General features: G+C 64.5%; 410 protein-coding genes, 3 tRNA genes, 1 other RNA gene and 4 pseudogenes (2 of these 418 only partly in view). 216 read left to right on the top strand and 202 right to left on the bottom strand.

Annotated elements, in window-relative coordinates; translation table 11 throughout:
- The 4 genes from AC3G7M_RS10535 to AC3G7M_RS10520 all read left to right on the top strand — a co-directional run.
- On the top strand, positions 1–299 hold the 3' end of the coding sequence (locus AC3G7M_RS10535) for an AraC family transcriptional regulator (protein ID WP_489211800.1). It extends 610 nt beyond the left edge of the window; only the last 299 of its 909 coding nucleotides appear in the window; its start codon lies off the left edge, out of view; the stop codon is at positions 297–299.
- Positions 300–656: 357 nt separating this feature from the next.
- On the top strand, positions 657–956 hold the full coding sequence (locus AC3G7M_RS10530) for a hypothetical protein (protein ID WP_489211798.1): 300 nt from the start codon (positions 657–659) through the stop codon (positions 954–956).
- Positions 956–1,378, top strand: a complete 423-nt coding sequence (locus tag AC3G7M_RS10525; protein WP_489211797.1) for a PIN domain-containing protein — start codon at positions 956–958, stop codon at positions 1,376–1,378. Before AC3G7M_RS10530 ends, AC3G7M_RS10525 begins: the two co-directional genes overlap by 1 nt.
- A gap of 62 nt (positions 1,379–1,440) precedes the next feature.
- Positions 1,441–2,280 (top strand): protein NO VEIN domain-containing protein, encoded by an 840-nt coding sequence (locus AC3G7M_RS10520; RefSeq protein WP_489211796.1) that lies wholly within the window; start codon positions 1,441–1,443, stop codon positions 2,278–2,280.
- A 337-nt stretch (positions 2,281–2,617) separates the two neighbouring features.
- Here the strand turns inward: AC3G7M_RS10520 and AC3G7M_RS10515 are convergent, their stop codons facing one another.
- The 6 genes from AC3G7M_RS10515 to guaB form a co-directional block, all read right to left on the bottom strand.
- Complete coding sequence (locus AC3G7M_RS10515) at positions 2,618–3,211, bottom strand: Swt1 family HEPN domain-containing protein (protein WP_489211795.1); 594 nt, start codon at positions 3,209–3,211, stop codon at positions 2,618–2,620.
- Positions 3,208–3,900: a DUF5343 domain-containing protein gene (locus AC3G7M_RS10510; protein ID WP_489211793.1), complete on the bottom strand. Its 693-nt coding sequence runs from the start codon at positions 3,898–3,900 to the stop codon at positions 3,208–3,210. Before AC3G7M_RS10510 ends, AC3G7M_RS10515 begins: the two co-directional genes overlap by 4 nt.
- A gap of 513 nt (positions 3,901–4,413) precedes the next feature.
- On the bottom strand, positions 4,414–5,982 hold the full coding sequence (gene guaA, locus AC3G7M_RS10505) for a glutamine-hydrolyzing GMP synthase (RefSeq protein ID WP_489211792.1): 1,569 nt from the start codon (positions 5,980–5,982) through the stop codon (positions 4,414–4,416).
- A gap of 155 nt (positions 5,983–6,137) precedes the next feature.
- A complete protein-coding gene (locus AC3G7M_RS10500; protein ID WP_489211790.1) occupies positions 6,138–6,671 on the bottom strand; it encodes a GNAT family N-acetyltransferase in 534 nt (177 codons plus the stop codon).
- Positions 6,668–7,954: an RsmB/NOP family class I SAM-dependent RNA methyltransferase gene (locus AC3G7M_RS10495; protein WP_489211788.1), complete on the bottom strand. Its 1,287-nt coding sequence runs from the start codon at positions 7,952–7,954 to the stop codon at positions 6,668–6,670. Before AC3G7M_RS10495 ends, AC3G7M_RS10500 begins: the two co-directional genes overlap by 4 nt.
- A gap of 24 nt (positions 7,955–7,978) precedes the next feature.
- Complete coding sequence (gene guaB / locus AC3G7M_RS10490; protein ID WP_489216027.1) at positions 7,979–9,481, bottom strand: IMP dehydrogenase; 1,503 nt, start codon at positions 9,479–9,481, stop codon at positions 7,979–7,981.
- A gap of 222 nt (positions 9,482–9,703) precedes the next feature.
- Here guaB and AC3G7M_RS10485 point away from each other — a divergent pair, with 222 nt between their 5' ends.
- A complete protein-coding gene (locus AC3G7M_RS10485) occupies positions 9,704–11,119 on the top strand; it encodes a carbohydrate porin (protein WP_489211786.1) in 1,416 nt (471 codons plus the stop codon).
- A 10-nt stretch (positions 11,120–11,129) separates the two neighbouring features.
- On the opposite strand, the gene AC3G7M_RS10480 is transcribed toward AC3G7M_RS10485, so the two are convergent.
- Entirely contained in the window at positions 11,130–12,053 is a 924-nt protein-coding gene (locus AC3G7M_RS10480) for a DMT family transporter (protein WP_489211784.1), read from the bottom strand.
- 210 nt (positions 12,054–12,263) lie between these two features.
- Here AC3G7M_RS10480 and AC3G7M_RS10475 point away from each other — a divergent pair, with 210 nt between their 5' ends.
- The 4 genes from AC3G7M_RS10475 to AC3G7M_RS10460 all read left to right on the top strand — a co-directional run bounded on the left by AC3G7M_RS10475 (position 12,264) and on the right by AC3G7M_RS10460 (position 17,023).
- The gene (locus AC3G7M_RS10475) at positions 12,264–13,697 is read left to right on the top strand and encodes an MATE family efflux transporter (protein ID WP_489211782.1); all 1,434 of its coding nucleotides are present in this window, start codon (positions 12,264–12,266) and stop codon (positions 13,695–13,697) included.
- A 151-nt stretch (positions 13,698–13,848) separates the two neighbouring features.
- Complete coding sequence (locus tag AC3G7M_RS10470; RefSeq protein WP_489211781.1) at positions 13,849–14,352, top strand: winged helix-turn-helix transcriptional regulator; 504 nt, start codon at positions 13,849–13,851, stop codon at positions 14,350–14,352.
- Positions 14,349–15,467 carry an HlyD family secretion protein gene (locus AC3G7M_RS10465; protein WP_489211780.1) on the top strand — a complete coding sequence of 373 codons (1,119 nt, stop codon included), beginning with the start codon at positions 14,349–14,351 and terminating at the stop codon, positions 15,465–15,467. The genes AC3G7M_RS10470 and AC3G7M_RS10465 overlap by 4 nt, the downstream gene beginning before the upstream one ends.
- Positions 15,464–17,023, top strand: a complete 1,560-nt coding sequence (locus AC3G7M_RS10460; protein ID WP_489211779.1) for an MDR family MFS transporter — start codon at positions 15,464–15,466, stop codon at positions 17,021–17,023. The genes AC3G7M_RS10465 and AC3G7M_RS10460 overlap by 4 nt, the downstream gene beginning before the upstream one ends.
- Here the strand turns inward: AC3G7M_RS10460 and AC3G7M_RS10455 are convergent.
- The 12 genes from AC3G7M_RS10455 to AC3G7M_RS10400 all read right to left on the bottom strand — a co-directional run bounded on the left by AC3G7M_RS10455 (position 17,020) and on the right by AC3G7M_RS10400 (position 30,618).
- Positions 17,020–18,549 (bottom strand): HAL/PAL/TAL family ammonia-lyase, encoded by a 1,530-nt coding sequence (locus tag AC3G7M_RS10455; protein ID WP_489211777.1) that lies wholly within the window; start codon positions 18,547–18,549, stop codon positions 17,020–17,022. The genes AC3G7M_RS10460 and AC3G7M_RS10455 overlap by 4 nt on opposite strands.
- Before the next feature lie 79 nt (positions 18,550–18,628).
- A complete protein-coding gene (locus AC3G7M_RS10450) occupies positions 18,629–19,561 on the bottom strand; it encodes a 3-hydroxyacyl-CoA dehydrogenase (RefSeq protein WP_489211776.1) in 933 nt (310 codons plus the stop codon).
- A gap of 33 nt (positions 19,562–19,594) precedes the next feature.
- Positions 19,595–20,122: a gamma carbonic anhydrase family protein gene (locus AC3G7M_RS10445; protein ID WP_489211774.1), complete on the bottom strand. Its 528-nt coding sequence runs from the start codon at positions 20,120–20,122 to the stop codon at positions 19,595–19,597.
- A gap of 9 nt (positions 20,123–20,131) precedes the next feature.
- Entirely contained in the window at positions 20,132–21,016 is an 885-nt protein-coding gene (locus AC3G7M_RS10440) for an SMP-30/gluconolactonase/LRE family protein (RefSeq protein ID WP_489211773.1), read from the bottom strand.
- A gap of 55 nt (positions 21,017–21,071) precedes the next feature.
- Positions 21,072–22,004: a 3,5-dioxohexanoate:acetyl-CoA acetone transferase gene (gene kce, locus AC3G7M_RS10435; protein WP_489211771.1), complete on the bottom strand. Its 933-nt coding sequence runs from the start codon at positions 22,002–22,004 to the stop codon at positions 21,072–21,074.
- A 26-nt stretch (positions 22,005–22,030) separates the two neighbouring features.
- A complete protein-coding gene (locus tag AC3G7M_RS10430) occupies positions 22,031–22,807 on the bottom strand; it encodes an SDR family oxidoreductase (RefSeq protein ID WP_489211770.1) in 777 nt (258 codons plus the stop codon).
- Positions 22,808–22,825: 18 nt separating this feature from the next.
- Positions 22,826–24,850 (bottom strand): ABC transporter permease subunit, encoded by a 2,025-nt coding sequence (locus AC3G7M_RS10425; RefSeq protein ID WP_489211769.1) that lies wholly within the window; start codon positions 24,848–24,850, stop codon positions 22,826–22,828.
- On the bottom strand, positions 24,847–26,412 hold the full coding sequence (locus AC3G7M_RS10420) for a sugar ABC transporter ATP-binding protein (RefSeq protein ID WP_489211767.1): 1,566 nt from the start codon (positions 26,410–26,412) through the stop codon (positions 24,847–24,849). Before AC3G7M_RS10420 ends, AC3G7M_RS10425 begins: the two co-directional genes overlap by 4 nt.
- A 24-nt stretch (positions 26,413–26,436) precedes the next feature.
- Positions 26,437–27,558, bottom strand: coding sequence for a sugar ABC transporter substrate-binding protein (locus AC3G7M_RS10415; RefSeq protein ID WP_489211766.1), 1,122 nt, complete (start codon positions 27,556–27,558; stop codon positions 26,437–26,439).
- An 88-nt stretch (positions 27,559–27,646) separates the two neighbouring features.
- The gene (locus AC3G7M_RS10410; protein WP_489211765.1) at positions 27,647–28,648 is read right to left on the bottom strand and encodes a LacI family DNA-binding transcriptional regulator; all 1,002 of its coding nucleotides are present in this window, start codon (positions 28,646–28,648) and stop codon (positions 27,647–27,649) included.
- 170 nt (positions 28,649–28,818) lie between these two features.
- Entirely contained in the window at positions 28,819–29,514 is a 696-nt protein-coding gene (locus AC3G7M_RS10405; RefSeq protein WP_489211764.1) for an RlmE family RNA methyltransferase, read from the bottom strand.
- A 15-nt stretch (positions 29,515–29,529) separates the two neighbouring features.
- On the bottom strand, positions 29,530–30,618 hold the full coding sequence (locus AC3G7M_RS10400) for a Ppx/GppA phosphatase family protein (RefSeq protein ID WP_489211763.1): 1,089 nt from the start codon (positions 30,616–30,618) through the stop codon (positions 29,530–29,532).
- 43 nt (positions 30,619–30,661) lie between these two features.
- On the opposite strand from AC3G7M_RS10400, the gene AC3G7M_RS10395 reads away from it, so the two are divergent.
- Positions 30,662–31,645, top strand: coding sequence for a glycosyltransferase family 9 protein (locus AC3G7M_RS10395; RefSeq protein ID WP_489211762.1), 984 nt, complete (start codon positions 30,662–30,664; stop codon positions 31,643–31,645).
- The gene (locus AC3G7M_RS10390; RefSeq protein WP_489211760.1) at positions 31,642–32,967 is read left to right on the top strand and encodes a dihydroorotase; all 1,326 of its coding nucleotides are present in this window, start codon (positions 31,642–31,644) and stop codon (positions 32,965–32,967) included. The genes AC3G7M_RS10395 and AC3G7M_RS10390 overlap by 4 nt, the downstream gene beginning before the upstream one ends.
- A 329-nt stretch (positions 32,968–33,296) precedes the next feature.
- Here AC3G7M_RS10390 and AC3G7M_RS10385 read toward each other — a convergent pair whose 3' ends face one another.
- Together AC3G7M_RS10385 and AC3G7M_RS10380 are read right to left on the bottom strand one after the other, a co-directional pair.
- The gene (locus tag AC3G7M_RS10385; RefSeq protein ID WP_489211759.1) at positions 33,297–34,640 is read right to left on the bottom strand and encodes an aspartate aminotransferase family protein; all 1,344 of its coding nucleotides are present in this window, start codon (positions 34,638–34,640) and stop codon (positions 33,297–33,299) included.
- A 4-nt stretch (positions 34,641–34,644) separates the two neighbouring features.
- Entirely contained in the window at positions 34,645–35,130 is a 486-nt protein-coding gene (locus AC3G7M_RS10380) for a glutathione peroxidase (RefSeq protein ID WP_489211757.1), read from the bottom strand.
- A gap of 127 nt (positions 35,131–35,257) precedes the next feature.
- Between AC3G7M_RS10380 and AC3G7M_RS10375 the strand changes: the two genes are divergently transcribed.
- The 4 genes from AC3G7M_RS10375 (at position 35,258) to AC3G7M_RS10360 (ending at position 38,773) form a co-directional block, all read left to right on the top strand.
- On the top strand, positions 35,258–35,929 hold the full coding sequence (locus AC3G7M_RS10375; protein ID WP_489211755.1) for a tetratricopeptide repeat protein: 672 nt from the start codon (positions 35,258–35,260) through the stop codon (positions 35,927–35,929).
- Between the two features lie 87 nt (positions 35,930–36,016).
- Complete coding sequence (locus AC3G7M_RS10370) at positions 36,017–37,396, top strand: outer membrane protein assembly factor BamB family protein (RefSeq protein WP_489211753.1); 1,380 nt, start codon at positions 36,017–36,019, stop codon at positions 37,394–37,396.
- 43 nt (positions 37,397–37,439) lie between these two features.
- Positions 37,440–38,327 carry a bestrophin family protein gene (locus AC3G7M_RS10365; protein WP_489211751.1) on the top strand — a complete coding sequence of 296 codons (888 nt, stop codon included), beginning with the start codon at positions 37,440–37,442 and terminating at the stop codon, positions 38,325–38,327.
- Positions 38,324–38,773, top strand: a complete 450-nt coding sequence (locus AC3G7M_RS10360) for a GNAT family acetyltransferase (RefSeq protein WP_489211749.1) — start codon at positions 38,324–38,326, stop codon at positions 38,771–38,773. The genes AC3G7M_RS10365 and AC3G7M_RS10360 overlap by 4 nt, the downstream gene beginning before the upstream one ends.
- Before the next feature lie 19 nt (positions 38,774–38,792).
- On the opposite strand, the gene rpe is transcribed toward AC3G7M_RS10360, so the two are convergent.
- Entirely contained in the window at positions 38,793–39,473 is a 681-nt protein-coding gene (rpe, locus tag AC3G7M_RS10355) for a ribulose-phosphate 3-epimerase (protein WP_489211748.1), read from the bottom strand.
- Positions 39,474–39,656: 183 nt separating this feature from the next.
- Between rpe and AC3G7M_RS10350 the strand changes: the two genes are divergently transcribed.
- The 5 genes from AC3G7M_RS10350 to AC3G7M_RS10330 are packed head-to-tail and all read left to right on the top strand — an operon-like array spanning position 39,657 to position 43,581.
- On the top strand, positions 39,657–40,457 hold the full coding sequence (locus AC3G7M_RS10350; protein WP_489211746.1) for an ABC transporter ATP-binding protein: 801 nt from the start codon (positions 39,657–39,659) through the stop codon (positions 40,455–40,457).
- Positions 40,454–41,296: an ABC transporter permease gene (locus tag AC3G7M_RS10345; RefSeq protein WP_489211744.1), complete on the top strand. Its 843-nt coding sequence runs from the start codon at positions 40,454–40,456 to the stop codon at positions 41,294–41,296. Before AC3G7M_RS10350 ends, AC3G7M_RS10345 begins: the two co-directional genes overlap by 4 nt.
- A gap of 1 nt (position 41,297) precedes the next feature.
- A complete protein-coding gene (locus AC3G7M_RS10340; RefSeq protein ID WP_489211742.1) occupies positions 41,298–42,299 on the top strand; it encodes an ABC transporter substrate-binding protein in 1,002 nt (333 codons plus the stop codon).
- 15 nt (positions 42,300–42,314) lie between these two features.
- Complete coding sequence (locus AC3G7M_RS10335) at positions 42,315–43,238, top strand: nucleoside hydrolase (protein WP_489211740.1); 924 nt, start codon at positions 42,315–42,317, stop codon at positions 43,236–43,238.
- A gap of 58 nt (positions 43,239–43,296) precedes the next feature.
- A complete protein-coding gene (locus AC3G7M_RS10330) occupies positions 43,297–43,581 on the top strand; it encodes a hypothetical protein (RefSeq protein ID WP_489211739.1) in 285 nt (94 codons plus the stop codon).
- A 78-nt stretch (positions 43,582–43,659) separates the two neighbouring features.
- Here the strand turns inward: AC3G7M_RS10330 and AC3G7M_RS10325 are convergent, their stop codons facing one another.
- The 4 genes from AC3G7M_RS10325 to AC3G7M_RS10310 form a co-directional block, all read right to left on the bottom strand.
- Entirely contained in the window at positions 43,660–44,832 is a 1,173-nt protein-coding gene (locus AC3G7M_RS10325; protein WP_489211738.1) for a hypothetical protein, read from the bottom strand.
- A 179-nt stretch (positions 44,833–45,011) separates the two neighbouring features.
- Complete coding sequence (locus tag AC3G7M_RS10320; protein ID WP_489211736.1) at positions 45,012–46,091, bottom strand: DNA glycosylase AlkZ-like family protein; 1,080 nt, start codon at positions 46,089–46,091, stop codon at positions 45,012–45,014.
- A gap of 50 nt (positions 46,092–46,141) precedes the next feature.
- Positions 46,142–46,786, bottom strand: coding sequence for a hypothetical protein (locus AC3G7M_RS10315; RefSeq protein WP_489211734.1), 645 nt, complete (start codon positions 46,784–46,786; stop codon positions 46,142–46,144).
- A gap of 197 nt (positions 46,787–46,983) precedes the next feature.
- Positions 46,984–49,275 carry an ATP-binding protein gene (locus tag AC3G7M_RS10310; RefSeq protein WP_489211732.1) on the bottom strand — a complete coding sequence of 764 codons (2,292 nt, stop codon included), beginning with the start codon at positions 49,273–49,275 and terminating at the stop codon, positions 46,984–46,986.
- Positions 49,276–49,477: 202 nt separating this feature from the next.
- On the opposite strand from AC3G7M_RS10310, the gene AC3G7M_RS10305 reads away from it, so the two are divergent.
- The 5 genes from AC3G7M_RS10305 (at position 49,478) to AC3G7M_RS10285 (ending at position 55,159) form a co-directional block, all read left to right on the top strand.
- Positions 49,478–50,116: an SCO family protein gene (locus AC3G7M_RS10305; protein ID WP_489211730.1), complete on the top strand. Its 639-nt coding sequence runs from the start codon at positions 49,478–49,480 to the stop codon at positions 50,114–50,116.
- A gap of 249 nt (positions 50,117–50,365) precedes the next feature.
- A complete protein-coding gene (gene istA, locus AC3G7M_RS10300; protein ID WP_489211728.1) occupies positions 50,366–51,895 on the top strand; it encodes an IS21 family transposase in 1,530 nt (509 codons plus the stop codon).
- On the top strand, positions 51,885–52,679 hold the full coding sequence (gene istB, locus AC3G7M_RS10295) for an IS21-like element helper ATPase IstB (protein ID WP_489211727.1): 795 nt from the start codon (positions 51,885–51,887) through the stop codon (positions 52,677–52,679). The genes istA and istB overlap by 11 nt, the downstream gene beginning before the upstream one ends.
- Positions 52,680–52,913: 234 nt before the next feature.
- Positions 52,914–54,071 (top strand): glycosyltransferase family 4 protein, encoded by a 1,158-nt coding sequence (locus AC3G7M_RS10290; RefSeq protein ID WP_489211725.1) that lies wholly within the window; start codon positions 52,914–52,916, stop codon positions 54,069–54,071.
- A 407-nt stretch (positions 54,072–54,478) separates the two neighbouring features.
- Positions 54,479–55,159 carry a RibD family protein gene (locus tag AC3G7M_RS10285; RefSeq protein ID WP_489211723.1) on the top strand — a complete coding sequence of 227 codons (681 nt, stop codon included), beginning with the start codon at positions 54,479–54,481 and terminating at the stop codon, positions 55,157–55,159.
- Positions 55,160–55,163: 4 nt separating this feature from the next.
- Here the strand turns inward: AC3G7M_RS10285 and AC3G7M_RS10280 are convergent, their stop codons facing one another.
- From AC3G7M_RS10280 to AC3G7M_RS10270, 3 genes are read right to left on the bottom strand one after another with little or no spacing between them, the layout of a single operon-like run.
- Entirely contained in the window at positions 55,164–56,207 is a 1,044-nt protein-coding gene (locus AC3G7M_RS10280; protein WP_489211721.1) for a glycosyltransferase family 4 protein, read from the bottom strand.
- Complete coding sequence (locus tag AC3G7M_RS10275) at positions 56,200–56,601, bottom strand: 6-pyruvoyl trahydropterin synthase family protein (RefSeq protein ID WP_489211719.1); 402 nt, start codon at positions 56,599–56,601, stop codon at positions 56,200–56,202. The genes AC3G7M_RS10280 and AC3G7M_RS10275 overlap by 8 nt, the downstream gene beginning before the upstream one ends.
- Positions 56,602–56,606: 5 nt before the next feature.
- Positions 56,607–57,599, bottom strand: coding sequence for a zinc-dependent alcohol dehydrogenase (locus tag AC3G7M_RS10270; protein ID WP_489211718.1), 993 nt, complete (start codon positions 57,597–57,599; stop codon positions 56,607–56,609).
- A gap of 48 nt (positions 57,600–57,647) precedes the next feature.
- Here AC3G7M_RS10270 and mdoH point away from each other — a divergent pair, with 48 nt between their 5' ends.
- The 3 genes from mdoH (at position 57,648) to AC3G7M_RS10255 (ending at position 59,996) form a co-directional block, all read left to right on the top strand.
- On the top strand, positions 57,648–59,339 hold the full coding sequence (mdoH, locus tag AC3G7M_RS10265) for a glucans biosynthesis glucosyltransferase MdoH (protein WP_489211716.1): 1,692 nt from the start codon (positions 57,648–57,650) through the stop codon (positions 59,337–59,339).
- Positions 59,340–59,443: 104 nt separating this feature from the next.
- On the top strand, positions 59,444–59,689 hold the full coding sequence (locus AC3G7M_RS10260; protein WP_489211714.1) for a hypothetical protein: 246 nt from the start codon (positions 59,444–59,446) through the stop codon (positions 59,687–59,689).
- Between the two features lie 46 nt (positions 59,690–59,735).
- Entirely contained in the window at positions 59,736–59,996 is a 261-nt protein-coding gene (locus tag AC3G7M_RS10255; RefSeq protein WP_489211713.1) for a DDE-type integrase/transposase/recombinase, read from the top strand.
- On the opposite strand, the gene AC3G7M_RS10250 is transcribed toward AC3G7M_RS10255, so the two are convergent.
- The gene (locus AC3G7M_RS10250) at positions 59,923–60,198 is read right to left on the bottom strand and encodes an HU family DNA-binding protein (protein WP_489211712.1); all 276 of its coding nucleotides are present in this window, start codon (positions 60,196–60,198) and stop codon (positions 59,923–59,925) included. The two genes, AC3G7M_RS10255 and AC3G7M_RS10250, sit on opposite strands and share 74 nt — an antisense overlap.
- Before the next feature lie 498 nt (positions 60,199–60,696).
- Between AC3G7M_RS10250 and AC3G7M_RS10245 the strand changes: the two genes are divergently transcribed.
- The 5 genes from AC3G7M_RS10245 to AC3G7M_RS10225 are packed head-to-tail and all read left to right on the top strand — an operon-like array spanning position 60,697 to position 67,181.
- Positions 60,697–63,021 (top strand): phosphoketolase family protein, encoded by a 2,325-nt coding sequence (locus AC3G7M_RS10245; RefSeq protein WP_489211710.1) that lies wholly within the window; start codon positions 60,697–60,699, stop codon positions 63,019–63,021.
- Positions 63,018–64,049, top strand: coding sequence for a class I fructose-bisphosphate aldolase (locus AC3G7M_RS10240; protein ID WP_489211709.1), 1,032 nt, complete (start codon positions 63,018–63,020; stop codon positions 64,047–64,049). Before AC3G7M_RS10245 ends, AC3G7M_RS10240 begins: the two co-directional genes overlap by 4 nt.
- The gene (locus tag AC3G7M_RS10235) at positions 64,046–64,282 is read left to right on the top strand and encodes a hypothetical protein (protein ID WP_489211707.1); all 237 of its coding nucleotides are present in this window, start codon (positions 64,046–64,048) and stop codon (positions 64,280–64,282) included. The genes AC3G7M_RS10240 and AC3G7M_RS10235 overlap by 4 nt, the downstream gene beginning before the upstream one ends.
- Before the next feature lie 55 nt (positions 64,283–64,337).
- Positions 64,338–66,878 carry a plasma-membrane proton-efflux P-type ATPase gene (locus tag AC3G7M_RS10230; protein ID WP_489211705.1) on the top strand — a complete coding sequence of 847 codons (2,541 nt, stop codon included), beginning with the start codon at positions 64,338–64,340 and terminating at the stop codon, positions 66,876–66,878.
- Positions 66,879–66,911: 33 nt separating this feature from the next.
- Positions 66,912–67,181 (top strand): hypothetical protein, encoded by a 270-nt coding sequence (locus AC3G7M_RS10225; protein WP_489211704.1) that lies wholly within the window; start codon positions 66,912–66,914, stop codon positions 67,179–67,181.
- A gap of 196 nt (positions 67,182–67,377) precedes the next feature.
- On the opposite strand, the gene AC3G7M_RS10220 is transcribed toward AC3G7M_RS10225, so the two are convergent.
- The gene (locus tag AC3G7M_RS10220) at positions 67,378–70,026 is read right to left on the bottom strand and encodes a UPF0182 family membrane protein (RefSeq protein ID WP_489211703.1); all 2,649 of its coding nucleotides are present in this window, start codon (positions 70,024–70,026) and stop codon (positions 67,378–67,380) included.
- A gap of 287 nt (positions 70,027–70,313) precedes the next feature.
- Here AC3G7M_RS10220 and AC3G7M_RS10215 point away from each other — a divergent pair, with 287 nt between their 5' ends.
- From AC3G7M_RS10215 to AC3G7M_RS10205, 3 genes are all read left to right on the top strand, one after another.
- Positions 70,314–71,639, top strand: a complete 1,326-nt coding sequence (locus AC3G7M_RS10215) for an erythromycin esterase family protein (RefSeq protein ID WP_489211702.1) — start codon at positions 70,314–70,316, stop codon at positions 71,637–71,639.
- An 85-nt stretch (positions 71,640–71,724) separates the two neighbouring features.
- The gene (locus AC3G7M_RS10210) at positions 71,725–72,075 is read left to right on the top strand and encodes a DUF2934 domain-containing protein (protein WP_489211700.1); all 351 of its coding nucleotides are present in this window, start codon (positions 71,725–71,727) and stop codon (positions 72,073–72,075) included.
- Between the two features lie 106 nt (positions 72,076–72,181).
- The gene (locus AC3G7M_RS10205; RefSeq protein ID WP_489211698.1) at positions 72,182–73,006 is read left to right on the top strand and encodes a glutaredoxin family protein; all 825 of its coding nucleotides are present in this window, start codon (positions 72,182–72,184) and stop codon (positions 73,004–73,006) included.
- Between the two features lie 353 nt (positions 73,007–73,359).
- On the opposite strand, the gene AC3G7M_RS10200 is transcribed toward AC3G7M_RS10205, so the two are convergent.
- From AC3G7M_RS10200 to AC3G7M_RS10175, 6 genes and pseudogenes are all read right to left on the bottom strand, one after another.
- Complete coding sequence (locus AC3G7M_RS10200; protein WP_489211697.1) at positions 73,360–74,901, bottom strand: basic amino acid/polyamine antiporter; 1,542 nt, start codon at positions 74,899–74,901, stop codon at positions 73,360–73,362.
- 41 nt (positions 74,902–74,942) lie between these two features.
- Entirely contained in the window at positions 74,943–77,240 is a 2,298-nt protein-coding gene (locus AC3G7M_RS10195) for an Orn/Lys/Arg family decarboxylase (RefSeq protein ID WP_489211696.1), read from the bottom strand.
- Positions 77,241–77,892: 652 nt separating this feature from the next.
- Positions 77,893–77,961 (bottom strand): annotated as a pseudogene (locus tag AC3G7M_RS10190) (ATP-binding protein); the annotation flags it as partial.
- Positions 77,962–78,084: 123 nt separating this feature from the next.
- Positions 78,085–78,159 (bottom strand) — tRNA-Gln (locus AC3G7M_RS10185).
- Positions 78,160–78,201: 42 nt separating this feature from the next.
- Positions 78,202–79,095 (bottom strand): 4-(cytidine 5'-diphospho)-2-C-methyl-D-erythritol kinase, encoded by an 894-nt coding sequence (locus AC3G7M_RS10180; protein WP_489211694.1) that lies wholly within the window; start codon positions 79,093–79,095, stop codon positions 78,202–78,204.
- 14 nt (positions 79,096–79,109) lie between these two features.
- Entirely contained in the window at positions 79,110–80,822 is a 1,713-nt protein-coding gene (locus AC3G7M_RS10175; RefSeq protein WP_489211693.1) for a tetratricopeptide repeat protein, read from the bottom strand.
- 182 nt (positions 80,823–81,004) lie between these two features.
- Here AC3G7M_RS10175 and AC3G7M_RS10170 point away from each other — a divergent pair, with 182 nt between their 5' ends.
- From AC3G7M_RS10170 to AC3G7M_RS10135, 8 genes are all read left to right on the top strand, one after another.
- A complete protein-coding gene (locus tag AC3G7M_RS10170; RefSeq protein WP_489211692.1) occupies positions 81,005–81,886 on the top strand; it encodes a uracil-DNA glycosylase in 882 nt (293 codons plus the stop codon).
- 270 nt (positions 81,887–82,156) lie between these two features.
- On the top strand, positions 82,157–83,854 hold the full coding sequence (locus AC3G7M_RS10165) for a lytic transglycosylase domain-containing protein (RefSeq protein ID WP_489211690.1): 1,698 nt from the start codon (positions 82,157–82,159) through the stop codon (positions 83,852–83,854).
- 9 nt (positions 83,855–83,863) lie between these two features.
- Positions 83,864–84,388, top strand: a complete 525-nt coding sequence (gene moaB, locus AC3G7M_RS10160; protein ID WP_489211688.1) for a molybdenum cofactor biosynthesis protein B — start codon at positions 83,864–83,866, stop codon at positions 84,386–84,388.
- 74 nt (positions 84,389–84,462) lie between these two features.
- On the top strand, positions 84,463–85,224 hold the full coding sequence (recO, locus tag AC3G7M_RS10155) for a DNA repair protein RecO (RefSeq protein ID WP_489211686.1): 762 nt from the start codon (positions 84,463–84,465) through the stop codon (positions 85,222–85,224).
- 68 nt (positions 85,225–85,292) lie between these two features.
- On the top strand, positions 85,293–87,515 hold the full coding sequence (gene parC / locus AC3G7M_RS10150) for a DNA topoisomerase IV subunit A (protein WP_489211684.1): 2,223 nt from the start codon (positions 85,293–85,295) through the stop codon (positions 87,513–87,515).
- A 100-nt stretch (positions 87,516–87,615) separates the two neighbouring features.
- On the top strand, positions 87,616–89,115 hold the full coding sequence (locus AC3G7M_RS10145; protein WP_489211682.1) for a cobyric acid synthase: 1,500 nt from the start codon (positions 87,616–87,618) through the stop codon (positions 89,113–89,115).
- A gap of 142 nt (positions 89,116–89,257) precedes the next feature.
- Positions 89,258–89,857: a sigma-70 family RNA polymerase sigma factor gene (locus AC3G7M_RS10140; protein ID WP_489211680.1), complete on the top strand. Its 600-nt coding sequence runs from the start codon at positions 89,258–89,260 to the stop codon at positions 89,855–89,857.
- Positions 89,854–90,618 (top strand): anti-sigma factor, encoded by a 765-nt coding sequence (locus AC3G7M_RS10135; protein ID WP_489211678.1) that lies wholly within the window; start codon positions 89,854–89,856, stop codon positions 90,616–90,618. The genes AC3G7M_RS10140 and AC3G7M_RS10135 overlap by 4 nt, the downstream gene beginning before the upstream one ends.
- A 213-nt stretch (positions 90,619–90,831) precedes the next feature.
- Here the strand turns inward: AC3G7M_RS10135 and AC3G7M_RS10130 are convergent, their stop codons facing one another.
- The 5 genes from AC3G7M_RS10130 to gshB all read right to left on the bottom strand — a co-directional run bounded on the left by AC3G7M_RS10130 (position 90,832) and on the right by gshB (position 96,467).
- Positions 90,832–91,761 carry a LysR family transcriptional regulator gene (locus tag AC3G7M_RS10130; RefSeq protein ID WP_489211677.1) on the bottom strand — a complete coding sequence of 310 codons (930 nt, stop codon included), beginning with the start codon at positions 91,759–91,761 and terminating at the stop codon, positions 90,832–90,834.
- Positions 91,762–91,840: 79 nt separating this feature from the next.
- Positions 91,841–93,238 (bottom strand): sugar porter family MFS transporter, encoded by a 1,398-nt coding sequence (locus AC3G7M_RS10125; RefSeq protein WP_489211676.1) that lies wholly within the window; start codon positions 93,236–93,238, stop codon positions 91,841–91,843.
- A 194-nt stretch (positions 93,239–93,432) separates the two neighbouring features.
- Complete coding sequence (locus tag AC3G7M_RS10120) at positions 93,433–94,587, bottom strand: mechanosensitive ion channel family protein (RefSeq protein ID WP_489211675.1); 1,155 nt, start codon at positions 94,585–94,587, stop codon at positions 93,433–93,435.
- A 79-nt stretch (positions 94,588–94,666) separates the two neighbouring features.
- Positions 94,667–95,512 (bottom strand): lysophospholipid acyltransferase family protein, encoded by an 846-nt coding sequence (locus tag AC3G7M_RS10115; RefSeq protein ID WP_489211673.1) that lies wholly within the window; start codon positions 95,510–95,512, stop codon positions 94,667–94,669.
- A 10-nt stretch (positions 95,513–95,522) separates the two neighbouring features.
- The gene (gene gshB, locus AC3G7M_RS10110; protein ID WP_489211671.1) at positions 95,523–96,467 is read right to left on the bottom strand and encodes a glutathione synthase; all 945 of its coding nucleotides are present in this window, start codon (positions 96,465–96,467) and stop codon (positions 95,523–95,525) included.
- Positions 96,468–96,600: 133 nt separating this feature from the next.
- Between gshB and AC3G7M_RS10105 the strand changes: the two genes are divergently transcribed.
- Entirely contained in the window at positions 96,601–96,891 is a 291-nt protein-coding gene (locus AC3G7M_RS10105) for a hypothetical protein (protein WP_489211670.1), read from the top strand.
- A 133-nt stretch (positions 96,892–97,024) separates the two neighbouring features.
- Positions 97,025–97,204: a hypothetical protein gene (locus AC3G7M_RS10100; RefSeq protein WP_489211669.1), complete on the top strand. Its 180-nt coding sequence runs from the start codon at positions 97,025–97,027 to the stop codon at positions 97,202–97,204.
- A gap of 17 nt (positions 97,205–97,221) precedes the next feature.
- On the opposite strand, the gene AC3G7M_RS10095 is transcribed toward AC3G7M_RS10100, so the two are convergent.
- The 9 genes and pseudogenes from AC3G7M_RS10095 to AC3G7M_RS10055 form a co-directional block, all read right to left on the bottom strand.
- Entirely contained in the window at positions 97,222–98,001 is a 780-nt protein-coding gene (locus AC3G7M_RS10095) for an SDR family NAD(P)-dependent oxidoreductase (protein ID WP_489211668.1), read from the bottom strand.
- Positions 98,002–98,215: 214 nt separating this feature from the next.
- Positions 98,216–98,798: pseudogene (gene map / locus AC3G7M_RS10090) on the bottom strand (type I methionyl aminopeptidase); the annotation flags it as partial.
- A gap of 70 nt (positions 98,799–98,868) precedes the next feature.
- Positions 98,869–99,075, bottom strand: coding sequence for a ParD-like family protein (locus tag AC3G7M_RS10085; RefSeq protein WP_489211667.1), 207 nt, complete (start codon positions 99,073–99,075; stop codon positions 98,869–98,871).
- Positions 99,076–99,174: 99 nt separating this feature from the next.
- Positions 99,175–101,637, bottom strand: coding sequence for a phenylalanine--tRNA ligase subunit beta (gene pheT, locus AC3G7M_RS10080; RefSeq protein WP_489211666.1), 2,463 nt, complete (start codon positions 101,635–101,637; stop codon positions 99,175–99,177).
- 13 nt (positions 101,638–101,650) lie between these two features.
- Positions 101,651–102,043 carry an NUDIX hydrolase gene (locus AC3G7M_RS10075; RefSeq protein ID WP_489211665.1) on the bottom strand — a complete coding sequence of 131 codons (393 nt, stop codon included), beginning with the start codon at positions 102,041–102,043 and terminating at the stop codon, positions 101,651–101,653.
- Between the two features lie 4 nt (positions 102,044–102,047).
- Positions 102,048–103,115 carry a phenylalanine--tRNA ligase subunit alpha gene (gene pheS / locus AC3G7M_RS10070; protein WP_489211664.1) on the bottom strand — a complete coding sequence of 356 codons (1,068 nt, stop codon included), beginning with the start codon at positions 103,113–103,115 and terminating at the stop codon, positions 102,048–102,050.
- 100 nt (positions 103,116–103,215) lie between these two features.
- The gene (rplT, locus tag AC3G7M_RS10065) at positions 103,216–103,593 is read right to left on the bottom strand and encodes a 50S ribosomal protein L20 (protein WP_489211663.1); all 378 of its coding nucleotides are present in this window, start codon (positions 103,591–103,593) and stop codon (positions 103,216–103,218) included.
- 14 nt (positions 103,594–103,607) lie between these two features.
- A complete protein-coding gene (gene rpmI / locus AC3G7M_RS10060) occupies positions 103,608–103,811 on the bottom strand; it encodes a 50S ribosomal protein L35 (protein WP_489216025.1) in 204 nt (67 codons plus the stop codon).
- Between the two features lie 187 nt (positions 103,812–103,998).
- Positions 103,999–104,400, bottom strand: coding sequence for a rhodanese-like domain-containing protein (locus AC3G7M_RS10055; protein ID WP_489211661.1), 402 nt, complete (start codon positions 104,398–104,400; stop codon positions 103,999–104,001).
- A 68-nt stretch (positions 104,401–104,468) separates the two neighbouring features.
- Here AC3G7M_RS10055 and ftrA point away from each other — a divergent pair, with 68 nt between their 5' ends.
- Positions 104,469–105,632 (top strand): transcriptional regulator FtrA, encoded by a 1,164-nt coding sequence (gene ftrA, locus AC3G7M_RS10050; protein ID WP_489211660.1) that lies wholly within the window; start codon positions 104,469–104,471, stop codon positions 105,630–105,632.
- Here the strand turns inward: ftrA and AC3G7M_RS10045 are convergent.
- A pseudogene (locus AC3G7M_RS10045) lies at positions 105,571–105,972 on the bottom strand (DUF2147 domain-containing protein); the annotation flags it as partial. The gene ftrA and the pseudogene AC3G7M_RS10045 overlap by 62 nt on opposite strands.
- 80 nt (positions 105,973–106,052) lie before the next feature.
- Here AC3G7M_RS10045 and dapF point away from each other — a divergent pair.
- From dapF to AC3G7M_RS10025, 4 genes are read left to right on the top strand one after another with little or no spacing between them, the layout of a single operon-like run.
- A complete protein-coding gene (gene dapF / locus AC3G7M_RS10040) occupies positions 106,053–106,898 on the top strand; it encodes a diaminopimelate epimerase (RefSeq protein ID WP_489211659.1) in 846 nt (281 codons plus the stop codon).
- The gene (mtaB, locus tag AC3G7M_RS10035) at positions 106,895–108,124 is read left to right on the top strand and encodes a tRNA (N(6)-L-threonylcarbamoyladenosine(37)-C(2))-methylthiotransferase MtaB (RefSeq protein ID WP_489211658.1); all 1,230 of its coding nucleotides are present in this window, start codon (positions 106,895–106,897) and stop codon (positions 108,122–108,124) included. Before dapF ends, mtaB begins: the two co-directional genes overlap by 4 nt.
- Positions 108,125–108,157: 33 nt before the next feature.
- Positions 108,158–109,093, top strand: coding sequence for a signal recognition particle-docking protein FtsY (ftsY, locus tag AC3G7M_RS10030; protein ID WP_489211657.1), 936 nt, complete (start codon positions 108,158–108,160; stop codon positions 109,091–109,093).
- Entirely contained in the window at positions 109,077–109,556 is a 480-nt protein-coding gene (locus tag AC3G7M_RS10025) for an acyl-CoA thioesterase (RefSeq protein WP_489211656.1), read from the top strand. Before ftsY ends, AC3G7M_RS10025 begins: the two co-directional genes overlap by 17 nt.
- Here the strand turns inward: AC3G7M_RS10025 and AC3G7M_RS10020 are convergent.
- Positions 109,539–110,528 carry a LysR substrate-binding domain-containing protein gene (locus tag AC3G7M_RS10020; protein ID WP_489211655.1) on the bottom strand — a complete coding sequence of 330 codons (990 nt, stop codon included), beginning with the start codon at positions 110,526–110,528 and terminating at the stop codon, positions 109,539–109,541. The two genes, AC3G7M_RS10025 and AC3G7M_RS10020, sit on opposite strands and share 18 nt — an antisense overlap.
- A 49-nt stretch (positions 110,529–110,577) precedes the next feature.
- Between AC3G7M_RS10020 and AC3G7M_RS10015 the strand changes: the two genes are divergently transcribed.
- The 5 genes from AC3G7M_RS10015 (at position 110,578) to AC3G7M_RS09995 (ending at position 115,701) form a co-directional block, all read left to right on the top strand.
- On the top strand, positions 110,578–111,549 hold the full coding sequence (locus tag AC3G7M_RS10015) for an MBL fold metallo-hydrolase (RefSeq protein WP_489211654.1): 972 nt from the start codon (positions 110,578–110,580) through the stop codon (positions 111,547–111,549).
- Entirely contained in the window at positions 111,546–112,523 is a 978-nt protein-coding gene (locus tag AC3G7M_RS10010) for an alpha/beta hydrolase (RefSeq protein ID WP_489211653.1), read from the top strand. The genes AC3G7M_RS10015 and AC3G7M_RS10010 overlap by 4 nt, the downstream gene beginning before the upstream one ends.
- 88 nt (positions 112,524–112,611) lie before the next feature.
- Positions 112,612–113,802, top strand: a complete 1,191-nt coding sequence (locus AC3G7M_RS10005; protein ID WP_489211652.1) for a DegT/DnrJ/EryC1/StrS family aminotransferase — start codon at positions 112,612–112,614, stop codon at positions 113,800–113,802.
- A 13-nt stretch (positions 113,803–113,815) separates the two neighbouring features.
- Entirely contained in the window at positions 113,816–114,796 is a 981-nt protein-coding gene (gene pip, locus AC3G7M_RS10000; RefSeq protein ID WP_489211651.1) for a prolyl aminopeptidase, read from the top strand.
- 128 nt (positions 114,797–114,924) lie between these two features.
- Entirely contained in the window at positions 114,925–115,701 is a 777-nt protein-coding gene (locus AC3G7M_RS09995; RefSeq protein ID WP_489211650.1) for a class II aldolase/adducin family protein, read from the top strand.
- Between the two features lie 104 nt (positions 115,702–115,805).
- On the opposite strand, the gene AC3G7M_RS09990 is transcribed toward AC3G7M_RS09995, so the two are convergent.
- From AC3G7M_RS09990 to AC3G7M_RS09980, 3 genes are read right to left on the bottom strand one after another with little or no spacing between them, the layout of a single operon-like run.
- The gene (locus AC3G7M_RS09990) at positions 115,806–117,443 is read right to left on the bottom strand and encodes an NAD(P)/FAD-dependent oxidoreductase (RefSeq protein ID WP_489211648.1); all 1,638 of its coding nucleotides are present in this window, start codon (positions 117,441–117,443) and stop codon (positions 115,806–115,808) included.
- 9 nt (positions 117,444–117,452) lie between these two features.
- Positions 117,453–118,229: a bestrophin-like domain gene (locus tag AC3G7M_RS09985; protein ID WP_489211646.1), complete on the bottom strand. Its 777-nt coding sequence runs from the start codon at positions 118,227–118,229 to the stop codon at positions 117,453–117,455.
- A gap of 33 nt (positions 118,230–118,262) precedes the next feature.
- Positions 118,263–119,549 carry an MFS transporter gene (locus tag AC3G7M_RS09980; protein WP_489211645.1) on the bottom strand — a complete coding sequence of 429 codons (1,287 nt, stop codon included), beginning with the start codon at positions 119,547–119,549 and terminating at the stop codon, positions 118,263–118,265.
- A gap of 89 nt (positions 119,550–119,638) precedes the next feature.
- Here AC3G7M_RS09980 and AC3G7M_RS09975 point away from each other — a divergent pair, with 89 nt between their 5' ends.
- The 3 genes from AC3G7M_RS09975 (at position 119,639) to AC3G7M_RS09965 (ending at position 122,338) form a co-directional block, all read left to right on the top strand.
- On the top strand, positions 119,639–120,523 hold the full coding sequence (locus AC3G7M_RS09975; RefSeq protein WP_489211644.1) for a LysR family transcriptional regulator: 885 nt from the start codon (positions 119,639–119,641) through the stop codon (positions 120,521–120,523).
- Positions 120,524–120,638: 115 nt separating this feature from the next.
- Positions 120,639–121,565, top strand: coding sequence for an ABC transporter ATP-binding protein (locus AC3G7M_RS09970; RefSeq protein ID WP_489211643.1), 927 nt, complete (start codon positions 120,639–120,641; stop codon positions 121,563–121,565).
- A complete protein-coding gene (locus tag AC3G7M_RS09965; protein ID WP_489211642.1) occupies positions 121,562–122,338 on the top strand; it encodes an ABC transporter permease in 777 nt (258 codons plus the stop codon). The genes AC3G7M_RS09970 and AC3G7M_RS09965 overlap by 4 nt, the downstream gene beginning before the upstream one ends.
- Positions 122,339–122,352: 14 nt before the next feature.
- On the opposite strand, the gene AC3G7M_RS09960 is transcribed toward AC3G7M_RS09965, so the two are convergent.
- The 4 genes from AC3G7M_RS09960 to AC3G7M_RS09945 form a co-directional block, all read right to left on the bottom strand.
- Positions 122,353–122,751 (bottom strand): type II toxin-antitoxin system VapC family toxin, encoded by a 399-nt coding sequence (locus tag AC3G7M_RS09960; protein WP_489211640.1) that lies wholly within the window; start codon positions 122,749–122,751, stop codon positions 122,353–122,355.
- Complete coding sequence (locus AC3G7M_RS09955; protein ID WP_489211638.1) at positions 122,748–123,014, bottom strand: AbrB/MazE/SpoVT family DNA-binding domain-containing protein; 267 nt, start codon at positions 123,012–123,014, stop codon at positions 122,748–122,750. Before AC3G7M_RS09955 ends, AC3G7M_RS09960 begins: the two co-directional genes overlap by 4 nt.
- A gap of 146 nt (positions 123,015–123,160) precedes the next feature.
- Positions 123,161–124,810: an amylo-alpha-1,6-glucosidase gene (locus AC3G7M_RS09950; protein WP_489211637.1), complete on the bottom strand. Its 1,650-nt coding sequence runs from the start codon at positions 124,808–124,810 to the stop codon at positions 123,161–123,163.
- Positions 124,803–126,371: a rhamnogalacturonidase gene (locus AC3G7M_RS09945; protein WP_489211636.1), complete on the bottom strand. Its 1,569-nt coding sequence runs from the start codon at positions 126,369–126,371 to the stop codon at positions 124,803–124,805. The genes AC3G7M_RS09950 and AC3G7M_RS09945 overlap by 8 nt, the downstream gene beginning before the upstream one ends.
- A gap of 96 nt (positions 126,372–126,467) precedes the next feature.
- Here AC3G7M_RS09945 and AC3G7M_RS09940 point away from each other — a divergent pair, with 96 nt between their 5' ends.
- Both AC3G7M_RS09940 and AC3G7M_RS09935 read left to right on the top strand, forming a co-directional pair.
- Positions 126,468–127,706: an MFS transporter gene (locus AC3G7M_RS09940; protein WP_489211635.1), complete on the top strand. Its 1,239-nt coding sequence runs from the start codon at positions 126,468–126,470 to the stop codon at positions 127,704–127,706.
- A gap of 179 nt (positions 127,707–127,885) precedes the next feature.
- Positions 127,886–131,728, top strand: coding sequence for an autotransporter domain-containing protein (locus AC3G7M_RS09935; RefSeq protein ID WP_489211634.1), 3,843 nt, complete (start codon positions 127,886–127,888; stop codon positions 131,726–131,728).
- A 235-nt stretch (positions 131,729–131,963) separates the two neighbouring features.
- Here AC3G7M_RS09935 and AC3G7M_RS09930 read toward each other — a convergent pair whose 3' ends face one another.
- From AC3G7M_RS09930 to argH, 6 genes are all read right to left on the bottom strand, one after another.
- Complete coding sequence (locus tag AC3G7M_RS09930) at positions 131,964–133,367, bottom strand: FAD-binding oxidoreductase (protein WP_489211632.1); 1,404 nt, start codon at positions 133,365–133,367, stop codon at positions 131,964–131,966.
- A 73-nt stretch (positions 133,368–133,440) separates the two neighbouring features.
- Positions 133,441–135,309, bottom strand: a complete 1,869-nt coding sequence (locus tag AC3G7M_RS09925) for a Hint domain-containing protein (RefSeq protein WP_489211631.1) — start codon at positions 135,307–135,309, stop codon at positions 133,441–133,443.
- A 145-nt stretch (positions 135,310–135,454) separates the two neighbouring features.
- Positions 135,455–137,917, bottom strand: a complete 2,463-nt coding sequence (locus AC3G7M_RS09920) for a DUF4175 family protein (protein WP_489211630.1) — start codon at positions 137,915–137,917, stop codon at positions 135,455–135,457.
- Positions 137,884–139,242, bottom strand: a complete 1,359-nt coding sequence (lysA, locus tag AC3G7M_RS09915; RefSeq protein WP_489211628.1) for a diaminopimelate decarboxylase — start codon at positions 139,240–139,242, stop codon at positions 137,884–137,886. Before lysA ends, AC3G7M_RS09920 begins: the two co-directional genes overlap by 34 nt.
- Positions 139,243–139,245: 3 nt before the next feature.
- Positions 139,246–139,374, bottom strand: a complete 129-nt coding sequence (locus AC3G7M_RS09910) for an LPS translocon maturation chaperone LptM (RefSeq protein WP_489211627.1) — start codon at positions 139,372–139,374, stop codon at positions 139,246–139,248.
- Positions 139,371–140,786, bottom strand: a complete 1,416-nt coding sequence (gene argH / locus AC3G7M_RS09905) for an argininosuccinate lyase (RefSeq protein WP_489216023.1) — start codon at positions 140,784–140,786, stop codon at positions 139,371–139,373. Before argH ends, AC3G7M_RS09910 begins: the two co-directional genes overlap by 4 nt.
- 69 nt (positions 140,787–140,855) lie before the next feature.
- On the opposite strand from argH, the gene AC3G7M_RS09900 reads away from it, so the two are divergent.
- Positions 140,856–141,437: a TlpA disulfide reductase family protein gene (locus AC3G7M_RS09900; protein WP_489211626.1), complete on the top strand. Its 582-nt coding sequence runs from the start codon at positions 140,856–140,858 to the stop codon at positions 141,435–141,437.
- A gap of 9 nt (positions 141,438–141,446) precedes the next feature.
- Here the strand turns inward: AC3G7M_RS09900 and AC3G7M_RS09895 are convergent, their stop codons facing one another.
- On the bottom strand, positions 141,447–142,160 hold the full coding sequence (locus AC3G7M_RS09895) for an SDR family oxidoreductase (protein WP_489211624.1): 714 nt from the start codon (positions 142,158–142,160) through the stop codon (positions 141,447–141,449).
- 207 nt (positions 142,161–142,367) lie between these two features.
- Here AC3G7M_RS09895 and AC3G7M_RS09890 point away from each other — a divergent pair, with 207 nt between their 5' ends.
- Together AC3G7M_RS09890 and AC3G7M_RS09885 are read left to right on the top strand one after the other, a co-directional pair.
- Complete coding sequence (locus AC3G7M_RS09890) at positions 142,368–144,140, top strand: ATP-binding protein (protein ID WP_489211623.1); 1,773 nt, start codon at positions 142,368–142,370, stop codon at positions 144,138–144,140.
- A 39-nt stretch (positions 144,141–144,179) separates the two neighbouring features.
- The gene (locus AC3G7M_RS09885) at positions 144,180–146,639 is read left to right on the top strand and encodes a tetratricopeptide repeat protein (RefSeq protein WP_489211621.1); all 2,460 of its coding nucleotides are present in this window, start codon (positions 144,180–144,182) and stop codon (positions 146,637–146,639) included.
- A 64-nt stretch (positions 146,640–146,703) separates the two neighbouring features.
- Here AC3G7M_RS09885 and phaR read toward each other — a convergent pair whose 3' ends face one another.
- On the bottom strand, positions 146,704–147,366 hold the full coding sequence (phaR, locus tag AC3G7M_RS09880; RefSeq protein WP_489211620.1) for a polyhydroxyalkanoate synthesis repressor PhaR: 663 nt from the start codon (positions 147,364–147,366) through the stop codon (positions 146,704–146,706).
- 140 nt (positions 147,367–147,506) lie between these two features.
- Here phaR and AC3G7M_RS09875 point away from each other — a divergent pair, with 140 nt between their 5' ends.
- The 6 genes from AC3G7M_RS09875 to AC3G7M_RS09850 all read left to right on the top strand — a co-directional run bounded on the left by AC3G7M_RS09875 (position 147,507) and on the right by AC3G7M_RS09850 (position 153,282).
- Positions 147,507–148,013 carry a hypothetical protein gene (locus AC3G7M_RS09875; protein WP_489211619.1) on the top strand — a complete coding sequence of 169 codons (507 nt, stop codon included), beginning with the start codon at positions 147,507–147,509 and terminating at the stop codon, positions 148,011–148,013.
- Positions 147,925–149,034: an alpha/beta fold hydrolase gene (locus tag AC3G7M_RS09870; protein ID WP_489211618.1), complete on the top strand. Its 1,110-nt coding sequence runs from the start codon at positions 147,925–147,927 to the stop codon at positions 149,032–149,034. Before AC3G7M_RS09875 ends, AC3G7M_RS09870 begins: the two co-directional genes overlap by 89 nt.
- A gap of 105 nt (positions 149,035–149,139) precedes the next feature.
- Entirely contained in the window at positions 149,140–150,312 is a 1,173-nt protein-coding gene (locus AC3G7M_RS09865; RefSeq protein WP_489211617.1) for an acetyl-CoA C-acetyltransferase, read from the top strand.
- 173 nt (positions 150,313–150,485) lie between these two features.
- Positions 150,486–151,688, top strand: a complete 1,203-nt coding sequence (locus AC3G7M_RS09860) for a pyridoxal phosphate-dependent aminotransferase (RefSeq protein ID WP_489211616.1) — start codon at positions 150,486–150,488, stop codon at positions 151,686–151,688.
- A gap of 97 nt (positions 151,689–151,785) precedes the next feature.
- Positions 151,786–152,040 (top strand): hypothetical protein, encoded by a 255-nt coding sequence (locus tag AC3G7M_RS09855; protein ID WP_489211615.1) that lies wholly within the window; start codon positions 151,786–151,788, stop codon positions 152,038–152,040.
- 33 nt (positions 152,041–152,073) lie between these two features.
- A complete protein-coding gene (locus tag AC3G7M_RS09850; RefSeq protein WP_489211614.1) occupies positions 152,074–153,282 on the top strand; it encodes a pyridoxal phosphate-dependent aminotransferase in 1,209 nt (402 codons plus the stop codon).
- Here the strand turns inward: AC3G7M_RS09850 and AC3G7M_RS09845 are convergent.
- The gene (locus AC3G7M_RS09845) at positions 153,268–153,807 is read right to left on the bottom strand and encodes a GNAT family N-acetyltransferase (protein ID WP_489211613.1); all 540 of its coding nucleotides are present in this window, start codon (positions 153,805–153,807) and stop codon (positions 153,268–153,270) included. The genes AC3G7M_RS09850 and AC3G7M_RS09845 overlap by 15 nt on opposite strands.
- A 235-nt stretch (positions 153,808–154,042) precedes the next feature.
- Here AC3G7M_RS09845 and AC3G7M_RS09840 point away from each other — a divergent pair, with 235 nt between their 5' ends.
- On the top strand, positions 154,043–154,453 hold the full coding sequence (locus AC3G7M_RS09840; protein ID WP_489211612.1) for a VOC family protein: 411 nt from the start codon (positions 154,043–154,045) through the stop codon (positions 154,451–154,453).
- A 270-nt stretch (positions 154,454–154,723) separates the two neighbouring features.
- On the opposite strand, the gene AC3G7M_RS09835 is transcribed toward AC3G7M_RS09840, so the two are convergent.
- The 6 genes from AC3G7M_RS09835 to AC3G7M_RS09810 all read right to left on the bottom strand — a co-directional run bounded on the left by AC3G7M_RS09835 (position 154,724) and on the right by AC3G7M_RS09810 (position 160,128).
- The gene (locus tag AC3G7M_RS09835) at positions 154,724–155,875 is read right to left on the bottom strand and encodes a GNAT family N-acetyltransferase (RefSeq protein ID WP_489211611.1); all 1,152 of its coding nucleotides are present in this window, start codon (positions 155,873–155,875) and stop codon (positions 154,724–154,726) included.
- A 55-nt stretch (positions 155,876–155,930) separates the two neighbouring features.
- Complete coding sequence (locus tag AC3G7M_RS09830; RefSeq protein WP_489211610.1) at positions 155,931–156,167, bottom strand: hypothetical protein; 237 nt, start codon at positions 156,165–156,167, stop codon at positions 155,931–155,933.
- A 143-nt stretch (positions 156,168–156,310) separates the two neighbouring features.
- Positions 156,311–156,775: a RidA family protein gene (locus AC3G7M_RS09825; protein WP_489211608.1), complete on the bottom strand. Its 465-nt coding sequence runs from the start codon at positions 156,773–156,775 to the stop codon at positions 156,311–156,313.
- A complete protein-coding gene (fdxA, locus tag AC3G7M_RS09820; protein WP_489211607.1) occupies positions 156,775–157,107 on the bottom strand; it encodes a ferredoxin FdxA in 333 nt (110 codons plus the stop codon). The genes AC3G7M_RS09825 and fdxA overlap by 1 nt, the downstream gene beginning before the upstream one ends.
- A gap of 28 nt (positions 157,108–157,135) precedes the next feature.
- On the bottom strand, positions 157,136–157,594 hold the full coding sequence (locus AC3G7M_RS09815) for an RNA-binding S4 domain-containing protein (protein WP_489211605.1): 459 nt from the start codon (positions 157,592–157,594) through the stop codon (positions 157,136–157,138).
- Positions 157,591–160,128 carry a helicase-related protein gene (locus tag AC3G7M_RS09810; RefSeq protein ID WP_489211604.1) on the bottom strand — a complete coding sequence of 846 codons (2,538 nt, stop codon included), beginning with the start codon at positions 160,126–160,128 and terminating at the stop codon, positions 157,591–157,593. The genes AC3G7M_RS09815 and AC3G7M_RS09810 overlap by 4 nt, the downstream gene beginning before the upstream one ends.
- 172 nt (positions 160,129–160,300) lie before the next feature.
- On the opposite strand from AC3G7M_RS09810, the gene htpG reads away from it, so the two are divergent.
- From htpG to AC3G7M_RS09790, 4 genes are all read left to right on the top strand, one after another.
- Entirely contained in the window at positions 160,301–162,223 is a 1,923-nt protein-coding gene (htpG, locus tag AC3G7M_RS09805) for a molecular chaperone HtpG (RefSeq protein WP_489216021.1), read from the top strand.
- Complete coding sequence (locus AC3G7M_RS09800) at positions 162,223–163,638, top strand: leucyl aminopeptidase family protein (RefSeq protein ID WP_489211603.1); 1,416 nt, start codon at positions 162,223–162,225, stop codon at positions 163,636–163,638. Before htpG ends, AC3G7M_RS09800 begins: the two co-directional genes overlap by 1 nt.
- Positions 163,639–163,825: 187 nt before the next feature.
- Complete coding sequence (locus AC3G7M_RS09795) at positions 163,826–164,203, top strand: MarR family transcriptional regulator (protein WP_489211602.1); 378 nt, start codon at positions 163,826–163,828, stop codon at positions 164,201–164,203.
- Between the two features lie 164 nt (positions 164,204–164,367).
- Positions 164,368–164,443, top strand: a tRNA-Lys gene (locus AC3G7M_RS09790).
- Positions 164,444–164,709: 266 nt separating this feature from the next.
- On the opposite strand, the gene AC3G7M_RS09785 is transcribed toward AC3G7M_RS09790, so the two are convergent.
- The 4 genes from AC3G7M_RS09785 to fzlA all read right to left on the bottom strand — a co-directional run bounded on the left by AC3G7M_RS09785 (position 164,710) and on the right by fzlA (position 167,539).
- A complete protein-coding gene (locus AC3G7M_RS09785) occupies positions 164,710–165,291 on the bottom strand; it encodes a fasciclin domain-containing protein (RefSeq protein WP_489211601.1) in 582 nt (193 codons plus the stop codon).
- Between the two features lie 269 nt (positions 165,292–165,560).
- Complete coding sequence (locus tag AC3G7M_RS09780; protein ID WP_489211600.1) at positions 165,561–165,884, bottom strand: hypothetical protein; 324 nt, start codon at positions 165,882–165,884, stop codon at positions 165,561–165,563.
- A 96-nt stretch (positions 165,885–165,980) separates the two neighbouring features.
- The gene (locus AC3G7M_RS09775; protein WP_489211599.1) at positions 165,981–166,862 is read right to left on the bottom strand and encodes an NAD-dependent epimerase/dehydratase family protein; all 882 of its coding nucleotides are present in this window, start codon (positions 166,860–166,862) and stop codon (positions 165,981–165,983) included.
- Positions 166,863–166,870: 8 nt separating this feature from the next.
- Positions 166,871–167,539 (bottom strand): FtsZ-binding protein FzlA, encoded by a 669-nt coding sequence (gene fzlA / locus AC3G7M_RS09770; RefSeq protein WP_489211598.1) that lies wholly within the window; start codon positions 167,537–167,539, stop codon positions 166,871–166,873.
- Here fzlA and fdhD point away from each other — a divergent pair.
- Positions 167,538–168,401, top strand: coding sequence for a formate dehydrogenase accessory sulfurtransferase FdhD (gene fdhD / locus AC3G7M_RS09765; protein ID WP_489211597.1), 864 nt, complete (start codon positions 167,538–167,540; stop codon positions 168,399–168,401). The two genes, fzlA and fdhD, sit on opposite strands and share 2 nt — an antisense overlap.
- Here fdhD and mobA read toward each other — a convergent pair.
- Genes mobA through AC3G7M_RS09750 form a run of 3 tightly spaced genes read right to left on the bottom strand, consistent with a single transcriptional unit; the run spans position 168,285 to position 171,827 of the window.
- Complete coding sequence (gene mobA, locus AC3G7M_RS09760) at positions 168,285–168,992, bottom strand: molybdenum cofactor guanylyltransferase MobA (RefSeq protein ID WP_489211596.1); 708 nt, start codon at positions 168,990–168,992, stop codon at positions 168,285–168,287. The genes fdhD and mobA overlap by 117 nt on opposite strands.
- Entirely contained in the window at positions 168,976–169,476 is a 501-nt protein-coding gene (gene mobB / locus AC3G7M_RS09755) for a molybdopterin-guanine dinucleotide biosynthesis protein B (RefSeq protein WP_489211595.1), read from the bottom strand. Before mobB ends, mobA begins: the two co-directional genes overlap by 17 nt.
- A gap of 53 nt (positions 169,477–169,529) precedes the next feature.
- A complete protein-coding gene (locus AC3G7M_RS09750; RefSeq protein ID WP_489211594.1) occupies positions 169,530–171,827 on the bottom strand; it encodes an FdhF/YdeP family oxidoreductase in 2,298 nt (765 codons plus the stop codon).
- Positions 171,828–171,937: 110 nt separating this feature from the next.
- On the opposite strand from AC3G7M_RS09750, the gene AC3G7M_RS09745 reads away from it, so the two are divergent.
- Both AC3G7M_RS09745 and AC3G7M_RS09740 read left to right on the top strand, forming a co-directional pair.
- Positions 171,938–172,162, top strand: coding sequence for a hypothetical protein (locus AC3G7M_RS09745; protein ID WP_489211593.1), 225 nt, complete (start codon positions 171,938–171,940; stop codon positions 172,160–172,162).
- A 91-nt stretch (positions 172,163–172,253) separates the two neighbouring features.
- Positions 172,254–173,345: a sensor histidine kinase gene (locus AC3G7M_RS09740; RefSeq protein ID WP_489211592.1), complete on the top strand. Its 1,092-nt coding sequence runs from the start codon at positions 172,254–172,256 to the stop codon at positions 173,343–173,345.
- Positions 173,346–173,369: 24 nt separating this feature from the next.
- Here the strand turns inward: AC3G7M_RS09740 and AC3G7M_RS09735 are convergent, their stop codons facing one another.
- Positions 173,370–174,176: an FkbM family methyltransferase gene (locus AC3G7M_RS09735; protein WP_489211591.1), complete on the bottom strand. Its 807-nt coding sequence runs from the start codon at positions 174,174–174,176 to the stop codon at positions 173,370–173,372.
- Between the two features lie 252 nt (positions 174,177–174,428).
- Here AC3G7M_RS09735 and AC3G7M_RS09730 point away from each other — a divergent pair, with 252 nt between their 5' ends.
- Together AC3G7M_RS09730 and AC3G7M_RS09725 are read left to right on the top strand one after the other, a co-directional pair.
- Positions 174,429–175,778: an MFS transporter gene (locus AC3G7M_RS09730; RefSeq protein ID WP_489211590.1), complete on the top strand. Its 1,350-nt coding sequence runs from the start codon at positions 174,429–174,431 to the stop codon at positions 175,776–175,778.
- 33 nt (positions 175,779–175,811) lie between these two features.
- The gene (locus tag AC3G7M_RS09725; RefSeq protein ID WP_489211589.1) at positions 175,812–176,795 is read left to right on the top strand and encodes a 2-hydroxyacid dehydrogenase; all 984 of its coding nucleotides are present in this window, start codon (positions 175,812–175,814) and stop codon (positions 176,793–176,795) included.
- A gap of 24 nt (positions 176,796–176,819) precedes the next feature.
- Here AC3G7M_RS09725 and AC3G7M_RS09720 read toward each other — a convergent pair whose 3' ends face one another.
- Positions 176,820–177,419: a RecX family transcriptional regulator gene (locus tag AC3G7M_RS09720; RefSeq protein WP_489211588.1), complete on the bottom strand. Its 600-nt coding sequence runs from the start codon at positions 177,417–177,419 to the stop codon at positions 176,820–176,822.
- 83 nt (positions 177,420–177,502) lie between these two features.
- Here AC3G7M_RS09720 and AC3G7M_RS09715 point away from each other — a divergent pair, with 83 nt between their 5' ends.
- Genes AC3G7M_RS09715 through AC3G7M_RS09705 form a run of 3 tightly spaced genes read left to right on the top strand, consistent with a single transcriptional unit; the run spans position 177,503 to position 180,512 of the window.
- Complete coding sequence (locus tag AC3G7M_RS09715) at positions 177,503–178,696, top strand: aspartate aminotransferase family protein (protein WP_489211587.1); 1,194 nt, start codon at positions 177,503–177,505, stop codon at positions 178,694–178,696.
- Positions 178,693–179,667, top strand: a complete 975-nt coding sequence (gene argF, locus AC3G7M_RS09710) for an ornithine carbamoyltransferase (protein ID WP_489211586.1) — start codon at positions 178,693–178,695, stop codon at positions 179,665–179,667. Before AC3G7M_RS09715 ends, argF begins: the two co-directional genes overlap by 4 nt.
- A complete protein-coding gene (locus tag AC3G7M_RS09705; RefSeq protein WP_489211585.1) occupies positions 179,664–180,512 on the top strand; it encodes an SDR family NAD(P)-dependent oxidoreductase in 849 nt (282 codons plus the stop codon). The genes argF and AC3G7M_RS09705 overlap by 4 nt, the downstream gene beginning before the upstream one ends.
- Positions 180,513–180,532: 20 nt before the next feature.
- On the opposite strand, the gene AC3G7M_RS09700 is transcribed toward AC3G7M_RS09705, so the two are convergent.
- The 3 genes from AC3G7M_RS09700 to AC3G7M_RS09690 all read right to left on the bottom strand — a co-directional run bounded on the left by AC3G7M_RS09700 (position 180,533) and on the right by AC3G7M_RS09690 (position 183,521).
- Positions 180,533–181,936, bottom strand: a complete 1,404-nt coding sequence (locus tag AC3G7M_RS09700; RefSeq protein ID WP_489211584.1) for a sensor domain-containing diguanylate cyclase — start codon at positions 181,934–181,936, stop codon at positions 180,533–180,535.
- Positions 181,937–182,057: 121 nt separating this feature from the next.
- On the bottom strand, positions 182,058–183,014 hold the full coding sequence (locus tag AC3G7M_RS09695; protein ID WP_489211583.1) for an SDR family oxidoreductase: 957 nt from the start codon (positions 183,012–183,014) through the stop codon (positions 182,058–182,060).
- Between the two features lie 33 nt (positions 183,015–183,047).
- Positions 183,048–183,521 carry a hypothetical protein gene (locus AC3G7M_RS09690; RefSeq protein ID WP_489211582.1) on the bottom strand — a complete coding sequence of 158 codons (474 nt, stop codon included), beginning with the start codon at positions 183,519–183,521 and terminating at the stop codon, positions 183,048–183,050.
- Positions 183,522–183,631: 110 nt separating this feature from the next.
- Here AC3G7M_RS09690 and AC3G7M_RS09685 point away from each other — a divergent pair, with 110 nt between their 5' ends.
- From AC3G7M_RS09685 to AC3G7M_RS09675, 3 genes are all read left to right on the top strand, one after another.
- Positions 183,632–184,210 (top strand): YqaA family protein, encoded by a 579-nt coding sequence (locus AC3G7M_RS09685; RefSeq protein ID WP_489211581.1) that lies wholly within the window; start codon positions 183,632–183,634, stop codon positions 184,208–184,210.
- 76 nt (positions 184,211–184,286) lie between these two features.
- Positions 184,287–184,943 (top strand): NAD(P)H-dependent oxidoreductase, encoded by a 657-nt coding sequence (locus AC3G7M_RS09680; RefSeq protein ID WP_489211580.1) that lies wholly within the window; start codon positions 184,287–184,289, stop codon positions 184,941–184,943.
- Positions 184,940–186,814 (top strand): monovalent cation:proton antiporter-2 (CPA2) family protein, encoded by a 1,875-nt coding sequence (locus tag AC3G7M_RS09675; protein ID WP_489211579.1) that lies wholly within the window; start codon positions 184,940–184,942, stop codon positions 186,812–186,814. Before AC3G7M_RS09680 ends, AC3G7M_RS09675 begins: the two co-directional genes overlap by 4 nt.
- On the opposite strand, the gene AC3G7M_RS09670 is transcribed toward AC3G7M_RS09675, so the two are convergent.
- The 7 genes from AC3G7M_RS09670 to AC3G7M_RS09640 all read right to left on the bottom strand — a co-directional run bounded on the left by AC3G7M_RS09670 (position 186,811) and on the right by AC3G7M_RS09640 (position 198,910).
- Positions 186,811–188,253 carry a hypothetical protein gene (locus AC3G7M_RS09670; protein WP_489211578.1) on the bottom strand — a complete coding sequence of 481 codons (1,443 nt, stop codon included), beginning with the start codon at positions 188,251–188,253 and terminating at the stop codon, positions 186,811–186,813. The two genes, AC3G7M_RS09675 and AC3G7M_RS09670, sit on opposite strands and share 4 nt — an antisense overlap.
- 127 nt (positions 188,254–188,380) lie before the next feature.
- Positions 188,381–188,869 (bottom strand): hypothetical protein, encoded by a 489-nt coding sequence (locus tag AC3G7M_RS09665; RefSeq protein ID WP_489211577.1) that lies wholly within the window; start codon positions 188,867–188,869, stop codon positions 188,381–188,383.
- Positions 188,870–189,097: 228 nt separating this feature from the next.
- Positions 189,098–190,342 (bottom strand): AI-2E family transporter YdiK, encoded by a 1,245-nt coding sequence (gene ydiK, locus AC3G7M_RS09660; RefSeq protein WP_489211576.1) that lies wholly within the window; start codon positions 190,340–190,342, stop codon positions 189,098–189,100.
- A 19-nt stretch (positions 190,343–190,361) separates the two neighbouring features.
- Positions 190,362–194,891 carry a glutamate synthase large subunit gene (gltB, locus tag AC3G7M_RS09655; protein WP_489216019.1) on the bottom strand — a complete coding sequence of 1,510 codons (4,530 nt, stop codon included), beginning with the start codon at positions 194,889–194,891 and terminating at the stop codon, positions 190,362–190,364.
- 118 nt (positions 194,892–195,009) lie between these two features.
- The gene (locus AC3G7M_RS09650) at positions 195,010–195,516 is read right to left on the bottom strand and encodes a DUF2059 domain-containing protein (protein ID WP_489211575.1); all 507 of its coding nucleotides are present in this window, start codon (positions 195,514–195,516) and stop codon (positions 195,010–195,012) included.
- Complete coding sequence (locus AC3G7M_RS09645) at positions 195,513–196,961, bottom strand: NAD(P)-dependent oxidoreductase (RefSeq protein WP_489211574.1); 1,449 nt, start codon at positions 196,959–196,961, stop codon at positions 195,513–195,515. The genes AC3G7M_RS09650 and AC3G7M_RS09645 overlap by 4 nt, the downstream gene beginning before the upstream one ends.
- A 383-nt stretch (positions 196,962–197,344) precedes the next feature.
- Positions 197,345–198,910, bottom strand: coding sequence for a lysine--tRNA ligase (locus AC3G7M_RS09640; protein WP_489211573.1), 1,566 nt, complete (start codon positions 198,908–198,910; stop codon positions 197,345–197,347).
- A gap of 50 nt (positions 198,911–198,960) precedes the next feature.
- On the opposite strand from AC3G7M_RS09640, the gene AC3G7M_RS09635 reads away from it, so the two are divergent.
- Positions 198,961–201,816 (top strand): ATP-dependent DNA helicase, encoded by a 2,856-nt coding sequence (locus AC3G7M_RS09635; protein ID WP_489211572.1) that lies wholly within the window; start codon positions 198,961–198,963, stop codon positions 201,814–201,816.
- Positions 201,817–201,826: 10 nt separating this feature from the next.
- Positions 201,827–203,308 (top strand): MFS transporter, encoded by a 1,482-nt coding sequence (locus AC3G7M_RS09630; protein WP_489211571.1) that lies wholly within the window; start codon positions 201,827–201,829, stop codon positions 203,306–203,308.
- A 10-nt stretch (positions 203,309–203,318) separates the two neighbouring features.
- On the opposite strand, the gene AC3G7M_RS09625 is transcribed toward AC3G7M_RS09630, so the two are convergent.
- Positions 203,319–204,239, bottom strand: coding sequence for a sulfotransferase domain-containing protein (locus AC3G7M_RS09625; protein ID WP_489211570.1), 921 nt, complete (start codon positions 204,237–204,239; stop codon positions 203,319–203,321).
- Positions 204,240–204,413: 174 nt separating this feature from the next.
- Between AC3G7M_RS09625 and mgrA the strand changes: the two genes are divergently transcribed.
- Complete coding sequence (gene mgrA, locus AC3G7M_RS09620) at positions 204,414–205,445, top strand: L-glyceraldehyde 3-phosphate reductase (protein WP_489211569.1); 1,032 nt, start codon at positions 204,414–204,416, stop codon at positions 205,443–205,445.
- Positions 205,446–205,529: 84 nt separating this feature from the next.
- Positions 205,530–207,719: an amylo-alpha-1,6-glucosidase gene (locus tag AC3G7M_RS09615; protein ID WP_489211568.1), complete on the top strand. Its 2,190-nt coding sequence runs from the start codon at positions 205,530–205,532 to the stop codon at positions 207,717–207,719.
- Positions 207,720–207,740: 21 nt separating this feature from the next.
- Here the strand turns inward: AC3G7M_RS09615 and AC3G7M_RS09610 are convergent, their stop codons facing one another.
- The 10 genes from AC3G7M_RS09610 to AC3G7M_RS09565 form a co-directional block, all read right to left on the bottom strand.
- Complete coding sequence (locus AC3G7M_RS09610; protein WP_489211567.1) at positions 207,741–208,271, bottom strand: chromate transporter; 531 nt, start codon at positions 208,269–208,271, stop codon at positions 207,741–207,743.
- A complete protein-coding gene (locus tag AC3G7M_RS09605; RefSeq protein WP_489211566.1) occupies positions 208,268–208,927 on the bottom strand; it encodes a chromate transporter in 660 nt (219 codons plus the stop codon). The genes AC3G7M_RS09610 and AC3G7M_RS09605 overlap by 4 nt, the downstream gene beginning before the upstream one ends.
- On the bottom strand, positions 208,902–209,912 hold the full coding sequence (locus AC3G7M_RS09600; RefSeq protein WP_489211565.1) for a phospholipase D-like domain-containing protein: 1,011 nt from the start codon (positions 209,910–209,912) through the stop codon (positions 208,902–208,904). Before AC3G7M_RS09600 ends, AC3G7M_RS09605 begins: the two co-directional genes overlap by 26 nt.
- A gap of 131 nt (positions 209,913–210,043) precedes the next feature.
- Positions 210,044–211,285, bottom strand: coding sequence for an imidazolonepropionase (hutI, locus tag AC3G7M_RS09595; RefSeq protein ID WP_489211564.1), 1,242 nt, complete (start codon positions 211,283–211,285; stop codon positions 210,044–210,046).
- A 103-nt stretch (positions 211,286–211,388) separates the two neighbouring features.
- Positions 211,389–212,231, bottom strand: a complete 843-nt coding sequence (locus AC3G7M_RS09590; RefSeq protein WP_489211563.1) for an ABC transporter ATP-binding protein — start codon at positions 212,229–212,231, stop codon at positions 211,389–211,391.
- On the bottom strand, positions 212,224–213,258 hold the full coding sequence (locus tag AC3G7M_RS09585) for a taurine ABC transporter substrate-binding protein (protein ID WP_489211562.1): 1,035 nt from the start codon (positions 213,256–213,258) through the stop codon (positions 212,224–212,226). Before AC3G7M_RS09585 ends, AC3G7M_RS09590 begins: the two co-directional genes overlap by 8 nt.
- 32 nt (positions 213,259–213,290) lie before the next feature.
- Positions 213,291–214,067, bottom strand: coding sequence for an ABC transporter permease (locus tag AC3G7M_RS09580; RefSeq protein WP_489211561.1), 777 nt, complete (start codon positions 214,065–214,067; stop codon positions 213,291–213,293).
- Positions 214,064–214,858 (bottom strand): ABC transporter permease, encoded by a 795-nt coding sequence (locus tag AC3G7M_RS09575; RefSeq protein WP_489211560.1) that lies wholly within the window; start codon positions 214,856–214,858, stop codon positions 214,064–214,066. Before AC3G7M_RS09575 ends, AC3G7M_RS09580 begins: the two co-directional genes overlap by 4 nt.
- 119 nt (positions 214,859–214,977) lie before the next feature.
- Positions 214,978–215,295, bottom strand: a complete 318-nt coding sequence (locus tag AC3G7M_RS09570) for a CcdB family protein (RefSeq protein WP_489211559.1) — start codon at positions 215,293–215,295, stop codon at positions 214,978–214,980.
- Positions 215,296–215,298: 3 nt separating this feature from the next.
- Positions 215,299–215,544, bottom strand: coding sequence for a type II toxin-antitoxin system CcdA family antitoxin (locus tag AC3G7M_RS09565; RefSeq protein ID WP_489211558.1), 246 nt, complete (start codon positions 215,542–215,544; stop codon positions 215,299–215,301).
- Between the two features lie 135 nt (positions 215,545–215,679).
- Here AC3G7M_RS09565 and gorA point away from each other — a divergent pair, with 135 nt between their 5' ends.
- From gorA to AC3G7M_RS09485, 16 genes are all read left to right on the top strand, one after another.
- Positions 215,680–217,065: a glutathione-disulfide reductase gene (gorA, locus tag AC3G7M_RS09560; RefSeq protein ID WP_489211557.1), complete on the top strand. Its 1,386-nt coding sequence runs from the start codon at positions 215,680–215,682 to the stop codon at positions 217,063–217,065.
- Between the two features lie 121 nt (positions 217,066–217,186).
- Positions 217,187–218,605, top strand: a complete 1,419-nt coding sequence (locus tag AC3G7M_RS09555; protein WP_489211556.1) for a class II 3-deoxy-7-phosphoheptulonate synthase — start codon at positions 217,187–217,189, stop codon at positions 218,603–218,605.
- Positions 218,606–218,629: 24 nt separating this feature from the next.
- On the top strand, positions 218,630–219,787 hold the full coding sequence (locus AC3G7M_RS09550; RefSeq protein WP_489211555.1) for a nicotinate phosphoribosyltransferase: 1,158 nt from the start codon (positions 218,630–218,632) through the stop codon (positions 219,785–219,787).
- A 163-nt stretch (positions 219,788–219,950) separates the two neighbouring features.
- Positions 219,951–221,690, top strand: coding sequence for a methyl-accepting chemotaxis protein (locus tag AC3G7M_RS09545; RefSeq protein ID WP_489211554.1), 1,740 nt, complete (start codon positions 219,951–219,953; stop codon positions 221,688–221,690).
- Between the two features lie 113 nt (positions 221,691–221,803).
- Positions 221,804–223,150: a glutamate--tRNA ligase gene (gene gltX / locus AC3G7M_RS09540; protein ID WP_489211553.1), complete on the top strand. Its 1,347-nt coding sequence runs from the start codon at positions 221,804–221,806 to the stop codon at positions 223,148–223,150.
- 70 nt (positions 223,151–223,220) lie between these two features.
- Entirely contained in the window at positions 223,221–223,898 is a 678-nt protein-coding gene (locus tag AC3G7M_RS09535) for a TIGR02466 family protein (protein ID WP_489211552.1), read from the top strand.
- A gap of 6 nt (positions 223,899–223,904) precedes the next feature.
- Positions 223,905–224,693, top strand: a complete 789-nt coding sequence (locus tag AC3G7M_RS09530; protein WP_489211551.1) for a DeoR/GlpR family DNA-binding transcription regulator — start codon at positions 223,905–223,907, stop codon at positions 224,691–224,693.
- A gap of 164 nt (positions 224,694–224,857) precedes the next feature.
- The gene (gene glpD / locus AC3G7M_RS09525) at positions 224,858–226,363 is read left to right on the top strand and encodes a glycerol-3-phosphate dehydrogenase (protein ID WP_489211550.1); all 1,506 of its coding nucleotides are present in this window, start codon (positions 224,858–224,860) and stop codon (positions 226,361–226,363) included.
- Positions 226,360–227,463, top strand: a complete 1,104-nt coding sequence (locus tag AC3G7M_RS09520; protein ID WP_489211549.1) for an ABC transporter ATP-binding protein — start codon at positions 226,360–226,362, stop codon at positions 227,461–227,463. Before glpD ends, AC3G7M_RS09520 begins: the two co-directional genes overlap by 4 nt.
- 10 nt (positions 227,464–227,473) lie before the next feature.
- Positions 227,474–228,559 (top strand): ABC transporter ATP-binding protein, encoded by a 1,086-nt coding sequence (locus tag AC3G7M_RS09515; protein WP_489211548.1) that lies wholly within the window; start codon positions 227,474–227,476, stop codon positions 228,557–228,559.
- Complete coding sequence (locus AC3G7M_RS09510) at positions 228,559–229,446, top strand: carbohydrate ABC transporter permease (protein WP_489211547.1); 888 nt, start codon at positions 228,559–228,561, stop codon at positions 229,444–229,446. The genes AC3G7M_RS09515 and AC3G7M_RS09510 overlap by 1 nt, the downstream gene beginning before the upstream one ends.
- Positions 229,446–230,249, top strand: a complete 804-nt coding sequence (locus AC3G7M_RS09505; protein WP_489211546.1) for a carbohydrate ABC transporter permease — start codon at positions 229,446–229,448, stop codon at positions 230,247–230,249. The genes AC3G7M_RS09510 and AC3G7M_RS09505 overlap by 1 nt, the downstream gene beginning before the upstream one ends.
- 15 nt (positions 230,250–230,264) lie before the next feature.
- Complete coding sequence (locus tag AC3G7M_RS09500) at positions 230,265–230,543, top strand: DUF2160 domain-containing protein (protein ID WP_489211545.1); 279 nt, start codon at positions 230,265–230,267, stop codon at positions 230,541–230,543.
- Between the two features lie 87 nt (positions 230,544–230,630).
- Positions 230,631–232,373 (top strand): ABC transporter substrate-binding protein, encoded by a 1,743-nt coding sequence (locus tag AC3G7M_RS09495; protein ID WP_489211544.1) that lies wholly within the window; start codon positions 230,631–230,633, stop codon positions 232,371–232,373.
- A 79-nt stretch (positions 232,374–232,452) separates the two neighbouring features.
- Entirely contained in the window at positions 232,453–233,952 is a 1,500-nt protein-coding gene (gene glpK / locus AC3G7M_RS09490) for a glycerol kinase GlpK (protein ID WP_489211543.1), read from the top strand.
- A gap of 11 nt (positions 233,953–233,963) precedes the next feature.
- Positions 233,964–234,713, top strand: coding sequence for a hypothetical protein (locus AC3G7M_RS09485; RefSeq protein WP_489211542.1), 750 nt, complete (start codon positions 233,964–233,966; stop codon positions 234,711–234,713).
- Here the strand turns inward: AC3G7M_RS09485 and AC3G7M_RS09480 are convergent.
- From AC3G7M_RS09480 to AC3G7M_RS09470, 3 genes are read right to left on the bottom strand one after another with little or no spacing between them, the layout of a single operon-like run.
- On the bottom strand, positions 234,675–235,298 hold the full coding sequence (locus tag AC3G7M_RS09480; protein WP_489211541.1) for a tetratricopeptide repeat protein: 624 nt from the start codon (positions 235,296–235,298) through the stop codon (positions 234,675–234,677). The genes AC3G7M_RS09485 and AC3G7M_RS09480 overlap by 39 nt on opposite strands.
- 2 nt (positions 235,299–235,300) lie before the next feature.
- Positions 235,301–235,531, bottom strand: coding sequence for a hypothetical protein (locus AC3G7M_RS09475; protein WP_489211540.1), 231 nt, complete (start codon positions 235,529–235,531; stop codon positions 235,301–235,303).
- Positions 235,528–236,274 carry a COG4280 domain-containing protein gene (locus tag AC3G7M_RS09470; RefSeq protein ID WP_489211539.1) on the bottom strand — a complete coding sequence of 249 codons (747 nt, stop codon included), beginning with the start codon at positions 236,272–236,274 and terminating at the stop codon, positions 235,528–235,530. Before AC3G7M_RS09470 ends, AC3G7M_RS09475 begins: the two co-directional genes overlap by 4 nt.
- Before the next feature lie 378 nt (positions 236,275–236,652).
- On the opposite strand from AC3G7M_RS09470, the gene AC3G7M_RS09465 reads away from it, so the two are divergent.
- Positions 236,653–236,880: a hypothetical protein gene (locus tag AC3G7M_RS09465; RefSeq protein WP_489211538.1), complete on the top strand. Its 228-nt coding sequence runs from the start codon at positions 236,653–236,655 to the stop codon at positions 236,878–236,880.
- Here AC3G7M_RS09465 and AC3G7M_RS09460 read toward each other — a convergent pair.
- Complete coding sequence (locus AC3G7M_RS09460; protein ID WP_489211537.1) at positions 236,877–238,022, bottom strand: P63C domain-containing protein; 1,146 nt, start codon at positions 238,020–238,022, stop codon at positions 236,877–236,879. The genes AC3G7M_RS09465 and AC3G7M_RS09460 overlap by 4 nt on opposite strands.
- Before the next feature lie 22 nt (positions 238,023–238,044).
- Between AC3G7M_RS09460 and AC3G7M_RS09455 the strand changes: the two genes are divergently transcribed.
- Together AC3G7M_RS09455 and AC3G7M_RS09450 are read left to right on the top strand one after the other, a co-directional pair.
- Positions 238,045–238,941, top strand: coding sequence for an IS1 family transposase (locus tag AC3G7M_RS09455; protein WP_489211536.1), 897 nt, complete (start codon positions 238,045–238,047; stop codon positions 238,939–238,941).
- Between the two features lie 94 nt (positions 238,942–239,035).
- Positions 239,036–239,473, top strand: coding sequence for a hypothetical protein (locus tag AC3G7M_RS09450; RefSeq protein ID WP_489211535.1), 438 nt, complete (start codon positions 239,036–239,038; stop codon positions 239,471–239,473).
- On the opposite strand, the gene AC3G7M_RS09445 is transcribed toward AC3G7M_RS09450, so the two are convergent.
- The 3 genes from AC3G7M_RS09445 to AC3G7M_RS09435 form a co-directional block, all read right to left on the bottom strand.
- Positions 239,474–240,358 carry a GNAT family N-acetyltransferase gene (locus AC3G7M_RS09445; RefSeq protein ID WP_489211534.1) on the bottom strand — a complete coding sequence of 295 codons (885 nt, stop codon included), beginning with the start codon at positions 240,356–240,358 and terminating at the stop codon, positions 239,474–239,476.
- Entirely contained in the window at positions 240,355–241,707 is a 1,353-nt protein-coding gene (locus AC3G7M_RS09440) for an O-antigen ligase family protein (protein WP_489211533.1), read from the bottom strand. Before AC3G7M_RS09440 ends, AC3G7M_RS09445 begins: the two co-directional genes overlap by 4 nt.
- A 223-nt stretch (positions 241,708–241,930) precedes the next feature.
- Positions 241,931–242,299 carry a DUF6481 family protein gene (locus AC3G7M_RS09435; protein WP_489211532.1) on the bottom strand — a complete coding sequence of 123 codons (369 nt, stop codon included), beginning with the start codon at positions 242,297–242,299 and terminating at the stop codon, positions 241,931–241,933.
- Between the two features lie 234 nt (positions 242,300–242,533).
- Between AC3G7M_RS09435 and AC3G7M_RS09430 the strand changes: the two genes are divergently transcribed.
- The gene (locus tag AC3G7M_RS09430) at positions 242,534–242,737 is read left to right on the top strand and encodes a cold-shock protein (RefSeq protein ID WP_489211531.1); all 204 of its coding nucleotides are present in this window, start codon (positions 242,534–242,536) and stop codon (positions 242,735–242,737) included.
- Between the two features lie 109 nt (positions 242,738–242,846).
- Positions 242,847–243,176, top strand: coding sequence for a hypothetical protein (locus tag AC3G7M_RS09425; RefSeq protein WP_489211530.1), 330 nt, complete (start codon positions 242,847–242,849; stop codon positions 243,174–243,176).
- A gap of 29 nt (positions 243,177–243,205) precedes the next feature.
- Here the strand turns inward: AC3G7M_RS09425 and AC3G7M_RS09420 are convergent, their stop codons facing one another.
- The 3 genes from AC3G7M_RS09420 to AC3G7M_RS09410 form a co-directional block, all read right to left on the bottom strand.
- Positions 243,206–243,502 (bottom strand): type II toxin-antitoxin system RelE/ParE family toxin, encoded by a 297-nt coding sequence (locus AC3G7M_RS09420; RefSeq protein ID WP_489211529.1) that lies wholly within the window; start codon positions 243,500–243,502, stop codon positions 243,206–243,208.
- A 226-nt stretch (positions 243,503–243,728) separates the two neighbouring features.
- A complete protein-coding gene (locus AC3G7M_RS09415) occupies positions 243,729–244,631 on the bottom strand; it encodes a response regulator (protein ID WP_489211528.1) in 903 nt (300 codons plus the stop codon).
- A complete protein-coding gene (locus tag AC3G7M_RS09410) occupies positions 244,628–248,011 on the bottom strand; it encodes a hybrid sensor histidine kinase/response regulator (protein WP_489211527.1) in 3,384 nt (1,127 codons plus the stop codon). The genes AC3G7M_RS09415 and AC3G7M_RS09410 overlap by 4 nt, the downstream gene beginning before the upstream one ends.
- Positions 248,012–248,326: 315 nt before the next feature.
- Between AC3G7M_RS09410 and urtA the strand changes: the two genes are divergently transcribed.
- The 6 genes from urtA (at position 248,327) to AC3G7M_RS09380 (ending at position 255,512) form a co-directional block, all read left to right on the top strand.
- Complete coding sequence (urtA, locus tag AC3G7M_RS09405) at positions 248,327–249,724, top strand: urea ABC transporter substrate-binding protein (RefSeq protein ID WP_489211526.1); 1,398 nt, start codon at positions 248,327–248,329, stop codon at positions 249,722–249,724.
- A gap of 133 nt (positions 249,725–249,857) precedes the next feature.
- On the top strand, positions 249,858–251,522 hold the full coding sequence (gene urtB, locus AC3G7M_RS09400; protein WP_489211525.1) for an urea ABC transporter permease subunit UrtB: 1,665 nt from the start codon (positions 249,858–249,860) through the stop codon (positions 251,520–251,522).
- Positions 251,519–252,694 (top strand): urea ABC transporter permease subunit UrtC, encoded by a 1,176-nt coding sequence (gene urtC / locus AC3G7M_RS09395; RefSeq protein WP_489211524.1) that lies wholly within the window; start codon positions 251,519–251,521, stop codon positions 252,692–252,694. Before urtB ends, urtC begins: the two co-directional genes overlap by 4 nt.
- Positions 252,691–253,455 carry an urea ABC transporter ATP-binding protein UrtD gene (gene urtD, locus AC3G7M_RS09390; RefSeq protein WP_489211523.1) on the top strand — a complete coding sequence of 255 codons (765 nt, stop codon included), beginning with the start codon at positions 252,691–252,693 and terminating at the stop codon, positions 253,453–253,455. The genes urtC and urtD overlap by 4 nt, the downstream gene beginning before the upstream one ends.
- A gap of 123 nt (positions 253,456–253,578) precedes the next feature.
- On the top strand, positions 253,579–254,274 hold the full coding sequence (gene urtE, locus AC3G7M_RS09385; RefSeq protein WP_489211522.1) for an urea ABC transporter ATP-binding subunit UrtE: 696 nt from the start codon (positions 253,579–253,581) through the stop codon (positions 254,272–254,274).
- Between the two features lie 905 nt (positions 254,275–255,179).
- Positions 255,180–255,512 (top strand): hypothetical protein, encoded by a 333-nt coding sequence (locus AC3G7M_RS09380; protein ID WP_489211521.1) that lies wholly within the window; start codon positions 255,180–255,182, stop codon positions 255,510–255,512.
- Positions 255,513–255,571: 59 nt separating this feature from the next.
- Here the strand turns inward: AC3G7M_RS09380 and AC3G7M_RS09375 are convergent, their stop codons facing one another.
- Positions 255,572–256,363 (bottom strand): bestrophin-like domain, encoded by a 792-nt coding sequence (locus AC3G7M_RS09375; RefSeq protein WP_489211520.1) that lies wholly within the window; start codon positions 256,361–256,363, stop codon positions 255,572–255,574.
- A gap of 140 nt (positions 256,364–256,503) precedes the next feature.
- Here AC3G7M_RS09375 and AC3G7M_RS09370 point away from each other — a divergent pair, with 140 nt between their 5' ends.
- From AC3G7M_RS09370 to ureG, 7 genes are all read left to right on the top strand, one after another.
- Entirely contained in the window at positions 256,504–257,379 is an 876-nt protein-coding gene (locus AC3G7M_RS09370) for an urease accessory protein UreD (RefSeq protein ID WP_489211519.1), read from the top strand.
- A gap of 13 nt (positions 257,380–257,392) precedes the next feature.
- A complete protein-coding gene (locus tag AC3G7M_RS09365; RefSeq protein ID WP_489211518.1) occupies positions 257,393–257,695 on the top strand; it encodes an urease subunit gamma in 303 nt (100 codons plus the stop codon).
- 12 nt (positions 257,696–257,707) lie between these two features.
- A complete protein-coding gene (locus tag AC3G7M_RS09360; RefSeq protein ID WP_489211517.1) occupies positions 257,708–258,019 on the top strand; it encodes an urease subunit beta in 312 nt (103 codons plus the stop codon).
- 3 nt (positions 258,020–258,022) lie between these two features.
- On the top strand, positions 258,023–259,729 hold the full coding sequence (ureC, locus tag AC3G7M_RS09355) for an urease subunit alpha (protein ID WP_489211516.1): 1,707 nt from the start codon (positions 258,023–258,025) through the stop codon (positions 259,727–259,729).
- Between the two features lie 78 nt (positions 259,730–259,807).
- Positions 259,808–260,317 (top strand): urease accessory protein UreE, encoded by a 510-nt coding sequence (locus AC3G7M_RS09350; protein ID WP_489211515.1) that lies wholly within the window; start codon positions 259,808–259,810, stop codon positions 260,315–260,317.
- Entirely contained in the window at positions 260,229–260,990 is a 762-nt protein-coding gene (locus tag AC3G7M_RS09345; RefSeq protein ID WP_489211514.1) for an urease accessory protein UreF, read from the top strand. Before AC3G7M_RS09350 ends, AC3G7M_RS09345 begins: the two co-directional genes overlap by 89 nt.
- Positions 260,987–261,613 (top strand): urease accessory protein UreG, encoded by a 627-nt coding sequence (gene ureG, locus AC3G7M_RS09340; RefSeq protein WP_489211513.1) that lies wholly within the window; start codon positions 260,987–260,989, stop codon positions 261,611–261,613. Before AC3G7M_RS09345 ends, ureG begins: the two co-directional genes overlap by 4 nt.
- A 133-nt stretch (positions 261,614–261,746) precedes the next feature.
- On the opposite strand, the gene AC3G7M_RS09335 is transcribed toward ureG, so the two are convergent.
- Positions 261,747–263,726 (bottom strand): primary-amine oxidase, encoded by a 1,980-nt coding sequence (locus AC3G7M_RS09335; RefSeq protein ID WP_489215910.1) that lies wholly within the window; start codon positions 263,724–263,726, stop codon positions 261,747–261,749.
- 233 nt (positions 263,727–263,959) lie between these two features.
- Between AC3G7M_RS09335 and AC3G7M_RS09330 the strand changes: the two genes are divergently transcribed.
- Genes AC3G7M_RS09330 through AC3G7M_RS09315 form a run of 4 tightly spaced genes read left to right on the top strand, consistent with a single transcriptional unit; the run spans position 263,960 to position 266,585 of the window.
- Positions 263,960–265,030, top strand: coding sequence for an AraC family transcriptional regulator (locus AC3G7M_RS09330; protein WP_489215908.1), 1,071 nt, complete (start codon positions 263,960–263,962; stop codon positions 265,028–265,030).
- Positions 265,027–265,707 (top strand): hypothetical protein, encoded by a 681-nt coding sequence (locus AC3G7M_RS09325; protein WP_489215906.1) that lies wholly within the window; start codon positions 265,027–265,029, stop codon positions 265,705–265,707. The genes AC3G7M_RS09330 and AC3G7M_RS09325 overlap by 4 nt, the downstream gene beginning before the upstream one ends.
- A 31-nt stretch (positions 265,708–265,738) precedes the next feature.
- Positions 265,739–266,104, top strand: coding sequence for a cupin domain-containing protein (locus AC3G7M_RS09320; RefSeq protein WP_489215905.1), 366 nt, complete (start codon positions 265,739–265,741; stop codon positions 266,102–266,104).
- Positions 266,097–266,585, top strand: coding sequence for a GNAT family N-acetyltransferase (locus AC3G7M_RS09315; protein WP_489215903.1), 489 nt, complete (start codon positions 266,097–266,099; stop codon positions 266,583–266,585). The genes AC3G7M_RS09320 and AC3G7M_RS09315 overlap by 8 nt, the downstream gene beginning before the upstream one ends.
- 23 nt (positions 266,586–266,608) lie before the next feature.
- Here the strand turns inward: AC3G7M_RS09315 and AC3G7M_RS09310 are convergent, their stop codons facing one another.
- Both AC3G7M_RS09310 and AC3G7M_RS09305 read right to left on the bottom strand, forming a co-directional pair.
- Complete coding sequence (locus tag AC3G7M_RS09310; RefSeq protein ID WP_489215901.1) at positions 266,609–268,060, bottom strand: sensor domain-containing diguanylate cyclase; 1,452 nt, start codon at positions 268,058–268,060, stop codon at positions 266,609–266,611.
- 282 nt (positions 268,061–268,342) lie between these two features.
- Entirely contained in the window at positions 268,343–268,681 is a 339-nt protein-coding gene (locus AC3G7M_RS09305; protein ID WP_489215899.1) for a TIGR02300 family protein, read from the bottom strand.
- Between the two features lie 114 nt (positions 268,682–268,795).
- Between AC3G7M_RS09305 and aroA the strand changes: the two genes are divergently transcribed.
- The 15 genes from aroA (at position 268,796) to AC3G7M_RS09230 (ending at position 281,410) form a co-directional block, all read left to right on the top strand.
- The gene (aroA, locus tag AC3G7M_RS09300; protein WP_489215897.1) at positions 268,796–270,157 is read left to right on the top strand and encodes a 3-phosphoshikimate 1-carboxyvinyltransferase; all 1,362 of its coding nucleotides are present in this window, start codon (positions 268,796–268,798) and stop codon (positions 270,155–270,157) included.
- On the top strand, positions 270,154–270,810 hold the full coding sequence (cmk, locus tag AC3G7M_RS09295) for a (d)CMP kinase (RefSeq protein WP_489215895.1): 657 nt from the start codon (positions 270,154–270,156) through the stop codon (positions 270,808–270,810). The genes aroA and cmk overlap by 4 nt, the downstream gene beginning before the upstream one ends.
- A gap of 258 nt (positions 270,811–271,068) precedes the next feature.
- Positions 271,069–272,787: a 30S ribosomal protein S1 gene (gene rpsA / locus AC3G7M_RS09290; protein ID WP_489215893.1), complete on the top strand. Its 1,719-nt coding sequence runs from the start codon at positions 271,069–271,071 to the stop codon at positions 272,785–272,787.
- 108 nt (positions 272,788–272,895) lie between these two features.
- Positions 272,896–273,810, top strand: coding sequence for a signal peptide peptidase SppA (gene sppA / locus AC3G7M_RS09285; RefSeq protein ID WP_489215891.1), 915 nt, complete (start codon positions 272,896–272,898; stop codon positions 273,808–273,810).
- An 88-nt stretch (positions 273,811–273,898) separates the two neighbouring features.
- A complete protein-coding gene (gene ihfB, locus AC3G7M_RS09280) occupies positions 273,899–274,204 on the top strand; it encodes an integration host factor subunit beta (RefSeq protein WP_489215889.1) in 306 nt (101 codons plus the stop codon).
- Between the two features lie 8 nt (positions 274,205–274,212).
- Positions 274,213–274,461: a hypothetical protein gene (locus tag AC3G7M_RS09275; RefSeq protein ID WP_489215887.1), complete on the top strand. Its 249-nt coding sequence runs from the start codon at positions 274,213–274,215 to the stop codon at positions 274,459–274,461.
- Between the two features lie 183 nt (positions 274,462–274,644).
- The gene (locus AC3G7M_RS09270) at positions 274,645–275,013 is read left to right on the top strand and encodes a LapA family protein (protein WP_489215885.1); all 369 of its coding nucleotides are present in this window, start codon (positions 274,645–274,647) and stop codon (positions 275,011–275,013) included.
- A gap of 3 nt (positions 275,014–275,016) precedes the next feature.
- A complete protein-coding gene (gene pyrF / locus AC3G7M_RS09265) occupies positions 275,017–275,727 on the top strand; it encodes an orotidine-5'-phosphate decarboxylase (RefSeq protein ID WP_489215883.1) in 711 nt (236 codons plus the stop codon).
- Complete coding sequence (locus AC3G7M_RS09260) at positions 275,724–276,413, top strand: phosphoribosylanthranilate isomerase (RefSeq protein WP_489215881.1); 690 nt, start codon at positions 275,724–275,726, stop codon at positions 276,411–276,413. The genes pyrF and AC3G7M_RS09260 overlap by 4 nt, the downstream gene beginning before the upstream one ends.
- Positions 276,410–277,648, top strand: a complete 1,239-nt coding sequence (gene trpB / locus AC3G7M_RS09255; protein ID WP_489215880.1) for a tryptophan synthase subunit beta — start codon at positions 276,410–276,412, stop codon at positions 277,646–277,648. The genes AC3G7M_RS09260 and trpB overlap by 4 nt, the downstream gene beginning before the upstream one ends.
- The gene (gene trpA / locus AC3G7M_RS09250; protein ID WP_489215878.1) at positions 277,645–278,475 is read left to right on the top strand and encodes a tryptophan synthase subunit alpha; all 831 of its coding nucleotides are present in this window, start codon (positions 277,645–277,647) and stop codon (positions 278,473–278,475) included. The genes trpB and trpA overlap by 4 nt, the downstream gene beginning before the upstream one ends.
- 35 nt (positions 278,476–278,510) lie before the next feature.
- The gene (gene accD / locus AC3G7M_RS09245) at positions 278,511–279,401 is read left to right on the top strand and encodes an acetyl-CoA carboxylase, carboxyltransferase subunit beta (protein ID WP_489215876.1); all 891 of its coding nucleotides are present in this window, start codon (positions 278,511–278,513) and stop codon (positions 279,399–279,401) included.
- A 12-nt stretch (positions 279,402–279,413) separates the two neighbouring features.
- Positions 279,414–280,721: a bifunctional folylpolyglutamate synthase/dihydrofolate synthase gene (locus tag AC3G7M_RS09240; RefSeq protein WP_489215874.1), complete on the top strand. Its 1,308-nt coding sequence runs from the start codon at positions 279,414–279,416 to the stop codon at positions 280,719–280,721.
- Positions 280,722–280,792: 71 nt separating this feature from the next.
- Entirely contained in the window at positions 280,793–281,074 is a 282-nt protein-coding gene (locus AC3G7M_RS09235; RefSeq protein WP_489215872.1) for a type II toxin-antitoxin system RelE/ParE family toxin, read from the top strand.
- A gap of 9 nt (positions 281,075–281,083) precedes the next feature.
- Positions 281,084–281,410: a HigA family addiction module antitoxin gene (locus AC3G7M_RS09230; protein WP_489215870.1), complete on the top strand. Its 327-nt coding sequence runs from the start codon at positions 281,084–281,086 to the stop codon at positions 281,408–281,410.
- Between the two features lies 1 nt (position 281,411).
- Here AC3G7M_RS09230 and crcB read toward each other — a convergent pair whose 3' ends face one another.
- The 4 genes from crcB to AC3G7M_RS09210 all read right to left on the bottom strand — a co-directional run bounded on the left by crcB (position 281,412) and on the right by AC3G7M_RS09210 (position 284,329).
- Complete coding sequence (gene crcB, locus AC3G7M_RS09225; RefSeq protein WP_489215868.1) at positions 281,412–281,807, bottom strand: fluoride efflux transporter CrcB; 396 nt, start codon at positions 281,805–281,807, stop codon at positions 281,412–281,414.
- An 80-nt stretch (positions 281,808–281,887) separates the two neighbouring features.
- The gene (speE, locus tag AC3G7M_RS09220) at positions 281,888–282,754 is read right to left on the bottom strand and encodes a polyamine aminopropyltransferase (protein WP_489215867.1); all 867 of its coding nucleotides are present in this window, start codon (positions 282,752–282,754) and stop codon (positions 281,888–281,890) included.
- Between the two features lie 96 nt (positions 282,755–282,850).
- Positions 282,851–283,312: an adenosylmethionine decarboxylase gene (speD, locus tag AC3G7M_RS09215; RefSeq protein WP_489215865.1), complete on the bottom strand. Its 462-nt coding sequence runs from the start codon at positions 283,310–283,312 to the stop codon at positions 282,851–282,853.
- A 177-nt stretch (positions 283,313–283,489) separates the two neighbouring features.
- Complete coding sequence (locus tag AC3G7M_RS09210; protein WP_489215863.1) at positions 283,490–284,329, bottom strand: alpha/beta fold hydrolase; 840 nt, start codon at positions 284,327–284,329, stop codon at positions 283,490–283,492.
- Positions 284,330–284,428: 99 nt separating this feature from the next.
- Here AC3G7M_RS09210 and AC3G7M_RS09205 point away from each other — a divergent pair, with 99 nt between their 5' ends.
- From AC3G7M_RS09205 to AC3G7M_RS09195, 3 genes are all read left to right on the top strand, one after another.
- Positions 284,429–286,888, top strand: coding sequence for a penicillin acylase family protein (locus AC3G7M_RS09205; RefSeq protein WP_489215861.1), 2,460 nt, complete (start codon positions 284,429–284,431; stop codon positions 286,886–286,888).
- A gap of 14 nt (positions 286,889–286,902) precedes the next feature.
- On the top strand, positions 286,903–287,352 hold the full coding sequence (locus AC3G7M_RS09200; RefSeq protein ID WP_489215859.1) for an RDD family protein: 450 nt from the start codon (positions 286,903–286,905) through the stop codon (positions 287,350–287,352).
- 61 nt (positions 287,353–287,413) lie between these two features.
- Positions 287,414–288,232: an arginyltransferase gene (locus tag AC3G7M_RS09195; RefSeq protein WP_489215857.1), complete on the top strand. Its 819-nt coding sequence runs from the start codon at positions 287,414–287,416 to the stop codon at positions 288,230–288,232.
- 73 nt (positions 288,233–288,305) lie between these two features.
- Here AC3G7M_RS09195 and AC3G7M_RS09190 read toward each other — a convergent pair whose 3' ends face one another.
- The 6 genes from AC3G7M_RS09190 to ffs form a co-directional block, all read right to left on the bottom strand.
- Positions 288,306–288,770: a CsbD family protein gene (locus AC3G7M_RS09190; protein ID WP_489215855.1), complete on the bottom strand. Its 465-nt coding sequence runs from the start codon at positions 288,768–288,770 to the stop codon at positions 288,306–288,308.
- 162 nt (positions 288,771–288,932) lie between these two features.
- On the bottom strand, positions 288,933–289,406 hold the full coding sequence (locus AC3G7M_RS09185; protein ID WP_489215853.1) for a glycine zipper family protein: 474 nt from the start codon (positions 289,404–289,406) through the stop codon (positions 288,933–288,935).
- Between the two features lie 123 nt (positions 289,407–289,529).
- Positions 289,530–290,123 (bottom strand): recombination mediator RecR, encoded by a 594-nt coding sequence (gene recR / locus AC3G7M_RS09180; protein WP_489215851.1) that lies wholly within the window; start codon positions 290,121–290,123, stop codon positions 289,530–289,532.
- A 25-nt stretch (positions 290,124–290,148) separates the two neighbouring features.
- Positions 290,149–290,472, bottom strand: a complete 324-nt coding sequence (locus tag AC3G7M_RS09175) for a YbaB/EbfC family nucleoid-associated protein (protein ID WP_489215849.1) — start codon at positions 290,470–290,472, stop codon at positions 290,149–290,151.
- Positions 290,472–292,505 carry a DNA polymerase III subunit gamma/tau gene (locus AC3G7M_RS09170; RefSeq protein WP_489215848.1) on the bottom strand — a complete coding sequence of 678 codons (2,034 nt, stop codon included), beginning with the start codon at positions 292,503–292,505 and terminating at the stop codon, positions 290,472–290,474. Before AC3G7M_RS09170 ends, AC3G7M_RS09175 begins: the two co-directional genes overlap by 1 nt.
- A 91-nt stretch (positions 292,506–292,596) precedes the next feature.
- An RNA gene (gene ffs, locus AC3G7M_RS09165) (signal recognition particle sRNA small type) lies at positions 292,597–292,694 on the bottom strand.
- A 70-nt stretch (positions 292,695–292,764) separates the two neighbouring features.
- Here ffs and nudC point away from each other — a divergent pair.
- Positions 292,765–293,709, top strand: a complete 945-nt coding sequence (gene nudC, locus AC3G7M_RS09160) for an NAD(+) diphosphatase (protein ID WP_489215846.1) — start codon at positions 292,765–292,767, stop codon at positions 293,707–293,709.
- Between the two features lie 6 nt (positions 293,710–293,715).
- On the opposite strand, the gene AC3G7M_RS09155 is transcribed toward nudC, so the two are convergent.
- A complete protein-coding gene (locus AC3G7M_RS09155; protein ID WP_489215844.1) occupies positions 293,716–294,336 on the bottom strand; it encodes a cysteine hydrolase family protein in 621 nt (206 codons plus the stop codon).
- A gap of 23 nt (positions 294,337–294,359) precedes the next feature.
- Between AC3G7M_RS09155 and AC3G7M_RS09150 the strand changes: the two genes are divergently transcribed.
- Positions 294,360–295,403, top strand: coding sequence for a GlxA family transcriptional regulator (locus tag AC3G7M_RS09150; protein WP_489215842.1), 1,044 nt, complete (start codon positions 294,360–294,362; stop codon positions 295,401–295,403).
- On the opposite strand, the gene AC3G7M_RS09145 is transcribed toward AC3G7M_RS09150, so the two are convergent.
- On the bottom strand, positions 295,393–295,959 hold the full coding sequence (locus tag AC3G7M_RS09145; RefSeq protein WP_489215840.1) for a hypothetical protein: 567 nt from the start codon (positions 295,957–295,959) through the stop codon (positions 295,393–295,395). The genes AC3G7M_RS09150 and AC3G7M_RS09145 overlap by 11 nt on opposite strands.
- A gap of 209 nt (positions 295,960–296,168) precedes the next feature.
- Here AC3G7M_RS09145 and lptF point away from each other — a divergent pair, with 209 nt between their 5' ends.
- The 5 genes from lptF to rsmA are packed head-to-tail and all read left to right on the top strand — an operon-like array spanning position 296,169 to position 302,970.
- Positions 296,169–297,341: an LPS export ABC transporter permease LptF gene (lptF, locus tag AC3G7M_RS09140; protein WP_489215838.1), complete on the top strand. Its 1,173-nt coding sequence runs from the start codon at positions 296,169–296,171 to the stop codon at positions 297,339–297,341.
- A gap of 5 nt (positions 297,342–297,346) precedes the next feature.
- Entirely contained in the window at positions 297,347–298,459 is a 1,113-nt protein-coding gene (gene lptG / locus AC3G7M_RS09135) for an LPS export ABC transporter permease LptG (RefSeq protein WP_489215836.1), read from the top strand.
- A gap of 11 nt (positions 298,460–298,470) precedes the next feature.
- Positions 298,471–300,759, top strand: coding sequence for an LPS-assembly protein LptD (locus AC3G7M_RS09130; protein WP_489215834.1), 2,289 nt, complete (start codon positions 298,471–298,473; stop codon positions 300,757–300,759).
- A gap of 34 nt (positions 300,760–300,793) precedes the next feature.
- The gene (locus AC3G7M_RS09125; RefSeq protein ID WP_489215833.1) at positions 300,794–302,110 is read left to right on the top strand and encodes a peptidylprolyl isomerase; all 1,317 of its coding nucleotides are present in this window, start codon (positions 300,794–300,796) and stop codon (positions 302,108–302,110) included.
- The gene (gene rsmA / locus AC3G7M_RS09120; protein ID WP_489215831.1) at positions 302,107–302,970 is read left to right on the top strand and encodes a 16S rRNA (adenine(1518)-N(6)/adenine(1519)-N(6))-dimethyltransferase RsmA; all 864 of its coding nucleotides are present in this window, start codon (positions 302,107–302,109) and stop codon (positions 302,968–302,970) included. The genes AC3G7M_RS09125 and rsmA overlap by 4 nt, the downstream gene beginning before the upstream one ends.
- Positions 302,971–302,984: 14 nt before the next feature.
- On the opposite strand, the gene AC3G7M_RS09115 is transcribed toward rsmA, so the two are convergent.
- The gene (locus AC3G7M_RS09115; protein ID WP_489215829.1) at positions 302,985–303,797 is read right to left on the bottom strand and encodes a DUF4142 domain-containing protein; all 813 of its coding nucleotides are present in this window, start codon (positions 303,795–303,797) and stop codon (positions 302,985–302,987) included.
- A gap of 248 nt (positions 303,798–304,045) precedes the next feature.
- Here AC3G7M_RS09115 and AC3G7M_RS09110 point away from each other — a divergent pair, with 248 nt between their 5' ends.
- From AC3G7M_RS09110 to budA, 8 genes are all read left to right on the top strand, one after another.
- Positions 304,046–305,956: a transketolase-like TK C-terminal-containing protein gene (locus AC3G7M_RS09110; protein ID WP_489215827.1), complete on the top strand. Its 1,911-nt coding sequence runs from the start codon at positions 304,046–304,048 to the stop codon at positions 305,954–305,956.
- A 40-nt stretch (positions 305,957–305,996) separates the two neighbouring features.
- Positions 305,997–307,010, top strand: a complete 1,014-nt coding sequence (gene gap, locus AC3G7M_RS09105) for a type I glyceraldehyde-3-phosphate dehydrogenase (protein ID WP_489215825.1) — start codon at positions 305,997–305,999, stop codon at positions 307,008–307,010.
- A gap of 36 nt (positions 307,011–307,046) precedes the next feature.
- Positions 307,047–308,231 (top strand): phosphoglycerate kinase, encoded by a 1,185-nt coding sequence (locus AC3G7M_RS09100; protein ID WP_489215823.1) that lies wholly within the window; start codon positions 307,047–307,049, stop codon positions 308,229–308,231.
- Positions 308,231–308,923 (top strand): fumarylacetoacetate hydrolase family protein, encoded by a 693-nt coding sequence (locus tag AC3G7M_RS09095; protein WP_489215821.1) that lies wholly within the window; start codon positions 308,231–308,233, stop codon positions 308,921–308,923. The genes AC3G7M_RS09100 and AC3G7M_RS09095 overlap by 1 nt, the downstream gene beginning before the upstream one ends.
- Positions 308,924–308,996: 73 nt before the next feature.
- Positions 308,997–309,806, top strand: coding sequence for an exodeoxyribonuclease III (locus tag AC3G7M_RS09090; protein WP_489215820.1), 810 nt, complete (start codon positions 308,997–308,999; stop codon positions 309,804–309,806).
- The gene (locus tag AC3G7M_RS09085; protein ID WP_489215818.1) at positions 309,803–310,546 is read left to right on the top strand and encodes an SDR family oxidoreductase; all 744 of its coding nucleotides are present in this window, start codon (positions 309,803–309,805) and stop codon (positions 310,544–310,546) included. Before AC3G7M_RS09090 ends, AC3G7M_RS09085 begins: the two co-directional genes overlap by 4 nt.
- A 75-nt stretch (positions 310,547–310,621) precedes the next feature.
- Complete coding sequence (alsS, locus tag AC3G7M_RS09080; protein WP_489215816.1) at positions 310,622–312,277, top strand: acetolactate synthase AlsS; 1,656 nt, start codon at positions 310,622–310,624, stop codon at positions 312,275–312,277.
- Positions 312,278–312,292: 15 nt separating this feature from the next.
- On the top strand, positions 312,293–313,126 hold the full coding sequence (gene budA / locus AC3G7M_RS09075; RefSeq protein ID WP_489215815.1) for an acetolactate decarboxylase: 834 nt from the start codon (positions 312,293–312,295) through the stop codon (positions 313,124–313,126).
- Here the strand turns inward: budA and AC3G7M_RS09070 are convergent.
- The 3 genes from AC3G7M_RS09070 to secD all read right to left on the bottom strand — a co-directional run bounded on the left by AC3G7M_RS09070 (position 313,123) and on the right by secD (position 317,243).
- Positions 313,123–314,484, bottom strand: coding sequence for a tetratricopeptide repeat protein (locus tag AC3G7M_RS09070; RefSeq protein WP_489215813.1), 1,362 nt, complete (start codon positions 314,482–314,484; stop codon positions 313,123–313,125). The two genes, budA and AC3G7M_RS09070, sit on opposite strands and share 4 nt — an antisense overlap.
- A 195-nt stretch (positions 314,485–314,679) precedes the next feature.
- On the bottom strand, positions 314,680–315,654 hold the full coding sequence (gene secF, locus AC3G7M_RS09065; protein ID WP_489215811.1) for a protein translocase subunit SecF: 975 nt from the start codon (positions 315,652–315,654) through the stop codon (positions 314,680–314,682).
- An 11-nt stretch (positions 315,655–315,665) separates the two neighbouring features.
- On the bottom strand, positions 315,666–317,243 hold the full coding sequence (gene secD, locus AC3G7M_RS09060; RefSeq protein WP_489215809.1) for a protein translocase subunit SecD: 1,578 nt from the start codon (positions 317,241–317,243) through the stop codon (positions 315,666–315,668).
- Positions 317,244–317,468: 225 nt separating this feature from the next.
- On the opposite strand from secD, the gene AC3G7M_RS09055 reads away from it, so the two are divergent.
- Positions 317,469–318,449, top strand: a complete 981-nt coding sequence (locus AC3G7M_RS09055) for a Gfo/Idh/MocA family protein (RefSeq protein WP_489215808.1) — start codon at positions 317,469–317,471, stop codon at positions 318,447–318,449.
- Here AC3G7M_RS09055 and lpxB read toward each other — a convergent pair.
- The 5 genes from lpxB to AC3G7M_RS09030 are packed head-to-tail and all read right to left on the bottom strand — an operon-like array spanning position 318,433 to position 321,953.
- Complete coding sequence (gene lpxB / locus AC3G7M_RS09050; RefSeq protein ID WP_489215806.1) at positions 318,433–319,614, bottom strand: lipid-A-disaccharide synthase; 1,182 nt, start codon at positions 319,612–319,614, stop codon at positions 318,433–318,435. The genes AC3G7M_RS09055 and lpxB overlap by 17 nt on opposite strands.
- The gene (locus AC3G7M_RS09045; protein ID WP_489215804.1) at positions 319,611–320,069 is read right to left on the bottom strand and encodes a GNAT family N-acetyltransferase; all 459 of its coding nucleotides are present in this window, start codon (positions 320,067–320,069) and stop codon (positions 319,611–319,613) included. The genes lpxB and AC3G7M_RS09045 overlap by 4 nt, the downstream gene beginning before the upstream one ends.
- Positions 320,066–320,941, bottom strand: a complete 876-nt coding sequence (locus AC3G7M_RS09040; protein ID WP_489215802.1) for a carbon-nitrogen hydrolase family protein — start codon at positions 320,939–320,941, stop codon at positions 320,066–320,068. The genes AC3G7M_RS09045 and AC3G7M_RS09040 overlap by 4 nt, the downstream gene beginning before the upstream one ends.
- Complete coding sequence (locus AC3G7M_RS09035) at positions 320,938–321,552, bottom strand: GNAT family N-acetyltransferase (RefSeq protein ID WP_489215800.1); 615 nt, start codon at positions 321,550–321,552, stop codon at positions 320,938–320,940. Before AC3G7M_RS09035 ends, AC3G7M_RS09040 begins: the two co-directional genes overlap by 4 nt.
- Entirely contained in the window at positions 321,549–321,953 is a 405-nt protein-coding gene (locus AC3G7M_RS09030) for a hypothetical protein (RefSeq protein ID WP_489215798.1), read from the bottom strand. Before AC3G7M_RS09030 ends, AC3G7M_RS09035 begins: the two co-directional genes overlap by 4 nt.
- A 172-nt stretch (positions 321,954–322,125) precedes the next feature.
- Here AC3G7M_RS09030 and AC3G7M_RS09025 point away from each other — a divergent pair, with 172 nt between their 5' ends.
- From AC3G7M_RS09025 to AC3G7M_RS09005, 5 genes and pseudogenes are all read left to right on the top strand, one after another.
- Positions 322,126–322,932 (top strand): FkbM family methyltransferase, encoded by an 807-nt coding sequence (locus AC3G7M_RS09025; protein ID WP_489215797.1) that lies wholly within the window; start codon positions 322,126–322,128, stop codon positions 322,930–322,932.
- 169 nt (positions 322,933–323,101) lie between these two features.
- A complete protein-coding gene (locus tag AC3G7M_RS09020; protein ID WP_489215795.1) occupies positions 323,102–323,650 on the top strand; it encodes a LysE family translocator in 549 nt (182 codons plus the stop codon).
- A gap of 96 nt (positions 323,651–323,746) precedes the next feature.
- Positions 323,747–324,292 carry a LysE family translocator gene (locus tag AC3G7M_RS09015; protein WP_489215793.1) on the top strand — a complete coding sequence of 182 codons (546 nt, stop codon included), beginning with the start codon at positions 323,747–323,749 and terminating at the stop codon, positions 324,290–324,292.
- Positions 324,293–324,351: 59 nt separating this feature from the next.
- Complete coding sequence (locus tag AC3G7M_RS09010) at positions 324,352–324,543, top strand: hypothetical protein (protein ID WP_489215792.1); 192 nt, start codon at positions 324,352–324,354, stop codon at positions 324,541–324,543.
- Positions 324,512–324,781, top strand: a pseudogene (locus tag AC3G7M_RS09005) (Uma2 family endonuclease); the annotation flags it as partial. The gene AC3G7M_RS09010 and the pseudogene AC3G7M_RS09005, both read left to right, overlap by 32 nt.
- Positions 324,782–324,920: 139 nt before the next feature.
- Here the strand turns inward: AC3G7M_RS09005 and epmA are convergent.
- The 8 genes from epmA to AC3G7M_RS08965 all read right to left on the bottom strand — a co-directional run bounded on the left by epmA (position 324,921) and on the right by AC3G7M_RS08965 (position 333,090).
- A complete protein-coding gene (epmA, locus tag AC3G7M_RS09000) occupies positions 324,921–325,931 on the bottom strand; it encodes an EF-P lysine aminoacylase EpmA (protein WP_489215790.1) in 1,011 nt (336 codons plus the stop codon).
- A gap of 3 nt (positions 325,932–325,934) precedes the next feature.
- Positions 325,935–327,320 (bottom strand): FGGY-family carbohydrate kinase, encoded by a 1,386-nt coding sequence (locus tag AC3G7M_RS08995; RefSeq protein ID WP_489215788.1) that lies wholly within the window; start codon positions 327,318–327,320, stop codon positions 325,935–325,937.
- A gap of 6 nt (positions 327,321–327,326) precedes the next feature.
- Positions 327,327–327,641 carry an L-rhamnose mutarotase gene (rhaM, locus tag AC3G7M_RS08990; RefSeq protein ID WP_489215786.1) on the bottom strand — a complete coding sequence of 105 codons (315 nt, stop codon included), beginning with the start codon at positions 327,639–327,641 and terminating at the stop codon, positions 327,327–327,329.
- Positions 327,642–327,652: 11 nt separating this feature from the next.
- Positions 327,653–328,657, bottom strand: coding sequence for an ABC transporter permease (locus tag AC3G7M_RS08985; protein WP_489215784.1), 1,005 nt, complete (start codon positions 328,655–328,657; stop codon positions 327,653–327,655).
- Positions 328,654–329,652: an ABC transporter permease gene (locus tag AC3G7M_RS08980; RefSeq protein ID WP_489215782.1), complete on the bottom strand. Its 999-nt coding sequence runs from the start codon at positions 329,650–329,652 to the stop codon at positions 328,654–328,656. The genes AC3G7M_RS08985 and AC3G7M_RS08980 overlap by 4 nt, the downstream gene beginning before the upstream one ends.
- The gene (locus AC3G7M_RS08975; RefSeq protein ID WP_489215780.1) at positions 329,645–331,129 is read right to left on the bottom strand and encodes a sugar ABC transporter ATP-binding protein; all 1,485 of its coding nucleotides are present in this window, start codon (positions 331,127–331,129) and stop codon (positions 329,645–329,647) included. The genes AC3G7M_RS08980 and AC3G7M_RS08975 overlap by 8 nt, the downstream gene beginning before the upstream one ends.
- Positions 331,130–331,195: 66 nt before the next feature.
- Positions 331,196–332,203 (bottom strand): rhamnose ABC transporter substrate-binding protein, encoded by a 1,008-nt coding sequence (gene rhaS / locus AC3G7M_RS08970; protein ID WP_489215778.1) that lies wholly within the window; start codon positions 332,201–332,203, stop codon positions 331,196–331,198.
- Positions 332,204–332,268: 65 nt separating this feature from the next.
- Entirely contained in the window at positions 332,269–333,090 is an 822-nt protein-coding gene (locus AC3G7M_RS08965) for a DeoR/GlpR family DNA-binding transcription regulator (RefSeq protein WP_489215776.1), read from the bottom strand.
- A gap of 192 nt (positions 333,091–333,282) precedes the next feature.
- Between AC3G7M_RS08965 and AC3G7M_RS08960 the strand changes: the two genes are divergently transcribed.
- The 6 genes from AC3G7M_RS08960 to AC3G7M_RS08935 all read left to right on the top strand — a co-directional run bounded on the left by AC3G7M_RS08960 (position 333,283) and on the right by AC3G7M_RS08935 (position 340,377).
- Positions 333,283–335,391, top strand: a complete 2,109-nt coding sequence (locus AC3G7M_RS08960; protein WP_489215774.1) for a bifunctional rhamnulose-1-phosphate aldolase/short-chain dehydrogenase — start codon at positions 333,283–333,285, stop codon at positions 335,389–335,391.
- 5 nt (positions 335,392–335,396) lie between these two features.
- The gene (rhaI, locus tag AC3G7M_RS08955; RefSeq protein ID WP_489215772.1) at positions 335,397–336,710 is read left to right on the top strand and encodes an L-rhamnose catabolism isomerase; all 1,314 of its coding nucleotides are present in this window, start codon (positions 335,397–335,399) and stop codon (positions 336,708–336,710) included.
- 96 nt (positions 336,711–336,806) lie between these two features.
- Positions 336,807–337,661 carry a fumarylacetoacetate hydrolase family protein gene (locus AC3G7M_RS08950; protein WP_489215770.1) on the top strand — a complete coding sequence of 285 codons (855 nt, stop codon included), beginning with the start codon at positions 336,807–336,809 and terminating at the stop codon, positions 337,659–337,661.
- Positions 337,662–337,670: 9 nt separating this feature from the next.
- Positions 337,671–338,414: a (Fe-S)-binding protein gene (locus AC3G7M_RS08945; protein ID WP_489215768.1), complete on the top strand. Its 744-nt coding sequence runs from the start codon at positions 337,671–337,673 to the stop codon at positions 338,412–338,414.
- Complete coding sequence (locus AC3G7M_RS08940) at positions 338,411–339,790, top strand: lactate utilization protein B (RefSeq protein WP_489215766.1); 1,380 nt, start codon at positions 338,411–338,413, stop codon at positions 339,788–339,790. Before AC3G7M_RS08945 ends, AC3G7M_RS08940 begins: the two co-directional genes overlap by 4 nt.
- Positions 339,787–340,377, top strand: coding sequence for a LutC/YkgG family protein (locus tag AC3G7M_RS08935; RefSeq protein WP_489215764.1), 591 nt, complete (start codon positions 339,787–339,789; stop codon positions 340,375–340,377). The genes AC3G7M_RS08940 and AC3G7M_RS08935 overlap by 4 nt, the downstream gene beginning before the upstream one ends.
- A 182-nt stretch (positions 340,378–340,559) precedes the next feature.
- On the opposite strand, the gene AC3G7M_RS08930 is transcribed toward AC3G7M_RS08935, so the two are convergent.
- From AC3G7M_RS08930 to AC3G7M_RS08905, 6 genes are all read right to left on the bottom strand, one after another.
- On the bottom strand, positions 340,560–341,594 hold the full coding sequence (locus AC3G7M_RS08930) for an ABC transporter ATP-binding protein (protein ID WP_489215762.1): 1,035 nt from the start codon (positions 341,592–341,594) through the stop codon (positions 340,560–340,562).
- Entirely contained in the window at positions 341,591–342,391 is an 801-nt protein-coding gene (locus tag AC3G7M_RS08925) for an ABC transporter permease (RefSeq protein WP_489215760.1), read from the bottom strand. The genes AC3G7M_RS08930 and AC3G7M_RS08925 overlap by 4 nt, the downstream gene beginning before the upstream one ends.
- Positions 342,392–342,395: 4 nt before the next feature.
- Positions 342,396–343,280 carry an ABC transporter permease gene (locus tag AC3G7M_RS08920; protein WP_489215759.1) on the bottom strand — a complete coding sequence of 295 codons (885 nt, stop codon included), beginning with the start codon at positions 343,278–343,280 and terminating at the stop codon, positions 342,396–342,398.
- Complete coding sequence (locus tag AC3G7M_RS08915) at positions 343,265–344,278, bottom strand: ABC transporter substrate-binding protein (RefSeq protein WP_489215758.1); 1,014 nt, start codon at positions 344,276–344,278, stop codon at positions 343,265–343,267. The genes AC3G7M_RS08920 and AC3G7M_RS08915 overlap by 16 nt, the downstream gene beginning before the upstream one ends.
- Before the next feature lie 3 nt (positions 344,279–344,281).
- A complete protein-coding gene (locus tag AC3G7M_RS08910; RefSeq protein ID WP_489215756.1) occupies positions 344,282–344,620 on the bottom strand; it encodes an NIPSNAP family protein in 339 nt (112 codons plus the stop codon).
- A gap of 175 nt (positions 344,621–344,795) precedes the next feature.
- Positions 344,796–345,473: a GntR family transcriptional regulator gene (locus tag AC3G7M_RS08905; RefSeq protein ID WP_489215754.1), complete on the bottom strand. Its 678-nt coding sequence runs from the start codon at positions 345,471–345,473 to the stop codon at positions 344,796–344,798.
- Between the two features lie 131 nt (positions 345,474–345,604).
- On the opposite strand from AC3G7M_RS08905, the gene AC3G7M_RS08900 reads away from it, so the two are divergent.
- The 4 genes from AC3G7M_RS08900 to AC3G7M_RS08885 are packed head-to-tail and all read left to right on the top strand — an operon-like array spanning position 345,605 to position 349,550.
- Complete coding sequence (locus AC3G7M_RS08900) at positions 345,605–346,192, top strand: amino acid synthesis family protein (protein WP_489215752.1); 588 nt, start codon at positions 345,605–345,607, stop codon at positions 346,190–346,192.
- Complete coding sequence (locus AC3G7M_RS08895) at positions 346,185–347,006, top strand: alpha/beta fold hydrolase (protein WP_489215750.1); 822 nt, start codon at positions 346,185–346,187, stop codon at positions 347,004–347,006. The genes AC3G7M_RS08900 and AC3G7M_RS08895 overlap by 8 nt, the downstream gene beginning before the upstream one ends.
- Positions 347,007–347,022: 16 nt before the next feature.
- Positions 347,023–348,066 carry an LLM class flavin-dependent oxidoreductase gene (locus tag AC3G7M_RS08890; RefSeq protein WP_489215748.1) on the top strand — a complete coding sequence of 348 codons (1,044 nt, stop codon included), beginning with the start codon at positions 347,023–347,025 and terminating at the stop codon, positions 348,064–348,066.
- 5 nt (positions 348,067–348,071) lie between these two features.
- Positions 348,072–349,550, top strand: coding sequence for an aldehyde dehydrogenase (locus tag AC3G7M_RS08885; protein WP_489215747.1), 1,479 nt, complete (start codon positions 348,072–348,074; stop codon positions 349,548–349,550).
- A gap of 13 nt (positions 349,551–349,563) precedes the next feature.
- On the opposite strand, the gene AC3G7M_RS08880 is transcribed toward AC3G7M_RS08885, so the two are convergent.
- On the bottom strand, positions 349,564–350,328 hold the full coding sequence (locus AC3G7M_RS08880) for an alpha/beta fold hydrolase (RefSeq protein WP_489215745.1): 765 nt from the start codon (positions 350,326–350,328) through the stop codon (positions 349,564–349,566).
- A 541-nt stretch (positions 350,329–350,869) separates the two neighbouring features.
- Here AC3G7M_RS08880 and AC3G7M_RS08875 point away from each other — a divergent pair.
- The gene (locus tag AC3G7M_RS08875) at positions 350,870–351,499 is read left to right on the top strand and encodes a TylF/MycF/NovP-related O-methyltransferase (RefSeq protein WP_489215743.1); all 630 of its coding nucleotides are present in this window, start codon (positions 350,870–350,872) and stop codon (positions 351,497–351,499) included.
- A 49-nt stretch (positions 351,500–351,548) separates the two neighbouring features.
- The gene (locus tag AC3G7M_RS08870; protein WP_489215741.1) at positions 351,549–352,211 is read left to right on the top strand and encodes a hypothetical protein; all 663 of its coding nucleotides are present in this window, start codon (positions 351,549–351,551) and stop codon (positions 352,209–352,211) included.
- A gap of 298 nt (positions 352,212–352,509) precedes the next feature.
- On the opposite strand, the gene AC3G7M_RS08865 is transcribed toward AC3G7M_RS08870, so the two are convergent.
- Positions 352,510–354,255 carry an ArnT family glycosyltransferase gene (locus AC3G7M_RS08865; RefSeq protein WP_489215739.1) on the bottom strand — a complete coding sequence of 582 codons (1,746 nt, stop codon included), beginning with the start codon at positions 354,253–354,255 and terminating at the stop codon, positions 352,510–352,512.
- A 250-nt stretch (positions 354,256–354,505) separates the two neighbouring features.
- On the opposite strand from AC3G7M_RS08865, the gene AC3G7M_RS08860 reads away from it, so the two are divergent.
- On the top strand, positions 354,506–358,795 hold the full coding sequence (locus AC3G7M_RS08860) for a glycosyltransferase (RefSeq protein WP_489215737.1): 4,290 nt from the start codon (positions 354,506–354,508) through the stop codon (positions 358,793–358,795).
- Positions 358,796–358,869: 74 nt separating this feature from the next.
- Positions 358,870–359,772: an NAD-dependent epimerase/dehydratase family protein gene (locus AC3G7M_RS08855; protein WP_489215735.1), complete on the top strand. Its 903-nt coding sequence runs from the start codon at positions 358,870–358,872 to the stop codon at positions 359,770–359,772.
- 128 nt (positions 359,773–359,900) lie between these two features.
- On the opposite strand, the gene AC3G7M_RS08850 is transcribed toward AC3G7M_RS08855, so the two are convergent.
- On the bottom strand, positions 359,901–360,620 hold the full coding sequence (locus AC3G7M_RS08850; RefSeq protein ID WP_489216017.1) for an SDR family oxidoreductase: 720 nt from the start codon (positions 360,618–360,620) through the stop codon (positions 359,901–359,903).
- Positions 360,621–360,725: 105 nt separating this feature from the next.
- Here AC3G7M_RS08850 and AC3G7M_RS08845 point away from each other — a divergent pair, with 105 nt between their 5' ends.
- The gene (locus tag AC3G7M_RS08845; RefSeq protein ID WP_489215733.1) at positions 360,726–361,631 is read left to right on the top strand and encodes a LysR family transcriptional regulator; all 906 of its coding nucleotides are present in this window, start codon (positions 360,726–360,728) and stop codon (positions 361,629–361,631) included.
- A 61-nt stretch (positions 361,632–361,692) separates the two neighbouring features.
- Here the strand turns inward: AC3G7M_RS08845 and fusA are convergent, their stop codons facing one another.
- On the bottom strand, positions 361,693–363,789 hold the full coding sequence (fusA, locus tag AC3G7M_RS08840; protein WP_489215731.1) for an elongation factor G: 2,097 nt from the start codon (positions 363,787–363,789) through the stop codon (positions 361,693–361,695).
- 194 nt (positions 363,790–363,983) lie between these two features.
- On the opposite strand from fusA, the gene AC3G7M_RS08835 reads away from it, so the two are divergent.
- From AC3G7M_RS08835 to AC3G7M_RS08805, 7 genes are all read left to right on the top strand, one after another.
- Positions 363,984–365,240: a M20 family metallo-hydrolase gene (locus AC3G7M_RS08835; RefSeq protein ID WP_489215729.1), complete on the top strand. Its 1,257-nt coding sequence runs from the start codon at positions 363,984–363,986 to the stop codon at positions 365,238–365,240.
- A 265-nt stretch (positions 365,241–365,505) separates the two neighbouring features.
- On the top strand, positions 365,506–367,767 hold the full coding sequence (locus tag AC3G7M_RS08830; protein ID WP_489215727.1) for a peptidase domain-containing ABC transporter: 2,262 nt from the start codon (positions 365,506–365,508) through the stop codon (positions 367,765–367,767).
- A 16-nt stretch (positions 367,768–367,783) separates the two neighbouring features.
- Positions 367,784–369,121: an HlyD family type I secretion periplasmic adaptor subunit gene (locus tag AC3G7M_RS08825; protein ID WP_489215725.1), complete on the top strand. Its 1,338-nt coding sequence runs from the start codon at positions 367,784–367,786 to the stop codon at positions 369,119–369,121.
- 112 nt (positions 369,122–369,233) lie between these two features.
- Entirely contained in the window at positions 369,234–371,066 is a 1,833-nt protein-coding gene (locus AC3G7M_RS08820; RefSeq protein WP_489215723.1) for an SEL1-like repeat protein, read from the top strand.
- 75 nt (positions 371,067–371,141) lie between these two features.
- Complete coding sequence (locus AC3G7M_RS08815) at positions 371,142–374,138, top strand: glycosyltransferase (protein WP_489215721.1); 2,997 nt, start codon at positions 371,142–371,144, stop codon at positions 374,136–374,138.
- Positions 374,139–374,341: 203 nt separating this feature from the next.
- Positions 374,342–375,265 carry a hypothetical protein gene (locus AC3G7M_RS08810; protein ID WP_489215719.1) on the top strand — a complete coding sequence of 308 codons (924 nt, stop codon included), beginning with the start codon at positions 374,342–374,344 and terminating at the stop codon, positions 375,263–375,265.
- Between the two features lie 77 nt (positions 375,266–375,342).
- A complete protein-coding gene (locus tag AC3G7M_RS08805) occupies positions 375,343–376,629 on the top strand; it encodes a glycosyltransferase (protein ID WP_489215717.1) in 1,287 nt (428 codons plus the stop codon).
- Positions 376,630–376,635: 6 nt separating this feature from the next.
- Here the strand turns inward: AC3G7M_RS08805 and AC3G7M_RS08800 are convergent, their stop codons facing one another.
- The gene (locus AC3G7M_RS08800) at positions 376,636–378,027 is read right to left on the bottom strand and encodes an MATE family efflux transporter (protein ID WP_489215715.1); all 1,392 of its coding nucleotides are present in this window, start codon (positions 378,025–378,027) and stop codon (positions 376,636–376,638) included.
- A 418-nt stretch (positions 378,028–378,445) separates the two neighbouring features.
- Between AC3G7M_RS08800 and AC3G7M_RS08795 the strand changes: the two genes are divergently transcribed.
- Positions 378,446–379,489: a hypothetical protein gene (locus tag AC3G7M_RS08795; protein ID WP_489215713.1), complete on the top strand. Its 1,044-nt coding sequence runs from the start codon at positions 378,446–378,448 to the stop codon at positions 379,487–379,489.
- Between the two features lie 18 nt (positions 379,490–379,507).
- Here the strand turns inward: AC3G7M_RS08795 and AC3G7M_RS08790 are convergent, their stop codons facing one another.
- The 3 genes from AC3G7M_RS08790 to AC3G7M_RS08780 form a co-directional block, all read right to left on the bottom strand.
- The gene (locus AC3G7M_RS08790; RefSeq protein ID WP_489215711.1) at positions 379,508–381,007 is read right to left on the bottom strand and encodes a DHA2 family efflux MFS transporter permease subunit; all 1,500 of its coding nucleotides are present in this window, start codon (positions 381,005–381,007) and stop codon (positions 379,508–379,510) included.
- Positions 381,008–381,009: 2 nt separating this feature from the next.
- On the bottom strand, positions 381,010–382,455 hold the full coding sequence (gndA, locus tag AC3G7M_RS08785) for an NADP-dependent phosphogluconate dehydrogenase (protein WP_489215709.1): 1,446 nt from the start codon (positions 382,453–382,455) through the stop codon (positions 381,010–381,012).
- 322 nt (positions 382,456–382,777) lie between these two features.
- Positions 382,778–383,854, bottom strand: a complete 1,077-nt coding sequence (locus AC3G7M_RS08780; RefSeq protein WP_489215707.1) for a metallophosphoesterase family protein — start codon at positions 383,852–383,854, stop codon at positions 382,778–382,780.
- A gap of 217 nt (positions 383,855–384,071) precedes the next feature.
- Between AC3G7M_RS08780 and AC3G7M_RS08775 the strand changes: the two genes are divergently transcribed.
- Together AC3G7M_RS08775 and AC3G7M_RS08770 are read left to right on the top strand one after the other, a co-directional pair.
- The gene (locus tag AC3G7M_RS08775; RefSeq protein WP_489215706.1) at positions 384,072–384,419 is read left to right on the top strand and encodes a 4a-hydroxytetrahydrobiopterin dehydratase; all 348 of its coding nucleotides are present in this window, start codon (positions 384,072–384,074) and stop codon (positions 384,417–384,419) included.
- A gap of 11 nt (positions 384,420–384,430) precedes the next feature.
- Positions 384,431–384,712, top strand: coding sequence for a DUF427 domain-containing protein (locus AC3G7M_RS08770; RefSeq protein ID WP_489215705.1), 282 nt, complete (start codon positions 384,431–384,433; stop codon positions 384,710–384,712).
- Here the strand turns inward: AC3G7M_RS08770 and AC3G7M_RS08765 are convergent.
- Both AC3G7M_RS08765 and pabB read right to left on the bottom strand, forming a co-directional pair.
- The gene (locus AC3G7M_RS08765) at positions 384,702–385,511 is read right to left on the bottom strand and encodes an aminotransferase class IV (protein WP_489215703.1); all 810 of its coding nucleotides are present in this window, start codon (positions 385,509–385,511) and stop codon (positions 384,702–384,704) included. The genes AC3G7M_RS08770 and AC3G7M_RS08765 overlap by 11 nt on opposite strands.
- Positions 385,508–386,899, bottom strand: a complete 1,392-nt coding sequence (gene pabB / locus AC3G7M_RS08760) for an aminodeoxychorismate synthase component I (RefSeq protein ID WP_489215701.1) — start codon at positions 386,897–386,899, stop codon at positions 385,508–385,510. The genes AC3G7M_RS08765 and pabB overlap by 4 nt, the downstream gene beginning before the upstream one ends.
- A gap of 93 nt (positions 386,900–386,992) precedes the next feature.
- Between pabB and AC3G7M_RS08755 the strand changes: the two genes are divergently transcribed.
- Positions 386,993–387,907, top strand: a complete 915-nt coding sequence (locus AC3G7M_RS08755; RefSeq protein ID WP_489215699.1) for a fatty acid desaturase — start codon at positions 386,993–386,995, stop codon at positions 387,905–387,907.
- Here the strand turns inward: AC3G7M_RS08755 and ubiM are convergent.
- Together ubiM and AC3G7M_RS08745 are read right to left on the bottom strand one after the other, a co-directional pair.
- On the bottom strand, positions 387,904–389,121 hold the full coding sequence (gene ubiM / locus AC3G7M_RS08750) for a 5-demethoxyubiquinol-8 5-hydroxylase UbiM (RefSeq protein ID WP_489215698.1): 1,218 nt from the start codon (positions 389,119–389,121) through the stop codon (positions 387,904–387,906). The two genes, AC3G7M_RS08755 and ubiM, sit on opposite strands and share 4 nt — an antisense overlap.
- Positions 389,122–389,203: 82 nt before the next feature.
- Positions 389,204–389,980, bottom strand: a complete 777-nt coding sequence (locus AC3G7M_RS08745) for a triose-phosphate isomerase family protein (RefSeq protein ID WP_489215696.1) — start codon at positions 389,978–389,980, stop codon at positions 389,204–389,206.
- A gap of 104 nt (positions 389,981–390,084) precedes the next feature.
- Between AC3G7M_RS08745 and AC3G7M_RS08740 the strand changes: the two genes are divergently transcribed.
- From AC3G7M_RS08740 to AC3G7M_RS08730, 3 genes are read left to right on the top strand one after another with little or no spacing between them, the layout of a single operon-like run.
- A complete protein-coding gene (locus AC3G7M_RS08740) occupies positions 390,085–391,278 on the top strand; it encodes a BaiN/RdsA family NAD(P)/FAD-dependent oxidoreductase (RefSeq protein WP_489215694.1) in 1,194 nt (397 codons plus the stop codon).
- 37 nt (positions 391,279–391,315) lie between these two features.
- Positions 391,316–392,818, top strand: coding sequence for a helicase HerA domain-containing protein (locus AC3G7M_RS08735; RefSeq protein ID WP_489215692.1), 1,503 nt, complete (start codon positions 391,316–391,318; stop codon positions 392,816–392,818).
- A 35-nt stretch (positions 392,819–392,853) separates the two neighbouring features.
- A complete protein-coding gene (locus tag AC3G7M_RS08730) occupies positions 392,854–393,867 on the top strand; it encodes a zinc-dependent alcohol dehydrogenase family protein (protein ID WP_489215691.1) in 1,014 nt (337 codons plus the stop codon).
- 31 nt (positions 393,868–393,898) lie between these two features.
- Here AC3G7M_RS08730 and AC3G7M_RS08725 read toward each other — a convergent pair whose 3' ends face one another.
- From AC3G7M_RS08725 to AC3G7M_RS08715, 3 genes are read right to left on the bottom strand one after another with little or no spacing between them, the layout of a single operon-like run.
- Positions 393,899–395,230, bottom strand: coding sequence for an ATP-binding protein (locus AC3G7M_RS08725; RefSeq protein WP_489215689.1), 1,332 nt, complete (start codon positions 395,228–395,230; stop codon positions 393,899–393,901).
- Positions 395,231–395,274: 44 nt separating this feature from the next.
- Positions 395,275–396,009 (bottom strand): response regulator, encoded by a 735-nt coding sequence (locus tag AC3G7M_RS08720; protein WP_489215688.1) that lies wholly within the window; start codon positions 396,007–396,009, stop codon positions 395,275–395,277.
- Positions 396,010–396,018: 9 nt separating this feature from the next.
- The gene (locus tag AC3G7M_RS08715) at positions 396,019–396,561 is read right to left on the bottom strand and encodes a MarR family winged helix-turn-helix transcriptional regulator (RefSeq protein ID WP_489215687.1); all 543 of its coding nucleotides are present in this window, start codon (positions 396,559–396,561) and stop codon (positions 396,019–396,021) included.
- Between the two features lie 291 nt (positions 396,562–396,852).
- On the opposite strand from AC3G7M_RS08715, the gene AC3G7M_RS08710 reads away from it, so the two are divergent.
- Complete coding sequence (locus tag AC3G7M_RS08710; RefSeq protein ID WP_489215685.1) at positions 396,853–399,177, top strand: FdhF/YdeP family oxidoreductase; 2,325 nt, start codon at positions 396,853–396,855, stop codon at positions 399,175–399,177.
- Here the strand turns inward: AC3G7M_RS08710 and AC3G7M_RS08705 are convergent.
- The 10 genes from AC3G7M_RS08705 to rpmH form a co-directional block, all read right to left on the bottom strand.
- A complete protein-coding gene (locus AC3G7M_RS08705; protein WP_489215683.1) occupies positions 399,129–400,073 on the bottom strand; it encodes a YihY/virulence factor BrkB family protein in 945 nt (314 codons plus the stop codon). The two genes, AC3G7M_RS08710 and AC3G7M_RS08705, sit on opposite strands and share 49 nt — an antisense overlap.
- A 202-nt stretch (positions 400,074–400,275) precedes the next feature.
- Complete coding sequence (locus AC3G7M_RS08700) at positions 400,276–400,878, bottom strand: TetR family transcriptional regulator (protein ID WP_489215682.1); 603 nt, start codon at positions 400,876–400,878, stop codon at positions 400,276–400,278.
- A 121-nt stretch (positions 400,879–400,999) separates the two neighbouring features.
- Positions 401,000–401,692, bottom strand: a complete 693-nt coding sequence (locus tag AC3G7M_RS08695) for a hypothetical protein (protein WP_489215680.1) — start codon at positions 401,690–401,692, stop codon at positions 401,000–401,002.
- A gap of 115 nt (positions 401,693–401,807) precedes the next feature.
- Positions 401,808–402,512 (bottom strand): hypothetical protein, encoded by a 705-nt coding sequence (locus AC3G7M_RS08690; RefSeq protein ID WP_489215678.1) that lies wholly within the window; start codon positions 402,510–402,512, stop codon positions 401,808–401,810.
- Positions 402,513–402,547: 35 nt separating this feature from the next.
- On the bottom strand, positions 402,548–403,450 hold the full coding sequence (gene argB, locus AC3G7M_RS08685) for an acetylglutamate kinase (protein WP_489215677.1): 903 nt from the start codon (positions 403,448–403,450) through the stop codon (positions 402,548–402,550).
- 87 nt (positions 403,451–403,537) lie between these two features.
- Complete coding sequence (gene yihA / locus AC3G7M_RS08680; RefSeq protein ID WP_489215675.1) at positions 403,538–404,239, bottom strand: ribosome biogenesis GTP-binding protein YihA/YsxC; 702 nt, start codon at positions 404,237–404,239, stop codon at positions 403,538–403,540.
- Between the two features lie 7 nt (positions 404,240–404,246).
- Positions 404,247–406,028, bottom strand: a complete 1,782-nt coding sequence (gene yidC / locus AC3G7M_RS08675; RefSeq protein ID WP_489215674.1) for a membrane protein insertase YidC — start codon at positions 406,026–406,028, stop codon at positions 404,247–404,249.
- Positions 406,028–406,348 (bottom strand): membrane protein insertion efficiency factor YidD, encoded by a 321-nt coding sequence (gene yidD, locus AC3G7M_RS08670; RefSeq protein ID WP_489215672.1) that lies wholly within the window; start codon positions 406,346–406,348, stop codon positions 406,028–406,030. Before yidD ends, yidC begins: the two co-directional genes overlap by 1 nt.
- The gene (gene rnpA, locus AC3G7M_RS08665) at positions 406,345–406,755 is read right to left on the bottom strand and encodes a ribonuclease P protein component (protein WP_489215670.1); all 411 of its coding nucleotides are present in this window, start codon (positions 406,753–406,755) and stop codon (positions 406,345–406,347) included. The genes yidD and rnpA overlap by 4 nt, the downstream gene beginning before the upstream one ends.
- A 39-nt stretch (positions 406,756–406,794) precedes the next feature.
- Positions 406,795–406,929: a 50S ribosomal protein L34 gene (gene rpmH / locus AC3G7M_RS08660; protein WP_489215668.1), complete on the bottom strand. Its 135-nt coding sequence runs from the start codon at positions 406,927–406,929 to the stop codon at positions 406,795–406,797.
- A 200-nt stretch (positions 406,930–407,129) separates the two neighbouring features.
- Here rpmH and AC3G7M_RS08655 point away from each other — a divergent pair, with 200 nt between their 5' ends.
- Together AC3G7M_RS08655 and AC3G7M_RS08650 are read left to right on the top strand one after the other, a co-directional pair.
- On the top strand, positions 407,130–408,104 hold the full coding sequence (locus tag AC3G7M_RS08655; protein ID WP_489215666.1) for a patatin-like phospholipase family protein: 975 nt from the start codon (positions 407,130–407,132) through the stop codon (positions 408,102–408,104).
- Complete coding sequence (locus AC3G7M_RS08650) at positions 408,101–408,850, top strand: sensor histidine kinase (protein WP_489215664.1); 750 nt, start codon at positions 408,101–408,103, stop codon at positions 408,848–408,850. Before AC3G7M_RS08655 ends, AC3G7M_RS08650 begins: the two co-directional genes overlap by 4 nt.
- A 55-nt stretch (positions 408,851–408,905) precedes the next feature.
- Here the strand turns inward: AC3G7M_RS08650 and AC3G7M_RS08645 are convergent, their stop codons facing one another.
- From AC3G7M_RS08645 to AC3G7M_RS08630, 4 genes are all read right to left on the bottom strand, one after another.
- Positions 408,906–410,108, bottom strand: coding sequence for an MFS transporter (locus AC3G7M_RS08645; protein ID WP_489215662.1), 1,203 nt, complete (start codon positions 410,106–410,108; stop codon positions 408,906–408,908).
- A gap of 123 nt (positions 410,109–410,231) precedes the next feature.
- Positions 410,232–410,708, bottom strand: a complete 477-nt coding sequence (locus AC3G7M_RS08640) for a cupin domain-containing protein (RefSeq protein ID WP_489215660.1) — start codon at positions 410,706–410,708, stop codon at positions 410,232–410,234.
- A complete protein-coding gene (locus AC3G7M_RS08635) occupies positions 410,705–411,370 on the bottom strand; it encodes an MBL fold metallo-hydrolase (protein WP_489215658.1) in 666 nt (221 codons plus the stop codon). The genes AC3G7M_RS08640 and AC3G7M_RS08635 overlap by 4 nt, the downstream gene beginning before the upstream one ends.
- A gap of 9 nt (positions 411,371–411,379) precedes the next feature.
- Positions 411,380–412,102 (bottom strand): DUF6134 family protein, encoded by a 723-nt coding sequence (locus tag AC3G7M_RS08630; protein WP_489215656.1) that lies wholly within the window; start codon positions 412,100–412,102, stop codon positions 411,380–411,382.
- Positions 412,103–412,341: 239 nt separating this feature from the next.
- Here AC3G7M_RS08630 and AC3G7M_RS08625 point away from each other — a divergent pair, with 239 nt between their 5' ends.
- From AC3G7M_RS08625 to gltA, 3 genes are all read left to right on the top strand, one after another.
- Positions 412,342–412,875: a SixA phosphatase family protein gene (locus AC3G7M_RS08625; protein ID WP_489215655.1), complete on the top strand. Its 534-nt coding sequence runs from the start codon at positions 412,342–412,344 to the stop codon at positions 412,873–412,875.
- A complete protein-coding gene (locus tag AC3G7M_RS08620) occupies positions 412,875–414,479 on the top strand; it encodes a CHAD domain-containing protein (protein WP_489215653.1) in 1,605 nt (534 codons plus the stop codon). The genes AC3G7M_RS08625 and AC3G7M_RS08620 overlap by 1 nt, the downstream gene beginning before the upstream one ends.
- A 175-nt stretch (positions 414,480–414,654) precedes the next feature.
- A complete protein-coding gene (gene gltA, locus AC3G7M_RS08615) occupies positions 414,655–415,962 on the top strand; it encodes a citrate synthase (RefSeq protein ID WP_489215651.1) in 1,308 nt (435 codons plus the stop codon).
- A 74-nt stretch (positions 415,963–416,036) separates the two neighbouring features.
- On the opposite strand, the gene AC3G7M_RS08610 is transcribed toward gltA, so the two are convergent.
- From AC3G7M_RS08610 to AC3G7M_RS08600, 3 genes are read right to left on the bottom strand one after another with little or no spacing between them, the layout of a single operon-like run.
- The gene (locus tag AC3G7M_RS08610) at positions 416,037–416,915 is read right to left on the bottom strand and encodes a glycerophosphodiester phosphodiesterase (RefSeq protein WP_489215650.1); all 879 of its coding nucleotides are present in this window, start codon (positions 416,913–416,915) and stop codon (positions 416,037–416,039) included.
- A gap of 26 nt (positions 416,916–416,941) precedes the next feature.
- Positions 416,942–417,622 carry a GNAT family N-acetyltransferase gene (locus AC3G7M_RS08605; RefSeq protein WP_489215648.1) on the bottom strand — a complete coding sequence of 227 codons (681 nt, stop codon included), beginning with the start codon at positions 417,620–417,622 and terminating at the stop codon, positions 416,942–416,944.
- Between the two features lie 21 nt (positions 417,623–417,643).
- Complete coding sequence (locus tag AC3G7M_RS08600) at positions 417,644–417,883, bottom strand: hypothetical protein (RefSeq protein WP_489215646.1); 240 nt, start codon at positions 417,881–417,883, stop codon at positions 417,644–417,646.
- A gap of 227 nt (positions 417,884–418,110) precedes the next feature.
- On the opposite strand from AC3G7M_RS08600, the gene AC3G7M_RS08595 reads away from it, so the two are divergent.
- From AC3G7M_RS08595 to AC3G7M_RS08585, 3 genes are all read left to right on the top strand, one after another.
- Positions 418,111–418,839 carry an orotate phosphoribosyltransferase gene (locus AC3G7M_RS08595; protein WP_489215644.1) on the top strand — a complete coding sequence of 243 codons (729 nt, stop codon included), beginning with the start codon at positions 418,111–418,113 and terminating at the stop codon, positions 418,837–418,839.
- Between the two features lie 227 nt (positions 418,840–419,066).
- On the top strand, positions 419,067–419,681 hold the full coding sequence (gene rpsD / locus AC3G7M_RS08590; protein ID WP_489215642.1) for a 30S ribosomal protein S4: 615 nt from the start codon (positions 419,067–419,069) through the stop codon (positions 419,679–419,681).
- A 64-nt stretch (positions 419,682–419,745) separates the two neighbouring features.
- Positions 419,746–420,258, top strand: coding sequence for a GNAT family N-acetyltransferase (locus tag AC3G7M_RS08585; protein WP_489215640.1), 513 nt, complete (start codon positions 419,746–419,748; stop codon positions 420,256–420,258).
- Here the strand turns inward: AC3G7M_RS08585 and AC3G7M_RS08580 are convergent.
- The 4 genes from AC3G7M_RS08580 to mutS all read right to left on the bottom strand — a co-directional run bounded on the left by AC3G7M_RS08580 (position 420,246) and on the right by mutS (position 427,166).
- The gene (locus AC3G7M_RS08580; RefSeq protein ID WP_489215638.1) at positions 420,246–420,617 is read right to left on the bottom strand and encodes a hypothetical protein; all 372 of its coding nucleotides are present in this window, start codon (positions 420,615–420,617) and stop codon (positions 420,246–420,248) included. The two genes, AC3G7M_RS08585 and AC3G7M_RS08580, sit on opposite strands and share 13 nt — an antisense overlap.
- Before the next feature lie 159 nt (positions 420,618–420,776).
- Entirely contained in the window at positions 420,777–421,646 is an 870-nt protein-coding gene (locus AC3G7M_RS08575; protein WP_489215636.1) for an SMP-30/gluconolactonase/LRE family protein, read from the bottom strand.
- A gap of 58 nt (positions 421,647–421,704) precedes the next feature.
- Positions 421,705–424,506: a [protein-PII] uridylyltransferase gene (locus AC3G7M_RS08570; protein WP_489215634.1), complete on the bottom strand. Its 2,802-nt coding sequence runs from the start codon at positions 424,504–424,506 to the stop codon at positions 421,705–421,707.
- Between the two features lie 2 nt (positions 424,507–424,508).
- Positions 424,509–427,166: a DNA mismatch repair protein MutS gene (mutS, locus tag AC3G7M_RS08565; RefSeq protein ID WP_489215632.1), complete on the bottom strand. Its 2,658-nt coding sequence runs from the start codon at positions 427,164–427,166 to the stop codon at positions 424,509–424,511.
- A 443-nt stretch (positions 427,167–427,609) separates the two neighbouring features.
- Here mutS and AC3G7M_RS08560 point away from each other — a divergent pair, with 443 nt between their 5' ends.
- From AC3G7M_RS08560 to AC3G7M_RS08550, 3 genes are all read left to right on the top strand, one after another.
- Entirely contained in the window at positions 427,610–428,749 is a 1,140-nt protein-coding gene (locus AC3G7M_RS08560; RefSeq protein WP_489215631.1) for a Hint domain-containing protein, read from the top strand.
- 89 nt (positions 428,750–428,838) lie between these two features.
- Positions 428,839–429,744: an agmatinase gene (gene speB, locus AC3G7M_RS08555; RefSeq protein WP_489215629.1), complete on the top strand. Its 906-nt coding sequence runs from the start codon at positions 428,839–428,841 to the stop codon at positions 429,742–429,744.
- Between the two features lie 7 nt (positions 429,745–429,751).
- Entirely contained in the window at positions 429,752–430,765 is a 1,014-nt protein-coding gene (locus AC3G7M_RS08550; RefSeq protein ID WP_489215627.1) for a P1 family peptidase, read from the top strand.
- On the opposite strand, the gene AC3G7M_RS08545 is transcribed toward AC3G7M_RS08550, so the two are convergent.
- From AC3G7M_RS08545 to AC3G7M_RS08520, 6 genes are all read right to left on the bottom strand, one after another.
- Positions 430,758–432,242, bottom strand: coding sequence for an amidase (locus AC3G7M_RS08545; protein ID WP_489215626.1), 1,485 nt, complete (start codon positions 432,240–432,242; stop codon positions 430,758–430,760). The two genes, AC3G7M_RS08550 and AC3G7M_RS08545, sit on opposite strands and share 8 nt — an antisense overlap.
- Positions 432,239–433,051: an ABC transporter permease gene (locus tag AC3G7M_RS08540; protein ID WP_489215625.1), complete on the bottom strand. Its 813-nt coding sequence runs from the start codon at positions 433,049–433,051 to the stop codon at positions 432,239–432,241. The genes AC3G7M_RS08545 and AC3G7M_RS08540 overlap by 4 nt, the downstream gene beginning before the upstream one ends.
- Complete coding sequence (locus tag AC3G7M_RS08535; RefSeq protein WP_489215623.1) at positions 433,048–433,995, bottom strand: ABC transporter permease; 948 nt, start codon at positions 433,993–433,995, stop codon at positions 433,048–433,050. Before AC3G7M_RS08535 ends, AC3G7M_RS08540 begins: the two co-directional genes overlap by 4 nt.
- On the bottom strand, positions 433,992–435,485 hold the full coding sequence (locus AC3G7M_RS08530; protein ID WP_489215621.1) for an ABC transporter substrate-binding protein: 1,494 nt from the start codon (positions 435,483–435,485) through the stop codon (positions 433,992–433,994). The genes AC3G7M_RS08535 and AC3G7M_RS08530 overlap by 4 nt, the downstream gene beginning before the upstream one ends.
- A gap of 80 nt (positions 435,486–435,565) precedes the next feature.
- Positions 435,566–437,728, bottom strand: coding sequence for a malate synthase G (locus AC3G7M_RS08525; protein ID WP_489215619.1), 2,163 nt, complete (start codon positions 437,726–437,728; stop codon positions 435,566–435,568).
- Between the two features lie 41 nt (positions 437,729–437,769).
- Complete coding sequence (locus tag AC3G7M_RS08520; protein WP_489215617.1) at positions 437,770–439,263, bottom strand: PfkB family carbohydrate kinase; 1,494 nt, start codon at positions 439,261–439,263, stop codon at positions 437,770–437,772.
- A 188-nt stretch (positions 439,264–439,451) separates the two neighbouring features.
- Between AC3G7M_RS08520 and AC3G7M_RS08515 the strand changes: the two genes are divergently transcribed.
- The 3 genes from AC3G7M_RS08515 to AC3G7M_RS08505 all read left to right on the top strand — a co-directional run bounded on the left by AC3G7M_RS08515 (position 439,452) and on the right by AC3G7M_RS08505 (position 441,790).
- Positions 439,452–439,525, top strand: a tRNA-Gln gene (locus AC3G7M_RS08515).
- Positions 439,526–440,082: 557 nt separating this feature from the next.
- A complete protein-coding gene (locus tag AC3G7M_RS08510; protein ID WP_489215615.1) occupies positions 440,083–441,261 on the top strand; it encodes a site-specific integrase in 1,179 nt (392 codons plus the stop codon).
- Positions 441,262–441,334: 73 nt separating this feature from the next.
- On the top strand, positions 441,335–441,790 hold the full coding sequence (locus tag AC3G7M_RS08505; RefSeq protein ID WP_489215613.1) for a hypothetical protein: 456 nt from the start codon (positions 441,335–441,337) through the stop codon (positions 441,788–441,790).
- Between the two features lie 107 nt (positions 441,791–441,897).
- On the opposite strand, the gene AC3G7M_RS08500 is transcribed toward AC3G7M_RS08505, so the two are convergent.
- From AC3G7M_RS08500 to AC3G7M_RS08490, 3 genes are all read right to left on the bottom strand, one after another.
- Positions 441,898–443,544, bottom strand: a complete 1,647-nt coding sequence (locus AC3G7M_RS08500) for a hypothetical protein (protein WP_489215611.1) — start codon at positions 443,542–443,544, stop codon at positions 441,898–441,900.
- A 1,034-nt stretch (positions 443,545–444,578) separates the two neighbouring features.
- Positions 444,579–445,022, bottom strand: a complete 444-nt coding sequence (locus AC3G7M_RS08495) for a BRO-N domain-containing protein (protein WP_489215609.1) — start codon at positions 445,020–445,022, stop codon at positions 444,579–444,581.
- Positions 445,019–445,429, bottom strand: coding sequence for a BRO-N domain-containing protein (locus AC3G7M_RS08490; RefSeq protein ID WP_489215608.1), 411 nt, complete (start codon positions 445,427–445,429; stop codon positions 445,019–445,021). Before AC3G7M_RS08490 ends, AC3G7M_RS08495 begins: the two co-directional genes overlap by 4 nt.
- Before the next feature lie 681 nt (positions 445,430–446,110).
- On the opposite strand from AC3G7M_RS08490, the gene AC3G7M_RS08485 reads away from it, so the two are divergent.
- The 4 genes from AC3G7M_RS08485 to AC3G7M_RS08470 all read left to right on the top strand — a co-directional run bounded on the left by AC3G7M_RS08485 (position 446,111) and on the right by AC3G7M_RS08470 (position 451,759).
- The gene (locus tag AC3G7M_RS08485; RefSeq protein WP_489215606.1) at positions 446,111–446,752 is read left to right on the top strand and encodes a recombinase family protein; all 642 of its coding nucleotides are present in this window, start codon (positions 446,111–446,113) and stop codon (positions 446,750–446,752) included.
- Positions 446,753–448,617: 1,865 nt separating this feature from the next.
- Positions 448,618–449,811 carry a hypothetical protein gene (locus AC3G7M_RS08480; protein ID WP_489215605.1) on the top strand — a complete coding sequence of 398 codons (1,194 nt, stop codon included), beginning with the start codon at positions 448,618–448,620 and terminating at the stop codon, positions 449,809–449,811.
- Between the two features lie 230 nt (positions 449,812–450,041).
- Complete coding sequence (halA, locus tag AC3G7M_RS08475; RefSeq protein ID WP_489215603.1) at positions 450,042–451,094, top strand: anti-phage Hailong system effector protein HalA; 1,053 nt, start codon at positions 450,042–450,044, stop codon at positions 451,092–451,094.
- Positions 451,094–451,759, top strand: coding sequence for a hypothetical protein (locus AC3G7M_RS08470; protein ID WP_489215602.1), 666 nt, complete (start codon positions 451,094–451,096; stop codon positions 451,757–451,759). The genes halA and AC3G7M_RS08470 overlap by 1 nt, the downstream gene beginning before the upstream one ends.
- Here the strand turns inward: AC3G7M_RS08470 and AC3G7M_RS08465 are convergent.
- Both AC3G7M_RS08465 and AC3G7M_RS08460 read right to left on the bottom strand, forming a co-directional pair.
- On the bottom strand, positions 451,703–452,317 hold the full coding sequence (locus AC3G7M_RS08465; RefSeq protein ID WP_489215601.1) for a BRO-N domain-containing protein: 615 nt from the start codon (positions 452,315–452,317) through the stop codon (positions 451,703–451,705). The genes AC3G7M_RS08470 and AC3G7M_RS08465 overlap by 57 nt on opposite strands.
- A 69-nt stretch (positions 452,318–452,386) precedes the next feature.
- Positions 452,387–452,509, bottom strand: coding sequence for a hypothetical protein (locus AC3G7M_RS08460; protein ID WP_489215600.1), 123 nt, complete (start codon positions 452,507–452,509; stop codon positions 452,387–452,389).
- Positions 452,510–452,548: 39 nt separating this feature from the next.
- Here AC3G7M_RS08460 and AC3G7M_RS08455 point away from each other — a divergent pair, with 39 nt between their 5' ends.
- Entirely contained in the window at positions 452,549–453,124 is a 576-nt protein-coding gene (locus AC3G7M_RS08455) for a hypothetical protein (RefSeq protein WP_489215598.1), read from the top strand.
- 470 nt (positions 453,125–453,594) lie between these two features.
- Here AC3G7M_RS08455 and AC3G7M_RS08450 read toward each other — a convergent pair whose 3' ends face one another.
- A protein-coding gene (locus tag AC3G7M_RS08450; RefSeq protein WP_489215596.1) for a beta strand repeat-containing protein crosses the window boundary here: on the bottom strand, positions 453,595–461,373 show its 3' portion. 4,419 nt of this gene lie beyond the right edge of the window; only the last 7,779 of its 12,198 coding nucleotides appear in the window; its start codon lies off the right edge, out of view — the gene reads right to left on this strand; it ends in the stop codon at positions 453,595–453,597.

Genomic DNA, 461,373 nt, shown 5'->3' with positions numbered 1-461,373 from the left:
TCACGGCCATGCATGCCGAGCCAGGGCGCAAATGGACGCTGGAGGCGCTGGCGCGGGTCGCCGGCATGTCACGCTCAAGCTTCGCGCTGCGCTTCAAGGAAACGGTGGGCGAGCCGGCGATGGATTACCTCACCCGCTGGCGGATGATGGTCGCCTCCGACCGTCTCGCCAATGGCGGCATGCCGATCGTGCTGGTGGCGCCCACCGTCGGCTACGAATCCGAAAGCGCCTTCGGCGCCGCCTTCAAACGCGTGATGGGCTATTCGCCCCGGCAGTTTGCGAAGGCAAGCGCGGGCTAGGCGCTCTGGCGGCCCAATCCGCGGCCGGCGTCTATCGCTCCCGGCGGCAATGGCGAGGCCGCGCCGCCGTCCACGTCGGATTGCCCTCCGGCGAAATCTACGCCAGCAACTGCGTCGGCTCACCCTCCTGCGCCAGCAGCTACACCACGATCAGCAAGTCCCGCTTGAGCGTGATTTGGCCTTTTACTCTCACCACGAGCGACGCCATCACACCCTCCATACGCCAGTTGCTGAAAGTAAGGTAAATTTCAATTACCTTCAATGAGAGGTATGGCCCGGGTCACAGAGCAGCATGGGCTTTGCCGTTGAATGAGCTGAGGCGCGCGGCTATATTACTGGATATAAGCTGAGGTCTGCATGAGCAATGCACAGAAGCGGGCGATCCAAAGTTACAGATCTCGACTGACCGCGCGCGGATTGGCGCGGTTCGAGGTTTTGGGACGCGAAGCGGACCGGGACCTCATCCGGTCGCTGGCGCGCCGTCTGGCCGAGGATAATGCTGAAGCGTCCCGCCTCCGCACGATGGTCACTCAGACCATCACCGGCGAGACGCCGCAGAAAGGCGGCATCCTGCGGGCCCTGATGGCGTCACCGCTCATCGGCTCCGAACTCGACCTGTCCCGCCCGCATGAGGACGGGCGCCAGGTCGATATCTGATGCGTTACTTGCTTGACACGAACATCGTCAGCAATTTCACTAAGCCGGTGCCATCTGATGCTCTGATCGCCTGGATGGCCGAGCAGTCGGATGAGGACCTGTTTATAACGTCTCTGACACTGGCAGAAATCCGCCGCGGCGTGCTGGAGAAACCGCCCGGCAAGCGACGTGACCAACTCGACGCTTGGTTCAGCGGTCCGCATGGGCCGCAGGCGCTGTTCGCAGGCCGCATTCTCCCTTTTGACGCACAGGCCGGCCTTATTTGGGCAAGGCTGATGGCTGACGGAAAAGCGGCTGGCCGACCGCGCAACAGCCTCGATATGATCATCGCGGCCATTGCAGAGGCCGAAAACTGTATTGTCGTGACCGACAACGCGAGAGATTTTGCGGGAATCGAGATCATCAACCCGATGCGGGAGTGAGTAGCATGGTAACATCAGGTCGGTGCGGTCAATTGCTCCAACACAAACAATAGCGGCCTCAAATGCCCGTTGATTGGACGGATATAGAAAACGACATAGTCGTCGCGAATTACTTCGAAATGCTTGCACTTGATCTTGCAGGGCAAACATACAACAAAGCACTCCGCAATCGCACTCTACAAACTCAGATCAAACGCACACATGGATCAATCGAGTTCAAAAATCAAAACATCAGCGCTGTGCTGAAAGGGCTCGGTGAAGACTGGCTTCTTGGCTACAAGCCTGCATTCAATTTTCAAAGCTCCCTTGTGGACGCCGTAGTGCGATGGTTGGACTCGCATGGTGAATGGATAGCGCGTGTGCCCGTGCGCCATACATCTACTCGTGGTTACTACCTTGAGGAAGAACGAACGCTGTGGATCGGGCCGCCGCCGACCCAGAGCAATCAACTCCCGCCTAACGAGCTGGAGCGGATGTCACTGATCGCACAAAAATTCGACGTAGCGGCGCGTGATGCGCGAAATAGGGCGCTTGGCCGCTTAGGTGAAGAAATGATCCTGACACACGAAGATGCCGTTCTTCGTGGTGAGGGAAGACCGGATTTGGCCCGCGAAATCAGATGGGTCGCAGAAGTCGATGGTGACGGCGCAGGATACGATATTCGAAGTTTCACCGCCGATGGGCGAGAGCGCCTCATCGAGGTCAAAACTACGAATGGTTGGGACAGGACGCCTTTTTATTTGACGCGCAACGAAGTCAATGCTTCCCAACAATTTCATGATGACTGGGCGCTAGTCCGGTTGTGGAATTTCTCCAGAACGCCGAGAGCGTTCGAGATACGCCCACCCCTGCAAGCGCATCTCTCGCTCATCGCTACAACCTATCAAGCAACTGTGTTGTAGGTTGTCCCCTCACTCCCACTCTATCTTCAGGGTCGGATCTGACGAACTGCTTTATATAATGAAAACTTCCTTCTCTCGGAAATCTTCCGTCATCCAGACCATCCGATGGGCGCGGCTCTTGATTTCAAAAAAGAATTTAGCCGCTCAAAAATTACTCGCCTTCGCGGCTATCGATGTCAACGGCAAATTTCTTACGATCCACTATTTGGACCGCTCGACCGACGTGACCCATAACTACCGTCAGCGCCACAGATGATAAACTGAGAGAACTCTATAACCAAGGGTTTAGCGCTCAATCGCCTCGCAATCAATTCGGCCAATCGATGGTAGTCGATTCTTAGCTCTTCGGGCCCTCTAAGACTCTGAACCAGTCGCGAATAGCAAGCTTTAGACGGTCGACTTCGTCCTCTGCCAGCACGCCGCAGTGTGCGATGGTTCCGCGCAGCATGTTTAACGCTGACAGCACTCTGGAGACCGCAGACTGGTTGCTCAGCATGCCTGCGAAATCAGACCAGTTATCCCGGATGATATCGCCAAGCTGACCGAAGGTGGTGTAGTCAATATCGTCTTCAGAACGCACCGATACGCCAGCCTGAGCCTCGCGGCTACGATTCTTACGCGCCTCCTCAAGCACACCTGTCGGAACGTGCGTGTCCCACCACTTCGCACCATGTGCCGCCTCCATCGTTTCGACGATCAAGCGACGGATATCGTTCTCCAGAAGGTAGAAGATCTCGTAATATCGGGACATACGCGCGGCATTCTTGCGATTGGATAGATCGAACTGCTTGATGAATGGCTCTAGATTTTCGTCGTCTAGCACACTGGGAAGGCTCGAACGTTCAGTATTATACTCAGTCAAATTCGCCCTAAGGGCCGTCTCAATTACGGCACACTTGAGCAGGAACAACTCAATGGTGTGCTCACTCATGCGAGGAGGTTGGCCTTAAGGCTTCGGAATATGGCGTTGTAAACCTCGACATTCGTGGTCTCAGGCAGAACGACGTTGATGTTATAGGCAAGGTGAAGCCCAGCAGTGGCGCGGAGGCCGTTTTTCTCTTCGACCCGTGACGGGGGTTCGTCGGTTTGCGCACTATCGGTCGTTTGAGCCGAGGAGGGTACGTCCTCACGCGCTGACTTGGCCGTTTCTTGAAAAGCCTGAAAGGTCGCCAAAATGTAGCGAACGATGCTCTCTTTTTTCGGCAGTCCGGTGATCGCCACTATCACGTCAATCAGCGTCGCCTCGTCCGCTCGGTGTGCGTATTGGTTACGCCGAAATATCTCGCCAAATCCGCTGCGGAGCGCCTGCAACGCGGCTGCCGGCCTGCCAGCTTCGGTCTGAAACTGGCTGTAGAGTTCTGTTGGCACACCGCTTTGATTTAGGAGGCCAGTCGACTTCAGTATAGGGATAATTGGGCGAGCGGCACCGCCAGAGGCCCCCATCACAGTCCCAAGAAAATCGGTATTGAATACGCTAGGCTTCTCCGACGTCGGGATTTTCTCCAGAACGCGTTTCAGTACACCGGGGCTGGATGTATAAGGAAGGCCTCCAGGAATCTTCCGACGCGCCGACTTTTCGGAGGATGAGGACGCTGCTGCGCTTTCCGATCCAGATACCAAGTTCCCCCACCCCCAGCATTTGCCATTGTTGTACTAGAAGTATAGCAATGGCAAGTAGTGATTCAAATCAGTCCCGAAAGGGGATGCGCCGCTTACGCAGAGCTTAGGCAATCCGATCACAAGGCACTTGGATCATGGACCCGCGATCGCTTAGCATGCAGTGATCGCGCTCTCGGAACCACCATGCCCACAACAGAAATTGGAGTCCTTCCATTGCTTGAGCTGAGCTTTGCTCAGGCCATGGCCGCGAAGACGTCAGACTTAAGGTTTCGATTTGACGCTAGTTTTTTGAGGACACTTTTGGGAGCAAGACGACTATCGTAAAAACGTTATCAAAATATTTTGCTATCCTCAGTTCCATTTCGCGCCGTCAGGCACAGCCCTTTGAAAAAGAATGCCTTAGAAAATAACCGATCCAATTGAGAATTGGTGGCAGATAATCAAAGAACTATCCCATACCCCTCTATAATTTTTGCGCTATTTCTCTCTAAAGCCCTCGACTTTACCTGCCCCTCACTCCCACTCAATCGTCCCAGGCGGCTTGCTCGTGATGTCGTAGGTCACGCGGTTGATGCCGCGGACTTCGTTGACGATACGACTGGCAACGCGGGTGAGGAACGACACCTCAAACGGATAGACATCGGCCGTCATGCCGTCGGTGCTCGTGACCGCCCGCAGCGCACAGGCGAGATCGTAGGTGCGGCCGTCGCCCATCACGCCGACGCTGCGCACAGGCAGCAGCACGGCAAAAGCCTGCCAGATGGCGTCATACAGATTGTTCAGCCGCAGCTCTTCCAGAAAAATCGCATCGGCGCGGCGCAGCAGGGACAGCTTCTCGCGCGAAATGGCACCCGGAATACGAATGGCCAGACCCGGCCCCGGGAAGGGATGGCGGCCAACCATGCTATGCGGCAGGCCGAGTTCCAGGCCCAGCAGGCGGACTTCGTCCTTGAACAGTTCGCGCAGCGGCTCCACCAGCTTCATGCGCATGCGCGCGGGCAACCCGCCGACATTGTGGTGCGACTTGATGGTGACGGAAGGGCCGCCCGTAAAGCTCACGCTTTCGATGACATCCGGGTATAGCGTGCCCTGCGCCAGGAAGTCGGCACCGCCCAGCTTGGCGGCCTCTTGCTCGAAGACATCGATGAACAATCCACCAATGATCTTGCGCTTGCGCTCGGGGTCATCGACGCCCTCCAGCGCGCCCAGAAACATCTCGGACGCATCGCGATGGATGAGCTTAATGTTGAAACGATCACGGAACAGGGCAACCACCTGATCGGCCTCGTTCTCGCGCAGCAAGCCGTGGTCGACGAAGATGCAGGTGAGCTGGTCGCCAATCGCCTCATGGATCAGCGCGGCGGCGACCGCTGAATCGACACCACCAGACAGGCCGCAAATGACCCGGCCGCCGCCCACCTGCTTGCGGATGGTGTCGATCTGGGTCTGCCGAAAACTCGCCATGGTCCAATCGCCGGTGCAGCCCGCGACGCCATGGGTGAAGTTGCGGATGATGGCCGCACCATGCGGCGTATGGGCCACTTCCAGATGGAACTGCACGCCATAGAAGCGGCGCTCGTCATCGGCAATCGCTGCAAAGGGCGAGCCGTCGCTGGTGCCGACGGGGCGGAAGCCAGGCGGGATTTTCGTCACCCGGTCGCCATGGCTCATCCACACCTGCTCGCGCGCGCCGATCGTCCAGGCACCCTCGATCCCGTCGAACAGCGCGCAGCTATCGGTGACCTCCACATAGGCGCGGCCGAATTCCCGGTGGTCATGCCCTTCCACCAGGCCGCCCAGCTGCGCGCACATCGCCTGCTGGCCGTAGCAGATGCCCAGCACCGGCACGCCCATCTCGAAGACGATTTCCGGCACGCGGGGCGAGACTTCTTCCGTCACGCTAGCCGGGCCACCGGACAGGATAATGCCGCGCGGCGCGTAATCGGCGATTTTCTGCGGATCAGTGTTGAAGGGCCAGATTTCGGAATAGACGCCGCTTTCGCGCACGCGGCGGGCGATCAGCTGCGTGAACTGGCTGCCGAAATCGAGGATGAGGATACGGTCTGCGGTGATCTGTGCCATGTCGCGATATGAACCTCTGCGCCGCGGGAGGCAAGCGATTCGCGCGCAAACCTCCCAGCAAAGGGAAGCAGGAAGGCCGTTCCTTTTCTGGAGAAAAGGAACGTCGTTGAGATAGAAAAATTTTGGCTCTTTTTTATAAAAAAGAACACGCTTTTCTAATTCGGCAGCAAAAGCCGCTCGATCGGGTCCCATACGAAGGCCGTCTGCGGCTGGGTCTCTCCGCCCACGCGCACCATGCCTTCAACGGCGCGAACCCCGCCCACGCGCTCATAGAACCAGCGGCTGGGATTCTGGCTCAACACCCACACGAAGAGGCTGCCGCAGCCCCGCGCCGCCAGGTCCCGGGCCGCCGCCCGCATCAGCGCCCGCCCGACCCCCTGCTCGCGGAAATCATCCAGCACATAGAGAGTTTCGATCTCACCATCGGCGATGCTGCCCTGCCGGACGGGGCTTGCGGTGACAAAGCCGATCACTTTGGGCGGCAGTGGATCTTCCGCACCCGCGACGGCGACATGGACGATGTGATCGGTGCGGATCAGGCGGGAATAGTACAGCTCCTGCTGATCGGGCGAGAGATGGGTCAGCGTCCTATCCGGCAGCATGCCGGGATAGGCGCTGCGCCAGGCGGCGACATGCACCGCCGCAATTCCGGCCGCGTCCGTTACCCGGGCGGGCCGGATCAGCGTCATGTCCGTTCGAGCAGGGCGGCGAAGAAACCGTCCGTGCCGTGCTTGGCCGGGGTCAGCTGCACCACGCCGTCCCGCGCCAGCCGGGCGGCCTCTGGCCGGCCGGGTGCCACGGGCGCAAAATCGGGATTGGCGGCCAGAAAGCGCTGCACCTGTTCCTCATTCTCCGCCGGCAGGATCGAGCAGGTCGCATAGACCAGCCGCCCACCGCGACGCAGAAAGCGCGAGGCGTCCTGCAGAATGGTCGCCTGCTTGGCGACGAGTTCCGACAGGTCTTCCGGCGTCAGCTTGCCCCGCGCATCGGGGTTGCGGCGCCAGGTGCCGGTGCCCGTGCAGGGCGCATCGACCAGCACGCGGTCATAGGTCTCGCGCCGGCGCTTGGCCCATTTGCCGTCAGCGGCGGTCAGCAGATGCTGCTCCACATTATGCACGCCCGCGCGGCGCAGGCGGCGCACGGCGCCATCCAGACGCGGGGCCGAGGTATCGGCCGCCAGGATATGGCCCTTGTTCTCCATCATCATGGCAATGGCCAGGGTCTTGCCGCCGGCGCCGGCGCAATAGTCCAGCACGCGCTGGCCGGGCTGCGGCTCGGCCAGCAGCGCCACGATCTGGCTGCCTTCGTCCTGAATCTCGACCAGGCCGCTCTGGAAGGCCTCGCCGGTCACCACCGGACGGCGGCCTTCAATGCGCAAGCTCCAGGGGCTCAGACGCCCGGATTTGGCGATGATCCCTTCCGCCGCCAGGGCGTCGATCGCCTGCTGGCGCGTGCCCTTCAGGAAATTGACGCGCAGGTCCAGCGGTGCCTGGGTCAGCATGGCCGCCATCTCGCGCTCCGTCTCCGGCCCGAACCGGGCTTCCAGGAGCGGATAGATCCAGTCCGGCACTTCCAGCCGCACGGCGGGCGGCATGGCCGGATGCGCGATCGTATGATCCTTCAGGCGGCGCAGAATCTCCGCCTCCTCGGCCTCCAGCGGCTGCGGCCCATAGCGCCCGCCTGAGAACATGGCGCAGACATCGCCGTAGATCTGGCCACCCAGCACGGCCGCCGCACTCACCAGCAGGCGGCCGCTGGGTGTGCCCTGGGCGCGCTCGATCCACCAGGTCAGGCGGCGATGCTGGCGCAGCACGGACCAGGCCTGGTCCGAGACCGCGCGGCGGTCGCCGCTGCCGATATAGCGCCGGCTGCGGAAAAAATCATTCGCCACCGCATCGGCAGGTTTGCGGGGTGCGGCCGCTATCGCATCGACAAGCGCGATGGCGGCCTCGAAACGGGCATTGGGGGTCAAATCGGGCCGCCTATGAGATAAAGATCAATCGCGCCGGTAATTGGGCGCTTCGCGCGTGATCGTCACGTCGTGGACGTGGCTTTCACGCAGGCCCGCATTGGTCACCCGGCGGAAGCGGGCGCTGCGCTGCAGCTCCTCGATATCCGGGCTGCCGGCATAGCCCATGCCGGCGCGAAGTCCGCCCACCAGCTGATGCACCACGGCCGAGATCGGGCCCTTATAGGCGACCTGGCCTTCGATGCCTTCCGGCACCAGCTTGAGCTGGTCCTTGATGTCCTGCTGGAAATAGCGGTCGGCCGAGCCGCGGGCCATGGCGCCGATGCTGCCCATGCCGCGATAGGCCTTGTAGCTGCGGCCCTGATACAGAAACACCTCGCCCGGCGCTTCGTCGGTGCCGGCGAGCAGGCTGCCGATCATCACGGCACTGGCCCCGGCGGCGATGGCTTTCACCACATCGCCCGAGGTCCGGATGCCACCATCGGCAATCGCCGGCACGCCCAGCGCGCGGCAGGCGGCGGCGGTTTCCAGCACGGCGCTGAACTGCGGCACGCCGACACCGGCGACGACGCGGGTGGTGCAGATGCTGCCCGGGCCGATGCCGACCTTCACCGCATCCGCGCCGCTGTCGATCAGCGCTTCCGCGCCGTCCGGGGTCGCGACATTGCCGGCCACGACCTCAACCGAATTGGAAAAGCGCTTGATGATCTCGACCGAGCTGAGCACGCCGCGGGAATGGCCATGCGCGGTATCGACGACGATGACATCCACACCGGCCGCGATCAGCGCCTTCGCGCGCGCCTCGCCGTCCGCACCCACGCCGGTGGCGGCGGCCACGCGCAGGCGGCCGAGATCGTCCTTATTGGCCAGCGGATAGGCTTCGGCCTTGTCCATGTCCTTGACGGTGATGAGACCGACGCAGCGATACTGCGCGTCCACCACCAGCAGCTTTTCAATGCGGTGCTTGTGCAGCAGGCCGCGCGCCTCGTCGGGCTTGGCCCCTTCGACGACGGTCACCAGCCGGTCATGCGTCATCAGTTCGGAGACGCGCTGGCCGGGGTCGGTCGCGAAACGGACATCGCGATTGGTCAGAATGCCGACCAGCTTGCGCGTATCCTGTTCCACCACCGGAATGCCGCTGATGCGGTTGGCGGCCATCAGCGCGCGGGCTTCCGCCAGAGTGGCACCGGGATGGATGGTCACGGGGTCCACCACCATGCCGGATTCGAAGCGCTTGACCCGCCGCACCTGGGCGGCCTGCTCCTCAATCGAGAGGTTCTTATGGATCACGCCCATGCCGCCGAGCTGCGCCATGGCGATGGCCATCGCACTTTCCGTCACCGTATCCATGGCGGCGGCGACGACGGGGATATTGAGGGTGATGTTTTTGGTGAAGCGCGTCGCGGTGCTGACGGTGCTGGGCAAGACTTGCGAATAGTTGGGCACCAGCAGCACGTCGTCGAAAGCGAGCGCCTCCTCGACGGGCGGGCGGGTCAGGACCTGCCGGCGAATGTCGAGTGCCTGTTCCATCGAATTGTCGGGGGTCAAATCACTGGATGCCATGGCCTGCCTCTACTGTCCCTGCGAAACCTTGGCGCTGCCGCATACTCCGCAGCGTGCTGCGGTGCAAGGAAACCCTGCGCATGGCAGATCTGGCACGGTGCCCGCATTCCAGATCCGCCTACGGGTTGCACCCGCATCCATCCTACCAAAATGTTACGTCGCGTTAAGGTAGAGGAGCGGCCGAGACTCATGCGGAACGGCATCTGGACAACCGGGGGCTTTGCCCTCCTTCTCGGCAGTCTCATCGCCGGTCTGCCTGGCGGCCCGGCGCGGGCGCAAAGCTCAAACAGTGGAGCGGCCATCGGCGCCAGCCAAACACTGTCCCAGCCGGCCCCGGTGCCCACGCCCTCCGACACTTTCCCTCAGGTCGAGCACCTGTTCGGTGACTGGGGCGGCATCCGCACCGATCTCGGGCGGCTCGGCATCGATGTCCTGCTCGATTATACGTCTGAGACCGCGGGCAATGTCTCAGGCGGCACGCGCCGCGCGCTGGATTATGCCGATCAGCGGGCGCTGGAAATCGATATCGACTGGCAGAAGCTTGCCGGCATCCAGGGCTTTGCGACGCATTTCGTGGCCGTCAACCGCGCCGGCAACAATGCCAGTGCGGCCTTCGGCGACAATCTGCTGCCCGCGCAGGAGATCTACGGCGCCGGCGGCAATGTCGCCTTCCATCTCGTCTATATGTATGGCGAGGAAACATTGCTCCGCGGCAATCTCGATATCGCCGCCGGCTACTGGCCGGTGGGTTCGGATTTCGCGGCCTCACCGCTGTTCTGCGACTTCATGCAGAACGCCGTCTGCGGCAATGCCAAATCCATCACCGGCGCCAATGCCGGCTTCTCCGCCTGGCCGGATGCGACGCTGGGCGGCCGCGTCCGCGTAAAACCCACGGCGCACACCTATATCCAGATCGGCGCCTGGGGGGTCGATCCCTATCTGTACACTGTGCCGCAGGACCGCTCAGGCTGGAACATCGACGCGTCACGCTATGACGGCGTCGAAGTGCCGGTCGAAGCCGCCTGGGAGCCCTCCTTCGGTCCGGCGGGGCTCATCGGCCATTACAAGCTGGGTGTCGCCTATAGCAGCGCGCCCTACGCAAGCTTCGAGGGCGCGGCGGCGGGTGAGACCGGGCCTGAAAAGCGGGACCGCTGGCAGTTCTGGGCGGAAGCCGACCAGATGCTGATCCGCCAGGGCAAGGGTGATCAGGCCGGGCTCATCGGTCTCGCCGGCTTCATCCATAATAACCAAAGCACCATGATCTATCATAACGAGCTTTATGCCGGCGTGGTTGACCAAGGCTTCTGGCATGCCCGGCCCGAGGACGCGATCGGACTGATGGTCATCTACCAGACGGTGAGCGGTCAATTGACCAGCGCCGAGCGGCTGGATCAGGAATTCGGCCTGCCCTACACGAACAGCGATACCGGGGTGACGGCGACGTCCGTGCAGACGAATGAGGAAGTGCTGGAAGCCAATTACGACATCCATGTCTATCGCGGCGTCAACCTGATGCCGGACTTCCAATACATCATCCATCCCAATGCCCAGACCGATATCCCGAATGCGGTCGTGCTGGGCCTCAAGGCGCATGTCGAATTCTGAGAATTTACCTTCATGCGGCGGCGCGGCGCCATATGAGGGTGAAGAGGCGTCCATCGATGACCAGCAATCCGCCGGTGATCAAAGCCATGCCAGCGAACTGCGCGACCCCCAGCCTTTCGCCGAGAAACAGGCCATTGAGCAGCACGCCGCTGACCGGCACCAGCAAGGTGACGAGGGAACTGTTCACCGCCCCGCCAGCCCCCAGAATGCGGAAGAACAGGATATAGCCGAAAGCCGTGCAGACCAGGGCCAGACCCAGCAGCGCGCCCCAGGTGACCGCACCCGGCATCGCGAGCCGCCAGGGCTGGTCGAATACCAGGGCGATCGGCAGCATCATGACGCTGCTCGCGACCGTCTGGCCGAAGGCGCCCATGGCCGGCGCCACCCCCAGGCGGCGGAAGCGCCGCCCGAAAACACCCGCCAGACCGTAGGAGAATGCGGCACCCAGGCAGGCCAGCATGGCCGGCAGGGCGAAGCCGGCGCGCGCCAGAAAGCCGCCGCCGATGAGAACGAAGACGCCGCCAAAGCCGAGCAGAATACCGCCCAGCTTCCGCGGCGTGATCTTCTCATCCGCCGTCAGACAATGGGCCAGGATGATGGAGAAAATGGGCGTCGTCGCGTTGAGAATGGATGCTAGCCCACCGCCGATCCGCGTCTCGCCCCAGAACAGCAGCGTGAAGGGAACGAGGTTGTTCAGCAGCCCCATGCCGAAGAACGCGCGCCAGACCGCAGGGTCGCGGGGAAAGCGGATGCCGCGCATCGCCAGATAGGCAGCCAAGGCCAGGGCCGCCAGGAACACCCGGCCGAAGACGAAGGTCAGCGGCGGCAATTCCTGCAGGCCCAGCTTGATGAAGAGGAAAGACCCGCCCCACAGGACAGACAGCAACAGCAGCAGAGCCCATTCCCTGGGTCCCATTCCCGGCGCTGCCTGCATCTGCCTATCCCCGCATCCTGATGCCGCCAGCATGGCCGATAGTACGCCGCGACGCTCGCCACATACGGACATCATCACCATGCGCCAGCCGCACCTGGCCGGCCGCACCTGGCCGGCCGCGCGTCGCGGCGAGACCCGCTCTGGCGGCAGGGACCGCATCCCGCTATCTCCACCGCGGAGCAGCCGCGACAGAGGATGAGGAAACCCGAGATGGCGACAACGCCTCCCGCTGTGCCCGGGCATGGCCATGCCCGCTTCCTCACCGGCTCGATCATGCGTCATGTCACCGTCATGGCGCTGACGGGCGGCATCGGCATCATCGCCGTCTTCGCGGTCGATCTGCTCAATTTCTTCTATATTTCGCGCCTGGGGGAAAAGCCGATCGCCGCCGCCGTGGGCTTTGCCGGCGCCATCGGCTTCTTCCAGATTTCCATCGGCATCGGGCTGACCATCGGCATCGGCGCCGCCTTCTCCACCGCCATCGGCCGGGCGGACGGTATCAGCGGCAGTGCGGCCCCGCGCATCGCCACCACCAGCCTGATCGCCATGGCGGTGATCACCCTGGCCCTGGGCCTGTTCACGGCCGCCGCGCGCGACCCCCTGCTCGATCTTCTGCATGCCGAGGGCGAAACCAAGGCCATGGCCGCCACTTATCTCCTGATCATCTCTCCGGCCTTGCCGCTGATGATTCTAGGCATGTGCGCGGGCGCCCTGCTGCGCTCGGCAGGGTCAGCCAGGCGGGCGATGAACGTCACGTTGTTCGGCGCCATCGCCGTCGCTGTGATGGACCCTGTCTTCATCTTCGCCCTGCATCTGGGGCTGGAGGGGGCGGCCATCAGCACCGTCATCTCCCGCGGGCTGATGGGGTGCCTTGGGCTTTACTACGTCCGTCGCCAGGGGCTGCTCGGCCGGCCGGATTTCGCGCGCGCCTGGGCCGATCTCACCGAGGTCAGCCGCGTCGCCATCCCGGCCATCCTCACCAATCTCGCGACCCCGGTCGGCTCTGCCTATGTCACCCATACCATGGCGCGGTTCGGCGTCGCCGCCGTCGCCGGCCAGGCGGCAATCGATCGCATCATGCCGGTCGCCTTCGGCGTGCTGTTCGCCCTCACCGGCGCGGTCGGGCCGATCATGGCGCAGAATCTCGGCGCCGGGCGCACGGACCGGGTGCGGGAGACGCTGCGCAGCAGCCTCATCTTCATGATCGTGGCCGTGGCGGTGGCCTGGGCGGTGCTGGCCAGCGTGCAGAACCTGCTGGCGCTCGCCTTCCAGTCCCATGGCGTCGCGGCCGCTCTGCTGCATCTGTTCTGCACCTGGATCGCGGGCACGGCGATCTTTATGGGCGGCCTCTTCGTCGCCAATTCCGCCTTCAACAATCTCGGCCGGCCGGGCTATGCGACCGTGCTGAACTGGGGCCGCGCCACGCTCGGCACCATTCCCTTCGTCCATATCGGCGCGCAATACGGGCCGCTCGGCGTGCTGGTCGGCCAGGCCGCCGGGTCGGTCGTCTTCGGCCTTCTCGCCATCATCCTCGCCTTCTGGACAGTCGATCGGCTGCACAGGGACACGATGGGCCGCGTGCCGGAACCCATCATCGCCGTCCCGGGTGGACGCAATGCCGCGAGCAATCTGGAAGTCGAGTAGCGACCTCCATCTGTGACCAGACGGCGACCGGCCGGAGACATAGCGCCCCCTCTCTGCCTTTGCCCGCTCCACGCCGGACGCGGATCTTGTTACTTGCATAATGATAGTGACAACGGTTATGACGGGTTACTTTCAACCTGAAAGTCACCTCATGCGCCGCAAGACCTTCAGCACCTCGACCTGTCCCGTCGCCCGCAGCCTGGAGCGTGTCGGCGAATGGTGGAGCATCCTCATCCTGCGCGACGCCCTGCTCGGCCTGCGCCGCTTCGACGAGTTCGAGCAAAGCCTCGGCATCGCGCCAAATATGCTCACCCGCAGGCTCAAGGGCCTGGTGGAATCCGGCATGCTGGAGCGGGTGCCGTATCAGGATCGTCCGGCGCGCTATGAGTACGTGCCGACCGCGGCGGGCCGCGATTTCCGGCCCGTGCTGTGGTCGCTCATCGCCTGGGGCAACCGCCATTTCGCACCCGAAGGGCGCAGCGTCATCCTGCAGGACACGCGCACCGGGCAGGAGGCCGATCCCATGCTGGTCGATCGGCGCAGCGGGGAGGAACTGGTGCCGCCGCGTTTCCGCGCGGCCGCCGGCCCCGCCGCGCCTGAGCGGACGCGCCTGAAATACGGGCGCCAGCGGAATGAGACGGAGACGGCGTCATGAGCGGCCAGGCCAGCGTCACCCTGCCGCGGGATACGCAGGCGGAGGCCAAGGCCGCCGCCCGCGTCCGCGGCCGCAGAACGCGACCCGCCCTTGTGCTGGCGGCCCTCGCGGCCATCGCCGGTGGCGTCTGGTATGGCTATGACTGGTGGACGGTCGGACGCTTTGTCATGTCAACGGATGACGCCTATGTCGGCGGCGACGTGACACCGATCAGCGCCCATGTCTCAGGCTTTGTCGCCAAGGTCCTCGTCACCGACAATCAATATGTCCAGGCGGGCCAGCCGCTGATCCGGCTAGATCCTGTCGATTTCCAGGCCACCGTCGCTCATGCCACCGCCGTGGTGGCCGAACAGACTGCGGCGCTGGCCACGCTGCAGGCGCAGCTCGTGCTCCAGCAATCGCTGATCGCGGAGGCAGAGGCCAATATCACGGCGCGCCGCGCGACCGTCACCTTCGATATGGAGGATTCGCGCCGCTATCAGACGCTGGCCAGCACTGCCGCCGGGTCACGGCAGGATGCGCAGCGCGCCAACACGGCCGTGCAGGCCGCCGCGGCCGAACTTGCGGCGGCGAATGCGCGGCTCGCGGGCGCGGTACAGCAAGTCACCTTGCTGCAAAGCCAGATCGGCACGGCGAAGGCCCGCATCGCAGAAGCGGAAGCCGATCTCCGCACCGCGACCCTCAATCTTGGCTATACCGAACTCGACGCGCCGATTGCGGGCTATGTCGGCAACCGGTATGCGCAGCAGGGCGCCTATATCACGGCGGGCACCGCACTTCTGTCCGTGGTGCCGTCAACGGGGCTTTGGGTCGACGCGAATTTCAAGGAAGATGACCTCGCCCAGATGCGGCCGGGAGATGATGCGACCATCGTCGCCGATGTCCTGCCGGGCCGGCAATTCCATGGCCGAGTAGAAAGCCTGGCACCCGCCACCGGCGCCGTCTTCAGTGTCATTCCGCCCGAAAACGCGACCGGCAATTTCACAAAAATCGTGCAGCGCGTGCCGGTGCGCATCAGGCTTGATCATGCGGCCGCCAGGCTGGGGCTGCTGCGCCTGGGACTGTCCACCACGGTCGCGGTCGATATCCGCGCGGATAAGGCGACCACGCCGTGAGTGCCGAGGACAGCTTCGGATTCCGCTCCGTCCTGCCGTTTGCCATCATGTGCGTCGGCATGTTCGTGGCCCTGCTCGATATCCAGATCGTTGCCTCATCACTGCAAGATATCGGCGGCGGCCTCTCCGCGGCCCAGGACCAGATCAGCTGGGTGCAAACCTCCTATCTGATTGCGGAGATCATCATGATCCCGCTGTCAGGCTGGCTCAGCCGCGTCTTTTCCACGCGCTGGCTTTTCACCGCATCCGCCCTCGGCTTCACGCTTTCCTCCATGCTCTGTGGCCTCGCCTGGAACATCGACAGCATGATCATCTTCCGCGCGCTGCAAGGGCTGCTCGGCGCCTCGATGATCCCGACGGTCTTCACCTCCTCCTTCCATTACTTTCAGGGTGCGCGGCGGATCTATGCTGCGGCGGTGGTGGGCACCATCGCTTCCATCGCACCCACGCTTGGCCCTGTGATCGGCGGCTATATTACCGACGCCGCAAACTGGCACTGGCTGTTCTACGTCAATCTCGTACCGGGCCTGCTGGTCGCACTCGGCGTTGGCCTGCTGGTCGATATCGACAAGCCCGATCTCAGCCTGCTGCGCGACGCCGACTATGCCGGCATCGGGCTCATGGCGCTGTTCCTCGGCACGCTGGAATATGTGCTGGAAGAAGGCACCCGCTGGAACTGGTTCAGCGACGAGACCATACGGATCTGTGCCGCGACCTCTGCCGTGTCTGGCCTGCTCTTCATCGCCCGCAGCCTGACCTATGCGCATCCGGTGGTCGATCTGCGCGCGCTGACCAACCGCAATTTTCTGCTCGGCTGCATCCTCTCCTTCACCACCGGCATCGGCATCTTCTCGACCATCTACCTGACGCCGCTTTTCCTCGGCTATGTGCGGGGCTTCTCGGCCTGGCAAACGGGCGAGGCCGTCTTTTCAACCGGTGTCGCCTCCCTCGCCGGGGTGCCGGTCTATATCTATCTGGCCAAGCGCTTTGATGGGCGCTGGCTGATGATGTTCGGCCTCGCCTGCTTCGGCTTCGCGATGTGGAGCTTCACCTTCATCACCAGTGACTGGGGTGGCGATCAGTTGCAGATTCCGCAATGGATACGCGGCTTTCCGCAGGTCTTTGCGGTGGCGCCGGCCGTCACCCTCGGCCTCGGCAGCCTGCCGCCGGAGCGGCTGAAATATGCGAGTGGATTGTTCAACATGATGCGCAATCTGGGGGGCGCCGTCGGCATCGCGGTCTGCGGCGCCATCATCAACAGCCGCACCAATGCCCATTTTCTCGATATCGCCTCCAACCTGACGGAGGCGCGGGCACCGGTGGATGGGCTGCTGGCCGGGATGACGCGCCAGTTCACGCCCCTGCTCGGCTCACCGGCGGCGGGAGACGCGGCGGCGCTGCAGCATCTGCACGCGATGGCCTATGGGCAGGCCGCCACCATGGCCTATGCCGATGCCTTCCGCGCGGTGATGCTCGCCTTCGTGATCGCGACCCCGCTCGTGCTGCTCATGCGCCGCGTCGCAGCCCCCGCCAAACCGCTAGCCGACGCGCATTAGAGACCCGATACCTCATAGGGTGACCGGTCAAGCATATCCCGCAGCCGCAGGATGTCGCCGTTCATCGGCCGGTCATCGGCATATTCGGGCACCAGCGCGCGAATGGCGCGCCGCAGACCTGCCGTGGCCGGCGCGGGCGCGCAATCCGGCTGGCAATCATAGGCCTGGGCCGCCGCCAGCAGCTCAATCACCAGCACGTCGCGGAGATTGTCGAGAATGGCGAGAAGCTTGCGTGCCGCGGGCGTGGCATGCGGCAGCATATCCTCCTGCAGGGCCGAGGTGATGCCGCCGTCCAGGCTCGCGGGCAGCGACAGGCGCCGGTTTTCCGCGACCAGCGCGACCGCGGTATATTGCGCAATCATAAAGCCTGAGAAGACGCCGCCCTCGGCCGCGAGGAACGCCGGCAGGCCGCTCACCAGTGGATTGACCAGCCGGTCTATCCGCCGTTCCGAAACCGCGGCCAGCGTCGCTGCCGCCGGTGCCAGCGCATCGAGCGCCAGAGCAAGGCCCGAGCCCACGGCATGGGCTTCGGAGCGCACCACCGGCGCCTCCGGCGTGCCGCCCACGGCCGGATTGTCGGTGACGCTCGCAAGCTCGCGCGCGACCACCGTGGCCGCGGCATCCCAGGCGTCGCGCGCAGCACCATGCACCTGCGGCACAGCCCGCAGACTGAGCGGGTCCTGCGTGCGGCCGCCCAATCGGGCGGCCAGCATCGCGCTGCCCGCCAGCCAGTGGCGCATCGCACGCCCCACGGCCTGCAGCCCGTCCGACTGGCGCAAGGCGAGCGTCGCGGCGTCAAAGGTGCCGGCCTGGGCCCCGAGGTTTTCGTAACTCAGCGCCGCGGCGGCATCCGCCCAATCGGCCAGGCGGCTCATACGGTCGAGGGCGACGGCAGCCAGGCCTGTCGCGCAGGGCGTGCCATTGACGAGAGAAAGCCCCTCCTTCGCCTCCAGCACGAGCGGCCCTCGGCCGATACGCGCCATCGCCTCCGCTCCGCTGATGCGAGTCTCACCGGCTATCGCCTCACCCGCACCGATGAGAACAAGACCGATCGCCGCCGCATGGGTGAGATAGCCAACCGATCCGCGCGACGGGATGACCGGCAGAATATCAGCCTCCAGCAGTGCCATCAGTGCGTCCACCACCTCCAGCCGCACGCCGGATGCGCCATGGGCGAAATTTGCGATCTGCGCCGTCATCACGGCGCGCGTTTCCACCCGCGCCAGGGGCTCACCCAGTCCGCAGGCATGGCTGAACAGGATGTTGCGCGACAGCGCCTGCTGCTGCGGCCGGCCGATCAGCACATCACACAGCGCGCCAACGCCGGTATTGATGCCGTAGCCACGAATGCCCTGTTCGGACAGCGCCTCCACGATGCGCCGGGCCTGGCGGATACGGCTGGCTGCAGCCTCCGACAGCACCAGCCGCGCGCCGCGCGCGACGGCAGCGATCTCGGCAGGCGTCAGAACACCGTCCAGCTGCACGTCCGGGTGCTGGTGGCCGCCATCAGAATGATCCGCGCACATAACCGGTCTCCGTCGCTCCGCCTGTCCGGCCCTTGTCGCGGAGCGCCAGACCGCTGGCAAGCGGCAAGCGAGGAGCGCGCTACTCCGGCTGCGTCGCCTTATGCGCCAGCAAGGCCATCAGCCGCCGGTCGCGCCAGGCCTGGCGCGCGCCCTGCTCCTCCAGCGGCAGCCTGTCGCGCTGCGCCGCATGCAGCCCGTCGATCAAGGGTTTGGACCAGGACGGCGTCTTGCTTGCCGCCATCATCGACTGGAAGGGGCCGCCGTAGCGCGCGCAGTAATCGGCGAGGCCCGCGGGGGCATTGAGGTCAATGGTCTCGAACGGCCCCATAAAGGACCAGCGCAGGCCCAGCCCCTCCCGCACGGTCGCGTCGATATCGGCCGGGTCGGCATAGCCTTCCTCCACCAGATGCATCGCTTCGCTAAGCAACGCGGCCTGCAGCCGGTTGAGCAGGAAACCCTCGATCTCCTTTTTCACCAAAGCCGGCACCATGCCGGCCTCCGTCATCAGCGCCCGCGTGCGCTCAACAACCCCAGGGTCTGTCCAGGGTGCCGGCCCCAGCTCCACCAGCGGAATCAGATAGGGCGGGTTGACGGGATGGGCGACCAGGCAACGCGCCCGACCGGCCAGGCCCTCGCTGAACAGGCTGGCGCGAATGGTGCTGGTGGAACTCGCCAGGATCGTCTCCGGTGCTGCCACCGCATCCAGGCGGGCGAACACCGCGCGCTTGCGCTCGACATCCTCGGGCCCGTTCTCCTGCACATAGACCGCGCCCTCCACCGCCTGTTCCAGACTGTCCGCACCATGCAGGCGATCCAGCATCGCCGTCTCGCTCTCACCCCGCAGCAGGCCGGCCTCGTTCAGTTCGGGCAGACGGGCGGCGATGAAATCGCGCGCGGCCGGCACGGCCGATGCCTGCGGGTCCCACAGCGACACGTCATGCCCGGCGCGGGCGAAGACGATGGACCAGGACCGGCCGATCAGCCCCGCGCCGATGATTGCGATTTTCGCCATTCTTGTTTCCTCCGCTGCACCGCTCTCGGCGTGTCAGTCTGTCTCGACCCTGGCATGGTCGCGGTAGCGTTGCCAGTTGCGCACATAGGATTGCGTGCCATCCCGCATGCGCGCCGCCTGTTCGGGCGTGACGTCCGCCACCACCTTGCCGGGAATGCCCTTGACCACGGAATTGTCGGGGATGACCTTGCCTTCGCCGACAAAGGCCATAGCGCCGATCAGGCAGTTGCGGCCGATCCGCGCACCATTGAGAATGACGGCACCAATCCCGACCAGACTATTCTCGCCGATGGTGCAGCCATGCAGCATGGCCTGATGGCCGACCGTCACCTGTGCGCCGATGTCCAGCGGAAAGCCCGGGTCGGTATGCAGAACGGCATTGTCCTGCACATTGCTGCCGGGCCCGATGGTAATGCGCTCATTGTCGCCGCGCAGCACTGCGCCCCACCAGACGGACGAATCGCGGCATAGCGTCACTTTGCCAATCACGGTCGCATTGGGCGCGATCCAGTAGTTTTCGTCCTCCGTCTCGACACACAAGCCTTGCAACGTCACCCGCATGAGGATGCCTCAACCCAGAAAGCGGCGTTCGGGGATGCCTTTGACGCCCAGGCCGTGGATCGCGAACAGATGACCCGCCATCGGCCCATCTTCCGGGAAGCGCGGTAGCGGCGGCCGCGCCATGGAGGTGACATACATCACATCCAGATTGGGACCGCCGAACATCACGCTCGTCACCTTCAGGACCGGCGTCTTGATGATGCGGTCGATCGTGCCGTCCGGCGCAAAACGCACGATCTGGCCGGAATAGACCGCTGCACTCCAGACATAGCCTTCCGCATCCACCGTCGCCCCATCCGGTGCGCCGCCGATATCCTGGAAGGACGCGAAAGCGCGTTTGTTGCTCGGCGTGCCGGTTGCCGTGTCATAGTCATAGGCGGAAATCTCGCCCGACCAGGTATCGGTGAAATAGAAGGTGCGCCCATCCGGGCTCCAGCACGGACCATTGGAGCAGATGATGCCGCCTTCCAGCTTATGGACGGAAAGGTCGGTATCCAGCCGATACAGCGCGCCGTTGGGCCCTTCCTCATTGCGGTCCATGGACCCCGCCAGGAAGCGGCCCTGCCGATCCACCTTGCCGTCATTCAGGCGCGTGCCCGGCAGATGGGCTTCCGGGTCATGAATAAGGCTCGTCTCACCGGTCTTGAAGTCCAGCGTATGAAAGCCGGTCTGCAGGGAGATGATGGCGCCACCCTTCTCGCGGAGCGTCATCGACCCGATATTCGACGGCACCGCCCATTCCTGCACTTCCGTGCCATGTTCGGTGCAGCGGAAGACCGTGTCGCCAAAACTGTCGATCCAATACAGCCGCTGCTCCTGCACATCCCACAGCGGCCCCTCGCCCAGGATGGTCTTGCAATCGACCAGCACGCGAATATCCGCGTCCTCGCTCATGGCGTCTCTCCCTTGTCTTTCTACGCGGCCTGTTCTTGTGAGGCCTGCTCCGTGTTCAGAAAGCGACCTTGTCGCCGCCCTTCAGATCCAGAATGGCCCGCGCCTCATCCGGGGTCGCGACCGACAGGCCGAGGCCGTGAATGATCTCGGCCGCGCGCTGCACCTGCTCGGCATTGCTGCGGGCAAGCTCGCCCGGCCCGATCCACAGACTGTCTTCCAGGCCGACGCGAATATGCCCGCCCATGCCGGCCGAGATGGCGGCGATCGGCATCTGCATCTTGCCGGTGCCAAGCACGGACCAGCGGTAATCCTCGCCGAACAGCCGGTCGGCCGTGCGCTTCATATGCATGACGTCTTCCGGGTGAGTGCCGATGCCGCCCAGAATGCCGAAAACGGTCTGCACGAAGAAGGGAGGCTTGATCAGTCCACGATCGGCGAAATGGGCCAGGTTATACAGATGCCCGACATCGTAGCATTCCAGCTCAAAGCGGGTGCCGTTGCCGGCACAGGCGGCGAGCGCATATTCGATATCCTTGAAAGTATTGCGGAAAATCAGATCGACGCTGTTTTCCAGATGCGCGCGCTCCCAGTCATGCTTGAACTCCTTGTAGCGGTTCAGCATGGGGAACAGGCCGAAATTGAAGGACCCCATGTTGAGAGAGGCGACTTCCGGCTTATGCGTCATTGCCGGGCCGATGCGCTCGTCGATCTTCATATAGGGCGCGCCACCGCTGGTGAGGTTGATCACCACATCCGAGGCCTGCTTGATGCGCCTCAGGAAAGGCGTGAAGGCCTCGGGGCTTTGATCCGGCTTGCCGGTCTCGGGGTCACGGGCATGCAGATGCACGATCGCCGCCCCCGCCTCTGCCGCGCCCAGGGCCGCCTCCGCAATCTCATCCGCCGTCACCGGCAGATAGGGCGACATCGAAGGCGTATGGATTGCCCCCGTCACGGCGCAAGTGATGATGACTTTTCTGCTGGCGGCCATGCGACCCTCCTGTTTCCTAGCGTCTCTCAAAGGCTTTCGACATTGCCGCAGACGGCAATGGACTGGCCGGAAATATTCCACCCGGCCTGGCTGCAAAGGAAGATGACGGCCGATGCGACATCATCCGGCGTCACCATATGCCTGAGCGAGATGCGGTTGAGATATTCCGCCTCCATCACTTCGTAAGGCACGCCGGTCTGCTCGGCACGGGCGCGAATGACGCCTTCCATGCGTGGCCCCTTCACGATGCCGGGCAGGATGGCATTGACGCGAATGCCGTCCGGTCCCAATTCCTTCGCCAGGCTCTGCGTGAAACCGACGATCGCCCATTTCGACGCCGAATAGGGCGTGCGATAGGCATAGCCGAAACGCCCGGCTGAGGACGACATATTGACGATTGCCCCCTCCCCCGCCGCCCGCAGATGCGGCACCGCGTAATGGGCGCAGTAGAACTGTCCATTAAGATTGATATCGATGGTGCTGCGCCAGGCGTCCGTCGCGATGTCATCGACCGTGCCGGTAGGGCCCGCGATGCCGGCATTGTTGATCAGCACATCCAGCCCGCCGAGCGCGGCGGCGGCATCCTCTACCATGCGCTTGACCTGCGCCTCATTCGAGACATCGGCGATGGAGGTCGTGACGCCCAATGCCTTGGCGCAATCGGCGAGGACCCCTTCGTTGATGTCGCAGACATGAACTTTAGCCCCATCCTCGACAAAGGCGTCTGCAATGGCGCGGCCGATACCGCTCGCCCCTGCCGTCACAAGGACCCTGAGACCTGGTTTGACCTGACGCTGCTGCATGATCCGCTCCTATTCCCGTCAGCCCGGCGCGCGTTCGCGGAGCGCGATGACCGCGGCCAGCACAACGGCGCCGTAAAGGATTTCCCGTATCGCCGGCGGCGTTGTCGTGCCCGCCAGCAGCGTCTGCAGGGCGGTCAGCAGCAGCACGCCACCGATCATGCCGAGATATTGGCCGCGGCCACCGGTAATCAACGTGCCGCCCACCACCACGACGGCGATGGAGGGCAGCAGATAATCATCCCCCATCCCCAGGCTCGCCTGACCGCTGAAACCTGCCAGCATGATGCCGACGAGGGAGGCGCAGAGCGCGCTCAGCACATAAACACCGATGATGGTGCGGCCGACATTGACGCCGGACAGTCGCGCGACGCGGGGATTATTGCCGACGGCATAGATCCGCCGACCGAAGCTGGTGCGCGACAGCAGCACGGTCGCGGCCACAATGAAGGCCAGCACAAACCAGATGACGGGCGTGATGCCGGCCAGATGACCGGTCATGATCCAGCGCAAGGCCGGCGGCGCGAAGCCGGACGGCGTGCCGCCGCTATAGAGCAAAGCCGCACCCTGCAGGATGCCGTTCATGCCCAGCGTCACCACGATCGGCGGCAGGCCGAACAGCACGACACCGGCACCGTTGACGACGCCGATGGCCGCGCCAATCAGCAGCACCAGCGGCACCGTCCAGATCGCCGCATCCGCATCTCCTTGCGCGAAGCCGGCGACCAGAATGCCGGCGAGGCCGATCGTCCAGGGGATGGAGAGGTCAAGCCCGCCGGTCAGGATCACTGCCCCCTGGCCGAGGGCCAGGACAATCAGGAAGGAGCACAGCACGGCGAGCACGGCCAGATAATGCGGACCGATGCCGCCGAACATGAAGCCGGTGACGACCAGCACGATTGCGAAGCACAGATAGGCCGGCAGGCTGTAGCGCAGCGCCTCCGCATGGCGGCGCAGCCAGGGGACAGGCGCTGTTTCGACCGCCCCTGCAGCGAGGCCAAGGGTCACGGGCGTGGCTGCGCCGGCCGCACGCCGCTGCCAGACTGGCAGGCGCGGAGCGGCCAGCCAGCGCGCCACCGGCAGGCGGCTATTGGCGACACCACTGAAGGCCGCGAGAATGAGGATCAGCCCCTCGACCACCGTGCCGTAATAGGCAGGCACATTGAGCACGAGCAGGATATTGACGATGAGCATCAGCGCATAGGCACCGAACACTGAGCCGACGCAGCCGCCACGCCCGCCACCCAGAACCGTGCCGCCGATGACGACGGCCGCGAAAATCTGCAGCAGCAGCGGATCACCCACCAGCGGATCGCCCGTGCTGGTCTGCGCCGTCACCATCACACCGGCCAGGCCGTAGGCCGCACCCGCCAGCGCGTAGGTGACGAAGGTGGTGCGCGCCACCTTGATGCCGATGAAGCGCGCCGCATCGGCGTCACTGCCGATGGCATAAAGCGCCGTGCCAAACCGCGTCTGCTTCAGCAGCCCCCAGACGACGAGGACGAGCAGGATCACAATCAACGGCGCGGGCAAGAGGTTTGGGATGGCGCTGCCGGTGAAGAAAGCCGCGAAATCAGCCGGCACCGCGCCGCCGGGCTTGTCCATCACCAGCAAGGTCACGCCTTCGGTCACGAACATCACCGCCAGCGTTACCACAATCGGTTGCAGCCTGAGGATGCCGACGAAGAACCCGTTCACCGCGCCCACCAGCGCGCCGACGCCGACACCGGCGACCGCCCAGACAATCTCCGATCCCGGCGTCGTGCCCAGATGGCTCGCGAGCAGAACATTGACGAGGGAAATCACCGCACCTGCGCTGAGGTCGAAGCCGCCGGTCAGAATGACCAGCGTCTGCCCGACCGCGGCCAGCGCCAGCGGCGCGCCGCCGGAAGAGAGGTAGGAGACGTCGAAATAGCCCATCGGTGCGGCGGAGAGCAGATTGACGGCGAGCAGCAGCAGCAGAAAGACCGCAACCGCGGTCAGCAAGCCGCGCATACGCCGCAGTTCTGCGCCCATGCCGCCGGGCGTCGAGACAAGGGCGCTCATGCGAAAGCGCCGATCCGCGGTGACGGCTCAGGCGCCCCCTGCGGCCTTGCCTGCGCATGGCCGAGGGCCGCTGCCATGATCGCGGCTTCGGTGATCTCCGCCCCTTGCAACTCACCCGCGATGCGCCCGCCATAGACGATCATGACCCGATGGCTGAGGCCGATGACTTCGGCGATTTCCGTCGAATAAAGCAGCACCGCGCCCCCCGCCGCTGCAAATTCCGCGATCAGCTGATAGATCTGATGCTTGGTGCCGACATCGACGCCGCGCGTGGGGTCGAACAGCAGCAGAATGCGGCTGCCGGCGACAAGGGAGCGCGCCAGCACGATCTTTTGCTGATTGCCGCCGCTGAAGGATCGCGCAGGCCGGTACAGCGCCCGCTCATCAACCTGCACGCGATGGAGCGCCGCGGCCACCGCCGCCCGCTCCCGCGTCACGTCGATGAAGCCGGCGCGGGTAAAGCGCTCGATCACCGGCAAGGTGGTATTCGCGCAGCCGTCAAGCTTGAGGAACAGACCTTCCGTCTTGCGCTCCTCCGGCACCAGATTGATGCCGATATGCGCGTCGATCGCATCGCGCGGAGACCGCAAGGTCACGGTCTTGCCGTCAACAAGGATCTCCCCAGCCCGCGCTTCGGTATCGCCAAAGAGCGTCAGAAACAGATCGCGCTGGCCCATGCCCTGCAAACCCGCGACGCCCAGAATTTCACCGGCACGCAGTGATAGGCTGGCATCCTTCATCTCGCCGCCCGCCAAGGCCTTCGCCTCCAGCACAGGGGGTGCGGCTTCCGTGGGCGCACGCTTCGTCGGAAAGGTCGCGGCGATAGAACGGCCGATGATGCGCTCGATCACGTCCGCGTCGCTCACCGCACCAACGGCAAAGGTGCCGACGCTCTGACCGTTGCGCAGAATCGTCAGGTCATCGCAAAAGGCGCGGACTTCCGGCATGCGGTGGGAGATGAACAGCACGGTCGTGCCGGCCGCCTTCAGCCGCGCGATGATGGCGCCCAGCCAGTCGATATCGTCACCCGAGAGCGCCGAGGTCGGCTCATCCAGCAGCAGGATGCGCGGCTCGCGCATCAGCGCGCGCGCAATTTCGATCTTCTGCCTTACCGCCAGATCAAGCCGCCTGATCTCAGCGCGGGGGGAGACATGGCCCAGGCCAAGGCTTTGCAAATGGGCGGCCACCTGCCCCTGGCCGCGCCGCCGCTGCAGCAGACCCGTCACCCCGATCGGTTGATAGGGCAGCAGCATATTCTCCCACACCGTCAGATCAGGCACCTGCGTCAGTTCCTGAAAGGCAGTCGCCAACCCCGCGCGATGCGCATCGCGCGGACTGGCGAAGTGGCGCTCCTGCCCAAAGATCGCGATGCGGCCCTGATCGGGCAGCACCAAGCCGCTCAGCATCTTGACCATGGTCGATTTGCCGGCGCCGTTTTCGCCCAGCAGGGCATGCACCGTGCCCGTTGCCGCCGCAAAGCTCGCATCCGACAAGGCAACCGTCGGACCATAGGCTTTGCGGATCTGGCTGACGGCAATGGCGGCGTGATCGTCCATGGTCATGATACCTTCACTATCCGTCCAGGCTCAGTGCTCGGGCGTTCCGTGCAAAGCGGCCTGCAGGCCAAGCTCGGGCGTATCGGCCGAGTAGATCGCCGCGAACCAGCCTGGATTGCTGATCAAAGCCGGCTGGAAGACGTTGCAGCCCTGGCGCATATCTTCCCAGGTGCCCGTCGTGCAGAGCTTCACTGTCTCATTCTTCACCAGCGGCAGCGGCAGAATGATGTCATGCGGCAGGGTTTTGCCGTCCAGCCGCTCCACCGCCAGCTTCAGCGCGAGGCCGCCGGAATAGGGCGGAGAGGCATAGGAGATGCTGGGCAGGCCCATCGGCCGATAGTTGCCCTGGGCGCCGTTGACCTGGGTACCCACGGGCAGCATCTGCGTGCGATGTCCGTTTGATCCCTCACCCGCGCAGGGCCGCAACGCAGTGTCGGCGACCCCCGCTTCCTTCTGCATCGAACTCGCGGTCAGACAGCCGACCTGCATCCACAGCCCGTCGATTCCGCTCCAAGGATGGGTCGCGACGATTTTGGACAGTTCGGTGCGGGCCACCGCCTGGCTCCACATGCCAACGCCCTCGGCGACGATATGAATGCCGGGATATTTCGCAAACACGGCCTTCGCCGCCGCTGTGCGCGCGGTATCGACGGAGGTGCCGGGCACGCCGTCCATCACCACGATATTGCCTTTGCCGCCCAACTTGTCGGCCAACCACTGCGCCGTTACCTGGCCGGCTTCGGTCTGATTGATGTGTACGTTGTAGGCGCAAGGTTCCGTCACCTGTGCGTCATAGGCGATTACGACTACATGCCGCGCGCAGGCCGCGCGAATGACAGGGTTCAGCGCGGTAGGTGAGATCGGATAGACCACAATCGCCTGGGCGCCGGCCTGCACCATGGCGTTGATCTGCTGAATCTGGCGCTGCGCGTTGGGGCCAGAGACCTGAACGTCCAGCGTGACCTTGTCTTTCAGCCCGGCAGACGCGGCCATGGCGCGGACCATATTCTCGGCCTCGGCCTGCCAGTCGTTGCCGATATAGCTCATGCTGAGATAGATTTTGTAAGGTTTGGCCTGGGCCGCGGCCCCGGCGCCCATCAGCATGGCGGCCCCCGCCATGGCGGCGGTGGCCCAGCGTGCGAAAAGCTTCATCGTTTCCCCCGTTTTACGCGCCTGTTTGCGGCGCTTTGTTTTTAGTGAGGCGAGATCAGGCGAAGGCGGTAGCAAGCCAAGTCTGGTGCTATTCGGCGGACCCTCTCAGCTTCATGGAAAAGGGCAGCAGCACCGCCTGACGCGCCGCACCCGTCCCGTCCCACAAACGGCACAAGGCATCCGTCACGGCTGCACCAAAAGCGTCATAGGGAATATGGACCGTGCTCAACCACGGCGCGGTCCAGTCATTCATCGGATTGTCGTCAAAACCGAAAATCGCGATGTCCTGCGGTACGCGCAGGCCGTTTTCGCGGCAGCGGCGGAACAGGCCATAGGCGACCAGATCATTGCCGCAGAAAATGGCACGCGGCAGATCTGCCGCCAGCATCCCGGCCGCCGCCCGGTAGCCACCTTCCATCGACAGGCCGCCATCACGCACATGGCGTGGCTCAGGCGCACAGCCGGCCTCCTGCAGACAGGCCACGAATCCCTCGAAACGCTCCCGGCTGGCGGAGGAATGCAGCGGCCCGTGGATGACGCCGCAACGCCGAAAGCCCTGCGCCAGAAAATGCGCGGCGACCGCACGACCGGCGGCGGCATTGTCGATACCGACAAAAACGCCGCCGCCAGAGGGTGGCTTGCGGTTGACGAAGGCAATCGGCAGGCCGGAGGTCAGCGCGCTCGTCAGGCCGCCGCTTTCCACCGCGCCCAGCAAGGCCACACCGCGCACGTGATACGCCTGCATTTCACGCAGATAGAAATCCTGCAGCTCAGGGTCTTCCCCCGTATTGCACAGGATCATCGTATGGTCGCGGCCGCGCAGCGCCGTTTCGATTGACCGGGCAATTGCAGAATAAAAGGCATTGGCGATATCGGGGATCAGCAGCGCCACCAGCCGGGTCTGGCGCAGGCGCAGGCTGCGCCCGGCATGGGCGGGTCGGTAGCCCAGCGCGTCAGCCGCGGCGCGGACGCGGGCCTGGGTCTCCACCCCCGCCTTGGTGCTGATGCCATTGAGCACGCGGGAGACGGTGGCGATGGAAACGCCGGCACGCGCCGCCACCGCCTGAATGCCGGGGGCTTTGCCCGGCACGCTTTCTCTCGGCAGCTCTCTCTGATCTCGTGTCTGGGACAGTTGCGTCACCAAAGCGTTTTTATGAGGGTAAACGTTTACCCGATTTCGCAAGTCCACACTGTTTCGGGATTGCTTGTCAAGCCCGCGCCTGGCCCAGGATCACAGGTTTAATGCAGGGGTCGGGAGGATTATCCGCGATAGCCCGTCGCGACCACGTAAAGCTCGCTCGATTCCTTGCGGCTGGCCGGCGGCTTCGCGTGCTTCACCGACTCAAACCGCTTCTTCATCGGCTCCAGCAGGTTCTTGTCGGCGCCACCCTGAAACAGCTTGGCGACGAAAATGCCGCCGGGCGGCAGCATCTCGAAAGCGAGTTCCAGCGCCATTTCGGCCAGCGCCACGATACGGATATGGTCGGTCGCGGCATGGCCCGAGGTATTGGGCGCCATATCGGACATGAACAGGTCCGGCTTGCCGCCCAGCAATTCCATGATTTTGATGTGGTTCTCGGGGTCGGTCGCGTCCCCCTGGATGAGATCGGCGCCGGGGATGGGCGGAATTTCCAGCAAGTCGATACCCACCACGCGCGTCGCCCCGCGGTCCAGCGCCACCTGTGTCCAGCCGCCGGGGGCCGCGCCCAGGTCGAGCACCCGCATGCCCTTCTTGATGATCTTGAAGCGGTCATCCAGCTCGATCAGCTTGAAAGCCGCGCGTGACCGCCAGCCCTGCTTCTGGGCTGCCGTGACATAGGGGTCGTTCAATTGCCGCTGGAGCCACCGTTGCGAGGCGACGCTGCGCCCCGCCGTCCGCTTCAGCTTTACCGTCAGGCCACGCCCGGCACCCTTGCCGGGGTCCCCGGTCGAGCCCTTACGCCCATCTTGGGCCATGCTACTCTGCCTTTGTCAGCCGGCGGGCGAAGCGGCGATGGAAGTCTGCAGAACTCCGCCACCGCAGCCGCGGCGGCTGTCCCTGCGGCGCCCCCCGCGGATCTGCCGCAGAAGGATGCCTTCGCGCAAGCCACGATCGGCAACACCCACCTCGGGCGTCGGCCAGACGGAGCGGATGGCCGTGAAGATGGCGCAGCCCGGCAGCACCAGATCAGCCCGATCCTCGCCGATGCAGGGGTGGGCTGCGAGCCCGCTGCGGCCCATGGCGCGCAGGCTCTCTACCGCCAGATCGGCTTCCTCACCCGGCAGCACGATGCCGTCCACCAGCGGCCGGCGATAGCGCGGCAGCTTGAGCGCCACACTCGCGACCGTCGTGATGGTCCCGCTGGTGCCCAGCAGGCGCACGCCGGCGCGATTGATCTCCCGCCCGATGCGATGGATGTCTTCAAACTCCCACAGCTTCTCCTCCACGGTCTCGACCATGGTGTTGAAACCGTCCTCGGTGAAGCAGCTGTGGTCGGTGCAGGCGCGCAGCGTCATCACACCGAAGGGCAGCGAGACGTAGCTGATCAGCGTGGGCGTGCCGCCATCCAGCCTTACCCAGGCAATTTCGGTCGAGCCGCCGCCGATATCGAAAACGAGCGCGCGGCTGCCGGCGCCGCGCAGCAGGGGCGAACAGCTTTCCAGCGTCAGCTCGGCCTCCTCGCGGCCGGAAATGATGCGGATATCCAGCCCGGTCTGCTGGCGCACGCGGGCCAGGAAATCAGCGCCGTTGGCCGCCCGGCGGCAGGCTTCGGTCGCAACCGCCGTCAGCCCGCTCAGCCGGTAGCGCGACAGCCGGCTGGCGCAGGACCGCAGCGCATCCATGGCGCGGTCCATGGCGGGCTCGGCCAATTGGCCGGTTTCGGCTAGGCCTTCGCCAAGACCCACCGAGCGGCTGAAGCTCTCAATGACCCGGAAACCGGTGCTGCTCGGCACACCCAGCATCAGCCGGCAATTATTGGTGCCCAGATCGAGGGCGCCGAAAATCGGTGCTCCAGACCGCTTTTCCGCGATCGGTGCAACATCGCCGGGCGCGCAGGGCGTGGAGATGCTGATGCTCATGCGCTAATAGTCGCCGCGTGAAGATAGGTTCTACAAGTGTCAAATGTTTAAGATAGGCCTGCAGGGTGACAGGCATGTCCTGTCCGCCCCCGGTTCAGAGAAGCGCAGCCCCCGCATTCTGTTCATCACCGCGACTCGAATCGGTGACGCCGTGATCAGCACGGGCATCCTCAAGCATCTGCTGCGGCAGAACCCGACGGCGCGCGTGACGGTCGCCTGCGGTCCCGTGGCCGCCGGGGTTTTCCAGGCCATGCCGCAGCTCGAGCGGCTTATTCTGATGCCAAAGCAGAAGATGGACGGGCATTGGTTCAAGCTTTGGGGCCAGACGCTGGGCACGCGCTGGGACCAGATCATCGATCTGCGCGGCTCCGGCACCGCGTTTTTTCTCCTCGCCCGCCGCCGCCAGATCCTGAAAGGCGGGCGCCGCCCCGGCCTGCGTCTTGCCCAGCTCGCCGACAGCATGGGCCTGGCACCACCGCCGCTGCCCATCGCCTGGTATACGGACGCCGACCGCGCCCGCGCCCGCGCGCTGCTGCCAGAGGGCAGGCCCTATATCGGCCTCGGCCCCACCGCCAACTGGTCCGGCAAGATCTGGCCGCCGGAGCGCTTCGTCGCCCTGTTTCAGCGCCTGCGCGATGAGGCTTTGCCCGAGGCGCGGCCGGTCATCTTCGCGGGTCCCGGCGCCATGGAGGCCGAACTCGCCCGGCCGGTACTGGCAGCGCTGCCGGATGCGATCGACCTCACCGGAAAGCTGACCTTGCCGGAAGCGGCTGCGTGCCTCGCCCGCACCGCCCTCTTCGTCGGCAATGATTCCGGCCTCATGCATCTGGCCGCCGCCGCAGGTGCCCCGACGCTCGGCCTGTTCGGCCCCTCCCCGGTCGATGAATATGCGCCCTCCGGCCGCCGCACGGCGGTCGCGGTCGCCCCTGGCCCCAGTGGTCGTGCGGCGATGGACGGGCTCACGGTCGCGGCGGCGGCAGAGGTCGCATTGGCTTTACTCAAGGATGAAGGGCGGATCGCCGCATGACACCATTCTACGATCTCATCATCCGTGGCGGCACGGTCGTGCTGCCCTGGGGGCTGGAACGGGCCGATATCGCGGTTGCCCTCGGCCGTATCGTGACACTGGCACCGGGTGACGGGGCGGAGGCAGCGGAGATGTTTGACGCCACCGGCCTGCATGTCCTGCCCGGCCTCATCGACGCCCATACCCATCTGCGCGACCCGGCCCAGGCGGATGTGGAAAGCATCCCCAGTGGCACGCGTGCGGCCGTGCTCGGCGGCCTGGCCGCGGTCTTCGATATGCCGAACGGCAATCCCTCCATCACCACGGCCGAGCGGCTGGCGGTGAAGAAGGAGTTCGCGTCCACCCGCAGCTGGTGCGATCTCGGTCTCTATGTCGGCGCCGCGCGCAGCAATATCCCTGACCTCGCCAGCCTGGAGCTGGAAGACGGTGTCTCTGCCATCAAGGTCTTCGCGGGCTCCAGCACGGGTGACCTGCTGATCGAGGATGACGAGACGCTGGAGGCCGTCATGCGCAGCGGCCGGCGCCGCATCGCCTATCACTCGGAGGACGAATACCGCCTGCGCGAGCGTAAGCATCTGTTCCATGAAGGCATGCCTTATTCGTCGCATATGGAATGGCGCGATGTGGAGGCCGCTTTCCTCGGCACGCGCCGCCTGATGGCACTCGCGCGCAAAACCGGCCGTCCCGCCCATATCCTGCATGTCTCGACGGCCGAGGAGCTGGATTATCTGGCCGATTACCGCGACATCGCGACCGTCGAGGTATTGCTCAACCATCTCACGCAATGGGCCCCGGACGCCTATGACCGGCTCGGGCCCTATGCGGTGATGAACCCGCCGATCCGCGACAAGCGGCATATGGAAGCCGCCTGGGCCGCCGTGCGCGACGGCATGGTCGATGTCGTGGGGTCGGACCATGCGCCGCATGCCAAGGCCGCGAAGGAAAAGCCCTGGCCGCTCTGCGCCGCGGGCCTGACGGGGGTTCAGACCATCGTGCCGCTGATGCTCGACCATGTCTCGGCCGGGCGGCTGTCCCTCATGCGCCTTGCCGATCTCATGTGCGCCGGCCCCGCGCGCGTCTACGGCATCCGCGGCAAGGGCCGCATTGCCCGCGGCTATGATGCGGATTTCACCATCGTCGACATGAAGAAGGGCCGCACCATCGAGCAGAGCTGGATCGCCAGCCCCTGCGGCTGGTCGCCCTTTGTCGGCACCAATGTCCTCGGCTGGCCCATCGCCACCATCATCCGCGGCCAGACGGTGATGCGCGAGGACGAAGTCCTGGGCGAGCCCGTCGGACAGTTCGTGAGCTTTGCGGGGTAGAAAAGCAAAGCGACTTCTTTCAAATAAAGGCACGCCAAGCGGGAAGGTGCGTCGCCCGGGTGTCGTCATCCCCGGGCTTGTCCCGGGGACCTACCCCTTCGCCCATGGCGAGATTGTTTCGGTACCGCCGCGGGTGGATAGCCGTCATGGCCCGGCCATGACGCTGAATGGGTCTGTATCTGGACGGAAATCCAAGGAGACAGCCGATGTCCAATCCCGTTTGGGATGATTTTTTCGACGCACCGGGGACAGATCTCCCCCTCCGCGAACAGCCAATGGCCGGACCGCGAAACCGTTGATCGTGCGCATCCGGCAGGTTCATGCAGCGCTCAGCCGCGAGACAAACAGGACCCGATCGCCGCGTCCACCGCCTCACCCAGAATCTCCACGATGCGGTCGATCTCGGCGGCCGTCACGATATAGGGCGGCGCCAGCAGCACATGGTCGCCCTGGCGGCCGTCGATGGTGCCACCCATCGGGTAGCAGGCCATGCCGCGCGCGAAGGCGTCTGTCTTGATGCGCTCATGCAGCCGCAGCGCCGGGTCGAAGGGCACCTTGCTGTCGCGGTCGGCCACCAGCTCGATCGACTGGAACAGGCCCCGCCCGCGCACGTCGCCGACATGGGGGTGATTGCCGAAACGCGCCCGCAGCCGCGCCTCCAGCCGCGCCCCCATGGCGCGGACATTGGCCAGCAGCCCGTCTTCGGCGATCACCTGCTGCACAGCGAGCGCCGCGGCGCAGGCGGTCGCATGGGCCAGATAGGTATGGCCATGGGCGACAGCGCCGGACCCCGCGTCCAGCGCCGCGATGATGCGGCCATGGATAAGAATGCCGCCGATCGGCTGGTAACCGCCGCCCAGGCCCTTGGCGATCATCTGAATATCGGGCGCGACCCCCTCCTGCTCCCACGCATGCAGCGTGCCGGTGCGGCCCATGCCGCACATCACCTCGTCCAGCAGCAGCAGCGCGCCATAACGGTCGCAGACCGCGCGCATGGCGCGGAAATAGCCCGCCGGTGCCGGCACGGTGCCGAGCGTCGCACCGACCACCGGTTCCGCAATGAAACCCGCCACCGTCTCCGGCCCCAGCCGCACAAACTCCGCGTCCAGCTCGGCCGCCAGGCGGGCGACATAGTCACCCTCGCTCTCACCCTGTCCCTGGCCGCGATAGGCATAGGCCGGGGAGACATGACTGAAGGCGTCGCTCAGCAGCGGCTGATACAGCGCGCGCCGCGCCATATTGCCGCCCGCCGCCAGCGCGCCCAGCGTATTGCCGTGATAGCTCTGCCGCCGCGCGATGAAGCGGTGGCGTTCAGGCTGTCCGATTTCCACAAAATACTGCCGCGCCAGCTTGATCGCCGCCTCATTCGCTTCCGACCCGCCGGAGACGAAAAAGCCGTGGCTGAGGCCACCGGGCGCGTCACCCAGCAGGTGATCGGCCAGCGCCTCGGCGGGTGCGGTGGTGAAGAAGCCGTTATAGGCGAAAGCCAGCCGCTCGGCCTGATCGCGCACGGCGGCGATAACGCGGGGATGGCCATGACCGAGACAGGAAACCGCGGCCCCGCCACTCGCATCGATAATCTCCCGCCCGTCGGACAGCCGGACCATCAAACCTTGGGCCGAGACCGCCTGCGGCGGAATATCACGCAGGCCCCGATGCAGCAGATGGCTCATCCGGTCAGACCACCGCCGCGATCGCGCGCTGCAGCTTGGCAGACTCGGGCGCGGTCTTGCTGGAAAACCATTCGGCCAGGGTGCCGTCCCGCTTGATCAGATATTTGTAGAAATTCCAGCGCGGCTTGCCCAGGAATCCCGCCTGGTCGCCCAGCCAGCGGAACAGCGGATGCGCTTCCGCCCCCTTCACATGGGTCTTTTCCATCATCGCGAAGGTGACGCCGAAATTACGCTCGCAAAAGGCACCGATCGCCGCAGCCTCGCCCGGCTCCTGGTTGCCGAAATCATTGCTGGGCACGCCGATAATGACCAGCCCATCCTCCTTCCCGCCCCAGGTCGCCTGCAGCGCCTGCAAGCCCGCATATTGCGGTGTGAAGCCGCATTGCGAAGCGGTATTGACGATCAGCAGCGGCCGTCCCCGCAGATCACTGAGCGGAAAAGGCTCGCCCTGCAGGGTTTTCAGGCTGAAATCGTAGACGGTTTCGGCCATGCAGCCTCTCCTTCGCCGTTCGGTTTGCTCTCGCTCCGCGCCGCCGCTATGGTCCGGCCCGTTTGCGGCCGGCGAAGAAGCATTCTCCGCCGGGCGCCAACGTCAAGACGGTTGCCGGAGGCGTAGCGTGGTCGATATTTTCGACGAAGTCGATGAGGATATCCGGGCAGAGCGGGTGGCGCGGTTCGCGCGCCGCTATGCTGCCGGGTTGATCGGCCTCGCCGTATTGCTGGTTCTGGGCGTGGCCGGCTGGCAGGTCTGGTCCTGGCATCGCGGCCAGCAGAATGCGCAGGCCGCCTCGGCCTATCTCGCCGTCATGGAACAGGCCGGGCAGCGCGGCTCGGCGGCAGACCGCCAGCATCTGGCCCAGGCCTTCGGCGCCGTGGCCCAATCATCCCCCGCCGGCTACGCGACTCTCGCCAAGCTCAATCAGGCCAGCCTGCTCGCCGATTCCGGCCATCTCGCGGATGCCGAGCCGATCTGGAACGGCCTGATCAATGACGGCAGTCTCAATCCGGTGCTGCGCCAAGTCGCCACCCTCGGCTGGGCCTCGCATGAGATCGACACTGCCGAACCCTCGCTGATCCAGGCGCGGCTTGAATCGCTGGCCGCCGACGGCAGCCCCTGGCGCCCCATCGCGCTGCAGTATCTGGCGCTGCTTAGCATTCGCACCGGGCATAACGATCAGGCCATCGCGAGCTTTCAGAAGGTCGCGGATGATATTTCGACGCCGGCGGATATGCGGAACATGGCCAATGCCATGGCGCAGGCGCTTGGCGCGCCCCCACCGGCCCAGTAATGCCCTGACGCGTAATACTTCGACGCGAAGGCGCCTCGCTTTCGCCGCGCTGCCCCTCTAGTTAGCCTCGAAAAGATTGGCGTTCCTATGAGCCGCATGATTCCCCGACCCGACCGCTCCCTCTCCGCCGAGGCCATCGACCGACCCGGTCTGACCCGCCGCCAGGCGCTTGGCCGGGCCGCGGCCTTCGGCCTGCCCCTGGCGCTCACCGCCTGCGGCTTTCTCGGCGGTAACGAAACGCCGCCGCTTCCCGGCAAGCGCATCAATGTCATGAGTTCCGCCGCGGCGCTCTCGGTCGACCCGACGCTGACCCAGGCCGTCACGCTGCCGACGCCGGTCGCCGGATTGCAATGGGCCCAGCAGGGCGGCAATGCCGCGCACGATCCGGGTGTCGGCACTATCGGCGCGAAGCTCAGCCAGATCTGGTCGGCTGATATCGGCGAAGGCACCGCCTACCGCCATCGCATCCCCAATCCCCCGGTCGTCGCCGACGGCATGGTCTTCAGCATGAGCGCGGACGGCGAAGTCAGCGGCTTCACGCTCAAGACCGGCGACAATCTCTGGCGCACCTATGTGCGGCCGAAGGGCTCGCGCAGCTTCGATGTCGGCGGCGGCGTCAGCTATGATGGCGGTTCCGTCTATGCCGCCACCGGCTTCGGCGAGATCCTCTGCATCGACGCCAAAAGCGGCAATATCCGCTGGCGCAAGCCGCTGGGCTCTCCCGCGCGCACGGCGCCCACCATCGCCGGCAATCATATCTATGTCAGCCTCATCGACAGCTCGATCGTCGGCCTCGACATCCATGACGGCAGCACCCTCTGGACCCGCCAGGCGCGGAACCCGATGACGGGCGTGCTCGGCCTGCCCGCCCCCGCCGTCTCTGGCAGCATCGTCGTCGCGGGCTTCGGTTCGGGCGACTTCCTGGCCATGAACGCCGATAGCGGCGAAGTGCTGTGGTCGGACAATCTCGGCGCCACGGGCAGCGGCCTGTCGCAGCTGTCGGCCATCGTCGGCATGCCGGTGATCGACCAGAACCGCGTCTTTGTCGGCAGCCTCGGCGGCATCATGCTGTCGATCGACCTGCCCACCGGCCGCCGCCTGTGGGAGCGTGACTTCGCCTCAGACCAGAGCCCCTTCCTGGCCGGCGACTGGCTGTTCGTGCTCTCGACCGACCAGCAGCTGGCGGCCCTCTCCGCCACCACCGGCCAAGTCAAATGGGTCCACCAGATGCCGCCCTTCAAAAACATGAAGAAGCTGCGCAACCCGATTTATTGGTGGGGTCCCATCGTCGCCGGCGGCAGCCTGATCCTGGCCAGCAACGACAAGCACCTGGCTGTGGTCGACGCCGCCACCGGCACCGGCACCGACATGCTCGATCTGCCGGCCCCCGCGGCCGCCCAGCCCATCGTCGCCGACGGGCTGGTCCTGGTGACGCTGCGCAACGGCGACCTCATCGCCTTCGGCTGAAGGCCGCGGCGTCGCGACGGCATAGGGGGAGGACCGCCAGCCGATGATCGTCTCCCGCGGTTTGCATATTGGTCTGCTGCTGCGGGAAAACGCGGTCGCCTTCGGCGTCCTGCTGGCCTATGATGCCGTGGTGACGGTCGCCTATCTGTGGCTGCACTGGCATTGGATTTCGATCCCGCTGCTGCCCCTGCCGCTGCTGGGCAGTGCCATCGCGCTAATCCTCACCATCCGCAACAACGCGGCCTATGCCCGATGGTGGGAGGCGCGCACGCTCTGGGGCGCGATCCTCAACAATTCCCGCAATTTCGCCCGCATTGTGCTGGCCCAGGTCGATGACCCGGCGCTGCGCGATCATCTCATCCGCTGCCAGATCGCCTATGCGCTGGTGCTGCGCTGCCATCTGCTGCGCATTGGGCACGACCATGTGCTGGACCGCTATCTGCCGGGGCATCTGGCGCTCAGCGTCGGCCACGCCACGAATGTGCCGATGGCGATCCAGGCGGCAATCAGCCGGACGCTGGGTGCCGCCAGGGCCGAGGGCAAGCTCGACAGCATCGCCGTGGGCAATCTTGATCGCGCACTCGCCGCCGTCGTCGATGCGCAGGGTGGGCTGGAGCGTATCAAGAACACGCCGCTGCCCCGCCAGTACAGCGCTCTGCCGCTGATCTTCAGCCGCGCCTATTGCCTCATGCTGCCGCTGGGTCTGGTCAAGGCGCTTGGCTTCGCGACGCCCTTCGGCTCGGCGCTAATCGGCTTCATGTTCCTGATCCTGGATCGCATCGGCCAGGATCTGGAAGACCCATTCAGCAATGATGTCCATGACGTGCCGATGAAGGCCGTCACCCGCACGCTGGAAATCGACCTGCTGCAGTCCATCGGGGTCACGGATGTGCCTCCGCCGATCACGCCGCAAGGCGGCATCCTGCTGTGAGCGGCAAGACCGCGGATGACGCATCCGCCGTGACGCTGACGATCCGACCTGCCCTTCCCGACGACGAAGCCGCCGCGGTCGCGCTCTGGCATGCCTGCGGGCTGGTCGCCTCCTATAATGATCCCGCCGCCGATTTCCGCTTCGCCATTGCTGGACCGTCCTCCGCCGTGCTGATCGGTGAGGATGACGCGGGGCGTGTCTGCGGCACCGTCATGGTCGGCCATGACGGCCACCGCGGCTGGCTCTATTACGTCGCGGCCACGCCCGATCTGCAGGGACGGAGCATTGGCCGGCAGATCGTGCAGGCGGCTGAAGCCTGGCTGCACGGGCGCGGCATCTGGAAGGCCCAGCTGCTGGTGCGCGAGACCAATACCGCGGTCATCGCCTTCTACGAGCGGCTCGGCTTCGAGGTCTCGCCGCGGGTCGTGATGACCAAATTTCTATAGCGAGGGGCCGCGCTGGCCGTCAGCGGGCGGCGGCGCCGCGGCCGACCGCCGCCTTTAAAGCCGCGATATTGCCTGCATAATGCGCGGACCCGCCCTTGAAGGCGGAGGAGCCGGCGACGAAGACATTGGCCCCGGCCTGCGCCGCAAGTTCCGCCGTTTCGACCGTGACACCGCCATCGACCCCGATATCGACCGGACGGTCACCGATCAGCGCGCGAATGCGGCGGATCTTTTCCAGCGTCAGCGGCAGGAAGGCCTGGCCGCCGAAACCGGGATTGACGGTCATGACCAGAACCTGGTCGGCCGCGTCCAGGCTGTAGCGCAGGGTTTCTTCCGAGGTCGACGGGTTGATCGCGATGCCGGCCTTGAGGCCGAGGCCGCGGATCGCCTGCAGCGTGCGATTGAGATGCGGGCAGGCTTCGACATGGACGGAAATCCGATCCGAACCTGCCTTCGCATAGGCTTCCAGATAGCGGTCCGGCGCCTCGATCATGAGATGGGTGTCGATCGGGCAGCGGCTCACTTGGCGCACCGCTTCGATGACGCCTGGTCCAAAGCTGATATTGGGCACGAATAGGCCGTCCATCACGTCCAGATGCAGCCAGTCGGCGCCGCCGGCTTCAATGGCGCGGGTCTCTTCAGCGAAGCGGCCGAAATCGGCGGAGAGGATGGACGGATTGATGATCAGAGGGCGTGTCATGCCTTTAGCATATCGCCTTCGCGCGCGTGGCGACAGAGGGCAACGCCGTGCCGCAGTGCGGCATGGGAATTGCTTGATTCAGGGCTTGCCAGCCGTTCCTCCCGCAGGCAGCGTGCGGCGGCTTTTCGTGTCCATTAGGTTTCAATATGACCTCACATCGATTTCCTGCTGCAGGCTTTTCCCTTGTCGGGTGACGCTGGCATCAAGCTCGCGATCCGTCACCTGAACCATAATTTCGGGTCCTTCCGCGCGCTCAGCGACGTCTCGCTCGATATTCGGGATGGCGAATTCGTCTGCATCCTGGGTGCCTCGGGATGCGGCAAAAGCACGCTCTTCAACGCAGTCTCCGGCCTGCTCGACATATCCGCCGGACAGATCCTGCTCGATGGGCAGAGCATTGCGGGCAAGCCTGGCCAGGTCGGCTATATGCTGCAGAAGGACCTGCTGCTGCCCTGGCGCACGGTGCTCGGCAATATCACGCTCGGCGCCTCGCTCACCCGCGGCGCCAGCCGCGCCGATCGTGAGAAAGCCGCCGAACTCGCAACCCATTACGGGCTCGGCGACTTCCTCCGCCACTACCCGCGCGCCCTCTCGGGCGGCATGCGCCAGCGCGTCGCGCTGATGCGCACCATCGCCGCCGGACGCGACGTCATGCTGCTGGACGAGCCTTTCGGCGCGCTCGACAGCCAGACCCGCATCGGCATGCAGCAATGGCTGCTGGACGTGTGGCGCGAGTTGAAGCGCAGCGTGATGTTCGTGACCCATGATGTGGACGAGGCGATCTTCCTGGCCGACCGCGTCGTCGTCATGCTGCCCAAGCCCGGCCGCATCGGCTGGATTCTGGATATCCCGATCCCGCGCCCGCGCCGGATGGACTGCCTGACCTCGGATGTCTTCGTCGATATCAAGCGCCAGATCATGGAAATGCTCTACAGCCAGGCGACGCTGCATGGCGTGCCTGGCGGGCTGAAGGTGCCGGCATGAGCAACGAGACCTCCACCTTCCGCGATTACGCGCGCCATGCTGCCCTCTGGGTCGTCGCCATCGCGCTGATCTTCGTCGCCTGGGAACTCGTGCTCGTCGTCACTGGCCTGCCGGCCTATGTCATCCCGCCGCCCGGCAAGGCGATCGCCGTCATCTTCAATAATCTGCCGATGATGCAGCAACTCACCTGGCAGACGCTGGGCGAGACCTTCTACGGCTATATCGTCGGCGCGCTGCTCGGCCTGGCGCTGGCCATCATCATGGGGCAGGTTCCCATCATCCATCGCCTGCTCTACCCGGCGCTGGTGACCTCGCAAGCGGTGCCGATCGTCGCCATCGCCGCGCCGCTCGTCATCATCTTCGGTTTCGGACTGACGCCGAAACTCATCATCGTCGCCTGGATCGTCTTCTTCCCGGTGGTGGTGAATGTGCTCGACGGTCTCGCCAGCGTCGACCAGGATCAGGTCAATCTCGCGCGACTTCTGGGCGGCACGCGCATCCGCACCTTCCTGATCGTGCGCCTGCCGGCCTGCATCGGTCCGCTGTTTTCGGGCCTCAAGATCGGCGCCTGCTATGCCGTGACCGGGGCCGTGATCGGCGAATGGACCGCCTCATCCCATATCGGCCTCGGCACCTATCTGCTCACCGCCAATGCGCAGATGAACACCGCCGGCGTCTATGGCGCCATGCTGCTGCTCACCGCGATCGGCATCGGCTCCTTCATCCTGGTCGTCATCGTCGAGCATTTCGCGACACCCTGGCGCACCAGGATGACGGCGCCGTCCTATTTCGGCGGCAACGTGCCCACCCCCGCTACCCCTCCCAAGCAAAAGGTCTGAGATGAAGCCTTTCCGTATCCTCGCGCGGCTGCTCGCTTCCACGGCCGCCGCCGGCGCCCTCATGCTGGGCCTGCCAAGCCTGACGCCCAAGGCGAATGCCGCCGACCTCACCAAGGTGACGCTGGTCTATGACTGGGTGACCCCGGATTTCGAGCTGATCCCGACCGCCGTCGCGCAGGCCGAGGGCTTCTACAAGGCCGCCGGCCTCGATGTCTCGACCGTCTTTCCGCCGAACAACTCGACCACCGTGCGCATGCTGGGCTCCGGCCAGGGCGATATCGGCTTCGATCCGGTGACGGACGTCGCCTTCGCGGCCGCACAGGGGATTCCGCTCGTGTCGGTCGCCGTCTATTCGCAATCGAATAATTGCGGGCTCATCGGCCGGCCCGGTGAGCCGATCGATCTCTCCACCCTCAAAGGCAAGAAGATCGGCATCTATACCGACAGCTGGACCAAGGCGATGATGCCCTACATCCTGCAGAAGGCCGGCGTGACTGAGAACGACGTGCAGCAGATCATCGCGACCGATGACGACATTCCCATGCTGCTCACGAAGAAGATCGACTACGCCACGAACTGCTCCAACTACGCACTCGCCGACGTCATCCCCACCATCCACCAGGAACCGACCATGCTGCTCGGCCCGGCAGGCGGCATGCCCGATGTCCCGGTCTGGGATTTCACGGTGATGAAGGACTACGGCACGGCTCATGCCGCGACCATCAAGGCCTGGCTGGCCGCGACCCAGAAGGGCATGGCCTGGGCCAGCGCGCACCCGGATGAAGCGGTCGCAGACCTGCTGAAGCTGTACCCGGCGGCGGGTGACAAGGCCTATAACGCGGTCGGCTGGAAGGCCACCATTCCGCTGCTCAAGGGTCCGAACGGCTACCTGACCCAGACCGACGCGCAGTGGGACGGTATCGCGAAAGCCCTCGCCGATACCAAGCAGATCGACAAGGCGCTGCCGGCCGGCACCTATTACACCAACGCCTATCTCAACTAAGCGACTGACCTGACCATGGCGCCACGCCGGATTATTCTGGATTGCGACCCCGGCGTGGACGATGCCGTAGCCATTCTTCTCGCCCTCGCCGCCCCTGAGGCGGTGAGGGTCGAGGCGATGACAACCGTCATCGGCAATGTCATGCTTGACCGCACGACCGCCAATGCGCTGCGCATCCGCGACCTGGCGGGCCGCGGCGATATCCCGGTCTATGCCGGCTGTCCGCGGCCGATCATGGCGCCGATTGAGCGCAAGCAATCTGTTCACGGCGGCGACGGCCTGGGCGATATCGGTCTGCCCGCAGCGGCAAGCGCGGCCGAGGCTGAGCATGCCGTGGATGCCATCATCCGCCTTGTCCGGGACAATCCGGGGGAGATCACGCTCTGCCCGATCGGGCCGATGACCAATATCGCCCTCGCTGTGATCAAGGCGCCCGATATCGCGCCGCTGATCCCCGAGATCGTCTTCATGGGCGGCTCCGCCTTCCGGCCCGGCAATTCGACGCCGAACGCCGAATTCAACTTCATGATCGACCCGCATGCGGCCCAGATCATGCTGACGGCCGGCATCCCGCTGACCATGTTCGGGCTCGATGTCACCGCCCAGGCTTTGATCACGCCGGACTGGATGGACAAGGTCGAAGCGGCTTCGGGGTCTATCGGCCGGGCTGCGGTCGCCATGCTGCGCGCCTACGGCCACGGCGACCCCTGCCTGCATGACCCCTGCGTCATCGCCCATCTGATCGACTCGACGCTGTTCGACGGGATCGATGCCTGGGTCGAGGTCGAGACGACCGCGCCCCTCACCCGCGGGCAAAGCATCGCCGCCGTACAAGCCCGCCACCGGCCCGGCCGCGCGCCCAATTGCCGCGTCATCACCAGCCTGGACAGCGCCCGCCTGTTCGATTTGCTGGCGGAAAAGCTGATCAGCCTGGGTTGATGGACAGGGTGCCACGACGGCCTTGCGAATAGGCGGCCGCCGCGCCAATCTTCAGTCCATGGATGGAGTCATCAGCCTCTCCAGCGTCCGCGACGACCGTTTCTGGGCGGTGATCGCCTCTGTCGGGCGTACCCGTCGCATCGCTGAGATATTTTCAAGCCGGGAAGCGGCGCTGGCCGACCGTGCCTGGCGCGAGGCGCAGATCAGGGCCTATGCGGGCTTCCTGCGCTCCAGCCGGCAGCCGCCGCCGCAGTATACGGTCGAAGCCATGAAGCGGTCGGATCTGCCCAAGACCTGGCGTCCCTTGCCCGCGCTCGGCTTCCTCCGCGGCCAGTTCATCTGACCGCAGGTCGCTGCGGTCTCATAGGCTGCCTGCAAAGGCACTGCGGATGGCCACCGCAGTGCCTTCTCAAACGGTCTCTCAGATCAGCGGATCGTAATCGTCATCCTGATCGGTGACGCCGCCATTGGCCGGCGTCGGGCCTGATTGCAGCGCATCGCGCGCCGCCCGGCGCTGATGCGCGGGGCGCGGCGGACGCTTGCGCTTTTTCTTGCCCCCGGTCGGCGCGCCATTATGCGCAGCCGGTTGCGGCGCCAGTGGCGGGGCCGAGACGGCGATGGCTGATTTGGGCAGCGGACCGCCGAGATAAGGATCGTAATCCTCGTCCTCCACAACCGGCGCCCGTACCGGCATGGCCGGCTGAGGCGCCCCCGGCTGAGGCGACGCCGCCTGCGGTGCCCGCAGGATCGGGCGCGGTGCGGCCGGTTGCGATGCGGCCGGCTGAGACGCGAATGATGCGCGCAGAATCGGACGGGGTGCGGCGGCAGGCGGCGCTGTGGGCTCTGCGGCCTTAGTGACGACCTCCGCCTTGGCTTCCACCGCAGGCGCGGGTTCGGCCGCCGCTGCGGGCGCCTCACCCTTGGTCTCCGGCGTGACCTGCAGATCAAGGGCCGACTGGGACTCGGCCACCGCTTTTGGCTTGCGCCGGCGGACAGCCGCTACCGGCTCAGCTGCGGATGGCGCAGGCGCGGCCGGGGCGGTCGCGATCGACTTTTTTGCGCGCCGGGGCTTCGGGGATGTGTCTGCGGTGACAGGCGTGTCCACCGGCACCGCTTTTTTGCGGGCCGGTTTTCGCGCCGACGCAGCCGGCTCAGGCGCGGCCGGCTCAGGCGCCCCCGGCTCAGGCGCGCCCGGCGGGGATGCAATCGGTTCGGGCGCAGACGCCGTCTGCGCGGTCACGGCTTTTGCCGCCTTGGTCCGGGCCGCACGGCGCGGTCGCGGCGCCACGTCCGGCGCGTCGTCCTTCACCTCGTCCATCTCATCCTCCGCAAGCGCATCCTCCTCGACGATCTCGTCCAAAGGCACTGATTCGTACGCCGGCTCATCTGCCGGCTGCAAAACCAGGCGCGGCACAGTCGCGGCACCGGGCCTGCCCGCCACCAGGGCGCTCAGCAGTCTGTTCAGCGCGGCGGCAAGCTCAGCTGCGGCCGTGGGCGCCAGTTTATGATGGGAGAGATAGGCCGCCAATATCCTCTGGGCGGCGACCGCCGCCGGCGGCTGGGTCAGGGACGAAATCTCGGGAAAAGAAGGCACGTGTCCTGGCTCCGAAGTCAGTAGAAGTCTGCCGCATGTTTTGGTCCAGCCCTTGTCCCAGGACCAGCCCTTTCGGGTCAATGCCGTGATGGTTTCGCGCGCCAGGCCGAAGATCCCGGGCCTTTCCCACGCGGCCACCGTAGCGATGTCCCAGCATACCGGCGGTTTTGTGGCCCGATTTATTCCTTTTTAAGAAATTCCTCCATGCGGGCAACCTCCGCGTCCAGGCCGCGCGTAAAATCCCGGCCGCGCGGCGCCGCGCCAATCCAGCCGTGATCGAGGTCAAGACGCCCCTCGACGACGCGCACATTCACCCAGCCCAGCATCTGATCGCGCCAGAGCAGCGGCAGGGCATAATAGCCGAATTGTCGTTTCGGCGGCGGCGTATAGGCTTCAAACCGATAGACCCAGCCCCAAAGCTGGGCGAAGCGCCGCCGGTCCCAGACCAGCGGATCGAAGGGCGCCAGAAAGCGCACGCCGCGCGGCATCGGCGCATCCTGGCTCATGCCCGCGGGCCACAGATAGGTGTCCTGCGCGACGCTTGCGCGCTCCACTTCGCCGGCGGCGAGCAGCCGGTCGAGGGTCGCGGCAAAATCGCCCAGCCCCGGCGCGCCGCGGCGCAACAGGGCGAAGAGCCCGGTCAGGCTGGGGCGGGAGATGGGCGCGAAAATCTCCAGCAGCCGCAGCAGCAGCCGGCGTCGGCGCTCCTCCGCGGGCAGCATCCCCTGCGGCGCGGCGGCCGCGCCATAGATGCGAATGCCGTCCTGCCGCCGCACCACGCGCAGCAGGCCATGATAATGCAACTTGTGCAGAACCTCGGTGGTTTGCTTGGAAAATCCACCCCAGGCATTGACCGCACGGTCGCGCCCGAAGATCGTTTCCAGGTCACGCGGATGGGTCTCGCGCCGTTCCGCGACCAAGGCCAGCACCTCGGCCGCCAGACCCCGCGGCCGGTAATCGGCCGCCGGATCGTCGGCATCGGGGCGCGGATGCAGCAGCCGCATCGTCTCCGGCGGCATGAAGCCATAGGCGTAGAAAAAATCCTCCTCCAGACCCAGCCGCGTGAAGCGCCGCTCCAGATCGCCGGGGCGATAGCCCGTGACCCGCTGGCGCAGAATCAGATCCTGCGCCCGCGCCGGGGCGCGAATCGGGTCTGCCTGGACGAAGCCCATCCGCTCAACCGTCGCGCCCAGGCTGCCCAGCGCCGGCAGCGCCTGCGCAATCGCCATGCGGCGCAATCGGGTGGCCGGGTCCATCATCGCCGCGTACCGTGCATCGCGTCCTCTATGCCTACCGACGCGCGCAGGGTTCAGGCGGCGTCCATCTCGATGAGCGATAGATCCACAGGCTGCAGGGAAAACCAAACCGGATCGGGATTGCGGGCGGTCGCACGAAGCATGGGCTTGATGGCCGAGAGCAGATCGTCGATCGAGCGGAAGGGCGTCATCGTCTCCTCCCCATCTTCGGTGCGCATGACCAAGCCCATGCCCGGTTTGGACAGGCGGGCACCCAGTACCGCCCGCCGCTCGGCCACCGGCTGGGATGGCGCGGGGGCCACCGGTTTTGGGACCGGCGGTTGCGCCGTCATCGGCGTCACCGTGGCCGGGGTTTCAGGCACCGTTCTCTCCCGCGCCGGCTCGACCGGCCCGAAAGGCATGATCACGCGCGGGCCGGCAACGGGAGCATCCGCCAAACCCGCCTCCAAGCCGAGCCCGAGCCCAAGCCCGAGACCGGGCTGTGCCGACAGGCCGGCGGACGCGACCGGGTCCACGGCGTCTGCGGCAGACCCGGCCAGACCACCCTTCTCCGTCCCGCTGCGCCGCAGCTTGGCGAGCAGGCTGTAGATATTGGCCGCCGTGCAGCCGAAATCGGCCGCGATTTCCCGCACGGCGCGGTGTTCGACATCCACCAGATGCAAAATCCGCGCGTGGTCCTCTTTCTTCAGCCGCGCCATGCCACCGTCCTTTTGCGTTCCGAGGTCAAACAAGAACATAGTAGGAACATGCGAAAGGAACGACGCGCGGTCAAGCCCTAACATCGGCCCCTGACATCGGGCCCTGACCTCGGGCCCAGACGGGAAACTCTAACGTGAAGCCCAAAGGTCAGGCGCTGAGCTGAAGCCGCAGGCGCGCGCACCAGGACGGATGCGCCTCAGTCCGCCCAGCGCTTGGCCGATTGGCCGCCGCCTGCTTCAACCCCGCCCGCTTGCATCCCGCCTGCGCTTTCGGGCCTGGCCCGCGCGGAAGATCCGGCCGGCGTCGGCTCCACGAATGGTTCATCGGCGATCGTATCGCTTGCCTTCGTCCTGGCCTGCACGCCCGCGGTCGCGTGGGATGTGAACACCGCGTGGATGAGGGAGATGAGCTGAGCCGAATGATAAGGTTTGAGCAGAAGCGGAAAGCGCGTGGGGGCGCTCTCCACGGCAGGACTATAGCCCGAGGTCAGCAAGACCTTGATCTCGGGCCGCAGAGTCCGCGCCGCCTCGGCCAGCGCCAAACCATTCATGGCACCGGGCATGACCACATCGCTGAACAGGAGGTCGATCCGCTCCGGCCCTTGCAGACACAGCATGGCCTGCGCAGCGTCGGCCGCCTCCAGCGTCGCGAAGCCAAGTCCGCGCAGCGTTTCCACGGCGACCGCGCGCACCGACGGCTCATCTTCGACCACCAGCACCACCTGGCTGGCGGTCCCGGTCAGGCGCGGTGCGGCGGGGGCCTTGATGGACACGCGTTCCGGCAGAGGCTCCGAGCCCGGCAGGATCATCTCCACCGACGTGCCGCGTCCCGGTGCGGTTATGATGCGAAGTTCCCCGCCCGATTGCTTGACGAAGCCATAGACCTGACTCAGGCCGAGACCCGTCCCACGACCGATGCCCTTGGTCGTGAAGAAAGGCTCCACAGCCTTGGCCGCGGTGGCGGCATCCATCCCGGCGCCGTCGTCGCGCACACTGACGCGCAGAATGGGACCGGTCGGCATCTCCGCGAAGCCGCCGAGATTGACGTCGTTCCGGGTCGCGACGACGATACTTCCACCGTCGGGCAGCGCATCGCGGGCATTGCCGACCAGGTTGAGGATGGCCGCCTCGAACTGACCGGGATCGAGCAGCACGGGGCAGACCTCAGGGGCCAGATCCATCAGCACCGTGACGCGCTCATTGGCGGCCCGGCGCAGCAAGGGCACGAAATCCAGCAGATTGCGGTTGATGTCGATCCGCTCGGGTCTGATCGGCTGCCGCCGGGAAAAGGCGAGCAGATTGGCGGTGATATCGGCGCCCCGCTCGGCCGCGGTTCTGATATTGCCCGCGAGCTTCTGCACGGTCTGCGTCGTGTTGCCGCGCCGCTCGAGCATTTCGGCGCAGCCCATGATGACGGTCAGCAGATTGTTGAAGTCATGCGCCACGCCGCCGGTCAATTGGCCAACCGCTTCCAGCCGCTGGGCGCGCAGCAGCGTCTGCTCCGCCTGCGCCCGGCCTGCGATGGCCGTCCGCGCCTGTGCCAGCGCTTCCTCTTCCCGCTTGCCGCGCACCAGAGCGATCCAGGATATTCCCACCAGAACCAGGGTGATCGGAAGGCCCACGGCCAGATGCCCCAGCACGGCCCGCCGCCAGGCTGCAAGGATTCCGGCATTCGTCATGCCGGTCACGATATACAGCGGAAAACCGGCGACCTTGCGAAAGGCGATGTAGCGCAGCCCGCCGGTCGCGCCGACCGCCTGCGCGGGCACGGTCACCAGTCCGGCCGCGGGCGCGCGGGCGGCGGCGGCGGCGAAGACCGCCGAATCGATGGACAACGTGCGGCCGGGCGTCTGATACCGCGCGAGTTCGGCACCGTCCGACCGGACCAGGGTCAGCAGCTCGCCGCTGCCGAACGGCGCTTCATCGTCGATCATGCCCCCGAAAACCGATTGGAAGAATCGCGGGGACACGATGAGATTGATGACACCTCTGGTCTGGCCGGCGCTGCTGATCCAGCGGCGTCCGAAGCCGAAAAAGGGCACGCGAAAGATCGTACCGGCATGGACGGGGCTGACATAGAAGCCCGTTTGCGTTGCCAAGGCACCCTGGAAGAAGACGCGTCCGGCGAGATTGATGCCCGATGGCACCGGATAGACCGTTGCGCTCACAAGAGGGGTGCCATGGGCGCTGATGACCATGATGCTGTCGATCTCGGGCACATGAACGACCCTGTCCTGCAGCAGCTGATGCAGGTGCAATTCGTCGGCCGCAATGTCTTGCGTCGACATGTCGGCGAGCAGCGTATTGATCTCGGCCGCAATCCGCGCCTGTTCGCCAAAAGCGCGTTCGGCGATGCCGCCGGCGACCTCGGTCACGCGCCGCAGATGCGCCTGCGCCACCTCCCGCTCGACCCGATAGTCATAGCCAAGCGTCAGGGCGATCAGAATGACCGGCAGGAGCACAGATGCCACCAGCAATATGCGCAGCATCTGGACAGTGCTTTTATGACCCGCCACGCGCACCACATTCTTATTCTTAATGACTATTTAATATAGCACATCACATCTCGTAAATCAGCGCTCATATAATCGGGTTACTCTTATGTTTTGTTGAACGAAACGACATTGCCCCCTCCGCGCGCACGGTTTCCGCCCGGTAAATTCGTCATGCTATGGTTGGACGATGAGCAAGATGCGCGACACGAGGTCCAGCCGGCGAGGATCGGCCAGCGCCGAGTCGGGCCGGGCAAGGCAGGGCCACGCAAGGCCTGGCGTTCTGGCCAGCCTGACCCTGGGCGCGATCGTCATCCTGAGCGGCCTGTTCTTCCTCGTCCTGCACGGCGCTTCGCTGACACAGGTCCGCGCCGATGCCATCGGCGGTCCTTTCACCCTGACCGATGACGCCGGCCACAACCGCCGCAGCCAGGATTTCCAGGGCCGCTTCCAGCTCATCTATTTTGGCTATACGACCTGCCCGGATGTCTGCCCGACGACGCTCGCGACGATCACCCAGGCGCGGGTCCTGCTGGGGCCGGCCGCGGCCCGCATCGTGCCGATTTTCATCACCATCGATCCGGCGCATGACACGCCGGCCGTCCTGCAGCGCTATCTGCGCGCCTTCTCACCGTCGATTGTCGGCCTCACCGGCACACCGGCCACTTTGGCCGCTGTCGAGCGGCGCTATCATGTGACCGTCATCAGCCAGTCCGCCGGGCTGAACCACAGCGCCGCGCTTTATCTGATGGGTCCCGACGGCGCCTTTCGCACCGCGCTGTCGACGACGCAAACCCCCGCCGCGCTGGCCCAGTCCATCACGGCGGCGATGCGCTGATTAACGTTTGGTCAGCGTCATGCCCGCGATCGGCTGTATGGGGAAGGTCATCACGGTGCCGTTGGGGGCTGCGGCGAAGCGCGCATATTGTCGTAGATCCCGCGACGCGGCACGCCCCCTAAAACTCTGAACGCGTGATTATGCGCTGTTGATTCCCGCTGAGATCTGACCCGGGCATTCCATCGAGAATTGACCCATGTTTCAACGTGCTTCCGTCGAGTTTTGACGGAGGCGCAAGGAGTGTTGGACATGGCATTTCTGAGCATCATTCGTCGCTGGCACCTGCGCGAGCATGTGCCGATCCGCGAGATCTCGCGCCGGATGGGCGTATCGCGGAACACGGTGCGCAAATATCTGCGGGCCGGAACGGTGGAGCCGAAGTTCAAGGTTCCCGATCGGCCGAGCAAGCTGGATCCGTTCTCGGAGCAGCTGACGGCCTGGCTCAAGCGGGAGGCGGGACGATCGCGCAAGCAGAAGGGCACGCTCCGTCAGCTCTACTTGGATTTGGTCGCCCTCGGCTACGAGGGCTCCTACAATCGCGTGGCAGCCTTCGCAAAGGTCTGGCGGGAGGAATGCCAGCGACTACAGCAGACTAGCGGGCGGGGCACCTTTGTGCCTCTGGCTTTTGCGCCGGGCGAAGCCTTCCAATTCGATTGGAGCGAGGACCACGCCGTGATCGGCGGCACGCGCGTCAAGCTGCAGGTCGCACATACCAAACTCAGCTACAGCCGCGCCTTCATTATCCGCGCCTACCGGCTCCAGACCCATGAGATGCTGTTCGACGCGCATAATCACGCGTTCAGAGTTTTAGGGGGCGTGCCGCGTCGCGGGATCTACGACAATATGCGCACCGCGGTGGACAAGGTCGGTCGAGGCAAGGCGCGCACCATCAACCTGCGCTTCCAGGCGATGACCAGCCATTATCTCTTCGAGCCGGAGTTCTGTAATCCGGCCGCGGGCTGGGAGAAGGGACAGGTCGAGAAGAACGTCCAGGATGCCCGTCATCGCCTCTGGCAAACGGCGCCGCCCATGGAGACCTTGAGCGCGCTGAACGACTGGCTTGAAGACCGCTGCCGAGCCCTGTGGGGGCAGACGCCGCATGGCCGCGAGCCCGGCACGATCGCTGATGCCTGGGCCGAGGAGGCGAAGAGCCTGATGCCTTTGGGCCGCCTCTTTGACGGCTTTGTCGAATACACCAAGCGGGTGTCACCGACTTGCCTGGTCCATCTGGAGCGCAGTCGTTACAGTGTGCCTGCATCCTTCGCCAATCGGCCGGTGAGCTTGCGCGTCTATCCGGAGCGAATTGTCGTCGCCGCGGAAGGACAGATCCTTTGCGAGCATCCCCGTATCATCGACCGTTCTCATGAGGGCCGAGGGCAGACCGTTTATGACTGGCGCCATTACCTCTCGGTCCTACAGCGCAAGCCCGGGGCCCTACGCAACGGAGCGCCGTTCCTGGAACTGCCGGATGCCTTCAGACGCCTGCAGCAACACCTGGGGCGTGCCCCTGGCGGCAATCGGGAGATGGTCGAGATCCTGGCGCTTGTCCTGCACCACGACGAACAGGACGTCCTGGCCGCCGTCGAGCTTGCCCTGGGGGACGGGGTTCCCTCCAAAACCCATATCCTCAACCACCTTCACCGCCTGATGGATGGCAAAACGACGATCCCGCCCGCCATCAGGGCACCGCAGGCCCTGGTGCTGACCCAGGAGCCGATCGCCAATGTCAGCCGGTATGATAGCCTCCGCCAGGACGGGGAGGCTCGCCATGCGTCATGACCCCGCCAGTGCCGCCCTCGTCATCATGCTCCGCAGCCTCAAGATGTATGGCATGGCGCAGGCGGTCGAAGACCTGGCGCAGCAGGGCGCCCCGGCCTTCGAAGCCGCCGTGCCGATGCTCTCCCAGTTGCTGAAGGCTGAGACTGCCGAGCGCGAAGTCCGCTCCATGGCCTATCAGCTCAAAGCCGCGCGCTTCCCAGCCTACCGGGACCTGGCCAGCTTCGACTTCTCATCCAGCGAGATCAACGAAGCGCTCATCCGTCAGCTCCATCTCTGCGCCTTCATCGAAACCGCCGACAACATTGTGCTCGTCGGCGGTCCCGGCACCGGCAAAACCCATGTCGCCACGGCGCTTGGCATCCAGGCGATCGAGCATCACAAAAAGCGCGTCCGCTTCTTCTCGACCGTCGAACTGGTCAACGCTCTTGAGCAGGAGAAGGCGCAAGGGCGCGCTGGCCAGATCGCAGGGCGTCTCATCCACTCCGATCTCGTCATCCTCGATGAGCTTGGCTATTTGCCCTTCAGCGCCTCAGGCGGCGCTTTGCTATTCCATCTGCTCAGCAAGCTTTACGAGCGGACCAGCGTGGTCATCACGACCAACCTCAGCTTCAGCGAATGGTCCAGCGTCTTCGGCGACGCCAAGATGACCACCGCGCTGCTGGATCGCCTCACGCACCATTGCCACATCCTGGAGACCGGCAACGACAGCTTCCGCTTCAGGAATAGCTCCGCCCAGAAAACCCAAAAGCGAAAGGAAAAGACCCCTCCCTTGACGGCGCCTTGACGCTGAAAACATAAATCACCCGGGTCAATTCTCGATGGAATGCCCGGGTCAGATCTCAGCGGGAATCAACACCATGTCTTTCGCGATCGATCCTAATCCAAAGGAAGGACTTGCTTTCGAAAAGTCCGCTGTGGCGCCGATGCTGGGGGGCATTCAGTCCCGTACACCTAAAGCACAAGGGTCCAGTCGCGATGGAGTTCTGTATCGCTTGCTTTCTTTATGAGGGCCACAGTGATGACCGATACCGGCCCGCGCATCGTTCTCTTTGCGCCACATTTTGCCGAATATTCGGTTCGCTTGGCTCTTGCCCTCAGTGAGCGTGTTAAAGTCTTACTGATCGTCGAACGAAAGAACTTGCGCGAGGAATGCAACGAGCACCTGATCGCCGAGGCGCGTAAGACAGTTGAAGTTGCAGCCTTTGACGGTTGGAGCCGCAAAGGCCGCACGCTCGCCACCGGCCTGGTGACGGCCAGGATCATTGCCTTCCGACCCGATCTGGTGCATGTGCAAGAGCAACCGGACAAGCTTCCGTCCCTCATCACATCCTGGCTCCGTCGGTTCTATCCGGTTCTGCTGACGGTTCATGATCCGCAGCCCCATACCGGTCGCGACCGGGACTATTCCATGCGCGTCGATGCCTTTCGCAAGCGCCTCCGCGCATCCGCCTCCGCATTTCATGTGCATGGCGCCTATTGCGCCGGGCAGTTAGTGCCGGAAGTCGGCGTCACGCGACCTATCACCATCACGCAGCACGGCGTCATTCTCGTGCCCGAAGCGAACCAGCAGCTGGAGCCGGAGCCTGGTCGCATCCTCATGTTCGGGCGGATGGAGTCCTACAAAGGTGTCGAGGTCCTTCTCGATGCTGCGGACATCCTTCGGGAACGCGGTGTTCCCCACCGGGTCATCTTGGCAGGCCGTGGGCCGGAGCTGGAACGCCTTCAGGCGCGAATAGCCTCCATGCCCAACGTTGAAGTCATCGACAAGTTTCTGACGCCGGCTGAAGCCGTTGACGAATTCCAGCGGGCTTGCGTCGTCGTGACGCCCTATGTGAACGCGACCCAGAGCGGTGTCATCGCAGCGGCTTTCGGCAATGAGCGGCCGGTCGTGGCATCCGCCGTCGGCGGCCTCGTCGATGCCGTGCGCGATGACATCAATGGCCTGTTGATCGAACAGGCTCGCCCTGACCGCCTGGCGGAAGGCCTTGCGCGCATAGTCATGGAGCCGGAGCTGCAGCGCCGGCTATCTGCCGGCGTGCGGGCCGCGGCACTCCGCGACTTCGCCTGGGCCTCAATCGCCGAAGAACTGGACCTGGCCTACCGCCGTCTGATCGATGCCAAGCGTTCGGCCAGATCCAGCGGCGCCCCAATGCGGAACGCTTCTCAGCCCTCCTGATCACGGGTAGTACATCCCGCGGGAACGGTGTCATGCGGTCGCTGCGGTTGTCTTCCAGGAATGGGCCAGCATTGACGTCAACATACCGGTAGTCCCCCGTTACTGGTCGGCGCCCGGCGGTCAGGCTTCAGGACAGACTGGGCATCTCACGATCCGGCACGATCGTGCTGCGGCAGGCGATGGACGATACTTTAGCAGCGTCGTCCGGGTAGGCTCCGCGTGTTTTCGGCCTGGACGACCGGGCCTGGAGCAAGGGCCAGAGGTATGGGACGATCCCGGTCGATCTTGCGCGGCGAGAGATGGGGTGGTGCTCGAACGCGGGCTTGGCAGGGCTTGATATTCGAGAGGTCGTGCGGATTTTGTTATGAACTGTGACGCATGAGAGAGCATGGCAAAGGTGCTACCGCATGGATGACCTCGCTGAGCCGGGTCTCGCATCCCTTTACGCGCCGATCGCCGATGCGCGGGGAAGCTTCGTCTTGGGTCAGCTCGGTCAATCGCTGGATGGCCGCATCGCGACGCCCACCGGACATTCCCGGACCATTGGCGGCCCCGAGGCAATCGTCCATCTGCATCGGCTGAGGGCCTTGGTCGATGCCGTCGTGGTTGGGGTCGGCACGGTGACCACGGACGATCCGCAACTTACCACACGGCATGTGGAGGGACAGAGCCCGGTGCGTGTCATCATCGACCCCAATGGCCGGCTGCCGCATGACGCGCTGGTATTACGGGAGGACGGTGTGCCCTGCATCGCTGTCCAGTCCCGCCATGTCGCGCGTCCGCCGCGGGTCGAGGCCTTGCACATACCCTCGTCCGACGGTCGCATCGATGTACACGCTCTTATCGCGGCGCTGGCGGACCGTGGGCTAAGGCGTGTCCTGGTTGAAGGGGGTGCCCACACGGTGTCCGCCTTCCTGGCCGCAGGCGCGCTGAACAGGCTTCATATCTGCGTGTCGCCGGTCATCATCGGCTCCGGGCAGACCGGTCTCTGCCTGCCGGAAATCGCGCGGATGGAGCAGGCCATGCGTCCGTCTTGCACGACGCATCGGCTGGGTGGAGACGTGCTGTTCGACTTCGATCTCGACTAGTCGCTCAGTCCAGGCGGTGCAGAAGGCCCGCAACCGTGTGGGCCGTGCTCTCCCATTTCGGCAGCATCGCCCCTGCACGCCGAGCGGCCGCTGCGGCGCGCTCCCGCGCCGCATGGTCTGTCAGCAGACGGCGCAGCGCCATCGCGAGCGCGGCTGAATCCTCAGGCGGTACCAAGGCTCCGGCATCCTGGGGGACAGTAGCGGGGATCGCACCCGCAAGCGTGCCTATCACCGGCAGCCCACAGGCAAGCGCCTCGGCAAAAGCCATGCCGTAACCCTCATGCAGGCTCGCCAGCACGAAGAGATCCGCGGCAGCATAGAGCGGGGCAGTATCCTCCACCTCGCCCGCAAGCGTGATCCGCGTCTGCAATGCCTGTGCATTGATCTGGACTCTCAATGCCTGGACTGTCTCCGGCGCGCGATCCAAACTGCCGACGATCGTGCAGCGCCAGCTGAGGTCACGCAGGGCAGAAAGCGCCGCAACAAGGGTCGCATGGCCTTTGCGTGGGGTAACGCTGCCTACGGACAGGACATGCGGCGGATCACCGCGCCGCACGGCCGGCGGTGCGGGGTCGGTGCCGGGAGGCGCCACGACCAACCGCTCCGGCAAGACGCCATAGGTTTCCCGGAGGCTATGTGCGGTCGCCTCGCTTGTGGCGATGACGGCGCGGGCATGCCGCAATGCGTCGCGCTCTGAAAGGACGAATTCAGCCGGCGCCATAGGCTCCAGCGCGAGAGGATGGTGGACGAGGGCGACGAGACGCAGACGGCGTCCCTCGGCCGCGGCCAGACCAGGCATGGCGCCGAAAGCCAGACCATCGATGATGACGGTGGCATTGTCCGGCATGGCGGCCAGAGACAAGGCGGCAAGGTCCAGATCGCCAAGCGTGGGATAAGGGAAGCTGCCGGGCCAAGGCAGGTGGCGGAGGCTAATCCCCTTGTCGCGCAGGCCTGCCATCAGCCGTCTGTCATAGGCGTAGCCACCGGTGCGCGTATCGAGGTCGCCCGGGATCGCAAAGGCGACTTCCGCATCCCGCCGGTCAATCAAGATCAGCCTCGTACCAGCCTCTTGCGATATGGGATTCGCTCAGTGTCACGCGCATGCGCGTAATACCCTCGGCATGCGCACCCAGCGCGCCCTCGCGGCGCGACGCGGCCAGCCGGTTGAAGATGGTCCAGGCAAGAAACTCCGTGGTCGTCACCTGTCCCGCCAGGGCCGGATCGGTGTCGAGATTGGCGTAGTTGAGCGGCTTGAGAGCCTCGCGCAAAGCGTCCAGGGCGCGGCCGATATCGACGACGATATTGTCCGGCGAGAGGACAGGGCGAAAGAACGCGACATCGACGACGAAAGTCGCACCATGCAGCCCCTGAGCCGGCCCAAAGACCGCGCCGGGCAGGCTATGGGCGATCATGATATGGTCACGCACTTCGACAGCGAACACGGCATTCACTCCGGCTGATAGAGGACACGATGGAACAGAGCCCCCGGACGGCTTAGCAAGGCTGGCAGCCGGGTGGGTAAAGCATCGAAGGCCGTCTCCTCGCGCACGAGACAGTCCAGCCGCTCATCGGAGGCCAGTGAAAGCGCCAGGTTCAACCGGCGTGCGTGGCTCCATCGCACGCGGCGGGACGGGGAGACCGTACCGACCTGCGAACTCCGCAATGACAGTCTTTGACTGTGAAAAGCGCCGCCAAGCGATAGTGTGACCGATCTGTCACCATACCAGCTCAACTCTGTGATGTCCGCCTCAAATCCCGCAAGCGACAATGCGAGCGTGAGTCCGTCGCTGCTGCCCGACGCGTGAATCACCGCGTCGCAATCACGCGGGGCGTCAATCCCCAGAGCAAAGCGCACGCCCAAGGACTCTGCGATCGTGGCGCGCTCTGCGTTGATGTCGATCAGCGTCACCTCGGTCCCTGGAATTCGGCCACATAACCACGCGGCAAGGCACCCGATCGTGCCTCCACCCACGACGGCGATCCTGTCGCCAATTCGGGGGGCCAAATCCCAGGTTGCGTTCAGCACCGTCTCGATCTGTGCGGCAAGAACGGCGCGGGCTGTTGGCACCTGGCTTGGAACGGCAATCGCGGCCTCTCCGGGCACGGTAAACAATGTTTGATGCGGATAGAGGCAGAAGACCCGCTGGCCGATCCGGTCCCTTGGACCTTCTATAATAGTGCCGACGGCTGCGTAACCGTATTTGACCGGAAAGGCGAAATCGCCCTCCTGGAACGGGCAGCGCATCCGCGCCCATTCATCTTCCGGCACATGGCCCGTAAAGACCAGCGCTTCGGTTCCCCGGCTGATGCCGCTTTGCAGCGTGCGAACCAGTACGTCACCATCCTGCGGTGCTGTGACATCCATGGCGCGGATTTCTGCTTGCTCCCGCGCTGTCATCCAAAGCGCGCGCGCCGAATGGGTGACTGGATTGCGGATCACGCCTGTTCCAGTAGTTTTGCGGAACGAGAAACAAGAAATTCGGTGCGTATGATGTCTGCTGAAACCAAAGAGCCGATCGTCGCCGAGGAGCAGCGGCTTTGGACAAGGCGCGCCGTCGTTCTGGCGCTGAACCTGGCCAGCTGGCTGGGGCTTGGGGTCCTCATGGCGCGTATCATTGGCAGCGCCGGCTGGTCATGGGCCGGTGTGACGATCATGGTTCTATATCTCATCGCCTTACCCTGGACCTTGCTCGCCTTTTGGAATGCCGCCATCGGCTTCCTGATCATTCGCGTCCATAATTCTCCATCATGCTACACGAATCCCGCACTGGACGCGACGCCAGCTGACGCGGAAATTATATCCAGAACGGCCCTTTGCATCTGCATCCGTCATGAAAACGTCCTCGGCGTTCTGGCACGAATTGAAGCCATGCGTGACGACCTGGATGCCACGTCGCCAAATGCACCAATAGAATTTCATGTCCTGAGCGACAGCACACGGCCAGCGGTCTGTGCCGAGGAGCAAGCGGCCTTCGGTCATGATCCTCGGCTCCACTACCGCCGTCGCAGCGCGAATATCGGTTACAAGGCGGGAAACCTCCATGAATTCGCGATGACCCATCTGGGCCGCATCGATTTCATGATTGCGCTCGATGCCGACAGTGTCATGTCCGCTGCCGCCATCCTGCGGCTTGTGCGGGTGATGCAGGCCAACCCCAATCTCGGCATTCTTCAAACCCTGGTGACGGGGCGTCCGGCGACCAGTCCCTTTGCCCGTATTTTCCAGTTTGGCATGCGCCACGGGATGCGCACCCATACAACCGGCATAGCCTGGTGGCAGGGTCCAAGCGGCCCGTACTGGGGTCATAATGCCATCATACGCCTGCGCCCCTTCGTCGCGCATTGTGCATTGCCAGTTTTGCCCGAGGGACTGCCACTTGCGGGTCATATCCTCAGCCACGATCAGGTGGAAGCCGCACTGATGCGGGCCGCAGGCCTGGAGGTTCGCGTCATAGCGGATGAATTCGGCAGTTGGGAGGAAAATCCGCCCCGCCTGCCGGACTTCATCCGCCGCGACTTGCGTTGGTGCCAGGGCAATCTTCAATACCTGCGCCTGCTTTGCAGGCCAGGCTTCCGTCCTATGGGCCGCTTCCAGCTGTGCAACGCAATCGCGATGTATCTGGGCGCGCCCGCCTCCATCCTGATGCTGACAGTCGGCGTCGCCAACGGTCTGACGGGCGTGCAAGGCCATGTCCCCCGCACGCTCGCATTCGGGCTTTATTTTGGGATGTTGATCCTGGGCTTTGCACCGCGCCTGCTGGGTGTCGTTGATATTCTGCTGCGGAAGAAGGAGCGGAAGCGTTGGGGCGGCGCTATGCGGATTCTGGCGGGTGCCGTCACTGACGGCCTGTTCAGCCTGATGATCGGCCCGGTAATGATGGTTGCACAATCATGCTTCATGTTCGGATTGTTGTTCGGATATCGCATTGTATGGGACGCGCAGCAGCGTGAAGACGGCATTGTGCCGCTCCGGGAAGCTGTCGGCGGCCTATGGCCGCAGTTTTTACTCGGACTGGCGTTTGGACTGGCGATCTGGCATGTGGCGCCGGGAGCATTGCTATGGGCGATCCCAACCCTGGCAGGATCGCTCCTCGCCATTCCCTTTGCCTGTGTCACGGCTAACCCTCTGCTCGGCGCCTGGATGCGCCGCGTCGGCCTATGTGCCGTCCCTGGGGAATGACATCGCGGGGCTGCTCCGCCTGGATGCCTATGCCGGAAATTTGTGTTGTTGGCGATCCGGTCGGTACCCACGTCGCTGTCATCTCAAAACGAAGGGAGGATACTATGCGACTTCAAACCTTAGTCTTGGCAGGCGGCATGCTTTTGGCTCCGGCGGCCTTCGATGCCAGCTTCGCGCAGAGTGCCGCGGTGAGCGAGAAGACATTCGATTGGATTTTCTTCGCGATCGTGTTCATCCCTTTTCTTCTTGCCCTCATCCAGTTGATCTTTCCCGATTGGCTAGAGCCGCTGGTCCGTGAACGCCGCACCGACATTGCGACCCCGGTAAGGCCGCTTTCTGATCGGGTGTAGGCTATCAGTCCGGCGGCCGGTTTGGTGACGCCGCGGCCTCAGCACTATGCTTGCCGCTGCCAGATTGGCGGCGGAGGTATTTGTCGAGATCCGGGGCAAGCTGCATTATCTTTGGCGCGCGGTGGATCAGAACGGGGGCGTGCTGGACATCCTCGTCCAGCAACGGCCGGACACCGACGCGGTAAAGCGTGTCTTTCGGAAACTGCTCGCAGGCCGGACCGACGTTCCCTCGCTCAGGCTTTCAGAGCGTCCTTCAAGGCTTTGGCCGGCACAAAGCTCACTTTGCGGGAAGCCGGGATATCGATGATCGCCCCCGTGCCCGGATTGCGCCCCTGACGGGCAGGCACATCCTTGACTTTGAACTGTCCGAAGCCCGGTAGCACGGCATCTTCGCCGGCAACGGCCTTTGCAGCCAGCGTTGCGATCGAGGCCTCGAGGATCACCTTGACCCCTTCTTTTGCCATGCCGGTATCGGCGGACACGGTCGCAATCAAGTCGCTGAAGTTCATATCGAGTTCCTTAGGTTAAGGCTAGCGTCCGAAGCGGCCCAGCCGCATTGCGGATGCGGCAACCTGTTTGCACCGATCAATGGGGCTTTTGCTAGGCGGCCGGGCAATCTTGATTTTATGCAGTTCGCTTCATGGGTGGCGAGCCAGCCAGCGGCCAAGACCATGAACAGTGCCGAGAGTCGATTGACTCGTCGGACGCCGCCACGCGTCAGTCTGAGACGGCAGCGGCCCGGACCTTCACAGCCATGCGTAGTTTCCGAGTCTGCTGCTGGCGCGGCTCCGGGCGTTATCCTCTGCCTCTGCAGGCTCTGGTCGCGTCGCTCGCCGGGCGATGATGCCGGTCATCCTGACCGCATCGCATAGAGCAGAGCCGCCAAGTCACAAAGGGCCGATACCATGGACGACCTAATCGCGTCGACGCGAGGCCTTCAAGACCTAAATGGCGGCTCGATGGCTGTCGGACCAGGCTGGACATTGGACACTGATGAATTGCGGCGGATGAACGCCTACTGGCGCGCCGCCAATTACCTCTCCGTCGGGCAGATCTATCTCTATGACAATCCGCTCCTGCGTGAGCCTTTGACGATGGCGCATGTCAAACCGCTAGTGGTGGGGCATTGGGGGACGACCCCCGGTCAGAACTTCATTTATGTGCATCTCAACCGCGTCATCAAGAAGCACGACCTCGACATGATTTATATCGCCGGGCCCGGCCATGGCGGCCCGGCGATCGTCGGGAATGTCTACCTTGAAGGGACCTGGAGCGAGGTCTATCCGAATGTTACCCAGGACGAGGCCGGTCTGAAGAAACTGTTCAAGCAGTTCTCCTTTCCCGGTGGCATCTCCAGCCATGTTGCTCCGACAACACCCGGATCGATCCATGAAGGCGGTGAGCTCGGCTACTCGCTCAGCCATGCCTTTGGCGCTGCCTTCGACAATCCAGACCTGATCGTCGCCTGTGTCATCGGTGACGGCGAGGCAGAAACAGGCCCGCTGGCGACCGCGTGGCACTCCAACAAGTTCCTCGATCCGATCACCGACGGTGCCGTGCTGCCGATCTTGCATCTGAACGGGTACAAGATCAGCAATCCGACGGTCCTCGCCCGCATCGAGCATGACGAGCTGGACGCATTCTTCCGCGGCTGCGGCTGGGCCCCGCATTTTGTCGAAGGGGACGACCCGGAGACAATGCACGCCTTGATGGCATCCGTCCTTGAACAGGCCATCGGCGACATCAAGCAGATTCAGACGGCCGCGCGGGCGAGCGAGGTTGCCACCAGGCCACGCTGGCCGATGATCGTTCTCAAATCACCCAAGGGCTGGACCGGCCCGAAATTCGTAGATGGGCTGCCGGTCGAAGGAACCTTCCGCGCCCATCAGGTGCCGCTGCTGGTCGACCACGCGCATCCCGACCATGTCGCCCAGCTCGAAAGCTGGATGAAAAGCTATCACCCCGAGGAGCTGTTTGACGAGAACGGCCGTCTGATCGCGGAACTCGCCGAGTTGGCGCCGCAGGGGGAGCGCCGGATGGGGGCCAATCCCCACGCCAATGGCGGCATCCTGCTGCACGACCTGCACATGCCCGATTTCCGCCTGCATGCGGTGCATGTTCCCTCTCCAGGCGCGGTGGATGCACAGGATACCCTTGTGCTTGGCAGTTTCTTCAAGGACATCGTCCAGCTCAACCGAGGCAATTTCCGCATCTTCGGGCCGGATGAGACGCTGTCCAACCTGCTCGGTGCGGTCTTCGAGGTCACCGACCGACAGTGGGACGCGGCAACCGTCGGCAATGACGAGTTCCTCGCGCCCGCCGGCCGCGTGCTCGATTCGATGCTCAGCGAGCATCAATGCGAAGGCTGGCTGGAAGGCTATCTGCTGACCGGACGACACGGGCTGTTCAATAGCTATGAGGCCTTTATCCGCATCATCGATTCGATGTTCAGCCAACATGCCAAATGGCTGAAGGTCACGGCAGAACTGCCCTGGCGCCGCAAGATCGCCTCCCTAAACTATCTGCTCGCTTCGCATGTCTGGCAGCAGGACCATAACGGCTTCACCCATCAGGACCCCGGTTTCCTTGACCATGTCATCAACAAGAAGGCCGACATCGTGCGCGTCTATCTGCCGCCCGATGCCAACTGCCTGTTGTCCACCTTCGATCATTGCCTGCGTAGCCGGCATTACGTGAATGTCGTCGTTGCCGGCAAGCATGCCCTGCCGCAGTGGCTTACGATGGACGAGGCGGTCGTGCATTGCACGCAGGGTCTCGGCATCTGGCAATGGGCGAGCAACGACCAGGACAGCGAGCCGGACGTGGTCATGGCAAGCTGCGGCGACACGCCGACGCTAGAGATCATGGCGGCAGTATCGATTCTGCGCGCGCATCTGCCTGAGCTGAAGATCCGGGTGATCAATGTCGTCGATCTGATGAAACTGCAATCCTCTAGCGAGCATCCCCACGGTCTTAGCGAAACGGATTACGATTCCCTCTTCACCAAGGACAAACCCATTCTCTTCGGCTTTCACGGTTATGCCTCCCTGGTGCACCGTCTGACCTATCGCCGCACCAACCGCCAACTGCATGTGCGCGGCTACAAGGAAGAGGGCACGATCACCACCGCCTTTGACATGCGGGTGCAGAACGACCTCGACCGCTTCCATCTGGTTCAGGATGTCGTCGACCTCCTGCCGCAACTCGGCAGCAAGGGCGCCTACCTGAAGCAGAGCGCACGGGACAAGCTTGTCGAGCACAAAATCTACATCGACCAGCATGGCGAGGACCTGCCCGAGGTCCGCAACTGGAAATGGGGCAGTGCCATATGAGCACGCAAGCGCTCATCGAGACCGCGCGCGAACTGGTAGGCGCCGGCAAGGGCCTTCTTGCCATGGACGAGAGCAACCGCACCTGCAACAGGCGATTCGCCGCTATCGACATTCCGCAGACCGAAGATGCGCGGCGCGCCTATCGCGAACTGCTCATCACCACGCCCGACTTAAGCGACAGCATCAGCGGTGCCATCCTGTACGACGAGACCATTCGCCAGCGAACGAAAGGCGGCATTCCCTTTGTCAAGGTACTGACCGATGCCGGCATCATTCCCGGCATCAAGGTCGATACCGGCGCCCAGGATCTAGCGGGCCGCCCCGGAGAGAAGATCACCGAGGGTCTCGATGATTTACGTCGCCGGCTCAAGGACTATGCCGAGCGGGGCGCCCGCTTCGCCAAGTGGCGCGCGGTGATCACCCTGGGCGAGGGCTTGCCTAGCCGCGGGTGCATCGAGGCCAATGCGCAGGCGCTGGCCCGTTACGCGGCGCTTTGCCAGGAAGCAGCGGTGGTTCCCATCATCGAGCCGGAGGTTCTGATGGCGGGCGACCACATGTTGGACCAATGCCGGCAGATTACCGAGGAGACGCTGCACAGCGTTTTCAATCACTTGCACAGACAAAATGTCGTACTTGAGGGCGTCATCCTGAAGGCCAACATGGTGCTTCCGGGATTGAGCTGCCCAAGGCAGGAGAGCGTGGCGGCGGTGTCTGCCGCCACTGTGCAATCTCTGCTCAGGGTTGTCCCCGCCGCCGTTCCGGGGATCGCGTTCCTGTCGGGTGGGCAATCCCCCGAACTCGCCTCGGATCGTCTCAATGCCATGAACCTCATTGCCAGGTCCCTGGCCTCGCGGGTTCCCTGGCCACTGGTATTTTCTTACGCGCGCGCGATCCAACAACCGGCCCTGGCGATCTGGCAAGGCAAGGAGGCGAACGTCGCGGCGGCACAGGATGCTCTCGGCCATCGCGCCCGTTGCAACCACGCCGCACTCAGAGGTGACTACAGCGCCGCCATGGAGCCAACATGACCGCTGTTCCAAAGGCGCTGCTGAGCCTCTCTCTCGTCCGCCATGGGCAGACCGAGACGCCGCTTTCCGGCCAACATAATGGCACGACCACTATCCCCTTGATCCTCAGCCACAATCCGACGCACCCGGAAATCCGCGTGATGGCGCTATGGCACCCACCCCGGCCCGCTCTGACCGCCACCTTGATGCGCCCAGGAATTGGTCGCGACCGTCATCCACCAGGGCAGGCCTGAGGGCGCGCCTCTCTTCTCCTCCCCCTGCAGGCTTAGTGAAAGCGGAAGCATCGATATGGCCCAACCCAATCCCGGCCCCCCCACCTCTCTCCCTTCCGGGGCCGCGAACCCAGCGGCGGCCGATGATCTGAAAACGCTTCCGCTACCCGAGCTCGAGAAGAAACTCGGCTCCTCCCCTGACGGCCTCACCCAAGCCGAAGCGCAGAAACGCCTTATCCAGTATGGCCCCAATGAGATCGCGGAGAAGAAGACCAGCGATATTCTAAAATTCCTCTCCTATTTCTGGGGGCCGATCCCGTGGATGATCGAAGCGGCAGTCATTCTGTCGGCGGCCGCCCGGCATTGGCCGGACTTTGGCATCATCCTGGTTCTGCTTCTGGCCAATGCCGTGGTTGGATTTTGGGAGGAGCGACAGGCCGGCGACGCGATCGCTGCCTTGAAGGCGAAGCTTGCGATCAAAGCGCGTGTGCGGCGCGACGGAAACTGGGTCACACCTCTGGCAAGGGAGCTGGTGCCGGGCGACGTGATCCGCTTGCGGCTGGGCGATATCGTTCCAGCTGATGCACGGTTGCTGGACGGCGACGAGGTCTCCGTCGACCAATCCACGCTCACCGGCGAATCCTTGCCCGCCACGCGCAAACCAGGCGATGCCGTCTTCTCCGGGTCTATCATGCGTCGGGGCGAGATTGGCGCGCTCGTCTATGCAACGGGCACCAAGACCTATTTTGCCAAGACGGCCGAACTGGTGGAGACGGCGATCACCGTCAGCCATTTCCAGAAGGCCGTTCTGAAGATTGGCAACTACCTGATCATGCTGGCCATTGCTCTCGTATCCATCATCGTCGCGCTTGGCATCTACCGCGGCGATCCGATCCTGACGACCTTGCAGTTTGCCCTCGTGCTGACGGTCGCGGCAATTCCGGTGGCCATGCCGACAGTGCTCTCTGTCACCATGGCGGTCGGCGCGCGCCTGCTCGCCAAAAAACAGGCCATCGTCACCAAGCTTGTCGCCATCGAGGAACTGGCGGGCGTAGATGTGCTCTGCGCCGACAAAACGGGCACGCTGACACAAAACAAGTTGACGCTGGGTGATCCCTTCTGTCTGGACAAGATCACAGCTGACCAGATCATCCTCGTCGGTGCCCTCGCCTCGCGCGCGGAGAATAACGATACGATCGATCTCGCAGTCCTCGGCGGCCTCAAAGACAAAGCGGCCCTGACACACTATCAGGTCACGCATTTCCAGCCCTTCGATCCGGTACACAAGCGCACCGAGGCAAGCGTCACCGACAAGGACGGGAAGACGTTCAAGGTCACAAAAGGAGCACCGCAGGTCATCCTAGCCTTGTCGACCAATGCCGGCGCTGCGAAACCCGCCGTTGACAAGGCCGTCAATGATTTCGCGGCCCGTGGCTTCCGCGCGCTCGGCGTGGCGCGAGCCGAGGGCGACGGGCCGTGGCAGCTTCTTGGTGTGCTGCCGCTGTTCGATCCGCCACGTGAAGATGCCAAATCCACCATCGCGACCGCGGCGGCGATGGGCGTAAAGATCAAAATGGTGACCGGCGATGCCCTGGCCATCGCCAGGGAGACCGCCAAGACCCTTGGCATGGGAACCAACATTCTCGACGGTGGCATTTTGGGGGATGCCAAGACCAAGGAAACTCCGGCGATCACCAAATCTATCGAAGATGCAGACGGTTTTGCTCAGGTTTTTCCAGAGCATAAATTCCACATTGTCGATGTTCTGCAAAGGCACGGCCATATCGTAGGGATGACCGGCGACGGTGTGAACGACGCCCCTGCTCTGAAGAAGGCTGATTGTGGCATCGCCGTATCAGGCGCCACCGATGCCGCTCGTGCCGCGGCCGCCATAGTGCTCATGACGCCCGGCCTCTCGGTCATCATCGACGCGATCAAGGAAAGCCGGCGCATTTTCCAGCGCATGAACAGCTACGCGATGTATCGTATCGCTGAGACTTTGCGCGTCTTGCTATTCATGACGCTCGCCATTGTCGTATTCAACTTCTACCCCGTCACGGCAGTGATGATCGTGATGCTGGCGCTGCTGAATGACGGCGCCATCCTGTCGATCGCTTATGACAATGTGCACTACAGGAACGCGCCGGAAGCCTGGAACATGCGCGTGGTCTTGGGCGTTTCGACGGTGCTGGGCGTATTCGGCGTCATTGCCGCCTTCGGCCTCTTCTACCTTGGCGAGCGGGTCTTTCATCTGGACCGGCAGCACGTTCAGACACTGATGTATCTGAAACTGTCAGTCGCCGGGCACCTGACGATCTTCCTGACCCGGACGCGCGGACCGTTCTGGTCCATCCGGCCGGCACGTATTCTATGGATGGCTGTATTGGGCACCCAGGCGATCGCAACCTGCATCGCGATCTTTGGCCTTGGGCTCGTGACACCCCTTGGCTGGAAGTGGGCTTTGCTGGTCTGGGGCTATGCCATTGCCTGGGCGCTCGTAAACGATCGTATCAAGCTCTTGACCTATCGGGCCCTCGGCGTCCCGAAAGCGCAGGGACAGCCAGCCCAGCCGTCCAAAGCCACACCGAAAGCAAGCACGACAGCGCAGCCGGCCTGATGAACCCGTCGATATGGGGCAATCCGGCATGTGATGTCCGGCGTCAACCCGCAGGGTTGTCAGGTCTTTAGCTTCAAGCATCCCAGTGGCGTCGAACTGGAGCATGACTTCCTGTGGCGGACGACGCGCGATCTGCCCGAGCGCGGGCGGATCGGCATCTTCAACCGCTCCTACTATGAGGAAGTGCTCATCCTGCGCGTGCATCCCGAATTGCTGCTGGGTAAGGCATTGGTGGACCCGCCGAACCATGCTCACGCCTTCTGGCATCAGCGCTACAGATCGATCACGGATCTGTTGGGGTAACTGCTTGCTGGGGCCGCGTCACACGAACCGTCATCGCCGGTTCCTGGCCGCAGCAGTGGGAGGAAAGGCATCGAAGCGGTCCGCCGGCAGCCTCGGAATGCAGTCAACCCTGCCGGCAGTCTTGGCCTGGCGAGGGGAGATCCCCGCCAGGCCCGGCACAGTATCCAGGCACCCTTCATAGTCGATCTGCGGACCTCTATTGGGCCGAAGATGTCCCGAAGACGGGCATGGGCTGTTGTTCCGTAAACAGGCTCTTGATCGCGTCATTGAGGTTCAGTGCCATCACGACCCGATCGCCCGTCACCGCGATTACGCGTTTTAGCTGCGGAAAGTTTTCGCCCGCCGCCTGTAGATAGACAGGCACGACATAAAGGAAGGCGTTCTCGATCGGCGTCACGATCAACCGTCCACGGATGACATGCGAACCCATCTGATTCCACAGGGTAAGCTGCTGCGAGATCGTTGGATTCTGGTCAATCATCGCTTCGATCTGGTTAGGCCCATAGATGAGCTTATCTTTCGGCAGTTCATAGAAAAGCTTCCTGCCATAATTAGGAAAATCACAGCGGGCAGCCATCCATGAGATCATGTTGCTCCGGTGATCCGGCGTGAAGGGTGTCATGAGCAGATATTCCAGCGTGTTGCTGCCCGGTAGCTTCATGAGGATGTAGTAGGGATCCATCGGTGCAGACTGCCCATCGTAGCTCGCATTGGGCGCCTGCCAGAGATCTTCCCGATTGTAGAAGACCTGAGGGTCGGTCATGTGGAAGGTCTTGTATTCATCGGCCTGAATGGCAAAAAGATCTTCTGGATAGCGGAGATGGGCTGTCAGATCAGGTGACAGCCTGCTGAGATTCTGGAAAACGCCGGGGAAGGCACGGCTGTATGCTGCCAGAACCGGGTCCTTTGGGTCCATGTTATAGAAGCTGACGCTGCCATCATACATATCCACGATGACTTTGACCGAGTTACGCAGATAGTTGAGACTTCCTCCAAAGCCGGCCTGATGCGGCTGGGCATAGGGAAATCCGCTTGATGTCGTGTAGGCGTCCTGAATCCAATACAGATGGCCGCCGCTCAGAACGGGATAAGGATCGCTGTCGAGGCTGAGGAAGGGCGCCACTTCGGCAACCCGCTTCTGCACATCGCGCCAGATCTGAATACGGCTCGACGGTTTCAGATAGGCCGTGAACAGGATATTGATGTCTTGCTGAGTCCAGGCCAGCAGCACGCGCCGGAAGATGCTGTCGATCGGAATGCCACCTGATCCCGCATAGCTGGTATAGACATTGTCATTACCCTTCGGATAGTCGAATTCCTTGTTGCTGGTCGCAACGATCCGGTCGCCTGTCATCCCCTGCCCATAATAGATGGCAGGCTGCGTCACCGTGAGACCATCGGTCGATACCGGTGGGACATTTTCAATGAGATAATCTGGAAATCCGCCGCCAATGGCATTCGAAACCTTGTTCATCACGATGCCATAGCCATGGGTGAACTCAAGATTCTCATTGACCCAGGTCTGTGCAGCCTCTGGAAGCTGCTGCGACAGTTCGCGCGTCGCAAGCATGACCTGATGATAGCCGTCCTGCAGATGATAGCGATCCACGCCGACATCGTAGAACTGATAATATAGACGAATTGCCTGAGTCTGCTGATACATCTGCAGCAGCGGCCGTTCATCCCACAGACGGATATTCTGGATCGTATCCTGGTTCCGCTGGATAACGTCGGGCGTCAGATCGGTCAGTGCGGGATAGGACGTTTCCAAGACCGTATTCAGGTCATAGGCCTGCCGCGTGAAATCGATATAGTGCTTCAGGTAGGGCGTCTCCAAAGCCAGTTCGCTTGGCTGCACGACAATCTTCTGGAACAGGGCGGGCACGATCAGGACCGCCAGAAAATAAGCCACTACATAGCCGCTGATTCCCGCGAAGAGAAAGCGCAGGCGCGGCCGCGCGACATTGATGGCCAAAAATGCGCAGGCGACGATAGACAGCGCCACCATGATCCAGAGCGCGTATTGCGTCACATGGGCGGCGGTGAAACCGGCGCCATACACCACGCCCATCGTCGAATAGACGAGCGCAAAATGGTCGAGAACAAATCCGATGCCAATATCTGCGACCAGGATGCACAGCAGGAGAGAGAGATGGGATAGCAGCGGCGGGGGCGGTGCATTGGGTTTCTGGCGGAGTTGTGCGACCTGAAAATACCCGTAGATGACGCTGACCAGGAACAGCGTTCCCAGTGTCAACATCAAGACGCCTGCCTGCAACAGCTCATAGAAAGGCAGCTTAAAGACATAGAAGCCGACATCGATGCCATAAAGAGGATCGGCCAGACCAAACGACCCACCATAGCGAAATCGCAGATAGGTGTCCCACTGCCCGAAGAAGATGATGGCGCCAAACCATGCCAGCCACAGGCTGAGGATAATGATACTGGACCGAAGGAGATGCGGCGTCAGTTCGACGTCACTCACATGGGACAGGTCCGGCTGCAGCAGGTTCCGCGACAGCGGCTGGCTGCCCAGGGCGCCGCAGACGCGCAAGGCGTGGTGAAGGTTGACCCACAGAAATGCAAAAGCGCAGATAAAGGCAACGGCAAACATTGACCACTGAACAGCCAGCAGCGTCCAGAAAATCCCACGGAAATGTAGCTCGCCCATCCAAAGCCATTTCTGCAGATAGGCCGTTAAAGCACCGATGACGATCAGACCAACGATAGCAACCGGAAAAACATAACGCAGTATCAGGCGTAAGATCGAGTGATAGCGACGCGGGACTGGCGCATCTGCGCCTTTATCGCGAAATTTGAGCGGAGTGGGCGGGACGCTATCCATGATTCTATCACTCCATCTTGAATGAGGTTGCGGGAATAGACAGACCTGATGGTCCACCCGAGATCTTTTTCACCGTAGCAATGAGTGTCCAACTTGCGAGGTTCGGAAATTACCTACTCGGTGCCGGACCACGATAGCGATGGCCTTTCCTGGCGAGATGCGTAGTTTCCGAGCCTGCGGCGCTAGGACCGATGGCGGTAGGTTGCAGCTCTGAAATTGACGAAGTGATCCGCACCCGTCTCTCGCGGATTGCGCGCCCCGCACCCGGCGGTCGAAGGAACTGTCTTATGGATCTGCCCCTCAGCCCACCGCTCCTCTCGACCTCGTCCGTGTTGAGGGCCGCTGCCGAGCCTTTGCCGTCCTTGGACGATCCAGACTTTGGCGCTTTTTTCGATCGGTTTGCACAATCGCGCGTCGTCTTGCTAGGAGAGGCATCGCACGGCACTTCAGAATTCTATCGTGCCCGCGCCGCCATCACGCGTCGGCTAATCGAGCATCATGGCTTCACCGTCGTGGCCGTCGAAGCGGATTGGCCGGATGCGGCTGCAATCAACCGTCATGTGACGCATCGCCCATACCAGGCCATGAGTTCGCCCCCCTTCACCCGCTTCCCGACCTGGATGTGGCGGAATACGGATGTCGATGCCTTCCTCGGCTTCCTGCGGAACCATAACGCACGCAGCTCACCGGATGCACAGGTGGGATTCTACGGGCTTGACCTCTACAACATGACAGCGTCGATCGCGGCTGTGCTCGCCTATCTCGATCGTATCGACCCCAAGGCCGCCCTGGCGGCGCGCGAGCATTATGCCTGCCTAGCGCCGTGGTCGCGGGAGCCTGCCGCCTACGGGCGAGCGTCGCTCACCGAGGGCTATGCGCTATGCGAGGTTCCGGTCACGCGCATCCTCGTCGATCTGCTCGGGAAGGAACTGCAATACGCGCAACAGGACAGTGGGCAATTCTTCGATGCGGCCCAGAATGCCCGTCTCGTGGCAGACGCGGAAAGCTACTACCGGGCGATGTATTTTGGCGCCCAGGAATCCTGGAACCAGCGTGACCAGCACATGTTCAAAACACTCCAGAACATACTCGCTCAGCTGGGTTCCGATAGCAAAGCCGTCATCTGGGCACACAATTCCCATGTCGGTGACGCCCGGTTCACGGATATGGGCCAGGAGCGCGGCGAGCTCAACATCGGCCAGCTATGTCGCCAGCACTATGGACGCGATGTCAGCCTGATCGGCTTCGGAACCCATACAGGGACCGTGGCCGCTGCCACCGACTGGGACGGACCGATGGAGATCAAGACCGTCAGGCCATCCCATCCACACAGCTACGAACATTTGTGCCATCAAGTCGGTATCGAACGCTTTCTGCTCGACCTGCGGCCTGGTGAGTACCACGATCTCCGTCATGTGCTCGCCCAGCCCCGTCTTGAGCGCTATATCGGGGTCATCTACCGGCCCGAGACCGAGCGCCTGAGCCATTACGGCTTTGCCACGCTCCCCGATCAGTATGACGCTTTCGTCTGGTTCGACGAGACCCATGAGGTCACGCCCTTGGCAACAACCGTGACTCCCGGTGAGGACGAAACCTATCCCTTCGGCGTCTGATGGGTAGTTTCCGAGCCTCCCGCGATCCACTTCGCGCAAGTAGCTTACACGAAAGCGTCTTGAGACGTTTTGCGGAGAATTTCCCATGCAGCAAGCCGAAGATGACTCGCCCTTCACGCCATCCGTGTCTCACCTGCAACTCATTCGTGACCGAGCCTATCATCTTTGGGACAGCGAAGGCAGGCCCAATGGCCGATCGGCTGAATACTGGGAGCGCGCGCAAGAGCTCGACGCGCTCGAACAGGATACTCCTGTCCAAATACCAAATCCCATGACAATCCATGCCCGACAAACGTCGGAAGGAATCCTCATCGAGGAGGCTTCGTTGCAGGAAAATCTGGGCGAGTTCCCAACACGTTTCACCGATCAGGGTGACACGATGCCGACGCCCGAAACGCGCGAGATCGCACGCGAATTCCGTGAAGGTGAGCGATGAGTAGCCCATCGCATGGTCGGACTGGGAAAGCTCGAGGCGGCCGGTTTTCTCTGCGCGGCCTTACTACCAACGCTTCTTGGCATGGTGCGGGATCTACGGTCGCAATATGACCGTTTTCATGAATGGGATGAAACTAGTGGCTCAGACGAATGAACTCGACATAACCTCGGATGAGGACTTGGGAATGGGCATAATGAACCTAGTAAGTATAGAAGAGCACCTTTTTCTCACTGCTAACAAGACAGGCAAAGATCATTATTATGATCTTCTGCTTGAAGTGAGGGAAATGAGGAAAGAACTCCTCAAGAAAATCGTTGTCTCATCTGAAGGGGAAGTCTGGTGCATAAGCAAGCATCTTCTCGCCTCATCCATGCGGCTTATGGAGGTAGGAACAAAGGAGCTGAAAATCAACGGGATCGTGAATGCGAAACCCTACTTCGAGAAGTCGTATCGGCTCTTTCGTTTGTTCTGGGAGACAGTCCTACGGCAGCCCGAACAAGAACACGGTGAACAGCACGCTGCCGTCTCCCTGACGAAAGACGTCGTCATTTTCTATGAACCGACCTGCCCGCACTGCAAAGCCTTGGAGTCGTTCATTTCTGCCAACGGTCTGAGTGAGATGTTCAACATCAGAAAGAGCGACGTCACGTCAGACCCTGCCAACCGAGCCGAGATGGAGAGCGCACAACAAATCTGCATAAAGGACGTGAGCGAACGCGTTGTGCCATTTGTAACCCACGGGGGAAAATGCGCCATGGGAGAGGAAAACTCTATACAGTTTTTCAAGAATCTGGTCTGGGATAACGCTCAAGAATCAAAAACATCCATGGAATCTCTTCTCGTAGAAGACGCCATCCCGGCGCATATCAAAACCCATGTTGAGAACTACAATAAAGCGGTCGATGCAGCATTGAACTGCTGCAAAGAGTAGTTCAATCACCCAATAGCTCCCACGCCGCTGCCATTTGCAAATCCATCGCTGACACGGCTCAGCGTTTCCGAGGTCGGTTGCTACCCTTGCCAGAACGCCTTTTGATGTCCGAAAGACTCTGATGCGCCGCTAATACGCTTGCATCAGAGGCACTCGTATGAAGTGCTATTCAACAAAAGTTCTTGGACTGCTGACTGGCTGATGCGTCACGAAACTGCGCAGACGGTCGAGACGTATGACGACGGGGATATGGGATTGCCCCGGAGAAATCTTTTGTTCCAGGCGGACGCTGTCATGTGATGGCGTCCTTCTGTCCATGCGATGGTCTTCACCCCTCCGCAATCCCTTGGGCGTCACGGTGAATAGACTTCTGGCAAACGGCCGGTGAACATCATCCACAGCGCCAGAACGGCAAGCGCTATCAGCACCACAGCGACGATCAGCTCAGCCATCTTGAACGGGAATTCGTGCGGGGCGTGTTCCCGGCGGGCCCAGATGAATACCAAGTTGCCGAGCGCGAAGAAGACGGCACCGGCGATCATGTATTGCAGGCCCGCGGCATAGACGAGCCAGAGCCCATAGACCGTGCCCAGGATGCTGACGGTCAGCGCCTGGATTTTGCCCACCCGCGCCGAACCCGGATATTGCCCGGTCGCGATCAGCTTCCAGAGATATCCGGTGGAGCCGACATAGGCGGGCAGGATCATCACCCCTGTAATGGACAGCATAACGTTCCAGGCGTTGTCCGAGAAATATACCAGGATCATCATGACCTGCATGACGGCAGTCGACACCCAAAGCGAAACGGAGGCGGCGCCGCTTTTGTTGGTTCGGGCGAAGACCTGCGGATAGCTGCCGTCCTTGGCGCCGGCCCAGGGGAGCTCCGCCACCAGCAGCGTCCATACCAGCCAGCAGGACAGGATCGCGATGACCACACCCGCATTAATGAAATAGGCACCCCACTGGCCCACGAGCGAGCCCAGGATCGCCGCCATCGAGGGCGGCGCCAGCTTGGCGAGGGCGGCTTGCGTCATCACGCCAAAGGGCAGCACGGAGACCAGCACGTAGAGCGCTGTGGTGATCAGGAAGCCGAGCAGCGTGGCACGACTGACGGTTTTGGCGTCAGACTTGTTCGACATCACCACCGCGCCTTCGATGCCGATGAAGACCCAGAGGGTGACCAGCATCGTGCCGCGGATCTGATCGAGCAGGCCACCCAGGGGCTTGGCTGCGGCCGTGTTTGTGGCGACATTGTTCCAGAAGGCACTGCTCCACATGCCCGCCTTCATGGCGATGGCAACGACGGCAATGAACACTACGATCGGGATGAACTTGGCGATGGTGCCGATGACATTGAGTACCGAGGCGCCCTTGAGCCCGCGCAGCACAAGCCAGTTCATGATCCAGAAGATGGCGGAAGCACCGATCACCGCTTCCCAGGTGTTGCCGCCCTTGAAGTAGGGCGGGAAGAAGTAGTTCATCGTGTCCATCAGCAGGACGCCGAAGCCGACATTGCCGAAGGCTGACGACAGCCAGTAGCCCCAGGCGATCTGGAAGCCCGCGTATTTGCCAAAACCCTGGCGCGAATAGGCGTAGATCCCGGCGGTCAGTTCAGGCTTCACATCCGCCAGCACCTGAAAGGTCCGCGCCAGGAAAAAGACACCAAGCCCCGATATAACCCAGGCGACCACCACCGCAACCAGGGAGGCCGACTGCGCCATGTTCTGCGGCAGGTTGAAGACGCCGCCGCCGACCATCGCGCTGATCACCAGCAGCGTCAGGGCGATCAGACCAAGCTTGCCTGAACTGCTCGCCTCGGCGCCGGGGCCGGAGCCGCTCGGCTGAGAGGAGGCCGGCTTGGACGTTTGGGTCGGTTTGGTTGCCACGCTGGCCATGGTCGGTCCTTTCGGGTGTGTCGAAACGCGGCGAGCCGAGGCTAGCGCTTGATGCAAAGGACCCGGTAGCCACCGTCTCTGACCTCGACACCGTGGATGTCGTGGCGGAAGCTCGGCATATCGGCGTCGAAGGCTTCGAGGGCCTTGAGATAGCCGAGCAGGGGGCCATCGACGGGCCCGGCATTCTCCCCGGGCATCAGCAGCGGGATGCCCGGGGGATAGGGGACGACGCCGGTCGCGACGGTGCGGCCCGCCATCTCATCGAGGGTGAGCGATTCGATCTGGTTATTGACCAGGCACTCATAGGCTTCCACCGGTGACAGATCAGCCTTGGGCAGAACGCCGAAGCCGGCCGACAGCAGTTCGGTGGTCCGGTGTGTCTTGATCGCGGCGAACATGGCGCGCGCGAGGTCGGCGAGGCCGGTCTTGCCGTAGCGTTCTGGATGAGCCATGACCAGCGCGGGAATGGCGTCCGCAAGCAGCGTATTGGCGCGCAGATCGCGATGAAAGCCGAGCAGCGCATTGACCAGCGTGCCCCACTTGCCGCGGGTGATGCCCATCGAGAACAGAAACAGGGCCGTGAAATCGGTGGTCTTCTCGACCACGATCCCCTGCGCGCCGAGATAGGCGGAGAGCAGGGCTGCCGGCACACCGGTGGCCGCTAGGGTGCCGTCGCGGCCCATGCCAGGCGTCACCACCGAGACCTTGATCGGGTCGAGCATGCAATAGCCGTCTTCGAGATCGCCGAAGCCGTGCCAGTCCTCGCTCGGGTGCAGCACCCAGGCTTCGGGGTCCCGCGCCAGGCTTTCCGGGTCGGCGAGATGGAACGCCACGCGACCGCCGGCCGTGCCGTCGCTCACCTCGTCAGGCTGCCAGGCGTTGAAGAACCAGTCACCCTTGGCCGCGAATTCCGCGTGGAGCCGCGCCAACAGCTGCCGGAATGCAATCGCCTCGCGGATCGACTCGCCGGTCAACGTCGCACCGGAAGGGCCATCCATCATCGCCGCGGCAACATCGTTCGAGGCAATGATGGCATATTGTGGCGATGTCGACGCATGCATCATGAACGCTTCATTGAAGCGCGCGTGGTCGATCGGGTGCCGTCCGTCGCGGATATGGATATAGGAGGCCTGCGACAGGGCGGCCAGCAGCTTGTGGGTCGATTGCGTTGCGAACAAGGTCGGCTTGTCGCGCCGATCGTCGCCGGGCGCGCCGTGCATGGCGAAGCGCTTGGTATAGATCGGATTGAAGCGGGCGTAGCCGTACCAGGCCTCGTCGAAATGTAGCCGGTCCACCGATTGGCCGAGAAGGGCTTCGACGCGCTCCACCTTGTAGCAGAGCCCGTCATAGGTCGAGTTGGTGATCACCGCATGCACGGGCTTGGGGTCGATGCCTGGTTTGACCAGGGCATTCTCCGCAATGGCCTGGGCAATGGCCACCGGTTCGAGACGCAACGGATGAATCGGCCCGATGATGCCGAGATAGTTGCGCGACGGGATCAGGTAGGTCGGGATCGCACCGGTCAGCGTCATCGCGTGCTCGACCGATTTGTGGCAGTTGCGGTCACAAAGTGCTATCTGATCACGCGTGACGCTCGCCATCAGGATGACCCGGTTCGAGGTCGAGGAGCCGTTGGTGACGAAATAGGTTCGGTCCGCACCGAAAACCCGCGCCGCGTTGCGCTCGGCTTCCCCGATCGGACCCGAATGGTCGAGCAGCGACCCCAGGGGCTCGACCGAAATCGACAGATCGGAGCGGAACAGTTCCTCGCCGAAGAACTCGAAGAACGCGCGACCGACAGGATGCTTCAGGAAGGCCGTGCCGCCGGCATGGCCCGGCGTATGCCATGAATACTCATAGGTGGTGGCGAACTTGGCCAGAGCCTTGAACATCGGCGGCAGCAGGTTGGCGCGGTAGCGGTCTATGGCGGCGACGACGCGGCCGCCGATAAAGTCCGGCGTATCCTCGAACAGCCAGACATAGTCGTTGACGAACTCGAGGATGTCGGACGGGACGGTCGCAAGGGAGCCGCGTGAGGCGAGCAGGAAGACCGGAAGGTTCGCGGTATGCGCCCGCACGTCAGCGATCACCTGGCAGGCGCCCTGATGGTCCGGTCCGCCGGGCAGTTCCCAGTCGACCATCACCGCTTGCAACAGGGCATGAGTGGCAATCTGCGCCGCGGCTTCCACAACCGACATCGCTTCGACGATCTCGACATCGCGGTCCTGCAGATCGCGCAGCAAGCCTGCCGTGGCGCGGCCGGACACGGTAACCTCGTCAGTGCCTGCGTGGACCACCAGAACGCGGCGGTTGAAAAGGATACCTGGAAGATTGGTCACGGCTATTCCCTCACGACATGGGTATGGGTCACGCCGACGACGTGGTCCTGCACAGACACGACGATGGCATGCGCATCCGTCGCGCCAATTTCGTTTTGGATCACCACCGCCCCCCGGCACCTTCAGGCCGACTTCAATGTAGATTAGCGGCCATCTCTGCCGGAGGATCGGAAACTACCTATGGTCTCGAAAAGCGCTCTGGCAGGTCTCACGCCCAGTTGGTTGTTTGTCGAGAATCCCCGGATTTGGCAGCGCTTGCGGCTGCTGGGGCAGCGTGGATTTCGTCCTGACGTGTGTCGGCTGTCGCGCGGCGTCGGTTGGGGAGCGTGGTGAGGTCCGGTTGGGGTTATCGGCACTTTTGTTAGCCGATGATATCGACAAGTTGTTCTTCCCATTCGGCGCCTGGGAGAGCTGTGACGCGGACAGGTTCGGAAACGGCTCTGTTGCAGTCTTCCGGCGAGTGCATGGGGGGACCGAGTCAGACGGTTGATTGTCGCCGGCGGATTTATCGCGGGCCTATGCGGTCGTTCTGACGGGTGGTCGTCCTGTCGATCTTTTTCGCGCGAGAGCTGCCCCACGCCTGTGGCTCTCGACGTTGCTCTCAAGAATGGTCGCTTGTTGAAGGAAGCGATCGACGGAGGCCTGTGTCACGGCGATCGAGCAGCGCGGTGGTCATCGTGGCGTCGCCGAACACGCTGGACCATTCGCTGTCGAAAGGCAGGTGGACCCGGATTGAGAATCGGTCGCCGCGACGGAAGATATCAAGCAGTTTTGCTCCGCAAATTGCTACGGTGCGTTTGTGGATAAATTCCGCAAGTGATTGATTTTATTGGTGTAAAATCGGTGGCTGGGGCGGGAGGATTCGAACCTCCGCATGGCGGAATCAAAATCCGCTGCCTTACCGCTTGGCTACGCCCCAAAACCGGAACTGCCGGCCGCTATCCAATGCCGGCGCGCATGCTCATAGGGCGCGAAGGGGCGGCTCGTAAAGCCCTCCGCCCCAAACCCACCAGCCGTCCCGACGCATAGCGGCAGCTGCCGCCTCGGCCGCACCAGGCGTCGGGAAAAGGCCGAAGCAAGTGGCACCTGATCCGCTCATGCGCGCCAGCAGCAGGTCAGGCGCCGCACGCAAGGCCGCCAGCACCGTGCCGATCGCCGGCGTCACGGCGATCGCCGGGATTTCAAGGTCATTGCCGCTGGCCGTCAGCGCATGCGCGAAATCCCCAGCCGACGCATAGCCCTGCGCAGGCACCGCATCGGCCGGCGAAAACCCCTGCCCCGCCGCCGCCAGGGCACGGAAGATCGCGGGCGTCGGGCACGGCAGGCCGGGGTTGATCAGCACCAGCCCCAGGGGCGGCAGCGCGGGCACGGGTGACAGCACCTCCCCGATTCCCGCCATGCGCACGGGCTGACAGGCGAGGCACACCGGCACATCGGCGCCCAGCTTGAGTGCGATGGCCTGCAGCGCGGCCCCATCCAGCGTGACGTTCCAGAGATCGGACAGCAGCCGCAGCGCTGCCGCCGCATCCGCCGACCCGCCGCCGATGCCCGACGCGATGGGCAGAGTCTTCTCCAGCACCAGCGCGGCATTGGGTTCGACGCCCGCGGCCTCCGCCAGCAGGCGCGCCGCCCGCAGCACGAGATTGTCGGCCTCGGCCGACAAAGGACCCCCGAAGGGTCCGGTTAGGTGCAGCGACAGGCCTGCAGCAGGACTGGCCGTGAGCCGGTCGCCGACATCGGCAAAGACCACAAGGCTATCGAGCAGATGATAGCCATCGTCCCTGCGGCCGGTGACGCGCAGGGTCAGATTCACTTTCGCCGGGGCAAAATCCTGGACCGCCACCGTGTGCAGCATTGCGCCAGACGCCGTCAGTTACTGGCGGGCAGGCTGGCCGCCTTGATCTGCAGCTTGGCCAGAAGCTCGGTCTGCAGATCGGCCGCGGGGTCCAGCTGCAAGGCGCGGCGCCATTGGAAGACGGCCTGCAGATGCTCGCCGGCGGCGGCATAGGCGTCACCCAGATGGGCGTTGATGGTCGGGTCCTCGGGGATCAGCTTGACCGCCTGGGTCAGGGTCCTGACAGCCGCCTGCGCCTGGCCCTGCTGCAGCAGGACATAGCCCAGACTATCGACGATCGCGCCGTCATTGGGGACGATCTGCAGCGCCTGCTCGATCATGGCCCGCGCCTTGGCCATGTTCTGCTTCTTCACCGCCCAGCTATAGCCGAGATAGTTGAGCACATAGGGCTGTCCGGGGGAGATTTTCAGCGCCTGTTCCAGGTCCGCCTGCGCCCGCGGCCAGTCACCCGCCTGATCGAAGCACATGGCCCGGTCGTAATACAGCACCCAGGCCGCCGGGCTATTCGGCGGCAGCAGCGGCAAAGCCTGCGTATAGAGCTTGGCCGCATCGGCGTATTTCTGTTGCTGGCGCAACAGATCGGCGCTCGCCAGCAGCGGCTCGGCGTTCGTGGGATAGGTCTGGGCCAGCTGTTGCAGCAGCGTCCGCGCCTGATCGTCCTGCCCCAGTCGCGTCAGCAACACCGCTTCGCGCAGCGCCGCCAGGGGATAAAGCGGATCGCTCTGGCTGATCGCCAGCAGCGGCGCGAGCGCCACCGAGGCGTTGTTGCCCTTGTCGACGACCTCGGACAGCAGCAGGCGCGCGGGCGTCAGATCGGGGCGGAGCTGCAGGCCAAGCTGCAGCATGGTCATCACCGTCTGCTGGGCCGCGCCGTGCCCGCCGCGCTGCGGGTTGTTCGCCAGTTCATCTTCCAGCGCCGCCGCCAGATTGACATAGACCTCGGCCAGGCCCTGCACGGCCGTGCCCACGGGCGGCGTCATCAGCTGCGCCTTCACCGCCGGCAACGTCATCGCCATGGCGAGGTCGGGGGACAGACCGTCCAGCACCTGATTGGCCGTGTTCATATCCCCGGTGCGGGCATCCCAGCTCGCCAGCAGCTCAACCAGCCGCAGATTGGTGACATTCAGGGCACCCTGGACGATGCCGTAATTCTGCGCGGCGACGGCGATCATCTTGCCCTGATCAGCGATCAGGGCGGTATGCAGCGCGAAGATGGTGCGGGCGCCGGGATTGGTGCCGGTCTGCAGGGTGGTCAGCGCCGCGCGGGTGTCGCCATTGCCCTGCTGCGCCCAGGCCACCAGAAGCGGCTTGAGCACGCTGGTCAGCGGGTCGGGTGTCGGCAGCGCCTGATAGCGTTGCAGCGCATCGGCCCAATGGCCGGCCCGCGCATCGGACCCCGCCAGCAGCAGCTGGGCCAGCGAATCCTTCGGCAGGCTGGTGGCGATGGCGCTCGCCGTCGCGGCATTGCCGGCCAGCAGCTCCAGCAGGAAGGTCTCGCCCGACAATGTGCCGGCCGCGGCCGGATCATCGCCCAGCGCCTGCCGCATGGCATTGGCCGCGCGCGGGAAGTCGTAGCGGCTGGCGGCATATTGGCCGACCAGGAAATTGCCATAGGCCCCGGCGCGGCCGTCCTGCCCCATCTGTCCGGTCTGGGCCAGACCCGGCGGAGTGGTCGCCGCGCAGGCGGATAAAGCGGTGAGGGCAAGCAGCACAAAGCGGCCGAGCATCGGAGCATTTCTCATAAAGACGGATGCTATCAGCCATGGCGCGGCTGCGCCATCCGGGGCAGGCCATGAAGAAACGGCCCAGGCCCTTCCGCACGGTGTCCTCGCTTGACAGCCCAGCCCCCGTCAGGCGTCGTGGCCGCATTAAATAACCACAAGGACCGACCGGCCGATGAATGTGGCCCATGACTGACGGCGCCCCCGCCGCCGCATCGGCACAGAGAGACGCGCTGGCGCTTCTGGCCCTGCAGCTGGAATGGGGCGCGGATGAAAGCCTGACGGCGGAGGGTGTCGACCGCTTCGCGCTCTCGTCCCAGCCCGCTGCCATGGCCGTGCTGCGGACGACGCTCGCGGAGGCCGCAGCGCCGGCGCCTCTGGCCGCATCACCTCCCCGTCAGGAATCCGTGGCGCGTAGCGCTTTGGCCGCACCTGTCGGCCGCGGCGCGGTCCGTCCGGCAGCGGCGCAGGCCGCCGCTCTTGCCGCCGGCTGCCAGACGCTCGCGGAGCTGCGCGCGGCGGTCGCCGGGTTCGAGGGCTGCGCGCTGCGCGACACCGCGACCAATCTGGTCTTTTCCGACGGCAACCCGGAAGCCCGCATCATGCTGGTGGGTGAGGCGCCGGGCGCCGAGGAGGATCGCGCGGGCCTGCCCTTCGTCGGCGCTTCCGGGCAATTGCTCGACCGCATGCTGGGATCGATCGGGCTCGATCGCAGACAGGTGCTGATCACCAATATCCTGCCCTGGCGGCCACCGGGCAACCGCACGCCGACGGAAGCCGAAATCGCGACCTGCCTGCCCTTCGTGCTCCGCCACATCGCGCTGGTGGCGCCCGATTTTCTGCTGCTTCTGGGGGCGACGGCGGTCCGCGCCATCACCGGCGATACCCAGGGCATCCGCCGCATGCGTGGCCGCTGGCAGTCTCTGACCGTTCCGGGTATGGACCGACCGATTCCAACGCTGCCCACCTATCATCCTGCTTACTTACTTCGGACAAGTCTGGCTAAAAGAGAAGCCTGGTCAGACTTGCTGCAATTGCAAGAAAAGCTCTCCCTTACAAAAAAGTCATAGGGCGAAAAGCGGCAGCAACTGAGGGCTTTTCCGAATGGACTGCAGTGAATACAGGCAGCCATCTAGCGGGTGAGGTTGCACTTCCCGGCGAAGGTGTTGTAGCCAGCCTGCATGCGAGGGATCGGCAATTCGTTCTCCCGTCTTTTCAGCCCCAAAGCATTGCTTGCCGGGGCCGCGCTTCTTGCTGGAACGGCCGCTCCCGGCCTGCATGCAGATGCTCAGGAAAAGGGCGGCTCTGAGACAAAGCTTAGTGACCAGACTGCTTATGCGGTGCCGCGATCGGACCCGGAAAGCGGCAATGGTTTTGCATTTCCACAACCCCTGAACCCCAGCGATGCGGTGCTGGTGCGCCAGATCTTTGCCCTGCAGGCGCAGGGCAAAATCGCGGATGCCGAAAAGGCGACCGCCCAGCTGTCCAACAGAATTCTGCTCGGCCCGATCCTCGCAGACCGCTATCTCGGGCCTTATGACAAGCCCAGCGTGCCGGCGTTGCAGGACTGGCTGACGCAATACGGCACGCAGCCGCAGGCGCCTGCCGTCGCTCACGTCCTGCAGCTGCGCCTGCGGGGCAAATCCGGCAAAATGCCGCCGCTGGCAGCCCTCCCTTATCTGGCACCGCCCAATCCCTCCGACGGCGCCGATCTCGATATCGGCCCGTCCGATACCGGCATTGCCCGCCAGCCGGGGCTTGATGCGCGCGTGCTTGGCCTCGCCCAATCCGGCCGGTTCGATGCCGCGGTCGCGGCCATCGCGGCCGCCCGTATCGACCAGCTTTATGGCGCCACACTGCGCGCCGAAGTTGCGCGTCTCGCCTTCGCGAATGGCAAGAACCGGTTCGCCGCCACTCTCGCCAAAACCGCCATCGGCGAGGCCCATGGTAAGCTCGGCCTGCCCTCCTTCGTGGCAGGGCTTGCCGCCTGGCGGGATGGCCGCGCGACGGCGCTTGATCTCTTTACCGATGCCGCGGTCGCCCCCGGCGCCACGCCCAATCTGGTCTCCGCCGCCTCCTTCTGGGCGGCGCGCGCGGCGCTCAAGGCCGGCCAGAGCATGATCTATCTGAGCTGGATGCGCCGGGCTGGCAATAATGGCTCCGGCTTCTATGCGACGCTGGCCCAGCGCATGCTGGGACAGGACGCGCCCGACGGGATCAGCCAGCAGATGCTCGGCTTGGCCGATCTCGAAGCCGTCGCCGGCACGGCCGCCGGCGCCCGCGCATTCGCCCTGCTGCAAGTCGGCCAGAATCATCTGGCGGAAGAGGAATTGCGCCACCTTTACCCGACGGTCGCCCAGGATGCCGGACTCAGCCGCGCCATCATGCTGGTCTCCTGGAAGGCCGGCATGGCGACGCTCGCCAGCCAGATCGCAGCCCTCGACCCGAAGCGTCAGCCGGGCAGTGCCATCGTGATTCCGCCGCTGTCGCTGTTTCCGCAGCATGGCCTGCATATCGACCCGTCGCTGCTCTATGCGCTGGTCCGCGTCGAGTCGAATTTCGATCCGACGGCGGTCTCCGGCGCCGGCGCGCGCGGTCTGCTGCAGCTGATGCCGGCGACCGCTGCCTTCATGAACAAATGGGGCGCCACACAGCTAAAGCGACGTGCGGGCGGCCTGTCCGACCCTGCGTACAATCTCGAGATGGGCCAGCGCTACATCAACTATCTGGCATCGCAGACGAATATCGACGGTGATCTCATTCGTATTCTTGCCAGCTACAATGCGGGCCCTTCGGAAACATCGACCTGGAGCAACGCGCAGGCAGCCGAAAATGATCCGCTGCTCTATATCGAAATGATTCCGAATACCGAGACGCGGCAATTTGTTTTCAGTGTGTTACGATATTCCTGGGCCTATGCCGCGCAGTTGAACCTGCCCGTGCCGAGCCTGGATGCTCTCGCACAAGGCGAATTTCCGCATATCAGCGACCACCATCCTACCGCCACGGCTATCGCAAGTACCGCGACGATCCACTAGGATTGCGGCATGGATCTTTCGCGCCCCTTCGTCCCTGTCAATATCGCGATCCTCACGGTCTCCGATACGCGGAGCCTGGAACAGGATCGCTCGGGTGATCTTCTGGTCGCCTGTGTCGAGGCAGCCGAGCATAAGCTGGCTGACCGCAAGCTGATCAAGGACGACGTCGATACGATCGAGTCGACGCTCCGCGACTGGATCGCCGACCCCAATGTCGATGTCGTGATATCGACAGGCGGCACCGGCATCACCGGCCGTGACGTGACGCCCGAAGCCTTCATGCGCGTGCTGGAGAAGGAGATCGTCGGCTTCGGCGAGCTTTTCCGCATGCTCAGCTACCAGCATATCGGCTCTTCCACCATGCAGTCGCGCGCTATCGGCGGCGTCGCCAACGGCACGTATCTGTTCGCGCTTCCGGGCAGCGCGGGCGCGGTCAAGGACGGGTGGGAGGGTATACTGTCCACCCAGCTCGATATCCGCACCAAGCCCTGCAATCTGGTCGAGCTGATGCCCCGCCTGCGGGAACACCAGTAACGCGCTGAGCCGGTGAGCCCGTTGCAAAACCGGCGGAGGACGCCCGGCATAGTAGGGTCTGGCAAAGTGCGCTGATGGAATGGGACGAGCCCGGTATTGTCCTGGACGCCCGCCCTTACGGCGAGAGCGATCTCATCGTGACCAGCTTCACCGCGTCCCACGGCCTGCATAAGGGTCTGGTGCGAGGCGGCGGCACCCGCCGGCAAGTCGCACTCTGGCAAACCGGCAATCTCGTCGCCCTGCGGTGGTCCGGGCGCCTCGCCGAACAGCTCGGCCATCTCACGGGTGAAATGGTGCAGGCGATCGCCCCCGGTGCGATGGATCACGCATTGTCCCTCGCCTTGCTGCGCGCCGCCTGCGCGACCGCCGCCGGCGCGCTGCCCGAACGGCAGGCCCAGCCCGCCAGCTTCTCTGCGCTGCTCAATCTTCTGCCCCGGATCGCAAGCCAGCTTGCGTCGCCAGCCGATCTCGCGCGGTTTGAACTCACTTTGCTCGCCGATCTCGGCTACGGGCTGGATCTCTCGGCCTGCGCCGTCACCGGGGCGACCCATGGCCTCGCCTATGTCTCCCCCCGCACCGGCCGCGCGGTGACGGAGGCGGCCGCCGGTCCTTGGGCAGCCAAGCTTTTGCCGCTGCCAGCCTTCCTGCGGCCGGGGGCGAATTCCCCCGATCATGAGGCCGCCGAATGGCGTGATGCGCTGCGCCTCACCGGCCATTTCCTGGAGCGCGACGCCTTCGGCCATCATCATCGGCCGCTTCCCGAAGCCCGCCGTCATCTCTATCAGATGGTCGTGGCTCTGGCCGGCCCGGCTGACGGACCCCCGTCACCGGGCTGACAGCCCGATTCCGTTCCTGTATCGTTCGCGCCCGGGGACACGTTCCGTCCCGCCGCCCGGAGACTTTCATGCCTGACGACCTCGCCGGCCATATCGAGAATACGCCCCTCGCGGATGCGCTCAGTGACCGCTACCTCGCCTATGCGCTGTCGACCATCATGTCCCGCAGCCTGCCGGATGTGCGTGACGGGCTGAAACCGGTCCATCGCCGGCTGATCTACGCCATGCATCAGTTGCGTCTGGACCCGACGTCCGGCTTCAAGAAATGCGCCCGCGTGGTCGGTGACGTCATGGGTAAGTTCCATCCTCATGGCGATGCCTCGATCTATGAGGCGATGGTCCGCCTCGCCCAGGATTTTTCGGTTCGCTATCCGCTCATCGAAGGCCAGGGCAATTTCGGCAATATCGACGGCGATAACGCGGCGGCCATGCGCTACACCGAAGCGCGGCTCACCGAAGTCGCCCAGGCCTTGCTGGAAGGGATCGACCAGGACGCGGTTGACTTCCGCGCGACCTATGACGGTGAAGAGCAGGAACCGCTGGTTCTTCCCGGCAATTTCCCCAATCTTCTGGCCAATGGCGCGGCCGGCATCGCAGTCGGCATGGCGACCTCCATCCCGCCGCATAATGCCGGTGAAGTCTGTGCCGCGGCCATTCTGCTGATTCAGAAGCCGGATGCCTCCACCGCCGACCTGCTGACCTTCATGCCCGGCCCGGATTTCCCTACGGGCGGCGAAATCGTCGAGGAAAAAGCGGCGCTCCTGCAGGCGTACGAGACAGGCCGCGGCGGCTTCCGCATTCGCGCCCGCTGGGCAGTGGAACAGGGCAAGCACGGCACCTGGACCATCGTCATCACCGAAATTCCCTATCAGGTGCAGAAATCCCGGCTGATCGAGCAGATCGCGCAGCTGATGGAAGACAAAAAGCTGCCGCTGCTCGCCGATATCCGGGATGAAAGTGCCGAGACGGTGCGCATCGTGCTGGAACCGAAAGCCCGCACGGTCGAGCCCGCCATGCTGATGGAAAGCCTGTTCCGCACCTCGGCGCTGGAAAGCCGCTTTCCGCTCAATATGAACGTGCTCGACGGGACGCGCACGCCGCGCGTGATGTCATTGCGCGACGTTCTGCGCGCCTGGCTCGACCATCGTCACGACGTGCTGGTCCGCCGCTCGCAGCATCGCCTCAACGCCATCGAACGGCGGCTGGAAATCCTCGACGGCTATCTTGCCGTCTATCTCAATCTCGATGAGGTCATCCGCATCATCCGCGAGGAGGACGAGCCCAAGCCCAGCCTGATGAAGACCTTTGAGCTGACCGATCTTCAGGCGGAATCCATCCTCAATATGCGGCTGCGCTCGCTCCGCCGCCTGGAGGAGATTGAAATCCGCAAGGAGCACAAGAACCTCTCCAAGGAAGGCAAGGATCTCCGCACCCTGCTGGGTGACGAAAAGCTGCGCTGGAACCGCATTGTGGCGGAACTCGAAAAGATCCGCGCGACCCACGGCCAGGGCCCGCTCGGCGCCCGCCGCAGCCTGATCGGCACCGCACCCGCGGCCGTCACCATCGACGAGACCGCTTTGGTCGAGCGCGAATCGATCACCGTCATCCTGTCCGAAAAGGGCTGGATCAGGGCGGTCAAAGGGGCCGTCGCACCGGATGCCGAGCTGCGCTTCAAGGAAGGCGATTCCTTGCGCCTGATCCTGCCTTGCGAGACGGTGGACAAGCTCTGCCTGCTCGCCACCAACGGCCGCGCCTATACGATCAAGGCCAATGACATTCCGCGCGGCCGCGGCGACGGCCAGCCCATCCGCCTGCTCGCCGAATTCGGCAATGAGGATGAGGTCGTCACCCTCTTCGCCCATACGGCGGCCAGCCGCTTCCTGCTGGTCTCCACACCGGGCCGCGGCTTCATCGTCACGGGCGACGAACTCCTCTCCGAGCGTCGCGCCGGCAAGCAGGTGATGACCGTGAAACCGGGGGAGGAACTGACCCTTGCGGTGCCGGTGGGCGACGGCGACCACCTCGCCATCGTCGGCGAAAATCGCAAGATGCTGGTCTTCCCGCTCGATCAGGTGCCGGAGATGGCGCGCGGCATGGGCGTGCAGCTCCAGAAGTACAAGGATGGCGGCGTCGCCGATGTGCGCATCTTCAAACTGGCCGAGGGCCTGTCCTGGAAATCGGGCGAACGCACCCGGACGGAGACTAATCTCAAGGACTGGCTGGGTGCCCGCGCCCAGACCGGCCGCCAGCCGCCGGTCGGCTTCCCCAAGAACGGCCGTTTCGGCGCGTGAGAATGAAGCGTCGTCATCCCCGCGCAAGCGGGGATCTTCTGGCTAAGCAACTACGGCGGGAAGGAGATGCCCGCTTTCGCGGGCATGACGTGGCGACACAATGACCCGCGCAGTGATGATCCAGGGCACCGGGTCCAGCGTCGGCAAATCCATGCTCGTCGCCGGCTTCTGCCGCCTGCTGACACGCCAGGGCCTGCGCGTCCGCCCCTTCAAGCCGCAGAACATGTCGAACAATGCGGCCGTGACGGCGGATGGCGGAGAGATCGGCCGCGCCCAGGCACTGCAGGCGCAGGCCTGCGGGGTTGAGACATCGGTCCACATGAACCCCATCCTGCTGAAGCCGCAAAGCCAGGTCGGGTCTCAGATCATCGTGCAGGGCCGCGTCTGGGGCCAGACGCGTGCGCGCGACTATCAGGCGCTGAAGCCGCAGCTGATGCCCTTCGTGCTGGAAAGTTTTGCGCATCTGCAAACGGACGCGGATATCGTGCTGGTCGAAGGCGCCGGCAGCGCGTCGGAGGTCAATCTGCGCGCCAATGACATCGCCAATATGGGCTTTGCCCGCGCGGCGCGGGTCCCCGTTATCTTAGCGGGCGACATCGACCGCGGCGGCGTCATCGGCAGCCTGGTCGGCACGCATACGGTCCTGGATGCGGCCGACGGCGCGCTGATCGAGGGTTTCATCGTCAACCGCATGCGCGGCGACCTCAGCCTTTTTGCGGACGGCATGCGCTTCATCGCCCACCGCACCGGCTGGGCGCCGCTCGGCCTGGTCCCCTATTTCAGCGACGCCCACCGCCTGCCCGCGGAAGATGCGGCCGATCTCGCATCCCGCGCCGGCGCCAGCCCGCGCGGGGGCGCCCCGCGCGCCGGAAAACTCCGCATCGCCGTGCCGGTGCTGCCCGGCATCGCCAATTTCGATGATCTCGATCCCCTCGCGGCCGAACCCGCGGTCGAGTTGCTGATGCTGCGCGATGGCGCGCCGCTGCCGCCCGAAACCGCCCTCGTGATCCTGCCGGGCTCCAAGACCACGATCAGCGATCTTGCCGCCCTTCGCACCTATGGCTGGGACAGCGACATCATCGCCCATGTCAGGCGGGGCGGCCATGTCATGGGCCTGTGTGGCGGCTATCAGATGCTGGGCCAGACCATCGCCGATCCAGACGGGATCGAGGGGCCACCCGCCACCGTGCCGGGTCTGGGGCTGCTGGATGTCGAAACCGTGCTGCGCGGACCCAAACAGCTGCGCCGCGTGGACAGCGCCACCACCGCCGACGGGCTGCCGCTCTCAGGATATGAGATGCATATGGGCGTCACCACCGGCCCCGCGACGGCGCGGCCCGTCGTGACCTTCCCCGATGGCAGAAGTGACGGTGCCGTCTCGGATAACGCATGCGTGATGGGCACCTACATCCACGGTTTTTTTGGCGATGACCGTCAGCGTGCCGCCTGGCTCAGCCGCTTCGGCGTCAGCGCCTCGGGCCGCGCGCATGCGTCGTCCGTAGATGCGGTTTTGGATGCACTTGCAGACCATCTCGCTCTGCATTGCGATATTCCCAAGATACTGGCCATCGCGGCATCCGGGGCGGTCCTGCCGTCGTAACTGAGGAGACGGTCTTTCAGGGCCGGACAGGATTGGTGAAGGATGTTTCCAGCCGATGGCCCTATTCGCCCGCGCGGCAGCAAGCCGGGTTGCGTCCCGGACCCGTACTCGCAATAGTCGTGGCAGCCACTCTGCGCGCCCGGTGCGCGCTGTACCTGTGCGGGAGTATCCTACTCTGCTGACCCAGTCTGCCGATGCATCAGACCGCAGCGATGCCGCTCTGACGGCCCTGCTGCTGCGCTGCGCCACCGGCGATAGAGCGGCCTTTCGCGCGCTCTATGACGCCCAATCCGCGCGATTGCACGGGCTCGCGATGCGCATCACGCGTGATCAGGCGCTGGCGGCGGACGCCACGCATGATGCCTTCGTTCAGGTCTGGAACCAGGCCGTGCGCTTCGACCCCGCGCGCGGCGCCGCGGCCGCCTGGCTCACCAGCATCGTGCGCTATCGCGCGCTCGACATCACCCGCCGCCGCGTGCGCGAACATGCCGGCTACGAAGCGCCGGAGCAGGAAGACGAAAGCCCCAACGCGCTCGCCCAGCTGGAGACGAGCGAGGCCGGGACCGCGCTGCACCGCTGCCTGGCCGAGCTGGAGCCCGAGCGCCGCGTGCTGCTGGTCCAGGCTTTCACCGAAGGTCTGTCCCACAGCGATATCGCGGAAAAAACCGGCACGCCGCTGGGCACCATCAAATCCTGGATCAGGCGATCGCTCGCCAGTCTCAAGCGGTGCCTCGAGACATGAGCGACTTTCAGGAAGACGATCGCAACCTGATCGCGGCTGAATATGTGCTGGGTGTGCTGGACGGCGCCGAGCGGGACGCCGTGCAGCGCCGCGCCGATGCCGACAGCGCCCTGAGCGACGCCATCACCGAGTGGGAAAACCGGCTAAGCCCGCTTGCCATCCTCGTGCCTTCGGTCGCACCGCCCGCCGCTCTGTGGAACAGGATCGCGACCAGCTGCGGCATCTCGCCGCTGGCCGCCGCCACCGAAGCAGGCACCGCCCGCGCGGCGCACCCGCCGCGCGCCAGCCTGATGCGCCGGCTTAATTTCTGGAAGAGCACGACGGCGCTCGGCTTCGGCCTTGCCGCAGCCCTTGCAATCGTCGTGGTGATCCATCAGCCGTCCGTGCCGACCCCCGGGCCTGCCGCCCCCGGCGTGCCGCTTGCGGCCGCTGTTTTGACGGCCCCGCAAGGCAGCACGCCGTTCTGGCTGGCCTCGGCCGGCCCGGACAACGTCGTGCAGTTCAAGCCGCTGCAGCATATTGCCGTCGCGTCGGGCAAGGATCTCGAACTCTGGGGCCTGCCCGATGGGGAGAAGGTGCCGAAGCCGCTTGGCTTGATCACGGCTGACGGCCGCACCATCACTTTGCCCAGTGAGATGAAGGCGCCTATGGAAATCATGGTCAGCCTGGAGCAGAAGGGCGGATCGACCACCGGCCTGCCGCAGGGCCCTGTGCTGTGGCAAGGCCATATGAGCGCCTATGCCGGCGCCAGCAATGGTTGATTGGTCAAGATAAACAACAATCCTCCGTCATGCCCGGCTTCATGCCGGGCATCCAGGCCTCTGTGCGCCCAAACATGGATCGCCGGGTCAAGCCAGGCGATGACGAAAAGGGCGTTGTTTCGCATGAGGCGCCCTGACGGCGCGGCGCCATTGCCGATGAGGTGCCGCTTGCGCGGGCATGACGGTATAATTGCGACCATTACTGTTGACTAATCAATCTTCTAAACTAGCGCTCCCCGGCGGCGGCCGTCCCTTCAGCAGCCGTTCGCATAGCGCCAGCACCGCATCCGTCGCCGGTGACCGGTAGCCGTCCCGCAGCAGGGCCACGCCATAGGTCAGCGGCCGCAAATCGCTTTCCAGAGCCAGATAGGCCAGCGGCAATCCGTCCAGCGCGGCGCGGTTGCGCGGCTGGGCATTGGCGATGCTGAACCCCTCCCCGCGCGCCACCAGGCTGCGCACCATGTCGAGCTGGGGGGAGCGGGCGGCGATGCGCGGCTGGATGCCCGCCTGATGAAACAGAAAGAAGAAGTAATCCCGGCTGAGCGGCAGGTCGAGCAGGATGAAGTTCTCCTCGGCCAGTTCCTCCAGCCGCACGGCCTGCCGACCGGCCAGCGGATGGTTCGCCGCCACAAAGGCGAAGGGCGGCAGCGGCGCCAGCGGCCGGAATTCGACATCCGCCGGCAGGTCCAGATCATAGGTCAGCATCAGCGCAAGCTTGCGCTCGCGCAGCATCTCCAGCAGTTCGGCCTGGTTGCCGGGCACGGCATGCAGCGAGGCGGCAGGGTTCTCAGCCCGGAAGGCGCCCATCAGGGCCGGCACCACCAGGGCATAGAAGGTCTCCATGCAACCGATGACGATCTCGCCTGCCAGCGTCGAGGATAGGGCCAGCCCCGCCGCCTCCAGCCGCTGCGCCTGGGCGATCAGCGACCGCGCCTCCTGCGCCAGCCGTCCACCCTCGGCCGTCAGCGTCAGGCCCTGGGCGTGATGGCGGATGAACAGCGGCACGCCGAACAGCGCCTCCAGTCCGGTGATGGCGGCGGACACGGCGGGCTGGGAAATATGCACGGTCTCCGCCGCGCGGGTGATGCTGCCGGTCTCGGCGGCCGCCAGGAAATAGGCAATCTGCTTGAGGGTAAATTTCACATCGCTGCCAAAGAAAAAGGGGCTGGTTCAGTTTTTCTGAACCAGCCCCCGTTGGCAACAGGTTTAGCGAAGGTGCGGCTTACGCGCCGATATTCCGCAGCGGTTTGCCGGCCATGAGATTGGCCTCGATATGCTCGAGGGACACGCCCTTGGTTTCCGGCACGAAGAAGATTGTGAAGACAAAGAAGAGCGCGTTCAGCAGGGCATAGAAGCCGAAGGTGATGCCCGAGCCCCAGCTGTTGAGCATGGTCAGGAAGGTCAGGCCGACCACGAAATTGGCGACCCAGTTGGTGAGCGTGGACACGGAGATGCCGAAGTCGCGGCCCTTGGTCGGCTGCACTTCCGAGCAGAGAACCCAGATCAGCGGACCTGCGGACATCGCAAAGCCGGTGATGAAGAGCAGCAGCATCACGACCGCGAAAATCTGCATGGCGAAGGTCAGATGGCCGAGGCTCAGCATATAGCCCAGCACACCCATGCCGACGAACATGACGACGAAGCCGGTCAGCAGCACGGGGCGGCGGCCCAGCCGGTCGACCACGCCAATGGCGATGAAGGTCGCCAGCACGTTGACGAGGCCGACGATGGCCGTGCCCCATAGCGCCATATGGCCCTGGAAGCCCGCCGCCTCGAAGATGCGCGGCGCGTAATACATGACCACGTTGATGCCGGTCAGCTGCTGGATGATCTGTAGCGCGACACCGAGGAAGACCGAGCGGCGGAAGTTGGAATTGCCGCTGAACAGCGACCAGCCGGCCTGCGGGCGGCGCAGCTGCTCTTCGATCTCGTTATATTCGGCATCGACACGCTGCTTGTTGCCACGCAGCTGGGTCAGAACCTCGCGGGCCTCTTTGCCCTTGCCGCGCATCAGCAGCCAGCGCGGGCTATTGGGCAGGCGAAGGACGCCGAGGAGGAAGATCGCGCCCGGTACCGCGACGATGCCCAGCATCCAGCGCCAGGCACCGATATAGGCGAAGAGCGTGTCGGAGATGAAGGCCGCCAGAATGCCGATGGTGATCATCAGCTGGTAGGTGGAGATCATCGAGCCACGCTTTTCCGGCGGCGCAATCTCCGAAATATAGAGCGGCGCCGTGAAAGTCGCGATGCCGATGGCGAGGCCAAGCACGACGCGGGCCACGATCAGGGATTCCACCGACCAGGCGGCGGCACAGAACAGCGATCCGATGACGAACAGGATGGCGCCCAGAATCAGCGACACTTTGCGGCCAAGGCGGAAGGAGAGAACGCCCGCCGCGATCGCGCCGAGCGCCGCGCCGAACATCATCGAGCTGACGATCCACTCCTTGGCCGTATCACTCGCATGGAACGCCGTTCCGATGAAGCCGAGGGCGCCCGAGATTACGCCGATATCGAGGCCGAACATCAGTCCGGCCAAAGCGGCCATGCCGCCTGTGAAAAAACTATGATCGCCGATCGGGGCTTTCGCCCCCATCGTGGCCGATGTCGCGACACTCATGCTACGATTCCCATCCCTTAAAAGACGTGATTCTAGCCTCTAGCCTTAGTGAAGAAGCCCCCCAATCGGCACATAGACAATATACCTATGCAGCCACATGGGGTTGCGCAGACAAATAAATGCTAAGGCATTGCCTTCATTTTACTTTTCACCGCAGCGCAGCAATTTGCTGCATTGCAACATAACACTTTTATCTAATTTTGCTGCGGCGCAGCATGACTTTTTCTCGGCTCGAACTGTATGCGCATATGGGGCAGCGCGGCCGGATATTCAGCCTGTAAAAACGCAATCAGCTTTTCTCTGACTTCGCAGCGCAGATCCCAGCATTGCGGCGCCGTGCGCGCGCTGACCAAGGCCCTCAGCTCGATCACCTGTTCTTTCGCGTCGCTGACTTGAAGATTGACGACGCGCCCGTCACATAGCGCGCTCTCCGCCGCGACCTCAGCCAGCTTATCGCGTACCGCCTGCACTGGCACGGAATAATCGAGATAGAGATAGACAGACCCGATCAAAGCCGCTGATTCGCGCGTCCAGTTCTGAAAGGGCTTTTCCAGGAAATAGGCAATCGGCAGCACCATGCGCCGCCAGTCCCAGAGGCGGACGACCACATAGGTGCTGGTGATTTCCTCAATCCAGCCCCATTCCCCTTCGACGATCACGGCATCTTCCAGGCGAATGGGCTGGGTGATGGCGATCTGCACGCCCGCGATGAGGTTCGTCAGCAGCGGACGCGCGGCCAGGCCGAGCACCAAGCTGGCAGCACCGGCAGACGCGAACAGGCTGATGCCATATTGCCGCACCTGATCGAAGGTCATCAGCGCGATGCCGACAGTGACGACGCCGATCATGATATCGCAGGCCCGCTTCAGAATGCGGATCTGCGTCAGATGCTTGCGGGCCAGAAGATTGTCGTCGACGTCGGTTTTGAAACGGCCGAGATAGAGTGAGGCAAAGATTTCAAGCGCCCGGATCGACGTCCAGCCGACCAGCAGCACGAAGGCGATGAGCAGAAAATGCGCGATCGTCAGCGTAGTGGTCAGGGAAAAATTCAGCGAAGGCAGCACCGCGCCGAGCAGGAACAGCACATAGGCGACCTGGCTCGGCCCCTTGGTGTGTTCGACGAAAACCTCGAAAAAAGTGCGGACCTTGCGCGGCGCCCGCAGGCGCAGAAACAGCCGCAGCGTCAGCCGATGCAGCAGCAGGCCCAGCAGGCCTGCCAGCACCAGAATCATCGTGCTCCAGACATAGCCCGGTATCCAGGCCGGGCCGATCGCCACACTGTGGTTGAAGACCTGCCGCAGACTATCCTCATGCGGAGCCAGGCTGCCGCCGCCGGATGTATTCGCCATCGTGCCTGCTCTCTCCCGGCCTGCGGCCCGTCAACGCCCCGCCTGGCCACGGCCAGATATGGCGGGGTATCAGGCCCTGCTAATCCCTGTTGCGCCGCATCTCCGCCGCGCTCACAGCCACGTGATGCCAAATCTGCTGGGCCAGCTGCTTGCGGCTCAGCCCGGCTTTCGGGTCGATCGGCGGATGCAGGACCAGGGTCGCCCGCAGGCCGCGATGGCGCGCAATGCGGTTGAAATGGCTCGCCAGCTCCATATCGCCGAACCAGGCGAACAGCGCCCGGTCTGCCCGCCGCGCGGGCAGGAAATCCAGCCGGTCATAAACCAGGGTGAAGGGCTGCAGCCGGTGCGGCACCTCGGATTCCGCGACCGCCAGGAAGGCCGAGCGAAAGGGCATGACGCGCGCGCCGTCCGAGGTCGTGCCCTCGGGGAACAGGATGAGGTTGTCGCCCTGCTGCAGACGCCTGCGGATATCGGCATTCTCCCGCGCCGCACCCGCGGCCTTGCGGCTCACAAACACGGTGCGGCCCAGTCGTGCGATGACCGAGATGACGGGCCAGGTCCCGACCTCGCCCTTGGCGATGAAACAGGCCGGCAGTGTCGCCCCCAGCGCCGGAATATCCAGCCAGGACGTGTGGTTGCCGACGAAGATCACAGGCTCTCCCTGCACCATCGGCGCCCCGACGACACGCACCGACAGGCCGAGGCAGCGGCAGCAGCCCCGCCAATAGAGAAGCGGCAGCCAGACTTTCGCCGGACCGGGCAGAAAGATCAGCAGCGCCTGCGGCATGGCGCAGAGGATGGTCCATAGCAGAAAGGCCGCCACACGGCAGAACACCAGGATCGCACCCGGCAGGCGCGGCCATGCCGGCCAGGCTCCGTCCAGCGGCACGGCCCGGCCGCCTCTGATATCCCCCGCATGTTTCATGCGCTGGCGCCTATCGCTTCGCCTCGATCCGGTCCCAAATCATCTCTTCGATCTTGATACCGTCGAAACGGGCAATTTCCTGCAGGCCGGTGGGCGAGGTCACGTTGATTTCGGTCAGATAGTCGCCGATGACGTCGATGCCGACAAAGATCAGGCCGTTGTCCTTCAGATAGGGACCGATCTTGGCGCAGATCTCCTGCTCGCGGGCGGTCAGCGTGGTTTTTTCCGGCCGGCCGCCGACATGCATGTTGGACCGCGCGTCGCCCTGCGCCGGCACGCGGTTGACGGCGCCCACGGCCTGGCCATCAACCAGGATGATGCGCTTATCGCCCTGGCGCACGGCGGGCTCATAGCGCTGGATCATCAGCGGCTCGGTCGTGCGGACGAAATGACTGTCCAGGATGGAGCCGTAATTCTCGTCATCCGCGCGCACGCGAAAGACGCCGATACCGCCATTGCCGAACAGCGGCTTGATGATGATGTCGCCGAATTCGGCGCGGAATTCGCTGATCGCGGCACGATCCCAGGTGATCAGGGTCGGCGGCATCAGGTCGGGGAAATGCGTCACCAGCAGCTTTTCGGGCGCATTGCGCACCGCGGCCGGGTCATTCACCACCAGGGTCTTGGGGTGGATATGCTCCAGCATATGGGTGGCGGTAATATAGGCCATGTCGAAGGGCGGGTCCTGGCGCATCAGGATCACGTCCATGGTCGAGAGGTCGAGGTTTTCCGTCGGCCCGAAGCTGAAATGGTTGCCCGCTTCCCGCCGCACCGCGACGCGATGGGCGCGGGCAGAAATGCGCTGGCCCCGCTGGGCCATGTGCCGCACCTCATAATGCCAGAGCTGATGGCCGCGTTTCTCGGCCTCCAGCATCAGCGCGAAGGTGGAATCGGCATTGATATTGACGGACTGGATCGGGTCCATCTGGACCGCAACCTTCAGCACTCTCGGCATAGGCACTCACCTCAGGACGGGAAGACGCAGCATAGATGGCGACGCCACGCCCGCCTAGAGCGACGGCCGTTTCCGCAATCGCAAGGATTGCCCGCTAGTCTGCGCGAGCATGCGGAGTGTGAGGGAAACCGCCTTGAGACGTGCCACCATCGCCTTGACGGCCGCTTGCGGCATCGCGGCCGCAGCCCCAGCGGTCGCGCAGAACTATCAGCCGCCACCACCGCAGCCTGGCGGGCCGCCTATCCTTATGCAGCAGGCGCCGCCTGACCCTCGGCAGTTCTGCTATTACAACGGCCAGCCCTATTCCATGGGCTCGCCCTATCCCGGCAATACGCCCGGGCCCCGCGGCCGGCCGATGCGCTGCGACACCTCGGATGCACCGGTCAACGGCTACATCATGCTGGAGTGGAGCGATGCCAACTGACAAGCGGGCGCCTCGGCAATTTGCTGTCGCTGTGCCGAGATCCGATCTATACTCATCGCAAAATAAAACGTCGCTCGCTTTGCTGTCGATACCCGCCCTGGCAGTCGCTGCCAGTTTTGGAAGGACACAAGACATGAGCTGGCTTGGAGGAAACTGGTACGGCGTCGTGGCCGTCTTCGGCGTGCCCGCCGCTCTCGGCGTGTTCTGCTGGGTCGCTGTCCACAATCGCCTTGGCGCCCGCGCGCGCGCTGAGCGCGCCAGGCAGAATGCACGGCAACTCCCCGGCATGCGCACCGCCCGCCGTCCCTTCTGACGGCGGCGGTCTGACAATCAGCGTCCGCCGGCTGCCTTGAAGGCAATGCGCGCCGCCAGCATGCGCGGGATAAGGCGCGACGCCGCGACCATCGCCCGGTTGATCCGCCCGGCCACGACCACGGGCTGGCCGCGCAGCAGCCCGTCCACACCAATGCGCGCCACCGCCTGGGCAGAGAGCGCGGTGCGCTGCGTCATGGCGTCAGGCTTGAAGCCCGCGACCGCACCGAAGCCCGTTTCCATAAAGCCGGGGCAGAGCACGGTGACACCGACCTTCGGCGCCAGTTCGACATGCAAAGCCTCCCCCAGCGACAGCACGAAGGCCTTGCTCGCCCCATAGGCGCCCAGCATGGGTGTCGCCTGAAAGGCCGCAATGCTGGCGACCAGCAGGATATGGCCCTGCCCCGCTGCGGCCATGCGCTTCCCATAGACATGGGCGAGTTCGCTGAGAGAGACGATGTTCAATTGCAGCATCGCCGTCAGCCGGCTGGCATCATGATCGATGAAGGCCTCGTTCAGGCCGAAACCGGCATTGGCGACCAGCATGGTCGGGTTCAGCCGCTCCGCATCCAGCTGTGCGGCTAGCGCCGCCGCACTGCCGGGGTGCGAAAGGTCGGCGACCGCGACCGTCACCGCCACGCCATGGCTTTGCCTGAGACGCGCGGCGAGCGTCTGCATGGGCGCCTCAGACCGGGCCGTGAGAATGAGATCGTAGCCCCGCCGCGCCAGATCTTCGGCCAGGGCAACGCCCAATCCGCTGGACGCGCCCGTAATCAGCGCCTGCTTCTCGCCAGCCATGGCCGTCTCCCTGTCACAACCCGCCGTCAGACGCAGCTTAGCCCGGCGACATCAGCGGACCATGGCACGGTTCCGTCAGCGCGCGCGACTAAAGGGCACGCGTCAGCATCGACACCTCATCGCGCCGCAGGGTCAGGACTTCGACGCCCGTCCCGGTGACGGCGACCGTATGCTCGAACTGCGCCGACAGCTTTCGGTCATGGGTCACGACCGTCCATCCATCATCCTCGGTGAGAACCTTGCGCGTGCCCTGATTGATCATGGGCTCGATCGTGAAGACCATGCCTTCGCGCAATCGCAGGCCGGTGCCCTTCCGGCCAAAATTCATCACCTGCGGGTCCTCGTGCATCTCGCGGCCGATGCCGTGCCCGCAGAATTCCCGCACGACCGCGTATCCATGCGCTTTGGCATGACGCTCGATAACAAAACCGATCGCCGATATGGGCGCCCGGCCGCACCTCCCTGATGCCCTTCCACATCGCCTCATGCGCCACCTGCACCAGCCGCTTTGCGGCCGGTGACGGATTGCCGACCAGATAGGTCTTGCTGGAATCCGCAATGAAGCCGTTCTTCTCCAGCGTGATGTCGAGATTGATGATGTCGCCGTCCCGGATGATCGCGCGTGCGTCCGGCACGCCATGGCACACGACATGATTGATCGAGCCGTTCAGCCCGAATTTGAAGCCATACTGCCCCTTGCTCGCCGGACGCGCGGCAAGGTCCACAGTGATGAAGCGCTCGACGAGATCGTTGATCTGCAAGGTCGACATGCCGTCGAGATTGAGGCCGTCCAACATCTCGAAGACGGAGGACAGCAGCTTGCCGGAGACGCGCAGAAGCGCAAGTTCATCGCGCGTCTTCACCATGTCAGGCAGCCGCCACTGCGGTCGCGCGCACATCAGCCGCCGCAAACTGCGCCGTGACGATGTCATTGAAGGAAAGCGCCGGGTTGGCCTCGGCAAGCATGCCGATCTTCATCCAGAATTCCGCCTGCGCATTGATGGACCGGCACATCACGGCGCTGGCCTTGCGCGCCTCCTCATGCAGATCGTCGTCGATTTTCACGATGCCCATGGCCGTCCTCCGCATTTGCACGATATACGAACCATATATGGATCGTATATCGTGCAGTCAATCGAAGGAGGGGCTGGCAGCGTGGCCGGGACGGTAAGGCTACCGCAGTGTGGCGCCAGTAGCCTTGACGACCGCCGCCACGACGCGGGCAGAAGCCTCGTCGATCTCGGCATCGGTCAGGCTGCGGTCCTTCGGCTGGAAGACCACTTCCACGCCCAGCGACTTGCGGCCCGGCTCCATCTTCTCGCCTTCATAGACGTCGAAGAGGGTAACGCCGGTGATCAGATCCCGCACCGCGCCGCGCGCCGCGCGCAGCACGCTGTCGGCCGGAACAGCGGCATCGGCCACGAACGCAAAATCGCGCCGCAGCGGCTGGAAGGTTGAAAGCTCGGGCGCCGCTTTCTTGCGACGCTTGGGCGCGGGGATAGCGTCCAAAAAGATCTCGAAGGCGACAGCGTGCTGCGGCAAGTCGAGCGCACGGACCAGGCTCGGATGCAGGGCACCGAAACGGGCGAGAACAACCTTCGGCCCCTGCCGCACCACGCCCGAGCGGCCCGGATGGTAATAGCCCGGCGCGTCGGTCGTCACGCTCAGCGCTTCCAGCGGCAGGCCAAGGGCAGTGAGTGCGGCCCAGACATCGGCCTTGGCGTCCATCGCCGTCACGCCACGCGCGGGCTCCAGCCAGCTCCGCGGAGTCTCACCCAGGCGCAGACCACCGGCGACCACCTGCTGCCCGCCGCGCACACCCTCATGGAAGGCAGGCCCGACCTCGAACAACCCATGATCGGCAAAGCCCCGCGCCGCATTGCGCGCAGCCGCCAGTGCCAGCGTGATCAGCGGCGTTGCGCGCAACTGGTCCAGGTCCGACGCGATCGGGTTGACCAGGCGCAAGGATTCCGGCGCATCGCCGAACAGCTCGGCAACCTTATGATCGGCAAAGCTGAAGGTCACCGCCTCGCTCAGGCCGCGGCTGGCGAGCAGACGCTTGAGCACCAGTGCCCGGCCCTGGCGCGGCGTGAAGGAGGCCGTCGGCACCGCGCCCAGCGGCGGCAGGCTGACAGGCTCAACCCGGTCGATGCCCCAGATGCGCAAAACCTCTTCCACCAGATCGGCTTCGGGCTCGATCTCGGCGACACCGTCGGCCACGCGCGCCAGCACCTCGGGGGTCAGCGCCCGCGCGGGTTCCAGCGCGCCACGGCCGGCAATGTCATTGCGCCAGGACGGGACATGGACGGTGATGCTGTCCCCGTCGCTGGAGGCCAGACCAAAGCCCAGGCGGCGCAGAATGGTCTCGGCTTCATCGCGGGAAATATCGGCCCCCGCGAAAGTCTTGAGGCGGTCGAAGCGGAGTTTCGCGCGGCGCTGCCAGGCGGGCTCGGCACCAGCTGACACAACGTCGGATGCCTCGCCGCCGCAAAGGGCCTGCACCATCTGAGTTGCGGCCTCAAGCGCGGCCGGCATCAGGGCGGCGTCAATGCCACGCTCGAACCGCGCCCGCGCGTCACTCGCGATCTGATGGCGGCGGCCGGAGAGCGCGATGGCGATCGGATCGAAATAGGCGCATTCGATGAAGACATCGGTGGTCTCCTCGGTGCAGCCGCTCAACTCCCCGCCGACGATGCCGGCGAGCGAGACGACGCCTTCGGCATCCGCAATCACGCAATCATCCTGCGTGACCGTTATCTCCTTGCCGTTCAGGGCAAGAAAGGATTCGCCCGCACCGCGGCGCAGCGTCAGCCGGTCGCCGTGCAGTTTGGACACGTCAAAAACATGCAGCGGCCGGCCAAGGTCGATCGTGAAAAAGTTGGTGATATCCACCAGGGCGCTGATGGGCCTGAGCCCGATGGCGCGCAACCGGTCCTGCAGCCAGGCCGGGCTTGGACCATTCTTCACGCCGCGCACGGTGCGGCCCAGCACCCACGGGCAGATCTCGGGCGTCTCGATCGCCCAGGTGACGGCGCTTGCACCCTGGCCCGGCACGGGCGCGGGGTCCCAGGTTTTCAGCGCGCCGATACCGGCGGCGGCCAGGTCGCGTGCGACACCACGAACGGACAGCGCGTCACCGCGATTGGGCGTGACCGCGATTTCGATCACCGGCTCGTCGAGCCCTTTGTAATCCACGAAACGCGCACCGACCGGCGCGTCGTCGGGCAGTTCGATGATACCGTCATGATCGTCACCCAGGCCCAGTTCACGGGCCGAGCACAGCATGCCGTTGGAGGCGACGCCGCGAATTTCGCCGGCTTTCAGCACCAGGCCTGAGGCCGGGATGGTGGCGCCGACAGGTGCGAACACAACCTTGAGTCCCGTGCGCGCATTGGGCGCGCCGCAGACGACCGAAACCAGCCCCTCGCCCGCATCGACGATACAGGCCCGCAGCCGGTCGGCATTGGGATGCTGCACGGCTTCGACGATATGGCCGATACGGAAGGGCGCCAGCGCCGCACCAGGATTGTCGATCCCCTCAAGCTCCAGGCCGATGCCGGTCAGCTTGTCGGTGATGGTCTCGATCGAGGCAGTGGTGTCGAGATGCTCGCGCAGCCAGGACAGAGTGAATTTCATGGGTGAATCTCGATCAGAGGGCGGTGACGGCGTGGCGCGCCGCGACGGTCAGCTCGGCGGGCAGAGCGTCGAGCGTAAACCAGCCGAACCCGCCATGCTTCGTGGGCTCGCGGTTTTCCGGTTCGCCGCTAAAGCTCGCCACCCGGTAGACGGGAGCGACCCAGTGTTCGTCGCCGGCGGGGTCGATCAGCTCGACGAGGCAGAGAAGCGTGGCCTCTTCGATGGTGATGCCAAGCTCTTCCTCGATTTCACGGCGCACGGCCTCGTGGAGGGGTTCGAAGGGATCGACCTTGCCGCCGGGAAGACCCCAGCAGCCGGCCTCGGGCTCCGTCAGTCGTTGGACGAGGAGTAGCTTGCCGTCGCTGACGATGGCCGCGCCGCAACCGACTCTCGGGTGCTGAGCCATGGCCTCACACGCCTTCATGCAGCGTGGCCGGCTGGAAGGGCGACGCGCCGTAATGCTTCAGCCAGCGGATATCGCTCTCATAGAACAGCCGCAGATCGGAAATGCCGTGCTTCAGCATGGTCACGCGCTCGATACCCATGCCGAAGGCAAAGCCCTGCCACTCCCGCGGGTCGATACCGCAATTGGCCAGCACCTTCGGATGCACCATGCCGCTGCCGAGAATTTCCAGCCAGTCGCCGCCACCGCCCAATTCACCGGTGCGGCGGTTCCAGCCGATATCGACTTCCATCGACGGCTCGGTGAAGGGGAAGTAGCTCGCGCGGAAACGCACCGGCAGATTGGAAATGCCGAAGAAGCTACGCAGGAAATCGGTCAGGCAGCCTTTGAGATGGGCGAGCGTGATGCCGCGGTCGATCACCAGCCCCTCGCATTGATGAAACATCGGGCTATGCGTCGCGTCATGGTCGGCGCGATAAGTGCGGCCCGGCACGATCAGGCGCAGCGGCGGCGGCTCGGACAGCATGGAGATGATCTGCACCGAACTGGTATGCGTGCGCATGACCAGCGGATAGCCCTCATGATCGCCCGGCAGATAGAAGGTATCCATGTCGCTGCGCGCGGAATGATGCGCCGGGATATTCAGCGCGCCGAAATTGTACCAGTCGGCCTCGACCTCCGGCCCTTCGGCGACGGTGAAGCCCATGGCGCCGAAGATCGCCGACATCTCTTCCATCGTCCGGCTGATGGGGTGGATGGAGCCGCGGGTGTCGGGCGCCGGCGGCAGCGTCACATCCATGCGCTCGGCTGTCAGGCGGGCGGCCAGGGCGGCCTGGTCGATCACCGCCTGGCGGGAGGTGAGCACGCCTTCCAGGCGGTCGCGCAGCGCGTTGACGGCAGCGCCGCGGGCTTTCCGCTCTTCGGCTGCGACCTGGCCCAAGCTACGCAGCAGTCCGGTGATCCGGCCCTGCTTGCCCATGAAGGCGACGCGCACGGCGTCCAGCGCCCGTGGGTCTGCGGCCTGGGCAATCGCCGCCTCGGCTTCCGCTTGAAGGGCAAGGAGATCGTCGGACATCTGCGAGGCTCCGGGAAAAAGAAAAGGGCTGCCGTTTGCTGCGGCAGCCCTCTCATTCAAGTCACCTGGTCACAAAACGCCCCCTCAGGGGCGCGCGCAATCAAGCAGCCGCGGCGGGCGCGGCGTCGAGGACGGCCTTAACCTGGGTCACGATACCCGCGAAGCTTTCGGCGTCGTCGAAGGCGATGGCGGCCAGAACCTTGCGGTCCAGCTCGATATTCGCCTGCTTCAGGCCGAAGATGAACTGGCTGTAGGTCAGGCCCTGTTCACGGACGGCCGCGTTGATACGCTGAATCCAAAGCGCGCGGAATTCGCGCTTCTTGTTCCGGCGATCGCGATACGCGTACTGAAGAGACTTCTCCAGGCGCTCAAGCGCGATGCGGTAGTTGGTGGAAGAACGGCCCACGAAGCCCTTGGACTGGGCCAGGACCTTCTTGTGCCGGGCGTGGGTGGTAACGCCGCGTTTAACTCGTGCCATTTACCTGCTCCCTCTCACACCAGCCCGTAGGGGGCCCACTGCTTCACCGTCTTGCCGTCCATTTCGGTCAGCGTCTGGGAGCCGCGGTTGGTGCGCTTCATCTTCTGAGAGCGATTGATCAGGCCGTGGCGCTTGTTGCCAGGGCCGGCCAGAACCTTGCCGGTCGCGGTGATCTTGAACCGCTTCTTGACCGACGACTTGGTCTTCAACTTGGGCATTTTGGTCTCCTTCAGATTGCCCTGACCGAGGTCCGCGATCTGCGGGCTCGGACAGGCGTCGCGGCCGGGCATGCCCATTTCAGGCCCGGAACACAGACGAACGAGGGGCGGCGTATAGCGAACCCGTCTGGTTGCCGCAAGCGCGGCCGCCCGGGCGGCTGGAATGCGAGCCCTGCGGATGGTGGGGCTACGCGCCCACCGCGACAGCAAAACCCTCATCGGCCCAGCCCGTCATGCCGCCCAGCATCAGCTTCACGGGCCGGCCGAGCTGCGCCAGCCGCAAAGCAGCCCGGTCGGCGCCGTTGCAATGCGGCCCGGCGCAATAGACCACAAACAGCGTGTCCGCGGGCCATTCGGCCAGACGCTCGGCCGTCATCTCCCGATGCGGCAGGTTCAGCGCGCCCGGCACATGCGCTTTCGCATAGGCTTTAGGACCGCGCACATCCAGCAGCACGAATCCGGGCGCGCCGCTGCCAAGGGCGGCCTCCACATCGGCACAGTCGGTCTCTAGCGAGAGACGGCGGGCGAAATGGGCGGCAGCCTCGGCGGCGGGTGCTGCGGCAATGTCGGTGACAGAATTCCGGGTCATGGCAGGTCTCCTTCTGGAGACAGAAGATTGCCGGTGACAGAGAGACGGCGTGAGTGGCAGAAATGCCCATGTCCATCGATATGATGCCAAATCGGCTCGCCGTCGTGCTCGCCTATGACGGGCTCTGCACCTTTGAGTTCGGCTGCGCCGTCGAGGTTTTCGGCCTCGCGCGGCCGGAATTCGGCGCCGCGTGGTACCGCTTTGCCGTGGCGGGGATCGAGCCCGGGCCGCTGCGCGCCACGGGCGGTCTTTCGGTCACCGTCGATGGCGGGCTCGACCTGCTCGGTCAGGCCGGCACCATCATCATTCCCGGCTGGCGCGGGGTCGATGAACCGGTGCCCCCTTCCCTGATCGCGGCGCTGCGCGCGGCCCATGGGCGTGGCGCGCGCCTGCTCTCGCTCTGTTCGGGTGCTTTCGTGCTGGCCGCGACCGGCCTGCTCGACGGGAAAACGGCCACCACCCATTGGCGCTACGCCGCCGCCCTCACCGCGCGCTTCCCAGACATCCGCTTCGCCCCCGATGTGCTCTATGTCGATAAAGGGTCTCTGCTCACGGCCGCCGGCAGCGCGGCCGGGCTTGACCTCTGCCTGCATCTCGTGCGGCGGGATTGGGGTCCGCAGAAAGCCAATATGGTCGCGCGCCGCCTGGTCCTGCCCGCACATCGCCAGGGCGGCCAGGCGCAATATGTGGAAACGCCTCTGGCGCCAGACCGGCATAGCGGCAGCCGCATCGGGCCGCTGCTCGACCGTGTGCGCGCCCGGCTGGATGAGGACTGGCCCCTTACCCGCCTCGCGGCGGACGCCGCCCTCAGCCTCCGCTCCCTGCACCGCCATTTCATCGAAACGACGGGCCAAAGCCCCGGCACCTGGCTGCTCTCAGCCCGTCTTGCCCATGCGCGGGACCTGCTGGAGACGACAGGCCTGCCGATCGACGCCATCGCCGAGGCCAGCGGCTTCGGCACCCCGGCGCAGTTGCGCCATCATTTCAACCGCAGCCTGGGCACCACGCCATCCGCCTACCGCGCGAAGTTCGCGTCTATCGAGGCGCCGCAGCGCCGTCTGGCAACTTTATCCCAGACACCATCGCGCGAAACGAGAATCACCCCGGCAGGCGCTGCCAGGTCTGAGTACGGCCCAGCATCGGCGTGCCGATATAGCCGCGCACGATCAGGGTCTGGCCGTCCGGGCCCAGATGCATCTTGCAGTGATAAACCTGCCCGTCCTGCGGGTTGAGGATCGTGCCGCCAATCCAGCGCCCGCCATCGGCGTGCATGTTCTGGATCACAACCAGCCCCATCACCGGCTGGTTTTCGGCATAGCCGCTGCAATTATGGCAGAGCGCGGCCTGCAATTTGGGGTCTGCGATCCCGGTGATGCGGCCGAACAGCAGACCGTCCCGCTCGTAGATCTGAACGCTGCCGTCCACCTTGTTGGTGCGGTCGTCGATGGTCCGCCAATTGCCGACGGGGGAGGACAGATCCGAGGCCCGTGCCCTCGTGCCACCCAGGCCGATGACAAGGGCCGCCACGACCGCCAGCCCGAAGGTCGCCTTCAGCAAAGCCTTAACCCGCATCCATATCCTCCATCACAGGCAACCCAGAACCTCCGGCAATCGCTCTTCCGATGCCGCGCGCACGCACCTATAACTTAATCATGCTGATCCCATTCATGAAGATGCATGGGGCTGGGAACGATTTCGTCATTATTGACGATCGGACCCAGGCCCTGAAGCTGACACCGGCGCATGTCCGTCATCTGGCGGACCGCCGGCTGGGCATCGGCTGTGACCAGTTCATCACGCTCGAACCGGGGCGCGACGGCGCCGACGTCTTCATGCGCATCCATAATCCTGACGGCAGTGAGGCCGGGGCGTGCGGCAATGCCACCCGTTGCGTCGCAACCCTCATCGGCCGTGAGTTGGGGCGCGACGCTGTCGTCATCCGCACCATTTCCGGCGATCTGCCGTCTGTCCTCCACACAGACGGCTCAGTGACGGTCGATCTCGGCGCCCCCCGCCTGACCTGGGACGCGGTGCCGCTCGCGGCCGAGATGGACACGCTGCATCTGCCGCTGGCTGAGGGCGTGGCCGCCGATCCGGCGGCGTGTTCCATGGGCAATCCGCACGCGACCTTCTTCGTCGCCAGCATCGCGGAGACGCCCGTCATCACACTCGGCCCGCGCTTTGAAACCGACCCCATTTTCCCCGACCGCGCCAATATCGGCTTCGCGGAGATTCTGTCGCCTGACGCCATTCGCCTGCGGGTCTGGGAACGCGGCGCGGGCCTTACCCTCGCCTGCGGATCGGGCGCCTGCGCCACCCTCGTCAATGCCGTGCGCCGCGGGCTCACCGGCCGGCGCGCCGAGATGATCCTGGATGGCGGCCGCCTCATCATCGAATGGCGCGAGAGCGACGGCCATGTGCTGATGACCGGCCCGGTCGAACTGAGCTTCACCGGCACCATCACTCTGCCCGATACCGCGCTGGACATCGCGGCATGACCATCGACGTGTTGAGCTTCGGCTGCCGCCTCAATACCTATGAGGGTGAGGTCATGCGCAGCCATGCGCGTGAGGCCGGGCTTTCGGACACCATCATCGTCAATACCTGCGCCGTCACCGCCGAGGCCGAGCGTCAGGCGCGCCAGGCCATCCGCCGGCTGGCGCGGGAACGGCCGGATGCCAAGATCGTTGTCACCGGCTGCGCGGCGCAGATCGCGCCCGAAAGCTGGGGCACGCTTCCCGGCGTCTCCCGCGTGCTCGGCAATGCCGAGAAGTTGGAGGCCAGCCACTGGCAGCCCGATTCCCCCTCCGCTGTCTCGGACATCATGACGGCCACGGAAACGGCGGCCCATCTGGTGACGGAATTCGCAGGACGCGCGCGTGCCTTCGTGCAGGTTCAGCAGGGCTGCGACCATCGCTGCACCTTCTGCATCATCCCCTTCGGCCGTGGCCCCAGTCGCAGCGTGCCGCTGGGCGCGATTCTGGACCAGTGCCGCAGCCTGATCGGGAGCGGCTATCAGGAAATCGTCCTGACGGGCGTCGATATCACCAGCTACGGGCATGACCTGCCGGGCCAGCCGCCGCTGGGCCAGATGGTCCGCCGCCTGCTCGCTTTGCTGCCCGAACTGCCGCGCCTCCGCCTCTCCTCGCTCGACCCGTGCGAAATCGACGAAGACCTGTGGCGGCTGATCGCGGAGGAGCCGCGCCTGCTGCCGCATCTGCATCTCTCCATCCAGGCGGGCTCCGACCTCATCCTCAAGCGCATGAAGCGCCGGCATCTGCGGGCCGATGTTCTCGCGGTCACCGAACGCGCTCGCAAGCTGCGGCCGGGCATCGCCTTCGGCGCCGATCTCATCGCCGGCTTCCCGACCGAGACGGAAGAGGCTTTTGCCGAAACCCTGGCGCTGGTGGCGGAAGCCGACCTCACCATGCTGCACGTCTTCCCCTATTCCGAACGCAGTGGCACGCCGGCGGCGCGCATGCCCTCCGTGCCCAAGGCCATCCGGCGTGAGCGCGCGGCGCGCCTGCGCGCCGCAGGCGCGGAGGCTGAGGCGCGCTTCGATGCGCTGCATCTGGGCCAAAGCGTGCGCGTCCTGGCTGAGACCGAAACGCGCGGCCATTCCGAGCATTTCCGGCCCGTGCGCCTGGCTTTGGCCGCAGTGCCCGGACAGATCGTGACCGCGACCGTCACCGGTCTGGACGCCGACGGCCTGCTCGCCGCCTGACCGGATATCAATCCATGTGTATGAGTCTCTGATATGGCGCTCTCGGGTTTCTTCTCGCGGCTGAAGGAAGGGCTGTCACGCTCCACCCAGAAGCTGTCCACCAGCATCACCGCTGTCTTCACCAAGCGGAAGCTGGACGATGAAGCGCTGGAGGAGCTGGAGGAGCTGCTCATAGCGGCCGACCTCGGCCCCCGCGCGGCGGCGAAGGTCATCGCTGCCTTCCGCCGCACCCGCTTTGGCAAGGAGGTCACGGATGAAGAAATCCGCACGGCCCTGGCCGAGGAAATCACCAAGATCCTGGAGCCCGTCGCCCGCCCGCTGGAAATTGACCCGAGCCACGCCCCGCACGTCGTGCTCATGGTCGGCGTCAACGGCACCGGCAAGACCACAACCATCGGCAAACTCGCGCAATCCTACCGCGACCAGGGTCTGAAACCGATGCTGGTGGCGGGGGATACCTTCCGCGCCGCCGCCGTCGACCAGCTGCAGATCTGGGGCGAGCGCACCGGCGCGCCCGTCGTCTCCGGCAAGCCGGAGACGGATGCCGCCGGCCTCGCCTACGGCGCCCTCGAACGCGCGAAACGCGAAGGCATCGACGTCCTGCTGGTCGATACCGCCGGCCGCCTGCACAACAAATCGGTGCTGATGGATGAGCTGGCAAAGATCATCCGCGTCATCCGCAAGGTCGATCCGACCGCCCCCCATTCGATCCTGCTGACGCTGGATGCGACTACCGGCCAGAACGCCATCTCCCAGGTCCAGGTGTTCCGCGACCTCGTGCAGGTGGATGGGCTGATCGTCACCAAGCTCGACGGTTCGGCCCGCGGCGGCATCGTCGTCGCCCTCGCCGAAGAATTCGGCCTGCCCGTCCATGCTGTGGGCGTGGGCGAGACGGTCGGTGACCTGCGTCCCTTCGTGGCCTCAGAATTTGCGGCCGGGCTGGTCGGTGCCAATGACCCAGCCGCCTGATACGGAACCGGACTTCGATCCGACGCGGCGGGAGACCTACCGCGTCTGGGGCAGCGAGCACGTCCGCTATTCCGATACCGACGCGCAAGGGCACGTCAACAACGTCTCCTACGCCGCCTATCTGGAAACGGGACGCACCACCCTGGGCCAGGCCTGCGGCCTGCCGATCGGCTTGCATCAGGACACGCATATGGTGCTGGCGCGGGTTGAGATCGACTATCTGGCCGAAGTTCATTGGCCGGCCGCGCTCGATCTCGGCCAGGCCGTGCTGCGCGTCGGACGCAGCTCCATCACCGTCATCCAGGGCGTCTTTCAGGGCGACCGCTGTGTGGCGAAGGGCCGGGAGGTTCTGGTGATGGTCGAGACGGCCACCGGCCGCTCGACGCCGATCCCAGACGAGGTGCGGCAGCGGCTGACCGAGACGGCAGGTCTCCTATCCACTGGCTCAGTCGACGAAAACTGAGGCAATTCCTGAGCCGCCTGGGCTATAGCCGTCAGGAGGCGAAGAGCGTCCCTCGGCCCGCAGAAGCGCCACGATCTGTGCCCGCAGCCAGGTGAGCGCCGGGTCGCGGTCATTTTGCATCGACCAGACAAGGGCCACTGCCGGAAGACGAAGATCCAAGGGAATGGAGGTCACCGTGAGGCCGAAGCGCGGGGCATAGGTTGCGGCCATGCGCGCCGGCAAGGTGGCGATCACCGGCGCCTCAGCAGCGGCGGCCAGGACAGTGAGAAAATCAGACGCCGCCAGCACAACATTGAGCCTTTGCCCTGCCCGCGCCAAAGCCTCCGACAGACAGCCCTGGATATCGTCCTTCAGCGTCATCAGGGCATGCGGATGTCCGATATAGTCGGCTTCCGAGAGAGGCAGGCGCGGCTGCACGAGAGCCGGATTGAAACAGCAGGCGAGCGACTGCTCGAACAGCGGCGTGCCGCCATGCCGTTCCAGCCCGTAATCGAAACAGCCGATGGCGAGATCGAGTTCGCCACTATCCAGCATGCGATGCGCGTCGCTCCGCGCCGCCGATCGGGTCAGCAGGCTGACACCGGGCGCATGAGCCTGCAAATACGCCGTCAGCTTGGGCAGCAGCAGAATCTCCAGCTCCGACGAAAAGCCGAGACGTACGATCCGCGTTTCGGATTGCGGGTCGAAAGGCTTGCCCTCGGTCAGGGCGTTCTGGATCTGCAGCAGCAGTTCGCGCAGGCGCGGCGCCAGCGTCGTCGCCTTGGCGGTCGGGTTCATCACTGTCCCGACCCGCACCAGAACTTCGTCATCCAGGAGCAGCCGCAGCGTGGACAGCGCATGGCTCATGGCCGGCTGGCCGAGCTTCAGCCGCTGCGCTGCGCGCGTCACGCTGCGCTCGGTCATCAGTGCGTCGAAGGCGACCAGCAGATTGAGGTCGAAGGACCTAAGATTGAAATGATCGATGGAGCGCATGACTTAGATCGATTTGCATGATGATTGGGCGGACCCTAGCCTTGCCGTCATGACACAGCAATCCTCAAACAGCAGAGACCGTCCGCTCTCCTTCCGCGTCGGCGATGCGCTGGTGACCCGCATCCCTGAACTCCGCTGGACGGATGCCGATCCGGCCCGGCTCTATCCTGATCTCGACGATGCACTGCAGACCCATGGCAGCCAGCTCTCGGCTGGCTCCTATGATCCGGCGACGGGCAGGCTGGCCCAGGGCACGCATTCCTGGCTGGTGCGGCATGCCGGCCGCGTCATCCTCATCGACACCGCCACCGGCAATGACAAGCCGCGGCCCAGCGCCCCGGTGCTGGACCATCTGAACACGCCCTATCTGGCGCATCTGACCGCCGCCGGGGTGACGCCAGATCAGGTCGATCTCGTGGCTCTGACCCATATCCATGCCGATCATATCGGCTGGAACACGGTGCGGCGGCATGGCATCTGGCAGCCGCTCTTTACCCAGGCGCGGCATCTCTTTTCCGAGACGGAAGCGCGCTATGCCGCCGCCTTGGAGGGGTTCGCCCCTGCACCCGATCTGCCCTCGGCAGACCTCGGCCCCCCCGATCACCTGCCCATGCCGCAGGTCTATACGGACAGTCTGAAACCGGTGATCGACGCCGGCCTGGGCCAGGCGATCGCCGTCGACGGACGGGAGGTCGCCGACGGCCTTTCCTTCCATCCCGCACCTGGGCACAGCATCGACCATGCCGTCATCCGCCTGCGCTCACGCGGTGAGGAAGCCTGGTTCACCGCCGATATCATGCATCACCCGCTGCAGGCCTACCGGCCGGATTTGCGTTCGGTCTACTGCGAGTTTCCGAAGACGGCCGAACAGTCCCGCCGCCGGATACTCGCCCAGGCCGCGGAAAGCGGCGCGCTGTGCTTCACCGCCCATTTCGCCGAAAGCGGGGCCGGCCGCGTCACCCGGTACGGCACCGGCTTTGCCTGGCATTTCGCCGACCCCACAGAAGAATTCGCATCATGAGTGATCTCACAACCGAAAACCGGCTGATCCCGAGCGACACGCCCGGCATTTCCCTCCATCTCCGCCGCAAGCGCCGGGCCGATATTGCGGTCTTCGGGCCCGGGCGCACGCTGCTGCTCATGCATGGCGCGACGCTGCCCGCCGAAAGCCTTTATGACGTGCCGGTCGGCGAAGGCGCGTTCATGGATGTGCTGGCCGGGGCGGGCTTCGATGTCTGGGCTCTGAATGCGCGTGGCTTCGGCGGATCGACCCGCCCCCCGGGCATGGAGGGCGCGCCCGACGCCGCTCCGCCGCAAGTCTCCACGGCGGACGCGGTGCGCGACCTCGGCACGGCCGTAGACTACATCCGGGAAGCCCAAAATCTGCCTCAGCTGACCCTCGTCGGCATGTCCTGGGGCGGCACGGTGACCGGCGCCTATAGCGCCACGCATCCAGATCATGTCGCGAAACTCGTGCTCATCGCCCCGCAATGGCTGAGCGACGGACCGCCGCGCATTGATCCGGGCGGTCCCGTGCCGGCCTATCGCCGCTTTGATGTCCATGCTTTCCGCAATCGCTGGCTTGAGAGCGTGCCACCCGAGCGGCACGAGGAAATACTGCCCAGCGCCTGGTTCGCCGCATGGGCCGCGGTCATTCTGGCGAGCGACCCCGCGGCCAAGGACGGCATCATCCGCGCGCCCGCCGGCGTCATCCAGGATGTGCGGGATTACTGGTCCGTCGGCCGGCCTTTCTATGAGCCGGAGGCGATCACCGCGCCCGTATTGCTGCTGCACGGCGAATGGGATCTCGATGTGCCGCTGCCGCGCATGGCGGCGCTCTTTCAGCGCCTGACCGGCGCCCGCTACCGGCGCTGGGTCGAAATCGGCGAAGCCACCCACATGGTGGTGATGGAACGCAACCGCTGGCAGATCCTGCGCGAGATCCTGCTGTTCCTGCAGACGGAACCTGACGGGCGCCTTACGGCCGGACGCTAAGGCATGCGGAAGCGCGCGCGGCGAAAGGCTCCCTGCCTTTCGTCCGGCGCCGCTTCCACAATCCGCGCCGAGACCGTACAAAGCGGGCATGAGCGTGATCCAGAAGCCTGAACCTGTCCCCGCACCCGCCGCGACCGGCCCGGTGCCCTTTCTTGATCTCAAGGCGCAGCAGGCCCGTATCGGGCCTGAGATGCGCCGCCGCGTCGATACCGTGCTCGCCCATTGCCAGTTCGTCATGGGACCGGAAGTGGCCGAGCTGGAGGCTGAACTCGCCCGCCGCGCGGGTGCCACCCATTGCGTCGCCGTCAGTTCCGGTACGGATGCGCTGCTCATCGCCATGATGGCTGAGGGGATCGGCCCCGGCGACGCCGTCTTCCTGCCCGCCTTCACCTATACCGCGACCGCCGAAGTCCCCCTGCTCCTGCGCGCGACGCCGGTGTTCGTGGATATCGACCCGCGCACCTTCCAGATGGACCTGGCCGATCTCGAGCGGCGCATCGCCACCGTGCGCGCCGACGGCAAGCTGAAGCCCCGCGCCATCGTGGGCGTCGATCTGTTTGGCCAGCCGGCCGATTGGGACGGGCTCGCCGCCATCGCCCGCGCCCATGATCTGTTCACCATCGACGACTGCGCCCAGGCTTTCGGCGCCCGCCTGCATGGCAGGCCGCTTGGCAGCCAGGCCGACAGCACGGGGATCAGCTTCTTCCCCTCCAAGCCCTTGGGCGGCTACGGCGACGGCGGCGCCATGTTCACGGAATCGGCCGAGCGCGCGGCGCTCTATCGCAGCCTGCGCACCCATGGCGAAGGCAAGCTGCGCTATGACGTGCAGCGCATCGGCATCAACGGCCGGCTGGATACGCTGCAGGCCGCCGTGCTGCTCGCCAAACTCTCGGTCTTTGACGACGAGCTGGCAGCACGGGAACGGGTCGCGCAATTCTATGACCAGCGTCTTGGCAACCTGCTGACGATTCCGGCGCGGGTCGCCGACAGCGACGCCGCCTGGGCCGTCTATGCCGTTCTGCTGCCAAGCGGCGACGTACGCGCGGCCGTCCAGGCCGCCTGCCAGGCCGAGGGCGTCTCGACAGCCATCTATTACCCGAAGCCGCTGCATCATCAGCCCGCCTATGCCGACCATCATGACGGCAGCATGCTGCCGGTGGCGGAGGATGTCGCGACCCGCATCATGGCCCTGCCGATCCACCCCGACCTGTCGGACGCCCAGCTCGACCATGTCTGCAATACCGTGACCCGGGCGCTTGCCCAGGCGATAGCGGCGTAAGGTCCGCATCGCCATGGCGCCCCCCGCCTTCTCCCGTGAGACGACAGGCTCCCGCCGCGAACTCTTCCCGGAGATCGCGCCCTATGGCTCGGGCTATCTCACGGTCGGCGACGGTCATTCCATCTATTGGGAGCAGGCGGGCAATCCGCGCGGACAGGCGGCGCTTTTCCTGCACGGCGGTCCAGGGGCCGGGGCGGGCTCCGTCCATCGCCGCTTCTTCGACCCCCACCACTGGCGCGTGGTGCTGTTCGACCAGCGGGGCGCCGGCCGCTCCCGCCCGCTCGGCAAGCTTGAAGACAACACGACGCCGCATTTGATCGAGGATATCGAGGCGCTGCGCCGCCATCTCGGCATCGAAAGCTGGCTGCTCTTCGGCGGCTCCTGGGGCTCGACGCTCGCCATGGCCTATGCCCAGGCCCATCCCGAGCGCGTCGCCGCCTGCGTGCTGCGCGGCATCTTTCTGGGTCGCGACAGCGAGGTAGACTGGTTCCTGCACGGTATCCGCAACGTCTTCCCGGATGCGCATGCGCAATTCCTGGGCTTCCTGCCGGAGGCCGAGCGCGGCGATATCCTCGGCGCCTATCGCCGCCGGCTGAATGACCCCGACCCGCGGGTGCATGGTCCGGCGGCCCGCGCCTGGTCGGTCTATGAAGGCTCCTGCAGCACGCTATTGCCGCATCCCGACATGGTCTCGACCTTCTCGCGCGATCGCGCGGCGCTCGGCCTCGCGCGGATCGAGGCGCATTACTTTGCCCATAAGCTGTTCCTGCCGCCCGAAGGACTGCTCGGCCGTATCGAGCGTATCCGGCATATTCCAGCCGAGATCGTGCAGGGCCGCTACGACATGGTCTGCCCGCCGGTCAGCGCCTTCGAGCTGGCGGCACTCTGGACCTCCGCCCATCTCACCGTGGTGCCCGATGCCGGACATTCGGCGCTGGAGCCGGGCACGCGCGCCGCTCTGCTGGCGGGGCTGGAGCGGTTCACTGCCAGCTAAGCGGCGTCCCAAGCCGGCGCGATGCCAGAGCAACCGCGCCTATCGCTGCATTTTAATGCAAATCGTAATCGCGCCTTCTGGATGTCGCTTGGGATGATGATAGACTGGGCAGAAAGGAGACCTGCCCCATGGATAGTCCGATCTTCCAGATCCCCGAGCCGCCCGCCGCTCATCTTGAGGAGACGGAGGCGCAGGTCCGCCAGGATCTGGCCTGCGCCTATCGGTTGATCGCCCATCTGGGCATGACCGATACGGTCTATACCCATCTCTCCGTGCGCGTGCCGGGGCCGGGCAATTTCTTCCTGGTCAACCCGTACGGGCTGATGTTCGATGAAATCACCGCCAGTTCCCTGGTCAAGGTCGATGCCGACGGCGCGCCCGCCCAGGAAACCAGCTTTCCCGTCAATCCGGCCGGCTTCGTCATCCACTCCGCCATTCACATGAACCGCCACGACGCCCATTGCGTCATGCATACCCATACGCTGGCGGGCATGACGGTCGCCGCTCAGCAGGGCGGGCTGCTGCCGCTGAACCAGATCAGCATGGAATTCATCGACGAAGTGGCGCTGCACGAATACGAGGGCGTGGCTGACGACGACAATCTGAGCGAACGGGAACGCCTGGTGCGCGATCTGGGCGACAAGCCCTGCCTGCTGCTGCGCAATCACGGCCTGCTGACGGTCGGCCGCACCATCGCCGAGGCCTTCTACTTCATGTATTACCTGGAGCAGGCCTGCCGCATTCAGGTCGCCGCGCAATCCACCGGCGCGCCGCTCGCCATTCCGTCGGTCGAAACTCAGCAACGCACCAAGAAGCAGTTCACCCGTGATGAGAGCCACGGCTGGCTGGTCTGGCAGGCGTTTCAGCGCAAAATGGACCGCGAGCAGCCCGATTACCGGAGCTGATCCAAGCCTGATGCACCTCGCGGAGGCGGCCGCGGCCGCCGCCCCGCAGGATCACTCGGCGCTCTGGTTCTGGTGGCGTCTGCTGGTCTGGCTATGGCAGCTGATTACGCGTCAAGTGTAACCCGCGCCGACGCCACCATGCTGAGTGCCACGGCTTCCGCCACGCGAATGCCATCGACACCTGCCGAGAGAATCCCGCCCGCAAACCCGGCGCCCTCACCGGCCGGATAAAGCCCAGGCGTATTGACGCTCTGGAAATCATCGCCGCGGCTGATGCGCAAGGGGGATGACGTCCGCGTCTCCACCCCGGTCAGCACCGCATCCTCCATCGCAAAGCCGCGGATCTGGCGGTCGAAGGCGGGCAGCGCCTCGCGGATAGCCGCGATCGCGTAGTCCGGCAGGCAGGTCGAAAGATCCGTCGGCGTCACGCCGGGCTTGTAGGACGGGATGACGCTGCCGAGCTTGGTCGATGGCCGCCCGGCCAGGAAATCGCCCACGCGCTGTACCGGCGCGCGGTAATCCTCGCCACCTGCAATGAAAGCCTGCCGCTCCCAATGGCGCTGAAACGCGATGCCGGCCAGCGGTCCGCCGGGATAATCCTCGGGCGTGATGCCGACCACGATACCGGCATTGGCATTCCGCTCGGCCCGCGAATACTGGCTCATGCCATTGGTGACCACCAGGCCGGGTTCGGAGGTCGCCGCCACCACCTGCCCGCCCGGACACATGCAGAAACTATAGACCGAGCGGCCGTTCTTGGCGTGATGCACGATCTTGTAATCGGCCGCCCCCAGGACCGGATTGCCGGCATGGCTGCCGAAGCGGCAGCGGTCGATCAGCGCCTGCGGATGCTCGATGCGAAAGCCCACCGAAAAGGGTTTCGCGACCATGGAGACGCCGCGGGCGTCGAGCATCGGAAAGGTATCGCGCGCGCTATGGCCCACGGCCAGCACGACATGGCGGGTCGCGATGCGTTCGCCGTTCTCCAGCACCACACCCGCGACCTCGCGCTGCCCATCGGGTCCCTGGCCGATATCAAGATCGGTGACGCGGCTTTGGAAGCGGTATTCGCCGCCCAGCGCCTCGATCTGCTGACGCAGGCTTTCGACCACTGTCACCAGACGGAAGGTGCCGATATGCGGCTTGCTGACGTAGAGGATTTCCTCCGGCGCACCGGCCGAGACGAACTCCGTCAGCACCCGGCGGCCCAGATAGTGCGGGTCCTTGATGCCCGAATAGAGCTTGCCGTCGGAAAAGGTGCCGGCCCCGCCCTCGCCGAATTGCACATTCGATTCCGCGGTCAGCACGCCGCGGCGCCACAGTGCCCAGGTATCCTTGGTGCGCTCACGCACAACCTTGCCGCGCTCCAGCACGATCGGCCGAAAGCCCATCTGCGCGAGCGTCAACGCGGCCAGCAGGCCGCAAGGTCCGGCGCCGATCACCACCGGCCGCTCAGTCAGGCCGGCGGGCGCCCGCGCGACGAGTTGGTAGCCCATGGCCGGTGCCCGCCCGATATGCCGGTCTCCCTGCACCCGCGCCAGCACGGCCGCCTCGTCATCCACCGCGACATCGACGGTATAGACCAGCGTAATGGCCGAGCGCCGGCGCGCATCATGGCCGCGCCGGATCACCTCATGACTGCCCAATTGCGTGGGCGACAGGCGCAGACGATCGGCAATGGCGGCAGGCAGCGCCGCCGGGTCATGGTCAAGGGGGAGTTTGATTTCTGTGACACGCAACATGGCCGTAACTCAATGCACCATCTGGATCATGGCATTCACCTTTCCCGCCGCCACCACGAAGGGCTGCGGCCCCAGTGCCAGCGCGCCCTCGAACGGGTAGTCCAGCAGATGGATCAGAACGAGAATGGCAGCGACGGCGGCCGCAAAGGTGACGGCGAAGCTGATCAGCGCGCCGCCATTCTCCACCCCCGCCAGGGTGACGAAGACAGCCAGCACCGTGCCGAAACCGATGAGCAGACACCACAGCAGGCCCGGCACGCCGCTGCCGGTCTCGAACAGGCGGGTTGAGCGCTCGGTATTGGCCCGTTCCAGAAAGGTCAAAAGCTGCTGCCTCGTGCCGAGATCGGCCATATTTGTGGGCTTGTAGCGGGCAACCGTCTGGATCAGCAGGGCGATGCGTCCGGCAACCTCGGAATCCTCGTCGCGCGCGAGACTCATCTGCGCCCATTCATGATGGATGACACCGTCGATATAGCTCCGTTCCGCTTGCAGAATAGGCAGGCCCTCGACGCTGGGCAGAGCGCTGGCCAGCACAGCCGCCCCCTGCAGGTCGCTGCATTCCATTTGCACGGCGCTGCCGGCTTCATTGTATTCGCTCCAGACCTCGCTGAAGACGAAAGCCAGCAGCACGGCAAAGATCACGCCGAGCTGCAGGAACACCGCGGTGCCGATTTCATTATGTCGGCGGCGCAGCTCGACATGCACATGACGATGCACCAACAGACTGACACCCGCCGCCAGCAGAGCTGCCGCCAGGACGATCGCAAGGGCCACCAAAAGGGTCATGGCCGCAGCCCTTAGCAGAGCGCGCGGCCCGCGTCAGCCGAAAGCGCCTGTCCTGGGCGGGGTTCTGCCCAGCCGCACCACACCCAGGCTGCAGGCCAAAGCCAGCACCAGGCAGCTTCCCGCAAAACCGACGACGCCCGGCCAGCCGGCATGGGACCAGAACCAGCCGCCGGCCGTGCCCGCAACGCTGGAGCCGAGATAATAGGCCAGCAGATACAGCGAACTGGCATGGCCCTTGGACCCCGCGGCACGCCGCCCGACCCAGCCGCTCGCCGTCGCGTGGGACACAAAAAACCCGATTGTCAGCAGCACGATGCCCAGCATGATGGTGACAAGGCCAGCCGCCAGCGTCAGCAGCGCGCCGATCAGCGCCATCGCCAGGCCCAGCACCAGCACCCGCGCGCGCCCCAGCCGATCGGCCGCCGCCCCGGCGGTCGAAGACGCGACGATGCCGAAGACATAGACGGTAAACATCAGGCCGATGACGGTCTGGCTGAGGTGATAGGGTGCCGCCATTAGCCGGAAGCCCGCGTAATTATAGACCGTCACAAAGGCGCCCATCACCAGGAAGCCGACGGCAAACAGAAGCGGCAGGCCGCGGTCGGTCAGATGCCCGCCCCAGGCGCTGGCATGAAAGCGCAGGTCGAACCCGCGGCTGCGCGTAAAGGCGCGCGACGGTGGCAAAAGCCGCACGAAGGCAATGGCCGCCGCCACACCCAGCGCGCCGGTCACGCCCAGCGCCGCCCGCCAGCCCCATTCTTCCGCGATAATCCCGGCGCCGACACGCCCCATCATGCCGCCGAAGGCGGTGCCCCCGACATACAGCCCCATTGAAAAGCCAAGATGGCTGCCGTCGATCTCCTCGGCCAGATAGGCCATGGCGACCGCCGGCACGCCGCCCAGCACAAAGCCTTCGACCGCCCGGCAGACCAGCAGAATGGTCCAGTTGGGCGCGAAGCCCGCGGCAATATTCATCAGGGAGGCCGCGATCATCGACCCGAACATCAATCCGCGCCGTCCGGCATTTTCCGACAGCATCGCTGCCAGCACGATGGCGCAGGCGAGCGCCCCGGTCGACAGCGACAAAGACAGCGAACTCGATGCCGGCGTCACACGAAAATGGTGCGCAAACAGCGGCAGCAGCGGCTGCGTGCAATAGAGGAGGGAAAAGGTCGCGAAACCGGCCAGGAACAGGCCCAGGCAAATGCGCGTATAGGCGCGCGTGCCGCGCCGCACGCGTGCCGCGCTGGGTGCGGATGGCCGGTCGTGCCGCTGCTGCATGGCCGCGCGCGGGGTGATCAGGCTGTGACTCTCAGACATGGCGACATCCTTCGCCTGGAAACTGATGCGCACATCATCATTTGTCCAATATATGACACTGTCGTTGGTGATAGCTTTTGGAGATACCGATGGAGCTGCGCCATATCCGCTACTTCCTGGCGGTCGCGGCGGAACGGAATTTCACCCGTGCCGCCGCCCGGCTCGGCATCGGCCAGCCGCCGCTTAGCCAGCAGATCCGCGATCTGGAAGCCGAACTCGGGGCACCGCTGTTTCACCGCCTGCCCCATGGCGCGGAACTGACCGAATCCGGCCGCGCCTTTCTGGTGGAGGCGGAGACCGTCGTCGCCGCCGCCGAACGCGCCCGTGACGCGGCCCAGCGCGCCGCACGCGGTGAGGCCGGGCTGCTCGCCATCGGCCTCACCGGCTCGGCCGCCTTCCACCCGATCGTCACCCGCACCATCCGCAATTTCCGACGGCGCTATCCGCAGGTCCAGGTGACGCTGGCGGAGACCAACACCATGGGCCTGCTCGATCAGCTGCGGCGGGAAGCGCTGGACGCCATCTTTCTGCGCCCGGGGCTTGGCGAACTGGAAGGCCTGCATCTGCACCGCCTGCCGGATGAACCCATGGTCGCCGCCATCCCCAAGGCGCATCCGCTCGCCAAGGCGCGCAGCATCACCTTGGCTGCACTGGCGACCGAGCCGCTGATCCTGTTTCCACCCGCCATCGGGCTCAGCCTCTATCATGAAGTGCTCTCGGCCTGCCGTGCCGCGGGCTTCGATCCCATCACCGCGCAGATCGCGCCGCAAATCTCCTCCGGCCTCAGCCTGGTCGCGGCCGAACTCGGCATCGCCATCGTGCCGCAATCCATCGCGCAGATCACCATCAAGGGCATCGCCTATCGGCGCATCACCGATGTCGTGCCCATCGCCCGCCTCGCTTTGGCCACCCGGACAGGGCGCGAGACAGCGCTGCTCCGTCACCTCATCCAGACGCTGCATGGCGCCCTGTGACTTGTGCCCACTTGGCGAATGACCGGCGATCAGGTCCTTTACGCCCCAGCGCACGGGCTGAAACGCAAAAACACCATCCGCATCTGTCCAGAGCCGGGTGCCACCAGGAGCATGCATGTCGACGATGATCGCGGTCTCCGCCGTCACCAAAACCTACAAATCCGGCTTCTCCGCCCTGAAGGGCATCGATCTCACCATTGCAAAGGGCGAAATTTTCGCCCTCCTCGGCCCCAATGGCGCCGGCAAGACCACGCTGATCAGCATCATCTGCGGCACCGTGACGATGACCTCGGGCGAGATCCAGGTCGACGGACATGACATCCGCACCGGCTATCGCGCCGCGCGCAGCCTGATCGGCCTGGTGCCGCAGGAAATCGCGCTCGATATCTTCGCGACCGTCTGGGACACGGTGCGCTTCAGCCGCGGCCTGTTCGGGCGCGCGCCGAACCCGGCCTATATCGAACGCCTGCTGCGCGACCTGTCGCTGTGGGACAAGCGCGACAGCCGCATCATGGAACTGTCGGGCGGCATGAAGCGCCGCGTCATGATCGCCAAGGCGCTCAGCCACGAACCCGAAGTGCTGTTTCTCGACGAACCCACGGCCGGCGTCGATGTCAGCCTGCGCCGCGACATGTGGGTCCTGGTGCGGCAGTTGCGCGACCAGGGTGTGACGATCGTGCTCACGACCCATTACATCGAGGAGGCCGAAGAAATGGCAGACCGCGTCGGCGTCATCGATGGCGGTCGCCTGCTGGTGGTGGACCGCACCGCGACGCTGATGCGCAAGCTCGGCAAACGGCAGCTGACCCTCACGCTGACGCGTAAAATGACGGCTTTGCCGCCTGAACTCGCCGCATGGCCGGTCGAACTGGACGCCGAGGGCCAGCACCTGACCTATCGGTTTGACGCCAAGGCCGAGGATACCGGCATTCCCAAACTCCTGCATCTGCTCGGCGAACGCGGCATCGACTTCAAGGACCTGGATACCAGCCGGACCTCGCTGGAAGATATTTTCGTGAGCCTTGTGGAGAACCCGGCATGACGCCTCCCATGATCAACCTCGCCGGGATCTGGGCGATCTACCGCACCGAAATGGCGCGCATGCGGCGGACCGTCTGGCAAAGTGTCGCGACACCCGTCATCACGACGGTGCTCTATTTCATCGTCTTCGGCACCGCCATCGGCTCGCGCATTCAACATGTCGGCGGCGTCGGCTATGGCGCCTTCATCGTGCCGGGACTGATCATGCTGTCGCTGCTGACGCAAAGCATTTCCAATGCGTCAATCGCCATCTACTTCCCGAAATTCACCCGCACGATTTTTGAAATCCTCTCCGCACCGCTCTCCTTCGGCGAAGCGGTCTTTGCCTATGTCAGCGCATCGGCGACCAAGTCGATCCTGATCGCCGCCATCATTCTGGTGACGGCGACCTTTTTTGTCCCCGTGCGCATCCTGCATCCGGGCTGGATGGTGGCTTTCACGCTGCTGACAGCGGTCGCCTTCAGCCTGTTCGGCTTCATCATCGGCATCTGGGCGCAAAGCTTCGAGCAGCTCGCCATCATCCCGGCCCTGGTGGTGACACCGCTGACCTTCCTGGGTGGCGCGTTCTATTCGCTCGACATGCTGCCGCAGCCCTGGCGGACTCTGAACATGCTCAACCCCGTCGTCTATCTGGTCAGCGGCTTCCGCTGGAGCTTCTATGGGATCGGCGATGTCGGGGTGGCGGAGAGCCTCGCCTTCACCGCGCTCTTCATGGCGCTGTGCCTTGGCGTGCTGTGGTGGATGTTTCGCACGGGCTACCGTTTGAAACCGTGATGGGCGGAAACACCCTATGCTAGCAGCTCCGTCTTGATCCCTTGCTGCGTCAGCAGGGTAACGGCTTTCTTGTCGAAGGACACAAACCTCTCGCCGCCAAGCCACTCGCCTTCATGCGCCATGATGCCATCGGCAAAATCGCCGCCCGCGATCAATATGGCGAGCCCCGCTTCCACAGCCGGCCGGTTCATCATCACGTTGCCTGTATCCAGCAGGCTGCGAATAACCGCTGCCACATCGTCTTTAGGTAGCTTAGCGCCGTGGCGCAGGACCCAAACCAGCTCGCAGAGGCAGGGTAGAGAGACGGCGATCACCGAGGCTTCTTTGAGCAGCGCACGGGCGGCGCGGCTTTGGTCCGGGTCATCCTGCAGGATGGCCCGCGCCAGGACGTTGGTATCGACCGATACTTTCATTCCTGGTCCAATGTACCAGCCCAGCCGGCAGCGGCAATCCGGTTCATATCGTCGATGGACAAAGGCTTTTTCAACTTAACCTTACCATCCAGAACGCTCAGCACGTCGTCGATCGTGCCGGTCGGCCGTGCCGCGCGCACCCGCAACTCCCCGCCCGGCAGCTTGTCGAAATCAATCCGCTCGCCGGGCTTGACGCCCATATGTTGCAGCAGCTCCCGCCGCAGCGTGACCTGCCCCTTCGCCGTGATAGCCTGGGATGCCATCGGAGTCTCCGAATAGGTAACGGGTGGGATAGTAATGTAAAATCACATTACTATCAAGACTCGCATGATGCCATGGACATCGACGCCACACCCTCTTTTACCTCCTGCCGGTGACGGCACCGCAGTAACACCTGCCCCTGCCGGCCTCATCCGCGTCCGCGCGCGATGAGGTCGAGATAAAGGGTCGTCGTCCAGCCATAGTCGTGAATGACCTGGCGGAAGGGATTCTGCGGATTGCATTCGCCCTTACGCAGCAGCTCAGGCGGCGCGACCTCCTGCCGGTCATCGTAATACTCAAAAAACGTGCCGTGGCTGGCAGCCCAGCGCTCGATCTCGGCGACCGTTGCCCGGTCAATCTCGGCCGCGGCATCGCCGAAGGCGGCATCATAGGGCGCGTAGCGTTCCAGCCCGCGGGCGATCAGCCAGTTGATATTGATCCAGGTCGGCCCACGCCACATGTCCTTCGCATAATGCGCGTGGTCTGCAGCGGCGATGGAGGGCACCGGAAAGCCCGTGCCGAAACCCGCAGGGTCGTGCAGATGCGCCAGCAGCGCGCGCGCCTGATCCAGGCTCGGCGCTCCGCAGATCAGCGGCAGGAAGCCGGCACTCGCCAGCACGGGTGACCGCTCCTCAGCCTGGCTGTCATAGTCGCAATAGAATGACAGAGCCTCGGACCACAGTCTGGCATTGATGCGATGACACAGGGAGGAATGCCGTCCGCCCCACAGCATGGCATCCGCCGCGCGCCCCATTTTGCCTGCAAAACCGGCCAGGATTTCGCATTCCTGTGCGATATAGGCGTTGAAGTCGGTCACGGCCAAAGCGGTCGGGTAGTGAAAATCGAAGCGCGGCGAATTATCCATCCCGCTTTCGCCGCTGCGCGATGTCGGATCACCTTCGATGAACCATTCCAGCAGCCCGTCGCCGTCCTGATCGCGATGGCGCAAATCCCATTCGACGGCCCTGGCCAGGTTCGGATACAGACGCGCGATCCAGTCCGGGTCGGGGGCCGCGTCATTCACCAGCTTGACGCCGAGCGACAAGACCGGCGGCTGCGTATAGCCCGAGGCCGGCCGTGTGGGGGACGCCTGATGCGGCACGAAGCCATCTGAATGCTGATTGTCGAAAACCGCCTCGATCATGCGGCGTGCCAGAGAGATATCGAGATGCCGCCAGCCGATGGCATGAAAGACCGAATCCCACAGCCACATATCCTTATGCGGGAAACGGTCCGGCGTCGTCCAAGGGTGATGCAGCGCGCCTTCGGCGCCTGAGACTTGGCCCTTCATCACCGCCAGCGCGCGGAACAGAATGCAGCGCCGCGCACCATCCGCCGCCGCCAATAACGGCTGCTGCAAAATCCAGGCTGATCGCCGCGCGAGATGTGCGAAAATATCCGAGTGCAGCAGCGCCGCATCGAAATGCGCTGCCGTGCCGATCAGCACGCGGCCGCCCGCGCGCGCGACCCGCAGTTCTGTGCTGATATCTGTCACCGTCACATCGCCCTCGATGAGCAGGTGATAGGGGTCAGCCAGCACGCCCAGCAGGTTGTCGCCCGCGAGGAAAAAGTCGTTGGCGACGGTGGCCTGCGCCGGCGTTGCGGCAAAAGTTAGCCGGGCTGCGCCGGGAAAGACCACAGCAAGACCGGCTGGCGCCGTCTCCGTGCGCAGAATGATGGCACCCTCATGATCCGCCGGATAGGAGCGTTCGACACCGGAAAAGCCGAGCAGCTGGCCGCGATGCCATCCGCCCTGGCCGTAACTGCGCAGCCGGTCGATGAGAGAGAGATCAGTCATGGGCGTCCTCCGGCAGAACTGGCAGATAGCGTGGGGGCCGCGTCAGGCGGCGTGGTGCGCAGCCGCTTTGCAATACCTGAATGTCCACCGCAGCCTCGGCCCGCACGGCCGCAGCGGTGGTGAGATTGTGCGGATGATCGATCCCGATACTGCCACCCGCGACATCCTGCAGCCATACCGCCGGCCGCGCATCCGGCCGCGCGCAAATCACCCTGAAGCGATGCAGCACCAGCCCCTTCACGTGACGGGCGAACAAGCCCGATGCCGGCAGATCGACGCCGAAACATTCAGGATCGGGATAGGAGGCGACCGCCTCCGGCACCCGCAGGCGCACCCGTCGCGCGCCCTCGCCGCCCGGCAATTCGAGATGGATATGGCGCAGGGTCACATCCTCGATCGGGTAGCCCGGAATGCCGGCGATGATCATGGGCATGGAGGCAAAGCTCTGCCTGGCATCCACCTCGGTAATCGTAATGCCGCGCATGCGGCCGGGCGTGATGCCCGCCGGGCCGCGCAGCCGGGCACCGAGGCGCAGGAAGATCGGCGCATGGCGCAGATCGCGCAGGATCAGGCCGCGCACGGTGATATCCTCGATCAGCGCGCCATCGACGCTTTCCAGCGCCAGACCCCGAGACCCTTGCAGGTGATTGTTCGTGATGCGCACGCGACGAAAGCCGCCATTGGATTCGGTGCCGAATTTGATGCGTCCCGTCCGATGCGTGACATCGGCGGTCTGTTCAGGGCCCTCGTTGATCGGGCGGTAGGTGCCATCCATCATGGACCCGATCTCATAGCGGCCGCTCACCCAATTGCCGGTGATATTGATATCCTGGCAGAAAGCCGGAAACCCCAGCGCAAAACTGCTCTTAAGGCAGATGCCGTCGTCATTGGGTGAATTGATCCGGCAACCCTCAACCCGCACGCGCTGGCAGCAGTCCAGATTGACGCCGTCGCGATTGGTATCGATCACCAGCCGCTCCACCACCATATCCCGGCAGCCGGTCGCCAGCACCGCCACATGGCCCGCCTCCAGAATGCGGACATCGCGGATCAGCACCCGCGCGCAATCGAACAGCGCGATCGCCTTATTGCCCACGCCCGGCTGCATCGCCGGCAGATGCCCAGGCTCGTAATCGCCATTGACCAGACCCTGACCCCAGATCAGCCCGGGCCCGTCGATCACCACATCGGTCAGGCCGATGCCCGATAGAAGGGAGTTGCGGAAATGGCTATGGCCGAAATCCTGATAAGGAAAGCGCGCTGCGGCACTATCTTCCGGCAGGTCATAGCCACCGGTCGATGTCGGCTGCTCGGGCGGCTCTGCCGCCAGCAACACCGCCCCGGCCGCCAGATGCAGACGGATACGGCTCGCCAGACGAATGGAAAACGCCGGGTAGGTGCCGGGCGACAGCAGCACGGTGCCGCCGCCGGCATCAGTCGCGCGGGCAATAGCGCGGTTGATGGCCGGGCTGTCCAGCGCCACGCCGTCACCCTGGGCGCCGAAATCCCGCGGGTCAAAGACAGGGGCATGCTGCCACCAGGCATCCTCTTCCTCTGCCATCGCCATCATCCTCCACCCCCCCCTTGAAGACAGGGACGGCATGCTTCTGTAAAGGTCTGAGGATAAAGGGCCACCCAAACCTCTGGAGCCGCCTGCGTGAGTGACGTTGCCACTTCCCGGTCCAGCTGGACCGGACTCCGCGTCTTCAATTTCTTCGCGGCCGCGACACAGACGGGCTACGGCCCCTTCCTGCCGGTCTTCCTCACGCAATCGGGCTGGAGCCAGGGCCAGATCGGCCTCGCCCTCAGCCTGGGTTCCATCGCCAGCACCGCCAGCCAGCTGCCAGGCGGGCTGCTGGTCGATCAGGTGCATCAGCGGCGCTTCCTCTGCGCCGTCGCCATCGGCGTGCTCGGCCTCGGCGCCCTGCTCCTGGCCTTCTGGCCCGGCATCGTGCCGGTTTTCGGCACCCTGATGCTGCACGGAGTGGCGACCGCCGTGCTGGCGCCCGCCATCGCCGCCATCACGCTCAATCTCGGCGGCCGGGATACGTTCGGGGAGCATGTCGGCAGCAATGCCCGCTATGCCTCGCTCGGCAATGCGCTGATGGCGGCCTTGCTCGGCGTCATCGCCTATCATCTCTCGGTGCGCGCGGTCTTTCTCTTCGCGGCCGTCATGACGGTGCCGGCCGTGCTCAGCCTGCTGCTCATCCATCCCGGTCCCGCCGCGCCCAAACAGAGCGCGCCGCATCCGGCCATGCTGCATCCCAAACACCGGCGGGCAAAGCTGTGGCAGGTCTTTTTCGAGCTGCACATGCATGTCTTCGCGGTTTGCGTGACGCTGTTTACGCTCGCCAATGCGGCCATGCTGCCGCTGGCCCTCAACCGGCTGGCCAGAAACGGCCACGCCGTCGATATCGCGACCACCGGCTCCATCATCGCGCTGCAATGCGTCGTGGTGCTGTTCGCGCCGCGCCTCGGCAAAGCGGCCGAACGTTTCGGCCGCCGCCCGCTGCTGCTGCTCGCCTTCGCCGCCCTCCCCGCCCGCGCTTTGCTGCTGACGCTCAATCCCGATGCCCTTCCGCTCATCGCGATCGAGCTGCTGGACGGTCTCGCCGCCGCCATCATGGGCGTGATGATTCCGCTGATCGCCGCCGACCTCACCCAGAAGACTGGCTATCTCAACCTCGCCATCGGCTCCTTCGGCCTCGCCGGCAGCCTGGGTGCGACCTTCAGCACCGCCATCGCCGGCTGGATCGCCGACCGGTTCGGTATCGACTGGGCCTTCTTCGCCCTCGCCTTGCCCGGCATCCTTGGCATCGCGATCATCCTTTTGCTCCTACCCGATACGCGGCCTGCCGAGGATCAGGACATGGAGCCGGTCGCCCAGCCGGGGTGAAAGCCGCGCCGTGACGGCGCATGCCGTTTCGGATGCGAACCACGCCGTCACCCCTCCGTTCGTTGCGTAAGGAACCGGCGGCATTTGCGACCGGATGTCAGCGAAATGACTATTGACCTCGTGAGGTTTTTGGAGACAACACGGACAGCGAAGCACGGCGAAATTTTTTTGGTATAGCAATGACATTGACGAACCGGATGGCGGCGATGCGGCGTGGCTGGACGTTTCTGGCCCTCGCGTTACTCAGCTTTCCACCGGTATGGCCCGCCGCCCAAGCCCAGTCGCTGTCGACCAATCTCTACACCGGCACTGGCACCGTTTTCATTCCCTATACCAATACCAATGGGTCTGGCGTGCTGACCGCGCCCCCGGCCGTCAAAGTCGGATTTGAGAACACCCTCGGCACGACCAATTTCACCATGGACACGGGTTCGGTCGGCCTTGTGGTCAGCCCCGACCAAATCAATACCGCGGGCCTGAAGGAACTGCAGCCGGGGCAAATTACCTATTCCAGCTCCGGCATCGTTCAAAGCGGCAACTATTACGAGACCGAGGTCAATTACTATAACGGCAATACTGTCGTCGCGACCGCGACCGTGCCGGTCCTGGTCGTCACCGATCAAACCTGCCTGCCCAATGCGCGCAACTGCACGCCGAACCCGCACCCTACGGGCGTGTCGCAAATGGGCATCGGTTTCGGCCAGGAACTGGGTGGCCAGCTGGGCGGCACGCCGCAGACCAATCCCTTTCTCAACATCACCGGCACCGCCTCGGGCACCCTGCCCAGTCGCGGCTACGTCATCAGCACCAATGGTGTCACGCTCGGCCTGACAGCCGCGAACACCCAGGGTTTCGCGATGGTGAAACTCGCGCCCTTCCCGGAATTCTCCATCGGCGGCACCGAATGGGTGCTGGCGCCGGCCGATCTCTCCGTCAACGGCACGGTCGGCACCGGCGCCGTCCTCAACGATACCGGCGTCACCGGCATGTATATCACGCCGTCGCCGGGCGCCTCCGCGCAGACGATCACTGAGAACCAGGAATGCGGCTCCGATTGCGCCGCGCCCGGCACCGTCATTCAGGTCTATCTGCCTGGTCAGGCCAACCCGGTCGCAAGCTACGGCTTTACTTTAGGAGCTGTCGTTACGATCGGCTCGGGACCCAACAATCAGGTCAATGCGCAGAACGGCAATCTTCTCGCGCCCATCTTCGTCTCAGTCGACCCAAGCAGCTCAACGACTTTTGTTAATACAACCGTCAATTTCTTTAATGGCTACGATTATTACTACGACGCGAACAATGGTTTCGTGGGCTACCGTTATACGGGCGCGGTCAGCGCCGCCTATGGCGGCTCCACGCCGATGATCGCCCTGCAGGGCAATTTCGCCGTGCCCGACGGTTTTGAGACCAACCTCCCTGTCTATCTGATGAACTATCAGCAGGTGGCGGTGGATACGACGGCCCCCGGCCGTGGCTTTACCGATGAGCCGGGCTCCGTCGTACTCACGACCAGCGGCACAGGTCTTTTCTCGGGCCCGATCAGCGGCCCGGGCAGTCTCGAGATCGGCGGCGGCGCCATTTTTCTCTCGGCCGCCAATACCTATGCCGGCAGCACCCAAGTTGATGCTGGGGCGATGCTGGGCCTGGCCGGGGCCGGTGGCATCAGCAGCTCCATCGGCCTCACCGACAACGGCAATTTCGATATTTCGCTGACCGATTCTGGCGCCGCTGTGAAAAGCCTCGCGGGCGCAGGCAACGTGACACTCGGCGCTCAGACCCTCACGCTCACCAATGCCGACAGCACCTTCGCCGGCACGGTCTCCGGCACCGGCGGCCTTGCCGTCACCGGCGGCACGGAATCCCTCGGCGGCGCGAATACCTATACGGGGCCGACCACGATCGCCAGCGGCGCGACTCTCGCCTTGTCCGGCGCCGGCAGCGTCGCACCCTCGTCTGGCGTCACCGCCAACGGCACCTTCGATATCTCGGCCACCAGCAACGGGGCCAGCATCCGGTCGCTGTCGGGCTCCGGCAGCGTCGCCCTCGGCAGCCAGTCGCTCGTCCTGACCAATGCCAGCGGCAGTTTCGCCGGCTCCATTAGCGGCACTGGCGGCCTTGCCCTGATCGGCGGGGCTGAGACGCTGAGCGGCAGCAATACCTATTCCGGCGGCACCGCCGTCATGGGCGGCGCCGCACTCTCGGTCACCTCCGATGCCGCGCTCGGCGCCTCATCAGGCGCGCTCCTGCTCAATGGCGGCTCGCTCTCGGCGCTTGGCACTATCACCAGCACGCGGCCGGTCGTCATCGGCAGCGATGGTGGATCGATCAATGCCAATGGCTACGAAGTCTCCCTGGGTGGGCCGGTGGTCAGCACTGGCGCCATCACCCTCGCCAATGGCCTGACATCGATCAACGGATCTCTGATCGCCACCAGCCTGTCGGTTGGTCCCGGTGCCACGCTGCATGGCATCGGCACGATCAACGCCCCCACCACCGTCGCCGGCACCCTCGCCCCCGGCAATAGTCCCGGCACGCTGACCTTTACGGCGCCGCTGACGCTGACGCCGTCAGCGACGACCGTCTTCGATATCGACGGCACCGGCATAGGGACGGGCGCGGGCAATTATAGCCGCGTGCTGGTCACCGGCGCAGGCAACAGCCTGACGGCAGCCGGCGTGCTCCAGCCGCTTCTGCGCGGCATGACCGGCAGCGCCACCAACCTCTACACGCCGCCGATCGGGCAAAGCTTCACGGTCGCCGCCGCTTCCGGTGGCATCACCGGCAGCTTCGCCAGCCTGACGCAGCCGCAGGGTCTGGCCAGCGGCACCCGCTTCGATGCGCTGTATGGGCTGGACACCCTGTCCCTCATCGTGACGCCCGCCTCCTACGGCGATCTGGCGGCCGCCGGGATTGCCGCGACAGCCACGGAAACGGCGGTCGGCGCTGCGCTGGACGCCAGCCGCCCGGCGGCGGGGGTGCGCCTCTCCGCCAGCCAAGCCGCGCTCTACCAGCCGCTCTACACGCAAACAGGCGCCACCATCCCGACCGTCCTGGCGCAGCTGGCGCCCACGATCTACGCCGATAATCTGATGACCGAGCGGGATGCGTGGTCCCTGGTCGGTAGCACGGTGGAACAGAGCCTTGACGCCGCGCGCGGCCTCGCTGGCAGCCAGCAGGCGCAGACCGCAACGCTCAGCGGCGGCCGCCGCATCTGGGTGTCTGGCCTCGGGCAGTTCACCAACGTCAACAGCCAGGGCTCACCGGGCTATAACGGATCGACCGGAGGCACCGCTGCGGGCATCGATGCACCCGTCCTGCCCTGGCTGCGTGCGGGCCTGGCCTTCGGCTTCACCAGCCCCGCCATCCAGGATGGAACCGGCGCCAATCTCAACGGCGACGGGTTTGAGTTCCTCGCCTATGGCGCCGCCCAACAGGGCATCGGCTTTGTCGATATGCAGGCCGGCGGCGGCTTTTCGGAAACCACCGTCTGGCGGCCTCAGACGCTTTATGGCGTTCAGGCCCAGGGCCAGACCCATGGCACAACCGGCGGCGGCTCCATCCGGGCCGGGCTGCAACTCCAGGCCGGACCCTGGCAGATACAGCCCAGCCTGTCGCTCGCGGGCGTCAGCCTGCAGCAGAATGGCCTGACCGAGACGCAGGGGGGCGCCACCGCGCTCAATGTCGGCGGCAGTTCCGCCGCCAGTCTGCAGACCCTGCTCGGCGCGCAGGTGCAGCGCAGCCTGGCCCTCAACGATCATATGACCCTGGTGCCCTCCGCACAGATCGGCTGGCTGCATGAACTGATCGATACCAGTGTGCAGGCGACCTCCTCGCTCGTGGCGACGGGCGGCCCATCCTTCGTTGTGACCAGCCCGTCCACCGGCCGCGATGCCGCGGTTCTGGGCCTTGGCACAACGCTGCATACCGGCGGCCCCGTGTCGCTCTACCTTGCGTATAGCGGCACCATCAACGGACAGAGCACGGCGCAGGATCTGACCGGCGGGCTTAGCGTGAGCTGGTAAGATGGGCGACGGGATCTAGGGCATTTCAGGTTTCATTGGAAACGGTGAGAATGCGCTGCGTTGCGTTTGTCAGTTTCGGCCGGTGTAGCCCATACAACACCGTCATACCCGCGCAAGCGGGTATCTTCTGAGGGCGCGGCGCCATTCCCGGCGCGGTGCCGCCTGCACCAGTCAAGAAGATGCCCACTTTCGTAGGCATGACGGGGTAAACTATCCAACCAAGTGCTAACAGACGCTAAAGCACCCGGCCGCGCGATAGAAGGCCCTGCGGGTCCAGCAGCTGCTTCAGCCCGCGCATGAGAGACAGCTCAATCTCGGGCGTCTTGTCCAGAAAACTGTGCCGCTTGGTGCGGCCGATGCCGTGCTCGGCGCTGATCGACCCACGCATGGCATCCGCGATATCGAACAGCATCGCCTCGCAGGCCTCATAGCGATGCGCTGTCACCGGCTCTGGGAGACCCGGCTGCGGCAGCACATTGTAATGCACATTGCCGTCGCCGACATGGCCATAGGCGATGGCGCGCAGATCGGGGAATTCCTGCGCCATGCGCGCGTCGGCGGCCGCGATGAATTGCGCGAGGAGCACCTGTGGGACGGAAACGTCGGTGCGCAGATGCACGGGGGCGACGCGATACTGCGCATCGACGAGATCTTCGCGGATGCGCCAAAAAGCGCTGCGCTGGCCTTCGCTTTCGGCCAGCGCGCCATCCAGCACCAGCCCGTCTTCCATCGCCGTTTCCAGAAAGCTTTCCAGAAGCGGCCGCAATTCGAGGCCCCCGCTGACGGAGGTTTGCAGCAGCACATAGCAGGCGGCGGGTGCGGAGAGCGGATCGCGATTCTCAGGGAAGGCGCCGATGGTCAGGTCCAGACAGGCGCGCGTCATCAATTCATAGGCGCTGAGCAAATCGCACAGGTCGCGCCGTGCGCGGGCGAACAGCGTCAGCGCCGCCTCGGCTGATGGCACCGCCAGGAAAGCCGTCTCCACCGCCGTCGGACGCGGAAACAGTTTCAACGATGCGGCAGTGACGATGCCAAGCGTGCCTTCGGCGCCGATGAAGAGCTGCTTCAGGTCATAGCCGGTATTGTCCTTGCGCAGCAGGCTCAGCCCATCCCAGATGCGCCCGTCCGGCAGCACCACTTCCAGACCCAGCACCAGATCGCGCATCATGCCCCACCGCAGCACATTGAGCCCGCCGGCATTGGTCGCGACATTGCCGCCGACCTGGCAGCTGCCGCGTGCGCCGAGTGACAGCGGAAAGAAGCAATCCGCCGCCTGCGCCGCATCAGTCACGCTTTGCAGAATGCACCCCGCTTCGACCACCAGGGTGAAGCCGGTCGCGTCCAGGCTGCGGATGCGATTGAGCCGCTCCAGGCTGAGGACGATCTCATCGCCCTCCTGGCTCGGGGGTGCTGCTTCCACCAAACCGGTATTGCCGCCCATGGGCACGACCAGCTGGCCGCGCTCGTGACACAGGCGCATGACGGACGCGACCTCCGCCGTATCGCCGGGCCGCACCACAGCGCGGGCGCGGCCGGTCCACCAGCCTTTCCAGTCGGTCTGATAGCGCGCGACATCGGCCGCGGCCGTCAGCACATGGGCGTCCCCCACAATGGCGGCAAGGTCCCTTTGGATCGACATGGCTTTCTCCGGCAGCACAGGCTTATCCGCCGCAGCCTGCCAGCCTCACGGGCCTAGGGCAACCGGAGGCCGCTCAGGCGGCTTCCAGGCCATTTTTGCCAGCCAGACGCGCCCGCAGCCGCTCCACCGGGGGTCCCGCAACGGTCAGCGGAGCGAAGCCGCAGACCTCCAGGAACAGGGCGATGTCACGCGCCGCGCTGCCCCAGGCCGGATGCAGGCGGGTCGCGCCGCCGCCATTGGCGAAAGCATCGCGGTCGCCGGTATCGAGATAGCTTTCGGCCGGCAGCCCTTCCGCGAGAAGAACGTTGTGACGCGCCAGCTCGATATGGAAATAGGTGACGGCCGCCGGGCGCTGCTGCGCGACCGTATGGCCGTTGATGAGATGCTTGACGGGCACCAGCACGCCCTCGGCATAGATCGCATGGTCAGGCGACAGAAACAGGTCCCGCACCGGCAGCTGCGGCGCGAAGGCCCCGGCCGCCACACGCACCGGCCAGACCTGTTCCGGCTTCGGATGGCGCGTGCAATCGACGGCCCGCAGGCCGATCCAGCGGATGGTTTCCTCTGTGCCATCCAGCGTGAGAACGCGATCACCGATCACAAGATCCTCGACCGCAACCGGGCCTGCGGGTGTGGCAATCCCGGTGCCTTGCGCGAAACAGGCGACGCTGTCGGATTGGATGGTGATCGCAACCGTATCGGTTGATTGCGGATCAAGCTGCGGACCGTTGACGATCAGATCCGAGAAGGGGAAGCCATAGGCATCGCCGAGACTGGCGATCGCGGCCGCATATTGGTTGTAGAAGGTCGGCTGGTCCGGCTGGGCGTTGGCAAAGGCCGCCGCCGTCGTCACCTGCGCGCCGTACCAGTCCGCGGTTCCCACACTGGGGTTTTGCGCCGCCTGGGCGAAGGTCAAGGTCGTGCCAGGGATGACCTCGCTACTATCGACGAAGCCGAATGCGAAGCCACCCAGAATGTCCCGCACCGCCGCGGCATAGACGTCATTATTCCCGATATTGGCCGCGACACCGTCAACGGTATAGCTCGGGTTGTCGCCGGTCACGGCAGTGGGCATTTCGGCCGCCGTAATCTCAATGGTCTGGCCGGCGGGAATGCCGTTCGATGCCACGCTGTTGCTGACCATGATGAGGTCGCCCGCGTTGTCGAACGCGGTCGTGAAGGAATAGGCCTGCGTCTCCGTCGTCGGGGTCGAGCCGCTGAGATCGTATTCACCGCTGACGGTGATCGTCCCCATGGCGGTTTCCGCCGAAGCGATATAGGCGTCCAGATTGTTGTAGGCGCTGGTCCCCGGCTGCGGCACGGTGGAGGGTGAGATGATGCGCAGTACATCGGTGCCGAACTGCGGCACGTAGACGCCGTCGGAACCGGTGATCACTGCATAATCATTATAGACCGTGCCGGCATTCGTGACCGTCCCATTGATCAGGGCCTCGTTGGCTATGCTCTCGAAGGCCTGCACCATGGGCACCGTCGAAGTCTGCAGACTGTCGTCAGACGGGTTCGTCAGATCCTGAACCTTGAAGCCGATACTGGTGAAATCTGCCGCCGTCAGATCGAGCGCGTTATTCTGGCCGCTATTCGCCGGATAGATCGAGGCTTCGATCTTGTCCCAGCGTGTGGTCGAATCACCGCCGGCGCCCTGGTTGAATTCGGTGTTATCCAGGCTGGTGAGCGTCTGCCCGAAGGAGACCAGGAATTTACCGGATTCGAAATCGGAGACATCGACACCGCTGATCGCTTGGCCCGATGTCAGCTCGAAGACGGTGCTTTGGCTGAGAGAGATGGTTTCGCCCGTGGTCGCGACGGTGCCGTTATTATAGACCGTCACGCCCTCCGGCACGACATAGCTGCCTGTCGGCACCGCATCGCCGAAAGCGACGTAGGCGGTTTGAGTATTGTCGTTGGTAAAATCGAATTCCATCCCGATCCGCCCCCGGCTGCGCGCACATGGCACGCTGTCATGACACGCATCTGATCCTTATCAATATTCCTTTAATTTTTCGTTCGCGACATTTTTGTTACTGTGTCGATTCATTTTTATCCGCGGCGGCATCGGCGCGGTGCTTTTAAAACGGCTGCAGCAGCCGTTCGATGTAATCCAGCTCGGCCGGCGACAGGCTGCGATCGCCCGCCTTGTCGCGCAGTTCCTGCAGGATCGCGCGCAGCCGCGCCTGCTGCGCCTCGTCCGGCAGGCGGATATCGGCGCCGAAACTCGCCCCCTGCCCAGGCGCCAGCGGCCGGCCCAGCGGATCGGTCATGCCATTGCCGGAATTGAATCCGTCCAGCGGCATGTCGCCGCCCTGGCCGGGCCCGGCACCGCTGCCGAGCTGAAAGCCGCTGCCCTGGCCGGGCTGCGCGGCCAGCGCCTGGCCGAGCGCATTGGCGGCCTGCTGCAGCGCCTGCAGCGCCTGGCCCTGGTCGTGCGCCGCCGGCCCGTCCTGGCCCTGGCCCAGTTGTCCCGTCGCCTGGCCCATGGCCTGGCCGGCAGCCGTCAGCGCCGCCCCGGCACGGCCGCTCATGCCCTTCACGGCGCGCTGTAGCGCGGCCTGCGCCGCCGCATCCTTCTGCTGTGCGGCCGGATCGGGCACGCCTGATTCTGCGCGGGATGTGGACCGGTCCAGCAGCTGCGCCTGGGTCTTCATCATCTGCTGCAGCGTGCCCAGATCCTTCTCGGCCTGAGCCCGCGCCGCCACCTGTTTCGGATCGGGCGGCGCGATGCGCGCGCCGGCCAGCTGCTGCAGGCTCTGCTGCAGCTGCGCCATGGCCTGACGCATGGCAGCGACGTCACCCGCCTTGGCGGCGGCCTGCATGGCCTGCAGCTGCCGCGCGAGCTGACCCAGATCGAAGGGTCTGCCGGCACTCCCAGCCTGGACCTGCCCGCCCTGATGCTGCGCCATCTGCATCAGCGTCGAGAGATGCGCCAGGATCGCGTCCTGCATCTGCTGCATCAGCCGGGTCAGCTCAGCCGAAGACGGCGTGCCGGTCTGCAGGGCGTTTTGCAGCGCCTTTTCCGCCTGTGTCATGGATTGCGCACTGTCGGCGGCGTCACCCTGCTCGAAATGCAGCGCCACCTGCCAGAGCGTCGCAAAGATATCCGTGGGTAGGCTGCCCTGGCGGTCATGCAGCAGCCCCCAGCCGGCGGCGAAGAGCGGCAGGGTGGCGCTTGGCGCCTTGCCGTCCAGCGTCGCTCCGGCCGCCGTATCCAGCAGGGCGCGGACGCTCGGCAGGCGCTGCTCGCGCGTGCTCGGCGCGGGCAGCAGAACCAGGGATTTACGGATCGCCATCACCCGCCGGGCATAGGCATCCGTGAAATGGCGTTCCGGCAGCACGACCGTTTCCGCGGGCGAGCGGCCCGTCTGACCGGCCGCGTCCTCGGCATCCAGCTGCATCGAAACCGGCAGCCCGGCCCAGGGATTGGCCGAAAGATCCGTCACCTGCACGCCCTGCACGCGGGGCGCGGGACCGTCCGGCATGCCAAGCGGCAGCGACAGGCCGGGCGCCGTCACATGCCCCAGCAGATGCGCGGTCATATGGGCCGAAACGACGGCATAATCATCGCGCGCCTGCCATGGCAGGCGCAGGCTGGTGCCATCGCTGTCCGGCCCCGGCAGACCGGCAAAGCCGATGATCGGCGGCGCATCGGGCTGGATCATGATCTGCCAGCGGGCCAGGGTTCGGCCGCCGCCGCGCAGAACGAACAGCCCGCTGTGATCGAGCCCCGTCTCCATCTGGAAGCTCGCCGCATCCAGCGCATGGAAGCTGGCCGCCAGCCCATCCAGCCTCGGCGGCCGGCTGACGCCTGAGACGGTCACCGTCAGCCGCGCGCCTTTCGGCACGGTCAGCGTGGCACCGCCAGCGGGCAGCAGCACCGGTGGGCGGCCGGTGTAGGAAGGCGGCGTCGCCCAGGCGGTCACGGCCGGCAGTGGCGCCGGCGGTCCCAGCACCAGCAGCGGGTCGAAGGTCAGGGCTGCGTCCAGCCGCGCGCCGGCCAGGGAACCAGCCAGCCACAGGCAGAGAAGGACAGCGGCGATAATGCCGCCGCGATAGGCAAGGCGCCCCGGCGTGCTCCGCCAGGGCCAGGGCAGACCAACCCGCAGCCGCTCGGTCGCCGCCAGAACCCGCGCCCGATGCGCCCGCCACAGTAAATGCGACGCGACATCGCCCTGGGCCGGACTGTCGAGCAGGGCTGCAATCGGATCATGCGTCAGGCCGGAGGCGCGGGTCAGCCGGGCTTGCGCGGCCTGCGCGTCCGGCCAGCGGATGCGAGCGATGCCGATGCCGAGCGCCACCACTGCGGCCAAGCCGTCCAGGATCAGCAGAATGGAATTGAAAGCCACGCCCAGTCGCTGCGGCAGGCCCAGCAGGGCAGCACAGAGATAGGCGGCCAAAAGGCCCAGCGGCGGCCAGATCACCGGCCAGACCGCCTCGAACACCAACACCGCGCGGGCCAGCCGCAGCCCGCGGATCAGCCGTCGCGGCAGACGTGTCGCGGGGTTCAGCCTGTCTTGCCTGCCGTCTCGCTCAGCCATGCCGGCACTGTCTCACGCGACCAGAGTTCCGTCACCTCCTGCCGTGGCGTGATGACGGACCAGCGACCGCCATCGACCAGCGCCGCCGCCGCCAAGGGACGGGCATTATAGGTGGAACTCATCACCGCGCCGTAAGCGCCGGCATCCAGGATCGCGACCAGCGCATCAGGGCCGAGAGCAGGCAGCAGGCGGTCGCGCGCGAAGGTGTCGCCGGTCTCGCAGACTGGCCCCACCACATCGACCGGCATTGCCGCCGCGCCGCTATCGCGCGCCGCCACCGGCACGATACCGTGCCAGGCGTCATACATGGCCGGACGCACCAGGTCGTTCATCGCCGCATCCAGCACAAGAAAGGCGCGGTTGCCGGTCTTCTTGGCGATGATGACGGAGGACAGCAGCACGCCCGCCGGCGCCACCAGCCAGCGGCCCGGCTCCATCATCAGCGTCAGGCCAAGGCCGCCCAGATGGCGAGCCATCACAGACGCGTACTTGTCCAGCGACACGCCGTCCCCGGCCTCGTAGGAAATGCCGATGCCGCCGCCGCAATCCACCCGGCTCACCGTATGGCCGGCCGCGCGCAGGCGGGAGACCATCTCGGCCATGCGGGCGAAGGCGGTCTCGAAAGGCTCGGTCGAGACGATCTGGCTGCCGATATGCATGGCAAGCCCGACCGGGTTGAGCCCCGGCAGCGTGGCTGCATAGGCATAGACGCTGGTCACCTCATCCCAGGCGATGCCGAACTTGTTCTCGGCCAGGCCCGTGGTGATCTTGGCATGGGTCTTGGCATCGACATCGGGGTTGACCCGCAGCACGAGGTCCACCGTCCGGCCGGCAGCTTCGGCGACCGCCGAGAGCATGGCCAGTTCCTCGCGGCTCTCGACATTGATCTGGCCGATGCCTTCGGCGACCGCAAGCTGCAGGTCGCGGACCGATTTGCCGACGCCGGAATAGACGATATGCCCGGCCGGGATGCCGGCGCGGCGGGCGCGGGCCAATTCGCCCCCGCTCACCACATCCGCCCCTGCCCCCGCCGCCGCCATGATGGCGAGGATGGCGAGATGGTCGTTTGCCTTCACGGCGTAATGGATATCGGTCTCGCCCAGCCCGGCGCGGGCGAGTGCGGCGCGCAGCGCCGCCAGACGGGCGCGGATGGTGCCGGCGCCATAGACCCAGACGGGCGAGCCAAGCGCGGCCGCGATATCCGCCAGCGCCACGCCTTCCAGCAGCAGGCCGCGGGAAGCGTCCATGGTCAGATGCGGCCGCGCCGCGATCAGCGCCGCGGCATCCGGTTCGGCGCCCGGCATCGGCCCAGAGAAATCCGCCATGACCTACTGCGCCGGATAGGGAAGACGCGGATAGATGACGCTCGACGCGGGTCCAGGCGGGCTATTCGGCCCGACCTTGCCGCAGGCGGCCAAGGCCATAAGCACAGCGAGCAGCAGAAGGCGCATCGTCATGCCACGGCTTCCTTGTCGAGCAGGTCTTGCCACCGCGCCGCCTCAGCCGCGACATTGGCCGGCGCAGTGCCGCCATGGCTGGTGCGGGACGCGACCGAGGCCGCGACCGTCAGCACATTATATATATCTTCGGTAATCCCCGGCTCCACCGATTGCATGGTGGCGAGATCGAGATCGGCGAGATCGACCTCCCGCGACTCGGCAATGGCGACCAGCTTGCCGGTGACGTGATGGGCCTGGCGGAAGGGCAGTTTCAGCGTGCGCACCAGCCAGTCGGCCAGATCCGTCGCGGTCGCAAAGCCCTGGGCGGCGGCCACCGCCATGCGGGAGAGTTCCGGCATCAGGTCGCGCACCATGCCTTCGGTCGCGGCGAGGGACAGGGCCAGCGCATCCGCCGCCTCGAAGACCGGTTCCTTGTCCTCCTGCATATCCTTGCAATAGGCGAGCGGCAGGCCCTTCATCACGGTCAGCAGCGCGACCATCGAGCCGGTGATGCGGCCGGTCTTGGCGCGCACCAGTTCGGCCGCGTCCGGGTTGCGCTTCTGCGGCATGATCGAGCTGCCAGTGGTAAAAGCATCTGACAGGCGGATGAAGCGGAAGGGCGCGCTGCACCAGATGACGATCTCCTCCGCAAGGCGGGAAAGATGCGTCGCACAGATCGCGGCCGCCGCGAGGAATTCGAGCGCGAAATCGCGGTCCGAGACCGAGTCGAGGGAATTGGCCGTCGGCCGGTCGAAGCCGAGCGCGGTGGCCGTCGCGTGGCGGTCGATGGGGAAGGACGTGCCGGCGAGTGCGGCCGCACCCAGCGGGCTTTCGTTCAGGCGCTTCCGGCAATCGGCGAGACGGCCCCGATCACGCGCCAGCATCTCGACATAGGCCATCAGATGATGGCCGAAGGTCACCGGCTGGGCCGTCTGCAGATGGGTGAAGCCGGGCATGGGGTCGGCGGCATGCTCGGCCGCGCGAACAACCAGCGCCCGCATGGTCGCGGTGATCTGGCCATACAGACCGTCAATCGCGTCCCGCACCCAAAGCTTGAAATCGGTCGCCACCTGGTCGTTGCGGCTGCGGCCGGTATGCAGGCGGCGGCCGGCGTCCCCGATGCGCTCGGTCAGCCGCGCCTCGATATTCATGTGGATGTCTTCCAGCGCGACATCGAAGGGGAAGTCGCCCGCCGCGATCTCGACCCCGATCTGGTCAAGCCCGGCGGCGATCGCCTGATTCTCCGCCGTCGTCAGCACGCCGGCCTTCACCAGCATGGCGGAATGCGCCTGGGAGCCGCGAATGTCCTGGCGCCACATTTTCTGGTCGAAGGCGATGGAGGCGTTGATGTCGCTCATGATCTGCGCCGGACCCGCGGCGAAGCGGCCGCCCCATTGCGCATTGGCGCCGGACGGGCTTGTCTCGGCCAGCTTGGAAACGGAGGCCGGGGTCGCAGGGGCCGCATGCGGCTGGCTGATATCGGTCAAGGAGTTATCCTAATGAGCAAACACGTTTCGCGCCGCCACGCGCTGATCGCCAGCGCGATAATGGCCGCCGGAGTAGTGAGCCGCCGGGCAGAAGCGCAAGCCCTGGGCAGCCTGGATGCGCTCACCCAACTGCCCCCTGGCGCGACCCTGCCGGCGATCCGGTTTTTCACCCCGGACAACCAGAAGCTGACGCTCGCCCATTACCGCGGCAAGGGTGTCGTACTCAACCTCTGGGCCACATGGTGCGGACCTTGCGTCGCGGAATTGCCGACGCTCGACCGTCTGGCAGGAGTTCTGGCGGGCGAGGATATCGTCGTTCTGCCGGTCTCGTCGGATGCCGGCGGGGCTGCCCCCGTCCGCAGCTTCTATGACAGCCACGGCATCGACCACCTGCCCATCCTACTCGATCCGGGTGGGGCGATCCTCGGCTTATGGAACGTACCGGGCATTCCGCTCACCGTCATCTTCGACCGGAGCGGCCATCCCCGCGCCAAGCTGCTGGGGGCGACCGATTGGAGCACCCCCCAGGCCATCGCTGCCGTCAAATCCATCTGCGGCCCCAATCTGCTGACCGGCCCAACGGTCAAGATTTAGACCGCCACCTCACTCCGCATAGATCATCTTCCGGGTCATGCCACCGTCGACGATGAATTCCGAGCCTGTCACGAAACCGCTGTCCGGCCCGACCAGCCAGGCGACCAGGCTCGCGATATCCTCGACCCGGCCCACGCGCCCGGCCGGATGCTGGGCATGATCCTCGGCCGAGAGCGATCCGCCCTGGGTATCGATCCAGCCGGGGCTGACGCAGTTCGCCCGAATATCAGGGCCAAGGCTGACCGCGAGCGCATGGGTCAGCGCCAGGATGGCGCCCTTGGACGCCGCATAGCTTTCGGTATTGGGTTCGGACTGATGGGCGCGGGTGGAGGCGATGGTGACGATCGACCCCTTCGCTGCCCGCAACAGCGCCGCTGCCGCCCGCACGAGCAGGAAGCTGCTGGTAAGATTGGTGCCGATCACCGCGTTCCACTCGGCCAGCGACAGCTCCTCCAGCGGCTTGCGGATCATGAATCCGGCGTTGCAGACAAGCGCGTCCAGCCGCCCCTCGGTCTCCTCGACACTCTCGACCAGCCGCGACACGGCGGCCTCGTCCGAGACATCCGCCTCTACGAAGCGATGGGTGAAGGGCAGCGGCTCGGCGGGCCGCTCGCGGTCGGCGATGACCACGCGCCATCCCGCGGCGGCCAGACGGGCGGCAATGCCGCGACCGATGCCGCGGCCGCCGCCGCTGATAAGGATGACAGATGCGGGCTGTGTCATGGCGAAGTCCTGGTCAGATGATGTCTTGATATGGGTCTGCGCCAGCCAAGGCCAGATGCTGGCGCCAGGGACATAATTCTGTTGCAATGCAACAAAATCCCCTCACCCTTCCAAAATTTAGTACTAACGGGTCGCTGCCAGACGTTAGTTTGCCGCCCACGCTAACCTACCGTTAGGTTTACGCCTGACGACAGAGCCGGAGTCCGAATGTCCGACACGTCCATGATCGCGCCGCTGAAAGTGGCCAATGAAGCCTTTCTCGTCTCCAGCATGATCGAGCGTTGCCCGAAGACGATGATGATCCGGGAGCTGGTGGTGAACGGGCTGGAAGCGGCCGCACACGCGCCGTCCGGCCAGCGTCAGGTGGTCATCGGCCCCCGCCAGCATGAGGGTGTGCGCAAGCTTCGGATCTGGAATACCGGCACCGGCCTCACCGCCGCCGAATTGCTGCAGATCACGGATCTCGCCTCCTCGCTGCGCAAGCAGAACAGCCTGGACCAGAATTTCGGCATGGGCGCCAAGGTCGCCTCTCTGCCCTCCAACCGCCACGGCCTGCGCTACCGGTCCTGCACCGGCGGGCGGGTCAGCGAAGTCGTCATGGGCTATCGCGACGGCACCTATGGGCGGCTGCGCATTGGGGCAGAGCGCGCCGAAGTGGTCGACGCGACCGAAGCCTGCCGCACCGAGGGCGACTACGATCTCTCGATCGACTGGACCGAGGTCCTGCTCGGCGGCAACAGCGCTGACCAGGATACGGTCGCCTCACCCTATGGTCCGTCGCTGAAGGTCACGCCGGATTGGCTCGGCGCCTATCTGGAAAACCGCTTTTTCCGGCTGTCGCATGATGTGCGCCTGACGCTGATGCCGGCCATCTGGGGCGGGTCAGCGCCGCGCGCCATGGTCGGGCTCGATGACCGGCAGGGCGAATTTGGGCGGACCGAGACCCGCATTACCCCAAGCGGCGTCAAGATCCACTATTTCTACGATCCGCCGGAAGGCGAGAGCACCCAATCCGCCAAGGGCGCGATCGCGACCAGCACCTCCCGCGGGGCGGTCGTTTTCCGGGATGAGATGTATGACGTTCGCGGCGGCGACAGCTGGCTGCAGGATGCGCCCAATTTCGGCGTGCCCTTCGGCGCCAAATATGTCTCTGTCTTTGTCGAACTGCCCTCCGACTATCTGGTCTGGCCGGAAGCCTATCGCCAGTTCCTGCGCTTCCGCGGCAATGACCAGCGCCAGGTCCATCTGGGTGATTTCAGCGCCCTGGTGCGCAGCTATTTGCCGGCCTGGCTGGCCGAAATCATCCGCAGCTTCGGCCCCGGCCAGGCGAATTACCTCGACGATATCAGCGACGAGCTGAAAGCCCTGCTGGCGGACCTGAAAGTGCCGCCCTCCCCGCAGCCGCCCGTGCCAGGTGAGCCTGCACCGCCCAAGCCACAGGTCATCCCCGCCGCCGCGAAGCCGCCCGTGTCCGAGCAGACCGCCGAGGACAAGCCGAAGGCACCCCCGCCGCCGCCCAAGCCGCAGCCGCCGACCTTCGAGCGCCCGCCCGAGATCATCGGCCTGCGCACGCCCGAGCAGATCAAGGAACGCGCGCTGGAAGGCCGGGCCGGGAAATTCTATCCGCAATCGCATCAGATCTTCGTCAATCTCGCCTATCCCGCCGTGCAGCAGATGGGCACGGCGCTCCTCGCCGAGAGCAGCCTGCAGGGCACCCCGCAGGAGGAGGAAGGCCGCCGCATCGCGACCGAAACCGCGGAATGGGCGCTGACCAAGCGCATCACCCGCGCCGTCGTCTACAGCCTGTCCAAGAAGGGCCTGGGCTGGCGTCCTGAAGAGGTATCGCGTAGCCAGTCGACGGAAAGCCTCAGCCTGGTCGCGGATGACTGGGCGGGGGCGATGGATATGGCGCGCGCGCGTTTTCAGGACCGCGTCGCGGCCGAACTGCCCGCGGCCGTGCTGCATTTCGCCGCCGCCTGACCGCGACCGCCTGATCCTGAACACGGAACCGATGGACCGATGAGCGATTACACTGGCCCGAGCATTGACCCCACCAATCCGCAGGCGACGCTGCGGGCGACATCCGATCTCATCCGCCAGGGTGACTTCGCGACAGCCGAGCAATTGCTCGGCTGGGCCCTGGACTTCAATCCAGAGCATGGCGGCCTTCTGCGCCGGCTGAGCGACCTGCGCTGGGACGAAGGCAAGGCCGATGAGGCGCGGCAATGGTCGGAACAGGCCCTGGCGGCAGACCCGGGCGATGCCGAGAACTACGCCCATCTCGGTCAGCTGAACATGCGCGAAGGACGTTACCCGGACGCCGCCGAACTGCTGGTCCGGGCCGTCGAAATCAAGCCGGAGCATACCGGCTATCTGCGCGGGCTGGCCGATATCATGGCTCATCTCGGTCGCGGCGACGACGCCCTGGCGCTGGCCCAACGCGCAGCGGCGCTGCGACCGGACGAGATCCAGGGCCATCATTTCCTGGCCGGGCTGCAGCAGCGCTACGGCCAGGCCGAGAGCGCCGAAACCTCGATCGCGACGGCGATCGAGCGTGCGCCCGAGAATGCCGCGGCACTCCGCCGCATGGCAGAATTTCAGCTCAACCGGGGCGATAGCGAAGCCGCCAGCCTTTGGGCGGCGCGCGCGCGCGAAGCTGCACCCGAAGAGCCCGCCAGTTACGATCTCGAAGCCAAGATTGCGATTCAGCGCGGCGACCTGCGCGAAGCCGAGGCGGCAGCGCGTACGGCCGCCGAGCTTGCACTCGCCGGCGGCCATCACAAGCGCCGGCTGAGCGACGTGCTGATGCGCCGTGGCGACTGGGATGGCGCCTTCCACTGGGCCGAGCGGGCGATCGTGGACCATCCGTCGGACCTGCAGAACTACAGTCATCTGGCGACGATCCGTGCCGCCCAGGGGCGGCAGGACGACGCCTATGCGACGCTTGAAGCCGCCATTCCTCAGGCAGCCAAGCCGGCCGATGCGGCCTTCCTGATGCGCCGGCTGAGCAGCATGGCCCAGCAGCGCGGACGACCCAGCGACGCGCTGGATTGGGCCCAGCGCGCCATCGCGGCCAATCCACTTGACCCCGAGAACCATGGCCATCTGGCGTTACTCCATGCCCAGCAAGGCGAGTTGGCCTTGGCGCAGACCTCGGCCAGGCGGGCTCTGGAACTGGCACCCGGCAATGCCGCCCATAGCCGCCGCATCAGCGATATCGCCTGGCGAGCGGGCGACGCCGACACGGCGCATCAGTGGGCGGCCCGCGCCATCGACCTGCATCCGACCGATGTCCAAAACCATGCGCATCAGGCGACGCTGCTCATGCGCCAGGGCGACAACGAAGCAGCAGAGGCATCCCTCGCCCGCGCGGTCGCATTGGCGCCCACCGATGTCGGCCTGCTGATCCGCTTGAGCGAACTCAAGCTCCGTCTCGGCCAGACGGAGGAGGCCTTCGCACTGGCCGACCGGGCGATTGCCAGCCGGCCGCAGGATCTGGGCGGCTACAACAACCTGGCGGCGCTGCATATGCGCCTCGGCAATCTGGACGAGGCACATACGGCCCTGCTGCGCGGGGCTGAGGTCGCGCCTGACAACGCGCCCCTGCTCCGCCGCCTGGCCGAGGTGTCCCAGCGGCGTGGTGACGAGGCAGGGGCGCTCTCCTGGCTGCACCAGTCGATTGCCGCCGACCCGCACGATCCGCACAGCTACAACCAGCTCGCGACCCTGGAACTCGCGCGCGGCGAGCCGAACGCGGCCGAGGCGGCGCTGACACAGGCGGCGGGCCTTGCCGGTAACAATCCGGGCTTCCACCGCCGGCTGAGCGACGTGCTGAGCCGGCGCGGCGATTCGGAAGGGGCGATCTACTGGGCCGAACGCACCATCAGCGACTTCCCGGCAGATCCGGCCGGCTTTCTGCAACTGGGCAATCTCCATCTCGGCGCCGGCCGGCTGGACGAGGCGGAGGCCGCCTTCGATCTGGCACGAGAACAGGCGACCACACCGGTACAGACGATGAGCGTGCTCCATCGCCTGAGTGAGGTCGCGACCCGGCGGAATGATATCCGCGGCGCCCTCGCCTGGTCGGTCAAGGCGATCGACGCCGCCCCGCGTGAGCCAGGCGCCTACAATCACCTGGCCGGGCTCTATCTCTCCTACGGCGACCTTGCCGGGGCCGAGCGCCTGGCGCGCCAGGCGGTGGAGGTGGGTCCGATGGATGTTAGCGCGCTGCGCCGCCTGAGCGAAATCCTGCTGCGGCAAAGCAAGCTGGATGAGGCGCTGACCGTTGCCCGCCGCGCCACGGCCGCCAATCCAGCCGATGCGCATAGTCACAATAACGAGGCGAGCGTGTTGCTGGCGGGGGGCGATGTGGCGAATGCCGCGGCCGCAGTGGAGCGGGCCGTGAAGCTGGCACCGAGCGACCCCACCTTCCTGCGCCGCGCCGACTACCTGCGCGCCATCGCCCAGACCGCGGCCTGAGCGCAAAAGGGGCCGCCGGGTTCACCGGCCGCCCCTTTTGGGTTAGCTGCAGACCGCCAGACGATCAGTCCGCGGCGGAACGTCCGGCGAGCTTCGGCTTGGCCGCAGGCCGGTCAGCGAGCTGGGCGCGGGTATCGCCCAGTTCCTTCTGCAGGCGGGCAAGCTCCCCGCGTAGCAGGGCAACCTCATGCTCAAGATCAGGATGGCGTGCCGCCGCATCCGCCGCAGGCGCCGCGTCCGGCTCACGATAGAAGGGCGTGAACAGGCTCATCGCGCGTTCCATCATGGCGATGTTCTGGCGGCCGACCTGTTCAATATCGAAGGGGAAGAGATTGCCCACCGTCTGCTGCATGGCCTGACGGACCTGCTGCTGTTGATGGGTAAAATTTGCCATGGACTGCTCAAGATAGCGGGGCAGCACGCCTTGCATGCTGTCGCCATAGAAGCCGATCAGGTTGCGCAGGAAGGCCGTCGGCAGCAGCGCGCTGCCCTTGCTTTCCTCTTCGACGATGATCTGGGTGAGCACGCTACGGGTGATGTCCTCGCCCGACTTCGCGTCGTAGACGATGAAATCCCGCCCTTCCCGCACCATCGTGGCGAGGTTGTCGAGCGTGATGTAACTTGAACTCTCCGTGTTGTAGAGCCGGCGGTTGGCGTATTTCTTGACAACCACGGGAGGCTTCGCGGAGGACTCGGCCGTCCCGGCAGGCATTTCGGCTTGCGACATGATTCACTCCAGCATCGGCTTGTCATTTGACGGCAGCATGACAAACCATACTCCGCGCAAGTCACCGATTCGAGCTAACTATAAGGCTGATCTTTTGCGAAAGACAGTATTTGTCCGCGCCTCTGAGGTAAGACCACGGCATGGATGAGCGTGACGACAAGGGGCAGACAGGTGACGGAACCGGCGCGGACGCTGCCGGGCCGGCCGGAGAGACTGATGTCCGTGCCCTCGCCGAAGATTGGATTGCCATATGGCAGAGCGAAATAACGACCTATCTCAGCGACCCGGAGACCCAGGCCCATTGGACCGCGATGATGGCGCTGTGGGGCGAGGCTGCCCAGGCGATGATGTCGGCCATGCCCCCGGCCCGCGGTTTCGGCGCCGCCGGGCATGACCACCGCCGCCGCCCATCCCGGGCCGCCACCCCGCCCGCACCTGCCGGGACCGATGCTGCGCCGGGGGCCGCGCCCGCTGCTGCTGCACCTGACGCTCGCGATGATGAGGTCCGCCGTCTCGAGCAGCGCGTGGCCGAGCTGGAACGCCGCCTGGGCCAGCGGCATGGCGCCACCGCCAGCCTATCCGATGCCGGCCGCAGCCCGGCTGGCCCAGATCGCCGGCAGCGTCGCGGCGGGCGGCCCAGAAGCTGAGACCGAGTTCGCCCAGACCCTGCTGCAGGAGGTCTGGGCGCAGGACCGCGCCTTTCTGGCAGGGATCGCTGCCTATCGCCGCCATCCCTATCACCGCGCCATGGCCGAGCCGCCAGCCGTCTGGCAGGAGGGCCATAGCCGCCTGCTGGACTATGCCCCGGGCAGCGCCGCGCCCGTGCTGCTGGTCGTGCCCAGCCTGATCAACCGCGCTTATGTCCTCGACCTCACGCCGCAGACCTCCATGCTGCGCTCCCTCGCCGCCTCAGGCCTGCGGCCGATGCTGCTCGACTGGGGCGAGCCGGGGCCGATCGAGACCCGCTTCACGCTCACCGACTATATTGCCGGACGGCTGGAGCGGGCGATGGGCGCCATCGGCCGGCCCGTCATCCTGGTCGGCTATTGCATGGGCGGCTTGCTGGCGCTGGCCGCCGCACTGCGGCGGCCAGATCAGGTCCGCGGTCTCGCCTTGCTCGCGACACCCTGGGATTTCCATGCCGCGGATGCGCCCCGCGCTCGTGCGCTCGCCGGCCTTCTGCCTGTGCTGGGACCGGTCATGACGGCGACCGGCACGCTGCCGACCGATCTGGTGCAGATGCTGTTCGCCTGCCTCGCCCCTTTCGAGACCCCGGCGAAATACCGCGCCTTCGCCAGGCTGGATCAGGCGGGCACTGCCGCCGAACTCTTCGTCGCCCTGGAAGACTGGCTGAATGACGGCATCCCGCTGGCGGCTGCCGTCGCGCGCACCTGTCTGGGCGAGTGGTATGGCGAGAACACGACCATGAACGGTCTGTGGACCGTCGCCGGCGCGCCGGTTCTGCCCGAGGATGTGACCGCGCCGAGCTTCGTCGCCATTCCCAGCCGGGACCGGATCGTGCCTCCGGCCTCGGCCCTGGCCTTGGCCGAGGCGCTGCCGGGGGCGGTCATCCACCGGCCTGCCGCTGGCCATGTCGGGATGGCCGCCGGCCGCCGCGCCGAGGGCGAATTGTGGCGGCCTTTGCGGGACTGGTGCCTCAGCCTTTGACACGGCGCTGCCCCCCGTTTCGTCTATGGCGCGGGGCGCGATGGCCAGCCTAGATTATCCCCGTCACAGAGAAGGGACCGCGCACAGGTCCCAGGGAGCATCGCCATGGATGATATCGTCATCGTCTCCGCCGCCCGTACGCCCGTCGGCAGCTTCAACGGCGCCTTCGCGACCGTTCCCGCCCATCAGCTCGGCGACGTCGCCATCAAGGCTGCTCTGGCGCGGGCCGGACTGTCACCGGAGGATATCGACGAGGTCATTCTCGGCCAGGTGCTGACGGCAGGCCAGGGCCAGAACCCGGCGCGCCAGGCCGCGATCCTGGCCGGCATCCCGGAAAGCCGCACCGCCTTCGGCATCAACCAGGTCTGCGGCTCGGGCCTGCGCGCCGTCTCCCTCGCCGCCCAGCAGATCCTGACCGGCCAGAGCGATATCGTGGTCGCCGGCGGACAGGAGAGCATGAGCCTCTCGACCCATTGCGCCTATCTGCGCGCGGGCACCAAGATGGGCGATCTTGGCCTGGTCGACACCATGATCCGCGACGGGCTATGGGACGCCTTCAACGGCTACCATATGGGCGTGACCGCCGAGAACGTGGCGCGCGAGTTCCAGATCACCCGCCAGCAGCAGGACGAGTTCGCCGCACACTCGCAGCAGAAGGCGAGCGCGGCGCAGAAGGCCAGCCGCTTCAGCGATGAGATCGCGCCCGTCACCGTGAAGGGCCGCAAGGGCGATGTGGTGGTGTCGGACGACGAATATATCCGCCATGATTCGACGGTCGAAGCCATGGCCAAGCTGCGCCCGGCCTTCAACAAGGAAGGCACGGTGACGGCGGGCAATGCCTCCGGCCTCAATGACGGCGCCGCCGCGCTGGTGGTGATGTCGGCCAGGGAAGCCGCGAAGCGCGGGCTCACGCCGCTTGCCCGCATCGCCTCTTTCGCGACCGCCGGCGTCGATCCGAAGGTGATGGGCACCGGCCCCATCCCGGCCTCCACCAAGGCGCTGGGCCGCGCCGGCTGGAAAGCGGCCGACCTCGACCTGATCGAGGCGAACGAAGCCTTCGCCGCCCAGGCCTGTGCCGTGAACAAGGAGATGGGCTGGGATACGGCGAAGGTGAACGTCAATGGCGGCGCGATCGCCATCGGCCATCCGATCGGCGCCTCCGGCGCCCGCGTGCTGACCACCCTGCTGTATGAGATGCAGAAGCGCGACGCCCATAAGGGTCTGGCCACGCTTTGCATCGGCGGCGGCATGGGTGTCGCCATGTGCCTCGAGCGATAGGACCGATCCGAGACGAGTTGCCACCTGTCAACTCGTCTCAATTCGGCCCTATCGCGATAAAAGCCCTTTCGGTGCGGGACTTGGGCGGGCTTCTGATCTGCATGTCCTGCGTTTGCAGGAGACGGGAGGCGGGCTTAGGGTTTGGCGCCGATTCAACAAAGGTGCATTGAGCCGTGAGCCTGACCGCCGAACGACTGGACCGCGTGAGCCCCAGCCAGACCATCGCCATCTCGTCCAAGGCGCGTGCCTTGAAGGCGGCGGGCCGGGACATCATTAGCCTGTCCGCCGGCGAGCCGGATTTCGATACGCCGCAGAATGTCAAAGACGCGGCCATTCGTGCGATCCAGGGGGGCGACACGAAATATACCGATGTCTCCGGTACCGCCGCGCTGAAACAGGCGGTGATCTCCAAGTTCAAGCGCGACAGCAATCTGGACTATGCGCCGAACGAGGTGATGGTCTCGACGGGTGGCAAGCAGGTCATCTTCAACGCCATGCTGGCGACGCTCGATGCCGGTGACGAGGTCGTCATCCCCGCGCCGTGCTGGGTGAGCTACCCGGATATCGTCGCACTCGCCGATGGCAAGCCGGTGATCGTTCCCTGCGGCGAGAATAGCGGCTTCAAGCTGCGGCCTGAGGATCTGGAAGCGGCCATCACGCCGAAGACGAAATGGCTGATCCTGAACAGCCCCAGCAACCCGACCGGTGCAGCCTATAGCGCGGCCGAGCTGAAAGGCCTGGCGGAGGTGCTGCTGCGCCACCCCAATGTCTGGGTTTTGACCGACGATATCTATGAAAAGCTGGTCTATGACGGGTTTGAGTTCGCAACCCTTGCCCAGGTCGAGCCGCGCTTGAAGGACCGTACTCTGACGATGAACGGCTGCTCGAAAGCCTATGCCATGACCGGCTGGCGCCTCGGCTTCTGTGGCGGCCCGGCCAGCTTGATCAAGGCGCTGGACAAGCTGCAGAGCCAGTCGACCTCCAACACCTCCTCCATCAGCCAGGCGGCGGCGGTGGAAGCGCTGAACGGCAGCCAGGATTTCCTGAAAAGCTGGACGGATACCTACAAGGCCCGGCGCGACCTCGTGGTGGGCATGCTGAACCAGGCCGCCGGCATTCATTGCGCGACCCCGGAAGGCGCCTTCTATGTCTTCCCCTCGGTTGCCGGTTGCATCGGCAAGACCAGCCGCTCGGGCGTTGTCATCCGCGACGACGAGGCTTTCGTCACGGCCCTGCTGGATGAGGAAGGTGTCGCCGCCGTGCATGGTGCAGCCTTCATGTTCCCAGGCTATTTCCGCATCTCCTACGCGACGGATACCGAATCGCTGACCAAGGCTTGCCAGCGCATCCAGAATTTCTGCGCCGGATTGAAGTAAGTCACCGACCCCATTGGCCGCCTGTCTTGCGCAGGCGGCCTTTTTTGAGCCCCGAAGCGACTTGGGGACCATCAGCGCCATCAAGGAACCTTTCTCCGTGAGTCAAAGCATCTGGGCCAGGACGCGGAGCAGCAGCACCGCCCTCTATATCCTGGCCGGGGTGCTGACCTGGCCCGTCGTGACCCTGCTGATCTACTGGGGCGACCGTTTTGCCAATGGCATGACCGGCGGCATGAACGGTCCGGGCGCGCCACAGGCCGGCATCAGTTTCTGGGCGGCCGGCGGCTATTCCCTTGTCCTTTCCCTGCTCATCCTGATTGCGGGCTGGCTGCAGTCATCTCATCGATCCTAGACCTGCGGCATGCGTTGAATGGAGTCATCACCGATGCCCGGACTCTCGCAAAGGCTTGGCCGCGCCGAAACCGCGGCCGCCGTACAAATGTCCACCCGCGCGCGCGAGATGCGGGCCGCCGGCCATGAGGTGATTTCGCTCGCCATCGGCGAGCCAGATTTCCCGACGCCTGCCGTCGCAATCGACGCCGCCGCGCAAGCAGCACGCGACGGCCTGACGAAATATCCGCCCGTCGACGGCCTGCCCCTTCTGAAAGCCGCTATTCAAAGAAAGTTTGCGCGCGACCAGAAGATTGACTTTGCCCTCAACGAAATCATGGTCTCCAACGGCGGCAAGCAGGCGATCTTCAATGCTTTCGCCGCGACCGTGGATGAGGGTGATGAGGTCGTCATCCCCGCGCCCTATTGGTCAAGCTATGCTTTGACCGCGCAATTTCTCGGCGGCGTGGCGGTGCCCGTCTCCTGCCCCGAGAACAACGGCTTCCGGCTGCGGCCGGAAGATCTGGATGCCGCGATCACGCCGCGCACGAAATGGGTGGTGCTGAACGCACCGAACAACCCGACCGGCGCCGCCTATTCGGCCGACCAACTGGCGGAGCTTGCCGCCGTACTGGAGCGGCATCCGCATGTCTGGATCTTCTCCGACGAGATCTACGAACATCTGCGCTATGACGGCGCCGGGTCAGTAAGTATTGCGGCGGTCGCGCCGCAATTGCGGGACCGCACGGTGGTCATGTCCGGCGTGTCCAAGACCTATGCCATGACGGGCTGGCGCATCGGCTTCTCGGCCGGTCCCGCCACGCTGATCCGGGCCATGACGGTGGTGCAGAGCCATGCGACCGCCGGCATCTCGACCGTGGGCCAGGCCGCCGCCGCCGCCGTGCTGGACGCGCCGCAGGCCATGGTGGGCGAGATGGTGGCCGCCTATCACCGCAGGCGGGACATGGTGGTCGCCCTGCTGCGCCAGGCGCCGGGGCTGACCTGCGCGGTGCCGGAAGGCGCCTTCTACGTCTTCCCCTCCATCGCCGGCTGCATCGGGCGCACCACCGCCGGCGGACGGCTTATCGAGACCGACCGCGACTTCGCCATGGCCCTGCTGGAGGAGGCACATGTGGCGCTGGTCCATGGTGGCGCCTTCGGCATGAGCCCGCATGTGCGCATCAGCTACGCGACCGACGATGCCTCCCTGGAAGAGGCCTGCCGCCGCATCATCGGGTTCTGCGAAACCCTAACCGGCTGCTGATATGAAATCCGCCGCTGTCAGCGCGTAGCGGCGGTATGGGTCTGCCATGAGGCCCGGACTGGGCCGGAAGCCTAGCTTCTCCGCGACGCGGACCGAGCCCGCGTTCGCTGCTATGATACCGGCGACCAGGCGCGGACAGCCGAGCGTGCCGAAGGCATGGTCGAGGATCGGCCGCGCGGCCTCGGTCGCGATCCCCTGGCCCCAGTACTCGGGCCTCATCCGCCAGCCAATCTCGATATCGGGACCCGTGGCATCCTCTGGGATGAGCATCATCCAGCCGACGAAGCCCTTTGGTTGGCTGCGCAGGCGGATCGTCCAGTAGCCCATACCTGCCGGATAAGGACCAATTGTGCGTTGTTTCACAAAGGATCGATGCGCGTGCGGATCATCCCAGGGGCCAGCCACATGGCGGGTCACGCCGGGTGCGGCATCCATGGCGAGGCAGGCGGCTGTGTCCTCTAGCGACCGCGAACTGAGGCAAAGCCGCGCCGTTTGGAAGAGCGGCAGGTGAGACGCACCGGGCATGTCGTTCCTCCTCCTAGACCGACGGAGCGACCAGGCCCCTGCCATCCGGCCGAAGTCGCTTGATTGCGGACCAATATTTTCGCAACCTCTCGGCCCGTGCCATGCGCACCAGACAAAGCCAGAGAAAGGGGCTCCATGCCCGACCAAGCCCCTGCGGTGCCAAAGCCACCCAGACTCGCCTGCCATAAGAAGACTGCGGCCGGAATACCGGTCCGAACCGCCAGCGGAGGCTAAGATGGATTTCAGCCAGTTTCAATCGATCAGCGACATCTGCCTTCTCGTCCAGAACCTTGACCGCTCCATCGCTTTTTACACGGAAAAGCTGGGCTTTACGGTGACCCGGCGGACGGAAGGCTTCGCCGCCTTCAACAGCCGCGGCATCAGCCTGGTTGTCTGGGAAACCAGCCATGTGCCGGATGAGCCTCGCGTACCGAGCCTTCCCCCCGCCAGCCGGAGTGAGCACAAGGCCTGCCTTTCGGTGAAGCTGCCCGCGGCGGCCGATGTCGATGCGCTCTATGCGGGCCTCGCCGAGCGGGGCATCCTGTTCCAGCGGCCGCCGGCCGATTACCCCTGGGGGGCGCGCTGCTGCTATTTCAGCGATCCCGACAATTATCTTTGGGAAATCTACGCCGACACGACGGTCTGAGCGTTCAGAGTTTGTCAGCCTTCGGTTGAAACAGTTTATCCCGTCATGCCCACGCAAGTAGGCATCTTCCTGACCACAGCAGCCGGGCACCTCACCGGGAATGGCGCTCTGCCCCCAGAAGATACCCGCTTTCGCGGGTATGACGGTGTTGGGTGTCGCGACCAAAGACAGTCCGGCGCCCAGACAGCGGCGAGGCGCCACACCGGGTAGACCCGCGTGACGAGCACGCGGGTGACGTGGCTGGGGACGCTACCGAGGGCAGCTGAACGCTCAGCCCTCGTCCTTGAAGGGCGAGAGGGCGGACAGCTCCTCCATATGCTGCAGCATGGAGGGGCGTTCTTCGTCCAGGAAGGACGCGACCGCGCGGCGCAGGCCGGGATGGGCGATCCAATGGGCCGAGAAGGTCGGCACCGGCAGATAGCCGCGCTGGATCTTGTGCTCACCCTGCGCCCCGGCCTCGACCCGCGCCAGACCTTCGGCGATCGCGAAATCGATCGCCTGATAGTAGCAAAGTTCAAAATGCAGGAACGGCCAATCGCCGTTGCAGCCCCAATTGCGGCCATAAAGCGCATCCGCGCCCATCAGATTGAGCGCGGCGGCGACCGGCTTGTCCCCGTTGAAGGCCATCATCAGCACGACGCGGTCGCCCAGGCGCTCGGACAGCATGGGAAAGAACCGGCGCGTCAGATAGGCGCTGCCCCATTTGCGGTCGACCGTCGACTGGTAGAAGGCGAAGAAGGCGTCCCAATGCGCCCGCGTGATCTCGGACCCGCGCAGCGTGCGGAAGGTAAGACCGGCGGCCTGCGCATCCCGCCGCTCCCGCCGGATCGACTTGCGCTTGCGGGACGACATGGCGCCGAGGAAGTCATCGAAACTGCCGTAGCCGGCATTGGACCAATGGAACTGCGTGCCGATGCGCTGCAGCCAGCCAACCTGGGCCAGCTGATGCCATTCGTCCTGCTCGCAGAAGGTGACATGGACGGAGGAGAGGTCCAGTTCCTCGCAGGCCTGCACCAGCGCCTGCCCGAGCGCCGCCACGGGCACCGGGCAGCCTGGCCGGCGCAGCAGGCGCGGCCCCGGTACGGGGCTGAAGGGCACCGCCGCCTGCAGCTTCGGATAATAGCTGCCGCCTGCCCGCTCCAGGGCATTGGCCCAGCCGTGATCGAAGACATATTCGCCGTAGGAATGGGATTTGGCGTAGAGCGGCACGATGCCTTGGATGATATTCGCCTCATCCCGCAGCACGGCATGCTGCGGCAGCCAGCCGGTGCGGCTGCCGGCTGAGCCGCTGTCTTCGACCGCGCTCAGGAACTCATGGCTGACAAACGGATTCCCTGAACCGGCGCAGAGGTTCCAGTCCTTCGCGTCGATCTCATGGATGGAACTATGGAGACTGAGGGAGAGGCTGGCACCGTCCGGCATGGACGCAGTTTACCGCAGGGCAGCATGAAATGCGATGCCTGAGCCAGCCGCCGGATCACGCCTCGATCAAGCCGAGGCGCGTCTCAATCCGTTCAAGCCGCATCTCGATCCGGTCAGCACGCAGGGAAAAGTTGGCGTAATGACCCATTTCGCTGGCTGCCAGGTTACTGACCGCAATTTCAAGCAGCGTTAGACGGCGCCCTTGGTCTACGACCACTTCGCGTAGGTCGGAGATGTCTCCACGGATCGCACGCAGCATTTCAAGAACAAGATTGTTGGGCGCGTCTGGCATGATGGCCTCCGCTCACCATTATGCCTGAGACGGGCCGCGGGTTCATTAAAGAAAAAGGCGGCGCCGGATTGCTCCGCCGCCGCCCTGCTAGATGCCCGCTTTCGCGAGCATGACGATTGTGCAGCCTCTCGCATCAGGCCAGATCAGGCGATAGCGAAAAGCCCTTCGACCTCCACCGCCGCGCCCATCGGCAGCACGGCGACGCCGATGGTGGAGCGGGCATGGCGGCCAAGATCGCCGAAGACCTCCACGGCTAGATCGGACGCGCCATTCATGACCGCGGCCTGGGCCGTGAAATCCGGCGCCGAGGCGATGAAGCCGCCAAGCCGCAGCACGCCGGTGACGCGGTCCAGATTGCCGTCGCAGGCGGCGCGCAGCTGCGCCAGCAGATTGATGAAGCTGAGGCGGGCGGCGAAGCGACCGGTATCGACGTCGATCTCGGCACCGAGCTTGCCGACCGCGAAGAGCTTGCCGTCCTGCAGCGGCAACTGGCCGGAGACGGTGACGAGGCCGTTATGGACCGTATAGGGCAGGTAATTGGCGACCGGCGCCGCCGGTGTCGGCAGCACGATGCCGAGAGCGGCCAGACGTTCGTCGATGCGGGTCATTACGGCGTCCCCGGCTCGGGCGAGAACAGGGCTTCCTTGCCCGGCTTGTCCTTCCACTCATCGGCGTCAGCCGGGGCGGTGCCCTTGCGGCTGATATTGGGCCACTGGGTGGAGAAGGTGCGGTTGCGTTCAGCCCAGGGAGTCGCGCGATCATCGCTATCGGGCAGGATCGCCTCGGCCGGGCATTCCGGCTCGCAGACGCCGCAATCGATGCATTCGTCCGGGTTAATCACCAGCATGTTCTCGCCGACATAGAAGCAATCGACGGGACAGACTTCGACGCAGTCCATGTATTTGCAGCGAATGCAGTTTTCGGTGACCACGTAGGTCATTCAAAGCTCCTGGTGATAGTCCTAGGCGTCAGCTCTCAGGCCCGTCCCGCTCGATCCGGCGGAGAGGCGTCTGGAACCCAGCCTGGCGATTGCCGGAGTCCGGCGCTTCATCGGGGCCTTCGTATGCCGCCCGTCGGTCTTTCGCGCAAGGCCCGAGCGTTTCATCATCGGCCTCTGGCACGGCATTTTCCGGCACTTCCTCATAAAGTCCGCGCGCTTCGGGGGCCGGGCCGCGGCGCGTGGCCAGGGCAGCCACGCGCCAGACCCGCACCTCTCCGCGCAAGGCCATTGTCAGCACGTCACCAACCCGCAGCTTGGCATGGGGTTTGACCGTGGGCTGCCGGTTGAGCCGCAGCGCTCCCTCCTCCACCAGCCTGACGCAGTCGGACCGGGCCTTGGCGACCCGCGCGCACCACAGCCACATGTCCAGGCGCTGGAAGGCGACGCCCTCGACCTCGGGCTTGCCTTTAGGTCCCTTGCCGTTCATCGCCGGCCGCCGATCTTTGCCCCACCCAGTTTGGCCTTTTCCATGCGGAACTGCGCCAGCGAGGCAAAGGGACTGTCGGGCCGGGGTACGGCCACGCGCGGCTCAGCCTCGGCGCGCGCGCGGGCGCGGCCCGGACTAAGCGGCGTCAGCATGGGGGGCACCGGCGGCCCGTATTCCCCGGCCGTCAGACCCGGGCTTGGGATCAGCCGGAAGCCAAGGCTGCGCAGCACCACGGGCAGGGCGTCGGCCTTGACCGAGAGGCGCGAGGCGAGACCGCGCGGCAGCAGCATGCGGCCGCCGAGCGCCCGCGCGCCGCGGCGAAGTTCCTGTGCAAGCTTCTCGGCCACATCCAGGCGCAGCAGCATCGGCCCCGCCTCGACCCAGCCCAGCGCCTCAGCGAAACCCCGCGGCCAGGCCTGGTCTGCCGGGATCGCGGTCAGGCTGGGATTGGGCAGGCGCGGCAGCGGCACACCGAACGACAGAGCGAGCAGGGCCGCCCGGAGCGCCATGGCTTGCGGCTTGAGCAGCGCCGGCAGAAACCAGGCCATGCCGCCACCTTCCAGCCGGACTTTGGCCAAGGGGCGATCCTCGGGCTCGGCCCGCGCGATGCCCATCCCCTCCCCCAGCCGGTGCAGCAGGCCGCGGCCCTCGGGCAGGGTGCGGGCGGCCTCCAGCGCCGCCAGCAGCGGCGCGAAGCCGGTCGCGATTTCGGCATCGACGAAAGCCTGGCAGCGGCGGCGCACACGCTCCCGCAAGGGGCCGTCCAGATAGTCGCTCGCGATCACCTCAACCTGCGGGCGCAGCACGGAATGGCCTGGGCGGAGTTTGGCGACCGGCTGATCCTGCCACAGCAGGCGGTGCTGGCCCGTGCGGGTGATCTCACTATCCGGGGCAGCCTCAAACCTGCCGACGCGGCGCGGCATTTCCTCGCCCAAAGCACGCCGGGCGGCGCGCATGACCATGCGCTTTTCGTCGCCGACGGCAGCGGGGTCCGGCAGGAAGGAAAAGGCGGCGAGATGGCCGACGGAATGGCCTTCGACGACGACCTCGCCCCGGCCGGTGACGGCCGAGAGCAGATCCTGGCCTTCCTTCTCCTCCAGCCGGCGCATGAGCAATGCCGCGCGGCGGTCAACGAAGCGCTGCATGAGCTTCTCATGCAGGCTGTCGGAGATCATGTCCTCCACCGCCCGCGCCCGGCCCTGCCAATGCGGCGCGTCGCGCACCCAGTCATCCCGCGCCACGATATAGGACCAGACGCGCACGCCGGAGAGGCGCTGCATCAGTGTGTCGATATCGCCCTCGATCTTGGCGAGCCGGTCGATCTGGCCGGCGATCCAGTCAATCGGCAGATGGCCGTGTTCGACGACGTGGCGGAAAACGCGAGCGCAGAGGGCGGCGTGGCTGTCATCGGCGATCTTGCGGAAGTCGGGTATCTGGCAGGCATCCCAGAGCTGGCGGACGCGGCGGCGGCCGGTGGTGCGGTTGCGGACCTCCATGTCACGCGACAGCGTGATGAGGGTTTCGAGATCGGACGCGTCATTGCCGCGCACCAAGCCGCGGCGTGGCGGCGAGGCCTGGAGGCTGCCGAGGAGCGCGTCGATGGAGGTGAAGTCGAGTTCGCTGTTGCGCCAGCAGATCTGGCTGATCGCCTCGAAATCATGGTTCTCGACGGCGCGGACCATCTCGTCCGGCAGCGGCGGACAATCGCCCGTGCTGCCGAAGGTGCCGTCACGCATGCCCCGCCCGGCGCGGCCGGCGATCTGGGCGGCTTCGGGGGCGGTCAGCCGGCGCAGCTTGTGGCCGTCGAATTTGGAGATGCCGGCGAAGCCGACGTGATCGACATCCATGTTCAGGCCCATGCCGATGGCATCCGTCGCGACCAGGAAATCGACCTCCTTTTCCTGATAGAGGGCGACCTGGGCATTGCGGGTGCGGGGCGAAAGACGGCCCATGACGACCGCGCAGCCGCCACGGCGGCGGCGGATCATCTCGGCGATGGCATAAACTTCGGCCGCCGAGAAGGCGACGACCGCCGACCGCGGCGGCAGGCGGATCAGCTTCGCGGGCCCGGCATGGTGGAGGCTGGAGAGGCGCGGCCGCGTCTCGATCATCGCTTCCGGGACCAGGCGTTCGATCAGCGGGCGGATGGTCTCGGCGCCCATGAACATGGTCTCCACCATGCCGCGGGCGCGCAGGAGCCTGTCGGTAAAGATATGGCCGCGATCGGGGTCGGCGCAGAGCTGGATTTCATCGACGGCGACAAACTCGACATGCCGGTCCAGCGGCATGGCTTCCACCGTGCAGGCGAACCAGCGCGCCTCGGGTGGAATAATTTTCTCTTCTCCGGTGATCAAACCGACCAGGCGCGCGCCTTTTTGGGCCACCATACGATCATAATTTTCTCTGGCGAGGAGTCGCAACGGGAAACCGATGATCCCTGACGCATGCGCCAGCATCCGTTCCAAGGCCAGATGCGTCTTGCCCGTGTTGGTGGGTCCTAAGACCGCCTTCACGCGCGGGGCGAATCCCTGCATGCAGGAAATGTCAGCGGTCGGTCGAACAATTGCAAGAGGCATTGCACATTTGGCCGGGGCGTGGCCTTTTCCCTGGCATTGCAATTGCGCGGCGTCGCGACACATACGAGGCCGCAACGGCTTGCCGCCCATTTGGGGGCGCCGGACCATCGTGATCGACGGGAAGACCGATATGGAACAGGATCATTCTGCCGCCAGCGGCACACATGACAGTACGGAAACCAAAGAGTTCAGCGCCGAAGTCGGACGGCTGCTCGACCTTGTGGTCAACGCCCTTTATTCCGAGCGCGAGATATTCCTGCGCGAATTGGTGGCCAATGCCGCCGACGCCGTGGACCGGCGGCGCTTCCTTGGCCTGACTGACGCGGCTTTGGCTCTGCCGGCCGAGGCTGCGGTCGTCATCACCCCCGACAAGGAGGCCCGCCTGATCACCATCAGCGATGATGGGCTGGGCATGACGCGCGAGGAGCTGATCGCCAATCTGGGCACGATCGCGCGATCCGGGACGCGCGCCTTCGGCGAGACCATCCAGCATGCCAAGCCCGAAGAGCGGCCGACCCTGATCGGCCAATTCGGCGTCGGCTTCTATTCCGCCTTCATGGTCGCCGACCGGGTTGAGGTCATCTCCCGCCGCGCGGGCCAGGACGAGGCCTGGAGCTGGCGGTCTGACGGGCGCGGGAGCTTTGACGTGTCACCCGCGGCCCGCGAGACCGCAGGCACCGACATCATCCTGCATATCAAGTCGGATGCGGATGAGTTTCTCGATCCGTTCCGGCTGCAGAGCATCATCCGCAAATGGGCGGACCATATTGCGGTGCCGATCAAGCTGGTGCGCGACGGCAAGGCCGAACCCGCCAACGAGGGCACGGCGCTGTGGCGGAAGCCGAAGGCCGAGGTGACGCCCGCCGAATACGAGGATTTCTATCGCCATCTGGGCCATTTCTTCGACAAGCCCTGGGCGACGCTGCACTGGAGAGCCGAGGGCGCGCTGGAATATTCCGCGCTGCTCTTCGTGCCCGAGCAGCCGCCGTTCGACCCTGTGGAAGGCGAGCGGCGCTCCAAGGTGCGGCTGCATGTGCGGCGCATGTTCATCACCGACGAGGCCGATCTGCTGCCGCCCTGGCTGCGCTTCGTGCAAGGCGTGGTCGATACCGAGGACCTGCCGCTGAACGTGTCACGCGAAATGCTGCAGACGACGCCGGTGATGGCGCGCATCCGCAAGGCTGTGCAGAACCGCGTGCTGACCGAACTCAAGACCCGCGCGAAAGAGGAAGCCAAGGCCGAGACCGGCCCCATGGCCGCCGATGACGAAGACGCGCCGGCCGCCGAGCCGCTGCGCGACGGCTATCTGCAGTTCTGGGAGAATTTCGGCACCATCCTGAAGGAAGGCCTGTGGGAGGATGCCGGCGCGCGCGCCGATATCGCGCCGCTGCTGCGCTTCCGCACGACGCATGAAGACGGCTGGACCTCGCTCGCCGATTACGTCGCCCGCATGAAGCCCGACCAGACCGCGATCTATCTTCTGGCCGGGGACAATATCGACCAGCTACGCCATGCCCCGGTGCTGGAGGGCTATCGCGCGCGGGGCTTCGAGGTGCTGCTGCTGACGGACGCGATCGACGCTTTCTGGCCCGAACGCATGGGCACGTTTGAAGACAAGCCGCTGAAAAACGCGCGCCAGGCGCTGGCCGATCTGGGTGATGCCGAGGCCGTGCCGGAGACGCTGCAGCCGCTGATCGACGCCATCAAGGCTGCGCTATCCGACGAGATTGCAGAAGTGCAACCTGCGGCACATCTCACGGAAAGTCCGGTCATGCTGGTCTCGGGCGCAGACGGGGCGGATCTGCACATGCAGAAACTGCTTCGCCGCGCAGGTCGTCCGGCCTGGGGCGGCAAACCGCTTCTGGCGATCAATCCGCGCCATCCGTGGATCGAGGCTTTGGCGGCACGGGCGGCAGAGGGTGAACAGGTGGAAGAAGAGGCGCGTCTGCTGCTGGACCTTGCCCGCGTGCAGGAAGGCGAAGGCCCTGTCGAACCCGCGGCCTTCATCCGCCGCGTGGTCGCTGCGATCACGGCCGGCCGGACCACGCATTGATGCGGGAGCTGGACTGTCTGTTCGATCCCCTGGCCGCTGCCGACAGCGGCCAGGCCATCCACCGCCTTCATGCGGCGACGCCGGAAAGCTTGGACGCCTGCCTGGCCGCGCTGACGCCGGCGCAAAGGGACTACGCCCTTTTTACCAACTTCACGGCCAAGCGCGGCACCGTTGCGATCCTGCCCGCCGGTGTGGACGGACGCATGGACGCAATTCTGGGCCTGGGCCAGGACTCCAGCCACGCGCCCTTCGGCGCCCTGCCCTATGGCCTGCCGCCCGAGACCTTGTGGCATTTCGTCTCTCCTGACATCGACCCGGCACAGGCGGTACTGGGCTTCTGCCTGGGCGCTTACCGCTTCACCGAATTGAAGCAAGCGGCGCGGAAACCCGCGCGGCTGGCCCGCATGACGGGCACGGAGGACGCGCAGCATCAGGCCTGGGCGATCTGGATGGGCCGCGATCTGATCAACCGGCCCGCCAATCTTCTGGGACCGGCAGAACTTGCCCAGGCGACGGTTTCGTTGTCGGACCGATTCGGCGCATCTTGCGATGTCATCGCGGGCGAGCGGCTGGAGGAGAATTATCCGACCATTGCAGCAGTGGGCCGGGGCTCGATGCGCGGACCGCATGTCGCGATCCTGCGCTGGCGCGGCAGCAAGGCCGATGACACGTCGCCACTGGTCTCGCTCTGCGGCAAAGGCGTGTGCTTCGATTCGGGTGGTTACGATCTCAAACCATCTGCCGGCATGTTACGGATGAAGAAGGATATGGGCGGTGCCGCCGCGATGATGGCGCTGGCCGCCCAGATCATGGCGGCGGATCTGCCGCTGCGGCTGGTGCTGCGGGTGGGCTGTGTCGAGAACAGCGTCTCAGGCGAGGCGATGCGGCCGCTGGACGTCATCCGCACGCGCAGCGGCAAGACCGTGGAGATCGGCAATACCGATGCCGAAGGCCGCCTGGTGCTGTGCGATCTTTTGGATGAGGCGGGATCTGAATCACCTGATATTCTGATCGACGCGGCGACGCTGACGGGCGCCGCCCGCACCGCATTGGGCCCTGATTTGCCGGCCCTGTTCGCGAACAATGACGAATGGTCGAACACCGTCATCGAATCGGGCAAAGCGGTTCACGATCCGGTTTGGCCCCTGCCGCTTTGGCCCGGATACGATGCCTGGCTGGACAGTACCGTCGCCAATGTGAGTAATGTCTCAAGTAATGGCTTTGCTGGAGCCATCACTGCAGCGCTGTTTCTGCAACGGTTTGTTACGTCACCCCAAAATTGGATTCACTTGGATCTGTATGCCTGGAACGATCGTGGCAGACTCGTGTTTCCCGAAGGCGGTGAAGTACAAACGTCGCGCTGCCTGTTTCGAGCATTGCTAAACCGGTACAAATTTTCGTTACAACAGTCCTAAAAGGCCATAGTGACGCTTCGTTACCATTTTTAGCGTATATTTCAGCGCGACGACCCAGTAATGAACTGCATGGTCTGATCAGTTACAGCGCTTGTGAAGGCTTTTTCCGATACGGTTCGATCTCGATATAAATTAACCGTTTCGTCTCTGTCTATGCTGTAAGTCCTAACCCGAAGGAGACAACCCTATGGCGACCGCCGCTGCTACAGACCAACTCGTGGGCGTTCTACGCGACACCATCGTTGCCCTCGTCCGCCGGGATGGTCCCGATCTGTCAGCCCGCCAGCTTGGCGTCTTCCTTACCTGCTATCTGACGGAAAAGGCGCATACCGTGCGCGGCCTGGCCGCAGATCTGGAAGTCTCGAAGCCTGCCATCACCCGTGCCCTCGACCGCCTGTCGGAATTCGAGCTGGTGCGCCGCAAGGTGGACCCCGCCGACCGCCGCAGCGTGCTGGTGCAGCGTACCCTGAAGGGCTCTGCCTTCCTGCGCGAACTGCGCTCCATCATGGGCGAAGCCGGTGCCGGCAAGCTGACCGAAGTGGGCAGCCGCCGCGCGGCTGGCTGATGATTGACGGCTGAAATGGCGGCGGAGCGACGGTCAGCGCGCATGCCTTCCCTTGCGGGAAGCGCTGGGTGCAGATCTCCTCTGCTGGGCTCTTTTCGCGTCTAAAATCTGTCATCGGGGGCTTCACAGAGCGATCCGGGGTCGGTATACGCCGGTCCCACGGAGGGCGCATAGCTCAGTTGGTAGAGCAGCTGACTCTTAATCAGCGGGTCGTAGGTTCGAATCCTACTGCGCCCACCATTCCTCCGATTACCGCGACGACGAGCCGACCGGGCGATCAGCATCCCTGATCACCCAGGCGCACGGAACCGTGTAGCGGCTCATCCCATTGATGTGACAAAGTGGTGATCAGTGCGGGCGCTTGGTACCGTGATCCGCGCACGTGATGCGCGGATCAACCCAGTGCGGCAACCCACATATCCCGGCGGCACCCGAGCGGGTAGATGCCCGGCATGAAGCCGGGCATGACCATGGTTGGGACGGGAGTGCGCGCCCACCCACAGGTTTTAGCTTGCGGGCATCAACACTTTATCGATGACCTGGATGACGCCATTCGACTGCGTCACGTCGGCGATGGTGATATCGGCCGTGTCACCCTTGCCGTCCGCGACCGTGATGTTGCTTGATCCATTCATGGCGAAGGTGAGCGAGTCGCCTTCAAGCGTCTTCAGCTCGGCCTTGCCGCCGCCGGCCAGGATCAGAGCGCGCAGCTTGGTGGTGTTATAGTCGCCGGGCACGACGTGATAGGTCAGGATCTTGGTCAGCGTCGCCTTGTTCTCAGGCTTCACCAGGGTCTCGACCGTACCGGCGGGGAGAGCTGCGAAAGCTTCGTTGGTCGGCGCGAAGACGGTGAAGGGTCCGGGGCCGCTCAGCGCACCGACCAGGCCCGCGGCCTTTACGGCGGCGACGAGCGTGGTGTGGTCGGACGAGTTCACCGCGTTCTGCACGATGGTCTTGCTCGGATACATGGCCATGCCGCCGACCATGACGGTGCTGGACTGCGCCAGAGCCATGGACAGGGGCAGAACGCTCAGCGCTGCCGCGACGACGGCCACTTTCAGAGACGTAATTTTCAGAGACTGGGACATCAACATTTCCTCCGCATGAAGCGATCTCGCTGACCGCTCCCATGATCGTGCGAAAGCGGAGGGGCAGATGCGCAGAGAGACGCCGATGACGGCGAAAAGGCGCCTTTGCGGCGCGTCACTTTAACGTGTTGAAAAGAATAGAGAAATTTCGTGAGGGCGGTGCATCCGGGACGAGGTTCCCCGCGTTAACGAGGGTTGATGACGCGATTGCGCGTGCCCGGGAGCGGGCATGACGGATGTTGGATAGGTGATCCTGTCCGAAACCGGACTTACGGATTGGTGTTGCCGGCAACCGGGGGCGCACCGCTGGGCACTTTAGGCAGGGGCGCGTTCATCAGCTGCTGATCCAGCTTCTGCAGCTTGTGATTGATCTTGTCCTGCTGCTGCATCGTCGTGGGCGCCACATCGGCCGGGGTCGGCTGATGATCCTGCCCGTTCCAGACATTGCCCTCAGACGAGGGAACCGTGCCGTTCACGGTCGCCGCCGGATTGGCGCCCGTGCTTTGGGCCAAGGCCGGGGGGACGGCCGCGACGCCGGCACCCAGAACAAGGGCGCCCGCCGCACACGCCATCGTCATCACCGCTTTGATCATCCGCCACCCCTTCCCAAGCCCGCTCAATCCGAAAAACTTAGGCGCGGCAGCCAGCTCTGTCATCAGGCGGTGAGGGAAACGGACTGGCAGAAGGGTTCAGCTCTGATGGGTCTCGGCGACGTGGATGGCGGCCAGACCCTCACGATAGGTCGGGTAGCGCCAGCGCCGCCCCAGCGCCTGCTGGGTGGCGACACTGGAGACGCGGCGGCTTTCCGCCCAGAAGCTGCGACCCATCTCGCTCATGCCCGCCGCGACGTCCGCAAACGGCACCAGCGGGGGCGGCACGACCCCCAGAAGCCGCGCCGCCTCCGCCGTAACCTCGGCCGGTTCGGTCGGCAGATCGTCATTGAAATTGAGCACGCGCAGGCCGCTGAGATGCTCTGCCTGCTGTGCCGCGGCCAGGGTGCCTTCGGCGATATCGGTGAGGTGAATGCGGCCGAAGGCGTGGCCCGGCTTGTCGATCCGCCGCGCGCGACCGGCGCGCAGCTCATCAAAGGCCGAGCGGCCCGGTCCGTAGATGCCGGCCAGGCGGATGAGATCGACCGGCACACTGCGCGCTGCACCAAGCGCCGCCCAGTCTTCCTCGGCCGCACGGCGGGCACGGGCGCGCAGCGACGTCGGGCGCGGCTCGCTCCGCTCATCCACCCAATCGCCGCCACGGTCACCATAGACGCCGGTGGAGGAGAGGAAGCCGATCCAGCGCAGCGCGGGGGCCGCGGCGATCTCGGCGCGATAGCGCGCGAGGACAGGGTCGCCGTCTTCGGCGGGCGCGGCCGTCGGCACGATATGGGTCGCGGTCGCGATCACGTCCGCGGCCGCATCGAACGGCACGACCGCCACACCCGGAGGCGGCTGCAGATCGGCCCGGCGGCTGGTGCCCGTGACGCGGTAGCCGGCAGCAGCAGCGGCGGCCGCAATGGCCGTGCCGCTATAGCCCAGTCCGAAGATCAGCACGTGACCGGGCGCGGACGCGGACATGGGGCCGCTCAGAAATCGAGATCGGCGTAATGCGCCGGCGGCGTGATGCCCGCCATGCGATCCGCCAGAATGGGCCGGAAGCTGGGCCGCGATTTGATGCGCGCATACCAATCCTTCGCAGCGGCCGAAATCGACCAATCCACCTCACCCGCAAAATCGAGCGAGGAGAGATGGGCGGCCGCGGCGAAATCCGCGAGCGACAGATTGGCGCCCGCCAGCCATTTCCGGCTTTCCGCCAGATAGCCGAGATATTCGAGATGGCCTTTGAGATTGGCATAGCCGACGCGCAGCGCCCCGGTATCGGGCTGGCCGCGCCCGGCCATGCGCTTCATGATTTTCTCGCCCAGCAGATGGCGGGTGACGTCATGGTTGAATTTGAGATCGAACCAGCAGACCAGGCGCCGTACCTCGACCCGCTCCGCCAGCGTGCGGCCGATGAGCGGCACATCGGGGTAGGCCTCATCCAGATATTCGCAGATGGCGGCGGATTCGGAGACGATGAGGCCGTTTTCATCGGACAGCACCGGCACCGTACCGGCAGGGTTCAGTTCGAGGAATTCCGACCGGCGTTCCCAGGTCTTTTCAACCCGCAGCTCGAACGGCAAGCGCTTTTCCGCCAGCACCAGACGGACTTTGCGGGAGAAAGGCGAGTGCGGAAGATGATATAACAGTCGCATGCCTGCCGATTATCGCATTCCGTCCGACGGGGCCAGCGCCGAAAGCCTGGAAGGACATGATTTACCGATGCCTTTTGGAGACGCCCGGACGCTGGTCTGGCGCGGGACCGGCTTCGTGCCCAGCACGCGCGCCTTGCCCGAGGAGACGCCGGTCGCCATCACCTATAACCGCGTCTCCCATGCGGTGATGATGGCCACTCCCGCCGATTTGCGCGACTTCGCGCTGGGCTTCACGCTGAATGAGCGGATCGTCGCCGACGCTTCGGAAATCGAGGAGGTCGAGATCGTGCCGGCGCCACGCGGTGCGGTGGAGCTGCGGCTATGGATTGCGGCCGAGCGCATGGACGCGCTGGACCACCGGCGCCGCCATCTGACCGGCGCGATGGGCTGCGGCTTGTGCGGGCTGGAAAGCCTGGAGGAAGCGACGCGGCCCCTGCCGCCGGTGCAATCCGACCTTACCCTGTCCGCCACAGACATCATGGCGGCGGTCGCGAGCCTGTATCCGGCGCAGGCGCTGGCGCAGAAAACCCGCGCCGTGCATGCGGCCGCCTTCTGGCGGCCGGAGGCGGGACTGGTCGCCATCCGCGAGGATGTCGGCCGGCATAATGCGCTCGACAAGCTGGCGGGCGGGCTGCTGCAGATGGGCGAAGCGCCGGACAAGGGCGTGCTGGTGATGACCAGTCGCATTTCCATCGAGCTGATCCAGAAGGCGGCGGTGATGGGCGTGTCTGTGCTGGCCGCCGTTTCAGCCCCGACCCGGCTCGCCATCCGGGAGGCCGAGTCCATCGGCCTGACGCTGATCGGCATCGCGCGGGACGATGGGTTCGAGGTCTTCACCGGCGGCGATCGCATCCTCGGCTAGAGCGAGGTGGGCCGGGGTGTTGATGTTGAAAAAGGGGTCCGGGCGACCGGCCGGAATGTCGCAGAGGCGATGCGGATACGCCTCATAGAAGCGGCGGACGGAGAGGTCTGCGCCCGCGGCCACGACACGGGCGAGATCGTCCCGAAGCGACAGATCCCAGAGTGCGGCAGTGGGATGGGCATGGCCGCCTGACCGGGCGACGACGACGCGCGCGTGCGCGGAGTGGGCCTGCGCGCACAGTGCGGCCACCAGATCGGCCGGCAGGAAGGGACAATCGACCGGTACAGTCACGAGCCAGCGGAGGTCCCTGCCCTCGCCAATGGCCCAATCCATGCCTGCGAGAATGCCAGCCAGCGGCCCCCGCCGGTCATCATGCCTGTCCGCCAGCAGCGGCAGCCCCGCAGCGGCGACGGCCACTGCCGGATCATTGGCGCTGACGGCGATGGCGCGGACCTGAGGGCCGAGGCGGCCGAGCGCATGAGACAGGAGAGGCTGGCCGCCGAGCGGCAACATGGCTTTCAGCGCGCCGCCCATGCGGCGGCCGCGGCCGCCGGCCAGGATGACGGCGGCTGTGTCAGAGCGGTCTGGCATGATCCCGCGCGAATGCCGCGATGCCGGCGATATCGTCCAGCGCCAGAACCGGCCGGCCACTCGCCGGAAACAGCGTGTCGGACGCGATGGCGACGATGCTGCTATCCTCGGGATGCAGCGGCGGCTTGCCATTCGCCGCACGGAAGACTTCGATCTTGGGGAAGGCCGTGCGTTTGAAGCCTTCGACCAGAACCAGATCGGCCGGGGCGAGCTTGCCGATCAGCTCCGCGAGGCCGGGCTCGGGTGCGCCGCGCAGTTCATGCATCAGGGCCCAGCGGCGATCAGAGACGATCAGCACCTCGGAAGCACCTGCTTGGCGATGCTCCCAGGAATCCTTGCCGGGCTGGTCAATATCAAACTCATGATGCGCATGCTTGATGGTCGAGACGCGGAGGCCATCGGCGATCAGGTGCGCGATGACCTGACGGATGAGCACTGTCTTGCCGGCACCGCTCCATCCCGCAAAGCCAAAAACCCTGGTCACGCCCGTCTCCGCCCTCGCCGCTGGGCTTATTCAGCCACCCATGGCCGTGCGCTTCAAGCCGCAGCCTGCGCGGGTGAGACGCGGCGCAGGCGCACGGGCACGTTTTTGGAGGCCGGCGTCTTGCAGCCGGTGGCAAAATGATTGAGCGGCACCAGGGCATTTGCCTCAGGATAATAGGTGCCGATGCAGCCCGGCGGGACGTTATAGGGCGTAACGATGAAACCGCTCATCGCCCGGCCGATCCCGTCATTGGAGACGGTTTCGATGGTCACCACCTCGCCTGCCGTGAAGCCGAGGCGCGCGATATCATCCTCATGCATCAGCACCACCATGCGGGTGCCGCGAATGCCGCGGAACCGGTCGTCGTAACCGTAGATGGTGGTGTTGAACTGGTCGTTGCTGCGGAGAGTCATCATGCGCAGCACGTCAGCCCCGCCGGTGACCATATCGGCGTCTTCCTCCAGCCCGTCCGGCGTCACGAATTCTGCGCGGCCGGAGGGCGTGTTCCATTGGCGCTTGCGCGCCGCGATGGGCTTTTCGATCCCAGCGGGGTCCATCATGCGCGTGTTATAGTCATGGAATATCGCGGGATAGGTTTCGGCGATCGCATTGCGGATGAGGCTGTAGTCATCCATCCAGCTCTGCCAGGTGACGCGCGGATTGGCGTCCAGCGTTGCCAGCGCAATGCGCCCGACGATCTCGACCTCGCTTTTGAGGTGCTTGGACGCCGGCGCCCGCATGCCGCGCGAGACGTGGATATGGGCGGAGGTGTCTTCGATCGACAGCAGCTGATCGACACCGCCGCGCCGGTCCCGCTCGATGCGGCTCAGCACAGGCAGAACGTAGCTAACTGTCCCGGGGAAAAGATGACTGCGGTTGAGCTTGGTCGCGATGCTGACAGTGAGCCGCATATCACCCCAGGCCTCCTCCATGCGGTCCCGATCCGGGATGGCGCGGAGGAAGTTGCCGCCCAGCATGACAAAGGCATCGATGCGGCGGGCGATGATTGCCTCGCAGGCATCGACGGTCGCGAGGCCTTCCTCCTGCGGCGGCTCGAAGCCGAACTGGGCGCGTAGCTTGTCAATCGGCACCAGAGCCGGCTTTTCGGTGATGCCGACGGTGCGCTGGCCCTGGACGTTGGAATGGCCGCGAATGGGGCTGATGCCGGCACCCGGCTTGCCGATATTGCCGCGCATGAGGAGAAGATTAACCAGCATGCGCACGGTCTCAATGCCGGCGCGATGCTGCGTCAGGCCCATACCATAGACCGCAATGGCCGATTTGGTCTGCGCATAGGTGGAGGCCGTGCTCTGCAACGCCGCGCGAGGCAGCCCGGAATGCAGCTCGATACTGTCCCAGGACTGCCGGCCGAGCCAATCCAGAAAGGTCTGGAAACCATGGGTATGCTCGGCCAGGAAGGCATGGTCGATCGCGCCACCCGCGCCACCCTGGTCCAGATCGACCAGGGCTTTGCAGATGCCGGTGATGGCCGCGAGATCGCCGCCGGTCTTGACCTGATGGTAGGCGCTGCTGATGCGGGTTTCCTGGCCGGTCAGCATCTCCAGCGGCGATTGCGGATCGGTGAAGCTTTCCAGGCCGCGCTCGCGCAGCGGATTGAAGGTGATGATGGGGCAGCCGCGCTTGGCCGCATCCTGGAGAGGATGGAGCATGCGCGGGGCATTGGAGCCCGGATTCTGACCGAAAAAGAAGATGCACTCGGTTTGAGCGAAATCCTCCATGTTCACGGTGCCGATCGGCACGCCGATACTGGCCGGCAGGGCGACCGAGGTGGTCTCGTGACACATGTTGGAACTATCGGGCAGGTTGTTGTTGCCGTAGAGGCGCGCGAAGAGGCCGTAGAGATAGCTCGCCTCATTCGAGGTGCGGCCGGAACTGTAGAAGACCGCGCGTTTGCGGTCGGCGATGGCGCGCAACTCTGACCCGATTTCAGCGAAGGCCAAATCCCAGGAGACTTCGCGGTAGCGGTCCTGCGCCGGATCGTAGCGCAGCGGGCGGGTCAGGCGGCCGACCTGCTCCAGATCGTAGTCGGTCCAGGCCCTGAGCGACGCGACCGTATTTTTCGCGAAAAAATCCGGCCGGGCGCGGCGCGTGGTGATGTCCCAGGCAGTGGCTTTGGCGCCGTTCTCACAGAATTCGAGCGGCAAGGTGTCAGCCGGCTTGATCCAGGCGCAGCTGACGCATTGAAAGCCGTCCGGCTTGTTCTGCAGGGCCAGCGCGAGGGCCGTGCTGACCGGCGCGCCTTCCCGCCGCAGAATATTTTGCACGGATTGCGCGGAACCCCAGCCGCCGGCGGGCCGGTTATAGGGTTTGAAGGAGGGTTTTGTATCCATGACGGGCGTCCCGGTGATCTGCCTGTCCCGCAGATGGCGCGCGCCTCGCTTGCGGCAACACGCGGGAAAGCCGATTATGCGGAGTTGTGAACGACGAGATGGAGCGACCCATGACCTCCTGCCCCTGGCTGAACGAGAATGGCCTCACCTGGGAGGGCGCGCGGCGCTTCGTCGATCATCACGTCATCCCCTGCGCCATGAATGCCGCCGGCACTGTCGAGGTCGCGCTGGAAGATCTGCGTGAGGAGGTTCGGGCCGAGCCTGTGAAGGCATTGGCGATTGCCGGCGCCGCCGGGCTTGTGCTGGGCCTGACCATCGCGGCATTCCGCCGCTGATGCCTGTGGCCAAGCGATATCTCCTACGGCTTTCATTTTCTGCTATGGTACACCGGAAGTTGCAATTCTGCGTTAGTGAAGTCTCAGACTGATGGCCTTTGCCGCGCCCGACGCCCAGAAAGTTGAGACGCTGCTCTCGACCCCCGATCTCGCCCAAGCGCTTGAAAGCGAGCATTTTCGGCATTTTCTGGATCAGATCCCGATTGCTATCGCCATCAGCGCCATGCATCAGGCCGAGCGGATCGTCTATGCCAATCCCCAATTCGAGCGGCTGACCGGGCGGGATATCGCGGGTCTGGTCGATCATCCCTGGTCGGTCATCGGCACTTTGGGGCAGGCGGTGGACCATGACCACGGCCTTGGCCAGGCGATTGAGAGCGACAGCGACTGCGTCGGCACCTTCCGAATTGCCCGCGGCGACGAGGCTGTGGTGATCGACGCCTATTCCAACCTGATCGAAGATGAGGACGGCAAGCCCGCCTTTCGCCTGGCCGCGCTGGTCGATGTCACCGCCCATCAGGACGATGAGCCGGATTCGCTCGCCAAGCAGCTGCAGGAGAAGGACGTTCTGCTGCGCGAGGTGCAGCACCGGGTGAAGAACAACCTGCAGATGATCATGGCGCTGATCCGCATCGAGGCGCGCAATGCCCGGCATAATCCCGACACGGATGCTTTCGAGCGCCTGGCTGGGCGCATCGAGGCGATCCAGCTTCTGTACAGTCTTCTGTCCGACCAGGCCGACAGCCAGGAAATAGACCTTGGCATCTATCTCAACCAGATCTCCGCGGCGGTGCTGCAGTCGCAGGGAAGCAGCGGCATCCGCCTGAACATGACGGTCGATACCTATCCGGTCTCGGTCAATGTCGCGATGCCGACGGGTCTGGTCGTCAACGAGCTGCTGACGAACTCCCTGAAACACGCCTTTGCCGGGCGCGAAGGGGGCACGATCACGTTGCACAGCCTGACCGACGAGCACGGCTGCATCATCACCATCGCCGATGATGGCATCGGCCTTGCCGAAGGTGCAAGCTGGCCACAACCCGGCAAGCTGAGCTACGCGATCATGCAGTCTCTGAAAGAAAATGCGCGGGCCAAGGTGGAAATTACCTCCGGCCCCGATCAAGGCATGCGCGTGACCATTACCTTCAAGCGGGCCCATGCGACGCCCGCAGCCGCGGGCTGATCTGCCCGCGGTGCTGCCGGCATCCTACCAGGGAAAGCTGGGCTTCACCGCCGTCGGCGCGAAGGGATAGAACCACAGCGGCAGATCCGGCCAGTCCAGGCAATTGCCGGTGTCGAGCGGCGTCGGATAATAGGTCATGGACGGGGCCGCCTGCACGAGATCGCTGCGGATATAGGTGACTTCCAAAGTCTCGGGCACCGGGAAGCCGCTGACGGTCGCGATGGCGCCGAAGTTATTGGCGTGGACGTGACAGAGGGTAAAGGCCGAGGAGAGCGAGGCTAGCGCCCGCCAGGCCATACCCCGGAAATGCGGCTCATCCAGTTGCGGCAGGTGATGCAGTTCGAGCACGATCTGCTCGAACCGCCGCAGGAGCGCGATGGAGGTTTCGGTCAGCACCGCCCACTCCGCCCCTTCGACATCCATTTTCAGGATCGGCGCGTCAGCCCCCGACGGCAGCTTTGCCATGTGTTCGGCCAGCGTAAAAAGCCCGGACGACGGGTCGGCCGAAGCCGCGACGCCTTCCGCGAACCAAGTGAAGCCGGGATGATCCTCCGGCAGACGGGCGATGGTGTGATCGAAGAGCAGGACAGGATGGCCGCGGTCCGCCAGATCCCGATCGAAGGCGACCGAGGGGCCGACGCCGAAACTCATCACCGGCTGGCCGGGCCGGAGGCGATCGACGATGACATAGCCGCCGTCCCCCGGTCCGCCGATGCGGATTTTCTGCTCGCCCGGCAGATCATGGGGCGTGAGGAGCGCCAGCGCCTCGAACACGCCGCGCTGGCGGGCAATGCCGGCCTCCAGCGGCTCGGTCACGGGACGGAAGGTCATGGGTAGCGGTGCGTCCTCGATATGATGTGACAGGTCATTTGGTGACGGTATCAATCTCCGCCAGAGGCGGCGAGGTCAATTCGCACGCAGACCGTGGGCGCCGCACGGGTAGGTCCCCGGCATAAGGCCGGGCAAGACGGCATAAACTGCTTCAATCAAAGGCTGACAGACCCTAGGTATATTCCGACGGTGGCCGCTATTTCGGCAGGCTGATAGCCATTGGATGCCGCATCACGCTGCCGGTGGATCATCATGGCCAATATCAGTCTGCCGCCGAAAGCCGGCCTGCCCCATCGCGAGACAACGCCTGAGGCGAGCGCGAGTCCCCCGCCACCGCTTGACCTGAAGCCGCTTTTCTTCGTGGCCTGGCTGCTCTGCGCCATATTCTACTTCTTCCAATATGCCGTTCGCTCCGCGCCCGGCATTATGCAGCAGGAATTGACCACGGCGTGGGGCGGCAACCATATCGGTGCCATCGTCTCGGCCTATTATGTCGCCTATGCCGTCATGGCGCTGGTCGCCGGCGTATTGCTGGATCGCTACGGCGCGCGGTGGACAATTCCCGCGGGCATCGTCGTCGTCGGCATTGGTTGCCTGATCTTCGCACAGGGCAGTGCGGCAGCCGGGATGATTGGCTATGTGCTGCAGGCGCTGGGCGCGATTTTCGCTTTCATCGGCTCATCTTATGTCGCGGCGCGCTATCTGCCCCAGCGCATGCTGGCACTCTTCATCGGCCTGACCCAGTGCCTGGGCATGGCGGGGGCGGCCTTCGGATCAAAGCCGGTGCAGATGGCGATCGACCCCGCCGGGCCGTTCCATTTTCCCTGGCAATCGGTCTGGGTTGCCTTCGCGATTGCAGGATTCATCCTGGCCGTGGCGGTTTGGCTGATCATGCCCCGCCAGAGCGGCGACAGCGCAACCCATCATGGCCCCCTGTCGGTTACCGCCATTCTGCATCCGTTCAGGGTCGTCTTCGGCAATATCCAGAGCTGGCTTGCGGGCATTGTGGGCGGGTTGCTGTTTCTGCCGACCACGATCGGCGCGCTGGTCTGGGCGACCTCCTTCCTACACGCCGGCGAGCATATGACGATGGCAGCCGCCGCCTCGGATGCGTCGATGGTGCCGATCGGCTGGGTCATCGGCTGCCCGCTGCTGGGCTACATTTCCGACAAGATCGGCCGCCGCAAGCCTGTGCTGATCGGCGGCGCGCTGATCATGCTGGCAGCGAGCCTGGCGGCGATCTATGTGCCCGTGGGCACCTTTCCGACCTATTCCGTGGCGCTTGTGCTCGGCATCTCATCGGGTGCTGCGATGATCCCCTTCTCGATCATGAAGGAAGTCAATCTGGCCGAGGTCAAAGGAACGGCGGCGGGGGCGATGAACTTTCTGGTCTTCGTCACCACCGGCATCATGTCGCCCTTCATCGCGAGGCTGATGGTGCCCTCGCTGAATGCACCGCTGAGCCTGCATCAGTTTCAGATGGCCTTCATGCCGCTGGTCGGCGGCGTCATCCTGGCCATAATCCTCAGCGTCTTTCTTCGCGAAACAGGCACCGCCCGCAAGACCAAGCCCGGTGTGAGCGCAACCCTGGCGCATGCCTGAACGGCGCGCGATCTGCACCGATGGAGCACGAGCATGGACGTGACTGTTTTCAGTACCAAGCCCTATGACCGCACATTTCTGGATGCGGCCGCGGGCGCCGGGCACAGCCTGCACTATCAGGATGTGCGCCTGACGGCCGAGACCGCGATCCTGGCGAAGGGTTCCGGCGCCGTCTGCATCTTTGTCAACGACCAAGCCGATGCCGAAGCGCTTGCGAAATTGAGCGCGCTCAATATCGGTCTCGTCAGCCTGCGCGCGGCCGGCTTCAACAATGTGGACCTGGTTGCCGCGAAACGCCTGGGCATCGCCGTGGCGCGGGTGCCGGCTTATTCACCGGAAGCCGTTGCCGAACATGCCGTCGCCCTCATCCTGTCGCTCGACCGCAACATCCACCGCGCCTATGCGCGCGTGCGGGAGGGGAATTTCGCCCTCGACGGATTGCTGGGCTTCAACCTGCATGGCAGCACCGCCGGCATCATCGGCACCGGCCGGATCGGCGCGGCAGTGGCGAAGATCCTGCTCGGCTTCGGCTGCAAAGTTCTGGCCTACGATGTGCAGCCAAATCCGGCCTGTGCCGCCATGGGCGTCACCTATGCCACCATCGATGACCTGCTGGCGCAGTCCGATATCGTGACGCTGCACTGCCCGCTGACGCCAGAGACGCATCACCTGATCAATGCACAGTCCATCGGACGGATGAAGCATGGTGCCATGCTCATCAATACGAGCCGCGGCGGCATCGTCGATACCGCCGCTGTCACCGAGGCTTTGAAGAGCGGCCTGATCGGCCATCTCGGCCTTGACGTCTATGAGGAAGAAGCCAGCCTGTTTTTTGAGGACAAGTCAGACACCATCATCCGTGACGACGTCTTCGAGCGGCTTTTGACCTTTCCGAACGTGCTGGTGACCGGCCATCAGGCCTTTTTCACGCGGGAGGCCCTTGCCGCGATTGCCGAGACAACCATCGACAATATCGCCACCTTCGAGAAGACCGGGCACCCCCGCTTCGCGCTGTGACACCATAGGGGTGCGGCCTGTGCGCTAGGCCGCCCCTGCCCGCTTCCCGGCGAGCAGAACCTCTTCCGCCTCCTCCCGCGCGAAGGCGAGGATGCGGCGGGCGACGGCCCCGCTGAAGCCCGCACGGCCGAAGGCAGCCAGGACGCGCGCCTCTGCCTCGGGCGGCAGGTCATCCTCGGTTGCGGCGAAAGGCCCGACCCGGCGCCGGCGGGCGAAAGCCAGAGCGGCGGCGAGTTCGGCCGCCTCATCCTCAGGCACGGCAGCCCCGGCCTTCTCGGCATCCACACCCTTGGCCGCGAGATGGGCGAGCACCGCGCGGCGTGACCGGCCGGCGCGGCGCAGCCGGCGCGCACGGCTTTCCGCGAACGCCTGATCGTTCACGGCGCCCAGATCGGTCAGCTGTGCCACGACCTTTCGGGCCTGCTGGCGGAGAAGCGCCGCTTGACCCGCGATAGCTTCCCGATCGGCCCCTTCGACGGCGAGCAGCGCATCGGCCCAGCGGCGGATGCGGCGGTCGAGCGCCCGCGTGAGGGAGGCTGCGGTGCCGCCATAGCGGGCGGTATAGGCCAAGGCCGCCTCCCGCAGGGCCGCCTCATCGAGACGTGCGGTTTTTGCCTGCGTCATCTGTGTGATGCTTTATCCTCATTCATTGACGCGACCCGCCGTCGATCTCATACATCACTGCTTTCCTTGACTGGAAGGCCACTATGATCTCCGCCCTGATGCCGAACTACAACCGCGCCGACCTCGCTTTCGAGCGGGGCGAAGGCGCATGGCTGTATTCGACCGACGGGCGACGATTCCTCGATTTCGGCGGTGGCATCGCCAGCTCCTCGCTCGGCCATGGCCATCCGCACCTGACCGGCGCGATCGCCGAACAGGCGGCGCGGGTGATGCACGTCTCCAACCTATACCGGGTGCCGCAGGCGGAGACGCTCGCGGCCCGGCTGATCGCGCATAGTTTCGGCGACAGCGCCTTCTTCTGCAATTCCGGTGCGGAAGCGAATGAGGGCATGGTCAAGATGATCCGCAAATACCATGCGGAGAACGGCCACCCTGAGCGCTGGCGCATCATTTGCTTCGACGGCGCGTTTCACGGCCGCACGCTGGCGATGATTTCGGCGACCGGAAACCCGTCCTATATCAAGGGCTTCGGCCCGGCGGTGGACGGGTTCGACCATGTGCCCTTCAATAATCTGAACGCGCTGCGCGATGCCATTACGCCCGAGACGGCCGGCATCATGGTGGAGCCGATCCAGGGCGAAGGCGGCATCCGCTCGGCGAGCCCCGACTTCCTGCCGGGGCTGCGCGCGGCCGCCGACGAATTCGGCCTGCTGCTCGGCCTGGACGAAATCCAGACCGGCATGGGCCGCACTGGCAAGCTGTTCGCCTATGAATGGTCTGACGTGACGCCGGACGTGATGGCACTGGCCAAGGGTCTGGGCGGCGGCTTTCCGATCGGCGCCGTGCTCGCGACCGAGGCGGTCGCCCGCAATATGCGGCCCGGCACCCATGGCACGACCTTCGGCGGCAATCCGCTGGCCTGTGCGGCCGGCAATGCCGTGCTGGATGTGCTGCTGGCCCCCGGTTTCCTGGATCAGGTGACCGAGCGCAGCACGCTGCTGCGCGCGGAGCTTGCCAAGCTGGCCGCCGAATTCCCGCATGTGATCGAGGATATTCGCGGCCGCGGCCTGCTGATCGGGCTCAAGCTTGGCAGCGTCACCAATTCCGCCCTGCAGGCGGCCTGCCTGGAACAGGGGCTGATGGTGGTGGCCGCCGGCGACAATGTGGTGCGCCTGGTGCCGCCGCTGATCATCACGCCCGAGGATTGCCTGGCAGCCGTCAGCCTGCTGCGGCGTGCCGTAACCGATTTGGCCGAGACAAGGGTGGCCGCACAATGAAGGACGTGACCGACGATTTGAACGAGGTCTCTGTGGCCACACCCGACGACGCAAAGCGCCCGCGCCATTTTCTCGATATCCGCGATCTGGACGCGGCGACGCTGCGCGATATCCTGGCCACAGCCGAGGTCTGCAAGGCGCATCGCCGCGACCATGCCCGGCCGCTGACCGGCAAATCCGTGGCGCTGATCTTCGGCAAGCCCAGCACGCGCACGCGGGTGAGTTTCGAGGTCGCGATCCGCGAAATGGGCGGCGACCCGGTGGTGCTGCTGGGGCATGAGATGCAGCTGGGCCGGGGCGAGACCATCGCCGACACAGCGCGCGTGCTGTCCCGCTACGTGGACGCCATCATGCTGCGCACGGACCGCGCGTCGAACCTGCATGAACTGGCGCAATTCGCCACCGTGCCGGTGATCAACGGCCTCACCGAAGCGTCTCACCCCTGCCAGATCATGGCCGATATCCTGACCTTCGAGGAGCTGCGCGGGCCGATTGCCGGGCAGACGATCGCCTGGGTCGGTGACGGCAACAATGTCGCGCGCAGCTGGATCGAGGCGGCGGCGCGGTTCAACTTCACGCTGCGCCTGGCCTGCCCGGCCGAGCTGGAGCCGCCGGCCGCGATTCTGGCCTGGGCGCAAGCCGAGGGTGCCAAGGTCGAGGTGGTGCGGGACCCGCGCGACGCGGTGCGGGACGCGCGCTGCGTGATTACCGATACCTGGGTCAGCATGTCCGACCCCGAGGGCGAGAGCCGCCACAATATGCTGGCACGCTATCAGGTGACGACCAGGCTGATGGCGGAGGCGGCGCCCGACGCGATCTTCATGCATTGCCTGCCCGCCCATCGCGGCGAGGAAGTGGAGGCGGCGGTGATCGACGGTCCGCAATCCGTCGTCTTCCAGGAGGCGGAAAACCGTCTGCATGCCCAGAAGGGCGTGCTCGCCTGGGTGTTCGAGGCCGACGGCACCGCATGATAGGCCTGGCCCCGGCGCGCGTCGGCCATGCCGTCGTCACCGGAGCGACCAGCGGCATCGGCATGTGGATTGCGCGGGGTCTCGCCCAGGCTGGCTATTCGCTGAGCCTGATCGCCCGCAGTCCGGCCCGCGCGGGGGCTACGCGGGACTGGATTGCGACCGCCGTGCCTGGTGCCGCGATCGACATCGTCGTGGCCGATCTCTCCTCTCTGCACCAAACCCGCGCGGCGGCCGTGGCCATTCTGGCGGCGCATCCGCGGATCTCACTCCTTGTCAACAATGCCGGACTTCTCAGCCGCGAGCGGCAGGTCACGGCGGAAGGGCAGGAAATGACGCTGGCCACCAACCTGCTGTCGCCCCTTGCGCTGACGCGCGCGCTGCTGCCCGCCCTGACTGCGGCCGCACCATCCCGCATCGTCATGATCGGGTCGTCGACATCGGACCGGGCGCGGATCGACCCGGACAATCTGGAGCTGACACGGGCCTGGCGCATGAGCCGCGCCTATGCGCGCTCGAAACTGGCACTGCTGATGATGAGCCGACTTTGGGCCGCGCGGCTTGCGCCCCTGGGCGTGACGCTCAATGTCGTTCATCCCGGCCTGGTCGCGACCGGCATCGTGCGCCATGGCGGTGTCGACGAATTCGTGTGGCGGCTGATGGGCCGTTTTGCGCTGACACCCGAGCAGGGCGCGGAGACGCCGCTCTATGCCTGCCTCTCCCCCGAGATGGCGGGCAAGACGGAGCTGTATCTGAAGCGCCGGCAGGCAGCAGCGCCGAACCGGCTTGTTTTCGATGCGGCACTGGTGGCGCGGGTGGAAGCGGCGGTCGAGCGGCTTTTGGGCTAAACCCGCTCAGCCTCAGGGCGCTAGGGTATTGCCGCAACCGCGGCAGGCATCGCCTGTTCGCTCTCGCTTGCGCTGACAACGCGATTGCGACCGCAGCGCTTAGCCTCGTACAGCCGCATGTCAGACACCTTGACCAGGTCAGCGACCGTGCCGCCGCGGTGCGGCCAGGCCGTGGCGACGCCGAGGCTGGCGGTGACAAGCTGGCCGTTATCGGGATTGCCGGCATGGCGCAGGCCCAGAGCCTCAATCGTGCCGCGAACCTGCTCTGCGAAGGTCAGCGCGAAACCCTCATCCCCGCCGAGCAGGAGCACCGCGAATTCCTCTCCGCCGTAGCGGGCGGCTTCGGAACCGGGGGACAGCGGAATGGCCGCGATGGCGGCGCCCACGGCACGCAGGCAGTCATCCCCCGCCTGATGGCCGTAGCAGTCGTTAAACACCTTGAAAAAATCGACATCGAGCATGACCAGGGAGAGCGGCGTGCCCGCGGCCGCCGCGTCCCTCCATGCCTGGTCCAGCAAGGCGTCAAACCGGCGGCGGTTGGAAAGCCCTGTCAGCGCGTCGTGATGGATGAGCTTCCCCAAACGCTCATTCGCCTCGCGCAGCGCACGTTCGGTCTCTATCTGGTCCGTCATGTCCATGAAGACGCCGAAGACCGACTTGGGCCGGCCTCCCTCATCGGCCGTGACCATGCCGCGCGAGCGTACGTTGCGGATACATCCGTCGCGGCGGACGATACGGCCGTCGAATTCAAACTCCTGCCCCGGCCGCAAAGACTGGCCGAAGAGATCGGTGACACGCTGCCTGTCATCCGGGTGATAAAGGTTGATCGCGCTTTCAATGTCGGGCGCATAATCCTCAGGACTTAGGCCATGGATACGGAATACTTCAGATGACCAAACAAGAACTCGATCCTGCAGATTGTATCGCCAATGGCCGACATGGGCGACCTGCTCGGCCAGGCTCTGCCAGGCCAGCGCCTCCCGGCTTTCGGATAGCAGCACGCGCAGTTCCGCCTCGCTCTGCCGCAGCTTCTGCTCGACCCGGCGCAGCGGGGTGATGTCTTCGACCAGCGCATAGAAGCCGCGGACTTTATGGTCTGAATCGAAATCCGGGATGTAATTGGCCGTGGCGATGGCGATCTCGCCATTCGGCTTGGTGAGCTGGCGCTCGAAAAACTGCGGGTTTCCGTCTAGCACGCCGCAAAGATAGGGCCAGTTCAAACTGAACGGACCTTCGCCGATCACCTCGCGGATATGGTGCCCCACGACCTGGTGTCGCGCCCGGCCGAACCAGGCGAGATAGCTGTCATTGGCATGCAGGCAGATAAGGTCACGCCGCCAATAGGCGATCATGGCCGGCAAAGCATCGACAATGGCCTGCGTGTCGGGACCCGTAAAACGGCTCGCGCCTGTATCCGAATCCATCTCGCCTCGCGCTGGTTTCAGAAACCACGCTCGAAGTTAGAGAACTTTTCAGATAATTTAAACCATTTCCTTAGTTATTCGGACTTAGGGCCGGTATCATTCGTCGCTGGACGACGAATATTCAAACTATTCCGCCTAAAAAACGACGCAAGGTCATCTGCAGGCTGCGGCGCCGGGCGCGCGCGCCGAAAACACCATGCACGCAGGAGGCATGATCGGAGGGCGCGAAGACCGTGGGCCCGGACTGATCGGCGACCGTCGCGTCGCGGACCAGATGGCCATCGACACCCAGACGGCGGATGACGGCACCGGTCCAGACCGGCGCGATACGGCTGAGCAGCGCGAAACAGGCGACGGTGCCGCTGATCGTCATTTCCGGCCGGCCCGTGCGCGCCGCAAAGAAGATGCCGCGGGCGATGACATCGGGCTGATAGACCGGAGGCACCGGCCGCGCCGGCCAGCCCATATGGCTGATGGCATGGGCAAAGAACGGCGTGTTCACGGCAGGCGGAAACACGGTCGAGACGCGGACCCGGCTTTTCTCGAACAAAAGCTCGATCCTGAGCGCCTGGCCGAAGGCGCGCACCGCTGCCTTGGCCCCGGAATAGGAGGTCATCAGCGGCAGGCCATGGAAGACGACGCCGGAACAGACATTGACGATGGCGCCCGCGTTGCGCGGCCGCATGAGGGCGAGTGCGGTGCGCGTGCCATTGACGGTGCCGAGATAGGTGACTTCGGTGACCTGGCGGAACTCTGCCTCCGGCACCTCCGTAAAGCGGCCATAGACGCCGTTGCCGGCGGCGTTGACCCAGGCCGTGACCGGCCCGAGAGCGTCTTCCAGATGGGACGCGGCCCTGTCCAGAGCCGTGCTGTCGGTGACGTCGGCGACCGCGACGGCGACCATCGCACCCGCTGTCCTGACCTCCGCCGCCGCCGCGGCGAGGCCCGCTTCCCCGCGCGCGATCAGCCCGACGCGCCAGCCCTGGTGGGCGAAGACGCCGGCCGTGCAGCGGCCGATGCCGGAGGAGCCGCCGGTGATGATCACGACAGGGGCTGAGACCAGATCCTGCTGCGGCATGGTGTTTTGTCCCTGGTCTGCCCTGCTGTCCGATCAGCCCGGCGGGGCGCAGCGCACCAGCGGGCTCGGGAAGCCTTTGCAGTCCGGGAAGGCGATCGCATTCGGACCCACCCGGACGACCCGCAGGACATTGTCCTGCGGGCAGCCAAAGCCAAGGTCGTCCGCCATGCCGCCGGTATTATCCGGCTTGGTGTCGGTGGGGGCGAGCAGGAAAATCGTGCCGTTGGGCGTGCCGCGGACACTGGCGATGAGGTTCTGGATCGCCGTCTGATGGGTCAGGGTGCTATGAATAACTGCGTCCTGGGTCACGACAAAGGTCGCCTGGGCCTGGCATTGGGCCGGGGTCATATTGGCCGGCGCCGGATAGAGGCCACCGGCCCACATGCCGAAGAGCCAGGCATGGGGCGGCGCGCCCTGGGCGGCGGCCGGGCGAACAGGGACGGCTTGCGCCAGCAGAACGCCCGCCACAAGGGCGGTCACGACAGGGCGCAGGGGCTTCAGCTTCATGGCAATCCTCACAGGCGTTTCTCGCGACGAACCAAAATCCAGGCGATCCATTGAAGGGCCGCCGCGACCATGGCAAGTCCCCACCCTCACCGACGATGGAATCTGCCGCAATGCTCAAGCGCCTCTATGACCGGGTCATCGCGCTCGCGGGACACCGCCATGCCGCCTGGTTCCTGGCAGCCGTCGCCTTCGCCGAGGCAAGCTTCTTTCCCATTCCACCCGACCCGCTGCTGGTCGCCATGGGCCTGGCAAAGCCGCGCCGGGTCTGGCTTTATGCCCTGATCTGCACGATCGCGAGCGTGGCCGGAGGTGCGCTGGGCTATCTGATCGGCTATGCCGTCTTCGATACGCTGGCGCAGCCCCTCATCCATTTTTATCACATGGACCACGCCTATCAGACCTTTCAGGACAAGTTCGCCCGCTATGGGCTTTACGTGATTCTGATCAAAGGGCTGACGCCGATCCCCTACAAGATCGTGACCATCGCCGCCGGGGCCGCGAAGTTCAATTTCTGGGCTTTCATGGCGGCGAGCCTGATCACCCGCGGCGGGCGATTCTTTCTGGTCGGCGCGATCATGCGCTTTGCCGGCGAGCCGGCGCGCGATTTCATCGAAAAGCGTCTGATGCTGGTGACCAGCCTGCTGGCGGCCGGCGTGATCGGCGGGTTTCTGATCCTGCTTTACCTCTGAAGGCTTAGGGCGCTCTTCTCCTGAACCGCTCGCCCCGTCACGATGGCGGATCATCCTATGGAAAGGGCTGCAGCCTGTGGCGCTTGGCTTCCTCAAGACCCTGACCGGCCGCAAAGGCCCCGCGCAGCCGGGGCCGCGCAAGCTGGAGCTGGTGGAGACGCCGGGCGCGCCCGGCGCCGCGGGCGCATCCGGCCGGGCCGCGCTGGTGCTGCTGTCACACCCGGCGCTGCAGCGGTCGCGCGTCAATGCCGCGCTGTTCGCCGCCGCCCGCGCGCGCGCCGACGTGACAGCGCATGACCTCTACCGGCATTACCCGGATTTCCTGATCGACGTGGAGGCGGAGCAGAAGAAGCTGCTCGCCCACCGGCTGATCGTGCTGCAATTTCCCTTTTACTGGTATTCGACGCCTTCCTTGCTGAAGGAATGGTGCGACGCCGTGCTGCTGCATGGCTTCGCCTTCGGTCAGGGCGGCGACCAGCTGCACGGCAAGACCCTGCTGGTCGCGGCCAGCACGGGCGGCGAGCCGGACGCCTATCACGCCCAGGGCTACAACCGCTTCACCATGCCGGAGCTGCTGCGCCCGCTGGAAGCGACCGCGCATCTGTGCGGCCTGATCTGGGCTGAGCCCTTCATCACCCACGACGCCATCCATATGGCTGCTGAGGAACGCGACCGGGCTGCCGCGGCCTATGACGCCCGGCTCTCGGCCCTGATGGCGGCGAATAGTCCATGAATACCAATACCGTTCTGATCCAGGCGCTGGTCTATCTGGCCGCCAGCGTCATCGCCGTGCCCATCGCCAAGCGCGCGGGCCTGGGCTCGGTGCTCGGCTATCTGATCGCCGGCGCGGTGATCGGGCCCTTTGCGCTGCATCTGGTCGGCGACCAGGCCGATGTCATGGGCTTCGCCGAATTCGGCGTCGTCATCCTGCTGTTCCTGATCGGGCTGGAGGTGCGGCCCGCGCTGCTCTGGACCATGCGGGCAGCGATTTTCGGCCTGGGCCTGGCCCAGCTGCTGGGCATCGGCGCCTGTCTGGCTGTCGCGGCCATGATCTTCGGCCTGCCCTGGCAGCAGGCGATTGCCGTGGGCGCGGTGCTGGCGATGTCTTCCACCGCCATCGTGCTGCAGACGCTGGACGAAAAGGGCCTGCGCCGGGGTGCGGTGGGCACGGCCGCCTTCGGCGTCCTGCTGTTTCAGGATCTGGCCGTCATCCCGCTGCTGGTGCTGCTGCCGCTGCTGGGCAATGCCCATGGCGCGGTCGAAGAAACCAAGGGGCTGCACGGCTGGGTGCATGGCGCCGCCGTTCTGGGGGCGGTCGCCGTTATCATCGCGACCGGCCGCTACCTGACCGGCCCGATCTTCCGCTTCATCGCCCAGTCCCGCCTGCGTGAGACCTTTACCGCCACCGCTCTGCTGCTGGTCTTCGCCGTGACCGCTCTGATGGAACTGGTCGGCGTCTCGCCGGCGCTCGGCGCCTTTCTGGCCGGCGTGATGCTGGCAGAGAATGAGTTTCGCCGCGAGCTGGAGGCCGATATCGAGCCCTTCCGCGGCATCCTGCTCGGCCTGTTTTTCATCACCGTCGGCGCGAGCCTGGATTTCGGACTGGTGGCCCGCCACCCCTTCCTGGTGCTGGGCCTGACGGTGGGGCTGATGGCGATCAAGGCGGAAGCCATGACGCGGATCGCGCAGCTGTTCCATATGCCGCGCGCGGATGCCCGCATGGTTGGTGTTTCGCTGTGCCAGGGCGGCGAATTCGCCTTCGTCCTGACGGGCTTCATCGTCACCGCCCATGTCCTGCCGCATGACATCGGCGCGCTGCTCAATGCGGTGGTCGCGATGTCCATGGTCTTCACGCCGCTCGCTTTCCTGGCGCATGAGCGGCTGATGACGCGGCCCGAACGCGCGGACGGGCCGGTGCCGGACGCGCCCAGCTTCGATGCCGACCCCGACGTCATCATCGCGGGCTATGGCCGCTTCGGCCAGATCGCCGGACGCCTGATCCGCGGCAATGGCTTCAAAACCTCCATCCTCGATATCAGTACCAGCCAGATCGAGCTGCTGCGCCGCTTCGGGCAGCGCGTGCAATATGGCGACGCGTCGCGCATCGAGCTGCTGCAGGCGGCGGGGGCCGACCGCGCGAAGCTGCTGATCGTGGCGATCGACGACCGCGAAAAGGCGCTGGAGCTGGTGGCCGCCGCGCGCCACGCCTTCCCCGACCTGCGCATCCTGGCCCGCGCCTGGGACCGCCGCGCCGCCTATGAACTGCTGGACCAGGGCGCGGACGAGGTGGAGCGCGAGACCTTCGAGGGGTCGCTGGCCCTGGGCCGCACCGCGCTGATCAAGCTTGGCGTGCATCCGCATCAGGCCCATCGCGCCACCGCCATCTTCCGCCGCCAGGACAAGCGGTTCTTCCACAAGCTGCGGCCGATCTATGGCGACGAGGAAGGGTTCGTGCTCGCGTCCCGCCAAAGCGCGATGACGCTGGAGAAGCTGCTGCTGGCCGAGCGCCAGGGCAGCGACCTGGACGATGTCGATATCGCCTGGGACAATCAGGGCCGCGCGGCCGAGCTGGCCGCGATCCGCGGCAAGAAGGCAGGGGATTAGGCAGCGGCCTTGCCCTGCGCCGGCCGCTCCCTGTTTCTGACATGGCGCAGGGGCAGCATGCGGCAGTTCTTTTGGAAATAGACGATTTCCAAAAGGGTCGGCCAGATTTCGAGTGATGACCGTATCCGTCCCACTTCATCGCTGACGATGCGGCTGACATTCTGCTGAAAGAAGTCCGGCTCGAAATCGTAGAAGGCCCGCGCGAAGGTTGCCGCGAAAAGGCCGAGTGCCTGCACCCTCTCCTCCGACCGGGCACTCTGCTTGGCCGCGATGATACGGGCGTGCAGTGCGCAGGCCTGATCAAGTATTTCCTTGGAATCCTGAAGGCTGACGGCGCCGTCGTAATCAAAGGCGATCGTCAGTTCATCGAGCTTCGATACGCTTTCGCGGATCTTTCGCTTCAGAAGACCGCATATGGCCTCGTTGAAGGCTTCTGAGGCCAACGGATTGCGCATGTAGTTGCTTTTGATGTGCGTCTGTACCGAGTCCACATGCGCGGCCGTGAATTGGGGTTGCTGAATCCACAAGCGATAGATGTAGTCCTCGAAACGCAGGCGGGTCGGGAAGAATGGCGGCAGACCGTGCGTATTATCGTAGCCCGCGACGCCGCAATCCATCCGCCAGTTCCGCACCGTCACGCAGGGACGAAAATTTACGAGCACATAGGTGTCGTTCAGCGATTCCGAATCCACCTCGCTGTGATCTTCCAGAAACATATCGATATAGTCGACCGCATCGATATCATTGGTGCCGGTGCGGAAAGTCTGGCCCATTTTGATGATCGCTTTCCGCGGCACCTTGCCCGTTTCCAGCAGCAGCGAATTTTCCCGCGACAGACTGAGAGACAGATTCGATTCCAGATCGACATTGGTATCGACCAGAAGCGTGCCCTGCTCGTAGTTTCCGGGAGCTTCGTGGCTGACCTTGCCCAAAACATCCTTGAAGGATTGGATCACGTCGAAGGATTTGCGCGTATGTCCGTTGACGCCGCGCGGCAACAACTTGCCGCGACAGATTTCATGCTCACCGAGCGATTCGGGGCTATCCTCGATCAGCCCATAAGGGCGCATGTCGTCATCCGCGCTGACGATGTGATCACCGAGGCTGTACATGAGACTGAAGTTACGATTGCCGCCGTAACTGGGACGGAAAAGATTGCGGACCAGAACGTCAAGCTTTTTGTCCCGTAGCCGGCGGCAGATATAGGCGATGAGCTGCTCCTTCTCCTGCGGGCCAACATAGAAAAGCTCATTGTGCGTGCGGATATTCTCAAGATTTGAATAGTATTTGTCATGATTGGCGATCGATGAATCATCGAATACTATGATGGGGACCGTGTGACCGTTGCGATGAAAGTTCTCGTCATAGGTTTTGATTGTCTCTCCGACATCGCGCAGCCGATAGGTTGGGATGGCGAAGCACAGCTCCGTATTGATCATGATCTCATGTCCGATACGCTGACGATGTGAGGCAGCACACAGCCAGGGTTTGGCGCGGCGCCGGGCCTGATGCATCCCCGGTCGCACCCGCGGCCAGGCCAGCGGGTGCGATAAGACCGGTCAATACCTAGAAATGATGAGGCTGGAAGGACGAGGCGCTCGGCGCGCCCGTCGCCACAGCGCTTCCGGCCGGCCGGACATTCGCCGGCGGAACGACGAAGGCCATTGCCGTCACGATGACGGCAGCTACCGCGACAAGCAGCAGGCGGCGGTGGAGTGCACGACGGTTCAGGGCATGGATCGATGGGCTGGACGGATGCGATCTTTCAGGCGCCTCGGCCGCGTCTGCGGCCAAAGGTTGGGCCGCGGTCTGCGAGACCCCGGCAAAGCTGGGCAGCAGCGCGATGAGATCAGAGGCATGGAGAGCCACCGACCGCCGGTCAGGCTGTACGACCGAGGCCGCTGCTATCCTGCTGCTCAGGCGTGCCACCGCCTCGCCCCTCGGTATTTTGGACAGGTGCGCCGTCTCATCCCACGGGTCGATATCCTGCCGCGCCAGCATCGACAGAACGCTCAAGGGCATTCCATTGGCCTGCAAACCGACATCGGCCGACAAGAAGGCCTCCGTCGCGGGACGTCTTCCCGCCGGAGGGCGTGGACCGCCGGGCTGATGCCGGGCGGGCATTCTGTATCTTAACATCATCAATGCTCATCCTACGCGTTAGCCGAAAGAGCCAGTCTGTCTCTGGGTCTTTCCTGAGACACGCGCATGATGAGGAAGATCGGCGTTAAAACGCCATATCGATGACACTCTGGAAGAATTTACGATCCATTAAAAAATCGCTCAGCCCAGCCGGGGATCACCAAGGGCATCCTGAGGGCCATGACGATCAGACGGCGTCACCGGATCGATCGCGGGATCGGGCTGCACCGCCAGCGGGTCGGGCGGCAGAGCGGGCGCGCCGGGCCGGGCTTCCTCAGCGATCCAGGCGCGCAGCATGGTGTAGCTGACGGCCAGCACCGCGGGACCAATGAACAGCCCGATCAGGCCGAAGGCGGCCAACCCGCCTAGCACGCCCACCAGCACCAGCAGCATGGGCAGATTGGCCTCTTTGCGGATCAGCAGCGGCCGCATGAGATTGTCGATGGCGATGGCGATGATCGTCACCACCAGCAGCACGCCGCCCATGACGTACTGGCCGGAGACGAACATCCAGATATCGGCCGGGATGAGCACGAGGCCGGGCCCGACCTGGGCAACGCAGCAGATGAACATGACGGCGGTCAGCAGCGTCGCCAGCGGTACGCCGGCGATGACGAGGCCGATGCCGCCGACGAAGGCATCCACCAGCGAGGTGACCATGACGCCGAGGGCGACGGCGCGGATGGCGCGCCCGGCGAGCACCACCATCTGCTCGCCCCGGTCACCGCCCAGGCGATAGCCGAACTGGGTCGCAAGATTGGCCCCGGCCTCGCCATGGGTGCTCATGATGGCGACGATCACCGTCGTCAGGATGAATTGCAGCAGCAGGCGGCCGAAACTGCCGATGGAGCCCAGAATCCACTGCGCGGCGGAGCCGATATAGGGCGTCGTCGTGGGCAGGACCGTGCTCAGCCCCTCACCCTGGAATTTGCCCCAGATCTCATCAAGCTTGTCGCCGATGATGGGGATCTCACCCGCCCAATGGGGCGGCGCCGGCAGACGGAAGGCGACGGCGGCATGGGCAAGGCCGACCAGCGCGTCGATATGGTTGAGGATCGTGGTGACCGCGAGCCAGAACGGCACCACGAAGAGCACGAGGACAATGACGGTCATCACCGCGACTGCCAGGCCCCGGCTGCCCCAGAGCAGCTTCTGCAGCCGCAGCACGAGCGGCCAGACCGCGACCACGATGGTCGCGGCCCAGATGCTGGCCGGCAGGAAGGGCTGCATGACCCAGATGGAGCAGAGCGTCATGCCGCCGATGAAGAAGAGCATCATCATCAGGCGGGTGGGATCAGCCCGCCCCGGCGACAAAGGCGGCCGCACCGGACCAGATGCCGCCGCCTGACGCGCGGGCACAGACGGCGGCGGGGACAGCATGGTCATCGTGCCGCGCCCCGGCCGGTCAGGCGCGGACCTGCTCCTGCTCGTCGGTCAGGGCATGCGGCAGGTATTGGACGTAATCCTTCGGCACGACCTGCCAGAAATGGCCCAGCGTCTGCTCCCAGTTATGCAGCAGCATGGCGGCATAGCGGCTGCTGGTCTCTTCCACATGACGCTCGATCAGGCAGCGGAGATGGCTCTCCCAATAGGCGGAGGAGACCCGCTGCCAGGTCAGCGTCTCAGGATTGATGCGGCTTTCCAGCACGGTTTCGGGGTCATAGAGGAAGGCCGTGCCGCCGGTGAAGCCGGCACCGAAATTGTCGCCGAAATCACCCAGGATGGCGACCGTGCCGCCGGTCATGTATTCGCAACCGTTGGAGCCGCAACCTTCAACGACTGCCGTGGCACCTGAATTGCGCACGGCGAAACGCTCGCCCGCCTGACCCGCCGCGTAAAGCTGGCCGGCGGTCGCGCCATAAAGGCAGGTATTGCCGATGATGGTATTGGCATTGCTGCGCATCTTGGTGGACGGCGCCGTGCGCACCACGATGGTGCCGCCCGAGAGGCCCTTGCCGACATAGTCATTGGCATCGCCGATGACTTCGAGCTTCAGACCCTGCACCGAGAAGGCGCCGAGCGACTGGCCGGCCGATCCGCGCAGGCGGACGCTGACATGGCCCGCGGGCAAGGCGGTCTGCCCGAAGCTGCGGACGATGGCGCCCGAGAACTTGGTGCCGATGGCGCGATGCGTGTTGCGGATATTATATTGCAACTGCATCTTTTCGCGCCGCTCGAAGAAGGGAGCGGCATCCGCGATCATCTGCGCGTCCAGCGTCTCGGGCACTTCGTTGCGGCCTTCCAGCGTGCAGTAGCGCGGATAGGGGCCGGGATCGGCCTGGGCGAGGATGGGATTAAGATCCAGATCATCGAGCAGCGAGCTGCCACGGCTGACCTGCTGCAACAGATCGGTGCGGCCGATGATCTCGGTCAGCTTGCGGAAGCCGAGACCGGCGAGGATTTCGCGCACCTCTTCCGCGATGAAGGAGAAGAGGTTGATGACCTTCTCAGGGGTGCCTTCAAACTTGGCGCGCAGCGTCTCATCCTGCGTGCAGACGCCCACGGGACAGGTATTGCTGTGGCACTGGCGGACCATGATGCAGCCCATGGCAACCAGGCTCGCCGTGCCGATGCCGAATTCCTCGGCGCCGAGCATGGCGGCGATGACGACGTCACGCCCGGTTTTGAGCCCGCCATCGGTGCGCAGCTTAACGCGGTGACGGAGGCGGTTGAGCATCAGCACCTGATGCGCTTCCGACAGGCCCATCTCCCACGGGAGACCCGCATATTTCACGGATGTGAGCGCGCTGGCGCCGGTGCCGCCCGAATGGCCGGAAATCAGGATCGCATCGGCCTTGGCCTTGGCCACACCCGCCGCGATGGTGCCGATGCCCGAGCGCGAGACCAGCTTCACGCAGACGCTGGCTTCGGGGTTGATCTGCTTGAGATCGTAGATGAGCTGGGCCAGATCCTCGATCGAATAGATGTCGTGATGCGGCGGCGGGCTGATGAGCATGACGCCCGGCGTGGAGTGGCGGAGCTTCGCGATCAGCCCCGTAACCTTGAAGCCGGGCAGCTGGCCGCCCTCACCGGGCTTGGCACCCTGGGCGACCTTGATCTCAATCTCACGGCAGTTGTTCAGATAATCGGCGGTGACGCCGAACCGGCCAGAGGCGATCTGCTTAATGGCCGAAGATGCGTTGTCACCATTCGGGCGCGGCTTCGAGCGCTCGGGGTCTTCGCCGCCCTCGCCGCTGTCCGACCGCGCGCCGATGCGGTTCATCGCAATCGACAGCGTCTCATGCGCCTCTGGCCCAAGCGCCCCCAGCGAAATGCCCGGTGCGATCAGCCGCTTGCGGATTTCCGTGATGCTTTCGACATCTTCCACCGGGATGGGCGAAAGCCCGTCGGTGCGGAAGTCGAGCAGATCGCGCAACGCCACAGGCGGCAGGCGGCGGCAGGCTTCCGAATATTTGCGGAACATCGTGTAGCTGTCGGTGCTGACGGCCGTCTGCAGGACATGGATGAGGCTGCCGTCGAAGGCATGCGTCTCTCCATTACGGCGCATCTTGTAGCTGCCGCCGACGGGCAGCGTCAGCACGCCTTCCGCCCAGGCGGTTTTATGCAGTTCCAGCACTTTGCGGGCGATGCCGGACAGGCCGATGCCGGAGATGCGCGACTGCATGCCGGGGAAGAATTCGCCAACCAGGGCGCGGGACAGGCCGATCGCCTCGAAATTATAGCCACCGCGATAGGAGGAGAGGACGCCGATGCCCATCTTCGCCATGATCTTGAGCAGGCCCTTGTCGAGCGCCTTCTTATAGCGGCCGATGGCGGCCTTCAGGCTCATCTCGCCGAACAGGCCGCGGCGGTGCCGGTCGGCGATCGATTCCTGCGCGAGATACGGATTGACCGTGGTCGCACCGACGCCAACAAGGACAGCAGCGTAATGCACGTCGAGGCATTCCGCCGTGCGCACATTGACGCTGGTGAAGGTGCGCAAGGACGTGCGCACGAGATGCGTATGGACCGCACCGGTCGCCAGGATCATCGGGATGGCGACGCGCTTCGGACCCATGCCGGCATCGCTGAGGATAAGATGCGCGGCACCGGCGCGGACGGCGTCCTCGGCTTCCTGGCGGATGCGGTCCAGCGCGCGGCGCAGCCCGGGCTCACCCTCGGAGCGCGCGAAGGTCGCGTCGATGGAGACGACCGCCGCGCCCATCTTGTCGTGCATGGCGAGGAATTCGCCGGTCGACAGAATGGGGCTGTTGAGCTGGAGAATGTCGAACTGATGCTCGCCCTCCTCCAGCACATTGCCGAGATTGCCGAGCCGGGTCTTGATCGACATGACGCGGGTCTCGCGCAGGCTGTCGATGGGCGGGTTCGTCACCTGGCTGAAATTCTGCCGGAAATAGTGATGCAGGCCGCGATAGCGGTCGGACAGTACGGCGATGGGTGTGTCATCACCCATGCTGCCGGTGGCCTCGTTCGCGTCATCCACCATCGGCTGCAGGATGGCTTCCATCTCCTCCAGCGTCATGCCCATGGCGAGCTGGCGGCGGAGCAGTTCCTCGGCGCTGTATTCGACCGGCTCGACCGCATCCATCTTGACGACATCGTCGATCTTGACGATGCGCTGCGCCCATTCGCCGTAGGGGTGGCGGGCGGAGAGCAGGTCCATGACGGCCGTGTTGTCGTAGAAACGCGGCTCTTCCAGATCGACCGCGATCATCTGGCCGGGGCCGACGCGGCCCTTTTCGACGATCATGCCCTCGTCGAACTTGACCATGCCGGTCTCAGACCCCACGACCAGCATATTGTGGCTGGTGACGGTATAGCGCAGGGGACGCAAGCCGTTGCGGTCCAGCCCCGCGATGAGCCAGCGGCCGTCGGTCGCGGTGACGGCGGCGGGGCCGTCCCAGGGTTCCATCACGGCGTTGCAATATTCGATCATGCTGCGATGGGCTTCGGGCATGAAGGAGGTGGCACCGATGGAGGGCGGGATCATCATCGCCTTGACCATGGGCGCGTCGCGGCCCGAGCGGATCAGCAGCTCGAAGACATTGTCCATCGACGCCGTGTCGGAGCCGCCCGCCTGCACCACCGGCTTGACGTCTTCCATATAGGCGTCGAGCAGGTCGGACGAAAGCCGCGTCTCATGGCTTTTCATCCAGTTGACGTTGCCGTTGATGGTGTTGATCTCACCATTATGGGCGATCGAGCGGAAGGGCTGCGCCAGCTTCCAGGTGGGGAAGGTATTGGTCGAATAGCGCTGGTGATAGATGGCGAAGCGCGAGACGAAGCGCGGGTCGAGCAGATCGGGATAGAATTCCGTCAGGCTTTCGGCCAGGAACATGCCCTTGTAGACAATCGAGCGGCAGGACAGCGAACAGAAATAGAGGTCCGGGATCTGCGCCGCGATGGTCTGCTTTTCGATGCGGCGACGGATGACATAGAGATCGCGTTCGAACTCCTCCTCCGACACGCCGCGGGCATTCCAGAGCATGATCTGCTCGATCTCAGGCCGGGTCGCATTGGCCTTCTCACCAATGCAGGCGACGTTGATGGGCACCTGGCGCCAGCCATAGATTTCATAGCCGAGCGCGATGATCTCGGTTTCCACGATTTCGCGGCAGCGTTCCTGCGCGCCGAGATCGGTCTTGGGCATGAAGACCTGGCCGACCGCGATGGGGCCGGGGCGCAGCAGGGCGCCACTGCGCTCGACGGCGGCGGCGAAGAAATCCTGCGGGATTTCGATATGGATGCCGGCCCCGTCACCGGTCTTGCCATCCGCGTCGACCGCGCCGCGATGCCAGACGGCTTTGAGCGCGTCGATACCGGCCTGGACGACATCGCGGCGGCGTTTGCCGTCCAGCGCCGCAATCATGCCGACGCCGCAGGCGTCATGCTCCTGGCTAAAATCATAGGAGCCGGCGAGCGCCGTGGTATTGCGCGCCCAATCGGTCAGGAAATCCGCGCCTGATTCGAGCATTTCGCTCTCCGCCATCTGGCTGGGCAGGCTCACGCTCTCGGTCCCGTCGGTCATGGCACTCTCCTCGTCAGCGATCCTGGACGGACCGCGCGCTGCCCGGTGAGGGGCAGCCCTCTGTTCAATCGACTTTCAGGCCCTGGGCGGTGAGCTTATCGGCATCGAGCCGCAGCACCTGCTCACCGATCTGGGCGATCCAGGCGTGTCCGGCCTGGACCATCTGCTGCGTCAGCCCAGGCGTCACGCTTTGCAGCTTCTGCCCGACCGGCGTCTGGTAGAAGGCCAGGATCTGCTGCATCTCCGGCACGGTAAAGGCGCGACCGTAGATGGTCGCGACGGAGGCGATGAACTGCGGCTCGGAGGCTTTGACATCCGGCATCAGCACCGCATCGACGACCGGCGCCACCTTCTCCTCCGGCTGCTTGCTATTGGCGGCGAGGCTTTGCACCAGGACGATGCGCAAGCCACCCATGGCAGCATCGGCCACCTGCTGGATGCCGATCGCCTGCACGACCTGCTGCGCCAGCTGCATCTGGTCTGCCGTCAGGGCTATGGCCGCGTCATCGGCGCGGGCCATGGGCGCAAGGGCCACGCTGGCGGCAAAAGCGGTGGCGAAAAGGAGCCTCATTCCGCCGCAACCGCGACGGGGATGGGCTGGCTGATGAAATCATGCACCTGGGCCGCGACATCATGCCCGTCCTTGATCGCCCAGACCACGAGGCTGGCACCACGGACGATGTCGCCCGCCGCGAAGACGCCCGGTACCGAGGTCATGAAGGTGCGGTGGTTGACCTTGAGCGTGCCCCAGCGGCTGATTTCCAGCCCCTTTTCGGCAAACATCTTGGGCGTATCCTCAGGATCGAAGCCCAGCGCCTTGATGACGAGATCAGCGTCGAGATTGAAATGGCTGCCGGAAACGGGCTCGACCGACTGGCGGCCGGAGGTGTCCGGCAGGCCGAGATGCATGCGCACGGCGCGCACGCCGGTGACGTGATCCTCACCCAGGAAGGCTTCAGGGGCCGAGAGCCAAACGAACTCCACACCCTCTTCCTCGGCGTTTTTCACCTCGCGCAGCGAGCCCGGCATATTGGCGCGGTCACGGCGATAGAGGCATTGCACCGAGGTCGCACCCTGGCGCACGGCGGTGCGCACGCAATCCATCGCCGTATCGCCGCCGCCGATGACGACGACGCGCTTGCCCTCGGCATTGAGCAGACCGCTGTCGAAATCCGGCACGGTTTCGCCCAGGCCGAGCTTGTTCGAGGCCGTGAGATAGTCGAGCGCGGGGACGATGCCGGCGAGGCCCGCACCGGGGCCGCCGATGTCGCGCGCCTTGTAGACGCCGGTCGCGATGATAACGGCGGCGTGGGTCTGGCGCAGCTGCGCGAAGGACAGCGTATCGTTCGCGCCGTCGCCGATGGCGCAGTTGAGATGGAACTGAACGCCGCAGTCCTCAAGATAGGCCCAGCGGCGGAGGACGACCTCCTTCTCCAGCTTGAAGCCGGGAATGCCATAGATCATCAGCCCGCCCGGCCGGTCGTAGCGGTCATAGACATGGACCTGATAGCCCTGGCGGCGGAGGCGTTCGGCCGCAGCGAGGCCGCCCGGACCGGCGCCGACGATGCCGACGGATTCCGGCCGCTCGGCGACCGGCTTCACGGGTTTCACCCAGCCGTTCTCGAAAGCGGTGTCGGTGATATAGCGTTCGACCGCGCCGATGGTGACGCTGTCGAAGCCCTTCTCGATGACGCAATTGCCTTCGCACAGCCGGTCCTGCGGGCAGATGCGGCCGCAGATTTCGGGAAAGCTGTTGGTGGCGGCGGAAACCTCATAGGCTTCCTGCAGGCGGCCTTCGGCGGTCAGGCGCAGCCAGTCCGGGATATTATTGCCCAGCGGACAATGGACCGAGCAGAAGGGCACGCCGCATTGGCTGCAGCGGCTGGCCTGTTCGGCCGCGCGGCTGGGGTCAAAGCGGTTGTAGATTTCGTCGAAGTCCTGCACGCGCAGCTCGACCGTCCGCTTCTGAGGAATTTTCTGGGGCGTGTGCACGAATTTCAGCATGCGCTCGGCCATGGGACGGTCCTCCTGCAGAGAGCGGGCGCCTTCGATAAAGCGAACGCGGAATGAATGAGTCTCTAACCTGATTTTGTGCTTATGCGAAGTGCAATCAGGAAGACAAACAGCAATGCTGACCTATTTCAGCTGCATGCCGACGGGTAATGGGGCTGACTGCGAGGAATTCGCAAGAAAATAGGTCCGATATGGGACTTTTAGCGCAATCGCAAAACAATCACCCAGGGAATTGAACGAAAACGCCTTTGGGGGAGAGGTTGCGGCAACGTCGACTGACGCTCCGCCATTTTCCTGATGGGGTGCCGTGCCAAAACGAAGCACGCCGCCGGGCTTGGCCCGGCGGCGTGCTCAAACATTCACAAACCAGAGCGTCTCGCGAGCGCTTACCGCGCCAGGGCACCTTCGATGAGGGTGACCGTCTCAGGCACGCCGTAAAGAGCGACGAAGCCGCCGAAGCGCGGGCCCTCGCTTTGGCCCAGCAGCACCTGATAGAGGCAGCCGAACCAGTCCTTCAGGCTCGCGAAGGGATGCCGCTTGCCGACATCGTAAACCAGGGTCTGGATATCCTCGGCCGAAGTGCCGGGGGCCACGCCGCGCAGCACCTCCGCCAGATCCTCAAGAGCCGCGCGCTCGACCGCAGTCGGGTCGCGGAACGCTTTCTTGGGCCGCACGAAGTCCTGGTAATAGGCGACCGCGTAACCCACCAGCTTGGCCAGGAAGGGCGAGGTCTCAGGCGTCAGGTCGGGCGAATAGCGGCGGATGAAGCCCCAGAGAATGTCCGGGTTTTCCGCATTCGCGACGGAGGCCAGATTCAGCAGCATGCCGAAGCTGATCGGGCTGCCGGCGGACGGCGGCACCGGGCCGCCTTCGATGAACCAGGCCGGATTGCTTTCATCCACCGCCTCATCCCGCTGCGCCTTGGCGACATGGGCGAGATAGTCATCCACCGCGCGGGGGATGACGTCGAAGAACAGGCGCTTGGCACGCTGCGGCTGGTTGAACATGAAGAGGGCGAGGCTCTCCTCCGGCGCATATTTCAGCCATTCGTCGATCGAGAGGCCGTTGCCCTTGGACTTGCTGATCTTCTGGCCCTTGTCGTCCAGAAACAGCTCGTAATTGAAGCCGGCCGGCGGTTCGGCGCCGAGGATGCGGCAGATGGAACCCGAGAGCTTGATGCCCTCGATATGATCCTTGCCCGCCATTTCGTAATCGACGCCGAGTGCGGCCCAGCGCATGGCCCAATCGGCCTTCCACTGCATCTTCGCACCACCGCCGGTCACCGGCGTCTCATAGAAGGTGCCGTCGTCAGGGTCCCGCCAGGCGACGGTGCCGGCATCGGCATCAACCTTTTCGATCAGCACCTGCATGACGATGCCGGTCCTGGGATGGACGGGCAGGATGGGCGAATAGGTGGCCCGACGCTCCGGCCCCAGCGTCGGCAGCACGACGGCCACGATCTCATCATGCTTGCGCAGGGCTTCGCGCAGCGCCACGTCAAAGGCGCCGGACCGGTAGGACTCGGTCGCGGAGATGAACTCGTAATCGAAGCCGAAACCGTCCAGAAAGGCGCGGAGGCGGGCGTTGTTGTGGTGGCCGAAGCTTTCATGCGTGCCGAAGGGATCGGGCACATCAGTCAGCGGACGGCCGATGAACTCACGCAGCATGTCCCGGTTGGGCACATTGTCGGGCACCTTGCGCATGCCATCCATATCGTCGGAAAAGGCGATCAGGCGCGACGGCAGGCCCGTGAGCGCGGTAAAAGCCTGGCGGACCCAGGTGGTGCGGGCGACCTCGCCAAACGTGCCGATATGCGGCAGACCCGAGGGGCCGTAACCGGTTTCAAACAGGGCCACATCTTTGCCCGTCTTTTCCAGACGCGCGACGACTTTGGCGGCTTCCTCGAAGGGCCAGACTTTCGGGGCAGGTGTGGTGCGTGCGTGCTGGTTCATGGCCAATCTCACTAGGAAAGGTGCGTAATCCGGTCAATGAAGGTTGCGGTATGAGTGTGTCCCACGGACCGGGTTCCGTCTCCTTGCCGGAATGGCCAACGCTTGCCTGCGGCACCGGCATCGCCCTGGTGATGACGGCGGAGGGCGAGTTGCTCCGGCTGGCCGCGCCCGCGACGGCCAAGCTGCTCGACACGTCCGAGCCGCCGCTGCTGATCCATGCGCCTGCCACCTGGCGGCGCCTGGGCCTGAAAGCCATGCCCGCCTACGACCTGCTGGAACTCTTCGCCTTTGTCCGCCCGGCCAAACCCGCCGTGCCGACGGCCCGCGGCCTGGCCCAGGTGCTGGGCATGCGCCCCATCGCCCAAGGGCTGGAGGCGGCAGCCGCAAGCCTGCCCACTATCGCCGTCGCCCTGCTGGACGAGCTTGCCCGAGGCGCGACGCTGCCCGCCAATCGCGACCTGCCGGCGCTGGCGAAGCGGATGGGCGATGCCGGCTGGCTATGGGAGCCTTTGGTGATGGCGGCGCTGGCGCGCGGCGGTGCTGCGGCGCCATCGGGCAAGGACGGCAATGCCTTCCGCGTCTGGCGCCGCCTGCCGGAATGGGAGGAAGGGGCGCCCCCGCCCGCGCCCTCCGCCCTGCCCGTCTCCTCCGCCGAGGCGCGGCAGCGGCTGGCGCGCCTGGTCGGCGACGGCGCTGAAACCCGCCAGGGCCAGGCGGATTACGCCTCTGCCGCCGCCGCGGCCTTCACCCCGCGGGCGACGGAGGGCGCGCCCAATATCGTGCTGGCCGAGGCCGGCACGGGTACCGGCAAGACGCTGGGCTATGTCGCGCCCGCGAGTCTGTGGGCGGAACGCAATCATGCGCCGGTGTGGATTTCGACCTTCACCCGCCATCTGCAGCGTCAGGTGGAGAGCGAGCTGGAGCGGCTGTTCCCCGACCCCGCCGAGCGGCACCGGCGTGTTGTGCTGCGCAAGGGCCGCGAAAACTATCTGTGCCTGCTCAATATGGAGGATGCGGTGACATCGGCGCTGGTCGGCGCCAATCCGGCGCTGGTCATTCCGCTCGGCCTGATCGCCCGCTGGGCGAGTGTCACCAGCGACGGCGATATTCTGGGCGGCGACCTGCCCGGCTGGTTCATCGAGATTTTCGGCGCGCCGCTGCTGGGGAGCCTGGCCGACCGGCGCGGCGAATGCCTGTATGCCGCCTGCAGCCATTGGAAGCGCTGCTTCGTGGAACACGGCATTCGCCGGGCGCGCGACGCCGATCTGGTGGTCGCCAATCACGCGCTGGTGCTGACCCAGGCGGCCTGGGGCGGCTTGGACGATAATTACGTGCCGACGCGCTACGTCTTTGACGAGGGCCACCATATTTTCGACGCCGCCGACGCGGCCTTTTCGGCCGAGCTGTCGGGGCGCGAAGCGGCCGAGCTGCGGCGCTGGCTGCTGGGCGCCGAAGGCCTGCGGAGCCGCGGCAAGGGCCTCTCCGCCCGTATCGGCGACTTGGTCGGGGAGCGCGCCGACCTGATCGCGCCGCTCGATGCCGCCCTGCTGGCGGCCCGTGCCCTGCCCGCACCGGGCTGGGCGTTCCGGCTCAGCGACGACGCGCCGCCGGCTTCGGAGACGCCGTCGGACATCTCAGCCGAGCCAGTGGCGAAAAATCCGTCTGAAGTTTTGCTGGTGGCGCTGCGCGTCCAGGTTCTGGCGCGCCTCTCCGGCCGGGGCGGCGAGGACGAGGCGCGCGCAGGCTTCGCCGCCGAATGCGACCTGCATCCGGTGGCGGAGGATGTCGCCGCCGCCGCCGAGACGCTACGCCGCGCGCTGATGCGCATCGCGGAGCCCTTGACCAATCTGCGCCAGCGCCTGCTCGCCCGGCTGGATGAGGAGGCCGACGAGCTGGACCAAGCGACGCGCGCGCGCATCGAAGGCATGGGCCGGACCATCGCCCGCCGCGCTTTGGAGCCGCTGAAGGCCTGGGCCGCGATGCTGGGTGAAATCATCGAGCCGCCGCCGGTGTCAGAAACCTTTCGCGGCCATGTGCAGTTTTTGCGCCTCGACCGGTCAGAAGGCCAGGTGCGGGATGTAGCCCTGCTGCGGCATTGGCTGGACCCGACGCTGCCCTTCGCCACGACGCTCGCCGCCCCCGCGCATGGGCTGCTGATCACGTCGGCGACGCTGCGCGACGGCGGCGAGGAAGACCCGGAACGCGCCTGGAGCGACGCCGAGGCCCGCGTCGGCGCCAATCATCTGGCGCTGCCCGCGATCCGCGCCAGCCTGCCGAGCCCCTTCGACTATGCCGAGCGCACGCGGGCCTTGGTCATCAACGATGTCGATACCGGCGACCCTGCCGCTCTCGCCGCCGCCTATCGCACGCTGTTTCTGTCATCCGGTGGTGGCGGATTGGGATTGTTCACTGCCATCGGCCGGCTGCGCTCGGTGCATCGGCGCATCGCGCCCGCCCTGGAAGAGGCGGGGCTGCCGCTCTATGCCCAGCATATCGACGCCATGAACAATGCGACTCTGGTCGATATCTTTCGGGCGGAAGAAAATTCCTGCCTGCTGGGCACGGACGCGATGCGCGACGGGGTCGATGTGCCGGGCAATGCCCTGCGCCTGGTGGTGTTCGAGCGCGTGCCCTGGCCGCGGCCCGATATTTTGCACCGCGAGCGGCGCATTCACCTTTCCGGTGGCGCGCCGAAGGAATTCGACGACCGCATCGCGCGGCTGCGCCTGCGCCAGGCTTTCGGACGTCTTATCCGCCGGGTGGATGACAGAGGTGTGTTCGTGCTGCTTGACCGCCGCACACCTTCCCGGCTGCTCTCGGCCTTCCCGCCCGGGGTGGCGGTGGAACGGGTCGGACTTGCGGAGGCCGCCGCCACGACCCGACGCTTTTTAGGGCCGCAGGGATAAGATTGACGCCATGAGTGACGCGACATTGGCGACACCGGCCGCGCCGGGAATCGGGCGGCCACGCCACGCGCGACTGATCATCTCAGCGATCCTGATTTCCACCTTCATGGCGGCGGTGGAGGTGACGGTCATCAGCACCGCTATGCCCGTCATCGTCGGCAAGCTGGGCGGCTTTCACCTGTTCTCCTGGGTCTTCGGCATCTATCTGCTGACCCAGGCGGTGATGACGCCGCTCTATGGCCGCATCGCCGACAGCTTCGGCCGCCGCACGGTCTATCTGGGCAGTACCGGCCTGTTCCTGATCGGGTCGCTGCTATGCGGCTTCGCCCATAGCATGATCTGGCTGGTGATTTTTCGCGCCCTCCAGGGCATTGGCGGCGGCGGGTTGGCGCCGCTGGGTGTCACCATCATCGGTGATGTCTGCGCCCCCGAGGACCGGCCCCGCGTCATGGGCTATGTCTCCGGCGTTTGGGGCATTGCGGCGATTGCCGGGCCGCTGCTGGGCGCCTTCTTCGTCCATACGCTGGGCTGGCAGTTCTGCTTCTGGGTCAATCTGCCCATCGGCCTGGTGACAATGACCATGGTCTGGCGGTTTCTGCGCGAGGGCGCGCAGACACGCAGCCGCGCGCCGATCGACGTGGCGGGATGCCTTCTGCTGGTGCTGGGCCTGGGCCTGATGATGGGCGCGCTGGTGCAGTTCGAGACGCTGAGGGCGACTGAGCTGGTCCTGGTGCTGGCCGCGGCCTTCGCTGCCCTGGCCGGATTTGGCCTGCGCGAGCGGCGGGTAGCCCACCCGCTGCTGCCCTTGCATCTGATGTTCCGCCCCCTGCTGATGACGGCGAATGGCTCGGCCCTGCTGGCGGGCAGCCTGCTGCTTGGCACCACCGCCTTCCTGCCGCCCCTGGTGCAGGGCGTGATGGGACAAGGTGCCCTCCAGGCGGGCATGGTGATCGGGGCGCTGACCGTCTCCTGGACCATCACCAGCATGACGATCGGCCGCCTGGCCGGCCGCGTCTCCAACCGGCTGCTGGCGACGGCCGGCGGCATCACCATGGCCGCCGGCATGGCGGCGCTGGTGCCGATCGCCGATAGCCGCAGCCTGGCTTGGCTGATCCTGATCTGCATCCCGATCGGCGCCGGCATGGGCCTGACCAGCATCACGTTCACCCTCGCCGTGCAAGGCGGGGTGCCTGCGGGCGAGCGCGGACGATCAATCGCGCTGTTCTTTTTCAGCCGGCTGATGGGCCAGGCTTTGGGCGCGGCGGCTTTCGGCGGTGTGCTCAATGCCGGTCTCGCGAATACCCATGGCCGTGACCTGATGCGGGAATTGGTGAACCCGAGCCTGCGTGCGGCGCTTTCGGCCCGCGACCTGATGGACGCGACCGACAAACTCGGCCATGCGCTGCATGGGGTCTTCGTGCTGGCCGCGGTGATTGCGGTCGCGACCTTTGCGGTCGCCTGTCTGGCGCCCAGGACGGTGCGGCAGACCTGAGGCTGAGGACCTAACCCGCCAGAGCCTGGACATCCTCAATCCAGAAGGGGGGCACCGGGAAACCGATGGCCGCCAGGGCGTCCAGTTCCCGCCGGACATAGGGCACTGCCGCAGACGCGAAAGCCTGCGGCATCGCAAGACCGGGGGAGACATTGAGCTGCGCCGCTGCCAGCGTGGCAGGATACTGCGCGGGCGACAGGTCCAAAAAGGCCTCGATCTGCCGCATCACGCCATAAGGGTCAGCGGCCATGGCCTCGCTATGGAGGACGAGATAGTCCCGCGGGTCCAGTTCGCTTGCCATCAGGCTAAGGACTTCGGAATAGCGGCCGTGGTCAAAGCAGCCGCTCTCTTCCAGGAAGGCCGCGAAGCCCGCGGAGTCGAGATGGGGCAGCTGATCCAGGTAGCCGATGATGGCGGCGTGGAAGCGGGCATGGCTCCAGAGCCGGCGCACCGGGTTGCGAACCGCATAGAGAACGCGGAGACGATCGGTGAAGCGTCGCATATGCGTCCAGGTTGGGGGGCCGAGGCGCGCGGACATATTGCTGAATTCGACGCAGAACGCAGTCTCGGGCCTGGGGCAAAAGAGATTCGTGAACCAGCGGTCATCAACCGGATCGGCCAGATAGCGCTTGAACCAGTCGAAACGCGGCCCGATCTCCGCCGTCGCAAGATCGGGCAACTGGCCCGCCAGGTGACTGGCCGCGGTTGCCCGCCGCTGGTCGGGCGACAGCAGCGGGAAGCTGCCGTAGCATTCCCAGAAGTAATGGATTTCCTTGACCGGCAGGCATTCCAGGGCGGGATGACAGCGCAGCATCTCATAAAGCCAGCTGGTGCCGCCCTTCATCGCGCCGATACCCATCAGCAGCCCCGGCAGGGGCTTCAGACCCATCATCCGCTCGGAAAGCACGGCGGGCGCGATACTGTCAGGCATGAGGGGCTTTCTCGGAGGACGTGACCTCTGCTCTCTACTAATCCTTTCCGGTAAGCAAGTCCGTTGATCCCCTCCCCCTGTCCCTTGCCGCACAGGCAGGTTAGGCTTCGCCCGTGCCGACCCAGACGGCCCAGCGAACGCCAAATCAAAACGCTCACTCCCCAGGGAACAGTCATGACCTACATTGCCGACCCAGGCCGCTACGAGGCCATTCCGTACCGCCGTTGCGGCCGCTCCGGCATTCAGCTGCCTTTGATCTCGCTCGGCCTGTGGCACCATTTCGGCGGCACCGACGTGCTGGAGAATGGTCGCGCTATCCTGCGGCGGGCTTTCGACCGCGGCGTGACGCATTTCGATCTCGCCAATAACTACGGCCCGCCCTATGGCTCGGCGGAAGAGAATTTCGGCGTCCTGCTGAAGAAGGACTTTCTGCCCTATCGCGACGAGCTGATCATCTCCTCCAAGGCCGGCTGGGACATGTGGCCCGGCCCCTACGGCATCGGCGGCAGCCGCAAATACCTCATCGCCAGCTGCGACCAGAGCCTGAAGCGGATGGGCCTGGACTATGTCGACATCTTCTATTCCCACCGCCCCGATTTCGAGACCCCGCTGGAAGAGACCGCCGACGCGCTGGCCCAGCTGGTGCGCCAGGGCAAGGCGCTGTACGTCGGCATCTCCTCCTACGGGCCTGAACTGACCCGGACGATGTCCGGCCTGCTGCGCGAACGGCAAGTGCCGCTGCTGATCCATCAACCCTCCTATTCGCTGCTCAACCGCTGGGTGGAAGGCGGGCTGCTGGAGACGCTGGAAGAGATCGGCACCGGCTGCATCGCCTTCTCGCCCCTCGCCCAGGGTCTGCTCACCGACAAATATCTGGGCGGCGTCAAGGAAGGCAGCCGCGCCGCCGAGGGCCGCTATTTCTCCAAGGACCTCATCACCGAGGAGAACCTGACCCGCGTGCGCGCGCTGAACGATATTGCGGCCAAGCGCGGCCAATCGCTGGCGCAGATGGCGATCGCCTGGGTGCTGCGCGACACGGCGGTGACGACAGCACTGATCGGCGCGCGCAATGTCGCCCAGCTCGACAATGCGCTGGATGCGACCAAGAACCTGGCCTTCACGGCAGCGGAACTGGCCGAGATCGACATCCATGCCCAGGATGGCGGCATCGACCTGTGGCGCGAAGTCTCTTCCTTCAAAGGATAGTAAGGTCGCCCGCGCCAGATGGGTCATGCGCCGCGTGATGCCGCGCATGACCCGCCTGGACGCCGGATGAAAGGATTACCGATCGTGAGCGCTGCCTTGCAACCGAAAGCCGATCAGGTCGAGCCGCCCTATGCCGTGGGGGCCACGCTGTCGCTGCAGGAGCGGCAATACAGAACGCTCAAAAACGGCGACATGTTCGGCGTCTTCGATCTGTCGGGCAATATCCTGCCCTATGAGGGCGGCACGGAGGGACTTTACAACCGCGACACCCGCCACCTGTCGGTCTTCGATCTGACCATCGGCGGCGGCCGTCCGGTTCTGCTGAGTTCTACGCTACGGGATGACAATACGGCGCTGATCTGTGACCTTGCCAACCCGGATCTGACGCGCGACGGCAAGGTTGTGGTGGATCACAGCGTGATCCATATCCGGCGCGTGCGTTTCATGATCAACGCAACGCTGTTCGAGCGCGTGCAGATCCGTAGCTTTTCGCATGAACCTCAGCTGGTGCGGCTGGAATTCTCCTTCGATGCGGATTTCGCCGACCTGTTTGAAGTGCGCGGCACCACGCGCACGCGGCACGGCACGCGCCAGCCAACCGAGGTCGATGAGACAAGCGTGACGCTGGCGTATATGGGGCTCGACGATCGCCGCCGCACGACGCGGCTGCGCTTCTCGCCCACGCCCGATGCGCTGGACGGCAGCCGCGCGACCTTCGACGTCACCATCCCGCCGGGGCAGCAGACGCTGCTTTATATCGAAATCGGCTGCAATGACGAGGCGGCCGCCCCCGTGCGCGAGGTGCGCACGAACTATCTGATCAGCCTGGTCGAATCGCGCCGCTGGATGCGCACGCGCTCGGCCAAGGCGGCGGCGATGGAGAGTTCCAACGAGCTGTTCAACGAAGCCATCCGCCGCGCCGTGGCCGACCTCTATATGCTGATCACTGAGAAGCCGACGGGGCTTTACCCCTATGCCGGCATTCCGTGGTTTACCGCCGCCTTCGGCCGCGATGCGCTGATCACCGCCTATGAGGTGCTGTGGATGGACCCCGCGATCGCGCGCGGGGTGCTGAAATTCCTGGCCGCCACCCAGGCGACCACGGTCGATGCCGCCGCCGATTCCGAACCCGGCAAGATCGTGCATGAAATGCGCAACGGCGAGATGGCGGAATTGGGTGAGGTGCCGTTCCGCCGCTACTACGGCAGCGTCGACAGCACCCCTCTGTTCGTCATGCTGGCCGGCGCCTATTTCGAGCGCACGCATGACGGCACCACCTTGCAGCAGCTATGGCCACATCTGGAAGCGGCGATGGAATGGATCGCGCGCTACGGCGACCGCGACGGCGACGGTTTCGTGGAATATTTCCGCGCCACCGGATCGGGGCTGCAGAACCAGGGCTGGAAAGACAGTTTCGACAGCGTCTTCCATGCCAATGGCGATCTGGCCGAAGGGCCGATCGCCCTGGTGGAGGTGCAGGGCTATGTCTATGCCGCGCATCGCGCCATGGCAGAGATCGGCCGCCAGCTGGGCCATGAGCAGGTCGCGACCTCTCATGATCATAAGGCCGAGGCCTTGCGCCTGGCTTTCGAGGCGGCCTTCTGGTGCGAGCAGATCGGCACCTATGCCTTGGCGCTGGATGGCGCCAAAAAGCCCTGCTGCGTGCGCACCTCTAACCCTGGCCATCTCCTGATGACCGGGATTGTGGCCCCCGCGCGCGCGGCCCGCATGGCCGAAGGCTTCATGAACCACGACTTCTTCTCGGGCTGGGGCATCCGCACCGTCGCCAGCACCGAGGCCCGCTACAATCCGATGGGCTATCACAACGGCTCGGTCTGGCCGCATGACAATGCCCTGATCGCCATGGGCCTGGCCCGCTACGGGCACACGGATGCGGTCGCGAAGATTTTCCAGGGCCAGTTCGACGCGGCCCTCTACATCGACATGCGCCGGCTGCCGGAACTGTTCTGCGGATTTGCGCGCAGGCGGGCGCAGGGGCCGACCTTCTACCCGGTCGCCTGCTCACCCCAGGCCTGGGCGGCGGCGGCGCTGCCCGCTTTGCTGCAAGCCTCGCTGGGATTGTCGATCGACCCCGCGGCGCGGTCGGTGATTTTCAGCACGCCGAAACTGCCGCCCTTTCTGGACGAGATGGTGCTGCATCGGATCTGCATCGGCGAGGCCAGCGTGACCGTGCTGATCCGCCGCATGGGCGACGAGGTGGCGCTGAACGTGCAGGAGCGCCACGGCGATATTCACGTGGTGGTGCGGAGCTGAGCCTACCGCACCGGCGCCGGGTCAGGCGCTGAGGACGTATCCGGCAAAGCCGCAGCAGACGGCGATGATCAGCGGATTGAGCTTGGTCGCGCAGAGCACGATGGTTGCGACGAAAGTCATGGCAAGCTGCACCCAGCTGGTCTCGGCATGGCGGGCGACGACCAGGCCGCCGGCCAGGATCAGCCCCACGGTGATCGGCGCCAGCCCGTCCTGGAGCGCGTGGCGGATGGGCTTGTCGCCGTGGCCGCGATCCCAGACGCGCGCGATGCCATAGACGATGAAGCCGGTGGGCACGACCATGGCGGCGGTCGCGATCAGCGCGCCCCAGATGCCGCCTGCGCGATAGCCGAGCAGGCTGACGATGAGCGTGCTGGGGCCGGGGGCGGCCTGCGCGATGGCAAAGGAATCGGTGAACTGCTGCGCCGTCAGCCAGTGATAAACGGAGACCGTCTGCTGCTCGAATTGCGGGATGACGGCATTACCGCCGCCGAAGGCCATCAGCGATGTGATGCCGAAGACCGAGCAGAGCTGGAGGGCGAGGGCGAGCGTCATGATGCGCTTTCCGCGGCGACGGCCGCGGCCTTGCGATGCGCCCGGCGCCAGGCCCAGGCGATGCCGATAGGGGCGGTGATGGCGAGCGTCCACCACAGGGGCCAGCGCAGGACCCCGTTCAGGACGAAGGTGGCCGCAAACAGCAGCACCGGCATAACGGAGGTGAGCGTGGTGCGACCGGTCTTCCAGACCATCTGCAGGGTCATGGCGACGGCCGCCGCCGCGAATCCAGCCAGCACATGCTGCACGGCATGGGAATGCTGGAAGGCGGCGTAGAGGGCCGCGATGCCGACCAGCAGAAGAGTCGGCATGGCAATGAGACCGGCCAACGCCGCCCCTGCCCCGCGCAAGCCGTTCAGCTTGGTGCCGACGAAGACGGCGAGATTAACCTGATTGGCGCCGGGCAGGATGCGGCAGACCGTCATCGCGCTGAGGAATTCGGCGTCATTCATCCATTTGCGGCGGGCGACCACCATTTCCCGCGACCAGGCGGAGAGGCCGCCGCCGAAGCTGGACAGCGAAATCTCGTTAAAGGTGCGCGCAATGTCCCAGGCGGAGGCGCGAATCGGCACCTCCTCGACCGGACCGGCGGTCTCCGTCGTCACGAGAACGCCCGTACCCGCCGCCGCGCTATTCGTGGACGAGTTCGGAATCATGGGGATGATCGTCCTCTTCCAGCAGATCAACGGTCAGCGGATCTGGCGGATCGTAGCGCTTGGCCTCATGCCAGTCATCGGTAAAGGTCTGCGACAGAGCTTCGACCGCACGAGGGTCATTGATGAAGCATCCCAGTTCGCGGCGCAGGTCGAAGGCGCTGCGGTCAATATTCATGGAGCCGACGACGGCATGCTTGTCATCCGCCAGCAGCAGCTTGGCATGCAGACGGAGGTCCTTCTGCTTGCGGATCTTGACGCCATGCAGCTTCATGAGACGGAGCGAGGCGAAGGTATCGAGCACATCCCAGGTGCTGATGCCGTGCTTGCCGCCGCAGAGGACGCGCACCCTGACACCACGCTCATGCGCCTGGATGATGCGATCGAGCACCACGGCATCGACGAATTTGGGATGCTGCACGTCCAGCGTATGCTCGGCCATGTCAATGAAGCGGCAGATCAGCGCGCGGGAGCCGCGATTGCTCCAGATCAGCGCGCTTTTCTCGCGCTGGACGAATTGCTTGCGGGACCAGTCGGCCTCGAAACAGGACTCCATTTCGGCGATCGCATCGGCGTCTTCGGTGACGATACCGTAGTCACGCGTGGTCGTGAAATATTTCACGCCAAAGTTGAAGGTCGCGATCATGGCGACGCGGCTGTCGATCACCATGGATTTTTCATGGGTCACGGCGAAGGCCGGGCTGCTCCAGGCGACCGTGATGCCGCCGGCCTGGAGTCGGGCCTTCATATCGTCATTGGCGCGGCTGCCGGAGGAGCGCGCCGGATTGAGCATGACCCGGACCAGCACGCCACGCTGCTGGGCGGCGATCAGCGCCTCGGCAATATCATCCGCCGTGAAGGTGAACATCTTCAGGCAGATGGTTTTGGTGGCGCCCTCGATCAGCTCCAGGATCGGCTGGGTCGTATTATCTGGTTCGATAATCGCGCGTGCGGACTCGATCCAGGCAATCTCGTGTTCTGTGTCCATGCCCGCTTTACCGCCGCTCCCATCCGCTCTCAGCTTGTCTTACCAGACTGTCATCCGCAAGCGGAACCTCCCTGTGACGAAAACCGTCCGCCTGCAATGCCCTGGCCTCTATGAGACCGGCGGGAAGACGTTCAGGCCGCGCCGGTCTCGCCAGGCTGGCCGGCGAAAACCCGGCTGTGCAGCGGATTAGCACCGAGGTTGTGAAAAATCTCCGCAGGATGGGCGACATCCCAGATGGCAAGGTCGCAAGCCTTGCCGGTTTCCAGCGAGCCGATCTCAGCGGATTTGCCCAAGGCTCGCGCCGCTTCCCGCGTGGTGCCGAGCAGCGCTTCATGCACGGTCAGGCCGAAGAGTGTCGCCGCCATATGCATGGTCAGCAGCAACGAGGTCAGCGGCGCGGTGCCGGGGTTGCAATCGGTGGAGACCGCCATCGCCACGCCATGACGGCGGAAGGACGCGACATCGGGCGCCTTTTTCTCGCGCAGCACGTAATAGGCGCCGGGCAGGAGCACAGCCACGGTGCCGGAGCCTGCCAAAGCCGCAGCGCCAGCATCATCGGTATATTCCAGATGATCGGCCGAAAGCGCGCCGAAGCGGGCGGCGAGTGCCGCCCCGCCGCCATTGGTCAGCTGGTCGGCATGGAGTTTCACGGGCAGGCCCAGCGCCTGGGCGGCGGTGAAAAGACGCGCCACCTGATCGGTCGAGAAGGCGATGCTTTCGCAGAAGGCATCGACCGCGTCTGCGAGGCCCGCCGACGCGATCGCGGGCAGCATGGTGGTGCAGATGAGGTCGATATAGGCGTCGCGGTCACCCGCTGCTTCCGGCGGCAGGGCATGAGCGCCAAGAAAGCTGGTGAGCACGCGCAAGCGCCGTCTGTCCCCGATGGCGCGTCCGGCGCGGAGCAGTTTCATCTCCTGCGCCAGATCAAGACCGTAGCCGGATTTCGATTCGAGCGTGGTGACGCCTTCAGCGATCAGCCTGTCGACCCGTGGCAGGGCCTGGGCGATGAGCGCCGCCTCTTCCGTGGCCCGGACCGAACGGACGGAGGATAGAATGCCACCGCCGGCGCGGGCGATATCCTCGTAAGGAGCGCCGGCCAGGCGCATCTCCCACTCCGCGGCGCGATTATCGGCGTAGACGATATGGGTGTGGCAATCGATGAGGCCGGGCGTGACCCAGCGCCCGTGCAGCGCGATGGTCTCTATCGCTGTCGCATCGCCGGGCAGATCGGCCGCGGGTCCGACAAAGGCGATGCGCCCATCGCGGCTGGCGATAACGCCATCCTCGATAATGCCAAGACCGGCGCGCGCCGCCGCCATGGTGGCCAGCCGGCCACCCGTCCAGATACGGTCGAAAACCGGTCTCGTCGTCACAAGCGCTAACCCATAGGCAGAGAGAAGAATGGATTAGACGAGTTTTTTGAGCGCAGGGGAAGCCACCTGCTTCGGCCGCCTTCGCCCTCCACGCAGCACCGTATCAGCCGCCGCCTTCCCCCCAGATCAGAGACAGGACCTGTTCGCGCAGCGCCACGAAATCCGCCCCCGCCTTGATGCGGCGGATATCGCGCTCTCCTGCCTGGCGGGCGAAGGGCGCCGGAATGCGCTGCAGAATGCGCCCGGGCCGCTGCGACATGACGACGACTTCGGTACCGAGATAGACGGCCTCGTCGACGCTATGGGTGATGAAGAGCACCGTCATGCCACGACGCTTCCAAACGGTATGCAGCTCTTCCTGCATCTTTTCGCGTGTCAGCGCATCCAAGGCCCCGAAGGGCTCGTCCATCAGCAGGATGTCAGGCTCATTGGCGAGGGCGCGGGCAATGGCCAGACGCTGCTGCATGCCGCCCGAGAGCTGATAGGGGTAGCGGTTGCGAAACTCCCACAGGCCCACGGAATTCAGCCAGTATTCGACCCGCGCCGCGCGCTCGGCCCGCGGCAGGCCGCGCATGGTGGGACCGAAACCGGCATTGCCGGCGACCGTCTTCCACGGAAACAGGGCGGCGTGCTGGAAGACGACGCCGCGATCCGCGCCCGGCCCCGTCACGGTCTGGCCGGCGACGCTGACGGTGCCTGAGGTCGCCTTCAGAAACCCTGCCAGGGTCTGCATCAAGGTGGTTTTGCCGCAGCCTGAGGGGCCGACGATGCAGACGAAATCGCCGCGGGCGAAGCTGAGATCGGTGGGCGTCAGGGCGAGCGTCGGCTGCCGTGTCTCCGCCCCATAGGTGACGGAGACCTGGTCGAAACGGACGAAATCCGCTTCTGCCCCGGTATCGGGGGCAGAAGCCAATCCGGCAGTCAGGCTTGATGGCTGATCAGGCAACGGCCTTTTCCAGGTAACGGGTATCGATGCCCTTCTGATAGGCAACCAGCTTCTGGGCATGGCGGATGCTCTTCTGGCCGACCAGGAATTCCGCCGTGCTGTGCAACTGGGTTGCGAAAGCGCCCGGATGGCCCGGCGTGCCGAGCCATTTCGGACCAAGCTGATCCTTCAGCGAGATGAAATCATATTCACGTAGATTGTCGGCCGCAACCGCGGCCGTGACGCCGGTCGCCTGACCGATGATGGCAGCGGCATCGTCCGGGTTGGTCTGCCAATAGGTGAGCGCCTTGCCATAGGCGCGCAGGATGCCGGTCACCGCCTCGGGATGCTTCTCGGCAAAGGCCGTGCGCGCATTGATGAGATCGGCGATGACATAGCCCTTCTCGTCAAGTTCCTTATAGGTCTCATAGACGACGCCGCCTGCGGCCAGAATTTCGGCCTTGGCCGGGCTCCAGACATAGGCGCCGTCAATATCGCCGCGCTTCCAGGCCGCCACGATCTGATCCGGCGGCAGATCCAGCACCGTCACGTCATGCAGCGAGAGGTTGTTGGTCTTGAGGAAGCCGATGAGGCGGAAATGCGAGGTCGAGCCGAAGGGGGTGGCGAGCTTCTTGCCTTTGAAATCGGCGGCCGTTTTGATGTTGTCCGAGGCGCGAACGGTCAGTTCCTCGGCCGGGCCGATATTGTCGAGCAGGGCGACGACCTTATAGGGAATGCCCTGGCTGAGACCCGAGGCAGTGGGCGCCGAGCCGATGCCGATGCCGATATCGATGCTGCCGCCGACGACGCCGGCGTTGATCTGGGCGCCGCTGCCAACTTCGATCCAGTTGATCTTGGCATTCGCTTCCTGCTCGAACCAGCCTTTCACCTTGGCGATGGCGGTGGGCTTGGTCTCAACGAAATAGGCGATGTTGATGGCGACCGGGTCTGCCGCACGCGCCCGGATGGCGGGCAGGGTGGCGGCGAGTCCGAGGCCCGCGGCACCGGCGATGAGCTTGCGGCGGCCGAAGCCGTTGGTGTCTGTCATGCGTCTCTCCAGATGTTTGATAATTTTTGTGGTCATTTTCCAGCCCAGTGCACGATGCGGCGCTGGGCGAAGAGCAGTCCGCGGTCGAGGGCGATGCCCATGGCCGCGATAATCAGGATGCCGGCGATGACGTAATCGCTGCGCAGGAAGCGCCCGGCATCGAGAATGAGCCAGCCGATGCCGGAGGCGCCGGCAATCATTTCGGCCGCGATCAAGGTTGCGTAGACAATTCCGATCGAGAGCCGGGCGCCGATGAAAATCTCGCCCAGCGCCGAGGGCAGCACGACATGGAAGAAGATCTGACGGGAACTGGCGCCGAGCGAGCGCGCGGCGAGCACGCGTTCGGGCGAGACTTGGCGGACGCCGTCCCGCGCGGCGACGGCCGAGACCGGCAGGGCGGCCAGGAACAGCAGCACGATCTTGGGCGTCTCACCGATGCCGAACCAGATGATAAGCAGCACGAGATAGGCGAGCTGCGGCAGGGGTCGGAGGAATTCGATATAGGGTGCGGCCATCGCGTCCAGCTTGGGCGAGACGCCCATGCCAAGCCCGAGCAGCGTGCCGATGATGGTGCCGAAGCCGAAGCCCAGGCCCACGCGCATCAGGCTGAGGCCGATATGGGCGCCCAGGCTGTAGCCTTTGTAGCCGTTGAGGACGAGATCGGCGCCCCCGTCCCACAGCTCATCCGGGGTCGGCAGCAGCAGGTCCGAGACCGCGCCGGTATAGGTCGCGATGGCCCAGGCGGCGAGCACGACCGCAATGCCGGCCAGCGTGACCAGCCAGGGGCGGCGGCGCAGAAAGCGGGTCATTCGCGGCCCCGCCAATGAATGAGCGAGCGGTCGAGGCCGAGGAGCAGGCCGCTGAGCGCCATGCCGATGAGGCCGAGCAGGATGATGCCGAGCATGACGATGTCATTGCGCAGGAACTGGCTGGCCGAGAAGATCATCCAGCCCAGCCCGTCGCTGCCGGCCATGAGTTCGGCGGCCACGACGGTGGAGAAAGCGGCGGCGAGCGCGATGCGGAGGCCCGTCGAGATCATCGGCAGGGCGGCCGGCAGCAGGACATGGCGGAAGATCTGGCTGGAACTCGCCCCCAGCGATTGCGCGGCCTGCACTTTCTGTCGCGGCACGCCGGCGACGGCGGCGTAGGTGGCGCTGGCGATGATGGGAAAGGCGGTCAGCGCCAGAAGCCCGACCTTCGCGAGATCCCCCGTGCCGAGCCAAAGCATGAGCAGGATCAGAAAGGAAAGCGGCGGCAGGGGCCGCAGGAATTGCACGATCCAATCGGCGGCGGCGGCGGTCAGACGGCTCATGCCCATCCACAGGCCGAGCGGCACGCCGACCACGATCGCGATGGCAAAGCCGGCCAGCGCCCGGAACAAGGTCGAGCCAATATCCTCACCCAGGCTGGTACCGCGATAGCCATGGCGGCATATGTCGATGAAGGCCGCCCAGACCTGGGCCGGACTGGCCAGCAGCTCGGACGGGATGAGATGCAGGCCGTTCAGCGCCTGCCACAGACCGAGGCCCAAAGCGACGGACAGGGCGCCGAGACCCAGGCGGGCCCAGCGATCATAGGGCGGCGCGCCCTGCCCGCTCATGCGTAGCGTCCGATATTGAACATCGGGAGAAGGTAAAATTCTTCTCTACCGCTGTCAATTCGCTACCGCATTTAGTTTATTTTTATACATGCCGCCCATGACACACGAGAGCGACCCGTCTATCCCTGCGCGACAAGCTCATCCAGCGCACGGATCAGCTTTGATCGCGATTCGTCGTCGCTCAATGAAGCTATGGGCGGCCCAAGCTGATCCCTGGACAGTGTTGCGAGATTGAATACGTCCATGATGACCGCATGGCCTTCAATGGTAAATCGAGGCGCCAGAGCATGGAGATCGACGGCTATCAGCTCTGCTCGGATTAAAGGTGCGACGAATCGCGTCCTTCCCCGGTCGAAGCGGGCATTCTGCAAAACCACGACATAAGGAATGGTCTCTCGCTGGCGGCCTGGGTTGCGAAAGACGTCGAACTGCGCCATCGCCTAAAGGTTAGAAAATTCGTCGCTCAACAGACCGTATTGCTGATGGAACGCAGAGAAGCGGTCGACAATGCCCTCTACGGCACTATCCTCGGCCCGGCGACGCTGCTTTTCGCGCGCCACGAAATCCTCCAGGAGAGTTTCGATCGTACCGCTCAGATTTTGCGTATAGCGTCGGGCTTGGCAAACGAGATCTTCACTGATGCTGACATTCAGAGCACGCTTTGGTGCGTTGCGGGCATGCCCCATGGTTTCACCTTTCGATCCCGACACATCATATGCGCATGATCTGCGCATCAGCAAGCGCGAAGACCTGCCCCGCTTTGATTGTGCCCCGGCCTCGCCCTATGTGAGATGTCACCTCACGCAGGCGGGAGCGCGGCTTTGACCTACGATTTCGACCTTTTTGTTATCGGCGGCGGCTCCGGCGGCACGCGCCTGTCGCGCATTGCGGCGGGGCACGGCGCGCGCGTCGGCGTCGCCGAGGAACGCTTCTGGGGCGGGACCTGCGTCAATGTCGGCTGCGTGCCCAAGAAGCTGATGGTGCAGGCAGGCGAATACGGCCTCTGGGCCGAGGATTCGCAGGGTTTTGGCTGGGACATCACTCGCGGCCGGCACGATTGGGCCAAATTCATCGCGGCCAAGGACACCGAGATCAACCGGCTGCAAGGCATCTATGAGACGATGCTGGGCAAGAGCGGCGTCCGCACTTTCGACGCCCATGCGACCTTCATCGACCCGCATACGCTCGATATCGGCGGCGAGCGGGTGACGGCCGCCCATATCGTGATCGCGACCGGCAGCACACCGAACAAGGTGGAGTTTCCCGGCGCCGAACTGACCGGCACGACCGATGACCTGTTCTATCTGCCCGCGCGGCCGCAGCGGCTGGTGATTGTCGGTGGCGGCTATAGCGCCGTGGAATTCGCCGGCGTCTTCGCGGCGCTCGGCTCGGAGGTGCATCTCGTCTATCGCCAGCCGCTGCCGCTGCGCGGCTTCGACGAGGACCTGCGCGAGGCGCTGGCCGAAGCGATGGCGGCCCAGGGCATCCAGCTGCACCATGGCGTCGTCACCACCCATGTCTTCGCCGAAGGCACAGAGGGTCAAGAACGCCGGGTGCGCTTGTCGGACACGACCGAGATCGTTGCCGACTACGTGGTCATGACGACGGGCCGCGTGCCCAATCTGCGCGGCCTGAATATTGAGGCGGCAGGCGTGGCACTGAACGCCGCCGGGGCAATTGAAGTAAACAGCGGCAGCCGCACCAATGTGCCGCATATCTATGCGATCGGCGACGTCACGGACCGGCTCAACCTGACGCCGGTGGCGATCGCCGAGGGCCATGCCCTGGCAGACACCTTGTTCGGCAATAACCCGCGCGAAGCCTCGCATATCAATGTGCCGACGGCGGTCTTCTCCACCCCGCCGCTGGCGACTGTCGGCTTAAGCGAGGCGGAGGCGGTGCAGCAGGGGCCGATGGATATCTATGTCAGCCGCTTCACGCCGATGCGCCACACGCTGACCGGGCGGCCCGGCCGGCGGGCGCTGATGAAGCTTGTGGTCGACCAGAAAAGCCAGAAGGTTCTGGGCGCCCATATGCTGGGCGAGGACGCGGCCGAGATCATGCAGGGCATCGGCATCGCCGTGGGCATGGGGGCGACCAAGCAGGATTTTGACCGCACCATCGGCATTCACCCGACGGCGGCGGAAGAATTCGTGACGATGCGCACGCGGACCCGCGTTGCGAGCGCCGCAGAAGCGGCCGAGTAGCTTTTCAGGCCAATACGTCCGATAACCGCCGACCGTGCCGCGCCCTTCATCATGCGGCATCAGACCAGAGCGCGGCGCCACAGCAAGGGATTAGGGCGCCGACCAGACGAGGAAGAGACCGATGGGCCAGACGGGCAATGACCGTCCTCTCGACAACCGGGCCGCCGAGCTGTGGACCCCGGCGAGCTGGCGCAACAGGCCGGTGCGGCAGATCCCTGCCTATCCAGATGTCGAACGGCTGGCCGCGATCGAAGGCCGCCTGCGGCGATACCCTCCTCTGGTCTTTGCCGGCGAAGCCCGCCGGCTGAAGGCGTCGCTGGCTGAAGTCGCGGCCGGCCGATCCTTCGTGCTGCAAGGCGGGGACTGCGCCGAAAGCTTCGACGATTTCACCGCCAATACCATTCGCGACACCTTCCGGGTGCTGCTGCAGATGGCGGTGGTGCTGACCTTCGGCAGCAGCGTGCCGGTGGTGAAGATGGGCCGCATGGCAGGGCAGTTCGCCAAGCCCCGCAGCGCCGAGATGGAGACGGTGGGCGATGAGACGCTGCCGAGCTATCGCGGCGATATCATCAACGGCCCGGCCTTCACGCCGGAAGCCCGCATTCCCGATCCGGGCCGCATGGAAACGGGCTATTTCCAATCGGCCGGCACGCTGAACCTGCTGCGCGCTTTCGCGACCGGCGGCTATGCCGACCTGCACAGCGTCCATCGCTGGAATCTCGGCTTCGTCGAGCGCAGCCCGCTCGGCGCGCGCTACCAGGACCTGGCCGCCCGCATCGACGAGACGCTGAACTTCATGCGTGCCTGCGGCATGACGGCGGAGACCGCCCCCCAGATCAGGGAGACGGAATTCTACACCAGCCATGAGGCGCTGCTGCTGCCGTATGAGGAAGCGCTGGCGCGCGTCGATTCCACGACCGGCGATACCTATGCCTGTTCGGCGCATTTCCTGTGGATCGGCGACCGCACCCGGCAGGTGGACGGTGCGCATGTGGAATTCATGCGCGGCATCAAGAACCCGATCGGCCTCAAGGTCGGGCCCTCGACCGAGCCTGAGGATCTGCTGCGCCTGATCGACGCGCTGAACCCGGCGAACGAGCCGGGGCGGCTGACGCTGATCAGCCGCATGGGCGTGGAAAAGCTGGACGCCAAGTTTCCCCGCCTGCTGCGCGCGGTGCGCGAGGCCGGGGCCGAGGTGGTGTGGCTGTGCGACCCGATGCATGGCAATACGATCTCGACCAGCCATGGCCGCAAGACCCGCCGCTTCGACGCCATTCTGGGCGAGGTGCGCGGCTTCTTCGAGGCACATGCGGCGGAAGGCACCTGGCCGGGCGGCATCCATGTGGAGATGACCGGGCAGGACGTGACGGAATGCGTGGGCGGCGCCCATCGTCTGACCGAAGCCGATCTCGGCCGGCGCTACGAATCCTTCTGCGACCCCAGGCTGAATGCCGAGCAGTCGCTGGAACTCGCCTTCCTGGTGGCGGAAGAGCTGAAGGCGCGTCGCCTGCCGACCTCCGCCGCCGTCGCCGCAGAATAAAAAGAACAAGGCAGGACGGACGGGATGGATACGCTCTCGGCGCAGGATCTGGTGCAGGCGGAAACGATTGCCGCCTACACGGACGCCTATTTCAACAAGACCAAGGCGATCGTCAGCCGCTTCGGCGATATGACCGTAACCTACGCAGTCTTTCTCCGGCGGCCGGTGATCTCCGCGCCGAAGCTGATGCTGGACTGGCTGGAGGAGGTGGCGGTCGCCCGCGGCACGACCTTCCAGTTCGATATTCTGCATGACGAGGGCGAATGGGTCGGCGCCGGCGAGCCGCTGCTCTATATCACCGGCAGCTACGTCCATCTGACCGACCTGGAGACGCTGCTGCTGCAGAAGCTGGGCGCGGTGTGTGTGGCCGCCCATCACGCCTATCAGATGTGTATCGGCCTGCCCCATGTCACCTTCCTGGCCATGGAAGCGCGGCACTGCGCGGGGACCGAGATGCAGTCGATGATGGCCTATGGCGCGGCCGTCGGCAGCCGTGCCGCCCAGCGCGAGGGGGCGAAGGGGTTCATCGGCAATGCCAATGACGCGACCGCGCATTTCTTTGGCGCGCCGCGTGGTTTCGGCACCATGCCGCATGCCCTGATCGGCTATGCCGGATCGACCGTGCGCGCGGCCGAAATGTATCATGAGACCTTCCCGGACGACAGTTTGACGGTGCTCGTCGACTATTTCGGACGCGAGATCACGGACGGGCTTGCCGTCTGCGAGCGCTTTGCCGATCTGGCGGCTGCCGGCCGCATGTCGGTGCGGCTGGATACCCATGGCGGACGCTTCCTGGAGACCCTGGACCCGGCAGCGAGCTATGCCGTGCTGGAGCGGCGCAGCCCCGGCGCCATCCGCCGCTACCGCTCGGATGCCGAACTGCGCCATCTGGTGGGCACCGGCGTGTCGGCCGCCGCCATCTGGCGCATGCGCGAGGCTTTGGACGAGGCCGGCTTCGACAAGGTGAAAATCGTCGCCTCCTCGGGCTTCGGCGTCGATAAATGCCGCGTGATGGCAGACGCCCATGCGCCGATCGACGTGGTCGGCACCGGCAGCTTTATTCCCGACCATTGGCATGAGACCTACGCCACCGCCGATATCATCGCCTATGACGGCGAAGCGCGGGTGAAGCTCGGCCGCGAATTTTTGCTGCAGCGGCGGCGCGATCAGAACGGCGCCTGACATGTGTCGCGGTCAGACAAGGCGGCAGCACCTGGTCTGACCCGGTCAAGTAACGACCGCCACCGGATCTGGGCCGACATCGATCCGCATCGTTCTTGATTCATACGCTCTTAATGCTCGCCTTGTAGCTTTCCCCCGACACGTCAGAGCCTGTGGGGGTTCCATGCAGATCGGTTCGTTGCGGCTAGGCACGGCATCGGCACAGCGGGCCGCTCTGGATCTGATCCGCACCAAAGTCATGCTGGCGGATGCCAAGCTGAACATTACGTATATGAACCGGTCCCTGCACGAGTTCATGCAGGAAGCGGAAGCGGAATTGCGGCGGGAGATGCCGCATTTCAGCATGAAGACGCTGATCGGCAGCAATATCGATATCTTCCACAAAAACCCGGCGCATCAGCGGACCATGCTGGCCAAGCTGGAAAAGCCGCATTTCGCGACCATCACCATCGGCAGCCGCAGCTTCGACCTGCAGGTGGCGCCAATCAAATCCGGCGCCCGCACAACCGGTTTCGTCGTGGAATGGGCGGATGCCAAACCAAGATTGCTCAACATCGACTACGCGTCTCAGATCGCGGCTTTTTCGCGTGCTCAGGCCATTATCGAATTTTCGCCGGACGGCACCATCCGCCATGCCAATGCCAATTTTCTCAAGGCCATGGGCTATACGCTGGAGGAAGTCGTCGGCCGCCATCACAGCATCTTCCTCGAGCCCGCCGAGGCTGAGAGCGAGCCCTATAGGCTGTTCTGGAGCGAGCTGCGCAACGGCAAATTCCAATCCGGGGAATTCCGCCGGCGATCGAAGGGTGGCAAGCAGATCTGGATTCACGGGGCCTATAATCCCATTCAGGACGAGCATGGCCATGTCATCAAAGTCGTGAAATTCGCGACTGATGTCACGGCGCGGATCGAAAGCGTCGAGCGGATCGGCGCCGCCCTCTCTGCCCTGGCCGATGGCCAACTGAACCAGCAGCTGGACAAGCCCTTGCTGCCAGAACTGGACCAGTTGCGGGTCGACCTCAACCGCACCTTTGCCGCCTTGCAACAAACCATGCGGAAAGTCGGCCAGAACACGCATTCCGTGAAACAGACGACGGATGAAATCCTCAGCTCCACCAGCGATCTGTCCCGCCGCACCGAACAGCAGGCGGCAAGCCTGGAGGAGACGGCCGCCGCGCTCGACCAGATAACCGCCACGGTCAAGAAGTCAGCCGAAGGCGCCGGCCAGGCCCGCACGATCGTGAGTGGCGCCAAGGTGGAGGCCGAAAAATCCGGCGGCATCGTGCGCGAGGCCGTCAAATCCATGGACGGAATCGAAAGCTCCTCACACAAAATCAGCCAGATCATCGGCGTCATCGACGAAATTGCCTTCCAGACCAATCTTCTCGCCTTGAACGCAGGCGTGGAAGCGGCCCGCGCCGGTGATGCCGGCCGGGGCTTCGCGGTGGTGGCGCAGGAGGTCCGCGCTCTCGCCCAACGCTCCGCCGATGCCGCGAAGGAGATCAAGACGCTGATCTCCGCCTCCACCCAGCAGGTGGCGGTCGGGGTCAATCTCGTCGCACAAACCGGGCAGGCGCTGGACCGGATCATTTCCCATGTCGGGGAGATCGACTCCGTCGTCTCCGATATCTCAGCCAGTGCGCAGGAGCAGTCGACCGCGCTGAGCGAAATCAACACCGCCGTCAATCAGATGGACCGCGCGACGCAGCAGAATGCCGCGATGGTGGAACAGGCGACCGCCGCCTGCCATGGCCTGGCCAACGACGCGACTGAACTCTCCGCCCTCATCGGCGCCTTCTCTATCGATGGAAAGACCGCCGGGGCCCCCGCCCCGCGGCCCGCGCCCGCCCGCAAAGCGGCACCGGCCGCCCGCGCCGCCACCCGCAGCACGGTGGATGCGTGACGGCAATGCGCCTGCGACGACCCCGCCCGGACTAGGGCGGGCCACCACGCCCAGCATTCCTGACACTCATTCCGGGCTTTGACGTCACAGCCCGGCTGGGGCATGGGGTGAGGATGAACGCCAGTACCCCCCGCCTCCGTTTTGCGCCCAGCCCCACCGGCTTCCTGCATGTCGGCAATCTGCGCACCGCCGTCGCCAATTACCTCTTTACCCGCCGCCATGGCGGACGGCTGATGCTGCGCATGGACGACACCGACACGGCGCGCTCCAAGCCGGAATATGAGGCGGCCATTCAGGAGGATCTGCGCTGGCTGGGCATCCCCTGGGACGATTATGCCCGCCAGTCCGACCGCATGGCGCAGTATGAGGCGGCGGCCGACCGGCTGAAGGCCGCTGGGCTGCTCTATCCCTGTTTCGAGAGTGAGGAAGAACTCGCGGCCAAGCGGGCCATGCGCCTGAAGCGCCGCCTGCCTCCCGTTTATGACCGCGCCATGCTGTCGCTGACGGCCGAGCAGCGCGCCACCGCCGAAGCCAATGGCAAACGCCCCTATTGGCGCTTCAAGCTCTCGGACGGCGACGTGACCTGGAATGACCTCGTGTTTGGCGAGCGCCGCGTGAAACTGCCCAGCGTCTCGGACCCCGTGCTGATCCGCGCCGACGGCAGCTTCCTGTATACCTTCACCTCGGTCGTCGACGATCTGGAATTCGGCGTGACGCATATCATCCGCGGTGAGGATCACGTCACCAATACCGGCATCCAGATCGACCTGATGCGGGGATTGGGCGGCAGACCGGAGCAGATCGGCTTCGCCCATCTGCCTTTGCTGACGGATGCCGAGGGCGGCAAGCTCTCCAAGCGCTTCGACAGTCTTTCCGTCCGCAGCCTGCGCAAGGACGGGCTGGAGCCCGATGCCATCATCGCCTATCTGGCGCGCCTCGGCTCGGCCGATGACATGGCGGCGCTGACGCGCGCGGAAGTGACGGCCACCTTCGATCTGGGCCGCATGTCCCATTCCGCGGCGGTCTTCGATCCGCGCCAGCTGCTGGCCATCAACCGTCATCTGCTGCACCGGCTGACCTTCGCCGATGTGCAGAGCCGCCTGCCGGCCGGGGCGACGGAGGATTTCTGGCTCTCCATTCGCGGCAATCTGGACCTGCTGTCCGAAGCCCGCGCCTGGTGGGAGATCGTCTCCGACGAAATCTCCCCCCCGGCGCAAGCCCAGGAGGCCGATTTCCTGCGTGCTGCGGCCGAACACCTGCCCGAGGAACCCTGGGACAAGATGACGGCCGGTGCCTGGACAAAGGCCCTGGCCGCGGCCACCGGCCGGAAAGGCCGCGGCCTGTATCACCCGCTGCGCCTGGCGCTGACGGGTGAGGAAAGCGGGCCCGATCTGAAGGATCTGCTGCCCTTGATCGGACGGGAGAAAGCCGCCCGCCGGCTGATCCGCGCGGCCGGCTGAGGCCCCCGCGCCCCGTCGCCCTTGACAGGACCCGGAGCCGCGCGCACAGGCTGAAGCGGGAGAAACGAACATGTCGCGCGTCGAAATCAACATTCGCGGTCTTTTTGCGACGCCGGTCGCGGCTGTCGACCTGCCCGGCGCGGCGGCGCGCAATGCCGACCTCCGCCGTCTTATTCTCGATCGCCGCCAGTCTCACCCATCCGTCCAGGCATCGAATGCCGGTGGCTGGCATTCGGATCGGGACATTCTCGACTGGGGCGGCACGCCGATGGGCGAGATCATCGCGGCGGCAAAGCAAGTCGCGAACCGGATGACGGCGGACCGCCAGGGCCAGCCGCTGCAGCCCCAATGGACCGTGCAGGCCTGGGCCAATGTCAACGGGCCGGGCGACGGCAATATCTGCCACTATCATCCTGGCAGTTTCTGGTCCGGCGCCTATTATGTCGATGACGGCGGCTGCGCCGATGACCCGTCGCTGGGCGGTGAGTTCGAGATGATCGATCCCCGCGGCCCCGGCCCCGGCATGTATGCGCCCGCGCTGAAATTCGCCGGCGAGGACGGCGCATCGGTGGGCTCCGGCGAGACCATCCGGCCGCGGCCCGGGCTTTTGTTCCTGTTCCCGTCCTGGTTGTTTCATCAGGTGCGGCCCTATCGCGGCAGCGCCCTGCGGATTTCGATCGCCTTCAATTTAGGCGTATCCACGCCGGGCGCCTCCACGCCGGGCGTCTCCTCCACCCCAGCGTCCTGAGATCTTATGGATATTTTGCGCCCTGCCTCGCGCCGGCAACAGGAAATCGTCGGCCTCGTGCGCGAGACCGGACGGGTTTCGGTCGAAGATCTGGTCACCCGTTTCGGCGTGACACCGCAAACGATCAGGCGGGATCTGAATGATTTGAGCGAGGCGCGGCTGATCACGCGCACCCATGGCGGTGCTGTGGTGGCATCGGGCGTCGAGAACCTTGCCTATGAGGCGCGCAAGCTGGTCGCGCAATCGAACAAGCGGCGCATCGGCGAGGCGGCGGCCAGGCTGATCCCGGACCATTCCTCGCTCTTCATCAATCTGGGCACGACGACCGAGGAAGTGGCGCAGGCGCTGGTCAACCATACCGGCCTGCTGGTCATTACCAACAATATCAATGTCGCGAATTTTCTCTATCGCAACAGTTCGATCAATGTGGTGATTGCGGGCGGCACCATCCGCCCGACCGATGGCGGCGTGGTCGGGCAGATGGCGGCCGATATCATCCGCCAGTTCAAGGTCGATCTTGCCATCATCGGCACCTCGGCGATCGATGAGGATGGCACGCTGCTGGATTACGATGTGCGCGAAGTGCAGGTTTCGCGCGCCATAATCGAAAATGCGCGTCAGGTCGTGCTCGTCACCGATCAGACCAAATTCAGCCGCCGTGCGCCGGTGCGGATCGCCCGCCTGGATGAGATCCATACCCTTGTCACCGATAAAGTTCCTTCAAAAATGTCTGAAATTCTGCAAAGGCTTGGAACTGAAGTGATCGAGACCGGCGGCGAGCTGGAAGACGAGTAAGCGACGACGCGCCAGACACGTTTTTCGTTATGCGCGCTTTTTGATCGCTTGCATCTTCGAAAGTTTCGTGTTTCTGTTCCGTTAACAAGGCGCTCCGTGAGGGCGCTCAAAGGGACGGAACATTTTTGCAAAACAACGCGCCTTCTGAGGTTTATGACCTTGCTGTGATTGGTGGGGGCATCAATGGCTGCGGCATTGCGCGGGACGCGGTGGGGCGTGGCTGGCGGGTGTTTCTGTGCGAGAAGCAGGATCTGGCCTCCGGCACCTCCTCGGCCTCGACCAAGCTGATCCATGGCGGCTTGCGCTATCTCGAATATTACGAATTCCGCCTGGTGCGCGAAGCGCTGATGGAGCGCGAGGTGCTGTGGGGCATCGCGCCCCATATCGTCTGGCCGCTGCGCTTCGTATTGCCCTATCATAAGAAGCTGCGGCCGCGCTGGCTGCTGCGCCTCGGCCTGTTCCTGTATGACCATATCGGTGGCCGCCGCAAGCTGCCGGCGACGCGCTCGGTCCATCTGCGCCGCGACGTCACCGGCACGCCGTTGAAGCCCGACTATGTCCATGGCTTTGAATATTCCGATTGCTGGGTCGAGGATTCCCGCCTCGTCGTGCTCAATGCCATGGCGGCCGCCGAAGGGGGGGCGACCATCCGCCCGCGCACGCGCTGTGTCGCCGCCCAGCGCGAGGCCGGGCTTTGGCATGTCACCCTGGTCGATGAGGCCAGCGGCGAGACCTATGCCATCCGCGCCCGCGCGCTGGTCAATGCCGCCGGCCCCTGGGTCGGCGATGTCGGCCAGGCCGTGCTGCACAACAATACCCGCGCCCCCGTCCGCCTCGTCCAGGGCAGCCATATCGTGGTGCCCAAGCTGTATGATCATCCGGGCTGCTACATCTTTCAGAATGACGACCGTCGCATTTTCTTCGTCATTCCCTATGAGCAGGATTTCACGCTCATCGGCACGACCGACCAGGATTATGCCGGCGACCCTGCCGATGTGCGGGCCAGCGCAGAGGAGATCGCCTATCTCTGCCGCTCGGCGAGCGACTATCTGGCGCAGGCGGTCACGCCCGAGATGGTGGTCTGGACCTATTCCGGCGTCCGCCCGCTGTATGACGAGGCGGGGGACACGGCGGCCCAGGCCGCGACGCGCGATTACGTGCTGAAGCTGGACGCGCCTGAGGGTGCGCCCGCTTTGCTCTCGGTCTATGGCGGCAAGATCACCACCTACCGGCGGCTGGCGGAATCGGCGCTGGCGCAATTGGCGCCGCATCTGCCGGCCCCTCAGGGCAAGCCCGCCGGCTGGACCGGCACGGCAGCCCTGCCGGGCGGGGATTTCCCGATGCAGGGCTTCGAGACGCTGCGGGCCGAGATGGCGGCGCGCTATCCCTTCCTGCCCGACCGCCACCTGCGCCGCCTGCTGCGCGCCTATGGCACGCGGGCGCGCGTGCTGCTGGGGGATGCCGCATCGCTCGCCGATCTCGGCGAGCCTTTCGGCGCGGATCTCACCGCAGCCGAACTCCGCTACCTCGTCCAATACGAATGGGTCCGCTCGGCCCAGGACCTGCTCTGGCGCCGCTCCAAACTCGGCCTCCGCATCAATGCCAAAGACGCCCAAAAAATCGAGGACGCCTTGCATCACATCATCCCGGCACGGGAGCCCGTCGCTTGAGTCTTGAATTACGCAATGTCAGCCTGAAACACGGCCAGGACGTCATCATCGATGACGTCTCTCTCACCTTCGAGCGGGGGACGATGAACGTCCTGCTCGGGCCGACGCTTGCCGGCAAAACGACCCTGATGCGCCTGATGGCCGGGCTTGATAAGCCAAGCAGCGGCGACATCCTGGTGGATGGCAAGTCCGTTATCCATCTGCCGGTGCGGCGCCGCAGCGTCGCCATGGTCTATCAGCAATTCGTCAATTACCCGTCGCTGACGGTGTATGAGAATATCGCCTCGCCGCTCCGCGTCACCGGCCTGTCCAAAACGGAAATCGAAAAGCGCGTCGCCGAAGCCTCGCGGGTGCTGCGGCTGGACCCTTTCCTGAACCGCCTGCCGGCGCAATTGTCCGGCGGCCAGCAGCAGCGCACGGCAATTGCGCGCGCGCTGGTCAAACATGCCGAACTCGTGCTGCTGGACGAGCCGCTCGCCAATCTCGACTACAAGCTGCGTGAGGAATTGCGCGAGGAATTGCCCAAGCTGTTTGCGGCAACCGGCACGATCCTGGTCTATGCGACCACGGAACCGACCGAGGCGCTGCTGCTGGGGGGCACGACGGCCACGCTGTGGCAGGGGCGCCTGACACAGCTGGGCCCGACCCCCGCGGTCTATCGCTTTCCCGCGAATATCGACGCCGCGCGGGTCTTTTCCGATCCGCCGCTGAATGAGATGACGGTGACGCGCGCTGCTGGCGCCGTCACCTTGCCGGACGGACGGCGGGTGGAGGCTGACCTGCTGCTGCCCAACCTTGCCGACGGCACCTATCGCATCGGCTTCCGGGTGGAGGACGCAAGCCTCTCCGCTGTCTCCGGCGCGCCGCTCGCCTTTCCCGGCACGGTCGCGGTGACGGAAATCAGCGGCTCGGAAAGTTTCGTGCATCTGGATATCGGTGGCGCAACCTGGGTCAGCCTTGTGCTCGGCGTGCATGAATGGCAGCCCGGCCTTGCCGCCGAAATCCGCATCGACCCCGCCCGTCTCTTCATCTTTGACGAGAGCGGCACGCTGGTCCGTGCCCCCGAAGCGCGCGCCGCCCGCGCCGCAGTCTTGGTCTGAGGAGCGAGAAATGGCCAGTATCACCCTCGACCATATCGCCCATGCCTATCCAGGTGCGCCGGGTGCAAAACCGCATTACGCGCTGAAGCCCATCAACCATGTCTGGCAGAATGGCCGCGCCTATGCGCTGCTGGGCCCCTCAGGCTGCGGCAAGACGACGCTGCTCAATATCATTTCTGGACTCGTCATCCCCTCCGAGGGGCGGCTGCTGTTCGATGCGACGGACGTGACGCGGCTGCCGACGGAACGGCGCAATATCGCCCAGGTCTTTCAGTTCCCGGTCATCTACGACACCATGACGGTCGCGGAAAACCTCGCCTTTCCGCTGAAAAATCGTGGCATGGAGCGTGGTGCCATCAAGCGCCGCGTCGATGAGATTGCCGAACTGCTCGACCTTCGCCCCGTGCTGGGCCGCCGTGCGCGCGGCCTCACAGCCGATGCCAAGCAGAAGATTTCCCTCGGCCGCGGTCTGGTGCGCGCAGATGTCTCTGCCGTGCTGTTCGACGAGCCGCTGACGGTGATCGACCCGGCGCTGAAATGGGAATTGCGCTCGAAACTCAAGGCCGTGCATCAGGCGCTGGACATGCTCATGATCTATGTGACGCATGATCAGGTCGAGGCGCTGACCTTTGCCGACGAGGTTGTCGTCATGAAGGACGGCGCGGTGCTGCAGATCGGCACACCGGCGGAATTGTTCGAGCGGCCGGCGCATAGTTTCGTGGGCTATTTCATCGGCAGCCCGGGCATGAACTTTCTGCCCGCGACTGTCGCAGGTCATGAAGCGTCGGTGAACGGCACCGTTTTTGACCTCGGCGCGTCGTACGGAACACCGGCCAGCGGCACGAAAGTCGAAATCGGCTTCCGGCCGGACTACGCGGCACTGCATGCCGCGGGCGGCATTCCGGTGCGGGTGCTGAAGGTGGAAGACCTCGGCCGTCGCCGTCTGGGCCGTTTCGCGCTCGGCGCGCATGAGGCGATCGCGACTTTGGCGGGCGACGTCGATCTTCAGCCCGGCGACACCGCCGGTCTCGTCATCGAACCCGGCCATTTGCATCTTTTCGTGGACGACCTTCGCGTTGAAGGAGAGCGCGCGTAATGGATAAACCCTGGAACAACCGCGCGTGGCTTTTCGTCGTGCCGGTTCTGATAGTCGTGCTCTTCTCATCGCTGCTGCCGATGATGACAGTGGTCAACTACTCCGTTCAGGATACGATGGGGCAGAACAGCTTCTTCTGGAACGGCGTCGCCTGGTTTCAGAACCTGCTGGACCCCACGACCGATATGGGCGGGCGCTTCGCCAATGCCCTGGTCCGCAACCTGATCTTCTCGGTGGTGATTCTGCTCATCGAACTGCCGCTAGGGATTGCGGTCGCCATTTGTATTCCCAAACACGGCTGGAAGGTGGGGGCGACGCTGGTGCTGATCGCCCTGCCCCTGCTCATTCCCTGGACCGTCGTCGGCACCATCTGGCAGATCTTCGCCCGCCAGGATATCGGCCTGTTCGGCGCAGCGCTGAACGCGATTGGCCTGCATTACAACGATACGCAGGACCCGACCTCGGCCTGGGCGACCATCGTGATCATGGATGTGTGGCACTGGACCGGCATGATCGCGCTGCTGTCCTATGCCGGCCTCAAGGCGATCCCGGATGCCTTCTACCAGGCGGCGCGGATTGACGGCGCCAGCCGCTGGTCGGTCTTCCGCAACATCGAACTGCCCAAGCTGCAGAAGGTCCTGGTGATCGCGGTTCTGCTGCGCTTCATGGAAAGCTTCATGATCTATACGGAGCCGTCCGTGGTGACCGGCGGCGGCCCGGGCGAGGCGACCAGCTTCCTGTCCCTCGACCTCGTCAAGATCGCGCTTGGCCAGGTCGATCTTGGCAATGCCGCCGCGATGTCGATCGTCTATTATCTGATCACGCTGACGATCTGCTATGTCTTCTTCACGATCATGACCCAGCTTGACCAGAGAAAGGGTGTGTGATGCGCATCCAAAGCCGCACTATTTTCATCACCGCCTATCTTCTGCTCCTGTTCCTGCCGATCTATTGGCTGGTCAATATGAGCTTCAAGACCAATGCCGAGATTACCGGCCATCTCAGCTTCTGGCCGCATCATCCGACGCTCCGCAATTACGCCTATATCTTCCTCGATCCGATCTGGCGCGGCGGCTTCATCCATTCGCTGACCTATGTCTTCCTCAACACGATCATTTCGGTATCCCTGGCTCTGCCCGCGGCCTATGCTTTCAGCCGCTACCGCTTCGTCGGCGACAAGCATCTGTTCTTCTGGCTGCTGTCGAACCTGATGGCGCCGCCGGCCGTGTTTGCCATGCCATTCTTCAACCTCTATTACTCGGTCGGTCTGTTCGATACGGTCTGGGCCGTCGCTTTGGCCCATTGCCTGTTCAATGTGCCGCTGGCGGTGTGGATTCTGGAAGGTTTCATCTCAGGCATTCCGCGCGAAATCGACGAGACGGCGGCGCTGGACGGCTATTCCTTCCCGCGGTTCTTCATCAAGATTTTCCTGCCGCTGATCGCCAACGGCATCGGCGTCGCGGCCTTCTTCTGCTTCATGTTTTCCTGGGTCGAGCAGCTGCTGGCGACAACGCTCACGACCATTCACGCCAAGCCTATCGTCTCGGTGATGACCCAGGTCTATTCGGCAGCCGGGATGGATTGGGGGCTTCTGTCGGCAGCCGGCGTGCTGACGATGATCCCCGGCGCCATCGTCATCTGGTTCGTTCGCAACCATATCGCCAAGGGCTTCGCCCTTGGGCGCGTATAGGCCAGGAGAAACACCATGTTTGCATGGATGGCATGGACCTGGGCCACAGCGGGTTTCTTCGCGGTGATCCTGATCTGTCTGGTGGTCCTGACGCTGCTCGCGATCTTTCGGCCAGAGACGCCGCAGCGCGGCATTCTGGGATTTCCAACGACGAGGGGCGACCGCTTCTTCGTCTCGCTCATCGGTAGTGCGATCATCTTTGTGCTGTGGATCAGAATCACAGGCGGAGACAATCTCTACTACCCGACGGGGATTTCGCTTCTCTATGGGGTAGCGATGTTCCGTTTCGCCTAACAACATCAGCCGGCTTCAACGACCCTGCGTGATGGCACGCCGGGCACCGGCACTCGGGAGACAAGAAAAATGAAAAGGCGGGACTTAATGAAGGGCAGTGCGGCGGCCGCCGCCAGCGCTGCCATATTGACCCATGCGACGCCATCCCATGCACAGCAGATGGATGCGGCGAAGAAATGGGTGGATAGCGAATTTCAGCCTTCGACGCTGACCAAAGATCAGCAGATGGCGGAAATGGAATGGTTCATCAATGCCGCCAAGCCCTTCAAGGGCATGCAGGTCAATACCGTTTCTGAAATCCTCAATATCCATGAATACGAATCCAAAGTCCTGACCAAGGCTTTCGGTGAAATCACCGGCATCAAGGTCAATCACGATCTGATGGATGAGGGCCTGCTCGTCGACAAGATCGAAGTCGAAATGCAGTCCGGCCATCCGATCTACGATTTCTGGATGAACGATTCCGACTTCATCGGCACGCATCCGCGCTACAATGACATCGTCGATGGTTCGCTGACTGACTTCATGGCGAATAACGGCAAAGACGTCACCAATCCCAACCTCGACCTGAAGGACTTCATCGGTCTTTCCTTCGGCACCTTCACGGACGGCAAGCTGTATCAGCTGCCCGACCAGCAGTTCGCGAACCTCTATTGGTTCCGTTATGACTGGTTCAAGCGCGAGGACCTGAAGAACCAGTTCAAGGCGAAATACGGCTACGAACTCGGCGTGCCGGTGAACTGGTCGGCGTACGAGGACATCGCCAATTTCTTCACCAATGACGTGAAGACGATCGACGGCGTCCGCGTCTATGGCCATATGGACTACGGCAAGAAAGACCCCTCGCTTGGCTGGCGCTTCACGGACGCCTGGCTGTCGATGGCTGGCGCCGGCGACCGTGGCCTGCCCAACGGCCTGCCCGTGGACGAATGGGGCATCCGCAACGAAGATGGGCGCCCGCGCGGCTCTTCCATCACGCGCGGCGGCGATGCCAATGGCCCGGCAGCGGTCTATGCGCTGACGAAATATGTCGAGTGGCTGAAGAAATACGCCCCGCCCGAAGCGGCCGGCATGGACTTCCTGGAGGCAGGCCCCGTGCCTGGCCAGGGCCATATCGCGCAGCAGATCTTCTGGTACACGACCTTCTCGGCCACCATGAACCAGCCCGGCTCGCCGATGATGAATTCGGACGGCACGCCGAAATGGCGCATGGCGCCCTCTCCGCATGGGCCTTACTGGAAAGAGGGCATGAAGCTCGGCTACCAGGATTGCGGCTGCTGGACGATGCTGAAATACGCGCCGATGGAGAAGATCAAGGCCGGCTGGCTCTATGCCCAGTTCAGCGTCTCCAAGACTGTCTCGCTGAAAAAGTCGCTGCTCACGCAGCATCTGATCCGCGAGAGCGATATCCAGAGCCAGGCACTGACCGATGCAGCGCCCAAGATGGGCGGTCTGGTTGAGTTCTACCGTGGACCGGCCGTGAAGCAGTGGACGCCGACCGGCGTCAACGTGCCCGATTACGGCAAGATGGCGCAGGTCTGGTGGCAGAACGTGTCCAACGCCATCGCGGGTTCGGTGACCCCGCAACAGGCGATGGACGGTCTGGCGCGCGACCAGGATGCAATCATGACGCGCATCCAGCGTTCCGGCGTGCAGGGCGATCGCGGCCCGCTGATGAACAAGCCGCAATCGGCCGAATACTGGTACCAGAAGTCCGAAAAGGACGGCAATCTGGCGCCGCAGCGCAAGCTCGCCAATGAGAAGCCGCCGGGACAGACGGTGGATTACGACGAGCTGATCAAGAGCTGGCAGCCCGCGACGAAGGGCTGACGCCACTGAGGCTTGCTACGACGATCCGGGAAGGGGCCGAACACCCCTTCCCGTTTGCTTTTTGAGACGGATGCCGCTCATGCCCTCGTATATTCTGGTGATCGACCAAGGCACCACCTCGACCCGCGCCATCGTTTTCGACGCGGCGATGAAGCCTGTCGCGAGCGCGCAGGAAGAGTTTCCGCAAATCTTTCCCCATCCCGGCTGGGTGGAGCATAATCCCGAGACGCTGTGGGCGACGACGCTGGGCACGGCGCGCCAGGCGCTCGCCGAGGCCGGCCTGACCGCCGCCGATATCGCCGGGCTTGGCATCGCCAATCAGCGCGAGACCAGCCTGATCTGGGAACGCGCGACGGGACGGCCGATCGCCAACGCCATCGTCTGGCAGGACCGCCGCACCGCTGAAATCTGCGAAGGGCTGGAAGCTGCGGGGCATGGCCCGCTGGTCGCCGAACGCACAGGATTGCGCCTGGACCCCTATTTCTCGGCGACCAAAATTGCCTGGCTGCTGGATCATGTGCCGGGCGCCCGCGCCCAGGCCGAGGCTGGCAAGCTTGCCTTCGGCACGGTCGATACCTTTCTGCTATGGCGCCTGACGGGCGGGCGGGTGCATGCGACGGATGCGACCAATGCCTCCCGCACCTTGCTCTGCGATATCAGCCGCGGCACCTGGGATGACGAGCTGCTGCATCTCTTTAATGTGCCGAAAAGCCTGTTGCCCGAGATCCGCGATTGCGCCGGCCATTTTGGCGAGACGCAGGCGGATTTCTTCGGCGGGCCGATCACCATTCGCGGCATTGCCGGCGACCAGCAGGCCGCGCTGATCGGCCAGGGCTGCTTCACGCCCGGCACGGTGAAGGCGACCTATGGCACCGGCGGCTTCGTGCTGCTCAATATCGGCAGCACGCCCAAACAATCCCGCCACCGCCTGCTGACGACCATCGCCTGGGCGCGCGGCGGCGAGCGCAGCTATGCCCTGGAGGGGTCGATCTTTTCGGCCGGCGCCAGCGTGCAATGGCTGCGCGACGGGTTGGGACTCGTTGAGAATTCCGCTGAGACCGGGCGCCTGGCGGAAGCGTCCGACCCGGATCAGCCAGTCTATCTGGTGCCGGCCTTCACCGGCCTGGGCGCGCCGCATTGGAACAGCCACGCGCGGGCGCTGATGACCGGCATCACCCGCGGCACCACGAAGCGGGAACTCGCCCGCGCGGTACTGGAAAGCATCGGCTACCAGACGCGCGATCTGCTGCAGGCGATGCTGGCCGATTACGGCGAACCGATCGAAAACCTCGCCTTCCGGGTCGATGGCGGCATGTCGGCGAGCGACTGGACGATGCAGTTTCTGGCCGACATGCTGGGCCAGGCAGTCGAGCGGCCAGCCTTTCGGGAGACGACGGCGATGGGGGCCGGCTATCTGGCGGGCCTGGACGCCGGGGTCTATCCTGAGCCTGCGGAATTTTCGCGCAGCCGCGCGGTCGACCGGCGCTTTCTGCCCCATCTGGCCGAGGATGAGCGCGAGCGGAAGTATCGCGGCTGGCTGCATGCGGTGAAGCTCGCGACCATGTCCGAGGAGGATTGAGGGAGGGGCGAATGCGGATCATCTTCCGCTGCGATCCGGCGCTGATCGATCATCTGCCGCGGCCGCTGCCCGCTCGCCAGGCGCTGCCCGATTGGCTGCGGACCATGCCGCGCCATGCACTGTCCGACATGCATGGCGAAGAGCTGCGCACGGTGAAGCATTGCCCGCCCTTCGTGGATGCCATGAGCCAGGGCTTCGTCATTCCCCTGCCCTGCGACGTCACGGTGCATCAGGGCCAGATGACCTGGCATTGGGATCTGCCGCCGCTCAGCGCTCAGCATCACCCGAGAAGCCCGATCAGCTTCCACCACCCGGCTCAGACGACCGGGACGCCGCTCTGGTCCCCCGATCAGGTCATCGTCAAATTCAACAGTTTCTGGACGATCGAACTGCCGGACGGCTGGTCGCTATTCGCGATGCATCCGGCGAATCGCGCCGACCTGCCCTTTCGGCTGCTGTCCGGCCTGGTCGATGCCGACCAGTTTCATGATGTGGGCATCCTGTTTCCCGCCGTGTGGCTTGACCCGGACTTCTCCGGCGTTTTGGCACGCGGCACGCCGATTGCCCAATGCATCCCCGTGCAGCGCGAGGCTTTGGAGCTTGACTACGCAGCGCTGACGCCCGGAGACGCCAAGCAATATGATGACACGGCGCATCGCCTGCTGACGGAGACCGGGGTTTACCGGAAGGATTTCCGGGTACCGCGCGCGGGCCGCCTAGCCTCAGGTGGCGCGGCTGTCGAGGACAGCGCGGAGGGCTGAGGGCCGCAGCCAGAGCGCCCCCGTGGGGGCCGATATCAGCGCCTGGGCGATGCGCCCGAAACTGTCCGGCCGCAGGCGATAGGCGTTGGCATAGGCGCGGAGGGCGGCCTCCATCCTGCCCGCCTCCTGCCAGGCGACGCCGGCATTGAAGGCAGCCTCATGAAAATCCGGCCGCAGACGCCATGCTGCCTCAAAGGCTTCGGCGGAGGCCGTGAATTGCCGCGCATCCTGCAAGGCAAGGCCGAGACTATACCAGGCGGCGGCGAAGCCCGGGTCATGCGTCACGGCGCGGCTGAAGGCGGCCACCGCGGCCTGACCCTGGCCCGCTTGCGCGAGCGCCTGCCCTGCCTGATGCAGCATGGGCGGCGTGGCCGAGCGGGAGCGCAGGACGCGGAGGAATGTCATGGTCGCCGCCGCCCCCTGCCCGCGCTGACGCAGCACGTCACCCAGCGCGAGCCAGCCCGGTGCATAGTCAGGATGACGCTCCAGAGCCGGCAGAAGCTGCGCGGAGGCAGGGTCGCCTGCCGCGAGCGCGTCAATCGCGGCACGAAACAGAGTTGCCGGGTCCTCGACCGCCCCTGCCATGCTCAAAAACCGCGCTTGCGGGCGCCGCGGATGGCGCCCCAGATTAGGATTGCGGCGAGACCGAGGAACAGAAGGAAACCCGGCAGCCAGGCGGGCAGCGCCAGGCGCGGCAGCAGGGCGCCGGCAAGGATGAGCCAGAGGATGATGGCGCCGGCGAAAGCGCCGTCATCCACGAAAAGCCCAACCGCCTCCTCGCGGATGACAGCTAGGACAGCCTGTATCCGGCCGCTCATGACGCCACCACCGCGCGGCGACCGGCGGCAATGCGGACGGCAATCAAAGCCGCCGCCAGGAAGCCCAGGCAGAGCAGCGGCAGTGACAGATCGGCGCCCGGCCAGGCAATGCCGGTGCCCTCTCCCACCCAGAAGGTGCCGAAGCCGCAGAGGAGGACGCCGACGATGAATTTGAGGATGTTCTCGGGGATCATGGAGACCGGGCGGCGCAGGAGCAGGCCGAGCAGCACGACCAGGACAAAGGCGGCCACCGCGCCGAGGGCCGCCGGCGCCAACAATCCGGGCCCCGCGGCGCCAACGGCGACGACGATGAACACAACCTCGATCCCCTCGATCATGGTGATCTTGAAGGCGGTCGAGACGGCAAGACCGTCCCAGCCGGCGCGCCTGCCACCGCCGAGTTCGGCGCGGCTTTTGGCGTAAAGCGCATCCTCGTCATGGAGGGGAATGATTCCAGCGCTGCGCAGCGCCGCCTTGCGCAACCAGCGCATGCCGAAGAGCAGCAGCAGCGTGCCGAGCGCCATCTGCACCAGGCCGAGCGGAATGCGGGTGAGCAGCGGCCCCAGGATCAGCACCATGAGCAGCAGCACGACCATGGCGAGGGCCGAGCCACCGAGCGCACTGCGCCAGCCGCGCATGGCGCCGACCGCGAGCACAACCGTCATCGCCTCCACAAACTCCACCAGCGAGGCGAGAAAGGCCGCGAGCAAGGACGGGCCGGCATGAAGAAGATCCAAGGTCATCCGCGGCTCCGCATTGAGGGCGTCTCCCTATAGACTGTGCGATCCGCCTCGTGAAACCGCACCCGCCGCTGGGTAGTGTCTCAGTTTGAAATTTGAACGAGTTCCGGTCGCAATCTGATGCCGGATGCCCTATGCTTAGCGTAAAGCATAATGAAACGGCCTCCCGGTCGTCGTTGAGGGTGATTATGGCTGATGTTTTTGGGGCTACTTGGATGACGACAAGAGTTCAAGGCGGCCGTTGCCCACAATGCGGGCACGGCACCGCCATCGTAGTCGTTCCGACGGGTAACGTCCGTCCCGCCGATGACCTTATCGCCACGTGCGAGGCTTGCAATGTTCAATCCAAATGGTCGGCTTGGAACGGACCTGAAGCATACAATGCCTAAAGGTCCCCGAGGCGAGAAGCGCCCTGCCGATCTGATCGGCAATGCCGTGCGCGTGGCCCGAATCGCGACAGGCGAGGAAGAGGATGACCGCGAGGCGACCGCCAGCGCCGCCGCGACCCTGGGCAAGCTGGGCGGCGCTGCCCGCGCCCGGAACCTGACGGCCGAGCAGCGGGCGGAGATCGCGAAGAAGGGAGCGGCTAAGAGGTGGGGGAAGGACTAAAGGCCCTTGCCGTCGTCTTTCTTTTGATCGTAGTCCATGTTTAGCATGGGAGTCTCGCCTTTCCTGGGATATTGCTCATTTAGAATATTCATGAAGCCGTCCCAAGTTTTGCTAATTCTCATATAAGCAACTACCGCACCAAGATGCTCTTTAAGCTTGGGGTATCCTATGTTTCTGGTAAGGCTTTGGGCATACGTTGCAGTCGGCCGCCCAGCATTATTTTTAGGCGTCACACGCTTCAGTTCCTTGAGAACTCCCGGCTCAAGGCGCTTGTAAACAATATCGTTTGTGAGATGCCCGAAGTATTGTGGGCGCTTCACAGAGTTTGATGAGAACTCAAGACCGCGTAGCCTAAACATGTGCTCATAGAACTCTTGTGGGAATGTCTGCACCCAGGCTTGCAGTTCCTTCGCGATCCACGCTTCAAGAATTTTCGACAGAGCATCCTTTTCACGCTCGCGCTGATAGCCGGTCGCCTCATCGACTAAAGCAATAATACCAATTCTAGCAAAACCTCGAATAAGTATTTCGGCCTGCTTGGCGATGTGTTCCTGCTGTTTTTGCAATACCCCGGCGGCTCGGGCGGCCAATATGGCTTCGCAAAGATCAGCAAGCACGGTGGCCTCATACCCGTAAGCTAGAGAGCCAGACGGAGTTCTAAACTTAATTGGATTCGCGGTCCGTTCAACTAACTCACTGGAAACGTAGGGTTTTAGGCGTCCCTGAGTGGTAAATTTGGCCAAACGGTCCCCACCCACGCTGTAGCTGCCTCCGTGTGACATCTTGAGCGCGCTAATCAATCCCGTTTGCTGCAGAACGCGCCGCCCATCCTCTAAGACGTAGCAGGGTATTTTGGCGTCCCCCACGACAAGCGGGTGTTCGTCCGAACCATGGGTGGCCTTTTTTACATCCCCGGACCAACGAGCCGCTGCGCCCCTGCGCCCCTGCTCCCTTCTTTCCTCGGGCGTCATGTCGTTCATGCGCGCTTTGCCGCCCTTAGCTCTTCCGAGTGGCGGGTCCGAATCCTTGGTCATAACTTCTCCTATTGCCAGCATCCTCCCATTATGCTGCCATGATCGACGATATGCAATCCATGCAGCCATTTTTACAAAAATGGCTGCAAAATACTTGACGTTAAGCATAAAATTTCATATTGATATGGGCATGAACAAGCTGCCTCTCGCCAAGCGCGTCCAAATCCTTTCCATGTTGGTGGAAGGTTCCTCCATGCGCTCCATCAGCCGCGTGGCCGATGTCTCGATCAACACGGTCTCGGCGCTGCTGGTGGAGGCTGGAAAGGCCTGCATCGCCCATCACAATGAGACCGTGCGCGGCGTGAAGGCCAAGCGGGTTCAGTGCGATGAGATTTGGGCGTTCTGCTACGCCAAGCAGAAGAACGTCGAGACCGCCAAGGCGGCGCCGGAAGAGGCTGGCGACGTGTGGACGTGGACGGCGATCGAGGCCGACTCCAAGCTCATAATCTCCTACCTCGCGGGCGGGCGGGATGCCGGATACGCGCAGGAGTTTATGCAGGACGTGGCTGATCGGTTGGCTAACCGGGTGCAGCTCACCACGGATGGCCACAAGGCCTACCTAGACGCGGTGGAGGGCGCTTTCGGGGTTGGTGTCGATTACGCCATGCTGGTGAAGCTCTACGGCGATGCGCCCGGCCCTGCGGGCCGCTACAGCCCCGCCGAATGCACGGGCGCGAAGAAGACGCCGATCACCGGACGCCCAGACAAGGATCACGTCTCCACCAGCTATGTGGAGCGGCAGAACCTGACGATGCGGATGTCCATGCGCCGCTTCACGCGGCTGACGAATGCGTTCAGCAAGAAGGCCGAGAATCACGTCTATGCGCTGGCGCTCTACTTCACCTTCTACAACTTTGTCCGCATCCATAAGACCCTGAAATGCAGCCCTGCGATGGCCGCCGGCATCAGCGCCACCCTTTGGAGCATGGAAGACGTGGTTGCCCTGATCGACGCACGGGCCGAAGCTCCGAAGGCGCGCGGCCCCTACAAGACGAAGGCGCGGATTGCGGCGGAAAATTCAAACTGAGACACTACCCGCCGCTGAAGTTGCTTGATTCACGAATCCTGACTGTTACATTACGGCAACGGAGGGTGGCATGGGGTCTTCAAAGCTCGGGCTGATGGATGATCTCATCATCGCTGGCGTGTTCATCCTGGCGATGGTCGGTGCCTTCAACCTTGTGGATGGGTCGGCGCATGGTTTCGAGCATACGATGGCGACCAGCTTCGTGCTGCTTGGTCTCTATACGTTTTTTCTCCGCCGCCTGAGCCGTTACCAAACGGCGCGCGAGCCAATTGTGAAGCCCGCGCCTTACGATCTTTCCTCATGGGAAGCTGGGTTTTGGGGCTGGCTGGAGCCCGCGGATTCGTTTCTCGCCACGCTCCGCAATGGAGCCTTGGCAAGTGCCATGGTTCTAATCGTCTCCGGCCTCGGCACGTTCGCGCAAGGAAACCTGCAGTGGGAGCGGCTGTTTCTGGCCAGCTTGAGCGTCGGATGCGTCGTCACGCTGCTCGGTATGTATAGGGTGATCCAGGCACGGCGGAGCCAGCGGGCCTGACTAGACCAGTACCTTCGTAAAAAAGGTGCGGTTGTGCTGGTTGGGATAGGCGTCCAGCCGGCCGATGGGCTGAAATCCGTGGCGCGGGTAGAAATCCGGCGCCTGGAAGCTGAACGTATCCAGCCAGATGCCGCGGGCGCCGATGGACCGCGCCTCCGCCTCGGCCAGCGCCAGAAGCTGCGTGCCCATGCCCTGGCCGCGCAGGCTTTCCGGCACGAAGAGCAAGCCGACATAGAGCCAGTCGTAATAGCTGCGCGCCCAGAGGCCGCCGACGATGGCATCGGTCTCATCCGTCAGCACGAAAGCATGGCCGCGTTCGGGCCAGTCTCCGCCGCCCAATTGGACGTCATTGAAGGCGCTGAGCGGGGTGCCGATCGCGGACCGGAATTCGCGCGGGGGATTGAGGATTTCCTCCACCAGCGCATGAGACGGGGCGCCCTGCGGCGGCAGGCTTGGGTCCAGCCGTTTTTGCAGGAAGTACCGGGCGTGCCCTGCCGGGTAATCGGCGATTTCGCCGAACACCGTGAACCCGTGCTTTTCGTAGAAGCCGCGGGCCTGAAAGCTGAAGGTATCGAGCCAGATGCCGACCGCGCCCCAGCTTCTAGCGCGCGCCTCAGCCATGGCCAGCAGCGCCGTGCCCAGATCCTGCCCGCGCAGATCCTCGGGGATGAAGATCAGCTCGATGAATAGCCAGTCGTAATAGAACCGCCCCCATAAACCGCCGCGAACAGTCCCGTCCGGCCCGCGGATGGCCAGACACAGCGTCTCCTCCGGCCAGTGCCGGTCACCGGCGCGCGGATCGCTGAAATCGTCCAGCCGATCCAGGATGGCCTTGCGGTGAGCCTCTGCCGGCTGGTCGACCCGAGTGATGCGCGATGTGATCATTTTTTCAATCTGCCCGAGCGCGGCACGGGCTGGAACCCCTTCTCGCCCGCGCTGCGCGCAAAAACCGCCGAGACCCAGGCGAACATGAGGCTGGCCGTGGTCGCGATCAGCGTGTTGTCGGTCGCGGAATGGAGCGCGAAGGCCAGGAACACGAGGCGCATGACCCGGGCCTCCGGCCGCGCCATGCGGCGTGCGGCCTGCCGCAGCCAGAGGACAAAGAGCAGGATGAAGAGTGTGAGGCCGAGGGCGCCGCCCTCTACCCCGATGCGGAGATACTCGTCATGCGCGGCATTGGTGCCAAGCAGGCGCCAGAGCAGGGTGCCGACGGGCACCAGGATCTTGCCGGTGCCCGTGCCCCAGCCGAGCCAGGGCGAGCGCAGGAAGGCGGCCTCATAGACCGGCCAAATGAGGGTGCGGTGACTGAGATCGACCATGTCGCCCTGGCGCGCGAGGGACAGCAGCCGGACGAAGCCGAGCAAGGGAGCGGCGATGATGGCCGCGGCGGGTGCTGCCAGGATGAGCAGCAGCACCGGCATGCGGGCCGACCAGCGCCAGGCCGGCTGCGGCACCAGGATTGTGACCAGCAGGATCAGCGCCAGGGCGATCGCCAAGGGCGCGCGCGCGCCGGTCGCCAGCATGACCAGGATATCGGCGGCCAGCAGCAGCAGCAGCCCGGCCCGTGGCGTGCGCAGCTGCTCGACCAACAGAGCGTAGATGCTGATGAGCGTGAACCCGGCGAGGAAGGCGGGATGGGTGGAAGCGCCCAGACGCAGCGCACCGTCCTCCACCCCATAGAGCGGACGCAGGCCGAGTGCCGCCAGCACCAGGCCAAAGCCCAGGATGATGAAGGGGCCAGCGATGACGGTGCTGATGACGAGGCGGCACCAGAGCGGGGAGAGGCGCACGAAGGAAAAGGCGAAGGGGGCGACGGAGCCGATCAGGCTGCGCAGCGAATCGGCCAGGGTCAGCCCTGGCCACACGCCATGCGCATAGCCCGCCGCCCACATGACGGGAAAGGCCAGGCCCGGATTGCAGGCGTCAAGCCGCCCGCCATAGCGGAACAGGCAAAAGACCAAAAGGAGCAGGCCGGCCGCCTTGTCGATGGCGATAATGGCCGGAGCCTGGCCGATGAGATCGCCGAGCCACATTTCGGGGCAAGTGGCGAGCGCTGCCAGCCACAGCGCCGTCGCCTGGGCGGGAAAGCGGGAGGCAAGGGCCAGCGCCATCACCGCAGGCGCAATGACGAGAGTCTCGGGCAAAAGCTGGGGGGCAAGCCAGGCGAGGCTGAGCCCCGCCAGCAGAAGGACGCAGCCGAGGCCCGGCCAGATAGCCTCGCGATACCATTTCATTTCGGAATAGTATCATATCACGCTAAATTGTGCCGCAGCCGTGGCGCGATGCGCCTGCGGCCAGTCTGAGGCCTCGGGCCTTGGGGGCATCACGCGACTCGCACCGTCTTCCCAGGCCGGGTCAGAAACCCCCAATGGCCCGCGCCATCGCCACGCAACGGACGCGGCGATGACCGGGCTCCGGGGGTGTCCCGCATGCCCTATCCGGGCGTGCGGGCAGGCTTTAGCGGCGGCGGAGCTTGCGCGCAGCGTAGCGGGCGTCGCGGGCTTCCTTTTGGCGGAGCTTCAGTTCCTGCTCCTCCAAAACCGCCTGTTCGGCCGCCAGCTTTTCCGCTTCCAGACGGGCGACTTCCTCAGCCATGCGGCGGAGTTCGTCCTCAGCCCGGCGGGCGTCTTCTTCCTTGCGGCGCTGCTCACGTTCGGCATCGCGAATGGCGCGCGCCTCGGCAATGCGCTTGCGCTCTTCCGCAAGGGCCTGGAGCCGGGGATCGTCGGGGGCGGGCCGCGCCTTGAATTTTTCCAGCAAGGCCTCTTTGGCCTTAAGAGCCGCATCGCGGCGATCATTGAAGCTATTTGTCTTGAAGCCAGCCATTCTCTTCTCTCTAGCGCCCACAAGGTTCCCGGTCACAACAACCGGAGCCTTGCAGTCGTCGGTTTTCGTGCGTGCCGCTTCTTACACCGTCTAAACCAGAGTGGAAGCGCACTTTTGTGACGGGGGAGGTCCGCGTTCATCAGGCATCTATGGCGTGTACCCCCATAACTGGGGTAGCGGTACGGCCAGAGCGGGGTTATTTCTCGGTCTCTGCAACTCTGAGAGTAGGCTGACATGTCGAGTGGTACTGTTAAGTGGTTTAACCTGGAAAAAGGCTATGGCTTCATTACGCCGCAGGACGGCGGCAAGGACGTGTTCCTGCATATTACCGCAGTCCAGGCGGCTGGACTCAAAAGCGTGACCGAGGGCGATCGGGTCAGCTACGACATCATTACCGAGCGCGGCAAGCAGGCCGCTTCCAACCTCGAAAAGCTCTGACCGAGCAAGCCGCCCTGGGACAACCCAAGGGCGGTTTTCTTTTTGCGATCCGCCGCCACCTGCACTCATGGGCGGAGAGCGATCCGCCCATCCTGAACGGAGAGACGGAATGAAAATCGGTTTGTCTTTAGGCGGCGTCGCCGCCGGCCTGATGCTGATGAGTGCCTCGGCCGCCCTGGCGGCACCCAGCCTGCCGGCCTGCGACAGCCCTGAGGCGCGCAGCGGCATCGATTTTGCGCTCAAAAAATCCAACGCCCCCTTTACCGTGACAGACCTCGCCGGGATCACGACGGATAAGTCGAGCGATAGCGAGATTGCCTGCATGGCGATCGCGACGCTGTCGAGCGGCGCCCATCGCCCGATCGGCTACAAGTTCCGCATCAATAACGGCAAGGTGCAGAGCTGGGTCGGACTTTTTGTCATGAAGGGTTCAAAGTAACTGGGCAGGGTGCGCCGATATCACGACCGCTACAGGCGGTTCGGGATATCGGCGGTGTCATGGAAGACGCCCAGAATCATCGGGCGATCGTCGGCGCGGTAAGCGACCCAATAGCGCCCTTCTTTAAGCCGTCTGACGCCGACGCGCTGCGCTGACGGGTAAGGCCGGGGCGCTGGCAGCCCGGCTTCCGGCAGATTTTCGATGCGCAGGCTCACGCGGGCCAACGCGTCGATGAGGTTTTCCACCGCTTCGAGACGCCCCAAAGCTTCGTAATGAGCCAAAAGCCCATCGACCTGCTGTTCAGCTTCAGGGCTAAGCTCAATCACGCGGGCCGCTTAGTCGGAACCCCGTCTTCAGCCGCCCGCTGCTTTTTCATGCGTTCAACACCGGCTCTCAGACGTTGCAGAACGGGTTCCAGAGGCACGCTTTCACCACGCTCGGCCTGCGCGATGCTGCGCGCCAGAGAGTCCTGCCATTCAGCCGGGAGATCAGCGTCATTGGTCATGACGCCCAACTAAGCTTCTGGTGGAGCGTTTTCCACATGAACCTGATCTACCCCACGGTTCTGATTGCGATGGCCGCCGCCGCCGCCCGGTTTTCGACCCCGAGCTTGCTGTAGATCTGCTCAAGATGCTTCTGCACCGTCCGCGGGCTCATGCCGAGGATATCCGCGATATCCTTGGTGCCCTTGCCGTGGCCGACCCAGAGCAGGACCTCGGCCTCCCGCACCGTCAGGCCCAGACGCTCCCGCAATCGGGCCTCCTCGGTCGAGGTTCGCGTCTCCTGAATGCGGAACAGAACCTCATCCGGGGCCATGCGGCCGACATAGACAAATTGCAGCACCGGCGCCTCCCCGAGAGCGACCGCGACCTGACCGGGCATGTGCTCCGCCGAGAAGGCCAGCCAATCCGGGACCCAGGGACAGGCGGGAGCACGCTCTGCCGCCGCTCCATCGGGCGCGAGCCGCGCCAGCAGGGCCGCCGCCTGGGGTGTCGCCCATTGCAATTCCCCCTCGGTATCGGTCGCGAGCAGATAGCGGCCGGCGGTATCAAGCGCCGCCTGGGCGCTTTGGGTGCGCCGCGCACCGGTCAGATGGACGCGGATGCGGGCGATGACCTCGGCGAGCTGCAACGGCTTGGTGACGTAGTCGACACCGCCGGCCTCCAGCCCGCGCACGACATCCTCGCTCTCGGTCAGGCCCGTCATGAAGATGATGGGGACAGAGGCGATGGCCGGATTGCGCTTCATCCGCCGGCAGGCCTCGAATCCGTCCATGCCGGGCATGACGGCGTCGATGAGGATGACATCGGGCAGCACGCGCTCCAGCACGATCATGGCCGCCGCGGCGGATTGGGCCATGAGCACGGTATAGCCGGCATCCTCCAGCACCTCGTTCAGCACGCCAAGCGTGCCGGGCGTATCATCCACCACCAGAATGATGTCGCGGCTTTTCATGCCGAGGCGCCCTGTTCGGCGATCTCATCCAGGGCGGCGAGGAAGGCATCCAGACGGTAATCGGCGATCAGCGCGCGCAAGGGGACCAGCGCGGGGTCCAGCGCCGGCTGCTCCTCGACCAGCGCTTCCAGCCGCTGGCGGATGCCGCGGACATAGCCGATGGCGGCAAGCTCCCGGAGTTCGCCGAGCTGCTGCGGGGTGAGATCGGCGCGCTGATCGCTGGGCGCCGGCAGGGACTCGGTCGCGAGACGCGTCCAATCCAGATCCAGCAGGCGGCCGATCGCTTCGAGCAGCAAATCCAGCCGCACCGGCTTGGCCATGACGTCATCATGGAACTGCCCTTCACGCGGCGCCGCTTCGAGTTCGCGGGCATTGGCCGAGATGATGATGATGGGCGCTTTCGCGCCCGCCTCCTCCCGCAATTGCTGGGCGAGTTGCCAGCCGGTGACGCCCGGCATGGAGAGGTCGAGCAGGAACAGATCTGGCCGCCATTGATCGGCAAGCGCCATGCATTCCACACCGCCGGCGGCACCCACCACCGTGAAGCCGAGCGGCGTCAGCAGATCGAGCATAAGGGAGCGCTGGGTCGCGTCGTCGTCCGCCACGAGTACCGTCAGCCGCCGGCCGCGATAGCCGGTAATTTCGAGCACCGGCGGGCTGGGCCGCAGCGTCTCAGCCGCTTCCGACAGCATCAGCCGCAGACGGAAGCGGCTGCCCAGGCCCAGCGTGCTGGTGGCCGTGACCTCTCCGCCCATCACCTCCGTCAGCAGCCGGACGATGGTCAGGCCAAGGCCCGTGCCCGGCACCGACTGATCACCGGCGCGCTGGAAGGGCTCGAAGATGCGGATGAGATCGGCCTCGGCAATGCCGCGCCCGGTATCGGCGATATCGAATTCGGCAACCTGGCTGCGATAGCGGACGCTGAAGGTGACGCTGCCGGCGCTGGTGAATTTGATGGCGTTGGAGAGCAGGTTGATGAGGACCTGACGCAGGCGATGCTCATCGGCATAGACCAGGCGGGGCAGCGGGTCGGCGCGGTAATGGAGCGCGATGCCTTTGGTCTCGGCCTGCAGGCGCATCATCTGCACGAGATGATCGAGAAATTCCGGCAGGCGGATTTCGTCGCGATAGAGTTCGATATGGCCGGCCTCGATCTTCGAGATATCGAGCAGGCCGCCGATCAGCGCCGTCAGATGCTCGCCCGAGCGGCGGATGATGCGCAGGCCCTCCCGCTTGCGGGCCGGGATATCGGCGTCCTTCTCCAGCAGCTGGGCATAACCGAGGATGGCGTTGAGCGGACTGCGCAATTCGTGGCTGATGCCGACGACATAGCGGCTTTTGGCGCGGGAGGCGGCCTCGGCCGTTTCCTTGGCGCGCTGCAGGGCGGCGTCGGTCTGGCGATGGGCGCTGATTTCATCCAGCAGCAGGACGGTCTGGCGACGCGTCTCCTCCTCCGCGGCGCGCCTGCTTTCCTGGGCCAGCACGGCGAGCCAGGAGACGACGCCGCCAATGACGAGCATGACCAGGAAGGTCTTCCAGAAGGCGGCGGTGGCGGCCGCTTCGCTGATCGGGCCGCTGCTGACGGTCTGCGCGTCGATCGCGATGAGCAGCAGGCCAGTGCCGGCGGCAAAGAGGAACAGGACGCCCACAAAGCGCGCGACCCGCACCCGCATCAGCGCGATGACCGGCGCAGGCAGCAGGAAGCGGAAGCTTTTGGCGACCTGCTCGGCGACCCTGCCATGGGGTTTGCAGGCATCGTGGCAGCGGGCGTCCAACGAGCAGCAGAGCGAGCAGATGGGGCCGGTATAAACCGGGCAATAGGCGGTATCCTCGGGCTCGAATTCATGTTCGCAGACTGAGCAGGCGATGGTGCCGCGGGAGGCCCAGGCAGCGCGGCCGCGGCGGGCGAGATAGGTGCGGCCGCCGGTGGCCCAGGCGATCAGGGGTGCCACTACAAAGGCGCTGCCGAAGGCGATGAAGGTGGAGAGGGCCGCCGCCCCTGCCCCGAACAGCCCGGCATAGGCCGAGAGCGAGGCGATGACCGCGAAGAGCATGGCGCCGACACCGACCGGATTGATGTCGAAGAGATGCGCGCGCTTGAATTCGATGCCCTTCGGGCTGAGGCCGATGCGCTTGTTCACCACCAGATCAGCGACCAGCGCCCCCATCCAAGCGGCGGCGACATTGGAATAGACCACCAGCGTATGCTGGATGGTCTTGGTGACGCCCGTCTCCATCAGCAGCAGGGCGATGACGATATTGAAGATGAGCCAGACGACGCGGCCGGGATGGCTATGCGTCAGGCGCGAAAAGAAGTTCGACCAAGCGAGCGAGCCGGCATAGGCATTGGTGATGTTGATCTTGACCTGGGAGACGACGACCAGCGCACAGGTCAGCATGATGGCGACCGGCGGCGATGCGATGGTCTGGAAAGCCAGCCGGTACATCTGCGCCGGCTGCACGGCCTGATCGACCAGCAGGCCGCTTTGCAGCGCCACATAGGCGAGCAATGAGCCCGCCAGCAGCTTGATGACATCGATCGCGATCCAGCCCGGGCCACCGAGGATAAGGGCCGTCCACCAGCGCCGGGCGCCGATCGCCGCCTGGGGCGGCAGGAAACGGATGAAATCCACCTGTTCCGCGGTCTGCGTGATCATGGCGAAGAGGATGGAGGCGGCGGCGCCAAAGCCTGCGAGATCGAAGCCCACACTTGCGCGATGCAGGCCGCCGAAGCGGGTCCAGCCCGGCAGCCATTCGGGATGCGTCACCAGGACGGCGACGATCGGCACCAGATTGAGGACGAACCAGATCGGCTGGGTCCAGAGCTGGAAGCGGCTGATGAAGGTAATGCCGTGGGTGACCAGCGGCAGGATGCCGATGGCGCAGAGGATATAGCCGAGCCATTCCGGCACGCCGAAAAAGCTTTGCAGCATGGAGGCGAGAATGACTGCCTCGATGCCGAAAAAGATGAAGGTGAAACTCGCATAGATCAGCGAGGTGATGGTGGAGCCGATATAGCCGAAGCCTGCGCCACGGGTGAGAAGATCGACATCCACCCCGGCCCGCGCGGCATGGGCGCAGATGGGGATGCTGATCAGGAAGATCATGACGCTGACGAAGGCGATGGCGAGAATGGAATTCTGGAAGCCGTAGGCGAGCGTGATGGTGCCGCCGATCGCCTCCAAAGCCAGGAAGGAGACGGCGCCGAGCGCTGTATTCGCAACCCGGAGAGCTGACCATTTGCGCGCGCTTTTGGCCGTGAAGCGGAGCGCGTAATCCTCCAGCGTCTGGTTGGCGACCCAGCGGTTATATTCCCGCCTGGTGCGGGTGATGCGCTGCCGCGCCAGACGCGCGGAGCCAGAAGGTGTCGTGATCCTCACCGCGCCGCCTGTTCATTGTCGCCCGCGGGCTTGACCCGCGGGCCTACCCGTTGAGCCGGGCACGCCACCGGATGAATGCCCGGGTCAAGCCCGGGCATGACGACTAGAACGAAGCGGGTAAAGCCCCATGTCGCAAGCCTAGAGCGTGGTGTCGAAGAAAAGCCTGCTTTCATCGGAGTCCTATCAAAGCATAAGGGCTGCGTCAGGTCATACGCGCTTTCGCGTATGGTTCACGAGGAGACGTCAACGCCATTCTTCGCCCAGGTCGCGTGTACCGACGCGGATTTCCTGGAAAACGAAAGAGGACCCGAGACGATGACGGACGACACCAAGCAGACTTTGCCGGAAGCCGACGCCACCCCCGCCCAGATTGCCCCCCAGATCGCATTGGGCCGCCGGTCCTTAGGCGGTCTGTCGATCGCCGCGGCCGCGGCCGCGACCCTGGGTGGTGCTGCGGTCGGCACCGTTGCCAGCACGCGCCCGGCGCGCGCGCAGGCTGCCGGCACCATTAAAGTCGGCATCATGCACTCCCTTTCCGGCACCATGGCCATCAGCGAGACGCCGCTGAAGGAAGTGATGCTGATGCTGATCGAGCAGCAGAATGCCAATGGCGGCCTGCTCGGCCAGAAGCTGGAACCCGTTGTCGTCGACCCTGCCTCCAACTGGCCGCTGTTCGCCGAGAAGGCGAAGCAGCTGCTGAGCGTCGACAAATGCGCCGCCGTCTTCGGCTGCTGGACCTCCGTCTCGCGCAAGTCCGTGCTGCCGGTCTTCGAGCAGCTGAACGGCATTCTGTTCTACCCGGTCCAGTATGAGGGCCAGGAATGCAGCCGCAATATCTTCTATACTGGCGCCGCCCCGAACCAGCAGGCGATTCCGGCCGTCGACTATCTGATGGACACGATGCATGTGAAGCGCTGGGTGCTGGCCGGCACCGACTATGTCTATCCGCGCACCACGAACAAGATCCTGGAAGCCTATCTGAAGTCCAAGGGCGTGGCTGCGACCGACATCATGATCAATTACACGCCCTTCGGCTATTCCGACTGGCAGGGCATCGTCTCCCAGATCAAGAGCTTCGGATCGTCCGGTGCCAAGACGGCCGTGGTTTCGACCATTAACGGCGACGCCAACGTGCCTTTCTACAAGGAACTCGGCAACCAGGGCATCAAGGCGACCGATATCCCCGTGGTGGCCTTCTCAGTCGGCGAGCAGGAACTGGCCGGCATCGACACCAAGCCGCTGATCGGCCATCTCGCGGCCTGGAACTATTTCGAGAGCGTCGACAGCCCGGCGAATACCCAGTTTATCGCCGATTTCAAGAAATTCGCGAAGAACGACAAGCGCGTCACCAACGATCCGATGGAAGCAGCCTTTATCGGCTTCAACATGTGGGTGAAAGCGGTCGAGAAGGCCAATACCACCGATACCGACGCGGTGATCGCGGCCCTGCCGGGCGTCACGGCGCCGAACCTCTCGGGCGACTATTCGGCGATGATGCCGAACCACCACATCACCAAGCCCGTGCTGATCGGCGAAATTCAGGGCAACGGCCAGTTCAACATCGTCTATGAGACGCCGGGCACCGTCGTGGCCCAGCCCTGGTCGCCCTATCTGCCGGAATCGAAGGACCTGATCGGCGACTGGCTGCCGCCCATGTCCTGCGGCAATTACGACGTCGTCAAAGGCAAGTGTCTGGGCAGCAAGGCGAGCTGACGTCCCTGCCATTTCGTCACCCGCGGGCTTGTCCCGCGGGTCTACCCGCCGAGGTGCCCCAAGGGGTGGATGCGCGGGTTAAGCCCGCGCATGACGCTGTTTGGTGCATGACGCGGCGAGAGGAGGCCCGGCCTTGTTGAACGATGTCATGCCAAGCCTGTTCGGGCGCCGCGCTGTCCTTGGCCTGCTTCTGGCCTTGCTGACCGCCATGCCCTTGGCTGTGGCGCCTCGCATGGCACAGGCGCAGACCACGGCCGCGACCGCGACCGATCCCTATCTGGGCCTGACCAGCCGCAGCTTCGACGATATCGTAAGTGCGGTCGACGCGATCTCCATCTCGGGCGACGCCCGTGCGCGCCGCGTGCTCGACGCGCTTGGCAATAACGAGCTTTATACCTGGAAATATCCGCGGCCTGATGGCGGTTTGTTCCTCCATGACCCGGATTCAGGACAGTGGCTGAATGCGCGGACGGGTGCCACGATCCCGGCCCCGCCCTTCATGCAGATCCGCAAGATCATCGCCAATGACATGGTGACCGGCGCGATTGCGACCGCCGAGGGCGTGCTTGATCTGTCCTCCCCCGACGCCGGCGCACGGCAAAAAGCCGCGGAAGCGATTTTCGAATCCCCCGCGCCTGCCACCTTGTCCATTGTACAGCACGCGCTGGCGCATGAGCAGAACCCGCGCGTCCGCGCGACGCTGATGCAGGCCGAGGCCGCCGATCAGCTCAGCCTGTCCACGACCGATCAGGCGACACAGCTTGCCGCCGTCAAGATCATCGCGGCGCGCGGCGACATGGCGGCGCGCAACGAGCTGGCCTCGCTCACCGGCGCGCCGAAACCCGTGGCGGTCGCGGCGACCGCCGCCATTGCCCATATCGATTTCTCGCTCAAACTGTGGAACTGGCTAGAGACGGTCTATTACGGATTGAGCCTTGGTTCCGTGCTGCTGCTGGCCGCCGCCGGGCTCGCCATCACCTTCGGCGTCATGGGTGTCATCAACATGGCCCATGGCGAGATGGTGATGATCGGCGCCTATGCGACCTTCGTGGTGCAGCAGGTGTTCCGCGCCTATGCGCCGGATCTGTTCGGCGCCAGCGTGATCGTCGCGATCCCCGTCGCTTTTGTGGTGGCAGGCGCGATCGGCATTCTGATTGAACGCTGCCTGATCCGCTTCCTGTACGGCCGGCCGCTGGAAACGCTGCTGGCGACCTGGGGCCTCAGTCTGGTTCTGCAGCAGGCCGTGCGTTCGACCTTCGGCGCCGAGAACCAGAATGTGGCGACGCCCGACTGGATGAGCGGCTTCTTCATGCTGGGCGGTCTTACCATCACGCTCAACCGGCTTTGCATTATCATCTTCGCCTTCGCCGTCGTGGCTGGATTGATGGCGGTGATGCGCTTCACCCCCTTGGGCCTGCGCATGCGCGCCGTGACGCAGAACCGCCGCATGGCGGCCAGCATGGGCATCCGCACGCCCTGGATCGACGCCATGACCTTCGGCCTTGGCTCCGGCATTGCCGGTGTGGCGGGGGTGGCGCTGGCTCAGATCGACAATGTCTCCCCCAATCTCGGGCAGAACTATATCATCGACAGTTTCATGGTCGTGGTCTTCGGCGGCGTCGGCAATCTGTGGGGCACGGTGCTGGCCGCGATGACCTTGGGCATCGTCAATAAAGGGCTGGAGCCGGTGGCCGGCGCGGTGCTGGGTAAAATCGTGGTTCTGGTCCTGATTATTCTGTTCATTCAACGGCGCCCGCGCGGACTGTTCCCGGTCAAAGGACGGGCGGTGGAATCATGACACGACTATCGCTGACCCTGACGCCGGTCATTATCATCGGCGTCGCGATCATCCTGGCCATCCTCAATCTCGCGACCCCCGCGACCAGCGCGCTGCATGTGTCGGACTTCGTCGTGGGCCTGGCCGGCAAGTATCTGTGCTACGCCATGCTCGCCTTGGCGGTCGATCTGGTCTGGGGTTTTGCCGGCATCCTGACGCTGGGCCACGCCGCTTTCTTCGCGCTTGGCGGCTATTGCATGGGCATGTATCTGACCCGCGAGATTGGCGCGCGCGGTGTGTACGCCAATGCCAATCTGCCCGACTTCATGATCTTCATCGGCTGGAAGCAGCTGCCCTGGTACTGGCACGGCTTCGCCTGGTTTCCGTTTGCGATGGTGATGGTGCTGGTGGTGCCGGCCATCCTGGCAGCGATCTTCGGTTTTCTGGCTTTCCGCAGCCGCGTCTCGGGCGTTTATCTCTCGATCATCACCCAGGCGCTGACCTATGCACTGCTGCTCGCCTTCTTCCGCAACGACATGGGCTTCGGCGGCAATAACGGCATGACCGATTTCAAGGACATCATCGGCTTTCCGCTCAACCGCAGCAGCACGACAACGACCCTGATGGTCATCTCGGCGCTCTTCACCTCGGCCGCCTTCCTGTTCGCGCGCTTTCTGGTGGGTAGCCGCTACGGCCAGGTGCTGGTGGCGGTGCGGGACGCCGAAAGCCGCACGCGCTTCCTGGGCTACCGGCCGGAATATTATAAGCTCGTGGTCTGGACACTATCGGCGGTCATCGCGGGCATCGGCGGCGCGCTGTATGTGCCGCAGGTCGGCATCATCAATCCGGGCGAGTTCGCCCCCGCCAATTCCATCGAGGCGGTGATCTGGGTGGCCGTCGGCGGACGCGGCACGCTGTCGGGCGCCATTCTCGGTGCCGTGCTGGTAAATTTCGGCAAGACCATCCTGACCGGCGCCCTGCCCGGCGCCTGGCTTTATGCGCTGGGGGGCTTGTTCATCCTCGTCACCCTATTCCTGCCGCGCGGTATTCTGGGCACCGTGATGCGCCGGGGTGGCGCCGAGACCAGCCTGCCGACATCGCATGAACCGCAGGGACTGGCGGCGATCGACGGCGCAGAAGCCGACCGCGCCGAAAGTGGTGCCGATATCGCTGACGCGGAGAAAACGGCATGAATGCGCAACCCATTGGCGCCGTCAGCGACGACCTTCTGTATCTGAGCGGCGTCAACAAGACCTTCGACGGTTTCAAGGCGATCAACAACCTGTCGCTGACTTTGGCGCGTGGCGAGATGCGGGCGGTGATCGGCCCCAATGGAGCGGGCAAAAGCACGATGATGGATATCATCACCGGCAAGACCCGCCCCGATACCGGGCAGGTTATTTTCGGGGCATCCACGGACCTGACGCGACTGGACGAGCCGGCGATCGCCAAGCTTGGCATCGGACGGAAATTCCAGAAGCCGACGACCTTCGAGAATCACACGGTCTGGACCAATCTTCTGCTGGCACTCGCCGGCAACCGGTCACCCTGGTTCACCCTGCGCGCCCGCAAGACGCCGTCTGAGGCGGAGAAGATCGACGCCTTGCTGGAGACCATCCGGCTGACCGATCATCGTCATCGGCGGGCGGCCAATCTGTCCCACGGGCAGAAGCAATGGCTGGAGATTGGCATGCTGCTGGCGCAGGACCCGCAGCTGCTGCTGGTGGACGAGCCGGTGGCGGGCATGACGGATGCCGAAACTGAGCAGACGGCGCATCTGCTGCGGGACATCAACCGCACGCGCTCTGTCGTGGTGGTGGAGCATGACATGACCTTCGTGCGCGCGCTGGGGGTGAAAGTGACTGTGCTGCACGAAGGGTCTGTTCTCTCCGAAGGAAGTTTGGACCATGTCAGCGCCGATCCGAAGGTGATCGACGTGTATCTGGGGCGGTGACGATGACCCAGCTTTCAATGTCATCCTCGGGCTTGACCCGAGGATCCACTCTTCCGTTTGGGCGCCACGCGGTCTGGATCCCCGGCTCAAGGCCGGGGATGACGCGTATAAGGGGAACCCGCAATGCTTGAGGTCAATAACGTCAACCTGCATTACGGCGCCGCAATTGCGCTGCGTGGTGTCTCCATCCGTGCAGAGCTTGGTACCGTCACCTCCATCCTTGGCCGCAATGGCGTTGGCAAGACCAGCCTGCTGCGCGCGATTACCGGCGCGCATCCGATCTCGGGCGGTGATATTCGCTGGGAAGGCCAGAACATCGCCAAACTGCCCTCCTATGAACGGGCGCGGCGTGGCATCGCCTGGGTGCCGCAGGGGCGTGATATTTTTCCGCTGTTGACGGTGCGAGAAAATCTGGAGACGGGTTTTGCCGTTCTGCCGCGCCGCGAGCGCAAAATTCCCGAGGAGATTTTCGATCTTTTCCCGATTTTGAAGACCATGCTGGGACGGCGCGGCGGTGACCTGTCCGGCGGACAGCAGCAGCAATTGGCGATCGGGCGGGCTTTGGTGATGCGTCCGCGCCTGCTGGTGCTGGACGAGCCGACCGAGGGCATTCAGCCAAGCATCATCAAGGATATCGGCCGTGTCATCGCGCTGCTGCGCAGCCGCGGCACCATGGCGATCCTATTGGTCGAGCAATATTACGATTTCGCGCACGAACTGGCCCAGACGCTGGCGGTGATGGATCGCGGCGCCATTGTGGTGGAAGGCGCGCGCGACACGCTGGATGAAACGGAAGTGCGGCGGCATCTGTCGGTGTAGCGCCATTACCTATTTCATTGTTTTTTCGATCTGTTTGTGTTAGTCGCCTCTAACGCCACAGACTGATCGCATGATGCACCCGAAATTCCCTGCCTCATCCAATTGTCTGCAGGTTCCCTTCATCTTCGTGCCTTATGGCGCGCCAAAGCCGGTGGAATGGCTCGCGGCACATCCGGGCGCAGTGACATTTTCCGCGACCTTCCACCCGCGCCCGATGCTGACATCCAATGACGCACATGATCTCGAAACGCCGTTTCCAGGCGCTTGGCCGGAGGAGGTTCAGGCGCCGCCTATCATAGCGGAGCGCCCTGACTGGCAGCGCCGTGCGGCGCCCCCGCCACGGCCGAAACGCAGGCCGCCGCGGCCACCGGCGCTTGGCCCGATCAATGCCGAAGCCCAGGGCCGGCAGCTCGGGTTGCGCCTGTCCACGCCGGAGGGCAGAGCCGCCCTTCTCGCGGAGACGCGACAGATTCGAGCCTATCTGGGAGGCTTTCACGAACATCCGGGTCATAGAGTGACGGTTGCCACCACTCTATCGCCAGCATCCCGTCTAGACGCTGTATCAGGCGCCGAGTTCGTGCGCTCAACGACGGCGAAGCGCCGCTCTCTCATTGAGCTTGTAGCCAGCGGTGATTTGAAGTGCCAAGGCTTCGGGGGAGGCTGCCAAAATGGGGGCAGCTTCGGAATGAGCGGCGCCTACCGCGTTACCGGTCACATTCTCTGCGCAAGTTGTGCCGAAAAAGCCCTCGGGTTCACAGATTTACCCGGTGGAGAAAGGGCCGAAGCACTCAGACCATACTCTCTTTCTCCAGACTAAGACGTGCTATAGATCCGCCACCTCATTGTTGGTAAGCCCTGACATGCATTCGCGGCGAGCTGCTCTGGCAAATGTCAAGGTTAGCGATATGATCCATGCCGAAGGATCGAATGGTGGCAGTTTCATCTGTCTCGTGACCGGCGTGACGAGCACACATATTCAGGCGCGAACGGTCACGCATCAGATATTCCTTCAATTCGATTTTGAACTGGGCGTGGCTCATGTTCCAGGCCACCGCATTGTGTGCACAATTAACTCTACCGAACCATTACCGAAAGATGTCTATGATGCTCTTGTTGGTATCGACGAGCGCTACCGGACCAGCACCGATCCTGACCGAGCACGACTATCCGAAATCGAGAGACGCGCCCTCATCTTCGCTGTGCGTCACTACGGCGATCCCAATAGCCAACTTGAGTGAAGCCTAGACATCAAAGCTGTGACGGAATTGTCGTACCAATCAGTCCACGCCGTCCTGTATCACCGCACCGCAGCCGCATCCCCGATCAGAACCAATGCCTTGTCCATCGGCGCCGATGAAATACGAACCCAGCCGGAAAATGGCTGGTCAAGCTCGAGAATCATCGTGATGCCGCCCGATATGGCGATGGAGCAGAGCAACAACGTCACGATGGCAGTGGCATTGGGCGGCGCGAAGAGGCCGAAACAGCCGAAGACGATCGCCAGCCAGAACACCAGCAGCAACAGGAAGGGCACCGGAATGCTGCCGCTGGCCCGCTGCTCCAGCAGCCAGCGGGCCTGAGCGAGATCATCCGACAGGTCGAGCGCCTTGTTGCGCAGCCAGGCGTGGCGGCTGTCGCCCTCGGGCAGAGCCAGAACGGCGTCCTGCGCCGCCTCCAAAAGCCTTGCCGTCTGTTCATTCGTCATATGCGGCCGGCCCGCCGCCGGAAACAGCTCCGCATCCTTCGCCGTGGCATAGGCGAAAACGCGGGCGCGGGCGGGCTGCGCTTCCGGCCCGTAGCGCTCCAGCTGGCGGTCCATGCGGATGAGATCGACCGAGATTTCGGTGACTCCGTCCGAGAGCGTGGTGAAGGTCGTGCTTGCATCCGAAATCAGCAGCCCCAGGACGAGTGCCGCCAAAGTGCCCAGCACGGTGGCAGACAGGGAGACCGCCGTGCGCGTCTCATCGCTGAAATGATGCTCCGGCAGGCTGCGCGCCGCCGCCATGCCGCAGACGGCGCCGCCGAAGATGATGATGAAGGAGACGAGACCAAGGCCGGAAAAGAACATCGGGTTGCGGCGCCTTATCATGCATGGCGCCCGAGCATCCCCAGGCGCCACACGCTTCTATGCCATCGTGCCGGCGTTGCAACGTCCATCATGACACGCAGAACGGGCCGATAGGGCGGATGGCCCTGCGCCGCAGTTCATGCCAGAGAAGGAGTATGGACATGCCGAGCGACGTGACGCCCACCCTGGATGCACCCATCATCGCCCCCCGTTCCCAGCGCGCCTATGGCCGCGTACGTGTCGCCTTTGTCCGCCGGGGTGAGGCGAGCGTGCTCTCCGTCCTGCGCCAGGAGGGCTGTTTCAAGGCGCGACAGCCGCGACCGGAGCCCGGCGCCATCCCTGAAACCGTGCTGCTCAATACCTCCGGCGGCATTACCGGCGGCGATGATCTGGCAGCCAGGATCGAAGCCGGCCCTGGCGCCCATTTCGTGGTCACCACCCAGGCAGCGGAACGCTATTACCGGGCGAGCCCGGCCTCCCCGCCCGCCACCATACGCTCTGACCTGACGGCGGCCCCAGGCGCGCTGCTGGAATGGCTGCCGCAGGAGACCATTTTGTTCGACCGTTGCCGGGTGGACCGCACGCTCTCGGTGGATCTGGCCCCCGGCGCCCGTTTCCTGGGCGTTGAAAGCGTCATCTTCGGGCGGCAGGCGATGGGCGAGACGGTGCGGGAGATCAGCCTGCGCGACCGCATCATCATCCGCCAGGATGGCCGCCTGATCCTGCACGACGCGACGCGGCTGGAGGGTGAGGTCGGCATGCTGATGGGGCGCGCCAGCACTTTCGCCGATGCCCGCGCCATGGCGACGGTGGTTTTCGTCACGCCTGAGGCCGAACGCTTCGTGGAACCACTGCGGAGCCGCCTGGGCACCGGCCTGCTGCCCGATCATGCGCTGGAAGCCGGCGTCTCCGCCTGGAATGGCCTTGTTCTTGCGAGGATTCTGGCCCGAGATGGAACCGCGCTGCGCCGGGCCGTCATGACGATACTGGATATCCTGCGCGGCGGCGCGGCCCTGCCGCGCGTATGGCAATTGTAGAGGGAGGCTCCGGGTGAACCTGACGCCACGAGAAAAGGACAAGCTGCTGATCGCCATGGCGGCCAATGTGGCGCGCCGCCGGCTGGAACGCGGTGTGAAGCTGAACCATCCGGAAGCGGTCGCGCTGATTACCGATTTCGTGGTGGAGGGCGCGCGCGACGGCCGCACCGTCGCCGATCTGATGCAGGACGGCGCGCATGTGCTGACGCGCGAGCAGGTCATGGAAGGCATCCCCGAGATGATCCACGACGTGCAGGTGGAAGCGACCTTCCCCGACGGCACGAAGCTTGTGACCGTTCACCAGCCGATCCGCTGAAGGACAAAGATCATGATTCCCGGAGAGATCATCCCGGCCGCCGGCGATATCGAGCTGAATGCGGGCGCCGTGCCCATTACGCTGACGGTCGCCAATACCGGTGACCGGCCGGTGCAGGTCGGCAGTCACTACCACTTTGCCGAAACCAATCCCGGCCTTGCCTTCGACCGCGCTGCCGCGCGCGGCTACCGGCTGGATATCGCGGCCGGCACCGCCGTGCGCTTCGAGCCGGGACAGTCGCGCGAGGTGACGCTGATCCCCATTCGCGGCGCCCGCATCATTTACGGTTTCCGGGGCGATGTCTCCGGCCCCCTGGAGGCTTGATCCATGGCCCGCATGTCGAGACATGCCTATGCGCATATGTTTGGCCCTACCGTGGGAGACCGCGTGCGCCTGGCCGATACCGAGCTGTTCGTGGAAGTGGAGCGTGATTTTACAACCTATGGCGAGGAGGTAAAGTTCGGCGGCGGCAAGGTCATCCGCGACGGCATGGGCCAGAGCCAGGTGACGAATGCCGCGGGTGCGGCCGATACCGTCATCACCAATGCTTTGATCATCGACCATTGGGGCATCGTCAAAGCCGATGTCGCCATCAAGGGCGGGCGCATTGCGGGGATCGGCAAGGCCGGCAACCCGGACACGCAGCCGGGTGTCACGATCATCATCGGGCCGGGAACCGAAATCATTGCCGGCGAAGGGCGTATCCTGACGGCCGGTGGTTTCGACAGCCATATCCATTTCATCTGCCCGCAGCAGGTAGATGAAGCGCTGACCTCAGGCCTGACGACGATGCTGGGCGGCGGCACCGGCCCCGCCACCGGCACGGCGGCGACTACCTGCACGCCTGGCCCCTTCCACCTCGCGCGCATGCTGCAGGCGGCCGAGGGACTGCCGATGAACCTCGCCTTCGCGGGCAAGGGCAATGCGTCCCGCCCCGAGGCGTTGGAGGAGATGATCCGGGCTGGCGCCTGCGCGCTGAAGCTGCATGAGGATTGGGGCACGACGCCTGCGGCCATCGACAATTGCCTGACGGTTGCTGACCGCTTCGACGTGCAGGTGATGATCCATACGGATACGCTGAACGAAAGCGGCTTCGTCGAGGATTCCATCGCCGCCATCGGCGGGCGGACCATTCACGCCTATCACACCGAAGGCGCGGGCGGCGGCCATGCGCCGGACATCATCCGCGTCGCGGGCCTGCCGAATGTCATTCCGTCCTCCACCAACCCGACGCGGCCCTATACGCGCAATACGCTGGATGAGCATCTGGATATGCTCATGGTGTGTCATCATCTGGACCCGTCCATCCCCGAGGATATCGCCTTCGCCGAAAGCCGCATCCGGCGCGAAACGATCGCGGCCGAAGATATTCTGCACGACCTCGGCGCCTTCTCGATCATCAGTTCCGACAGCCAGGCGATGGGCCGCGTGGGTGAGGTCATTACCCGCACCTGGCAGACGGCGCATAAGATGAAGGTGCAGCGCGGCGCTTTGCCGGGCGATGGTGCGGCCGATAATAACCGGGTGAAGCGCTATATCGCTAAATACACCATCAATCCGGCCATCGCGCATGGCATTTCAGAGCATATCGGCTCGATCGAAATCGGCAAGCTCGCCGATCTTGTGCTGTGGACACCGGCTTTCTTCGGTGTAAAGCCGGATATGGTGCTGAAATCCGGCACCATCGCGACGGCGATGATGGGCGACCCCAATGCGTCCATCCCCACGCCGCAGCCGGTGCATTCCCGCCCGATGTTCGGTAGTTTCGGGCGGTCGCTCACCCTCTCCTCCGTGCTGTTCGTCTCGGGCGCGGCGCTGGACGCCGATATCGGGCGCACGCTCGGCCTGTCCCGCGAATTGCTGGCCGTAAGCAATACGCGCGGCGGCATCGGCAAGGCGAGCATGGTGCATAATGATGCGACGCCGCATATCGAGGTTGACCCGGAAACCTATGAGGTGCGGGCCGATGGTGTTCTTCTCACCTGCGAACCCGCGACCGAGCTGCCGATGGCGCAGCGGTATTTTCTGTTTTGATGGGCTCGCTTCCCCAGTCCCGTCATCCCCGGAACACGTCCGGGGATGACGCGGAGAGGGTGACTATGGAAAAGAAACATGCGCGCGACTGAACATCTGACTGCGGGCAGCTGGACTGTGACAGACGCGGCGGATGCCGTGCTGCTGGATCATGACCACCGGCACCGCCGCCGCTTTCTGCTCAAGACCGTCTCTGGCGCCGAATGCCTGCTCGATCTGCCGCAGGCGATCGCGCTGCGCCATGGCGACGGGCTGCGTCTGGAGGATGGCCGAATCCTCGCGGTGCAAGCCATGCCGGAACGCGTGCTGGACATCCATGCGCATGACGAAGACGCGCTGATGCGCATCGCCTGGCACCTCGGTAACCGCCATCTGCCGGTGCAGTTCCTGCCGGGCGAAATCCGCATCCGCTACGATCATGTCATTGCCGAGATGGTCGAACTGTTGGGCGGCCACGCGGAGGAGAATGAGGCGCCCTTTGACCCGGAATCCGGCGCCTATGCGCCTGGTACCGGCGCGGCCGGCCCAGGCGGCGGTCATCATCACCACCATGATGACGGCGAGCATGGCCACCACCACCATGACTAGCGCATCTCTATCCGACGACGGGTTTCTGAAGCTGCTGACCTGGCTGTCCCCCGCCTTCCCGACGGGCGGCTTCGCCTATAGCCACGGCATCGAATGGGCGGTGGAGACGGGCGATGCCAAGTCTACCGCCGGGATCGTCGCCTGGATTTGCGATATTCTGGAGGAAGGCAGCGGCCGGACCGATGCCATTCTGCTCCGCCAGGCCCATCGGGCCGTCAGAAACGGTGATGACGCGGCACTTGGCGAGATTGTGGAACTGGCAGCCGCGCTGCCCGGTTGCCGCGAGCGACATCTGGAAACCACGGCCCAGGGCAATGCCTTTCTGCTCGCGGCCGGCGCCTGGCCGCATCCTGTGCTGGCGCAACTGACCAGCGATGTCGCCTATCCCGTCGCGGTTGGCGCTGTCGCGGCGTCCCACGGCATCGCGGAGGATCGCGCGACGTTAGGCTTTCTGCACACATTCGCGGCGAACCTGGTCTCCTCCGCCGTGCGCATCATCCCGCTTGGCCAGCAGGCCGGCTTGCGCATTCTGGCCGCCCTGGAACCCGTGCTGGTCGCGGTCTGCGACAGCAGCCGCGATCTGACCCTGGACGACATCGGCAGCAGCGCCATCCGCGCCGATCTCGCCGCCATGCATCACGAAACGCAATATACGAGGTTGTTCCGCACATGAGTTCTTCGCCCCACGGCCCGCTTCGCGTGGGCATCGGTGGTCCGGTCGGCACCGGCAAAACCGCACTGATGGATGCGCTCTGCAAGCACTTGCGCGATGTGTACAATATCGCCGCCATCACCAACGACATCTACACCAAGGAAGACGCGGAGTTTCTGACCCGCGCCGGATCGCTGACGCCGGACCGCATCCTGGGCATCGAGACCGGCGGCTGCCCGCATACCGCGATCCGCGAGGATGCGTCCATCAATCTCGCCGGCGTCGCTGATCTCAACAAGCGCTTCCCCGGCCTCGATGTCATCCTGATCGAAAGCGGCGGCGACAATCTGGCGGCGACCTTCAGCCCGGAACTCGCCGATATCACCATCTATGTCATTGACGTCTCAGCCGGCGACAAGATACCGCGCAAGGGTGGACCGGGCATCACGCGCAGCGATCTGCTGGTCATCAACAAGATTGACCTTGCCCCCTACGTGGGTGCGAGCCTGGACGTGATGGACCGTGATTCGCGGAAAATGCGCGGCGAGCGGCCCTTCGTGTTCACCAATATCCGGGCCGGTCAGGGCGTGGCCGATATCGCCGCCTTCATCGAACGCCATGGCGGTCTGTCCCGCGCGGCGTAGAGTGTCTCAGGCCCGGTCCGAATTGCCCATACAACAACGTCATGCCCGCGAAAGCGGGCATCTTCCTGGACAACCGTAAGAAGATGCCCGCCTTCGCGGGCGTGACGGGGTTTTAGGGGTTTTCGTCCCCAAATTACGCGCAGCAGCTGCCTGTCGCCGTGCCATCGGTGCCCGCGCGATTATCGATGCTGTGGCGGTTCTGGTCGGGCGGCAGGTTCATGCCGATATTGGTCGCGAAGAAGCCGTTGGGCTTGAGCACGAAGCCCGCATATTCCACCGGCATGATGGGAAAGTCTTCCGGCTTGCAGATATGGGTATGGCCGAAGGAATGCCAGACCACGACATCGGTGTTTTCGATATTGCGGTTCTTGGCCACGTATTTCGGCAGGCCGTCGCCACCTGCATTGTTGTTGGGATAATCGCCCGATCCGTATTTCTCGGCCGGGTCGAATGCCGTGACCCAGATATGCTTGGTGGCGAACCCGCCGCGGGCGCGCACGTAAGACCCTTCCTGCGCGAGCATGACCGGCGTCGGCGTCACAACCAGCTTGTAGCCCGGCGCACGGCCGACGCTGTTCGTCTCATTCGGATTGCTGATCTTCCAATACCGGCCGGTGATGCCGTCGGCGATTTCCGGCGAGTCCAGTTCGTGTTTTAGCACACGCGCGGTTGCGTCGAACGCATTGCCATGCGGGTTGTTCTCGCCCCAGGGGCGCGGATGGAATTCATGGATGGAGACGCTGTTGGGGCCGCCGTCGATATCCATATGCAGGCGGGCATTGAAGAAATGCTGATGCATCGGGCCGCCCAGGTTTTCGCTGACCATGGTGCCTTCGGCCGTTGTCTCACCCGGTGCCACGGCATGGGTCTGGATGATGCCGGTGAGTTTCGCTTCCAGCTGGACCGTGCCGTCCTGATACAGATACCAGAAGAAGCCGTAATCATAATTGCCGACGGTCGCGAAGAAGCTGATGACCAGACGGCGCGAGCGTCGCACCTCGAAAATATCGTTGCGGAATTCATAATGCTTCCAGAGGATGCCGTAATCCTCCTCATGCATGCAGACGGCGTTCTTCATCACAAAAGGCTGGCCGAGATCGTCCGCCGCGGGGACGTCGAAATAGTGGATGAGCCCGAGACAGTCGCAGCCGAGTTCGAGCTTGTTCGCGAGACGCCCGAGGCCGTATTCGCCGCCATCGAAAGCGCTTTTCCAGTAGTGATTGCTGGACTGATCACCGTAGGGCACGACCATTTCGGTGACGCTGCCGCGGAACATCACCGGGCGCAGACGGTCACCGTCCTGAATGCCCAGTTCATGCAGCACGAGCCCTTCGCGCGGCGTGAAGCCGACGCGAAAGCTCCAGCCCTGCCAGCGGACATGATAGCCGTCGACGGAGAAGCTTGGGCCCTCGGGCTGCACAATATTGAGCGGCTTCACATCGGTGCGCGGCGTGGGGTACGCCTCCCGCCCGTAATTGTGCTTCTTGCGCGGAACAGGAATGGCTTTTTCATCATCAACGAGATCGACGACCTTGCCTGCCGTCAGATCGACCACCGCCACGACACCGTCGATCGGATGGGCATAGCCATTGTCGCGGATATCGCTGCGGTAGAAGGCGATGGCGCGGACGATGCGATGGCCCTTTTCAAAATCCCGCCCGAAATAGCCCGAGGAAAAGGGATCGACCTGGACCAGGTCGATATCGGCCTCCGTCAGGCCGCGGCGCAGCACCGCCGCGCGCCAGGCCGGATCAGCCTTGACCAGCTTTTCACAGATATCGAATTCTTCGAGCATGATCGGCGGCTGACCGTACGGTGCCTCCCCGGTCGGGATAATCTTATAGTCGGCGACCGTGCCGCTGGTGAGATCGACAATCGCTTCGGACACTTCCGCCGTGTTGAGGTCGATGGCGTTGATGAAGGCGAGACGCGCCAGCGGGACGCCGGCGCGCCAGCCAGCGAGATCGGCCTTGGTCGGCTCCTCCAGCCGGATGATGGGGAAGCGGTGCCGTGCATGCAGCCCCTGCGCCGTCTTCAGGATGGTGACCGCAGCGCCGATTTCATCAAGGCTGAGCAGATCGAGCGGGTGCGTGATCGAGACCGAGGCATCCATGGGCACTTATCCTCATTCCGGGGCAGATTGGGGACGTGAGCCCCCCGAGATCGTCGAACCTAAAGAGCGGGCGCCCTGGCCGGAATGATAGTCCGCGTCCCAGATTCGATAATGCGCGCCAGGATTGGCGCGGATTATAAAGGCGACGGCATGCGCCTTGCTTGATGGCTTGCAGGATGGGCAGGCCGTGACAGCATCTGCGCGGTCATCGGCACTTTGGGGAGGGCTTGGGAATGCGCGTGCCCGATCAGAAACCCGTCACCATGCCGCCACTCGCTGCGATCCGCGCGGCCGTGCCAGCCATGCTGATGCGCCTTCTGGAAGGCCAGGATGCACAGCTCAATCACTTGCTGAACCGCCAGGGTCTGCACCGCTCGCAATTGCAGGACCCTTACGATCTGGTGCCGATGGCCCGCTACGTCGCCCTTTTGGAAGATGCGGCCGCAGAGCTGAACCGGCCGCTGCTGGGCCTGCAGCTGGGCCTGGCGATGAAGCCGAACGATATCGGCGCCATCGGCATCCTGTTCTCGATCTCTGCGACACTTGGGGCGGCGTTCCGCCGCATGTCCCGCTTCCTGACCGCCATGCAGGGCAGCACCGCCTCCGGCCTGATGGAGGAGGGCGATGCGGTTGCCTGGGTCTATCAGCTGACGGATGCCAGATTGTGGCCGCGCCGCCAGGATGCCGAACTCACCTTTGGCGCCTCCTGCCAGCTTGCCCGACTGGGCTTCAGCGCGCGTTGGGCGCCACGCGAAGTGCATTTCGAGCATGGCGATACCGGCCACAAGGCTGCGCTTGAGAAGCTGTTCCGCGCGCCGGTGCTGTTCCACCAGCCGAGCAACCGCCTGATCATGAGCCGCGCCGATGCCGAGCGCGTCTACCGCGCCGAGGATGCGGGGCTCGTCGCTGTGCTGGAGCGGCATCTGGGGGACCTGATGCCCGCGCCCCATGACCCGGAGGAGACGCTGTGCCAGCAGGTGCGCGCGGCCATTACGCTGTGCCTGGGGCATCGGCCGGTGACCTTGCCCAGCGTCGCGGCCGAGCTTGGCCTATCGCCGCGCACCCTGCAGCGCCGGCTGGCGGAGGCTGGTACGAGCCTGCAGGCTCTGCTGCGCGAGCACCGCCAGAGGATGGCCGAGCGTCACCTCCAGAGCGGTGCGATGCCCTGCGCCCAGATTGCGGAGGCCCTGGGCTATGCCGACAGCACCGTGCTGTGGCGGGCGATGAAGGGCTGGACCGGACAATCGCCCCGCAGCCTGGCGCGCCTTCGCGGCGCGTCCGCGCCCCCGGTCGCGGGCAGATGACGACGGATCTGGCACGGATTATCGAATTCCTGGCGCCCCGCGCCATTCTGTCGCTTGGCCAGGGGCGCTTAGGCTGGCGCCGGATGATCACTCCCAGCCATTTTTTTGCGCGCGGGCCTATCCTCCGGCTTGGCGTCCCGATGGCCGCTGCCGGCGTGGTGGCGGCTGGCCTGACGCTGGCGGCGGCGCCTTTCGGCCTGTTCACCATGCCGCTGATGGCCGGCTGCGGCCCCGGCATGCTGCAGGCGAGCCTGGGTCTGGCGCTGCGCATGGCCGCAGGCATGGTGGTGATCGGCATTCTGACGGCGCGGCCGCGCCTGATCTGCTCCGGCCATGGCTGGATGATGCTGGCAGCCTGGGTGCTGGGCCTGACGGGTTTCGCGCTGGCCGACGGTCAGGCGGCGATGGCCGGCCTGGCGTTGGCCGATGCGCGGCTCGGCCTGCTGCTGAGCCTGGCCCCCCTCGCGGCGGGCCTGCTGGTCGCAGCCCTGGTGCCGCGCGGCCATCGACTATGTGTCGCGACTATGGTGATGATGACCCATGCCGGACTGATGACCTGGCCCTGGATGGCGGGCTGTGCCGTGCTGACGGCCTGGGCGGAGGGGCAGCGCCGCCGCGCCTGTGGCCTGCGCCGATCGCATCGCCCGCCGCTTTCTGTAACAAGTTTGGTCGCCTAGACTTCTCCCTCACCGAAGCGGAGGGCTTGCCATGGCTGACATGCTGAAGGCGTCCTTGAACACGCTGATGGCACGCCTGCCCGGGACCCCCGATGCCGTCTGGCCGGAGGGCGTGCCCTTCGCTGACGCGATGCGGCACGGCAGCATGTCGGTTGAGATCTTTGCCCCGCGCGGCACCGACCGGCAGGCACCGCATGAGCAGGACGAGCTTTACGTGGTCGTCAGCGGCCGGGCGGGCTTTGACCATAATGGCCATCTGACAGAGGCCGAGACCGGCGACGTGCTGTTCGTGCCGGCCGGCGATCCGCATTTCTTTTTCGATATGAGCGCAGATTTCGCGACCTGGGTGATTTTCTGGGGTCCCAAGGGCGGCGAGCGGACGGGCGGCCATGATTGACCATTTCGTACCGGCAACCCCAGGCGATCTTGACGAGGTCGTTGCGCTGACGCGCGCCGCCTATCAGCCCTATACGGAGATGCTGGGCGCCCCGCCGCTGCCCGTGACGACCGACTACACGCCGCGCATCGCGGCGGGCGAGGTCTGGCTCCTGCGGCGCCGCGACCCCGCCGCCGTGACGGGTCTGCTCGTCCTCGAACTGCATGAGGATCACGGCATGATCTACAGCGTCGCGGTCGCCCCAGGTTTTCAGGGGCAGGGCCATGGCGTGCGGTTGATCAAACATGCGGAAAATCTGGTACGCGATGCCGGCCATCGCGAAATCCGGCTTTATACGAACGCCCGGATGGAGCGTAACATCGCGCTGTATCAATCCCTGGGCTATCGGGAGACGGGACGCCGACCTAACCCGTACCGGCCCGGCTGGTTCATCGTCGACATGGCCAAGCCTTTGGCGACTGCGGCCATGCGGCGAAGCTGATAGCCGGCGCGACGCTGGGACGCTTATCCGACGCGCGGAGTGCCCAGACCGCGGACGCTCACATTGTTGCGGCCTGCGGCTTTACTTTCGTACAGGGCCGCATCCGCCGCAGCGAGCAGATCCTCCGCCTGGCCGCCCGGCCCTGGTTCGGCATAGCTGACGCCTGCGCTGACGGTCACGAAGAGGTTGCCCGGCAAATGATCTATGGCCAGGCCCTCGATCGCTGTGCGGATGGTTTCAGCGACCAGAAGCGCACCCGCCCGATCAGTATCAGGCAGCACGACCGCGAATTCCTCGCCACCGTAGCGGGCCGCAATATCACCCGGGCGGCGGATATTCGCGACGATGCAGTTGGCAATCGCCCGCAGCACCTGATCGCCCGCCTGATGGCCAAAGCGATCATTGTAGCGTTTGAAATGGTCGGCATCGAGCATGAGCAGGCTGATCGGACTTCCAGCGCGCCGACAGCGCCGCCACTCTCGGGCCAGGTTGTTATCGAAGCCACGCCGGTTGAGCAGACCGGTGAGCGCGTCGGTCTGCGCCAGTTCGGCCAACTGCGCATTGGCGGCCACAAGCTGCGCATCCACCAGCATCTTGCCACGGAGCTGCCGGCTGAGAACATGGGCCAGCAGCACCGGTGTGACCGAGAGCAGCACCATGGCGGAGACAATCACCGCCGCCAGGTAGTTCCAGCGAAAAAAGATATCCGCGGAGGAAACACCGACGACGACGACCAGCGGATATTCGCCGACTCTGCCCACCGAAATGCGGCGATAGACACCGTCGACATGGGAATGGCGCTGTGCGGTGAGGACCAAGCCGCGGGGCAATTTCTTGATAAAGGCGTCAGGGGGCAGGTGAGCGCCGAGCTTGTGGCCGCTGGCTGGGGCGCGCGCCAGCAGCACGCCGTCGCTGTCAACGAGGGCGATGGCCCCCCTGCGGCCCAGGGCAATGTGGTCGAAGACGGTCTGAATCCAGGAGAGGGGCAGAAGGGCGACCACCACGCGCGCGGGGCCGCAAACCGGCGAGGAACAATGCCGCAGCAAAGCGAGTTCCGGCTGACGGCCGGCGCCAGTCTGCACGGTGCCGACGCTCAGTCCCTGCACTCCGGCCGCCTGTGTGACAATAGCCGGCAGGAAGGCCGTGTATTGCGGGGTCAGCGCTGGCCGCGAACTGGCAATGACCTTGCCCGCTGCGTCCATGACGATGACATCACCGGTACTTTCGCGTTCGCCGATACCACCGAAGGGTTCGCTGCCGAGCGGCAGGAGCTGCCCCCGGCCAACCGATTGCAGATTGGCCATGACGTCGAGGAGCCGGGTATCGTCGCGGCCGATTTCGATCTGCACCGTCTGCTCGGCCAGGACCACAACATTGGCGGCCATTCTATCGGCCTGGCAAACGAGTTCCTGCCGACTTTCGATCAACACGCAGACGCAGCCCAGGATCAGAACCACGACCGTGGCCGTGCTCAATCCAATCACACGCCGGAAAGAGCGCAGCTCCGTCCCGGGCATAGTTTCGGGCGGCTTATCAGACATTGATGCGACGATCTCGGGATCGTGGCGCACCGCATGCGCCTGACCGCAAGCGGCTCTCACCACGGTCGGCGATGCCGATCACTCGGGGCGGTGGCTCATGCCCCGCCCACGCCGCGGCATGGGCGTACCCTGACCGCCCGTGGCCGTAACCGGCAATTGACACTGCGCGATCGACCGGCCTCCCTGATGGAAAGACACGGTCGATCGCCATGCGGATTAAATGTCGCGCTCGTCCGTGTCCTTCTCGACCTCGATCTCTGTCTCGATCGCGTCGTCGTCGTCGTCAAGATCGGTGCCGTCGTCGAGCACGTCGTCGTCCTCGACGATCTCCTCGACCTCCACGGCCTCGACATCGGCCTCCTCCTCCCGCGCGGCGACGACCGGCTTCTTCAAGCGCCGATCATCGACTGGCGTGCCGCCGCGCTTCAGGCGCGGCTGCTCGGGCGGCTGTTCGGTGCCGCATTTGGGACAGCTGGGCGTGGCGGCGCCCAAATCGTAGAAGCGTGTCCCGCAGGAGACGCAGGTGCGCTTGGTGCCTAATTCAGGCTTGACCATCGAGAGCCTCGTCAGGGTAGCCGGGGTTCGGAAAGGGGGCGGCCTTGCCATCCTCAGGCGCCGCTGTCAAACCCCGTTTCCTCGCATGAGCCCTACACGCGTCAAGAGAAGCCGATGGACCATTCCACAAAGACCGCCCACGGGGCAGCCCAACCGCTGACAAGCCGGCCCGGCAAGAGCCCGCTTGCGGGCCTGATCCGGGTGCCGGGTGACAAGTCGATTAGCCATCGGGCCTTGATGTTCGGGGCATTGGCCGAGGGCGAGACTCGCATCACGGGCCTGCTGGAAGGCGAGGATGTGCTGCGCACGGCGGATGCCATGCGCGCTTTGGGCGCTGAGGTGACCCAGCACGCGCCCGGGCAATGGCATGTCCGCGGCCAGGGCCGCGGCAAGCTGCAGGAGCCGAAGGATGTGCTCGACATGGGCAATTCCGGCACCGCGGCGCGGCTGATCTGCGGTATCCTGGCGAGCCACCCGATTTTCGCGGTGCTGACGGGCGACGGCAGTCTGCGCAGCCGGCCGATGAAGCGCGTCACCGATCCGCTGTCGGGCATCGGCGCTCGCTTTGCGAGTCGCGCCGGCGGGCGCCTGCCACTGGCCATTGAAGGCACGGGCGCGCCGACGCCGCTGCAGTACCGCCTGCCCGTCGCCTCGGCCCAGGTGAAGTCCGCCATTCTGCTCGCGGGCCTCAACGCCGAAGGCGAGACGGTGGTCGAGGAGACTGAGGCGACGCGCGACCATACCGAGAATATGCTCCGCCATTTCGGCGCGACCGTCGCGGTGGAGGTGCAGGGCCAGGGCCGCATCGTGCGCCTGACCGGACGCCCGACCCTGACGGCGGCCGATATCGTGGTGCCGGGCGACCCGTCTTCGGCTGCCTTCCCCATCATTGCGGCGCTGATCGTGCCGGGCTCTGCCGTGACCATCGAGAATGTCGGCCTCAACCCCCTGCGAACCGGCCTGTTCACCACCTTGCGGGAGATGGGCGCCGATCTGACGGTCGCGCATGAACGCGTGGAAGGTGGCGAGCCGGTGGGCGACCTCATTGTCCGCGCGGGCCCACTCAGGGCCGTGGACGTGCCGCGCAGCCGCGTGCCCAGCATGGTGGACGAATTTCCTGTCCTGGCCGTTGCTGCCGCTTTTGCGACCGGCACCAGCCGCTTCCGGGGCCTATCGGAACTCCGCGTCAAGGAAAGCGACCGCCTGGCGGCGACCGCCGCGCTGCTGACCGTCAACGGCATTCTGGTGGAGATCGAGGGCGACGACCTCATCATTTACGGCAGCGGCGGCCAGCCCCCGGCCGGTGGCGGCACGGTGGAGACGCATATGGACCACCGCATCGCCATGTCTGCGCTGGTTTTGGGCCTAGGGACGGCGGCGCCAGTGACGGTCGATGACGCTGCTTTCATCGAGACCAGTTTTCCGCATTTCGCCGATCTGATGCGCGGCCTGGGCGGGGATATCGTGGCTGCATGAGCGACGATCTGCATGATGCAGCCGGGCCGCTGACGGTCGCGATCGACGGACCCGCGGCCTCGGGCAAGGGCACGCTCGCGCGTCGCCTGGCCGTGGTACTGGGCCTGCCCCATCTCGATACCGGCCTGCTGTATCGTGCGACGGGGCGGCGGGTGCTGGATGCCGGAGCCGATCCGGCCGACGCCCTGGCCGCGACGGTCGCCGCCGAGCGCCTGACGCCCGCAGACTTGCAGCGCGGCGATCTCCGCGGCCCGGAGTCGGATGCCGCCTCCTCCAAAGTCGCCGGCCATCCCGGCGTGCGGGCCGCGTTACTCGACTTCCAGCGCCGGTTTGCGGCCCAGGGCGCCGTGCTGGACGGGCGCGATATCGGCACCGTGGTGCTGCCCCAGGCGACGGTGAAGCTCTTTGTGACCGCCGGGCTTGAGGTCCGCGCCCAGCGCCGGCACCAGGAACTGCTCGGCCGCGGCGGGGACGTGCCGGCGATCGACGTGATCCGGGCCGAGATGGCGGCGCGGGACGCGGCCGATCAAAACCGGGCCACCGCGCCGCTGCGCCCGGCCGATGATGCCACGATCCTGGATACCAGCGCGCTGACCGCCGATCAGGCCCTGGCGCGGGCGGAAGCCATCATTCGCTGGAAGCTGGGCGTCTGACGGCACCACGCCCGCAGCCACTGCAACGGCGATGCGCCCGCTTTCATGTGGCTTTTGCTTGACTTGCCCTGAACTCGGCGTATGTGTCCGCCCAAACCAGATGCGTCGCACAGCGCGTATCCGGCAGAGTTTCAACCGGCCCGCATGAAATGCGGGCAAGCCGTGTCGGCCGGGGATAGTCCCTTAGGCCCCGATGCGCAGACCCTGTGCGGCGCCTTTGCGGGCCGCACGCTTCTGATCAAGGACAGAAACAGCCACATGTCAGCCAGTTCCGACCTCCGCCCACGCGATATGTCCGCGGAGGAGGATTTTGCGTCCCTTCTGGACGAGACCCTCGGCCGTGACACCGGCTTCGATGGTTCCGTCGTTTCCGGCCGCGTTCTCCGCGTTACCGACGATGCCGTGATCGTCGATGTCGGCCTGAAGAGCGAAGGCCGCGTCCCCCTGAAGGAATTCGGCCCGCCGGGCCAGAAGCCGGAAGTCGCGATCGGCGACGTCGTCGAGCTTTACGTCGAGCGCTACGAGGACCGTGACGGTTCGATCGTGCTGTCGCGCGAGAAGGCCCGCCGTGAAGAGTCCTGGACCAATCTTGAAAAGGCCCATGCCGCCAACCAGCGCGTGAACGGCACGATCTACAGCCGCGTCAAGGGTGGCTTCACCGTCGACCTCGGCGGCGCCGTGGCCTTCCTGCCGGGCAGCCAGGTCGATATCCGCCCCGTCCGCGACGTCGGCCCCCTGATGGGCACGCCGCAGCCGTTCCAGATCCTGAAAATGGACCGCGCCCGCGGCAATATCGTGGTGTCCCGCCGCGCCGTTCTGGAAGAGACCCGTGCGGAGCAGCGCAGCGAGCTGATCCAGGGCCTGAAGGAAGGCATGGTGCTCGACGGCGTTGTAAAGAACATCACCGACTACGGCGCCTTCGTCGATCTGGGCGGCGTGGACGGCCTGCTGCATGTCACCGACATCGCCTGGCGCCGCATCAACCACCCGAGCGAGGCCCTGCAGATCGGCCAGCCCGTCAAGGTGCAGGTCATCCGCTTCAACCAGGACACGCAGCGCATCAGCCTCGGCATGAAGCAGCTTGAGATCGATCCGTGGGAAGGCGTGGCGGCGAAGTATCCGCCGAATGCGAAGTTCACCGGCCGGGTTACGAACATCACCGACTACGGCGCCTTCGTGGAGCTGGAGCCGGGCGTCGAAGGTCTGGTGCACGTGTCCGAAATGTCCTGGACGAAGAAGAACGTCCATCCGGGCAAGATCGTGGCGACCAGCCAGGAAGTAGATGTGCTGGTGCTGGATGTGGACGCTTCCAAGCGCCGCATTTCGCTCGGCCTCAAGCAGGTTCAGCGCAACCCCTGGGAGCAGTTCGTCGAAGAGCATCCGGTCGGCAGCGAGATCGAAGGCGAAATCCGCAACATCACGGAATTCGGCCTCTTCATCGCCATCACCGCGGATATCGACGGCATGGCCCATATGTCGGACCTGTCCTGGGACGAAGCCGGCGAGCAGGCGATCACCCGCTTCAACAAGGGTGACGTCATCAAGGCGAAGGTTCTCGACGTCGATGTCGAGAAGGAGCGCATCAGCCTTGGCATCAAGCAGCTGCGTGATGATCCGGCGGCCGGCGTGTTCGATCGCGTCCACAAGGGCGATATCGTGACCTGCGTCGTGACGGCCGTGCAGGCCAATGGCGTCGAAGTCTCCGTCGACGAGGTTCTGACCGGCTTCATCCGCCGCGCCGAACTGGCCCGCGACAAGGCCGATCAGCGCCCCGACCGTTTCGCCGTGGGCGAAAAGGTTGATGCGAAGATCATCTCGGTGGACCGCGCGGCCCGCAAGCTGGCGCTGACCATCCGCGGCAAGGAAATGGACGAGGACAAGCAGGCGGTTCAGGAATACGGCTCTGCCGACTCCGGCGCCTCGCTGGGTGACATCCTGGGTGCGGCGATCCGTCGCCGTAACCAGCAGCCCGAGTGATCGCTCGACCTGGGCGTCACAGCCTAGGTAAATAGAGGCCGCGGGTGGTGCGAAAGCGCTGCCCGCGGCCTTTTTCTTTTGCGCCGGGACAGAGAGCGAGACGCCTGCATGACCCTGGAAACCGACCTCTTTCTCGACCGCCGCCGCCTCAAGCGCCGGCTTGTCACCTGGCGGGTGATCGCGATCCTGGCCGTGCTGCTGGCGGCGCTGGCCGTCATCGGCCGCGCCGGTTTCCAAATGCCCGGCCAACGCTATGTCGCCGTGCTGCATGTGAACGGCATCATCACCGACGACGAGAAGCGGGTCCGCGCCGTCTCCCGCCTGGCCCGCGACCCCGATGTCGCGGCGCTGATGGTGGAGATCGACAGTCCTGGCGGATCTGTCGCCGGGGGCGAGGCGCTGCATGACGCCATCGCCCGCGTGGCCGCGGTCAAGCCGGTGGTGACCGTCATGGGCGGCACGGCGGCCTCGGCCGGCTATATGATCGCCGTCCCCGCTGCGCGCATCTTCGCCCGCAATGCGACGATCACCGGTTCGATCGGCGTCATCATGGAAGCGCCCGAATTCTCCGGCCTTCTCGATAAGCTGGGGATTGACGTGCAGACGCTCGTCTCCGGCCCGCTGAAGGGCCAGCCCAGCTTCTCAGCCCCGATGACCGAGGCGGGGCACGCGGCGCTGCAATCCCTGCTCATGGATCTGTACGATCAGTTCGTCGGCATGGTGGCCGATGGACGCCATATGAGCGTCGATGACGTGACGAAACTGGCCGATGGGCGCGCCTATACCGGACGCCAGGCGATCGGCCTGCATCTGGTCGATCAGATCGGTGGCGAGGATGACGCGCGCGCCTGGCTTGCCTCGGCTCACGGAATATCGACCAGCCTGCCAAGCCACGATGTGCATGTGCGAAAGACAGGGGTATCGCTTTTCGGAATTCGGCTGAGCGGATTGGCTAATCTCTTGTTTTCCCAGACAGTTCCGCTTGACGGCGCGGTAGCACTCTGGCAGCCTTGCGCCGACTGACACGCCCTGGACGACGGGTCGGCACGCGTGGCCTTCTCTTGGCGCGTCACGATCGAAAGTCCGTGAGCGAAGGGTGAAGGCCAGCCGCATGACGAAGTCTGAGCTGATCGCCGCACTCGCCGAGGCCAATCCGCATCTGACCGCCAAGGATGTGGAAACCATCGTCGGCACCATTTTCGATCAGATCAGCGTGGCCCTCGCCCGCGGTGAGCGCGTGGAGCTGCGCGGCTTCGGGGCTTTCACCGTCAAGCAACGCGTGGCCCGCACCGGACGCAACCCGCGCACAGGCGAGGCGGTTGCGGTGGATGAGAAGGTGGTGCCCTTCTTCAAGGCCGGCAAGGAATTGCGCACCCGCGTCAATCGCGGCCCCATACCGGGCGTCAAAGGCGAGTAGATTCATCTGTGGCGCGAAAACGCCCGCTGGGCAAAACCGCGCACAACGAGAAGCTGAAGCTTGCTGGAAGCTTCTTCAATTCCCTTGCCGTGAGCGCCGTCGTCGCGGCTTTTGTGGTGCCGGGCGTGGCCATTACCGAACATGCGCCCCCATATCATGTGCACTGGCTGCTGATTTTTGTGGTAGTCTGTTGGTGCGTTGTGGGTATCTTAGCGCATCTTGTGGCACAGGCGATTTTGGAAAAATTGGTGGATTGAATGTCTGCTGAGACGATCTCCTGGGCGACGCCCCTGGCTTTGATTGTGCTGCTGGCCGGCGCCCGCTGGTGGATACGCCACCACTGAGCCGCCGCTCCCACATGCCACGCATCCCAGTTCACTGACGGAAGCGTTGACCGGGGCGGAGTTTCTCAATCCCCGCGGATAGCGTACACTATCGTCATGCTCCGTTTGATCCCTGCTCTCATCCTCGTTCTCATCCTGATCGTCTTCGGCCTGTCCAACCGGGAAGCCGTGACGCTTGGCTTCTGGCCGACCGATTACGCGGCGACCGTGCCGCTTTCCATCGCCATCCTGGTCGGCATGGCGCTCGCCTTTTTGCTCGGCGCGGCTGTCGTCTGGCTCGATCATCTGGGCCTGGGCCGGCGCGCGCGCCGTGCCGAAGCACAGGTCCGCCGCCTGCAGGCACAGCTTGCCGAGGCGGAACTGCGCGTGCAGCCGCCCATCATCGCCACGACCGAGCTGCGGCCGACCCGCGTGCCCGCCATGGCCGGGGCGAGCGCCACGCCTTTGCCCCCGCCGGAAGCCTGAGAGATGACCAACCCCGCCAATCCTATCATCGCTGCGATCGACACCGCGGATCTGCGGGTCGCCCAGGCCTGGTCACGGCAACTGGATGGCACGGTCGGACTGCTGAAACTGGGGCTTGCCTTCTACCTCGCCCATGGCGCGGCCGGGGTGCGGGCGGTGACCGACAAGCCCGTCTTCCTCGACCTCAAGCTGCATGACATCCCCAATACCGTCGCAGGCGGCGTCACTGCCGTGCTGCCGCTTGGGGCCGCGATGCTGACCCTGCATGCCGGTGGTGGCACGGCTATGATCGCCGCTGCGCGTCATGCGGCTGAGACGGCTGGTTCTACGCGACCGAAGCTGCTGGCTGTCACCGTGCTCACCAGCTTGTCGGCGGAAGCGCTGGCCGAGACCGGTGTCGCCGATACCCCCGCCGCACAGGTTCTGCGCCTGGCGAAGCTCGCGCTGAAAGCCGGCGCCGACGGGCTGGTCTGCAGCCCGCAGGAAGTGGCCATGCTGCGCGCCGAGATCGGGCCGGAGCCGCTGCTGGTGGTGCCCGGCATTCGCCCGGTGGGTGCGGCTGCCGGCGATCAGGCCCGCACCCTGACCCCGCGAGAGGCGCTCGCGGCCGGGGCCGACTGGCTGGTGATCGGCCGGCCGATCACCGGAGCGGCCGACCCCGCTGGCGCCGCCCGCGCGATTGCCGCCGATCTGGCGGAAGGCCGGGCCGCATGAAGGTCAAAATCTGCGGCATGAATGACGCCGCCGCCTATGAGGCGACGGTCGAAGCCGGCGCGGATTATGTGGGCTTTGTCTTCTTTCCGCGCTCGCCGCGCTTCGTGACGCCCACCCAGGCGGCCGCCATCCGCGCGACCCGGCGCGACGGGCCGCCGTCTGTCGGCCTCTTCGTCAAGCCTGAGCTGGAGCAGATCGCCGAAACTCTGGAGACCATGAAGCTCGATATTTTCCAGATCTACGGCCCGCCCGAACTGGCCCAGGCCATTCGCGCGCGGTTCGGCCGGCCTGTCTGGCTTGCCCGCGGCGTCTCCGCGACGGCCGAGCTTGCTGCCGCAGAAGATTCGGGCCGCGGGTTGGACGGGCTGATGATCGAAAGCAAGCCGCCGCCGGGCGCCGATCGGCCGGGCGGGAATGCGACGGTGCTGGACTGGTCTATCCTGGCCGGCTGGCAACCGCGCCTGCCCTGGATATTGGCCGGCGGCCTGACGCCCGAGAATGTGGAGCAGGCGATTGCGGCCTCGGGGGCCTCAGCCGTCGATGTTTCGTCCGGCGTCGAAAGCGCGCCGGGCGTAAAGGATTTAACGCGTATCAGGAATTTCATCACGGCGTCACGAAACGCGGCCTCCGCCCTTTCGGGTGAAACGGTCGCGGAGTATGAGAACACCGATCAGGGGGTCCCGTGAACAAGCATTTTGCACCAAAGGACGCCGCAAGCGGCGTCAACAGTCTGCGCCAGGGTCCTGACGAGCAGGGCCATTTCGGCATTTTCGGCGGCCGTTATGTCGCTGAGACGCTTATGCCGGCGATTCTGGAGGTCGAGCGTGCCTATGAGGCCGCGCAGAACGACCCCGCTTTCCAGGTCGAACTGGACGGCTATCTGAAGAATTACGTGGGCCGCCCCAGCGCCTTGTGGTTTGCCGAGCGTCTGACGCGCCATTTCGGCGGCGCCAAGATCTACTTCAAGCGCGAAGACCTCAATCATACCGGCGCGCACAAGATCAACGCCTGCATGGGCCAGATTCTGCTTGCCCGCCGCATGGGCAAGACCCGCATCATCGCCGAGACCGGCGCCGGCCAGCACGGCGTGGCGACGGCAACCGTCTGCGCCCTGTTTGGCCTGCCCTGCACGATCTATATGGGCGTGACCGATGTCGAGCGGCAGAAGCCGAACGTCTTCCGCATGAAGCTGCTGGGCGCCGAAGTGCGCGCCGTGGAAGCAGGCGCCGGGACGCTGAAGGACGCGATGAACGAGGCGCTGCGCGACTGGGTCGCCAATGTCGAGGATACCTATTACCTCATCGGCACCGCGGCAGGCCCACACCCCTACCCCGCCATGGTGCGCGATTTCCAATGCGTTATCGGCAATGAGGCGCGGGCCCAGATGCTGGAAGCCGAGGGTCGCCTGCCGGATGTGGCGATCGCCTCCGTCGGCGGCGGATCAAACGCCATCGGTCTCTTTCATCCCTTCCTGGACGACGCTGTGCGCCTGATCGGCGTCGAAGCCGGCGGCCATGGCATCGACACCGACAAGACGGCGGCAAGCCTCAACCGTGGCACGCCCGGCGTGCTGCACGGTAATATGACCTATCTGCTGCAGAATACGGACGGGCAGATTCAGGAAGCGCATTCGATCAGCGCCGGCCTGGACTATCCGGGCATCGGGCCCGAGCATTCCTTCCTGTTCGAGACCGGCCGCGTCGAATATGTGCCCATCAATGATGACGAGGCGCTGGAAGCCTTCCAGCTGTGCTGCAAGGTCGAAGGCATCATCCCCGCCCTCGAATGCGCCCATGCGCTGGCCCATATCGCCAAGATCGCGCCCGGCATGAGCCCGGACCAGATCATCCTCCTCAACCTCAGCGGCCGTGGTGACAAGGACATCTTCACGGTTGCCGCCCATACGGGGGCCGAGATTTGAGCCGCATCGCCGCCCGCTTCGCGAGCCTGAAGAAGGAAGGGCGCGGCGCGCTCATTCCCTTTCTCGAAGCCTTCGACCCGGATCTGGAAACCAGCCAGGCGATCCTGGACGGCATGCCCGGCGCCGGCGCCGATTTGATCGAAATCGGCATGCCCTTCACCGATCCGATGGCAGATGGGCCGACCATCCAGAAGGCCGGGCAGCGGGCGCTCGCCTCCGGCGCGTCGCTGCGCGGCACGCTGGCGATGGTCCGCCGCTTCCGCGAACAGGACAACCGCACGCCGATCATCCTGATGGGCTATCTCAACCCGATCGTGGCCTATGGGCCGCAGGTTTTTTGCCAGGATGCGGCGGCTGCCGGCGTGGACGGCATCATCGCCGTCGATCTGCCCTCGGAAGAGGGCCAATTGCTGGCGCCGCACGCGAAAGCAAGCGGGCTTGACATCATCAAGCTGATTGCGCCGACAACCGACGACGCCCGGCTACCCTATGTTCTGGAAGGCAGTTCCGGCTTCATCTACTACGTCAGCATCACCGGCATCACCGGGACGCGCACGGCCTCCTCCGCCGATCTGTCGAGCGCCATTCCGCGTATTCGCAAATATAGCGACCTGCCGATCGCCATCGGTTTCGGCATCCGCACGCCCGAACAGGCGGCGAATGCGACCCGCATCGGCGATGCCGCCGTGGTCGCTTCCTCTCTGATTGACCTTCTGTCCAAGTCTCTCGATGAAAACGGACGGGCACGCGCCGACACGGCCGAGATCGTGCTGTCCCAGGTGCGCGCTTTGGCCGATGCCGTGCGCGGCGTCCGCGTGGCGGCCTGAAACGCCTGTCCCGTTCCTGAGCTGAAAGACCCAATATGAGCTGGCTCACCGAATTCGTCCGCCCCAAGATCCGCACCCTGCTGGGCCGCAAGGAAGTGCCCGACAACCTGTGGCACCAGTGCCCGGCCTGTCAGCAGATGATCTTTCAGCGCGATCTGGAGGCCAATCTGAAGGTCTGCCCGCATTGCGGCCATCATATGCGGGCGACCGCGCGCGAACGCCTGAAATGGACCTTTGACGACGGCCAGTTCACGCAGATCGAGACGCCGCGCGTGCCGCAGGACCCGCTGCGCTTCCGCGACCAGAAACGCTACACCGACAAGCTGAAGGACGCGCGCGACAAGACCCGCCTGGATGACGCGATCATCGTGGGCCACGGTCAGCTTGGTGGCCGCAAGGCCGTGATCGCGGCGATGGAATTCGGCTTCCTGGGCGGCTCGATGGGTGCGGCCGTGGGTGAAGGCATTGTCGCGGCCGCCCGGCTTGCGGTGCTGCAGAAGGCGCCGTTCATCATGTACACCGCCTCGGGGGGCGCCCGCATGATGGAAGGGGCCATCAGCCTGATGCAGATGCCGCGTACGACCATTGCCGCGCAAATGGTGAAGGAAGCAGGGCTGCCCTATATCGTCGTGCTGACCGACCCCACGACCGGCGGCGTGACCGCGAGCTTCGCCATGCTGGGCGACATCCAGATTGCCGAACCGGGGGCGATGATCGGCTTCGCCGGCGCCCGCGTGATTGAGCAGACGGTGCGCGAAAAGCTGCCGGATGGTTTCCAGCGCTCGGAATATCTCTATGACCACGGCATCATCGATCTGATCGCCCGTCGCGGCGACCTGCGCGAGACCCTGATCCGGGTCACCAGCCTGCTGCTGCCGCCGGTGATATCCGAGCAGCCGACGCCTTCCACTGAACTCGTCGCCTGAGGCGCCAGGAGATTGGCCGGCCTCGCCATTCGCGAGCGGGAACGGAGCCAGGACCCGCGGGTTGACGGCATCCTGGAGCGGCTGCTGAGCCTGTATCCGCGCGCCATCGACCTCGATATGGGCCGGCTGCTGGGGCTGCTGGTCAAGCTCGGCAATCCGCATCAGAGGTTGGCACCCGTGCTGCATGTGGCAGGGACCAACGGCAAGGGCAGTACTTGCGCCTTCGCCCGGGCGGTCGCGGAAGCGGCGGGCCTACGCGTACAGGTTTATACCTCACCACATCTGATCGATTTCAACGAACGCATCCGCTTGAGTGATGGGCTGGTCTCGCATCGGCGGCTGGCAGACACGCTGGAACTGGTCGAGCGAGTCAATGACGGCGCGGCCGTGACGGTTTTTGAAGTCATCACCGCTGCGGCCTTCGTATTGTTTGCCGAAGACCCGGCCGATCTCTGCATTCTGGAAGTGGGACTCGGCGGCCGCGGCGACGCGACCAATGTGGTGGCCAAGCCCGCAGCCTGCGGCATTACCTCCATCTCCATCGACCATCGGGATTTTCTGGGCGACAGCCTGACCGGGATTGCGGCCGAGAAAGCCGGCATCATCAAGCCGGGTGTGCCGGTGGTGACGGGACGCCAGAAGCCCGAGGTTCTGGAGGTCTTCACCCGCATCGCTACCGAGCGAGGCGCCGCTTTGCTGGCGCGCGACAGGGATTGGCGCATCACCCCCGTATCCGACGGGCTGGACTTTGCCGATCAACACGGCAGCCTGTCCCTGCCCTTTCCGTCCCTGGTCGGGCCGCATCAATATGACAATGCGGGCATTGCGGTCGCTGGCTTGCGGGCGTCAGGCCTGATGATCCCTGACCGGGCTTTCGCAACGGGCCTGGCGGAGGCCGAATGGGCCGGACGCATGCAGCGGTTGCGCGGTCCGCTTGCCGGGCTTCTGCCCGCGGGATGGGAATTGTGGCTGGACGGCGCCCATAATCCGGGTGCTGGCGAAGCGCTCGCCCAGCATCTGCCCGCCTGGACCGACCGGCCGCTGCATCTGGTCGTCGGCATGAAGCAGGGCAAGGATGCGGCCGAATTCCTCAAGCCGATCCTGCCCTTCGCTGCTTCAGTCTGGGCCGTGGCCGAACCCGGACAGCATCTGGCGCTGTCGGTCGAGGATGTCATCACCGCCTCTGGTGGTGCTGCGCGGTCGGGCGGCATCGCGGCAGAGGCGCTGCGCCGATTGGCGGCCGAAGCGCCCGCCAGCCCGGCACGCGTGCTGATTTGCGGATCGCTGTATCTCGCGGGCGCGCTGCTGCGGCAGGGTTAGCGCTCAGCCGGCTCAATCGGTCGCACGAAGCTGCACCTTTACGCGCTGGCCGTTACACGCTATGTAACGGAGTGATCAAGTCCTTCCGTGACCGGCGGACGCAAGCAGTGTTTGCGAACAAGTTGCCCAAGGTATTTCCTGCGGACATCGCCCTGGTAGCGCGACGCAAGCTACGCGCTCTGGACGCCTCGACCATCTTGGATGACTTGAAAGTGCCTCCCGGTAATCGGCTTGAGCGGCTGCGCGGCGATCGGGACGGCCAGCATAGCATCAGGGTCAACGACCAATGGCGGCTGTGTTTCGTGTGGCGGGATGGTGACGCCTATGATGTCGAAATCGCCGATTATCATTAGGAGAATCAGATGGCGAAGAGCCTGAAGCGCGATGACGCAGCTGACGCCGATTGGTCAGACGTGTCTTCCGGTGAGACCATCGGGCTCATCACCCCCGGCGCGGTTTTGCGGCACGAGTTCATGGAGCCTCTCGGAATTTCCGCACGCGCTCTGGCGCGGGACCTCGCCGTGCCGGCTAACCTGATCACCCGACTTCTGCGCGGGGAGACTCGCATCACGGCGCGAACCGCCATTCTGCTGTCTGGCCGTTTCGGCAATAGCGCCGAATTCTGGATGAACCTTCAGACTGCCCACGATCTGGAGGAGACGCGCGCAGAAATGGGACGTGCGGCCTAGCTTACCGCGAGACCAGCGACGCCGTGGCGAGATAGCCGGCGGCCGTCACGATGACGCAGAGGCAGACCGAGAGCAGGATATTGGCGAAGGCGGCGGCCATGCGGCCTTCCCGCAGCAACTCGAAGGTCTGCAGGCTGAAGGACGAAAAGGTGGTGAAGCCCCCGCAGACACCCACCATGAGGAAGATCCGCAGGTCCGTCGTCAGGAAGGAGCGGCTGGGGGCGAGTGCTGTCGCCGCGACGATGCCGATGACCGCCGAGCCCACGACGTTGATGATCATCGTGCCCCAGGGAAATCCGATACCGAGCAGGCGGGCGGCATGACTGCCGACCCAGGCACGACCGACACTGCCCAATGCGCCACCCAGCGCCACAAGAAGATAGGTCGTCGCATTCATCGGGCAGATCTCACGTCAGAATTCCTCGGGCTGTGCTCGACGCCATAGAATGGCGTCAAACGCGAGCCGGGGAAAGACCGTCAGACGGGCAGATGTTCGGCGATATAGGGCGGCAGCTGGAAGGACGCGTGATGGACTTCCGGCGTCCAGTAGCGCGTATTGCCCAGAATGCCCGCGGCTTCCGCACGCGCGCGGATGGTTGACACATCCACGCTCGCGATGTCCGGCTGCTTCGCGGCCCAGCCCAGCGTCATGAAGCCGCCGACATAGGTCGGCACGGCCGCGATATAGGCGCCGACATGGGGGAAGAACTGGCGGCGGCGCAGGCTGGTTTCACGCAGTTCATCGGCCTGCATGAACGGCACGCCGCACTGGTTCACGATGAGGCCGCCCTCGGTGAGGATGCGGGCGCTGTTCTGGTAAAACTCGTCCGTGAACAGAACCTCGCCCACACCGATGGGGTCAGTCGAATCGACGATGATGACGTCAAAGCTCGCATCCGGGGCGCGGCGCACATAGTCGATACCGTCGCCGATGATGACTTCGCCACGCGGATTGGTCCAGGCATCGCCTGCAATCTTGGGCAGAAACTCCTTCGACAGGCGCACGACCTCACCGTCGATTTCGCACATCACGGCCTTTTCAACCGTGCTGTGCTCGAGCACGCGGCGCAGCACGCCGCCGTCACCGGCACCGATGATGAGCACGCGGCGGGCATTGCCGTGCGCCAGCAGCGGCACATGGGTCAGCATTTCCTGATAGACGAATTCGTCGCCTTCAGTGATCTGGATGGCGCCGTCGAGCACGAGGACGCGCCCATGCGACTCGCTTTCAAAGACGACGATGTCCTGAAAGTCGCTCTGCACGCGCGCCAATTCACGCGTGACGCGGAAACGCTGGCCCCAGCCGGGATAAAGCGTTTCGTTCAGCCAGCTATCGGTCGCCATGCCGGTGCTCCGGGTAGAGAGACGCGCGGTCCCGTTCGCAGCCGGATCGCTGCGAACGGGACCGCGCGTCATTGGTCGAGGAAGGATGGGCGGGCGTTATTCGCCGCGGACGCCGCGGCGCTGCTCATCGAGATCGATGCGCGACGGCGAGAAGGCCGCTTCGAGCACCGGAATGCCGAGACGCGGATCGCAGTCACCGCACATGAAGATGTCGATGGCGGCAAAGTTCTTCTCAGGCCAGGTGTGGATGGAGATATGGCTCTCCGCCAGCACCAGCACGCCCGACACGCCGCCGTTAGGCGAGAAGTGGTGGAAATGCGAATGCAGGATCGTCGCACCCGCAACCGTCGCCGCTTCACGCAGCGCGCGATCGATATGGTCTGGTTCGGCGAGATTGCTCGCTCCCCAGAGATCGACCAGCAGATGCATTCCAGCAAACCGCTGCCCGTCGCGTTCGATCCAATAATCCTTCTGCTCTTCCGCCTGGGCGGCCGTTGCAGACGTCTGGTTCTCGCTCGGGAAATCCGAGACCATCCCCAGTCGGGCAAGTGCGTTCATGCGCATGCTCCCTCAACCAGTAGACAGCCTGTTGGACATGCCCTCATGACATGCCCCCTGGGGCCAAGGCGGCGGGTTATGCGGTCCATAGCCCCCGGGCGCAAGTGAAATTATGACCACGAACCTTCCAGGGCTATGCGTTGGGGGAAGGAAGGCGTGCGCCAGACGGGCATCGGCTCAGTTTTCGACCAAGAACCCCCGTATCGCGGAGATGGTTTTGCCATCCATCAGGGCCGGGGCATGGCCGACATCGGGCAGTGTCAGGCTGCGTGATCCCGCCTGCTCCATCTCGGCCAGAGTCTCCGGCAGAAGGAGATCACTCAACGCGCCGCGGATTGTGAATGTCGGGATCGTGATCTTTTCCCAGAAGTCGCGCAGGTTCACATCCGCCGGCTCCTGCTCCCGGAAAGCCTCGGCGATCGCCGGATCGTAATGCAAGGTCACGCCACCGTCGGGCAGGTGGCGGACGGAGTGGCGCGCCATCTCTGCCCAGCCGGCATCGTCCGGCACGCCGAAGGCCGCATGCACCACGCGCAGCAGCCCTTCCAATGCCACGACATCGGCCAGGACCGGCGGCGGCTGCATGTACTCCCTGATCCGGGCGATGGCCGCGGCCGGGATGAAGGGGCCGACATCATTCAGCACCAGCCTGGCCAGTGGCGACTTGCTCTGGGCGGCCAGGATCATGCCGCAGATGCCGCCCAAGGACGTGCCGACCCAATGGACCGAAGGCGGCAGGGTGGCGAGCAGCGCCGCCAGGGCCGTGACATAGGTGAGCGGCGTGTAGAAAGCGGGACCGGCCAGCCAGTCCGACCGGCCGCGGCCCGGCAGGTCAGGGCAGAGGACGTAGAAGTCATCCGCCAGCGCCGCGGCCAGGCGGTCAAAATCCCGGCCCTGGCGGGTCAGTCCATGCACGCAGACAACCGGCATGCGGGCGGAGTCGCCCCATGCCGCATAGGCCATGTCGTGAAAACCATCGGCGAGGAGGTAGCGCACCGTTTTCTGGATCGGGAGCATCGGAAGCCTTCCTGTGAGCGTCGGGATGCACGCGGTGCCCGCACCCTGTCATGCAGACGGCACTTGCACTTTCCGCGACAGTCATGACCCTAACGGGACTTGGCTTCAACCGCGGGGACAGAGACCATAGCTCAGAGCGCGAACAAGGCCGAAAGGGCCGGAAAGCCCCGCCGTTCCAGTCTTCTGCCGCGACGCTGGCGGCGGCGCCTGACGGCGGCGGCCCTCGTTCTGGGCCTGGCCGTGGTCGCCGTCTCGGCCCTGATCTGGCGCATCCTGCCGCCGCAGGACGACACCCTGCAAACGGCGAGCGTGACCGACCCGGTTGGCGTCACCTTCGACAGCGACGATATTCCCTTCATCCGCGCCTCCTCGGATACGGATGCGGCCCTGGCGCTGGGCTATATTCACGCCCGCGACCGCTTTTTTCAGATGGATCTGATGCGGCGGGCGGCGGGCGGCGATTTGGCCGAGTTGCTGGGCCCAGCGGCATTGGCCAATGACCGTGAGATGCGCATCCTTGGCATTCGGGCGAGCGCCGAGGCGGATGCGCGGGGTCTGTCGCCCGCGGCACGGGCCGAGCTGCAGGCTTATGCCGATGGCGTCAATGCCTGGCTGCAGAAGCGCGGCCGGCTGGCCGCACCCGAATACCTGTTTCTCGGCAGGCCGGCGCCCTGGACGGTGGTGGACAGCCTGCTGTGGGGCAAGACCATAGGCCTGTGGCTGTCAGGCAACTGGCGCACGGAGCTTGCCCGCCTCGCCCTCTCCTCCAAGCTGAGCCGGGCCAAAATTGAGTCTCTCTGGCCGCATGCGAACTCTGGCCTGCCCGCGGCCGGTCAGGCGGCCGCCGTCTCTCCTGCGGCCGTCCAGCTCGCCCAGGCGGCGCTCCGCCAGATTCGGCAATTCCCGGCGCCCTTCACGCAGCCAGCGCAGGCCTCCAACGAATGGGCGGTCTCGGGCGCGCATACCGATACCGGGCAGCCGATGCTGGCCGGCGACCCGCATTTGGCCTTCGGCTTTCCCGGCCTTTGGTATCTGGCCCGGATCGACACGCCCGAAGGCCTGCTGGCGGGGGCGACGGTGCCCGGCCTGCCCTTCATGCTGATCGGCCATAACGAGCATGTCGCCTGGACCTTCACCACGACGGGCGCCGACACGCAGGATATTTTCATCGAACATGTCACGGCGGACGGCCAGCATTACGAATCGCCGACCGGTCCCCTGCCCTTCGGCCATCGCCGCGAGGTCATCCATGTGCGCGGCCAGAAGGATACCGTACTGGACGTGCTGACGACCCGCCATGGGCCGGTGATCGACGACGGACCCGCCGCGCATACGGTGCTGGCGGTGGCGATGGGCAATCTGGCACCGCAGGGTACCGACGCGGATGGGCTGATGATGCTCAACCATGCGCGCTGGGTCTCAGACGTCGGGCGGGCGGCGCCGCATATCACCAGCCCGGTGCAAAATCTGATGGCGGTCGATACCGCCGGCAATATTGCCTTCTACACGACAGGGCGCGTGCCGCTGCGCCGCGCGGGTGACGGCGCCTGGCCGGTGGACGGCGCGGACGGACAGCATGACTGGACCGGCTGGGCGGCGGGCGACGCGCTGCCGCATAGCGTCAATCCGCCCTCCGGCGAACTCGTCAATGCCAATGAGCCGACAGCGGGCCCTGGTTTTCCCGTCAATCTCGGCCGCGACGCCTATGGCGACTGGCGCGCCGCCCGCATCCGCGCGCGGCTGGCGGCCCAAGAGCCGCAGACGCTCTCCGATATGGCCGATATTCAGATGGATGTGGTGAGCGATTATGCGCGCCGGCTGCTGCCGGTGCTGACGGGCCTGACGCTGCCGGCCGATGATCCCGCAGCGCCGGCCGCGACCCTGCTGCGGCACTGGAACGGCAGCATGGCGCGCGACCTTTCGCAGCCTTTGATCTTCAATGCCTGGATGCATGATTTCGGGCAGACCGTGCTGACGGCGAACGGCGTCGACCCGGATGCGGCGCCCGTGCTGATGGATGCCTTCATTCAATCCTTGCTGCTGCCAGCAGCAAAAGGCGCAGTTGCCGGTGAGCCGCGCCCGGCCGATCTGTGGTGCCAGGGCGATTGCGGGCCGCTGCTGCGCCAATCCCTGGAACAGGCGGTGCGGGAGCTGCAGCATTTCCATGGCGCGGATGCGAATGGCTGGCGTTGGGGCCATGCGCATGAGGCCCTTTTTGCCCATCCGCTGCTCAGCCGCCTGCCGGTGATCGGCTTCCTGGGGCGCACCGAGATTGCGGTGGGCGGCGACGCGAGCACGATCAATGTGGCGGCCCCCGGCTTTCTGCCCCGGCGCCAGGAATTCACCGCCGTGCATGGACCGGAACTGCGTGGCGTCTACGATATCGCCAATCTGGACCGCAGCCTTTTCGTCATCGCACCGGGCCAGTCAGGCGACATCCTGGACCCCCACGCCTTCGACTTCCTGCAACGCTGGCGTGCGGGTGGGCGCGTGCAACTCGGACCGGAGCCGAATGTTGTTTCCCGGCAGATCAGGATCATGCCAAAGTCCCACTCGTGACAACGATCCATGCCATGCCCATCGACGACGACAGCCTGACCTGGGGCGTGCCCAGCCGCAGGATTATGGCTTTTCTGATCGATAGCGTTCTGATCGCGCTGCTGACCCTCAGCCTGGCCGTCAGCTTTGCCATCATTCACGTCATGAGTCTCGGGCTGCTGCATGGACCGGCTCATCTCATCCTCATCGTTGGGCTGATCTACGACTCCTGCTTCATGGCAAGTCCGGCCATGGCGACGCCGGGACAGATGGCGATGGGGCTGCAGGCTCGGCGGTCGGACGATCTGGGCCGCCCGACACTGCTGCAGGCGATCGCTTTCACGGCGCTGTTGTATCTGACGCTGGCGGCCGGCGTTATCTGGCTGGGTGTCGCATTTTTTACCCATCGGCGCCGCACGATCCATGACATGATTTCAGGACTTGTCATCGTGCGCGCCGGCGCTCTGGCACCGCGCGGCTGGTGATGGGCGCAGGGCACAAACGGCAGAGATGGGTGGCTTCTGAGGCGGGAGGCGTAAAGCGGCGATGAACTACCGGACGATCCGCCGACCGAATTTCTTCTACACGACCGCGCCTTTGCCTTGCCCTTACCTGCCGGGCCGCACAGAGCGGAAGGTGGTAACGGAACTCACCGGGCCTGATTCAGAAGCTTTGCATGACCGCCTGTCGCGCGCCGGGTTTCGCCGCAGCCATAATATCGCCTATGCCCCGGTCTGCCCGAATTGCAAAGCCTGCGTGCCGATCCGTATTCCCGTCAGCCTGTTCGAGCCTGACCGCGGGCTGCGCCGCATCGCGCGCGCTAATATCGCCCTGACGGCGCGGGAAGTGCCGGCGATCGCCACCGTGGAACAATTTCAGCTGTTTCAGCGCTATCAGCGCGCCCGCCATGGCGAGGGCGATATGGCAACGATGAGCTTCTACGATTACCGCGCCATGGTCGAAGACACGCCGATCGAAACCTTCGTGACAGAGTTTCGCGATCCGGCGCAGCGTCTGATCGGCTGCTGCCTGGTCGACAAGCTGGGAGACGGGCTTTCCGCCGTCTACAGCTTCTACGAGACCGATAGCGCCTTCCGGTCGCTCGGCACCTTCACCATCCTCAACCTGGTGGATCAGGCACGGGCGATGGGACTGCCCTATGTCTATCTGGGCTATTGGGTCGCCGAGAGCCGCAAGATGGCCTACAAAACCCGCTTTCAGCCCTGTGAGATCCTGTCCGACGGCGCCTGGCGGCCGATGCTGACCGAGGCTGGCGCGGCGGCGCCCGATATCGCCCCGGACGCCCGCTTTAGCGAGGCGGTTGCCAGCATTCTGCCGGTCGAAAGCGCGCGATCGGAATCCTGACCGCGGCGAAGCCATGAAAAACGCGACCCGAACCCGGGTCGCGTTTTCACAAAAGCCTATGCGGCAGAGAACCTTAGCTCCAGCGGCGGATGGCACGGCGGTAGCGGGGCTCCGGCTCCGACGTGAAGGGGCTGGACGGCGAATGCAGCAGGTAGCCGGCCAGGTAGCCGATGGCGGCCGCGCCGATCAGGGTCAGCAGCGGCTGGTCCTTCACCGTGGTCGCGATCGTCTGCCCGGCGGTGGTGCCGGCCTCATAGACCTTGCTGCCAACCTGGCTGGCGGTGGCCTTCACCGTCTCGGCCGTATCGCGCAGCGTGCTGCGGGCCTGGCTGGCAGCGTCAGACAGCGTCTCAGCGGCATCGGCGGCGGCGGAATCGATGGCGTCGCGCGCATCGCCCCAGGTCTGCTGGGCACGACCGGAGACCTGATCAATCTTGCCTTCCCCCTGGGTCTTGGTGTCGCCGGTGAACTGGCCGACGGCGTCCTTGACGTTGCCCTTCACTTCGGAAAAGGCACCTTCAACGTGGTCTTTGTTCATAACGAAGCCCCTTCTGCTATTTACGGTGCCGCGCCTGGTTGCGCGTTACACCTTCATTGCAGCTCAGATGGGGGCGTTTTGCGCGGAGGAAACTCCCCCCGCGCATTAAAGCGAATTTAGGGTTTCGATCTTGATGGCATCAGCAGGATCGACCGTCCGGTCTTAGTAGCCGTAGCCGCCGCCATAGCCCGGCACGATGCCATTGCCCTTCGAGGTCATGCATTGCGCATAGGCGTTGTTATAGATCTGCTGCAGGCCCTGAGCCTTGTGCTGGGTCTGGCCCGCGCCGACGGCCGAACCGCCCAGCAGACCGGCGCCCGCACCGATCGCCGCACCCATGCCGGCATTGCCGGCGGCAGCTCCCAGCAGCGCGCCGGCCGCGGCGCCGATGCCGGTGCCGATCGCCGCCGTCGCGATGCCATTGCCCTGGCTGTTCTGCGTCGCCGCCGGATAGGCGACGGCCTGCTGCGCATAGTTGCGGCAGGTATAATCCTCGTTCTGGAACAGCGTCAGGTTCTTGCCCGCAGGCGGCACGGCGGTGATGGTGGGGCCGGTCGGCGTCGGCGCCGCACAGCCGGCGAGCAAGGCGAGCGCCGTTGCCGGTACCGCAAGCCCGATAAGATTGAGCCTTTTCATCTGTCGTCTCCCTGAAGGCGTCGAGGCAAGTTGGCCGCCGCGCAAAAGCGGGTCAACCTCTTCATTGTAAAACACATTAACACGGCCAGGCGCTATCCCGCGACGCGGCCCTGGCGACTGTCATCAGGCCGGACGGCGCGCCCGCAAGGCAGTCGACAGCGTGCCGTCATCGAGCACTTCCAGCGCGCCGCCGATGGGCACGCCCTGGGCGACCCGGCTGACGGCGACACCGCTTTGCATCATGCGGTCGGCGAGGAAATGAGCGGTGGCCGCACCATCGACGGTCGCACCCAACGCCAGGATGACCTCCTGCACCGAACCGTCGCCCAGGCGGGCGAGCAGCGGCTGGATGGAGAGGTCTTCCGGCCCGATGCCGCCCAGCGGCGAGAGCACGCCGCCCAGCACATGATAGAGGCCACGATGCGCGCTCGCCCTTTCGATCGCCCAAAGATCGCCGACCCCTTCGACGACGCAGATGAGGCTGCGGTCGCGGTGCTGATCGGTGCAGATGGCGCAAGGGTCCTGGGCATCGAGATTGCCGCAGATCTGGCAGGACTTTACGGCCCGCGCGGCATCGACCAGCGCCTGGGCCAGCGGCAGCATGCGCGATTCGGGCTGCTGGAGCAGCTTGAGCGCAGCACGGCGCGCGCTGCGCGGACCCAGCCCCGGCAAACGGGACAGGAGCCCGATCAGCCGTTCGACTTCAGGACCACCCACGCGCGAAAACCCTGTCCCGCTTGGATCAGAAGGGCAGCTTCATGCCCGCCGGCAGCTGCAGCCCGCCGGTCGCCTTCTGCATCTCTTCGGCTGCCATCGCGTCGACCTTGCGGCGGGCGTCGGCATGGGCCGCCAGCACGAGATCTTCCAGCATCTCGGTCTCATTCGGATCGGCGAGCTTGGCGTCGATCTTGATGCGCTTCATGTCGCCCTTGCCGCTGAGCACGACGGTCACCATGCCGGCGCCGGCCTGGCCTTCGACCTCGGCTGTTTCCAGCGCGGCCTGCATGTCCGCCATCTTCTGCTGCATCTGGGAGGCCTGCTTCATCAGGCCGGCGAGGTTCTTCATCACTCAATCTCCATATCGGTATCGTCCAACAGCTCGGCATCCGGCGGCGCGAAATCCGGCAGATCATCTGGCAGCAAGGCCCCGGCGCCGGGCGCCATGTCAGCATCGGCGTTCTGGTCATCCGTCACCGCCGTGGGAGGCAGGCGGTATTCATCGACCATGGGATCGCGTACGTTTTCGATCTGCGCCCCCGGGAAGGCGTCCATGATGGCACGCACGAGCGGATGCGCCGACGCTTCCTGTTCGCGCAGATTGTCGGCCGCGGTACGCTGTTCATCAATCGTCGGCTCACCCGAGGCGGTCGAAATCGCGATGGTCCAGCGCTGCCCGGTCGCTTCCTGCAGCAGGCCCGCGAGCCGGGAGGACACGTCCCGCGGCGCTTCCGGCCTTGGCCGGATCTCGATCACCGGGGCTGCGAAACGGACCAAGTGCACGGAATGCAGAAGATGTCCGTAGAGGGTCAGCTCCTTCAGCTCCCGCACCAGCGAGATGACTTCGCGAAAGCTGGCCGGCATGGCGACAAAGGGTGTGGGCGCAGGCTCAGGCTCAGGTGGCTCAGCTATCTGCGGCGCGACCATCTGTGGCGCGGGGACGGCCGCGACCGCGACGGGCGGCGCATCCGGGACGGCGCGCAGCATCGCCATGGCACCGCCACCGCCACCACCCATGACCGCACGGACGCCACTGGCCGGACCACCGCTATCGCTGACCGGGCCACTGACCGGAGCGGTAAGGCTCGGCGCGGCCGGACGCGGCAGATCGCCGCCCGCCGTCAGCCGCTTGACGAGATCGCCTGGGCTCGGCTGGTCGGAGAGATAACACAGGCGGATCAGCACCATCTCAGCCGCCGCCCGGCGATCAGGCGCCTGCTCGACCTCCTGCACGCCCTTGAGGAGCATCTGCCAGGCACGGCCGAGGACGGGAATGGAGAGGCGGTCGGCGAGATCTGCGCCGCGTCCGCGATAGAGCTGCGGCAGGTCCGGGCTTTCCCGCAGGGCGGGCGCGGCCTTCAGCCGGCTGAGACTATGGGTCAGCGACAGCAGATCCTGCAGCACGAGCCCGGCATCGGCGCCACGCTCATGCGCCTGATCAAGTGCTGCGAGCACCGCGGCGGCATCCCCTGTCATGATCCGCTCGAACAGATCGAAGACCAGGCCCTGATCGGCGAGGCCCAACATATCGGCCACTGCCTCGGCAGTAATTGCGCCATCCTGCACCGCGCCCATGACGATTGCCTGGTCGAGCAGCGAGAGGCCGTCGCGCACGGACCCGTCTGCCGCACGGGCAATGACTTCCAACGCTTCCGGCGAGACCGCCACCCCTTCGGCCGTTGCGATGCGGCCGAAATGGGCCGCGAGTTCGGTCGTGGAAATGCGGCGGAGATCAAATTTCTGGCAGCGCGACAGGACCGTGATCGGCACCTTGCGCAGCTCGGTCGTCGCGAAGACGAATTTCACATGCGGCGGCGGCTCTTCCAGCGTCTTCAACAGCGCGTTGAAGGCGTTGCGGGACAGCATATGGACTTCGTCGATGATGAAGACTTTGACGCGCGCTTCCATCGGGCGGAAGCGGGTCGCCTCGATGATTTCGCGCACGTCATCGACGCCGGTGCGGCTGGCCGCGTCCATCTCGATCACGTCCGGGTGACGGTCGGCCATGATGGCGCGGCAATTGGCACAGACGCCGCAGGGATCGGCCGTGGGGCCGCCCTGCCCATCCGGGCCGGTGCAGTTGAGGCAGCGGGCGATGATGCGGGCGGTGGTGGTTTTGCCGGTGCCGCGCACGCCCGTCAGCATGAAGGCATGGGCGATGCGGCCGGTGGCGAAAGCGCGCCTGAGGATACGCACCATGGCGTCCTGGCCGATGAGATCCTCGAACCGGCTGGGCCGGTAGGCGCGGGCCAACACCCGGTAGGGTGCGGCAGGCGCGACCGTGGCCGGCGCAGGTGCAACCGGCGCATCGCCGAACAGGCCGGGGCCGGTGGCGGGCGGTTCAGGCAGCAGGTCTTCGGAAGCTGGATCGGTTTCGGTCACGCGACCTTCTAGACGATAGGACGCCGGCCAAAGCAAGTGCCGAAGCCATGCAGCGCCAAGCGGCTTTTTCTTCGATCACAATTTTGGGAGAAGCGGGGGGCCGGACACCGACCCGAGCGGAACTCGTTGCGGCTGCTTCCTTCCGGACCTGACCGGGTTGGCAAGGCGCTCGTCCGTTGCCGACCCCCCTGGCGCCGTTCTCTACGCGTCCCGCGGGGCTCTCGCAAGCATCATCGCGACTTGTCCAGTGGTCTGAGCCATGCGACGAACGCGTGTGCCCCAGACATCGCCCTTTTCCCGAATTTCGCCCAGTCGCCCCAATGTCTATACCGGCAGTCCGCTCGATAGGGTCGCCGAGCGCCGCGGTGATGCGGAATTCATCGCAGCCGCCTTTGCCTCTCCGCAGGCGCTGGTGGTGCCGATTTGGCAGGCCCAAAGCCTGTTTCACGCCGAGGGCGCGCGCTTTTTTACTCCGAGCGACTCCGCGGCCTGGGATGTCACCGATGCACACTGGATTTTTCTGGGCCTGTGGCAGGAGCGGCCGGTTTTTGCCGTCGATCTCAATCACCACGCCGACGTGCTGCCGCTGCTGCCACCGGATGCGGGCGAATTCGCCGATATCCGCCAGCGCAGCGGGCTGCTGACGCCGGATGAGGCCTCGATTCTGGCCTATGCCAGGGGCCTGGTGCATTGGCGGAGCCGCACCCGCTTCTGCGGTGTCTGCGGCAGCGCCTGCGTGCCGCAGAGCGCGGGCCATGTGATGCATTGCACGGGCTGCGGCACCGATCATTTCCCGCGATCGGACCCCGCCGTGATCATGCTGGTGGTGAAGGACGATCGCGTGCTTCTGGGCCATGCCACGCGGTTCCCCGAGGGCATGTATTCGACGCTCGCGGGTTTCGTGGAACCCGGCGAAAGCCTGGAAGAGGCCGTGCGGCGCGAAGTGTACGAGGAGACCGGCGTGCGCGTCGGCGCGGTCGGCTATCATTCCAGCCAGCCCTGGCCCTTTCCGCAATCGCTCATGCTTGGCTTCTATGCGGAAGGATTGTCGGAGGAGATCACCTTCCACGATGCCGAACTCGCCGATGCGCGCTGGTTCACGCGCGCGATGTGCCGGAACGCCGAGGCGCATGGCTTCCGCCTGCCCGGGCCCGACAGTATCGCCCGCCGCCTGATCGAAGACTGGCTCGCGGCGGGCGCATAAGCGTCGTCAGCCGGCGAGGATCGCCGCCGTAGTGACGACGCCCGCGAAGACATCCGAAATCGCGGTCAGCGCCGCCGCCTGAAGCGTGGCGGCAGAGACCGTCTCACCGGTCAGCGGATGCGGCAGCGGCCGTGTCGCCGTCGCGTCCCCCGCCACCGTCACGGTGAAGCCAAGTTCGCTGCCCGCGCGTGCGGTGGAGCTGACGCAGACATGGGTCATGAAGCCGGCGAGCACGATCTGACTAATGCCGGCCGCGCGCAGCCGGTCTGCCAAGCCGGTGCCGGCGAAGGCGCTGGGCTCGGTCTTGCCGATGACGGGCTCCCCTTCGACCGGCGCGACCTCCGGCATGATGGCGCCGAAGCCAGCCGGATCGAAGACCGTGCCGTCAGCGCCCTTGTGGACGATGTGGATCACGGTACCGCCGGCCGCACGGCTGGCCGAGAGCAGCGCCGCAACCTGGGTTAGAGCCGGACCCACACCCGTGAGCGGCAGCGCGCCTTTGCGATACTCCTCCTGCGCGTCGATGATGATAAGCGCCGCGCCGGCGAGTGCCGGGATTCCCGGCACAGCATTTTCAAGCTGAAGCAGGGTCGGGCCGGCAGCGGCTTCGGACGAGGACAAGGTCATGGCGTGGCTCCGTGACAGGGCTGATGGATGGCCGCATTGTTGCGCGCCGCCCGCGTGACCTGAAGGACAAGATGCCCTCCTTTCCTGCCAAACCCCGCACCATTGCGATTCTCGCCTTTCCGGGTGCTTTGCTGCTGGATATCGCGGGGCCGGCGCAGGTCTTCGCGACCGTCTCGGAAGACCGGGTGGAGGCAGGCGAACCGCCTGCCTATGCGATCCGCACCGTCTCGCTGGCGGGCGGGCTGATCACCACCGATACCGGAATAGCCATCGCTACCGACCCGGTGACGGCGCTCACCGATATCGACACGCTGATCGTGCCCGGCGGGGCCACGACGGTGGCGGAGTCGGACAATGCGGCGCTCACGCTCTGGCTGCAGCAAGCGGCCGGGGGGGCGCGGCGCACGGCTTCGGTCTGTCTCGGCACCTTCCTGCTTGCCGCGGCCGGCCTGCTGGACGGGCGCCGCGCGACCACCCATTGGCAATATTGCAGCCTGCTCGCGGAGCGGTTCCCTGCCATTCGGGTCGCGACCGACCCGATTTTCGTGCAGGACGGCGCGCTGTGGAGTTCGGCCGGGGTCACCGCCGGCATCGACCTGGCGCTTGCTCTGGTGGAGGAGGACGAAGGCCATGCGACGGCGCTCAGCACCGCGCAAAGCCTTGTCATGTTCCTCAAGCGTCCGGGCGGTCAGGCCCAGTTCAGCCGCACGCTGGCGGCGCAATCAGCAGACCGCGCCGGAGAGTTTGAGGCACTGCACGCCTGGATGGCCGAGAACCTGACGGCCGACCTTCGGGTCGAGGTGCTGGCGGAGCGCGCGCGGATGTCGCCGCGCAGCTTCGCACGCAGTTTTGCCGCCCGCACCGGCACCACCCCGGCCCGGGCTGTGGAGTCGCTGCGGGTGGAGGCCGCGCGCCGGATGCTGGCCGATGACCAGACGATTCCGGTCGCGCGTGTCGCCACGCGCTGCGGATTCGGCGACGAAGAGCGCATGCGCCGCGCTTTCCTGCGGGTGCTGTCCGTCTCGCCCAGCGACTATCGGCAGCGCTTTGGCCGGCTCAATCCTTAGGGCGACCACGCGGGCCGAGGCCACGGCGGGCCGCGCGCCAGCGTCCGAGACGGCTGAGCAGGCGGGCGCGGATGGCCGCAAAGCGGCGACCGCTGTGGCGCGCGCCCGGCTCCGCCGGACCGATCGCCAAGCCGGTGCGGACCCGCCGCATCGCCCACCGCAGCCGGAACAGAGTGGGACGCATCCGCCCCATCGCCCAGTCGCGGGCTGCCTCAACCTTGCCATGCACCCATGCGAACCATCGGATCGTCATCAGGGCAGGACGGCAGGCTTGATAGATCCAGAGTGCGATAAGCAATCCCACACCCTTGACCAGGACAGCGACCAGGGTCGCCGCCAAGAGCTTGCGATGGGCGAGCAGATAGGCCGCGTAGAAACCGCCGATATGGCTCATGGCTTCGGGAATGATGAAGAGCGGCAGGATGGCCCAGGGCGGCAGGCGGCCGATGGTGGCTTCCAGCAGCCGCACGGGTTTCCACCGGCGCAGCACGCGCGCGCCGGTTTCCAGACCGATCTCAAACCCCACGAGGAGCAGAGCCAGGGGAAGAAGCAGCACATCCCGCAGACGACGCCCAGACGATCTAACCGGCGACCGCAGCGGAGGCGGCTTCGTTTTTGTCATCCACACCCTATAGCCGGAACCGGCCGGAGATGGCAGGCGGCGGAGAGTCCGAACGGTCGCTTTTGTGAAATCCGGCGGGCTCCGATACAAGCGCGCCCTTCGGGTGGCTTCGCCGCGTCGAAACAAGGATATGATCACCGCTGATGGCTGTCGCCCCTTCCCTGTTCCGTAGCCCGCTGACGCGGCTCGACAATTATATTCTGCGCCAGATCTTCGGCGCCCTGGTGGCCGTGACGCTGGCGCTGGTGGCCCTCATCTGGCTGACGCAGTCGCTGCGCTTCGTCGAACTGATCGTCAATCGCGGCCTGTCGCCCTTCGTCTTCCTGCGGTTGACCGTGCTGCTGGTGCCGAGCTTCGTGGCGGTGATCCTGCCGATCACAATGTTCGTCGTGGTGCAGTTCATCTATCAGCGCCTGGCGGGCGACCGGGAACTGACGGTGATGCGCGCCGCCGGCCAGTCCCCCTTCGCGCTGGCGCGGCCCACCCTGGTGCTGGCGACCGGGGTCGCGGTGCTGTGCCTCTGGCTCAATGTCTGGGTCGTGCCGGCGAGTTTCGCGGCCTTTCGCGAATACCAGTTTGAAATCCGCAGCCGCATCGTGGCCTTCCTTGTCCAGGAGGGGGTCTTCACGACGATTTCCAACAATCTGACGGTTTATGTCCGCAAGCGCGATCCGGGTGGCGACTTGCACGGCATTCTGGTGGATGACGAGCGCAACCCCGCCAACCCCGCGACCATCATCGCCCAGAGCGGCCGCATCGAGCCCGGCCGCACCGGACCGCAGGTGATCCTGTTCAACGGCGCGCGGCAGGAGGTCGACAAAAAAAGCGGCCGCCTCAACCTGCTCACCTTCAGCGAGAACGTGATCAACCTGTCATCCAGCGCGAGCGGCGACGACGACCGCTTCCGTGACGATTCCGAGGTGTCGCTGCATGAACTGCTGCATCCCTCCCCGGAAGAGATCCGTCCGCAGGACATTCCGAAATGGCGGGAAGAGGCGCACCGGCGACTGTCCGAACCGCTGACCGTGCTGTCCTACGCGCTGGTGGCGCTGGCCTCGGTGCTGACCGGCGCCTTCCGGCGCCATGGCGGCTTCGCCCGGCCGGCGATCGGCGTCGGCATCACCGTGGGCCTGGTGGCCTTGGGGCTGAGCTGCGGCAATCTCGCGGCCCGCAACAGTGCGCTGCTGCCGCTGGTCTGGCTGCACGCCATCCTGCCCGGGCTCATCGCCGCCTGGCTGCTGTTCCGGCCGGAGCGCATCCGCGTGCCGCCCGTGCCTGAGCCCCTGCCCGCCATGCCCGACCAGGCCGAGGTCTGACGCCCGTGTTCCTGTCCCGCATCCTTGCCGCCTATATCAGCCGGCTGTTCACGCTCTCCGTCGTCACCATGCTGGCCGCGCTGACCGGTCTGGTCTCGCTGTTCGACTTCCTGGAACTGCTGCGCCGGTCGGCGACCCGGCCGGACGCGTCCTTCGGCCTGGTGGTGGAGATGGCGCTGCTGCGCATGCCCTGGGCGATCCTGGAGATTTTGCCGTTCGCCGTGCTTCTGGGCGGCATCTGGGCCTTCTGGCGGCTGGCGCGATCCTCTGAACTGGTGGTCGCGCGCGCCGCCGGGCTTTCGGCCTTTCAGTTCCTGCTGGGACCGATTTTCTGTGCCTTCGGCCTTGGCGTCTTCGGGGTGGTCGCGGTAAGCCCGGTCTCGGCCATGCTGTTTGCCAAGGCCAATGCGCTGGAGGAGACCTTCCTGGATGCTGGCGGCGGACCGCTCGCCCTCAACGGCGGCCAGTTATGGCTGCGCCAGGGGGATGACACACGCCAGCGCGGCGGCGTCGCCATCATCCATGCGACCGGGGTGATGATGCGTGACAAGGTGCTGACAACCGGCCCGATGACGGTGTTCCGGGTCGGTCCTAACGACAAGATGATCGATCGCATCGAGGCGCAGACTGCGCGGCTGATGCCGGGCGACTGGCTGCTGGCGGACGCGCGCGTGCTGATCCCGGGCCAGGTGCCGACGGAGCCGCGCGCCCTGTCCCTGCCGACTGAGCTGAATGTGAACCGCATCCAGCAGAGTTTCGCCGCGCCCGATGCCTTGTCCTTCTGGCAGTTGCCGAGCTTCATTCAGATTCTTGAAAAAGCGGGATTTTCGACGGTCGCCCACCGGCTGCGCTTTCAGGCGCTGCTGGCTTTGCCGCTGCTGTGTGCCACCATGTCCCTGGTGGCCGCGGGATTTTCCATGCAGACGAGCCGGCGTGGTGGTATCGCGCGCATGATCGGCGGCGGCGTGGCCGCCGGCTTCGCGCTGTTCATGCTATCGCAGGTCGCCCAACAATTCGGCCAGTCCGGCGCGCTGCCGGTGGTGCTGGCCGCCTGGGCGCCGGCTGCGGCCGGGCTTATGCTGGCACTGTCCTTGCTCCTGCACCTCGAAGACGGTTGAGGGTCCGCCTAATGTCTCAGACTTCTCCCACGCAGCGGGGACGCAAGATCCGAAGCCTCATCAGCCGGTGCCGCCTGCACCGGCCGGTGACATCGGCGCAGCTATGCCGCCAGGCGCTGCTGGGTGCCGTCTCGCTGATCACGCTGACCGCCTTCGCGCCGCAGCTAATCCAGGGTGCGCTCGCCGACGCCTCGGGTCCGACCTTCGACCGCAAGCAGCCGGTGACCTTCAAGGCTGACCGCATCGACTACAACCAGAAGACGAATATCGTCACCCTGTCAGGCCATGTCGAAGCCTGGCAGGCTGGGCATGTGCTGTTCGCCGACCGCGTGCTGTTCGACCGCAATACCAATGTTGCGGACGCCGTCGGCCATGTCGTGCTGGTCTCGCCCGACGGGCAGGTGGTCTATTCCAACTACGCCGAACTCAGCCAGGACATGACCAATGGCGTGATGAGCGCCATGAATGTGAGCCTGCCGCAGAACGCCAAACTGGCCGCCAATGGCGGCCGCCGCACGGAAGGCAAGGTCAACGAGTTGAGCCGGGCCGTCTATACGGCCTGCGACGTCTGCGCCAAGCATCCCGAGAGTTACCCGCTGTGGCAGCTGACCGCCCGCACTGCGACGCAGGACGTCGAGCACCACATGATCGAATACCGCGACGCGACGATGGAATTGTATGGCGTGCCCTTCCTGTGGCTGCCGTATTTCGCCCATCCCGACCCGACGTCCCCACGCACCAGCGGCCTGCTGATCCCCAGTGCCGGCTACAACAGCCATATCGGCGCCTTTGCAGAGACGCCCTATTACTGGGTGATTGATCAATCTACCGACGCGATCCTCACGCCGATCGTGTCGAGCGGCGAAGGTCTGGCGGGCGACGTCAAGCTGCGCCATTCCTTCAATTTCGGCCAGATCAACGTCAATGCCTCGGCCGGCTTCGACAAGGGCCAACTTCAGGGTGCGCTTTTCGCCGACGGCACCTTCGATCTGGATAGCGCCTGGCGGGCCGGGTTCAATATCGCGCGCGCGTCCTCGGTTACCTATCTGAACGACTATTCGATCCTGCCCAATACGAATGAGCTGGAGAGCCAGCTTTATCTGGAAGGCTTCGGCCAAGGCTCCTATGCCCGCATCGAGTCGAGCTTCTACCAGGGCCTGGTCGGCAGCGTCACCAATAGCGAGCTGCCGCTTGTCCTGCCCTATGCCGCCTATGCCTATAAGGGCGATCCCGATAGTTTGGGCGGCACCATCGCGGTCAATGCCAGCGCTTTCAACATCCTGCGCACGACCGGCACCGATACGCAGCGCGCGGCGATCAGCAGCGACTATAACCTGCCCTTCCAGGACGGCATCGGCGAGCAATGGGGGGCGGAGGTCCATCTCGACCTGGCCGGCTACAATGCCGATAACATCAACGAATTTCCCAATTACGACACGTCGAACACGCATGCGTCCGAGCTGCGCGCCCTGCCGCAATTCGCGCTCAACTACCGCTATCCGATCATGAACGAATCAGGGTCGCTGGGGTCGCAGCTGTTCGAGCCGATCATCCAGCTGATCGCGGCGCCGATCATCAACAACAATGTCAACGTCACCAATATTCCGAACGAAGACAGCTACGATTTCCAGTTCACGGATGCCAATCTCTTCGGCTTCAACAAATATCCTGGCATCGACCGGCTGGAAAACGGCATGCGCGCCAATGTCGGCTTCGAGAGCGCCTGGTATTTCAACAACGGATCGCGACTGGAGGGGCTGATCGGCCAGTCCTACCGGACCCATACCGACGATACCTTCGCGCCCGGTTCCGGCCTGACGGACAATGTGTCGGACGTGGTCGCCCGGCTGACCTATACGCCGACCAGCTGGCTTGACTTCACCTATCGCACCCGGCTGAACCACAAGAGCCTGCAGGACCAGTATACCGATACCTTCGTCTCGGCCGGCGTGCCGGCGCTGCGGGTTACGGCCGGGTATCTCTATTCGGCCGTCGATCCCTATTATTATTATGACGGCAGCCCGCCGCCGGCCGAATATTATACGCCGCGCAGCGAGGCGACCTTCGGCCTGACAGCGCTGCGGGGCGCCTGGAGCTTCAACGGCGCCGTTCAGCAGAATATTCAGACCGGCAAGCTGGACAGCACCAATGTCGGCATCGGCTGGCAGAATGACTGCCTTGGCCTCAATCTCAGCTACGTTCACAGCAATACGACGATTGACGGCGAAAGCGGCTCGACCACCGTGCTTTTCACCGTGACCTTCAAGACAATCGGCGCCATTGGGTTTAACGCACTTTAATATGCCTAGGTTTTCGGGAGCTTCGTATAAAGCCATGTCCTTCCGCCTGAAATTTCTTTGCCTGGCGGCGGTGCCGGCATGGCTTGCGCTCGCCGGCATGACCATGCCCGGCGCCGAAGCCCAGACCGCGACGATCGCCGCCGTCGTCAATGGCGACGTCATCACCAATGACGACGTCGACAACCGGGCGCGGTTCTTCGCGCTCGCGACCGGCCAGCAGGCCTCCCCCGACGTTGTCGACCGGCTGAAGCCGCAGATCCTGCAGCAGCTGATCAACGAGCGCCTGGAGATCCAGGAAGTGCTGCGGCGCGGTATTGTCATCAACGACAAGCAGGTGGCCGCCGCGCTCGGCGATATCGAGAAGAATAACAATATGGCGCCCGGCATGCTGCAGCAGAAGCTGCGCGGCCTGGGCGTTGATCCCGGCACGCTGGTCTCCCAGATCCGCACGCAAATCGGCTGGAACCAGGTCCTGCGTCAGGTGGTGGCCAATATGGGCCGCCCGACGGACGCGGATATCAACCGCCAGCTAAAGCTGATGACGGATAAGAAGGCCGGTCCGCAGTATAACGTGGGCGAGATCTTCATTCCCATCAACAGCCCCGCCGCGGCCGCAGGTGCCGACCGCTTTGCCCAGACGATCATCCAGCAGCTGCGCGCGGGCGCGGCCTTCCCGATCATCGCGGCCCAGTTCAGCCAGGGCGAGACCGCGTTGCAAGGCGGCGCGCTGGGCTGGGTGGGCGCCGATCAGCTTGACCCATCGGTCGCGCAGCTTGTCACCCAGATGCCGATCGGTGCGATCAGCAACGCGGTCCCGGTGGCGGGCGGACTGGTCATCGTGCAGCTGCGCGGGCGCCAGCAGGCGGGCCAGACGGATAGTGGCGCCGGCCCGGATCTGGTTCTGCATCTGCGCCAGGCTTTTCTGCCCTTTTCCTCGCGCCTGAACGAGCAGAACCCGACCCCGCAGCAGCGCGAAACCATGGCGAAGCTGCATGCGATCGAGACCTCGGCTCATAGCTGCGCCGATATCGAAGCTGCCAACAAAGCGGCCGGCAATGTGAAGCCCACCGATCCCGGTCCGGTCAATCTGGCCCAGGTGACGCCGCCGCAGTTCCAGCAGCTGCTGTCCTCTCTGCCCGTCGGCAAGGTGAGCCCGCCGCTGATCGCGAATGACGGTGTCTCTGTCGTGATGATTTGCAGCCGCGACACCCAGGCCGCGGCGGCGCCGACGCGCGATCAGATCAGCGAACAGCTGTTCCAGAACCGCGTCGGTCTGGCCGCACAGCAGACTCTGGACGATCTGCATCGCCAGGGCTCCATCGAGATCATGCAGAACCAGACCCCGGGATGACCCTATCCAAACCTTCGGCGGCGCCAGCGATCGACACCCTGCCGCCGCTGAAGGATGTCATCGCCCGGCATAATTTCCGGGCGAAACACGCCCTCGGCCAGCATTTTCTGCTGGATTTGAATCTGACCGCCCGGATCGCCAGCATGGCCGGGGATCTGACCGGGCGGCATGTGATTGAGGTGGGACCAGGTCCGGGCGGCCTGACCCGCGCCTTGCTGGCCACGCCGGCCGCGAGCGTCACCGCGATCGAGATCGATCAGCGGGGTGTCGCGGTCGCCCATGAACTGGCGGAATTCTATCCTGGCCGGCTGCATGTGGTGAGCGGCGACGCGATGAAGCTGCGCGCGGCCGACCTGACACCGGCACCGCGGCAGATCGTCGCCAATCTTCCCTACAATGTCGGCACACCGCTGCTGGTTGGATGGCTGCGGGATATCCGCGCCTATGAGCAATTGACGCTGATGTTTCAGGAAGAGGTGGCGCAACGCATCGCGGCCGCGCCGGATAGCGAAGCTTACGGCCGCCTGTCGGTTCTAGCGCAATGGACCTGCCGCACGGTGCTGGCCATGCGGCTGCCGCCCGAGGCTTTCACGCCGCCGCCGAAAGTCTGGTCCGCGGTGGTGAGGCTGATTCCGCATGCGGAACAGCCGTCACTGGCGCTCTTCGCTGCCATGGAAAAAGTCACCCAGCATGCCTTCGGCCAGCGCCGGAAGATGCTGCGCGCGTCCTTGAAGCCGCTCGGCGGCGAAGCCCTGCTCAACCGCGCCGGGATTGAGCCGACGCGGCGGGCAGAAACCTTATCGGTCCAGGAATTCGACCATCTGGCCCGGCTGGTGGCCGAGCCAGACGCAGTGCTCTAAGACCGCTTGGACAGTCAGGACTGGCCGTTGAACTGCAGGATACGGCCGTTTAGCTGATCCGCCGACTGGTCAGGATTGCCGGAGACCGGGGACGCGATCGTGCCCGGCACAGGGCCCGGGGGCGGCGGCGGGGCCATGCCCATTCCAGGCGCTGGCGGCGGAGCCATGCCCGGGGCCGGCGCCATCGTGGCCATGGCCGGGCCACCCATTGGCATCGGGCTCATCTGCTCAGCGAGCTGGAGATGGCGTTCCAGCACGGGCAGGCTTTGGCGCGCATAGTCCCGGAGTTGCGGGTTCTGGCCCGTCATGGCCTCCTTGCGGAACATGGCGATGGCATGTTCATGCCCCCGGATCATGGCGTGATTGAAGGCAGCGTCGAACTGATCGTCGGGGACCGACTGCAGGTGCTGGAGCATGGCCGTCTGCATCGGATTGGGGCCCGGCGCGGTCTTCAGCATCAGCGGATCAGCGATGGCGCTCAGCGCCTGCTCGGCATTGCCATGGTCACCCTGCAGCATGCGCCCGTAATTCTGCTCGTTCGGCGATTGGCCGCGATCTTGCGCCAGCTTGCCAAGGACGATCTCGGCCTGATTGGTCGCGGATGCCGCCCAGACGAAATGCGCGTCCTGCGTGGAGGCAGCCGGGTTGCCGGCGGTATCTGCGGGCATGACCGTCGGCGTTCCCGCTTCCTGGCCAGGCTTGAGCTGGATCACCTGCGTCGCTGCACCCGGACCCTGCGGCGCGGTTGCGTCCGAGGTGGGCACGTTCTGCGCCAAGGCGGCCGAGCCGGACGCCGCGAGCAGAGCCAGGCCGCATGCGCTGGACATAAGCCAGCGATTATTACGAGACTTATCTTGCCTCATGGAATTACCCCTTTTTAATCTTGCGCGCTGCGCCAGACGAAAGGCGCTGCGGTAACAGTCAAATTGGCGGTGCGCATTGGCTTCACAGGCTCTGTCGCGTGAAGGTGAGCGCGCTCACGCCCCCGTGCGATCAGCCTGCAGGGCTTGCTCATCGGGTGCGCCCAGCTAAAAACCCTCATGCGCCGTGCTCCAGAGACCATTGAGGAGGTTTGGTGACCCGACTGGCGGATATTTTCGCCCGGAAGGTCCCGCATGTCGCGGAGCCGACACCGCTGGCCCAGCTTCGTCAGCCCGAACGGCAGCAACGCCTGGCGGAGGCGGTCCGCACCGTCCTTTTCGCCCGTGCGACGGCCACGGCTGCCGAGGCCGAAACCGAGACCACGCTTCTGGCACCCGAACTTCTGGTGACGCCCGAGACGGCACAAAGCCCGGTGGTGGAAGTCGCGACCACGCTGTGGACGCGTGTGCTCCGCTTCGATGCGGCGGCGCCTGCCTGGGCCGATCGCGACCGCGTTGTCGTATCCTGCCGGCAACAGGCTCAGATTCTGCGCGTCATCCTCGAACTCTGTGGCGTCGAGCCGGGCGAACTGGCCCATGGCATGCCGGGGATCGACACCGTTCTGGGCGTGCCCGGCCAGGCGCTGGCCTTCGCCGTGGGCGAAGCGCTGGCAGAACGCATGATGGCGGCGCGTTTCGGCAAAAGCCTGGTCGACCATCGCGTCTGGCTGTGGTCGACGCCCGCGGCTTTGGCCGGCGGACTGGCCTATGAGGCGGCCTCTCTGGCGGGTGAGCTAAAACTCGCGAAGCTCGCGGTGATGGTGGAGGAGCCGCCTGCCGCCGACACCGATAGCATCAACGCCATGCTGGAGCCTTTCGCGACCTGGGGATGGGCGACGAAGCGCATCGCGGCCCAGGACCCTGCGGCCGTCGCCTCGGCACTCACCATCGCGCTGCGCGCCCGCAAGCCATTGCTGATTTCCTGCAGGCGCGCGGCAACGCCACCGAAACTGCTGGAACGTGCGATTGCCGAGGATGTGCGCGAGGCCTGGCGCGCGGCGGGATCGCATAGCACCACCGCCCGGCGGGGCTGGCTGAAACGCCTGACGCGCCACGCCCAGGTGGCGGAATTCGAGCGCGTGCTGGCCGGACGGCTGCCCGACGGCTGGCGGGACGAGGTGCGGGCGGAGCGCACGCGCGTGGCCGAGGTGACGGAGCCGATGGCGCCCCTGGTGGCCGGCCGCCTATGCGCGACCGCCATGGCGAACGCGATCCCCGACCTCACCGGCGCCGCACCTGGCAGCGCGAACCCCCACGCGACCGCACCGATTACGGGGATGACGGCGGTGGATGCGGGCGATTTCGGGGGCCGGCATATCGCGCTGGGCGCGGCAGCCACCGCCCTGCCTGCCGTGCTGGCGGGAGCCGCGACCCATGGCGGCCTGACGATCGTCGCGGAGACCCAGGCGACGGGCGCGGACAGCCTGCCGCAGACGCTGCGGTCTTTGGCCCGTGACGGTCAGCGCGTCATCCATATCCTGTCCGAGGATCACAGCGACCCGGGTGCGGCTGCGGCCCTGCCGCTTGCTTCGCTGCGCGCCATCCCGAACCTGCTTGTTCTGCGCCCCGCCTGCGCCATCGAAACAGCCGAATGCTGGGAGCTGGCGCTGCAGCGGGATGACGGGCCCAGCGTGCTGCTGCATACCGCCAAAGCCATGGCGCGCTGGCGCCAGGACAGTACGGAAAACGCCTGTGCGCGGGGCGGCTATGTCGCGGCGGGCTTGTATGAAGCGCGCGCTGCGACTTTGATCGCAAGCGGCGCGGAACTGGCTGTCGCCATGGAGGCGCGGCGTCTTTTGGCTGACGCAGGAATTTCCGTTGCAGTCGTGTCGCTGCCGTGCTGGTCCCTGTTTGCCAACCAGAATGATGCCTATCGCGCCGATGTCCTGGGAGACGCCCCGCGGCTGGCGGTGGAAGCCGGTTCAGATTTCGGCTGGGGCCGCTGGCTTGGCGAGCGCGGACAGTTTATCGGAGCGGCGAGCCTTGGGCTGTCGGCAGCCCGGCCAGGTGAATATTTCCGGGTGACCGCGGAAGCGCTGGTGACCGCGGTGAAAAAGAAGCTCTGATGCCCCGATCCGGGGCATGCAACATGAGGAGAAGTTGACTATGGCGGTGACGGTAGCGATCAATGGTTTCGGCCGTATCGGGCGTCTGGTTCTGCGTGCCCTTATCGAAAGCGGGCGCACCGACGTCGTCCCCGTGCTGATCAACGACCTCGGATCGGTCGATGCGAACGCCCATATGTTTCGCTATGACAGCGTGCATGGCCGCTTCCCGGGCGAAGTGAAGGTCGAAGGCGACAGCCTGCTGATCAGCTACAACGGCCGCAGCTATGCGCCGATCAAAGTGACCGCCGAACGCGACCCCGCGAAGATCCCGCTCAAGGGCGTGGATGTGGCCCTGGAATGCACGGGCATCTTCACCAGCAAGGAAAAGGCCCAGCCGCTGCTGGATGCCGGCGCCCGCAAGGTGATCATCTCGGCCCCCGCCGATGGCGTGGACGCGACCATCGTCTATGGCGTCAACGAGAAGACGCTGACCGCCGATATGACCGTCATCTCCAACGCGTCCTGCACCACCAACTGCCTTGCCCCCGTGGCCAAGGTCCTGCAGGACAATTTCGGCATCCTGCGCGGCTATATGGTGACAATCCACAGCTACACCGGCGATCAGAAGACGGTCGATACGCTGCATAAGGACCTGCACCGCGCCCGCGCCGCAGCCCTGTCCGCCATCCCGACCTCGACCGGTGCGGCGCGCGCCGTGGGCCTGGTGCTGCCGGAGCTGAAGGGCAAGCTGGACGGCACCGCGATCCGCGTACCGACGCCTAATGTCTCCCTCGTTTCGCTTGACGTGAACCTCGCCAAGAAGGCCACGAAGGAAGAGATCAACGCGGTGATGAAGACCGCGTCCGAAGGCAGCCTGAAGGGCATCCTCGACTACAACACCGAGCCGCTGGTCAGCTCGGACTTCAACCACAACCCGGCGTCCAGCACCTTCGATGCTACCCAGACCGCCGTCGTCGATGGCGAACTGGTGCGCGTGCTTGCCTGGTACGACAATGAGTGGGGCTTCTCCAACCGCATGTCCGACACCGCCGCCGCCTTTGGCGCGCTGTGATCTGACCCAGACCAACTGACGATCAGGGGACGCGCAATGACGTTCAAGACGCTCGATCAGGCAGAGGTGAAGGGAAAGCGCGTGCTCGTGCGCGCTGACCTGAACGTGCCGATGCGGGACGGCCATATCAGCGACATGACCCGCGTGGAGCGTGTCGCGCCGACGATCCAGGACATCGCCGACCGCGGCGGCCGGGTCATTGTCCTCTCGCATTTCGAGCGCCCGAAGGGAAAGCGCGTCCCCGAAATGTCTCTGGCACCGCTGGCCGAGGCGCTGGCGGAAGTGCTGCGCCGTCCGGTGGCCTTCGCCGATGACTGTATCGGCCCGGTGGCCGAGGACGCGGTCGCGGCGCTGCAGGACGGCGACGTGCTGCTGCTGGAGAATACCCGTTTCCATAAGGGCGAGGAGGAGAACGACCCTGCCTTCTCCGCCGCCCTCGCCAAGCTTGGCGATATTTACGTCAACGATGCCTTCTCGGCAGCCCATCGCGCCCATGGCAGCACCGAGGGCGTGGCCCATCATCTGCCGAGCTATGCCGGACGGCTGATGCAGGCCGAGCTGGAGGCGCTGGAAGCCGCCCTCTCGAAACCGGAGCGCCCGGTGATGGCGATCGTCGGCGGGTCCAAGGTTTCGACCAAGCTCGATCTGCTCGGCAATCTGCTGGGCCGCGTGGATGTGCTCGTCATCGTCGGCGCCATGGCCAATACCTTCCTGGCAGCGCAGGGCTTCCCCGTGGGCCGTTCGCTGCAGGAGAAGGACCTGCATGAAACCGCGCGGCAGATCCTGGCCCAGGCCGCACAGGGTTCCGTCGAAATCCTGCTGCCGGTGGACGGCACCGTCGCGCAGGAATTCAAGGCGCATGTCCCGACCGAAATTCTCCCCGTGGATGCCGCGCATGACGGGATGGCGCTGGATGTGGGGCCGGCGACGGCCGACCTGATCATCGCGCGCCTGCAGGATATGAAAACCCTGGTCTGGAACGGGCCGCTGGGCGCATTCGAGATTCAGCCCTTCGATGCCTCGACCATGAAAGTCGCGAAAGCCGTCGCCGACCTCACCCAGGAAGGCAAGCTTCGCTCCGTCGCCGGTGGCGGCGATACCGTTTCGGCGCTGCGCCAGGCCGGCGTCATCGATGAGCTGAGCTATGTGTCCTCGGCCGGCGGCGCCTTTCTGGAATGGCTTGAAGGCAAGACGCTGCCCGGCGTCGCGGCGCTCGGCTGATGGGCGATTATGTCATTCCCCAGCCGCCCCAGCCGGCCGTGCCGGTGCGGGGTGGCGGCCTGTTTCCGGTGCGCCGCATCTTCTGCGTCGGCCGCAATTTCGCGGCCCATGCGCGGGAGATGGGCGCGGACCCCGACCGCGAACCGCCCTTCTTCTTCACCAAACCGGCCGACGCCATCCTGACGGGCGGGGCCGACATGCCCTATCCGCCGCAGACGGCCGATCTGCATCATGAGGTGGAGCTGGTGGTGGCGATCGGCACGGGGGGCGCGAATATCCCCGTGGCTGAGGCACGTGGCCATATCTGGGGCTATGCCGCCGGCATCGACATGACGCGGCGGGACCTTCAGGGCGCAGCGAAGAAGGCCGGAAAACCTTGGGACATGGGCAAAGGGTTTGATCACTCCGCCCCCATCGGCGAGATGGTGCCGGCCAGCGAAATCGGCCGCAAATACGGCGAAGACGGCCATGTGCTGCTGCATGTCAACGGCGAGGAGCGGCAGGAAGGCGACCTGGCCGACATGATCTGGAGCATTCCCGAAATTGTCGCGACCCTCTCCACCTTCGTGACGCTGGCGCCCGGCGACCTCATCTTTACCGGCACGCCGGAAGGGGTGGCCGCCGTGCAGCCGGGAGACGTGCTGGAGGGGTTCATCTCCGGCCTGCCACCGGTACGCGTGACGATCGCTTAACGCCTCTCCCGAGGCCCAAATCCCCGCTCCTGCGGGGATTTTCTTTTTCCGCCCTGCCCCGTATGGCTGAGTGATGGCTCAAAGCGTGCGAATCCTCACCTGGAACATCAACTCGGTCCGGCTGCGGCAGACGCTGCTCCGCGATGTCGTTGAGAAACTCAAACCCGACGTCGTCTGCCTGCAGGAAACCAAATGCCCCGATGAGCTGTTCCCGCTGGAACTGCCAAAGGTGCTGGGTTTCGACCATGCCCTGTTCCGCGGCATGAAGGGCTATAACGGCGTCGCCATCTTCTCCAAGGCGCCGATGCGCCGGCATGAGGATACGCAGGATTGGGTGGGCCGTGAGGATTGCCGCCATCTGGCCGTGGAACTCGATCTGCCGAGCGGGCCGCTGGTCGTCCATAATTTCTACGTGCCCGCCGGCGGCGATATTCCCGATACCACGCTCAACCCGAAATTCGCTCATAAGCTCGATTTCGTGGCTGCCGCCCGCGATCATTTCGCACGCACGCCAAACCTCACGCGCTCAATCCTGGTTGGCGATCTCAATATCGCGCCGCTGGAGCATGACGTCTGGAGCCATAAGCAGCTGCTCAAGATCGTGTCCCACACGCCCGTGGAAACGGAGCTGCTGACGCAATGGCAGGAGACCTGCTGGCATGACGGGCTGCGCCATTTCGTGCCAGCCGAGCAGAAGCTCTATACGTGGTGGTCTTATCGCGCGAAGGATTGGGAAGCGGCCAATAAGGGCCGCAGACTGGATCACGTTTGGGTCACGCACGATCTGAAAGGCGCACTCAAGCGCCATGACATTTTGAAAGAGGCACGAGGCTGGACCCAGGCCTCGGATCACGTGCCCGTTTTGGTGGAGCTCGTCCTATGACTCGCATTAGCCTTGTTACCGGTGCCGGCAGCGGTGTCGGCCGTGCAGCGGCCCTTGCTTTGCTGGGTGCGGGCGATACCGTCTATCTGATCGGGCGGCGCCTGGAGCCGCTGCAGGAAACGGCCGGCGTTGCCACAGCGGGCACCGCCGTGAGCGTGACGGCCGATGTGACGGACCCCGCGAGCGTGGACGCCCTGTTCGACCGCATCAAGGCAGATCACGGCCGCCTGGACGTGCTGTTCAACAATGCTGGGGCGGCCGCACCGGCGACCAATTTTGGTGATCTCACCTGGGAGCAATGGCGCGGCATGCTCGCCGTCAATCTGGACGGCATGTTCCTGGTGGCGCGCGGCGCCTTCCGCCTGATGCGCGACCAGAGCCCGCAGGGCGGCCGGATCATCAATAACGGCTCGATCTCGGCTTATGCGCCACGGCCGGGTTCAGCCCCATACACGGCCAGCAAACATGCCGTGACGGGCCTGACCAAATCCATTTCGCTCGACGGCCGCGCCTTCAATATCGCCTGCGGCCAGATCGATATCGGCAATGCCGCGACCGCCATGACCAAGTCGATGACAGCCGGCGTGCCGCAGGCGGACGGGCGCCTGGCGGCGGAGCCGCGCATGGATGTGGAGGATGTCGGCCGCAGCGTGCTGTTCATGGCCAGCCTGCCGCCGGACGCGAATGTGCAATCCATGACGGTGATGGCGACCAATATGCCGTTCGTCGGTCGCGGCTGAGGCACAAACCCAAAGTATAATTGCTGCCTTACCGGCAGGACGTTAGGCTTCGATACCGAAACGACGGAGAGCACGATGACCGAGCCCTGCGGCGCCGAAGTTCTGATCGCCAATCTGAAGGCCCAGGGCGTGCGCCATGTCTTCGGCATTCCCGGGGCGAAGATCGACCGGGTCTTCAATTGCCTGACCGATTCCGGCATCGAAACCGTCGTCTGCCGGCATGAGCAGAACGCCGCCTTCATCGCGGCCGGAATCGGCAAGATGACCGGCAAGGCGGGGGTTTGCGCCGTCACCTCGGGCCCCGGTGCCACCAACCTCGTCACCGGCTTTGCCACCGCCAATTCCGAGGGCATGCCGGTGGTGGGCTTCGCCGGCAGCGTGCCGCGCTCGGAACTGCTCAAGCAGACGCATCAAAGCCTGGATTCCGTCAGCCTGTTTCGTCCCGTCACGCGCTATGCGGCGGAGGTCGAATCGCCCGATTCCATTGGTGAAGTGGTAGCCAATGCCTTCCGCGCGGCAGAAAGCGGCCGGCGTGGCGCCGCCTATGTCAGCCTGCCGTTCGACATTATGAACGGCCCTGCGTCTGGTGACGTGCTAACCCCGGTGAGCGTGCCGCCCTTGGGTGCGGCACCGGCCGAGGCGGTCGCTGCTGCAGCTCAGCTGATCCAGGCCGCCCGCATCCCCGTCCTGCTGCTCGGCATGGATGCGAGCCGCCCAGCCAATACAGCGGCGCTGCGCGCCCTGCTGCATGCCTATGCGCTGCCCACGATCTGCACCTATCAGGGTGCGGGCGTGATCTCTCATGATCTGCTCGATTGCTTCGCCGGCCGCGTCGGCCTGTTCCACAATCAGCCGTCCGACGAATTGCTGGATGCCGCCGATCTGGTGATCACCGTCGGCTACAACCCGATCGAATACGACCCGTATCTTTGGAACAAGGGCAAGCAGCGGCCGGTTGTCCATATCGACCATATCCTGGCCACTATCGACCGCGATTACCGTCCGACCGTCGAACTGTATGGGGATATCGCAGCGACGGTCACCGCCCTTGCGCGCGTGCTGGCGCCGCGGACCGATCTGGTGTCTCATCCCCTGCTGGGCGCCGTGCGCCGCGAAATGGCCGATATCCGCGCCCGCGGCGCGGCGCTGGGTGGGGCGCCTTTGCATCCCTTACGCATCATCAGCGATCTGCAATCCGTCATGGCCGATGATGTGACGCTCGCCCTTGATATCGGCAGTTTCTACATCTGGCATTCACGCTACCTGTACAGCTTCCGGCCCGAACAATTGCTGATCTCCAACGGTCAGCAGACGCTGGGCGTGGCACTGCCCTGGGCCATCGCCGCCTGCCTCGCGCGCCCCCGCGACAAGGTATTGTCGGTCTCAGGCGACGGCGGCTTCCTGTTCTCGGCGCAGGAGCTGGAGACGGCGGTGCGGCTGAAAAGCAACTTCGTCCACATGATCTGGACGGACGGCACCTATAATATGGTGGGCTTCCAGGAGGAGCTGAAATACGGCCGCACGGCGGGCGTCGATTTCGGCCCGGTCGACAAGGTTAAATATGCCGAGGCCTTCGGCGCCACCGGCTTCCGCATCACCCATGCAGATGAATTCCTGCCGACCTTGCGCCGCGCGATGGAAATTCCGGGGCCTGTGCTGATCGATATTCCTGTCGACTATTCTCACAATACCGCGCTGGGCCAGGGCATGCATGCCGACGTGATTGCCTGACGGAGAGACAGGACAATGCCCCGCCTCACCTGCAATATTTCCCAGTCCCTTTGGGATGCGCTGCATCAGGCCGCGCATGAGAATGGGGAGACGATTGCTCATGCCGTCTCCCGCGCATTGGCCGACAGCCTGCAAGTCGAGCATGGCACGCTGTTCCAGGTCTCAACCGCTGGCGCCCTGGTGCAGGGCGTGCTGGACGGTGCCGTCTCGGTCGGCACCCTGCGGGAGCATGGCAATTTCGGGCTCGGCACCTTCGTCGATCTCGATGGCGAGATGGTCGTGCTGGACGGCCAGTTCTATCAGATCCGCTGCGACGGATCGGTGCATTTGGCCGATGAAAGCCAGCAGGCGCCCTTCGCCCTGGTGACGCATTTTAACCCGGACCGGGCCCAGACTTTGCAGCCCTTCGCGTCCCTGGACGAATTGATCAAGCAACTTGACCGGCTGCGGACGAGCGACAACCTGTTTTTTGCCGCGCGCGTCAGCGGTGTGTTCCGCCATGTCCATAACCGCGCCGCCTGCAAAGTCGGCCCCCATGAGAGCCTGGCGGACTCGGCTGCCCATCAGGGGGAATTCCACACCGATGACGTGCGCGGCACCATGGTCGGGTTCTGGACACCAAGCTACGTCAAGACGATTGGTGTCGCCGGCTGGCATCTGCATTTCCTGAGCGACGATCGGCACTTTGGCGGGCATGTTCTGGGCGCGGCCGGCGACGGGATAGAGGTTGCGATCGAGCATCTCGATGATTTTCGCATCGCGATCCCAGAAACGGCGCAGTTTCTGGCCAGCGACCTCTCAGCCGATCCATCCGCCGTACTGGACCGCGCCGAGAAGGCGCCACATTAGATAGCTGCGACCGCGGCCGCGATGGCGGCGAGCGGCGCATCCCAGCTGCCATGCCGCTGCTGCCGGAACAGCCGCAGCGACGGATACCAGGGCGTGTCCGTCCGCTCGCGTAGCCAGCGCCAGTCCGGCGTGAAGGGCAGCAGCACCCAGGCTGGCTTTCCCAGAATGCCGGTGAGATGGGCGACTGACGTATCGACGGTCACCACCAGATCGAGTGATGCGATCAGCGCCGCTGTATCCTCGTAATCCTCGATATCCTTCGCGGCGTCGATCAGCGGCGCGGTGCCCTGATAGGGTGCGATATCGGCGGCGCGATCGCCCTTCTGCAGGCTGATCAGGGCGATGCCCGGAATGCCGGAGAGTGTATCCGCGATGGTGGCGAAGCTGATGGAACGGTTGCGGTCATTCTTATGCGTGGGCCGCCCGGCCCAGACGATGCCGACGCGGCGAAGACCCTGCGGCACACTTTCAGCCATGCGGCCTGCCCAGAGAGTCGCTTTTGTGGGGTCAAGCGGCAAGGGCACGACGGGCGGGATGGTATCGAGCCGCGTGCCCATCAGCCGCGGCAGGCCGGAGAGCGGCACATAGGCCGCGAAATCCGTGCAATCCGCCCAGCGCGTGCGGATATCGAGACCGGGGAACATGCGGTGGATGGTGGGCGCCATTTCCTTACTGGTGGCGAGGAAGGTCGGCTGCCCCTTGGCAAGCGCCCAGGGGATGTAGCGGCTGAATTGCAGCACATCGCCGAAGCCCTGGTCACCGATCAGCATGAGGGCGCCGGATTCGAGCGGACCGCCACCCCATTGCGGCTTGGTCTGGCGGATGGCGGGCGGCATCAGGGGCGGCACGCCCGGCATGCGGAACCGCCACTCATACGCTTCCCAGCCTTCCGCGAATTCACCCAGCAGCAGCTGCGCCTCGGCGATGGCGAAATGGGCGCCGGGCATATCGTGCTTGAGCGCGACCGCACGGCGGGAACTGTCGAGACCGGCGGCGATCTGCCCGCTTTCATGCAGGATGACGGCCTGGTTGTGATAGCCAACCGGATCGTCCGGCTTCAGCGCGATGGCCCGGCTGATGGCGGCTATCGCGTCATTGAGCCGTCCGGCGACGCGGTACATTTCGCTGATATTGCGCAGATAGAGCGGATTATTCGGCTCATGCTGGAGGGCGCGCTCCAGAAGCTGGATACCCAGGGGATGGCGCTTGCTGCGGAAGGCGACGATGCCGGCCAGATGTAGCACGCGCCCGTCCTGCGGGGCGGCGCGGAGCAGGTGGGTGGCGACGGCTTCCGCCTCCTGGGCGCGGCCAGCTTCATGCGCGCGCAGACCCAGCGCCAGCATGAGGCCGATCGGCATGGGCACCATCGTCTCAGGCGGGCGCGCAGCCGGCGGAGATGAAGCCGGCTCAGGTGCAGCCGGCTCAGCCATTATGGGCGGCGGCGCGGCCGGCGGCGGCGCGGTTTCTATCCTGGAATCGATGTCGAAACGAGCATTCAGATCTGCGGCCATGAGGCCCAGCTTAACGCCGGATCATGACCGCCGCGAATAGGCTCAACGCGCGCGCGCCTGAACTTTCTTCGGATCTTCCGATTTCGCCGGCCGCGTATCCCGCCGCAGCCGCTTCTCACCAAGGAACAGCAGGATGGGTGCTGCGATGAAGATGGAAGAGGAGGTGCCGACGACGATGCCGAACAGCATGACGATGGCGAAGTCTTCGATCGAGGAGCCGCCGAAGATCGCCAGCGGCAGGGCCGCCAGGAAGACCGTCATGGACGTGCCGAGCGTTCGGTTGAGGGTTTCATTGATCGACATGTCGATCAGCTCGCGCAGCGGCATCGACTTGTACTTGCGCAGATTTTCACGCATCCGGTCATAGACCACCACCTTGTCGTTGGTGGAATAGCCCAGCACCGTGAGGATGGCCGCGACCATCACGAGATCAAACTGCAGGCGGGTGATGACCAGGAAGCCGATCGTCTTGGTGATATCCAGGATCAGCGTGACCACAGCGCCGACCGCAAACTGCCATTCAAAGCGGAACCAGATATAGACCAGGATCATCAGCAGCGAGAGGCCAAGCGCCATCAGGCCCTGGCGGAAGAGCTGGGCCGAGACCGAGGCGCCGACGGCGCTGGTGCTGAGGACCTGGTTGCCGGGCGAGACCTGATCGAGCGCATCATGGACGCGGGCGACCGCGGCATCCGTGGCCTGCGCATTGGCCCGGCTTTCCAGACGGATCATGACTTCGTTCTTGCCGCCCAGGCTTTGCAATCCGGCATCCGGCAGGTCGTGGGCCGCAAGTGCCGCGCGCAACGCCGGGAAGCTGGGAGCCTGAGCGGTGCGCACTTCCATGACGACGCCGCCCTTGAAGTCGATGCCGAGGCGCAGGCCCGGATAGAAGAAGAGCCCGACTGAGGCGAGGGACAGCACCGCCGAGACCATCAGGCCGGCGAAGCGGCCCCGCATGAATTTGATGCGGGTGCCATCCGGCACCAAGCGAAACAGCGGCCTGTAGAAGAAGCGCATCGGGGTCGTCCTTAAACCGGCAGCGCGGTGGGGCGCCGGCTTACATACCAGCGCGAGGTCAGAAGCCGGGCAAAGATCGTCGCCGTGAACAGAGTCGTGACGATGCCGACGGTGATGGTGACGGCGAAGCCGCGCACCGGGCCGGAGCCGAAGATGAAGAGCATGACATGGGCCAGCAGCGCGGTGACGTTGCTGTCGATGATGGTGCCGTAAGCGCGCTTGTAACCCGCCTCGAGCGCGGCGAGCGGGGTGCGGCCGTTCTTCACCTCTTCCCGGACACGCTCATTGATGAGGATATTCGCGTCCACCGCCATGCCGAGGGTGAGCAGGATGCCGGCCATGCCGGGCAGGGTCAGCGTGGCGCCGATGAGGGAGAGGATGCCCATCATCATGACGAGATTGGCGACCAGCGCGATATTGGCGAACCAGCCGAAGAGCCCATAGGCGCCGGCCATGAAGAGGATCACCAGGACGAAGCCGACGACGAGGGAAATGGCACCGGCGCGAATGGAATCCGCCCCCAGTTCAGGGCCGACGCTCTGCTCCTCGATCACCGTCAGTGGCGCCGGCAGGGCACCCGCGCGCAGCAGGAGGGCGAGATCGGTCGCGGCCTGGGCATTGGCGCTGCCGCTGATCTGCGCGCTGCCGCCGGTGATGGCCTCGCGGATGACAGGGGCGCTGATGACCTCGTTATCCAGCACGATAGCGAAGGGATGACCGACATTGGCGCTGGTGACCTCGGCGAACTGCCGCGCGCCCACGCTGTCGAAGGTGATGTTCACCACCCAGCCGCCGGTCTGCGGGTCCTGCCCGGCCTGGGCATTGGTCAGATCCGCGCCATCGACCATGACCGCCTGCTGGATGGCGACCTTGTTATGGGGGTCGCCCTGCATGGGCAGGAAGGCATCCCCGATCGGCGCCGCGGTGCCGGCATTGGGGTTCACGCTTTCATCGACGAGATGAAAGGTCATATGCGCCGTCTCACCCAGCAGCTTCTTGATGTGCTGCGGATCGGAAATGCCAGGCAGCTGCACCATGAGGCGGTTTTCACCCTGCTGGGCGATCTGCGGGTCGACGATGCCGGTGCTGTCGATGCGGCGGCGGACGATTTCAATGGACTGCGTCACGGCGGCGGTGGCGCGGGCCTGCATGGCGGGCTTGGACAGCGTGAGGATAAGGCTGGTGCCCTCCCCGCTTGCGTCGAAATCGGCGAGGCTGGCGGGGCCACTGGGCGGCGTCAGCAGATCGTTCAAGGCGCTGATGGCGGCCTGGCGCTGGGACGGGTCCAGCAGCTCGATCTGCACCTGGTTGGCCGGGACGTCGGCCGCGAGGCGCGTATAGCCGACGCCGGACTTGCGCAAATCCTGGCGCACCTGATCGACCGTGCTGCCAAGCTTTTCGCGGGCGACCGCGTCCATATCGACCTGCATGAGCAGGAAGCTGCCCCCGCGCAGGTCGAGGCCCAGATGGATCTGGGGCCAAGGCATCCCGTTCTTGGGCGCAGGCCAGAAATTGGGCAGGCACAACAGGATGCCGATCAGGCAGGCCCCGATCACGGCGGCGGCCTTGAGCCGGCTGAAATAAAGCATAGCGGCGGAAGGCCCCCGGTTATCAGACTCTGCTAGACTATATTTGGCGCGGAGGTATGGCGGCCTGCCGCGGGCATGGCAAGTGCCGTGGGCCTAGGGTCTGAATTCCGCCACGATCGCGGGTTGATTGCGGGCCCGGGCTTGGTTCGGACAAGGCCAGCTGCTAACGCTCCCTTCTATAATCGCCGCCATAGCTGGCGGCTCGGCTGATGGACAAAGCGACCGATGGAAACCGTGAAGCTTGGTGTAGCCGGGGTCGGACATTTCGGCCGCTATCATGCCTTAAAGGCGGCTGCCGCCCCTCGCGCGCAGCTGGTCGGCGTCTACGACCGCGACCCCGAGCGCGCCCGCACGGTGGGCTGGGAGGCCGGCGCACCGCCTTTGCCCCTGGAAGAGCTGATCGCGGCGTCTGACGCCATCATCGTGGCGACACCGGCGGAGGCGCATTTTGAGATCGCGGCCCGCGCCATCCGGGCCGGCCGCCATGTGCTGATCGAAAAGCCGATCGCCTCCACCCTGGAGGAGGCGGACAGCCTGGCCGCCCTGGCCCGTGAGCATGACGTGGTGCTGCAGGTAGGCCATCTGGAGCGGTTTTCCGCCGCCCACGGCGCTGTCTCCGCCCGCATGGGCCGGCCCCTCTATCTCGAAGCCGTCCGCGTCGCGCCCTTCAAGCCGCGCGGGACGGATGTCTCGGTCATTCTCGACCTCATGATCCATGACCTCGACCTTATCCTGGCCCTGGTCGATGCGCCGATCGAAAGCGTGGATGCGGTGGGGGCGGCGGTGGCCAGCGCCCATGAAGATATCGCCAATGCCCGCGTGCGCTTCACCAATGGCTGCGTCGCGACCATCACGGCGAGCCGGATTTCGCTCAAGACCGAGCGGCGCATGCGCATTTTCGCCCAGAGCGGCTATCTGGCCGTGGATTTCGCGGGCCGCAAGCTGACGGCGATCGTGCGGGGCCAAGGCGGTTTCCCGGTGCCCGGCATGCCGGATTTTTCGATCAAGGAAATGGCCTGGGAAGATCATGACAGCCTGGCCGCCGAGCATGAGGCCTTCTACGCCTCGGTGCTGGACGGCGCGCCGGTTCTGGTCGACGCCGCGGCGGGCCGGAGGGCGCTGGCGGCGGCCATTGCCGTGAAGGAGGCGATGGACCGGTCCAACGCGCTTGTCACCGCATCAGGGCTGTTCAACCCGGCTCAGTGATCCGCCGCGCGCGCGGCGCCAGCAAAGACAGCACCGCCTCTGCCGCCGCTTCGGAGGGCAGGCCATGCGGCGGCCGCAAGCTCTGCATCACAGCCGCGAAGGCTGCGCGTTGGGCAGCGGCGGCCGCGGGATCTTCCAGCAGGCGGGATACTTCATCCGCCAGTCTGGCGGGCGTGCAGGTCTGCTGGATCAGTTCCGGCACCACTTCCCGCCCTGCCAGCAGATTGACCATCGCGGCGTAGGACACCTTCACCACGCGCCTGACAATGGCCGCGGTGATCGGATTGACCTTGTAGGCGACGACCATGGGCACGCCGGCAAGCGCCAGTTCGAGCGTCGAGGTGCCGGATTTTGTCAGAGCGACAGCGGCTGCCGCGAAGGCGTCATGCTTGCCCTCCACATCCGTGACCAGGATCGGCTTCACCGGCCAGGATGCGACCGCGGCGGTCACACGCGGCGCGACCGAGGCCGCGACCGGCATGACGGGCACGAGATGCGGAAAGCGGGCGGCAAGACTGGCGAGCGTTTCCGCAAATATCGGCATCAGCCGGGTGATTTCGGTGACGCGGCTGCCGGGCATAAGGATGACGGGTATGGCCTCATCCGGCAGGGTGTGGGCGGCCCGGAAGCGCGCCGCATCGCCCTGTTCAGCCCCTGATTCCAGCACCGGGTGGCCGACAAAATCAGCGGCCAAGTTATGCTTGGCAAAAAACGCCGGCTCGAAGGGCAGCAGGCAGAGCAGCTTCTCCCAAAGGCCCGGATATTTCTTCACGCGATGTTCGCGCCAGGCCCAGACCTGGGGTGCGACGTAATGGGCACGGGGGATGCCCAGCGAGGCGATGCGCTTCAAAAGCCGCAGCGTGAAACCGGGGCTGTCGATGGTGACGATGACGTCCGGCCGGCGGGCCGTGACATCGGCGACCGTCTGGTCCATGCGCCGGGCAAGCGCGCGGAGTTTGGGCAGCACTTCGGCGAGGCCCATCAGCGCCAGTTCATGCATCGGGAAGAGGCTCACGAAGCCCTCTTCCGCCATGCGCGCGCCGCCGATGCCAGCGAAACGGACACCGGGCCTCTGTGCCGAGATGGCGCGCATCAGCCGGGCGCCAAGCACGTCCCCGCTCGCCTCCCCCGCCACGATATAGATGAGCGGCGTTTGATCGCTCATCGGATCGCCTTTTCCATGAAGAGGCTCAAGGGGTCTGCGCGATAGTCACCGAAGGGGCCGATGCGGCGGAAGCCGGTCGCCTCATACAGCCCGATCGCTGCAGGCTGGCGAATGCCGGTCTCCAGACGCAGGAGCGACAGACCTTGGGCGCGCGCCTCCGCCTCGATCGCGGCGAGAAGGGCGCGGGCGAGGCCCAGGCCGCGCGCGGCCGGATCGACGAAAAGGCTTTTGACTTCACCATAAGCCGCATCCACACGCTTGAGCCCGCCGCAGCCGCGCGCTTCGCCATCCTGACGTGCGACGAAAAAGGAGACGTCCGGCACGTCGAGACCGCTCTCATCCAGATGATGGTTGCTCTCAGCCGGATAAAGACTGTCCGACAATGCCCAGGCTTGCTCGAGCAAGGCGCGGATGCCGGGGCCCCGCACGGCTTCCCGCGCGACCGTGACCGTCATGCGAAGGTGACGACCTGGCAGCCTGCCGGATGAGGCGGCCAGTCACGATGGTTGCGCACGCCACCATCCTGCCGCACGGCATCGATCATGGCCGGGTCGAGTTCCGCGAAAACCAGGCCCGGCTCATCAAGCTGGCCGCGCGCGATGACGCCGTCATCCGGGAACCCGCGGTCGCAGGGGCCGAAGACGCCGGCATAGCCGCGATTGACGTCAAGCGTCGCGGACCAGGGCGCCTCGCCCACTGTCGGCGTAATGGCGACGAAGCACTGATTCTCGATCGCCCGTGCGCGCGCCGAGAGATGCACGCGATTGAAGCCCCAGAGCGTATCGGTGCAGGAGGGCGAGAGGATGAGCCAGGCACCGGCTTCCACCTGGGCGCGGGCCAGCATGGGGAATTCGACATCGTAGCAGATGGAGATGCCGATGCGGCCCCAGGGCGTCTCAAACACTTTCGGTTCCTCTCCTGCGGCGACCTTCCATTCCTCGTTCTCGAAGCGGGTCATGACCCGCTTTTCCTGAAACTGCACGACGCCCGAGGCTGAGATGAAGGGGGCGCGGTTGCGGATAAGACCGTCGCGCCGCATCGGCACCGAACTGCCGAGCAGCCAGAGGCGGTGGCGCATCGCCGCCTGGCGCATCACCTCGACGATGCTCTCGGCGCGGATGACGATTGCCTCGCGTTCGGAGACCGCGTCGCCCGCATCGGTAAAGGCGGTGGCGAGTTCCATGGCGGCGTATTCAGGCAGGACCAGCATCTCAGCCCCGTCCTCGGTCGCGGCGCGGGCGATGTCATCGATCTTGACCTCGAAATCATCGAGGCTGCGCAGCCGCTCGATCGGATATTGCGCCAGGCAGAGGCGAAGGCGGGTCACGGCAGGGGCGCTCCTGTCAGAGATTTCAGCCAGAAGGCGAGCCGGTGCGGCGTCTCAGCCGCGGCGCCGACTTCCTTCCAATGCATGATGCAGCTGAGATCGGGGTATGGGGTGAAGCCGCGCCGGCGCCAGAAGGTATCGAGCGGCACGGCGTCCGCCGGTTTGCCCGGATGGCCGGCCGGGCGCTGCACGGCACAGAAGGCGGCGAAGTCGCAGCGCGAGACAGCGCTTGCATGGGCCTCGCGCTCAGCAAAGAAGCGCACGCCCGCGCCCGTGCCACGGTACTGCCGCAGCAGAATGGACTCGCCGAAATAGAAGACGCGATCGACCGCGATGCCGGCCGCCCGGAACGGCGCCTGGACATTGGGCGTCTCATCAGCGAGCGGCAGGCAGGTTGAGGCGCCAACCACTAGGTCGCCGTCACAGGCGAGCACGACAGCAGCGCGGGGACTTTCGATATAGGTGCGGAGATAGTCTTCCTCATAGGCCTGATCGCCTTCGTAGAGATAAGGCCAGTCGCGGAAGACCGTGATGCGCAGACGGGCGAGTGCGGGGATGAAGGGGCTCAGCGCCTCACCCGTAACGGCGCGGATGGCGAGCGCCTGCGTCATCCGCACGCATTGCCGCGCAGAATGACGGCGACGGCGACATCGCCTGCGCCCTGACCACCTGGACCCATCTGAAAGGTTGCCTCACAGCCGGTGGTGACCACAGTCGGCGGCGCATACCAACCACCCCAGCCACCGCCCCAGGGACCCCAGGGACCGCCGCCCCAGCCAGGGCCGGGGCCGCCCGGAATGACCTCGGTATTCTGCCAGACATAGGCGAGATAGGTGATGCCGCCGGTGGTGATGGTCCGCTGCGGCACGCCGAGGCCCTGGACGAGGGCGGATTCCGGCTGGCCGATATAGGCATGCAGACGCTCGGACAGCGTCGGGCCAGTCTGGCAGGAGGCCAGGCCGAGGGCGAAGACAGCACCCAGCGGCGCGGTCAAACGTGCGAAGAGGCGCATACGACGATCCGAACGAAAGCCATGATTTCCCTCTCGTTAGCATGGCGACGAAGGTCCCGCCATGCCGGGCCAGGATTGCGCCTTGGTGGCGGCCTCATCACCGAGGCGTCTTTCCAAAAATTTTGCGAATTGGGCCGCATAAACCGGCACGGAGCAGACAAGGCCCTTCCCGATGACCGATGCCGCCCCAGCCGCACTGGACTGCACAGGCTATCTTCTGGCCCTTAAGACAGACGGCTTGCTGGGCCGCGCGGGCGAGGCTTTGCTGGTGCCGGCCGACCAGGTGATATTGCCCACGGTCTTCACGCGCGGCAACTGGCAGCCGGAGGAAATCCGCTTCTTCGCCGACCGGCTGGGCGCAGGGGCGCGCTACAGCCTGCTTGATATCGGCGCGAATATAGGCCTGTTCAGCCGGCAGATGGTGCGGGCTTTTCCGCAGATCGAACGGCTGTATTGCTTCGAGCCTTCACCGCTGAATTTCGCGGCCCTGCGCTTCAATCTGGCCCCATTCGGAGACCGGCCCGGCCTTCACTTCGTCAATGCGGCGCTCGATACCGAAGACGGCGTGCAGACCTTCTATCAGGATCGCGCGAATATCGGGAATCATTCGCTCAACAAGGGCGCGATGCATGATGTCGGCGCCTATGACGAGAAGCGGGTGCAGGTTCTGTCCATCGCGCGCTGGATGGATGCGAACCTCTCCCCCGATGAGCGGCTGATCTGGAAGTCTGACACGCAGGGTTTTGACGAGCGCATCATCGCCACCGTGCCATGGGCGCATTGGCGGCGCATCGACTATGCGGTGGTCGAGGTGTGGCGGATCAGCAAACCCTACCTGGACTGGGCGGCTTTCGCCGCCCGGATTGAGGATTTTCCCAATCGCTCGCTGGGCATTGGCAATCCGGTTGCGACGGAGACGGTCCTGGACTACCTGCGGGCCGAGGACGGCGTCCATACCGACCTATACCTCTGGCGGTGAGCACTGGGCAAAATATTGCTTCGGCAAGCTGAGCGGCAGATCTGCTTGACCGCGTGACAGCCATGGGCTTGGCTTGCACAGCCGCAACGAAAGACATCTCATGCATTGGCATATCTGGCTGGAATTCGTGATCGTCTCCGCGATGATCGGAGTTGTGCCGGGACCAGGCGTGACCAGCATCATCGGATATGCGCTGGGGTCTGGTCGCAAGACTGCTTTGTCTTCGGTTGCCGGAATGGCAATCGGCAATGCTGTTGCCATCACCCTGTCGCTCGGCGGCGTTGGCGCTATTCTCGCCGCGTCCGCCCTGGCCTTCTCGATCCTGAAATGGGCCGGCGCGCTGTATCTGATCATTCTGGGCATGCTCACGCTGATTCGGAGTACGCGGCCCACCGATCTCAGCATCAACAGGCGACCGATCAAGCCACGCGCTGCCTTTTTCAGCAATGTGGCCCTGGGTATGTTTCATCCCAAGACGATCGTTTTCTTTATCTCCTTTGTGCCTCAATTCATCAACAAGGATGCGAACTACGCCGCGCAGGCGGTGCTATTTGGCGTGACCTTTTGTCTTGTTGTGGGCCTCACCGATGCGAGTTATGCACTCGCCGCCTCCAAGGCGGCCCATCTCTTGCGGCGCCCCCGGACGGCCGTCTGGTCTCAGCGCGCCAGCGGTGGCGTGCTCATCGCAGCAGGCGTCGCGACGGCCACGACCCGCTGACGCGAGGACTGTGTCCTGAGCCTCGGCGCCGCCCTTATCGCCTTCACGCTGGCGGCCTCGCTGCTCACGATCACGCCCGGGCTGGATACGGCGCTGGTGCTGCGCACCCTGGCAGCCCACGGACCAGCCCAGGCCTTCAAGGCTGCGTGTGGCGTTGCCTGCGGCTGCCTCGGCTGGGGTATCATCGTCGCCGCGGGTCTTGGCGCGCTGCTGGCGACCTCGCATCTCGCCTATGAGGCGCTGCGCTGGGTGGGCGCCTTCTATCTGTTCTATCTCGGCGGCAGGCTAATCCTTTCCCCCCGGCGCCAGGGCATGGCGATACAGGGAGAAAGGGTGCCTTCCGGGACGCGCGCCTGGGCCCGCGGTTTCCTCACCAATATCCTGAACCCGAAAGTCGGGATTTTTTACGTATCCTTCCTGCCGCAATTCATCCCGGCCCAGACAGATGTGCCGGTGATGGTCATCCTTCTGGCCTGCATTCATGTGACCCTAGGCGTGGCCTGGTTCGGATTACTGATTGCGGCCGCCCGGTCTCTGCTGCCGCTGCTGCAAAGCCCCCGCGTGGTGACGGCTATGGACCGGCTGACCGGCCTGGTTTTCCTGGGTTTCGGCCTGAAACTGGCTTTCAGCGACAGGCCTTAACCCCTCGCGCGCCGCGAATATCCTACCCCTTGGGAAAGACCGCCTGCTAGAATGCCGCCATGAACATCGCCCTGCGCAAGCCGATGACGCTGCAGCAGTTCCTGGCCTGGGAGGACCGGCAGGAGCTGCGCTACGAATTCGACGGTTTCCAGCCGATTGCCATGACCGGCGGCGCATTCCGCCATTCAGCGCAATATCCTGTTCGCCCTGACTGGCCGTTTGCGCGGAAAGCCCTGCCAGCCTTTCGGTAGCGACCTCAAGATCGCGGTCGCTGGGCGCATCCGCTACCCCGACGCTTTCGTGACCTGCACGCCGGTGGCAAACAGTGCCCGCGTCGTGAGCGACCCTGTCATTGTCTTCGAGGTCCTGAGCCCCAGCACGGCGGAGACCGATCTTTTCGCCAAGAATGCCGAATATCGGGCCACGCCCAGCGTTCAGCGTTACGTGGTTCTGGAACCGACCCAAGCTGCTGCCATCGTCTTTGCCCGCCAGGGCGATAACTGGCTGTCGGAGATTCTGGCCGAGCGCGACGTGCTGCGGCTGCCGGAGATCGGCGTCGAGATTCCCCTCCTGGAATTCTATGCCGATATCGACTCAGCACCCCGCCTGAAGGCGAGACCGAGGCCGCTTAAGGGAGCGGCTCCGGCAGCCATTGCACCTGATCGATGCGGTCAGCGCCTGATGCGATCATGGCGAGCCGGTCGAAGCCGAGTGCGATGCCGGCGGCAGGCGGCATGCCGTGTGCGAGGGCGGCCAGGAAATCCTCATCCAGCGGCCAGCCTTCCTCCCCATAGATCGCGCGGCGGCGGGCGCGGTCTTCCAGGAAGCGCGCCCGCTGTTCCGCCGCATCCGTAAGCTCTACGAAGGCATTGGCGAGTTCCATGCCGCAGACGAAAAGCTCAAACCGCTCGGCCACGCGCGGATCGGCGGGGTCTCGGCGCGCTAGCGCGGCCTGGGCCGCCGGCCAATGGGTGAGGAAGGTGGGGTGTGCCTGGCCGATGGCAGGTTCCACCTTTGCCAGCAGAAGGCGGAAGAACAGATCCTCCCACTCCTCACCATCCCGCAGCCGTTCCCCGGCGGAGGCGGCGAGGGCCGCGGCATCACCTGCCGTGCCGAGCAGATCGGCCCCGCAATAGCGCTGGAAGGCGGCTGCCACCGTCAAGTGTTCCATTTGCCCCAGGCTTGTGGTGACGCCCTGCGCGGTCACCACCGGGGGCAGCACGGCGCGGAGGAAAGCGCTGGTCTCGGCGATCAGATCCTCCATGGACGCGCCGGGATTATACCATTCCAGCATGGTGAACTCGGCTGCGTGGCGGCGGCTGCCCTCCCCGTTTCGCCAGACGCGGGCGAGCTGGAAGATGGGACCGGCACCCGCTACCAGCAGGCGCTTCATGGCGAATTCGGGGCTGGTATGGAGAAACAGCGGTGTGCTTCTGCCATCGACCCCGATGCGTTCCGTGCGGAAGGCCGAGAGATGCACCTCCTCCCCCGGCGCTGTGACCGCGTAGGGCGTCTCGACCTCAGTATAGCCGCGCGCGGTGAAGAAGGCGCGGGTGGCGGCGAGCAGCAGGCCACGGCGGCGCAGGAAGGGCTGCCGGGCGGCAAGGCTTTCAGGATGCCAGGACGGAAGAGAGGCCATGGGTCAGGCCGTTAGCATGCCCCGCCAGCGATCACGATAGGCACGTAAGGCGGAAGCCTCCGGCCAGGGGTCGGACCCCGCACCTTCATGCTCCATCGGCGGGGTGAAACCGGCGAGCCACAGCACCGCCGCCGCGATGCCGCCGCGCGTGCCACTGGGCAGCACATGGTCATTCGGGCGCAGGCTGGCGAGCAGGTCGGGGAAGAGCGGATTGGCCGCGAGTGGCCCGTCAACCAGAATGGCACCTGCGGTGCCCAAATGATCGAGGATGAAATCGGCCATCAGCGCGCAATAAAGGGTGGCGAGCGCCGCACGGCCGGAGGGCGGCAGCCCCTCATCCGCAATCAGTCGCCCGTCATGACCCTGGAAGGGACCCGCGAGCGCGAAGCTGGGCAGCGCCATGGCATCAGCCTGGAGGACCGAGGCCAGTCCGGCGGCATCGGGCGGGATGCCCCGTCCCGCTTCCCCCGCGATCGCCGCATATTCACGGCCGCCCATGAAGCGGGCTGTGGGGGTGGCGATGCCCAGCGCATCGACATTGGCGAGCATATCCTCCGCCTCATGCAGGCGGGTGAGATCAGCCCCTTTGGCGAGGATGATGCACCAGGTGCCGCTGGAGACGACGGAGAAATTCTCCTGCTCCGGCCGTGCCACGCGATGGGAGAGATAGGACGCGTTGGAATCGTGAATGCCGCAGATGACGGCGCAATCGCCGGGCAGGCCGGTCGCCTGCGCGAGGCTCGGCAAGAGCGGGCCAAGCACGGCACGCGCCGGCCGCAACGGCGGCATCACAGCGCCCCAGCCTTGTGCCGTTACCAGCGTTGAAAAGCCTTCAGCGGCGGGATTCCAGAGATCGGTATGGCAGCCGAGCGAGGTGACTTCCGACGCCGCCACGCCGGACAGGCGCCAGGACCAATATTGGGGATAGGGCAGAATGGATTGCGTGCGCAGAAAGACGTCCGGCAGCGCGCTCTGAACGAAGAAAATCTGCGTGCCGAGATTGAGCCCCGCGGGCAAAGCCGGCGACAGCGTTTCCGCGAAGGGCGGCCGGACCGCGCGGTAGTCCGCCAGGACGGCGTCATAGCAGCCGTCTTCGTAATCGGGCGCGAGCAGCACCTCCCCTTCCCGCCCGACCAGAACCATGGCGGCACCATGGGCCACGGGCACGATGGCGCGGATACGATGCTTCTCGGGTGCCTGCGTGAGTTGCGCGATCAGCCAGGCTTCAATGCCGTGAACATCAAGCTGCTTCGTGAGCGGCGCAGTCTCGGGGCTGAGGATGGCAGGTGACGGCCGCTCCACCGACCAGACGGTGCGCCCGCTCTCCTCCACCAGCAGCAGCTTGGCATTGGTCTTGCCGATATCGATGACGGCGACGAGGCCAGACATGGTGGCTCAATCCAGATGGAAGACGGGGGTCAGTGGCACGACCACAGGCGACGAATCCGCATTCGTCGCCATGATATCGCCCATATGCTTCCACCAGCGCTGCATGACGGCATGGGCGGGAAGTTCCGCCATGCGGTGATCGACAGTACGGCGGAGCACCGCGAAGAGCGCATGCGTCTCGGGGTCCAGAAAGATCGAATAGTCGCTGATGCCTGCTTCATGCAGCAGGGCCACCAGTTCCGGCCAGATCTCGTCATGGCGGCGGGTGTAGTCGGCGGCCTGGCCGGGGTTGAGCTGCATGCGGAAGGCGATCTGTTCCATGGCCGTCCGCCTCAATGCCGCCGGCGTCGGCCGGAATAGCCGACTACGGAGGAGAGCGAGACGACGGCGATGAGCAGGCCGCCGGTGACGATGGCGAGCACGATGCCCGGCACGTTGAGCAGTGAGAGGCCGAAGGTGACGAGGCCGATCAGCAGGGCCGAGAGCACGACGCCGAGAATGGAGCCCTGGCCACCATCGATGGAAATGCCGCCCAGAATGACCATGGTGATCACCTCCAGCTCCCACCCCGTCGCGATGGACGGACGCGTGGAACCCAGGCGCGAGGTGAGCAGAACTGAGGCCAAGCCCGAGACCAGGCCAAGGAGCACGAAAATCCAGAATTTGTAGCTGTCGACGCGAATGCCCGACAGGCGCGCGGCGATGGGATTGGCGCCGATGGCAAAGATGCGCCGGCCGATGACGGTCGTATGCAGGACGATCGCAAAGATGACGGCGAGGACCGCGAAAAGGACGAGTTCAAATGAGACCGGCCCCCAGACATAGCCCTGGCCGAAATAGGCGAAATCCGGGTGATAGGATTTGAGCACGCCGTCTCCGATGACCGCGTAGGCCACGCCACGGAACAAGCTGAGCGTGCCGATGGTGGCGACGATGGAGGGCACACGAAAGACCGTGACCAGCACGCCGTTGATGGCGCCCGCGATCAGCCCGACGACGAGGCCCGTGAGGCAGACCAGGGGGGTGCCGAAACCGGCTTGCGCGACAAGACCCATCATGACCGAGGCCATGGCCATGATGGAGCCCACGGAAATATCGATCTCACCCGCGATGATGAGCAGTGCCATGGGCAGCGCCATGATGGCGCGCTCGGTAAAATTGAAGCTGGCGTCTGACAGCGTCCAGGGGCTCAGGAAATAGGGTGAGAGCCGGGTATTGAGCAGAAAGTCGGCAATGACGACGAGGCCGAGAAGCGTTTCCCAGCGCAGCAGGCGGCGCCATGTGAAGGACTTGGCTGGCGTCGCGCGCGTCTGCACGGAAGAAGAGAGCGTGCTCATGAGGATGCCTCCGCACGCTCAAGTATCTTGCGGCCGTGGTTCTTGCGGTAGGTTCCAGCGTTGAGAATGACGGCGACGGTGATGACGAAGCCGCTCACCGCCATCTGAAAGAACGGAGAGATGCCGACGACGGGGAGTGCGTTCTTGATGATGCCGAGGAACAGGCCGCCGATGACGACGCCGACGACACCACCGACGCCGCCCGTGATGGAGACGCCGCCGATGACGCAGGCCGCAATGACCTGCAGCTCGAAACCTGAGGCGACATCGGTATAGGCGACCGCGAAGCGCGCCACCCAGAGATAGCCCGCGAGACCGGCAATGGCGCCCGACAGCACGAAGGCGAGGCACTGCATGCGCCCGACATCGATGCCGGCATAGCCCGCCGCATTCGGATTGTTGCCGGCGGCATAGAGGTTACGGCCCGCAACCGTATAGCGCAGGAACATAAAGGCAAGGACCGCGACAAGAAGGCCGATCCAGCTGAGGACGGATATGCCCAGGATGGGAAAGCGCACGAAACTGAGGAAGAAAGGCGACATCTGGCCGCTATTCACCCAGGCGCCGCCGGAGACGAGATAGACGCAGCCGCGATAGACCGACAGCGTGCCGAGGGTGACGACAATGGATGGAATGCCCACCCGCCATACCAGCAGGCCATTGAACAGACCCAGCGCCGCGCCCATAGCCACGGCGATGACCAGCACCGGTAGAATGCCTGCGCCCGGATAGTGGGCGTTGAACAGTGCCACCACCATGCCCGTCAGCGCCGCATTGGCGGCAACCGACAGATCAACCCCACGGGTGAGCAGCACGAACATCTCGCCCACCGCCAGCATGATCAACAGCGCCGTGTCATCGACCAGCGACTTGAGATTGTCGATGACCAAAAAACGCGGAAAGGCGATGGTGACAAGAGCCAGAAGCAGCAGGGTCAGCAGGCCGAGCCCCACTTCATGCGGTAGGCCACGACGGGCGCCAAACATCTTAAGCATCGGTTGCTGCCTTCACAATGCTTTCAGGCGTCGCATCAGCGCGCGTGAAGGTCGCGCGCAGACGGCCACGCCGCATGACAAGGATACGGTCTGCAAGGCCCATGACCTCGGGCAGTTCGGAAGAGACCATGATGATGCCGAGGCCGCGGGCGACGATTTCACCCATGAGGCGATAGACCGCGGTCTTGGCGCCGACATCAATGCCCTTGGTCGGCTCATCCATGATCAGCACGCGCGGATTGGTCGCGAGCCATTTCGCGATGACGACCTTCTGCTGGTTGCCGCCGGAGAGTTCCTCCAGCCGCTGGCCGACGCCAGACGTCTTGATCTGCAGCTGCGTCACATAGTCTTCCGCCAGCGCCCGCTCATCCGACCGGCGCATGAAGCCACGATGCGAGAGATGGGAGAGCGACGGCAGCGCGATATTGCTGGAAATGGGAAACCGCAGAATGCCGCCCTGAATCTGGCGGTCTTCCGGCACATAGGCAATGCCTGCGCCGATGGCATCTTCCGGCGTCTTGATCGTAAGACGCTGGCCTTCCAGGTTGATTGCGCCATGATCCGCGCGCGTGAGGCCAAAAATCGCCTGCATCACTTCCGAGCGGCCGGCCCCAACCAGGCCATAGACGCCGAGGATTTCGCCGCGCCTAAGACCGAAGCTGACATCGGCGAATTCTTCGCCGCGCGACAGGCTGTCCACGCGAAACAATTCCTCGCCGATCGGCACGGTGATTTTGGGAAAGACCTGGTCGACCGAGCGGCCGACCATGAGTGCGATGAGCTGGTCGCGGGAGACCGCGGAGATGAGGCCGTGCCCCACGGCCGCGCCGTCGCGGAACACCGCGTAGCGATCGGCGACGTCGAAGATTTCCTCGAATTTGTGGCTGATGAAGAGAATGGCGCGGCCTTCCGCCTTCAGGCGGCGGACGATGGCGAAAAGCTCCTCGACCTCGCGATGCGAAAGAGCGGCCGTCGGCTCATCCATGATGACGATGCGGGCTTCATTGGACAGCGCGCGAGCGATCTGCACGAGATGCTTCTGTGCCACGCTCAATTGCCGCATGGGCATCCGTGGATCGATGCGCGGGTCAAGCTCGGCCAGGATGATGCGCGCGCGTTCGCGCATGGTCGCCCAATCCACCATGCCGCGCTTGCGCGGCCTGTCAGTCACAAAGATATTTTCGGCGACCGAGAGATCGTCGAAAACGACCGCTTCCTGATGAATGGCACTGATGCCGAGCCGGCCGGCATTATCGGCCGAGCCGATATGGACGGGTTCGCCATTGAAGCGGATTTCACCGCCATCGGCATGATGCACACCGGTGAGAATCTTCACGAGCGTTGACTTGCCGGCGCCATTCTCGCCGATGAGGGCAGTGACTTCGCCGGAATAGAGGTCTAGCTCACCCTTCACCAAAGCTCTGACGCCGGCGAAGGATTTTGTGACACCCGCGAGGCTGAGTATCGGTTCGCTCATGAGCGCCAGCCTATCTTTGCAGGCGGCGCCGGACAGAGCCGGCACCGCCTATTCTCGGAAAGAAAATCAGAAGATCTTCGCGAATTGTTCGACGTTCGACTTGTCATAGGTGAAGGGCACAGCCATGGCGCCAACGCCGCTGGCATCGAAGCTGATTTTGCCCATACGGCCGTCGGGCAGGCTGTTGCCAGGCCCCTTCGCGCCATTGACCAGATCGACCGCGACATAGGTCGTGGCATAGCCGAGGTCGATCGGGTTCCAGATGGCGAAGCTCTTGATGGAGCCGGCTTCAACATGGCCCGCGCATTCTGACGGCAGACCAAGGCCGGTGACAAAGACCTGTCCGACCTTCTTCGCGTCCTCCACGGCCTTGGCGCTGGCGACGATACCGACCGAGCTGGGAGAGACGATGACCTTGAGATCGGGGTATTTCTGCAGGAGCGCCGTCGCCTCACGATAGCTGTCATCGGCGAGGTCATTGCCGTAGACGGTGGAGACCAGATCCAGCCCAGGATATTGCGGCAGATACTTCTTCATCACCGCGATCCAGGCGTTCTGGTTGGTCGATGTCGGGGTGGCGGAGACGATCGCGAACTTGCCCTTGCCGTCCGGCGCGGCCGCGGCGGTCAGCTTATCCAGCGCCTCGCCGATCAGCTCATCCGACGAGGGTGCGACATGGACGAGGCGCCCATCCTGGCCTACGGCGGAATCATAGGAGATGACCTTGATGCCGCGGGCCAGCGCGCGCTTGCAGATGGGCACCAGCGCATCCGGGTCATTCGCGGAAATGGCGATGGCATCGACATGCTGGTCGATCAGCGACTGGATGACCTCGATCTGGCCTTCGGCGGTGGTGGAGGTTGGACCGGTGAAAATGATCTTCACATTGCCGATCTGCTTCGCGGCTTCTTCCGCACCTTTATCTACGGCGACAAAGAAGCCGTTGCCGAGCGACTTGGCAACGAGGCCGACGCGAATTTCGCCGGCGGCGCGCGCCTTGCCTGCCAGCCCTACCGGCACGGCCGCCGCACCCAGCGCGGCGGCTGCCGTCTTGATGAATACTCTACGGTCCATGATCATTCCTCCCTTTGTTGTTCCGACGTTTTGCCGTCGTTTAGGCGATCATCTTGCTGCGATAGTTATGCGACGTGCAACAATCCTTTTCCGCCGGGCTCGGCGCCCGCGTCGTCCGCTTCCACGACGACCGTTTCGATCCCGGCCGCACGTAGAACCTCCAAATCCTCCGCGGACGCGCCGCTATCGGTGATCACGGTGGTGATCCGCGACAGGGGTGCCACAACCATGGAGGAGCGCTGGCGCAGCTTGCGGCTGTCGGCCAGAATAACCACCTTCTCGGCGCGCTCCAGCAGCTTGATCTGCGCCTGCACGATGAGCGGATCGGTTTCCATCATGCCGAAGCTGTTAAGGCCGTAGCAGCCCGTGAGCAGCAGCCGGCCCCAGAAATGCTTCGTCGTGTCATGGTCGAAGGGGCTGAGCACGATATTCTGCTGCGGATAGATGGTGCCACCGGGAATCGTGATGCGGTGGCGATTGTCCTGCATCAGGTCCGCGGCCAGCGAAAAGGAATTCGTCAGAATATCCAGCTTCACATCGCCCAGGAATTCGATCAGGCGATAGGTTGTGGTGCCACCATTGATGACGACGCTGTCGCCGTCTTCCAGCATGGCCGCCGCGGCGCGCGCGATGGCGCGCTTTTCCGCGAAGCAGACACGTTCTTCGGTTGCGAAATGCACCGCCCCGAGATGGGTCTGGTGACGCGGCCGCAAAGCCTCCGCCCCGCCGCGCACCCGGCGCAGCTCCCCCCGGTCAGCCATGGCGGCGATGTCGCGGCGGATGGTGGCTTCGGAGGCCACCAGCAGCTCGACAAGCTCCGTCACCGAGACCACGGAGCGGTCCTCGACCAGGTTCAGGATGATTCGATGGCGCTCGCGCTCAAGCACGGACGGCGGTTTCCTCGTGTTTGATCGCAGGAAGCGTCAGAAACGCGCAGCCGTCAAGCATCTTCTTGCACATAATGATCGTTTTTTATCGAAGATGGTTGATCATGATCGAAGTTCGGATTAGGACAGCGGGAAGGTTAAGCGGAAACCGGCCGCATCTACCGGTGAAAAGCGGGCCAGCGGGAGGATCGAATGGACGCGCTCGACCATGTATCTTTGCTTGAGGATCGGTGGGATGATGCAGCAGCAGCGGGGCTGAGCCCTGAAGCCTTGCTGGTCTATCGCTCCAACCTGCTCGGCTCCGACAAGCGCATCACCAATTACGGTGGCGGCAATACCTCCTCCAAGATCGCCACGCGCGATCCGCTGACCGGTGAGACCGTCACGGTTCTGTGGGTCAAGGGATCAGGTGGCGATATCGGCAGCATCAAGCTGGACGGTTTTGCCACGCTGTATATGGACAAGCTCCATTCGCTGCGCAGCATATACAAAAGCACCGACCAGGAAGATGAGATGGTCGGGCTCTATAATCATTGCACCTTCAACCTGAACCCCCGCGCCACCAGCATCGATACCGCGCTGCATGGTTTCATCAACCATCCCCATGTCGATCACGTCCACCCGGATGCGATCATCGCGATTGCCGCTTCGGCCGATAGCCGCGCGCTGACGCAGGAGATTTTCGGTGACGAGATCGGCTGGGTGCCGTGGCGCCGTCCAGGCTTTGAACTCGGCCTGTGGCTGAAACAATTCGCCGATGAGAACCCCAAGGCCAAGGGCCTGATCCTGGAAGCGCATGGTCTGTTCACCTGGGGAGAGACCCAGAAAGACTGTTACGAGACGACCGTCGGCACCATCAACAAAGCTATTTCCTTCCTCGCCGAGCGCAACCGCGGGAAGGTCATTTTCGGCGGCCAGCGCATCGGCCCGGCAGCACCTGAGACGCGGCGAGCGACAGCCGCCAGCCTGATGCCGGTGATCCGCGGGCTGATCAGCAAGGACGGACCGCTCAAACTCGGTCATTTCGACGACAGCCCCGAAGTGCTGGAATTCGTCGGCTCCCACGCGCTGGCAGAGCTGGCACCGCTCGGCACCTCCTGCCCGGATCATTTCCTGCGCACCAAGATCGCACCGCTGGTTCTGGATTTTAACCCGGCGACGCAGACGGTCGCCGATCTGCTGCCCGGCCTGCCGGCAGCACTGGAAGCCTATCGAGCCGGCTACGCGGCCTATTATGAGCGCTGCCGCCGCCCGAACAGCCCCAAGCTGCGCGACCCCAATGCGGTGGTCTATCTCATTCCCGGCATCGGCATGCTGACCTTTGCCGCTGACAAGGCGACCGCCCGCATCGCCGGCGAATTCTACCGCAATGCGATCAACGTCATGCGGGGTGCCTCCACCGTTTCCACCTATCGCGGGCTGCCCGAGCAGGAAGCCTTCGATATCGAATACTGGCTGCTGGAAGAGGCGAAGTTGCAGCGCATGCCGAAGCCCCGCGCGCTCGCCGGCAAGATCGCCTTTATCACGGGCGGCGCCGGCGGCATTGGCATGGCCAGCGCCCGGCGGCTGATGCAGGACGGCGCCTGCGTCATGCTATGCGATATCGATCGGGATGTGCTGGAAACCTCCCGTCAGGAACTCGCCAAGACCTATGGCGGGGATAATGTCGGCACCGTCTGGGCCGATGTCACCAAGGAGGACGCCATCACCACCGCCTTCCGCGAGACGGCGGCGACTTTCGGCGGCCTGGACGTTTGCGTCTGCAATGCCGGCATCGCCTCCGCCGCGCCGCTGGAGGATACCTCGCTTGCACTGTGGCAGAAGAATATCGATATTCTGTCGACCGGCTATTTTCTGACCTCGCGCGAAGCTTTTCGTCTCATGAAGGATCAGGCGATCGGCGGCTCCATCATCATGGTCGCGAGCAAGAATGCGCTTGTCGCCTCGCCGGGCGCCTCGGCCTATTGCACGGCGAAGGCATCCGAGCTGCATTTGTCGCGCTGTGTGGCTTTGGAAGGGGCGCCGCTTGGCATCCGTTCCAATGTCGTCAACCCTGATGCCGTGCTGCGCGGCAGCCGTATCTGGAAGGGCGAATGGGGTGACCAGCGCGCGGCCTCCTACCAGAAATCCTCGCTGGAAGAGCTGGACGAGGTCTACCGCCAGCGGTCTTTGCTCAAGCGCAGCGTCTATCCTGAGGATATCGCGGAGGGCATTGCCTTCTTCGCCTCTGACATCTCATCCAAATCGACCGGCAATATCATCAATATCGATGCCGGCAACGCCAACGCCTTTACGCGGTGAGCATCATGGATCAGATCACGCAGCCCGCCCTGGACCAGGATTTCATCGCGTCCCAAAACGCGCCGCTAACGGCCACCCTGCGGGAGGAATTCGATGCGCTGGGGCGCACGCTGGATAGGCGCGGCATCGATATCGAAGTCGTCACCCGCGCGGTCGCGGCCTTCGCCGTCGCATCACCGAGCTGGGCGGTGGGATCAGGCGGCACGCGCTTCGCCCGCTTCCCCATGGGTGGTGAGCCGCGCCATATCTTCGACAAGCTGGAGGATTGCGCGGTCGTCAATCAGCTGGCCGGTGCAACGCCCACCGTCTCGCTCCATTTTCCCTGGGACGAGGTCGAGGACTATGCGGCGCTGACGGAATTTGCCGGCGCCCTCGGCCTGGGCTTCGACGCCGTCAATTCCAATACCTTCCAGGACCATCCGGGCAATGCGCTGCATCCGCTGTCCTATAAATATGGCAGCCTGACCCATACGGATGCCGCCGTCCGCGCCCAGGCCATTGCGCACAACATTCATTGCGCGGACCTTGCCGCCAAGATCGGTGCGCCGGCGCTGACCATCTGGCTGGGTGACGGATCAAACTTTCCGGGCCAGCAGAATTTCACCCGCGCCTTCGAGCGCTATATCGAGAGCGTGAAAGCAGTCTATGCCGCGGTGCCGGGCGACTTCAAACTGTTCCTTGAACATAAGATGTACGAGCCCGCCTTCTACTCGACCGTTATTCAGGACTGGGGCTCCTCGCTCCTCGCCGCCCAGGAAGTGGGTGAGCGCTGCCTGTGCCTGGTCGATCTTGGGCATCATGCGCCGAACGTGAATATCGAGATGATCGTCTCCCGCCTAGTGCATGCCGGAAAGCTTGCCGGCTTCCACTTCAACGATTCGAAATATGGCGATGACGATCTGGATGCCGGCGCGATCGAGCCCTATCGCCTGTTCCTGGTCTTCAACGAGCTGGTGGATGCGGCCTATCGGCGTGCGCCGGGCTTCGCCCCGTCCTACATGCTGGACCAGTCCCACAATGTCACCGATCCGATCGAGAGCCTGATGACGAGTGCAGTGGAGGTGCAGCGCGCCTATGCCCAGGCCCTGCTGGTGGACCGCGCGGCGCTGGAGGGTTTTCAGCAGGCCAATGACCCGCTGATGGCGAGCCAGACGCTGAAGCGCGCCTTCACCACCGATGTGCAGCCGATCCTGGCGATGGCGCGGCTGCGCAAGGATGCGGCGATCGACCCGGTTGCCGCCTATCGCGCCAGCGGCTATCGCGCGGCGGTGACGCGCATCCGGCCGCCGAAGTCCGGCGGGTCGGGCGGCATCGTCTGAGACCCGGCATGGACGGCCGCGGGTTGTCTGCCGGCCTTCATGGGTCCAAAATAACGCGGAACGGGCATAGGCCCAGCAAGCGGGAGACGGAAGTCCATGAAATTACTGCGTTTTGGCCCTTTGGGCGCGGAAAAGCCTGGCCTGCTGGATGCTGACGGCCATATTCGTGACCTGTCCGGCGTGCTGGCCGATATTACCCCGGATGCGCTGTCCCCGGCCTCCCTCGCCACCCTGGCAGCGCTTGATCCCACCAGCCTGCCGCTGGTCGAGGGCAACCCGCGCCATGGCGTGCCCGTGAAGAACCCCGGCAAATTCATCGCCATCGGGCTGAATTATGCCGACCACGCCGCCGAATCCGGCATGCCGATCCCGAAGGAGCCGATCGTCTTCACCAAAGCGATCACGTCTCTCTGCGGCCCCAATGACACGGTCGTGATCCCCAAGGATTCCAAGAAATCCGATTGGGAGGTCGAACTCGGCATCATCATCGGCACCAAGGCGCAGTATGTCGATGAGATTACCGCTCTCGACTATGTAGCAGGATATTGCGTCGTCAATGACGTCTCCGAGCGCGAATGGCAGATCGAGCGGGGCGGGTCCTGGGACAAGGGCAAGGGCTGCGATACGTTCGGCCCCACCGGCCCCTGGCTGGTGACGAAGGACGAGGTCGGCGATGTGCAGGATCTCTCGATGTGGCTGGACGTGAACGGCGAGCGCCGCCAGACCGGCACGACCAAGACGATGATCTTCGGCGCCGCAACCCTGGTAAGTTATGTCAGCCAGTTCATGACGCTGCTGCCCGGCGACATCATCACCACCGGCACGCCGCCCGGTGTGGGCATGGGGCTGAAGCCCGCCCCCGTCTTCCTCAAGCCTGGTGATGTCATGACACTTGGCATTGAGAAGCTTGGCGAGCAGCGCCAGGACGTGATTGCCTGGCCGGGCAAGTGATCTGAGCCGATGACCGTCGCCCTTGCCATTCCTTGCTTCATCGACGCCTTCTTCCCCGAAGTCGGCATCGCGTCTCTGGAGCTGCTGGAACGGCTGGGCGTCGATGTCGTCTATCCGCAAGGACAGACCTGTTGCGGGCAGCCCATGGCGAATAATGGTTGCCAGGGCGCCGCACACGGTGCGGAAGCGCATTTCGTCGATCTGTTCGGCGATTTTGACGCGGTGGTGATGCCCTCGGGCAGCTGCGTGCATCACTTGCGGGAGCATCTGGACGCGGTGCCGCAGACCGATCGTGTGCGCCATCTGCGCGCCCACACCTATGAATTGGTCGAATACCTGCACGACGTGCTGAAGGTTGCAGACTTTCCCTGGGCGGAATTCCCGCACAAGGTCGGGCTGCACAATAGTTGCGGCACGCTGCGCAGTTTACGTACTGCCAGCATGTCGGAGCTGGGTGAGACGCCCTTCTCCAAGCCGCTCGATCTGCTGGCCGGCGTGCGCGGCATCGAACTCGTGATGCCGGCGCGGCCGGATGAATGCTGCGGCTTCGGCGGCACCTTCTCGGTCGCCGAAGATGCGGTCTCAGGCCGCATGGGTCTGGATAAGGTGCGCGACCACGCCCAGGCGGGGGCGGAGTATATCGTGTCTGCCGACACGTCCTGTCTGATGCATCAGCAAGGCTGCGCCAAACGCGCCGGCGTGCCGATCCGCTTCATTCATATTGCGCAAATTCTGAACGGCGCACGGGCATGAGCAAGCCAGTCGACCATGCCGGCGCGGCCGCAGCCTTCGTGGCCGACGCACCGCATCTGGCGTTTCATGACCGGCGGTTATGGGAGCTGCGCCAGAAGCGTGACGGGCAGATGCAGACCATTCCCGAATGGCAGGCGCTGCGCAATCTCGCCTCCGCCATCAAGGAGCATACGCTCAGTCGGCTCGCGGACTATCTGGAGCAGTTCGAGGCCCAGGCGGTGTCGCGCGGCGTGCAGGTGCATTGGGCGCGAGATGCGGCGGAGCATAATGCCATTGTGCTGCGGATCATGCGCGCGCATCAGGCGAAGACGCTTGCCAAGTCAAAGTCGATGCTGACGGAAGAATGCGAGATGGTGCCCTATCTGGCGCGCCACGGCATGGTGATTACCGAAACCGATCTGGGTGAGCGCATCCAGCAGCTGGATGACGAGCCGCCCAGCCATATCGTGGTCCCTTCGGTGCATAAGCTGCGCGAGGATGTGGCGCGCGTCTTTGCCCGCACCATTGGCGGCGACCCCAATAATGCCGACCCCCATGCCTTGGCAGAACATGCGCGCGTCACGACGCGGCCGCTGATGCTGGATGCCGATATCGGCATGACGGGCGCCAATTTTCTGGTCGCGGAAACCGGCGCCGTGGTTGTCTGCACGAATGAAGGCAATGCCGATCTTTCGGCCAATCTGCCCAAGGTTCATATCGTTTCCGCGGGGATCGAGAAGCTCATTCCGCGCCAGGCGGATTTGGGCGTCTTTGTACGCCTGCTGTCACGCAGCGCGCTCGGCTCTCCCATCACGCAATATACCTCGCATTTCCGGGGTCCGCGGGCGGGCGCAGAGATGCATATCGTGTTGGTCGACAACGGCCGCTCCGAGCGTCTCGGCGAAGAGGATTTCTGGCCTTCCCTCAAATGCATCCGCTGTGGTGCTTGCATGAATACCTGTCCGGTCTATCGCCGGTCGGGCGGCTTGAGCTACGGCGCCGTCTATTCCGGGCCGATTGGCGCCATCATCAACCCGTCCTACGATCCGGTGCGTTATGCCACCCTGCCCTTCGCCTCCACGCTGAACGGTAGCTGCACTAATGTTTGTCCGGTCAAGATCAATATTCACGACCAGCTCTATAAATGGCGCCGGCTGATTGCCGAGCGTGGATTGCTGCCGAAGAACAAGACCGTCTCTCTGCGTCTCGCGGGTTTCGTGCTCGCCTCGCCGCGCCTCTATCGGCTGGCGACAGCGGCGGCGCGCATGGCCGTGCGCCACCTGCCGCGCCGCCTGCTGTATAGCCGCCTCAATGCCTGGGGACGTGACCGCGAAGTGCCCGAAGCACCGCCAGAAAGTTTTGCGTCCTGGGCCGCGCGCAACAGGCCATCGAAATGAGCAGCCGCACGGATATTCTGACGCGGCTGCGCGGGCGCCGGCCGGAGGGTGAGTTTCCCCTGCCAGATCTGCCCCGCTTTCCCGGTGTGGACGGCGATCTGCTGGCGGCTTTTCAGGAAAGCCTGGCGGTCATGGGCGGGCAGTGGGTGCATCTGCCTGAGGGCGAGAAGCTTGGTCCCTTCCTGCGGGCGCGCCTGGGCGAAGGAAGGCTGATCCGATCCTCGACCGACGAGGTGACGGAGTTTCCCCGCACCGATGCGGTGACCAGTCCGCGTGACCTGGAAGACGTTGATGTCGGCATCGTGCGGGCGCGGTTCGGCGTGGCCGAAACCGGGTCGGTTTTCCTGAGCAATCACGAACTAGGTGTGAACACCATCGCCTATCTGGCGCAGCATCTGATTGTGCTGCTGGACCCTGACGCCATCATCCCCGGCATTGCCGACGCCTATCTGCTGCCGGATTTTGGCCAAGCAAACTACGTCTCGCTGATGACGGGGCCATCCGCCACTGCCGATATCGAAGGCGTGCTGATCCGCGGCGCCCAGGGCGTGCGAAGTCTGACGATTGTGTTTGCACCAACTGGCTGACGTCAGCGCGGCAAAGAGGCCTTCGCCGCGCCAAGCGGCTCCACAACCCTCGCCCTAAGTGTTTGGTTTGGGGTCGGACGCAACGTCCCGACCTGTTCATAACCGGGCCGCTTAGGCCAAACTCTTATTGTTTCTACGAGCATCTTAACCGGTCAGAGGATTTCCTCTGACCGGGATCTGCTCTAGGGGATGAGATAGGCGCTGCCGGGCTCGAAGCCGATATGCACGGGCGTGCCACCCGGCAAGGGCAGTGCGCCGCGGCTGCGCGGCACGCGTAGCGCCAGTTCCTGACCCCAGCTGGTGCGCACGGCATAGGCGGTGACATCGCCGAGATAGGCGGCATCGAGCACGACGGCCGCGATGCCCTGCTCTGCCAGGTACAGCTGTTCCGGGCGCAGCAGCACATGTCCCTGCCCTGCCCCAGCCGTCATGAGATTGGGCAACCGCGTTCCGTCTGGAAAATGCAGCCCGTCGATATCCCCTGACACTTCAACGAGATTGGAATTGCCGACGAAACCAGCGGCAAAGGCGCTGACCGGCCGATCATAGAGATCGGCGCCCGTGCCGATCTGCTCAACGCCGCCATGGTTGAAGAGCACGATCCGGTCGGACAGGCGCAGCGCCTCCTCCTGATCATGCGTCACATAGATGATGGTGACGCCGGTTTCGAGGTGAATGCGCTTGATCTCGCCCTGAATGTCCTCGCGCAGCTTCTTGTCGAGCGCGGAAAGCGGCTCATCCATCAGCAGGATCTGCGGATTATAGGCGAGCGCACGGGCAAGCGCCACGCGCTGCTGCTGGCCGCCTGAGAGCTGGGCCGGCTTGCGATCCCGCATCGGGGTGAGATGAACCAAAGCCAGCATCTCATCGACGCGGGCCGCTATTTCAGCCGCCGGACGGCGACGGACGCGCAGCGGAAAGGCGATATTCTCCGCGACCGTCAGATGCGGAAAAAGCGTGTAGCGCTGAAACACCATGCCGATATCACGGTGATTGGGCGCGACACCGATCAGGGAGCGGCCGTTCAACAGCACATCGCCGCTGGACGGTGCGATGAATCCCGCAATGGTATAGAGCGTCGTGCTTTTGCCCGAACCCGACGGCCCCAGGAAGGTGACGAATTCGCCCTTATCGATTGTAAGGGAAACATTGTTGATGGCGACATAGCCGTCGAAGGTTTTGCAGACATTCCGCAGTTCGAGATAGGACTGCCTCATCGGGCCGTCTCCTTCCGCAGGACCGAGAGAATACCAATGAGAATGGCCGTCGCCAGCACCAGCAGCGTCGAGACGACGGCGATATCGGGCGAGAGATCCTGACGCACCTCGCCCAGCATCCGTACGGGCAGGGTTTGCAGTGTCGGGCTCGCCATGAAGATAGCGACCACGACCTCATCCCAGGAGGTGAGGAAGGAGAAGATGGCGGCCGAAAAGATCCCGTGGCGGATGGCCGGCAGCACGACGCGGAAACGCGCTTCCCATAGGCCCGCACCGCAGAGCATGGCGGCATTTTCAAGCGAGACGTCGCATTGCTCCAGCGCACCGGTAATGGCGACGACCGCAAAGGGCAGCGCCAAAACGAGATGGGCGAGCACGAAGCCGGGGAAGGTTCCGGCCAGATGCAGCGTTAGGAAGGTCGCATAGAGCGCGATGCCAAGCACGATCGACGGCATGATCATCGGCGCCAGAAAAAACCCGCGCAGCAGGCCGCGCCCTGGAAAGCGGCCGCGAACCAGGGCAAAGCCGCAGAGCAGCCCTAACACGACGGAGAGAATGGTCACGGTGATGCCGATCTCGAGGCTCGTCAACAGCGAGAGGAGCCAGCCGGGATCGGCGAAGACTTCGGCATACCATTGCAGCGTCCAGCCGGGCGGCGGGAATTGCAGCCATTGCGAGGAATCGAAGGACAGCAGCACCAGCACGACAAGGGGACCGAGCAGAAAGACCATGACGGCCGCCACGATGGCCGACAGTACCCATTTCCATAGGCCGAGCTGAGCGAAATCCAGCAGCACCGCCTCAGCCCTCCTTCACGGTCTTGGGCGCGATGAAGCGCATCTGCAGGGCATAGAGGGCCAGCGTGATGGCCAGCAGCAGAAAGGAGGCAGCGCCGGCCAGGCCCCAGTTGAGCAATGTCTGGACAAGCTGCGCAATCAGTTCGGCGAGCATCATGTCGCTGGCGCCACCCAGCAGCGAGGGCGTGATGTAATAGCCGAGGGACATAACGAAGATGATGAGCGCACCGGCGGCAAGCCCGGGCCGCAGCAGCGGCAGGAAGACGCGCGTGAAGGCCTGCAGGCGTGAGGCGCCGCAGAGCGATGCTGCCTGGAACAAAGCGGGGTCCAGCGCCGCGATCGGGCCGCGCAGCGAAATCACCATGAAGGGCAGCATGATATAGACCATGCCGATGATGACGCCGGCCATGCTGCCATACAGGGGCAGTGGGCTGTGAACGAGCCCCAGCCAGGTCAGCAGCGTGTTGATGGGTCCATTATCCTGCAGCAGCACCATCCAGGCATAGGTGCGGGCGAGTAGATTGGTCCACATCGAGAGTAGCACGATGGCGAAAACCAGCCGGCCCAGCCGCCGTGGCGCGATCGCCAGGAACCAGGCAAGCGGCAGGCCGAGGACGGTCGCGATCACCGTCACCAGAAAGGCAATCAGGAATGTGTTCTCAAGAACATTGGCATAGGTGCCACTGACGATCAGCGCGGCATAATTCTGCAATCCGGGCTTGGGCTCCATGATCGAGCGCAACAGCAGCGACAGCACCGGCAGCACGAAGCAGAGAGCGAGGAACAGGATGGCCGGCAGCGCGGGCGCTAAGCCGCGACCGGTCCGCGGCCGCTGGGATGGCGCGGGGGCGGCCTGCACCGCCCCCGCGATGATCATTTGGTCTGCCATGCATACCAGCGATTGGCGATCTCATCACGATGCACGGCCCAATAGCCCATCTGCAGATCGATATGCGATTGTGCATGGGCGTCCGGCAAAGCGCCGAGCGCCGCAGGCGCGATCAACTTGGATGAGCCGGTATTGATCGGTGCATAGCCGGTGGTGGTGGCGAATTTTGCCTGCGGCCCGGCGCTGGTGGCGTAGGCGATGAAGCTTTGCGCAGCGGCCGCATGCGGTGCGCCCTTGGGGATGACCAGCATATCGCCGGTGGTCAGATTCTGGTTCCAGTCGATGCCGACCGCTTCACCTGACTGGATCAGAGCCTGCATGCGGCCGTTCCAGACCAGACCGATTGGACATTGGCCGGAGGCGATCTGCTGCTGAGACTGTGCGCCTGTGCCCCACCAGACGATGTCCTTCTTGATGCTGTCGAGCTTCTTGAAGGCACGGTCGATATCGAGCGGATAGAGCTTATCCGGCGCCACGCCGTCGGCAAGGAGGGCGGCTTCCAGCACGCCGGGCGCAGACCATTTGTAGAAGCAACGTTTGCCGGGGAATTTGGCGACGTCGAAGAGATCGGCCATGCTTTGCGGCGTGCTGCCGTGGAAGGCCTGTCTCTGATATCCGACGACGAAGGCATAGTAGAACGAGCCGACGGAATCCGGCGTCAGGAAACGGGGGTCGATCTTGGCCTTTTCCTCGGCCGAGAGCGTCAGCGGCGTCAGCAGCCCGTCCTGTGCGGCATGGATGGCGAAATCATATTCGACATCGACCACATCCCAGGAGACATTGCCGCTCTCGACCATGGCTTTGAACTTGCCGTAATCGGTCGGGCCATCCTGCAGGACCGTGACGCCGGTCTTCTGTGAGAAAGGCGTGGCCCAATCCTGTTTCTGGGCGGTCTGGGTGGTGCCGCCCCAGCTGGTGAAGACCATCGGTCCCTGCGCGCAGGCCGGGCTTATCGCCCCCACGGCCAAGGCCAAACCCAAAGACAAGCGACGGCGCATATCTCAGATCTCCTGATGGGCCGTGATGTCCGCACGCGGCGAGAAGGCTGCGGGGCGCAGGATCTTCGTCTCCATCGTCTCGATCAGAGCCTGGATTTTGGGAAGGAAAGTGAGCCAGTTCGGGTCCAGCAGCAGGGCCGCACGACGGCGCTCCCTGTCAGCCAGGCTGTCGAAAGCCCAGATGTGGACGATTTCGTTCAGCGGTCCGATGTCGGTCGCGAAATAGCCGGCCAGATGGCCGAGATGGGAGCGCTGGATGGCGATCCCTTCCTCTTCGACAAGCTTGAGATAATGGGGAACCGTTCCGGTCTTGAGGCGGTAGGTGCGAAGCTCGTAGATCACGACGCGGCTTCCTCGTTACATCTTATGGTATACCATAAGAGTGTGACGCCGAGAGTGTAAAGGCAAAAACCAAACGCTCGCGCTCTTTTTTTGGACATTTTACCGGATATGCCACGACCGGCGCCGCCGGATGCCTATCAATTGGTGCATTGCACAATCGGAGAGCAATCCGCCCTCAGCCCGGCGGATGTTTCCCGATGCCGGACAGTGCCAATTGCAGGGCGTTCTGGACATGCCGGGCGGAGGCTGCTTCCGCCACATCCGGGTCCTTTGCCACGATTGCATCCAGGATTGCCTGCATCTCAGCCACCCCGTGCTCGGCCCGCCCCGGCGTGGAAATGGTGAAGGCGCGGAGATGCGTGATCCGGCCATTGAGCGAGACGACCAATTCCCAAGCAACCGCCCGGCCGGCGGCGCGGAACATCGTTTCATAAAAGAGTGTCGTGGCGCTCAGCACGGCCGCCGCATCGGCCGCCGCGTAGCCGGCGCGAACGCCGTCCAGGGCGGCACCCAGGCCGGCAATATCAGCGGGCAGGGCGCGGGCCGCGCAATGGCGCGCGGCCAAAGCTTCCAGAATCGAGCGCAGTTCATAGATTTGCGTGATCTTCGCGGGCTCAGGGGCCGCGACCGCCGGCCCGTGCCCGGCAATCGTCTCAACCAATCCTTCGGATTCGAGATGGCGCAGCACTTCCCGCACCACGCTGCGGCTGACACCCAGGCGTTCGCACAGCGTGCGCTCGACCAGCCGCTCACCGGGGCGAAACTTCATCGTCAGAATGGCCTCGCGCATTTTCTCGAGCGTCAGCATGCGCAGGGTCTTGGCTGAGCGATCGATCAACATTTCATCAGACATGAGGGGAGCCTATCGCAGATCGCGGATGGGAAGAATGCCTCGGCACGAAATGGCCACGGGAACCAAATTGCACTTTACAGTTCTGCCTCATGAATCTTATGGTATACCATAAGATAGAGCGAGAGATATTCATGCCGCTGTCCCTGCGCAAGATCGTCACCTATTCCGAGGATGTGCGGATCGAGGGCCAAAGGCCGGCAACCACTCCCTTTAGACTCTTCGGCGTTGCCGCTGTCATCGCCAATCCTTGGGCCGGGCGCGGCTTTGTTGAGGATCTTGGCCCCGAAATCCGCGCCATCGCCTCGCCCTTAGGCGCAATCCTGACGGCCGAGATCCTCCGGCTCGCGGGCTCGGGCGACGCGGTGGAGGGTTACGGCAAATCCGCCGTCGTCGGCAGCGCCGGGGAGGTGGAACATGCCTCTGCCCTTATCCACACGCTCCGTTTCGGCAATCATTACCGCCGCGCCGTCGGCGCCAAATCCTATCTCGCCTTTACCAATACCAGGGGCGGCCCGGGGGCTCCGATCCAGATCCCGCTGATGCATAAGCATGACGAGGGCAAGCGCTCCCACTACCTCACCGTGCAGTTCAGCATTGATGACGCACCGGCACCGGACGAGATCCTGGTCGCGCTCGGCGCCTCGATCGGTGGCCGCCCGCATCACCGGATCGGCGACCGCTACCAGGACCTCGCGGAACTGGGTGATCTGAATGCCTGACGGGTTTCAGCTCGGCCGCGCCGGGGAGACAGGCTATTGGCAGGCGGGGGATGGCCCGCCGCTGGTCTTCATCCATGGTGTGGGCATGCATGCCGGTTTCTGGGCGCCGCAGCTCGCCGCCTTCGCGCAGCACTACACCGTGCTCGCCTATGACACGCTCGGCCATGGCAGCAGCGCGCTGCCCCCGGCACAGCCGACCCTCGGGGATTATTCCCGCCAGCTGCGCGACCTTCTCGACGCGCGCGGCTTGCGCCGCATCCGTCTCGTCGGTCATTCCATGGGGGCGCTCATCGCGCTCGACTTCGCCCTCACCTATCCAGATCGCGTTGCGGCCCTGGTGCCCATGAACGGGGTCTATTGCCGGAGCGAGGCTCAGGCGGCGGCCGTGGCCCGCCGCGCTGGCCTGCTCGCTGCAGGGTCTGGCGATATGGCCTGGCGCCAGGCGGCCATCGACCGCTGGTTCGGCCAGCCGGTGCCGGCGCCGCTGCTCGAAACAGCGGCCTGGGTCGGCTCGGCGCTCAGCGCAGTCAATGCCGTGGGCTATGCCCGCGCCTACGATCTGTTTGCCCGCGCGGACCGCGCCCATGCGGGCCGGCTGGGTACGCTCGCAATGCCCGCCTTGTTTCTGACCGGCGCCGAAGACGAGAATTCCGCCCCCGCCATGTCCCGGCAGATGGCGGCAGAGGCCCCGCTGGGCCGTGCCGTGATCCTGCCCGATCAGCGGCATATGATGAGCCTTGCGGCGCCAGGCGTGGTCAATGCCGCGCTCGCCGATTTCCTGATCGAAGCCGAACAGACGCAGAGATTCGTCTGACGCCGGAGGACTGCCGATGAAGTTTTCGCTCTTCGTCCATATGGAACGGCTCGGAGACGAGCAGGGCCATGGCGAACTCCTGCAGGAATTGGAGGAGCTGGTGCTGCTGGCTGAGCGCGGCGGCATGGAAACCGCCTGGATCGGCGAACATCACGGCATGGAATTCACCATCGCGCCGAACCCCTTTATCCAGATCGCCTACTTGGCGGCGCGGACCAAGACCATCCGCCTTGGCACAGGCACCATCATCGCGCCCTTCTGGCACCCGATCAAACTCGCGGGCGAAGCGGCGCTCACCGATCTCATCACCGGCGGCAGGCTTGATCTTGGCATCGCGCGCGGCGCCTATAGTTTTGAATATGAACGATTGCTGCCGGGGCTGACGGCGGCGGAAGCAGGCTTGCGCATGCGCGAGCTAATCCCCGCGGTGGAGAAACTCTTTGCGGGCGATTACGAGCATCGCGGCGAATACTGGACCTTTCCGAAGACGACGGCGGTGCCGAAATCGCCACAGCCGGGCGGCCCGCCGATCTGGGTCGCGGCGCGCGACCCCAATTCCCATGTCTTTGCCGTCGCCAATGGCTGGAACGTGCAGGTGACGCCGCTGGCCAGCGGCGATGAGGAGGTGGCGAGCCTGATGCAGCGTTTTGACGCCGCCTGCGCGCAGCACCCCGAGCGGCCACGCCCGAAAATTCTTCTGCTGCAGCATACCTATGTGGGCGAGGATGCCGCTGATGTCGCGCAGGGTGTGCAGGAACTCAGCCGCTTCTATTGCTATTTCGGCGCCTGGTTTCAGAACAAGAAGCCGGTGACGCAGGGCTTGCTGGAACGCCTGACGCCCGAGGAAATGGCGGCCATGCCACACTATGCGCCGGAGGCCATCGCGCGCGCGCTGGTCATCGGCACGCCGGCAGAGGTGGTCGCCCGGCTGAAAGCCTATGAGGCGCTGGGCTATGACCAATACAGCCTCTGGATCGACAGCGGCATGAGCTTTGCGCGCAAGAAGGCCTCTCTCACCCGCTTTATCGAGCAGGTGATGCCCCATTTCGCAAAGGCTTGAACCCGATGGCCGAACTTCCGTGCTTCCCGCAGTTCATCGCGGGCGTGTTTGAGGAAGCGGGCGCGCATTTTGACAGCCTCAATCCCGCGACGGGGCAGCCTTGGGCACGCATGCCGGCGGCCTCGGCCGCCGATGTCGATCGCGCCGTGACCGCCGCCCATGCGGCACTGTCGGACCCCGCCTGGGCCGGGCTGACCGCGACCGCCCGCGGCGCGCTGCTGCACCGGCTGGGCGATCTTCTGGCGGCGGCGGCCCCGGATCTGGCGGCGCTGGAGACGCGGGATACCGGCAAGATCATCCGCGAGACCTCAGCCCAGATTGCCTATATTGCGCAGTATTTCCGCTTCTATGGCGGCTTGGCCGACAAGGTGTCCGGCCTGCAGGTGCCGGTGGACAAGCCCGATATGGACGTCTTCCTGCGGCGTGAGCCGATCGGCGTGGTAGCGGCCATCGTGCCCTGGAACAGCCAGCTTTTCCTGGCGGCGGTGAAGCTGGGGCCGGCGCTGGCGGCTGGCTGCACAGTCGTGCTTAAGGCGGCTGAAGATGCCCCGGCGCCGCTTCTGGAATTCGCCCGCCTGGTGCAGGCGGCAGGCTTTCCACCCGGCGTCGTGACGATCCTGACCGGCACGGGCCCGGACTGTGGCCGCGCATTGACCACCCATCCGCTGGTCGCACGAATCGCCTTCACCGGGGGACCAGAGACCGCCCGCCATATCCTGCGCAACAGCGCCGAGAATTTGGCGATGACCTCGCTCGAACTCGGCGGCAAATCGCCTATCATCGCCTTTGCCGATGCCGATATCGCCAATCTCAGCAATACCGTGGTCGCGGGGATTTTCGCGGCCAGCGGCCAGAGCTGCGTCGCCGGATCGCGCCTGCTGGTGGAGCGCCCGCTGCTGGCGCCCTTGCTCGCCCGGCTGAAGGCGCAGGCGGAAGCGATCCGCATCGGCGATCCGGCCGATCCCGCGACCGAGATGGGGCCACTGGCCACATTGCGGCAGCGCCGGCACGCCCAGGACCTGATCGCGCGCAGCCTGGCCGAAGGCGCCGAATTGATTACCGGCGGCGGCGTGCCGCCGGGTTTCGAGGATGGGTTTTATTTCCAGCCGACGATCCTGTTCTGCCCGAGCCCCGACTTGCCGTCCATGCAGCAGGAATTCTTCGGCCCCGTGCTCAGCGTGATCGCCTTTGACACCGAGGCGGAGGCGCTGCGGCTGGCCAATGGCACGAAGTTCGGCCTCGCGAGCGGCATTTTCACGCGGGATCTGGCCCGCGCCCATCGTCTGTCGCGCGGCATCCGTGCCGGCGTGGTCTGGGTCAATACCTATCGCATGATCTCACCGCTGGTGCCTTTCGGCGGGTTCGGCGAAAGCGGGCTGGGGCGCGAGGGCGGAGTGGAATCCATTTTGGACTACACGCGCACCAAATCCGTCTGGATCAATCTATCCGAGGCGCCGGTCCCCGATCCCTTCGTGATGCGCTGAGGGCAGGCTTCCGTTAGGGTTGCGCTGAGGTATCTTCCTGCACACGCTTCAGCCAATCGTGGACAAGGGCTGTGAAGACCGCCTGCTGATCAATCGGAAGACCATGCTCGGCGCGGTCGAGAACGACATAGGTCGAGCTCGGGAACTTCCCCACGAGACGCCAAGCGTCTCGGAACCCGACGACTGCATCGTGCCGCCCGGTGACGATCAAGGTCGGGCGCGATGACAAGACCTCGGCCGCATCCGGGTCAAACGAGAACCGGTACCGTCGCTCATCCTCCCGAATTGCGGCCAGGAAGCCTGTGTCGGCGGCGGCCAATGCGGGCGCCACTGCCTCGCGCGTCTTCTCCCGCAACGCTTGGACATAGGCCGGAGTCTGAACAAGGACCTCGCCGACCTCCTGCCGCTCCGCATCCGACATCACGAGCACGGCGTCCTCGCTGACCAGGAGAGGATGGATTGGATCGAGATCACGCTGGCGCGTGGCTGGGACGATCACCGGCGCGCGCAGGAGCAAGCCATCTATTCGGCTTCGGAAGCGCGTGAGAAGACCGCGCGCCAGGTAACCGCCGGCCGATGTTCCCGCCAGGAGAAATCGATCATCTTCGACCAGATCTTCTATTGTCCCTATGACAGCGGCCAGCATGCCATCCAGATCACGGATGTCTGATCTGGCTGGGCTGCGGCCCATTCCGGGAAGATCGAGATAGTGCCGGCACCAGCCGGTCACGCCCTCGAAGATCGGCTCATAGGTCCGAACCTCATCACGGTGATCCATCTCCCATCCATGCAGGAAGACGATTGGTCTCCCCTGCCCTTCCGTTCTGCTCCACATTGCAGGGTCTTTCTCCATCCGAAATAGTGCCCTTGGATTGTAGCAGGACTACTGCAGCGCGCCGTCAATGACCACGGTGTCATTCGGGTACAGGCCGGTGGAACGCCTTCATGAGACGCTGACGGGTTGCACGCATCGAGCGGCTGGCCCGGTGGCGGCAGGACCTCCAGGACATCGGCCATGGACTGACGAACCGCAGCATCGCGCTGAAGGCGCCCGAGGCACCGATCGAAACCACCTCGCTGCCGGCAAGGTGGTCCTCGCCCTGCTCAGCGCATTCGCCGGAGTGGAGACAAATCTCCGGCAGACGAATTTGATACCGACCTCAGTTACCATTTTTATATTGACTGCCTGCCGCTGTTTGCGACACCACTAAACATTAATTTTTGATCCTCAAGACAAAATATGAGGGGTTTAAGTGTCAATTTATCACGATATGGAGACTGACTTCCTGGACATTTACCGGCGCTGTCAAAGTTTCACCATGACATCGATCGAACGCATGTACGCGCTGTTTAAAGCGGTACAGTACGTCGTGGAGGCCGAGATCCCGGGGGATTTTGTAGAATGCGGCGTATGGCGTGGTGGTTCCGTGATGCTGATCGCCGAAACCCTCCTCAGCCTTGGCGTCACCAATCGCCGCATATATTTATACGACACATTCGACGGCATGAGCGTGCCAACCGAGGCCGATGTCGATTTGGATGGAAAACGCGCTGACGTGATGTTGGCCGCTGAAGCCAATCGTGAAAATGGCCTGGTATGGTGTATTTCTTCTCTGCAAGAGGTGCGCGCAAATTTGGCTAAAACGCATTATCCAACGGAGCAATTTTTCTTCGTCGAAGGAAAAGTCGAAGATACGATTGCAGTCCAGCGACCTGACTTGATATCTTTACTTCGTCTAGACACCGACTGGTACGAGTCAACCCGCATTGAGCTAGAGCAGTTTTATCCTCTGCTGAGCCCACGAGGCGTTCTGATCATTGATGACTATGGTCATTGGAAAGGATCTCGAAAAGCGGTCGACGAATATTTTCAGCAGCTGGCGCCTTCTTCCCGAATACTGCTTGCGCGCATAGACTACACTGGAAGAATTGGCGTGAAGGCTCTCTGAAACAACTACCAATATTTTGTTTGATCATCTACATATACGGCCGCATAGCGTGAACCATCCAGATCACCCATTTCCTCCACGCATTATTTCGATCCATGTGCCTAAGACGGCGGGGTCTTCGCTGCATTCGCAATTTGTGGCCCTTTTTGGCGACCGGGTCGCCCTCGACATTGCGCACGACCCATTTACAGCCGCTGGCCAGCAAAAAGGCACCTATCCAGACGGAAAGGCCGTCCTTCACGGACACTTTGCCGCCAGACGCTATGAGGCAGAAAATGCGTTCTGGTTAACATTTTTGAGAAATCCAATCGACAACCTGATTTCCATATATTTCTACTGGAAATCCATCCATACGCCCGCGCAGGAGCTTCATCGGCGATTCCTGACCGAACGGCCAACAATAGTTGATCTAGCAAAATATAATGGCCTGCAGAGGCTTTTTTCGGAAACCTATTTCGGCGGGTTTGATATGCGCCGTTTCAGCTTCGTCGGCTTCCACGAATCGCGTGACCGCGACATCCCTTGGCTCGGAAGGCAAATAGGCCTGCCCCTTCGCTCGGAAGTTCACATTAACGCCAGCGATGACTGCGACGAGCGGCAATCCATGACAAACAACGCGCAAATCAGAAGCGAATTGGCGAGTATTTTGTCGGACGACATGAGATTTTATGAAGGCGAAAGGCATCGGGCTGCAATTTGCCAGCAATTTTAGACCAGGCGTTCATCGCGACCCTCACCTCATTCTTTCGCGCGAATCCCAACGGCGTTGCTGACTGCCTGTCTCGTGCAGGCGGATCTGCCGCCCGCAACGCTTAGGACGGGCCGCGACCCTCATCTTCATTTCTAACTGATCGTACAGCCGAGATGCAGGGGGCATGGTGCGGCGCGGCGGCACCTGGACAGCCGGACCGGGCGCTCGAGACGCTCGGGATGTCCATACGCGCAGGGGGGGACGGATGATCCGTGACCGCCTGCTGCGGGGGCAAGGGTTACAGCGATTCTTTGGCAGTTCAGAAACCCGCAGCCTTTGTCGTGCCGTAGGTCCACAGCGTGATCCGTTGATCATCCGGCGCAATCCAGGTTTTGACGGGGGAAAACCCCCGCGCCCGCGCTGCCTGCGCCATCAACGGCCGATTCACCGGCGGCAGGAAATCTCCACTGACCCGGTCCGATGTCAGCAGCACGCAGCGCTTCGCACAGTTCTGGCCGAGCCAATCCGCGTATCCGACAGCGGATTCCTGAACGACTGACGGGTCAATCATGATGGCGGCAAAAGCACTTCCACGGTGAAGGAGGTTGGAAAGCTGCACTGTATTGACGTTGACAAGCTCGTTTCGGAACCCCCACTCGACGAGGATGTCCTTCCCAAACTGATTGATCAAATAATCCGCTATGTCGTTGCTGAGCGCCCCCCATTGATGCGCCTGCTCCGAAGAGACTGGGGCAAGCGCGCCCGGCGCGCCATACCCGGCGCGCGCTTCGTCAGACTGTATCGTGCCGCGTCCGTCGCTGATCGGGGAAAATCCGATGAAAGGAAGATCTGTGACGTATCGGTGCGAGAGGCCGGGAATCAGTTGGATGAGAGGAAGCCAGAGCAGCGCGGCCAGAACGCCGACGGCCGCGACTGTCCTGGCCTTGTGGCGTCGCAGAGCGGGCACGCCGGTAAGGCTATAGGCCATCAGGGCGGCGAGCGGCGGGATGAGGGGGGCGAAAAAGCCCGATCCCTTGTTACTGGAGGTAGTGAGGGCAGCGAGCTGCTCGGCCACCACGATGAAGACCAGGAAAGCCGGTGACCGCAGAAGGGTGGCAATGGTGCGCCCCAGACCCTCCTTCCGCAGACGGCCGATGAGAAGCCCCAGACCAAGGACGGCGGCGGCGCAGAGCACCGCGAAGAAGGGAAGGTAGATGTCCCCCACCATGGCGTGCAGGCTGCGCATCCAGGCGTCCGGGCCAAATTTCGAGTTCGCCTGACCGTATTCCAAAGCCTGCCGGCCATATCCGAAGCTGAACAGGTAGTGAAAAACCAGGACGCCATTGCTCGCGAGCCAGCTGGCGGAGACGACCACAGCCAGAAGCACAGATGCGGCGAAAATGGCCAGACGCCGCAGGACATGACGGCGCTCCCCGAGCAGGCAGACGAGGCCTGCCAGAAGCAACCCTGGCAGAAAGGCGATGGTCATGGTTCGCGCCAGGGGCATGAGACCGAGCGCGATGCCGAAGACGGCGGCCCAGCCTATATGGCCGAAGCGGCGGCTGCGCAGCATGGCCAGAACCGCGAGAGCCGTGACGAACGTGGCTGGCGCGGAGAACTGAAAGCTGCGGCTGTAATTGACGATGACAGGGCAGCAGGCCGTCAGCAGAGCGGCGATCAGCCCAGCCTGAGGCGAGCGCAGCGTCGTTCCGATTCCCGCGGTCACAAGGATGGCGAGGGTGGCGAAACCCGCTGTGGTGACGAACCCCCAGATTGGATGGACACCAAACAGGAGGAAGAATATGGACGTGACAGCCGTCAGCAAGGGGGCCTGAATGCTGGGCATATTGACCGCATTGACCCAGCCGGTGAGACCGCCAAAATGGCCACCATAGTAATCAATGACCGCAAAGCCGAAATAGCCAGCCTCATCAATATCCAGAAGATTATCGTGACGATAGAGCCAAATCCAGCGCAGGTTCAAAGCAAAGAATAAAGTCGCCACAAATAGAAGAAGATAGAGTTCCCGGGACGGTGATGCGAGGTTCCTGCTGATGCGTCGCATGACCGATCCGTCTCTCACTCAAGGCGTTGTGTTCCTGAAGCATAGCTCTTACCCTGATGGGCATGGGTTTCGCAACGTGCCACGCTCGGGTCGCCATGCCTGGGTTGGCGGGCCGGCCGGAGGCTCTCTTGCAGGGTGCCGTGGCTGCCTCTAGTTCTAGGAGTGCAAGGGTTTCGCACTCCTGCAGGGAAGCCAAGGTTGCCTGCTCAGTCCCGACTTGAAGCCCAGTGGAAAAGGTCTTTACGCTGCGATGGATAATGAAGTGAAAGTCCCTTCCTTCAACGGGCCACCTTCGTCGCGAGGCCTGCCCCCGGATGATTACGTATCGCCCAATCTGGACGTGATAATCCCCGACGCCGCCTTCCCCAATATGAGGGTGGGCGATACTCGGATTCCACAATGGACGTGGTTGCGGAAGTGGGTTTCGCATAATTGGTACATCGACAAATCTCTGCCTTATGCGGGTTTTGCGAGCCGGGACGAAGTTGCCATTATCTACAATACTGCTCTGAAATTCCGTGGCCGCCCGTGCCTGGAGGTGGGGTGCTGGCGCGGTTGGTCGACTGTTCATTTCGCGCTTGGGGCGGGCGATTTGCATGTGATCGATCCGATCGTCGACGATCCAGCATTCGCCGCGAGCATTCGCGATTCCTGCGAGGCCGCCGGCGTATTGAACAAGATCACCTTTCATGCGGGCTACAGTCCCGGCGCGATCGATGCGCTGACGCAGGAACTGGGCGTCAAATGGTCCTTAATGTTCATCGATGCCGAACATGAGGGGGATGCCCCCAGGCTCGATGCCGAGGCTGCACTGCGTAATGCCGCCGAAGATGCGATCGTGCTTTTTCATGATCTCACCTCGCCCTTCGTTGCGGCAGCCTTGCACCGGATGCGCGACGCCGGCTGGCGTACCATGATCTATCAGACCATGCAGATCATGGGTGTTGCCTGGCGAGGGGCGGTGGAACCCGTTCAGCATATTCCCGATCCGAATGTTTTCTGGACCTTGCCGCGGCATCTCGCGGGATACGCGGTCAGCGGATGGGAGCCGCCGAAGCCGCCCCATGACGGCCTCGCCTGGTGGCCTGGCATGACGATGGAAGACCGGCGCAATACCGCGATGCTGCTGGCCCAGGACAGGGAAGACAAACTTGTCGAGGAAATCCTGGGGCACGCAAAGACGCGCACCGAATTGCAGACGGCTCTCACTCAATTTTCCCTTGCGCACCAGGAGCTTACCGAACAGCGACAGGCGCTGGAGCGGCTCTCTTTGGCGCAGTCTTCGAGCGAAGCCGCTCATCGTGCCATCCATACGCAATACCGCTTCGTGCTCAATCAGCTGATTGAAGCGCGGATTCTGGCATCCGAACTCACGGGGCAGCAGAAGAGCGCGCAGACCGAGCATAGCCGGGTGAAGCACGCTTTGCTGCTGGAAGCGCGCCAGCTGGGGGGACGGGCCGAAAGGCTGGAGGCGGAGCTTGCGCGTGTAGCCGCACTTGCGGAGCAGGCGCAGCAGGTGGCGGCGGTCGGGCAGGCGCGGTTCCTTCGTTTCGCGTCACAGCGCGCCGTGACGGCCGAACTTGCGGTGCAAGCGGCCACGCTACGCGCCGTCTTCGGTCTGCTCCGCCGCGGGCGCGACCAGCGCCGGACGGTGCTGCGGCATTGGGCTGACCAGCTCGGTCTGGGGGTAGCCGGCACGCAGGACCTCGTCGCCCATTTTTCCCGTCCGCGCGTCATTCTTGGCCTTCTGCGCCGCTCCTATCGTGTGCGCGAGGCGCTTCTGCGCCTCGAGCTGATCAAAGCAGCCAGCCTTGATCTGGACCCCCAGGCGGAGGAGCAGAGCGCCGTCCTGTCCATTGCCGATGCCCTTGCGGCGCCGGCGAGCAGCTTGGACGCCCCTGCAGAAAGGCGGCCCTTTCTCATCTCTCTACCCATGGCCTGGCGCCTGCTCTCGCTTGACTTGGGCGATGAGGCCCTCGGGGCGCTCAGTCCCTATTTCCGGGGCATCGAGACGGAGGACGAGCGAGTGCTGGCCTGGGTCAAGGCCGTGGGGCTCGGCCCTTCCGAGGACGATAATCAGGGGCTCCTCCACGAAAGCCTCGCCGCCATCAGGGGCAGCGCGTATTGGGACCCAGATTTCTACAGCCAGCTCGCCGGTCTTGCTGATGAAGATATTGATCCCGCGGTGCATTATCTTCTGAGGGGCGAAGCCATCGGCCTACCCCCCTCAGAGCATTTTGATCCGAGCTACTATGGACAGCAGAACTTCGACGTGCTGGCGAGCGGCATGTCCCTACTCTGCCACTATACCTATCATGGCCATTTAGAAGGCCGGGCAGCGCATGCGCCCAAGGTGATCCATGACGGCGCCCTGAAATGGGACGGCTCGAAAGACAGCATTCTGATCGTCTCCCACGAGGCTTCGCGTACCGGCGCACCGGTCCTTGCCTGGAACATCGCAAAATCTCTCGCTAAACGGTATAATGTCGTTACCGTTCTGCTGGGCGGTGGCGCACTTGTGCCGGATTTCTATGCGGTGAGCACCCAGGTCTGCGGGCCTTTCCCACTGCGCCAGCGCTCTCTCGGGGATATGCGGTTCGGCCTGGCCGATCTCTTCGCGAGCCAAACATTCAAATATGCCCTCGTAAACAGCACGGAATCCCGCGTTGCGATTGAGGATTTCACGAACCGGCTCATTCCCGTCCTGTTCCTCGTCCATGAATTCGGCACCTATGTCTATCCGCGCGCCGAATTGACTCAAGCCTTCGATCTGGCCGACGAGCTGATCTTCCCTGCGCCGATTGTTGCTCAGTCATCTTTGTCCATCTATCCTCCTCTTGCAGATCATTCGATACGGCTTCTGCCGCAGGGCATGTCGGAGCTGCCGGCGGCTGCCCTGGAAGGGACAGAGAAGCGCAAGGGTGCGGACAAGCTGGACGTTCTGCGAAAGCGGAAGAAAGACGGCGCTTTCATCGTCCTCGGCGCGGGAACGGTGTCGGTCCGCAAGGGCGTCGACCTCTTCATCTCGGTCGCCGCTTCAGTCCGACAGCAGCCGGATGCGCCATCGATGCATTTCGTCTGGATCGGGCAGGGATACCGCCCCGCGGAGGACATGAACTACTCAGTCTATCTTCTCGAGCAGATAGAAAGGTCCGGGTTGGGCGATCATGTTACTTTTCTTGAAGAAACGCCGGATCTCGATCAGGTCTATGCTCTGGCTGATGCCTTTCTGCTGACCTCGCGACTGGACCCTCTGCCTAACGTATCTATCGATTCGGCTTGGAGAGGCATCCCGGTCGTTTGTTTTGAACATGCCTCCGGCATGGCCGATCTCTTGGCACAGGATACCCTGACTGCGCCTACGGTTGTTCCGCATCTCGATATCGAGGCAGCGCGCAGCGTGCTCCTGCGTCTCGCTGGAAGCGAGACCGCCTATGCGCAGATTGCGAAGGCAACGGCAGAATTCGCACGGCGTACATTTGACATGGAACGGTATGTGGAGGCGCTAGACGCGATTGGTGTGGAGCATGCTGGCCCCGCGCGTGCCTTATGCAGAGCGGCCGAGATCATCGTTTCGCAGAAGGGCTTCTCGGCGGATTTCTTCAGCGGCGCCAAGCCACGGATTGAGAGCCGCGAGGAAGCAGTTCGGCGCTACCTTGCTGCCTGGCATCGCCGGGAGCGTGGCTCCGCTTGGCTGCGGCGGCCCGCGCCTGGTTTTAACGCCTTCGCATGGGAGGCGAGTGCGGAAGCGGCGAACGGCGAAACCGGCGAAGCCTATGCCGATTTCCTGTCGGCCGGCCGGCCCCCTGGTGTCTGGCAGATGCCGGTGCTGAAGCACCTCGACTTGCGCGGACGGCAGAGACAGAGCGGTCATGGCGCCACGATGACCGTTTTTCATGTCCATACCGATGACATGGCAAGCTTCCGTCTGCTGGCCGCGCGACTGGTGCCGCTTTCGGCTTTGGATGTGACGCTGATCGTGAGTGCACCTGAGGGCCTCCGTGCCACGCTGCGCCAGATTTTTGACGAGACCGGCATCGCCGGGATGCTGATTGACCGGGAGCTTCCAGATGCCCTGGCACTCGCGAACTATCTTGAGGAGAACGCCGACCTGTTTGGCGATGGGCTGGTGGCCCATCTGCGTGCGACAGCTGATCAGGTGATCCCAAGCTGGCGTGACTTTCACTGGGAACATCTTGTGGGCGGCCGTTTGGCCGCCATCGAGCAGATTATCGAGACGTTCCACGAGATGCATGACCTCGGTCTCGTTTTTCCAGCCGAGCCCTATTATTCGGCTGGGGAGGATGGGCAGCCCGCGGGCCTGGTGCCGGGCGGAGACGGTGAGATCTCGCAAGATTATCCAGAAGGCGGCATGTTCTGGGCGCGGCGGGAGGTTCTGCGGCGACTTGTTCAGATCAATGCCAGCAGAGCGGATCGATCAGTGCAGGTGAGCCGCGATGTCGAACGCATCCTGCCAAGCGCATGCCGCTCAGCTGGGCTGAGGGCGGCGGTAGTCACATCTCTCGGAACAGACTGGTGAAGGGGTCTGCCGCCGCCGAGGCAAGCCCTGCGCGCCATCTTCTGCTGGGAGGAGGCGGTTTCATCGGGCGGCATATGGCCTTGCTGCTGTCGCAGCTCGGCCATCATGTCACGATCGCCAGCCGGCATAGCATCCTCGACAACTTTTCGCGTGATGATACCAACAACATCACCTGGAAGCAGCTTGAGCTGGGCGCGGCCGATTGGGATAGCCTGATCGACGGGATGGATATTATCCATCACTACGCCTGGGGCTCGATCCCGGCGAGTGCCAATGCAAATCCGCGCGGTGATCTGCTCACCAATGTCACAGCCACGATTGATCTTCTCGATGCGCTGCGGCGACGGAAGAGTGGCCGCTTGCTGTTCGCCTCATCAGGTGGAACCGTCTATGGCAAGACGCAGGACTATCCCGTACCGGAGACGCATATTCTAGCGCCGATCACCGCCTATGGCGCCGGCAAGGTGACAGCGGAAGTGTATCTGAATTTGTACCGCGCGACCTACGGGGTAGATTGCCGTATCGCGCGTATCGCTAATCCCTTCGGGGCGGGGCAAGATCTGTCGAAGGGCCTGGGTGCAGTTACCACCTTCATTCACCGGGCCCTGACAGGCCAGAGGATTACTCTCTGGGGGGATGGCGAGGTGATTCGGGATTATATCCATATTTCGGATGCCGTGCGGGCTTTGGCCATGCTGTCTCTGGCGCCGCTGCCCTTGGCAGAAAGCACCTTCAATATAGGAAGCGGCCGGGGAACAAGTCTCAACCAGATACTAGAAGAAATCGAAACACAGCTTGGCCGCCGGATCGATGTTGAGCGCACACCTGGCCGCACCTTTGACGTGCCGATCAATGTTCTATCAATTGCACGCGCACAAACTATCCTCGGCTGGTCGCCTGCCCTGTCATTCAGCCATGGCATGGCTATGACTTTTGAAGATTTGAGACGGGGTGCTGCTTTCTCAACCTTACAATGACGTGTGACGGCGCACCGGTCAGCGCGACCCAGAAGGCTCAGCCCGCACGTCAGGTGTAGAGCACCCGGCAGTGGGCCGCAGTGGCCGGGAGAGGTTGCCCTCCACCGGCCAAGCCGTCTTGGCCAAAATCAGACCAGCACGCCGCCACCATCAACGACGAATCTCTGCCCGGTGGCAAAGCCCTGTTGCATCAGAAACAGATAGGTTTCCGCCAGTTCGGCAGCCTCACCCACGCGGCCCACCGGCAGTTTGGCGCCGGCCGCTGCATACATCGCCTCACGGTCCGCCTCCGGGATATCGCGCCACAGCGGCGTGCGCACGAAGCCCGGGGTGACGAGATTGACCCGCACGGGTGCCAGTTCCACCGCCAGCGCTCGCGTCAGCCCCTCCATCGCGGTGCAGATACTGGCGCCGAGTGCCCAGCCTGCCTGCGGCCGCGCACCCGCAATGCCTGACGAGAAGACGATTGAACCGCCCGCGCGAATCAGGGGCGCGCCATATTTAGCCGCCGTCAGAGCACCCCAATAGCGCGTCTCAAAGAACTGCCGCCCTACCGCGAGCGAGAGTTCCGTTACGGGGCCCAATTGCAAAGCCTCTCCGGCTGTGAAGACCAGGTGATCAAACGCCCCAATCCGCTCGAACAGGCTCTTCACCGCCGCTTCATCCGTCACATCCACGGAGAAGCCTTCGGCGCCGGGGGGCAGAGCAGCCACCGTCGCCTCGATCCGCCCCGGATCACGGGACACCACTACCGGTATCGCGCCCTCGCGCCCTGCGGCCTGTGCCACCGCAAGCCCGATCCCGGAGGTTCCACCCACCACAACCACACGCTTACTGTTCAAGTCCATCATCAGCTCCTGTCAGCGAATAATCCGCCACATCCGCATCATGCCGCTGGACAGAAGATGATACGAGCGCATCATAGTCAGCCATAAGCTGACGAAAGATCATCCATGGCCTTCGATGCGAGACTGCTGAGCGGAATCGGCACTCTGGTCGCTGTGGCCGAAACCGGAAGCTTCGCCCGTGCCGCCGAAGCATTAGGACTTACCCCCTCCGGTGTCAGCCGCGCCGTGGCGCGATTGGAGGCCCGACTCGGCATACGGCTGTTTGATCGCAATGCCCGCGCGACCACGCTGACCGAGGCCGGGCAGCGGCTCTTGGCTGAGGTGTCGCCCCTACTGGCCAGCATCGCCGAGGCGGCCGATAGCGCCCGCGGTGAAGCCAGCGCCGTCACCGGCCGGCTGCGGTTGAACTGCGACCCCTGGTTCGCCTCGATTCTTCTGGCGCCGCGTCTGCGCTCCTTCATCCTTGCCTATCCCCAGCTCACGCTCGATCTGGTGGTGCGGGACCGGCTCGGGGACCTCGTCTCCGAGGGTTTCGATGCCGCAGTGCGGTTCGGGGAGCCGGAACCTTCCGGGCTCATCACACGCAAGCTGCTGGAAACGCGCATCATCACCTGCGCCTCGCCCTTCTATATCGAACGGCACGGTCGGCCGGAGCATCCGAGCGATCTCGCCAGCGAGCGGCACGAATGTCTGCTGTTCCGCGATCCCGTGACCGGACGTCCCTTCGATTGGGAGTTTCACCGCGCCGGCGAGGTGCTGCCGGTGAATGTGCATGGGCGTCTCGTACTCAACGAGGCGGCAACGGCAGTCGCAGCCTGCGTGGCGGGTCTGGGCATCGCGCAGCCGATGGCGCTCGGCACGGAGGCCATGCTGCAGGACGGCCGTCTGGTGGAGCTGTTTCCCGACTGGAACGGCGAGCTTTTCCCGCTGCATGTCTATCATCCGTCGCGGCATCTGCCGCCCGCGAAGGTACGCGCCTTTCTGCGCTTCGTGAACGAGATCACCCGCTGAAACGAAAAAGGCCGGCGGGGTTGCCCCCGCCGGCCCTCTTTGATCAAGCGTCCCGAAAGACTTAGGCGCTTTTGGCCATGATCTCGTCGGCCACGTTGCGCGGCACCGGATCGTAGTGATGGAACTGCATGGTGAAGGACGCGCGGCCCTTCGTCATGCTGCGCAGGTGGGAGATGTAGCCGAACATTTCCTTCAGTGGGACATGCGCGCGCACGATAACGGTCGAGCCCGAGCTTTCCTGGTTCTGGATCATGCCGCGGCGGCGGTTGAGATCGCCCACAACGTCACCGACATGGTCGTTCGGGGTGGTGACTTCGACGTCCATGATGGGCTCGAGAATGATCGGGCCGGCCTTCTTCATGCCTTCGCGGAAGCAGGCCTTGGCGGCGATTTCAAAGGCGAGCGCCGAGGAATCGACGTCATGGTACTTGCCGTCGACCAGAGTGTATTTGAAGTCGACGGTCTGGAAGCCCGCGAGCACGCCGGTATCGGCCTGCACTTTGATGCCCTTTTCGACCGCAGGGATATATTCCCGCGGCACTGTGCCGCCGACGACCTTGTTCTCGAAGACGACGCCTTCGTTCCGCTCCAGCGGCGCGAAGATGATCTTCACTTCCGCGTACTGACCGGAACCACCCGACTGCTTCTTATGGGTATAGGTCTCGGTATGCTCCCGCGAGATGGTCTCACGATAGGCCACCTGCGGCGCACCGATATTGGCGTCCACGCCATATTCGCGGCGCAGACGGTCGATGATGATTTCGAGATGCAGTTCGCCCATGCCTGACAGAATGGTCTGGCCGGTTTCCTGGTCGGTCTTGAGTCGCAGCGAAGGATCTTCGCCGGCCAGCTTCTGCAGGCCGATCGTCATCTTCTCGACGCCTTCCTTGGTCTTCGGCTCGACAGAGATGTCGATCACCGGGACCGGGAAAGCCATACGCTCGAGCACGACCGGATCATCGGCGGAGGCGAGCGTGTCACCCGTGCCGGTGTCCTTCAGGCCCACGAAGGCCGCGATGTCACCCGCATGCACTTCCTTGATTTCAGCGCGCTTGTCAGCGTGCATCTGGAACATGCGGCCGATACGCTCGCGATGGTCTTTCGTCGTGTTCATCACGGTATCGCCGGACTTCAGCGTGCCGGAATAGACGCGGACGAAGGTCAGCGTGCCGTATTTGTCGTTGATGATCTTGAAGGCAAGCCCGGAGAAAGGCGCATCCGGGTTGGCCGGGATCACGCGGCGGGCGGCCGCCGCCTCGGGGGTGTCTTCCTCGTCTTCGTCAGCGGCGACCTTGATGCCGGGGACGTCGATCGGGGACGGCAGATAGTCAAGCACGGCGTCGAGCAGGGGCTGCACGCCCTTGTTCTTGAAGGCCGTGCCGCAGAGCACCGGCCGGAAGGCGCCGGAAATGGCACCGGCCTTGATGCAGCGCTTCAGGGTTTCAACCGAGACTTCGCCCTTCTCGAAATACTCTTCCATCGCCGTGGTATCGACGGAGAGGGCGGTATCGAGCAGCAGCTCGCGGTATTCGGCGGCCTTCTCGGCAAGATCAGCCGGAATCGGCTCATCATGGAACTTCGCGCCGAGTTCGCCGCCTTCCCAGATGATGGCCTTCATCTCGACCAGATCGACGACGCCGATGAAGTTTTCCTCGATGCCGATCGGCAGCTGCAGCGGCAGCGCGATGATGTCGAGCTTTTCCTTCAGGGTGTCGAAGGCGCGATAGAAGTCGGCGCCCGTGCGGTCCAGCTTGTTGATGAAGATGATGCGCGGAACATTGTAGCGGTCGGCGAGGCGCCAGTTGGTCTCGGACTGCGGCTGCACGCCGGCCACGCCCTCGATGATGAAGATGGCGCCATCGAGCACACGCAAGCTGCGGTTCACTTCGATGTTGAAGTCGATATGGCCGGGGGTGTCGATGATGTTGATGCGGTGGTCTTTCCACTCGCAGGTCACCGCGGCGGAGGTAATCGTGATGCCGCGCTCACGCTCCTGGTCCATGTAATCGGTGGTCGTGTTACCGTCATGGACCTCGCCGATCTTATGCGAGACACCGGTGTAATAAAGGATACGCTCGGTCGTCGTCGTCTTGCCGGCGTCGATATGCGCGGTGATTCCGATATTACGGATCAAACCAAGCGGCGAGGTGCTGGTCACGATTTGCCTCCATGCAAGAAAAGCGCGGCAGGGGGGCGGCCCCGCGCGCTCGGTCACGTCCCAGCCCATTGCCGGTGAATTCGTGGGTGTCTTTTGCTCTAGCGCCGCCCGAATATCAAGTCGCGCGGCGTTGCGGCTGGCGAAAGGCTGCTCGGCCGCTAGAATACGGTGCGATTGTTAGAAAAGGTTAGTCTATGGACCAAGGCCTGAGATTGGCGGCTGCCGTCAGCGAGAGCCGCCAGTGGGACCGGCTGATGCGCCTGGCCGAGATCGGCGCCATTCCGGGTGACGGGGTCAACCGGCAGGCCCTGACGGCGCTGGACCGGGAGGCGCGGCGTCTGATGATCGGCTGGGCAGAGGCGGCGGGCGCCACTGTTTCGGTCGATGCGGCAGCCAATCTCTGGTTCCGGGTCGAGGGGCGGGTGGCCGATGCCGCGCCGGTTTTGACCGGTAGCCATATGGACAGCCAGCCAGCCGGCGGACGCTTTGACGGCATCTACGGCGTCGTGGCGGGGCTGGAGGTGCTCGCGGCCCTGAAGGATAGCGGCCTTATGCTCGACCGGCCGCTCGAAGTCGTCGCCTGGACGAATGAGGAAGGGAGCCGCTTCGCGCCTGGCTGCATGGGCAGCATGGCCTGGGCCGGGGTGAAGCCGCTGTCCGCCTTTGCGGACATCGTGGATGCAGAGGGTGTCCGCTTCGCCGATGCGCTGGCCGCCCATTTGGCTGCCGAAGCCGACCTGCCGCGCCGGCCGCTGGGCGGAGGCGGCCATGCCTATATCGAGGCGCATATCGAGCAAGGACCACAGCTTGAAGCCGATGGTCTCGACATCGGCGTGGTGACGGGGATTCAGGGCAGCCGCTGGTTTACCGTCACCGTAACCGGGGATTCGGCTCATGCCGGGACAACGCCAGTCTCCCTCCGCCGGGATGCCATGCAGGGCATGATCCGCGCGGTGACGGCGCTCAACGCTTTGACGGCCGATCCGACCGATGTGCTGCGCTTTACGGTGGGCAGCCTGACGGTAGAGCCCGGCTCGTCCAATAGCGTCGCGGGACTGGTTCGCTTCACAATCGATCTGCGCCATCCCGATCCGGTTGTTCTGGCGGAGACGGGCGATGCGATTGTGGCCTCCATCAGCCGCGTCATCGCTCCGTGTGCAGTGACCATTGAAGAGCGGTTCACCGCCGCGCCGCTGACATTCGATGGGGGCCTGGTGGAATCGATCCGGGCAGCGTCCGAAACGCTCGGCCTGGGCTGGAGCCTGATGCCATCCGGGGCCTTTCATGACGCGCAGCTCGTGGCGCAGACCCTGCCAAGTGCGATGATTTTCGTGCCCAGCCACAAGGGTATCAGTCACAACCCCGCCGAATTCACCTCGGCGGCACAATTATCAGCCGGAACCCGGGTTTTGGCGATAACGCTGGCGCAGCAGAGCAAGGTCACGAAGTAGTTAAATTTCGTCAATATTGACGTTGTATCTCTGTATGACGGCCGTATGAAAGGCACCGCAGGCGCCGTCATTTTGCTGCATCTGCTCACTTCTTTGTATCGGATGACGGTTGAATTGGTTATAGGATAGCGGCTTGCAGCGATGCCGAAGTGTTGGTTTTTGCCTTCTGACCGCCGTAAAACAAAGGCGTTATGCGACTCTATGAGGATCGAGCTTTGGCGCTTCACCGACATGACGTGCCGGGCTTTTCAGGGGTGAAAATGTGATGGACGCTGCAGATCCGCAGTCGCCTGAGGGATCGGGCCGCATCAATGAAGCGTCGCTGAGCCGCGAGCCCGGGCTACATACCTGGCTGGTCGGCGCTTTGGCGATCGCCCGCTATCACGGCATCGATCTGGACCCGACGACGTTCCGGCTTGATCCATCGATTCCGGTTCCCTCCCCTGCGGTTCTGGTCGAATGGGTCCGCGAGCAGGGCATGTGGGCCAGAGCTGTGCGCCTGAAATGGCAGCAATTGCTTCGTCTGGAATCCTCTGGTCCAGTCATGCTTCTCATGAAGGACGGCGGCGCCGTCCTGATGGTCGAGGCTGATGCTGCGCGCAATGTGGTCTTCGTGAAGGAACCAACCATTTCCGGCGCTGCCGTTGCTGTGCCGGTGGACGAACTCCGTCTGTCCCAGGTCTGGGACGGCGAAGTGGTCCTGATGCGCCCGCAGCGCAACGACGAAGAACAGGATTCGCCGCTGAGCTTCGGGTTTCTCACCAAGCTCGTCATGCAAGAGCGCAGCATTCTGCGGTCGGTCGCCTTTGCCTCTTTGATCATCACCTTCCTGACGATCATACCAATTCTGGTCGTCTATTCCGCGGTGCAGCGGATTATTGAATACGGAAGCATGAGCACCTTGCTGCTGGTGGTCATCATCCTCGTCGTCGCGACAGTGCTCGACGCTATTCTGGAACATGCGCGCGGCAATCTGTTGCAGGTCGCCTCCACCCGCATCGACGCCAAGATCCAGCTTTTCGTTTTCAAACGTCTGCTGTCGCTGCCGCTCGATTATTTCGAGCGCACGCAATCCGGCGTGATCGGTCAGGCGATCAGCAAGGTCTATCAGATCCGCGAATTCATCACCGGGCGTCTTCTCAATACTTTCATCGACGCGTCTATGCTAGTCATCCTGCTGCCTCTGATGTTCTTCATGCAAGCAACGCTAGCGTGGACCATCGTCGCGGCCGCCGGCCTCATAATGCTGATCATCGCCTGCTTCCTGCGACCCATTCGTATTCTGACCGCCCGTGTCTCGGCTGCAGAATCGCGCAAATTTTCGGTACTCGTGGAAAGCCTGCACGGCATCAAGACGGTGAAATCGCTGGCGTTGGAATCGGCCCGCTACAGTCAATGGGATGAATATGTGGCGCAGGCCGGCGATCTGCGCCTGCAGGCCGGTCGACTGGCTCTGTGGCCTACAACCCTGACTCTGCCGCTGCAACGCTACTGCCAATTTGGCGTTATGCTGCTCGGTGCCTATATGGCTGTGACGACGAAGAATCAGGCCGAGATCGGCTCGCTGATGGCCTTCACCATGATTTCGATGCGCGTCGCCGGCCCGCTGATAAACTTCACCAAGCTGATTCAGGACTTTGAGGACGTGCGCGCGACCATGGGCGAGGCCCAGTCGGTGCTGAACAACCCGCCTGAAGTCCGCGGAATCGATCGGGGTCTGCGGCCTTCATTTGCCGGTGCCATCGAATTCGACAGTGTCGCCTTCACCTATCAGGGCTCGCAGCGCCCTGCCCTGAACGAAGTCAGCTTTTCGGTGCCGCCAGGCACGATGCTGGGCTTGGTGGGCCGTAGCGGCTCGGGCAAGTCGACCATCACGCGCCTTTTGCAGGGCATCAGCCGCGACTATACGGGCTTTGTGAAGATCGACGGTGTCGAACTGCGATCGATCAATCTGCGCCATCTGCGCCGCAATTTCGGTGTCGTTCTGCAGGAAAATTTCCTCTTCCGGGGCAGTATCCGCGACAATATCATTGGCGGCCGCCCAGGATTGACGATGGAAGACGTGGTGCGCGCCGCCCGGCTTGCGGGCGCAGAAGAATTCATCGAGCGGCTGCCGGCCGGCTACGACACCTTCATCCAGGAAGGTTCGCCTAATCTGTCCGGTGGACAGCGCCAGCGTCTGGCGATTGCGCGCGCGCTGATCGTCGATCCTCGCCTCATGATCCTGGACGAGGCAACCTCCGCCCTCGACCCTGAGAGTGAAGCTCTGGTCAATGCTAACCTCAAGCGCATTGGCACGGGCCGGACGATGGTCATCGTCTCGCACCGCCTCGCCTCACTTGTCGATTGTAACGCTATTATCGTCATGGATCAGGGCAAGGTGCTGGATGTCGGCACCCATGCCGAACTTGTCGAACGCTGCTCAGTCTATCGTATGCTCTGGCTGCAGCAGAACCGCCACATGACGGAAAATCAGGGAAATACGCGCCATGGCTCGCCAACTCCTGTCCTCGCGCAAGGCGACTGACCCTCAGGGCGACGCATTGGCGGTTCTGGAATTCCAGTCGCCGACCAGCGCCCTGATTGCGACCCCGGTTCCGAGATCGGCCCGGAGCGTCTCCTTGTGGATCGGTGTTGCCGTGATCGCTTGCGGGGTCGCTTCCTCCGTCATCAAAATCGACAAGGTCGTCACCGGCCAGGGTAAGCTCGTCTCCACCGAGCCAACGACGCTGATCCAACCGCTCGATACTTCGATCGTGCGGGCGATCTATGTGCAGCCGGGGCAGCGCGTGAAGAAGGGCGATCTGCTGGCAGAACTCGATCCGACATTTGCTGCGGCCAATATGAAAGCCGATCAGGAACAGGTCGACAGCTATACCGCCCAGATCGAGCGGATTCGGGCACAACTGGATGGCAAGCCCTATGTGCCGAGCGTCGCCAATCCCAATACGGCGCTGCAGCTTGAGACGTACAATCAGCTTCAGGCGCAATATACGTCCGGGGTCGCAAATTTCGATCAGCAAATCATGAGTCTGAAGGCGCAGCTGGCGCAGTCAGAATCCGATATGCGCCAATATGCCCAGCGCCTTGAACTGGCGAACAATGTCGAAGCGATGCGTCAGCAGCTGCAAAAGATGCAGGTCGGCAGCCGCCTCGATTCGCTTGCCGCAGCAGACAGCCGGCTCAGCATGGCGGGCCAGTTGAACGATGCCCAGGCCAGCGCCAATAAGGCGGTGGGCGACATCGCCTCCATCCAGGCGCAGCGCGATACCTACATTCAGCAGTGGTATTCCAACCTGTCGCAGCAGCTGCAACAGGCGCAGAATTCTCTGGCCCCCGCGCAGCAGAGCCTGACCAAGGATCAGCGGATGCACCAGCTGATCATGATCAAGGCGCCGAACGACGCCATCGTGTTGAACATGGGACAGGCGTCGGTGGGTTCCGTTCTGCAGGGTGGCCAGCAGTTCATCAGCCTAACGCCACTGGGCACGCCGCTGGAAGCGGATATCGTTCTCAGCGGCACCGACACCGGGTATCTGAATGCGGGCGACAAGGTCGATCTCAAGCTGAGCAGCCTGCCCTTTATGCAATACGGCATGCTGAAGGGGGTGGTGCAATATGTGAGCTCAGACTCCTTCAACCCCGAGGAGGTGCAGTCGGGTGTGGTCAAGGATGTGACCGGTACTGCGCCGCAGGGCCTATTCTACATGGCTCGTGTCAAGATTCTGCAAAACGATTTGCACAATACGCCGGAAGGTTTTGAACTGGCGCCCGGCATGCCTTTAAACGCTGACATCAAGATCGGCAAACGGACCGTCGCGGGTTATATGATGAAACGCGTCCTGCCCGCCTTTACCCAGGGCATGCGCGAGCCCAATTAAGGTCTGACATTTCTGAGGGCTGACCGCCTCATACACTGGCAGTACGGTTGGCTCATCACACGCAATGAGTGATTGGCCAATGGCTGCCAGCGGCTAACAGAGGACAAGAGCTTTGGTTTTCGGCTGGCTGAATCTCGGTGGCGCGGCAGGACTTCTCAAGAAAGGCGAAGCTGCGCTCGAGGCCGGCGATCTTGAAACTGGTTTCAAGCTTGTCGCCCGTGCCGCCCAGTCTAAGCTGCCGGCCGCCGAATACCGCATCGGTCTGTGCTATCTGCAAGGCAAGGGCGTGCCCGCCAGCCGCAGCGAGGGTCGTCGCTGGCTGGAATTGGCGGCCACCCAAGGCAATGCCGATGCGCAAACCGCGATCGCCACATTGCTTATTACCGGTCAAGTCGACGATCCTCCGCGCCAGCGCGCGGGCGGCTTATTTGGCGATTCTGCCCTAGCACAACCCGATTTCATAGCGGCTGAAGGCTGGGCACGCCGCGCCGCGGAGGTCGGCTCCGCCGATGCCCAGGCTCTGCTTGGTTATATCCTCACAGCCGGCCCGGAAGTTATTCGCAACCTCGACCAGGCCGAACATTGGTATGGCCGGGCGGCCGCGAGCGGGAATCCGCAGGGAAAGCTGGGGCTGGGACTGGCCATTCTGCGCCGTGCCGGAACAAATATTGCAGAGCAAAAGCCAGGCATTGCGGCGATCGTGTCCGCAGCCGAGCTTGACCTGCCCATGGCGCAATATCTGCACGGCGTTTTGCTGGAACATGGTGTCGGTCTGCCGCAGGACGTGGCGATGGCAGTGCAGCTCTACCAAAAGGCCGCCGCTACCGGACTACGCTCAGCCATGGCGCGTCTTGGCCTGGCGCTGATCGAAGGCCGTGGCAGCGCGAAACCCGATCCCATTACTGGCGAATCCTGGCTTCGCCGCGCGGCGCTGGCCGGTGACGTGGAAGCGGCCGCCGTCGTCGGCGATCTTTATGCGAAAGGTGGCGACCTGCCGCCCAATTTCGCGGAAGCCGCAGTATGGTTCCAGCGGGCGGCGGAAGGCGGCCATGCCATGGCCGCCCGCGCCCTCGGCATGCTCTATCTGACCGGCGCGGGGGTCCCGCGCAATGCCGACGAGGCCGCCGTCTGGTTTGAACGCGCGGGACGTGCGGGCGATTTTGCCTCTCAGGTCGATCTGGCCAACCTGGTCCTGCAAGGCTCGGTTCGCGACGGCGATCCAGACCGCATGCGGTCTTGGTTTGAGCAGGCCGCCGAGAGTGGGGATCTGGTCGCGGCGTTCAATTTCAGCGTCTGCCTTGCGCGCGGCTTTGGCGTCGATCGAGACCCGGAACGGGCGGCTTTCTGGATGCACCGCGCGGCCGACGGCATCGTGAACGCGCAGTTTCACTACGGGCGCATGCTGCTGGATGGTGCGGGCGTGCCGACCGATCCGGTGGCGGCCCGGGCCTGGTTCGCCAAAGCAGCTGATGGCGGCATGGCAGACGCCCAGGTGGCGCTCGCGGAAATGCTGGTTAATGGCCGCGGTGGCGAGCGCAACCATTTTGAAGCCGCACGCATGTTTCAAAGAGCCGCCGAGCTTGGCCATGGTGGCGCGATGTTCGGCCTGGGCGCGCTTTACGGCGGCGGTCATGACGTGCCGGTCGACCGCGTGACGGCGCTGCACTGGTTCCGGCAGGCGGCTGACCGCAATCATCCCACCGCGCAACTCATGGTCGGCCGCTACCTGCATCGCGGCCTGGTCAGCCCGCCTGACCCGGAGCAGGCGCGCATCTGGTTTAAGCGGGCCTTGGATAATGGTGTCAGCGAGGCATCAGCCGAGTTGGCCCGCCTCAATGCCGAGCAGGCCGCCCAGAACCCTCTCGGGCCTATCGAGTTGAGTCCGTCCATGGCTGTCACCGCAGAGGCGACGCGCACACCGGGTCCGCAGCTTATTCACACCTGACCGATGCCCCAGCGCGATCGGCCATCGCCCGCTCCCTCATCAGCCGTCCTTCCATCCGATTGGCTGCTGTCTGGCGTGAGACAGGACACGCGCCCCGAGGTCATAACGCTCGCGATCAGCGCCTGGGAGCAGGGTGAGGCGGCACTGGCGGCCGGCGATCTGGCATCTGCGCGTTTTGCCTTGGAGCGCGCGAGCCGGTTGGGACCGGATGACACGCGTGTGGGCTTTCTGCTGGGAATAACCCTCCTACGACAGGGAGACCCAGCCTGCATCGGCATCTTTCGCAAGCTGATCACTCGTTCCGATACGCAGCCTGCCCATCGTGGATTGCTCTCTGCCCTGGTGCTGGCCGGCCGCGTTGAGGACCAGGTCGGCGTGGCCGGAGACCTGCTCTCCCGCTTCGCGGCGCCACGCGATCTGGACTTCGGGCGCCTGGCTGCCGGTATCGCAGCGCGCGGCGGACATGCCGGCTGGTGCGCCGCCACGTCTGACGGTCTTGTCACGGTGGTCTGCGCCGAACCGGTCGCGTTCCTGCTGGAAGACGCGCCCATCAGGCCGAAGACAGGCCCAGACGGGCGGTATATCCTGCCGCCGCGCTGGAGGGCGGCGCGCACCCTCACGATCACTGCCCAGGGTCGCCCTCTGTTGGGCAGTCCCATCGACCTCAGCCGGCACCGCCTGGTGGAAGGTTTCGTCACCGTGGAGGGAGGCGCGCTGAGCGGCTGGGCCTGGAATCCGGCCAACCCGGATAGCCCTGTCGCGCTGCGCGTGGAACGCGCCGATGGGCGCAAGCCTGTGCGGACAATAGACACCGGCGAGCCGGCGCATTTTCCAAACCGGGATGGGCTTTCCGCGCCCCGCGCCTTCCATCTGCCGGCAGCAAGCCTGAGCGATGATCCTGGCCTACTGCATATCCGCGCGCCCTTCGGTCAGGATATCACCGGCAGCCCGATCGACCCGGGTCAATGGACACGCACCGCGTTCCAAGCCGCAGCGCTGATCGGCCGGTCCATGCGTCCCGAAAGAGATAATCCGGCCCAGCACCGTCTGACGACCATCACCTTCCCCGAGACGCCGGTGATGCCGCTTTGGGCGGGCACACCGCCCCCGGCGCGCGCGGCCATGCGCCGCACTGCGCGCCGGACGGCAAGCCCTGCCGTGATCATCCCGGTCTATCGCGGTCTTGCGATGACGATGCACTGCATCGCGCGCGTGACAACGACGGTGCCTCGCGGCACCGAGATCATTGTCGTCGATGACGCAAGCCCCGAGCTTGGCTTGCGTGAGGCTCTGGACGCGCTGGCCCACAAACGGCGCATCCGCCTGATCCGCAATCCGCGCAATCTTGGCTTTCCTGGCAGCGTCAATCGCGGCATCGCCGCTGCCGGCGAGCGGGATGTCGTGCTTCTGAACAGCGACGCCGTAGTGCCGCCTGGCTGGCTGGGGCGTCTGCGGGCCGCCGCTTATGCTGCCCCGGATATCGGCACGGTCGCCCCGCTATCGAACGACGCCACGATCCTCAGCTATCCCAGGGTCAATGATCTTCAGTCCCCGCCTGACGACGCGACGCTGGACACGATTGATGCGCTTGCTGCGACGGCAAACGGCGACGCGGTCGTGGAAATCCCGACCAGCGTCGGCTTCTGCATGTATATGCGCCGAGACTGCCTAGTGGAGACCGGCCCCTTTCGGGAAGATGTCTTTGCCCAAGGCTATGGCGAAGAAAATGACTTCTGTCTGCGGGCGCGTCATCTCGGCTGGCGGCATATGGCGGCCACAGGTATTTTCGTCAGCCATATCGGCGGCCAGTCCTTCGGCGCAGCACGGGCCCATCTGCTGCAGCGCAATCTCACGCTTTTGGAAAGACTGCATCCCGGTTATGGCGACCTGATCCGTCAGCATGTCGATGCCGATCCGCTGGCGCCCGCGCGGTCGCGCCTGGACCTTGCGCGCTGGCAGACCCAGCGTCGCCCGAAACGCGGATCGCGATCGGTCATCATCATCACCCATGACGAGGGCGGCGGGGTTGAGCGGCAGGTCCAGGCCCGCATCCGGGCGCTTTCTGCCGCGGGCCTGACGCCGATCATTTTACGACCGCTGCGCGACGGGATCTGCCAGATCGAGCCCGGGATACCCGAGGGAAACCCCTGGCAGGACGATTTCCCGAATCTCACCTTCGCGCTTCCAAGCCAGATCGCCGCGCTATCGCGGTTTCTAAAACGCGAACGCCCCCAGCATATCGAGCTGCATCACCGCCTGGGGCATGATCATGCCGTGCATGAGTTGCCGCAACGGTTGGGTGTGCCACTCGATATTTACGTCCACGACTACGCCGCGATCTGCCCCCGCGTGACCCTTGTCACCACGACCCAGCGCTATTGCGGCGAGCCCGATACGAGTGAGTGTGAAGCCTGCGTCGCGGATCTTGGCAGCCGCCTGCGCGAAGAGATTGCCGTGGCCGCGCTGAGACGGCGGACGGCTGCCGATTTCGCCGCCGCCCGGCAGGTCATTTTCCCCTCGGACGAAGTGGAGAGACGCTTTCGCCGCTACCTCGGCGATTTTGCCAGCGCCGTCCACCCGTGGGAGCAGGACGGTCCGGTCACCCGCCGTCCACCAGCCGCTTCCCCGCCCCGACAAGCCGGCCGCTGGCGCATCGCCGTGATCGGCGCCCTTGGGACCGAAAAGGGGTATGACCTATTGCTGGCTTGCGCGCGGGATGCGGCGCGCCGGTCCTTACCGCTTGAGTTCATCGTCATCGGGTTCACCCATGACGATCTTCGGCTGCAAGACACGGGACATGTGCGAATCACCTATCGTTTTGACCCGGAACAGGCCGTCGCAGAAATTGTATCGCAAAGTTGTGATCTTGCGTTTATTCCCTCGATCTGGCCCGAAACTTGGTGCTTTGCTTTGAGCGACGCCTGGAAAGCTGGACTGAAGACAGCCGTTCTCGATATAGGCACCCCTGCGCAACGCGTGGGGAATACCGGCAATGGCTGGGTGCTGCCGTTAGCTTTGCCGCCATCAAATCTTAACAACACGCTGATTTCTTTGGCCCAATCGGCGAATTAGCGCGCTGCGTGTATTGCGGCCTGACCACGCCCAAGGCACTAATCTCATGAGCGAGTGACGATCGCGGCTTTTGTTTCGGGCCAGTTACATCGTCGCAGGAATTCTAATTGCATCAAGAGGCGTCAATGTCACAGTCAGACCGGCAAAGTCCCGCTCGCGCAGCGGATAATAGGGTGCAAGAGCTTCGTGCTTCCGCGCATCTTATGACCCTTGACACCGGTATCTTCTGCCTCGTGCACGGCTCCCCGACACCCGCGGACACCCAGCTGACAGGCGTGCGTGTCTCAGCCGTCGATCCGACCGATGACGCGATCAGCATTGCCACCTTCCGCTCTGACGGCTGGCTGTCAGGGGGGGGCGACTCAGCCTTGATCCGCGTATCGGCCGAATCCGCCCAGATTCTCATCACCATCTATCAGCCCGTCGGCAGTCCCGAAGCCGCACCCAAGCTTCGCGTGCTGCGACTATCCGAAGCGGCGCCCGACGGCACGACCGCAGCAGCACCCGCAGCAGCGGTTGCCCGCAAGCCGCGTATGGTGATCACCGATCCGCATGACATCATCGCCCATATTCAGCGCACCGGGGATGTCGGCGAAAGCTTCGGCAGCTGGGTCGGCGAGCCCGGCAGCGAAATGGCGATCGAAGGCTTCAGCCTGACCGCGCCAGCGGACCTCGCCGCCAGCGATATCACCTATCAGGCGGTGCTGGGTCGCGGCTGGCTCTCTCCCTGGAATGAGGCCGGCCAATTCTGCGGCAGCCGCGGCATGGCGCTGCCCATTCTGGGCTTTAAGCTGAAGCTGAGCGAGGCTGCTGCCAAGCGCTACAATCTGTCTGTGTCGGCAACCTTTCTGGACGGCACTACGCTGGATGATCTGGGCAGCGAGGACAGTATCGAAGCACCGTCTCTGTCACCGCTTGAAGCTTTCCGAATCACGCTGACGTCAAAATCCGCTGTCAAGAAAGCCCCCGTGGCCGGGAAGCCTGCCATTGCCAAACCCGAGCCTGCCAAACTGGCACCGGCCCCGGCGGTTAAGAGCAGGACCACGGCCCCGGTCGCGCTGGTGCCAAAGCCTGCTGCCAAGCCCGTCATCAAGACGCCGATGAAACCCGGCAAGCGGTCTCGCTAAGCCCAAACCCTGACCACGGTGCCGGATAGAAGCCTGCGCCGCGGTCAGGGTGTCTTCATGAGATAGGACTGGCGTCGTTGCGTTTTCTGTTCGTTCACCAAAATTTCCCGGGTCAATATCTGCACATCGTGCGGTATTTGACCGACCGCCAGCACGACGTCGCCTTCCTCTCCGAGCCGAACGCCAATCACATGGCGCAGGTGCGCAAGATTGCCTATGTCTCTCCCCGCGCCTCGGACGACCGCATTCACGAACATGCCCGCGAATTTGAACTCGCCATTCGCCGGGCGGAAGCAGCAGCGAATGCCGCGCGCCAGATCAAAGCTCTGGGGTTTCGTCCCGATATCATCATCGGCCATCACGGCTGGGGCGAATTGCTCAACATGGGCGACGTTTTTCCGGCCGTGCCGGTTCTGGGCTACTTCGAGTTCTTCTATAAGCTCGTTGGCCAGGACGTGGATTTCGACCCCGAATTTCCCATGCCGGAAAGCCGGCTACCGATGGTGCGGACGAAGAACGCAGTCAATCTTCTGGCTCTGTCGCTGCCTGGCGCAGAAGGGCAGTCCCCCACGCGCTGGCAGCTTGGTACTTATCCCGACTGGGCTCAGACGAAAATCACCCTGCTGCCGGAAGGGGTCGATCTGGACGCCTGCTGCCCGGCCCTGGCGCGGAGCAGTCGGCGGCTGACTTTGCCCAATGGCGTGCAGCTGAGTGCCCGCGACAAGCTGGTGACCTTCGTCGCGCGCAATTTGGAGCCCTATCGCGGGTTCCACATCCTGCTGCGCGCCTTGCCCGCGCTGCAGGCCGCGCGTCCAGACCTGCATGTGAGCTTCGTCGGCTTCGAGCAGCCAGGGTATGGCGCCCTGCCCGATGACGGATCGAGCTGGCGCGAATTCCTGATGCGCGAGGTCGAGGACCGGCTGGATCTGGGCCGGGTCCATTTCCTGGGTCAGGTTCCCTATGACACCCATATCGCGCTGCTGCGGCGATCGGACGCGCATGTCTATTTCAGTTATCCCTTCGTCGCCTCCTGGTCGCTGCGGGAAGCCCTGGCGATCGGCTGCGCCATCGTCGGCAGCGATACGCAGCCGGTGACGGAGTTCATCACGCATGAGGAAAACGGTCTGCTGAGCCCGTTTCTGGAACCAGGCGCGCTGGCCGACAGTATTCTGCGCCTGCTGGAAGAGCCGAAACTGGCCGACCGCCTGCGGCACAATGCCCGCGCCTGGGCCGAGGCTCATCTGGATCGCGAGGCCTATCTCAGCGCCTATGCCACCCTCATCGAGCGGATGACCGGCCAGCCCGTAGAGGCCCCGCCTGCCCCAAAGACAGGAGCGGCAAAACGCCGCCCCGCGCGGAGCTGACGACCATCAGCGTGCCAGTCTGGCCGATCCGATCGTCTTCCAGAAGAAACGCGTCGTCAGCATCACGGCGGCGAGCGTCAGACCGCACATGAGACCGAACCAAACACCGCGGACACCCAGATGCAGGCCGAAGGCAAAGACCGCACCGAGCGGAATGCCGCATAGCCAATAGGCAAGCACTGCCAGCAGCATCGGCACCCTGGTATCTTCCAGGCCGCGGAGTGCCGCCATGGCGACCGCCTGGGTGCCGTCCGCGAATTGGAAGAACCCGGCAAGCCCGAGCAGCGATGCACCGAGTGCCGCGACCGCCGGCACATCGGTGAACGCCCCGGCAATGGTATCCGGCAGCAGCACCATGCAGAGACCGCTGATCGTCTGCGTGCAGAGCATCACGGTGAAGCCGGCCAGCCCCGCCCGGCTGATGCCGGCTTTGTCGCGGGCACCGACCGCGCGGCCCACCCGAACGGTCACGGCGAGCGACAGGCCAAGCGGCACCATGAAGAAGACGGCCGAGGTCATCAGCGCGACCTGATGGCCGGCCACGGCGACCGCGCCGAACTGACCGACCATGAGGGTCGCGACCGAAAACATGCAGACCTCCATGACGATCGCGACCGAAATCGGCGCGCCGACGCGGATCAGCCGACCGATAACGGCCGGGTCGACGCGGAAGGCAGCCGTGGTCCATGCCACCATCGGATAGCGGCCCGAGAGACCAATCCACAGCGTATAGAAGAACGCTTCCATCCCGAGCACGAAGGAGATGGCGATGCCTGCCCCAAGCGGACCCCAGCCACCGATATGTCCCAGGATCGGCACGGTCGCGCCTTCCATCAGCACCCAGGCGGCGGGCACCAGGAAGACCAGCCCAGCACCACCGACCAGCATGGTCGGCCGCGTCATCGACAGGCCTTCCGACAGACCACGGCAGGCAGCGACCATGCCGAGAGCCGGAATGGAGAAGGCAGCACCGCGCAAAAAGGCCCGCACGCCGGGCAGAACCGCGGGCGGCAAATGCATGAACGCCGCAAACAGGGGGCCGACGAAGGCCAGAACGACACCGCCCAGCGTGCCGAAACAGAGTCCCAGAATCAGGGCCTGGGCAAAGACGTGCCCGGCTTCGTGCTCGCGGGCGGCGCCATGCAGCATGGAAATAGCGGGCTGCGCCGACATCATCATGCCGACGACCGCCATGAAGACGACGATCCAAAGGCTGCTGCCGAGGGCGACGGCCGCCATCACGGTAGCCCCCATATGGCCGCCGACGACGGAGAGGATGACATCGGTGCCGATGCCGAACAGCTGGCCCAGGATCACCGGCAGGGCGAGCAGGATAAGGGTCGCCACTTCACGGGCGAAGGGCCGCGCCTTGGGCTTGCGCAGAATATGGGTCGTCATAGGATAACCTGTCGTTCAATCCAGCGTTCGGATGGGACGCTGGCAAACCATGAAAACCTCAGCAGGAGCGGCCTTCGTAAGACGAAGCGCTCGGGGCCTGAGATGCGTCAGCCGGGGATCGATGATCCGAGGACGAGGTCCTCAGCCGCGCGCGGGCCAGTCGGCGGTCGGTCGACGCATGGTTCCGATGGATCGGCGGGGCGCGCGGTCGATGGAGCTATTCATCTGTCACCCTCCGCCATTTCCAAAGTTGAACGGATTTTCAATAGCGCTTGCCGCGCTTTGCGGCAAGACGCGCGGAACGTGGCAGCAATGTCCCGCCCGCGACGCGCCCCTCACGCCTGTGCGATTTGGGCCGATGACCGGATCGGGCTAAGCCTCTGCTCCGAGGCCCGTCTGATCGGCCTGCCCAGGAGAGATGATGCTGCGTTTTCGACCGACCCTTACCGCCGCTGTCCTGATCGGGACCGCGACCCTCCTTGCGCCGATGGCCATGGCGCAAAGCAGCGCAACACCGCCTGCGACCTCTGCAACACCCACGCCGCCCGCGGCCCCCATACCAGCATCGGCACCGGCCGTCGTGCCGCGCGGGCTGGTCGGCGCCTGGGGGGCCGACAGCAGCTGCACCGGCGATGTCGCGATTTTCCGCGCCGATGGCACCGTGCTGAACCCGGCGGCACCGGCCAATACGCCGCCACTCTCCTTCACCGTCACCGGCGATAGCATCACGCTGACCGAAGGGCAGCAGAGCGGCACCTTCGCCTTCGCCCTCTCCGATCAGGCCGTGGCCTGGTCCAATGGCAGCAGCATGGTGCTGAAGGAACGCTGCGCCGACCAGACACCTTTCGCCGCCGGGCTCAGTGCGGCCGGCACGGTGCCGGGACATGCGGTGACCATTCCCGCCGGCCCCCTGCCTGATCAGCTGCGCGCGCTGGCCGGCCAGCCGGTGCCCTATCAGGGCAATACCGTGCAGATCCAGGCGGTGAGCAGCACCACGCCTAAGACGGCGCTTTACACGGATATCTCGGCCCTGCCCGACAGCCATTCGATCCCCGGCGATGCGCGGCTTTTCTATCGGATTTTTCCGACCCCTGCGGCAGCCGCCGCCTATGTGTCCCTCGCCGCCGATAATCGGGCCAGCTTCCTGCGGGAGAAGCGGGGCGCCGGCTTCTTTTCGACCGCCTCTGCCGTCGATGAAGGACCACAGAGCAGCAAGACGGCTCCTGTCTCCATCTCGTGCCTGCGATTCCATTCCAGGCGCGTGGGCGATGTAGCGGTTTCCTGCTTTGCCCAGATGCCCAATACACGGCTCGTGGCGGGCGCCGAGCGGCATTTCGCCTCGGCCGCGGGGGCGAAAGCCAAGGACATGGGGCCCACGGACAATCTGACGCAGACGCTGGCGTTGACAGGCGTTGCCATCGGTCAGCTGCGCGGTTTTCTGGCGACCCACCCGCAGAACTAGTGCGGGCGATGGGAGCCGTCAGCGCTGCCGCGTCGCGTGGCCGGACATTTCGGCACCGGCCTCGGCCGGCAGGCGCAGCGCCAGCAGGGCCGCCGGCACCATGATGATGGCGATGAGGATGAAGGCCGCCGAAAAATCCTCCAGCCGCGGGTGCGGCTTGCCGGCAATGGCGGCCGAGACCGCGAGGGCAGCGGCGCCGACCGTGACGCCCACGGTCAGCGAAAGCTGCTGCAGCGTGCTGTAAAGGCTGGTCGCCTGGCTCATGCGCTCGGTCGGGATATCCGCATAGGCGAGCGTATTGTAGGCGGTGAACTGAACCGACCGGAATACGCCGCCGACCAGTAATGCGGCGTAGATGACGGGCAGCGGCCAGGACGGCCGGAAGCCAGCGCAGAGCGCCACCATGACGACCGCGATGAGCGCATTGCCGGCCAGCAGGCTGCGGAAGCCGATGCGGCTGAGCAGCGGCCGCGCAATGGGTTTGGTGACCAGCGCCCCGGCAGCACTGACGAAGGTGATCAGCCCGCTGTGAAAGGCGCTGAGGCCGAAGCCCAATTGCAGCATGAGCGGCAGCAGGAAGGGCAGCGCACCGATGCCGACGCGAAAGAGCGAGCCCGCATAGACGGAAATGGCGAAAGTCGGCACGCGCATGAGGGTGAGATCGAGCAGCGGATGCGCATAGCGACGGGCATGGATGATGTAGCCCAGCGCCGCGAGCGCACCCACAGCCGTCACCAGAATAGCGAGCGCCGGCGGCAATGCGCCGCGCCCGAAGGACGAAAACCCCATGATCAGCCCGGCCATGCCGATGCCCGCCAAAATCTGCCCGACGAGATCGAATCTATCCGCCTCCCGCCGCTCATCCTCGCGGATGAAGCGTGTCACCAGCAGGATGCCGACGACGCCGATCGGGATATTGATGTCGAAGATCCAGTGCCAGGACAGCGCGGTGACCAGAAACCCGCCCACCGGCGGACCAATGACCGGACCGAGGAGCGCCGGCATGGTGAGCCAGGACATGGCCGCCAGAAGATCCGCCTTGCCGACCCGCCGCAGCAGCAACAGCCGTCCGACGGGCACCATCATAGCGCCGCCCATGCCCTGCAAAACGCGCGCGGCGACCAGCATGGCCAGGCTGTCGGACATGCTGCAAAGCACGGAGGCGAGCGTGAAGACCGCGATGGCCGCGCGGAAGACCTGCCGCCCCCCGAAGCGATCGGCGACCCAGCCGCTGGCCGGTATGAAGGCCGCCAGACTGACGAGATAGGAGGTGATGGCGATATTCATCGTCACCGGCGAGACATCGAAAGCCTTCGCCATGCTGGGCAGCGCCGTCGCCACGACGGTCGAATCAAGATTTTGCATGAAGAGCGCGCTGGCGACGATGAGTGCCGTCATGCGCATCTGCGAGGGTAGCGCCTTGCGGCGGGTGGGGGGTGATCCGGCGGCTGAGGCCGGATCACCCCCCACATTCGGGCGGCGGCGCGCCGTGAAGACGGTGCGGAGCGCCGCCAGCAAAATCAGGCCTCCACCTCGCTGCCGTCCTGGCTCCAGCGGGTATGGAAGCTGCCCTCCTTGTCCAAACGGCGATAGGTATGGGCACCGAAATAGTCTCGCAGACCCTGCAGAAGATTGGCGGGGCCACGCGCGCGGCGCAGACCGTCATAATAGGCGAGCGAGGACGAGAAGGCCGGCACCGCGACGCCATTCTGCACGGCCAGGACGATGACCCGGCGCCAGGCATCTTCGGCCTTCACCACCGCATCCCGGAAGTAATCGTCCAGCAGCAGGTTCGAGAGCTTCGCGTCGCGGTCATAGGCTTCCTTGATGCGATCGAGGAAGCGGGCGCGGATGATGCAGCCGCCGCGCCAGATCGTCGCCATGTCGCCGAGCGTGAGATCCCAACCGTACTGGGCCGAAGCGACCGCCATCTGCTCGAAGCCCTGGGCATAGGCGACGATCTTGGACGCGTAGAGCGCATCACGGATGGCGTCGATTTCCGCCCGTTCCGGCGTGCGGGTCGCGACCGCGGGATGCGGCAGCTTTTTCTCGGCCTCAGCGCGCATGGCGCGGCGGCCGGAGAGCGCACGGGCGAAGACCGCCTCGGTGATGGCGGTGACGGGCACGCCGAGTTCGAGGGCGTTCTGCGCCGTCCAGCGGCCGGTACCTTTCTGCTCGGCCTCGTCCACGATGCTGTCGACCAGCGGCTTGCCGGTGGAATCAGTCTTGCGCAGCACGGCGGCGGTGATTTCGATGAGATAGCTGTCGAGATCGCCCTGTTTCCAGTCTGCGAAGATGTCGCCCATCGCCTTGGCATCGAGGCCGTACAGCGTCTTCATGAGGTCATAGGCTTCGGTGATGAGTTGCATATCGGCATATTCGATGCCGTTATGGACCATCTTCACGTAGTGGCCGGCGCCATCGGGCCCGATATAGGTGCAGCAGGGCGTGCCATCGACGGACACGGCCATTTTGGTGACGATCGGCGCGATCCGCTCATAGGCCGCGCGGTCACCGCCGGGCATCATCGACGGGCCTTCGAGCGCGCCTTCCTCACCGCCCGAGACGCCCATGCCGATGAAGCGGATATTGGCATCCTCGCAGCGTTTGAAGCGGCGGGCGGTGTCCGTATAGAGCGAATTGCCGCCGTCGATGATGATGTCGTCCGGCTCCAGATGGCCGATCAGCTCCTCGATCATGTCGTCCACCGGCTTGCCGGCCTTGACCATGATGATGACGGCGCGGGGCTTGGCGAGAGAGGCGACGAAAGCCTCGATCGTGTGGGACGGGAAGAAGCGGCCTTCCGAACCATGTTCGGCGATCAGCTTGTCGGTGCGTTCGTGGTTACGGTTGAAGACTGCGACGCCGAACCCCTTGCGCGCGGCATTGCGGGCGAGGTTGGCGCCCATGACGGCGAGGCCGAGGACGCCGATATCGGCGGCACCCGTCGCATTTTGGTTAGACATAGTTTTCCGTTCTCCCTTCCGATAAGACTTCTTGCCGCGCCCGCCGTGCCCCGTGGCTGACGCCCGCGGTTGAGCCTTGCCCCCAGCCTACCGCGCCCGCGCTGTTATGCCAGGGGGGCGAGCCGCATAACCCATCCGCAGATGAGATCGATACCATCCTGTGGAGCGATTGATGTTGGCGTTGCAGAGCCACCCAGGGACGATGCTGTTTCACCGGCACTCGATGTCATCAGAGTTTCGCAATTAGGGTGACGGAGGCGATCATCAAGACCGCACCCGCGAGCCTGGAGGGGCTCATTCTTGCTAACCAAGGGTAGCGGCATCACCAGTGCCTGCCGTTCCTGTTGGGACCGAGCTGCGTGCCCTCAATGCCATGATCTGGCCAGGCCCCGATGGTGTGGATGTCCCTGCCAGGTGCGACGAGCAAGCCACGGCGTGGAATATCGTTTTCCGGTCGCACAAGAAGCTGGATCGTGTCGCGGTCCTTGCCGATTGCGACCGTTACGCGATGCAGGCCGGGCGGCAAGGAAACCGTCGCGTTCCATAGCGACATCCCTGCCGGCGTCATGAGCACCTCCGCCCCGTCGTCGATTGTCAGCACCACCGGCCCGGTGACCTGACCAAATAGCTTTGCGACGATCGTCACATTGCCGGGACGCGGAACCTGCTGAGGATCGGCCGGGCGCGTGACCATACGGATATCGGCAGGGGCGACGATTTGAACGAATGGCCACTCGCCGCCGGTCTCCTTGAAGCGCCAGCTGGGAACGCGCCCATGCAGCGTGACCAGCGCGAAGCCCGGTCTCCCGCCGCCTTCCTCGATCTGTCCGGTTGACCGCGTTGCTCCATAAATGACGCGACCATCGTTCAGCAGTTCGTTGTAATGGGTGTGCCCAGTATCCACGAAGGCCACACGCGCATCGGCGAAACACTGTGCGATCGCGTCGCCGTCAGCCGCAAGATCGCCCGGATAGCTGTGCATGAAGACAAGCGGGGTCTGGCATTCAGCCTCAGCCCGCGCAAACTCCGCGAGGAGGCGGTTGCGATGATGCATGGTCAACCTGAAATCCGGCCCACCTGCGCCGGATGAGATAATATCGAGATAGATGCAGCGGTAATCGGCGATGACCTCGACCTCGGGGCGGTTGGCCGGCGGAAAGGCGGCCTCATAATTCGCGAGATCGCCGCGTTCATAATCATGGTCTCCGGGGATCACACGCCAGGGCAGCTGCAATGGTGCCAGCGTGTCTGTAATGGCGCGATATTGCTCCTGTGTTGCGTGATTGGCGTTGTCACCGGGCAGAAAGACGAAAGCTGCCGCGTTGCCGATTTGCGCATTGATCTCGCCGACGATCGCTTGCAACCGGTCCCGACTTAGCCAGCCATCCGCCTCATCCATATGAAGGTCACCGATATGGACCCAGGTCATTGAACGCGTCACGGCCCTCTCCCAAGGCATAATTAGCGCTGTTCGCGCAGACGAATTCTATCTCGGGGCGGTCGGGATTTTTGGTAAGGTCTGTGGCGATCGTTTAAAGCGCCAGGGCCATGAAATGCGCCTTGGCTTAAGCCACTGACAGCCCCACCTTCTGACTGCGTTACCCCGGAGAGATGCCATGGCCGACCTCGCACAAGAGACCTGCCTTCCCTGCCACGGCGGCGTGCCGGCTCTGGCGCCCAGCGATGCCGAAGCCCTCCTCCATGAGATCCCGGGCTGGCGCCTGAACGCGGAGGCGACGCAGATTGCGCGGGATTGGACATTTCCCGATTTCGCGACGACGCTGGCATTCATCGTTCAAATCGGCGCGACCGCGGAAGCCGCCGGCCACCACCCGGATATCGCCTTCGGCTGGGGGTATGCGACCATTTCGCTTCATACTCACGCGATCCGGGGGCTGAGCCGCGCGGATTTCGTGCTGGCCGCCAAGATCAACGCCTTGTCCCAAGGCACGCCCATAACTTGAGGAGAGCCATCGTGAAAGCGATCTGGAATGAGACGGTCATCGCCGAGAGCGATGATATCGTCACGGTCGAAGGTAATGCCTATTTCCCGGCCAGCGCCCTGCGGCCGGAGGTGATCCGCCCCAGCACGCATACCAGCGTCTGTCCGTGGAAGGGCACGGCCCATTACTACAGCCTGGAGGTGGATGGCGCCGCAAACCCGAATGCCGTGTGGTACTACCCTGACCCCAAGGACGCGGCTGCCAATATCCGCGGGCGCGTCGCCTTCTGGAAAGGCGTGCACGTCACGTCCTGAGAAAACCGAGCTGGCGGGCGAGACCCGCCACCCTGTCCGGCTGTCGGGCAAGCGGCTGGGCGTCCAGGCTCGCGACCTCTTTTAGACCCAGACTGTTCGATAGAAAGACAGCCTGGACGGCCGCCAAGTCCTCCTGGCGGATCGCTGCCTCCTCGGCTGCATGACTCTCCAGGAGGCGGGCGCGGATGATGCCCGGCAGCGCGCCGTGATGCAGGGGCGGCGTCAGCAGCCGGCCAGCCTTGATGACGAAGAGATTGGCGGCCGTCGCTTCCGCGGCGAAGCCCTTAGTATTGAGCAGCAGCGCATCATCAGCCCCCTGCTCTGCCGCCTCCCGCCGGGCGAGGATGCTGTCGAGATAGTTCAAGGATTTGATGCGGCTGAGCGGCGAGAACTCGTTCCGGCGGGTACAATGCGCGACGATGAGCCGCGCCGGCGGTAAGGATTGGGGCAAGGGTGCTGGCGTGATCAGTATGGTCGGCGCCACCGGACCTTCAGGCCAGACGCCGCGGGCGGCGATGCCGCGCGAGACCGTCAGCCGCAGCACAGCCTCCGTCAGGCGATTGGCCGAGAGCACCGCCCGCAAGGCGTCCGCCAGCGCCGCATCCTCATAAGGATTGCTCAGGCCGAGCAGCTCCAACCCCGATCGCAGCCGTTCCAGATGGCGGTAGAGGTGCGTGGGCTCTCCTGCCGACGCGCGGATCGTCTCAAACACGCCGTCGCCGAGCGTAAACCCGCGATCGGCTGGGTCGATCCGCGCCTCGGGCGCCGCGACCAGTGTGCCATTCAGCCAAAGGATCATGAGGCGAGACTTTCAAGCGCCTGCAGCAGCGGGCGGACCTTCACGCAATGCTCCTCAAACTCGGCCGCCGGGTCGGAATCCGCGACGATTCCGCCTCCAGCCTGGGCGATGATCTCATCCCCTGTCGCCACCAGCGTGCGGATGATGATGCTGCTGTCCATGGCGCCGTCAAAGCCGAGCCAGGCAATGGCGCCGCAATAGGGGCCGCGCCGGCTGGCCTCCAATGCGTCGATAATCTCCATCGCCCGGATCTTGGGCGCCCCGGTGACGGAGCCGCCGGGGAAGGTGGCGCGCAGCAGGTCGATGGCGGTGAGTCCCGGCCGCAATTGGGCGGTGACGGACGAGACGAGATGATGGACCGAGGCGAAGCTTTCCACCGTGAAAAGCTCAGGTACCGCAACGCCGCCGATACGCGCCACGCGGCCCAGGTCATTCCGCATCAGATCCACGATCATGAGGTTTTCAGCGCGATCCTTCTCGCTCGCTAGCAGAGCAGCCGCTGCTGCCCTGTCCGCCACCGGGTCTGCATAGCGCGGCCGCGTGCCCTTGATAGGGCGCGTTTCCACCTGTCCTGTGGGATCGAGTTTGAGGAAGCGCTCAGGCGACGCGCTGGCGAGTGCGAGATCGGGACCGCAGGCGAGATAGGCGGCAAAGGGCGCGGGGCTCAGGCCGCGGAGTGCCAGATAAAGATCGGCCGGATGCAGCCCGGCCGGGCGCGGCGCCCGATGCGCCATGGTGAAATTGGCCTGAAAGATATCGCCCGACCGGATGTAGTCCTGCACCTGGCCAACACGGGTTTGGTATTCCGCTGGGGTCAGGTCGGTCTGCCAGCGGACAGGAGGAATGGCCGGTTGCGGCCGCGGCCGCGGCGCGGCTGAGAGCCGCGCGCGCAATGCGGCGGCACGGGCCTGCGCACGGAAGCGTCGGGCACCCGGCGCCGTCTCGGGAAAGCCGGAAGAGAGCATCCAGGCCTGCTTCTTCCAGGTATCATAGGCCAGCACGACATCGTAAAAACCCATCACCATGTCGGGTATGGCGGACCGCCCATGGCGCTGCGGCAGCCGTTCCAGCAGGCCGCCCAGTTCATAACCGAGGAAGCCGACCGCCCCGCCCGCGAAGGGCACGGGCGACGATCCGGCAGGAAGCCGGAGACGGGCAAGTTCGCCAGCGAGGACAGAAAAGGCATCGCCCAGCACCGGCGCGCCATTCAGCGTCACGCCCGCGTCATCCACCGCCAGCACCTGGAAGGGATCGGCACAGAGATAGCTGTAGCGGCCGCGCGAATCACCCGCCGCCGCGCTATCCAGCCAGGCCAGGAAAGGCTCGTCCGCGAGGGCGGAAAAATGCGCGGCGGCCGGCGCCCAGGGAATGCTTTCGACATGCAGCATGGGGCCGCGTCATACGCGGGATAGGCATGATCTGCGAGCGTCCAGACGCGCGGCACTGGATTCCCGCTCCTGTCCGTCCCTAGTGTCATCACCATGGACAATGCCGCAGCACCACCGATCGACCATAAAATGGTCAAGACGCTCTCCGATCGGTCGGACAGACGTGGGTTGGCGCAGCTGGCGCTTCATCTCGCTGCCATTCTGCTTGCAGGCGCGCTTGTGCTGACGCTGCGCGAGACCGCTGCCGTCTGGCTTGCCATGGCTGTTCTGGGCGTTCTGGGCGTTCTGGAAGTGGCCCTTTTCGCGCCCCTGCATGAGACGACGCATCGTACGCCGTTCCGCTCGCTATGGCTGAACAGGCTGGTCGGCTGGGGTGCGGGCTTTGTGCTGATCCTGCCGCCGGAGGGCTTTCGGCTGTTCCATATGGCCCATCATCGCCATACCCAGGACCCTGGCCATGACCCGGAACTGATGGGCGCACAACCGCTGACCCGCCGCCGCTATCTGTGGCTGCTGACCGGGATTCCCTATTGGATCAGCCAGATCAGTGGCCTGGTCAGAACCGCCATGGGACGCGCGGACCAGCCTTGGATTCCCCCCGCATCGCGCCACCGCGTGGTGCGCGAAGCACGACTCTATCTCACCCTGTATCTGCTGGTGGCGGTCACGGCGCTCGCCTTCCGATCGGCTCTGCCGGCTCTGCTTTGGGCCATACCCGTCCTGCTCGGCCAGCCAGTGCTGCGCGCCGTGCTGATGGCGGAGCATCGCGCCTGCCCGGAGAACGACGACCGCATGGCCAATACGCGGACGACGCTCGCTGGCCGCGGTTTCGCGCTCCTGTTCTGGAACGCCAATCTGCATATCGAGCATCATTTTGCGCCGGGCGTGCCGTTCCATGCGCTGCCCCGGCTGCATGATCTGCTGCGCCCGCAGATGGTGTCGCTGTCGGAGAGTTACCGCGCGGCGCATCAGGATATTCGCGCCGCCATCGCCCTTAACGATCGTTAAGTGCCGACTAGGCGCTTTTCGCGACGGTCCGTCAGCATGGCGCTGATCGCCCGGCGGGCGGGCGGCAAAGCAGCCCCCAGGCCGATGATGGCGTGGCGCGCGGCACGCGCGGGCAGGCTTTCCTTGCTGTAGAGTTCGGCGACCGTATTAGTGCCGGCGAAGAGCGGGAAGGTCGCCCGGCGATGGCGGGATTCGTAGGTGCGCAAGGCACCCGCGAGGCCGCTATCGACCCCTGCCAACGCCAGTTCCTGCGCCAGGATAGCAGCGCCGGCCAGGCCGAGATTAAAGCCATGCGCCGTCACGGGATGCATGCCGACCGCCGCATCCCCGATCAGCGCAAAGCGCTGGCCCGCAAAGTGATGGGCATAGGTCGCGACCAGCGGATAGGCGTGGCGCGTGCTAGCCAGCCGCAGTGCCCCAAGCTTGCGGCGGGCGAGGCTGCGGTCCATCTCGGCCTCGAACTCCGCCGCTGGGAGCGCCATGAGCCGCGCGATCTCGACAGCGCTGCGGGTGATGACGACGGAGGAGATGCCGCCGTTGACCGGCAGCAGTGCCGCGGTCTGCCCATAGTCAAACCACTCTGTCGCCGTCTCCTGATGCGGCGCTTCATGCGCCATGCGGCAGACCATCATGCTGCGCTTGAAATCATGTACCACGGCGCCGATGCCCTGGCCGCGGCGCGTCTCGGAAAAGCGTGTATCGGCGGCGACCGCAAGCTTCGCGGTAATCGTCTCGCCACCAGCCAGGCGCAGGCTTGCCTGCTGCCGCGTCACCGTCAGTTTTTCAAGCACGGTCTCCGCGAAAAGGGTGATGCCGGCAGCCTGCTTGAAGCGGGTGTAAAGCGCGCGACGGATGAGATGATTGGGCACCAGGAAGCCGAGCGGCTGGTCGCGCGCCTCAGGCGGTGGGGTAAAGGTCAGCGCATGGGCTGCGTGGCCGTTCAGCACCGTCGCGCGGCGCAGCGGAGAGACCGAAGCGGACGGGATTTCATCCCAGGCGCCGAGATTTTCCAGGACCGAGCGGGAATGATGGGTAAGCGCGATTTCCCGCCCGTCGAAGGGCGGATCGGCCAGCACACTTTCGGGTTGGCGTTCGACAATGGCGATGCGCAGACCCTGTTTCGCAAGGCTCTGGGCGAAGGCCAGGCCGACCGGCCCGGCACCGATGATTGCAACATCATACACGGCAGCGCACTCCCCGCAGGCGGGTGGCATAGCCCCCCGGCTTGGCATCCATCCTATTATAACGCGCGGCTGCCTTCAGGGATGCAGGGCGCCTGCGCATGGCTCGCTATTATCAGCCGAGCTTGGCATCCGCCACGATCTGCACCATGGCGGCGAAGCCTTCGGGCGTCCAGGCAGCGCGGCCGATGAAAAGACCGTCGACATTGGGCAGGGCGATAAGACCAGCGCCATTGGCGGGGGAGACGGAGCCGCCATAGATGATGCGGGTGGCCTCGGCCGTCGCATCACCCCAGATATCGGCCAGCAGGGCACGCAGAGCGGCATGGCGCTCCGCCACGTAATCCGGCGGCGCGGCATCGGCCTGGCCGATGGCCCAGCGCGGTTCATAGGCGAGCACGACACCCGGGATGGAGGCTGCCGTCTGGCCGGCCAGCGCCGTCGTGACCTGATAGCGCAGCGTCTCATCCGAGGTGCCGTTTCGCTTATCCTCGGCGCTTTCACCGAGGCAGAGAATCGGCGTGAGGCCTGCCGACAGGGCGGCATCGACCTTCAGCCGGACAAGCTCGTAGGTCTCGCCGAAATGCTGGAGGCGCTCGGAATGGGCGAGTTCGGCATAGCGGCAGCCGACTTCCTTCAGCATCGGCGCGGAGACTTCCCCGGTCCAGGAACCCGACTCGTCCCAGTGAATGTTCTGACCGCCGATTGCGACCGGGGAGCCGGCGAAGCCCGCGGCGGCAGCCGACAGCGAGACGAAGGGCGGCAGGACAAAGATATCCAGCCCGTCCGTGCGTTGGCCGGCCAGGAGCGCGCGCAGCCGCGCCGCATAGGTCAGGGCGGCGGCCGGGCCGTGGTTCATCTTCCAGCCGGTACCAACCAGGGGTTTACGCATCTTGGCCTCTCTGTCGTCTATGCACGGATGATGTCTTTCGATCCGCGTCCTGTTGCCCGTAAGCCCGCCCACCGATATCGCCGCCACGCGGGATTGGACAGGTCATGATTGCCGTCATCGGGGCCGGACCGGCCGGGCTGATGGCCGCCGAAATTCTCGCCCAAGCCGGCGCGGCGGTGACAGTCTTTGACCAGATGCCCTCGGTCGGGCGCAAATTCCTGATGGCGGGACGCGGCGGCCTCAATCTCACCCATAGCGAGACGCTGGACCGATTCGTGACGCGCTATGGGAGGGAGGTCTCGCCCCAGTTGAGCCAAGCCGTCCAGAGCTTTCCGCCGGAGGCTTTGCGGGCCTGGGCGGAGGGGCTGGGCCAGACGCTGTTCGTGGGATCGAGCGGACGGGTATTTCCGAAGGCGATGAAGGCGAGCCCGCTGCTGCGAGCCTGGCTGCTGCGGCTGACCGCGCTGGGCGTGACCTTCAGGCTCCGCCAGCGCTGGATGGGTTTCGACTCCGACGGCGCCCTGATGTTCGAGGGTGCGGCACCGGTCCAGGCTGAAGGCGTGCTGCTGGCGCTGGGTGGGGCGTCCTGGCCGAAGCTTGGCAGCGATGGTGACTGGGTGTCCTATCTCGCCGAACAGGGTATCCAGATCACGCCCTTCCGACCCGCCAATGCGGGTCTGCGCATCAATTGGACCGGGCATTTCCAAGAGAAATTTGCGGGCACACCGCTGAAGTCGGTCGCAATGCGCTGGCAGGATCGGCTCTCCAGAGGCGATGGTATAATCAGCACATATGGTATGGAGGGCGGGCTCGTCTATCCCTTGTCCAGTGCCATCGCGACCGCCACTGCAGAAGGGCAGGCCAGCACGGTCACGCTCGACCTGCGGCCCGATATGACGGAGGCGGAAATCACTGGGCGGCTTCGGGGTCTCCGCCCGAGCGACAGTCTCTCGAGCGGTTTAAAGCGGAGCGTGGCCCTGGCGCCCGTGGCGATCAACCTGCTGAGGGAGGTGAGCCGGGACCTGCCGCGCGATCCGGGGGCGCTGGCGAAGCTGATCAAAAACCTGCCGTTGAGCGTGGCCGGCACCGAAGGGTTGGGCCGCGCCATCTCCTCAGCCGGCGGGGTGAGCTGGGACGAGATCGACGCGCATTTCATGCTGCAGCGGATGCCGGGTGTCTTCGTGGCCGGCGAAATGCTGGACTGGGACGCGCCCACGGGCGGCTATCTGCTGCAAGCGAGCATCGCCACCGGCGTCGCCGCAGCGCAGGGTCTGCTCGACTGGCGCCAGCGAGGTTGATATCCCCTGCCCTCGCAAGGAAGGTTCGACTCCAATCATGACGATCGCGATCGAGATGGGGCAGACGATGGCCAGCGCCCCAGCGACGCTGGACCTGGAAGAGCTGCTGGCGACGCGGCTGCTGGTTCAGGGCAATTCCGGCTCTGGCAAATCCCATCTTCTGCGCCGGCTGATGGAACAGAGCGCGCCCTGGGTGCAGCAGGCGGTGATCGACCCCGAGGGCGATTTCGTGACCCTGGCCGACCGGTTCGGCCATCTGGTGATCGACGCCGAAGCTCATACCGAACAGGGCCTGCAGCTGGCCGGCGAGCGCGCGCGCATGCATCGCGTCTCGACCGTACTGAACCTGGAAGGGCTGGATGCCGAGAACCAGATGCGTCGGGCTGCCGCCTTTCTGGGTGGATTGTTCGAGGTATCACGCGACCATTGGTATCCGATGCTGGTGGTGGTGGACGAGGCGCAGCTTTTCGCGCCGGCCATTGCCGGCGAAGTCTCAGACGAGGCGCGCAAACTCTCCCTCGGCGCCATGACCAACCTCATGTGCCGCGGCCGCAAGCGCGGTCTGGCCGGTATCATCGCGACCCAGCGTCTGGCCAAGCTTGCCAAGAATGTCGCGGCTGAGGCGTCCAACTTTCTGATGGGCCGCACCTTCCTGGATATCGACATGGCGCGCGCCGCAGATCTGCTCGGCATGGAGCGGCGCCAAGCGGAGGCGTTCCGCGATCTGGAGCGCGGCCATTTCATAGCGCTGGGCCCGGCCATGTCACGGCGGCCGTTGGGCTTGCGGATTGGCCCGACGGAGACCGCGCCGCGTAATGCGACGCCGCGGCTGCTGCCCATGCCCCAGGCCAGCCTGGAGGACGCGGCATCCGTCATTCTGGCCGCACCGCCGCCGGAGGCCATGCGCCCTGCCCGCCGGCCGCCGGCGCCCCCCTCGCCCGATCTGCTCAGCCAGCTGATGGCGGCGAAGCCCGCCGCCGCCGAACCGCAGCGGGACCTGGACCTGATCCCGCCTTCGGCCGAGGAGGTGGCCGAACGCCGGGCGCGGCTGGACCGTATTCTGCGCGCCATTCTGGCGGACCCCGAGGCCGGGTTCCGCGCCATCGGCGTGCTGTACCAGGACTTTCTCGTTCGCTGCCGGATCGAGGGACTTGGCGCCAATGCCCCTGACCTTTCGGCCTTCCGACGCATGCTGACCCATGCGCGCGCGGGCCTTTCCGCCGAAATGGCCGAGGACGCGGTCTGGCAGGATGTCTTGGCCCGTGCTGCGATCCTGCCCGAGGATATGCAGGGCATTTTCATGATGATCGCGGGGGCGGCCCGTGCGGGCGCGCCCTGCCCCGGCGACCCGGCCCTCGCCCGCGCCTACGGCACCCGGTCCCTGGGTCGCGCGCGGCGACTTCTGACCTATATGGAGGAGCAGGGGCTGATCGTCTGCCAGACGGATGGCGCCGGACGGCGCATCGTCACGCTGGTGGAACTGGCCTGGGCGACGGCCCCGGGCGACCCTAATGCCGAAGAGGCCCTGGCCCTGAATTGACCGCGGGCTAGCCCCGCACGAAAGGCGAAGCGCAGATGCAAGCAGCCATTCTCCATAAGCCTGGCGGTTTCGACCGCATCGCGATCATCGACCGCCCGGACCCTGGCCCGCCAGGGCCTGGCGAAATCCGGGTCGCGCTACATGCGACCTCGCTCAACTTCCACGACCTGCTGGTCGCCAAAGGTGTCATCGAAACGGAAGACGGCCGCCAGCTCATGTCCGACGGCGCCGGCGTGGTGGAGGCCGTGGGCGCGGGCGTGCAGGAATTCGCGCCGGGCGATCACGTCGTGTCCGGTTTCTTTCCGCAATGGCTGGATGGTGCCGCGCGCAAATCGGTCGGGAATTTCCGCCTCACGCCAGGCGACGGCGCAGACGGGTTTGCGGCCGAGGTTGCGGTGCGGCCGGCGGCAGGCTTCACCCATGCCCCCAAAGGCTGGACGCATGCGGAAGCGGCGACCCTGACAACGGCAGGGCTGACCGCCTGGCGCGCTCTGGTGGGTGACGGCGGGCTGAAGGCCGGCGAGACAATCCTGGTACTGGGCACTGGCGGCGTGTCCATCGCCGCGCTGCAGATCGGCCGCATGATGGGTGCGCGCGTCATCGTCACCTCCTCCTCCGACGAAAAGCTTGCAAAGGCGCGGGCGCTGGGTGCGGATGCCACGATCAATTACCGCCTGCAGCCGGACTGGGGTGCAGCGGTGAAGGACCTGACCGCTGGCGAAGGCGTCGATCATGTCATCGAAGTGGGTGGCCCTGGCACGCTGGCGCAATCCATCGCCGCCGTGCGCGTCGGCGGCCATATCTCGCTCATCGGCGTGCTGACGGGCGTGGAAGGCAGCGTGCCGACCGCCCTGCTGATGGCGAAGCAGGCCAGGCTGCAGGGGCTGATTGTGGGTAGCCGCCGGCAGCAGCTGGATTATGTCGCGGCGCTGGATCAGGCCGGCATCCGCCCGGTGATCGACCGGTCCTTCCCGCTCGCGAATCTGGCCGACGCCTTTCGCTATCAGGAAAGTGCCGGGCATTTCGGCAAGATCGTCGCCGAGTGGTAAGAGACGCGGGCCGCATGCGCGGCCCGTACGCTTACACCGGCAGGCGGATCGAGGCGCGCAGGCCGCCCAGAGGGCTGCGCGAGAGCACGATCTCCCCGCCATGGGCGCGGACGATATCGCGCGCGATCGTCAGGCCCAGACCATGGCCGCCGCTGGCTTCCCCACTCTCGAAAGGACGGAACACCGTTTCCAGACGGTCCGCCGGGATGCCAGGGCCATCGTCATCGACCGTCACCTCAACCATATTCGCTGAGAGATAGGCGACACCGACCGCAACATGGGGCGCGTGGCGCCGGGCATTATCGACGAGATTGGCGATCGCCCGGCGGATCGCGTCTGGGCGCAGCAGCAGCACCAGATCGGGCGTGCCATGGAGCGTAATACGGGCGCCGGACCGTCGCGCCCCCGTCACCACCTCTTCCAGCAAGGCCGAGAGATTGGTGATCTCGGTCTTCTCCTCGCCCTCTCCGCGGGCAAAGGCGAGATAGCCGCTGATCATGCGTTCCATCTCCTCCACGTCGGTTGTCATATCCGCGATATCGGGCTGCAGCTCGGGCGTTTTGGGCAGCATTGCGAGGGTGAGCCGAAGCCGCGTCAGCGGCGTTCGCAGATCGTGCGAGACGCCCGCGAGCATGTCCGTGCGCTGGGCGAGGAAGCGCATGATGCGCTCCTGCATGCGGTTGAAGGCGATGGCGGCACGCCGGACTTCCCGCGCGCCTTCCGGCCGGATGGGTCCGCGATCCCGACCCATGCCGAAGGATTCCGCGGCGCGCGCCAGGCGGCGGATGCCGCGCACCTGAATGCGCAGAAAAAGGCTCGCGACCACGACCAGCAGCACGGAGGTGCCGAAGACCCAGGCCGCGTACATGAGCAGCGAACCGGCCCAAAGGCGTTTCCGCGGCACATCGACATGCACCACGCCGCCTTGCTGCTGCACGCTGATGATGACGAAATCCGGGTTCGACACCCAGTCGGCGGTGAAAGGCTTGGCAAGATGCTGGCGCAGCGCGGTGCTGAGATCGTCATCCATCGGCCCGAAGACATTGACGCTCTTGCGCTGCTCCAGACGGGCGCCGGGGTCGAAAGCCATGCTGAGCTGAAACTGCTTCTGCATCTCATGCATGATGTGCCATTGGCTGGCGGGATCGGGGTTGCTGTCGAGCTGATCCAGCGTGAAGGCGATTTCGCCCGCGATGCTGAAGGCAAAGCGGCGGGAAATGATGCTGAGATGGCTGCCGTAGAAGACTTGCAGCATGACTGCTTCCAGCAGCAGTACCGGCAGCAGGATGATCAGAAGGCTGCGCGCAAACAGGCCGCGCGGCAGGAATTTGCGAAACAGGCGCTCGGCCGATGCCATGGCCATGGTTCAGGCAGCCCCGCTCTGAGACTGGACTGGCCGCGCGGCACTCACAGGCCCGGCTTCAGCACATAGCCACGGCCGCGCACGGTATGGAGGTAGCGTGGCTCGCGACTGTCGCGCTCGATCTTGCGGCGCAGCCGCGTGACCTGAACATCGATCGCGCGCTCGCCCGGTTCTTCCATGCCCAGCGCCTCAGCGATCTCCTCCCGCGAGAGAATTTCATTCGGCTTGCGGGCAAGAGCCGTCAGCAGGGCGATTTCCCCGCCCGTCAGGCGGATGGGACCGGCGCCGTTGCGCAGCTCGCCCCGGGCGGGGTCGAACTCCGCCTCCCCCAGGCGCACGGGACCGATATCGATCGCGACATTGCCGGCGACGCCGCCTGCACGCCGCAGCAGGGCGCGCACACGCAGCACCAGCTCGTAGGGGTCAAAGGGCTTGCCGAGGTAATCGTCCGCCCCGGCCTCAAACCCGGCAATGCGGTCTTCCGGCGCGCCGCGGGCCGTCAGCAGCAGCACCGGCAGTTCCGGGTCGCCATTACGCCGCAGGTCGTCGACCAGTTCCAGCCCGGTTTCGCCCGGCATGCTGACGTCGAGCACCATCAGATCCGGGCGCAGAGACCGCAGGCTGGCGCGCGCCTGGGCCGCATCCGCCGCCGCCGTCACGCGGAAGCCGTGGTCGGTCAGATAACGTGCCAGCAGGCGGCGCAAACGCTCATCATCGTCGACGACCAAAATATGGGCGTCCAAAGTGCCGTCAGCCGGGGTGGTGGCGTTGCCGCTCATGGATGGTCCTCAGGCAGATCGGGAACGCAGCTCTCGTGCTGCGGCTTCCATCGCGGCAAGATGGGCCTGGCCTGTCTCATCCGTCAAAGCCCGCAGCACGCGGCGAAAGCCCTCGACCGCAGTACTGCCGGCCTCGCGATAGGCGCGCAGCAGCAGATCGCGCTGACGCTCAAACAGCTGACGCTCCAGCGCTGCCCCCTTCGGGGTCAGGCTGAGCAGGCGCTGACGGCGATCCACCCGGCCGGGTGCCTGGGTGACATAACCTTCCTCGATCAGCGTCGTCAGCACGCGCGACAGGCTTTGCTTGGTAATGTCGAGGATGGAGAGCAGATCAGAGACGCTCATGCCCGGCATCCGCCCGATGAAATGCAAGGCGCGGTGGTGGGCACGGCCCAGGCCGAGCTTCTCCAGCAGCTCATCCGCCGCATGGGTGAAATCGCGGTAGGCGAAGAAGAGCATGTCCTGCGCGAGACGGAGTTCATCCTCGCGCAGAAAGAGCAGGCCCGCGCCTGCATTGGATGGAGACTGAGCGCTGGGGGGCATCGCTGACATGGCGGCAGTTTAAGGCAGCTCCATTGACTTAACAAGAATTCACACCGGACCTGCACTCCGGTTCACGCAATAATATTTTATAAACTGCCTGAAACTCCTGTCATTTCTTTCGATGACCGCCACAGCATGATTTGGTGCTTCGGCGCCATGCGCGTCACACCGGGTAGGGTCACTGCGGCCCTCTTGCAGGAGGATGGGGCCACGGTCCAGATATCGCCGGAGCTGGTCGCACACCGCGCGACCTCGGCAGGCGTCGCCCATGAGACGCAACTCAGCGATCAGGAGCACTGGATGAGCGAGACCGACATCGTCAAAGGTTCGTCCGAGGGCATTCATCCCTATGACGGTCCGGCCGGCGGCTGGGGCGCGCTGCGCGCCGTCGCGAAAGCGCTGCGCGAGCAGATGGATACGGTCTCGGGCGGCAAGCTGCTGCTGCGCAACAACCAGCCCAAGGGGTTCGATTGCCCGGGCTGTGCCTGGCCTGACCCGAAACACACCTCAACCTTTGAATTCTGTGAAAACGGCGCCAAGGCCGTCTCCTGGGAAGCGACCAAGAAGCGCGCGACGCCCACGATCTTTGCCCAGCACAAGGTCCGCGATCTGCTGACCTGGTCAGACCGGGACATCGAGAATCTCGGCCGGCTGACCCATCCGATGGCCTATGACCGGTCCAGCGATACCTATGTCGCAATCAGCTGGGAGCAGGCTTTCGCCAAGATTGCGGCTGTGCTCAACGCGCTGCCCGACCCGAATATGGCCGAGTTCTATACCTCGGGCCGCGCCTCCAATGAGGCGGCGTTCCTGTATCAGCTTTTCGTGCGTGCCTATGGCACCAACAACTTTCCCGATTGCTCGAACATGTGCCACGAGGCGACGAGCGTGGGGCTGCCGCAATCCATCGGCATCGGCAAAGGCACCGTCAGCCTGGAAGATTTCGACCATGCCGACGCCATCTTTTCGATCGGCCACAACCCCGGCACCAACCATCCGCGCATGATGACGACGCTGCGTGACGCCGCGAAACGCGGCGCGCCGATCGTCGTCTTCAATCCGCTCAAAGAGCGCGCCCTGGAGCGCTTCGCCGCACCGCAGGACCCCGTGGAAATGGCGACCTTCTCAGCTACCCCGATCGCCAGCGCCTATTACCAGCTCAAGGTCGGCGGCGATGCCGCGGCGCTGAAGGGCATCATGAAGGCGGTGTTGGCCATGGACGCCGCCGATATCGCGACCGGCGGACCGGGCGTGCTGGACCGCGCCTTCATCGCCGAACACACAAACGGATTCGAGGCCCTGAAGGCTGATCTGCTTGCAACCGAGTGGCGCGATATCGAAACCGTCTCAGGCCTGACGCGCTCGGCCCTGGAAGAGGCCGGCCGGGTCTATGCGACCGCCAAATCCGTGATCGTCTGCTACGGCATGGGCGTGACGCAGCATCGCCGCGGCACCGAAAACGTTCAGCAGATTGCCAATCTCCTCCTGCTGCGGGGCAATTTCGGGCGGCCGGGGGCGGGCATCTGCCCCCTGCGCGGCCATTCCAATGTGCAGGGCGACCGCACCGTCGGCATCGACGAAAAAGCCCCGGCGGCGCTGCGCGCCGGCATCAAGCGGGTCTTCGGCTTCGATCCGCCGGCGGCGAAGGGCCATGATGCGGTGGAAGCCATCACGGCGATTGCGGAAGGCCATTCCAAGGTTCTGGTGGCGCTCGGCGGCAATTTGGCCGTCGCCATGTCCGACCCCATCACCAGCTTCGCCGCCATGCGCAAGCTGGACCTCGCGGTCCATATCGCGACCAAGCCAAACCGCTCTCACCTGCTGGTGGGCCAGGAGAGCATCCTCCTGCCCTGCCTGGGTCGCACGGAACTGGATATGCAGGCCGAGGGCGCGCAATCCGTGACGGTCGAGGACAGCATGTCGATGGTCCATGCATCCACGGGACGGTTGCCGCCGCCCTCGCCCGAGGTTCGCTCGGAGCCCGCCATTGTGGCCGGGATGGCGAAGGCCGTGCTGGGCGACCGCTACGGCATCGACTGGGACGGCATGATCGGCCATTACGACCGCATCCGCGAGGCGATCGAAGGCGTGTTTCCGGCTTTCCAGGACTATAACATGCGTATCAAGGAGCCGGGCGGCTTCCGCTTGCCCCTGGCACCGACCGAGCGCAAATGGCTGACGCCGTCAGGCAAGGCAGAGTTCCTGCTCTTCCCTGGCATTCAGGAAGATCCGCGCCTTGCGGACCCGGCGGTGCTGACACTGACGACGCTGCGCAGCCACGACCAGTACAACACGACTATCTATGGCCTGGACGATCGCTATCGCGGCATTTTCGGCCGCCGCGACGTCGTTTTCCTCAATGCCGATGATCTGGCAGCACAAGGCCTGCAGGCGGGCGATCTGGTGGATGTTGAAGCCGTGCCGGAGCCAGGAGGGGCACCCTATCCGGGCGCCGTGCTCCAGCGCTTGACGGTCGTCGCTTATGATATTCCGCGGGGTTCGGCCGGCGCCTACTACCCGGAGGCCAATGTTCTGGTGCCGATTTCCCATGTCGACGCGCATAGCGGCACGCCGGGCTATAAATCGGTGCCGGTGCGGGTGACGCCCGTGACGCGCGCCGCCTGATCGCCACTCGCCGGAGGAGCCGCGGCTGCGGCTCCGGCGCTAGGCACCGCAGCAGCCGGCGCTGCGCTCCAGGCCCCGAAGGCACGGCGCACCTCGGCCTGACTGCCATGCCGATTGGCATAGACCTGGGTGAATTCCGCACCGAGCAGGAAAATCTGCGCCGAATAATAGACCCAGAGCAGCAGGATCACGAGGGCGCCGGCCGCGCCATAGGAGGAGGCGACGTGGCTGCTGCCGATATAGAGGGCGATCGCGGCCTTGCCGACCGTGTAGAGCACGGCTGTGAAAGCGGAGCCGATCAGCACGTCGCGCCAATAAAGCTTCTTGTCCGGCAGCACCTTGTAGACGGCCGCGAAGAGCACCGTCGTGAAGACAAAAGAGACGCCGATATTGACGAGCGGAAGCAAGACGCCTGCCCCCGGCACCACCTGATTGATGCGCCGCCAGGCAGCGGCAATGGCCGCGCTGATGGCAAGAGAGACGAGCAGAAGAAAGCCAAGCGTGACAACCAGGCCCAGGCTTTGGGCGCGCGCTTTGATGATGCCCGAGACCGAGCCCAGCGCTGACGAATCGGTCTTCCAGATCGCGTTCAGCGAGCTTTGCAGCTCTCCAAAAACGCCGCTCGCGGTGACCAGCAGCATAACGATGGAAAAGATCGTTGCGATGACGCCGGTGCGGCGATTGGCGGCGCTCTGGATCATCGACTGCACCAGGCCCGCAGCATCCGCCCCCAGCATGCCATGGAGCTTGGAGAAGATCAGGCCACGCGCCGCGTCATCCCCGAAGACGAATCCGGCGATTGCGATGACGACGACCAGGATCGGCGCGAGGGAAAAGATGGTGAAATACGAGATCGCTGCCCCCCGGCTGAGGCAATTGTCGGCGATGAAACCCATCACCGTGTCCTTGGTCATCTGCCAGGCGGACCAGTGCCCGATCCTGCCGACCATCCTTGCCGCAAACCCCATCCGCATTCCCCGGCCACAAGTTTTGTAAGCGAGATGATGGGCGTGGACGCCAGATCAAGTCATCGGAGGCAAGATGGCGACCGGATGTCGCTTAATCATCAAGGTTTGACCGATTGGCGATTTGACCGGGTCACTTGACCGGCAGGATGACGCTGAGGAAGCGGCGGCAGGCGGTCCGCGCCGCCGGCCGGTCAAAGCGGGCGTCGAGGAACAGGATATCCTGCCAATACCGATCCAGCAGGCCCGCGAAGGCGCGCGCGAGCACATCGGCATCCGCAGCACCGAGGCCGAGCTGCACGAAGCGGCCGCGGATGGCGTCCATATAGAGAGCGTCGCGATCACCGCAGATTTCCGTATAGGAGGCCCGCCAGGGCGCCTCTGCCTGGAAGGCGAACCAGACTGCGACATGGGCCGCGTCCGACACGGCCGGATCGAAATTATGGTCGATGATGGCGGCAAGCCCGGCCCGCGCGTTATCTCCGGTATCCGCGAGAGCGGCTTCCAGCCCCTGGGCGAATTCCTCCGACAGCGTGCGCAGGGTCTCCACCAGCAGCGCTTCTTTGGTATCGAAATGGTGATTGACGATCCCGGCCGTCAGCCCGGCCTCAGCCGCGACCTTGGCGAGAGTCGTGCCGGCCAGACCGTGGCGCGCGATGACGATGACAGCCGCTTCCACCAGATCGCGTCGGCGGGCGGCACGCGTGCCGCGCTCGCCCCGATGAGCCAATTCCAACACGTTATTCCCCCCGCAGCCGGCGGGAGGGTGGAATAGTCAGCAGATCACCGCAAGAGCTTCGCGCACCGCCCGATTGCATCACGAGTCGTCGCAAGGGCGACCCGTCTGTCGCTGGGATTTAGGTCTGAGAGGCCTGCGGGACGGACACGGGATGCACATCCCGCACGCGCAGCAAGGCGGGCACGGGGCTGGACGGGGAGACCGGGTTCACCGCGGGGACACCAGCCTTGGCCCCGCCGCAGCTGCCCGCACTCTGCTGGACGATATGCGGCGCCTGCCCCTGCCCACCCGACGTCATCTGAATGCTTTGCATGCAGGTGCCGCCCGTGCCGCTGGAAAAGGCGACGAAGGAATAGCTGATGCCGCCGGGGCCACTCGGGGCGCCGATCGTAGCGGCCGGGACCATAGCGCCGCCCGGCAGTGGCGGCATCGCCATGATCTGTACCGCCTGCATCATGGCCGCGGCCTGCTGGTTCAGCATCGCCGAAATACGGTCAAGCTGGGCAAAGGAATCGGGCGCGGCAAAGGGATTGTAGGGGGCGGACGGCACGGCCGGATTCGCCCCGCCCGCCATCATCGGCAAGGCAACCGGCATTGCACGCCCTGAGGGCGTGAGCGGTACTACGACAAGCTGCGGCTGGACGGGGCCGGAATATTCGATTCGCGCGACCTGGCCGCCGGGAAGTTGCAGGCCGAGCGTCTTCAGCCCGCTATCCCCGGCATAGGCGAGACCGGCGAGGCCGATGGCGCCTGCAGTGACGGCGCCGGCGAGGAGAAGAATGCGGCTGGGCTGCCCCAAGGGACTCTCCATGGCTTGATATCCTTTCCCCGGAGCTTAGGCACCGTCCACTATCGGCGATTTAGCGGCCAGCTAAATTTCCTGTCATGCAGCGTCAAGCTGAGACTTGGCCGCGGCCCCGCGACCCTCAGCAGGAAAGACTCGGGATCGCCTTGGTGAGGTTGGGAAAAGTCAGGCGGAGTTCGCGCAGCGCCGCCGCGTCATCTGCGTAATGACCGTGAGTCGTCAGGGTTTCGACGGGATAGAATTTCATATGCGGGCGGTTCAGGCGATAGAGCCAGACCTTGTAGCGGTGCGGGGCAACATGCGGCTCATCCCCCCAAATGAAGTCCCACACGGCTAGGCCATAGCCGCGGCGGCCACCGAGATCACCCACATAGATGCCGCCTTCAGCCTGGGTATCGAGCGTCTTGGGCGTCCACAGGCTGAGCTTGCCGCGCTCGGACCCGAAGACGATCGCCTCCAGCGCACAATCCGATCCGCCGGTCGCGGCCGCGACCGCGAGCACCGCCTTGGAGGTCTTATCCGGCCCATCCAGCACCGCGTAATGCACGGTGGGATTAAGGCTGCCGTCCGGCCCTTTGGAGATGCGGAAGAAGCTGGACTGGGTGCCACCCACGGTCGCGTTGAGCAGGACCTTGCCGTCCGGGCCGGCCAGCACGACGCTGGGCAGCGCGCCCACCGCCTTGATGGTCCGCAGCGTCACCGGTCCGATGCCGGGAAAATCGACCTCCGAATGCTCAGCCCTGGCCCCGATGGAGCCGAACATCAGCGTGACCGCAAGCCCCAGAGCCACAGCGCCGCCCACAAGATCGCATCGGAACAAACGCATGGAGATTCCCGCCCTTACCAAATGATTCGGAAGTGTTACCCGAGAATCATGGTGCCGACGCCGCCTTCCGTGAAGAGCTCCAACAAGCAAGCGTGTTCGACACGACCGTCCAGAATGGTCGCACCCTTCACGCCGCCGCGGACCGCCGCCACGCAATTCTCGACCTTCGGGATCATGCCACCGGTGATAACGCCACTCGCGATGCCGGCCTCGACCTGGGCGACTGTCAGCTCGGGCATCAATTCCTTGTTCTCATCCAGCACGCCGGGGACGTCGGTCAGCATCAGCAGGCGATGCGCCTGAAGTGCTGCGGCAATGGCGCTGGCCGCGGTATCGGCATTGATGTTGTAGGTCTGGCCGTCATCGCCGATGCCCACAGGCGCGATGACCGGGATCAACCCGGCGCCGGTCAAGGCATGGATGACCCGGATGTCGATATGAGCCGGCTCGCCGACAAAGCCGAGGTCGAGCGCGCGCTCGATATTGCTGTCAGGGTCGCGGCTGATACGCGTCAGCTTGCGTGCCCGGATGAGGCCGCCATCCTTGCCGCAGATGCCGACGGCGAGCGCACCGGCCTGGGTGATGAGCGACGTCACCTGCTTGTTGACCGAGCCGGCAAGGACCATTTCCACGACCTCGACCATCGCCTCATCCGTGACTCGCAGACCTTCGATGAAGGTCGACTGGATCTTGAGCCGGGTGAGCATGGTGTTGATCTGCGGGCCGCCGCCATGAACGATGACGGGATTGATGCCGACCTGCTTGAGGGCCGCGATATCTCGGCCGAAGCTGGCCGCGAGCTTGTCGTCACCCATGGCGTGACCGCCGTATTTCACGACGATGGTGGCGCCGGCATAACGGCGGAGATAGGGGAGCGCGCGCGCGACGGTGGAGGCCTGTTCGGCCGCAAGCCGGTAGCGTTCGGAAGCGAAGCTCATCCCCTGATCCTTTCAGCATCCCTACGCGGCCTCGTCAGCCGCGGACGGTCATCCCGGCGGCTCCGCAGAGACCCGGCAGAAGCCCCTTTAGCCTTGAGAAGATGCGGGCGCCAGAGCCGCAAAGGCGGCACGCGCTTCAGGAATGCCCAAGCCGGTCCGCGCGCTGGTGACCAGGATCTGCGGGAAGCCGGCAGCGTGTTTGCGGGCGAGCGCCGTCAGTTCCGCAATCTTGCGGTCGAGCGCTGCGGGCTTCAGCCCATCCGCCTTCGTCATGACGATCTGGAAGGTGACGGCCGCCTTGTCGAGCAGATCCATCACCGCCGTATCCGATTCCTTGACCTCGATGCGGCCGTCCATCAGGAGCGCGACCCGGGCCAGATTGGGGCGGCCCCGCAGATAGTTGAACATCAGCCCCTGCCAGTCTTCCTTCACCTTCTTCTCGGCCTGGGCATAGCCGTAGCCCGGCATGTCGACGAGGATCAGACGGCCGGAAAGATCGAAGAAGTTGAGCTGGCGGGTGCGGCCCGGCGTGTTGGAGGCGCGCGCCAGCGTGTTCTGCCCGGTCAGGGCATTGACGAGGGACGACTTGCCGACATTGGAGCGGCCGGCGAAGGCAAGTTCGATGCCGCGCGGCTCGGGCAACTGATCCAGGCTCTGCGACGCATAGAAGAAGTTGCATGGCGCCGCGAAGAAGACGCGGGCCGCTTCCAGCTGGTCTATGTCGGCGGGCGGGAGATCGAGGTTGAGCCCCTCGACCTCTTCCCCGCCACCTAGGGTCTTGTCACCCATGCTGCCGTCAGGCCCCCGCGCCCTTGCGTTCCGTGCGGATCATGCGCGGGCTTTCAAGCCGGGTGCGGCGCATGATGTACCACTGCTGGGTCACCGAGAGCAGGTTGTTCCAGCTCCAGTAGATCACCAGGCCGGCCGGGAAGCGCGCCAGCATGAAGGTGAAGATGATCGGCATCAGCTGGAACAGACGCGCCTGAGCGGGGTCTGGCGGCGGCGGGTTCATCTTCTGCTGCAGATACATCGTGCCGCCCATGATCAGCGGCCAGGCGCCGAGATGCAGGAAGGGCGCGATCGCCATCGGGTCCCAGGGGATGAGGCCGAAGAGCGTGAAGATATTGGTGGGGTCGGTCGCCGAGAGATCGTGAATCCAGCCGAAGAAGGGCGCGTGCCGCATCTCGATGGTCACGAAGATCACCTTGTAGAGGCAGAAGAAGACCGGGATCTGGATGACCATGGGCAAGCAGCCGGAGGCCGGATTCACCTTCTCGGACCGGTAGAGCCCCATCATCTCGGACTGCTGCTTGGCCGGATCGTCCTTGTAACGCTCGCGCACTTCCTTAATTTTCGGCGCGAGCAGCTTCATTTTGCTCATCGACTTGTAGGACTTGTTGGCGAGCGGAAAGAACAGCAGCTTCACGGCAAAGGTGAAGGCCATGATGGCCAGGCCGAAATTGCCGAGCAGGCGATAGAGATAATCGAGGGCGAAAAAGATCGGCTTGGTCAGGAAGTAGAAAATGCCAAAATCGACTGCCTTATCGAAGCTCGGGATATGATACTCGGCCTCGTAATGATCCAGCAGGCGGACGACCTTGGCGCCGGTGAAGACGTGGCTGCTGGTGGAGATTGAGCCGCCCGGCAGCAGGTTCTGCGCCTGGGAGGCGGTGAAATCCGCCTGGAAACCATCGGTGCCGTTAGCGCTGATGGCGCGCACTTCGCCGGTCATCGCATCGTGCTGATCGGGGATCAGCGCCGTCAGCCAGTATTTGTCGGTGAAGCCCAGCCAGCCGCCATCGCTGGTTTCGGTGTAGCCGACACCATCATTCTTGGCGCCGTCCTTCTGGATGCTCTTGTAGCCAAGCTCATGCAGCGTACCGTTGAAGACGCCGAGCGGGCCTTCATGCAGCAGGTAAAAGCCGGAGGTCGGCGGCATATATTCGCGGCGGATGCGCGACCAGGGAAAGAGCGCGACCGGCTGCTTGGCGTCGTTCTTCACCTGCTGATCGACCGCGAACATGTAATGGTCATCGACGGTGTAGGTGAGGCTGAAGGTCAGCCCCTGGCCATTAGCCCAGGTCAGGGTCAGCGGCGCACCCGGCGACAGCGTCGTGCCGGAGGCGCTCCAGAGCGTGCTGGAATCGGGCAGGCGGACGGGCTGACCGTCGATCGTGGCGCCGGAGGCCGCCGCCCAGCCATATTGGATGTAGTAGGGCTCGGCCTTGTCTTGCGGCGACAGCAGCTGCACCAGCGGCGACTTCGGATCGACCGTCTCATGATAATCGGTCAGCACCAGATTATCGAGCAAGGCGCCGCGCAGGCTGATGCTGCCGTCGACGCTGGGCGCCTTGATGGCGACCTTGGGCGAAGGCCCGGCCACAGCGGAGGAGGCGGAAGCCGCCGTCATGTCGCCCGCGGGCTTACCCGCGGATGCACCCGGCGCACCGTCATTGGTCGTGCTCGCGATCGGCGGCGGCGCCTTGGGGTGCGGCAAATGCGGCGCCACCAGGAACTCGAAGCCGAGCAGGATCGCGAGAGAGATCGCAATCGCGATGAAAAGGCGCTTCTGTTCCATCAGCCAACAGGGTCCCAATGTGAAGGCCGGGCGGAGCCCGGCGGCAAGCCGTGATCATGGTCGTGGTCGTGGTCGCCGCAATCCTGCGGCGGCACCGGGTCATAGCCCCCCGGATGCCATGGGTTGCACCGCAGAATGCGCCGCAGCGCAAGCCAACCGCCGCGGACAGCCCCATACTCCTGCACGGCCTCCACTGCATAGTCACTGCAGCTGGGATGGAAGCGGCAATTGGACCCGAGGATGGGGCGGAAGACGATCTGCCAGAAGCGGAAGAGCCCGATGAGGAGCGCCCGCAGCAGGGTCGCGAGGATATCGTTCATGGGCGAGCCACCTGCGTCTCGGCACTGCCGGCCGGGACGGACGGCGGCACGGGCTGGGCGGCAGCGGTCGCGTTGCGGCGCGCGCGGGCAAGGCCACGGCGCACATCTTCGATGAGGTCCGTGAAGGGTCGCGCGGCCGTCTTGTCACGACCGATCACGACCATATCGAAGCCGCGGTCGATCTCTGGATTGAGGGCAAGGCGCACGGCCTCGCGCAGCCGCCGCTTGGTCCGGTTGCGGACCACGGCGTTGCCCACTTTCTTCGTGACGGTAAAACCGACGCGAAAGGGCGCATCGTCATCGCGCGGCATGAACTGCAGCACGAGGCCGGGCATGGGTGCCTTTGCGCCCTTGCCGGCGACGGCCAGAAATTCCGCCCGGCGTTTCAGGCGTGGCGGCTGGCTCATGACCGAGTCGTCGCCACTCTCTCACCCGATCCCGAAGGATCAGGCGGACAGGCGCTTGCGGCCCTTGGAGCGACGATTGGCCACCACCTTGCGGCCGCCGACGGTCTCCATGCGGGCGCGGAAGCCGTGCCGGCGCTTGCGGACGATCTTAGAGGGCTGATAGGTGCGCTTCACGTTACTCTCCAGTCTTGCCGGGTCGGGCGGGCTCACCCGGCCGGTCACGGCTAAATACTTGTCATCAACACATCACGCGGGCGCCCCACCTGTCACAGCGGCGGGCCCGTTCGGTCGGGCGGTATAGGGGGGTCTTCCGGCCGCCGTCAACGCCCAAGCGCCAGTTGCCAGCCAAGACGTTTCGCAAGACTCTCTGCCGCATGACAGATTTCGCATCCACCAAGACCACCGGCGCGCGGCCCTCGACCGGCGGTTCCGTCCTTGCCCTGCAAGGGGGCGCTGCCCATGGCGCCTTCGCCTGGGGCGCCATCGACCATCTGCTAGAGGCCGGAAAACGCTTCGATTCGATCTGCGGTGTTTCGGCCGGTGCCATGCTCGGCGTGGTCCTGGCGCAGGGTCTGGTGGAGAATGGCAGCACCGGCGCCCGCGCCGCGATGCGGCGCTTGTGGGAAGAGGTCAGCGCCATGGGGGCGATCGGCCCGCTGCAACGCTCGCCCATGGAACGCTTTCTCTACGGCGCAGATCTGAGCAGCAATGTCGTCTGGGCAGGGCTGGAGACCGCGATGCGATTGTTCAGCCCGCATCAACTCAATCCGCTGGGTCATAATCCGCTGCGGCCTTTGATGCAGGACCTGGTGCGGCCGGATCTGCTGGCCGCGTCGGACGCGCCGCGGCTGTTCGTGGGCGTCACGGATGTCGAAACCGGTGCGCCGGTGATCTTCCGCAATGCCGCGATCACGGCCGAGGTGCTGCTGGCCTCCGCTTGCCTGCCGCTGGTGTTTCCGGCCGTCGAGATCGATGGCCGCGCCTATTGGGATGGCGGCTACAGCGGCAATCCACCATTGGCCCCCCTGCTCGACCCGCTGCCGCAGACGCTGTTTCTGATCCGCGGCCAGCCTGCCCGCCGGCCCGGCGTGCCCCGGACACCGGCCGAGATCATGAACCGCCTCAACGAGATTGCCTGCCATGCCGTGCTGGAGACGGAGCTGAACGGCCTGCCCAAGACGATCGAGGTCATCACAATCGATGCCGATGCGGCGCTTGGCGTGCTGCCTATTTCAAGCAAATTTAATACCGACTGGCCTTTTCTGTCACACCTGTTCGACGAAGGCCGCCGCGCCGCCGAGCGGGCGCTTGAACAGAATGCCACCCGAACCAATCCGGTGCCCGCATGACCGATACCTTTGCCCAGGACCCGCAATCCCGCGAATTGAAGGCGCTCCGCGTCGAAGTCGCCCAGCTCAAGGCTGCTCTGGGGGAAGACGCCTTCCGCCTGCGCCGTCTGGCCGAGCTTGGCACTGCGCAGGCCAAGCTCAACCACGATCTGCGCAACGTCATGGCCTCGGCGCTGATGGTCGCCGACCGGCTGAGCGGATCGGACGACCCCAAGGTCGAACGATCCGGCAAGATGATCGTCGCCGCCATGGAGCAGGCCTCAGCGCTGATCGCCACGACACTCGATTTCGCGACCGAGAAGGAGCCGGTGCTCAGCTTCTCCCGCTTTCCGCTTGCTGCCATCATCGCGGAACTGGCGGGGGATATCGGCCCGCAATTCCCGCAGCTTCAGATCGAGAGCAAACTGCCGGCGAATCTCGAAATCGAAGCGGATCGTGCGCTGATGCTGCGCGCCTTCGGCCATATGCTGCGCACGGCGGCCAAGGCGCAGGCCAAGACGATCGTCATCACCGCCGAGCAGAGCCCGGACCAGCTGCGCGTCATCCTGAGGGATGACGGCCGCCCCTTCCGCGACCCAAACATTGCCAACCCCATGAGCGCATTTTCCGGCGCCTTCCGCTACGGCAGCAGCGGGCTTGGCCTGGTCATTGCGCGCGAACTGATCGAGGCCCATGGCGGGCGGGTCGCCCTGCTGGCGGAAAGCAGTGCCGACAGCACGGTGATGGAAATCAGCCTGCCGACATAGGTCCCGAAGCGTCGCCTCGGGACCTATGTCGGAGCGGCGGGTGGAGAGCGCCGCTCTAAGCTTCATTCCCCATCTTGAGGTCCCGGCGCTCGACCCCGAAGCCGACCAGAACGGCGATGACGACCGCGACCACGGCGGCCACCCCTGCCAGGGCATAGCTATAGTCGTGCCCGTAGTGGGCGCCGATCTTGGTTTGCAGCGTCGCGTTGTACGAGGCGAGGAAATTGCCCAGCTGATAGACGAAGCCCGGGAAAGTGCCGCGAATATCCGACGGGGACAGCTCATTGAGATGGGCGGGGATCACGCCCCAGGCGCCCTGCACCATGAACTGCATGAGGAAGGCGCCGAGCGCCAGCAGCCAGGGGGATTGTGAGAAGGCCCAGAGCGGGATGATCGGCAGGGACAGGAGCGCTGCGATGACGATGGCGCGCCTGCGGCCGATTTTCTGCGACAGCGCGCCGAAGGTCAGACCACCCAGCATGGCCCCGATATTATAGGTGATGGCGATGGCGGTGATGGTGCCGTGGCTGAAGCCATGCTGAACCTTCAGAAAGGCTTTGGGATAGATATCCTGCGTGCCGTGGCTGAAGAAGTTGAACGCGGTCATCAGAATCACGGCATAGATGGTGAGCCCGGCATGGCGGCGCAGGACCTGGCTGATCGGCGTCCTGGGAGTTGCCTGGCGGGCATGCCAATCGGGGCTTTCCGGCACATTGCGGCGGATGTAGACGACGAGCAGTGCGGGCAAGGCGCCCACGATGAAGAGTCCGCGCCAACCGATATAGGGATAGAGCACGCCGAAGGCGATGGTCGCCAGCAGATAGCCGCTGGGATAGCCTGCCTGCAGCAGGCCAGAGACCCAGCCGCGCCACTTGGCCGGAATGCTTTCCATGGTCATGGAGGCGCCAACGCCCCATTCGCCGCCCATGGCGATGCCGAACAAAGCCCGCAATACCATGAAGGAGATCAGGGTCGGGGCGAGACCGGATAGCAGCTCGAGCGCCGAAAAGCAGAGGATATTGAACATCATCACCGGGCGGCGGCCGTATTTATCGGCGAGCCGGCCGAAGATCAGGGCGCCGACCGCACGCATCAACAAGGTAAGCGTGATGGCAAGGCTTGCCGTTGTCAGACCAACACCAAATGTCTTCGCCACGTCATCGAACACGAAGATCATAATAAAAAAATCGAAAGCGTCGAGTGTCCAGCCGAGATAGGCCGCGAGCACCACCTTACTGGCGTTTCGAGTGTCGGACATCCGTCCCCCCACCTTGTTCTTGTGACAGGCAGGGCGACCACCGGCCGTCCCTGTTAGCGATATCCTGTCAGTTTAGAGAGGAATTGCCAAGGCAGCGGCAATGTGCGCGACCAGGTTTACGCTTTACGGATGGCGATGGATGGGATCGATCCAGGCCACACTTTCGGGCTTTTCGACCGGTTCGATGTCAAGGTTGACAACCACCGCCTCCCCGCCGCTGCGCACGAGCACACATTCCAGCGGCTCATCGGTGCCAGCATTGATTTCCTGATGCGGCACGAAAGGCGGCACGAAGATGAAATCCCCGGGGCCGGCCTCGGCCACGAATTCCAGTGTCTCTCCCCAGCGCATCCGTGCGCGTCCCCGCAGCACGAAGATGACACTTTCCAGATCACCATGATGATGGGCGCCGGTCTTGGCGTCAGGGGCGATGGTGACCGTGCCAGCCCAGATTTTCTGAGCGCCGTTGCGCGCGGCCGTGATGGCGGCGGCCCGCGCCATGCCGGGCGTCTGCGCCGTATTGCCATCCAGCTGATCGCCACGAATCACCTGCACGCCGTCCAGCCGCCAACGGCCAGGGACGGCATCCGGTGCGCTCATGCCTGAACGCCGACGAAGGGATTGGTCTGGCGCTCCTGGCCGATGGTCGAGCGCGCTCCGTGACCGCAGATAAAGACGACCTCGTCATCCAGGACCAGAAGCTTTTCGCGGATCGACGTCAGCAGCCGCTCGGAATCCCCATAGGGGAAATCCGTCCGGCCGACGGAGCCGCGAAACAGCACGTCCCCGAATATGCCGAAGCCGAGCTTGCGGTCGATAAAGACGATATGGCCGGGCGTATGGCCCGGGCAGTGCAGAACCTCGAACTTATGCCCGGCGATGACGACGTGATCGCCTTCATGCAGCCAGCGATCGGGGGTGACTGCCCGCGCATCCTTGATCCCGTATCCCTCGCCCGTGACCTGCAGACCGTCGAGCAGGAATTGATCCTCCTCGCTGGGCCCCCAGATCGGCACCGGCAGGCCGTCGCGGGCGGAGAGCACATCGCGCAGCCGCGCCGCACCACCGGCATGATCGATATGACCGTGCGTGAGCAGGATCTGGTCTATATGCAAGCCGAAGGTCGTGATGGTTTCCATCAGCCGATCGACCTCGCCGCCCGGATCGACGACGACGCCGTGCTTGGTCGCGTCGTCCCAGATGATCGTACAGTTCTGCCGGAACGGCGTGACCTGCTCGATCGCGATCTTCAGCTGGCTCAAAACCGGACCTCAGAGTTTTTCGTAGGTCACGATCGAACCGTCTTCCGCACGGAAAGACAAGCCCACCCACTCCCAACTGTCGCTGAAATAGGTATCGAAATGCAAATCCCCGCGCGCATTGAAGCGCCGGGCCGGCATGAGACTGCCATCGGCAAGCGCCACTTTGGTTTCGCCCTCCGGCGTCACCGTAGGGCGCATGAGCCGCCCGTCCTGGGTGTTGATCATTGGCCCCGCGAGCATGGCGTGATTCCACTGGGAAGTGGGCAGAGCGCCCGGCGGCGCCTGATAGCCATCCGGGTGGGCCGTGCCACGGACCATGAACGTGTCGTTCACCCGCCACCCTTGCGCGTAGAAATTGCGGCCGTTCTTCTGCGTCGTCGCGGCGAAGCTGAGGAGACGGCCATCGTCCCAGGTTTCGGTTGCGTGATGATGCAGCCGATAGACCGTGATCATCGCGAGGGTGACGCGAATTGCAACTTCAACGAAGACCGTCAGCTGGCTGCCTGATTGCTGGAAGGTGACCGTCTCACGCCCGATATGACTGCCATTGCGGACGAGATCGAAAGCGAGCTGGCCGCTGGGCGGAATAGACTGAGCGCGGACCGGGCCGGCCATGAGAAGAGTGGCGCCGCCCAGGCCGAGACCGAGGAGGGCGCGGCGGTCGAGCGCAGACTGCCCCGCGGCGGCCCCCGCCGCGCGAGCCTGCCGGAAATTAACGCTGTTCGCTGTCACGCCGGCACCTCCAGATGGTGGCGGGCTTCGCCTGGCCCGGATAGGTATCGCCGCATGGTTTCATGATCATCATTTTCTCCTTGGCTGGGGAGGGTAGACCCGTCTCCGGGCGGATGTGGCGCGACCTGCCCCAAACGCCAGGCCGGCTGTACGACAATTTGGCGGGACCAGGGGCCTTGCGCGCGCTCCAGGCGCAGTAGCTGGCGACAGGCGGGGAATTCCATGGCAGAGTTACGGCCATGCGCCAGCTCCTCCTTTTGCGCCACGCAAAATCCAGTTGGGACGATACCAGTCTCAACGATCATGATCGGCCACTGGATGCGGAAGGGCGCTCCGCTGCCGCGACGCTGCGCGGTGCGCTCGCTACTTTGGGTTTGAGTCCCGATCTCATCCTTGTCTCCTCCTCTCGCCGCACCCGCGAAACCCTGGAGCAGCTGGAGCCGCTGGCCGAAAGGTCGCGCGTCGTTCGGAAGAACGATCTCTATCTGGCAAGCCCGCGCCAGATTTTGGAGCAGATTGCCGGGGCGCCACCCGATACCGGTAGCATCATGATCATCGCCCACAATCCCGGACTGCATGATCTCGCGATGATGTTAATCGGGGCCCATGCCCTGACGCTCGGCCAGCCGGATACGATGCGCGTGGCGCGGGGGTTTCCGACAGCGGCGCTGGCGGAGTTTTCGGTCGCCGGGGCCTGGCAGGCCCTGCCGCAGGGCGCGCGTTTGGTGCGCTTCCTGACCCCGCACGATCTGTCGCAGCAAGCAGCGATATAATGCCTGACATGACGCCGGTGCCCATCCCGCCCGTGCGCGCCGCATCCGTGGTGCTGGAACTGGTCTGCGCGCCGACCGCGCTTGCGAAACTGGCCCGGCACCCGGGATTGAAATCTCGGACCGGCAGGCGTCCGCGCGCACGCGCCTTCAGCCTGACCTGGCATGACACGTCCAGCTATGCCCTGGCGGCACGCGACCTGACCCTGGCCGATACCGGGGTAGGCTGGGAGCTGGAACGGCTGGGCCTGGGCTGGCCGCGCCGACCGGGCATGGCCGCGGCCATGATCGCGGCCGCCGTCAACCCCGCCGGGCTGGAGGAAGCGGGCTATGCCATCCCCGGCCCTTTGCAAAAGACCGGCCGCCTGACCGGGGAGAGGCAGCGCTTCTCCGTCAGCCGTGACGGCATGGCATTGGACTGCACCCTGGTCACCGGCGCGCTTGAATCCTTTGCGCTGCAGGAAGACGGCGGAGCGACTCTACAGATCGCCCGTTTGACGATCAGCGGTCCCGCCCCGGCGGCCCTCGCCCTGGCACAGGCATTAGCCGCCGATCTGCCGGTGGCGCCCGCCATCACCACCCTGTCGCACGAAGTTCTGCTGCTGCGCGGCGCCAAGCTGAAGGCCCCGGCGCCCCCTGCTTTGGCCCCCGACATGTCGACAGCCGAAGGATTCGCCATCCTTGCCTCAGGCTTCGTGCAGACCTTCCTGACCCGGCTGGACCAGATCGCGGGACGCAGCGGACCGGAACCCGTCCATCAGGCGCGCGTCACGCTGCGGCGCATCCGCGCCATGATGCTGGCTTTCCGTCCCGTATTGGGCGACGCAGAGGAGCGGCTGAAGCCGCTGCTCGGGCGGCTGAAGGCCGTGCTGGGCCCCGCCCGCGACTGGGATGTCTTCCTGTCTGAGACCGTCGAACCGCTGGCCCGCGTGCTGCCCGAGGCGGACCCTGCCATCAATTGGCTGCGCCGTGCCGCGACCGCGCGGCGCGAGGCGGCCTATGCGGCCCTGATCGACTGGCTGCGCCGGCCCGCCTACCGTCTGCTCGCCTGGCGGCTGGTCGGACTTTGCCTGGGACTGGAGACTGAGGACACCCTCGTTCTTGCGGTCGACCAGGTTCCTGCGGATATGTCGGCGGACGCCATCAGCATGGATGAGGTCCCGCCGCTTGCCGTGCCCAGCCCGGCCGGCCACCTGATCGGCGCCTTCGCCCTGAACTGCATCGAAAGCCGCTGGAAAAAGACTGTGCGGCCGGTGCGTGAGCTTATCCCTATGCCGGTACCAGAGCTGCATGAGCTGCGTATCAAATGCAAAAAACTGCGCTATCAGGCGGAGATGTTGCAGGATGCCTTGCCCGCTAAAAGCGCCCGCAAGCTGATCAAGCGGCTGACGGAAACCCAAGAGGTCATGGGACAGCTGAATGACGGTGCGGTCTCGACTGAGCTTGCTGCCAGCTTAAGGCCTGGACCGGACGCGCCTTTGCGCGAGCAGGTGCTGGCGGCGGAAGCCATCGGCGTCATTCACGGCTATAGCATCGGCCAAACCAGGGACAGCCGCGAGGCGGTGATGGCGGCTTGGCGGAGACTGACGAAGTCTACCCCCTTCTAAGCCGAACGGCTATTCCCCTGGCCCGCATTTAAGCCTCATGCTGCAAGCGCGAAGATTGCCAGGATCGCCGCTCCGGCCTATGTCAAAGCTTCTCAAAACCGGCCCCTTTGGCAGCTGATGACAGCCGTCCGAGGCGCTGGTCACACGCACAACCTGAAGAACGAAGGGCGGCGGAATGAGCGACACACCCAAGGACGCGGTGACTGTCTCGCTAGAGGGCACGAACAAGACTGCGACACTGCCGCTGTTGCATGGAACCATGGGGCCGCCTGTCGCGGATATCCGCAAGCTCTACGCCGATCTAGGCGTTTTCACCTTCGATCCGGGCTATGGCGGCACGGCGGCCTGCGCCAGCAAAATCACCTATATCGATGGCGATGAGGGCATTCTGCTGCATCGCGGCTATCCGATCGATCAGCTGGCGGAAGAATCGACTTTTCTGGAAGTCGCCTATCTGCTGCTGCATGGCGAGCTTCCGACCGAGGCGCAGTTCGACACCTTTCACAAAGGGGTCACGCACCACACCATGGTGCATGAGCAGCTGCGCAGCTTCTTCCAGGGCTTCCGCCGCGATGCCCATCCGATGGCGGTCATGTGCGGCGTCGTCGGTGCGATGTCGGCTTTCTACCATGACAGCCTGGACATCACGAACCCCGAGCACCGGGATATCAGCGCCTTCCGCCTGATCGCCAAACTGCCCACCATCGCGGCCTGGGCCTATAAATACTCCATCGGCCAACCCTTCATGTATCCGCGCAACGATCTCAGCTACGCGGCGAATTTCCTCTACATGATGAATGCCGTGCCGGCGGAACCCTATGAAGTGAATCCGGTTCTGGCCCGTGCCATGGACCGCATCTTCATCCTGCATGCCGATCACGAGCAGAATGCGTCAACCAGCACCGTGCGTCTGGCGGGCTCTACGGGGGCCAATCCCTTCGCCTGTATTGCGGCCGGTATCGCCTCACTCTGGGGTCCCGCGCATGGCGGCGCCAACGAGGCCGTGCTGAAGATGCTGGGCGAGATCGGCCACAAGGACAATATCCCGGACTTCATCGCCAAGGTGAAGGACAAGTCGAGCCATATCCGGCTGATGGGCTTCGGCCATCGCGTCTATCGCAACTACGATCCACGCGCGAAGATCATGCAGCAGACCTGCCACGAGGTGCTGGAAGAGCTTGGCATCAAGGACGAGCCGCTGCTCGACCTGGCGCTGGAGCTGGAGCATATCGCGACGACCGATCCCTATTTCGTCGAGCGCAAGCTGTATCCGAATGTGGATTTCTATTCGGGCATCATCCTGAAGGCGATGGGCATCCCGACCAGCATGTTCACCGTGCTGTTTGCGGTGGCCCGCACCGCCGGCTGGATCAGCCAGTGGCAGGAAATGATCGAAGACCCGGCCAACCGGATCGGCCGCCCGCGCCAGATCTATACCGGCGCACCGCAGCGCGACTACGTGCCGGCTGACAAGCGCGGCTGACATCGACGCATCCGATCATGAAAAAGGCGCCCCTCGTTCGGGCGCCTTTTTTGTGTCCGCAGAGCGAACGGTCGTCAGGCGAGGGCGACGCCCTTGTCGGCCATTACGGCCCTGGCGCGGTCTGGATAATCTGTGGTCAGGGCGCCGACGCCCCAGTCCAGCAGGCGCGCCATATCGGCGGGTTCGTTCACCGTCCAGGGATTGACGAGAATTCCCAAACCCTCGGCCTCCGACACCTCAGCCTGGGTCAGATCCCGGAAGTCAGGCCCCCAGACGCGCCCGCCTTCGGCGGCGACCGCACGGAGCACGGAACCGCCGAAATCCTCCGGCGCCGGGCCGCCCCACCAAAGCCGTGCATCCGCGACGGTTTCGGCGTCTGTCAGATAGCCCAGGCTGAGATCCGGCCGAATATTCGCCAGATAGCGCAGCGCCCGCCAATCGAAGGAGATGATCCGCGTGCGGGGCAATACGCCGGCCGGATCGAGCACCGCGAGGACCGCATCCGCCATGTCCTCGGGCGGCACGGTGCGATCGGGATGATCCGGGAAGGTCTTTAGCTCGACCGCGAAATGGACGGAGGGATCAAGCGCCACGACATCGGCCAAGCGGGGCAGGCGCACGCCATCCGCGCCCCGCTGATGCGGAAACGCCGCTTCCTGCTGGCTGCCGGGACGGATGCGGCCGACGTCGAAGCCGGTCACGGCGTCATAGGAGAGATCCCGCACCAGGGCGCCGGGCGGCGCGATCCAGGCGCCATCCGGTCCCCGCGTCAGCAGGGGATCGAGAATGGGATCGTGGCTGAGGATGACCACGCCGTCCCGGGTCAGGGCGACATCCATCTCGATCGCTGTGACGCCGATGCCGATCGCTCCCGCGAAGCCGGGAATGGTGTTTTCCGGCCAAAGTCCGCGAGCGCCGCGATGACCATGCAGTTCGATTGTACGGAGAGGCATAGGACCCACATATCCCGAAGCAGCAGTCAGGCGGCGCTTGCTGTCCGCAAATCTTGCAGACGCTGCCGTTGACGGCCCGTTTCATCGAAATTCTCGGGCGCCAGCCAAGCCTGGAAGGCGCGCGCGAGCGCCGGCCATTCGGTATCGATGATCGAGAACCAGGCGGTGTCACGATTCTGGCCCTTGGCTACCATGTGCTGGCGGAAGAGGCCTTCATAGGTAAAGCCGAAGCGCAAAGCCGCCCGCTTCGAGGGCTCGTTCAGATTGTTGCATTTCCACTCAAAGCGCCGGTAGCCGAGCGTCTCGAAGGCATAGCGGGCGAAGAGATAGAGCGCCTCCGTCGCCACCCGGCTGCGGGCGATGGCCGGCCCCCAATGGATGCTGCCGATTTCAATGACGCCATGGACGGGATCGATGCGCATGAGCGCCTGGCGGCCTTCCGCCCGGCCGCTGGCGCGGTCGATGACCGCGAAGAGCAGCGGATCGCTGGCGGCTGCCGCTTTGGTGACCCAGGCGGAGAATTCTGCGGCGTCGTCCGGCTCGGATTCAAAAAGATAGCGGAAACGGTCTGCGGCACCGGGCGCCGTCGCGGCAGCGAAGAGATCATCCGTGTGTCGGGAGGGATCAAGGGGCTCAAGCCGGGCATAGCGCCCGTCGAGCGTGACGCGGTCAGGGCGCGAAACGCCGGACCATTCAGACAGGGACATCGCTACCGGGTCCTGCGAGGCTCAGGGGCATTCGCATCCGTTGGTCGGACCGTTATCGGCGCGGACGATATGATGGTCGATCCATTCGGCGACCAGACGGCGCGCCTCATCCATCGAGGCTTCGGGATGGTGGATACGATAAAGCGTGGTGCAAGCGCGGAAGGAGTCCATATCGCCATTACCGTGAACCATCAGCTCACGATAGGCTGTCACGACTGCACGCTCACAACGCCGAGCGATGGTGCTTACGTCTCGCGCCATCCTGAAACCGCTCCTAATCTGACCGGCCCACGCACGCGCGAACCTGCCATTGCTTGTATACGAAGGAAGGATCTAACGCCATAACGGCGGCGGTTCAAGGCAAGCCCAAGCCAGCAAGTCTGATGTGCGGCGCTGCCACCCATGGACCACATAGGGTCTGGCCCACACCATCCTTGCGACACGGCCCGAATTCGCTAGAAACGCGCCTTCTTGGATCGGAGATCAGAATGACCGCCTTATCCCGCAAACTGGCCGGCCACGCGAGCGATTGGGACCGCGATGCGGCCATGACAGCCGCACGCATTCTGCTGGAAATCAAGGCGATCAATTTCCGCCCCGAGGAGCCCTATACGCTGACCTCGGGCTGGAAATCCCCAGTCTATATCGATTGCCGCCGCATCATCTATTTCCCGCAGGCGCGCACCAAGATCAGTCAGCTCGCGGTCGAGAAGATCCAGCGGAATATTGGCTATGAGACGATCGAGGCGATTGCCGGCGGTGAGACGGCCGGCATTCCTTATGCCGCCTGGATTTCCGACCGCATGGGCCTGCCGATGTCCTATGTCCGCAAGAAGCCCAAGGGTTTCGGCCGCAATTCGCTGATTGAAGGCGATGTGCCCGAGGGCAAGGAAACCTTGCTGGTCGAGGATCTGACGACGGACGGCCAGTCCAAGATCCGCTTCGCGCAAAGCCTGCGGGATGCCGGCGCGCTGTGCCACCACGCCTTTGTCGTCTTCTTCTATGGCGTCTTCGACGGCAGCCTGGAGACGCTCGCCGAAAACGACATCGCGCTGCATTATCTGACGACCTGGTGGGACGTTCTGGAAGCCTGTCGCGAGCGGCCGTATTTCCCCGAATCCGCGATGGCCGAGGTTCGCCGGTTCCTGGAAGCGCCGGCCGCCTGGTCGGCCGCGCGCGGTGGTGCGACGTCCAATCAGGCGAAGCCGGACGCGTAAAGGCCTGTTCCGCCCCGGCGCATGGCTGCCGCGGTTTGACTCCAGCGGCGCGCTTCCCTAGAAGCCGCCGCTATTGCCGGGAATGTGGACAATCAGCGGCCTTCCGCCGATTGCCCCGCCACCCAAGGCAGGCAGTGCCCTTCCGGGCACTTTCTGCTGCTTCCGTTCGATCAGCCGATCAACGCAGGCCGGGATGGACTACTGGCGTATTGACGAAGGAGACGCGCATGACCAAGCGCACCGAAAGTAAGTTCAAGATTAACCGCCGCCTTGGCGTCAATCTGTGGGGCCGTGCGAAGTCCCCGGTTGCCAAGCGTGATTACGGTCCGGGCCAGCATGGCCAGCGCCGCAAGAAGCCCAGCGACTACGGCGTTCAGCTGATGGCGAAGCAGAAGCTGAAGGGCTACTACGGCAATATCAGCGAGAAGCAGTTCCGCAAGTATTACGAGGAAGCGGTCCGCCGTAAGGGCGACACCAGCGAAAACCTCATCGAGCTGCTGGAGCGCCGCCTGGATACGGTCGTGTACCGCATGAAGCTTGCGATCACCCCCTTCGCCGCTCGCCAGTTCGTCTCCCATGGCCATCTGCTGGTCAATGGCCGTCGCGTGAACATCGCGTCCTACCTCGTCAGCAATGACGACGTGATCGAAGTGCGCGAGAAGTCCAAGCAGCTCGCCGTCGTTCTCGACGCGACGCAGAGCGCTGAGCGTGACGTTCCCGAATATCTGGAAATCGACAACCGCGCCCTGAAGGGCCGCTATCTGCGCGCGCCGAAGCTCGCGGATGTGCCCTTCCCGGTGCAGATGGAACCGAACCTGGTCGTCGAATTCTATTCGCGCTGATCCAGGGTCAGAACCGACAGAAAGGGCGCCGCGAGGCGCCCTTTTTTCGTTTTAGGAGAGGGTGATGGACAACAGGATCGCGACCCGGCGGCTGGTTTTGCGGCGCATGACCATGGCCGATGTGCCGGCACTGTTCGCGATCATGAGTGACGCCGAGACCATGCGCTATTGGTCCACCCTTCCCCACGCCGCACCGGACGTGACGGAGCGCTTCGTGGCCGAGACAATGGCCGCGGTCGCTGCCGGCCAAGCGGACGATTTCGCCATCACGCTGAACGGTGCTGTGATCGGCAAAGCCGGTCTATGGCAGGGAAGTGAGCTGGGCGTGCTTCTGGATCGCAGCCACTGGGGCCGGGGCTTCGCGCGGGAGGCCCTGCGCGCAATCATCGATCGGGCTTTCGCCAGACATGTTCAGCGGCTCGACGCTGATGTCGATCCGCGCAACCAAGCGTCTCTCCGGCTGCTGGGGCAGCTTGGCTTCACCAAAACCGGCGAAGCCAAAGCCACCTTTCAGCTCGGCAAGGACTGGGTTGACAGCGTCTATCTCAGCCTGTCAGCCGCCGATTACGGGACGTAATAGGCCGGAGGCGGCGGCGGAGCCGCGTAATAGACGGGCGGCGGGGGCGGCGCATAAACCACCGGCGGCGGGGCGTAATAGACCGGCGGGGGCGCCGCATAGACCGGCGGGGCTGCGATGGCGCTGCCTACGGCAGCACCGACGGCGAGGCCGAGCAGACCGCTGGCAATGGCGACACCCGGGCCGGGGCCACCGTAGTAGCCGCCACCGCCGCCGTGCCAGCCGCCATTCCAGCCACCACCGTGATAGTAGCCCTGGGCATGGGCAGGTGCAGACAGTGCCAGAGGAGCGCCAAGCGCACCGATCATGGCAGCGACCGCGACACCACGGGTAATCCGAGAATGCATCAAGAGTTTCATATCAGAACTCCTTTCCACGCCAGTGTTGAGCAGGTTTGTAACTATCTGATTACCAACTCTGCAGATGGCGTCTTTGTGAGTCTGTAGATAGACGCTCGTTTGGACGGATCTAGGGCACGTTTGGCACAATGCCGCCGCAATGGCGCCCGTGCCGCGCGATCAATCCGCAAACCGCCCCACCGGGACGCCACGAACCTCAACCTGCATCTCAAAAAGCCCACCGGCATCAGGAAATTGCCGGCGTTTCACTTCGTCACCTGGTAGCGCGGTTGTGATGAAGATCCGGTTCTCGGCAAAGCAGGGCATGGTCGCATTGGGCACCGGCATCGCGATTTTTTCGACGATCTGACCGTCCGGCGCGAAGCGATTGATGACCCCCATGCCGGAACCAGCCGACCAATAGAAGCCATCGGCATCCAGCGCGCCGCCGTCCGGGCGGCCTTCCTCGTTCGGAACATCCGCAAAGCGGCGACGATTGCTGATGGCGCCCGTCGCGGCATCGAAATCCCAGATGTCGATCCAGGGGCCCCGCGTATCCGAATGGTACATGGTGCGTACATCGGCGGTCCAGGCGAGACCGTTGGAGTTCTTCAGCCCTTCGACCTTGATCTCCACCTCGCCCGCCGGGGTGATGCGGTAGAGCTTGCCGGAGGGCAGACCGTCCGCCCCCTCATTGATGGTGCCGACCCAGAAGCAGCCGTCAGGGCCGACCTTACCGTCATTCAGCCGGTTGCTCTGCGGTTCGTCGATAGCAGCCAACAACTCGAGTCCGCCGGTCGCGACGTCAAAGCGCATGATTTTCTGCTTCTGGCAGACCAGAATCCGGCCGGAGCGGCAGAGCGCGAGGCTGCCCAGGACTTCCGGCAATTGCCAGGTCTCTCGCGCACCCGTGGCCGGCGTGAAGCGATGCAGCCGCCCGTTCGGGATATCGGTGAAGTAGAGCTGGCCGGCATCCGCGTCCCAGGTCGGGCTTTCCCCGGTGCCGCATCCGCTGTCCCACAGAAGCGAGACTGTTCTCTGCACCATCATGCACTCCTATTCCGTGCGCACCGGAGTGGCGCGAGCGGCACGGTATATGGGGTATCGGTCAGGCGGCGTCGACCTTCGAGCGGCCACGGCCAAGACTTTCCGCATCGGGGTCGCTGGGGGCGGTGACATCGCCCGCAACGAGGGCGTCGAGAATCGCATGACGCAGATTGTCGAGCTTGCGCTCGTTCTGGATGCGCAATCCGAAGACGTCCTTGATGTAGAAAACGTCGATCGCGCGCACGCCATAGGTGCTGACATGGGCCGAGGCGATCTGCATGCCCTGTCCGGTGATGGCGGCTGTGACGTCATGCAGCAATCCGGGCCGATCGCGCCCGTTCACTTCCACCACCGTATGCGTATTGGACGCATGATTGTCGATGACGACGCGCGGCGGCACATGAATGGCGCGCATCCGCTGACCGAGCAGCGCGTCTGACAGGCCTCTGATCTCATTGTCCATGCGCAGTCTGCCCGACAGCGCCTGTTCGATGAGCACGGAGAGGCGCGCCAGGCGCTGGGGCGAGGCAAAGATGCCGCCATTGGCATCCTGTATCCAGAAGGTATCAAGCGCCATGCCGCTGGTCAGCGTATGGATGCGCGCATCGACGATCGAGGCTCCGGCAATGGCCAGCGCCCCCGCGATACGGCTGAAGAGACCGGCATGGTCGGCGGCATAGACGGTGACTTCCGTCACCGCCCGGTTGTGCAGCACTTCATGCTGGACGCTAAGCGGCGCCTGCCGGTGGCTAGCATCGCGGATCATCCGGCCGTGCCGTTCATGCGTCGCGGGATCGAAGCTCAGCCAATAGGCTGGGTAGCCGAGATCGAGGAAGGTCGCGATATCCTCCGCCGTCCAGTCGCTGAGGCGCTCGGCCGCCGCTTCCTTGGCACGGGCGACGCGCACGTCGCGCTCGGTCGTGGCGAGGCCACCTGCCAGCACCTCGGCGACGCGCGTATAAAGCTCGCGCAGCAGCGTCGCCTTCCAGCCGTTCCAGACTTTGGGAGAGACCGCGCGCATGTCGGCGACGGTCAGTACCAGAAGCAGCTTGAGACGTTCGGGCGATTGCACCGTATCGACCAGATCAAGAATGGTCTTGGGGTCATCGATATCGCGCTTGAACGCCGTCTGGCTGAGCAGCAGGTGATGCAGCACAAGCCAGGAGACCATTTCCGTCTCCTCCGCTGAAAGGCCGAGCATCGGACAAATCGTCAGAGCGATTTCGGCGCCGAGCACCGAATGGTCGCCGCCGCGGCCCTTGGCGATATCATGCAGGAGGACCGCGGTATAAAGCGCCCGCCGGGATTGCAAATGATCGACGAGGCTGGAGGCGACAGGCGCGGCCTCGGTCAGTTCGCCGCGCTCGAGCGAGGCGACGACGCGGAGCGCTTCGATCGTATGCTCGTCAACCGTAAAGACATGATAGGTGTCGAACTGCATTTGGCCGACAATGCGCGCCCAGTCCGGCACGAGGCGGCTGAGAATGCCCGTCTCGTTCATCAGCGTCATCCAGCGGGCACCATCGGACCGGCCGGTCTCTCCATCCTTGCCGCAAAGCAGATCAAGAAACATCGCCATGGCCTGAGGGTCGCGGCGCAGCTGGATGGTCATCCGCTCGTTGCGGATCATCGAGCGCAGCGCCAGCGGATGGATGCGCAGATGCCGATCACGCGCGAATTGCATGATCTTGAGCATGATAATGGGATTCTTGGCGGCCGCATCCGTATCGGCGCAGAGCAGCTGGCCGTCGGCGAGGATGAGGCCGGCCTGCAGGAGAAGGCTGTCGACGGGCGCCGTCACCGCGGGCGATCCGCGCGCGATCCGCACCAGTTCGGGCTCCAGCACATGAGTGAGGCGGGCGACGTCGCGGGCGGTGAGGAAGTAGTGGCGCATGAAGCGCTCGACCCCATCCTGCACGCCATGGCGCGTATAGCCCATGCGGGCGCCCACGATGGGCTGCAGATCGAAGGTCAGCCGTTCTTCCGGCCGCCCCGCGACGTAGTGGAGGTGGAAACGCACGGTCCACAGAAAGTCCAGCGCGCGGCGGAAGTGGCGCGCCTCGCGCAAGGTCAGCATGGGGCCGTAGGGGCCGTCCTTAGACAGCATCTCTTCGACATCGGCGATGTCGAAGACATAATTGGCCACCCAATGCAGATAATGCAGGTCGCGGATGGCGCCGCGCCCCTCCTTGACGTTGGGCTCGACCAGGAAGGGGCTGTCGCCATAACGGCGATGGCGCGCCGCGCGTTCCGCCTGTTTGACGCGGATGAATTCGGCCGCCCCCAATTCCACGCACAAGGCCCGGAAGCGGCGGCGGAATTCCGTGAATAGCGGGACCTCACCGACCAGGCAGCGGGCATCGAGCAGGGTGGTGCGCACGGTCGCGTCACTCCGTGCTTCGGTCAGGCATTCCTCGATCGAGCGGGTCGCGTGGCCGACCTTGAGCCCGAGATCCCACAGGAAATAGAGCATGAATTCGACCGCCGCGAGCGTCTCAGGCGACGGGTCTGCCTCGGTGAGAAACAGCAGATCAATGTCGGAAAAGGGTGCCAGATAACCGCGGCCATAGCCGCCCGTGGCGACGACCGTCATGCGGTCGGGGGCATTGGGACGGGCAACCGTGGTCGTATAGTCCATCAGCGCCACGACGACCGCATCCATATGGCCAGCAAGTGCCGCTGCCGCCGTCAGCCCAGATAGCTCGTCACGCTCAAAGGCGTGCTGCAACTGGTGCTGGGTGCGCGAGAGATGACGGCGAAACGCAGCCAGTGCGGCCTCACGCGCGATGCTGCCATCGATCGCCGCGATCTCAGACAGAGCTTCTGACAAGGTGGCGCTTGAAACGGTTGTGTCGCTGGACATTGTCACGATGCTAGAGAATCCACGGCTGAGGTACCAGAAGCCAAATCCTTGAGGCGAAATAAGCAATCCAAAGCCTGCCGCGCGGTGAGCTGCTCAGGATCGATCTCGGCCAGTGCCTGACGCAGATGGTCTGCTTCAGGCTCCGGGCCTTGGGGGGCACCATCATGTTGCTGTTGCGCCGCCGCAAACAAGGGCAATTCAGCCGATTGCGTCAGCGGACCCGCTTTTTCGAGACTGGCGAGCAAGGCGCTCGCGCGCTTGACGACCGGCGCCGGCACCCCGGCCAGTGCGGCGACATGCACGCCCCAGCTGCGACCGGCGGCGCCTTCGGTGACCTCATGCAGGAAAATGACGCTGCCCTTCCAATCCTTCACCCGCATCGTCGCGGGCCGAAGCTGCGGCATTATGCCTGACAATCGGGCCAATTCATGGAAATGCGTGGCGAAGATCGCACGGCAGCGCACCGTGTTATGCAGGGCCTCAAGCACGGCCCAGGCGATGGCAAGCCCGTCCAGCGTCGCCGTGCCGCGGCCAATCTCGTCGACCACCACCAGGCTGCGCGCACTGCCCTGATGCAGGATGGCCGCCGTTTCCGTCATTTCCACCATGAAGGTCGAGCGACCGCGGGCGAGATCGTCTGACGCGCCGACGCGGGAGAAGAGCCGGTCGACAAGCCCGATGGTGGCGGAGGCTGCTGGCACCGGCAGCCCGGCCTGCGCCAGGATGACGATCAGCGCGTTCTGGCGCAAAAAGGTCGACTTGCCGGCCATATTCGGACCGGTCAGCAGCATGAGACGCTGGCCCGCGGAGAGATCGCATTCATTGGGCACGAAGGGATCGCGCCCGGCCAGCGCCGCCTCGACCACCGGATGGCGCCCCGCGGCGATGCGGAATTCGTCGCCCTCCGTCATCAACGGGCGGCACCAGCCGGTCTGTTCGGCAAGCCGCGCGGCAGCCTGGAGCACATCGAGCAAAGCGAGTGCCGCCGCACAATCCGAGATGGCATCGCGCGCTTGCATAACCGTCTCAACCAGGCCGTCAAAGACGACCCTTTCGCGGGCCGCGGCGCGTTCCGCGGCGGCGGCGATTTTCTGATCAAGGACGCTGAGTTCGGTACTGGTAAAGCGCGCGCCGGAAGCCAAACCCTGCCGCAGGACAAGCTCCGGCTGGTCGCGCAGCTTTTCGGAGGCAGCTGCCGGCACCTCGATAACATAGCCGAGCTGGGCGTGGTGCTTGATCTTGAGATTGGGCACGCCGTAGCGCTCGGCATAGTCGAGCTGCACCTGAGCCAGGATTTGCCGCTGCTCATCCCGCAGGCGGCGCTCCTCATCGAGGGCAGCGTCGAAGCCGGGCGCGAGCGCGCGACCGTCCTCAAGCCGGACGGGCACCGGGTCGGCAAAGGCGCTGGCCAGATAGCGCGCCAGATCAGGCAGAGCGGCCAGGGAAGCCCGCGCGGATTGCAGGATCGGCGGCAGCGCCTCGGGCATCAGGCCTGCGAGATTGGCCGCGACTGAGAGACCCTGAGCGATCGCCGCCACATCGCGCGGACCCGCCTGGCCCAGCGAGACGCGCGCGAGGGCACGGGCGAGATCGGGGGCCGAGCGCAGGTTGAGGCGCAAATCCTCCGCGAGCGCGACCTGGGAGAGCATGAAATCCCAGCCGTCCTGGCGGGCTGCGATACCGTCCAGAGCTGCCAGCGGCGCATGCAGCCAGCTGCCCAGCAGGCGGCTGCCGCCCGGCGTGGTCGTGCGGCGAACGGCGGCGAGCAGCGTGTGCTGGCTGCGATCTCCGGCGCGCGTCTCAGTGATATCGAGGCTGGCGCGCGTGGCGGCATCCATGGCGAGCACGCCAAGCTCCCCTTGCGGGGCAGGATGCGCCAGATGCGGCTGCCGCCCGGCCTGGGTCAGCCGCACATAGTCCAGCGCCATGGCTGCGGCCACGGCTTCCAGATCCGTGAACGTGCCAAAGGCATCGAGACTGGCGACGCCGAAGGCCTGCGCCAGGCGAGCGCGGGCATCCTCGGCCCGCGGCGGGGCCGGCGGCAGATCAAGGCCGCGCCTGTCCTCCCAGAGACCCAGTGGAATGGCGCTGTCGGCGAGGATTTCGGCAGGCGCCAACCGACCGAGCAGGGACGCAAGATCGCTCTGCGCGAGGTGGGCTGTTTCAAACTGGCCGGTTGAAATATCGAGCCAGGCGGCCCCTATCGCAGGCCGCGCCCTGTCACGGCCGCGAGGCTTGTCCGCTTCCACCAGGGCCAGCAGCAGATTGGGCTGGGCCGCTTCAAGCATCGAGTCTTCGGTCAACGTGCCGGGCGTGATGATGCGTATCACTTCCCGCCGCAAGGGCGCCTTGCCGGCTCGCTTCTTTGGGTCTTCCGTCTGCTCGGCAAGGGCAACGCGAAACCCGCGCCGGATGAGCCGGGCCAGATAGGCGTCGCGGGCATGAACGGGCACGCCGCACATGGGAATAGGGGCACCATTATGCTCCCCCCGGGCGGTCAGCGCGATGTCGAGCGCCGCCGCCGCCGCCTGGGCGTCTGCGAAAAACAGCTCATAAAAATCGCCCATGCGGAAAAACAGCAAGGCGTTGGGATGGTCCGCCTTCATGGCGAACCATTGGGCCATCGATGGGGTTGCGCCGGCGGCACTCGGAATCTGCATGGATACTCTGTAACCACCCAGCCCCCCTGGGCGGAAGAGGGCTTCGTATGCAAGGCCAAGTTTGTTAACCCCGCCCCCATTGCATGGCAGCGCGTGCAGCAATGAAAGAACGGATAAAAAGTCCGTTAAAATTCACAAACAAATGTCCCGGCAAGGCACAGTAGTTTCTATTCTTATTTGCGGAATATTTGGATATGAAACGCTTCTACGAACAGAATTTCAACAGCTTGAGTTTTGTCTACCGGCACACCCTTCATGGGCACTGCCAAACAATACAAAGAAACTTGACGGTTTCGTAAATTTCACTGCATTTCATATCGATGACGTAATTTTATATTGCCGAAATTGGAAAAAAATTAGAATATCGCTCATAAACGTGCGTTTATGAGCTAAGTCTTGATCGACACGGACCTAACTCCCCTTCACCGAGGCAATAACTCAAAATGTGCGCGAGCTTTTGCGGCGGCACGCGAATACTGACGACACGCGGACGGGTCCGGGTCGAAAAACTTCGCCTGAGTGATCAGGTTTTGACGCTGCAGAACGGCCCTCTGCCGATCCGCTGGATTGGCCAGCGGATATATGGCCGGCACTTCGCGCGGCTCAGCCCCAACAGCATTCCGATTAAGATCCAGGCCGGGGCAATCGATGACGGCATGCCGTCACGTGACCTTTTCCTGTCGCCCCTGCACAACCTTTATATCGATGGAATCCTGATCCCTGCGGAAGCGCTGTTGAATGGCAGCACCGTCACCCGCTGCGAGGAGATGGACCCGATCGCCTATTATAATATCGAAATGCCCATCCATGCCGTGGTCCTGGCCGAGGATCTGCCGGCAGAAAGCTATATAGACCGCGGCGATCGCGCCATGTTCATGAATTCAACCTCGGCCAAGGTCGTCGAGACGATAACGGCCCAGGCCTGGGAGGCCTGCGCACCGATCCTGCAGTCCGGCCCCCTGGTTGATCGCGTGCGCGCGCGCATCGCGCTCCGCGCCGGCATCACCGAGCCCAATATCATGGACCGTCCGCAAGACGGCCCCCTGATGGGCAAAGTGGAATGGGTCGATCGGACGCTGATTTCTGGCTGGGCCTGGCTGCCCGATCACCCCGACGTGCCCGTGGTCCTGGAGGTGAAGGATAAAATCGACGTGGTGGCGGTCGCTGTAGCGGATCAATTCCGCAGCGATCTGCGGCGCGCCGGCATCGGCAATGGCCAGCACGCTTTCCACGTTGAATTGCCGCGGCCACTGGACCCCCGCCGATCACACGAATTGATCGTCCGCCGTGCGGCCGACGGGCAGGCCCTGGAGGGCGGAACGTTCAGCTTTCCGGCCGTCACTCCTTCGAGCGCGCTGATCGATCTCGACCTTGCTGCCATGATCGAAGACGCCGACCTGTCCGAAACGCGGCGGGTTCTGGAATGGCTGGAGCGGCAGGCCGTGAAACTGCATGCGCGGCTTGTTGCGACCGATCCGGCGAATTCGCCTACCGGACCCGAGCCGATGCTGAGGCAGGACGGGTCCAATCCGCGCGGCCGTACCCCCACGCCGCTGGTCCGGTCCAAACTCGCCCGTATGTAGGCGCAACCCCCGGTCGCCAGCGCGACCACGCTAGGCTATGCCATGGGCACCGGCAGTAGCGCCGGTGTGCAAAGCCCGAGGGTGAGACGATGGCAGGCGTTCCGACTTTCGCAACCGGTCCCGGTTTCCTGGGCCGCGGCCTGTCAGGCATTGGGCCAACCTTCACCGTCGCCGGCATTCCGCTGGATATCGGCGTCACCAACCGCGCCGGCGCGCGGTCCGGCCCCGGCGCCATTCGCCAGGCAAGCCGCATGCTGGTGGACGGCGAGCACCCGCTTTTCTGGACCGATGTCAACGCCTTGCCCATCGCCGATATGGGTGAGTTTGAGATCGCGCTCGGTGATCTGACGCAGAGCCTGGCGCTGATCGAACTGCAGGCCGCCACTATTCCCCACCTTCTGGCCATGGGTGGCGAGCACGGCATCACGCTGCCGCTGCTGCGCGCCCTGCGCCAGCGTCTGGGCGAGCCACTCAGCCTTATTCATTTCGACGCCCATGTGGACACCTGGGACGACAATTTCGGCCAGGTCTATGGTCACGGATCGGTCTTCTATCACGCCATCAACGAAGGTCTGGTCGATCCCCGCCGGATGATCCAGATCGGCATCCGTTCGCCTGTTCAGCGCGATGTCTGGGACTGGACGGTGGGCCAGGGTGTCACCATCCTCTCCGCCCAGGACGTGCATGAGATGGGGGTCGCCGCCGTCGCCCATCGTGCCATTCAGGTCGTCGGCCGTGACCGGCCGACCTACCTCACTTATGACGTCGATTGCCTGGACCCGGCCTTCGCGCCCGGCACCGGCACGCCGGAGATCGGCGGTCTCGCGTCCTGGCAGACCCAGGCCATCATCCGCCGCTTCACCGATCTGTCCTTCGTCGGCATGGATGTGGTCGAGGTTTTGCCCGCCCATGACGTGAGCGAAATTACCGCGCTCGCGGCCGCCACCGTGATGTGGGAATATCTGGCCCTGCTCGGCCGTCCAAACGCCAGCTGAGGCCGCCATGCTCAATCTTTTGACGGATATTGCGGGTCTGATTGTCGGTCACGCGACCGACCTCAGCCTCGGCTCCGGCGTCACCGCCATCATCTTCGACGAGCCCGCCACGGCGTCGGTGAGCGTGCTGGGCGGCGCGCCAGGCAGCCGGGATACGGCGCTGCTGGAACCCGAGATGACGATCGACCGGGTTGATGCGATCTGCCTCTCGGGCGGGTCCTGCTTCGGACTGGATGCTGCGGGCGGCGTGCAGGCCTGGCTGCGGGAGCAGAAGCGCGGCACAATCTTCGCGGGCTACCATGTGCCGATCGTGCCGCAAGCGATCTGCTTCGACCTTACCAATGGCGGCGACAAGGGCTGGCCCCGCTTCTCCCCCTATCGCGACATGGGCTTCGCGGCGGCAGAAGCCGCCGGCGACGGGGTCTTTGCGCTCGGCACAATCGGGGGCGGCACAGGTGCGACCACGCCGCTCGTCAAGGGTGGCCTTGGCTCGGCGAGTGCCGAGACGCACGCGGGCTATCGCGTAGCCGCGATCACCATCGCCAATCCGGTGGGCAATCCGCTGGTGGGTGACGGTCCGCATTTCTGGGCCGCCCCCTTCGAGCGGGGGAGTGAGTTCGGCGGGCTCGGCTTTCCGCCGCTTCCCCTCTCTGATGCGGCCCTGGCGCCGCGCCTTAAAGGGCATCCACCGCCGCATGATCAGGGGGAGCCGGCGACCGCCACCACTATCGGCCTTGTGGTGACCGATGCGCCGCTGACCAAGGCCCAGGCCAAGCGGCTTGCCATTGCGGCCCAGGACGGACTGGCCCGTGCCGTCCATACCGCCCATCTGCCCTTCGATGGCGACACCATGTTCGCGGCCAGCACTGGACAGGGCGCGGCAGTCGATGCCCCGACGCTCACCCTGCTCTGCCATGCGGCGACCATGGTGACGGCGCGCGCCATTGCCCGTGGCGTATATGAGGCGACCGCCCTGCCCTATGCGGATGCGCTGCCGGACTGGCGCAGCCGGTTCAGGTAATCGCCTCATATTCGGCGGCGAAGGCGATCAGCCGGGCCTCTTTCCACGGCCGTCCGACGAAAAGCAGGCCGAAGCCGGCGCCGGACGGATAAAGCCCGGCCGGCACCGTGACGCCCGGCAGGCCGGCGATATTGATTTCGGAGACCGCGGTTTCCAGGATCACGTCCGGCGCGTGCAGCAGCGGCGGTTCGGCACGGGTCTGCGGCATCACCATTGCGTCCAGCCGGTGGGCTACCATCACCTGCTTGAAAAGCTGCAGATACTGCTCGCGGATCGAGAGGAAGCGGCCAAGAGACGGCGGGTCGCGGTACTGCGCCACCATCTGCGGGAAATCCTCCAGCTCCCACAGATAGCCGAGCTGGCCTGCGGGATCGAAAGGATCAACCCCGGTGACCCGCCTCAGACTTTCCAGCGAGTTGATCGGACTGTCAGGGCCGAAGGCGGCGAGATAGCGATCAAGATCATAGACCACCGATTCCTCGCCCCGCGGATCGTAAGGCATGGCGCTGACGAAGCGCGCAAGATCCGCAAAGCCTGAGCCCGCGAAGGGGTCTTCCACAAGTTCAGCCCCCAGGGCCTTCAGCCCCTGACAGGCGGTCAGGAACAGCGCTTCGCTGGCGGGGGACAAAGCGGCATGGCGCCAGCCGGGACCATATAGGCCAAGCCGTTTGCCCTGCAGCGCGCCGGGTCGGATGGCGGCGGCATAGCCACCCAGCGGCCGGCGGCCGATACCGGCCACGGTCTTGGGATCTTCGGCCGTGTAGCCGGCCAGCACGTCGAGCGCGATGGCGGCGCCGCGCACCGTCATGGCGACGGGCCCGACCACATCGCGCGTGCTGTTGGCGAGCGGCATGACACCGGAATTAGGCACGAGGCCAAAGGTCGGCTTGATGCCTACCAGCCCCTGGGCTGCAGCCGGATTCTGGATGGAGCCCCCTGTCTCTTCAGCGAGGCCGATCACCGCATAGCCAGCAGCGACGCCGGTGGCCGAGCCCGTACTGCTGCCACCTGGCGCGCGTTCTGGCGCGATGGCATTCAGCGTAGGCCCCGCCCAGCTGTCATTGGCATTGGTGCCCGAGGCACTCATCACCGGGACATTGGTCTTGCCGAGCAGCAAGGCACCGGCCGCGCGCATGCGCGCGACGACCGCCGAATCCCGGCGGGGGATGAGATCAACGCCGCCTGCGCGGGCCGAGAGTTTCGACCAGCCGCCGGTCGACGGCAGTCCCGCCATATCCATCGTGTCTTTGACGAGGACGGGGATGCCGGCCAAGGGCCCCACGATGTCGCCAGCGGCTCGCCTGCGGTCTATGGCGCGCGCATCCTCGAGCACCTGCGGATTGGGCGTGATAATGGCATTGAGGGTCTGATCCTCAGCCTCGATGCGGGCGAGCGACTGCTCGGCGACCGCCTCGGCCGTGACGTCTCCGCGCGCGAGCGCTGCGGCCAGCGTCCTGACCGTCCAGGGTGGTGTCATGCACGTCTCCGTCGTCTGAAATCGAAAGCGTCACGCAGGCCATCTCCCAGCATATTCAGGCCGAGCACCGCGAGCGCAATCGCGAGACCAGGGAATACCGCCAAAAACGGCGCCGTATAAATATACGTTTGCGCATCATTGAGCATACGGCCCCAGCTGGGCGCGGGTGGCTGCGCACCGAGGCCGACGAAAGAGAGCCCGGCCTCGGCCAGGATAGCCAGTGACAATTGGATGGTGATCTGCACCACCAGCACGCTGACAATATTCGGCAGGATATGGATGCGCGTGATGGCAGCCTTGCCGCGGCCGAGTGCGCGGGCGGCGCGCGCATAATCCTGCACCCAGATGACGCCGGCGGCCGTGCGGGTGACGCGCGCGAGCACGGGCGCGGTGAAGACGCCGATCGCGATCATCACCGTATAGGCTCCGGGACCGCGCAGCGCCGTGATCATCACGGCCGTCAGCAGCGCGGGAAAGGCGAAGGTGAGATCGGCGCTGCGCATCAGCAGCTCCTCCGTCCAGCCGCCACGGGCGGCCGCCAGCAGACCGGCCGGAATGCCGAGCACCGCACCAAGTACGACCGCGGCGAGCGAGACGATGATGGAATTCTCGGCCCCTGCCATGATCATCGACAGCGTGTCCCGCCCGAAAGCATCCGTGCCGAAGGGGTGCGCCCCCGATGGGGCGGCCAGGCGATGCAGGATATCGATGGCGGTGGGGCCGTAGGGTGTCCAGACAAGGGCCAGGAGCGAGACCAGGATGATGAGCAGCGTGAGGCCGCCGCCGAGCAGAATGCGCAGATTGCTCATCGCTGCCCCTTTGCAAGCCGGGGATCGATCAGGACGTTGAGCAGGTCGACCAGGAAGTTGATGACGATAACAAGGCCGGCGAAGAGCAGAACAAGATCCTGCACGAGAATAAGGTCACGCTGGCCGATGGCCTGAAACAGCAGTGCCCCGAGCCCTGGCAGAGTGAAGACATTCTCGATGATGATCGTCCCCGCGAGGAGAAAGGAGAATTGCAGGCCCATCAGCGTGGTGACCGGGATCAGCGCATTGGGCACGGCATGCAGCCAGAGGATGGCACCCTCGCGCAGGCCTTTGGCGCGGGCCGTGCGCAGATAGTCCCGCAGACCCACATCCAGCACGGCACCGCGCGTGACGCGCGCCAGAATGGCCGCCTGTGGGACAGCGAGGGCTATCGTCGGCAACACCAAGGCCCGCAGCGCCGCACCCGTGCCGTGCCACCAGCCGGGAAAGCCGCCCGCTGGAAACCAGGTGACGTGGACAGCAAAGATCAGGATGAGCAGAAGGGCCAGCCAGAAATCCGGGACAGCGACACCCACCTGGGTGATGGCCATGATGCTGCCGTCAACTACGCCGCGGCGGGAGGCGGCAAAGACGCCCAGCGGAATGGCCAGCAGGCTGGACAGGATCATCGCAGCGATCGCCAACGGCACGGTAACCGCGACGCGCTGCAGAATGAGGGTGGCGATGGAACTGTCATAGGCCGTGCTGCGGCCGAAATCCCCGGTCAAGACGCCACCGATCCAATGCACATAGCGCAGCCAGACCGGCAGATCGAGGCCGAGCTGATGACGCAGCGCGTTGAGCGTATCGGCCTGCGCATCCGGGCCCAGAATCACGAGCGCCGGATCGCCCGGCAGGATCTGCAGCACGGTGAAGACGACGACCGAAGCGAAGAAGAGCGCGGCGACCAGAGTTCCCAGCCGCCGCAGCAGAAATCCGGTCACTGCGCCCAGGAGACGCCAGTGACATCGTCCTCCGGGATCGGGTCATTTGGCCACAGGCCGCGCAGCTTCGCATTGGAGACGCTGATTTTGGGCAACGCGAAGAGGAAGATATTGGGCTCATCCGCCGAGAGTTGACGCTGCAACTTCTCAACCAGCGCCACCTGCTGGGCCGGGTCGGTCGCCGCGATATACTGCGCATAGAGCGCCTTATAGGCGGGGCTGTCGTAATTGAAGTAGTAGTGTGGGCGCGCGTAGATATCGAGATCGCGCGATTCGACATGCGCGATCACCGTCGCATCGAAATTCGACTGGCTGAAGACCTGAGACAGCCACTTCGCCCATTCGACCGATTCAAGTTTCACGTTGATGCCGACCTGGCTGAGATAGGCCGCGATCAACTGGGCGCTGCGCTGCGCGTAGCTCGGCGGCGGCATGGTAATGGTAAAACTCATCCCCGGCTTCACACCCGCGTCCTGCAGCAGCTGCTTCGCCTTGGCCGGATCGTAGGGATAGGCACCCGTCAGATCGACATAATGCGGATCGCTTGGCGTGTAGTGGGAGCCGATGGGCGTGCCGAAACCGGAATAGGCGGCCTCGACGATCGACTTGCGATCGATGGCATAGGCCAGCGCCTGCCGCACGCGAAGATCATTGAACGGCTTACGCGAATCGTTGAGCGCGAGGATGACCTTGCCCTCCGACGTGCCGATCGACACCGTGAAGCGCGGATCATGCTGGAATTTGACGACCGTTTCCGGCGCCGGAAAATCTGGATAGGCATCGAGCGAGCCGGACAGCAAGGCCGCCGTCGCCGCTGCCGGATCGGGAATGATGCGGAAGGTGACGCGGGCAAGTTTCGGTGCCGGTCCCCAGTAATGCGGGTTGCGCACCAGCTCGATACGGTCGCCCGGCACCCAGTTATCGAGTTGGAATGGACCGGTGCCGACCGGATGGGTCTTATTAGTCGCAGCCGTCTTGGGTGCAACCATGACCGCGTCGCCCCAGGCGATGTTGTAGAGAAAGGTCGAGGTCGGCCGCTTGAGCGTGATGACCGCCTTCAGCGGGCTGGGGCAATCGACCTTGGCGATCGGTTCAAAAAGTTGCTTCTGCGCATTGATGCTGTCCGCCGCCACGGCACGGCCATAGCTGAACTGGACGATGGCGCAGTCAAAGGGCGTGCCGTCCTGGAAGGTAACGCCCGGCTGCAGATCGAAATGATAGGTCAGCCCGTCCGGGGAAACGGTCCAGGAGCGGGCGAGGTCTGGTGTGACCTCCCCTTTCGCGTCAATCCGGGTCAGTCCCTGGAAAATATTGGCATAGGTCACCTCCCGGATGGCCGCCGCCGCCCCGGCCGTCGGGTCCAGGCCCGGCGGCTCAAGCTGCATGCCCAGCGTCAGGCTATCGGGCGGGGCTGCCCGCGCCGGCAGACAGGCCAGGGATAGCAAGGCTAAAGCCGGGGCAGTGGCAAGCCAGGCGCGGAAGCTCTTCAACGGGCGATCCCTCGGTGGTTTTGACGCAGCGCACACAGAAGATCATCGCGCGGCCCGCTTGCCAAGTCTTCCGCCGCGGCTCAGCCAGCTTTGGCGACGCGCCGCCATTCATGGAGGATGAACTCGGTATAGCCGTTCGGTTGCGTCCGCCCCTTGAAGATGAGGTCGGAGGCCGCCTTAAAGGCAGGACCGTCGAAGCCCGGGGCCATGGGCCTGTAGAGCGCGTCACCCGCGTTCTGCTGATCCACAACGACCGCCATGCGGCGCAGCGCGGCCTCAACCTCCGCCTCCGTCACCACGCCATGGAGCAGCCAATTGGCGAGATGCTGGCTGCTGATACGCAAGGTTGCGCGGTCTTCCATCAACCCGATGTCATGGATGTCGGGCACTTTGGAACAGCCCACCCCCTGGTCAACCCAGCGCACCACATAGCCCAAAATGCCCTGGACGTTGTTGTCGATCTCCTGCCGGATTTCCTCAGGCGACCAATTGGTGCCCTCTGCCACGGGGATGGTCAGCAGCGTGCCGAGCGAGGCATGCGGACGGGAGGCCAGCTCCTCCTGCCGGGCAGCGACATCGACCGCATGGTAATGCAGGGCATGCAGGGTGGCGGCTGTGGGCGACGGCACCCAGGCGGTGTTGGCACCCGCACGCGGGTGGCCGATCTTTTGCTCCAGCATCTCCGCCATCCGGTCGGGTGCCGCCCACATGCCCTTGCCGATCTGGGCATGGCCGCGCAGACCGGCGGCGAGGCCGATATCGACGTTGCGGTCCTCATAGGCCTTGATCCAGGCGGTGCCCTTCATGGCGTTCTTGCGCACCATGGCCCCCGCCGCGATGGACGTATGGATCTCATCGCCGGTACGATCCAGGAAACCGGTATTGATGAAGAAGACCCGAGTTTTGGCAGCCTCGATACAGGCGGCGAGATTGGCGGAGGTGCGGCGCTCCTCATCCATGATGCCCATCTTGAGCGTATTGGGCGCAAGACCGAGCAGGGCCTCAATCCGGTCAAACACGGTATTGGCGAAGGCGACCTCTTCCGGCCCATGCATCTTGGGCTTGACGATATAGACCGAGCCCGCGCGGCTGTTGCGGATGGCGCCGGTGGACTGCAGGTCATGCAGGGCGATCAGCGACGTGACGACGCCGTCCAGCAGGTTCTCGGGAATTTCTGCGCCGTCCTTCGTCAGCACCGCATCCGTGACCATGTGATGGCCGACATTGCGCACCAGCATGAGGCTGCGGCCGGGCAGCGTCAGCGTGCCGCCGTCAGGCGCGGTAAAGACGCGATCGGCTTCCAGCTTGCGTTCGATCTCTCGCCCCCCCTTGGAGAGCGTCGCCGAGAGCGTGCCTTGCATGAGGCCGAGCCAATTGGCGTAGACGGCAATCTTGTCCTCGGTATCGACAGCGGCGACGCTGTCCTCGCAATCCATGATGACGCTGAGGGCGGCTTCCAGCACGATATCGGCGACGCCCGCCGGATCGTCCTTCCCAATCGGATGCGCGCGGTTCAGGACCAGTTCGATATGCAGGCCGTTGTGGCGCAGCAGCACGGATTCCGGCGCGGCGGCCGGACCGCGGAAGCCCACAAAGGCCGATGCGTTCTGGAGCGGGCCTACGCCGGCGGCGCCGACACCGGCCGCAACCAGCGCGCCATCCACCACGCTATAGCCCAGGGCCTTGGCGTGGCTGCCGCCGGCCAGAGGTGCCACCTGATCCAGCCAATCCTTGGCATAGGCGACGACACGCTGGGCGCGCACGGGGTTGAGGCCCCGCCCCCGTTCCGCCCCACCATCCTCGGCGATGACATCCGTGCCGTAGAGCGCGTCATACAGACTGCCCCAGCGCGCATTGGCAGCATTCAGCGCGTAGCGGGCATTGGTGATGGGCACGACCAGCTGCGGGCCGGCAAGCGTCGCGATTTCAGGATCGACGGACCCGGTGGTGACCGTGAAGGGGGCGGGCTCGGGCTGCAGATAGCCGATATCATTGAGGAAGCCGCGATAGGCGGCGGCATCGACCGGCCCTGTGTTCTGCTGGTGCCAGGCGTCGATCGCCGCCTGCAGACTGTCACGCTTGCCGAGCAGCGCCCGGTTGAGGGGTGCGAGATCATGCACGAGAGCGGAAAAGCCGCGCCAGAAGGCTGCCGGCTCAAGGCCCGTGCCCGGCAGCGCCTCATTTTGAATGAAATCATGGAGCGGCCTCGCGACCTGCAGCCCGTCCGCGTCAACACGGTCCATTGTTCTGTCCTTTTAGGTCCGGTCTTAAGCTGCCCGGTGCTTCAGATTGAGGTCTCTGACGCTACTCTGCCAGTGCTGCGCGCGGAAGCAGGGAGCAGCTCCGCGCGCAGCACTGTGCCGCCCCAGGCGGCCACTTTGTCCGCCCCGATGATATCGGCCTCCGCATAGCTCGCACCTTTGACCAGCAGATCGGGCTTGAGTGCCAGGATCATGGCCAGCGGCGATTCCTCTTCCAGCACACAGACCAGATCGACCGCCGGCTGGCCCGTGAGATCCGCCGCCCGGTCCGCCGCTGTCTGCACAGGGCGGCCGAGGGAGCGCTTCGGCAGCGGCTCATCCCCGTCGATCGCGACGATCAGGCGGTCGCAGGCGCCACGTGCCTGTTCCAGCAGATGGGCATGGCCCTGATGCAGCCGGTCAAACCGGCCATGGGTGAAGCCCACGCGCCAGCCGCGGCGCCGCCAGCGCTCGGCCTGCTCGATCGCGGCCGCCGGGGAGACAATTTTGGTGTGGTCGCCGGTTTCAGGCGAGAGCCGCGCCTCGATATCGGCGAGGCGCGCAACGGCGGTGCCGACCTTGCCGACGACGATGCCGGCCGCGATATTGGCGAGGCGGGCTGCGAGCGGCAAAGGCAGGCGTGCCCCCATACCGGCCGCGAGCACGGCGGCGACCGTATCGCCCGCCCCCGCCACATCATGCACATCCAGCGCTTCAGCCGGGAAATGCCAGGCATCCGCGGGCGTCACCAGGCTCATGCCGTGTTCGGAGCGGGTGACGAGAGCGGCGCCGATGTCAAACCGCTGCAGCAAGGCGCGGGCGGCGGTGGCAATCTGCTCGTCACTATCCGCGGCCAGGCCGGTAACGGCGGCAAGCTCCCGCCGATTGGGCATGATGACATCGGCGCCGCGATAGCTTTCGTAATTCTCGCCGCGCGGATCGATCAGGATGGGCCGCCCGGCCGCCCGCGCGGCCGCAATGAGCTTGGCCGGCATGTCGCCGGCCAGCGTACCCTTGCTGTAATCCGACAGCAACGTGACGCTGGTCGCCGTCATCACATCCGTGGCGATACGGAGAAGGCGTTCGGCGATTTTGGGATGGAGCGGTACCGGATCTTCGCTGTCGACGCGCAGCAGGTGCTGCCCCTGGGCCAGAAAGCGGGTTTTGACGGTGGTGACGCGCCCGCCCTGGACCAGCAGCCAGGGCTCGACCCCATTCTGCCGGCCGATCAGCGCGGTGAGGTCGGAGCCCGCCATATCATCGCCCACGACCGCGACGAAGGCGGCCGCGCCGCCGAGGGCCGTGATATTGCGCACGACATTGGCGGCCCCGCCGGGGAGAGACAGGTCGCGCTGCACGCAGAGCACCGGGACCGGCGCTTCCTGGCTGATGCGGGTCGCCTCGCCATAGAAATAGCGGTCGAGCATGGCGTCGCCGACGACGAGGACAGTGGCGCGCGCCAGGGCCCGCGCGGCCTCCAGCAGACCTTTGGGCGCATCGCTCGGAAAGGACGGGGGCTGGCCCGTGGCGTCATCCATCGATCTGCAATAGCGCTCCTGTTTCGCGACCGGTAGTGCAGAAACCGACCTGCTGCGCCAAACCGGCTGGGGCGGGCTTTCCGGTGCCCGCCGGGCACGCGTCCGCCGACGCGGGGTTCACATGAATTTCATGCATGAGCAGCGGGTTGATCCCGGCGAGGGAGCATGGTAACTCGCCGCCATCCCGGTGGGGGATAGTTTAGCGGTAGAACTCCCGGCTCTGACCCGGGCAGCCTTGGTTCGAATCCAGGTCCCCCAGCCAGCTCTACTAGAGCGGGACGCAATCCCCCTTGTCCGTCAGATAGTTGGCCTTTATCAAAGGCTTTAACGCGCCCAGCCAAATCAGCATTACTACGAAAAGTTCCCACGAGCGGGCGCGGCAAGAGGCTCACCGTGGCTAAGCCTGTGCGCGTCAAAGGGTCGCCTCACTACCATAGTCGCCTGACGGTCCCGAAGGACGTTCGGCACCTCATCGGCCGCACAGAGTTCGTTGCGGCACTGCGTGCCCCGACAGAGGCCCAGCGGCAGGCGGAGCATCTAGCGAACATAGCTGCCTGGAAGGGCCGCGTAGAGACAGCCAGAGCCACCCTTCAGGGCGTGGGCCTACGCAAGCTAAAGGACCGTGAAATATCGGCGCTGTGCGGCGTTTGGTATGCCGACCGGATAGATACTATTGAGGATGAGGGTCGGCTGGACCGCATCAGATGGGCTGCCGAGATAGAATCCCTCCTAGACGAAATTAGCCATGACCCTAAGGACCCCGATTGGTGGGACGTTTCACTGACGAAGCGGGACTTGGCTGCGGCTAATGCTATTCTGATGGCGCATAGCCTTGCGGTTGATAAAGAGTCGCTGCGCAGCTTTGCCGAAGCCCTCCACATTGCCAAAATTGACGCCGCCAGGACGCTCTACAAGCGGGCTACGGGCGACTTCAGCCCAGACCCAGTGGCCGCGAAGTTTGCGAAGGAGCTACCCAAGCCAGTCCAGGCAGAAGCACCACTGGAGGCGCCGAAAGCTGCCCCAGCCGAGGTGACATTCGACACGCTGGCCCGTGGCTGGGCGCGCGACGGCGGTCATGATCCCGATGCCGCCCCTATCCCTCGGGTCTACTATGACCGCAAGCGGACTGCCGCACGCCTCGCTGATTTCATCGGCCATGACGACGCTGCGAAGCTGACAAAGGCAGACGCGGCGCGCTGGAAAGAGAGCATCCAGAAGGCCGGGAAGTCAGCCAAGACTGTCCGCAATGATCTATCAGAGATGTCAGGTCTCTGGCGCTGGGGCGTGAGGCATGGGCTGGTCTCGGCCAATGTTTTCGAGGGCCTGTTGCCGCCCAAGAAAGCTGCCCAGAACAGAGAGAAGCCTGTGAGGGCCTATACGGATGCCGAGGCGTCAACACTGCTTGGGGCCGCACGGGCTGAGCATAAAGCATCCCTGCGGTGGCTGCCTTGGGTCCTTGCACTGAGCGGCGCGCGCCTGGGTGAAATCGTCCAGAGCGTCAAGGAAGACATCAAGGTCATAGAAGGCGTGACGGTGCTGCGCGTCCATTCTGAGCCGGGGGACAGAGCCAAAGGCGAAAGCAAGCGCAGCCTCAAGACTGCCGAGAGTCGCCGCCTCGTGCCCATCCACCCGGCTCTCATCACAGAGGGCTTCCTGGATTACGTGGCGGCCCTCCCCGGTCAATCTCCGCTGTTCCCGGACATCCTGCCAGACAAGCTATTTGGCTCTCGGACAAACATCGCACAGAAACTCTTGTCGCGCTGGGTTAGGGCTCAGGGTGTCACTGCCGAGGACATTTCGCCCGCCCACTCGTTTCGTCACTGGTTCATAACGGCGGCGCGGAAAGCCAAGATGGGTCGGGAAGCACGGGACGCCATCACGGGGCATAGCGGCAAGCTGAACGAAGCGGATGACTACGGGGTGTCGGTGCGTGAGATGCCCCAAATCCTCTATGAGGAGATTGCCAAAATTCCGGCTCCGCAACCACTAGACCTTTAAGAGTCTGCCATATACGGTATAAGAAAATTGCGAGGCACTAATGCGGCGTGATTATGTAGTTCTAGGACTTGTCGTGCTGGTGCTGGCGGGCTGCGCGAACCCTGCAGCATCTAAATTGAAGAGTGACCTTGCCCTGTGTAAAGGGGAATACCCGGCCGCCACTGGATCGTATCATCAGCTGTTCCAGTGCTTTTATGATGCAAAGGCATCCAGTGGAATAATGAGCGAGGGTCAAATGGCCATAGCGGCTAACGATTTGGTCTTGGCTGATAAGGTTGATGCACATCAGATCAGCAAGGATGAAGCGCGCGCGGCAGCAATCTCATACGCACACCAGATTAACAGCGAGGATGCGGAACTTCGATCTGAACAAGCCCAGGCTTCCGCCGCGCGACTTAGTGCCGCTGCTGCGATCATGAACGCGTTCAAGCCGCCTCCGGCCCCGGCTTATGTTCAGCCGACTGTAGCAGCTCCGTTGACGACGCAGTGCGTGCAGAATGGGAATATGACAAACTGCCAGAGCTATTGAAGCAGCACATCGAATAGACGGCACTTTGGATAACCAAAAAAGGGCCACCCCGCAGCCCACCTAAGCGGATCACGAGATGGCCCCTTAAAGTCTAACTGAACGCCAAACTACTTGACCCGTCCTCGGAACAACTCGGGCGGTAACAACTGCTTGGCCCGTTCCAACGCCACAATATCGTTCTGACGCTCAGCCATCAGCCGCTGGGCAATGCCCTGCTGTGCGGCCACGTCCGGTGTCGCCAGGATTCTAGCTATCGCTACCTTAAGGTCTGTGTCTCCCTCGCCATCGGCAGCCTGCATCAGGGTGTTGGCCAGCGTCCGCCTGCTCTGCACCGCTGCGCCATACTTCAGCGGGGATACGGGCTGCTGCACGATAGGCGGAGCCTCTAGGCCCTCGTTTCTCATGGCCTGAGCGACGATCTGCTGAAACAGCGGGGAGCGGTCGCCAAGGAAGAGCCCGGCGTTAGACGTTAGGTGGTCGCCCATGGCCTGCGTCATCTGACCGGAAGCGACGAGTCCGCCCAAAGCCTTACCAATGGTCTCGCTCGTCGGGGCCACTCCTTGCCCCCGCAGGACAGTCCCTAGGTGATCCACCCACCCGGCAGGACGATAGCCTGTGCTGCCCTGAGGAGTCCCTGAGGCACCTCCAGGTGCCACCGGCTGTTGCTGCGCCTGGTTAACGCTTGGGGGACTCAGAGGGCCTCCCTGAGGCTGCCTCTGCGGCATTCCGAGAGGTTGGCCGCTAGGCGACAGCGGCACGTTGACCGGAACAGGATCACTTGGGGGCAGACCAATGGACACCCGGTCAAGCTGGTCTTGCGACATCGGCTGCTGAAGCCTGCCATCTGCTGCCGCCTGGGTCAGAATGTCCTTCTTACGCGTAGCCAGATTGGCGCGCGCAATGATGGCCTCAGGGGAGTTCTTGTAGGCCATACTAGACACCTGATTTGCGGCCTTCTCCACAAGGTCCGACGCCTTGGCCCTGGCCAGAGCATCCGCCGCCGCTTGTGCCTGCGCCTGGGTCTCGGCCGCCTGCTTTGCCCCGATTGCCTGGAGAGCCGCGTGGGTGTCGTTCAGAGGGGCTATTGCATTACCCGACACATCATAGCCCGCTGCCTGGGCCTGCTTTAGCGCCTGCGACCTGAGGACAAGCGATGGCGGCAGGTTCGTCCCGGCAGCCTTGTCCAGAAGACTACCCACGGCAGCCCCATACTGTCCGGCAATATTCGAGTGCCCGACACCCACGAACGGGGCAGCGGCCATTGCCAAGCCTTCAACGGGGTGACCATGGAGCGCCGCAGCTGCCCCGCCTAGGACAGCCGCAGGAGTGGCAAGCTTGGCGCCAATCGCTGCGAAAGGCCCAGACGCCTGCTTGTAGTTCACCATCTGGGAGAGGTTGTCCAAGTCGGTGAGGCCGTTGAGCAGTGTCTGCTTCAGATTGGGCTCGATATTCGCCGCCGCGATCTTGCCTAGAGAAGACGCAAACCCCTCACCCGACACGGTGCCCGGCAAAGCGGACTTATGGGTCTGGGCCTGACGGAGCCCGATCTGAAATGCTTCGTTGGTCGCGTCGTCAATCTGGCCGGTAGCTTTCGCGGCGCTTGCCACCTGAGCGAGCTGGGCGGGCATCTGCTTCCACATGGCGTTCATGACGTTCGTGGGGTTGCTGCCAGCCCTCTGAGCCCCGGCCTGCGCCGAAGTCACGTCGAAGGCGTTGTTAATGCGCGTGTAGCTCGCCGCCTGCTCAGGGGTCATTTCGGGCAACCTGCCCGCTGCGATCCCCATGCCGACGGACCTAACCGTGGACCCGGCGCCACTCGCCGCAGCCCCTGCCGTCTGGCTGAGCGCCTTACCCGCCACCCGCGCCGCCCCAGCCTGAATAGCTGCCGCAGCGACTTGCGATGGGTCTACTGTCAGCCCCTGCTGTGTGCCTGCCGTAGTGCCCACCTGACCTGTCAGATTGGACGCAGCCTGACCGGCAGCATCTAGGCCACCGGCAGTGATCGCCTTGAGGTAGGCTGGGGAGGACCTCAGGAGGGCAGACGCAACGGGAATCCTGCCGAGCCCCCCAGCGTTAAGGACACCCTGAGCTATGGCCGTGGGAGCGGCAGCAAGCTGGTCCCCGGTGGTGGGCGTCGCGTGGCCGTTGGCGGCAGCACGGGCGTTAGCATCACCGCCGAATGCACTAGCCGCGCCATAGCCACTCGCCCCCAGAGCACCGCCTACAGCGGCCCCTCCAAGCAGTTCGGGGGTCAGGGCAGCGCCAGCCGCCGCCGCTCCTAGACCACCAATGACGGAGGGAGCACCCTCCACGGCGGCGCGGGGCAAGTCGCCCAGCGCGGACAGCACGTGACCGGCCTTGACCTTCGCCAAAATACTGGACGTTGCCGGGTCGTAGTTTGCCGGTGGCGGGATGGCCCCGGACAGCGCCTCTCCGACATTCTGGCCGCCCTTCCAGCCCACGTCTTTGGATAGGAGCGAAACGGACGACCCTATGCCTGCGAGAGCATCATGGGCGCCTTGCTGGAGGGCGGAGCCGTAGGTCGTGTCCTTGGGCGCCTGCTGATCCAAGGTGAAGCCGGGCGGCAGCGGAGGTATGGCGGCGCCGTTGCCTTGGGAGACGATGGGCGCGTCCAGCCAGGGCTTATCAGGGTCTGAGCCAGGAGCCCGCTTTACTATCGGGGCCGACAACCACGGCTGGTCAGTCGTCGGGTGAGGATCAAGAACAAACCCCGAAGGTAAGGGCGGAACCCCACTGCTGCCTGAAGGGGTAATCTGGGGAGTAGCCATCAGGTGAACCTCGTCACGGTCACACCGTCCAACCCCCGCAGCGTCTTCGCCAGCGCCTTGCTGAGCCGTCCGTTGCGTGCCTCGGTCTCTAGCTGAGACCTGACGGCGACCGCCTCGGGTAGCTCGTAGTGACCTTGAGTGGTCAGAGCGGGTAGGACCTCGGAGCAGAGCCACGCCCGCAAGACCTCAGAGGACTTCCTGCGGGTTGACAGCGCTAATTTCCAGAACCCTCCAGGCGTTATGAGCCACTTATCCGTGTATCGTGAGCCCATCACGTCACGCGCAGTCTTCTTTTCCTCTGGCAGGAGGCGACCCAAGGCATGGGTAGTGTTGCGTATTCCGAGAGCGTGACAAGCGTCGGAATGCAGCAGCCAAAGCCGTCCATCCGGGGCGGTAACGGTTGCTATCCTCAGCTTGTCGAATTCGAGTAGCGGGGCAGTCACTGCGCGGCGACTTCTGATGAAAACGAGTCTGCGAGAAACCCCTGAAGAAACGACACCAGAGCTGGACCCTGAGGAGTTTTACTGTCCGAATGTAGCAGCGCAGCCCCCTTCGCTCTCATCTCGGGCAGAACATCATGAGCTACCCAACGGAGCAGAGCGCGACCAAAGGGGTTGTGCATCCTAAGGACAAATTTGAAAATGGCTGCCTCGCTGACGAGAAAGGCCGTGCGGTCATCGGCATTTCCCGTGAGTTTATCTAGCGACGTAAATTCATCTGGGTCCAGCGTGGCAACAATGCGTTGCTCATGCTTGGTGTGGAGCAGAGCAGTGATATCGGTGAGATAAAAATAGAGCTGGCCTTTGTGCGTCACAGTGCGCACGCGGCGGCCGAGGGGGTTTAGGTTCATAGGTCTATTCAGCTTTGGAGTTGTTGAGGGGCGGGTTTTGGGTCCCAGTCTGGGTAGACAGGAATGGTGGCACACGCTGTGCCCCGGTGTGGGGTCCCCACCTGTAATACCGCATAGCAATCAACCCACTCAAAAAGCTGGGGAATTTTAGGGATGCTTCTGTGGGTTTTCAGGCCACTCCGCTCTTCAAAACGGGGGTCCTGGGGATACACACACATCGACCTTTAGCGGCATTTTTGAAGTGGGTTCTGTGAGACCCCCCGCCCCTCCATAATTGACAGGATGATTTACGCGGCTGCGCGCGCGGCACGATTTGAACACGACGACACAGCACGAAACCGACAACCTCAGTGCTGACGACAGCGACACGACATCACAGGCGCTGAGTGTGATGCTGCTGCAACATCAGCGATGGGCTGGCAGTAGGTCATTAGGCAGACCCCATGCCGATAGCCCCCCGATAGTTGGACCCGCCACCACAAGGGGTTCGTTTCAACTGACACCCCTCAGGCCAGACGAGGACGAAAAGGCCGCTCGCCTCGTGAGTAGCCTTTGGGGGCGGTTCATTTTGAGTATGCCTCAGCGAGACTGGGGCAAGCAGGGTCCGCAAATAGCTATTGAACCATTCAAACGGAACCGCTATAGGGGAACCATCTTAAGTGAACCGATGGAGCTCAGACCATGCTCGCTCGCCTCTACCTTCGTGCTTCGACTGATGACCAGGATGCGCAGCGTGCCCGCAGTGCGCTGGACAGCTTCGCGGCAGAGCACAGCCTGACCGTCGCTGCGCGCTACGCGGAGAACGAGAGCGGCGCGAAGCTAGCGCGGCCCGAACTATTCCGGCTCCTGTCAGACAGCAATCCTGGGGACGTGCTGCTGGTCGAGCAGGTTGACCGGCTGTCTCGTCTTACAGATGCTGACTGGCGGCGGCTACGGGCCGAAATCGAGGCGCGGCAGGTGCGTGTGGTGGCTCTCGACCTGCCCACCTCATGGATGCTCCTAGGCGGCTCAAAGGACGAGTTCTCTGGCAGGATGCTCTCAGCCATAAACGGCATGATGCTCGACATGCTCGCAGCGATTGCCCGCAAGGACTACGAAGACCGCAGGCGGCGCCAAGCTGAGGGGCAGTCAAAGGCCAAGGCCGATGGCAAATATCGAGGCCGCCAGGAGGATACGAAGCGGAACGGCGCGATTGCCTCCATGCTGAAAGGAGGTCTGAGCTGGTCGGAAATCCAGAGTGCCACGGGCTGTGGCCGCGCCACGGTCGCTAAGGTTGCTGCCCGGCTGAGAGGCGACACAGCCATTGTTCCCCCGCTGACATAAGAGGCCAACGCAGCGAAGGGCTGTCATGGCTGTCTATTTGGCCGATGGTCATTCGGCCGGTCAGCGCGCGCCGCGAAGGCCGACGAATTTGCAGCGCGTGTCCTACCGGTAGTCCTGCCGCTGCGTGACCAGGGGGCTAGCCTCGGTGAGATCGTTAAGGCTCTGGAAGCTCAGCAGACCATGACGCCCAGCGGTGGCTCTGCGTGGTCGGCGGTGGCTGTCAGCCGCATCCTTAAGCGCCAGACAAACTGACCGGAAGGTTTTACTAGAAGTCTTCAATAATATGGGTGATATTTTCAGAACTTAACCTCTACAGTAACATGACTACTTGTGGCATTAGGGCGCTTATTCAGATAATCCGACCAAAATTACTATTGACGGTGCGACTCGCCGCCTAATAGACTCTCACGCAATGGTGAGCAGGAAGCCCTCCAGACACCATATATAGTGTTCATGAGCCCATATCCCCTAGATATTGCGGGCGGTGCAGCAATATTGGGATACCCGAATGGCCTTTTTAAGCAACAAAATTACTACCGAGGACAGCCATGAGCCCCCCAGAGTCCCCCTCAAAGTCCCACGTCATTCCGACCTCTCCGATAGCCCGTTTTAGCGCCGCACAACGCCGCGCATTTCAGGCATGGGCGAGGCACCGGCCTCACTGGCAGGTAACCTTTGATGTCTACCTCGCTGACCATCTCGACCCCGGAGCACACCCAAGCGAAGCCGTGCAGATCAACTTGCCAGCCTACCTCAGTGACGGCTTTTGGCAGTCTCATGGGTGGACCTTGTGGCCCAGCGTGGACGGCAGCCGCGTGGGTATCTCTTTCGACACTGAGAACGGGGCCGCAGTGGTGCCGCTGGCAGAAGCCCTTAGAGACATTTCTCATCTGCGGGTCTACGAACTTTCCGAACGGGACAAGAAGGAGGCCGCAGAGTGCGTGCCCATGTTTTTCCCCCGGCGCCCCTCAGGGCCGACATACAGCAACATGCACGCTAGTGCGTCTACAGACTCGCCAGAAGCCCTTGCTTGGCTGGCCGCTACTACCCCAGCAGCCAATCTTGCAGACGCCGCCAGCGGCCTTCCTGAGTCTCCTGGCGTGGGGGTCTGAGCGGGCCTCTGCGTAGATCACGCATAGACCAAGGCTTGCGGGCCTATCTGGCCTTCCGACCACCTCCTGAATAGAGCCGCCTGGGAGAGTCATAGAGGCCGGTGCAGGCTTGCCAGCTACTACCTTCAGCAGCCAGTCTTATAGACGGCCTCTGGTGAGTCCCTGAGAGGCTTGGCGTGGTGTCTTAGCAGGGTATCGACGATAGAGTTTGAGATTAAATAGCGGGTTATCTCACAAGACCAGACTGGAGTTGTGGTCTCATGCTCAGCATTCTCCAGAGAGAGACTGCAGAGCCTGCATTGGGTAGGACGACGGAGCTGTGGTCCCAATGTCCACTCTGCGTCTCTGCCAGTGGGTAGACTTGGGCAGGGATCATATCTCCCGTCTCCCGCGATGGGTGGAGGCGTAGAGGCGACCTCGGGTCATCCCTGTTTTTGCAAATCCCGAGGGCCACTCTACGTCTTCCTTGCCCTAGCTGCTCTATCTAGAGCTGCTAATGTCAATAATCCCACCCTGATGCTGATCAGCGTCTTTACAGGCCACCGGGAGCCTAACTAGAATCATTTTATGGCTCACTGGATTGACCCGCCGACAGACGCCGATGATATCGAAGGTCTGCTGATAGAAGCGCGGCACCTTAACCTCGTATATTTTCCTCAGGCTGGTGCAGCGGTGGGCATGGTCCGCAGCCTATTGCCTCCCGTTGTGGCCCATGAGCGTCCTAGCAGGACGAACAATCGTGGCCCCAGTGGCATGAAAAATCTCGAAGAGGCCCTTGGCGCAATTATTGGGGGCGTGTTGATCGCTTGGTCTCGAAAAGGGTCCAGGGCGGTCTATAGGTCGCTCATGGCAGACAGGTTCACGGGAATTAGGGTAGGTATCAAAGCCTTCAAGCCTGCCATGAATGCGCTGGTGGCCTTGGGCTTCCTAAATCACAGCGGAGGCATCAGCTATCCTGGAGCATTCCACGAGGATGGCGACCCCTTCGAGCGGCGCGCAGGCCGCTGGTGGCCCACCACTAAGCTACTGTCGTTGGCGTCAGAATTTGGGCTTGAGCCGGACAACATCAGGCCTGCCTTCAAGTCTGACTATGGGGAGAGGCCTCCGAAACTACCGGCCAACCTCGTCCAGATGCACCACACAACCCGCGTTAAACTTCCCAGCGGCAAGGCGGTCTCGGTCGATACTGAAATAGCAATTCCTCCTAACGACATCCCGGCCCAGTTACGAAGGAGCGCCGTCGAGCGTGATAACGAAGAGGCCGCGCGCCATGACGTTAGGGGCTGTCTCCCGCCACGGTGGATTGAGCGGCACGAATGCTGGAAGCCGACTTTTGATAGTGATTGGCGGCTACACGCACGTCGCTACTCGATAGGTAGCAACGGCCACTATCAAGGGCTCGCTAAGGATGAACGCAAAGAGATAACGATAGACGGGGAGCCTGTAGTTGAGATTGACGTCCAGTCCAGTCACCTCACTATTTTGCACGGCCTCCTGAGGCTGCCATTGCCAGAGGGAGACCTATACGCCGTGCCGCCGCTCTCGCGGGATGTCGTTAAAGCCTGGATAGTTCAGACGCTGGGCAATGGGCGGCTGAAGCGAGGATGGAGCAAGGGAACCTCAAAGGCCATCAAGGCGGAAACCTTCAAGGCCGCCAGTCGGCTCATCCTGAAGCGCTATCCGTTCTTTGCCGACCTGCAATCGCTTATCCCGGCGCGCTATTCGGATCACCCCGAGCCGTGGCGTCTGCTCCCTCATGTGCTCATGGGCTTGGAAGCCACAGCAATGGCGATTGCGACAGGCTACATCAGGCAGCACAAGCCGGGGACTCTGGTGATGCCGGTTCACGACTCCCTTATAGTGCCTTGGGATGCCGAGGAGGTGGCACGGAGGGGCATCGTGAAGGGCTATGAGATGGTTGCGGGGATTACTCCTAGGATCGGATAGCTTAGCCGAATAGGGCACCTGAGCAGAACATGCCACAGAAACCAATAATAGCCGAAAAGGCCATGAAGGGGCGTCTATTTTTGTCTAGGCAGTCTCGTTAAGAAACAATTTGCGCACTCTTTCCCTATTCGGAGAACAAGTCTAGTTTAGGCTGGCGTGGTGGTAGGGAGTTTAGTCTTTCATCGCCGCCCACTACCAACCGTAGCAGCTAGGACTGTCTTTGGACCGCAATGAGCATCGAACCGCACATTGGATCGAGAAGGGTAAAGAGTTGGTGGGAGCCGTTCTTTCGTCCAGAGTGGACCGCGGAGCTTCTTTCTTGCGATTGGAACTTCGATACTAACAATGGCCCCAGAAAATCTTATCTAGCGGCGTCCGCTCTGAGCCTGAAGCTGACGGATGGCGAGGTTCATCGGGTTACGAAAATAACGTTCTCTGATTGTGATTTTCAGGGGGAATTTATCCATAAACCGTCAATCCTTTTCGAGGCGTGCCATTTCGACAACTGTGACTTTGCGTTTTCTACCTGGATGCGCGCTACCTTCCGCAAATGCACGTTCACAAGCTGCTCCATAGCCCTAGCGAGCTTTAATGAATGTGAGTTTCGCGACTGCATATGGGAAAGGATGGGCTTCTCTGGCCACAAAACCGAGTTCAATCGGACTGTCGTGACAAATCCCCAGCAACTCACGGAAGCTGGATTTAGTGGCCGCGACCCTACAAAGATCGGCGATAAAGAGCATGCAAGCTATCAGGCCTTTCGCTTGGAAGCTACTAAGGCAAACTTAGCGCGCGGTCTTCTGGTGAGCCATGAAAGTGTGGGCGACGATAAGACCTATTACGAGACAGCGCGGCTCCATGATCTTCAGCAGGCTTGGGCGCGTGTCTGCGAAGCGCGGCATCAGCTACGTTTTGGGAAAAAGCGACGCTGGGTGAGCGGCCTTTGTTGTTTAATGTGGAGCGCCGAGCATCTTTTACTAAAATGCATTGGATTTGTGAATGGCTGGGGGGTGAGCCTTCTACGTCCTTTGGCCGCTCTCCTTGTCGTATTTCTCACCTTTGCTTTCCTTTACCGAGTATTGGGAACTACGCCGTTTCCTGGCCAGAGCAGTGCTTGGCAAATGGCTTTCGATATCGGCACGATCACCGGCTACGGAAATGCTGACAGTGCGCTCCGAGCAGCTCACCTTAAAGTTTGGGGGGACGCACAGCTGATTATTTCAATATTTCTCTACACGATATTCTTTTCCACTGCCGTCGCTCGGTTCAGCAGGGCCAGATAATGCTTGATGCGGTCGTCCTTTATGGAAGCAAAGCTCGCAATGAAGGTGAAGCGGATTCTGACACTGACCTGATGGGAATAGTGGCTAGAGGGAAAATCGATAAGGCTTATGACGCACAGGGCGTTAGCCTGCACTTGTATCCGAAGGCTTGGCTTCTTGATCAGGCGAAGAAGGGAAGTCTTTTCTTACTCCACGTTACAATGGAGGGACGAGCCCTCTATGACCCTTTGAACCTCCTAAAAGAGATTGGAAGCGGCTTTCAGGCTAAATCGTCCTATCTCGATGACATTGAGGTTGGTGCACGGGTCGCCTTCGCAATGACGGAACGGGGACCACTGCGGCCTTTCAGCAACGAACGCCGCGCGCGCTACTTTTGGGGGATTAGAACGGCTCTCATGGCGGCGGCAGCGAATCATGGAACTCCGGCTTTTTCTGCTAAGGCACTAGAGGAGTTTTCTGGTGTAGACGGGCTCGCCAGTCACATTAATACACGAAAGAAAGCAGAGCTGGCCGAGTGCCAATATATGGCGTCAAGGGTTGTCGCATCGCTCAGAGAGCTTCCTCCTGGTTTTGGGAGGCAAGAGCACCACGAAAATCTGAGGGCTTTGCTAAGGTTTGGTGGAATAGCGGCTGTTACGGCGGGCCATGAAATTTACGGCAGCTAGATTGTAGCATCCCGAGAAAAACACCTTCTCGTCCACCCCCAGCGCCCCACGGACCTTGCGGGGGGTCAACATGCCAGCCGTCCCGGCGAGCTGCTTGAACGCTTCCACCATCGGGCTGGCCTCTTCCAGCTTAGCCTCAGCCTCGGCCTTCTCCAGCATGAGCCGATCTATGGTGTCCTGAGCGACCAGGACGGCGCGGGCCATGATGACTTCAGGGGTGTCGTCCGGCTTGGCCACGATGTAGCCCCCGGTCTTGCGGATCGTGGGGAGGACTTCGGAAGTGACCCACTTCTTGAACCGCTTGGCCTCGGGTTTGCGGGACCGCAGGATCAGCGAGTAGAGGCCGGACTCGTTGATGATCACTGCTTCCTGCGGACCTCCAGGGGTCGGAATAGTAGTCCGCCCCTTCTCATCGCTGTCCAGCGTAGCTGCGACCTTGTGGGGCGATCCCAGGGTAAGAGTCCCACAGATATCGTTCAGGACCCACCACGGGTTCCCGTCCAGATCGGTGATCCGAACGTCATGTCCCTCAAAGTCAAACAGTTTGATTTCAGGCATAGCTTCTCCTTTGCCGCTCTCAGGCGGCTTCAATGATCCACTTGATGATTACTGAAGCCGCTCTGCGTCTCAGAACGGCACGTCTTCCAACTCGGGCTCGTCGTCTGCGAACCCCGAGGTATCCACTTCGTTCAACTTGCCGGTCACCTTGTCGTATTTGAGCTGACGCACGAAACGGCGCATAATCCTCATGTATCTTGGACAGCAAGCAGGATCGGGAGAGCGAGACCAATGACAGACAGCCGGGCCGTCCGTTTTCCCGATGACGCCGAGATGCGTGAGGCATTCGAGCGTTATGCAATGGCCGTCGGTGGCGTCGCCTACATCTGGAACCGGCTGCACGAGACATTGGGGGAGCTATTTGCCGCGATGATAGGCGGCGAACGGGAGCCCGCGATGTCAGCGTGGTATTCGATCAGGAGCGACTATTCCCAGCGTCGCATGCTCGAAGCGGTCACTAAAGCCCGCACCTCCTGGCCGCCTTATTTCGATCTCCAATCAGAAATTCTTTGGGTAGTTAGGCAGGCTGATAACCTTGCGGAGGAGCGCAACAACGCCATTCATGCGCCCGCCGTTCTGTATGTTGGGGCAAACGAGGCCAAGAATGCCGAAATGGGGGCATTCTTTATGAATGGAAATCCCCGCGCAAAAAAACTCACCGGCAAAAATCTCCTCAAAGAGTTTAAGCGCTGCGAGGAGTGGACCGAGGCGCTTCAGTCTTACGCCACGGCGGTCATGGCCGCTGGAACTTTCCCCGCGCAGATAGGTCTTCCGACGCGCCCTGCCCGTCCCATCGCTGATGAATGATTACTACGAAAAACTCCTACGAAGCCCTTGCAGGGCACCTAAAAACTCTGTAGCAATATCATATGGTTACGGACATCACTGACACAAAAACTCAGTTTCCAGGTCCCCCAGCCAGCTCACCCAGAGCGCTGTGAAATTCCGTTTTTACGGATCAGATACCCAACGTCTCGCACCGGCTTTGGTGCCGCAGACATCCCCGATCAACCGCGGACGCAGGCGCCTGGCGAGGTCTGCGTCAGGCCTGTGAACCCACGCACCCCACCAAACCTCACTTCCCGGACATTCCGCGCCATCGTTGTTAATTCAACAATATTGCTGATGACATCGGCGCGACGACCATCGAACAAGGACATGTGGATGTGGGATCAATCCGCAATCTCCCGGTCGTGACAGACGCTCCTCAGACAACGGCCTGAAGATCCCGCAGACTGCCTGCGTGATCTTCAGCCGATGTTCAGCGTTTGCGCGGCTCAGAAGATCTTGTGGTCGAGCCCGATGAAGGTGATCGACGTGCCGTCGGTCAAGGTCATTACGTCATTGCCGTTCACAAGGGCTTCCGTCGGCACATTGGTGAGGCTGTAGCCATAGCCCTCAAAGGCCAGGTTATCCCCGGTGTGGAAGTTATAGATCGTCTCGGTACCGCCGGCATGGCCTTTGACGAAGCCGAAGACGTCATCGCCGGAGCCGCCCACGATGGTGGCGGCGCCAGAGCCGCCGATGGCGCTGGATGCCCCCGCATTCATGGTAACCGATACCGTGCCGCTATTGCCGAGCGGATTGGTGAAGTATTCCTGCGACTGCGTGCCCGTGCCGCCGGTCAGCGTCGAATTGCCAAGCCCGGCGACGAAGCTGGTCGTGCCCGTATTGCCATTGGACCCCGTTTCCAGCGTCTGGCCGGCGCCGCCGATCAGCAGGGTGGTGCCCGATCCCCCGGTCAGCGTGACCGCGCCAAAGCCCGCACCGCCCACGGTGGCGCCGCCGGTGCCGCCGACAAAATCCAGCGACCCGCCGCCGCCGCCCGCGACCGACACGGCCCCCGCGCCACCATCGACCGTGGTGGCGCCACCCCCAGCGGTGATGGTCGCCGCCCCGGTGGCCGGACCCTGAATGATCGCGCTGCCGGTGCCCGTATCCAGAACCGAGCCGCTGTTCAGGCTGGCGGACAGGATCGAGTCGCTGACCGAAACAATGGCACTGCCCGCCTGCTCCACGGTGGAACCAGCATTGCCGATCACCAGACTGGCGCCCCCATTCAGAACCGCGCTGGTGAGCACGCCGCCGGAGAGCACCGTTTCAGTGCCGCCGCTGGAGATCGTCGTCGAGATCGCGACCGCGCCGGAGACGACCGTTTCGCTGGCACCATCACCGATGACGGTGTTCAGCGCCGTGCCGCCGGAGGCGACGATGAGGCTGCCCCCGCTGCTCAGCACCAGACCGCTGACGATGGCGCCGGAGGAGACGACCTCCGTGCCGCCGCTGCCCAGTATCGTGCCGCTGGCATTGCCGCCCGAGAAGACGATCAGGCTGCCGCCGCTGATGATCACGGTGCTGAGGGCGGCGCCGGAGGCATAGACATATTCGACGCCGCCGCTGCTGATGACGCTGGCAATGGCAGTGCCGCCCGAGGAGACATATTCAGTCGCGCCGCCGGAGATAACGGTGGCGAGGCTGGTGCCGGCCGCCGACAGAACAACCGCGCCGCCCGCATTGACCGTCGTGCTGGTCGTGACGCCATTGGAGGCGACCGCTTCCACCCAGCCGGAACTGACGGCCAGGCCGGAAGTCGCACTTCCCTCCCCGATAACCTCGCCGCCCGAGGAGAGGGTGACCCCGCCGAGACTGACGCTCGCCCCTTCAGCCCCGGTCAGCGCGAAGGCCGTGCCGCCACTGCCGAGGAGGAAACTGCCGCCGCTGGCAACGGAGGCGCCGCTATCGACACCGCCGGAGGAGACGACCTCCGTGCCGCCGCTGGCGACCGTGGTGCTGAGCGCCAGGCCGCCGGAGAGGACGGTCTGCACGCTGCCGCTGCCGACGGTGGCACCGGCTTCAGTACCTCCGGCAAAGACGGTGGTGCTGCCCAGGGCGCTGACCACGGTGCCGCTGGCGACGCCGCCGGACGAGACCACCTCACCGCCGCCGCTGCCGACCGTGGTGCTGGTGGTGCTGCCGCCGGAGACGATGACCTCCGTCCAGCCCGAACTGACGATGAAGCCGGAAAGCGCGCTGCCTTCGCCGATGATCTCGCCACCCGAGGAAAGATAGACGCCACCCAGATTGATGCTGGCGCCGGTGGCCGAGCTGTAGCCGAACACAGTGCCGCCACTGCCGAGCACGAAACTGCCGCCGCTGCCCACGACGGCGGCACTGGCGACACCGCCGCCGGAGACGATTTCGGTGCCACCGCTGCTGGTGACGGTCCCGATGGCGGTGCCGGCATGGCCCACCAGTTCAGTGCCGCCGCTCAGAATTGTGCCGCTGGCGACACCATTCGCGGGGATATAGTAGTCGGCGACGACATTAGCCTCGAACGCTGCCGCAGACACGATCTGCAGGCCGCCACTGAGGACGACGGCGCCAATGGCGCTGCCCGCGGAGACACGCTCGGTGCCGCCATTGCTGACGGTCGTGCCGATCGCGGTGCCGCCGATCAGCCGCTCGGTGCCGCCGCTTTCGACCACCGTATTGCTGGCGAGGCTGCTGCGAATGAGAATGTCCGCGCCGCCGCTGCCGATATCCGTGCTGCTGACGGTGCCCCCGCCATAGACGGTTTGATAACCGCCATCGCTCACGCTTGCCCCGACGGCGACGCCGCCGGAGAAGACCAGCTGGCTGCCGCCGCTGGCGATGGCCGTGCTGGTGGCGGTGCCGCCCGCGGAGACGATTTCAGCCCAGCCGGAGCTGACGACAGTGCCCGACCCGCCGCTGCCCTCGCCGACGGTCTCGCTGCCGGAGGAGAGATAGACTGGACCGAGATTGACGCTGCCATCGCTGCTTGTGAGATCACCGATAGCGGTGCCGCCGCTGCCAAGTACGAAACTGCCACCGCTGCTGACGGTGACGTCAGCCTCGATGCCACCCTGGGAGACGGTCTCGATACCGCCGCTGAGGATGGTCGCGCTGATATCGATGCCGCTGAGGTAAATACGCCCGCTGCCGCCAGCATCGATGATGCTGTCGCTTGAGACGCCGCCGAAAACGACGACCTCCGTTCCGCCGCTACCGATATAGCTGCCGCTCAGCAGGCCACCGCCAATGGCGCCCACCAATCCGCCGCTCAGCACGGTGACACTGGTCACGGTGCCACCGGCGGAGGCAACGGCGATGCCGCCGCCGCTGACCGTTGTGCTGGTCGCATTGCCGCCACCGGAGGCGACCTCCGTCCAGCCGCTGCTGAGGGTGAAGCCGGAGGTCGCACTGCCCTGGCCGATGACTTCACCGCCCGAGGTGAGATAGACGCCGCCGAGATCGATGCTGCCACCGAAGCTTTGCTGGACATTAAACAGGGTACCGCCACTGGCGAGCAGGAGGGCGCCGCCGCTGAGTACATCGCTCCCGCTCGCGATGCCGCCGGTGGAGACAATCTCAGTCCCACCCTGGCTGACGACCGTGCCGATGGTCAGACCGCCGGCGGAGACGAGTTCGGTGCCACCCTGACTGACAATGGTGCCGATTGCGGTGCCGGTATGGCCCACGACCTCGGTGCCGCCGCTGAGGATGGTTGCACTGGTGACGCCGCTCGTGGCGAGAATGGTGTCCACCACAAAGCCCAGGGTGAGAGACGAGACAACCTCCAACCCGCCGCTGAGCACAACCGTGCCGACAGCGGTGCCCGCGGAGATACGCTCGGTGCCACCGGCGGTGACCGTCGTGCCAAAGGCCGTGCCGCCGATCAGCCGCTCAACCCCGCCACTTTGCACCAGCGTGCCGCTGCCGATACCGCCGCTGGCAAGGTTGATGGCTCCGCTGACGAGGTCCGCATTGCTGATCGTGCCGCCGCCATAGACGATTGCGATGCCGCCGCTTACGGCGGTCGTGATGGCGAGGCCGCCGGAAGAGACCCGTTGGCTACCGCCGCTCGTGACGACCGTGGCGGTTGCGGTGCCGCCGGCAGAGACGAGTTCTGCCCAGCCGGAGCTGACGATAGTGCCGGACCCGCCGCTACCCTCACCGATGGTCTCATTGCCAGAGTAGAGAAAGACCTTACCGAGATTGACATCGGCGCCGGTATTGGAGAGGAGATCGAAGGCCGTGCCGCCGCTGCCGAGCACGACGCTGCCGCCGCTGAGCACATCCGTCCCGCTGGCGATGCCGCCACCGGAGACAAATTCAGTACCGCCGCTGGTGACCGTCGTGCCGCTGGCGGCGCCGCCCTGGACCAGGATCTCGCTGCCCCCGCTGTCCAGGGTTGTGGCACTGGTAATGGCACTGATGGCGACAACTTCGGTGCCACCTGCTGCCACCTCCGTGCCGATGGCAGTGCCGCCAAAATAGGCGAGCGCGTAGCCGCTGCCTTGCACGACGGTGCCGCTCGCGACGCCACTGACCACGACAATCTCGGTCCCGCCGCTGCCGACCGTGGTGCTGGTGGCAAGGCCGCCAGAAATGACACCGAGGCCGCCGCCACTGAGAATGGTCGTATCGCTGGCGACGCCGCCGGAGGAGACAATCTCTGTGCCGCCGCTGGCGACGATCGTGCCAAGCGCCGTGCCGCCTGAGCCGATGACTTCCGTCCAGCCGGAGCCGACGATGAGGCCGGACGTGACAGTGCCCTCACCGATGATCTCACCACCCGAGGAGAGATAGACACCGCCGAAGCTGACATTTGCTCCCGCGTTAGAGGTCAGGCTGATCACGGCACCGCCGCTGCCGAGCACAAGGGTGCCACCGCTGCTGACATCTGTGGCGATGGCGGTGCCGCCGCTGATCCATTCGGTGCCGCCGGTTTCGACCAAGGTGCCGCTCGCGATGCCACCCGAGACGATATCCTGCGTGCCGCCGCTGGCGATGGTGATGTCCGTCGCTGTGCCACCAGCGCCGACATATTGCCGCCAGCCGGCACTGACTGTGGTGCCGGAGGCGCCACTTCCCCCGCCGATGGTTTCCAGGCCAGAGGAGAGATAAACCGCGCCGAGATTGACGCTGCCGTCAGTGTTGGTGATGTCGCCAAAGGTAGTGCCGCCGCTGGCCAGCACGAAGCTGCCGCCGCTGCTGACGGTCGCGCTGCTTTCAACCCCGCCAGCAGACACGATCTCCGTGCCGCCGCTCAGAATTGTGGAACTGGCCGCCACGCCGCCGGAGAGCACAACCTCCGTCCAGCCGGAACTGACGGTGAGGTTTGCCGCGTTATTGCCTTCGCCGATGATTTCTCCACCAGAGGAAAGATAGACCTGCCCGAGATCGACAGTCGCACCCGTAGCGGAGATGGTGTCGATGACGGTGCCACCGCTGGCAAGGTCCAGGGTTCCGCCACTGCTGACGACCGTGCCGCTCGCGATGCCACTGTTGATCTGCACGCCACCGCTGGCAATCGTTGCAAGAGCATCGACGCCGCCGACCGAAATGACTTCGCTGCCGCCACTGAGCACAAGCGTTCCGCTTGCGGTTCCGCCATTCAGCAGACTCTCGGTTCCGCCATTGCTGACAATGGTGCCGATTGCCGTGCCCGTGTGGCCCACGATCTCAGTGCCGCCGCTGAGGATGGTGCCGCTGGTGACGCCATTGGTGGCGATGGGTGCAAAGACAACAAAGCCGAGGGACGGGGACGAGACGACCTCAACCCCGCCGCTGAGCACCACCGTGCCGACAGCGGTGCCCGCAGAGACGCGCTGGGTACCACCGGCGCTGACCGTGGTGCCGAAGGCAGTGCCCCCGGTCACCAGCCGCTCAACCCCACCGCTTTCTACCACCGTGCCGCTCGCGAGACCGCCACGGGAGGCGGTTTCACTTCCGCCGCTAGTGATATCCGTAGCGCTGGCGACGCCGCCGCTATAGACGATTTCGCTGCCGCCACTGCTGATAATCGTGCCAAGGGTGGTGCCGCCGGCGGAGGCGTACTGGATGCCGCCACTGATGATGATCGTGCTGGTCGCCGAGCCAGCTTCCCCAACATACTGGACGAAGCCAGAGCTGACGATAAAGCCTGAGATGGAACTGCCCTGGCCGACAATCTCACCACCCGAGGAGAGATAGACGCCGGGGATAATGATGGTTCCATCATAGGACGAGATGTTTACCGCCGTGCCGCCGCTGGCCAGTACGAGGCTGCCGCCGCTGTTCAGCAATGTGCCGCTGGCGATGCCGCCGCTGGAGACGATCTCCGTCCCGCCGCTATTCACCGTAGAACTCGTAGCGGTGCCGCCCTGGAGAATGCTCTCGCTGCCGCCGCTTTCAACGGTCGTGTAGAGGGTGGCGCCTGCGCTCGCGACAATTTCGGTACCGCCGCCACTCACATCCGTGCTGATGGCGCTGCCGCCAGATGAGACGGCCAGGGCGCCACCACTACTGATGGTGGTGCCGGTGGCTGTGCCACCGGACTGGACCACTTCCACCATCCCGGAGCTGACAACCAGGCCGGAGGTGCTGCTGCCCTTGCCTATAATCTCACCGCCCGAGGATAGATAAACCAGCCCGAGGTTGACGTTCGCTCCGGTATCGGAGGTGAGGCTCATCAAGGTGCCGCCGCTGCGCAGAATGAGGCTGCCACCGCTGCTGACCGTTGTGCCGCTGGCGGTGCCCAAAACCACCTCAGTTCCGCCGCTGCTGACCGTAGCGCCGAACCCGATGCCGGAGGTAGAGATCGCTTCGTAGCCCCCACTTTGAATCGAGGCGCTGATCGACACACCTGCAGAGACAAGGATTTCCGTTCCGCCCACCGCCACGATCGTGCCCAACGCCGTTCCAGCGCGGTTGACCAGTTCAAGGCCGCCGCTCAGAACCGTGCCGATAGAAATGCCGGACGGATACAGATCCAGAACTGCACCGCGATAGACGGTCGCGCTAACGGCCGTGCTGGCGGAATACACACTCGCAATACCGCCGCTCAGAAAGATGTCGCCGGAAGTGATGCCGCCGCTCAAAACAATTTCGCTGCCGCCATAGCTAACCGTGGTTGCGGTCGCGATACCTCCAGACCCGACCAATTGGGTCCAGCCGGAGCTGACCGTTAACGCGGATGTCGCATTGCCCTCGGCGATGATATTGTCCCCGGAGACCGTTCCCTGGACAAGGTAAACAGCGCCGGCATCGATCGTCGCTCCGGCGGCCGAGGTGACGGCCAACACGGTTCCGCCGCTGGCGAGCACAAAACTGCCGCCGCTGCTCAGCAATGTCCCGCTGGCGATGCCGCCGCTGGAGACGATCTCGGTCCCGCCACTCATGACGATGCTGCCGCCGTCGGCCCCGCCGGCGGAGACCATCAACGTTCCTGCGCTTACAACATAATTGCTGTAGCCGGTACCGCCCGAGGCGATGATCAGCGTACCGCTGCCGACGGTGTTGTAGACGGCGGAGCCACCGGCGGAGGCGATCTCGGTGCCGCCGCTGCTAATATTTGCGCTATCACCGGTTCCGCCGGAAGAAACGACGACGGTGCCACCAAGGACAATCTGGAGATCGCCGAAACCGCCTGAGAAAACGGTCTCTGTTCCATTGCTCAGGATGGTTGCGCTGATGGCCGTGCCGGCGGAAGAGACATTTTCGTTGCCGCCGCTGCTGACGATCGTGCCACTCGCGACCCCTCCAGAGAGGACGAGTTCCGTCCAGCCGCTGCTGACAATGACCCCGGCCGGCGTATTGCCCTGCCCGATCACCTCATTGCCGGAGGCGAGGTAGACCGAGCCTAGACTAACATCCGCGCCCGACTGGAAATACGTGCGGTCGATCAGCGTGCCGCCGCTGGCAAGAATGAGAGTGCCGCCACTTAAGATATTTTCCGTTTGGCCGATGCCGCCCGAAGAGATGACCAGCGTGCCGCCCGAACTGACCGTTTCGGAAAAGTCTGTTCCCCCCGAGGTGACAATCGCTATGCCTGAACTAGTGACATGGTCGTCGTCTGCGACACCACCGGAGGAAATGATCCGCGTTCCACCGGACTGAACATAGTCATCGTAGCTGGAGCCGCCGTTGCTGACGATCTCCGTCCCGCCCGTAAAGACGGACTGGCCAATGCTGCTGCCGCCAGAAGATAGAATAAGCGTGCCGCCGGAACTGACAAAGTCCTGGTCACCGTAGCCACCGGCGGAGATAATCAG

Source organism: Acidisoma sibiricum (genome assembly GCF_057837225.1).
This window is presented reverse-complemented; position numbering and strand designations above follow the sequence as displayed.

Coding starts and splice junctions, on each gene's coding strand:
- AC3G7M_RS10530 (WP_489211798.1), top strand. CDS start 657: ATGAGCAATGCACAGAAGCGGGCGATCCAAAGTTACAGATCTCGACTG.
- AC3G7M_RS10525 (WP_489211797.1), top strand. CDS start 956: ATGCGTTACTTGCTTGACACGAACATCGTCAGCAATTTCACTAAGCCG.
- AC3G7M_RS10520 (WP_489211796.1), top strand. CDS start 1,441: ATGCCCGTTGATTGGACGGATATAGAAAACGACATAGTCGTCGCGAAT.
- AC3G7M_RS10515 (WP_489211795.1), bottom strand. CDS start 3,211: ATGAGTGAGCACACCATTGAGTTGTTCCTGCTCAAGTGTGCCGTAATT.
- guaA (WP_489211792.1), bottom strand. CDS start 5,982: ATGGCACAGATCACCGCAGACCGTATCCTCATCCTCGATTTCGGCAGC.
- AC3G7M_RS10500 (WP_489211790.1), bottom strand. CDS start 6,671: ATGACGCTGATCCGGCCCGCCCGGGTAACGGACGCGGCCGGAATTGCG.
- guaB (WP_489216027.1), bottom strand. CDS start 9,481: ATGGAACAGGCACTCGACATTCGCCGGCAGGTCCTGACCCGCCCGCCC.
- AC3G7M_RS10485 (WP_489211786.1), top strand. CDS start 9,704: ATGCGGAACGGCATCTGGACAACCGGGGGCTTTGCCCTCCTTCTCGGC.
- AC3G7M_RS10480 (WP_489211784.1), bottom strand. CDS start 12,053: ATGCAGGCAGCGCCGGGAATGGGACCCAGGGAATGGGCTCTGCTGCTG.
- AC3G7M_RS10475 (WP_489211782.1), top strand. CDS start 12,264: ATGGCGACAACGCCTCCCGCTGTGCCCGGGCATGGCCATGCCCGCTTC.
- AC3G7M_RS10470 (WP_489211781.1), top strand. CDS start 13,849: ATGCGCCGCAAGACCTTCAGCACCTCGACCTGTCCCGTCGCCCGCAGC.
- AC3G7M_RS10465 (WP_489211780.1), top strand. CDS start 14,349: ATGAGCGGCCAGGCCAGCGTCACCCTGCCGCGGGATACGCAGGCGGAG.
- AC3G7M_RS10455 (WP_489211777.1), bottom strand. CDS start 18,549: ATGTGCGCGGATCATTCTGATGGCGGCCACCAGCACCCGGACGTGCAG.
- AC3G7M_RS10450 (WP_489211776.1), bottom strand. CDS start 19,561: ATGGCGAAAATCGCAATCATCGGCGCGGGGCTGATCGGCCGGTCCTGG.
- AC3G7M_RS10445 (WP_489211774.1), bottom strand. CDS start 20,122: ATGCGGGTGACGTTGCAAGGCTTGTGTGTCGAGACGGAGGACGAAAAC.
- AC3G7M_RS10440 (WP_489211773.1), bottom strand. CDS start 21,016: ATGAGCGAGGACGCGGATATTCGCGTGCTGGTCGATTGCAAGACCATC.
- kce (WP_489211771.1), bottom strand. CDS start 22,004: ATGGCCGCCAGCAGAAAAGTCATCATCACTTGCGCCGTGACGGGGGCA.
- AC3G7M_RS10430 (WP_489211770.1), bottom strand. CDS start 22,807: ATGCAGCAGCGTCAGGTCAAACCAGGTCTCAGGGTCCTTGTGACGGCA.
- AC3G7M_RS10425 (WP_489211769.1), bottom strand. CDS start 24,850: ATGAGCGCCCTTGTCTCGACGCCCGGCGGCATGGGCGCAGAACTGCGG.
- AC3G7M_RS10420 (WP_489211767.1), bottom strand. CDS start 26,412: ATGACCATGGACGATCACGCCGCCATTGCCGTCAGCCAGATCCGCAAA.
- AC3G7M_RS10415 (WP_489211766.1), bottom strand. CDS start 27,558: ATGAAGCTTTTCGCACGCTGGGCCACCGCCGCCATGGCGGGGGCCGCC.
- AC3G7M_RS10405 (WP_489211764.1), bottom strand. CDS start 29,514: ATGGCCCAAGATGGGCGTAAGGGCTCGACCGGGGACCCCGGCAAGGGT.
- AC3G7M_RS10400 (WP_489211763.1), bottom strand. CDS start 30,618: ATGAGCATCAGCATCTCCACGCCCTGCGCGCCCGGCGATGTTGCACCG.
- AC3G7M_RS10395 (WP_489211762.1), top strand. CDS start 30,662: ATGTTTAAGATAGGCCTGCAGGGTGACAGGCATGTCCTGTCCGCCCCC.
- AC3G7M_RS10390 (WP_489211760.1), top strand. CDS start 31,642: ATGACACCATTCTACGATCTCATCATCCGTGGCGGCACGGTCGTGCTG.
- AC3G7M_RS10385 (WP_489211759.1), bottom strand. CDS start 34,640: ATGAGCCATCTGCTGCATCGGGGCCTGCGTGATATTCCGCCGCAGGCG.
- AC3G7M_RS10380 (WP_489211757.1), bottom strand. CDS start 35,130: ATGGCCGAAACCGTCTACGATTTCAGCCTGAAAACCCTGCAGGGCGAG.
- AC3G7M_RS10370 (WP_489211753.1), top strand. CDS start 36,017: ATGAGCCGCATGATTCCCCGACCCGACCGCTCCCTCTCCGCCGAGGCC.
- AC3G7M_RS10365 (WP_489211751.1), top strand. CDS start 37,440: ATGATCGTCTCCCGCGGTTTGCATATTGGTCTGCTGCTGCGGGAAAAC.
- rpe (WP_489211748.1), bottom strand. CDS start 39,473: ATGACACGCCCTCTGATCATCAATCCGTCCATCCTCTCCGCCGATTTC.
- AC3G7M_RS10345 (WP_489211744.1), top strand. CDS start 40,454: ATGAGCAACGAGACCTCCACCTTCCGCGATTACGCGCGCCATGCTGCC.
- AC3G7M_RS10340 (WP_489211742.1), top strand. CDS start 41,298: ATGAAGCCTTTCCGTATCCTCGCGCGGCTGCTCGCTTCCACGGCCGCC.
- AC3G7M_RS10335 (WP_489211740.1), top strand. CDS start 42,315: ATGGCGCCACGCCGGATTATTCTGGATTGCGACCCCGGCGTGGACGAT.
- AC3G7M_RS10330 (WP_489211739.1), top strand. CDS start 43,297: ATGGATGGAGTCATCAGCCTCTCCAGCGTCCGCGACGACCGTTTCTGG.
- AC3G7M_RS10320 (WP_489211736.1), bottom strand. CDS start 46,091: ATGATGGACCCGGCCACCCGATTGCGCCGCATGGCGATTGCGCAGGCG.
- AC3G7M_RS10315 (WP_489211734.1), bottom strand. CDS start 46,786: ATGGCGCGGCTGAAGAAAGAGGACCACGCGCGGATTTTGCATCTGGTG.
- AC3G7M_RS10310 (WP_489211732.1), bottom strand. CDS start 49,275: ATGCTGCGCATATTGCTGGTGGCATCTGTGCTCCTGCCGGTCATTCTG.
- AC3G7M_RS10305 (WP_489211730.1), top strand. CDS start 49,478: ATGCGCGACACGAGGTCCAGCCGGCGAGGATCGGCCAGCGCCGAGTCG.
- istA (WP_489211728.1), top strand. CDS start 50,366: ATGGCATTTCTGAGCATCATTCGTCGCTGGCACCTGCGCGAGCATGTG.
- istB (WP_489211727.1), top strand. CDS start 51,885: ATGCGTCATGACCCCGCCAGTGCCGCCCTCGTCATCATGCTCCGCAGC.
- AC3G7M_RS10290 (WP_489211725.1), top strand. CDS start 52,914: ATGACCGATACCGGCCCGCGCATCGTTCTCTTTGCGCCACATTTTGCC.
- AC3G7M_RS10285 (WP_489211723.1), top strand. CDS start 54,479: ATGGATGACCTCGCTGAGCCGGGTCTCGCATCCCTTTACGCGCCGATC.
- mdoH (WP_489211716.1), top strand. CDS start 57,648: ATGATGTCTGCTGAAACCAAAGAGCCGATCGTCGCCGAGGAGCAGCGG.
- AC3G7M_RS10260 (WP_489211714.1), top strand. CDS start 59,444: ATGCGACTTCAAACCTTAGTCTTGGCAGGCGGCATGCTTTTGGCTCCG.
- AC3G7M_RS10255 (WP_489211713.1), top strand. CDS start 59,736: ATGCTTGCCGCTGCCAGATTGGCGGCGGAGGTATTTGTCGAGATCCGG.
- AC3G7M_RS10250 (WP_489211712.1), bottom strand. CDS start 60,198: ATGAACTTCAGCGACTTGATTGCGACCGTGTCCGCCGATACCGGCATG.
- AC3G7M_RS10245 (WP_489211710.1), top strand. CDS start 60,697: ATGAACGCCTACTGGCGCGCCGCCAATTACCTCTCCGTCGGGCAGATC.
- AC3G7M_RS10240 (WP_489211709.1), top strand. CDS start 63,018: ATGAGCACGCAAGCGCTCATCGAGACCGCGCGCGAACTGGTAGGCGCC.
- AC3G7M_RS10235 (WP_489211707.1), top strand. CDS start 64,046: ATGACCGCTGTTCCAAAGGCGCTGCTGAGCCTCTCTCTCGTCCGCCAT.
- AC3G7M_RS10230 (WP_489211705.1), top strand. CDS start 64,338: ATGGCCCAACCCAATCCCGGCCCCCCCACCTCTCTCCCTTCCGGGGCC.
- AC3G7M_RS10225 (WP_489211704.1), top strand. CDS start 66,912: ATGTCCGGCGTCAACCCGCAGGGTTGTCAGGTCTTTAGCTTCAAGCAT.
- AC3G7M_RS10220 (WP_489211703.1), bottom strand. CDS start 70,026: ATGGATAGCGTCCCGCCCACTCCGCTCAAATTTCGCGATAAAGGCGCA.
- AC3G7M_RS10215 (WP_489211702.1), top strand. CDS start 70,314: ATGGATCTGCCCCTCAGCCCACCGCTCCTCTCGACCTCGTCCGTGTTG.
- AC3G7M_RS10210 (WP_489211700.1), top strand. CDS start 71,725: ATGCAGCAAGCCGAAGATGACTCGCCCTTCACGCCATCCGTGTCTCAC.
- AC3G7M_RS10205 (WP_489211698.1), top strand. CDS start 72,182: ATGACCGTTTTCATGAATGGGATGAAACTAGTGGCTCAGACGAATGAA.
- AC3G7M_RS10200 (WP_489211697.1), bottom strand. CDS start 74,901: ATGGCCAGCGTGGCAACCAAACCGACCCAAACGTCCAAGCCGGCCTCC.
- AC3G7M_RS10180 (WP_489211694.1), bottom strand. CDS start 79,095: ATGCTGCACACGGTGGCGGTCCAGGATTTTGCCCCGGCGAAAGTGAAT.
- AC3G7M_RS10175 (WP_489211693.1), bottom strand. CDS start 80,822: ATGCTCGGCCGCTTTGTGCTGCTTGCCCTCACCGCTTTATCCGCCTGC.
- AC3G7M_RS10170 (WP_489211692.1), top strand. CDS start 81,005: ATGACTGACGGCGCCCCCGCCGCCGCATCGGCACAGAGAGACGCGCTG.
- moaB (WP_489211688.1), top strand. CDS start 83,864: ATGGATCTTTCGCGCCCCTTCGTCCCTGTCAATATCGCGATCCTCACG.
- recO (WP_489211686.1), top strand. CDS start 84,463: ATGGAATGGGACGAGCCCGGTATTGTCCTGGACGCCCGCCCTTACGGC.
- parC (WP_489211684.1), top strand. CDS start 85,293: ATGCCTGACGACCTCGCCGGCCATATCGAGAATACGCCCCTCGCGGAT.
- AC3G7M_RS10145 (WP_489211682.1), top strand. CDS start 87,616: ATGACCCGCGCAGTGATGATCCAGGGCACCGGGTCCAGCGTCGGCAAA.
- AC3G7M_RS10135 (WP_489211678.1), top strand. CDS start 89,854: ATGAGCGACTTTCAGGAAGACGATCGCAACCTGATCGCGGCTGAATAT.
- AC3G7M_RS10125 (WP_489211676.1), bottom strand. CDS start 93,238: ATGAGTGTCGCGACATCGGCCACGATGGGGGCGAAAGCCCCGATCGGC.
- AC3G7M_RS10120 (WP_489211675.1), bottom strand. CDS start 94,587: ATGGCGAATACATCCGGCGGCGGCAGCCTGGCTCCGCATGAGGATAGT.
- AC3G7M_RS10115 (WP_489211673.1), bottom strand. CDS start 95,512: ATGAAACATGCGGGGGATATCAGAGGCGGCCGGGCCGTGCCGCTGGAC.
- gshB (WP_489211671.1), bottom strand. CDS start 96,467: ATGCCGAGAGTGCTGAAGGTTGCGGTCCAGATGGACCCGATCCAGTCC.
- AC3G7M_RS10100 (WP_489211669.1), top strand. CDS start 97,025: ATGAGCTGGCTTGGAGGAAACTGGTACGGCGTCGTGGCCGTCTTCGGC.
- AC3G7M_RS10095 (WP_489211668.1), bottom strand. CDS start 98,001: ATGGCTGGCGAGAAGCAGGCGCTGATTACGGGCGCGTCCAGCGGATTG.
- AC3G7M_RS10085 (WP_489211667.1), bottom strand. CDS start 99,075: ATGGGCATCGTGAAAATCGACGACGATCTGCATGAGGAGGCGCGCAAG.
- pheT (WP_489211666.1), bottom strand. CDS start 101,637: ATGAAATTCACTCTGTCCTGGCTGCGCGAGCATCTCGACACCACTGCC.
- AC3G7M_RS10075 (WP_489211665.1), bottom strand. CDS start 102,043: ATGGCTCAGCACCCGAGAGTCGGTTGCGGCGCGGCCATCGTCAGCGAC.
- pheS (WP_489211664.1), bottom strand. CDS start 103,115: ATGTCCGACGATCTCCTTGCCCTTCAAGCGGAAGCCGAGGCGGCGATT.
- rplT (WP_489211663.1), bottom strand. CDS start 103,593: ATGGCACGAGTTAAACGCGGCGTTACCACCCACGCCCGGCACAAGAAG.
- rpmI (WP_489216025.1), bottom strand. CDS start 103,811: ATGCCCAAGTTGAAGACCAAGTCGTCGGTCAAGAAGCGGTTCAAGATC.
- AC3G7M_RS10055 (WP_489211661.1), bottom strand. CDS start 104,400: ATGACCCGGAATTCTGTCACCGACATTGCCGCAGCACCCGCCGCCGAG.
- ftrA (WP_489211660.1), top strand. CDS start 104,469: ATGTCCATCGATATGATGCCAAATCGGCTCGCCGTCGTGCTCGCCTAT.
- dapF (WP_489211659.1), top strand. CDS start 106,053: ATGCTGATCCCATTCATGAAGATGCATGGGGCTGGGAACGATTTCGTC.
- mtaB (WP_489211658.1), top strand. CDS start 106,895: ATGACCATCGACGTGTTGAGCTTCGGCTGCCGCCTCAATACCTATGAG.
- ftsY (WP_489211657.1), top strand. CDS start 108,158: ATGGCGCTCTCGGGTTTCTTCTCGCGGCTGAAGGAAGGGCTGTCACGC.
- AC3G7M_RS10025 (WP_489211656.1), top strand. CDS start 109,077: ATGACCCAGCCGCCTGATACGGAACCGGACTTCGATCCGACGCGGCGG.
- AC3G7M_RS10020 (WP_489211655.1), bottom strand. CDS start 110,528: ATGCGCTCCATCGATCATTTCAATCTTAGGTCCTTCGACCTCAATCTG.
- AC3G7M_RS10015 (WP_489211654.1), top strand. CDS start 110,578: ATGACACAGCAATCCTCAAACAGCAGAGACCGTCCGCTCTCCTTCCGC.
- AC3G7M_RS10010 (WP_489211653.1), top strand. CDS start 111,546: ATGAGTGATCTCACAACCGAAAACCGGCTGATCCCGAGCGACACGCCC.
- AC3G7M_RS10005 (WP_489211652.1), top strand. CDS start 112,612: ATGAGCGTGATCCAGAAGCCTGAACCTGTCCCCGCACCCGCCGCGACC.
- pip (WP_489211651.1), top strand. CDS start 113,816: ATGGCGCCCCCCGCCTTCTCCCGTGAGACGACAGGCTCCCGCCGCGAA.
- AC3G7M_RS09995 (WP_489211650.1), top strand. CDS start 114,925: ATGGATAGTCCGATCTTCCAGATCCCCGAGCCGCCCGCCGCTCATCTT.
- AC3G7M_RS09990 (WP_489211648.1), bottom strand. CDS start 117,443: ATGTTGCGTGTCACAGAAATCAAACTCCCCCTTGACCATGACCCGGCG.
- AC3G7M_RS09985 (WP_489211646.1), bottom strand. CDS start 118,229: ATGACCCTTTTGGTGGCCCTTGCGATCGTCCTGGCGGCAGCTCTGCTG.
- AC3G7M_RS09980 (WP_489211645.1), bottom strand. CDS start 119,549: ATGTCTGAGAGTCACAGCCTGATCACCCCGCGCGCGGCCATGCAGCAG.
- AC3G7M_RS09975 (WP_489211644.1), top strand. CDS start 119,639: ATGGAGCTGCGCCATATCCGCTACTTCCTGGCGGTCGCGGCGGAACGG.
- AC3G7M_RS09970 (WP_489211643.1), top strand. CDS start 120,639: ATGTCGACGATGATCGCGGTCTCCGCCGTCACCAAAACCTACAAATCC.
- AC3G7M_RS09965 (WP_489211642.1), top strand. CDS start 121,562: ATGACGCCTCCCATGATCAACCTCGCCGGGATCTGGGCGATCTACCGC.
- AC3G7M_RS09960 (WP_489211640.1), bottom strand. CDS start 122,751: ATGAAAGTATCGGTCGATACCAACGTCCTGGCGCGGGCCATCCTGCAG.
- AC3G7M_RS09955 (WP_489211638.1), bottom strand. CDS start 123,014: ATGGCATCCCAGGCTATCACGGCGAAGGGGCAGGTCACGCTGCGGCGG.
- AC3G7M_RS09950 (WP_489211637.1), bottom strand. CDS start 124,810: ATGACTGATCTCTCTCTCATCGACCGGCTGCGCAGTTACGGCCAGGGC.
- AC3G7M_RS09945 (WP_489211636.1), bottom strand. CDS start 126,371: ATGGCAGAGGAAGAGGATGCCTGGTGGCAGCATGCCCCTGTCTTTGAC.
- AC3G7M_RS09935 (WP_489211634.1), top strand. CDS start 127,886: ATGACATTGACGAACCGGATGGCGGCGATGCGGCGTGGCTGGACGTTT.
- AC3G7M_RS09930 (WP_489211632.1), bottom strand. CDS start 133,367: ATGTCGATCCAAAGGGACCTTGCCGCCATTGTGGGGGACGCCCATGTG.
- AC3G7M_RS09925 (WP_489211631.1), bottom strand. CDS start 135,309: ATGGAATTCGATTTTACCAACGACAATACTCAAACCGCCTACGTCGCT.
- AC3G7M_RS09920 (WP_489211630.1), bottom strand. CDS start 137,917: ATGGCTGAGCGAGACGGCAGGCAAGACAGGCTGAACCCCGCGACACGT.
- lysA (WP_489211628.1), bottom strand. CDS start 139,242: ATGGCGGATTTCTCTGGGCCGATGCCGGGCGCCGAACCGGATGCCGCG.
- AC3G7M_RS09910 (WP_489211627.1), bottom strand. CDS start 139,374: ATGACGATGCGCCTTCTGCTGCTCGCTGTGCTTATGGCCTTGGCCGCC.
- AC3G7M_RS09900 (WP_489211626.1), top strand. CDS start 140,856: ATGAGCAAACACGTTTCGCGCCGCCACGCGCTGATCGCCAGCGCGATA.
- AC3G7M_RS09895 (WP_489211624.1), bottom strand. CDS start 142,160: ATGACACAGCCCGCATCTGTCATCCTTATCAGCGGCGGCGGCCGCGGC.
- AC3G7M_RS09890 (WP_489211623.1), top strand. CDS start 142,368: ATGTCCGACACGTCCATGATCGCGCCGCTGAAAGTGGCCAATGAAGCC.
- AC3G7M_RS09885 (WP_489211621.1), top strand. CDS start 144,180: ATGAGCGATTACACTGGCCCGAGCATTGACCCCACCAATCCGCAGGCG.
- phaR (WP_489211620.1), bottom strand. CDS start 147,366: ATGTCGCAAGCCGAAATGCCTGCCGGGACGGCCGAGTCCTCCGCGAAG.
- AC3G7M_RS09875 (WP_489211619.1), top strand. CDS start 147,507: ATGGATGAGCGTGACGACAAGGGGCAGACAGGTGACGGAACCGGCGCG.
- AC3G7M_RS09870 (WP_489211618.1), top strand. CDS start 147,925: ATGGCGCCACCGCCAGCCTATCCGATGCCGGCCGCAGCCCGGCTGGCC.
- AC3G7M_RS09865 (WP_489211617.1), top strand. CDS start 149,140: ATGGATGATATCGTCATCGTCTCCGCCGCCCGTACGCCCGTCGGCAGC.
- AC3G7M_RS09850 (WP_489211614.1), top strand. CDS start 152,074: ATGCCCGGACTCTCGCAAAGGCTTGGCCGCGCCGAAACCGCGGCCGCC.
- AC3G7M_RS09845 (WP_489211613.1), bottom strand. CDS start 153,807: ATGCCCGGTGCGTCTCACCTGCCGCTCTTCCAAACGGCGCGGCTTTGC.
- AC3G7M_RS09840 (WP_489211612.1), top strand. CDS start 154,043: ATGGATTTCAGCCAGTTTCAATCGATCAGCGACATCTGCCTTCTCGTC.
- AC3G7M_RS09835 (WP_489211611.1), bottom strand. CDS start 155,875: ATGCCGGACGGTGCCAGCCTCTCCCTCAGTCTCCATAGTTCCATCCAT.
- AC3G7M_RS09830 (WP_489211610.1), bottom strand. CDS start 156,167: ATGCCAGACGCGCCCAACAATCTTGTTCTTGAAATGCTGCGTGCGATC.
- AC3G7M_RS09825 (WP_489211608.1), bottom strand. CDS start 156,775: ATGACCCGCATCGACGAACGTCTGGCCGCTCTCGGCATCGTGCTGCCG.
- fdxA (WP_489211607.1), bottom strand. CDS start 157,107: ATGACCTACGTGGTCACCGAAAACTGCATTCGCTGCAAATACATGGAC.
- AC3G7M_RS09815 (WP_489211605.1), bottom strand. CDS start 157,594: ATGAACGGCAAGGGACCTAAAGGCAAGCCCGAGGTCGAGGGCGTCGCC.
- AC3G7M_RS09810 (WP_489211604.1), bottom strand. CDS start 160,128: ATGCAGGGATTCGCCCCGCGCGTGAAGGCGGTCTTAGGACCCACCAAC.
- htpG (WP_489216021.1), top strand. CDS start 160,301: ATGGAACAGGATCATTCTGCCGCCAGCGGCACACATGACAGTACGGAA.
- AC3G7M_RS09800 (WP_489211603.1), top strand. CDS start 162,223: ATGCGGGAGCTGGACTGTCTGTTCGATCCCCTGGCCGCTGCCGACAGC.
- AC3G7M_RS09795 (WP_489211602.1), top strand. CDS start 163,826: ATGGCGACCGCCGCTGCTACAGACCAACTCGTGGGCGTTCTACGCGAC.
- AC3G7M_RS09785 (WP_489211601.1), bottom strand. CDS start 165,291: ATGTCCCAGTCTCTGAAAATTACGTCTCTGAAAGTGGCCGTCGTCGCG.
- AC3G7M_RS09780 (WP_489211600.1), bottom strand. CDS start 165,884: ATGATCAAAGCGGTGATGACGATGGCGTGTGCGGCGGGCGCCCTTGTT.
- AC3G7M_RS09775 (WP_489211599.1), bottom strand. CDS start 166,862: ATGTCCGCGTCCGCGCCCGGTCACGTGCTGATCTTCGGACTGGGCTAT.
- fdhD (WP_489211597.1), top strand. CDS start 167,538: ATGCCTGCCGATTATCGCATTCCGTCCGACGGGGCCAGCGCCGAAAGC.
- fzlA (WP_489211598.1), bottom strand. CDS start 167,539: ATGCGACTGTTATATCATCTTCCGCACTCGCCTTTCTCCCGCAAAGTC.
- mobA (WP_489211596.1), bottom strand. CDS start 168,992: ATGCCAGACCGCTCTGACACAGCCGCCGTCATCCTGGCCGGCGGCCGC.
- AC3G7M_RS09750 (WP_489211594.1), bottom strand. CDS start 171,827: ATGGATACAAAACCCTCCTTCAAACCCTATAACCGGCCCGCCGGCGGC.
- AC3G7M_RS09745 (WP_489211593.1), top strand. CDS start 171,938: ATGACCTCCTGCCCCTGGCTGAACGAGAATGGCCTCACCTGGGAGGGC.
- AC3G7M_RS09740 (WP_489211592.1), top strand. CDS start 172,254: ATGGCCTTTGCCGCGCCCGACGCCCAGAAAGTTGAGACGCTGCTCTCG.
- AC3G7M_RS09735 (WP_489211591.1), bottom strand. CDS start 174,176: ATGACCTTCCGTCCCGTGACCGAGCCGCTGGAGGCCGGCATTGCCCGC.
- AC3G7M_RS09730 (WP_489211590.1), top strand. CDS start 174,429: ATGGCCAATATCAGTCTGCCGCCGAAAGCCGGCCTGCCCCATCGCGAG.
- AC3G7M_RS09725 (WP_489211589.1), top strand. CDS start 175,812: ATGGACGTGACTGTTTTCAGTACCAAGCCCTATGACCGCACATTTCTG.
- AC3G7M_RS09720 (WP_489211588.1), bottom strand. CDS start 177,419: ATGACGCAGGCAAAAACCGCACGTCTCGATGAGGCGGCCCTGCGGGAG.
- AC3G7M_RS09715 (WP_489211587.1), top strand. CDS start 177,503: ATGATCTCCGCCCTGATGCCGAACTACAACCGCGCCGACCTCGCTTTC.
- argF (WP_489211586.1), top strand. CDS start 178,693: ATGAAGGACGTGACCGACGATTTGAACGAGGTCTCTGTGGCCACACCC.
- AC3G7M_RS09705 (WP_489211585.1), top strand. CDS start 179,664: ATGATAGGCCTGGCCCCGGCGCGCGTCGGCCATGCCGTCGTCACCGGA.
- AC3G7M_RS09700 (WP_489211584.1), bottom strand. CDS start 181,936: ATGGATTCGGATACAGGCGCGAGCCGTTTTACGGGTCCCGACACGCAG.
- AC3G7M_RS09695 (WP_489211583.1), bottom strand. CDS start 183,014: ATGCCGCAGCAGGATCTGGTCTCAGCCCCTGTCGTGATCATCACCGGC.
- AC3G7M_RS09690 (WP_489211582.1), bottom strand. CDS start 183,521: ATGAAGCTGAAGCCCCTGCGCCCTGTCGTGACCGCCCTTGTGGCGGGC.
- AC3G7M_RS09685 (WP_489211581.1), top strand. CDS start 183,632: ATGCTCAAGCGCCTCTATGACCGGGTCATCGCGCTCGCGGGACACCGC.
- AC3G7M_RS09675 (WP_489211579.1), top strand. CDS start 184,940: ATGAATACCAATACCGTTCTGATCCAGGCGCTGGTCTATCTGGCCGCC.
- AC3G7M_RS09670 (WP_489211578.1), bottom strand. CDS start 188,253: ATGATCAATACGGAGCTGTGCTTCGCCATCCCAACCTATCGGCTGCGC.
- ydiK (WP_489211576.1), bottom strand. CDS start 190,342: ATGACCATGCTGTCCCCGCCGCCGTCTGTGCCCGCGCGTCAGGCGGCG.
- gltB (WP_489216019.1), bottom strand. CDS start 194,891: ATGCTCGAATCAGGCGCGGATTTCCTGACCGATTGGGCGCGCAATACC.
- AC3G7M_RS09650 (WP_489211575.1), bottom strand. CDS start 195,516: ATGAGGCTCCTTTTCGCCACCGCTTTTGCCGCCAGCGTGGCCCTTGCG.
- AC3G7M_RS09645 (WP_489211574.1), bottom strand. CDS start 196,961: ATGGCCGAGCGCATGCTGAAATTCGTGCACACGCCCCAGAAAATTCCT.
- AC3G7M_RS09640 (WP_489211573.1), bottom strand. CDS start 198,910: ATGAACCAGCACGCACGCACCACACCTGCCCCGAAAGTCTGGCCCTTC.
- AC3G7M_RS09635 (WP_489211572.1), top strand. CDS start 198,961: ATGAGTGTGTCCCACGGACCGGGTTCCGTCTCCTTGCCGGAATGGCCA.
- AC3G7M_RS09630 (WP_489211571.1), top strand. CDS start 201,827: ATGAGTGACGCGACATTGGCGACACCGGCCGCGCCGGGAATCGGGCGG.
- AC3G7M_RS09625 (WP_489211570.1), bottom strand. CDS start 204,239: ATGCCTGACAGTATCGCGCCCGCCGTGCTTTCCGAGCGGATGATGGGT.
- mgrA (WP_489211569.1), top strand. CDS start 204,414: ATGACCTACATTGCCGACCCAGGCCGCTACGAGGCCATTCCGTACCGC.
- AC3G7M_RS09610 (WP_489211567.1), bottom strand. CDS start 208,271: ATGACGCTCGCCCTCGCCCTCCAGCTCTGCTCGGTCTTCGGCATCACA.
- AC3G7M_RS09605 (WP_489211566.1), bottom strand. CDS start 208,927: ATGATTCCGAACTCGTCCACGAATAGCGCGGCGGCGGGTACGGGCGTT.
- AC3G7M_RS09600 (WP_489211565.1), bottom strand. CDS start 209,912: ATGGACACAGAACACGAGATTGCCTGGATCGAGTCCGCACGCGCGATT.
- AC3G7M_RS09585 (WP_489211562.1), bottom strand. CDS start 213,258: ATGACAGACACCAACGGCTTCGGCCGCCGCAAGCTCATCGCCGGTGCC.
- AC3G7M_RS09580 (WP_489211561.1), bottom strand. CDS start 214,067: ATGACCCGCTTTCTGCGCCGCCGCCCCTGGCTGGTCACGCTGGCCGGC.
- AC3G7M_RS09575 (WP_489211560.1), bottom strand. CDS start 214,858: ATGAGCGGGCAGGGCGCGCCGCCCTATGATCGCTGGGCCCGCCTGGGT.
- AC3G7M_RS09570 (WP_489211559.1), bottom strand. CDS start 215,295: ATGGCGCAGTTCGACGTCTTTCGCAACCCAGGCCGCCAGCGAGAGACC.
- AC3G7M_RS09565 (WP_489211558.1), bottom strand. CDS start 215,544: ATGGGGCATGCCCGCAACGCACCAAAGCGTGCTCTGAATGTCAGCATC.
- AC3G7M_RS09555 (WP_489211556.1), top strand. CDS start 217,187: ATGGGCCAGACGGGCAATGACCGTCCTCTCGACAACCGGGCCGCCGAG.
- AC3G7M_RS09550 (WP_489211555.1), top strand. CDS start 218,630: ATGGATACGCTCTCGGCGCAGGATCTGGTGCAGGCGGAAACGATTGCC.
- AC3G7M_RS09545 (WP_489211554.1), top strand. CDS start 219,951: ATGCAGATCGGTTCGTTGCGGCTAGGCACGGCATCGGCACAGCGGGCC.
- gltX (WP_489211553.1), top strand. CDS start 221,804: ATGAACGCCAGTACCCCCCGCCTCCGTTTTGCGCCCAGCCCCACCGGC.
- AC3G7M_RS09535 (WP_489211552.1), top strand. CDS start 223,221: ATGTCGCGCGTCGAAATCAACATTCGCGGTCTTTTTGCGACGCCGGTC.
- AC3G7M_RS09530 (WP_489211551.1), top strand. CDS start 223,905: ATGGATATTTTGCGCCCTGCCTCGCGCCGGCAACAGGAAATCGTCGGC.
- AC3G7M_RS09515 (WP_489211548.1), top strand. CDS start 227,474: ATGGCCAGTATCACCCTCGACCATATCGCCCATGCCTATCCAGGTGCG.
- AC3G7M_RS09510 (WP_489211547.1), top strand. CDS start 228,559: ATGGATAAACCCTGGAACAACCGCGCGTGGCTTTTCGTCGTGCCGGTT.
- AC3G7M_RS09505 (WP_489211546.1), top strand. CDS start 229,446: ATGCGCATCCAAAGCCGCACTATTTTCATCACCGCCTATCTTCTGCTC.
- AC3G7M_RS09500 (WP_489211545.1), top strand. CDS start 230,265: ATGTTTGCATGGATGGCATGGACCTGGGCCACAGCGGGTTTCTTCGCG.
- AC3G7M_RS09495 (WP_489211544.1), top strand. CDS start 230,631: ATGAAGGGCAGTGCGGCGGCCGCCGCCAGCGCTGCCATATTGACCCAT.
- glpK (WP_489211543.1), top strand. CDS start 232,453: ATGCCCTCGTATATTCTGGTGATCGACCAAGGCACCACCTCGACCCGC.
- AC3G7M_RS09485 (WP_489211542.1), top strand. CDS start 233,964: ATGCGGATCATCTTCCGCTGCGATCCGGCGCTGATCGATCATCTGCCG.
- AC3G7M_RS09480 (WP_489211541.1), bottom strand. CDS start 235,298: ATGGCAGGGGCGGTCGAGGACCCGGCAACTCTGTTTCGTGCCGCGATT.
- AC3G7M_RS09475 (WP_489211540.1), bottom strand. CDS start 235,531: ATGAGCGGCCGGATACAGGCTGTCCTAGCTGTCATCCGCGAGGAGGCG.
- AC3G7M_RS09470 (WP_489211539.1), bottom strand. CDS start 236,274: ATGACCTTGGATCTTCTTCATGCCGGCCCGTCCTTGCTCGCGGCCTTT.
- AC3G7M_RS09465 (WP_489211538.1), top strand. CDS start 236,653: ATGCCTAAAGGTCCCCGAGGCGAGAAGCGCCCTGCCGATCTGATCGGC.
- AC3G7M_RS09460 (WP_489211537.1), bottom strand. CDS start 238,022: ATGCTTAACGTCAAGTATTTTGCAGCCATTTTTGTAAAAATGGCTGCA.
- AC3G7M_RS09455 (WP_489211536.1), top strand. CDS start 238,045: ATGAACAAGCTGCCTCTCGCCAAGCGCGTCCAAATCCTTTCCATGTTG.
- AC3G7M_RS09450 (WP_489211535.1), top strand. CDS start 239,036: ATGGATGATCTCATCATCGCTGGCGTGTTCATCCTGGCGATGGTCGGT.
- AC3G7M_RS09445 (WP_489211534.1), bottom strand. CDS start 240,358: ATGATCACATCGCGCATCACTCGGGTCGACCAGCCGGCAGAGGCTCAC.
- AC3G7M_RS09440 (WP_489211533.1), bottom strand. CDS start 241,707: ATGAAATGGTATCGCGAGGCTATCTGGCCGGGCCTCGGCTGCGTCCTT.
- AC3G7M_RS09435 (WP_489211532.1), bottom strand. CDS start 242,299: ATGGCTGGCTTCAAGACAAATAGCTTCAATGATCGCCGCGATGCGGCT.
- AC3G7M_RS09430 (WP_489211531.1), top strand. CDS start 242,534: ATGTCGAGTGGTACTGTTAAGTGGTTTAACCTGGAAAAAGGCTATGGC.
- AC3G7M_RS09425 (WP_489211530.1), top strand. CDS start 242,847: ATGAAAATCGGTTTGTCTTTAGGCGGCGTCGCCGCCGGCCTGATGCTG.
- AC3G7M_RS09415 (WP_489211528.1), bottom strand. CDS start 244,631: ATGAAAAGCCGCGACATCATTCTGGTGGTGGATGATACGCCCGGCACG.
- urtA (WP_489211526.1), top strand. CDS start 248,327: ATGACGGACGACACCAAGCAGACTTTGCCGGAAGCCGACGCCACCCCC.
- urtC (WP_489211524.1), top strand. CDS start 251,519: ATGACACGACTATCGCTGACCCTGACGCCGGTCATTATCATCGGCGTC.
- urtD (WP_489211523.1), top strand. CDS start 252,691: ATGAATGCGCAACCCATTGGCGCCGTCAGCGACGACCTTCTGTATCTG.
- urtE (WP_489211522.1), top strand. CDS start 253,579: ATGCTTGAGGTCAATAACGTCAACCTGCATTACGGCGCCGCAATTGCG.
- AC3G7M_RS09380 (WP_489211521.1), top strand. CDS start 255,180: ATGATCCATGCCGAAGGATCGAATGGTGGCAGTTTCATCTGTCTCGTG.
- AC3G7M_RS09375 (WP_489211520.1), bottom strand. CDS start 256,363: ATGATAAGGCGCCGCAACCCGATGTTCTTTTCCGGCCTTGGTCTCGTC.
- AC3G7M_RS09370 (WP_489211519.1), top strand. CDS start 256,504: ATGCCGAGCGACGTGACGCCCACCCTGGATGCACCCATCATCGCCCCC.
- AC3G7M_RS09360 (WP_489211517.1), top strand. CDS start 257,708: ATGATTCCCGGAGAGATCATCCCGGCCGCCGGCGATATCGAGCTGAAT.
- ureC (WP_489211516.1), top strand. CDS start 258,023: ATGGCCCGCATGTCGAGACATGCCTATGCGCATATGTTTGGCCCTACC.
- AC3G7M_RS09350 (WP_489211515.1), top strand. CDS start 259,808: ATGCGCGCGACTGAACATCTGACTGCGGGCAGCTGGACTGTGACAGAC.
- AC3G7M_RS09345 (WP_489211514.1), top strand. CDS start 260,229: ATGCGCCTGGTACCGGCGCGGCCGGCCCAGGCGGCGGTCATCATCACC.
- ureG (WP_489211513.1), top strand. CDS start 260,987: ATGAGTTCTTCGCCCCACGGCCCGCTTCGCGTGGGCATCGGTGGTCCG.
- AC3G7M_RS09335 (WP_489215910.1), bottom strand. CDS start 263,726: ATGGATGCCTCGGTCTCGATCACGCACCCGCTCGATCTGCTCAGCCTT.
- AC3G7M_RS09330 (WP_489215908.1), top strand. CDS start 263,960: ATGCGCGTGCCCGATCAGAAACCCGTCACCATGCCGCCACTCGCTGCG.
- AC3G7M_RS09325 (WP_489215906.1), top strand. CDS start 265,027: ATGACGACGGATCTGGCACGGATTATCGAATTCCTGGCGCCCCGCGCC.
- AC3G7M_RS09320 (WP_489215905.1), top strand. CDS start 265,739: ATGGCTGACATGCTGAAGGCGTCCTTGAACACGCTGATGGCACGCCTG.
- AC3G7M_RS09315 (WP_489215903.1), top strand. CDS start 266,097: ATGATTGACCATTTCGTACCGGCAACCCCAGGCGATCTTGACGAGGTC.
- AC3G7M_RS09305 (WP_489215899.1), bottom strand. CDS start 268,681: ATGGTCAAGCCTGAATTAGGCACCAAGCGCACCTGCGTCTCCTGCGGG.
- aroA (WP_489215897.1), top strand. CDS start 268,796: ATGGACCATTCCACAAAGACCGCCCACGGGGCAGCCCAACCGCTGACA.
- cmk (WP_489215895.1), top strand. CDS start 270,154: ATGAGCGACGATCTGCATGATGCAGCCGGGCCGCTGACGGTCGCGATC.
- rpsA (WP_489215893.1), top strand. CDS start 271,069: ATGTCAGCCAGTTCCGACCTCCGCCCACGCGATATGTCCGCGGAGGAG.
- sppA (WP_489215891.1), top strand. CDS start 272,896: ATGACCCTGGAAACCGACCTCTTTCTCGACCGCCGCCGCCTCAAGCGC.
- ihfB (WP_489215889.1), top strand. CDS start 273,899: ATGACGAAGTCTGAGCTGATCGCCGCACTCGCCGAGGCCAATCCGCAT.
- AC3G7M_RS09270 (WP_489215885.1), top strand. CDS start 274,645: ATGCTCCGTTTGATCCCTGCTCTCATCCTCGTTCTCATCCTGATCGTC.
- pyrF (WP_489215883.1), top strand. CDS start 275,017: ATGACCAACCCCGCCAATCCTATCATCGCTGCGATCGACACCGCGGAT.
- AC3G7M_RS09260 (WP_489215881.1), top strand. CDS start 275,724: ATGAAGGTCAAAATCTGCGGCATGAATGACGCCGCCGCCTATGAGGCG.
- accD (WP_489215876.1), top strand. CDS start 278,511: ATGAGCTGGCTCACCGAATTCGTCCGCCCCAAGATCCGCACCCTGCTG.
- AC3G7M_RS09230 (WP_489215870.1), top strand. CDS start 281,084: ATGGCGAAGAGCCTGAAGCGCGATGACGCAGCTGACGCCGATTGGTCA.
- crcB (WP_489215868.1), bottom strand. CDS start 281,807: ATGAATGCGACGACCTATCTTCTTGTGGCGCTGGGTGGCGCATTGGGC.
- speE (WP_489215867.1), bottom strand. CDS start 282,754: ATGGCGACCGATAGCTGGCTGAACGAAACGCTTTATCCCGGCTGGGGC.
- speD (WP_489215865.1), bottom strand. CDS start 283,312: ATGAACGCACTTGCCCGACTGGGGATGGTCTCGGATTTCCCGAGCGAG.
- AC3G7M_RS09210 (WP_489215863.1), bottom strand. CDS start 284,329: ATGCTCCCGATCCAGAAAACGGTGCGCTACCTCCTCGCCGATGGTTTT.
- AC3G7M_RS09200 (WP_489215859.1), top strand. CDS start 286,903: ATGCCCATCGACGACGACAGCCTGACCTGGGGCGTGCCCAGCCGCAGG.
- AC3G7M_RS09195 (WP_489215857.1), top strand. CDS start 287,414: ATGAACTACCGGACGATCCGCCGACCGAATTTCTTCTACACGACCGCG.
- AC3G7M_RS09190 (WP_489215855.1), bottom strand. CDS start 288,770: ATGAACAAAGACCACGTTGAAGGTGCCTTTTCCGAAGTGAAGGGCAAC.
- AC3G7M_RS09185 (WP_489215853.1), bottom strand. CDS start 289,406: ATGAAAAGGCTCAATCTTATCGGGCTTGCGGTACCGGCAACGGCGCTC.
- AC3G7M_RS09175 (WP_489215849.1), bottom strand. CDS start 290,472: ATGAAGAACCTCGCCGGCCTGATGAAGCAGGCCTCCCAGATGCAGCAG.
- nudC (WP_489215846.1), top strand. CDS start 292,765: ATGCGACGAACGCGTGTGCCCCAGACATCGCCCTTTTCCCGAATTTCG.
- AC3G7M_RS09155 (WP_489215844.1), bottom strand. CDS start 294,336: ATGACCTTGTCCTCGTCCGAAGCCGCTGCCGGCCCGACCCTGCTTCAG.
- AC3G7M_RS09150 (WP_489215842.1), top strand. CDS start 294,360: ATGGATGGCCGCATTGTTGCGCGCCGCCCGCGTGACCTGAAGGACAAG.
- lptF (WP_489215838.1), top strand. CDS start 296,169: ATGGCTGTCGCCCCTTCCCTGTTCCGTAGCCCGCTGACGCGGCTCGAC.
- AC3G7M_RS09130 (WP_489215834.1), top strand. CDS start 298,471: ATGTCTCAGACTTCTCCCACGCAGCGGGGACGCAAGATCCGAAGCCTC.
- AC3G7M_RS09125 (WP_489215833.1), top strand. CDS start 300,794: ATGTCCTTCCGCCTGAAATTTCTTTGCCTGGCGGCGGTGCCGGCATGG.
- rsmA (WP_489215831.1), top strand. CDS start 302,107: ATGACCCTATCCAAACCTTCGGCGGCGCCAGCGATCGACACCCTGCCG.
- AC3G7M_RS09115 (WP_489215829.1), bottom strand. CDS start 303,797: ATGTCCAGCGCATGCGGCCTGGCTCTGCTCGCGGCGTCCGGCTCGGCC.
- gap (WP_489215825.1), top strand. CDS start 305,997: ATGGCGGTGACGGTAGCGATCAATGGTTTCGGCCGTATCGGGCGTCTG.
- AC3G7M_RS09100 (WP_489215823.1), top strand. CDS start 307,047: ATGACGTTCAAGACGCTCGATCAGGCAGAGGTGAAGGGAAAGCGCGTG.
- AC3G7M_RS09095 (WP_489215821.1), top strand. CDS start 308,231: ATGGGCGATTATGTCATTCCCCAGCCGCCCCAGCCGGCCGTGCCGGTG.
- AC3G7M_RS09090 (WP_489215820.1), top strand. CDS start 308,997: ATGGCTCAAAGCGTGCGAATCCTCACCTGGAACATCAACTCGGTCCGG.
- AC3G7M_RS09085 (WP_489215818.1), top strand. CDS start 309,803: ATGACTCGCATTAGCCTTGTTACCGGTGCCGGCAGCGGTGTCGGCCGT.
- alsS (WP_489215816.1), top strand. CDS start 310,622: ATGACCGAGCCCTGCGGCGCCGAAGTTCTGATCGCCAATCTGAAGGCC.
- budA (WP_489215815.1), top strand. CDS start 312,293: ATGCCCCGCCTCACCTGCAATATTTCCCAGTCCCTTTGGGATGCGCTG.
- AC3G7M_RS09070 (WP_489215813.1), bottom strand. CDS start 314,484: ATGCCGATCGGCCTCATGCTGGCGCTGGGTCTGCGCGCGCATGAAGCT.
- secF (WP_489215811.1), bottom strand. CDS start 315,654: ATGCGCTTCTTCTACAGGCCGCTGTTTCGCTTGGTGCCGGATGGCACC.
- secD (WP_489215809.1), bottom strand. CDS start 317,243: ATGCTTTATTTCAGCCGGCTCAAGGCCGCCGCCGTGATCGGGGCCTGC.
- AC3G7M_RS09055 (WP_489215808.1), top strand. CDS start 317,469: ATGGAAACCGTGAAGCTTGGTGTAGCCGGGGTCGGACATTTCGGCCGC.
- lpxB (WP_489215806.1), bottom strand. CDS start 319,614: ATGAGCGATCAAACGCCGCTCATCTATATCGTGGCGGGGGAGGCGAGC.
- AC3G7M_RS09045 (WP_489215804.1), bottom strand. CDS start 320,069: ATGACGGTCACGGTCGCGCGGGAAGCCGTGCGGGGCCCCGGCATCCGC.
- AC3G7M_RS09035 (WP_489215800.1), bottom strand. CDS start 321,552: ATGACGCAGGCGCTCGCCATCCGCGCCGTTACGGGTGAGGCGCTGAGC.
- AC3G7M_RS09030 (WP_489215798.1), bottom strand. CDS start 321,953: ATGCGCCTCTTCGCACGTTTGACCGCGCCGCTGGGTGCTGTCTTCGCC.
- AC3G7M_RS09025 (WP_489215797.1), top strand. CDS start 322,126: ATGACCGATGCCGCCCCAGCCGCACTGGACTGCACAGGCTATCTTCTG.
- AC3G7M_RS09010 (WP_489215792.1), top strand. CDS start 324,352: ATGAACATCGCCCTGCGCAAGCCGATGACGCTGCAGCAGTTCCTGGCC.
- epmA (WP_489215790.1), bottom strand. CDS start 325,931: ATGGCCTCTCTTCCGTCCTGGCATCCTGAAAGCCTTGCCGCCCGGCAG.
- AC3G7M_RS08995 (WP_489215788.1), bottom strand. CDS start 327,320: ATGTCTGGCCTCGTCGCCGTCATCGATATCGGCAAGACCAATGCCAAG.
- rhaM (WP_489215786.1), bottom strand. CDS start 327,641: ATGGAACAGATCGCCTTCCGCATGCAGCTCAACCCCGGCCAGGCCGCC.
- AC3G7M_RS08985 (WP_489215784.1), bottom strand. CDS start 328,657: ATGAGCACGCTCTCTTCTTCCGTGCAGACGCGCGCGACGCCAGCCAAG.
- AC3G7M_RS08980 (WP_489215782.1), bottom strand. CDS start 329,652: ATGCTTAAGATGTTTGGCGCCCGTCGTGGCCTACCGCATGAAGTGGGG.
- AC3G7M_RS08975 (WP_489215780.1), bottom strand. CDS start 331,129: ATGAGCGAACCGATACTCAGCCTCGCGGGTGTCACAAAATCCTTCGCC.
- rhaS (WP_489215778.1), bottom strand. CDS start 332,203: ATGGACCGTAGAGTATTCATCAAGACGGCAGCCGCCGCGCTGGGTGCG.
- AC3G7M_RS08960 (WP_489215774.1), top strand. CDS start 333,283: ATGGACGCGCTCGACCATGTATCTTTGCTTGAGGATCGGTGGGATGAT.
- rhaI (WP_489215772.1), top strand. CDS start 335,397: ATGGATCAGATCACGCAGCCCGCCCTGGACCAGGATTTCATCGCGTCC.
- AC3G7M_RS08950 (WP_489215770.1), top strand. CDS start 336,807: ATGAAATTACTGCGTTTTGGCCCTTTGGGCGCGGAAAAGCCTGGCCTG.
- AC3G7M_RS08945 (WP_489215768.1), top strand. CDS start 337,671: ATGACCGTCGCCCTTGCCATTCCTTGCTTCATCGACGCCTTCTTCCCC.
- AC3G7M_RS08940 (WP_489215766.1), top strand. CDS start 338,411: ATGAGCAAGCCAGTCGACCATGCCGGCGCGGCCGCAGCCTTCGTGGCC.
- AC3G7M_RS08935 (WP_489215764.1), top strand. CDS start 339,787: ATGAGCAGCCGCACGGATATTCTGACGCGGCTGCGCGGGCGCCGGCCG.
- AC3G7M_RS08930 (WP_489215762.1), bottom strand. CDS start 341,594: ATGAGGCAGTCCTATCTCGAACTGCGGAATGTCTGCAAAACCTTCGAC.
- AC3G7M_RS08920 (WP_489215759.1), bottom strand. CDS start 343,280: ATGGCAGACCAAATGATCATCGCGGGGGCGGTGCAGGCCGCCCCCGCG.
- AC3G7M_RS08915 (WP_489215758.1), bottom strand. CDS start 344,278: ATGCGCCGTCGCTTGTCTTTGGGTTTGGCCTTGGCCGTGGGGGCGATA.
- AC3G7M_RS08905 (WP_489215754.1), bottom strand. CDS start 345,473: ATGTCTGATGAAATGTTGATCGATCGCTCAGCCAAGACCCTGCGCATG.
- AC3G7M_RS08900 (WP_489215752.1), top strand. CDS start 345,605: ATGCCGCTGTCCCTGCGCAAGATCGTCACCTATTCCGAGGATGTGCGG.
- AC3G7M_RS08895 (WP_489215750.1), top strand. CDS start 346,185: ATGCCTGACGGGTTTCAGCTCGGCCGCGCCGGGGAGACAGGCTATTGG.
- AC3G7M_RS08890 (WP_489215748.1), top strand. CDS start 347,023: ATGAAGTTTTCGCTCTTCGTCCATATGGAACGGCTCGGAGACGAGCAG.
- AC3G7M_RS08885 (WP_489215747.1), top strand. CDS start 348,072: ATGGCCGAACTTCCGTGCTTCCCGCAGTTCATCGCGGGCGTGTTTGAG.
- AC3G7M_RS08880 (WP_489215745.1), bottom strand. CDS start 350,328: ATGGATCACCGTGATGAGGTTCGGACCTATGAGCCGATCTTCGAGGGC.
- AC3G7M_RS08875 (WP_489215743.1), top strand. CDS start 350,870: ATGACATCGATCGAACGCATGTACGCGCTGTTTAAAGCGGTACAGTAC.
- AC3G7M_RS08865 (WP_489215739.1), bottom strand. CDS start 354,255: ATGCGACGCATCAGCAGGAACCTCGCATCACCGTCCCGGGAACTCTAT.
- AC3G7M_RS08860 (WP_489215737.1), top strand. CDS start 354,506: ATGGATAATGAAGTGAAAGTCCCTTCCTTCAACGGGCCACCTTCGTCG.
- AC3G7M_RS08855 (WP_489215735.1), top strand. CDS start 358,870: ATGGCCTTGCTGCTGTCGCAGCTCGGCCATCATGTCACGATCGCCAGC.
- AC3G7M_RS08850 (WP_489216017.1), bottom strand. CDS start 360,620: ATGGACTTGAACAGTAAGCGTGTGGTTGTGGTGGGTGGAACCTCCGGG.
- AC3G7M_RS08845 (WP_489215733.1), top strand. CDS start 360,726: ATGGCCTTCGATGCGAGACTGCTGAGCGGAATCGGCACTCTGGTCGCT.
- AC3G7M_RS08835 (WP_489215729.1), top strand. CDS start 363,984: ATGGACCAAGGCCTGAGATTGGCGGCTGCCGTCAGCGAGAGCCGCCAG.
- AC3G7M_RS08830 (WP_489215727.1), top strand. CDS start 365,506: ATGGACGCTGCAGATCCGCAGTCGCCTGAGGGATCGGGCCGCATCAAT.
- AC3G7M_RS08810 (WP_489215719.1), top strand. CDS start 374,342: ATGACCCTTGACACCGGTATCTTCTGCCTCGTGCACGGCTCCCCGACA.
- AC3G7M_RS08800 (WP_489215715.1), bottom strand. CDS start 378,027: ATGACGACCCATATTCTGCGCAAGCCCAAGGCGCGGCCCTTCGCCCGT.
- AC3G7M_RS08795 (WP_489215713.1), top strand. CDS start 378,446: ATGATGCTGCGTTTTCGACCGACCCTTACCGCCGCTGTCCTGATCGGG.
- gndA (WP_489215709.1), bottom strand. CDS start 382,455: ATGTCTAACCAAAATGCGACGGGTGCCGCCGATATCGGCGTCCTCGGC.
- AC3G7M_RS08780 (WP_489215707.1), bottom strand. CDS start 383,854: ATGGATGAGGCGGATGGCTGGCTAAGTCGGGACCGGTTGCAAGCGATC.
- AC3G7M_RS08775 (WP_489215706.1), top strand. CDS start 384,072: ATGGCCGACCTCGCACAAGAGACCTGCCTTCCCTGCCACGGCGGCGTG.
- AC3G7M_RS08765 (WP_489215703.1), bottom strand. CDS start 385,511: ATGATCCTTTGGCTGAATGGCACACTGGTCGCGGCGCCCGAGGCGCGG.
- pabB (WP_489215701.1), bottom strand. CDS start 386,899: ATGCTGCATGTCGAAAGCATTCCCTGGGCGCCGGCCGCCGCGCATTTT.
- AC3G7M_RS08755 (WP_489215699.1), top strand. CDS start 386,993: ATGGACAATGCCGCAGCACCACCGATCGACCATAAAATGGTCAAGACG.
- ubiM (WP_489215698.1), bottom strand. CDS start 389,121: ATGCCACCCGCCTGCGGGGAGTGCGCTGCCGTGTATGATGTTGCAATC.
- AC3G7M_RS08745 (WP_489215696.1), bottom strand. CDS start 389,980: ATGCGTAAACCCCTGGTTGGTACCGGCTGGAAGATGAACCACGGCCCG.
- AC3G7M_RS08740 (WP_489215694.1), top strand. CDS start 390,085: ATGATTGCCGTCATCGGGGCCGGACCGGCCGGGCTGATGGCCGCCGAA.
- AC3G7M_RS08735 (WP_489215692.1), top strand. CDS start 391,316: ATGACGATCGCGATCGAGATGGGGCAGACGATGGCCAGCGCCCCAGCG.
- AC3G7M_RS08730 (WP_489215691.1), top strand. CDS start 392,854: ATGCAAGCAGCCATTCTCCATAAGCCTGGCGGTTTCGACCGCATCGCG.
- AC3G7M_RS08725 (WP_489215689.1), bottom strand. CDS start 395,230: ATGGCCATGGCATCGGCCGAGCGCCTGTTTCGCAAATTCCTGCCGCGC.
- AC3G7M_RS08720 (WP_489215688.1), bottom strand. CDS start 396,009: ATGAGCGGCAACGCCACCACCCCGGCTGACGGCACTTTGGACGCCCAT.
- AC3G7M_RS08715 (WP_489215687.1), bottom strand. CDS start 396,561: ATGTCAGCGATGCCCCCCAGCGCTCAGTCTCCATCCAATGCAGGCGCG.
- AC3G7M_RS08710 (WP_489215685.1), top strand. CDS start 396,853: ATGAGCGAGACCGACATCGTCAAAGGTTCGTCCGAGGGCATTCATCCC.
- AC3G7M_RS08705 (WP_489215683.1), bottom strand. CDS start 400,073: ATGGGTTTCATCGCCGACAATTGCCTCAGCCGGGGGGCAGCGATCTCG.
- AC3G7M_RS08695 (WP_489215680.1), bottom strand. CDS start 401,692: ATGGAGAGTCCCTTGGGGCAGCCCAGCCGCATTCTTCTCCTCGCCGGC.
- AC3G7M_RS08690 (WP_489215678.1), bottom strand. CDS start 402,512: ATGCGTTTGTTCCGATGCGATCTTGTGGGCGGCGCTGTGGCTCTGGGG.
- argB (WP_489215677.1), bottom strand. CDS start 403,450: ATGAGCTTCGCTTCCGAACGCTACCGGCTTGCGGCCGAACAGGCCTCC.
- yihA (WP_489215675.1), bottom strand. CDS start 404,239: ATGGGTGACAAGACCCTAGGTGGCGGGGAAGAGGTCGAGGGGCTCAAC.
- yidC (WP_489215674.1), bottom strand. CDS start 406,028: ATGGAACAGAAGCGCCTTTTCATCGCGATTGCGATCTCTCTCGCGATC.
- yidD (WP_489215672.1), bottom strand. CDS start 406,348: ATGAACGATATCCTCGCGACCCTGCTGCGGGCGCTCCTCATCGGGCTC.
- rnpA (WP_489215670.1), bottom strand. CDS start 406,755: ATGAGCCAGCCGCCACGCCTGAAACGCCGGGCGGAATTTCTGGCCGTC.
- AC3G7M_RS08655 (WP_489215666.1), top strand. CDS start 407,130: ATGACAGATTTCGCATCCACCAAGACCACCGGCGCGCGGCCCTCGACC.
- AC3G7M_RS08650 (WP_489215664.1), top strand. CDS start 408,101: ATGACCGATACCTTTGCCCAGGACCCGCAATCCCGCGAATTGAAGGCG.
- AC3G7M_RS08645 (WP_489215662.1), bottom strand. CDS start 410,108: ATGTCCGACACTCGAAACGCCAGTAAGGTGGTGCTCGCGGCCTATCTC.
- AC3G7M_RS08640 (WP_489215660.1), bottom strand. CDS start 410,708: ATGAGCGCACCGGATGCCGTCCCTGGCCGTTGGCGGCTGGACGGCGTG.
- AC3G7M_RS08625 (WP_489215655.1), top strand. CDS start 412,342: ATGCGCCAGCTCCTCCTTTTGCGCCACGCAAAATCCAGTTGGGACGAT.
- AC3G7M_RS08620 (WP_489215653.1), top strand. CDS start 412,875: ATGCCTGACATGACGCCGGTGCCCATCCCGCCCGTGCGCGCCGCATCC.
- gltA (WP_489215651.1), top strand. CDS start 414,655: ATGAGCGACACACCCAAGGACGCGGTGACTGTCTCGCTAGAGGGCACG.
- AC3G7M_RS08610 (WP_489215650.1), bottom strand. CDS start 416,915: ATGCCTCTCCGTACAATCGAACTGCATGGTCATCGCGGCGCTCGCGGA.
- AC3G7M_RS08605 (WP_489215648.1), bottom strand. CDS start 417,622: ATGTCCCTGTCTGAATGGTCCGGCGTTTCGCGCCCTGACCGCGTCACG.
- AC3G7M_RS08600 (WP_489215646.1), bottom strand. CDS start 417,883: ATGGCGCGAGACGTAAGCACCATCGCTCGGCGTTGTGAGCGTGCAGTC.
- AC3G7M_RS08595 (WP_489215644.1), top strand. CDS start 418,111: ATGACCGCCTTATCCCGCAAACTGGCCGGCCACGCGAGCGATTGGGAC.
- rpsD (WP_489215642.1), top strand. CDS start 419,067: ATGACCAAGCGCACCGAAAGTAAGTTCAAGATTAACCGCCGCCTTGGC.
- AC3G7M_RS08585 (WP_489215640.1), top strand. CDS start 419,746: ATGGACAACAGGATCGCGACCCGGCGGCTGGTTTTGCGGCGCATGACC.
- AC3G7M_RS08580 (WP_489215638.1), bottom strand. CDS start 420,617: ATGAAACTCTTGATGCATTCTCGGATTACCCGTGGTGTCGCGGTCGCT.
- AC3G7M_RS08575 (WP_489215636.1), bottom strand. CDS start 421,646: ATGATGGTGCAGAGAACAGTCTCGCTTCTGTGGGACAGCGGATGCGGC.
- AC3G7M_RS08570 (WP_489215634.1), bottom strand. CDS start 424,506: ATGTCCAGCGACACAACCGTTTCAAGCGCCACCTTGTCAGAAGCTCTG.
- mutS (WP_489215632.1), bottom strand. CDS start 427,166: ATGCAGATTCCGAGTGCCGCCGGCGCAACCCCATCGATGGCCCAATGG.
- AC3G7M_RS08560 (WP_489215631.1), top strand. CDS start 427,610: ATGTGCGCGAGCTTTTGCGGCGGCACGCGAATACTGACGACACGCGGA.
- speB (WP_489215629.1), top strand. CDS start 428,839: ATGGCAGGCGTTCCGACTTTCGCAACCGGTCCCGGTTTCCTGGGCCGC.
- AC3G7M_RS08550 (WP_489215627.1), top strand. CDS start 429,752: ATGCTCAATCTTTTGACGGATATTGCGGGTCTGATTGTCGGTCACGCG.
- AC3G7M_RS08545 (WP_489215626.1), bottom strand. CDS start 432,242: ATGACACCACCCTGGACGGTCAGGACGCTGGCCGCAGCGCTCGCGCGC.
- AC3G7M_RS08540 (WP_489215625.1), bottom strand. CDS start 433,051: ATGAGCAATCTGCGCATTCTGCTCGGCGGCGGCCTCACGCTGCTCATC.
- AC3G7M_RS08525 (WP_489215619.1), bottom strand. CDS start 437,728: ATGGACCGTGTTGACGCGGACGGGCTGCAGGTCGCGAGGCCGCTCCAT.
- AC3G7M_RS08520 (WP_489215617.1), bottom strand. CDS start 439,263: ATGGATGACGCCACGGGCCAGCCCCCGTCCTTTCCGAGCGATGCGCCC.
- AC3G7M_RS08510 (WP_489215615.1), top strand. CDS start 440,083: ATGGCGCATAGCCTTGCGGTTGATAAAGAGTCGCTGCGCAGCTTTGCC.
- AC3G7M_RS08500 (WP_489215611.1), bottom strand. CDS start 443,544: ATGACCCCTGAGCAGGCGGCGAGCTACACGCGCATTAACAACGCCTTC.
- AC3G7M_RS08490 (WP_489215608.1), bottom strand. CDS start 445,429: ATGAACCTAAACCCCCTCGGCCGCCGCGTGCGCACTGTGACGCACAAA.
- AC3G7M_RS08485 (WP_489215606.1), top strand. CDS start 446,111: ATGCTCGCTCGCCTCTACCTTCGTGCTTCGACTGATGACCAGGATGCG.
- AC3G7M_RS08480 (WP_489215605.1), top strand. CDS start 448,618: ATGAAAAATCTCGAAGAGGCCCTTGGCGCAATTATTGGGGGCGTGTTG.
- halA (WP_489215603.1), top strand. CDS start 450,042: ATGAGCATCGAACCGCACATTGGATCGAGAAGGGTAAAGAGTTGGTGG.
- AC3G7M_RS08470 (WP_489215602.1), top strand. CDS start 451,094: ATGCTTGATGCGGTCGTCCTTTATGGAAGCAAAGCTCGCAATGAAGGT.
- AC3G7M_RS08465 (WP_489215601.1), bottom strand. CDS start 452,317: ATGCCTGAAATCAAACTGTTTGACTTTGAGGGACATGACGTTCGGATC.
- AC3G7M_RS08460 (WP_489215600.1), bottom strand. CDS start 452,509: ATGAGGATTATGCGCCGTTTCGTGCGTCAGCTCAAATACGACAAGGTG.
- AC3G7M_RS08455 (WP_489215598.1), top strand. CDS start 452,549: ATGACAGACAGCCGGGCCGTCCGTTTTCCCGATGACGCCGAGATGCGT.